A 356,072-nucleotide genomic window follows, 5' to 3' on the forward strand; every position below is an offset into this window, starting at 1 on the left:
ATAAGGGGCAATCATCGAATTTGTGATAAAAATCATGCAAATCATGCGATGATTACTCCCTTCTATTATACCTATTCGCCGGGCGTGGTTAGCTCCACCACTTCATTTACTATTTCCAGCTCTTCGTTGGTAGGTACTACTAATAACTTAACCCGGCTATCTTCATGTTGAATTTCACGAGTTTCTTCGGAAGGAGCCGAATTCAGCGCCTCATCCAGTTGAATGCCTAAGATGTCCAACTCAGTACAGACTTCCTTCCGGATAAATGGACTGTTTTCACCTACACCAGCTGTAAAAATGACAGCATCCACTCTACCCAGCGCAACGGCATATGCCCCGATATACTTACGAATACGGTAGATATACATATGAATGGCCAGTTGTGCCTGGGGATCATTTTCTTCATATTGTTTTATCACTTCCCTCAGGTCATTTTCACCCGTGATCCCTTTCAGGCCACTATTTTTATTGAGGAGCTTATCCACTTCATCGAAGTTCATTTTTAACGCGTGTCCTAAAAAAAGGATCAGCGACGGATCAAAATCTCCGGGCCGTGTACCCATCATGAGTCCACCCATTGGCGTGAGTCCCATTGACGTGTCGATACTTTTGCCTTCTTTGACAGCCGTCATGCTGCAACCATTACCCAGGTGAATGGAAATAGCATTAAAAGAATCGTTATCTATGCCAAGAAAAGAGGCAGCTTCTCTACTCACATATCGATGGGAAGTACCGTGAAACCCGTAGGCACGAAAGCCATGCTTGGTGTAAAGCTCATTTGGCACAGCATAACGGTAAACATGACTGGGTAGCGTTTGGTGGAAGGCAGTATCAAAAACAGCCACCTGCTGTGCCTTCTTAAAGACCTGCATGGATACTTCTATACCGGTAATATTAGCAGGATTATGTAACGGGGCGAGGTAAGATAATTTACGTAGTTCATCCAGCACACCTGCATCTACCAGAGTGGGTCTACTAAATTTCTCAGCACCATGCACTACACGATGCCCCACCACCTCGATCTCTTCCTGGTCTTTAATAACAGATGTATTCCCATGCAGCAGCAACCTGGCTATTTTTTCAAGTCCCACTTTATGATCTGGTATTTCTACTTCCAGGGTAATTTTTCCACTGGCACTACCACTTTGATACACTTTGTGCTTTATACCACTTTTACTCTCGCCGATCCTTTCTACTGATCCGGATGCAAGCACCTGCTTCTCAGGAAGTTGAAAAAGCTGATATTTCAGCGATGAGCTGCCTGCATTTAATACTAAAACTTTCATTTCTCTTTGCTCCTTAATTGTTTTGTGACTGGATAGCGGTTATAATAACGGTATTTACAATATCGGTGACCGTACAACCGCGGCTGAGATCATTGACAGGCTTGTTCAATCCCTGGAGCACCGGGCCTATAGCTATAGCTCCGGTCTCACGCTGGATGGCCTTATAGGTATTGTTTCCTGTATTCAAATCAGGAAAGATAAGTACGGTAGCCTGCCCCGCCACTTCTGATCCGGGGATCTTCTTAAGACCTACTTCCAGGTCTACAGCAGCATCGTACTGGATGGGTCCTTCCACTTTAAAGTCATATCCATTAGACTTTACCAACTGGGTAGCTTCACGTACTTTTTCAACATCAGCTCCTTTGCCGGACTCTCCCGAGGAGTAAGAGAGCATGGCTACTTTAGGATCGATGCCAAAGGCCCTGGCCGTTTGAGCTGAAGAACCAGCAATTTCCGCCAGTTGCTGAGCATTGGGATTCGGGTTAATGGCACAATCGCCATAAACCAGCACCCGATCATCCAGGCACATGAAGAATACTGAAGATACCGTGGCATATCCCGGCTTGGTCTTGATAAATTGCAGTGCCGGCCGGATGGTATGTTGGGTAGTATGTACGGCGCCTGATACCATACCGTCGACGTCTCCCTGGTACACCATCATGGTACCGAAATAAGATACGTCACTCATGGTATCCCTGGCCACATCCATATTAATGCCCTTATGTTTTCGTAATTCATAAAACACGTTCACGTACGTCTCGAACAGATTAGATGAACGGGGATCCAGCAGTGTTATTTTATCCAGGTCTATATTTAATCCAAGGCTGGCTATTTTGTGCTCCATCTTCTCCGGATTTCCGAGTAAGGTAAGGTCTACCACATCCTGTTCCAATAACAGTGCAGTAGCTCTTAGGATACGCTCATCTTCTCCTTCTGCTAATACGATATGCTTCTTATGTTCTCTGGCGGTCTGTGTCAGGTTATACTGGAACATCCGGGGTGTCATGCCACGTACTTTTACTTTATTGGACTTCTCTTCCATTTTTTCCATGTTCACATGCGTCTCAAATACACGTAAACTTTCGGCAATTTTGATGCTATTGTCAGGCGTGATGTGTGAATCGATACTACTCAGGCGTGTAGCCGTTTCATAGGTATTTGATGTCACCGAAAGTATGGGAACGTTATGCGGCAATCCATCCAGTAATTTCATAATGGAAGGGCTCGGTTTGAGGCCTGCGGTGAGTACAATGGCAGATGTATTAGGATAACTCTTGGAATTATGGGCCTGCAAGGTGCCAAGGACCACTTCCCCCCGGTCTCCAGGCGTTATCACCATACAATTATCAGTTAGTTTTTCCAGGTAGTTTTCAAGTTTCATAGCCGCTATCGAATAGCGAAAAACCTGGTTTTGCAGATGGTCGTGTCCGTAAAGCACTTCCGCATTTAAGTATTCTACCACCTCTCCTACCGTTGCGCTTTTTAATAGTTTATTATCCGGTACTACGGATAGAAACAGGTCTTTGACAACCAATTCTGTCTCCAGAGCATGAAAAAGGCCGGCAGTGTCATCTTCATTGGCCCGGTTGACTACTACTCCCAGAAGCTCACAATCATTTTTCACAAAGTTTTCCGTTGCTAATTGTATCGGATTGATGATCTCTTCAATAGATCGGTCTTGATCTCCACGACCAACCACCAATACCGGAACACCCAGGTTTTTAGCAATTTCTACATTCAGGCCAAATTCAAAGTTGCTGCTCTCCGAGATAAAATCCGTCCCCTCACAAATGATAAAGTCGCTTTTAGCCTCCAGGGCTTTATACATACGAATGATCTTATCCAGTAGCTTATGACTTTGCCCTCCGGATATCAGATCCTGTGCCTCCCTACTCCGGAAAGCATACGTTTCCTGGTAGTCCTGGTCCAGGTTGAACTGTGTTAACAGTAAATCAATGTTTTTGTCCCGCTTTGTTTTGGAGTTGGAGGTAATAATGGGTCTGAACACCGATACCCTTCTTGTTTTTCTCAGCACATAGTCTGCCATACCGAGACAGATGAGTGATTTACCGCAGTGTGCTTCTGCAGATGTGACATAAATTGAACTTGCCATTTCTTAGTGGTTTAAACGTTAGGAAGATGAAGCGCCAAACTTCCTTCGCCAAATCTAATGGTGTGAGATTAGACAAAATAATTTTTTCGACCTATTGCAGTATTAACTTTCCCGGCGACTACAATACCGGATGGTTTTTCTCATAATAAATGTTTGGTTGTTTGCGCTTTATTGCAGCTTAAATCACTTTAAAGACACATTCAGACCCTCGATATGATTTTTGTCATTGCATTTGACATTCCTAAGGAAACTCAGATTTTCCGGAATAATTCATCCACTTATTTGTAAACTTAAAGGTCTGTTTTGATGGGGTTAAGACATTGCGCGCTCTGCTCCCACTACTTACCAGGGTTATTAGAAATATTTGAGTTAATCTAATGGATATAGCTATACTACTTACTTATGGTTTTCTGCTGTTAGCGGCCATCACGGTCTGGTTCTATATTAAACTCTTTCGAAAAACCCATTTATGGCTGGTATTTGCAGGAGTATCTTTTGTTTTAGCTATTTTCTTTGAACGGGCCACATTATTTTCTTTCGGTTATGTCCTGTTCTTGGGATGTATTACCTATTATTATTTTAAAGTAAAGCACATCGTGCTCTTTCTTTTACTTGTACTCTTTTCCGTTCCTTTACTATTGCATTTTCCTGCACTGGGCTTCCATAACTACAAATACCTGGACAAGGTCATTGTATCTGATGGTGCCAGTCCATACAGCTTATATCTTAACCTGGACAAAGCTATGATAGGCATATTTATCATTGGCTTTGGTCTTCAAGAAAGAAAACCCATATCCATTGCTTTGATCAAAAGAGTAGTGATAAATCTCCTGTTAATGTGTACACTGTTTTTGTTTTTAACTATGCTATTAGGCTATACACGTTTTGAACCTAAACTTCCTTATTTCACCCCGGTCTGGGTCTTTACAAACTTGTTTTTCACCTGTATGGCTGAAGAGGCCCTGTTTAGAAAACTCATCCAGCAAAAAATATACGCTTCGTTAACCTTTAAATATCGTTCACAAATAAGCGTATTAATAGCCTCTGTAATCTTTGGCTTAGCACATTTCAATGGCGGACCGATTTATGTTATCCTGTCCACATTAGCCGGTTTATTTTATGGCCATATTTATTTTAAAACGAACAGAACAGAGAGTGCCATCCTCCTCCATTTTACCTTTAATTTGGTGCATTTATTGCTTTTCACTTATCCTTCATTGAGCTAGTACTTTAGATATCCTATACAGTGTAAAGTATTTGATCTTTATGGACGGTATATCCTTATTATGAATTTAGTATAAGAAAAAGTATGATAAACACGATCACTAACGGAAAAAAAAGACGGAAAAATCTCACAAATTCAGGTGGGGAGTAACCCCGGGCCTTTTTCCCAGGAAAAGCATAAATGAATAGTAAACTGATAAAACCCGCAAGGGCCATAGAGGGTAGATAATTGACCAAAAAAAGATCCATTATTTATGAATTGATGTTCCTATGAATAATTATGTGTGTAGGTTATATACAGGTTAACATCAATTGGTAAAACCCAGCTTACCTAAGAGGCTTTGAATGATCCAGTTAAAGTTTCGTGTGCCAGGCAATCGAATTACCTTTCTTTAAGTGTGGAACATCAACACTACAACGAGAAGTGGGATCAATACCAAAACTATGTTTAGTAACGCCAGCCCATAATGGAAGCGTTGGGCCCTGGCAATTCCAATGATAAAGATTCTGAGTCCAAACAGCCAAACTACAAACTGTATTGGATAGCTGATCTCATCCCGGGTGGCAATTTCACCGAAAGATAAGCGGACCAGTTGTGCCAATAAGATCAACAAAGCAGGGATCTGCATCAAACCCACTATTTTCTGTAAGGCGCGCATATCTGCTTGTCCATTCCATAAGCGTCCAACTTTCAGTATTAACCGGGGAATCACACGTACTAAAAAAAGTACCCATGCCTGTGACCACCAGCACTGCCATGATCTTACCTGGTAATCCAAAATCCAGTTTCAACGCCTCCAGCGCATTTGAAAAGCTGACAAGAATCACTGGTATTATAAAATTGAATTTGACCTTGCCGGTCAATACTTTATTAACGGTATTGCCCGTTTTCAGCCAGATACCTAAATAGGGATGCATTGGTAAAAGATAGAAATTGGTGAAATGAATCTTAAAAGCCTTAAACTACAAAAGGCAATCTAATTTCAGGTAACGACCATGTGCTTTTGGAAGCGCTATTTCTACCATTCATAGGCCTGGCTCTCTGCCCTCAAGGTATTTCTTCAACACCTGCATCATATCGGGCCATGCCTGCCGAACAGCTTCGTAATACCAGTCCCAATCTCCTCCCGATTGATAGCCATCCTGGCAAAGGTATACTTCCGAAATACTATCTTTTTGTTTAACCTTGACAATAAGTGACATCGGCCCAAGAATTGATTTTTCAGGGTTGAGATAGGCAAAATTCTCAATGATTAATTCTTCATTAGACCGATAGGCTTTAATGATACCTGTTGAAACGTAACCAAAGCCTTTGTCAGAGACATTCCATGTCAGCATATAAATGCCTCCAACCTTTTTATCAATCAAGGTTCGTTCTACACCCCACCAATCCCGGAGCATCCCGGGCTCTGTGAAAGCACTAATAACCCGTTCAGGAGAGGTATGAATGTCAATGGCAGCATCTACTTTTCTCATGATTTGTTCGTTGGTATAATCGTATGCTTCTTCTTTACAATATAAAAAAATTGGATCAATTCACACGGGTCAGATAATGAGCCATTGGAACAGCCCTCAAAGTAATGCAAAATAAAAAATCATCTTCATGTCATATAACAAGGTTGTTTTAGAGACTAATAGTCAACAATGAATAAAAACAGACTTGAACGTTTATTGAAGGAGCATCACCGGGATGCGTTTATGTGGGCGTGCCAATGTTGTAATTATAATCACGATGAAGCCAGGGAAGTACTTCAAATTACGTATTTAAAGATCTTTGAAGGAAAGGCTGTTTATCGCGAACAAGCGGGGTTTAAAACCTGGTTGTTTTCTGTAATCCGGTTTACTTCAATTGACCATTTGAAAAAAAACCTTCCTTTTGAAGCACTGGACCAACTCAATTCAGTAGCGGATGAGCAATATGAACCTGACTCTATTAATTACAAATTATTACTGGCCCGGCTATCTGACCGTCAGCAACAGGTGCTATTACTCGCCTTTTATCATGGAATGACATTAGCTGAAATCGCAGACGTGACCGAACTACATATAGGTACGGTAAGAACACATTATGAACGAGGTAAAGAGGCTTTGAAAGGTCTCATTCTAAATGAAAAAGTATGAATAGATCGGACGAAAGTATAAAAGAGTTCTTCGCAAAAATGCGAAAGGATGATGACACGGTTGAAATACCTGCTTTTGAAGAGTTCAACAGAAAAAAACAACGCTCGGGAAAAATCCACTACCTCCCTGTGGGGATAGCAGCCTCTCTTTTGCTTCTGGCAGGAGTCTATTTCGGTATGTATAAAAAGAAAAGGACACAGGAAAAAGCAGACCTCGTGATCATTCTATCCGATGATGGCGAGAACAGTACTACGCCGTTTATTTCAAATGGAACATCCATTACATCGTGGGAATCACCCACCGGCAGTTTAATCAATGATTTTAACGACTAATCCACATAAATGAAAACATTATGAAAAAGCTCTTAATTATTATTCTTATCGCAGGCAGTATAAACGGATGGGCACAGGACGCGCTACAAAGAGAACTCTTTTCGGCTGACGTGGTATTAAAATACCGTTCTGAATTGGGCCTCTCAAAGCAGCAGGTTGACAATGTAAAGAAGATACATGGCGACCAGATCGGCGAATTCAACTCATTAAAGTGGGACCTTGACGCAGAGCTCGTTGCACTGAACAAGCAACTAAAACCTGCCCAGGTAGATGAGCGATCTTCCTTATCACAAATGCTGGTAATCATGGAACTTGAAAGTAAGTTGAAACAGATGAAGCTCAGCACGCTCATCAAAATCAAAAACGAACTAACTGAACCACAGCAGGAAAAGCTGAAAGCGCTAAGAACAGACAAAGACATAAAAGGACTGAATGTAATAACACCTATCAATGAAAATCCACGGGTAATGCTAAAGGTGGATGGAACCATGGGAGAAAATAATCCTTTGTATATCTTACGCAACAGGAATGGCGATCGAAAAATACCTTCCATAGATGGTATTAATACGTCTGACATCCAGAGTGTTAATGTATTGAAAGGGGAAAAAGCGAAAGAAAGCTATGGTGAAGAAGGAAAAAATGGTGTGGTAATTATTGAAATGAAGCAATAGCAAGTGGCTACATTGGAGTTGGTCAATCATCATTGACACGGAACATAACGATTAATTGATCGCAAGGTAGACAGTAGGCAATAGGTATTATGAATTTGCCTACTGTTTACTGCCTACTACCAACTCATTTAATAACGCCGATTATTGCTTACACTATGCACCACAACCTATACAGGATATGTCATTTCCGTCTCAACGCGCTTGCTATTTCATGATAAAAGGCTGTCCTGTACTTTCTAATACGGAAAACCATAACTCCCCTCTGAGGTCTACTTTTTTCCTTTGATCAACGACCGCTGAAATAGGGAAATATACAAATTGGCCATTTAATCGACCCACTACAAAATTTGTTTTACCTGCCATGGCCCCATGTACCGCATGATGAGCCAAACGGCTACAGAATACACTGTCATTGGCATTGGCAGGAGCGCTTCGAATGATGTAGCTGGGATCAATGAACTTGATCGTAACGCGATAGTCTATCGATTTAAAATAGTCATCAATTTTTTCTTTGAGCAACAAACCTATATCCTTATGTAATACATTTCCTGATGCATCCGTAATTTGCTCACCACCTTCAAATAGGTCCTGCCCTGCTCCTTCAGCCACCACGATCACTGCATGGCTTCTGTCATCCAATCGCTTCTTTAAACTGGCCAGAAATCCGTTTTTACCCTCCAGGCTAAAATCCATTTCCGGGATCAATACAAAATTTACTACAGGCATAGACAGCGCAGCAGAAGCAGCAATGAACCCACTGTCGCGTCCCATCAGCTTTACAATCGAAATGCCGTTGTAAGCCCCTTTTGCCTCATTATGAGCATCCCTTATAATGGGATTCGCCACGTTGAACGCAGTCTCAAACCCAAAAGACTTTTCAATCTGATTAATATCATTATCAATGGTTTTTGGGACCCCGGCTACTACGGCATTAGATCCTCTTCTTCGCAATTCGTCCCCTATCTCACGGGCCCCTCGCAACGTACCATCGCCACCAATGGCAAATACAATGTTTATTCCTTCGTTTTCTATGGTATCTACCATGGCAGATACGTCCTGTCCACCTCTTGATGAACCTAATATGGTTCCTCCAAATTCATGTATATCCCTGACATTTTCCGGTGTTAATTTCACAAAGCCATGTCCGTAGGACGGGATAAACCCTTCATACCCATATGGAATACCCACGATATCTTTTACTCCATAAAAATAATAAAGCCCCATTACCATGCTACGAATAACATTATTAATACCCGGACAAAGTCCTCCACAGGTAACAATAGCAGCTTTAGTACTGGTTGGATCAAAAAAAATCTTTTCTCTGGCCCCGGCTTTTTCAACACAGTCAGGATATTCTCCGGATTCTTTTAACTGATTGAAATCTTCCAGCGAGGTATCAAACAATATGCGATGTGTATCCTTTACATAATTAAAGACTTCATCCCCTTCAATTGAACCTAGTTTTAAAGGGGATGGAATAGTTGGATTACCAAGTTTTTGTATGTCAAATCTATTCACAATATCAAGCGTAATTTTGCCGTCTCAATTTTACGGAAGTAATGAATAGAAAAAGAGAAATTGAGATCAAATCTTTGTCATAAAAAAACATAGTAAATGTCCTTTTAACTATTGTAGGATGAACATCACCGGGAGAATAGTGTTTTAACTTTAACTAAATGATATTGATTCCAGGTCTAAGTGCAAATAGGTTGAATAAAAAAATCAGTTTCGGGCAAAACCATAAGAAAACAAGTATTTCTTAAAGAGATGCAACAATGGATTCCATCTCATTAGAAGAGACATTCAGTTTCTTTCTGAGCCTGTACCTGGATTTATTTACACTTTCCGTAGAAATGCCTAGCATAGCAGCTATTTCTTTGGTTTGTAGATTAAGCTTGGTAAGTGCGATGAGGCGTTCCTCAGTGTCTGTGAGGTCTTTAAGAGACTGTCTCAACGTGGTGAAAAAACCAGGGTGTACCTGGTTAAACAGTTGTTTATAACGAAACCATTCATCGTTAGTCAGAATAGTGGATTGCATCAGGCGATCCAGCGTCTTGTCATAGGTTGGGCACTTTTCCGATACTTCTTCTTTCACTTTTTCCAGTTCACCATTCAGCTCTTCAATACGCATTGTTCTTTCTTTCAGTTGACAGGTGTATCCGTCAAGTTCATTTTGGAGTGACTGAAATCTTTCTAAGGCTATTTGCCGTTCTTTTTCACGGAGCTGCCGGTTCTTCCGGATTCGATCGTACAAACCAAAAATGATAAGCAATCCAATCAATACAGATAAACCAAGCCCAACGGCATAGGCATTGCGCAAGATCGCTTCATTTCGTTTTTCCAGTTCCAAAGAGATGATCTGCTGTTCCTTTTTTTCTGTCTCAAATCTGGTCTCAAGTTCTTTAATAGTTCTATACTTGGAATCTTCCAAAAGCTTGTTTCTAAGGTTTAGTAACAAATCAAAATACCTTACCAGTTCTTCTGAATTACCTTGTTCTTTATGAATTGAGATCAATGACTCATAGGCCTTTTCCATTCGTTGCTCAGCATTTAAATACCGGGCCCAATACAAGCTTTTATTCGCATGGAACAACGCACTATCAATTTCACCGATATTAAGATAAGCGTTGGCTACGCCAATATGAGAGTAGGTCAATCCTAATGTATCACTATGCATAATATCCATTTCCTTGGTTTGCAGGAACAAATCAAGTGCTTCCTGATGTCTCTCCAACTCCCCATAGACAATAGCTATGTTATTCAGGAGTGCCACAGTTTTTCTCGACACGCCTATGTCCTTAGCAACGACCAATGCTTTTTGATAATAGTAAAGTGCTGAATCATTTTTTTTATTTCCACGAAATGAACTGCCTAACGCGTTATAGACATCACTTTTTACATATGACGATTTTGGCGCGAGGCGAAGCGCCCGTCTGGCAGTCGATAGCCCCTGTTTATGATCATTCATCATATTATATACATGGGTTTTATTAACCAGTATACTAATTAAAAGATCATTTTCAGGTAATCTTTCACCGGCCTTTTCACCAAGTGTAAAATGGTGGATGGCAGAATCGTATTGTCCCAGGTTACCATACGTTTTACCCACCCAGCGATGCGCCATCGCCTTTACCGAAGGTGCATTTTCTACATTAGCGATTTCCAAACTTGAATGAAGATAATACAAGGCACTATCATACTGTGCATAGGCCCTGTGGTACCTGGCCAACCCCAGTAACCCTTTCGCCTTTCCAAGCTCATACCCTAAACTATTCGACTCATCAGTTATTTTATAGGCCAGTGCCAGGGCTTCTTCCATAAAGCCATAGTCGACCAAAGAATCACAGACTTCAAATAATCCATCAATGCCTTCAGGCGTTTGTGAATGGCTCACCCTGGGGCCTAAAACATATAAAACAAAAAAGAGTAAAAGCAGGGGTCTCATATATTTCCAAAAAGTGAAAAGTACTTTTGCGTGCCGGATGTAAATCTAGAAAATTGAGGTTATGGCTCAAAGTTTCATTCAGAAAGGCCTTTCCGTGACACATCAAATAGATGGATCATCCATAAGCATTGCTTCTTCGTTCACTTTTTTTCTGCTCATATTTCCCTCTATACTTTTCGCTAATTAGCTGAACTCTAGGAGGGGCCATACCTTCCCCATCAAATTCGTTTTGATTGCGCAACCCCTGAAATACAATAAATAGTTTTTAATAAAAGAAAATAAAATACCTGGTCATTTTATCTATAGACCATTGAATTATGCCACCTCAACTGGATCATTGCTCCACCTTATACTGGTAAGAGTACTTTTCGACAATATTCCCTTCCAGATCTTTGATCAACTTCAAGCGTCCGAAAATATCATACTCGTAAGTTGTCAGCACCTGATTAGGGTCTGTCATAGAGGTCATTCCCACCAAAGGCTTATAACTGTAGGCAGTTCTTTCTTCGCCTGCCCCGGGATTGATGATCTTCGCGGTGAGGTACTCACGATCATAATCTTCACTCCATTCAAACTGAATGGGTATTCCATCCGGGCCAATTATCTTTAATGGATTTCCAACAATATCATAGTCCACAAAGGTTATATCTTTTTGATAGTGCGTATCATCATAGTCAAAAGCCAGGCCCACATTATCCGGTGGCATAGCTCCAACAAGCTGATTTGAGAATTTAAAACTTCCCAGTGGTATGGGCACATCGTTTTCCAGAATGTATATATTATCTACCAGCCCCTGCGGTCCGGTTTTATATTGATACACCCTTCCCGAATGAATATAAATGTTACTTCCATTCGCATCCGTTTGATAGGTGACTTGTTCGATAAGGGCAGCATGGTTATTTGCATTTTTCAAATCACCGATGAAACCACTTGTATTGGTAAAGTCATTAGGGTACAAGTAATGATTGACCAGCAACTTATTCGATTCACTGGTGGTATTTGTCTCCTTCCTTAAAAGAAAATCTGAGTTGTAATCAAAAGTGGCTTGTGTAGTAATGCTATTAGACAAATTGTCTGTCGCTATTTCTATTTTCGGAAAGGCATAGGCATTCACTAAATACTCGTACTCTCCCCATGCTTTAGGCATAGAATACAGTCCGTATACCATACTTAGGAAGTTGCGCAGCGGATAATTACTACCTGCGCCTCCTGCTTCTACCAATTGTTTCATTAACAATTTGGAATAGACATGATGGTCACTTGCTACCAGTCCTCTGATGCGCTCAACTGTATTTTTCCAATGTCTTACTTCATAGTCATAGGTAATCACCCTTGTTGGAGTGATGCTACCTTCTATGAAATATTCTTCTTTTATCAGTTTGCCATATTCCAATTCAGTATCGTCGCTTAACGGAACAAACGGAAAAATGTCATTTCCTGACTGCTGCACTTTACCCCATGCTATATCGTCATATTGAGCAGTTGAAAATGACCCTGGGTTTCTTTGAAGCGCGTAGACAGTCGGACCGCTGGAAGCAATGGGAGTGGATATACCTCCTACCCGAGAAGTTGCACATCTTACTACTCCATTATAGCTTTCAGGTGCGTAAAAACTCATACTCGTGAAATAATTGAAGGAAGAAAATCCGGCCGGATGGTAATCTCCATAATCCTGTCCATACACGTTGAATTTTCCATGTACTGTAATAGTAGGTCCGGAACAGCTATCATTTTGGTCCAAATACAGATCATTTCTAGTGCCGGAATTGTCAATTTCATAAATGGGATCAGCGGTAACATTAATGAACGGTTTAAAACCAATCATAGGTGAAGTATTGACAGCCGTAGCATGATCTTTATGGTTCTTTGGTTTATTGTAATGCCGGACAGTTTTACCATTGCCTGTTTCTATTACCTCAATCCTCGTATAACCGATCTGGCTACCCTCAAGATTGGAAAGCGGAAAGTAGCTATTGGAAGAACGTAAGGTAAAGTGGTCCCACTTCTCAAACTCCGTTAAAGCAGTGGCAAAATGAGCGTAGCGTACTGAGACATCCGATATCCATGAGTAGCTGGTAGGAGTGGCAAATGAAAGGCTACTTACAGACACTCCGGATGAGGTATTATTCTCGTTATTATACACATAGGTCCTCTCCAACAAAACATCTCCCTCACTGCTTTTTTTACTCAGTTTCCCAATTCTTAAGCCTCCTCCTGTAATATCCTGTCCTGATCTCAAATCATAATACTCATTGGGTTCATAAGTCAACGTCATTTTCCCTCCTGTAGGATAGGTTATTTCCTCTAATGCTCTGGCTTTTAATGAGGTGATGTCAACCGTTCTGTCACTTCCCGTCAAAGTGTATTCCTGCCCTGAAAAGGTTCCTGCAGGCAAGCGGTGAAGCCGGTAATAATTCGTAACATCTGTAGGATAGACATAGATCTTAGGTATCAAATTATTCGATTTGGTACAAGCATAGCCCCAAAGATCCTGTTGAACCGAATTTTTTGCAGGCAGCGGGGTATTGTTATACTTGAACTGGTATCTTTTATCATTGTCCTGGAGCAGATCAAGGAATAGCCGCCCCTCCCGGTAAGATGTTTTGAATACAATATTATTTATTTTATCCCCACTATTATTGGTCCGCTTGATGTTATAGATACGGTAAGCGCCGTTAAGATCTGTTCTTGGAAGCAGCCCTAAGGTAACATGGCCTGACGGGAAAGTGACCTTCTTGAGGTAATGGGTCATAATGGCATGTTGTATGCTCTTCGTTTTGTCCCACTGGCTACCGTTAACACTGACATGAGGTAAATTTGCGGAGAGTTGTTTTGTTCGGAATTGTCCTACTTCGTAGTCCGTTTCCAAAGGCGCTTCCGGGGAAAAATACTCAAACGTTATTTCCCGTCCTTTCACAGTCTTTATCTTAGTCAAAAACCAGCCGGTGGTAAATGTCTTACTGATAGGCGCCTGTGTCCTTGTAACTTGCACCGGTGGAAAATGGACCGGTCCGATCACCCATGATGAAGTGGAATAAAAATCTGTGGATACCGTGGTGGTTTCCCTCTTGTCATCATACCCGAAGTAATACTTATTCCCACCCTGATCGGTCACGACAAATTGCAATATGTTCATACTATTCGCTCCGCCTTTAACCAGCGTTATGTCATAGTATTCGGGGCTATTCAGCAGTCTGGGTTCTCCGTCAGCCCCCAAAATGAACTTGATATTCATTTCACCTACGTTCAAATAAAAAATATCCGGTTCAGTATCGTAAATTCTCTTCGGATAGTTGTTGGCATAAGGAGTATAGGAATCAAACAAAAAATGCGGACGGTCGCCTTTGAGTGTTCTCAAAGCAATGGCTGCATTTTTCTCAGGGGACAAACCCCATGGCTGGTCTGTGGCCTCCTTAAAATCCGCATTAGTGATCTCAGGAAAGTTACTGATACGCCCAGGGTCCTTCAGCCATCCCCATTCTGTAATATGTGTGCTACCAAAAACCCCGGTTTCATTGAATGCCACGGTATACTCAAGCTTGACATCATCCGGAACACCCCGAACGGACCGGGTAATGCTGCCTCCCATAGCCAGGCTCCAGCCCAGCCCGGCCCATGTAGCGTCCTGGTTCACTTTTATCCCACCTGTATGGTAGTATAAGGACGTTGGCAAGGTATATCCTCCGGCAGTAACGTCAAACAAAGGTATCTTTACCGGAACCACACCATTTTGATCCACCAGCTCAAAGTCTGAATATTTACTCAACTCGGCCAGTTTGGGTGAAGGGGCCGCAGGGATATCATAGTCGTTTTGGCTTTTTAGATTGGAATGGGCCAGTAGAAATATTAAGATCAAAAAAAGAGGTGATTTGGAGGTTTTCATGATTTGGTAGTAGTTTATTTCACACAAAATTTAACAGCATTGATATGCACTTCTGTATGTAACCATCAGTATTGATATATTCAATCATATTATTCATAATGAATCAAACAAATCTCTTGTAAATACAATCGTTAAATCCGGTTTTATTTTCAATATAACCAGCTTTTTACCGAGTTAAGCTGGAATTCTCAAAGGACACTTATTTTATCATAGGCCTCTTAAATCTAATATTGGGACAGATATAAATAGTAATAATAAAAACAGAAGCCATCTAATAATCTTATGTTTAACTGACAAGAGCAAAAAAAACACAATGACTCCAAGTAAAATCAAAAAAAACATTTGAACTAAAAATGAATTCTGAAAACCTAGAATTTCCCTTAAATAAATGTAAAACAGCATATCAAAACTGACCCAAATGTGTCTTAAGCTATGGCTAACACCAAACATCACAGCATTTATAATTACAAATACTATTGTAAAATAGAGATTAGTTCTGTCAGCTATTAAATATTTCATGTTGGCTAAGTCTTATTGCTCCTTCAATGTATTTACCTTTTTTTGAACGTCCTTAATCAAGTTATCAAGTCTTTTCATTTTGTTTTCTACTTCTTCAAGCTTTTGCTTTCTCACGACACTTTTATATTCAGACTTATCATCTTGCCCTATAGCACTCCAAGGCAATTCAGCCTCTCCTCCTGATAGTTCTATCAACGATTTTGCAAATCCATTTGAATTAGGCCCTAAAGCATCATAGTCTGGCAAGTTTGGATAATCCGTATTATCATCTTCATCAATCACTCTCTGCTGAAAAAAGTCAAAGTATTCCAAAATCGAATTTTCAAAACTAAAATCCCCTTCTGGGCTGTTTTCAGGTCGTATAATAATACCTTCTTCTACTCCTGATCTTCCATCTAAATTATTTTTTGAATAATTAGCTATACTTGGAATCCCTGTCCTCGTATTCTCAGGCCCTCCTAGTTCCATAATTTTATCAACTTTATCTGTTTTAACCCTTAAAAAAGCATGCCTCGCAATAGGTATCCCAGCACGAACTATTTGATTCGTAAATATCCAGACACTATCACCATTTATATCAATGTACTTTACTGGATTGTTTACGACATATTGATAAGGGGTTAAGTCTAAATATTTTTCGCTAAACCTATCCTGAACCGGGAATCTCCCAATTTCCGGAAAGTACATCCTTGCCCCATAATCCATCCAACCTAAATCCAGTTCATCCTGAAGCTCTTTTCCATTAAAGGTAAAGTCATTTTTCAAACTTGTGACACGCCTATAACCATCATCAAAACTCAACCCAAACGGATAATAATCATCCCTCTGGATCACCACAGTCTCATTTACCCGTATCTCCAGGTCATCAAAAAACACATTACTCAAAGACCCTTCATTGCTGACGTAGATCAATACATACCCATTACCGGGAGCCTCAAAATCCGTGATCTGCAAGAGATCAAAAGGGTCTTTTACCGCGTCCCCTACTACAGTTTCATCAGCATCATGTGCGATCTGATCATACGCAAAGGTTACATCTTTCACCAGGTCGATCTCCTCTGCATCCGGTAAGAAGATCAGGTTCAGAAAAGCTTTGGGGGCAGCAGAATTATTGTAAGGAAACCCAGTGGAGCCGATGAGAGGCCCACTACTGAAGTTACCGTTAATAGTACCCACTCCATTATCTGTGAGACCTTTAGCGCTGCCGGTAAAAGCATTGACCAGGGCGGCCGCCAGGCCTATGACCGGAACACCAGGATCAGCAGTAGCATTTACATATTTGGCAAAAACCTCACAATTGATCTTATCTCCTTTTCCTACAGGCAGGGCAATAGCACTACCGATCTGATGATTGGGAGAACTTTTCAGTACCTGGGCATTGGAATAGGGGGTACTGTTAGCATAGGTGCCTTCCGTATGGTTAAACTCTTCCATGCTTAACACCGAAACATCCTCAAAAATAGCTATGTCATCTACGTTATCAGGATCATTTTCATAGTTTAGTTCAAAAATGATCTCTTTTGGGCGGGTAGTAAAGGTAAGCCGTACGTTACCCAGGTGATCTTTCAGGTGGTATTGATAATCAAAATTTCCGGTCGTAGCATCGGGTACAATGCGCCCTTCTTCATGCTGTATCAGCTGAAGCTCATTATTTTCGTAGATGAATTCACCCATATAATCCGTCCTTTTGATGCGTGTACCTACCGTATCATACACCTCCTGTACCAGCTTAACTCCCGAAGCATCGTAAAGGTAGCTCAGGTAGCTGCCGTCGGCCTTGGTAACCGTCTTGGGCAGGTTCAGGTGGTTATAGTCAATGCCGGTGATATCTTTGTTTTGGTCCCGGGTCATATTTCCGTTATCATCATAGCGATAATCTCCATTAGCGTCAGTGCCTGTATGACCATTAACAAACCCTTTGGCTCCTCCGATCGCATCTTCTACACGCTGCAATATATTACCACTATAGGTGTACGTCAACTCGTCCATGGTTCCATTTCCGTCGTTGCGGGTGAGATACTTTATGTTGCCATTTAAGTCATACCCCTTTATTGTGGGGGTACCAATATTAACGTCGTAGTCTGAATTATTCGCACTTCCTACCACCAGGTGGTCCGCTTTTTCCAGGCGATTGAGCGGGTCGTACGTATAGGAGTAAGCTCTTTGACCTGCTCCGGGTTCGTTACTCCACTTGATGGCGCTGATATTACCGTTGTAAGCAGGTGTTGACACAACGCCGCTCAGGCTGTTGTTATACCCTAACTCCATGCCCCAATGGTCATCGGTGTCATCATTAATAGCAGCGTCAATGGTCAATTGGCTGTTGTTTATGCTTGTCAGCCAACCACGAATGTTGTAGCGATAATCTACGGATTGCCGGAAGGCAATTTCATCTTCCGAGTGAAGGTTCATTTCTACCAACTCTCCTAACTCGTTGTATACATTGCGTGCCAATAGCACGCGTCCCTGGCTAATTCCATTCTTCTTCAATTCATGCCAGGTATCTACCAGGCGGCCTGTATGATCATAGTCAAAGGTCCTGATGATGGAGTGGTTATTATGCCTGGTTTCAGTCGCTACTATATTCCCGACGAAATCATAACGGTTGGTCACGATATCCGTTGTGTTCAACAGGTTTTCATTTTGTGATTGGATCACCCGGTAACGGTCATCATAGTAAGTTACCTGTTCCATCCACTCATTGCCTGTTCCCAGCACTTTGGTCTTGATACCGGTAACCTGACCTTTGACTGTTATAAAAGCCGAAGTATGGTCAAGAGATGGCAAAAAACTATAGGAATTGGCATGTGGAAATGTATAATCATCATAGTAAGTTATCACTAAATACGCATTAACATCCGTAAGCTGTGGGAAACTTTTGTTGTCATAGCCATGCACCACCGATCCGCGGCTTTCAAACCATGCCCGCCCTGTAGTCAGGTTGTTGTAATACTGGTTGACCCAATCTCTCATGGTTTGCCGGGTGGTGTGTACCGCATCCGCGTATATTCCTGTAGCTACCGGCCTGTTCAATACGTCGTATTTGGTAAACAGCCATTGATCATTATTGCGTTGATTACCATCCTGGGTGAGTACAAGCCGGTCCCTGTTGTCATATACCATGTATACCGGTTTGGCCCCCGGGACCTGCTTTTCTACCATCCGCCGTCGCCCATCATAAGTATACAAAAAGGCCCATCGGTCCATGAGACCTGTACCAGGTGTGTAAGGAAAAGTTACCGGGGCACCTATCTCAAGCACCGCCTCCGGAGGGAAAACATAGCGTAAATTACCCAGATCATCGAAAACGTAGTAAGTATCGGCCCATTGACCTAATACATACACACCTGAAGAAGGGCTGACCACTGCCTGCACCCTTTTCAAAATCACATTTTCCTTTTTATCTGTAAATTCAATTACTGCTCTACCTTCTTCGTCAGTGGTGACGGTTTTAGTTAACTGACCGGTGGGATAATAGCCTGTTGCTTTCAATTGATCAGCCGGGTCAATAGTCCAAAGCAAAACCCGGTCATTTCCACTGTTTACCTCATAACTGTAATGGATCACTTTATCTGTCGTAACAGCCGCATTAGGATGCGGCTGCCATGCCGTACCAGCAGCGCCTTGCTGCAAAACCCGGTTTAATGGCGATGGTTCGAAAATCTTTTCAGCCCAGGGCTTAGTGTCTTGGGCCACTTTATCTGCATTTTGATAGAAGCCTGCTTGTTTTGTTAAGGCCCCGGTATGTAGATAACCTGGGGTCGCAGTAGTTGCTGTAGCTGAATAGGACAGGTACTCTATTTTTTGTCTGCCCAGGGCATCATATGTGATAGGCTCTACTATATCCTTTTTACTTGGGGAAGATTGTTGTAAAACCTTTTGCAGGGGTCTTCCCAGGTCATCCAGGTAAGTCCATGTATCACTTTTCTTATCTACAGGAAGACCACCTACCAGGGATACCTCTGTTATGCCGGGTATACGGACCAACTCTTCATGAACAAAATTCTCACAGTTAGAAACGGCGGTGACCATTACTTCCGAAAAATCACTCACGCAGCCATTGGAATAGGTCCCCTTCACTTTGTAAAGGCCTAGTACATCTAATTCGTTTATTGTAATACTTAAATTGGAATTGGTGGCTCCGGAAATGGGGTCTCCTGCTGAATTGTACCATTGTACACTTGCGTATTCCCCTTGAGCATCTAGTGCAACCGTTCCCACTCCACAGCGATTGACCAAGCCGGTCACTTCCGGAGGGGTAGAGATCAACGAGCTTATACTGACTTTTCGTTTCGGGCTTTCGCAGAATATATTATTGCCCACCAGGACTTGTTGTTCAAAAGACACGTAATAGTCCATGTCTTTCTCAATCAGCCCTGTAGTAAATTGTGCGTTAGTGGCCCCTGGTATGGGTTCACTTCCCATATACCATTGGTAAGTACCATCTGCTCCTCCTCCACTTGCAGTCAAGGTTGTGCTACTGCCAGCGCAAACTTCCGTATTTCCTGTGATAGTGGAAATACCTCTTAAAACATGAAGCCTTACATTGGAATAGTCAGTGTAACAACCTGACCCCGCTTCACCTTGAACATAATAAATAGAAGGCTCAGGGTGATCATTCCCATCATTTTGATAAAAATCGGTTACCGTAAAGTCACCATGACTGTTAATGGCGATACTCCTGAAATCATCTCCGTTACCCTCATAAAGCGTATAAGTCGCAACATCACCGGAGCTTTGTGTAGTGATATGAGCTGTCCCGTTTTCACAGCTATAACCGGTGGCAGACACAGTAGGTTTACTACCTATTTGTGCCACTATACTGACCCTGTCAGTACGACAATTGTAACCGGCAGAAGGATCACGAATCGCTACCCAATACTCTTTATCTTGCTCCAGGGGAGGAGTTGTGTACGAACCCCAGAAATCATTTTGAGTGATTAATAAAACGTGCTCCGCAGTTTGACCAGTTGCTGTAGTATACCATTCCATGTAGTAATCACCGTCTGTGCTATAAGGATAAGACACATTAATATTTACGGTAGACCAAGGACCGCCACATGCATTTCCTTGAGATAATATGGGTAAATGTTGTAACTTTTTGGTAATATTAGCGCTAACGGAATAGCCGCTCCAACATCCATAACTATTCTGAACCTTGACTTTATAAGAAGTCAGGTTTGCACTACTGGTAGAAAAAGAATTAAGGCTGGTAGCGTCTAAAAGGTTATTATTTTGATCATACCATTGGTATTGGGAAAACTCGGTACTATTATTGGTAGAAAGGGTAACATTGGCAGATCCACACACGGTTTTATTGAGGGGAGTTGGCGGAGTGGACGACTGGATAGTCACCGGTACCCGTTTTTTGGGACTTTCACACCATATTTCGTCGTCTCCCGAAAAATAAGCTTGAACCCGGTATGTTACGTAGTAATCTGTACTCACAACAAGTGCATCAGTATTATATTGGTTACCTGTCGCTCCTGAAATCAATTGGGTTCCTTTATACCACCGATAATTCCCGTTGCTTCCTCCACTTGCCGTCAATGTTGTACTTGAGCCAGAACATATATTTGTAGTACCGGAAACGATAGGGGCATGCGGTCTCAAAATATGTATAGGAACATTTGAATAGTGACTATAGCATCCCGAACTGTTTTTTCCTCTTACATAATATTCCGATGGCTCAGGATAAGTCGTCGGTGTACTTTCGTAAAAATTAGTTAGTTCAAATTCACCCGTCGTATTACTGCCTATTTGATTGTAAGTATTCCCTTGTTTTATATACAAATAGTACCTGGAGATGCTTGACGGGCTAGTTGCTCTAATAGTAGCATTCCCATAGGTGCATGAATAACCTCTTGCCGAAGCGGTCAGTGTGCTGGATGGACTTATCGTTATTTCTTTTTTCCCCGATTCACACCCACCGCTACTGTTATAAAAGCTCACGCCAAAAGTAGTGGTTGATGTGAGGGTAGTAGAATAGTACCCCGCCCCTGATTCTGAGGGACTTTGGCCGAGATATCCCCAGTTTCCGGCCGGATACTTTTTGTACCATTTGAAGAACGAAGCATATCCGGAATGATCATATGCTGTCATATTCGCCGTATTCCCCAGACACCCTGCCCCACCTTGCACTTCCAAGGCATACGAGCTACACTGCCCATAGGTGTCGAAACTAAGGATAAATGCAACCATGAAAGGGAGCATAACGATTAGAAAATCTTTTTTCGAAAAAACAGGATTTCTTTTTTGACTTAAGGGATAAGATGGGGGATTCATTGATGTTTATCGTCAGGACGGTTTAAAGGTGAGTTAAGGTTCCAATACACTATTTATGCAAAATAATATTGAGAAAATGAATATTATCCGGCACTTCAACCGTCCACTATGACAACATCACTCATCCTGAAATCACGAATAACTAAGCAGTAAATTGCAGATAAAATAGAGGGAAGTCAAACTAGAGACACCATCTAATCATATCAGGAGGGTAATGAATATACAACTATGAAAACTGCACATTTAATTATTTAGAAAATAAAGTCATTTATTACAATTTTTCATCTTTGCAAGTAGTTAGAGCCCGCAATTTGTTTTGATTTTAAAGGACATGTTAAGTCCATGATCTTATTCAAATTACACTTAGAGCATGGTTACCTGATAAGCTGCACAAATAGCTAAGATTTAAAACAAAATCTAAACAATTATTTATTTGAGAGAGAAATTTTACAAAAAAGCACTTTTGTATGTTTTTATCTTAAGTAGAGTTTTTTGGGTGAGATTTCTTTTTTGAAAAACAGTTATCCAATATCAATTACAACTTCTGAGCACGTAAAATCAGTTAAAAAAGTACAAGCATAAGTAGGTAAGAAACTATTCATAATATTCTCTGAGGTATTTGTAACTATGATCGTTTGTGTTAATAAAGGCCAATTACCTATTTTTTTATCCATCTTATTTACTCCCGGCTTAATATTAACCTTGTAAGGTAACTCTTTAACTATCTCAATTATAGAGTATCAACGGTTGTTTTTCACTTCGTCAAATAGTCTCTTCACCTGTAAATCACCAAAACCGTAAATGGCTTCTCGCTTACTGAATTCCCTGAACACCGGTCCAAATTCTTCGGTTTCAAGGTCTTTCATTATTTGAATAAGAGACTGACCTGGCCTTCCTAAACTTCCTTCCGTTGGAATTCGCTCCATATGTGCCCGAACAGCGGCAAGTATAAAAGGATACTTACTTTCAAGCTCTTCTGCTATTTCCAATAGTTTTTTGGTATCGTTGTGTTGATAGAACTTCCAAAGATCAGCCAGTTGATCGAGCTCTGTCAGCAAAATCCGGTTCTCATAAATTGAAATTAACATTGACTCGGTCAGGCCAGCAAATCCATATGGGCCATGCTTTTCAGGTCTTACTAAGAATATTGAATTGTGCTTTTCAAACAGACGTATAAGATGTACCATAAACCAAAAGTTCACCTGACAAAATAAGTCATCTTCAAACCAAAGGTTGACCTCAGCTCCCTGCGGTATATTCAGGACTTTTTGAAATTCAGTTACAACCTTCCTATGGTAATCCTGTTCAGAACATTCTCCATAACTCTCGTTCAGAAATTTAGCTCTTGTGGTGTATAATTCATTCAAATTATCCCCTTTAACACTGCCCTCTACAAGACATTCGCGAGTAACAATGATCTCTCCCTGGATCGCCTTTGGAAACTGATCTTTTAGTGCGTCTCCGTTCAGTATATGATATTGTTCTTTCATTCAATAAGTATATATGTCATCCCATATTACAAATAGGAAACTACTGCACGGACCTCCTATCCGTCACGAAGCTCATCATGACGAACTTCGACGTAGAGCCAAGTGAATTCATTTGCCAATTGTTGGACATGAACCAAGTCGATTTAAGTTATGCGATAGGGATACTGCCACAGTGGTGATCTCCCGGGCAATGAAGATAAAAATTTAAAGCATATAATGGGCAGTCTTTCTGCCAACAATTACATGAAAAATGTGCTGCATTTCTCTTGTTCAAAGAGGTCTCTATAGTTTTTAGCGCTAAACCCATTCTAAAACCTCACAAAGGCAGTGATTTGATTAGTTTGTTCAATAAACATTTATTAACCCTGGTTAGCAGCACCTTATACAACCAGCTTCAGTGGTTTTATATATGTGAGTTACGGAATCAATATGCCCTTTTGCACTTTGCTGATGTACTGTTTCAAAACCAGTTCAGGTTCATTGGTAGTTATATAATCAAAACCTTTCTCCAAGCACCAATTAATATCACTGCTATCATTTACCGTCCAGACATTAAGAGAAATATTGTTTTCCCTGGCCATTTCAATCCAGTCAGGATGTTTTTTATAAATAGGAAAAGGGTAATCAGCCCCATTGATACCGTCAATCTTTAGTTCTGAAGGAGACCTGTCACCTTTTAAGTATTGGGTATGTGCATTAGAATTAATGGCCTCAATTTTCTTTAAAATGTTATAGTCAAAGCTGATATAGGCCATCATATGTGTTGCATTTAGTGCTTCTACCAGCTCAAGTACTTTAACGGCCATCGCCTGCCCGCGACCTTTTGTAGCGGAAGGCTTTATTTCGCATATCAATCGGGTAGTTACGTTTTGCTTCATCCCTGCCATAATATAACTCCGTAAAGTGGGTAGGGCCTCTCCATTGGAAAGTGGAAAGGCCACCAATTCATCATAGGCTACCTTTTCAATGGTCATGCCTTCATAGTTTGGATCATGGGTAACGATCAATGAATCATCTGCCGTCATTCTAACATCGAATTCTGACCCGGTACATTGGAGTGCAATGGCTTTACGAAGCGCTGCGATAGAGTTTTCCGGCAGACCTCCTGATTTCCAGGCACCCCGATGGGCAATTACTACATTGTCCGAAAAGGAAACGCTGTTCATTTTTGGTCCGCAAGAGATTAAGTGAATAAAAAACAATAGCCAAATAATACACCCTTTAGTAATGCCTGCTCCGGTTGCAAATTTCAGTTGGTTCATTAATTTCATTTTCTCTGGTATACCCTCACATAATCAACGGCCATGCGCTGAGGAAAAATGGTATCGTCCACTCCTTCCCGACCTCCGAGCATCCCTCCAACAGCTATGTTAAGTTTCAGGTGAAAGGGTTGATTAAATGGCCATTCAGCTTCTGTTTCATGCCTGTTTTCAAAATGATGATAGACCATATCATCCAGTAAAAAATCTATCCTATCCTCCGACCAATCAATGGCATAGGTATGGAAATCATCATAGGGCTTTTCTATGAAAATGGTTTTACCTACCTGGGTACCCTTCATGTGGTTAAAAGCTGTGGTATGAACCGTGCCAAAAATGGAGTCTTTTTTGAAGCCCACATGCTCCATAATATCGATTTCTCCACATTCAGGCCATCCCACCCGTCCCCAGTTTTCACCTAGCATCCAAACAGCCGGCCATAACCCCACACCCTTAGGCAATTTTGCTCTCACTTCAATTTTACCATATGTCCATTCTGCGAGATCTTTGGTAGTAAGGCTTGATGATGTATAATGCGCATATTCCCGGTTATTCTGCCAGTTTTTTGCCTCTTTAGAAACATAAGCATCGTTTTTAATACGTTCCTTATGGCTTTCAAGGATCAGTAGCCCAGCTTCCACCCTGGCGTTTTCAGAACGACCGGTGTAATACTGATCTTCCACGTTTCGTATGAATCCGATTTCATAGCCCCACTTTGTACTATCTGGTTTACCGGGTTGATCAAACTCATCGCTCCAAACCAGCTCCCAACCGGAGGTAACAGAAGATACTGATATCCTTTTAGAAAGCAATTCGGGTTCATCCGTTGATATGTAATCCAATTGGTTAGCAATCAGCCAGTCCATGTCATGGATGTGGTTTACTGTACCGGAATTCAGTAATACGTTATGCATTTTTGCAGCTATGATACGCTCAGGATGTTTCCTCAGGCTCTGATAACGATAGTTAACGCCGGTTATACCATCTACTCTTAACCGTTCAGGAGATCTATCACCCCCCAAATATTGCACTTGTGCATTGGGATATACAGCAATAACCTTTTTGAGAGCATCATAATCAAAGCTAATAAATACCATAATGGACTCAACCCGAAGTTTTTTTATAAGGTCCAGGATCTTTTCAGTCATGTTTAGCGTACGTTTCTTACTGATCTCTGAGGATTTTATTTCACAAAATAGCTTTGTAGTACTATTCTCTGTCGTACCTGCAAGAATATACTCTTTTAGCGTAGGTAGTTTTTCGCCATTTCCAAGTTCAATCCTGGCCAGTGATCCATAGTCCGTCTTTTCTATGGGCATTTTATGATAATTCGGCCCATGGGTAACGACCAGTGAGTCGTCAGCGGTCATGTTAACGTCAAACTCAGAACCTGCATACCCGGAAGCTATCGCTTCTCTGAGAGAAGCGATAGAGTTCTGCGGATGGCCCTGGGACTTCCATGCCCCACGATGCGCAACGACCTTTACCCCGGTTGATGTCTTCTTTTGCTCCTGGCCCTGATGTGTGCAGAAACAAAAGAAAAGCATCATACATATCCCTGCAAGTCCATATAGGCATTTATCTAAACAATACATAAATGAATCAATACCCGTCATTTTGAGGATAATTAGGACCTAAAAGATTGATCTCTCCCAATGGTATGACCCAGTTCTCCATATGTGGTTTCATCACACTTCTGGCGTCATTTCTGTAGGGCAATGGTTTTTCCGGGGTGTTTTCGGCCCCTCCGTCCGTCGAGTTTTGCGGGCTAAGATCTCCAGGCATTCCATAACCAGCATGATCAACAATGTAATCAGTGAGTCTTCCGGTTCTTTTGAGCATATACCAACGACGACCTTCAAAAGCAAGCTCCCGGGCCTGTTCATCCAGTATCAACTCCAGGTCAATTCTATCTACCGATGCCGTACCAGCCCTGTTTCTCACAGTGTTTAACTGAGCTATGGCGAGGTCGTTATTAGTCAATCGCATATTGGCCTCAGCAGCATAGAGGTAGGTTTCCGCCAGTCGGTAGATCATGATATTCTTCGTCTGGTTATTCACCGTAGGGATTCCGTCATCTGGAAAGTATTTCTTGCAGCCTGCATTCAACCGGATAAAAAAGAAATTTCTATCTGACGCCTTTTCAGCAAACTCCTGCCATACCGGGTGAACAATTTTGGTGCCTAAGGCAATACCTTCCGGGACAGTAGCAGCATCGTTGTAAATATAATCCTGGATATAATAAGACCCTTTGATTCGCGTATCGTTTGGGTCTTCGTTCAGCAGATCCCTCAGGTAATTGTTCAGGGTGAGCCACCCAAAACCACGACCACCCTGCTCTATGGAGTATTTTGAGCCTGGTATTTTCTCTGCATAATTGGGCATCAGATTAAAATTGATCCTGTTGGGGCCTCCGTTAACTTCCCGTTTAAATTGTATTGCCCAAAGTGTTTCCGAATGGTTCAGATCACCTTTGAATACCAACCCTGTCTGATCTATAAGGCTATAAAATTCAGAGTTGATGATCGCTTCTGATTGTGTCTTGGCCTCTACCCAATCCTGTTGCCATAGAGCTACTTCAGCTTTTACATGTCTTGCCGTAGCCTGGGTTATCCTTCCAAATTCCTCTGTTTCCCATGAAAGGTTATCTATTGCAAAAGTGAGATCCTCATTGATCAGTTCATAGACCTGTGCCTTAGGAGTTTTATCAAGGATAATATCCAGGGCATTTTGTGGTGTCGTAGACTCGGTCGTTACATAGATATTGTTGAATAGTTTATACAACACGAACACTGAATTAGCTCTGAAAAACCTAGCTTCTGCTATAACCTGTGCCCTTCTCTCCTCTTCTATATCAGCTATATTTTCTGCAGCCTGAATAATCGCATTGGCCCGATCGATGATCCGGTAATACGTTCTCCAATAATCACCGTATACTCCGCTATTTTCCACGGTAGTCCCGTTTCGCATTCTGCCATACCTGGATATTTCTCCTCCACGAGGTATCGTCAGGTCATCTTTGGCGTCTATGACAAGCGGGTTAGAGCCATTATTTACATTGGTTCTCTCCCAAAATTCTCGCTGAAAATTGTAGAGTGCCACCACACCCGCTTCAAGACCATCTGCCGTATTGTATACAAAATCAGCGGTAAACTCTGATGTAGGCTTTTCCTCCAGGTAGTCTTCACAGGATGCGAATAAAACGACTACCAGGAAAAGAGGGGAAATCAGTTTAAAATGATGTATTAATATTTTCATTGTTATTAAATTTTTAGTTTGAGGATCTTATAGACTGAGCCTGACACCAAGGGTCATGGACTTTGTATCAGGAAAATCCCCGGGATTATTCTCCGGACTATATGATTTGTAATCCGTGATCGTAAATAGATTAGAAGCAGTGATGTATACTCTGGCACCACTCATTTTCAGTTTAGTCAGTACCTGCTGCGACAGATCATAGGATAATGAGAGTGTACGTAATCTCACGTAAGAGGCATCGGATACTCCCAGCGAACTAATATTAGCAGGAGCACCTCCAAAATTGGGACGTGGATGGGTGTTAGAGGGGTTTTCAGGAGTCCAATAGTTCACCTTAATACCATTTCTTACTGATTGCAGTGTCCCTCCCTGGTTAAAGCTTGACAAATAAGGATTGAACCGTGTAGCACCTTCCACAATGTACAGGTCAGCCAATAATTCAAAATTCTTATACCTCAAAGTAGAAGATATAGATGCGAACCAGTCAGGGTCTCTACCGATCACCACATTGTCATCGTCATCAATTACGCCATCTCCGTTAACATCTTTCAATCGGATGGAACCGGCCGTCAACGTAGTTTCACTTTGGAATGGTGTCACCGTATCTCCCAATGTACCTTGAGCTGAGGCCAGCGCTTCTTCATCTGTTTGGAAAATACCATCGAATATATAGGTGCGAAGAACGTTGATCGGTTGCCCGACAAATCTTCTTTTACCCAGATCATCTTTAGGCTCACCCTCTACATCTACGATACCTGTTTGTATGATCTCGTTTTTGTTCTTAGTGAATACCGTGGTAATGTTCCAGCTGAAATCCTTACTTTTTAAGACATCTCCGGAGAATAATAACTCCACACCACTGTTCCTACTTTCTCCACCATTGGTAATGGTCGAACTAAAACCTGATGTTCCTCCCAGCGAAATATCGGTAAGCAGATCGGTTGTTTCTGTTCTGTAATATTCGACTGACCCGGAAACCCTGTTATCAAACACCCCAAAGTCCAACCCCAGGTTTAATGTGGTAGAAGTTTCCCAGGACAGGTTAGGATTAGGCAGTTGCCCGCCGGGTAAACTTCCGCCTACCAGGCCCCCGCCAAATATGTACGGATAATTACCCACTACCCCCAAGGTAGTATAAGGATCAAGCGATTGATTGCCCACTGAACCGTAGCTTGCCCTGATCTTCAATTGATCAATGGCCTTTAGCCCTCCTAAAAAAGATTCTCTATGCAGTTGCCACGCTAGTGAAACAGCTGGAAAAAAGCCCCATTTGTTGTTTTCAGCAAAAACAGAGGCCCCGTCTTTTCGTGCGGTTACTGTAAGCAAATACTTATCCAACAGGTTATACCTGACCCTTCCGAGAAATGAAACCAACCTGTATCGTTCGTTTACTCTTTCTGTATTAAAGTTGAGAGCGCCCGTTATCCCATCAAAACCCAGCACATCATTTCCAAAACCCGTTCCGTTAGAAATCGTTTCAGAGGTGTTTCTCTGGTTGATGGATTGTACGAGAGTCACGTCTATCTTATGTATATCCTGTAGCTGTCCATGATAATTCAAGATGTTCTCGACCAGGTATTCTTCTCTTAGGATGTTACTGACCCTGGCAGACCCATTGGTAGCCTCGCCCTGGGTGTGTGCGCTGGTAAAATAGCGACCACCATCTACCATTCGCCTGCTCAATAATGTATTCAGTTTATAAGAAAAGTTTTTTGATAATTCGTAATTGGTGACCAGGTTAATATTGTACAAATTGGTTTTCACCTTGTTATCCGATTCCCGGATATTCCACAAAGGATTTATGGAACTGCTACTGGCATTAGCGCCTGCCAGGTTCCTTATCATATTCCCATCTTGATCATTGGGCCCTGTAAAAGGGGAAATAGTGATAAAATCCAGGCTTGACGATTCTCTTCGCTGCTCATCCGTACTAAAATTCATATTAGCTTCCAGGTAAGCTCTATCGTTTATCACCTGCTCCATGTTCAACCTTATACTACCTCGACGATACCCGGAAGAAGGAATGAGCCCGGTTTGGTCAAATAAATTGACGCTGGCATACATTTTCGTGTTTTCTGTACCACCGTTCAGGCTCAGCGTGTGATTATTGATGACACCTCTTCTCAGCACTATATCTTCCCAATCGGCATAGTCTCCCGCAATAAAATTTAAATACTCCGGCGCCATATCGCTCCCGCCGAAATTGGTAATATCATCACTATATTCCTGCACGCCATTTTCTATGGGATTCGTAGTGCGTACAGCTTCTCTTCTCAGCTGAGCAAACTCCTCAGCACTGTACAGATCAAAATTTTTGGAAAGCGTCTGTACCGTGGCATATGAATTCAAGGCTACTGTCATCTTACCAGACCTGGCCCTTTGAGTAGTAATAAGCACTACTCCATTGGAAGCCCTTGCACCATAAACGGCCTGGGCAGAAGCATCTTTAAGTACTTCTATGGAAACAATATCATCAGGGTTTACATCATTGATATCTTCTATGGGGAAGCCATCCAGTACAATCAATGGCGCATTACCGCCTGTAATAGAATTCCGCCCTCGTATCAGTATATCCGAAGTTCCACCCGGTCGTGCAGAACCCAGGGTAACCTGCACGCCAGGAGCCTGTCCTCGTATCATTTCAGAAATGTTCGTGTTGGGAATGGCCAATGCCTTATCCATCTCAACCTTAGCAACAGAGCCGGATACATCACTCCTTTTCTGTATACCATATCCAACGACTACTATTTCACCCAATTGGCTCGCATCGCTCTGCATAACGACAACTAATTCCGTGGTTGAGGTCAATGGCACTTCCTGCGTCCTGAAACCTATATAGCTGACTGTCAAACTAGTTGCATTATCAGGCACCGAAAGGGTAAAATTCCCATCTGCATCTGTTGATGTACCGTTGGTGGTGCCACTAAGTAGTACCGACGCGCCGGGAAGTGGGTCTCCCAGTTCATCCAGCACCCGCCCTTTGATTTGCCTTTCTACTTTTTTAGTTAAGTTCTTTGGAAGATCAGCTTCTTTTTTTCGTGCTCTTCTTACGGATATGTTTTGATTAATGATCTTAAATTCCAAACCACTTTCCCTGGCTATTTGATCTAATAGACTGGAAAGGATTATCTCATTGTAATCAAGCGTATATTTTTTTTTATCCTCCAATAGCTCTTTCGGATATGAAAACACAAAATCAGTCTGTTTTTTGATTACATCAAAAACCTCTTCCAGAGGCACTCTACTTACATGAATACTAATTTTCTCATTCCCATCTCTTTGATCCGTCAACCTCACAGCGTGCGCCGCATGACTGGATAGGTAAAAGAAAACCATCAGGCATGTCATACTTTGTGACAGGCTAATGGAGCTTTTTATTATCTTTGAGTACATTTTAAAAATCTTTTTATTAAGGTTTTTTAAGGCCCTTGGTTGTTAGAGCAGCCAGGGGCTTCGTGTTTTAGTTCTTCTTAACTTGGTTATTGATTGTATAGGTTTTGTTTACATAGGCGTTATTTTAGTTACATTCTTTTCCGGTTATTTTTATTTTCTTGTCAGTGACCCTTTCAAACTTTAGTGCGGTTATAAAAGAGAGATTTTCTAATATATTGGTCAATTCGTCTCTTCTAAATTCTCCATTGATGACACAGTTGCCATGAAGGTCATTCTCAAACTCAAATTCAACATGATAGAGTCTGCTCAATTTCTTAACTGCTTCTGCTATGGTAACATTCTCCAAAACAATCAAACCGTCTTTCCATCCTAAATAGCTGCTAAGTGAAACTTGTCTCTTAGCAATAGATCCTGTCTCTTTGTGAAAAACCGCCTGATATTCGGGGAGCAGGAATACTTCCTCATGATTTCCCAAAGTGGTTTCAGATGAGTTATCACTCTCAGAAGATCGTCTGACTTTCACCTTACCTGTGGCTACGGTTACTTTTATGTTTCCATCTTCCGGATATGCCTGAATATTGAAGGACGTACCTAACACTTCCGTACTAAGACCCTGTGTTTTTATAATAAAGGGCTTGTCGGCATCTTTAGCTACATTAAAAAAAGCTTCTCCTTCAAGAAGCACTTTTCTTTCTGCACTACTAAATTCCTCCGGAAACTGTATAGAGCTTTCTGCATTTAACTGAACCACAGAGCCATCGCCAAGGGTTATTTTCAGCTGCTGCCCCCTCTCTGTTTCCTTTGTCACATAAGTGACTTGCGGCTCTGGGTTATAAAAATGAAAGGTGCCATAACCTATGCCAATAAATAGCGCTAAAGAAGCTGCCACTTTCCATAAAGCGAACCGTGAACCTTCTTTACCTTTAGTTTCACCTTCCGATTGCTGTGTATCGATTTGACTATTGATACGCTTCAGCAACTTGATTTTGGTTTCTTCTTCTTCGGACAGGTCCCATTGCAAAGTGATATCAGCTACCTGAACATCCTGGCAAAATTGGATGATAAGTTTCTCCTCCCCTGGTGTACATTCTCCGCGATTATACTTATCAGTCAGAATCAGGAATTCATTTTTTGTCATACAAATAGGTTATACAGCTAAGACGCGTTCAGCCCATTTGACTCACATACAAAAAGGATCTTTTTATTAAGCTTAACGTAGCGGTAACTTTTACTACTTCTTTATTTAACCCAGAAGGGAGAAAATAGTAGTGAAGAAAATGATGAGAGAGCTTTTGTTCAAATACTTTCGCAGATGCTTAAGCGCTAATGAGAGCTGATTTTCTACAGACCTGTTCGAAATACCTAAGTTTTCTGATATTTCTACAATAGATAGCTGCTCAAACCTGCTCATATGGAATATTTCTTTGCAGCGGGGAGGAAGATAATCTGTAGCAAGTTCAATTTCTTTTTTCAGATCATGCCATTGCAGCTGTTGTTCAGCTTTAGGAGGGAGAGATAGGCTTTCAATAAGCTTTTCCTGAAAATCCGTGAACTTTGTTTTTCTAATCAGACTGATTGCTTTGTTTCTTGTAGCAGAAAATAAATAGGTCTCCAACATTGTGATCTTTGTGATCTCACGGTTTTCCCAAATTTTTAGAAACACATCCTGAAGCACATCTTCCGTCAGGCCCGGGCATCTTAGAATATTAAAGGCATAACCATAAAGTCGTTTCCAATAGCGATCATATACCTGGTTGAAAGCAACACGATTTCCCTGGGCGAGCAGCGCCACAAGCTTGGCATCAGGTATGGTATTTCTATCGGATCCTTCCATCTCACTACAAGGAATTTCAAAACTAAAAAATAGAACTCACTGAAATTAAAGCAGTTTCATTAAGTAATCATTAAGTTTTATAAGACTCCTGGTTTTGCATGTTTCGGAAATTCTCAGGTTAAAATCTTGCTTTATGCTTTTATAATCTAATTGAGTATAATCTACTCTGATTATCTTTTAAATCGATTGAAAGATAAGTATAAAGCAATTTTTATCGTTCTAAAAACCTCATCCTTAATTTAATAAAAAAAGCCAGGTTATACATAAACTCAAACACTATGACAAACTCATCACATTGTCAATCATCCATTTAAGTTGAGTATTTTCTTAAAAAGCAGCTCAATACAATGATCATTTATCATGCCTGACGAATAATACTATTACTGCATTTTATTGATAATAATATATGCACATGAAGTCAGGTCTATCTCTCATGCTACCATTATTAAATTTATGGTCCATCATATCATTGGTACAGGAACAAATTCAGAATATGTACTAGGAAGTGTTGGTGCTCCTCTTCCTGTAGAGTTATCGGGCTTCTCGGCTAAAAACACACCCTTTGGCGTTAATTTGAGTTGGCAAACTACAACCTATTGGATAACCACCCCGGAAATGGTCATAAAAACTATTATAGATTAACCCAGGTAGATTATAATGGACAAAGTGAGCAATTTGATATTATAACGATAGATGTTAATATACAGGTTGATCATGTTCCTTTTGTCTATCCTATGCCAGCAACTAATGTCATCAATATCGTAATGACTAACGATGCAGCCTTAAGTATCCTGAATGTTAATGGCCTGAAGTTATCAAACCACTCACTCAAAAAGGGTAAAAATAACGTGAATATCTCGGGTTTAACGAAAGGTGTTTATTCACTAAATATCGCGGGTAAAAACTCGAAACTAATTGCAGAGTAGATATAGGCTTTCACCCACGTAACGTTAACTCCGGTAAGGCTATTGCAATCGCTATCATTCTTCTAACTCTCTGGTGACTCGAAATGCCTTAGAACAGAACTCGCCATTAATCCTTGGTTAGACAAAGGCCACTTAATTATGGAATATTGATACCATCAGGCCTTGAACTTATTAACCAGGGCAGATCCTGTTTTCAATCTGACCACAGTGTAGATGAATATCCAACCGCAGGAAAAACATCAATTTCATACATGGCGACAAAATGGGATGAAATCAACTAAAATGAGTTAAAAATAAAAAATAAGCCCTCAAACTTGCTTGGCTTATCAGCATAAATAATTGTTCGCTTATACGGCATTCACGCTCTTTCAATGTACAACTTTTTGATAATCAAATACAAGAATTTCACACATAAGGAAGAAGGCTCATCAACAAGCTCTTATCAAAATCAAGCAACATAAAAACATGTTCTGAATCCATAGAATAAGCATTTTTCAGCATTGTCCATAAAATTGTCCATTGTTCAAAAAAGGTTTATCGACAGGATATTTTGACTTTTGGTTGAATTTAGTTGAACTAGGAATTTTTTGAAGAATTTATATTTTTTGGCATTTCTTTTCTTAGGATTCTCACTACAAAGCCAGGACCTGGAAACAGTGGTTGAAGATACTAAAGCTAAGGTAACGGGCTTTTGGGACGGTATAAAGAATGCAAAGCGCTTTGATCTTAAAGGTTCTGCCAACCTCTCAGGTCAATATTATACGGTAGATGGCATTGAGCCACGGTTCGACCCTTTTGTTTATACTTACGGAGGCAATGCAGACTTTTACCTCTACGGTATTCATATCCCCACTACCTTTTCCATCAGTAGTCTTACAAGTCGGTTAGGTCAGCAATTCAATCGGTTTGGCGCCAGTCCCAACTATCGGTGGATCCGGCTACATGGAGGATATCGTATGATGGACTTCTCCAGCTACACATTTTCAGGTGTGACCTTTTTAGGGGGTGGCATAGAGTTAACCCCAGGCAAATTCCATTTTTCTGCCTTCTATGGCCGGTTAAGAAAAGAAGTATCCGGAGACATCACCTCTGGCGGTCAAACCTTTTTTCTACCTTCTTTCAGACGTAATGGATACGGGTTCAAAACAGGGTATGATGATGGTAGGAAAAATATAAACCTGATCTTTCTGAAAGTCCAGGACGAAGAGAACTCCATAACTATACCGGAAGACGGTTCATTGCTACCCCAGGATAATCTGGTGTTGAGTCTGCAAGGTGGGATCGCACTCTTCGACCGAATACAGCTTAAAGGAGAACTTGCTAACAGTATTTTGAATAGAAATAAGCTGGCGCCCGAAATTAAGTTAGACCATTATCGTATCTACAACCAATTCGGAAGCATTTTCCAACCCACGAGTTCTACCGAGATCAACAATGCATTCAATACTTCGGTCAACTATGCTTTCGGCAACTACACTATAGGGGCTACTTACGAATACATTGATCCCGGGTACACCTCATTGGGCACCTTTTTTATCAATAATGACCTGGAGCGGTATACTATTGATTTCAGTGGTTCTTTATGGAAAGGTAAAATGAGTTTTTCCGGAAATGGTGGTAAGCAAAGCAATAACCTGGAAGACAATAATGCGGATAAGATAGTAAGAAACGCCATCTCCGGCAGTTTTAATCTCAACCCTGTCCCTTCGCTGAATATCTCAGGTAATTATTCCAATTACACCACACTCCAGGAATTTTTAATTGACTCGGAGTTAGATACGCTGGACTTCGTGCAGGTCAATAATAGCTACCAGGCATCTATCGCATACGGCTATGCCGTGGGAACCTGGCGTCATAATATATCCCTTAATGGCAACTATCAAACCGATGTTACCACCCCGGAAGCTCCTGATACACCGGATGAGCGAAGTTTTATTCAAAATGCCACCATCGCTTATCAACTAAAATACCGGCCTGCGAATCTATCCATTGTATTCGCTTACAATTTTAATGATTCCGATTTTGGAGCTACTCAAACAAGACGGGGGGGACCCTCCTTACGGGTAAGCAAGTTACTACTAAAAAAGAAACTGAAGCTCAATTTGAGTCACGCTTACTTCAATAATGACCAGCAGGGAAGCACCATCAATGGTATCCAAAACGCCCGACTGGGAGCAAACTATACAATCAGTAAAATGCACCTCTTAAAATTAGACTCCACGATGATTATCAGAAATCATAAGTCCGACGTAGTCCGGGGAGACTCTTTCACGGAGGTGATCACAAGACTGAGCTACAACTTTAGATTTTAGCAATCAATGAAGAGTATCTATTTGAAATACAATTTCATTACTACCCTACTCATCTTATTATTGAGTAGCAATACCCTGGCTCAAACCTCCAGGTTCCCAATAAGTGTATCTTTTAATGTGCCGCTACCACATCAGCAATCTTTGATCGGATATGTGGCTTCTGAAGGACGTCTCAACGCTTCATTACAATTTAATGGCAATGCCAATCAATGGGATACCCGTCTGAGGTTAACCATAGAAGGGATAACCAACAATGTCAGAATTCAAACAGATCCAAATACATTCATCGAGCCGTTAAGACTGAATCAGTTTGAGCTTACCAGTCTTAGCACCGCAGACCTCACTCCTTATTTTGATTATGCGAATGCCGTATACAAAGGAATATCCGCCAGGAACCTGGAAAGTAACGGCGGAGCGCTACCGGAAGGAATGTACCGATTTTGCCTTGAAGCACTTGATAATCGCACGCTTACGCCGTTGAGTAACCAGGTTTGTGCAAATGTGAATATCATTGTCCGGCAGCCTCCCCTGCTCAACAGGCCCACTTGTGGTGAAGTGATCAAATTCTCACAGCAGCAAAATTTCTCTTTGAGCTGGGGGTCGGTACCCGGAATTAGTGACTATCGTTTGACAATAGCCGAGGTTTTGGAAGGTCGCACGCCGATGGATGCTTTGGAAGTCAACAATCCAAACATGGAGACCTTCGAGGTAATGGGCAACTTCTTCCAAATTCCCCAGGACGCCTTTCTCCGGCTGAAACAAGGGCACCAATATGTATATCGTGTACGCGCCGTAGATCCATTAGAACAAACCAACCTTTTCAACGATGGGTTGAGCACTATTTGTACGTTCCAGTATGGGTATAAAGTAGATGGTTCATTGACGCTGACTGAACCTGCAAATCAAGAAGTTATTCCTCCGGTGGCATCCACCGTTTTTAAATGGAGCAGTCCAAACAACCTCAGCAAGCAACAACAACTCAACTATCGTATAAGAATTGTAGCAATAGAAGAAGGAGATGACCCTGATGATGCGATTCAAAACAATACTACAGTATACGCAGACAGCACACGATATACCAATGGTTCTTCGGAATGGAGCATGCGCCTTAGAGAATCCCTGGTACCGGAGAAAAAATATGCCTGGCAGGTAAAAGCTTTTACAGAAGGTATTGAGATCGCTGCCAGTGAGGTCAGGACCTTTGAAACCTCCCCACTCATCTCAGAGGTACACGCCGGCAAACATGTTATTGCCATTACCACGCTTGAGGAAGGCACAACATTCTCCAATTTTTCAGGAAAAGGAACACTCATCCTGGATGCTGACAGTAACCGGTACGAGGTATCATTTGCTAACCTGGAAGTGCAGCTCTATTCAGGAAGGATAATTCTGAAAAATGGGACTATAACGTATGATCTGCCTGAAGAATTTGAAGATATTTCACTAACGCCCAAAGAAGCTAAAAATGCTGAGGCCATATTCTACCCCGAGAAAGTCCAATTGGATAAGTATGCACTACAAATATTCGGGCAAGTGCGATGGGACCTGCCATTCCTAATGAATGAGGGATCAAAGCAAGATATCTCTTCTAAAAAGATATGGGCAAATTACGACGAACTAAGAATCAATGACAAATTTCCCCTCGAATCAGGGAACTACTTCAATTTCCTGGACCCTTATGACCTACGATTACTGCTTTTAGAGGACAAGGCGGACTTTTTAGTAAGCAATAATACTTATCAACAGCGCTTTTTTGGCCAGTTCATACTCCCTGGTGCCATTGATGGCAATGAGATGGATAGCGTTAGTTTCCAGTTTCGGAATTTCAACCAGCTTTTCTACAATCGTATGGAAGAAAATGCCAGCAACGGACTTGCACTCTCTTCAAACGCTAAATTTCATCTGGTTCCTAAAATCACAGTGTTTGATCTTGATGATGGTCAGTCTCCGGGCATCCGATCATCAGATCAAATATGGAAGGGGGTTTATTTTGAGCAATATGATGTGGTATTGGAGAAAAAATTTGACAGCAATCATTTCGTATTACCTGAGACCATCACACACCCCATCGTCCAGGGGCAATCGACTGACCACGAAGCAGAAGTATCTACCAGTGGTTTGCAGTTTAGAATGAAGCTGTCCTATGATTCATCAGACCTGGTAACGTTCAATACATTCGGCGGTCATCTGCGACAGGTTGAGTTTTCCATTGTGGATAATTTGATTGAAAAAGGCCTTTTTGAAGCTTCTATCCACGTTCCTTTTATCCGTGATGAAGTGATCGACTGTGAAGTCACCTTGACGGACGAGGGGTTCGAAAATGACCAATTGCAGACAGATCTGTCATTTCATACCATCGCTTTTGGAGACAAGACTTCAGACGACCGATTCCATGCTTCTGCCACACTCATTGAGACGCCCTATTTCGACGCTTTCAATGCGCTTAAAACAGACCTGGATTTTCGATGGGACCATTTTGAGATTACCCTTGATGATGTTACAGACCTTAAGATCTGGGGAAATGGAAAGGTGGGTTTCAACACACCCGGAGGTAGGTATCAGCTAGATGAATACGTGGTAGCGCGACTGGACCAATATGAGATCACCGTTTTTGACCTTGGTTTCGAGCTCTACAAATCTATCTATGCCGCTTCCACAGGTTACCAGATCTCTTTCGGTGAAGATATCACCGGTAGAAATGGCAATCCTGTAGCATCGGAATTCATCACGGCCCGGGGTTTTGACCGGCCCAGGTACCAAAGCTCAACAGGATCTGATCCCGGGGCCCTGGAAAATCCTGCTGAAGTTCAGCAGCCATCATTAATTGGTGAGGACAGAACGGACCTTAACGACAGGCGAAAAATACTGGACAATCAAACATCACATTGGGGAAACTTCACAGAAGGGAACGATAGCTTTTACAACCATCATAAAGCCGGGGAAGGCGCTATGAAAAATTTTAGCGTTGAGCCCTATTCCTCTTTCTACTTCAAGATGAACCTATTGGTAATTATCGCTGAGTTCAGTGGCTTCAGGGTAAAAGATGATCCTGAATGGGGGGATTGTACAACAGGATTTGGTTCTGCCCTGATCCGGTTCCCATTTGAATACAATGGTAGCGCAAAAATCACCCTGGGAAAGACAACAGGTGATGACCCGTTCAACTACTGGATGTTTGATGTCTCTTACGGTATGGGAGAGTTTGCCAACATAACGAATCCCATAGATGATATGATCTACAAAAAGTTAAACTCATCAGATAAAGATAACTATGGGATAGGTCAGAGAGTAAATGCTGCCGAACATTTGGAATATGAAAAACAGGAGGAGCTTGAAAGACTGATAGAAGAGCAAGAAGATGACATCAATATGTCAAAATTAAGGGAGAAGGAGGATGCAATGGCAAAAGCACAACAAGAACTTGATTTGCTCAGGGACAAATCTACAGATAGAGAATATCAGCAAGCAAAAGATGCTTATGAAAATGCGGATCGAGTATTAGAAGAGAGAATAAAGGAATTAGAGGCTCCATATACGGAGCTTAAAAAGGAAATTGACCACCTGCAAAAAGAGAGTATTGACAAAAAAAAGGCTTTTGATGAAGCTAAGCAAAGACTCAAAGATCATGGCAATATGCTTGTTAAAAACCCTAAGCTGCGACAGTTGCAGGAGAAAGCAAACATGCATAAGGAGAAAGGAGAAAAAGCGGAACTTGCTGCAGTAAAGAGGGAATATAAGCAAATATTGGAAGGGCTTCAGGACCATTCTCATAAAAAAGATTATGAAGAAAAAAAGCGTGCTTATGAGCAAAATGAGGCAACAATAATCGAGAAAAAAAAGAAGTTAAAAAAGACTGCTACTGCTCGGTTTAAACGAGAAATCGACTACCTGAAAAAAGATAGAAACAAGAAAAGAGATTATTTCAAAGTTGCAGCTAACAGAAAAAATCAAAGAAGGGAAATAAAAAAGGTCACTACGATCGATGCGCTGGAAGAAAAAGTTGCCAGGCTTAAAAAACAAGTAAAAAAAGAGAATGACCGGTTATCTCCAGAAGACCTGGATGACCTAAAAAAACTTAAATCCAAAGAGTTGGAACTTGAAAAAGAGCAAAAAAAATATAATGACTTCATAAAAGCGAACAAGCATATTGTAGAAAAAGAAGAGAAGTTAGAAAAGGACGTGAAAGAGATACCAAAGCTGATTGATCGCAATAAGATAGATATTGTTGTAAACGACAGTATGTTGAAAACAGCTAGACAAAACAAAGCCAATAACGAGGAAATAGCTGAATTGCTTTCAAGGAGGTCTGCATTGCAGGAAAAGCACGAGAACCTAACCAAAAAGATGAATGATGCAAATGCTTTATTAAATGAACACAATAAATGGAAGGGAGTAGCTTTATACAACGCAAAAGAACGATTAAGAAAAAAAACAGAAAATATCCGGAATGAGATAGACAAAATAAAGGCAAAAAGAACCCAAGAATGGAGTAATCGAAAGCCGGAAAAAAGTGCATTCCTGGATAAAAAATCAAAAGAATTATCTAAAATAAAAACTTACGTAGAAGACCGAGAGACTATATCAGAGCGTGATACTGATCCGGATAAGGTAGGTGCTCTTTATAAAAATACAGCCAAAAGATTAGCAGGTAGCCAGAAAAATGCCTTGACCGACCAGCTTAAGGGTACGGCGAAAAACTTCCGAAAAAGGCCTAATTCAGCAATGTTCCCAAATGTTATTGTTCGCAAAGAAATGACTGGGGTCAGAAAAGCGCTTTTAGATGGAATCCCTATGGGGCCCATCACAATGACCGGGGGAATGGTCCGGGTATTCAAACACATGAACTACGACCTGGATGATGATACCAAAAAACTAATAGATACTTACAACGGAGCAACAGGTACAGACAATACTGAAGATGCAAAAGCCCTGGCTGACTTACTTCGTCAAAGTACAGTAAGTAACGCAATGGCCGGTTCAACTTTAGGCACATCAACGGATAACAGTGTCGTTTTCAAGCCTGACCGAAATGTAATTGGAGGAATGACTGTGGCTACGTCCATTATAGATACACCCACTTTTGGCGCCACCTTTAGTGGAACAGCCACACTTGATGTGGGTTTTGGCGAGTCCGGTTTCTTTCGCCTGGATACTTCCATGGATCTATTTAACATGAGAACCATAAGCCGGGTGGTAGACTATTCTATGTTTCAATCCAGGGCAACCGCATTTTTTTCCTGGGATAAGAAAGGGTTAAAAACAGGCGCTCTGACCGCCGACTTCGTCACAGGGTCTAACGTTTTATGTGGGGAAGGGGACCTGGCTTTTCTCTATTACCGTGAATCGGACTTTCATAATGTCATTTTGGAAGTAGGAAAACCGGATAAAAGAGTGTACCTGCTACCCGGATGCTTGGGAATGAGATGGTCCACCTACTTCAAGTATTCAAAACTACGTGCAGGCACGGATCTCGAATTACATTTAGCAGCAGGCCTGGGAGCAGAATTCAGAACGCCCCAGATCAATCTACAGGTTGTGGTGGTAAAAGGCCGCGCCAAGGCTTTTATCGACCTCGGCCTCATTGTTGGCGCAGAGATCAACCCTAAGTTCCGGTTCACCAAAGTAGGAGGCTTTTTGGAAGGTAATATCGGTGCATACATCGACTACGAAGTGCCGGTTGCCGGTAAATATGGTACGCTTACAATAGCTGAATTCTATGCGTTGGCCAGGATATTAGGGACCTGGCCTGAAGATAAGCCTATGAACGTTGAGGCTGACGTGTTAGTACGATTCAAAGTGATAGGGATGAGTAAGGAGATCACATTCAACTATAAGAAGGAAATAGGATAATGAAAAGAAGGCATTGGATAACAATGGGTCTATTGGGTATCACATGTTGCGGGCTGGCGCAAGATAACAAACAACTGTTGATCACATCAGCAGAACATCCGGTAAAAGGTCAACTGGTGACCCGGTTAAAATGGCTGGTTAACGACTTTGACCTTTCCAAAGAGTACCATGTATTTCGCAGACTTTCAGGCGCTAAGAAATGGGACATGCTCACCGAAACCCCGGTGAAGTACAAAGACTTTCAGCTCACTCCTTTTTTGGCCAATGATAGTAAGATCCGGCATTATTTAAACTTACTACAAAGTATCCACGGGCCTATGCCGGACCTTATTCAGTTCGGACTGATGGTAAAAGTGCTTGAAGAAAATGAATTCGCGAAGTACCTGGGCATTGCCTTTGATGATAGTACTGCGGTGCCAGGTTCAGTTTACGATTATAAAGTCACGGAGCTAATTGCTAAAAAATCAGGAAAGAAAAAGAACAATGATTTACTCCAGTTACTTAGTTATGACTCCAAACAGGCAGCCATCCCCGATCCACCCCAGTCCATCGTCTTTGAAGAGCTGGAAAAAGAAGTGGAGTTCTACTGGCAACCTGAGCCGGACAGGTACTTTGGGGTCAACCTGTATCGTGCCGTCAAGGGCGAAGACACCCTTAAAATAAACAAAGACATTATTATCCCTGTACAATCGAAAAATGCAGAAGGTTTTTTTGACTATCCTGATGTAATGTATGCTGATTCCTCTTTAATTCCCGGGATCACCTATCACTATCACCTTGCAGCCATTGACTTTTTTGGTATTGAATCTACCCCGAGTCAATCTTTCGAAGTCACCTTAACGGATAAAATCCCTCCAAAACCCCCAAAATTAGAGAAGTTGGTGCCTTATCCGGATGGCCGGGTGGAGATCGCCTGGACTGCCAATGAAGAACCTGATCTTAATGGATTCAGACTTTACCGGTTCAACAGCCTGAACGACTCCGTCAGTCATCTTTTAACCCCCAAACCTATCACAAACCCTTCCTTCCAGGACCTGCTGACCAGGTCCGGTGTTTATCGCTACCAGGTGGTAGCAGAAGACCTTTCAGGCAATATCAGTGAATCACCCATCGAAATGGTCCACCTCAAAGACAAGATCCCACCTGTACGGGTTTCCAGTTTCACAGCAACGCTGGACTCTGTGTTTGTAACGATGCACTGGGAGGCTTCACCGTCTGAAGATGTGTGGGGCTACCGGGTTTATCGTTCCGCTTTTGGCCGGAATGAAAATCATTTTTCACTCATCACTGACGGGATCATTAGGGGTCAAAGTCATACAGATACACTTCCCAGTCATGTGAAAAGTGAATTTACCTACAGAGTAGTGGCATTGGATACTTCCATGAACTCAAGTGAGGGCGCCTATGCAACACTTGCCTTACCAGATTACCGGGCGCCGGGCACTCCGGCCATCATAGGGATCCGGGAAAACATGAAAAAATATACCTTGACCTGGAGAGCGCGAAGAGAGCGGGATTTAGCACAGTATACGGTCTATTATCGAGCTCCGGAAGGAGACTGGGAAAACGTCGGTACGTACAAAAACACCGAGTATCCCATCCCGGATGAAATGGAGCAGGGTGACTTCAGGCTTACTGCTACGGATGAAAGCGGGAACGAGTCCCCTCCATCCGATGTCATTTCGTTTCATCGCCCGGAAACCAGGGACAACATCATTTATAAACAGTTTGACGTCATTCCCGAAGAGAACGGTATCCGGTTACGATGGTCTACTAATAACGAAACCTCGATGAAGGGACATGCCATCTACAGAAAGGCTGTCAATGGCAATTATGAAAGAGTATCTGAACTAATTACCGAAAACAATTTCCTGGATACCCCTAAAACCGGGAATACCTATTCTTACCAGCTCAGGGGATATACGAAGTCAGGGAAGATCATTCAATCCATTGAAAAAACATCACATTCTAACTATTGAAACATGAAAAAGATAAGTTGCTTCCTGCTCACGTTTTTCGCCTGTTCGGCTTACGCACAGGTATTCATTGGTACCACAAGAGGTATTCCTGAAGATTGGGCTTCATTACAGTTGGAAAGAAGCGCTGTTACCAAGGCTTTTGTACCGTCCGGGGGAAATGAGCAGTGGATCTTAAGTTTACGGGATACGCATCAGTTTCCAACCATCACATCGCCCAACCTGGGAGGTTTGCTGATGTATAATACGGATGCTTCTTATTTCAACTTTTGGGACCACAATGCTAAACGATATAGAATCCTCAACCCATGGGTGGTAAGCTGGCGTGATGCGACGGATGTGATCTCCGGAAATATCGCTCATTTCCATCATCTCTCAAACCCTAAGATCGGAATAGGTACAGATACACCTGAAAATACCCTGGAAATAGCAGGTGAAATGGTAATAGGCAGGGGGTATACCAATCGTAATGAGACTGCTCCTGAAAATGGGTTAAAGGTGGAGGGTGAGATACAGGGCATAGGAATGACCCCGCCCGGCGGAGTGATCATGTTCCATGGCACCACTTCCGGAAAATTTGATGGTTCCGGGCTTGGTATTGAAGGCACCCCTTACGAAGGCTGGGCACTATGTAACAGTAAGAATAATACACCTGATTTGCAGGGCCGTTTTATAGTAGGAACGGGATCCAATGGCAGCAATGCATATGCGCTGGATGACCAGGGAGGAGAAGATGAAGTGACCCTGGGTATAGATCAAATGCCAAGTCATAATCATGGCGACCAAGGCAGCAATTTAACATCTTCGACCAGGGATCATACTCACTATGTAGCACGGAATGCAGAAAGCCAACAATCTTTAAGCATAAATATTTATGGGCCTAAGACATTAAGCGCAGAGGGGTCGAGGACCGGCCCGAATCAAGACTGGAATTACCAATTAAACAGACGTGACGAAGTTGCAAATGTAGGAAGGTCTAGCCCTGCAGGTGGTCATAGCCACATCATTGAGGAAAGAGGAGGAGGACTAGCCCATGAAAACCGGCCCACGTACTATGCGCTGGCTTATATTATGCGACTGAAGTAAAAAGTAAGCTCATGGTTGAGAGATGAACAGCGTGGAGCTCAGCAAAGAAGACAAACACGCACATAGAAAAATAAGGAGCTAAAAAAATGAAGATGAAAACTATTATACTGTACCTGGTATCATTCATCACATTTCACATTGTGACGGCACAGGAAGGCGGTCAGGTGATGGTAGGGAATGCCTCCCAGGCGGGGGTTATTGCCGTCAAAGAAGGGTTCTTCAATATCGATGGAAATCTCGAAATAACCCAAGGTATACTTGACGGAAACGGGACGATCACTTTGGATCAGGACCTGGTGAACCAGTCTCCGGGAGACTTGACAAACAAAGGTTCTGTCACACTATTTCTCAATGGCGATAAGGCGCAGTTTATCCGACCTGTCACACACCCGATACGATTTAGAAAAGTTATTGTCAAGAACGGAACCGATTCAGTGCGAATCGTCAAAGGACAATTTCATGTATTCGATTCCCTGGTTTTTGAAACAGGAAATCTTTTTCTTGATACGGCTACACTGGTGCTCGATTCGGAAGCTCCTCCTGCTGCTCCTATCCTTATGGGAAGCATCATCAATGAGCGTGTGAAAAGCCGAATTATTCCTACCCGGAGGGATAGCATTGTTTTCGATCACTTTCTCACCGGCACAGAGTTAAATAACCTGAATCCCGGGAACCTGGGTATTACCATGACTGCCACTACCTCGCTCACCTCAATCGTAAGAAAGCATACGCCCTCCGACCTGGAAAATTCGAGTATTTCAAGATCCTATCAATTGTTTAATGCTTCGCCCGCATCAGGTACCTATGATTTGGCCTTACACTATTTTGAAAACATTGAATCTTCATTTTTTCCTAAAAAGTCGGTACAGTTTACCGGTAGTAGCGATAAGATCATCCGACTTCCTGAAGTTGCGTCTGGCATTTTGGCGAATAGTTACACCATAGAAGTAAGGCTGAGATCGGAAGACCTGTCCGGAAGATCATTTTTAGTACTTAAAGATAACGTCTTTTTAATGGGTATTGCAGCCGGCACGAATACTCCTGAATTGGTACATATTGACGAAAATAAGCGACACTTTATCACCGGCACCTCTTATGATCTGGGAGATGGGCTTTCTCATCTTTTGACCGCACGCTATGATGCTGTCTTACGCGAGCTATCACTCTTTATAGATGGTGTATTAGTCGCGAAAGAGACCGAAGTATCACCTGCTAAATATATCAATGACGATCGCATCCGTTTAGGGCAGCAATACCGGGGTAACTTATCAGAAGCAAGGTTTTGGAGCACGGCCCTGGAGGATCACACCATCAGGGCTAATGCCCTTAAGTTCCTCAGCGGGTCTGAACCTGGGTTATTTGCTTATTACGATTTTGAAGGAGATGAAACGGTCCTGGAAGATAAGGGGGGAGATCTTGATGGCGAGTTTTTCGATGGTTTGCAAAACAACTGGATAACAGACACCACGGCGGTTCCGTCTTCTTTATTAACTGCCTGGCAAAAAAACGACTCTCCGGCTTATGTTAACCGGGGGGGTGAATATTCAGGGGATCCGAGCAGGATCCGCACAACGGGAGAAGGCGATGTACTTGGTAAATGGACTGCAAGTTACTGCACTCCCCCTCCTCTAACGATCAGTGACTACACCATTTGCAATGGTAACACAGTAAGATTGACCGTAGAAGAAACCAACTACACTTCTTATACCTGGTATATTGGCGATTCACTCGTGAGGAAAGGCACTGACCCTTTTTATGAATTTATTCCAAAAAATGATCTAACACGGGTAAATGTACGGGTTATAGACGATAAAAATTGTGATAATAGCGCGGTCAGTACGATCAAATTTTTCGATGATCCTGAGCTATTGATCTCTGAGCTATCAGGTAGTGATACCTTAGCCATCGCAAACAAGACCACCAGTTTCTGTCCCGGATCAGCTAGTATGTTATTTGGCGGAGATTGGTCTTCTTATCGTTGGACTTACCATTCGTTTGATTTCATCCCTGCTGTCGAGGGCCTGGGAACACAAGCAAATGTTTTAGCGGACAAGGCAGGAAATTATGTTCTTACTGTAGCCAATATCCACGGGTGTGAGACGACGGATACGGTTGTGGTCTTTGAGCGCGCAAGACCTGCCTTTACTCTTCAAGATTCCAAAATTTGCCAGGGTGACAGTGCGTTATTTTCAACGAGCCTGAGCAGCGCTGATTTTAACTTTAAATGGGAATTACAGGGCCAGATAGTTTCTACCAAATCGGAATTCTATGCATTGAACGAAGGAAATTATACCTTAACAGTAACGAATGCATTAAGTTGCACTACGATAGATACTGCAGAACTAACTTTTTTTGAGCCTGCCAAGCTCGATTTAGTCCGTGATTCTGTTGCTTTTTGCAGAGGTACCGCTGCTCTTCTCGAAGTAGCTAACCCTATTGCTGGCTACACTTATGAGTGGTATGATGGGGCAAACAATTTCTTACAAAATAGTGCACAAGTAGTGATTAGCAATGCGGGTATATATCATGTTCAGGCAACGTCCTCCTTTAACCTTGGCGGCTGTACTACAAGCAAAGAAATCGCCACCTATGCATTGAATTTACCCTCTTTCGAATTACCAGATACGGTAGCCTTTTGCGGTCAAACCACAATTTCCATAAAAAACGACTTTGATCAGTATACCTGGCTTAATCAAAAAAACCGGTTTGTGGCGAGTACTACCAACATACTCACGACAGGCACACATGGTATCTATGAGGTAACTGCGATCAATTCCCTGGGATGTAGCAGCACACAAGAGATACTGTTAATCCCCGACCCTGTTCTGGGATGTGTCGCCAATGATTCAGTTTCAATATGTACAGCCAGCGCCGATTTTCCTATACAAGATCAATATATAAAATGCAGTGAGGAAGTGCTTTCCTTTACACTTGATCCGAGCTTTCAAAATGTGACCTGGTTTGACACTAATTATAGAGTCTTAAGTACAGGGAATAATTGGAATCTAACAAATGCCGGCAGGTATTCCGTATCCGTGACTACAGACAGTTGTGCCATTTTAAAAGACTTTGAAATCAGCTTTTTTGATCAACCTGTATCTAATCTCACTTCCTTTATTTCTTCCTGTGACCAGGAAGTGGTACTGGGTGAAGGACTTCGTGAATTAAACCCCGGAGCAACCATTCGCTGGCAGGAAGAGGCCAGCGGAGATCTGTTGACGGTCACAGAATCCGGCACCTATACCGTCCGGATCGAAACAGAGGATAAATGCATCCAAACGTTTGAGACAGAAGTGGCCTTAAGGACTACGGACCTCATCCAACTGCCTGAAGCCATCAACATCAATTGTGAAGGGATCACACTTGACCCGGGAAACCTTGGATTTTCATACACCTGGTCGGACGGTAGCAACAACCAAAATTTATTCGTAGATAATTCCGGTATTTATTCTGTTGAGGTAGTTTCAGAGTTTGGATGCGTGGATTTCAGGGAAGTAAACGTCATATTGAATCCCCCTACAGATTCTGCTTTCTTTTTAGGAGTGCTGGAAGCATTTGTGAGTGATACCATCTTTTTCATAGGCCTGCCCACCAGTGAGCCGAACTGGTATTCATGGGATTTTGGTGATGGCAACGGCAGTGATGAAATAATTCCCGCCCATATCTACACTGATTCCGGCCGCTATGAAATAAGACTTACTACCGAATTTGAAAATGGATGTATCGATGAGTATGCTTACCCAATAGATATATTGCCTCTCCCCTTTAATCCAAAAGGAGGAAGGCCCGGAACTTTAGTGGTTGAAAATATCCTGGAATTTTCTGTTTCACCTAATCCGACCGAAAGCAAACTTCTGGCTAAAGTTGTTTTTAATGAAAAGACCTCAGGAGTTTTAGAGCTAATTTCCGGTCACAACAGCGTCATTGACGTTCGTTCGTTAGAGAACAATACAGATTTTGTAGAAATGTTTGACCTTACACCGATGGCATCAGGTGTATACATTCTGAGGTTAATAATAGAAGATGAAAGCAGGAGCCTTCGGGTGGTTAAGCTTTAAAAGCTCGAATCATTGGGAGTGATAAAGAAAAGTTGATGCTGTTTTCTATAGTTAATGAATAGCTTCAGCGTGACCCGGAAAAACTCCTTTTAACCTCCCACCTGCTCCCGGTACCTTTTTCGAAAATCAAGGGGTGAATATCCCTTATATTTTTTGAACTGCTTGAAAAAGAAAGGTAAGCTCTCATAACCACAAGAATACCCTATCTCCGCCACCTGTTGGTCCGTTTCTATCAGTAACCTCCCTGCCCTGTTGACCCGATATTCATTGAGGAAAGAGAAAAATGGCTTTTGCATTCTCTTACTAAAAAAACGTGAGAAAGATTCATTGGTCATACTTAGCAAGGTAGCCATTTGCGCTAAAGTGATCCTTTCCTGAAAGTGGGCGCTCAGGTACTGATGTATAAGATCAAGCCTGTCATTTGTTCTTTTTGATGTATCAATTTGATAACTGGCGCTTGCCAGTAGTTGATAATTTTTAGATTGGGTGAGTTGATGTAAGAGGCTAATAAACCGGGTAAATCTCAAAAAAGGTTCCCTGGTCAATACAAGTTGCAGAAATACCTCTTTCAGGTCTTCTGAAAATCTGACGCCTCGCTGCGACAATGTTAATAGATGATGGATAGCGTTGAACTCCGGGATCTTGGGTAACGCACTGCCCTGCCATTGGATGACAACAGACTTTGCTCCATTACTTGATGCGCTGGTTCTCCAGCAGTGCGGAAGTCCGGTACCTAACAAAACCATATCCCCGGGCGCATAAGCGCTCACGTCATTACCCACATATCGCATCCCTATTCCTTTAAGAATTAGTGTTAGTTCATATTCCGGATGATAATGCCAGGGGGCATTAAAAGTTTTGTCCTCATAGATGAATGCTGTAATAGCCTCTTCATCTCCACTATATACCTTTTCAAAAACTGCCTTCAAAGTTCCTTTTTTAGCATCTTTAAAACTGAATCGTCAAATAAATGCTAAAATAGTTTACTTTTTTAACAAAATAGGAAAATCACTCCTCAAAAAGAGGCGCTAATTTTGATGATCCAATAAACAGTAATTTCAATATGAAGTTAAAAAGCGATCTCTCTTTGCATCATGAACTGGTAAGTGACCTCTTTCCTAAATTATCAGCAAAAGAAACCTGGGAAACCTATAAACTACCGGATGAACAGGTAGCGCATTTCAATGAATTTGGCTACCTCCATAATGTAAAGCTACTGGAAGAAAACCAGGTCGATCATCTTAAACAAGAGTTAGATGAGATCATGGATCCTGATCATCCGCGACATCACCTTTTTTATGAATTCCATACCAATGAATCTGAAGATCCAAATTCGGTCTTGTTCCATTCCCTGGGGCACTGGCGCATCACCAGGGCTTTTCACGATATTCTATGGAACCCACGATTTGTAGTCGCTGCTTCTCAACTTCTTGGTAACAAAGCAGTGAGGTTCTGGCATGATCAACTGTTTTGTAAGCCTGCGCATCATGGAGGGGTTGTGGCCTGGCACCAGGATTACAGCTACTGGACACGGACATCTCCCATGCAACATCTGACGTGCTGGGTGGGTCTTGATGATGCAAATACCGATAACGGCTGTTTGCATTACATACCGAAAAGCCATCACTGGGGCTTACTGGACAAACCTAACCTGGCCGGTGATATGGAAAAGCTTAATGACTACCTGACCGACGATCAAAAGGAGACTTTCAAAGACAAAGTAGCCATAGAAATGCCCAAAGGCTACGGTTCTTTCCATCATCCGCTTTTAGTCCATGGTTCATATGAAAACAGGTCAGAAAGGTCGAGAAAGGCTTTTGTGCTTAATGTCTTTGCAGACGGGACCTTGTCTGACTCCGATGAGATCCTATTGAAGGGGGTACCCACTATCAAAAAGGGCGGAAAAATGGAAGGCCAATATTTCCCGCTTCTCTTCGACCCAAAAGACATCCAAAATTAATAATGAGCATTGTTTGTAAGGCAGCCATTGCCTATGGAGATGGTCAATATGGCATTGAAAAAATAGAGGTAGGTCAACCCAAGGAAGATGAGGTACTGGTAAAAGTGAAAGCAGCTGGCTTATGCCATACAGATCATGACTCCCTGACCTGGGGTAAGCCTGTGGTACTAGGGCATGAAGGTTCCGGGATAGTAGAGAAGGCAGGAAGTGAAGTAATCGGATTGGAAGAAGGTGATGCGGTTATTTTGAACTGGGCCACTCCATGTTACCAATGTCATCCATGTCAGCACGGGTATCAAAACCTCTGCCAAAATAATTCCCCGGTAGTAGCCGGTGCCAATGGTTTCACTCCGGGACATGCACATATAGAGGGTACTACCTGGAAGGGTGAATCAATCGAGCGATCTTTCAATATTGGAACGCTTTCAGAGTATACACTGGTCAAAAGTTCTGCTCTGGTAAAAAATCACAGCAAAAAGCTTCCTTTTGATGCAGCAAGCATCCTCAGCTGCGGGGTGATGACAGGGTATGGTTCAGTAGTGAATTCCGCAAAGTTTATCACCGGATCATCAGCGGTAGTTTTAGGAACCGGAGGCGTGGGGTTGAGTGTGATCCAGGGGGCTAAAATATCGGGTGCCTCGATGATCATTGCCATTGATATTAATGAAAACAGGCTTAAGCTTGCTGCTCAATTTGGGGCCACTCATACCATCCTGGCTGAAAAAGAGGATACAGGGTTGCTAAAGGCAGCCGAAAAGGTAAAACAACTCACAGGCGGTTTTGGCGCTGACTATGCTTTTGAATGCACCGCCGTCTCCACACTTGGAGCAGCACCCCTCGCCATGATCAGAAATGCCGGTACGGCTGTGCAGGTAAGTGGTATTGAAGAAGAGATCACCATCGACATGCGCTTGTTCGAATGGGACAAAACCTATATCAATCCTCTATACGGAAAATGCAACCCACAGGTAGATTTCCCAAAACTTGTCGACCTGTATGACCGGGGCCTTTTGAAACTGGAAGAAATGATCACGAGAACTTATCACCTGGACCAACTTCCCGATGCTTTCGAAGACATGTTATCAGGTAAAAACGCTAAAGGAGTGATTTCCTTTCCATAAGATGAAACGATTTAGAACCACAGAAATATCCGATCCTAATTTCGAGAATGATAATCTGCGATTCATAACGGTTAAGACAGCCCATTTAAAAGGGCGCGGTGACATATGTGTATTTGTACCTGACGTCCCGGATACAACTGATCTTCCTATTGTTATTTTACTGCATGGTGTCTATGGAAGCGCCTGGGTATGGTCACAAAAGGGAGGCGCCCATGTAACGGCTGCCAGCCTGATAGAAGAAAAAGAAATTAAGCCCATGATCCTTGCTATGCCATCGGACGGGCTTTGGGGGGATGGTTCCGCTTACCTTCCACATCACCAGTATGACTTCGAACAATGGATTGTTTCCGAGTACCGGATGCCATTATCGAAAATATACCGCAAGCCTCGTCCAACTCTCAACTTTTTATCTCCGGGCTTTCTATGGGCGGTTTCGGAGCGCTAAGGCTCGGTACAAAGTATAGTTCTCGTTTCAGCGGGATATCCGCTCACTCGTCCATTACCTCCCCCGACCAGCTCCCTCTTTTTGTGGAAGAGCCATTGGAAGGGTATGAACAATCTTCAAAATCATCTGAAGATATCCTGGATAATATGTTGCGCAATAAAGGCTCCCTCCCTCCTATTCGATTTGACTGTGGCAAAGACGACCTCCTTATTGAACACAATCGTACTCTACATCAAAAAATGAAAGATGAACAAATTCCACATTCCTATTTTGAGTTTCCAGGGAAACATGAATGGAGTTACTGGATTAAGCATCTTAAAGACACGTTACTTTTTTTCGATCAAATACTACGTAAATCCACCTAATCCATCCAAGAAATGAAGAAATTGATAGTTATTACCTGTTGCCTTGCCTTTTTACTTTCAGGATGTCAAAAACCTACTTCCAGGGAAGTTCAGGATTTCAACTTCGACTGGCGGTTCCACCTTGGAGAAGCGGTTGAAAAAGAAATGTTAAATCAGCCGGATAACTACTCATGGAAAGAGGTAAGACTTCCCCACGATTGGAGTAGCGAATCTTCGTTTACCCAAGTTGAAACGGGTTCATCTACCGGGTTCCTGCCCGCCGGAATAGGTTGGTACAAGAAAGATTTTTCCATTTCTGAAGAGGATAAAGGCAAAGTAGTCTCCATAGAATTTGATGGCGTTTATAATAACGCCCAGGTATGGATCAATGGAACTTCCCTTGGTGAACGCCCTTATGGTTACAGCAGCTTTAGTCATGATTTAACACCTTACCTCAACGTGGGAGACGTACAAAACACGCTTTTGGTAAAAGTAGACCACTCCAATTACCTGGATTCAAGGTGGTATACCGGGTCAGGAATATACCGTGATGTCAGACTGGTAAAAAGATCAAACGTTCATATACCTCAGTGGGGTGTCTTTGTTACTACTCCAAACATCAATGCTGAGCAAGCCTCCGTCGCGGTAACGATAGATTTGGCTAAGTACGACAATGGGCCGGCTGAAATAGCGCTTAAAGGAAGTATCTTTTCCCAGGGTGGAGCTCCGGTAACTTCCTTAGAGCAAAATGCCACCGTCGACAGTTCCGGAAAAGTCAGCCTGGAATTCACCATTAATGATCCCATACGCTGGGACATTTCCGCTCCTCATCTCTATACGTTGAAATTAGAGCTGATGCAAGACGGTCATGTGATCGATGAAGAAATCCAAACCTTCGGGATTAGGACCGCCCGATTTGATGCTGACAAAGGGTTCTTCCTCAATGAGAAAAATATAAAATTAAAGGGGGTGAACCTGCACCATGCAGCCGGAGCGGTAGGTTCAGCCGTACCTGTTGATGTATGGCGGCGGCGGTTTGAAAAACTGAAAAGTATCGGCTGTAATGCCATCCGGACAGCGCATAATCCTGTCGACCCGAAATTCCTCGATCTTTGTGATGAAATGGGGTTTTTGGTCATTAATGAATTCTTTGATGAATGGAACATCCCTAAAGAAAAAAGCCTCCATAAACTGGGAGACAACCTGGCGCCGGATGAGGTGACCCATGGCTACAGTGAGCAATTTGACAAATGGGCAGAACGTGACCTGAAAGATTGTATGCGAAGAGATAGAAACCATCCTTCTATTATCCTTTGGAGCATTGGCAATGAAATAGAATGGACACATCCCTATTACTCACAAGCTTATGAAGTGGTTAACGGAAAGCAGGAATATTATCAATTCCAGCCCAGTTTTGACTCCATGAAAATAAAAAAGGCGTTGGATGAAATTACCGGAGGAAAAGACTCCCTTTTACAAATTGCTAAAAAACTCGTCAATTGGGTAAAAGAGATGGACACAACAAGACCTGTCACTGCCGGGAACGTATTGCCATCCGTTGGCCTGGCCAGCGGCTATGGTCAATCAGTCGATGTACTGGGCTTCAACTACAGGGCCACAGAATACGACGGCGCACATGCCACCTATCCCGACCTGCTGATCTATGGTTCTGAAAATTGGGGGGCCTGGAGTGAATGGAAAAATTGTATCGATCGTGATTTTGTAGCAGGTATATTCTGTTGGACAGGATTTGCCTATGCCGGCGAATCCGGCCCCTGGCCACTCAAAGGGCTTAATATTTCTTTCTTTGACTTTGCCGGATTTAAAACTCCCAGAGGACATTTCTTTGAAACATTGTGGAAAGAAGAGCCTCATGTCTACATGGGCACCACTCCGGAAGACGAATCTGAGTTTAGCTATGATCCAAAAACCGGTTTTTCAGTGGAATACAAAGACGAATGGATCAGAAGATGGGCCTGGTATGATATCTACGACAAGTGGCAATACGAAACCAAAGAAAACATCATCGTACAAGTTTATTCTAACTGTGAGGAAAATGAACTTTTCTTAAATGGAGAGAGTCTTGGCAGAAAACCGCTTGTAGATTTTAAAGAAGATAACATTATCAAATGGATCGTACCTTATGAAGCCGGCACACTGAAGGTAGTGGGATATCAAAATGGAAAAGAGGTAGCTGACTATTCGCTAAGCACCACATCTGAAATTACCGATATCGACTTATCGGTAGACAAAACCGTTCTTAAGGCCAATCATTATGATGTGGTCCATGTAGAAGCAAGGCTCAGGGATAAAAATGGTGTTTTGGTCACACATGCCCCTACACTGGTCCACTTTGAAGTGGATGGTGACATGAGACTCTTAGGTATTGACAATGGATCAGCCTCCAATGTACAGAATTACAAAGCTTACCAATGTGAATCGCATAATGGAAAAGTGCTTTTAATGTTGCAGGCGAACGGTACAGCTGGTGAGGTGAAAATTATAGCTAAAGCGAATAGTATCCGCTCAGAAGTGACGCTTCAAATTGAGTAGTAGGTAATTAGATCGATATTTATACAGCTGTAACTATTTTTTGATCACAGTAGATCTTGAAAAGTGAGTTCGGCAGATTTGCCAGTAACACTGGTTATTACTTCAGCGGCATCCGAAGAAAGCATTAGCTCATGGGTTTAACCTGAAACCATAGCTTTTCATTTTGGATTACTTAAATGTTTTTTGAAAAACTTAATGGTCAGGGTTCCGTTTTCTCCACTTCTCTTATTCTTTAGCCAGACCATAGTATTACCCGATATTGGAAGAAAACAAATCACTCGATTTTACGTATAATAGTATAACTATATTAAGAGAAAGCAATACTATTGAATTAACATGACCTATTCATTCTATGATCTTAATTCTCCCAGTCAATTTAAAAATGAGACAGGGAAAGTGCTTGAGCGGGGATGAAAGGCAGTTAAAACATTTTTTAGATTTAATATCTTTAAATTCTTAACACTATGAACAGGTTATTTTCAAAAATGGTAGATAAATTTCATCGGATAGACCAGCTCATTCGTATGAAAGCAACCGGTCAACCCAATGAACTGGCTCGAAAACTAAGCGTATCACCAAGTACCGTTTATGAATACATGGATGTTATGAAGAACGTCCTGGCTGCACCTGTAAGATATTGTAAAGTAAGACGTTCTTATGTCTATGATAAGAACGGCAAGTTGCATTTAGGCTTTAAGAATGAACAGTGGACTGCGAAACAATAAATCGTTTTGAGGTATCAACCATAAAGTAGTAATCTTACGTTAGCAACTTGGTTGATGTCTTATTTGATCTATTACCTCTTTGATAAAAGGCTCAATATTCAATTTAATCTTCCAAAAATGAGACCTTTCCGGTATCCATGTCGTAGACCGCTCCTAAAATCTCTATTTCACCATTATCGTGCATTTCCTTTAGGACAGCGCTTTTTTCCTTGGTCTGACGCATATTGCTTCTGACATTACTTTCACAAACGAGATGGACAAATTCCGCATTCTTAGAAGTTCTTTCACCTGCATAATCCACCATTTCAACCGCCGGTTTAATTTTGCTTAGCATCGGAGTAATATTGCCCAGTTTTACATCATCTATTGCAGCTTTGACTGCTCCACAGTGTTCATGCCCCATGATCAAAATGAGCTTCGATCCAGAAACTTTACAAGCAAATTCCATACTTCCCAATATGTCCTCATTCACAAAATTACCTGCCACTCTCGCAACAAAAATATCGCCTATCCCTCTGTCAAAAACATCCTCTACAGGCACTCGACTATCTACACATGACAGAACAATAGCTTTGGGATACTGAGCGTGTGTACTTCGTCTTACTTGTTCCGAATGGTCTCTTGCCGTTAGATCGTTATTCATAAAGCGTTGGTTGCCTTCTTTAAAAAGACTAATAACCTCGTCAGGTGTTAACCTGGCCTGCTCTTCTTCCGTAAGAACTTTTTCTACCAACGGTTCGATATCAGAAGGTACTGTAAATGTGGTCTCTGCCGACTTATCTGAGCTGTTGCCCTGGTTATTACAAGCAACGAGGTTTGCCGCTATGCACAAAAAAAGAATTGCTTTCATACCGTTAAGTCAAAGGTTGATAAATGCGATAAGATTGATTTGATCATGGTTACTATTAGGTAAAAATTGGTTCATGTAGCCGTTTCCAGCCTTACGTTCTTATTGGTTTTATACCCAAATGCACTATCTAACCGGTTCCGGTCAAAGACTTTATCCCTTGTATTTAGGAATATTTCATTGTACGAAGACAAGTCAAGCATCTTGGTTAAATGCACCTGTAACTAATTACTTAAAATAGAGTCCAGTACTGAAGATCTACTTTCAATGATAGAATCCAGCATATTTATTTTCTTCATCTCTTTATTAATGATGGAATCCAGTCGTTCTACCCTATTCATTTCAAAATTGATCAATGAGTCCGCCTTTTCGACCTTATCGTTGAGTAACTTCCATTTTTCATCTGCTTGTTCTCTCATCTCTGAACAACTTATGAGTCCAATGGCGCAAATGGTAAGAAGCATAAGTAAGCGGGTTTGTTGTTTCATTATTGCTTGGTTTAATGTTTGACAATTCATAGTTGAACAGACCTATAGAACATATTTTAGTGAAACCTGCCCCTAACGGTAGGTGCAAGATCTTCGTGAAACTGATAAAGTAAATAATTCGGGCTTTGACTCATGAAAGAGAAATTGAGAAAACCGGAAATGATTAATGTCAATGTCATTTTCATTGTCACAAGACTTTTTTAAACCTTACTTTGTCAGTTCTGCTACAAGGATAGTCTGCGTTACTCGTATTATACCGGAGTGACGGTCGTTTACCTATTATCGGTCAAAAAAGATGTTTATGGCAGGAACAGGCCCAAGGGCCCAACATAAGCCAGGACGCTGTACTTATGAGGTGGAAGCATTAAAAGAAAACTTACAGAACATCAACCGATTGTTAAATACGATCTGTCATGTTTATTGAAAACACCACTCACAATCATCCATTCACTGAATGAATGATTGTAACATTTGATTTTAGGGATCAACTGGCTAACCGAACCTCTCAACCGTTATGATGTATCCATTATTATCCTTCATGGAGAATTGTGTCGCACCGCATGGCGTTAGATGTGGATGATCCAGCAATTCACATGCCTCTGATACTTTATTATAAAAACCGGTCAAATCCTCCACCTGTAAGCATATGGCTATGCTGCCACCAATGGGGTGATCTTTCATGAAATCCACCTCTTTTTTTAACCGCTGTTCCTCTTTGAAGGAAACATAGAAACCCTTCATCTCCAATTTAGCCCAATACATCTTACCCTCCTCTTCCTCACTCACGAGCAGTTCAAAACCCAATGTGCTTTGATAAAATTCAACGGTCTCCGCCACATCCCGGACTATCAGTTCAATGGCTATTTGATTGACTTTCATTTTCCGTAAGTTTTGCATCACAACTTACGGAAAAACGAAGGAATGCGGAAGGCTGACACGCTTATTTCATCCCTATATCCGGTACTTTATTATTTTCAATATCCCACCCTGCCCGTTTTGCACCTGCCTGGTAAGCACTCTCTAAAAACTGAAGCAATACCTCTTTTGGGTCATCCGCTTTTCTAATATCATTATACATCAGCAAAGCCATAGGGCTACCATTGCTATCTATCCATTGCGCCGCTTCAGGCTGCAGGGGCTCCCGGTCGATTCCCTCCGGAGAAGGGAAAGTATAAGAGTAAAAGGCAGGTGAACGCACCTCTTTATCTCCAGCCCAAAACCCAAAACTGATCACCTCATGAGAATAGGCGTCCCGGTCTGCGATACTACCCGCCGTCATTTCCGGGCCTTTTTTGCCGGAAAACCGTGTAACTGCCAAATCCATATGATGCCAGTACAGATGTACCGGACATGTTTTGCTGTAGGACCTGCCACTGAACTCTTTGAACACCTGGTCTACCTGGATGAGTACTTGCCAGAAACGGTGTACATATTCCTTATCATAGCTGTGATATTCCGTACACTGATCAAAAGGGACCGTATCCGACAGATCATAGGGTACTGCTTTGATCTCAACCTCGATGGAAAGATCAACCAGGGCATCCTGCAATTGTTTGTAAAAACCTGCAACAGACAAACCGTCCTCCAGGTTGAACGTTCGCATCTCTCCTTTGCTGGTATGTATCTGCAACTCGTGATGAATGAAATCAAACTGAATTTCAAAGGTAAACGCATCATACGATATGGCATTGGTAGTCAACCCCCTACTATTGACATACAGTGTGATATACCACCAATGGTTCTTTCTCGGCATCAATGCCAGCCTGATCTTGCCTATGATCTGGATGTAGCGGTGTAACGTTTCCTTGGTAGTTTCCCAAGCTTCAAGTGGTAGCTCCGGAAATAAGTCTGTTCCTTTATTATTCATGGTTGTTTTGCTGGTTTTCTTTTATTACCTAATGAATACTATCGGTTTTTGTTCCCGGTTTAAGAATTAGCTTTGATTTAAAAGGCGTAAAATTTAGCGTATTTCATATCTTTCGATTTTTTCATCATCTATTAATACAAAACCATCCAAACCTACTTTCAATTGGATTCGAGCTAATGTTGGAGCCAGCTCCTTGCTGAAAACGGAATGTCCTTTATCATTAAAAGCAAAGATTTGACTATTATACTTAGTATGCCTTGGTAGCAAAGTCCCCTTTTTCGCTATTCCCATTACCACCACTATGGTTGGATTCCCTCCTTTTGTAGTTTTCAGTTGTATAGGTCTTGGATATAGATTTTCTGCATTGATTTTTTCTTGAGGATAAAAGCTCTTTATAGGTTTCACCCAGTTAATCTCTCCACTTAAAGGATTCAGACAAACCAACTCATCTCCCGTTATTACAGATAAAATACCATGCGAAACAGCAATGTCTTTTCTTGGTAGCAGAATTTTTTTACTCCATATTAAATCTCCGTCATTGTTAATGTAGGATAGATTGGATTGCCCGTAAACTATGAAACCTTCCTGAAATGACTTTATTAAGCTTGGTACATAATTAAAGCTCATCTTACATTCTCTGATCACATTCATATCCAGGTCTAAAACCGTTATCATGGTAACTTTTTCAGAATTAGAGCTTAAAAGAATAATTCTTTTAGAGTTACCTGAATATTCTGCATGTTCAAACCCATATTCACCGAAAGGTTTCAATATCTTTTGGTGAACAAGGTTGTTTGAATAGATTTTAACACTTCTTCCAAATAGCGCATACTCATCTGAGACTATGACCCAACCATTTTCAAGTATTTTAAAGCTTTCCTTGTGTAACAACTCTATTTCTGCCGCATTAGAAATTTCCCTATTAAGTGAATACATCCTAACAGCTGTACTTTGCTGACTTGGGGTAGTCGTCAATATTTTTCCACCTATTGTTTCAACAATTTTCTCTCCGCTACTAAGATCATAATGATGTCCACTACTGGAGATTATTCTTGATCCACCATGACCATCATCTGAATTTTGAAAATAATCACTGCTTACAGTAAAAACTTTCTGTGAATTAAATGATTTATCTATATCCTTGACTTCTATTCTTTCGACTTGTTGCCCATACAGAAAGCTATTAAGCAACAGGAATAACAGCATTATTCTAATCTTAACAACCGTATTCATTCAGTATGCATATTTAAATGGTTACTTATTAAACCAAAGCCTTATTTAAACATCCATAGCATCGTCTAAAATCATTCCAAAAGAAGTTTCAACGTATCAATTCTTCTTTCAAATTTCTGCAATAAACTACCTTACCTCACCTAAGTTCTTTTAGTTCTTTCTGTCTGCTAATTATAAAAAGCATCAACTAATCTACTTTTCCCCTCATCCTTTAGATTTTAGATAAGTTCAAAACTTCACAGTCTTAAAAGGTAAAGCTCTGCAAATTATTGCATATTCATGTCAATCATAAAGGCCCATTGCCAAATCAAAAATAGTATGTATCGTTTTGATCGGTAAATCCTTTTTTGGATCAATGAACAGCAATTTCACAAATGTACGATTACCTCGGATCAACTCAGGGTGATCAATGTCCCTGCCCTTGCCAATGGCAATATAGGGATGCTGTGTTTTTTTGTCGACCCAGAGATAACAGAAGATATGATTTCTATATAGAAAACACGGCAACCGGTATTTCCATACCGGCTCAAATGACTGATTATAATTAAGAATACTATCTCTTAATGCAAGCAGGCAACTTTTGACCGGCTCTTCTTTTTCCAAATAAAAGTTATCGATGTCCCTCAATATGACAGTTTATTTAAAAAGACTTGATGACACTCATCTGTTGATCAAATATATGGCCTTTGTCCATCGGGAATCCTACATACATCATTCCAGTTCCTCCCACCACGGATGTATTACGTCATTCACTGCACTGTCGAGTACTATCTCTGCCCCTATTTCCGGAACAAGAGTAGGTATGCCAAGCTCTTTTGCTTTCCTGGTAACACGCTCTACCGGGTCCGTCCAGGTATGAAAAGCGAGTTTAAAGGCCCCCCAATGTATGGGCATGATCAGGTTTGCCTTAAGATCTACCCCAGCCCGGGCAGTTTCCTCGGGCATCATATGGATCTCACTCCACTGTTCATTGTATTGACCACATTCTAACATAGCGAAGTCAAAAGGACCATATTTTTCACCAATAGCTTTAAAATGTTCGCCGTAACCGGAGTCTCCACTAAAGTAAATATTGTCTTTTTCCGATCGGATGATCCATGAACTCCATAGTGTGGCATTACGGTCTGCTACTCCACGGCCGGAAAAGTGTTGAGCAGGTGCGCATACAAGGCGCAGCCCTTCATAATCCACTTCTTCCCACCAGTCAAGTTCAGTAATATCATTTCTACTTATTCCCCATTCTGTCAAATGACTTCCAACTCCCAAGGGAGTATAAAAAGCTTTTACCTTATCTTTTAATTTCAGGATTGACCCATAATCGAGATGGTCGTAATGATCATGAGAAAGAATGACCAGATCAATTTGTGGCAATTGTTCGATCTCGATAGGTAATGTCTTGCTAAAACGTGGTGAGCCCAGTTTCGGGTGGGGGGCGGGTACATTACCTAACATCGGATCAATAAGGATGTTTTTCTTATTGATTTGGAGTAAAAATGTAGAATGCCCAAACCATATCAGCCGTGGTTTTTCGAAATCGTAATTGACAATAGTCAGTGAATCTATTCTTTGAGTAGGAATATCTTTTTCGGGAATAGTATTAGGTTGGCTACTGAAATATTTAACAATGCCAGTGATGTAATCTCCAAAACCCATTTTCATTTCCACGTCAAGAAGGTTTGTGAACTTACCCTCTTTATAATTCGAAGACCTGGCATACTCCTCTTTTTGCTCCGCTGAGACCTTACCTCCAAACTGAGGACTCAGGTTGACAAATAAAATACCCACTATGATGAGCAGGGCTATTATACCCCCTACAATAAAAAATACCATTTTAACTATTCTCTTTACTTTATGCATAAAAAAGATCCAATATTACCCCTATCATCGGTCTGTTCATCTAACGGATCGAACATTTCTTTTCCTACAAGTCCATGATTACTTTAAAGTGAGGCTATGCTTTGTTTTACCTGTTCCTTTCTTCCTTCCGGAGCATACTTCAAGGCTGTTTCAAAGGCTTTTAGCGCTGCTTTCTTGTTATTCATTGCTTGCAGAGCGTTACCGCGATTAAAATGTGCCCGCCAATAGGTCTTATTTTTCTCCAGGGCTTTTCCGAATACGTATTCTGCCTGCTCGAAGTTTTTCTCACGAAGTAACCTTCTGCCATAGCGCTCCAGGTATATATCACTCCCTACTTCTATGGCCCTGTTCATGGCCTGTTGGGCTCCTTTCTCATCACCTGATTGCCGTAGCAATTTTGCTTTTACATCCCAGTTAGAGAAATTCTCGCGGAGTTCAATAGATCGCTCCACCCACTGGATAGCCTCTTTTGTATTGATCTTGTACGTAGCACAATAATCTGCGGCCTGACACCAGCTAAACCATTCCCAATAGGCGTCGGAGCGTAGTTGCTTTCGGATATGGTCCAGCGCAATATCATCGATGGCCAGGCTCAGGTCGAACCCGGCACGTTTGTCACCCCAGCTTAACAGGACAGAAGCCTGACCACGTTCACGTTTATGAAAGTCAAAACTCAGCCAATCCCGAGGTTCAGGGGCATCTTCTACAGGTACGGTCACTCGAATAGCATCTTCCTGTTCATCATAAAAATAACTTCCCCAAGAGGTATGGTTTTTTGAAAAAATAAACGTCCATTGGTCTTTTTCAGGAAGCAGATGCAATCCATAGGTACCGGCAGAAAGTTCCTTTCCCTCAATCTTCACATCATGGGTAATGGTAAATAGTGTGTTCTCATTGGCACCCGCACGCCATACTTTTCCATAAGGCACCAGGCTCCCCCAGACCTCCCGCCCCCTCGTTCCGGGACTGTGATAGCTAATGGTGATATCTGTGTAACCAATACGTTGTACAACCGTTGATTGCTGGCTTTTATCAGGTAAGGTGATGGAATTATGGATATTAAAATGCTGCGCATTGGCTTCCATAACAAAAAGCGAAAGTAGCAGAACGGGTATCCTGAACAGAAAGTCCTTCATATGAGCTGTTATTTTAGTTTGACTTGCAAATTGGTTATTAAAAGACAAGAAAGGGAAAATCAATTTCAAAATATAGATTAAGGCGTATTAAACTCTTTTTCTATGAATAGATTCACCCAGTTATCCTCACTTACCCCCATCATAGTAAAAGTATAATTGGCATTAGGTTTCAATATGGGGACGGATGTGGTATCTGTGATGTTTAACACTACATTACTCAGGTCGTAAAAAGTAAATTCTTTGTCAAAAGTATACGTGCCGGAGATCAGGTTATTTTTTTCATCGGAAATGACCTGGAAATAGATCACATTTTCCTCGATCGATCCATCCTCCCAGCTGAAAGAAGGCGAAGTCCCATTCTCTGAAACCATGACCAAAGATTCGTTCAATTCGGTTGGCTTAACAGTCGTTTTCAACCTGATGGGCGTGCAAACGTGTAACTTGCCAGGTGTTTTAAAGCTAACGACACCCATTCTTTCACCTGTAAAGGGTGTGTTGTTAAACTTCCATAAGTAGCCATTAAAAACCGGATCATCGGTCAGGTCTTTGACCACATATTTAGAAAAATCCATAGAATCTGCAATATTCTCAGCTTCAAAGTACCTGAAGTCTGTTGCCCCGGTGACCGGATAAAAGAAAACAGAGGTTGGTGTATCATCCTGTCCAAATAAACCATCCTCTTTTCCACCCGCACAGGCGATGAGGTCTGTTAACTGCAGGGAACTGTTTAGCAGTATGTAATCTGCCAGGATATTTTCCTGTAAAAACGCTTCATCCTTTTGGCAAGACGAAAGCATCAAAACCATTCCCAGAAAAACAGCTCCTTTCATCCAGTGAAGAACGTGAAAATATTGGTATAGTTATGCAGAAGGGCTGATTTTAGTGAGCAAAGTGTCAGCCATAAACTCTTTTTAAACAGGTGGTTGATTAGTTCAGCTACCTGAAAATCATAGAATGAATGGGAGAACAGACCCGTGAGGTTTAAAGTGTTCTTTATTTTAATCCAGTCAGAAATAGTCCCTTCATTTCAATAACTACATTTAAGGGTTGCTCAACGAGTCATTCTGCATAGTAAAGGTTAATTCTTAATCTCCCTTCAACTTTATTGTATAGCACATGAGTTATTTCTAACTTCTGACATCGTATAAGTGTGCCCGGTAATTTTTTTACAATGAACCTAAATATTGTTGTTTTCCTTAAAAACTATAGTTTTCCTTTTTTTTGGCCTTGTCCAACTCCGTTACGCACCGGCTCAACAGAATGAAATCCAGTTTTCAAGGTATACCACGTTAGAAGGGCTTTCCGAAAATTACGTTAACTGTATATTTCAGGATTCACGGGGCTTTATTTGGATAGGCACAAACGATGGTTTAAACCGATTCGACGGGTATAATTTCAAAACATACCGGTATAAACCGAATGATCCTGATGGTATAAGCACCAATCTCATCAACACCTTAACAGAAGATCAGGAAGGTAATCTATGGATAGGGACCACTAACGAAGGGCTTTGCAGGCTGGATACGAAAAGGGAGGTATTTACTTACTACAGGAATACCCGGGAGAGCCCTGATCTGCTAACGAAGAATGCCGCCAGGATCCTCATCACAGATAAAAACAATAATATCTGGATGGGTAATTCTCTTGGGTTACATTTTTTGAAAAAAAGCCAATCTCAATCAGATACCAGTACTGTACTGTATATAAAAAAAATGCTCTATAGCAGAGGGGTCGTGGACATTCGAACGATTGCAGAAGATGGTCAAAATATTTGGGTAGGCGCCCGGTCCGGTCTTTTCACGCTCCCTGTTCTATCGAATAACATCCCTGAAAAAATAGTATCCATTAAACAGGAAGAAGGGGCAACAAGTAATTTTGTCCTGGACATAGTCCCTGTTAAAAACGGGTTGATCATAGCATACGGACACGGGATCTATAAATTCCGTTTTAACAGCCCCTCCAGGACATCCGGAACATTCAAAAGAATATCAGATATCTATTCAAATGACTTGTTATTAAGTTCAGACAATTCATTGTGGTGTGCTACGAATGACGGACTTTATTCATTGAGACTCGATACAGGCAATGACAAGGTGATCAACACGATTAAATACAGTAGTAATGAGCATTCTAATAGTCTGAGTAATAATGTCATTACTAGTCTTTTTCAAGATAGGTCAGGGCTGATATGGATAGGAACCAATGGCGGGGGTGTTAATGTACTTAACACAAATAAAAAGAAGTTCAGACACTATACCAGTTCAAAACATCCCGGATCACTTTCTACCAACATTATCCGGTCACTTTATGAAGATAGCCATCATAATTTGTATATAGGGACAAATGAAGGTATATATAATTTCCTCCCTCATTCCGCAAAAAATAATTATCAGACCGGGTTCCGGCACTATAGTATAAAAGCCCAGACCACTGACCAGCGGGAAGTTTATTGCTTTTCAGAAACTACCAACAACACGAACGAAAAAACAATATGGATAGGGTCAGGATTTCCTCAAACCATAGTTTCTATCCCATTTGACCAATTAATACAGGGAGAAGAAACCTTAACACATCACAATTTTGTAGATCATTCGGTATTCTCGCTTCTTATGGATAAAGACAATAATTTATGGGTGGGTACCTATCTTGATGGCCTCTATAAAATATCCAATCCCGGACGGAAACAAACGATCGAACATTTCCGATCGGATATGGAACATTCGATAGCATCGGATATTGTACGCAGTATTTATGAAGATAAAACGGGAAATATCTGGATAGGTACGGACAACGGGCTGAGTAAATTACCCACACAAGAGAAAAGAAAAAGCAAGCCTAAAATCATTACATACACCTATCAGCCAGAGGACCTAAAATCCCTTAGTCATAGCTATATTCTTTCGTTGTATGAAAGTAAAAGAGGAGAAATGTGGGTGGGCACGATGGGAGGAGGACTTAATAAGGTAATCAAGGGAGTTAATGCCGACAGTGATACTTTCATATCCTATGACACAGAAGATGGCTTACCAAACAATGTGATCAAAGGCATTCTGGAAGATGACATGGGCAATCTATGGATCTCAAGCAATAAAGGTATTTCCAAGTTCAACCCATCCACCCTTGATATCAAAAATTATGACATTTTCGATGGGCTACAGGACTTCGAATTTATGGAAGCCGCTGCCTGTAAACGCTACGATGGAGAAATGTTGTTCGGAGGGATTAACGGGATCAATGCATTTTATCCAGACCAAATTATAGACGATACCTCTAAGGTTAAAATAGTTTTAACCGATTTTCAGCTATCACACCGATCTGTTCCGGTTGGTAAAAAAATTAACGGTAGAGTTGTTCTTGATCAGTTGATCACAGCAACCAGACATATCGTGCTCAATCATGATCAAAACAGCTTCGCGATTACTTTTGCCGCTTTGCACTATGTGGCCCCTAAAAAAAATCAATACGCCTATAAACTGGAAGGTTTTGATAAGGCATGGGTGAAAGTAAACGCGTTGAACAGAGTGGCGGAATATACCAACTTAAGTTCAGGTGATTATGTTTTCAAAGTGAAAGCCACAAATAACGATGGTATCTGGACCGATCAGCCCAGGGTGCTGTATATTTCTATTACCAAACCCATTTTTTTAACCTCATGGGCCATTTTTCTATACAGTATTTTGTTATTGGCTTTCTTCTGGTTCTTAAGAAAGTACTCAGTCATTCGAAATAATAAAAAGAACGAACTGCTCATGGCCCGTTTCGAAAAGGAGAAACTCGATGAGCTGACAAAGCTGAAATTCAACTTTTTTACTAATATCTCGCATGAGTTTAAAACCCCGTTATCACTGATCATAGGGTATCATGAAAAGTTGCAACGAAGCTGGGATACAATCTCCAAAGAAAAAATAAAGGCGGACATTGATATCATCCAAAGAAATTCCAATGTTCTTCTGCGTCTGATCCATCAGCTGATGGATTTCAGGAAACTGGAAGAGGGGAAAATGAAAGTGAGTGTAGAAAAAAATGATATTGTAAGTTTCGTATCAAAAATCCATGAGTCATTCGATGTAATGGCAAAGCAAAAGAATATTAAAGCCACGCTCATTACTTCATCCCAGACACTATCCATCTATTTCGATAAGGAGAAAACGGAGAAGATCATATATAACCTGCTATCCAATGCATTTAAATACACTCCGAAAAACGAAAGCGTAGAAACAAGAATTATCGAAGAAGAAGATCAGGTAGTTATAAAGATTACGGACACAGGTATTGGCATCCCGAAAGAAATGCAAAGTCATCTCTTTGAGAGGTTTTATCAGGGCGCTCATTTAAGGCACAATTTAGCCGGAAGTATGGCGGGCACAGGTATTGGACTTGCGCTGGCTAAAGAGTTGGTTGAAATTCAGGGGGGAGAGATCTATTTTACCAGTAAAGAAGGAAGCGGGACTAGCCTGTCCGTAGTTTTTCCTAAAGGGATGTACCACCTCCATGAAGATCAGATAGCGGACACTCCAGGCGCATGGATCAATGGATACAAAAGCTATAATACTGAGAGGATGGAAGCTATTTCCACCCATAGAACTGCCCCTCTAAAGGCAAAAACCAGTATCAATGTTTTAATGGTGGATGATGAGGCAGACATCATACATTTAGTGAAGGAAAGCCTGCCTGCTAATTTCGTTGTCAAAGAAGCAGAAAATGGTTCAGAGGCTTTTTCTATTTGCCTTTCTCACCCTCCTGACTTGGTGGTCAGTGATATTATGATGCCCGTAATGGATGGTTATGAACTGTGCCATACCATTAAAAATGATCCTCGCACAAGCCACATACCTATTATATTACTTACGGCAAAAGACTCATCAGAAGGTAGGATACGAGGGTATACGGAAGGGGCTGACGGGTATATCAATAAGCCTTTTAGTTTAGAAGAACTGACCGTGCATATCTTATCTGTCATCGATTCAAGAAACAAAATAAGACGAAAGTTCAAGGAAAAGAAAACCATCAATCCTGATGAGCTGGATATTACAAACCTGGATAAAAAATTCATCAAACAGGTGTCCGACTATGTGGAAAGTAACCTTTCAAACCCTGACCTTTCGGTCGAACAGTTAGTAAACCATTTCAAAATATCGGATGTTACACTTAATAAAAAGCTCAGATCCCTTACCGGAAAAACCGCCAGTAACTTTATCCGGTCAATGCGTTTAAAGAGGGCATTGTACCTGCTACAAAACGAAACGCTGACCGTTTCCGAAATTACCTACAAAGTCGGATTTAATGATCTTAAGTATTTCAGAGAATGCTTCAAAAAAGAATTCTCCATTAACCCCAGCGACACCCGAAGGCAAAACACTCAATGATCATCTAAGGGGGTGATATCATATCCCCTCATACTTCGGAAATACACCACAAATCTTAGGATTTACCACTCAAATTAAGAGATTCTAAGAAATACCTTTGATATATAAGGAAGTCAGAAATGTGATCCGTGGTACCTGCATCTAATGTCAATTTAATCGGCCTGTACCTTTTCAGATCATTCCGTACTCCCTTAGATAAAATCAAATCCAAACCAACACATTATGAAAGCACAAAAACTATTATTATTGAGCGCATGTGCATTATTGACCACTTCACTGGTCTTTGCACAACCCACCTTCCAAAGCGGCCAGGACCCCAAACCGGCAGGCAAAAAGTGGGAAAAGATACAGAACATGTCTGACGAGTTTAATGGCTCCTCTCTGGACGGATCGAAATGGGCAAAATCAGATCCCCAATGGGCGGGACGGGTTCCTGGAAAATTTAAAGAGAATACTATCGTAGTAGGTGGCGGCGACCTTAAAGTCACGAATTACAAGTTATCATCTCCCGAAGGCAGTTACACACATGCCTGTGGTTTGATAAGGTCTCTTGCCAAAAATACGTATGGTTACTATGAGACCAGGATGAAAGCCAGCAGGACCTTTATGTCATCCACGTTCTGGCTTTTTAACAAGAGAAATGAAGGTTCCGGCTGTGATGTAAGGACGACAGAACTGGATATTACAGAAACCGTAGGATTTAATTCCAATGGGGCCAGCTGGGTGGACACTAACATACGAAGTATGAACTCAAATACGCACAGCAGAGGCACCACATGCAGTAGCACTCCTGTAGGGCAACAAGGGAACAAAGCGGCCCTGGGAGGCCAGTCCTGGCAGGATTACCACGTCTATGGCGTATGGTGGAAGAGTAAAACCGAATTATTGTTTTACCTGGACGGGCAATTCAAATATCAGATAACACCTCCCGCTGATTTTAACCTTCCGATGTATTTACGCATGGTGACTGAAACCTATGACTGGAACCCGGTACCACCTGATGGTGGAATGACAGGTTCAGCGGACTCGCGTACCACTTATTACGATTGGACAAGGTCCTGGAGACTGGTAGATGACAATAACCCCAACCCAGGCAACACTACCGTAAATTGTACAAGCCTACCCTCTTCCCTAACGTCAGGGACCTCTATCACCGCCTCAGTAGACTATACCACAGACCAGTCCAGGGACGTAGTGATCGAGTTATGGAACTCAGGCTGGTTAGGACAGGGTAAAACTACCGTAAATGCCGGATCAGGTACGGCTAATGTAACGATCAACCTGTCCAATGCTCCTGCTGCCGGATCAAACTACCTGTTAAAAGCCAGCATACGTCCTGTAGGCGCTCCATGGCAGCAAAACATTGACGCCTGCAACAAAAGCAATATAACTGTTACCACTGGAGGAAGCGCCAACCAGGCTCCCTATGGTGGAACTGCCAGGACATTACCCGGATCAGTAGAAGCAGAACATTTCGATACAGGTGGGCAGGGAGTAGCTTATAATGATACTGGCGCCAACAATATAGGTGGAAGTTTCAGGACATCCGAGGGAGTGGATATCACTTCGCTTGCTGCAGGAGGACATACAGTCGGATGGACTGCCAACGGTGAATGGCTTGAATATACCGTCAACTTTAACGTTAGCCAGGACTATGATTTCTTCCCAAGTGTATCCTCTCCATCCTCATCCGGAAGGCTCAGGATCTTGATTGACGGGGTAGCCCAAACCGGCGATCTGACTGTTCCTAACACAGGAAGCTACAATACCTACCAGGTGATGCATGTCAGAAACATCAATGTATCTGCAGGAACGCATGTGGTGAGAATGGAAATCGTAAACAGTGGGTTTAATTTAAACAGCTGGGCGGCCTGGAAAGCACAGTTTCCTGCTGCCAGGACCATCGGAGACCTGGAAGAGCAAATAAGTGGTCCTGCGGATATGAAAAACATAAACGTTTATCCTAACCCTTTCTCTTCCGGCAACTTAACCATTGTCCCGAGAAGCAATCAACCCGGTGTAATCCAAATTTTCAGCTTACAGGGAAAGCAAATCTTTGAAAGAAATATCCAGGGAAATTCTATTGAGATCACCCGGGATGTTTTTAACGCCAGTGGTATCTACATCATAAAAGTAAATGACCTCAGGCAAAAACTCATCGTGCATTGATCAGGTGTTACCATTAGTTTTCATGAACCCCATGAAATTAGTGTTCATGGGGTTTACACCCGCTAATTAATATGTTAGAATAGAAGGCATACGACTCATCCCCTTTTCATTATCGCAAGAATAATTCGGTTGCAAAGAACAGGAAGAGGCTTTTTGATTTATCGAAAAGAACGCTGGAAGTCTGACTTCAACTTTTTAAAACCAAACCATATTTAAAATGAAAGTACAAGATTCAACCCCTAAACGGATATTGGTGATGTTAGCCTTTATCCTGGCTTTATCACCCAACCTTATGTATGCACAGCTATGGCAGGGAAACGGTCGGATAGCGGTCAGCTCTGACGGCAATCAGCACGATAGCGATGATTGGGCAGCAACGGCTGTTACCCTGGCCATTATTGGTAACCGACAGCTGCAGGACAAATTAGTCCATTATGATTATGCCAATCATGTATGGAATAATAATACGCTTTTTGAGACTAACATCGAGGAAAGTGCATTGGGCGCTGCACAACGTTTTGGTTTCGATCAATCTAAGTTCTTCAATGCCTATCGAAACCAAACCGCGGCTATCAACAGTATAAAAAATGCTGTTAATGCCTCCTCAGCAAATAACAGGCTCTATTTCATCCTGGCCGGGCCTATGGAGGTCCCGTATCAGGGGATACTGGCCGCTGATGCCAACAAAAGGCAGTACGTTACCTGCATCTCTCACTCTACATGGAATGATCACCATGGCGATTGTGACGATGGCAGAGATTGGACCGAATGCCACCCCGGATCACATCATAAGCCTGATATTGAGGCATTGGGTGTGACATGGGTAGGTATATCAGACCAAAATACCAACAAGTTCAATACAGGCAGTATGGCTTCATGGAATTTCCTGAATACGTTAAATGGGACCTATGATGCAGCTTATGAATGGACCTACACCAGGGTAGACCTCGCTTATACCACCGGCGATGCTTCAGATTGCGGAATAGCATACTATCTTTTTACGGGTGACCAGAACGGAAACACGACCAAGCTGGAAAATTTCATGAAGACTCCTGTTTCAAATCCCAACCCAAGCAATGCTACTGTAAATTGTACGACCCTGCCCTCTTCCCTAACGTCAGGGACCTCTATCACTGCCTCCGTAGACTATACCGCAGACCAGTCCAGGGACGTAGTGATCGAGTTATGGAACTCCGGCTGGTTAGGACAGGGTAAAACTACCGTAAATGCCGGATCAGGTACGGCCAACATCATCATTAATCTGTCCAATGCACCGGCTGCCGGATCAAACTATCTGTTAAAAGCCAGTATACGTCCCGTAGGCGCCTCATGGCAGCAAAATATTGATGCCTGCAACAAAAACAACATAACCGTTACTACCGGAGGAAGCGCCAACCAGGCTCCCTATGGTGGAACTGCCAGGACATTACCCGGATCAGTAGAAGCAGAACATTTCGATACAGGTGGGCAGGGAGTAGCTTATAATGATACAGGCGCCAACAATATAGGTGGAAGTTTCAGGACATCCGAGGGAGTGGATATCACGTCGCTTGCTGCAGGAGGACATACCGTTGGGTGGACTGCCAACGGAGAGTGGCTTGAATATACCGTCAACTTTAACGTTAGCCAGGACTATGATTTCTTCCCCAGTGTGTCCTCTCCTTCGTCATCCGGGAGGCTCAGGATCTTGATTGACGGGGTAGCCCAAACCGGCGATCTGACTGTTCCTAACACAGGAAGCTACAATACCTACCAGGTGATGCATGTCAGAAACATCAATGTATCTGCAGGAACGCATGTGGTGAGAATGGAAATCGTAAACAGTGGGTTTAATTTAAACAGCTGGGCAGCCTGGAAAGCACAGTTCCCTGCTGCAAGGACCATCGGAGATCTGGAAGAGCAAATGAGCGATCCAACAGATATGAGAAACTTCAGCGTTTATCCTAACCCTTTCTCTTCCGGCAACTTAACCATTGTCCCGAGAAGCAATCAACCCGGTGTAATCCAAATTTTCAGCTTACAGGGAAAGCGGATCTTTGAAAGAAGTACCCAGGGAAATTCCATTGAGATCACCCGGGATGTTTTTAACGCCAGCGGCATCTACATCATAAAAGTAAATGACCTCAGGCAAAAACTCATCGTGCATTGATCAGGAATTATAATTTGTGAACCAGAAGCCCTGTGAAATCAACGTTCATGGGGCTTTTTTCTATGGCTTAGCTACTAAAAAGCTTTAACAACGATAAATTAGCCGAATTAAGGTCATTCTACCATGGGCTACCTCCCCTTTTAATCTCAATGGTGGTTTCTAAGATAGACGCCCCGTACTTATCGATTAAAAGCCTGTCAGGCAAAAGTTGATCGGTTGATCCGGTGTTAGGCTATATGTTTGGTTCTCAGCTAAGTTGTTGTTGAACCTCTTTAAACTTAAGTATCAATTGATCGATCCTGGCATTTTGCTTTTTGATGGTAACAGGCCTGAAATAAAACCAGTTAATTCCAATCCAAAGAGCTAGTAACAAGTAGGAAAATACAGCAGCCAGCAACGTCATTCGCTGGACATACTCCAACATGTACAGACTGATGCCGGCAGACAACAGAACAAAATATAATGAGATCAACTTTGTTTGTAAAAACTGTTGTTTCTCTTTTAGTCGTAACAATTGACTCAAATATTGACGGCTGTTCATTTCAAAGCCAACCTTTACCAGTAACGGCATCATCTGATTATAAACAAACAGGTATAAGCCTATTGCTATGAGGACCAAAACAATCCCGATTTTTGTTATAACCAATTCGGGTTGATAGTAAATCCAAATGAAGATGATGAAGGCACTGGTGAATAGTGCAACCACATTTGCCACTATTAACTTTCTAAGATGAACGTTCTTATATTTCTTCGCTGCATTAACGATTTGTGTCACATCAGGCATTGCGCTTTCCTGATGGTGCCAAAACTCTTTCAAGTCTATATGGTCTTCACTCATGGTTCTTAAATTTTTGTAATATTTTTCGCTTTATTCTATGGATCTTCACCCTGACATTTGCTTCTGATATACCTACGATGTTAGCTATCTCTGTCTGCCGGATATCCTCGAGCTCCAGCGAGATAATGATCCGATCTACTTCCAGTAATTCAGAGATGTATCGATATAATATTTTTATTTTATCTTCCATCTCAATATCCACGTGTGACGTATCTTTCAGATCACATGGAATCTCTGTCTTAAGCATTTTCCCTTCTTTCTCTATTTGTCGCAAACATTGATTAGAGGCTATTCTAAATACCCATGTCCCTATAGAGGATTCATTCCTGAATTTTGGTAGTTGCTGCCAGACTTTGATGAAGGTCTCCTGGGCAAGGTCTTTGGCCATATCGTTATTATTTACATACCCCATGCATAAACGAAAGACTCTTTGCCAGTAAGCTTCAAAAACGGCCTCAAAAGTCATCTAACCTTCTTTTCGAATAAAACTGTCCAATTGATTCTTATACCAGTCCCTGTCATCATACATGATAAAGTGCAGGCCTTTCGTTGCATATTGCAGATTCACTTCTTTTATGTGCTTAAATTGTTCTTGTATAGCTGGTTTAAAATTAACAAAGTAAGACTCCAGCAAAACCAGAACAGGACATTGAATAGCGCCTACAACTTCACGCAGATCTGTATTAGAGTAATGACAGTACATTTGAGCAAAAGTGGTACGATCGGACTTAACAGACCAGTTCAGCACAAGGTTATGTTTCGAAGTATCCGCAACCAGCTGGGTTATGGATTGTTTTTGTAGTTGGTAGAACTGTTCATCTGTGAAGGAAGTCATTTGAGAAATTATAGGGCTACAATCCTTATTTTCAATTGCTTTAAACGAAGGTTTGGTTAATGCAGGCAAGCATGGTAATGCATCTACAACGATTATTTTTGAAATCAATTGGGGATGATAAGCGGCTAAAGCCATTGCTATACCACCTCCCATGCTGTGGCCAATGATAATGGGCTTATCGATTTGATTTTGTTCGATAAAGTCTGCAATCCCTGTCCTCCATTTCCGAAACGTTGGACCGGGTTGGGGAGCAACACCCGCAAAGCCAGCCATTGTCAGTGTATAGCAGGTAAAATCTTGTTCATAGTCCAACCTCGTTTCATTCCAAACATCCCCGGAACAGGCAAAACCCGGGATGAAAATGATGGATTGGCTTCCCTTTCCTGTTTTTTGAAATTCAAAAGGATAAAGGTCATCTTGTGCGTGACCATTGATGACTATCGAGATAAAAGCAATTATTGTGATTGAAAATTTGACAAACTTTTCCATGCTGATTATTTTGTTTGTCATTGAGATACACATTTTTCAAAAATGTTACATGACAGGTATAACTATTTAATGCTTTTTGGATCCACTCCTTAATCATCTAACTGAACAACATCCCGAAACTCCAATACCGGACCTTCTCTATTCCCGAATTCTGTCAACGACTTAAAACTTGCTGTAACTATACTATCTGTCAGATTTTGGTTCGCAACCCTAATAATTGTATCAAAAGGAAATTTAAATAATATCTACTAAAAAATTAGTAGATCTACTATATTATTAGTAGAATTGATAGACTTAAGAAAACATATGGAATTAGAACTCACTAAAGCAGAAGAAAAAGCCATGAAGATCCTCTGGTCCATCAAGAAAGGATTGATCAGAGAAGTTGTAGAAAAATACGATGATCCTAAACCAGCCTATACTACTGTAGCCACTATATTCAAGATACTCGAAAAGAAGGGTTTCGTGGGTAGAAAGCCCATCGCCAATTCGCATGAGTATTATCCTCTTGTTGAGCGGGCAGAGTATACCAATGGCTTCATGAAATCATTCATCAGAAATTATTTTTCTAACTCTTTCAAAAGTATGGTATCTGAATTCAGCAACAAGGAAGAACTTTCCACGCAGGAAATGGAGGACCTTATTGCTCATTTTAAAAGTAAAATTGAAGATAAAAACAAAAAATGATGGAAAGCTATTTGTTGAAATCAAGTATCGCACTTATCATCCTTTACATTTTATATCAATGGATACTAAAATATGGGTCCAATCATCAGCTCAATAGATTTATTGGTCTTTCATGCCTGATGTTTTCCGCTGGATTTTTGTTTGTTCCCTATGACCTTTTCCTGCCGGCAGTGGAATATTCCACAGCAATTTATACTGTGGTTAAAAACTCGGCTGATCTCCAGGAAGGGTTCACAAAGGTGGTTTCGGGAGAAATTTTCAGTATTCATTTGATCATCTATTTCATGGGTGTAGGTCTGTTTTCTGTGCGTTCCCTTGTGGGACTGGTCACACTGGTCCGCCTTTACATCGGTGCTGAGAAGTCCTTTCGATGGGGATTTAAGGTAGTTAAGATAAACAGGCCAATAGCTCCATTTACTTTTTTTAATAGGTTGTTTATCGGCCAGCATAGCTTTGAAGATGAAGACATAAAAGCACTCATCATACACGAACAATATCATCGGGATCAATATCATTCTATTGACGCACTGATTACGGAAGTTTTCTCAATAATCTATTGGTTTAACCCAGCGGTATGGCTCTTTAGAAGAGATATAAGGGCGGAACATGAGTACATGGCAGATCAACAGGTGCTAAGAAAGGGTTATGACCAGCTGAACTATCAGCACCTTTTATTTCAGGCACAAACGGGCGTCTCTTTATCTCTGGGTAATTATTTAAGTAATACAACAAGTTTAAAAAAGCGATTCAACATGATGAACAAAAGAAAATTCAATACCAAAAGAAGCTACCTCCATGTAGCAGGTTTTTCACTTCTTATGATTGCTCTGATGGCTTTAAGCGCTTTTTCAGAACAGTACATCGGTCAAATACCTGATAGGTTACCTGTCTATGAGGAAGGAGAAAATGCCATGTATGACAAATTAGGTAAAAGCATGGTATACTCTGCCAGCGCCAGGCTACAAAAACGTTCTGGCTTAATATATGTGTCTTTCAAGATCAACGAGAATGGAGAAATGGAAGATATAAGAGCAGAGCAAAGAGGAGATAACTTGTTAAAAGAAATCGTTATAGTAGGTTATTCTAAGGTAGAATCAATGGCAAAACCTACCAGTCTCAATGAAGACGATAAGAAAGAAGTCATTCGCGCGGTTAAAACCCCCGGTAAATTCATCCCGGCAGAAAAAGAAGGCAAGCGTGTCAGCTGTGTATTGAACTTACCTATCCGGTTTAAATTAGGTTAAAACAACCTGTTACACACAGAACAGGAGTAGGTATATGAAAAGAATTGCAACCCCATAGAAAGTTATGTGTTTTAAATAGTGTTGATCCAACTCCATCAATACCTGGCTTAACGACATGTTGGAATGAAAGAATTAAAACATTTCTCCACCCTCGCCGCATATTGCAAAGGGATCAATATCTCTCCTCCCAGGTGGGAGTTATTTGATATAAGAAGCTTTGAGGAAAATATGAAAACGGTGCATCCTAAGATGCTACCCTTTAAACATGAATTTTATGCCATTGCCGTAAAAATAGAAGGAAGCGGTATTGTGTCTGTCGGGAATTATAAAACCAAAGAAGTAGAGGCAACCGTTTTCTTTAACTCTCCCTACCAAATATTGCATTGGGACATTGCACCGGACTGGAAAGGTTTTTATGTCATCTTTTCGGAAGAATTCTATGCCAAAAAACAAAAACGGCTTACCGAAGAATTTTCTTACCTGTTAGTGGACAACACTATACCCCTTGAACTAAGCCGGGAGCAGGCCAATGCCTTTTTATCTACATTTCAGGACATCTATAGTGAATTCCATGCTGACCTGCACGGAAACAAGGAGATCATTCAAAGCTACCTGGACATACTATTGCGGAAGGTATCCAGGCTTTTTAGTGATAAGGCAAAAACACACGCTCTTACTTACGGACAAAGAGATAACGATCTCAACCTCGTAAGCCGTTTCAAAGCGCTGATAGAAACCAGTTTTTACCCTGACCAGGACCTTCAGAACGCATCACCCCATCAGGTACAGTTTTATGCCAATGTATTGCACATTCATCCCAATCACTTGAATGCAGTCGTTAAACGGATTACAAGCCATTCCGCCTCAGAACTTATTCAAAAGCATGTGATGGCGCTGGCCAAATCAAAGCTCAGAAACTCCGATAAATCCGTAAAAGAAATTGCTTACGAATTGCATTATGCTTATCCGAATCACTTTACTCATTTTTTCAAAAAACAAGTGGGTATAACCCCTGTGGCTTTCCGGGAACAGCATCATCGAACAAAATAACCTGAAAAACAACCTAAAACCCCGGATCTTCTTGTACTCCCCCACTCCAAAAGTCCACTTTTCTTTTGTGCCTTTGAAATGTGTAGCTCATGCAATGAATTGCGTAGCGACAGGGCCAAAGATTGCCGGTAAACTTGTACTGTCACCAACAAACGCAATCAATATGAAAAATATCGGAACGATCGTAGCGCTGGCATTGATCATAACAGCCTGCAATACTAAAAAATCATACAAAATGGAAAACCAAAACATACAACCTGCGGCAATCACGGAAGCGAAAGAAGCTGTGAATAGTGCCATCAACAAGGTGGCTGCCTACCTGACAGGTTCAGGTATCAACAAATAATTTAAACCAAATTCAAACCACAAAATAAAATAATCATGTCCTTAGATAAATATTATACCCTGGGAAAAACAGGTTTAAGAGTCAGCAGACTTTCACTAGGCACTATGACGTTTGGTTCCGAATGGGGCTGGGGGGCCGAAAAAAGCGGCGCCAAAGAACTGTTTGATGCATATATAGATGCCGGAGGAAATCTCCTGGACACGGCTGACCTATACACCAATGGCACCAGTGAGCAATGGCTCGGTGAATTCATAAAAGACCGGTCTTTAAGAGATAAGACGGTCATTGCATCTAAATTCAGCTATAATGCTGAATCGGGAAACCCTAATGCCGGGGGTAACAGTAGAAAGAACATATTACGCGCCGTGGAAGGCTCCTTAAAAAGACTGGACACTGACTATATCGACCTATACTTCCTGCATACCTGGGATACCCTGACCAAGCCGCAGGAAGTGATGCGAACACTTGACGACCTGGTTTCCTCGGGCAAAGTACGTCACATTGGCCTATCTGATGTTCCGGCCTGGTATGCTGCGAAAGCACAGACCATCGCTGAATTCAGAGGATACGAGCCTGTATCAGTCTTACAAATGGAGTATTCTCTGGTGGAAAGAACCATAGAAAATGAATACATAGACCTGGGACAGGATTCAGATATGGGGATAATGGTCTGGAGTCCATTGGCCAGTGGCTTACTCTCCGGCAAATACAAACCTTCGGCCAACAAGGTATCCGGTGAGGGAAGGCTGGCCACCGTAGCAGGTTCAGGTAACCCGGCTTTTGAAAAGTTTACCGACAGAAACTGGGACATCGTAAGTACACTGGAAAAGGTAGCCAACGAGATCAATCAGCCTATGGCATCTGTCGCCATTAACTGGGTGGCCAACCGTCCGGGCGTGGCTAATGTAATTTTGGGAGCCACCAAACTGAAGCAGTTAGAACAAACGATGAAAGCACTAGACTTTGATATACCTGTAGCGTTAATGGAACAACTGACAGAAGCGAGTAATGTCCCGGCATCGTTTCCTTATAGCTTCTTTACACCTTCCATGCAATCCATGCTTACCGGGGGTGCTAAAGTGGGGGATAAACCTGCTGGTTATCGAAAAAACACTTTTATTGATGCTGCACCTGCAGGTTTGGAATAACAAGATGCACTCGGAACTAAAGTGAGGTCCTCGGATCTCATTTTGGTTCTAATCGTATTCTCTTCACTGTTCAAGGCCCACTCTCTTCATTCGAGTTCTTTGCAAGAAAAACCCAACTGATTCAATCCGGCGCAGATCTTTTCAGCAATGTCCTGTCTACTTTCAACACGTAGGATATTATCACAATCTTCAAAATCAAAATTCCACTTACTACTATCCTGAATTAAGGCATTTATAATCTGCTCCACCTGGTTCAGGTGTTTGTTGGTTATGGAAGTTTTAAAAACGTAAACATTCATTCTGCTTCTTTTTGATACAGTGATTTTAAGATCTTATAATCAATATAAAAAGTACCAAACGGGACTAAACCAGCCAACAAAACTTTCCAGGTGGTTCTTTTAAATTTCCAACCTTCTTCTATACCTGTGCTAACCGTATTGAGCACAAACAATAAAAACAATGCGCCATGGATCGGCTCTAAAAGTTTTGATACCATAGGAAAATCAAAAACCCTTTTCAATGGCACAGCGACAAATAGTAAAAGAATAAGAGATGTTCCTTCCAGAATGGCAATGAAACGCAGTCTCCCTATCGTTGATCTCAGTAACGACATGGTCAAAAAATTCGGATATAAGGCCTGTTTACTATCGGTGAAAAAGGCCAGGGTATGGAGATGAATATAATTAAAAGCGCCAGTGAAAACCAAATCAGCATGGTTCGATACTTTTCTTTGTCCGTAGCTTTCCGCTTGGCTTTGGCTGAACCAATGGTCAGAACAATAATGGCTGCAAGCATCAGAAGAAAATGATACAGACCGAAGAAAGACAAATCAATTGTTTCTAATGATACTGTAAAATTAGAAAAGAAGTATTTCACAATAGGGCTCTCAGCATACAAAAGCATTCCAATGATCAGTTGGACATGAGCAATGGTAGCCGTCCAATGCCGTATCTTGTTGTCAATAGCTGAAAAGGGAGAATTTGCATAATACCCTTTAAAGGCTTTGTACACTGAAAAAATTAAGGCAAAAAGAACCAGCCAACGGAAGATGGAATGGAGTACCAAGAGTGTTGAATACATAAAATGGCTATTGAGTATTACTATTTTTCATACTGCCAAGTTGAGTTTAAAATGTAAAATACGCTAGAACAGATAGGGCAATAATTAGCACTTTTCAATCATTCTCTTATATTCGGTAGGAGACATACTTTCCATTTTTTTGAAGAACCGGCTGAAATAAGATTGGTCTAAAAAGCCCAGTTCATTGGCTATGTCATAAATGGTCATGTCAGTTTGGTAAAGCAAGTATTTAGCTTCTGTAATTTTGGTTTCATAGAGTAGTACAGAGGCAGACCTGCCTGTTACATTTTTCACACACTTGTTCAAATGGTTTGGACTTGTATTTAGTAAGGCCGCAAAATCTGCCACTTTTAGGTTTTCTTTTACCTTTTCATAAATCATTCTTTTGAATCGTTGAACCATGTAAAATGATGCATTTTTTGATTCGTTAGCCTGTTGGCTAATAGATGCCTTTATTTCAAAAAGCAAAGAATATAAGTAGGAATGTACAATATCAAAGTTGGTTCCGGTTTTTTCTACGTACGTTGAATGCAACCGTTGAAAGACCTGTTTAATAAGGGGTAATATTCTTGTGTCAATGTCAACAACTGAATTTCCCCAAACATTCAGAAAATCGAACGTGGAAAGTAAGGATTGATTTCCATACTTTCCAACGAGCATATCAGGGTGAAAATGAAACGCAAACCCCTTTAACTCTTCATCCATGCGTTCTATTGAGAATATATTTCCCGCCTGCATAATTACCAACTGACCACGGCCCACCATGTATTCCTGAAATCCAATTTTTGTTTGGTAAACACCTTCTTCAACTAATATCAAGGTATGACAATCTTCCCTTGAAGGGGGAATTGGGATTTTTGTAAATGGAATAACATCCTGGATCTTTACACAAAAAAAATCATTAAAATTTTTCTTAAATATTTCATTTACAATAGGGTTACGTTCCAGAAAAGTATCCCGGAAGCGATCCGTGCTGTATGTTCTTATTGGAGAGTTCAACTTAGTTTTCCGGATTTTTCACTTCACCTTTTTATTTATACTAAAAATTCGCATGCTACAATGATCACTCATAAATAGTAATTATTCTTGAGTGTCTTACTTTCTTTCTATTCATCGGATAAATCCCCGTCAGGTTCTTCATGCGCATAATTTCTTAATTTCAACAAAAACTTAATATACAGTGTCACAGGTGCCCGGTATTTTTATTAAAATGGAGTATTTTGATTTGTTTCAATCTCAGTTTTTGAAGTATTCCTTCTTAATACCAGTCATCTTTTCAACAAGTCAGGGTTGATAATGTAACAGCTATAGCATTAATTTTGATAGATTCCTTGTTATTTGAAGAGCTTAAGCTGCTCACCTGTTATTTTGGGTTTTCTTTGTCTGTTGACGTACTACAATTGACCTACAGGCTTTGTGTTAACGATCACTTTGGTAGATCCTTCTAGATATTTGTATTCTGTCCGCTTGAGTCCACCAGTGGGTTAAATCAGCTATCTTGCGTTCTATAGTGCTATAACGATAGGTTACTATAGTGAAGCGTGTTCGCAAGGAATTCAAAGACACCTTTACCATAGAACGCTCTATCGGCCCTTAGTAACTTGCTCTTCTTACTTTTCATCCTTTAAACAGTGTCTTAAAAAAAGGCAGAAAGTTGTTGGTTGTGTATGCAACACCATTTCTTAACCAAAAGTTGGAAAAGTAGTACTTTCAAAATAGCCGTTGAAAGCTGAATAATAGATAATATAAAATATTTATACTATATTTGTTTTATATGATTAGTAGCTTCTCCTGTAAAGACACAGAAAAAGTATTTAAAGGTGAGTACACCAAAAAATGGGATGCTAACATTCGAAGGAAAGGACAAATAAAGCTGGATATTCTGGATGCAGCAATTTCTTTAGAGGATCTGAAAGTGCCTCCGGGGAACAGGTTACATGCACTGAAGGATAATCTGGCTGGTTATTACTCAATTAGCATAAATATGCAATGGAGGGTTATTTTTATATGGGAGGATAACAATGCCTCAAAAGTTAAAATAATAGATTACCACTAAGAATATGAAAGAGTTTTTAAATGTACATCCAGGTGAGGTTCTAAAAGAGGAATTCCTGGAGCCTATGGGGATCACAGCTTATCGTTTGGCCAAAAGCATAGAAGTGCAGCAAATCCAAATCAGCAGAATCATAAAGGGTGAATTAGGGATCTCGGCTGATATGGCCACACGATTAGGCAAATTTTTCGGTAACTCAGCCGAGTTTTGGATGAACCTTAACAGAAATCATGAACTAAGGAAAGTAAGACATGAGAATGAGGATATCATTAATTCAATCAAATGCTACAAAGAAGCTTCTTAGTTGCATTAAACCTTAAAGTAGCTATGAATTTGGACTGAATATAAAAATGTACGACTCAAGCAAAGGATTTTTCCGGAGTTACAAATGTGGAATGATCAACTGTTCTAATAGGGTAAGGCTCACAATAGCTTTTTTGACTGGCTCAACAAGACAAAACAATTCCTGATCAATGAATATCGATCAAGCGATCATATATTCAGTCAATAAGCTATAAGCTCTACAGAGTATAGGCTGTAAGTATCAAAAAAGTCACAAAAATGAAACACTTCTTTTTGCTGTTTTTTATAGTCTTCACCACAGGTTGTACACTTGACACACATTACAGTTACAAAAATGCATTGGATCAATTCAGCCGGGAAACGGAAGTCATTGAACTCGTCACGAACAATGGAATGTCCAGGTTAATGATCTCACCTGAATTACAAGGCAGAGTAATTACAAGTTCTTTGGGTGGATTAAAAGGGGATTGTAATGGATGGTTTGATAAACAACTACTGGAATCAAAAGCCAGGCCTATCAGCGGGATTGGAGGGGAAGACAGAATATGGATAGGACCGTTAGGGGGACAGTTCTCATTCTACTATCAACAAATTGAACCTCTTTCCGAAGAAAACTGGTCAGTGCCGAAAACTATGAATGCCGAAGCTTTTAAGTTGGTAAGAAAGACCCATGATCAAGTGGATCTACAGAAAGAAATGAAATTGGTCAATTTTATAGGAACGGAAATTAAGTTAAAAGTTAATAGAAGCATACAAATTCTTGATAGATCCGACATTCAAGATAATCTATCGCTGGACTTCGGTAACGACATAGCCTTTGTCGCTTTTGAAAGCTCTCACTCGATCGTCAACCTTAATGGTAAGGCGTTACAAAAAGAAACAGGGTTGATTTCTATCTGGAACGCAGGAATGTTTGAAGGGAGTGACCAAAGCGTGGTAATTGTTCCTTTAAAGGGAAAAGCAAAATTGGGTAAGATCTATCAATACATGGGGCCACTTGATTCGAACCGATTGAAAATAAAAGACCAGGTGCTACTATTCAAAGCCGATGGCAAGTACAGAAGTAAAATTGGAATTCCCCCGGGTTTAGCGCCCTCTATCTACGGTTGCTATGCTAAGGACAAGCAACGATTAACGATTGTCCAGTATCAAAAGACGAGCGACAGTTTATATTTTAACTCAAAAGTAACGGTTCAGGACGATCCCTATAAAGGTGAAGCCATTCCAATTTACAATAATGGTCCTATGGACTATACTCCAACAGAAAACGTAAGCTTTTTTGAACTGGAATCTACCTCAGCCATGCGCGAATTATTACCCCATGACTCCATTACCCATTTTCACAGGGTATATCATTTTTCCGGAGCTCCTTACGAATTAAATAAAATAGCACGTCGCCTCCTGGATATTGATTTAGGGGATTGTTCATTTTTTTGATCGAAAACGGTCATAGGTATGATGCTTTGTTGAAAACATGAATAACCAAATAATTGGCACAAAGAGAAGTTTTATTAACAATAGAAGTTATTTTCATCATCATACTTGTTTTTAAAATTCCGGGTCAATTATACTCCTAATGAGGCCTCTTTAAAACACAGTCAGGTTATAAGCTATACCGCTGAAAAGGAATATTTTAGAACGTCACATGGATACAGAATACAAAAAATCAATATCGGCAAGAGTAATTGCACTCGCTACTTCTATATTCCTTCCGGGATTATTTGGATGGTTATCTTATTCTACACTAAGTTCAGAACCACTTGAAATAATATCGCTGGTTTCTCTCTTAGTCTTTATAATCACAGTTGTTATATCATTTTATTCAATCATTGATGCATTCTGGTCCAAATTAATTATTGAAAATGACCGGATAATGATCATTAGTTTTTGGGATAAAAGAGAGCTGTTTTTTGAGAACGTGGATGGAATGAAATATGAGGAAGGTAAAATTCATTTTTTCCCTAAAAACCAATCCACTAAAAAAATAAAGATAAGCGATAGTTACAGAAATAAAGAAGAGTGGTTTGAACTACTGGCAAACAAAACAAGGGATTTAGATAAAGAAATATATCAAAAGGAAAAAGAAGAGTTATTTAACGATCAGAATTACGGGAAAAATCTTGATCAGAGAGCGGAGAAGATCAATAGAACCAAACAAATCACTAAATTTTTAAACTATTGCTCATGGGGAGCTATCATTTGGTTATTATTTCACCCTGACCCGTATACGTTGGCCACTGCGGTTAACATCATCCTGCCTACCATCGGGCTTTTTCTAGTAGTGGCTAATAAGAGCCTTATTAAAATCTATTATGATAAAAACAGTCCCTATCCTTCGCTATCAACAACGTTGTCAATGCCACCAATGGCATTAGTAATCAGGGCTATAATCGATTTTAACATTATCGACTACCAAAATGCCTGGAGGTATGCACTAATACTGTCTCCACTTTTATTTTTAATGATTATTATTGGAACCAGGAATCAATTCAGGGCAAAAAATAAAATGGAGGAATTGGGCGGGTATTTGATCACTGCACTCGCTCTGGGGTTCTTTACTTTTTACACTTCCATCATGATCAACTGTACATACGATGACTCCTGGCCAGAGCAATACGCGGCAATAGTAGACTATAAAGAAATTGAAGAAGACAATGATTCGCCTACAACATATCTTCTGACTATTAGCCCTTGGGGCACAATTGAAGAACAAATGGAAGTGAGTGTTTCAGAAAGGTTATATAATGAGGTGGCAGTAGGAGACGAGGTTTTTGTTAATCTACATCAAGGACTCCTGAATATACCCTGGTTTTTGTGACTTCAAAGTAGACCTGTTTGAACTTTATTTATCTTGTTTTTCTATTAGTATTATAGCCCTTTTACAAGGGCTAATCTTTATCAGGTATCACCTTTTGAAGCTACGTATGACTTGTTTTGAATACCTCAAAATAATTTATCTCACGTGACATAAGTCATACTACCTACTGAAAATTAGGTAGTTATAAGGATGGAAATAGTTGAATACTCAATCTAATTTTGGACTTTGACCAAACGAGATATGTGATGAGAGGTAATTTTTTAAAGTTTTTTTCGATAGTAGTTTTGATTTTTTATAAGCAATTAGCGTATGCTCAGGACACAGACTTATTAAGTCTGAGTTTAGAGGAGCTTATGAATATCGAGGTGACCACAGCATCCAAAAATGCAGAAAACATATTTGACGCACCTGGAGTAATGACGGTAATTACCTCAAAAGAGATTGAGCAATTTGGTGCCAATAATTTAATTGAGCTTTTTGAACGTGTTCCCGGACTTATTCCGATGAGTTCTTATTTTTTTCCCAACAATATGCTGAGTATCCGGGGTGATTTACCAAATCATAACGATAGTCATGTTTTAATCCTAATCGATGGAAGGCCTATAAGAATGACAAGGGTCGGGGGTATTAATCACGGTATATATACTTCTTACCCTGTTGCAAATATCCAGAGAATAGAGATCATTAAAGGACCAGGATCGGCACTTTACGGGTCAAACGCGTTTGCAGGAGTCGTCAATATTATTTCTAAGAAAGCAACAGATTCTACCCTGGAAGCACGAGTTGGTGGTGGATCCTTCAATACAAAAAAAGGTTCTGTCATCGCGGGTAAATCTTTTGGAGACCTTGGAGCCACTGTAGCGCTCAACTATCTGGAAACTGACGGGTGGGAAGCAACGATGACCGACGAGTTAGGTTCATCCAACGTTACCCAGGCCGGAGAAAAGAATGTGGGACTTACAGCCAATTTTGATTATAAAGGACTTTCACTCAAATCTTTTCTGTCTTTCACAGATGCAGATGTCTTAGGGCCGTTCCCTAAGTTCCCACAGCATTCTTCCCGTCTGGACTCCAGAATGTTAGACCTGGGATACGAATACAACTTTTCCGAAAATTGGAATATTAATGCTAACATCACCCATAATGGATTCAACTGGGATACCGTTAATGACTTCCCTGGTAGTGACCCGGATAATATTCCATTATCAGAAAGTACCACAAACGATTACCTGTTTGAGGTGTCTTCCAGAAGGTCTTTCATGAACAACCGTATTAATGTATTGTTGGGCGGAACCGGATACAGTATTACAGGAGATCAAGGTGACAGCTACTCCGTCTTTTGGTGGAACTCGTACTTTCAGGCTGACGCCAGGTTACATGATAAGTTTAAATTGATACTGGGCGGCCAATTAAACAAACCTGAAAACACGGATATCGATTTTGTTCCCCGGATCGGAGGTATTTTGAACGTCACTGAGAAATTAGGCGTTAAAGCACTTTGGGGCCAGGCGTTCAGGAGCGGGTACATTACTGAGCTTTTCGTGGACGTTCCAATTCTCCAGGGTAACCCTGACTTAGAGCCTGAAAAGGTCTCAAGCCTTGATCTTCAAGTATTTTACAAAACCAACAATTTCCAGGCCAGCGCTTCCTACTACGCGAACAGACAAAAGGACCTGATAGACCGCGTACCGGTAGCAGGACAAAGTTTTCAAACTTTTATTAACCAATCTGAAAGAAACATCAATGGATTCGAATTTGAATCGAGGTTTGCCGCCAATTCAGGCTTGCTTGTGCTGGCAGCATTTAATTACATGCACAATGAAGACGGCATGACAGGTCAGGAAGGTGTAACGTTTGCGCCTGACTACACGATTAAAACTGGTATTTCCTACCCTATCACTAATGGACTGCAGGTGGGTGTTAACTACAACTATGTAGATGATTTTGGAAAAGTTTCACTAGTGAATCCGGGCGTTAGTACTGTAAATACTGAAGCCGATGGATACAATTTAGTTTCATTCAACGTAAATCTTGATTTTCCAAAGCTATTTAAGAGTGAAACAATGCCTGATTTGAAATTGCAGCTATACGGTACTAACATCTTGGCAGAAGATATTTATATCCCTGAAACTACCAGAAAACAAATTAACACGATACCCTATAAAGCAGGAGCCGGATACCATGTTACTTTGATCTATCAATTATAAAAGGTTTCATCGGACCATTGCTTTGGTATATAAGAACAATAAAGAAGCTGAGCCTGAGTTCAGCTTCTTTTGTTACTTGAGGTGATCAGGTTGTTTCAGAACACCCGTAGTTATTATTGATGATCACTATTATTAATTACTGTCCCGTTTTAATGACACTTATCTTAAAGTACTTCATTCAATGAAAATGCCTTACCCCTTCTTTATTAAACAGTGTCTTTCTGAATTCGCCAGGTTTTTTATCATTCATCAATTCCAGGCCACCCTTTTCTTTTATAAGTTCAGTAAAATGATCTTCCCTCAGATCATATTGTTCCCGGTCCGGGTAAGTAGTAATAAGAATAAATTGAAAAGGGGCTTCTTTATCAGAAGGTGTTTCCAAAAACTGGAAGGAAGCTATGTAATCCTTTTTCAGAGCCATCTCCCTTAAGACTTTCCAGTTATTCTGATAGTAGAAAATGGCCTCTTCTTTGTTACCACCAAGGACTTCAATAAAATCCATGGTGGAAATCCTATTATCATGTTGGGCATAACTTATGGCGCTAACGCCTAAAAGAACCATTAACAGTTTGAGTTTCATATCCTTTTTTGCTGAACGTACAGCTAAATATAGTGGCTTCACAGCAACTTTGAAAGACTACGGGAACAGATGGGAAGTTTATATTTATTAGTTCATACAAAGCAGTTGTAAAATCATAGTAAAGCCGTTATGGTGAGATTTTGATCGGGTATTTGGGTAGAAAACCATACCGCATTGTCCAAATTGAATAAAGAAGAGTGAAGATGATGTGATAATAGTTTTTTTCGAAACACATTTTGCCTAATTTCACAAAGAGGGGTGCCAACATCCGGCTGAGATCATACCCATTGAACCTGATCTACATAATGGTAGCGAAGGGATTGATAGATATGCTGTTTGCTATGAACAGCCATTTTAGTTGTAAGTAAATCTATTATGTAGCGTCCGGGTGTTAGTACCTCAATCGTATTGAGTTAAAAACATTTTATTATGGACACTACTACACAAAACGGTAAAAGTATATCAACCGCACCATTCCCAAGTTCTAAAAAAATATATGTCCCCGGAAAGCTCCATGACATAAAAGTGGCGATGAGGGAAATCACCCTGCACGATACCAAATTAAAATTCAATCCGTCCGCTCCGTCAGAAAAGAACCCACCTGTCACAGTTTATGATACCAGTGGCCCTTATACGGATCCCAATATCAACATAGATGTAAAAAAAGGGATAGAAAAACTACGAACCACATGGATCGAGAAAAGAGAGGACACTGAGGTACTTGACCGGTTCAATTCGCAGTATGCTATCCAACAACTGGATAATAAAGCCTTGGATGCTTTGCGGTTCCAGCATATTGAAAAGCCAAGAAGGGCTAAATCAGGAATGAACGTAACCCAGATGCATTATGCCAAAAAAGGAGTGATCACTCCTGAAATGGAATACATTGCTATCCGGGAAAATCAACGTATGGATACCATTCAGCAAATAACGCAACAACATAAAGGGCATAGCTTCGGCGCCAATACGCCCAAGGGTATGATCACCCCTGAATTTGTACGTGATGAAGTGGCCAAAGGGCGGGCTGTTATTCCTAATAACATTAATCACCCGGAAACGGAGCCTATGATCATTGGCCGGAATTTCCTGGTGAAGATCAACGCCAACATTGGCAATTCAGCGGTCACCTCCAGTATAGAGGAAGAAGTTGAAAAGGCCGTATGGGCTTGTCGCTGGGGGGCAGATACCATCATGGACCTTTCTACAGGCAAAAACATACACGAAACGCGGGAGTGGATACTCAGAAATTCACCGGTACCCATTGGGACTGTCCCCATTTACCAGGCGCTTGAAAAGGTAAATGGCAAAGCAGAAGAGCTGAATTGGGAGATATTCAGGGATACGTTGATTGAACAGGCTGAACAAGGCGTGGACTATTTTACGATTCATGCCGGTATCCGGCTCAAATATGTTCCTCTAACAGCTAAAAGGCTGACGGGCATTGTTTCTCGAGGAGGTTCTATTATGGCCAAATGGTGCCTGGCACATCATAAGGAAAGTTTTCTGTACACGCATTTCGAAGAGATATGTGAGATCATGAAAGCCTATGATGTTTCCTTCTCACTTGGTGATGGTCTGCGGCCTGGTTCATTAGCCGATGCCAACGACGCGGCACAGTTTGCAGAATTGGAAACGCTGGGTGAGCTTACAAAAATTGCCTGGAAACACGATTGTCAGACCATCATTGAAGGGCCTGGTCATATTCCAATGCACATGATAAAAGAAAACATGGATAAGCAGCTTGAAGAATGTGGCGAAGCCCCTTTTTATACATTAGGCCCGCTGACTACCGACATAGCCCCCGGTTATGATCACATCACTTCGGGTATCGGAGCAGCTATGATCGGATGGTACGGCACTGCAATGCTTTGCTATGTTACCCCTAAGGAACACCTGGGCTTACCCAATAAAAAAGACGTCAAAGACGGAGTAATTACTTACAAAATAGCTGCTCACGCGGCAGATCTGGCCAAAGGACATCCTGGCGCACAACACAGGGATGATGCACTGAGTAAGGCAAGATTCGACTTCAGGTGGGAAGACCAGTTCAACTTATCCCTAGACCCGGAAACGGCCAAAGAGTTTCACGATGAAACACTGCCCGCTGAGGGTGCTAAAGTGGCTCATTTTTGTTCTATGTGCGGCCCTAACTTCTGTTCTATGAAGATTACACAAGATGTAAGAGAATATGCAGCCCAAAATGACCTGTCAGTCAATGAGGCATTAGATGAAGGTATGAAAGAGAAGTCCAAAGAGTTTTTAACAAAAGGAGGCGAAGTCTACATCGATCAGTAAATCACCATGAACATAACGAAAGAAAGCGTATACCACCTGATCGAAAAGGTACGATCAGGTAACCCATTGGTACATAACATCACCAATTATGTGGTAATGAACAATACGGCCAATGCCCTTCTGGCGTTAGGTGCTTCGCCTGTAATGGCACATGCATTAGAAGAAGTAGAAGACATGGCTACGATAGCGGGCGCCCTGGTGGTGAACGTTGGTACGCTGGACACAAAATGGGTAGCCTCAATGAAAAAGGCGATGAAAAAAGCAGACCAACTTGAAAAACCCATTGTACTTGACCCGGTAGGAGCAGGTGCAACCTCTTTCCGTAACCAGGTCATCAATGAGCTGATCCAGACCTCCCATCCTACCGTACTCAGGGGAAACAGTTCAGAGATCATAGCAGTTTATGATCATTCGAAAAAGACCAGAGGGGTAGATAGCAGCGATCCTTCTGATACTGCCCTGGAAACCGCCGGCTTATTGAACCAAAATCTTGACAGCGTAATATGCATAAGTGGAGCAGTGGATTATATAGTAGACAAAGGTCGTATAGCCGAGGTACACAATGGACATGAACTAATGGCCAAAGTGACCGGCATGGGATGTACAAGCACAGCTATTATCGGAGCTTTTACAGCTGTTCATAGCGATTATTTTGAAGCCACGACAGCTGCAATGGCCTTGATGGGAGTAGCAGGGCAATTAGCGGCCGTTAGTGCAAAAGGCCCGGGAACCCTTCAGCTTCATTTACTGGATAAACTGCATAATATCACCAAAGAAGAATTCCTGGATACGGTCAAACTCAAAATCAACCACTGATCAGACGTTGAAAATCTCAAAAGACGATATTCGTCTCTGCCTGGTAACGGATGAAACAATGTATAAAGATGAAGACCACCTGGCACATATCGTTTCATCGGCAGTAGCCGGAGGGGTAACTATGGTACAGCTAAGGGAGAAAACAGCTGATACAAAGTCAAAGATCAGGAAAGGGCTGTTGTTAAAAAAGGTACTGTACACCAGTAGTGTTCCTTTGATCATAAATGATGATGTGGAAGTAGCTCTGACTGTAGATGCGGAAGGGGTACATCTGGGGCAATCTGATATGCCGGTAAACGAGGCAAGAAAGCTGCTTGGAAAAGATAAGATCATCGGAATTTCAGTAGAAAGCAAAGCACATGCCATTGAAGCAAATTCACTTCCTGTCGATTATGTCGGTCTATCTCCCGTCTTTCAAACAGGCACTAAAAAAGATATTGCTACCCCTCTGCATCTTGAAGGCGTACGAGAAATTACGGAACTAAGCCACCACCATGCCATGGGGATCGGGGGCATCCACCTTCAAAATGCCGCTGAAGTTGTCCGTGCCGGCGCTGATGGAATAGCGGTAGTAAGTTACCTGATGCAGGCAACTGATGTAAAAGAAGCCGCAAGATGCATGAAAGAAGCTATTGAAAAAGAGTGTATCTGAAATCGTTTTAGAATACATTGACTTCAAGCACCTGACATTCTGTGAACGACAATAAATTAGTTTTTTAGTATATGAAAACACATAAAAGGATTCTGACTATAGCCGGAAGCGATTCCGGCGGGGGTGCAGGCATTCAGGCTGACCTAAAAACGATCTCAGCTTGCGGAGGCTATGGTATGACGGCCATCACGGCTATTACCGCTCAAAATACCATTGGAGTACAAGCGATCCAGGCATTACCTGTTTCCATTGTTAAAAGTCAGATCGAATCTGTAATGAATGACATTGGTGTAGACGCCATAAAAATCGGGATGTTACACTCACCGGAAATCATTATGGCTGTCGCTGAAATGATAGAGCAATCAGGACCGGTAAAACTTGTCCTGGATCCCGTAATGGTAGCTACTTCAGGAGACAGGCTTTTAAAACAGGAAGCTATTCAAGCGCTTAGAGAACACCTGATCCCCAAAGCTGATCTGATCACACCCAATCTACCGGAAGCAGAGGTACTATTGGATAAAACGATACACCCCGGTGAAATAACATCAATGGCCTCGGAACTAGGTCGTATATCAAGAACTTCAGTCCTGTTAAAAGGGGGGCATTTACCCGGTTCTAACCTGGTCGACGTATTTTACGATATCAAACAGGATATGACTTGCTCCTTCCGGAGAAAACGGATCAACACGAAAAACACGCATGGAACAGGATGCTCCCTTTCGTCCGCCATAACAACGTATTATGCAAAAGGCACCCCCCTCCTGGAGGCAGTAACGAACGGCCTTGATTTTATAGAAAAAGCCATCGAAGCAGGCAGCGCATATCAAATCGGTAAAGGAAGCGGACCTGTACATCATTTTCATGCCTGGTGGTGAGTTCTTATGGGTAAATTTCAAAGCTCTGGTGAATCCTATTTATCAGGCTTCAGACCAGCTTTTCCATCACCACATAGTCCATACCTCCTCTGATGAATTTTATATTGGTTTTGGTCATTCCGAACCTTTCATAAAATAGTATTTTATCCGTCCTGGCGTTACACCAAACTCGTTTGACAGCTGTACCGATCAATTCCGACAGCACATGCTTCAACAAAATTGTTCCATAGCCCTTTCCCTGTTCAGAAGATAGTGTTGCAAATTTTCTGAATTGTACATTTTCATCTTCTACGAATAGGGATATTATGGAAGTAAGTTCATCTGCAACAAAAAGTCCTAAATGCCTTCCAAACTCATCTTCTTTCAATTTCACATAGTCGAATGGCTCATTAGGCCACATCACTTTGTGTCTTACTTCCCAGGTCAATTGATAGGGTATTTCTTTAATGAACATAATAAAAGTGGTTCAGGTATAAATCCCGTACATTACCCATCAGTGTTGTCATTGTTCGTCAGGCCTAAAATCCAGGTTATAAAATAGTGCTAACTGCAGTGTATGATTGATTTCCTGCCTGACTCCATCACCTTTAATGATCAATTGATTCAGATAGCCTGTCTGGATATTCATTTTACCCGTGAACTTGTAGCCAAGTGCAGCGTAAAGCCTGTTCTGTTCCATCACATTAGACGCTATATTCTTACCAAATCCAATGAATACTTCTTCATACATACTTATAAAAAAGGTATTAGGTTCAAGCGTCTTTTTGGCCAGAGGCAGTGTAGCCATGAAGCGATACCGGATCCTGTTTTTATACACCCTTTCATCTGATGTAGCACTTTCAATGAAACGCTGCTCCAATCGGTATCGATGGTTTAAATAAAACCTTCCACTGGTATGGTTCAAGGTGAGTGTCTGCCATATCCGGTGTTCATTCAGGTTCTTTACAATGGGCTGCTCACCATAGGGATATGAAACAATATAGCCATACCCGGCTGTAAGGGTATTTCGTTCCGATAGCTTATAATCAATACCTAACCTTATAAGAGATTGTTGCGACTCTTTTATGACCTCCGACCTTCTCCATTGATATTCGGTATGCAGCCCCCATTTCTCGCTGAGGATATGGTTACCAAAGTACATGAACCAACCATTCTGCTGAACAGCATTTTGTTTTTGCGACCATGCCATATTGGTGATCAAGCTCGCCAATATTAAACTAATAGCGACATATTTCATTTCTGAATTTTTAATAATAAGCATGTGAGTTCCAAAGTGGTCAGGCGTTTTTATTGTCAATAATCTGTGCAAACTTCACGGCCTTGTACGGCCTGCCTTTTGTATCGAATATAGGATTGTAGCTGCCACGAATCCACACATCAGAGCCATCAAACTTTTTACGCTTAAACTCACCGGTGAAGTATTCGCCATTGGCTAGCTGATCCCAGAATTTTTTATACTCTTCAGATTGCTGGTCTGCCTTAGCGACAAAGATACTATGATGCTTTCCGATGAGCTGGCTTTTCTCCTGGTATCCCATTGCTTCAACAAAAATTCTATTGGCATCCAGTATTTTGCCATGGACATCAAACTCAATGACGGCATTAGACCTGCGGATGGCAGTCAGCTGCCCTTCAAAGTCATTGGTCTTCAATTTCTGTTCGGTAATGTCCCGGGCAAATTTCACTATTTTATAGGGTTTCCCCTCTTCATTGAGAACGGGAGTGTAGCTAGCACTGAGCCATACATCTTTATTGTTTTTACCCACCCTGTTGAACTCACCCGTTTGTGCTATGCCATTGGCCAGGTCTCGCCAAAATTTAATATACTCTTCACTCTTGATGTACTTATCATCGGCAAATATACTGTGGTGTTTTCCCTTAACTTCTTGTAATGAGTATCCCATAGCATCCAGGAATTTTTTATTAGCACTTAATACAATCCCGTCCAGGTCAAACTCAACGGCGGCCATGGTGTTGTTAATGGCAGTCATTTGACCTTCAAAATCCATAGATACTACTTTCTGCTCTGTGATATCCTGAGCAAACTTGATTACCTTATAAGGAACTCCTTCCTTGTTGAGAATGGGTGTATAAGTGGCATTGAACCAAACGTTTTTCCCTGCCTTTCCAATCCTTTGAAATTCACCACTATGCGCTATACCCTGGTTAAGGCCTTGCCACAGATTTTTATAGGTATTACTCTGGGCTTGTTCGGGATCAACAAACATTCGATGATGCTTGCCCTGCACTTCGTCACCGGCATACCCCATAATCTTTAAAAAAGTCTCATTGGCAGCACTAACGATACCATCCATGGTAAATTCAATGGTGGCCATAGTATGATTTAAAGCACTCAGTTGGCCGCTCATTTCAGTGTCTTTTCGAGTCATTTCCTCCTGCGTAGCGGTCAGTTCTTCCATATTCTGACGCATCTCTTCTTCCTGAGTCTTTAGTTCTTCTGCCTGCTGTTGAGACTCATGCAAAAGTCTTTGTGTATGGGCGGTAATCCTAAGTTTTGACAAAGCACCGGCTATCTGCTCACAAAGTCTTTCAACAAAAGCTACTTGATAATCTTCTAAATCCTTAAAAGTGGCGATTTCCAATACCCCGTAAGATTCATCATTAGCCATAAGTGGGCAAACCATTATACAATTCGGATCAGCCTCTCCTAATCCGGAAGTAATCTTTAAATGACCAGCCGGGATTTCCTTGAGTAATATAAACTTACCTTCTAAATATACCTGCCCTACCTGTCCATCGCCAGGCGCAAATTGCTTTTTAATATATTTCCTGCGACCATACGCATAGCAAGCTGCCAAATCAAGAGTTTTATCTTTTTCATCTTCATTTACCAAAAACATGGCTCCTTGATTAGCATCAAGATATTTTATGACAAAAGAGACAATATCATTGTAAAACTGGCTTTCATCTTCATAGTCCTTTCTTAAAATATTACCCAGTTTAGCCATCCCGGTATTGACCCAATTGGACTTACGGTCTTCTTCCGCCACCGCTTGCAAACGGTCACGCATTTGTATCAGCGAATTTCCAAGCAAGTCTTTTTCACTGGCGGGCTCAAAGTCATGCTCAAATTTTCCATCGCCAATTTTCAAGGCAAACCGGCTGGCCTTTTTCATATTTTCACTTAGCCTGTCGGCTGCCTGGATGATCTCATCTAATTCATCGTTCGAAGAATTTCCATTTTCAGGCAGCTCACCCTTAGCCATAGTACCTAATAGCATTGTGGGTTTTTGTATGGACCTTCTCAAGCTCTTCAGTAAAATAAAGGCCAAAAAAATCACTACTATTGCACCTATGACAGAAACCACGATCAATGTGACATTAGAAGACACTATATTGTCTTCTACATTCGCACTATCTTCGATCAGAAACTCCTCTTGTGCATTGTTCAAAGGCATGAGCTCATTGCGCAGTTCCTTTCGTAAGGTAGAGGCATCACCTGCCACCATACGATTCAGTTCCATACTTAACTTATCAATTGCCTGAGCGTTGGCTATATACATTGCTATGCTCGCACTATCTGTGTTAGTCAGCTCATTGGAAAAATTTTTAAGTTCCTTCTCAAAAAATGCGTCAATATTTTCCTGGACTTCTGCATAGAGGGCCAACTTTTCCAATGCCTTATCAACGGCCTGGCGATGCTCCGCTACCCGCATCCGCTCTCTCAGTTTAGCCAGTTGCTCTGCCGCTGGTTTTATTTGACGGTCCCATACTTCCTGTCGCTCCTGTTTATACTTTTCTTGGCTTGTCATCAGGTAGGCCCGTTGAGAAGCAGACACCCGGTTAGCACCGCTGATGATATCTGCCGTAGTAATAGGAACAGGTATACGTAGTTCCCGGATGTCTTTCAGTACCCTCCGGGTACTTTGATTTTGCGTGACAAGCGTTACTGCGAGTATGCCCAATACAAGTAGAAAAACGGTTACAATCAGCACCATTTTATCTGTGATACGGCTCAGGTCAACCCACTTCTTTTTTTTGAGAGGCTTTATTTCTTTAGAATCCATACTATTATTTTTCTGCTGCCATAGACATAAAATACAAGGGGGACATTGAAGATTATTCGTGTGAGGTATTAATATAGATTATTAGACCATTGACTATCAATGACATAACTTCTATGCATCTGAGAGTAAAGATTGATAAGGACAAATACTCTTTTGGAATTCAACTTTCTTCCACGATCATTGTCGCTCACTCAGGTCTTCACGCACACTATAATTTACAAGGTGCAAGTTAGGAAGGAAGTCTACCGCTTACTATTCGTAAAACTCTGTATTTCTATGTAAGCTGTTTTACCTATATATATCTGTTTATCAATATGATGCATTAAAAATCAATGTATTTATAATTGCAGTGCTTGTTGTAGTTATACTCTTAAGTGTCTACATCTTTTTAGCAAAAGGTATATTCGTACTATTCGAATGATGATGCTCTTTTAATACTCAATGGTCAAGTTCAAATTTTAAAAGTGCTTACTTTTCCCTTGTTCTCCATGATCAAATTCAAGCATTAATTTTATGGTTGAATCATTTCAAAACTCAGCACCCGGCTCTGATCAAAAAGATCAATGAAACCCGTGTCAAAATCATCATTAGGAACCCCAAACAAGCTTCGGTTCAATTTCATGATCCCGTTTTCATGATACGTGGGCTCATCCGTTTTCTTCTTTTTTCCTTTAAAGGGTAATTTAAAAGTCAGGGTAAAAAAGGCTTTTGTATCATCCACCTGACCTGTCAGATCTATTGACCCATATTCCTATGTTATCAAAAGTTCATTTTACCACCCCATTACCTCATAACAACCGAAAAAATTCAATCCGGTTATTGCACAGTGTCTGTCACTATCATTAAGTATCAACATTTTAAATTCGAAAGAAACCAATGCGATCACTTTGTCTGTCAAAAGGTCTGATACAGGATCATTTTTGAATTAAAAACATTAATAAAACCCAGCACCTTTTATGGGATTATTTGGTTGTTACTATTAGTAATATAATGACATGACATACACTTTGGCATTTGATGTCTACGGAACATTGATCAATACACACGGGATCTTTAGTACCCTGGAAAAACTAATTGGAGAAAAGGCAAAATCCTTTACTGACACATGGCGAAATAAACAGTTAGAATATTCCTTCAGAAGGGGGTTAATGAATAAATATGAAGGCTTTTCACTATGCACAAAAGAAGCACTGCAGTTCTGCTGCGAAATGTATAAAGTTAATTTCACTTCAGCCCAAAAAGTTGCCCTGTTGGAAGAATACATGGTTTTACCTGTTTTTCCTGATGTTGTTACCGGGTTAAAAACATTAAATGCATCCGGACATTCATTATATGCTTTTTCAAATGGTGAGGCCAAGGCAGTTTCAAAGCTCCTGACCAATGCGAAAGTCATAGATTACTTTGATGGGCTTGTAAGTGCCGAGAATATCAGGACGTTTAAACCCAACCCTTCAGTGTATGAGCATTTCAACAAAAAAACGAACTCGTCGAAGTCCGGCTCGTGGCTAATCTCCAGCAATCCCTTTGATGTAATAGGCGCTGCTTCCTATGGAATGAACACGGCCTGGGTACAACGTTCATCAGATACTGTTTTTGATCCATGGGGTATTGAGCCAACAGTCATCATCCAAGAAATCAGTGATCTGAACAAGTATCTGGCAACAAAAGCCTAATGCTATTATTTATGGATAACTCCCACTGATAACCGACACACAAATCAATAGGCTCTCATATAATCTTAACGAAAAGAAATTAGTGCAATCCACCCGGATAACACATAATCCAATCAGACTAAAACAAACGATATGAACAACATAAAAGGTATTATTTTCGATATGGACGGCACATTGCTGGACAATATGCATCATCACCGGGAAGCATGGCTGTTTTTCCTTAAAAAACACCACATCGAATTAAGCCCGGAACAGTTTGATAAACAAAACCATGGCAGCTTATATGAAATCATAAAGAGGTTTTTCCCTGGTATAACCGACTCACAAAAGATCAGCGAACTAGGTCAGGAAAAAGAAGCGATATACAGACAACGTTACAAAGACGTAAAAGAGATAGAGGGTTTATCCGACCTTCTATTGACACTGCAGGAAAAAAAGGTCAAAGCACTACTAGGGACCATGGGTGATATACCCAATATTGATTTTGTTTTAGACCATTTGAACATCAGAGAGTTCTTCGACTCCATCACCGGAGGACATGAAGTATCACAGGGCAAGCCCAATCCTGAGATATTCTTGCTCAGCATGAAAAAATCCGGACTTAAAGCCGATGAATGCGTGGTGATCGAAGATACAATCAGCGGTATTCAGGCAGCTAAACGTGCAGACATAAGAGTGATTGGCATTACTACGTCATTTCAGGCCGGTGAACTTATGCAACATGGATGTGACCATGTCATAGGCAATTTTCAGGAGTTAAAAGCGCTTTTGTTTAATCAAACTCATTCAAGCAAGTGATAATATGTATTGCCAATGATTTCACTAAGTAAGTATGCCAGATCTAAAATAGGGTGTGACGCCCTTATTACGTCATAAATAGGATACTTCACATTATAAGCAATACCTGAAATGAGTATAAGAAATCCGCATATGTTTAAGATCATTAGCACATCTCTGTTTTTATCATTGTCACCATTGTCAGCTCTATTCTGCCAGGATACATTGTCAAAAGAGGTAAATGCCTATTTAAAAAATGATACACTTTATATCGCCAACAGGCATGTCGCTTTTACCTATTATTGGAACCAGGGGAATATTGTACCTGTAGAGGCAGAGGATAAAACTTCTGGCAAAACATTGATATTTCCTCCGCAAGATATAGGAGGGTTGGTATTACCGGGTGAAAATCAACGTATTACCCATACAGAACTCACTATTAATGATCAACAAACATTTCCCGGCGAACATGTTCACAAGGCGATTACCATCTATTTTAACCTTGGAGAACTTCAAGTAAAACATCTCATAAAACTCTACCCGGAGGCGCCGGCTATCTCTCATACATACTTCCTTAAAGGTTCGGCTGCAGCTAACCAGTGGACTTCGGTTCAAACAAATCGATTAAATATGATCGAACGTAAAGATGTGGAGGGTGAGCGGGGCCCCGAGCGCATTGGTTTTATTCCTTTGGCTCAAAACCACTGGAAAGTTAAGGTAGCTGCTTTTAAAGAGGCTACTGACCATCATGACAACCTGGTGTCCGAGTCCATCCTTCTGCCCTATCGAAAGGAGCAACTCAGGGGAAATGTACTGATCGCCTCTCACCCGCAGCAATCCATCGGTTTTTTCATTATTAAAGAATCACCCATAGACCACAGTCAGCAATACTACAATGGGTACGATTTCCAGGTAGATAAAAAGGGCATTTCAATACACGGTATAGGCATTTCACCTAAAGACCTGTCTGATGAATGGGTCCGGGGATATGGCTATGCCCTGGGACTGGCCGGTACTGGTAAGTCATCGATGCACCGGGCACTCCTCACCTACCAAAAGCAGCTAAGGAGATACATTCCGGAACGGGATGGTATGATCCTGGCCAATACATGGGGAGATCGTAGTAAAGATAGTCGTATGAATGAGTCGTTCATTTTGGATGAAATAACACAGGCAGCAAAACTGGGTATAACCCACTTACAACTTGATGACGGATGGCAGCAAGGATTATCCCGGAACTCCGCGTCGAAAGCCGGCAAAAAATGGGATGACTGGAGTACTGAAGACTGGCAACCTCATACCGGACGTTTTCCAAACGGCTTTAAAAAGATCATAGACACAGCACGAAAAAAAGAAATAAGCATCGGACTGTGGTTTAATCCCAGTAAAGCCAACAGTTATGAGCTTTGGGAGCGAGATGCCGACATCCTTCTTGATTACTATCGGCGTTATGGTATTCGGGTATTTAAAATAGATGGTATGGATCTGGCTGACAAGCAGTCTGAGATCAACTTACGAAAGTTATTTACCAAAGTAATGCAAGCTACGGAAGGCAAGGTCACCTTTAATATGGATGTGACTGCAGGGCGCAGGGTCGGGTACCATTATTTCAATGAATTTGGCAATATATTCCTGGAAAACAGGTACACTGATTGGGGTAACTATTACCCACACCGCACCTTGCGAAACCTTTGGAAACTCTCAGCTTACGTTCCTGCAGAACGTTTACAAATTGAATTTCTGAATAATGCCCGCAATGCAAAAAAGTACGCTCAAGATGACGTACTGGTGCCACAGCGGATGCCCCTCATCTACACAAGTGCCGTTACCCTCTGCGCACAGCCACTGGCCTGGATGGAACTGAGTGGTTTGTCAGAAACAAATACAGACAAACTCAAATCCCAGTTAACAGCTTACAAGAGCGTGAAAGACCTGTTCCATCAATGTGTGGTGGTTCCTACGGGTACAGAGCCGTCTGGTTTTTCAATAACAGGTTTTGTAGGTTTCCAATCAAACCGTCCTGTACTCCTGCTAGTGTATAAAGAGCAAACCGAAGGCGTGGATTTTAAGTTGGATATTGAAAGTCCGCTCGTTAAATCAACCAGTATTACACGTGTTGCCGGAAGCATAAAAATGAGTGGTGTCAACCGGGAACAAAAGAGCATTCAGCTTCACTCGAACAATTCGTTTAGTTATGGACTGTTTTTGCTTTCTCATGAATGACATTCTTTCCAGGTTGATGTGCGGCCAGTTGTAGTCAGACAGCATAATAGATTTCAATGCATTCATAAGAGCGTCCGCGGAACGAATGTAAGCCTCTGACTTGATTAGAAAAACCGATCCTTTACCGGCAATACAACCGGAAAACGGTGACTTTGCCACATTACAAGAGGAATCCATTTTATCACCTTGCTCACCAGAACATTGTTTAACTACCATTCCAAAAGCTAATAGATGATCCTTGTCATGATCGGAAGCTGATTTAGGTCGTTTAATATCACTATGCGTATCATTAATTTTAGTATAATTAAATTATATAAGACGCCAATATACGGTGTACTATGGTCGTTTACACTCGAGAGTAGTATTACTATATTAACAGGATAATTGTTATTTGTTTAACAGGATAAGCTACTAAAATGAAAATCAACACAATACTATTCCCCACTGATTTTTCCCAGGGAGCAAACCTTGCACTGAAAGAAGCGATTTACTTTGCTAAGCAAGCTAAAGCGCACCTGGAGGTCTTGCATGTATATCATCGTCCGGTGAATGGAGAGCGGTTTAAATCACTGAAAGACAAAGAAAAGGACGTCGAGCTCGAGTTTGAGGCTTTAAAAAAGAATCACCCTGCATTAAGTGAAATAAGTTACTCATTCAAAAAAGAGTTAGGCATATCGGTCGATCGGATAATAGAAATTGTGAATGAGGGCAACATTGATATGCTCATTATGGTTACTAAAGGTGCCAGAGGTTTTGGTGAATTATGGGGCAGCAAGACAGCTTCCATAATACAAAAAGTAGATGTACCTGTTATCGTGATCCCAAATAAAGCTTCCTTACACAATATTAAGACGATCGGACTTGCTTATGACTATAGCCGCAAAGGTCCTACAAGAACGCTTAACAGCCTGGTAAACACTTCTGAGCTTCTCAAGGCCAACCTGGCGATCATTACAGTTAATTTGAAAGAGCGATTCATTGATGCTGAAAGACAACAGGTAAAAGAGCAGATGATCGATGAACTACATGACATACCCTATTCCTTCAGTTACTCCTATCACGACGACGTAGAGGAAGGTCTTATGACATATTGTAACCAACATAATATTGGACTATTATGCATAGTACCGCACACCTATAACTTTATTGCGGAACTCTTTCATGAAAGTCTGACTCAAAAAATGGTGTTTCACAGTACCATTCCCCTACTGGTAATAAGATAGATATAAAACAATATTCCACAATGTCCCAAGAACTTTCAAACCTTGACCAGCTTACCGATAAGATCTACCATGAGGGTGTTGAAAAAGCAAACCTGAAGGCGGATGAAATCTTACGAGAGGCTGAAAGCCAAAAGCAAAAAATTATTCATGAAGCCAGACTTGAGGCTGAGCGAATGATAGCCTCAGCTAAGAAAGCATCCTTAGTAGAAACAAAAAGTGCCGAAAGTGAGATCAGGCTTAAAGGCAAGCAACTCATAAGCGATCTAAAAAGTGAGATTGTCCGATTACTTAGACTTAAGGTGATCGATAGCAATGTTCAGGCTTCTTTTTCAGATCAGGCTTTCCTGCAATCTCTCATTTTAGAAATAGTCAGCTATTGGAAATCGGATGAAGAACTGGAGTTGATCTTACCGGAAAAGCTGCGTGGAAAAGTAGATAAAGCTTTTGAAAAGAATATTGTAGAACAAATCGATGGCATCACCATTAGTTTCAACAAGCAAATAGCGAATGGTTTTAGAATATCACGCCAATCAGACACCTATGATATAACCTTCAGCGAAGATGATTTTATTGAGTTGTTCAGCGGCTATCTCAAGGAAAAAACCCGCACGTTTTTATTCACTGAGCAACCATGAACTACTACTATCTGATCGCTACACTTCCTGACCTTTCACTGGAACAAACAACGACACCTATCGACTTTGAAGAAGCCATTGAGACCATAGCCAGGAACCTTGAAAAAGAAGATGAAAAACTTTTCAGACATCTTTTTTTTCCTTACGACCATAGAAATTTGTTAGCACTGGTATTTCATCAGTACCACGAGATGCCCTTACCTCCATTTATCCACCCCTCTTCCATAGATGAAGAAACAATGGCAGACTATGCGCAACATCCTTATAATCTCCCGGATCATATCGCTGATTTCCTGGCGGCATACCAGGAACGCTTTTCAGAAATGAGTATGGCTGAAATAGAAAATCAACTTTATGCCCGCTTTTATGAAATGATATCGGCAACAAATGACCACTTTATTCAAGAGTATTTCGCTTTCGAAAGGGAGTTAAAAAGCATCGTCAGTGGAGTGAATCGCAGCATATATGAGTCTTATCCGGACCAGGAGCGCATAGAAGACAGCAGCATATCGGAAAAGCTTTCCCGTGAAGGTGTGGGAGCATCTCTGCTCACCAGGACTTATCCTTTTATTGAACCTCTGAAAGAGGCCTTGATCTCAAGAGATCCTGTACGTATTGAAAAAATGATCGATACCATTAAATGGGATTACCTGGACCATGCCAGTTATGACTTTTTTAGCCGGCAACATGTATTTGGGTACACCCTAAAATTACTGATGGTAAAACGGTGGAATTGGCTTGAAAAACAAAAAACGCAAGACCATTTCCAACGTCTTACACGCAAAATCCGCTCATCATCCACCAAACTGAAAACTGAAAAAGTATGACCAAAGGTACCATAACCAGTATCGTATCCAACCTCGTCACTATAGACGTAGACGGGCCTGTCGGGCAAAACGAGATATGCATGATCATGAACAAAGATGTTCAGCTACGGGCGGAGGTGATCAGGGTAAATGGTAATGAGGCCTTTGCCCAGGTATTCGAATCTACCCGCAGCGTCAAAATAGGCTGCGAAGTAGTTTTTACCGGTCATATGTTAGAGGTAGAGCTCGGTCCCGGCATACTTTCCAAGAATTATGATGGACTTCAAAACGACCTGGAGAAAATGGAAGGCACCTTTATCAACACAGGAGATATCACGGAGCCGCTGGATAAAGATGTATTGTATCACTTTTCACCTCTAGCCACTCCCGGAGACAAAGTACGTGCCGGTGACTGGCTAGGTAGTGTAAAGGAGAATTGGGTGGACCATAAGATCATGGTACCTTTTGTCTTTGAGGGGCAGTATACGGTAAAATCAATTACCGAAACCGGAGAATACAAAATACATGATAAAATGGCCACTCTTGTATCCGAAGACGGACAGGAAGTCGCAGTGACCATGACCCAAAAATGGCCGGTAAAACAGGCCATCAAAAGCTACAACCAAAAAATCAGGCCTTATGATATCCTGCAGACAGGATTACGGGTAATAGATACGTTCAACCCCATCACTGAGGGGGGCACCGGCTACATTCCCGGGCCATTTGGCACAGGAAAGACGGTACTACAACAGGCCATCGCAAAAAATGCAGAAGCTGACATTATTATTATTGTAGCCTGTGGAGAAAGGGCAAATGAGGTGGTGGAGATCTTTACCGAATTCCCCGAGCTAACAGATCCACGTACCGGAAGAAAACTACAGGAAAGGACGACTATCATTTGTAATACATCCAATATGCCGGTAGCGGCCCGTGAAGCCTCTGTGTATGTGGGTATGACATTGGCAGAATATTACCGGAACATGGGGCTGAAAGTACTGATGTTGGCTGATTCCACCTCACGATGGGCCCAGGCGCTTCGTGAAATGTCCAACCGGCTGGAAGAATTACCGGGACAGGATGCGTTCCCGGTGGAGCTACCCGCCACCATTGCAAATTTTTACAGCCGCGCGGGATGCATAGAATTGAATAACCGTCAATTCGGTTCAGTCACTTTCATTGGTACCATCTCACCTGCTGGTGGTAACTTCAAAGAACCGGTCACAGAATCCACCAGTAAAGTAGCACAGTGTTTTTACGCACTTTCTCAAAAAAGGGCAGACGCCAAACGCTACCCGGCCATTGACTCTATGGCCTCTTATTCCAAATACCTGGATTACCAGGAATTCAGGGAACATACCGACGCCTCTATCCAGGAAGGGTGGGTGGACCTGATCAAAAAGACAAAAGACATTATGCGCAAAGGACTGGAAGCACGGGATCAGATCAATATACTGGGAGACGATGCTGTTCCGATCAGCTATCACATGGACTTCTGGCGTAGTGAGCTCATTGACTTCACCATCATACAACAAGATTCCTTTGACACAGTGGACATGAATACTCCCCTGGAACGTCAAAAGTATATGATCAATAAGGTAATGGATATCTGTGACGTCGATATGCTTTTTGATGACTTCCAGCAGGTAGGTAATTATTTCAAACAATTGATCAATCAGATCAAACAAATGAATTATTCACCATGGAATTCAGAAGAGTTTAATAAATATGAAACGGCTTTAACAGAGCTGATGAACGAAAAAACCGCTATAGCACCTAGTATGACCTAACTATGAAGACGAAAGCATTTCAAAGAATATACACTGAATTATCAGCCATTACAAGGGCTACCTGTGTGCTCAAAGCAGAAGGTGTTACCTACGAAGAACTGGCCTGGGTAGATGGCAGACCCGCCCAGGCCATAAAGGTGGTAGGAGACTTGGTGACCCTTCAGGTATTCCCCGGAACGGAAGGGATCAGCACGAATGCTGAAGTAGTATTTTCAGGTCACCCCCCTCAACTGAAAGTAGGTGAATTGCTTTCCGGCAGGTTCCTCAACGCTTATGGCGATCCTATGGATGAAGGTCCTGAGATAGAGGGCGAAGCACGCGCTATCGGCGGGCCGGCCGTTAACCCTATCCAAAGGTCCAAGCCTTCGGCGCTCCTGGCTACGGGTATTGCAGGCATTGACCTGAATAACACCCTGGTAACAGGACAAAAGATTCCATTCTTTGCTGACCCTGGACAGCCATACAACAATTTACTGGCTGAAGTGGCTATGCGTGCTGAAGCAGATAAAATCATCCTCGGCGGTATGGGGTTGTCTAACGATGACTACCTTTATTTCAAAAACACCTTCACCCAGGCCGGTGTGCTGGATAAGATCGTATGCTTTATAAATACTTCGGAAAATCCACCTCTTGAAAGATTACTCATACCGGAAATGGCATGTACCGCCGCAGAATACTTTGCTAACGATAAGCAAATGAAGGTTCTGGTGTTACTCACTGACATGACCCTTTATGCGGATGCATTAGCAATAGTAGCGAATAAAATGGATCAGATCCCTTCAAAGGATGCTATGCCAGGCTCTCTTTACAGTGACCTGGCAAAAACCTACGAAAAAGCAGTACAATTCGCCCATGGAGGTTCTATCACCATCATGGCTGTCACTACGCTGAATGAAGGTGATATTACCCACGCCATTCCTGATAATACAGGCTACATTACAGAGGGACAGCTTTTCCTTAAGCAGGACACAGACATCGGTAAAGTGATCATTGACCCCTTCAGAAGCCTTTCCCGCCTGAAGCAAAATGTGATCGGGAAAAAAACACGTGAAGATCACCCCCAGGTAATGAATACACTGGTGAGACTTTACGCGGATGCCAAAGAGGCCAAAACGAAGCAGGAAAATGGATTCGATCTCAATGAGTATGATGAACGCTGCCTGCATTTTGCCCTGGAATATTCAGAAAGGTTATTAGCCATTGACATCAACATTTCCATTGACGAAATGCTGGACATTGGTTGGGAATTAATGCAGAAGTTTTTTGAAAAATATGAATTGAATATCAAAGAAGCCTTAATAAATACCTACTGGAAAAAAAGTGAAGATAGCCAGTTAGCAGCTGAAGAAGTCTAAACCGACAAAATATGATGCATAACCCGATCATGCTTTAACCGATTGCCTTAAACCCGATAAAATGGCGCTCAAATTTCAATACAATAAAAATGCACTCCAGGACCTCAAACGACAGTTGAGTATCCGGGAAAAAGCGCTGCCCATTCTGAAAAGTAAGGAAACTGCGCTACGTCATGAGGTTCAACTATTGCAACGTACATTAAAGTCACTGGAAAAAGAGATAGAAGATGCAGAGGCGGAGCATCACCAATTTAAGACATTTTGGGCTGAGTTTCCCGATATCCTGGTCATGGAACCCCTGAACATGCTTCAAAAAAATGTAGTTGGTGTAAAAGTACCATACGTTAAGCAGGTGAATTTTACCCTGCGGAATATGAGCAGGTTCAACCTGCCCGGGTGGATACCGGCCGGAATAAAAGTATTGGAACGGATCATAAGACTGGAAATAGAAACGGACATTGCCCGCCAGCAGATAGACATACTACACTCAGCCCGTAAAAAGACCACCCAGAAAGTAAACCTTTACGAAAAAGTGCAAATACCCGCATTTGAAGACGCTACCATCAAAATCAAACGCTTTCTGGAGGACAAAGACAACATCTCCAAAGCGGCCCAGAAAATTGTAAAGAAAAGAAACGAACGAAAACAGGTACCGGCATGAAAGAAAAAATGAAGAAAATATCGGTACTCACGTTCTATAAGGAGAAGGAACAGGTCACTTCATTACTCCAGGAGCTAGGCGTGATCCATGTTGAACTCAATGAAAAAGCCCATAGTCAGAATATCAAGGAGCTTCAGGAGCAACATTCCAGGGTATCTAAAGCATTACAAACTGTAAAGGATTTTCAAAACGACGATACGGTCAACGCAAACTTAAAACCCGAAAAGCAGACCACCGCACACATTCTGGAAGCCATCGCTGATGCAAGAAAAAACTTCGATACAAACCTTCAGCACATTGAAAAGCTACAAAAGGAACAGACTAAGCTAAAGCCCTGGGGAGAATTTGACCGAAAGCGGCTGGCGCAGTTGGAAGAATACGGCGTGCAGTTCACTTTCTACCAGGCCAGAAGTAAAGATTTTGAACGTTATGCTATTGACGACAGTATCTGTGAGACTATCCGTATTGAAGGAGGAATAATATATTTTGTCCACCTGCAATATAACCATAGCAAAACACTTCCATTTGAAAAAGTACTATTACCTGAAAACACGCTTGCTGAAATCGACAGTGAACTGGCCCGTCTTATGGGAGAAAACATTGAGATCACTGAAAAGTTAAGGTCTTATAGTCTATATATCGAAACCTTAAAACAGGAGCTGGAGCATATCGACAATCAACTGGATTATGAACTGACCATAGGCAGTTATGATGGATATGCAGAAGGTAAGATCTTCCATTTGAAGGGCTGGTACCCTGAAATACTGGAAGATAAAATACTGGAAGGCCTGAATGATCAGGGAGCTACATTTTCGGTGTCGTTTCCCGGCCCGGGTGATAAAGTACCTGTGAAATTGAAAAATACAGGGTACGCTCGTCTTTTCGAGCCCATTACAAGGATATTTCAGCTGCCTAACTACTATGAGTTGGATCTCACGCCGTTGATTGCGGTCTTCTATCCCATCTTTTTCGCTTATTGCCTGGGTGATGCCGGATATGGTCTGGTCGTGTTAGGGCTATCCCTGACCGCATGGTTCACCTTTCTGCGCAAATCACGACACCTGGCCTTATTAGGATGTCTGCTAGGTGGATTAACCACGTTAATGGGTATTGTAAAGTCCGGGAGCATCTTCGGCTTACCTCTTACCGGTAGCGACACACTTCCGGCATTCAGTTTCTTATCTCAGTTTGTTTACATTCCTGATGATCAGAATTATGCATTTAATGCATTCAATGTTGCTCTGATGATCGGTGTGGTACAGATCTTTATTGGTGTAATTTCCTCTATTATTAATAAGATAATATACCAATCCTATATAGCTGCATTACCCCAGTTAGGGAAGTTATTGATCATCTCTGCGTCCCTGTTATTGTTCCTGGCGAATATGCAAAATGTTGCGATCTTCCTACCCTATGTATCCATAGCTAAAGTAGTCCTGTTTACCGGCATAGCTTTAGTATTGATCTCACACGATCTGAGTATATCTTTATTTAAACGTATGGGTAGCGGATTACTACCCTTGTTTTTTATATTCACAGGCCTTTTAGGAGATGTACTCTCCTATGTCAGGTTATTTGCCCTTGGAGTGGCTTCCTCTGTATTAGGCCTGGTGGTTAACCAGATTGGTATGCAGATCATGGACAGTGGTTGGTGGGGAGTGCTTCTTGGAATAGTATTCCTGCTTTTTGGACATTCACTTAACCTTGCTTTGGCCATATTGGGAGCATTTGTACACCCGTTACGTCTGACTTTTGTGGAATTTTATAATAATGCCCAGTTCGAAGGAGGAGGTATTGAATATAGACCCTTTCAAAAATTAAACAGTAAAACCGAATAAAACGAAAAACACTATGGAAATTGATGTATTGCCATTAACTCTTGCATTCATAGGCGTAGGCCTGCTTGTAGGACTACCAGGATGTGGAAGCGCTATGGGCACAGCAGTAGGTGCTATGACCACCGTTGGGGCCCTGAAAAAAAATCCTGACGCCTTTGGCTCCTACATTGTACTCAGTGCCTTGCCAGGCACACAGGGATTGTACGGATTTGCAGGCTTTTTCATTCTCCAGGACCTTATCAGCGCTGAAATGACATTACTACAGGGAGCAGGTATTTTGGGAGGAGGACTGGCACTGGGACTGGCAGGGCTTTTTTCAGGGCTCTACCAGGGTAAGGTCTGTGCTAACGGAATAGACAGCATTGGTGCTGGTAATGATGTTTTCGGACGTACATTAATTCTTGCTGTATTTCCGGAATTATATGCTATCATAGCTTTTGCAGCTTTGTTTTTAATCAGAGGAATACTCTAAACTTAAACTACACAACTATGGATCTGCAACACTTAAAAGACACTCGTTTTAAAAGAGCGCTGGCAGGTCTGGATTTGACCGTCATGGATGATCATGTAATACGCTATGCGGCCATGATCTGCCAGGTAATGTCCATCGAAAAAATGTTTTTTGTACATGTGGAACAATCGCTGGAACTACCTGAAAAAGTGCTCAAAGAATACCCTGATCTGCTGGCCCCTTTAGATGAAAGTATAAAGGGAGATCTACAAAAAAAGATCAATCGATATTTTGCCAATGTCCCGGATACGGAGGTGATCATAGAGGTAAAGGAAGGCAATCCTATAGATAAAATTCTGCGCCTTACGGTCATCAAAGAGATTGACCTTATTCTCATGGGCAGGAAAATAAGTCTGAAAGGTTCCGGTATTGCTTCAAGCCGTATTGCCAGAAAGTCTCCCTGCTCTCTGCTACTGATCCCTGAAGATCCGCCTGAAGTGATTGACAATATCCTGGTGCCTTCAGACTTTTCCGAGCACTCGGCACTGGCACTGGCCTATGCTGAACGCATTGCGGAAAACACCCAAGCAAAGGTATCTTGTATAAACGTATACAAAGTGCCCTCGGGATACCATACTACCGGGAGAAGTCACCAGGAATTTGCCGCCATTATGGAAAAACATGCCAGCAATGATTATAAGGACTTTTTGAAGAAATACCAGCTAAAAGAAGATACTCCATGTCATTTCATGCTAAATGATGATGGTGACCCCTCCAGGTTTTTATATCAGCATAGTACCTCGGCTGGGATTAACCTCATCCTTATAGGTTCTCGTGGACGTACATCCGCCGCAGTAATGCTGATTGGAAGCCTGGCAGAAAAATTAACCTACATGGACCGTAGTATTCCCCTGCTGATCATCAAAGAAAAGGGTGAGAATATGAGTTTTATTGAGGCTCTGATGCGGATATGAACCATCCAACTGCGGATATCCGGCACACAACCTGCACCAGATTGCCTTTCAGCGGCTGAAGGACGTAGGATCTATTGCTTTTATCGTATATTGAGGTTAATTAAAGCCGAAAAGACTACTGGTCATAAGGTCGCTCAATCTCTTCTAACATGAAAGTTGATGGAAAAATAATATGGATTACAGGCGCCTCCTCGGGTATTGGTGAAGCGCTGGTATATGAGCTGATCAGAAAAGGGGCTTATCTTATTATCTCCGCCCGCAGAAACTCCGAACTGGAGCGTGTCAAAGCGAACTGTCCTGTCTTGACCTGTGAACAAATCAAGATATTGCCATTAAACCTGGCGGAGCATGGCACATTTAAAACTGCTACCACGGCTGCCATTAACTATTTTGGCAAAGTAGATATACTCATCAATAATGGAGGCATCAGTCAGCGATCACTGGCTATGGAAACAGATATAGAAGTGGACCGAATACTGATGGAAGTGAATTACTTCGGTACCATCGGATTAACCAAATACCTGTTACCCCATTTCAAAGAAAACGGCGGTGGTCAGATTGCCGTAGTTTCCAGCCTGGTAGGAAAGTTCGGAACACCTTACCGGTCGGGTTATTCAGCTTCCAAACATGCACTACATGGGTTCTTTGATTCACTAAGGGCTGAAGTTTATAAAGATAATATCAAAATAACCATGATATGCCCTGGCTTTATACATACCAATATCTCCGTCAATGCCCTTACCGAAAAGGGTGAAAAGCTCAATGAGATAGATAAGGCACAGGCCAATGGTATGCCTGCCGAAGTATTTGCAAGGAAGATGATCAGGGCCATTATATCCAATAAAGAAGAAGTGAATATCGGAGGCCGTGAAAAATACGGAGTGCTTCTGAAACGGTTCTTACCCTCACTATTCAATAGGATTGTCCGAAGGGCAAAAGTGAGGTAATCAACTACTATTAAAGAAATAACGTCAACAATTCTATTCCATTATTTATCAGTATTAAACCTGCATGATGTAGCCGGACAAAGAAGGAACCTTGAAAGATGGTATCGCAATAATAACTAGCAGTATAGCAGATATAACCGGAGTTTCCAACCTTCATCCGGTCAATAAAAAAATCAGAATTTGATTTAGGATATATTAAAGTCAATTATGGACTATTAGAAAGGACAATTTAAAAGCAGACATCTTTTTATTTTAATTCATTGAATAACAGAGTCTTATATTGTATATTAAATGAGTGACTGTATTCGAACTTTTTGAAATAGACCATAACGGTTTACGCACTGACCTGGGTGTAACGGACAGATTAGAATTTGCCATTAACTGGGCCAGGTTATTTCTTAATTCCGATGCACTGTATTTAGGAAAAGAAATTGCAGATTATGACAACGTTTGTGAGGAGTTTGAAACAGCGGATTCTGTATTCCTAATGACCGACCCTATTGCTGTACATGGCGTAGTCGTCTTTAAAAAGACTATTAACGAGCCTCATTTTCATGTGAGATAATGTATGAATGACGTTTTCAGGCCGTTGGTTAAGTTTATTAGTAGCGATGAACTTTCAAGAGCCCCACCAAAGTAGAGAAAATCACGCGCGTGAAAATACCTACTATTAGAAGCATACTCTCTTTACTCGTGTTTCAATTCTTAGGCTGATAGATTCTACAGGGCAGAGGTTTAATTTCTACAAGAAAAACTTAAAGACGGACATCTCCTTGAGGGGACAGTGTAACGGCTACATGTTTTTTAAATAATTCTAACGCAGTCACGGCAGAATCAGCGGGTTCTAATCCCCACATGACCTGTTTATCTCTAAAGCTTGATTCCCAAAATTCTGTCATATTCTATATTATCACCTTCCATGTCTCTGCGGTTTTGCTTTTGGCCAACGCCAAGCTAAAATCAGCAGACTGCCGTGTATTAATTTCGTTAAAAATATATGGATCCATTGCCCTTTGCAAGTAGCTTGTCAGCCAATGGTTTTGAGTGAATGAACCTGTGAAGGTCAGGCTATTGGTTTTGGGATTCACTCACATAAGGTTAGCAGGCATTTATTTTAGTGAGGCTAGAATTTTACTCATAATGTTATACGATCTCCGGTGCGCATATCTTTGTCCGTATGCGCTGGATGTTAATGCAATGACCATTTCTTCTTTGGGAATGACGATCAGATGATTACCCCCGTTTCCGGACGCAAACAGGTAGTCCGTATTTTTCCCTCCAAAAGTCCTTCGGGATTTATACCACAACATGCCGTAAGCGTCTGCGTAAGGGTTGTCCTCGGAAAGGTCATGGGTTGCATCCGATAATTTCTTGATATAATCCGGATCAATAATTTGTGTGCCCTTCCATTTTCCCTCGTTTACGACCAGTACTCCAAGTTTAGCAAAGTCCAATGTTGACAGATACAAATTACCGGCAGCCCCGGTCTGATCTGCAGCATTCGTATACCAATAAAACTGCTTGATCTCTAAAGGGCCAAACAGTTTTTCCCGGGCATAATCTTTAAGGCTCATTCCTGAAGTCTCTTCGATTACAGCAGAGATCAGGAGCGGATTGATATCTGCGTAGACCCACTTTTTTCCTGGTTTAGAGGTTAAAGGAACGTTAAGAAGGTAGTCCTTCCAATGGTCTCTTGCAATCCAATTCACAGCGTGGCCCGTAGTCTGGGGCCTGTCCGAATCCGCATCCAGCCCTGAAGACATATCCAGTAAGTGTTGAAGTTTAATTAGCTTGTAATGCTCTTTAAGAGACGGATACCTTTTTCCAGGAAAAAATGAATAAACATCCTGATCCAGGTTCTGCACCAGCCCATCTTTCAGGGCTATCCCCAGGAGTAAAGCCGTTACACTTTTTCCTGCTGACCTGATATCATGAATGGAATTCCTCCAAAAAGTATTAAAGTATTCTTCGATGACTATCCGGTTGTTTTTTATAACAACCAGCCCCCTAAAATCATTTGGAGGGGTGTCATTTATGTACTTTAAAAGGTTTTCAATGGAGTCTTTGTCAAAGCCTGCATCTTCCAGGGACGCAAAAGGTAGTCCGGGAACCGGTTGCCTCAGCTTATCCTGTGGTTGTGTTTGTCCGTTAGAACAAGAAAACAAGCATATACTCAGTACCAGGGTCAATGGCCTCATATTGTCAGGTTAGTTTAAGGTTCGTTTCACCCAAAGACAGCATAGAGCAAGGTTAGTTGCACGATCCAATAGTAATGAATTACTTGATTTGCCAATGGCAGTTAACGATGAGTAATGAGTACGCTGATAATAGCCGATTGGAAGCTCGATTCGTGTCAGTCTACAATAGGATAACGATCCTTAAATTGGCCACTGCCAGGGCATTATTTTTATACGTTGCTCACAATGGCTTATTTTCTTTTAAGATCAAAAATCACATCCGCATTTACCCAATATACTTCACCTTTGGTTACCCCCTTCCATCCACTCTTTGGCGGATCACTATACCTTCTTGAAAAGAAAAAATACTCGCCATCGGGCGACATGTAAGGACAACAATATACCCATTCCTGGTTTAGCGGTTCTTCGAAATTAACAGAGGCCAATGCTTGCCATTTGTCTTGTACTTTAAATGATACGTCAAACCCCTTTTCTTCAGTAGAAGTATTTGCAATAATCAAAAAACTTTCATCGGGTGACACATAGGTGCTACGGGCGGTTTCTTCAGAATTTACTTCCGGACCAATATTTACAGGTGTGTCAAATTTTCCATCTCCCAAATATTGGGCCCGATAAATATCCCGTTTACCAAAACCTCCCGGACGGTCAGACTCAAAGTACAGACTTCCATCCGCAACCACTACCGGATAGGATTCCGCATACTCTTCTGTTGATATTGGGTATTCAACTTTTGAGGCAATCTGCCATTGTCCCTCTATTTTTTGACTTCTATAAATATCCGGATAAGAGTTATTAGAACGATCTTCCGGATTAATCCCAAGAAAATACATTGTATTTCCATCTTGAGTAATTGACGGGTCAATAGCTACGGAACCAGCCTCCTGGTCAGCATACATTTGAATGGGTTGTGGTGCAGTCCAATTCCCATCCATTAATTCAGAATGATGTATAACAAAGCTTCCATCAATGATCCTTGTAAAAAACAACTCGTCAAAAGAAGCGTTAAACACCGCATTAATTTCTATATCATCCGTATTCACTATGGATGAGGCAAATAATTTAGGTGTGATACCGGGTAGCTCCTGGTCCAAATAGGAATTATGGGAGCTGGTAGGTTGACAGCTTTGCCAAACAAAAGTAATGATTGATAAGAGGTAATATCTGCTGTTCATATGGCTGACTTAAATAGTTGCTAACGCCCCTTAATACGTAAGGTTTCATGAGAACCTGGTACGGTTCATAGATCCTATCATAGAAAAACCTGGAAGGCACGGTCCATACTCATTCCCGGTCAATTAGGCTCATCCATGAAACATTTTTAAACTGCATTAATAAGATCGCAGGATAATTGTATTTTGAATTGTCGCAGACCATCGGATCATATGTTTAGTAGCTCGTCAAAATACATTGATTTTCTTTTGGGGATATTGTATACTGACCATTATACAATACTACTTTTTCGGTGGTAAAGATCGTTTTCGTTCATTTTGCCATTTTTCCTCTTCCTTCACTACATTTTCAGGGTGTGGATCAACCCACCGAGGTGCTAAATTTTCAGTATCCCAGTTCATATAAGTTTGTTCCAGCTCTGCCAATACATCGGGAAACTGAGCTGAAATATCGTTCCTTTCATACCTGTCTTTTTCCAGATCAAACAATAACGTTTTGCGCTTATACGCACTTTTATACAATTTGAACTTCCCTTTCCGCACGGCGTATTCAAAACCTCCGACGGATCTCCAAAACAGTGTCTCATGAGGTGTTTCTTGACGCTCTCCGGATAAGTAAGGCAATAAACTGATTCCATCAAGCTGTGTTTCTTTAGTAAGGTCAACACCACTAGCATCCAGAAATGTAGGAAACAGATCCAGTGAAATAACAGGCTCATCATACGTCTGATTGTCTTTTAATCCGTCAGGCCAGGTGATAAAAAAAGGAACCTTAATACCTCCTTCAAACAGCATTCCCTTATGTCCCCGGTTAGGCCGGTTATCAGCAAATTCTTTCCTTCCTCCATTATCACTTAGAAAAACAACAAGGGTGTTATTCTTTATGTCATTGGCTTTTAATGTTGAATCTATTCTTCCAATGCCTGCATCTACAGCATTTACCATAGCGGCGTAAACACTCCTGCCACCATATTCGATATGCCTGGTTTTTTCCAGGTACTCTGCGGTAGCGTGGTCCGGAGCATGAGGAGCATTATAAGCCAAATACAAAAAGAATGGATTGTCATCTTCCTGCGTTATAAAATGTATCGCCTCATTGGTAAAATCATCGGTCAAATAGCTTAATTCCTCCTGAGGAACTTTAGTATGGTTCCTGAAAATGGTCTGCAACGGAGAGGTTGGAATCCCCCAAAAATTCATATTTCCTCCTACAAAGCCAAACCAGTGATCGAACCCTTGTGCTAATGGTTGTAAATCGGGATGGTCTCCTACATGCCACTTTCCAATAGCCCCGGTACGATATCCTTGCTCTTTTAAAGCCTCTGAAATCATTTTTTCAGATGGAGGAGTTCCGATGGATGAATCGTTGGGTTCGCCATAAGGGAGATTGCAATCATGGCCAAATCGAGCTTGATAGCGACCTGTCAATAATCCGGCCCTGGAAGGACTACAGTAGGGGTGAGAAACATACCCATTTTTAAAAACGACACCTTCACCGGCCATCCTGTCCAGGTTCGAAGTTGGAATATCCGTTGCTCCGTTGAAACCTACATCCGCCCATCCCTGATCATCGGTCAGGATGATAATAATGTTTGGTTTTCCTTTCTTTTCCTGAGTAATATTTGTTTTATCATTCCTGGCCCCATTTGAACACGAAAGAAAAATAAAAGATAAAAGAATAAGGAAGGGAAATTTAGGAGTCATAAGTTTAACATGTTAGTTCAAAGTAATGGACACTACAACTTGTAATGATCAAAATAATGTTTTTTAAGCATCTATTTTTCCAGTATGCCTGAAGCCTTTCTTTTTTTACCTAAATCAGGTTGTTTCATATTCATTTGAATTCGAGATAAGATTATCTTCAACTCAAAAACTATTCAAATTTAATCATAGTATTTGATACGTCATTCATGCGTCATTTTGTCCAATGAACAAATCATATGCATTTTAATAACTCATTTTATTATATTCCATAGTATCATATGGTTTATGGCAAGTGGAGTGTCATGTAGCCCGGACCTGCAAACAACGGTTGGCTATGATGTGCGGGGACAGGACCGTGATGAACTGTCCGACAGCACAGAGCCGCGTCATATTTTGAATATAATTCCGGCCCGTAGTAGATAGAAATCCAAGCACAAGGTGTATTTAGCTATTAACATTTTTCGTTACTTCTACCTTTTTTGAATGAATATTAACGTTGTTTGTTCTTGCCATTTTTGATAAAAGTCAAAGCTTTACCGTAATAAATGTTATCGATAGTAAGCAGACCGCAAAATGAAAGCCTCGTATTATAAAATAATATTTGATAAAGAAACGCCGTTTCGATGTACTTATATAGACCTTCCTGTATTTGATCACCCATGGCATTTTCACCCTGAACTTGAGCTAACCTTAATTCTTGAAAGCGACGGGATTCGGTATATCGGAGACCACACGTCCAGGTTTAAAGAAGGGGATTTAGTGCTAGTGGGCTCAAATTTACCGCATTTATGGTTGAACAATAAAACACTTCCGTACAACAAAGCAGGAAGGAGCCGGAGGATCACACTTCAGTTTCCCGAAGATTTTATGGACAGAATTTTTAAAGATGCCATAGAATTACAACCCCTGATACAGCTTTTTAAACTGGCTGAAAGAGGCATCTCTTTTACTGAAAAGACCAGCAGTCAAATTTCTCCACTTTTACTGGACATCAACAAAAAGAAAGGGTTGCCAAAATGGGCAGCTGTATTTGACCTTTTGGCCCAATTGACAGAAGCCAGTAACTACGACCTTTTGGCCAGCCCTGGTTACTTGCCGCAATTTACCAACAGGGATTGTGATCTTATGAATCAAATATTCCGGCACATCAGAGATAATATTGAAAATAAAATTACGCTTCGGGAAATGGCAGATATAGCTTGTCTGACAAAGCCTTCCTTCTGTCGCTTTTTTAAGCAGAAGACCTCCAAATCATTTTTCACCTTTTTGAATGAATATAAGATAAACAATGCCAAAAGGATGTTATTGGAAGACAAACGCATCCCAATAGGCTTAATTGCACAGAAATCAGGGTTTCCAAGCGTACAGCATTTCAATTCGAAGTTCAAAGAACTTAACAACGAATTAACGCCTTCCCAATACAAAAGAAGGGTAAAAGGAATTTGAAACTCTTCTGGTTTCCCAGGTCTGTTTTCCAATTCATATTCACATGAAAAATTAACTGCAAAACTTATGTTTTGTAATAGTACCAGGCTTCCCACCCAAAACAACTAGTGAATATTCATTCATAATTGGAAAACGCCACATAAAATCTAAGATCACCTACGGGTTATTTTTGCAGAGATGCGAAGCTAATGTTATAACACAGGGAGATGTTTTATGCTTCAAAACCCAACGGCTCTAAACAGATCATTGGACTTATTGGCAACTAATTTAAAATGAAATGAATACGTACAGATTAATTCTACTGGTTTTACTCATCATTATTTCTACAAATCAAGGATCTGTGGCACAGGAAGTATTCACTCCTGCCCATCCTGAATATTATGTCATGGACAGAGAAGACATTACTTTTGATGATGAGCATTTGATTCTATTCAATCACCGGGGGTTTATATCTCCACGCCAATATAGTGTAACCCAATTTACCAATGTTTGGTTTTTGCCTTTTGGTGCGCCACGTTATGAATTTAATCTGAATTTTTTTGACAAAGGTACAGGCCGTTTAATCGAAGACGATGTTCCAACAAAATGGAAATCCTGGATAGATGATGGTGGGAGTTACGATCCTTTAGGTTCAAATTTCCGTCCTAATTCGCCATCCATAATGGTTACTCAAGATGAAAAATGGCAACCTAATCTGTATGAAAGGGCCGCTACTTTTCATAAAGAATATAATAAGGAGTGGGCCAGTTTTTCCGCCCGGAGCTGGACCAATGTATCTTTTGATGATAATGAAGTTTTTATAAAACTTATGCTTACTAACCGTAATTCTAAAGTTCTGGAGATGACCCTTATTCCAAATCAGGTAGCGGAGATTATAGAGCGTTATTCTAAAAAAGGAGCAGTGGAAGGTTCTAATAAAGCAAAGACAATAGATGCATTTACTTTAGGCAGTGAAATGGCCCATGTTCGCATATCTTCTTCAATAGAAAAAACGAGCGATAAAGGCTTCGAAATTAATATAGGCCCTGGTGAAACAGAAACATACTATTTTGCAGTAAAGTTTTACAATCCACAAAATGCAGCTCCGGCGACCACCCAGTCTGACATAAAGGAGAGAATGCAAAAAGCCGATAAAAAGACACGGGATATGCTGTCCTGGGCTTATAAAAAACTTCCAAAGTTCTCAAGCTCCAATAAGCAACTGGAGAAGTATTATTATCGCTGCATGTTATCTGTTTTAATGAGTCGTTATGAAAACCCAAGTTATATTTCAGATGTGTTTTGGGCAGTAGGTACGTGGCCTTACACCATAAGCTGGGACACATCGTATGCCTCGGACCTAATTGCGATGTTAGACCCGGAAAGTCTAAAAAATGCCATTTTAACAGACTTTGAACAGGTACAATTAAAAAGGACTTATGTAGGCTGGAACGGCGCACACTGGGATATCTTATACATCCAGGAACCTTTTGCACTTCAAATAATGATTGAAGCTTACATTCGGCACACTGGAGATTATTCTATTTTTGATCAAAAAGCAGCAGGCGTATCAGTGTGGGAATGGATGCAGCGTTGGGTAAATGAGCTTCAAGATAATTACACTAACGACCTGGGGCTAATAGATGTAGGGTATAACACGGAAAAAATAATAGAAATTCGTACCGACGGATATAACCACGCAGTGCCAATTACCAATACTTTAACGATAGATTTATTATATACCATGTCTGATTGGGCAGCTAAACGAAATGAAAAAAAGTTGAAGCAAACCTATTTTAAAGATGCGGAAAAGCTTAGAGAATTAGTAGATAAGTACATGTGGAATGAAACACTGGGATGGTTTGATAATTACTACCCTGACGGCACAAAAGGCACCATTTGGACGTATCACTTATTTGATCTGTTAGGAACTGATTTTCTTCCGGATCATCAGGCATATAAATTAGTGAGTCACTTACAAGAAGGTGAGTTTCTCGGTAAATACGGTGTGTATTCTATTGCCCGCAGAGACACCGTCCATTGGGATTTAATAGACTCGGATTGGGGGGGCGGTGGCCAGTATGCCGGTATGCCAGGGCGTATTTCGCGTAACCTGTATCAAAAAGGTTTTGCAGGTAAAGGTTGGGATATTCTAAAACGTACTATCCGGTATGTTGATCATTTTCCGTACTTACCGCAAAATCCGCGTATTGATGCGCCAGAGCAGGATCGTTCGTCAATGCCATTAGAAATTTCAGCAGGCGCCGGATGGGAAGCCATTGTTTTTGGAACTTTTGGAGTAAAAATGGAAAAGGACACATTAACCATAAAGCCTTTTAACCATGAAGATATCGGAGAAGCAACGTTAAAAGACATTATTTGGAAGGGAAGAAACTTTGGTGTAAAACTAACCCGCAAAACCTTTTCTGTCTATGAAGGTGATATGCATCTTGCTACGAAATTCTATGGGGAATCCGTCACCATCCACTAACCTGCAGAAACCACCATAAAGCCCGGGTTAACAATCTTAAACTAAACATGAAAAAGTTATTAAAATCAGCAAAATGGGCAGACCTACCCATGCGTCCGGGATTTGGTTCATTCATGCATCCAACAGAAGAGAAGCTGACACTTATTAAGCAATTAGGGGTTGATGATATTATTCTAAACATGTATAGAAATGACCTAATTGATACCAATTTTGATTCCTTACCGCTTCCCGGAGACTGTCAATGGGAATATAAAGATCTATTAATGCTTCGTAATAAGGTTGAGAATGCAGGCATACGATTATTGGCCCTAGAAAATATACCCTTTTCTTTTTACGATAAAATAATGATGGGACAATCCGGCAGAGAAGAGCAATTAAAGCATGTACAGGAAACTGTTTATAATATGGGGAGCGCTGGTATTCCTGTACTAGGTTATGGATGGACTCCCACAGGTGTTTGGCGTTCATCTACTACCTATAGAATTAGAGGGGGTGCTGAATCTATGAATGTAAACCTGGATGATTTTAAAGACGCCCCACTTTCTCATGGTCGCGTCTTTTCGGAGAACGAAATGTGGGACTACTATCAATATTTCCTGGAAGGGGTGTTACCGGCTGCTGAAGAAGGAGGCGTTACTTTAGCACTTCATCCAAACGATCCTCCGGTACCGGGTTTAGGCGGAGTACCGCAACTGTTCAGAAGTTTTGAAGCTTATAAAAAGGCAATGCACATGGTTGAAAGTGAAAATCATGGTTTACAATATTGTTTGGGTAATTTTTCCGCAATGGGAGAGGACATCAATGCAGTAACCGAGCATTTCGCAAATCAGGATAAGTTGATATATGTGCATTTTCAAACCATTTCTAATTCTCTTGCCAATGGCAATACCAAATTCAATGAAGTTTTTATCGATATGCCAGGGTATTATGACCCTGTATCCGTACTCAAAAAATTCAAAGAAGTTGGCTTTAGTGGTATGATCATGCCAGGGCACGTTCCAAAGATGATAGGAGACCAATCCTGGGAAGAGCGTGGACGATCATTTACCATTGGGTATATAAAAGGTATCATAGCTGCTTTGAATCACGAAGTTTAAAACTGAATAAAATATTAGCTACAATTTAATCTGACATTCAGGGGTTCAATCATGGCTAATTCACTTTATGGCTCGTGGCGTCTACCAGCTTCTATCCAGCTTTGTTTTCCAGCCTGAAAAACAGCGTAGGCTTCCCTTCTACTTCCTTTTCTTCCTCGAAATCCATCCCCAATCTTTTGCAGACATTGACAGACCCTGTATTTGGCTTAGCCATGGTTGCGATCAGGTAATCAAAATTCAAATACTTGAAAGCATACTGTACCACTTCTTGCGAAGCTTCAGTAGCGTATCCGTTTCCAGTATGCTCAGGTAATAATGCGTAAAGCAGTTGCGGTTGATCCTCATCAAAAAAGCACCAAAGACCAACATATCCCATATAATTTCTATTGCTTGAATTGATTATTTTCCACAACTCCCAATTATCCTGGTTAAACCTTTCTTCCACTTCTTTGATAATGTCAGAAGAAAGAGATTCAGGAATTTCCTGATTGTCCCATAAAAACTCTCTTACGGAAGGATTTATATTCGTTTATGGAAAATTTCCAAATCGCTCCTATTCATTGGAATAAGCATTAGTCTGCCGGTTTGTAATTTCATATCTATACTTGACCAACGAGGCTCAGTGTATCGCTAAAATGAGATTTAAGTAGCTCACTATATTTAAACTTCATGATGTATTAGCCTTCTGCTACAAGAACAAATTGCTTCAATCTCAAGGGCTTAGTTCGCATATTATCTCAGCGTTGGTTACCCGCTTTTTAGTATTTTTCATTCAATTTTTGAGGCCTCAAATCGTTGAACCTTAAAACCTGTCACCTTTCCTTTCTCCATTACAAAGTTGAAATATTCTCCATTCGTTCTTTCAAAAAAGGTGCTATCTGTTTCAGGAAGCACGAAAACTGGATCATCTAAAAATTCACCGGAAAGTTCAAGACCATTATCTTTTATAGCTATCTCGGCCTCTCCTAATTCAGGAAAGTGATATTTACCTGCATAATTCTGAAGTTCCTGATATGATTTTTCTCTGATGACTCTTGTCTTTGGTTCAATACCAGGTAAACCATATTCTGTAGCTATGCTAAGCATTATTTCTTGTATAATACTTCCATTGTCTGAGTTAACCATTATTACAACTGCCCGGGGAGTATCATGCCATGCTACAAGACGAGCCCTAAATCCTTCATCAGCGCCTCCATGTCCAAAAGTATGCTCACTAACCCCCGGGCCGAGACCATGATCGTTCTTCCCTGGCGTAAGCATTTCATTAACTGTTTTCACCTTCAATAACCCATCTTTCTGCGTTTGCTGTATCTCTTGGATTTCTTTGGCCCACAGTATAAGTTGTGAGGGGGTAGTCCATAGACCGGCTGCGGCCATTTCAGGATATATTGGCCATTTCCCTTCTACCTCAGCCCCGTTGGCCCGATAGCCGGTGGCAGCAATGGAATGATACTGTTCAGGCAGTGGGTTTTCAAAAGTACTTGTGGTCATTCCCAGAGGGTCTAATACATTAATACATTAGACTGCATAATTTCCGGGAATGGCTCTTTTTCAAAGTCTGTAATCATTAACTGCATAATCGTATACCCTCCACCAGAGTACATCCAACTTCCACCAGGTTCTTTATAGACACGAACTGAATCTGTATTTCCTTTCCCATCTAACACTTCAGATACACCAGGTATTGTATCCCCCTTATCATATCCGGGAAATCCCCAAACGGTCAATCCCGCCGTATGATTCAATATTCTTCGGGTGGTGACCTTTTCCTTTTCTGTAAACTCATTTTCGGGCAGCTTCCAGCTTGACAGGTAATTATTGACATTCGAATCCAAATGGATTACACCTTCCTCCGCCAGTTGGTGAGCCCTGAGGGCAGCAACTGGCTTGCTTATTGACCCGGCAAGGAACATTGTTTCAGTTGTTACCGGACGGTTTTCCGAACTATCAGCCATTCCATAACCTTTAGCCCATTCAATTTGCCCCTCATTAATTACAGCAATGCTTACACCTGGAATACCAAGCTCCCTCATTCTTTCTTCAATCGTATAGTTTGCTATACTATCTCCTTGTATTTGGAGATTGGGCTGAAGGCCATTCTCTATTCTGGAGATTCTCTCACTTAATAGTTCTTGGTCCTTTTCCGGTTCAGGGGAACAATTTACCAGAATTAATAATATCAGCAGAGTATTCAGAGGTTTCATATTTTTTGTGGTTTTGGTGCATAACACTTAGTATAAAACAGTAGCAGATAAAATGCGATACCGATTTATATTGAAAGATAAGTATTTAACACAAAAGCGGTTTAAGTAAATTCTCAAACCTCTATTGGTTTTATGTATGGTTCCGTATTGGGATAATGGGCTTGGAGGATACCTGGGTCAACTACACCTGCCATACCACTACAGCATACAGCACACCCTGTATCTCCAATGAGGATAAAGTTGTCCGTCACCACTCCGCCTAAAATGTGTATAGCTCTCCACACAAACCATAAGATGATAGTATCCCACCGGGGCTATGGGACTGTTTTATCACATCTCACCAATCTTTCGATATATTTCCCGTTTAGAATTTTCAAATATTTCTCCGCCAAACTCTTCGTTGTCCAGTGAAATTGTGGTAATGTCGTTTATACCCATTATCCCAAATACAAACTTCAGGTAGGTTGTCTGGAAATTCATATGTTCGTTTTTTTCGTTTACCCCGTAGCCGGTATCACCTCTGCTGGATAATATAAACAGTTTCTTGTCTTTGAGAAGACCTACATAGTCTCCATCGGGTTCCCCGGAACGAAATTTCCAGGTTTCGTAGATCCGCATAAGTTGGTCGATATACGATTTTAATCCGCTTGGTATTGACCAGTTGTACATGGGCGTTCCGATTACGTAAATATTGTGTTCCTTGAATTCTTTGACCAATTTGTCGCTGAACTTAACCCCGGATTGATTTTCTTCGGTTCTGTCATGTGGTGTAATAAAAGCACTTGCAATCCATTTTTCATCAATCGGAGGAATTTGTTCCAGCCCAACTTCCCTGTAAGAAAAATGGTCGTCCGGTTTTTTCTTTTTCCAGTTCTCTACAAAAAGCTGCGTTAGCTTTCTACTATGCGATCTTTCATTTCTCACACTTGCATTAATAATAAGTACTTTGTTCATTTCTCTTGATTTTCGAGTTATGATACAAAGCTCGTTATCGGAAAAATTAAAAAAATTGACCTAGTTCAATAGGGTTTATTTTTTGTTCGAATCCTACTTAAAAACTCGGCAGAGATCCCCAGGTAAGAAGCAATTAAATATTGCGGCATTTTATCCGCTACTTCAGGATAGTTTTCCAAAAAATCGAAATAGCGTTGCTCTGCATCAAACACGTTGTTGAAAACAATTCTTTTTTGTAAGCTCCCAAGATAATTCTCAAGAATAATCCTGAAAAAGCGTTCAAGTTTTGGGATTTGCTTCAACATTTCTTGAAATGAATCATATCTGATTTGTAGTAATTCAGTCTTTTCAATCGCCTGAATATTATACATTGAAGGACTTTGCTTTTGAAAACTCTCTATATCCGTCGCCCACCATTGATCAATGGCAAAATACAGAATTTCCTCTTTACCATTTTCGGAGTTTATGTAAAAAGCTTTTAGTGCTCCTCGAATAACAAAATTGTCCGTTCGACAAGTCTCTCCGTTTCTCAGCAGGTAGTCTCCTTTTTCCAGTGTTTTTTCAGTCCAGAAATTCTTAAATATAATTTCTTCTTCAGTGTCTAGCTTAACATATTTTGAAACGGATTTGATCAAAGGTTCCTTCATCCAATTTTTTTGTCAACATTGAAGGTGAAAAGCTCAAAATCAGTTTTCTGATTCATCGCTGTTTTTGAACACATGTTTAGCGTAGTTGATGTCTAATGCATGGTATATACTTTTAAAACTCCCTAGTCTCAACTTAAAATCGGGCCAATTATTACTTTCTTTCGGCGACCACAAAACTTCTGATAAGGCGGTCATTCTTGGGAAAAACATATATTCTGCATGTTCTTCAGAATCAATATATTCTGTCCATAAGTTAGCTTGCCCTCCTAAAATATATTTTCGTTTGTCTTCTTCCAATTCTTCAGGGATCGGATCAAAGGCATACACTTTTTCAACCGGCAAAAAGCCCCCAATAGCCAGGGGCTCCTGTTCTCTGTCTTCTGATTGATAATGATCAAAATAGCAATGTGAATTAGGACTCATAATTACATTGTGATTAGCTCTTGAGGCGGTGATACCTCCTTCATTACCACGCCACGACATTACTGTAGCATTAGGGGCCAGACCACCTTCTAAAATTTCGTCCCACCCGATAATATTTTTGCCCTTACTATTTACAAATCTTTCAACGCGTTTAATGAAATAGCTCTGCAATTCATGTTCATCTGCCAGGCCTTCTTCCTTTTTTCTTTTTTGGCATTGCGGGCACCTTTTCCAATTTTCCTTCGGACATTCGTCTCCGCCAATATGTATATAGTTGGAAGGGAATAATTCCATCACTTCCCGGAGCACATTTTCGATAAAAACAAAGGTTTCTTCGTTTCCTGCACAATACACGTCATTATAAACGCTCCATGATTCCTGTACTATCTTAGGCTGACCGTTGACCTGTGCTCGTTTCGAAACCTCCGATATCCTATCATTGGGAACTATAGAAGGTTCTGAAGGAAAACAACTCAAAAAAGGATAGGCTGCAATAGCCGCACTACCATGACCAGGAAGTTCTATCTCAGGAATTACCGTAATATGCCGTGAAGCGGCATAAGCAACAATATCCTTAATTTCTTCCTGCGTATAAAATCCGCCATGTTTTGTATTATCATTTGCGGTTCCCGGAAAAGGGCCAACAATGGTGCCGTTTCTCCACGCTCCAACCTCTGTTAATTTCGGATATTTTTTTATTTCTATTCGCCAACCCTGATCTTCGGTTAAATGCCAATGAAAAGTGTTCATTTTATGTATGGCTAACCAGTCGATGTATCTTTTGACGAATTCGACGGAGAAAAAATGCCTTGCTACATCCAAATGCATTCCCCGATAGGCAAATCGCGGAGCATCTTTAATCATAGTAGCAGGAATGGTTAGCTCTCCTGTACTTTTTGCAGGTCCTGTTTCTGAGGGTAATAATTGACGCAAAGTTTGTATACCATAAAACACTGCCCTGGGAGTTTTACCTGAAATAATAACCTTGTCATATTCCACCAGTAAGTTGTATTCCTCTTCTAACGAAAGTGACGTATCTAATTCCAAATAAATATTTCCATTTCCCTTACTATCGAAAGTAATCGTTTGTCTGCTGACAGAGCTAAGCAATTCAGCCAGATAGTTACCTTCCGAGACAAGCCCTTCATCTCCCGATACCTTTGTCTTGCCATCTATACTATACCGGCCATCCATCATTTGTAAGGATTGTGGTTTCGGAATGATCAGGTAATCTTCCGGGGTATTGGGTATTTCTTTTAACCTGTTAGTGCAAGAGTACAGGGTAAAGAGGCAGGTCAGCAGGAATAGAATATTTTTGATCATTTTATAGATACCTTTTTAGGTTAGTTTTCATAATCACACCCGGGAATTCGGTAAACGTACAAATTTGTCCGTTTATTTCTCTTACCTACGGATCCGAATCCAGCAGATGGTGATTTCCTGCCATTACTTATACAAGATGTTGTGTTGCGTATTTATTAAACCCCTGGAGCGCATTTTAAGCAAAACGTAATGGGTTCCCATTTTCCTTGTTAAGGGTTGAGCATTTAGCATTTGCAATGTGTATATTTTTGCTACACTTATTTTGATTAACTTCAATGGTAAAGTTTTGAGACATCAAACCCTAAAAGCTAACTCTAAAAGTACACTCGGAGTAAGAATCCTATTCCTGAATCAGCACGCATGACACTGTCGCTCTAGGCACGCAAGATAAGGGACGCCAGAAAGTAATATTCATAGTGGCGCAGTTTCCAAGAAGCACAGAAGCTCAATTTGCACTGAATCCACATTCATTTCATGGCTCATGTTAAAGACTTTAATTTACCATTTCTAAAAGTTCAGAAGCCCATTCTAACTGCTCAGCTGATTTTTCAACAAATTCAATTGATTTTGTATCCATATATTTTCCATCCGGCGTTATCCAACGTATCATCTTGCCACCCCAGAAATAGTACCTGGATTCCTTTAAGGTGGTTTTGTTATCATCGTAATCCGGCTGAGTAGGAGGCATATTATAACTAAAGTCTTTCCTGAATATAAAGCAGATTTTATTGTTGAGATAGTAATATTCAGACTCAGATTGCCCCATGTGTCCGTAATACTTTGCCTTAATTAGCCGAACTTCTTTGGAGTCCTTAAATGCGGTTAGTTCTCCACCTTCGGATGAATTCTCAAAATCATCTTGGGTTAGTTTCTTGTAGGTTGATTTATTATCCTGTGTTTCCTTATACAGCTTTCTGATTTCCATGATTTCGTCCGCTTGACTGAAAACAACTATACTAAGAATTAAGAATAAGAAACTCAGGAAAGTCTGCTTCATGAAAGTCTATTGTCCGTAACAATTAAGTAAACGTACAAATTTGTATGTTTATTTCTCTTACCTACGGATCCGAATCCAGCAGATGGTGATTTTCTGCCATTACTTATACCAAATGTTGTGTTCCGTATTATTCAGCCATTGCCAAAACGGTTCTCCCCTTTAGCTTTCCGTCAAGCATTCGTTCAATCTGATGCTGTATCCCGTCAAGGTCAATTATGCTGCAAGTATCGTCTAATTGTTTTGGTTTCCATTCGGAGGCTAACTTTTCCCATACCTTTGTTCTATATTTCATTGGGTAGTTTTGAGAATCAATTCCAATGAGTGTAACACCCCTCAGTATAAAAGGAAAAACGGTTAAGTCTATTTTTGGTGATGCGACATTACCACAACAAGTCACTACACCGGTCGAACTTGTGGATTTAATAATGTTTTCAAGAATTACGCCTCCTACGGTGTCTATTGCACCGGCAAACAGAGGTTTCAACAATGGCTTTTTATCAAAACTTTCAATCTCACTTCGCAATACTATTTCTTTTGCACCAAGGTGAATCAAATAGTCCTGTTCTGCCTCTTTTCCCGTTATTGCCACCACTGAATAACCCAGTTTACTCAATATCGAAACGCTTAATGCACCAACTCCACCCGTAGCGCCGGAAACCACTATTTTCCCATCTTCCGGTTTTATCCATTCTGTCAGCCTTAATACGGACATCCCTGCTGTCAATCCGGCTGTCCCATATATCATGGCTTCCTTCATAGTCAATTGCTCAGGCAATTTCACTGCCCATTCGGATGGAACTTGAATATATTCAGCAAATCCGCCATCCGTATTCATTCCCAGATCATAACTGGTAACAATTACTTTTTCTCCAGCTTTTAGTGTTTCACTGTTCGATTTTTCTATTATTCCTACGGCATCAATACCTGGGGTATGGGGATAGTTTCTGGTTACTCCTTTATTTCCTGTAGCCGACAATGCATCTTTATAATTTAAGGAGCTGTAGTGCACTTTGACTAAAATCTCATTTTTGCTTAAAGGCCTGAATTCCATTTCTCTGACCGAACCGATGTAATTACCCTCTCTCTCTTCAACACGAAATGCCTTAAACGTAGAATTATTCTGTTCCATCTTTTATCTCTTAATTTGGCTTATTTTTGAGTAAATGTCAGAAGAAATATTTCGCTGATCAATAACGTACAAAATGTTAGCATACGAACATTTAATTCCGTTTTTAGCGTTTTCAAGATTTTAAGGGAAGAAAAAATGAAAAAAAGTTATTGCCCGATTGATACATTTATAAATGTGCTCAAAGGAAAACGAAAAGCAACCATCATTTTACACCTTTTTCAAGGAGATAAAAGATATGGTGAACTGGTTAAATTATTAACAGACATCAGCGAGCGTATGCTGACCAAACAGCTTAAAGAATTAGAAACGGACGGCTTGATCAACCGGACTGTTTTCCCTGAAGTTCCGCCAAGAGTTGAATACAGCTTAACAAAACTTGGTAAAGAAATCCACCCTGCTCTTAAGGGGATGTATAAAGGAGGCATTCTTTTTGAAAAAACTATGGATGAACCTCAGCATTAATTTTTGATATTGCTCTGTCGATGTGATGCGGCTTTCCAATGTGCCATACGATGGTAGCCGGTAAGACGTAGTAACCTACTTCTGGGAGGTTATGCATTTTATCCATTGTTGTTATTACAAATCCTATTCCTAAACCGATAGTATAACGCTACCGCTAGATGCTTGCCAGGGCGGGTATTTTACGAATGAGTCAGTAAGAAAATTCTATTCAACAGTTCAGTTATATTTACACCGGACCAACTTAAGCACATTATGAAGCCCAGAATGAAAAGTTATGGAAAAGCCAAAAACGAAATACTACATCACCTGGCTAAAGAAACAACAGCGGTAAAAGTGCTTGCAAAAAATATGGGGATGAAAGCCAGCCTGATCGAATATTTGATAGGTGAGCTGTCCAACTACGGTTTAGTGTATTCAACAGGCCACTCAGAAAATATTAGCGCATCAATCACTCCAAAGGGCAGAGTATTCATCGACAACAATGGATTCCCGGAAACTCTGACAGCAGTTTGTGTAGAATACGTTAGGAGTAATATTGCAACGATCTTATCAATAGTCGCCATAGCAATTAGTGCATTAGCTTTGTACAATGGGTGGAGCAGAGAGAAAACAAAATCCCGATGGTCAATCATGCCACCAACACCTCCCCCCTCGGAATCATCCTTCCCTGATAGCCTGGAAACCGACCAATATTCTCCTTAACGATCTTTTTATCCTTATATATGCTTTTTTATTGTCATTGCCCGATCAAAAGGGAAGCAGGTCCAGACTCAATCTCCGTTTCCCTGATTTGTAGTCATTCGCGCCATCCTTCAACTCATTACCAAACAGCCTATTATAAATCAAAAAGCTTAACAGTCATTATTGGGCACAAAAAAAGGCATTAGTTATATCAATGATAACTAATGCCTTAGAATGAGCCCCCAGTCGGCTCAGGATAACCCTATTTTAAAGCAATCAAGACCTACCTGTAAAGTTTTCCTGTTGAGTTCAGCCAACTATCTCCCCCTTTGCCTATCTCCTATTCCCTACTTACCTTTAATTAAAACATCACTTGAAATGTGTCGATGATGAAATATCCACAGGACTTATTGCGGAAAATAAAACCAAAGCATGTCTATAATCTAGCGATAGCTATGTTAGTGGCATTGTTGCTCCATGCAATTTTCTATAAGCCCCGGGTAAGACAATACTATTCTGAAGAAAAAGGCCAAGACGGCCAACCACCCATTAATGATAATCACCCTCCCTCTTGTTGTGAAGAAGGGGGTAAACCACTAGGTGACAAACTAAAAAAAACCGGAGGAACAGCACAAGGAGACAGCCACCCCATAATGCCGGAATGAAAAAATCTCAACAAAGTTAAAAGGAGTTTGTTGTCATTGATATTACAGGTATGGTGGTCTATTCAATGTTAGGTGACATGGGGTAGGCCGCTTTTTATTAGTATTGAAGAATGAAAAAATACCTCAACGACCATAACCCCATCTTTAGAGAAAGAGTAGAAGGAGAAAGGTTAAACCGGTGAAATTGAAAATTGACCTAGGTAATTAACCGGGTATTAATTATCTTTCATAAGCAACCATCGTTTCCCGCCCTGTCTGGTTGCAGTACTCTATTATTTACCAACTATTTAACCCCTATAGTCATGAAAAATTTGTTTGTTTTCGTTCTAATTATTTCTTCGTTTTTTGCATTTGGTTTTGCAGAAATAAGCCCTGATGTTGAAAAATCAAACTCATTCATTTCTCAAGAATCGACACAGTGCCCATGCCCGTTTTGTGACTTTGATGGAGATGGATTTATGAATGTAGAAGAATTTAGAATTTGTTATCCAGGAGTGGGCCCGGCAATATATGTCATAATTGATGTAAACGGTGACGGTCTTATCGATATGGACGAGCATGCCGCCGCATGTGCTGCTGGTATTTTATGTTAATCTTACACTAAGATAAGGTTGTTAAGGCTTTACCATAGCTTTAACAACTTTTTTCATCACATATTGAACCTTCGGAACAACAAAAAAACTCCCCGGAAGGGGTATAAGGTCCCCCGGGAAGAATTTTATTTCACCGGAAGGGGTCATAGACGCCCCGGACGGAATATTATTTGGCACGGAAAGGATAAAAAGTTCCGCGGACAGCTCATCATGCTCCACGAAAGGGGCATGATGTTCCGCAAAATGACCAAAAACCTCCGCGGAAGGGGTATAAGGCACCTCGGAAAGAATTTTATTTCATCATATTCCAAGTCGGGATCATTCTCAAACCTAGCATGTATACGCCTCGCTCCTGGTTAAAGGAACTACTTGACCACTCCAATTCCAGATCAAAAAGTTTTTTATTCTTCTTGGTTAGCAGCACCTGTAGGTAGATTTTAGAAGATCCGTTTTTCTTCTTATAGGAGCTGATATAGATTTTTCTCGATTTCATATTCGCATAATTTTTTGTGAGGCTATTGTGAAACGCCCCCTCTCAATTTGCTATTGTGAAACATTTGCGAAACACTGTAAACGCAAAAAACCCTGTATACTGCGAGTATACAGGGTTTTTCTTAAATCTGAGCCCCCAGTCGGATTCGAACCAACGACCCACGCATTACAAGTGCGTTGCTCTGGCCAACTGAGCTATGGAGGCTTCTCTTATGCCTTTCTTTCAAAAGCGTGTGCAAAAATAGTGTTACGGATAATAAATACAAATATCTTAAAGCAAATTTTTAAGATACTGTCCTTAGTAATCTCAATTGCTGTTTTAACTCTTGTAATTGGCTACTGGCTTTGTCGATTTTTGCCTGGAATTCATCTTTTAATTTATCCGCGTTCTTCGACTGCGTGAAAAACTCCATGTTATTCTTCCAGACAGATATATCATTTTCAATTTGTCCTATCTGTTTACGCAAAGACTGTTCTTTTCTATGGATCTTTTGATCAGCATTTGGCCCGCTGATAATCTTATTGATCTGATTTTCTATGCGTAGATTTTGTTTTTCTTCACCAGACAGCTCTTCCTGACTACTTATAAACCTATCTACCGCCTCTGAATACCTGTTTTTGATGTCACCAATATTTTTCCTTGGCACAAAACCTATGTCGTTAAAAGCTTCCTGTAAATCACGAAACTTCTCAATATCCATTGATTTGGCAATGGCCATGGCCGTGATCTCATTACAGATATCTATTTTCTTATTATAGTTTGCTTCGAACTCTTTTTCTACCTCACCCTGGTTGCTTCTTCGGTTATTGAAGAAATGATCACAGGCGGTTTTAAATTCCTGGTAGACGGATTCACGGTATTTCTCAGGTACCGGTCCGATCTCTTTCCAAAGTCGCTGCAGTTTTTTGAACTCATCGGCTGTTTTATTCCAGTCATGATCATCTTTAAGCGCGTCAGCCTGTTTTACCAGATCTCGTTTTTTAGCAAGGTTGCCTTCACGTTGGGCATCCAATTTTTTAAAAAACTCACCTTTGTTATTGAAGAAGGCCTTGAAAGCGCCCCAAAACTTTCTGTTGATCTCTTTGGCTTTTGCTCGTGGCAATCCACCGGTAGTTTCCCACTTTTTTTGTAAGGCCAACAGCTCTTTGGTCTTGCTATTCCATTCTTTAATGCGATCAGAATCATAAGACACAAATGCCTGGATCTCATCTGCCAGTTGCTCTTTTACCTTTAAGTTCTCTTCCAGCTCACCTTTTAACTTCTCTACGAACTCTTTTCGGTGGTCGTAAACGGCATCGGAAGCCGCTTTAAAACGCTGCCATAATGGTTCCTGCTCTTCCTTAGGGACAGGACCTATATGCTTGAATTCGTGATGTAATTCATTCAGCTCCGCGATGGCTTCTTTTAAGTTTTCCACATCAGCCAGCTTTTCAGCGCGTTCACACAGCTCCAGCTTCGACTCAAGGTTTTTCCTGCGGTCAAGTTCCTTCAGCTCAAAATAAATACTCCTGTTATCATAAAATCGATCTACCAGGGCGTTATAATTCGCCCAGAGCATCTTCACATGAGCACCCGGTATGGGGCCAACATTTTTCCATTCGTTTTGGATCTCTTTAAAATCCTCGAAATTAATGTTGGTCTCATCCGCATCCACAAACTCTCTCAGCCTTTCAAGAATAGCCTGTTTTTTAATCAGATTAGCATCTTTTTGCTGTTCCTGCTCATGGGAATATTTACTTCTCCGATCACGGATCAGCCTGAAATTAGCGTCAAATCGTGTGGAAAGTTCATCATATTTGTATTCAAAATCCTCTTCTACTCCACCTTCTGCTTTGAAACGTTCTAATGCCTCTACACGATCTTTACGTTTGAATTCGTCAAAAAATGGCTTGAGTTTCTTGGCAATTTTATCAGAACGTACAATATTATCATCCTTGGCCAGCGTCTTGATCAAATCTACCAATTGCTCTTTGGTATAAGTACTGTAATCAATTTCTTCCGGTTCCTCCTCGTGATGGTGCTCTTTTTCAGTCAGGTCCGTTTCCGAATTCAACTCTTTTTTACCTTCTGCCGTCGTGGCCCCGGCTGCATCCTCCTGTGCCTTTGGAGTATCGCCGGCGGCGACATCACTTTCTACAACGGGCGGATCAGTCTTTTGGTCATCAGCAAGAGGTGAATCTAAAGTAGTCTCTGAGACTGCAATGTCTTTGGTACTGTCTTCCGCCTCGTTGGTCACTGGTTCCGGAATGTCCTGCGGGTCGTTATCCGCTGACTGCTCCGTTTCAGGTAATTCTTCAGTAGTGGTGGCAGTAACAGGTTCAGCCACATGCTCGTTTATTTCTGTCGAAACAGGATCTTCGGATACCTCTTCTTTTTGGGCCTCATCAGAAGGGTGCCCCTCTGCGGAGGATGTTTCTGCAGCTGTGTCAGAATTTGATGGTTGTGTCTCTTCCTCTTGCTCCTGAAGTGTTGTCTCCCCTGAATGGACTTCTGGTTCTACATCTACAGCATTGTCCTCCTCGTCCAGGGTTTCCTCCGGTTCACTAACGGCCGTAGTAGTAGATTCCGTAGTTGGCTCAGCTTCCGATGAAAGTGGACTGTCTGTTACCTCTTCCGGACCGGAAGGTTCTTGCTCTATGGAAGATGTTTCCGTAATTACAGTGGGATCTGAAGGTTGCGTTTCCAATGGCTCTGCAAGTATTTCTTCTGACCGGGTGTCATCCTGATCCGATACTACCGTCTGATCTTGCTCTTTCAGGGCTTCCTTAGCTTCATCAGCCTTTGAAACCTCTTGATTTTCTTCCTGTGTGTTTTCCAGTTTATCACCTTTGGTATCGTCAGATGAAGCGCCAGCATCCTTGTGTTCGTCTTCTCGCATGTCCTTCGCATTAAGCGTACTACGTATTAGCAACCTGCAATACGTAAAAATATACAAATTCGTTCAATTAAGTCTCGGGTCAATAGGATAATTTGAATATACACTAAACCTGCCCCCCAGCCTGTTCAGCACTGATTTCCACATGACATCTTCTTCCTGATCAAATACAAGGTCAGGTGTTGCTTCACTGGTCACTATCCACGAATCTGCCTTTAGCTCCTTTTCCAGCTGACCTGTCTCCCATCCTGAGTAGCCTACAAAAAACTTAAAATCACCCGGTTTGACCTGACGCATTTCTATCATTGACATCAATTGTTCAAAATTACCTCCCCAATACAATCCGTCAACGATCTCCGTCCCCCCTTCAAGTTCTGTGGAACGATGCAGGAAGTGTAAACTATCCTGTTGTACCGGACCTCCGATATACACATCACGATCAAAATTCGTTATTCCTTCTACAATATCCTCTAATGATACTGCTGAGACTTTATTGAGTACAAATCCAAAAGATCCATCGTCATTATGTTCACATAACAGCACTACCGTGCGCTCAAAATTAGGATCAGGTAAAAACGGTTCTGACAAAAGCAGGCGTCCCTTTGACGGTTCAAGATGATTGGTAAACTTAAAGTAATCCATAGGCTAGTGCAATGCAGGTTTCAGGGGTAAGGACTGAAGTACTTCGGCCTCCAGGGTATTCAATTCTTCCAGTCTTTGATATACGTCATTTTCATTAAAATAATTCAACGCCATTTTAACAAAAATATTCCCGTGTTTGGCTTCCGAGGCCCACAGGTTATGATAAAATGTTTTCAAAGGCCCCGGCTCTAACGCCTGATATACCAGCATGAAACGTTCTGCACCTCTGCACTCGATAATAGAAGCTAACAGCAGACGATCTAAAAACCGTTCTTCTCTGCCGGAACGACAATGATCTATTAATTTTTTAACATACATATCCTGCCCCATTTCAGGAGGCAGCTTAACTCCTCGTTCCGTCATAATGGCATAAACGGACCTAAAATGCTCCAGCTCTTCTACAGCCGTATCTATCAATTCAGGAATGATCTCTAATCTGTCCGGATGTTTGGCCACAAAGCTCATGGCCATGGCAGAGGCTTTACGCTCACAGTTGGCATGGTCTTGAAGAAATTCATCAAAATTACTCATGACCTCATCTACCCATGCCTGGCTGCTATCACATGCTAGCTCTATACTTAATTTCATAGTTACTGGTTTAGGATGTACCAAGTAAACAGAAAGATTGATTTATTAAAAGCCTTACTCCAATAAAATGATGAAACGTCCTAACTTTGAATAAACGAAAAGTTATGCCTGATCCTATCGCCGACATTCGGAAAGACTATACACAACATTCCCTTGATGTGTCAGACGTGAACAATGACCCTGTAAAACAATTTGAACAATGGTTTAATGAGGCGTTAAAAGCAGAAGTATTAGAAGCCAATGCTATGAATCTGGCTACGGTAAGTGAAAAAGGGGTCCCTTCTTCCAGGATAGTGTTATTAAAAGGGGTAGAAGACGATGGGTTTGTCTTTTACACGAATTACCAAAGTGATAAGGGAAAAGACATTGAGGCTAACCCTGTAACGGCCCTCACCTTTTTCTGGCCGGAACTGGAGCGCCAGGTAAGGATACAGGGGCATACTGAAAAGGTATCCTCGGAAAAGTCTACCGCCTATTTTCAGAGCAGGCCAAGAGGCAGTCAGATCGGCGCCTGGACATCACCTCAAAGTACCATCATTGAAAACCGAAAATTACTTGAAGAGCGTGAGAAAAAAATAAGTGAAAAATTCAAAGGTACAGACGTATTACCCCGTCCGAAACAGTGGGGCGGATATTCGGTAAAGCCGCATCTGGTAGAATTCTGGCAGGGTCGTGCCAGCAGACTGCACGATCGTATCATCTACACCTGGAACAATGATCATTGGGTCATCAACAGGTTAGCGCCTTGAACAACGTTTATCTAAAACGCTACGCTTATCCACATCAACTCATTAACACGCCTCCCACACAGGACCTTGGGCTGATTATTACTATTCCTGCTTTTTGTGAGACGGAATTAGTCCGTTCGTTGGCATCATTAGCTGCATGTTCGTTACCCCGTTGTTCCGTTGAAGTTATTGTAGTTATTAATGAAGCTTCTCAAGCCGGTAAAGAAGTTAAGGAGACCAATAAACAGAGCTACGAGGACGCCCTGCATTGGTCTGAAAATAGAGGAAATGATCAAATCACATTCCATTTATTGTATATTAAAAACCTTCCTCCTAAACACGCCGGAGTCGGCCTGGCCAGAAAGATAGCCATGGATGAAGCTGTGAGGCGGTATGAAGCCATTGGCAAACCAGACGGTGTCATCGTCTGCTTCGATGCGGACAGCATTTGTGACACTAACTATTTGGTAGCGTTGGAAAGACACTTTATAACCTACCCCGGATCTCCGGGTTGTTCCATCCATTTTGAACATCCGCTGGAAGGCGGCTTACCCAAAGTATGTTATGATGCCATTGTGGACTATGAACTCCACCTCAGGTACTATGTAAATGGACTACGCTATTCAGGTTTCCCTTTTGCCTTCCAAACCATAGGATCAAGTATGGCGGTAAGAAGTAATGCCTATCAAAAACAAGGCGGCATGAACCGCAGAAAAGCGGGTGAAGACTTTTATTTTTTACAACGCATCATGCCGCTTGGAAAATTCACAGAGCTTAACAGCACCAGGGTCATCCCTTCGCCACGAACCTCTGATCGTGTGCCATTTGGCACGGGTAAAGCAGTGCATGACTGGATACAAAACGGGCAACTGACCACTTATCATCCAACCGTATTTGCTGAGCTAAAAACCTTTTTAAGTGATGTTTATACACTTTACAGACTACCTTCCTCCCATTACCCGGATTGGCTAAATAAGCAAACTGAAAGCATAAAGGCATTTTTAAACAAAATACATTTCCATGAGCACCTGGACCGTTTAAACAACCAAAGTTCAACGCCCGCGGGGTTTCACAAACATTTTTTTCAGTGGTTCGACGGGTTTCAGGTATTAAAGTATGTTCATTTTACCAGGGACTACTATTACCAAAACATGGACATTAAGGCGGCAGCTCAAGTATTACTGAGGGAATTACAAATGAACAGTCATGATCAGGACGAAAAACAACTCTTAATCACTTTCAGAGAGTTAGATCGTTCAGGTAAATTAGCGCCGAATGACAACCCCGGCCACCATTAGGTCATACATGGTTACCTTGTTTCAAAACGGTATCGATCGTCCTTCACCTTGGAGATAAGTCCGGCCCCAATCTTTTGACCAATATTCTGAACATAAGTATCTACTGACTTGGCAAAAAGATAAATATCAGATCCCCATATATTGTGCAACAGGTTATCTTGTGTAATGATCTTTTTGGGGTTTTGAGCGAAAAAATAAAGTAACTCAAATTCGTGTTTAGGAAGCTCTATCTTACGCCCTCTGTACGTGACGCTGGAAGAATTACGATCTATGATCAGATCCCCCAGTTTAATTTTACAAACACTTTTCCGGATAACGAGTTTCTTTTTCAGTACTGTACTTACCTTATAAGAAAGTGCACGAAGCCCGGTGATCTTTTCAATATAATCATCTCCACCTATATTTAATGCCTCTATTTGAAGATTTATATCCGATTTGGCAGTTAAAAAAAAGATATAAGTGCCCTTGAAAGGATCTAAAGACCTGAGCCTTCTGCATATCTCAATGCCATTGACGTATGGCATCATGATATCCAAGATAATAAGATCGGGTTCAAAGGCGATAGCAGTCTCTACAGAATTAACGCTTTTTGTCTCTCCTTTTACCTGGTACCCTTCACGCTCCAAATTGTATTGCAACAGGTCCAGTATGTCTTTATCATCATCTACTATAAGGATTTTGTACTTTTTAACCGCCATTGCCTACCTCCTTCTCCACTATATTACTGACCACTTTCCCAGTTTCATCAGGATACCTTTTGGGTAATGGTGCCGGAGAAGAAATTAGTGAACGGATTCCAGGGATGCACTTCATTTTGAGTTTTTTCAAAACAGGCACACCCATGGCCTGGAGTGCCGCTGCATTACATTGCTGCTCATATTGGTTCTTCATGGGAATTACAATCAGTTTCTTACCTAAAAAGAGTGCTTCGGAAGGCGTTTCAAAACCTGCTCCGCACAAAACGCCATCAGACGTGGTAATACTCTGAATAAAAAGGTTATTGTTTATTGGTTTTATACTGATGTTGCCGATGTCATAGGTATGGTTAGAATGCTTGGAAAAAACCTGCCATTCTATTTCGGGTATGTCAGAAAGTACTTTAATGATCTTCTCATCTGCATAGGCTGGCAAATAAACAGTAAAATGACCACGGTTTTCTACCTTAGCTTCCCGTATCGCCCGGCGTATAATGGGTGTATAAATGTTGTTCTTTCTCGATTCGAAATGAAACCCATAGTGTGTAGTGGCAGGTGCATAATTCTTCAATATGGCCGCACCAATCCTGTCATCGGTGTCCGGTTTAGGAAAATCATTTGAAATTACGGCAGACTGATGGCTCAATGCCACACACTTTTTACCCTTGGCCTTGGCCGCCCAGGCAGATATAGGTTCAAAATCATTGATAATGAGATCATAATCTTCTACAGGGAAATGTTTGATCTCTTTATATAACCGGCGAGCTGAATTTTTAAAGAAAGTCCTGGAATAGTTTATCCCACCACTTTTCCCAAAGAAAAAACTTAACCCCGGCGACCGGTATTTAATTTCATAAGGAAAATCTATTTCGCATTGTGCCCCACTGACAAAATAATCCACCTTTCCATGCTTCTCCAACGCCGGTGCCACGTCATGCGCCCTGCTCAAATGGCCATTACCTGTGCCTTGTATTGCATATAAGATCTTATTCACTTTTATACCGTTAAAAATTCATTCACCATATCTCTAAAAATCTCCTCATTATTTAACTGCTTATTGGCCTTTTTATTAACCTTAATAGCCTGTGCAGTGAGGTCATCGGTGAAACAGTACATTCTCCATTCTTCATTATGAAATTCCAGTGCCGTCAGGTTTTCCACCCAATCTCCACTGTTCAGGTACATTACTGAACCTTTCTCTGTCACAACCCGACGCATTTGCGGTTGATGTATATGTCCGCAAATCACGTAATCATATTTATTACTAATGGCAATTTCAGCGGCTGTATTCTCAAAATCATCTATGAATTTCACCGCAGACTTCACACTATCTTTGATCTTCTTGGACAACGATATCTTACCCCTGCCTAAAAGTTTTGAAATGAAGTTCGCAAGTGTATTGAGGAGGATCAACGTATCGTAGCCTACAGCGCCTAATTTTGCCAACCACTTGGAATGTTGCATGGTAACATCAAACACGTCACCATGAAAGATCCACACTTTCTTACGGGCTAACTTTAAGACCAGCTTATTCTCTATTTTGAAGTTACCCAGTTTGAATCCCACAAACTTTCGGAGCATTTCATCATGATTACCGGGAATGTATACCACCTCCGTGCCTTTACTTAAAAGACCTGTGATATGCTTCACTATCTGCATGTGAGAAGCCGGCCAGTAACGTTTACTGAATTGCCATATATCTATGATATCTCCATTGAGTATCAACTTTTTGGGAGCGATGGATTTAAGATAGCGCAGTAGGTCTTCCGCATTGCATCCGTAAGTACCCAGATGCACATCTGAAAGAACAACAACATCAACCGGTCTTTTATCTTTGTTCATTTGGGTTTAAAAAATAGATACCCGTAAAGGCTTTTTACATTCAACCTGTTTGCCTTGCGGGTATCTCTTTATCCATACATTACAAATGTATTGGTTGACTTTTATTCCAGCGTCAAACACAGTTTACCTATAGGTTACCATTTACATGGCCAATGTTACCGTCGTTTTAATGTTGTTAATTAATTTTGACGCCGATTATGAACCAGTTCTATTTCACACCCGGACCGTCTCAACTGTATTTTACAGCTGAAGAACACATTAAGTCGGCACTAAAGGAAAATGTGCCGGCCATTTCGCATCGCGGAAAGCAGTTTCAAAGTATCTTTCAGGACACTACTCAAGCGATCAGGGATCTTTTCTCTCTCTCGGAGAGGTACCATGTCTTTTTCACATCATCTGCCACAGAGATCTGGGAGAGAAGCATTCAAAACCTGGTAGAATTTGAATCCTGCCATTTTGTAAATGGGGCTTTTTCAAAACGATACGCCTCTATAGCAGAAAATCTTGGTCGCAAAACAACAGTAATTCAGGCCCGGGAGGGCGAAGTAGTGAATATAGAATCACTCTTAATTCCGGAATCCTGTGAGTTAATCGCTATGACCATGAATGAAACCAGTACGGGGGCCAGTCATGCCATTGACGACATACGTAAAGTACGTGAAGGTTTTCCTAACCAGCTACTTTCACTGGATGTGGTCTCTTGCGCTCCATGCCTGGATATTGATTACAGCCTGGTAGACCTGGCCTACCTGTCAGTACAAAAGTGCTTCGGATTACCTGCCGGACTTGGAGTGTGGATCGTTAATGACAGATGCCTCAACAAAAGCGAAGCGCTTCTCAATAAAGGGCTCTCCATTGGGTCCTACCATGCCCTGCCGGAGTTATTGATAAAAGCCCAAAAAAATCAAACTCCTGAAACGCCCAATGTGCTGGGAATCTACCTGCTCGGCAAAGTAGCGCAGGATATGTTGAAAAAAGGAGTAGATATGATCAGGAGAGAAACCAATTACAAAGCAGCGGCGCTCTATAACACCTTCGAAAACAGCGAGATACTTAATCCTTTTGTGAAATACAAGGTCAACCGGTCCAAAACAACAGTGGTGGCTGAAACCAGTATTCCAAACCAGGTTATTATAGACAAAATGAGTGAAAAAGGGCTTATTTTAGGTAGCGGATATGGAAAATTCAAGGACCAGCATATTCGCATTGCCAACTTCCCAACGCACTCTAAAGAACAAATCGAATATTTATCCGATGAGTTGATGAAAATCGCTGGTGAATAAAAGTAAAAATCGACGTTTATGTGCCTGCAATGGTTAACTTTGCGAAAAATTTTACGCTTTAGGTAATGGAACCTTTTAAAAATATATTAGTTGGCCTGGACACTTCAGCATTAGATAAAAATCTTTTGACCTATGCTTCCTTTATTGCTGATTACAGCTCTGCGGAAGAGGTACGTTTCGTTAACATAGTCAAAAACCTGAGTGTTCCCAGCGAAGTAAAAAAGGAATTCCCGCAATTGGTGGAAAATGCGATCAAGGAAAGACATGATCAAATAAAAGATTCTGTTGAGAAACATTTTACACCACAAAAGAACGTAAAAACATCCATTATCGTTGAAAAAGGCCAGCCTCCAATGCTGCTGGATACGGCCAATAAGTTTGATGCTGACCTGATCATAATAGGGCAAAAGAAAAGACTTCCCGGTACAGCTGTTACAACCATGAGGCTGGCAAGGCGTGCAAGTTGTAACTTACTCATTGTACCTGAAACTATCGAAGAAGTAACACCCAAATGTGAAAAAATACTTGTTCCTGTTGACTTTTCTCCTTACTGCAAATTAGCCCTGGAACAGTCCATTGACTTTGCTGTCAAAACACCTGGCACTACTAAAATGGTGTGTCAAAACGTATATTCAGTTCCTGTAGGTTATCACTACACGGGTAAATCTTTTGAGGAATTTGGTCAGGTAATGGAAAAAAATGCGCGTAAAAACTTTAAGTCTTTTATTGAAAAAATTGATACCAAAGGTTTTGGAATAAAAGAGGTATACTCATTGGATAGAAATGACAACCTGGCCAGTGATATTTATGACATGGCCAATGAGATTAACCCCGATGTTATCGTAATAGGCGCTAAAGGGCGCACAGCCGCCGCAGCACTTTTTTTAGGTAGTCTGGCGGAAAAAATGGTCAATGATAAAATGAATCATCCCCTTTTAATTACCCGGTACAAGGGTAAAAATGCCGGACTTTTAGAAACATTCAGAGAATTGTAAGCGAAATGTGCAAATCTCTGACAGCACATTGTCATTTACTCTTATGGAACATAATGCGAACATCTGTTGTCGTCAGATCATATGTGTTACATTCTTCAACTCTCCACTGTATCGCTCTACACTAACGCCAAATTTTACCAGAAAGTCCACTCCCTCATCACTTTCTATTCCTTTATATTCCGCATAGGAATTCAAATATATCACCTTTTGCACTCCCATGGTGTAAATAATACGCGAGCATGCCAGGCAGGGCGCCAACGTCACGTACAAGGTGGCCCCATGAACTTCGGTCTTGTTCTTTACCGCATACAACAGTGCATTCTGTTCGGCATGAATAGCCAATGAACAACCGCCCTTTGAGTCGCGGGGGCAGCCCGTGTCAGGCCATTCGAGGTCACAATTATGGGTACCTGCCGGAGGGCCGTTATAACCGATAGAGATGATACGTGTATCTTTAGTGAGCACGGCACCTACATGTCTCTTAATACAATGTGACTTTTTTGCAAGATTCACTGCCAACTCCATAAAAATATCGTCAAACTCTGGCTTGCTCATGGGCTATTGATTAAAATGGGTACAATTATTGATCCGAGGTTACGTAAATTAGACATAACCATTCGTAAGTAAGCAAAATTATGGAAAAGACGACACTACTCACTTTATTTGCTACAATCATATCCTTCCTTTTTTCCAATGACCTCCATGGCCAGGAGACTTTAAAGCCAAGGCCCAGCCCTACTGCTGTAGTCACCATGAAATATGAAAACACTTATGTTAAAATCACTTACTGCCAGCCCCACAAACGAGGCAGAGTCATATTTGGTGACCTCGTACCTTATGGAAAAGTTTGGCGTACCGGTGCAAATGAAGCATCTGAAATAACGCTAACCAACGATATCTTAATCAATACAGATACGCTTAAGGCAGGCACCTATTCTATTTTTACCGTTCCAAGAAAGGAAAAATGGACCGTAATCTTCAACCGTGAGTTAGGGCAATGGGGCGCTTATAACTACGTAGAAAAGTCCGATATTTTAAGAGTAGAAGTGCCCACACAAAAAGTAGAAGACGTAGTATGGGAGCCATTCACCATTTCATTCGCGCAGGTCAATGACAAAGCCGATCTGCAATTGATGTGGGACAAAACAAAGGTCTCTATCCCATTGAAGTTCATAGATTAATCGTATCAATGAAGCGATGATCACTATGAAAATAACACAAAAGTAATCTAGCAGATTTTGACATTCGGGTATGCTGTCGTTGATTAGCGCCCCATGAAGATCATATCCTATTTTAAATCGACACTGTCAGTTTTGTTGATTTTTAGCGTTGTCACATCATGTCTGAGAAAAAGGCCTGAAGAAAAACCGGTGGTGACCGATAACACTGATGCTCAACTTAGTGGCCTCGAGCTATCAAAACAATACTGTCAGGGGTGCCATATGTATCCTGAGCCTGATCTGCTGGACAAGAACATCTGGGAAAATTATATGCTCCCCCGTATGGGGTACATGCTGGGGATATACTCAAATGACAGCATAAGAGAAACGTTATTTGAGTCAGGTCCCGGAGGAAAGAAGGTAAGGGAGGCCAATACATTCCCTGCGGAACAACGTATTGATAATGCCAGCTGGGAGAAGATCAAAGCCTATTATATGGTAAATGCTCCTGACTCCCTTTCAAAAATCACCGCATCCTATCAACCATTGAAGCAGTTTGAACCTATCATTCCTGACTATCAGCTGTCCCCACCAAGTACCACTATGGTACAGTTTTCTGAAGAAGGAAGCTTCTACATAGGAGATGCCAATTCCAGAAGCCTCCTCCATTTCAACGCCAACCTGAATTTATTAAAAGTCGGTAAGGTACCGGAAGGGGCCGTGCATATTCATGAAACAAAACAGCATTTATGGGTCACAGCCATGGGATCATTTTCTCCCACCGACGCGCCTTCGGGTATGCTCATCCGGTATCCTAAAGAAAAGGGACGGCCAGCGGTAATGGTGGATAGTCTGCAACGTCCGGTACATGCTGCATTTTCTGACCTGGATGGAGATGGTTTGGAAGATGTGGTGATCAGCGAGTTTGGAAAATGGACGGGTGGACTTTCCTGGTGGAAGCAAAACGCGAATGGCACTTACACAAAAAACCAGCTTGACCACAGACCCGGCGCCATACGATCTTACATTACAGACTGGAATAATGACGGACTGCCAGACATAACGGCCCTTTTCGGCCAGGGTGATGAAGGAATTACCATTTACTATAACAAGGGCAACGGTCAGTTTTCAATAAAAAAAGCGATTCCGCTACCCTCTTCCTATGGCTCGAGTTACTTCAATTTGTTCGATTACAATTCAGACGGATTGTTAGATATCCTTTATGCCGCGGGAGATAACGGGGACTATCCACCTATACTCAAACCCTATCATGGTATCAGAATATTTGTCAACAAGGGTGAAGAGACTTTTGAAGAAGTATATTTCTACCCGCTACATGGCGCTTATAATGCCATTCCAAAAGATTTTGACCTGGATGGAGATATGGACATCGCCATTATCTCGTTTTTCCCAGACTTTCAACATCACCCGGAAGAGGCTTTTGTCTACCTTGAAAATACAGGTGATATGCAATTCACACCACACACACTTCCGGGAATATCCAACCTGGGCAGGTGGATTGTGATGGATGCCTCCGATTGGGATAAAGACGGAGATACAGATCTTATACTAGGCGCCCTTACCTTTGAAGTAGTTCCTAAAATGAATTACGTCAATACCTGGGTAAAAAATGGCATCCCCTTTATCGTGCTCGAGAATAAGACGTTCTGATAAATAAAAAAGGAGAATTAATATTTTCATAACACACAAACAGCGCATTAGACTTTTAAGTGTGTGCAATTTTGGCCGTTATGGGTAAAAGGCACTTTATAAAAAGGTTTGTTGCTTATGCATTGACTTTAATGCTATTAGCAACTGGTAAGACCTGTGTGTTTGCACAATACCCATTCAAAAAAACATCTGTACTTAGTTCCGGTGACTTTTATAAATTGGCCGTTACCGCCGATGGGATTTATAAAATTGACTATGATTTTTTAAAAGACAACGGCATCAAACCGTCGGACGTTGACCTGAATACCTTCGGAGTGTTTGGCACCAGGACAGGCATGCTCCCCCAGTCAAACAACCAGCTTTTAGTCGATGATCTGGAAGAAATAGCGCTCCGGTTTTACAACGGCAACGACGGTTCATTTGACAAGGAAGATTACTTCCTTTTTTATGGACAAGGCCCCAATCCTATTTACTACGACGCCAGGCAAAAAACCTTGAAGCAAGAGCTTCATCTTTATGATACTATAAATTATTACTTTCTTACACTCAGCAGGGGTTCCGGCAAATCAATGTCAACCCGTGAGTCTAAGCAAAAGAGCATAGGCACTGTATCTATTTATGATGACTTTATTTTTCACGAGTCTGACGAATACAACCTTTTGAAATCCGGCAGAGAGTGGTATGGTGACAAGATCAATGCATCGGAAGAGGTCAGCTTTTTATTTCCTATGACAGGGACAGTGCCTCACAGGTCCATTCAAATACATGCAGATTTCCTGTCAACAGCTACTTCCAAAAGTGTGATGAAAGTATCTGCCAATACATTAGAATTAGGGCAGACTGAAATAAAAGCTGTACCACAAACACTTTATGGGATCAAGGGTGTAAGGGCAGACGATGAATTTCGTGTAAGAGTAGATGATCTGAACGGCAACGAAACACTCAAACTGTCCTTCGGTTTCTCTAATGAAAATGATGGTACCGGCTACCTTGACCGCTTCACTTTGCAAACCCCAAAGTTTATACAACTCTATGGTAATCAGACAGCGTTTCAATCTTTGACCAGCCTGAATTACGGCACCACGGCCTTCATTGTTAATGCTGTAGACGATGAACAGGTCATATGGGACATTACTAACCCACTGGCACCCGTACATCAGCAGCACATTATCCAGTCTAATGGAAAGGGACTTTTCCGAACTACGACCGATTCCTTGCGCAGGTTTGTGATCTTCAAGGGAAACGAGTTCCCATCTCCGATAGTCATCTCCCGCACCTCACCACAAAATCTTCATGGCCTTTCATCCGCAGACGGAGTGATCATAACGGTGAACGAGTTCATGACTGAAGCAGAACGATTGGCACAATTTCGCCGGGAATTCAATGGTTTAAGTGTGCATGTGGTAGACCAGGAACAAATATTCAATGAATTTTCAGGGGGCCGCCGGGACGTGACCGCATTACGCAATTTTATCCGGATGCTCTATGAGAAAAATGAGCAATTGAAATATGTTTTACTTTTTGGCGACGCTTCTTTTTCCTACAAAGATGGTTCGATGGTACTTAGTTATCAATCGACCAACTCTCTTCATAATGTGCATAGTTATGCTTCAGACGACTACTACGGTTTCATGGACCCGGACGAAGGGGAATGGCTGGAAAGCAGTTCAATTAATAATGTATCACATGATCTCGAAATTGGTGTTGGAAGGGTCCCGGTCACTGATCTAAAAGAGGCTGGTAATATAGTGGATAAACTCATTCGATACGAAAATAGCCCGGAGTCATTGGGAGACTGGAGAAACAGGGTCGCCTTTATCGCAGATGACGGAGAATCCAACAAATTTCAGCTGCAATCTGATTTTCTGGCAAATGGCCTGGAAAGTGTTCAACCCTCCTTTAACCCGAACCGCATCTTTGTGGATGCTTTTCCACAAGACCTGGGATATAGCCCCGTAACCGAGGAAATAAATAATAGCATACAAAACGGGGTATTGATCATGGATTTCATTGGTCATGGGGGTGAAACTGCCTGGACAAACGAAGGAATACTAAGATCATCGCACATTACAGAATGGATCAATACGGAAAAGCTACCGATATTCCTTACCGCTACCTGTGAGTTTGGTCGTTTTGATGATCCGGACAGGCAGTCAGGAGCAGAACTGGCCGTATTACAACCCAATGGTGGTGCAATTGGTATGTTTACCACTACTCGTCCCGTGTTTTTAGGCACTAATTTCGAACTCAGCAAAGCATTTTATAAAAACCTTGACGCCTCGATAAAAAAAGGTGGAGCCACTCGGTTGGGTGACCTGATGAGGACCACCAAAAATGATAGCGAGGCAGGGGTAGTTAACCGCAATTTTTCCCTGCTGGGAGATCCATTTACCACATTATCTTTCCCAAAAGAAACTATTGTATTAACCGATATTAAGAGAGCACTGGCCAGCGGTAATGATACTTTGTTCCACCCGCTTGACAAAGTGGTGATATCCGGAGAAGTACGATCCGAGGGTGAATTAGATGCTTCATTTGACGGAACGATGGAATTGAGTATCCTCGATAAGCCGACTCTGCTGAAAACGCTTGGAGAAGGAGGCCCTGAAACGGCAATGGAATATCATAACAGGAAAAATATACTTTTCAGAGGTCAGGCCACGGTCCGTTCGGGGCGTTTTGAAGCCCGGTTTGTATTACCACTGGATTTGGACACATTGGCCGGAGAGGCAAAAATAAGTATGTATGGATCACATGATCGTGAACTGACCGACGCCACCGGTTACGATATGAATATGAGGATCGGTGAAATAGCTCGTGATCCCTCTAATGACAATACTGCCCCCAATATACGCGCTTATCTCAACGATGAGGTCTTCGAATCAGGCGATCTGGTAGCTTCAAACCCACGTTTACACGTACAGCTATCAGATGAAAATGGCATCAATTTGTCTACAAAAAACAACCGGGGCATAACCGCTGTATTGGATGATCAGCAAACGATCGACCTTACTCCTTTTTACAAAGCTGAAATAGACAGGTTTGATAAAGGTAGCGTGGTATATGATCTGATAGCATTACCTGTGGGTAAGCATCATCTATCCATAGAAGCATATGACAGTTATAACAATAAGGCTTATACTGAAATTGAATTCTTTGTGGTGGATAGTACTCAGATCATTTTATCAAAATTCAACTATTTCCCAAACCCAAGTAACGAGTGTGTCAATTTCAATTTCAAACACAAGAATCTACCGAAAGGTGCACTTATAACATTAAGTCTTTTCTCTAGGGATGGTAAGCGTATAAAACGCTTTACCGAACCTCTGATCTACGATGAGTCTCAAGACGAATACCAGGGTAATTTAGAGGTCTGCAAATCAACCAATGGCAGTTTGATCCAGGAAGGGCTGTATTATTTCATTTTCGAGATCACACCAGGAAATTCTCCAAAAAATCGCCGCTCAGGCCGCCTAGTATTCTCACAATGAGTTTCTTAGACCAATGTTAAAATTAGGGTAACAAGGTAACAAACGGTTAAAGTTAACATGACCACGCATTAACAGTGGGGTCACATTGGAATGATAACTTAGCCGTGCATTAATTATACCACTAACTCAAACTCTAAAAAAACATGAAACAATTTCGACTCTTCCTTTTGTTGGTTATGCTCATTCCTTCGGTGGGTTTTAGCCAATTCTTCTTTGACGTATCTGTGGATACGGCATGGAATCCTACCGAGGTGGTTTTCCCTCCATCTCCATTACAGCATCAGATCCTTTTCGTAGGTGGTGACGATGTTGTACAAACCACTGCTACTTACGGAAACGCTCCGGGCCAGGCGTTAGCTAAACAATGGCACGATTTCATCGGTTTTACTCCTGACAATGATTCCGATGACCTGGGTTGGGTAAGTATTAACCACGAAAGGATCATTGCCAATGACAGTATCGGTGACGGTGGTGGTATGACTGCCTTCAAAGTACGTAGAGATCCGGTTACCGATTTATTGGAAATAGTACCTCAAACACTCTCTGACGGAAGAAGTGGAGAGTTTTTTAACGTAGACTTCGTAAACACAGTAGGTGAAACCGGTATGAACTGCGGGGGAATTACTTCTTCTGTAGATGGCAGGATCTGGACAGCAGAAGAGTGGTTCAGGTCAAGTAACGGTTCACTGGGCGGCCAGGTGAGAGACCTTGATCCATGGACCATCAACACGGATATCCCTGGCAACTTCGCTGGTCAGACCATCGAGAAGTACCAAAACTTCAACTACATGGTGGAAATCGATCCTAAAGAGGCAGTTGCCATCAGAAAGCAATATAACTGGGGGCGTCAACCCTTCGAAGGAGGTGCTATTGCCTCGGATAACAGAACGGTATACCTCGGTGCCGATGCTACTCCTGGTATTTTTACAAAATTCGTAGCTGATGTACCTGGAGACTTCCGTTCAGGCAGATTGTTTGCCTACAAACACGATGCAATGGGCGAACCCTGGGTAGAGTTACCTAGCAATGATTTAAATGTATCACTGAACTTCGCCAGCGAAGCTTTAAGCTTAGGAGCAACCATGTTTAACCGTTTGGAGTGGGTAACTTACTATGATGGTAAAATCTACATGACGGAAACAGGACGGGACAACATTGGTGATCGCCTTAAAAATGGTGCGGCCATCGGTGGAGTACTGGATTACCACTGGGTAGAGCCTGTAAGAGAAAGACACCCTGAGCTTTCTGAAAAAACGGATGATCAGATTCTTGACTTTGTCATGGCAGGTTTCTACAATGACTATTACGGTAGAGTATTGGAATTTGATCCTGCTACAGGCCTTGTAACTACATATGTTAACGGTGGCCCATTCCTGTCAAGCTCTCCTGAAATAGCAGATTATCCTGACAAGCACCTTTCTAACCCTGACGGTCTGAACGTAATGGTAACTAATGGAAGACCTTATATGATCATCTGTGAAGACCTTAACGGAACTTCTAACGGAAGAACTCCTGCCGGCGTGAGCAACAGAACATGTGAAATGTACCTGTTGGATATGTCAATTACAGATCCTTCAATAGACGACCTTGTAAGGGTTTCTATCGTACCTTTAGGTGCTGAAGTAACAGGAGCACAGCCTACTTCTGACGGAAAAACGATATTGGTTAATTCTCAACATCCATCCAGCAGCAATCCTTATCCTTATAATAACTCATTGACCTATGCCATTACTGGTTGGGATGAAGCGATCACAGCGATCACTTCATTGGACGAGCTTGAGAAGCCAGCCTTAGAAAGTCTTGATTTCCAGGTATGGCCTAATCCTGTATCTCGCGTATTAAATTTCAATAAAGTGACGGATGCAGCGCTCTACAATAACAGTGGGCAACGTATCAAAGTATTCAGAGGTCTGAAAAGTGTGGATGTTTCCGACCTTATGCCTGGTGTTTATTTCCTGAAAACACTACAAGGTGAAGGTCGTAAACTGATCATTCAGTAGCAGCCCCTTATATCCTCTATATATATTAGAGTCTGGTACCTTCGGGTACCAGGCTTTTTTCGTTTTAAATTATTTTCCTGAGATGAAGAAAGATTTACTGGTAGTATCCGTATTTATACTTTTTATAGCTGCTTGTATCAGTACGGCATGGAAAAAGAACCCATTAACCTCCAATCACCTTGAGGTCATTAAAAAAATGTATTTGACCCAGTTAGATGATGTGATAACCGCAGCGGAGGAAGTAAATAAGAGCATACAAAAGAAGGAGCTTCCATCCTTACAAAAAGCACTCTTAAAACTGAAGTTGGATTATAAAAGAACAGAGCCTTTATCTGCTTATTTCAGTCCTGAGTTTACCAAAGACTATGTTAACGGTGCACCCTTACCCTCTCTGGAAAGAAAAGCAGATGACAAAATCACTGTGTTGGAGCCGGAAGGACTGCAAGTGTTAGAAGAATCCATTTTCAGCGATAACCCGGACTTTGCAGCGATTGCAACATTGAATACCATGTTCATTACGAACCTGAAAAAGTTAAAAGAGTACCAACAGAGTCTGCTATTTACAGATCGCCATATCTTCGAAGCCACCCGGTTTCAATTGATCCGTATCTTCTCTTTAGGGCTGGGCGGGTTTGATTCACCATCACTCAGCCAGGTGCTGGATGAACAGCGCGTAAGTCTGGAAACCGTTAAATCCTTACTGACCCACTACATACCCTATGTCCAAAGCAATGATCAGGCATTGGCCCTAAAACTTAACTCAATGTTAGACCAGGCAATATCTTATTTGCAAAAAAACACCGATTTCGACACGTTCGATCGTATGTATTTTCTTAAACAATACGTCAACCCACTATTCTCAGATATATTAAAAGCCCAAACAGCACTGGGAGTTGAAACATATTATGAGACTTCATCACTGCATCAGAAGTTTCCTGTCAATTATTTTGCCGATAACTTGTTTGCAGAAGATTTTCTCAATACCAACTACTACACCCGTTACCCAAAAGAAGCATACAATGAAGCGGTGATCAGCCTGGGAAGAACGTTATTCTTTGATCCTGTTCTATCTGAAAACAATAAGCGTTCTTGCGCTTCATGTCACAATCCGGAGAGAGCTTTTACTGACGGACTTAAGAAAAGCACAGCTTTTAATATGAATGGAACGGTTCAACGCAACTCTCCTACTTTGATCAATGCGGTATACGCTGATCGGTTCTTTTATGATCTTAGAGTGGAAGTACTTGATGATCAGATAGAACATGTAGTTATAGACCACGATGAGTTTCGTAGCTCGTTCCTGGCGCTGTATGAAAAACTTTCTGCAAGCGAGGAATATGTGGATCTATTCAAAAGAGCGTTTCCTGACCTTGGAGACGAACCTGTGAAAAAATACTCCATCTCGGCAGCACTGGCAGCTTATGTCACCTCTCTTTCCAGTCTTAATAGCCCCTTTGATCGTTATGTGCGAGGGGAAACAGAAGAACTGGATCAAGACGCCATTGACGGCTTCAATCTCTTTTACGGAAAAGCAGCTTGCGGCACCTGTCATTTCGCGCCTGTTTTCAACGGATTAGTGCCTCCGGTGTATGCAGAATCCGAATCTGAAGTATTGGGTGTGCCCGTAGATACACTGAACAGTGCCATAGATCCTGACCTGGGGCGTATAGCAGGTCAAATAAAAGAATCGTCAGAAATATATCGTCACGCTTTTAAAACTCCAACGGTAAGAAATATAGCATTTACTGCTCCATACATGCATAACGGCGTATACCCGACACTGGATAAAGTACTGGAGTTTTATGATATGGGTGGCGGTATTGGCCTGGGACTGGAAGTAGAAAATCAAACGCTGCCGGAAGATCCTTTGAATTTAACAGATAAAGAAAAACAATTGATCATCGCCTTTATGAATTCTTTGTCAGATATTAATGATAAGCTTCAGGTACCGGACCGGTTACCAACGTTCGCTAAAAATGAAGCATTGAATGACAGAAAAGTAGGTGGTGAGTATTAGTTGATCAAAAGCTTTAAAAAATCCGGAGTTAATCCATAAACTCCTTAAATAGTTTATCATGTATATCAGGGCTTACCTTAAAAATTGAGGTAAGCCCTCTTCACATTATTGTTTTTCCAGGGTTTGTCGGGTTAATACAATATTAGCAAGAGACCCTTCCCATACCAGGGTTTTACCATCAAAGCTTATCACTCGATAATCTCCGAAATCTGTCGCAAAAGTATTACCGCCCTGAAACTCATAATCCAGTGACACTTCACCGATCTGACAACCGGTGTCTACATCGGTAGCGGGTGTTATCAACTGGGTTGCTGTAATTTCAGTGACGACATCATCAGTCGTGCACATTACAAAGTCTGAGTCTTCTGAACTTACCAAAGTATAAGAACCGATAAGGTCAGCTACCTCAAAAGTTGCCGCGTCTTCATCATCATCGCTACAACCAGCTAAGACAATAAGACCGAATAAGGATAAAAAAATAGATAGTTTTTTCATGAGAGTGATATTAACAAATAATTGATTACTAGCATATATACCTTAGTCAATAAATTGGTAATCGCATAAACGCATATTAAATCTTAATTAATATCTATTTTGTTCATCTTAAGAATTCGATAAGAATACAATACACCCAAACTAAAATTACTTATCCTTTTGTATCCCAATATTAATGATGTGTTTGATAAAACTGTTCAGCCTATTTTCTATTAATAGAATATGGGATAGGCCCACCTATTTTATGGTTATCCGGGTTTACTCAGGTATGCATTAAAATCTTCAGTGAATTTTATCCGTATTTTTATACCTGTCAAAAAGTAACTGATCGGTCAATATAATCTCGTCTTGTCATGCTATCCGGAATCAATTTTGACATTTGGAGTATTATTTTTTTAATGGCAGCCTCACAAGGGCTTTTCCTCAGTTTTACGTTATTCTTTTCTAAGTCAGGTGCAAAGTCCCTGCTTGCCTTATTGACGCTGTTATTTAGTATCTGCCTAATATATTATGTGGCCTACTGGATCAATATATTAGATCAAATACCCAGGCTATTCGATGTAATACAGGGGTTTACATATCTTTTTGGCCCACTGGTTTACCTCTATATCAAATCAAATAGAACGGGGGTTTATATTCACTGGAAGCATTTCCTGGCTTTTGGTGTCTATCTCGTATATTTCGTTGCTCAATCCTATTATCCGGATAAACGTATTGCGGGTTGGCAAATATTAATTCAGAATAGTCAGCTTGTTGTTTATGTTTATTTGATATACCGGCTCATCCAATCGGATCGCACGGAACGGTTCAAAAAATGGCGTTTAGAACTCTTAATTGCTTATACGGGATATGTGCTTTCGTTTATCTGCTATTATATACTGGTGTTTACCGGATTCCTAAAGATTGAATATGACTATATGATATCCCTGGCTTCCAGTGGCTTTATTTATTTTGTAGGCTATAAAGGCCTGGTAAGATCAGACACTCTTAAAAATTATGATAACCAGCCTTACCGGCACTCCTCATTGTCCGGAAACGCCAGCTATGCAATAATGAAAGCAATAAAAGAATATTTTGAGGCTTACCACCCCTACCTGAAAAGTGATTTTAAATTGACGGACCTTGCGAAAGAAACCCGGTTTTCCGCTCATCATATTTCACAATCCATCAACGAAGTAGAAGGCGTTAGCTTTTCCGTTTTTGTGAACCAATATCGGTTCAGGGCTGCCAGGCAAAAGCTATGTGATGACAATAGTAAGCAACTCCGGATCATTGATATTGCCTACGATTGTGGATTTAACAACAAAACTACCTTTTCAACCGTATTCAAGCGGTATGAAGGCATTACTCCCAGTGAATACCGTAAACTTAAATTTCAATAAGGCAGCATTTATTGCTTAGGAATAGCATTCACAATCCCCCTGCTTTCTCACACAGGACCTTGTTATTTTTCACTTATCGTACCCAAGTGGATAGGGTTGTTACACAAAGCCCCACAAAGTAGCTCAAAGATTCACAAAGCAGGGAGACATTGTCTTTGTGTAACTCCGTGAGGCTTTGTGCAACTTCGTGTCATAACAAAAACCCGATTCTCTAGTCGGAAATGGTCTGTCGAAAAAAATAATAAGCTGTCATTGAGGTACAAAAACGTTAGAACCAGGACTGCTTGTACCTAATGTCAAGCGTGCTTGTTGTAAGAGCTTAACCACGGGATCAGGAGGATGGTCAACTACGTTTTTTACGCCCTACCCTTCTCCAGGATTATTAAAGTGGAATTAATATATGTGTCGTGGGTTTTGGAGGTTATTATAATTGATGCTCTGCCTGAACACTTTTTTCTTAAAACCTGGCTCAAATTAACCATGTGCACCTTCCATAATAAATAACTATTAACAATCCATCCAACGCTTAAAATCACTTACCCTGTCCCTGCTTACAATCACTTCTTTGCCCGTTACCGGGGTCAAACGTAGTAATAAACGACTGTTAAAATAGGTATGGATCTCATGTATGGCATCCGCACGGATAAGAAACTGTCTGTTAATACGAAAGAAATCCATCGGATTAAGAATATCTTCTAACTGGTCTAAGGAATAATCCAGAGGTAATTCTTTACCCTCCGCTGTAGTAAGCAAACAACTCCCGTTTTCATAATGCAGATAGGCAATATCCTCTGCACTTACATTAAGATACTGTTCTCCTATTTTAATCAAAAACCTCTTTTTATACTCCCCTTTCACCACTTTCCCGATCCGCTCGATGGTGTTGAATTGTGGTATTAAAGCGCTATTTTGCAGGTTAATAGCATTAAACTTGGCCAGCGCTTTTTCCAGCTCAGGTTTATCAATAGGTTTTAATAAATATTCAATACTGTTGTATTTAAAGGCTTTTAGCGCATACTCATCATAAGCAGTAGTGAATACAATATAGGGTGAGTTATTTACAGACCTCAGGAGATCAAAAGCGGTACCATCGCCCAGCTGGATGTCCAGGAATACCAGATCGGGTGGGGAATTATCTCTGAACCATTCTATCGCGCTATGAAGGGAAGGTAGCATATCCCTTACATCAATGGTGCGGTCAATTTGATGCAGCAAGTGCCTCAGCCTTTCTGCACTTAATCGTTCATCTTCTACTATTATTACATCCATCAAGACAGCGATAAGGACGGAATGACAGGTAGTTTTACTTTAAAATAGTCATCTGATTGATACACAATAACTTTCTTATCAGACTTCAAATCGTATCGGTTTCTAATATTTTCAAGACCTACCCTGGTAGAAACACCGGCAGCATTTTTAGGATTCAATACATTTTGAACTACAATGAACTGGTCTTTCTCATTGTAGATCTTGATGAGCAGTGGTTTCTCCCTGGTAAAGTTATTATGCTTGACCGCATTTTCTATCAGCATTTGTAAAGAAAGGGGGGGCACAGAAAAAGTTTCCAGGTTAAGATCGATATTACGTTCAACAATAATATTATCCTCATGCCTTATTTTCATAAGGAAGAGATAAGAATCTAAGAATTCAAGCTCTTCTGAAAGGCTTACCATCTCCTGCTGCTTATGATCAAGAATATAACGATAAAGCTTTGAAAGTTGCGTGACAAAATCCGAAGCCAGATCTGCATCTTTATGGATCAGTGCTGTCAGAACACTGAAATTATTAAAAAGAAAATGCGGGTTGACCTGGTTTTTCAAACTCTCATATTGCGTTGTGAGTAGCTCTTTTTGTATCCTGGTCTTATCCATTTCCATGTCCCTCATACTAATGTAATACAACTTGAGAATCTCAATGGAGATCACCAGCCATGTAACTACATAGCCCTGGGTAATATCGGCAAGTATTACTCTGCCTGGATCTTCAATGCAGCTAAGCCATACTTTGAGGTAATAATTCTCAAAATAAATGAACAGGGTGACCAGCGGGAAAGTAGCCAGAGTGGCGGTAAAAAAAATAATGGCGAGCCGTCGTTTTTTTGTAAGTTCATTGGGATAATGCTTCGAAAAATAACCTATTACCCGGTCACATACTTCCCATAGTGTTAATACTACAACAATAGCGTAAAGAATAATAATGGGCCAGACAGTATCATTTTGGGGTGTACTTGTATCCCATGTACCAGATGTTATCCTGAAAAAAAGATAAATAAAAATGGATACGAGTATCCTAAGACCATATTTTCTGTAAATACCAGCCATGTGCGCTAATAAAATTACAGAATTAACAAGAAAAAAATCAATTGGCCTGGTCAACCATCGTATCATTCGAAACATTCACAGAGATCACCACACCTTTAATCTTACTTGCATTGGTGCCATCACCTTTAATTATAATAGTATGTGATTTCCGATCAGCATTGTCAGCAGCGGTTATTGACATTTTGTAGAGATCCTTTGTTGATTCATCCTGGGTAAAGATAATGTCCAGGCCTTCGGGAGTCCTTGCTTTAAGTCCTCCAAACTTAGATCTCATATATCTTTTTGACCTTATAAGACGTATCTCCACTTCTTGTGTGGTGCCCGGCACCACGTGGATGGATGATGATGACAGAACCATCACTGCACCATCTTTTGGGCGTTCCTGAGCATTTACACCAACATTCACCAGTAATATGAAACTTAAGATGCCTACAATTCTTTTCATAGTCTTCGGGTTTTGATTTGTCCTAACACCAACGAACACTACAGACAATAGGTCAGCAAATATTTTTGACTTGTGGTATAATAGTAATAAATCAGCGAATTTAAGTGCTGAGTCGTACGTACTGAAAATTCAATGGAGCAATGGCAAGAAATGAGTCACTTATAAAGCTTTTGAGCTATAGCAATGGAAGAAAATAAAAAGGCTGCTCATACATACGATCAGCAGCCTTTATAATACTATCCCCCCTTCATCCATCTTCCGAAATAAGAACAGGCAAAGGAGGATGTTGTTCTCAAATATTTCAATATTTTCAGAATGACTGATACTCTTATCCCTTGTAAGGGTCAACTCCTGATTTGTAGGGGTCAAAAATATATCATAAGCACCTATAATTAATATAGCTCAGCTTTCTTAAGTAAACATTGTACCATTTAAGCAAAATATCAAATTAATTATATTAACTATTAGTATTGTCTTAAGTAATTTTACCTACTTAGTTTACAGGCTTTCCGGTATATGACCCTGTCCACCTTCCTATTATATTTGTGAAAGAGAGTAATGTGTATAGCAGTTAACAGCGTCGTTTAAATCTTCAAAAAATATTTCAAAATTTGAAGGCGCTGTAAACTCTCGAATGACATCACTTTTAGTTGGCCTTAATCGTGGTTAAAAATTAATTCATTTGTAAGGACTCAGGTCTGTTAAATGATAATTCAGAACAATCAATATAGTCAGAACACCGGGAATAACCATTCTCTTCGATCATTTACCTTGGTATACATGATCTTAGCGGTATTTTATCCGTTGTTGGGTCTGGCCTTGAAGGTGTATGATAAGCACTTTTGGGACCCTCTGCTATTCAGGGTATTGATTTCTGGTCTGGCGCTGTCTTTTCTGTTTTTCACCTATAGGAATACCGCCTTTCGTCGTAAACTGAACCTGGTAAATATCATTACTTATGCCACTATTTCCGGTCATACATTGCTGTTGGTCGGCTTTAATCGCTTATCACCCATTTATGTTGTCAGTACAATGATAGCTCTGGGATTAGGAAATATTATCTTGAAAAGTACGCGGCAATTTATTGTTTTCACAGCGCTCTTTTTTCTATTAGCGATTCTTCAGACTTTTTTCATAGAAAACCCGCAGTCCGATAAAGTGATATTTTACGGTGCGTTATTGATTATCAGTTTTACAGGTTTCATGTCTTTGAAATTCAAGACACCTGGGAATGGTGAACTGGCATCGTTAATAGCTAACAATTTCAATGAGGGTATTCTTGTGGTATCCATGGATGATATTACCAAATATGCCAACACCCGAATTGCTGAAATATTGGGTTGTAAAGTCAGTGATCTTGTAGGCAGCGATATAAAGGAGTTCCTTGCATCAAAAGAGGACAAGAACAAGGTACTAGGCAAAACAACCACAAGAACCAACGGCATATCGGACAAGTATGAACTGAACTTCCGACACACCTCCGGGGCCATTATACATACCGAAGTGAGTGGTAACCCCACCTATGATCATAATGGAAAGGCAACCGGGTCTGTATCCATTATCACAGACATTACTGAGAGAAGAGAAGCGGAAAAGAAACTGGAAAGATTATCACTGGTTGCCAGCAAAACAGAGAACTATGTGATCATTACTGATGAAAAAGATCAGATCATATGGACCAATGAAGGTTTTGAGAGAATCACAGGGTATTCCCTGGCCGAAATATCAGGTAAGCAACCCAAGAGTTTCTTACATGGAAAGTCCACCGATCCTTCTACAGTGGAACGGATCAATGAAAAGAAGATCATCACCAAACCATTCTATGATGAAATCCAGAATTATACGAAAAAAGGTGATCAGATATGGGTGTCTTTGAATGTTACACCTCTGGTGGATGAACAAGGTCAGATTACGGGCTATATTACTATTGGTAATGATATTACTGCCAGAAAAGATGCTGAAGAGAACCTAAAACAAAAGGCTTTCCGTCTTAGTATCATTCGGCAAATTGATCAAACTATTATTGCTTCCGAATCTTTATCCACTCTGGCTAATAATACCATTGACAATGTTATTAAGTTGTTACCCACATGCCATGAGGTATCACTGTCATTACTAAAAGGTAACGATGGTGAATATGATGTACTGGCTTCTGTTAACGACTTGGATGCTCCGAAGTATTTTCCTGACAGGATCCAACCTATTCTGGAAGCTGGGTACCCTTACCTGGTCAGCGACGTGGAAAAAGTGCAAAATTCGGTCATTTTGGAAAAAAAGCTGGAAAGTGAAGGGTTCAAAACATATGTTTTCATTCCATTGATCTACGGAAATACTTTATTAGGCACGCTCAATCTATATTGGAAAGAAGTTCATCCTAAAATTACGGAAGATGTAGAGATGCTGGAAAGTGTAGCCCGGGATGTAGCAGTTAGTATTAAACAGCTGTCATTACAGCATGCACTTACTTCCAAAAACAGAGAGCTCAAAAGTAAGCTTAGAGAACTCAAAAGCACTCATGAAGAGTTACAGAGCTTTTCCTACATTGTTTCTCATGACCTTAAGGCACCTTTAAGGGCCATTAGTTCACTGGCAGACTGGTTAATTAAAGATTACGCGGAACAGTTGGATGATCAAGGCAAGAAGTACCTAAATCTCTTGATGGGCAGAACACATCGGATGCATAACCTGATAGATGGCACACTGCAGTATAGTCGTATAGGCAGGAAAAATGTAGAAAAAGAAACCATTGGTGTTGAAGAAATTATTGACAATGTGTTGTTAATGCTTTCACCTCCATCAAATATAGCAGTAAAAATATATCAGCCATTACCCTACGTTGTTTACAATGCGGTCCAACTGCAACAAGTATTTCAAAACCTGATCAGCAATGCCATCAAATTCATGGATAAGCAGGAAGGACAGGTAGAAATAGGTGTAAGCGAAAAAAGTGGAATGTATGAATTCTTTGTTAAAGACAATGGGCCGGGAATGGATGAAAAGCATCATGACAAAATATTCAAGATATTTCAGACGCTGTCCCCTAAAGATAACAATGAAAATACGGGTATAGGCTTAACTATTGTTAAAAAAATAGTGGAGTTAAACGAAGGGGAGATCTGGGTAGAATCAGCCGTTAATAAAGGAGCCTCATTCTATTTCAGTATACCTAAAAATAAAGCGGTGGCACAAATCGATGAGGACAAAATTAAAGAAAGAACTAATGAATAAGGATCAGCCTATAATGTTGATAGAAGACGATGTGGTAGATGCGCTTACAGTAGAAAGGGCGTTAGGCGAGATAAAAATAGATAATATGCTTATCCACGTACAAAACGGTGACGAAGCATTGAGCTATCTTAAAGAAAATGGTGATGTCAGACCAGCTATCATCCTACTCGATCTGAATATGCCGGGTATGAATGGTCTGGAGTTTTTAGAGCAGCGGTTTGCATCTCCGGAATTACGGTCCATACCACTTGTGGTACTTACTACCTCAAAAGATGAATCGGACATCAATGCCAGTTTTGCTTATGGCATATCCGGCTACATGGTGAAGCCGGTAGATTATAAAGAATTTGTAGACCTGATGAAGGTGGTTAAACAATACTGGTGCTTAAGCGAGGCCCCTAATTAAAATTCATATTATGCGCCCCTATAATTTACTTTTCACAGAGGATGACGACTTCACCTTAATGGTGTATGAGAGGATGTTGAAAAACTGGGAAAAACCCTGTAAATATGAATTCTGCACTTCAATCGCTCAAACAAAAGAAAAACTCAAAGATCATACATTTGATGTCGCCATTTTAGACTATCAATTAAAAGATGGTGATGCATTCGAGATCCTTCCCCACCTAAATGATATCCCCGTCATATTTGTGAGTGGTATGGAAGATGTGTCTGTAGCTGTTGAAGCCATGAGAAATGGCGCATTTGACTACCTGGTGAAGGATTTTGACCATGAATTTGCCAATGTACTTCCTCTCACCATAGAACGCGCCATTGATCATAATAAAATTAAGGCGCAGCTGAAAGAGACAGAGGAAAGGTATTCTGACCTTTTCCAAAATGCCAATGACATGATACAAAGTGTCAGCGCAGATGGAAAGTTTATCCATGTAAACCCTGCCTGGGTAAAAAAAATGGAATACACGTTGGAAGAAGCGAAAGAACTAACATTTATTGACATCATTCATCCCAGGGACCATAAACATTGCCTTAAAATATTCACACAACTATTAGCGGGTAAAGTATTTAAGAACGAAGAAGTATGTTTCGTTACAAAGTCTGGCAAAGAAGTATTTGTAGAAGGAAATATCTTTTGCAACCTATCAGACCCGATTTCTACCAGGGGTATATTTCATGATATCACTGAACGAAAAAAGGCCGAAGAAATACTTAAGGTAGCAAAAACGAGGTATGACCTGGCGGTGGATGCAGGTAAGACCGGTGTGGTAGACTGGAATATGGCAGAAAACAGCGCTTTCATAGATGAAAAGCTGAAACTTCTTCTTGGGTTTTCCAATGAAGAAATGGAGAACTCTATTGAAGCCATAGGCAATCGCATGCACCCGGATGATATGCCCCGGGCCGAAATTGATCTGAAAGATTATATATCGGGAAAAAGCAAGCGCTATGAGTATGAGTACAGAATGCTTCACAAAAATGGTTCTGTCAGATGGCTTTTAGCTCGTGCTCAGGCAATCCGGGACGAAAATAAAATGGTAGTACGTCTGGTCGGCACCGGCACGGACATCACCGCTCAAAAACAGATCCAGGATGAATTGGAAGAAAGCAGGCAGGAACTTAAAAGTATCAACGAAAACCTGGAATCCTTAGTAACGCAAAGAACAGAGAACCTGACCAAATCCAACATACAGTTACAGGGGGAAATAAAGAAAAGAAGAATTATAGAAAAAGAACTGGAAAAGTCAAAGGAAGATTATCAGGGACTCTTTGAAAACGCCCATGATCCTATTCTGATCTTTGACCCTGACACACAAATGGTAATGGATGTTAACAACCGTGCCTGCGAAGTATACGGTTTTTCCAGAAACGAATTCATCCACATGGATTTAAAAACCATTTCCAAATTTCCCGAAGCCAGTGATCAACACACTAAAGCTGTGCTTAAAAAAGGCAAAAGACATTCTTACGAGGCAATACAGCTAAAAGCAGACGGCGAGGAAATGCATTTGGAGGTAAGCTCTTCACTGGTAAGCTACCAGGATAAAAAAGCCATTCTTAGTATAAATCGGGATATTACCCGAAGAAAAGCTATGGAAAAGCTCATAGCAAGTGAACGAAAAAAACGTCTTACTGCCATTATCGATGGCCAGGAAATAGAAAGAAGGCGGGTATCCCGCGAATTACATGATGGATTGGGACAGTTGCTTACAGCAGCTAAATTACGCCTCCGTCAATTATCCAAAGGTTCAACGGATGAGTTGTTCCTGGAAAACGCCAAAGATACCAGCGAAATCATAGATCTTACGATCAGCGAAGTGAGGAAGATCTCCTATAACCTGATGCCTACAGTATTAAATGACTTTGGTCTTGTGGCCGCTTTGGAAAAAATGTCGCATCAATTATCATCAGACAGCATAACAAGCATTGTATTTAATCATAAAACGACCACTGAAAGGCTTCCTAAAGACCTGGAAGTTGGATTATACAGGGTGGCGCAGGAAGCCATCAACAATGCCTTAAAATACGCCGAAGCCACCTGCATAGAAGTAAACCTTCAGGAATCAGGCGAGGAGCTATCATTGGACATTAAAGACAATGGAAAAGGATTTAGTGAAGAAGCCGTAGCTAAAAATGCCATTAACAACAGCTCCGGAAAAGGGCTTTACAATATGAAAGAACGCGCAGAGCTATTAGATGGCAAATTTATTATAGATTCAAAACCCGGATGTGGTACTACAATAAAAGTACTGGCCCATATAAATACAAATGATAATGGAGAATAAAATCAAGGTAGTACTCGCTGATGATCATAGCGTAGTGAGAAAAGGTATTAAATTGTTGATCAGTTCCGACGATAGCATAGAGATCCTGGGAGAGGCAGCTTCCGGTACTGAAGCCTACTCAATGATCAAGAGCTTAAAACCTGATATTGTAATCACAGATATTTCAATGCCTGGTATGACCGGGATTGAATTAGCTGAAAAACTCAAAAGCGAAGAAATGACTACAAAGGTTTTGGTTCTTTCAACGCATAATGATGAGGAGTATATATTACGTTCTTTCGAAGCCGGGGCACTTGGTTACCTACCTAAAGACACCGAAGAAGAAGAGTTTCTGGCTGCCATAAAAGTAGTGGCAGACGGTGACGTATATTATACCAACGAGGTATCCAACATACTCACTCGCTCGCTGATCAAACAAAAGCGAACATTTGATGACGCCAGAGATCTGACAGAAAGAGAAAAAGAAATACTCAAGCTCATAGTAGAGGGGATGAGTAACAAAGAAATCGGAGATAAGCTATTTATTAGTGTAAGAACGGTAGATACGCATCGTCGAAACATAATGGATAAGATAGAAGCTAAAAATACTGCCGAACTCGTTAGAAAAGCAATAGAAGATAAGCTGATATAAAGTAACCATCAAAGACAGCATAAACCTCAAAATAAATGCTGACTAAGCTATTTTTTTGAGGTTTTCATCAGCTTTCATCCTCCTGTACTCCAACATTCCGGTTCTATAGGCGATAATAGATCGGTTAATACCCTTATGTAGGCCGCTCATGAAAAATAATTTTAGCTCAAAAAGTGTGTTTTTGACGTTTAAATGCACCTTTTTATGGGAGGTTTGGGTGTTTTGAACCTCAAAATCATTGATATTATGCCATTTTCGAGGTTTTTATCTTCTATCACGGTCTGATTTGCAATAAGCGACTGAGCAATATCATTTTTCAAGTGTATTTGTAATATGNTAGGCCACTCATGAAAAATAGTTTTAGCTCAAAAAGTGTGTTTTTGACGTTTAAATGCACCTTTTTATGGGAGGTTTGGGTGTTTTGAACCTCAAAATCATTGATATTATGCCATTTTCGAGGTTTTTATCTTCTATCACGGTCTGATTTGCAATAAGCGACTGAGCAACATCATTTTTCAAGTGTATTTGTAATATGATGATAATCAATAAATTGTGCACTGTATTGCCAGTGGCCCAGTGACCAGCACCCAGAAACAAACCTTGAAAATGGAATTTTCGAGAGAGCCCTATGTATCCCTGAAATGGCGTGGATTGCCGTCAAAACAACTCGCATGTCTTACCAGCCCTTTGACCAGAAGCCAGCTACCAGCATCTATACTCATCTCGAGTTCTTCGCACTGTGCTCCCCAAAAGAGATGGAAGTGAATTTTCAGTAAAGTCCGATATTACGTGGCTAATATTATGGATGTTTTTCAAGGACCTGCCTACTCAACTGTTCTGCAAATTCTCGATTAACGTAAATCTGGTGTCTTGCATTATTTATTATTTTGAATTCAACCTGCATCTTGTCAAACCAAGTTTTTTGAGGCTTATGGTCATCGTGATCGGCAAAGAACAGCTCTATCTCTCCTTCAGGCTTGATCTGCTCGTAACGTAACCTGGTAGATGAAACACAATAAAGTGATCTGATTGCAGCGCTTTCAATTCCGAATTTCCAGGCAATTACACCTCCAACACTAAACGCCAGCATATTGACCTTTTCTTTCTCAAGCTCAACGAGTTGACGTACTGCTCTTTCAATACCACCATTTACAAACTGCTCATGAAGGCTTCCTTCCGTATAATCCGATTTACTCACATCGCCTAATTCACAACAATCATAGTACGTTACTTGAAATTTCTCGCTCAACGGTATCCTGTAAAAGTCAATCCATTGCGATCTCTCTTTGCCCCATAGATCCGAAAGTATGATTAGCTTTTTTTTCATTTTGATCTATGCCCGCAACTGCTTCCTATTTCTTCTTTGAAGGTTTTGGCTTTAACGTTTTTATATAGTCTAAACTGATTTTCAAGAATGCTTTAATTCCTCAGTATCATTCAATAACTCATTTGGTACGGTCACATACTCTTTTAAAAGTGGCCCGGGTTCAGGTTGATAAAGTGTAGAATTGTACTTCTCTAAAAACTGCTCTCTTTCTTCTTTGGGAAGTCGAATCCCGACATAACCGCTTTTTGATAATAATGAAAACATATGTCCGTTCAGAGAAGTATATGGAAATCCGAAATTAGTCTTTATTTCCAATTCCGGAATACTTTGGACCAATCGCTCATAGCGTTCAATTTTATCCTGTGGGATCTCTTTTTTTTCTTTCTTCCCCATAGTATCAATTTAATTACATTGTAATATGGATCACTTTGATCTTTCGGTCTTTTCAGCTCCTTCCCTAAACCTGACAGAGTCTTTTAAAATATCTCTCCAGTACCATCCTACACGGCACTCTTTCTAAAGGTAAAAAACTCTTTCAACAATTTACAAATACATATTGCATGGAATTGACCATCGTACCTGCGTGATGCTTTTATCAGGCTTAGCCATTGACATTTCGGGATTGTAATGGAAGATAAAGACTTGACATCTATAGCGATATATTACTCATAGTAATAATCAATACAGAATATCTCAGCTCCGGTGCTTTAATGAAGTATCAGAGGCTTAAAAACTCAGTCCAATTTTCAAGTTTGAAAATGCCTCAAAGCCTGTGTTAGTATTATAGCTCGGTCCTAAGTTGAAATCAATAAATGCATGTTTCCCGATCTGTTGCTGATAACCCCATCCCATCCTATAAATGGGTTGACCCGAAAAGCTATCACCATAATAAGGTGAGATCATTATAAATCGGGTCGGATCTCGGCTGCCTAAAGACTCAGAAACCCCCATCAATAGATAGGGACCGCAAAAATCCCTGTCTATTTTGCCACGGCTTAGCCTCTTTTTCCTGTTGTAATAATATCTCAAATTCACATCAGCCACGATCCAGTCATACCGCACTTTCTGATCCACACCCTCCAATGTATAATTATATTCTCCAAATGCACCGAAAAGAGAGCCTTCAATGGTCATATCCCCCCAGACCGATCGCTCATAGGCCAATTCAATTCCTGCTCCTTTGTGCTCTTCCCCTAAGGCAAAACCTATGTTAGAGGCCTTAAACAACCCTCGCTTAGTATGAATGAACGGGAGGGGCTCTGTCACAGCACTGGCGTTTTTAGACTTGCGTGCTATTCCATAACCAAACCCTGCATCAACCCGAAGAAGACCGTAGGCCGTTTTACGATCAACACCATAATTCACAACTGCAAGAACATTATAGTATCCGTATCGGCCTACTTTGCCCTGATAACCATACCCCAAATTGAATTGGAGGTCATTTGGATAAATACTCCGATAAACTATGTTATAATCATTCCGCCGTTCAAAAAATTTGTCAACACCAACTAAAAAATGACTGCCTATAAAGTTATTAACTCCACCGGAACCTTTACTCTTTTTGGTATAATAGCGCAACCTGCCAAATACTGTATGAAAATCATGAGAAGGCACTATATACCCCGTCTCTAAAGATATGGAGGGTGATAATTTAGATTCTATCGAAAGGTTTCCCCCGACAATGCCATTATACATGTTATACCTCGGCTGCATTATTTTAAACATAATCTTCATCTCATAATCCGCGATGTTGAGGTAGGAGTACGATGAGCGCCAGGACTTATCTACTATTGTAGAATCTTTAACCTGCTCTTCCTGAGCAGAGGATAGTGTGCCAGTAAAAAGGAATAAACCAAGAAGTAGAATACTCCTATTTTTTCGAAGCACTGAAAATTTGCTTAAGGTTAATAGAGCCATAGGTAGTATGAAGTTTTATTCTTGGATTGTTGATCTTAAAATTTTTAGCCAGTTGCTGGGACTCGTTATCCAACAGGAGGTCTGAACCGATACTTTCCGGCACTCTGAGCGTGGAAAAAGTGGTTTTCACGTCATAGTTGTATGCCTCTATCCTTGAGGTGGCAAAATCAATTTTTGTTCGAATACCATTCACAGCCAGGTTTTTAAAGAGCCCGCCTTCTATACTCACTTCTCCATAATGCGTGTCGAGGTCAGCAATACCGTCAAAGCTTATCAGTTCCAGGTTGCTCCTTTCCAGCCTGGCTTTCAGACTACCTGAAAAACCGCTGACATAAATATTCCCAAAGGAAGATTCTATATTGAGCAATCCCGTACCATTGGTCACTTCGCAATCCACGAACTTTAAAAAGGCGCTCATGTTCGTGTTTAAATTGGTCACTGAAAGCTTGCCATATTGGTTAGTAAGGACAATGTCACAGCCCTGGGGCACTTTTAAAGTAAATTCCGTCAGCAGATTACCCTTCACCCGAACGAATTTATCACTAGCCTCAAAGAAGTTTTTAATTATATGCTTCCTCCCAACCGTACTGACATCGTATTTCAGCAGGTCCAATTCAGAGCGAGCCGTTTCCTTCTTTTTGTGTTTGGATATTAGTTTCAATTCAAGGCTGATGTGCTTCTTATCCCAGGTGGAGATATTGATAACGGCTTTTTCTGCTCTTATTTCCAGTTCATCACCTTGTGCATATTCCAGTCGTTTTTCTATTGTCCTGGTCGCCACATGGACTTCATCCTGGCCTGTAACACCCGATACGACCATAATACTGAACCCAACAAGTAAGATTAAATTTTTCATGACATTAACATTTGCATCATCCGGAATGCAATCTCGGACCTGTGATTTTCTATTTTAATTTTTGATTGGATAATGAACTCATCTGCACCGTAGTGGGAGATCATTAGTTGCAGGTCTTTCAGTTCATCCTCGATGAGGTCAAACTCTTTCCGAAGCTCTTTAAATTCAGGGGTCTGACATATTTCATTGATCTCCGCACAACGGGATAATATCAGATCATCCACCCGGTGCGGATCATCCTCTTTATGTATATCCGAAGGTACTACAGCGCGCATATTCCTGGAAAAAGTAACACGTTCATGATCAGTATCAGAAGCAAAATGGATGATCAGCAGCAACGTGAGTGAGGCGGCCACTCCTCCTATCCAAAATGCCGTTCGCCCCGACACACGCCAGGCCGGTTTTCTTTTGGACCGGACCATCTCCCACAGTTCAGTCTCCTCCATCTCTTCACCCTTGCTACTCTCCTCAAGATGGGTGACCTTTTCTTTGATGATGACATCAAACGATACGTTCTTTTTCATAGCATCCCTTTTAATGATTCCTGTAATTTTTTTCTGGCACGCGCCAGCTGTGACCGTGAAGCAGCTTCGGCTATATTTAACTTCTCTGAGATCTCTTTATGCGAAAAACCTTCTATTAGAGACATATTCAACACCGTACGATAACCGGGAGGCAAGTCTCTTATCGCCTTATGAATGAGCTCAGCATCCATAGATTCTACCTGTTGAACCCCGGGAGCATCGTATACCTCATCCAGGGAAACATTCTTCTGAAACTTTCTATGCTTTCGTAAATACATCAAAGCTTCATTGATCATAATATTTTTTATCCAGCTTTTTAATCCTTTGCCCTCCCTGAACTCAAACGTATCCAGGTGGTGAAAAACCTTGACAAATCCATCACTTAACACCTCTTTAGCCGCATATTCATCGCTTACATAGCGTCTGCATAAACCGAGCATGGAGGTGTAATACTTTTTAAAAAGTAAGCGTTCGCCTACTCTGTCCTGTTTTCTGCACAACGCTACGATCTCTATTTCACTCAATGGACCAATCAAATTTTACTCATTGTTAGTTAAATGCTAAATGGATACCGAACGCTGCGTTTGTATTAAATAAAATTTCAGAATGAAAAACATTTGTTGTCGAATATCAAGGTTTCTTTTTGAAAAAGACAAAGGAAAGACGATGGGTTAAAGCCGGTTTTGTCGCGTTTTCTCAGACTATTTTGTCTTACTATAACAAACAAAATATCAAGAATAAAAACACGAAATAATTCAGTCAACTTAAAAATTATAAACTCCAAAGCACTTTACGCCCTCACGACGAACGGATATTCCCAAATGCCACACTTCAAACCAATGCCCGACTAGTTATGATTTCAGGCCAAAGTGGTGAAGATCATCACGGGGTGATGTTACCACACTTTCGAATACAGGTAAAATAGGTATTAAAAAAATGTAAAGAAAGCTCTGTGTGAAGTAGGACTGGACATACATGCTACAGTAAAACTTACCACGCTCATTGTAGATTATGATAGTTCAAAACATCAGGTACTCATAGAGGAGTCAAAGTTGATATGGACCAATGGGGTCTTTCCCACCCAAAGCTTGATACCAGTACCAATGCTTGCCCTGGAGGGAATGCTTTTTGAAGTGGAAGCCGTAGGTAACTGAAAAATCCCCTGATGACGAAAGGTTGATGTCAGACAGCCTCCTGGTCATTGGAAGCGCCATAAATTACCGTATGCTAGCTACCCTGATGAAACTAGCTTACAAGAGTAGGTTCAATGTAAAAGAAGTTACTTTTTCCCAGTATTTTATTGGAATGGTGATTATTGGCCTGATAACTTTCATCCAAAGTAAGAGCCCCATAACCTTCCTGATCTCAGTCTCTGTCGTTAGTTGCTTAGTGGTATACTCCACCGGGCTAAATAGTTCAAGGCAAGTCATAATCAAAATAAATACTCATATACATGAAAACAGGTAAAGGCTTGACATATTCCCTAACGGGTAGCAGGCTGTTTGGTAGCTTTGAAACGCCAATACAGATCGCTTATGGTCCCACATCTCAAATGCCTCCTTCGGTCCCATTCATATAAAGGTTAAGTGTGAATGGGTCAGAACATCACCCCTGTGACCTCATAGCTACAGCCATAATCCAAAACATGGATCGATTTACCCATCGGATCTTCATTCTCAAAAAATTTCTTTGCCTACGACTCTACTCTGTCAGAACAATACATCTGGGATTTTTGAAGAGCGGTTTCAGGATCTGCTACCAGCAACTTTCAGCTGAAAATCTTAAATTCAGATGGGTAGCGAACACCACCTCACCTCCAGGAAACTTCTTGTCATTTACCTCAAATAAGAAGAGTAAGTTATGAGCAAAGCGTAAAATTGCTGTACCTCCGACAGCCCGGAGATATAGATCAAAGAAAGGCCCTTGTACCTTAGAATAGCTCTTCCTTAAGATAATTTCTTACTATATTATTTGTTTCTTGTTTCAGACAGGTTTCCCCTGGTCCTTAACTTTGGCGCAACCTATCACTTTAACAAAGAGGAGTAAAGCTGATGAGGTAAAAAAGCAAGCCATCGATTATAATCTGATGAAGCCTCCCAAAGAATATACCAAGCGAAGTCCATGATTTCCCTATACCGATCACTATAACTAGTGATACAAAATCGCTACCACTAGCGATTGATAACCAGGCATACGCATGCGTAATTTGCAACTTAGAATCATTCTAAATAAAGATTCAAACGTATGTCACGGTATTGTCTTTTTTTTATTTCGTTCTGGTTGTTAGGATCTTTTTCCTATTCACAGAAGAAGCTGGCTTCTCTTTCCGGGAAAGTTGTTCAAAACGATGGCAACCCTGTGCCTGGTGTTACTCTGTTGTTGGAGGGGACGTCAATAGGTGCCGTTGCAGACATTGAGGGTACTTATGAGATCGTCGGAATTGCACCAGGCACTTATACCATAGCCATTTCGGGCATAGGTTATAAAAAAACCTTTAGGAGAGTGGACTTACCATCTAGTCTGCAGGTAAAGCTAAACATAGTGCTGGAGGTACAGGCTAAGGAGCTGGATGAATTAGTGGTGTATGGCAAATCAGAAGCTACTGAAATGCGCGAGAAAGCCTATGCCATCCAGGTAGTAGAAGCTAAGGAATTCAAGAACATATCCACGGATGTTAATCAAATCCTGAATAAGGTATCTGGAGTGAACATCCGGCAGGATGGTGGTCTGGGTTCGGCTTTCTCATTGTCTCTCAACGGGTTGACAGGCAACCAGGTCAAGACCTTTATTGATGGTATACCCATGGATTATTTCGGGAGCTCCCTGACGTTAAATAATTTTCCTGCCAACATCATCTCCGGTATTGAGATCTATAAAGGCGTTGTCCCTATTCACCTGTCTTCCGATGCCTTGGGAGGGGCCATTAACATCATCACAGATAAAAGGCCGATGTCCTATATAGACGCTTCATATTCCCATGGGTCTTTCAATACACATCGTGGGGCTATCAACGGCCAACTCTATAATAAAAAAAGTGGTGCAACTTTTCGGTTAAAATCATTCTACAATTATTCTGACAATGATTACAAAATAGATGTAAACCTGTTGGATGTGGAAACAGGTAAACTTTCCGATGAAACCACTGAAGTAAGGAGGTTTCATGATTCGTATGAATCAAGAATGGTCTGGATGGAAGGCGGTATAACCCATAAACGCTTCGCCGATGAGCTAATGGTAGGCATCATGTATTCTGATAATTTCAATGACCTTCAGCAACCACCGCAGGCCCTTGGAACTACCGCGATTCCCCTTGGTGAGGTAATACAGGAAGAAGCTAAATGGATCACAAACCTGTCTTATCAGAAAAAGGGACTTATAGGAGGTAAAATGAATGTATCCAGCTTCCTGGTGTATGTTAATTCACAATTCAACCTTAAGGATACAAGTAGTCACCGGTACGACTGGATGGGAAACCGAGAGGAAAACGTTCATACCACCACCGGGGAAGTAGAACGAAAAACCCTCTTTCAATTAGACAGGTCAAATTTACTAGGTAATATAAATACGGAATATGAGATCTTACCAAACCATAATGTTTCCGCCAATTTGTCTTTTAACAGCATGACATTAGAGGGAACTGACGAGCTACATGCTCAAAAAAACACGCAATTCAGCAAACCCAGTACAGTAAACAAGAGTGTAGCAGGCCTCGCATACACTACTAAACTCTTGAGTTCCAAGTTGCATACCACCGTATTTGGCAAATGGTATCAGTTCGGCCTAAATACAACAGAGACGGATTACAGTGGGACCGAGGAAATTGACTTTACCAGTAATGCATCGGAGCTGGGTTATGGCTTTGCCTCCACATACTTCGTTCGTCCGGGGTTTCAGCTCAAAGCCAGTTTTGAAAGCGCCTACCGGTTCCCGGAAACAGAGGAACTATTCGGGAATGGCATTTCAATATTACCTAACATCTTTTTAGAACCAGAGAAAAGTAAGAATTATAACCTGGGTCTTCGCTATAACTTCAAACCGACAAAAAATAATAACCTTCAAACAGACATCAATCTTTTTCTGCGCGATTCCGAAGATTTCATGAGAACGGAAACCGTTGGTGTCAGAAGTACCTTCGAAAATCAAGCCAGTGTACTGGCCACCGGAGTGGACATGAATATTCAATACATGCTAAAAAACAACCTGAGGTTCAGTCTCAACGGTACCTACCAGGACCTTCGAAATAACGGTAAGTGGGTAAAAGGCAGAGAAGGAAGTCAGCCAGACCCGTTTTACGAGGACCGTATCCCTAACCAGCCTTATCTCTTTGGTAATCTTGCCGCCTCATACAATTTCAGTGAAGTATTTAGCGCTGATGACAATTTCTCTATCAGTGCCATCCAAAATTATGTTCACGAGTTCTTCTTCAATTGGCCCAGCCTGGCCAACTCATCTACAAAAGCGGTTATCCCGACCCAGTTCACAAGTGACCTGGAGCTCGTTTATACTAAGAATAACGGAAAGTACAACCTGTCTTTCACTGCTGCCAATATTTTAAATGAACGGGTGTTTGATAACCTAAATCAACAAAAACCAGGTAGGTCATTCGCCATCAAAGCAAGAATTTTCTTAACACAAAACCTTAATTAACTACTTCAATTAAAACACCATGAACTCACGTATAACAAAAGTTTTAACCATCAGCTGCATCACGCTGTTTCTTACATGTATTATCGGGTGTGGGGATGACGATGAGCAGCAACCCTTCATAGGAACTACGGGAGACGTACAATTTGTGCTCGGAGTAGAGGCCACATCAGGTGCTGATGTGCTTCTACCGGTAAATAACCTTATGGAGGGTATCATATCCCCTTTAGGTTCCGGTTTTGAGCAACCTGCATGGATGTCCTATATCAATGCAGGCAATACACTAATTACCAGTGGTTATGCCACAGACAACACCTTAACCGGTTATCGCCTGGTCAATGGCACATTGACTAATATCGGGAGCCTGATCACAGAATTACAAACCTATAATTATGTGGATGTTGATGATAATACATTACTGGCTGTAGGTGTTACAAGGGCCGGATTCGAGGAACGTATCATTTATACCATTGATAAAAATGACATGTCCATTAGGAGTCGTGCGCGTACCCGGATTGACGAAAGAAAAGAAGATGGCCTGGTAGCCTGGCCTACGGATCTTATCGTAAAAGGAAACAAATTATTCATGTCGTATTACCTGTTAGGGGCCGGAGAAGATGATGGTGTACCGGCATTTGCCACGCCTAATTCCAATGAAGCAAGAATTGCCATCTATTCGTATCCGGAACTGGAGTTTGAAAAAATCATTACTGATAACAGAACCTCTGATATAGGCAATTACCTTTCTTTTACCAGCCTTCAGGAAGACGAAATGGGTGATATCTATTCCTTCTCTACTTCCTCTTTGGCTTCAGGCTTTACTCCCACACCTACTAATCCATCCGGGTTTTTAAGAATTAAAAACGGGGCTACTGATTTTGATGATTCCTACTTCTTCAATTTCGAAACAGCCAGTGGCGGATATAAGGTCAATAATGCAGTTTATGCAGGAAACGGTAAAGCTGTAGTGCGCATGGTAAAGGATGACAGCGGCTTATGGGCCACCTATGATCCCGATGCTGAGAATCCCATCTGCTCTATTGCCATAGCCGATCTGTACAATCAAACCGTAACAAAAGTGACTGAAGTACCGCTTCACGGTGGAGAATGGGGCATGGCCCATCTGATACATGACGGAAAAGTGTACATCAATGTAAGTGACGTTAACGGGGCATTCATTTATGAAGTGGACCCCGGTACGGCCTCAGCAAAGAAAGGAGCACAACTGGAAGGCAACTGGACAAAAGGGATCCTGGCGCTAAAAAAATGACTAAAAACTACCTTAACCATCACTCAGCAATGCATTGCTGAGTGATTTCATACCTTGGGGATGACAAAAAAGAGTCGACTAAAACGTATTGCCGGAACAGTGCACCTGTATCTCGGATTAGCCTCCGGAGTGGTTGTATTTGTTATTGCCATTACCGGATGCTGTTGGGTATTCCAGGAAGAGATCCTTCATCTGACAGAAGGTGAAAGAACCATATTAAAAGAAGACAGGGCTTTCATCTCTCCCGGCAAAGCGAAAGAACTGGCACAGGAAGTATTCCCTGACAGGCATATTCATGGGACCGTCTATGGTCATGAAACCGACGCTCTTGAAGTAATATTTTATCAGGCCGAACCTGAATTTTATCAATCTGTTTTTCTGAACCCCTACAATGGAGCATTTATGGGTGTCAAAGACCACCGGTCCGGTTTTTTCGGGTTTGTTTTGGACGGTCATTTGAATCTATGGCTACCTAAAGCGATAGGCTCACAGATCACCGCCTATGCCACAATGCTTTTTGTCGTTATGCTCGTCACAGGTATCATCTTATGGTGGCCAAAAAACAAAAAAACCCGTAAGCAGAGGTTCAAATTCGATTGGAGATCTACTACGAAATGGAGACGAAAAAACTTTGACCTCCACTCTGTCACCGGGTTTTATGTAGCTGTATTTGCGTTAGTCCTGGCGTTTTCAGGGCTGATCATGGCCTTTGACTGGATCTATTTCGTTACCTATAAAAGTTGGGGCGGAGATAAAGCCCCGCAGTTCATCATACCTGACAACACGGCTCTTACCGACCTTAACGAATCTAAAGATGCTATTCGGCCAATAGATAAACTGCTTCCACTTTTAGCTCTTAAACATCCTGACTACAAAAGCTTTGAGGTCCACTACCCGGCATCAGACTCCTCTTCCATCTATGTCGAGGTGTCTTATCAGAAAGGTGTATACTACAGTTCTGACTACTTATTTTACGATCAAAATACACTGGAAGAAATTGAAACGCCCGGCATCTATGGGGAATATAAAAATGCGACACTTGCTGATAAAGTGATCCGCATGAATTATGATATCCATGTGGGGGCGATTGGTGGTATTTTTGGTAAGATACTGGCCTTTATCATCAGCCTGGTCACTGCTTCATTACCCGTCACAGGCTTTTTACTTTGGTGGGGACGCAGGTATAAGAAGCGTAGTAAGCGTGATGTCTATCGACCTGAGATGTCTCCGGATAATCAAAAGGCAAAAACAGTGCTGGGGCTTTCTATAAAGCAATTTTTTACGATCATTTTTTTACTGGTCAGTGGAACCAGTGTCTCAGCCGCTGACCTGAAGGGTTCAATAATAGATGAGAAGGGAAATGGCGTCCCCGGGGCTACCATCCGTCTTTTAAACACAGATTACGGGGCCGCAGCTGATGTCCGGGGCAATTTTGTTCTGGTAGGTATACCGGAAGGTTCATATACGCTGGAATTGTCTGCAGTAGGGTTTGAAACACAGCAAAATCAGATAAAGGTCAATAATAATAAGCTAATAGCACTAAATTTTATACTGAAGGAAGAAGTGGCCACTTTGTCAGAGGTGGTTATCCGGGGAAAGTCAGAAAGTCAGGAGTTATCTGAGCTACCCTTACAGGTGGCGTCTATAGACCTCAAAAAGCTACAGGTTGAATCCGCAGGTATAGTATCCATCTTAGACCGGTCATCCGGAGTACGGGTAAGGCAGTCTGGTGGCCTTGGAAGTGATATCAATGTTCAATTGAACGGATTAACTGGCCGTGCCGTACGCCAGTATTACGACGGCATACCCCTGGAGCTTTTAGGAGGTAGTGTCCAACTGAACAACCTGCCGGTCAATTCCGTCGACCGAATTGACATTTATAAAGGAGTGATGCCTATTGATATAGGAACCGATGCACTGGCCGGAGGCATCAATGTAGTTCCCAAAAAAGCGTTTTCCAGCTACCTGGATGCGTCTTATGAAATAGCTTCTTTTAACACACACATTGCTACATTCAGCGGCGTCAAGGTCTTTGATAATGGTGTACACGTTGGGTTGAGTGGTTTTTTCAACTATTCGGACAATAACTATGAAATGAATGTGCGAAACCTGATCCCTGAACAGTCGAGAGAAGAAGAAATAACAGTAGAACGGTTCCATAACGCCCATCAATCTTCTCAACTGCAGGTCCAGTTAGGATTGAAGGATAAAAACTGGGCAGATGAACTGACCCTTTACACAGGATTCAATCAACGTACAGACGAGATCCAACATGGTATTCGGGTAGCTAGTATACCGGCTGGTGAAGCTGCAAGCTCGAACCGGTCATTATTTCAAAGTGTACGATACAAAAAAAGCTTTCTGAACGATGCCTTACGCATAGACTATTTCGGCAATCTCAATTTTACATTCACTAATATCGACGACAGCACCACCAATCTTTACAATTGGAGGGGAGAGATCAACCCAAATATTTCTTTAAATGGCGGTTCGGAGATACTTTCGAACCCTTCGCTAAGGGAGGGTGAAAATCTATCCACCACGCACCGGCTTACCGTTACTTATCCTTTTTCTTATCACCATACATTGAAACTCAGTAATTTCTACGCACATCAAAAAATAGAGGGTGAAGATCCTATTGGCATTCGCATCACCGAAGATAACATTGACCCCAATACGGTACCTTCTCTTCTTAACAAGAATATCCTGGGACTATCTTATGAGTCTACCTGGCTAAATGAGAAAATCTCAACCCTGGTGTATGGTAAATTTTATTATTATGATAACCAGTCCATCCAATTTAATCAGCGGCGAGGGTTGACCGTTTTTGAGTCCACAGTCAGTGGTAATGATTATGGATACGGAGCTGGGTTCAAATACAATCTAACACCTGATCTATTTTTAAGGGCCAGTTACGAACGCGCGATCCGGATCCCGGATGAATTCGAGATATTCGGGAATTTTGTCACCATAGCCCCAAATTTTAACCTGGAACCTGAGCAAAGTAACAACCTCAATATCGGAGGATATTACAAGCTGAATTTTGATGCTTACCGCATGGTTTCCATTGATTTGAGTTGGTTTCTCCGAGATCAGTCCAATCTTGTGCGCTTACAGGCCGGCCGTAATGAAAACGATCCCAGCTTCTTCATAAATGAAGATGAAGTGGATGCTAAGGGGGTGGAGTTGACCATTAAAGCAAAGCCTCATCGTAACCTGCTTTTGGATGCTAACCTGACCTACCAGGATATTGTAATAGCCGGTGATAAAAATGCCACGAATACCAACGGAGTTGGAAATCCGGTACCCAATATTCCAACGTTTTTCTTCAACTTTTCCACCAGGTATTCATTTAATACACCTTGGAAGTCAGGTCATCGTATCACCGTTTTCGGTTATTATGCTTTCGTTAAGGAGTTCAGCCTTATTTTGGAAGGCGGTACTACTAATTCAGATAACGCCATCCCTCAGCAACAGCAATTAGATGCCGGGCTTACCTATGCATTGACGAATACTCCATGGTCTTTTTCAGGACAAGTGAACAACCTCACCGACAATGAGGTCTTCGACAATTTCCGAATCCCCAAACCGGGAAGGAATCTACATTTTAAAATCAGATATCTTTTACACTAGTATAATCATCCTATAGAAATGACTCAATCCAGCATTCCTTTACTCTATTTTAAAAATCAGATGAGGCTGATCATTGTCTTAATGGCAGGTTTATCCATTATTTTAACAGGTTGTAGCGACGATGACGCTTCAGAAAACCCTTCTGAAACGCGATTAAAAACAGGTTTTGTAGTGCTGGCAGGTACTTCTGATGACGGGTACTTTGTGAAATACTACGAAGAGCTACCAACAGGCACAATAGACATTACGCAAGGTACAGCCTTTCAATCTTTCTTTCCTGTATCCGTAAGTGACGGAGCCATGTTTATGACCAGAACGGACGGGTCCAGAGGTTTCTCAAAAATTGCCGTCAACGGTAACGGGGAATTCGTAGAAGAAGGTTTTATTCCAACCATTAACGATGAATCTTTCTCCATGGCCATTAGAGATAGAAATTTTGGTATGTTCCATGATCGGAATGATCCCAATACTGCATCTATTTTTGACCCCGCCACCATGCAGGTAATCACCACGGTGGATCTGAGCGAAAACGGAGCAGGTTTCCCACTTCGATACCAAAAATTCATATTCCGAAATCAGGATGAGGTTTTCGTCGTCGCACGAGGCGAAGAAGGTGAGACCTTACCCAGCGTACCTCTTTTTCGTGTTGATCTGCAATCCAATGCACTGGCAAACAAATTAGAACTCTCTTTTGAGACCGATGAATTAGTGGTTTTTAACCGGTTCGGTCAGCGCTACATGGACGAATCAGGCAACCTGTATTTTTATCATGGTGGAAATCTCAGCGTTCCCAATATTTCCGGTGCCATCGTAAAAATACCGGCTGGATCAACAGAATATGACCCGGAATACAACTTCCAGGTGCCGCTAAAAGTTAACCCTACCAACCTGGGGGCTTTTCTTACCACATTTTATTATCACAGGAATGATATCGGTTACGCTTTGATCAATGCGGAACTCGACAGCAGAATTGCAGAGTTGGTTACGCAAAGAGGGGGATTTCAAGGGTTATCAAACGAAGACACTGAACAAATTATCGCATGGCTTTTTTCCGCCCCCACAGGCGCCTGGGTAAAAGTGGATCTGGCAGCGCAGACGGTTACTTCCATCAACGGACTTCCGGCCCTTTCTCCTTTCGACCCCTCCAACATGGCCTTTCTGAATAACGAGCCCTACTTCGCTATTTCAAACCCGGACATCAATGCATTTTACAGTTATGATGCGGCTTCCAACAATGCCGAATTGGTCTTCAACGTAACCGGAGCGCCTTTGGTTAGTGTATTTGACTTATCCATAGATGAATAGAACAGTATAAATTCTTTTAGACCATGGCATTCATTATCACATTTATGGCCTGTTTTCTTCTTTACGGAACCTCTAAATACTTCCCGGAAAGTCTTCAGTCAATGGGTGGCCCTTTAAGAAAAAACAAAAAGGGCACACTGGTAGTCGCTCTGCTTTTCCTGGGATCGTCCATGGGATTATTCGTCAAGCTTTATAATGATGCACCTACCGGCCTCCTGGTTTGGGCTGTAGTACTTATGATGACTATGAGCGCTTTGTTATTATCCATCAAGCTGCATCGTTACTGGCTCTTTTTCTGGGGCCTGCTTATGGTGGGAATGACCATTTATGAATTTGTATACTATGCCGGCTAAATCAAAATACCTCTCAGACACCTGGACACGTGTCTCCAAGGTGACCGCTGCGATATTGGGCAGTTACATCGCTACTATGCTCATGCACATTGCTACAGCTACACTGGTGACCAATAACGCACCGGTCATCTTAACCACTTCCTACAGTGCTTTCCTGATTTGGATCGCATTCATGGTGCTGGCCTTTTTTATAAAAAAGGCATGGCATGTCTGGTGCCTTTTCGGTTCGGTCATTATCGTTTGTTCACTGATCATTTTCAGCTAATTATCTGCCCATTATGAAACTTAAAGGATTAGGAAACCGAGCATATAACGTACTGTTCCATACCCATACCGTAGCAGGAATTGTCATCAGTTTTGCACTTTTTGTGATCTTCTACGCCGGAGCATTTGCACTGTTCAGACATGAGATCTACCAATGGGAGAACCCAAATGCCAGGGTACAGCAAAGAGGGGAACTCAATTATGAAAAGGCCCTGGAAGAAGTCGATAAGGCCTATGGATTGGATTGGCACGCAGTTACAAATATTATTTTCCCGGAAGATAAAAATCCCTTTTTGCTTGTTTACGGGGAGTTCCATGATACGGATAGTACTACAGAGCGTATGGCTGCTTATGTGGAGCCAGGAACGTACAGAGTACAAGATATTAAGAAACCCCCTACCACATTAGGAGAAACGATATATCACTTGCATTACTTCAGGCAAATTCCCGTCATAGGGCTCTATTTGTCAGGTTTAGTTGCCCTGTTTTTCCTTTTTGCCAGCGTTACCGGAATCCTGATCCACTGGAAAAACCTGCTGACAAAGTTTTACGCCTTTTTGGTAGAAGGTAAATGGAAGCAGATCTGGACGAACGCACATACTGTATTAGGAGTCATCGGACTTCCTTTTCAAATGATGTATGCTATCACAGGAGCTTTTTTCGGGCTCCTGACCTTAATACTTTTACCCAGTGTATTGTTTTTATTTGAAGGCGACTCCTCCAAAGTCTTTAATATAATAAGGCCTGAAAATGGCGTTGAGTTGAATCATGATGCCAAACCAGCGAAAAACATCACCTTAAGTGTCCTGAAAAAACAGATCGAACAAGCTTACCCTGGTTATCACGCTTCAAGAGCTGTGGTTAGAAATTACGGATTAGAGGATGCATTGATTACCTGGAAAATAGAAGATGGTAAGGGAGTTACTTCCAGAGGAAGTATCGCAATGTACATGTCGGACGGTGTCCCAATAGATGAAATAAGCTTCTCTCCCACGCAAAAGAACTACAACTTTGGCGTCATCGAAATGATCAGCAAACTGCATTTTGGTGAGTTTGGAGGATTTCCTGTCAAAGTGGTTTATTTCATTTTATCTATGATCACGTGCTTTATGATCTTAAGCGGCGTATTGATCTGGCGTACTGCCAGGGATAATGACAAATACACGCAAAAACAACGAGCGTTCCATCATCGCGTGACGAAAGTTTACCTCGCCATTTGCCTTAGCCTGTTTCCGGCTATGGCCGTCATTTTCATCGCCAACAAACTGGTCCCTATGGACCTGGAAGGTCGTACTTCTTTAGTAAACGCGGTATTCTTTTCGAGCTGGTTAATACTTCTGGTTATCGGTTGTTTTTGGAATAGCTATGCAAAACAAAATAGAAACTACCTGGTAATTGGCGGGATATTGTCTTTACTGGTGCCACTGGCTAACGGCGTAATGACCGGAGATTGGTTTTGGGCGACTTTACAACGTTTCCCAAATGTGGCGAGTGTAGATATAAGTTGGTTGCTTACAGGCTTAATAGCTCTGATGGTTTCATTCAGGTTCTTAAAATTACCGGGGGAACATATGGCGAATATGACAGAAAATGTAAAGCAAGCCACTATTAAGGAACCGGAAGCAATCGTTGAGCCGGTGATGGCCATGGATACCGGTTTTAAAAAAGATTAAAACTGCTGAATTTCACACTATTTTCGCTATTGGCAGTAGAAAAGTTTGTTCCGCGAATAGCAACTGCCATACCTTGTGTCCTAGGATTGAAACCAGCAATGGCAGGTACCACCGAACTCCGGAGTATCTCTCATCATAACAGTGCAAAGGCCTGATCCGCTAAAATGTAGCCCTAAAAAAAAGGTCAAATGTATTGACATCCGCATACTTAAAAAGTGACCAGGTGAGGCCATTTAGCAGGCCGAATGAGATGAGGAAAACTTCCTAATGCAAGCTTCAGCAAAAAACGAAGGCTGCCTAAAACCGCAGCAACCTTTTTGTTGAATTCATTTCCATACTACCTAACAGTGGAAAATGAGCTACATTTCTCCAGGCTTTCCTTCACCCTTTTCAAGATAGTTTTTAAGGCTATCTGCGATGTAAAAATCCCAGGCGTTAGCACAAACACCATAACAAACACCACTTGGTACTAATCCCTGATGCAAAAGCCTGACTTCTGTGCCATTTTCATTTTCATAAATTTCCCAATACAACTTACTTCCCAGCCATTCCTTGTCTATACCTGCTATATGATGATCCTGATGCGACTCTACGCATTCCCACGTGACTGTTTGTGGTACAACAAGATCGACTATGTTAAATTTCCAATAAGAGCCTTCTCCAAAAGAGATCTTAAAAATATCACCAGGCTCAACAGCCGGTTGGTCTACCTTCCCCCACCAGTGATCAATTCCTCTCGTCAATGCATCGAAAACCTCCTGCTTGCCAGTATTTATAGTTACCCATTTTTGGTAATCCGTTGCAGTTTCCATTGGTTTGTTCATAGAAATAATAATTAAGTGATTGCAAAATAAAACTGGTTGTAATTATATTTATTTTGATTTTATTTTGCAACTGGTTTTGAGAATACTTTATGGGTAAAGCAAAAAAATATCGATCTAACTGCCTTCAATACCTGGCGCTGGATGTATTTGGGGATAAATGGACGCTCCTCATTATCAGGGACATGATCATTGAGGGTAAAAAGTATTTTAGAGAATTTCTAAAGTCAAAAGAAAAAATTGCCTCAAACATTCTGGCCAGTCGCTTACAGGCGATGGAAGAAGAAGGTATCATTCATAAGAAAAACGATCCCCAACATAAACAAAAGATCATTTACCTGCTTACGGAAAAGGGCATTGACCTATTCCCGATATTGATGGAAAATGCGCGTTGGAGCATGAAATACCAACCCGTAGACCGGGAGGACGCCAAGAAGGCCCAGGCGATTCTTGACGGTGGGCCTGAAGCTATTCAGGCTATAATGGAAAAACTTAAAAAGGAGCATTTGACAGAATAGCATAATCCTGTCACTTAAATGAATCAATAAGGCCATCAGGTCGTTACAATAAGACGTGAGCGCTAACACCTTACACATAAAAAATATGGTCTGTCCCCGTTGTATCGAAACAGTGGAGAACATATTCAATGCATTAAATATTAAGACCGCAACCATCAAACTAGGCGAGGTCCATTCGCTGGTACCCCTCACGGAAGACCAAAAAAAGCAGCTTGAAAAACAGCTGTCTTCCAAAGGGTTCGAACTGTTGCAAGACCAAAAATCAAAACTTATAGCTCAAATAAAAGCATTGATCATTGACCAGGTACATCATAATAATAGCCCTTTAAACACTAATTTTTCAGCACTAATAGCAGATTCCCTGCACCAGGAGTACTCTTCATTAAGCCGATTGTTTTCTGCCATTGAAGGTATCACCATAGAACGTTACATCCTCAAACAAAAAGTAGAAAAGGTAAAAGAGCTTCTTTTTTACAATGAATTGACTTTAGCCGAGATTGCCTTCCGGACAGGATACAGTAGTGTAGCACACTTGTCTGCACAATTCAAACGTGAAACCGGCATGACAGTAACTGCTTTTAAAAAGCTCAGAAAGCCAGGACACCAGGCCCTGGACGGTATATAATCAAAATCTTATAACGCTTTTTCCGAATCATATAACAGCTTTACGTTTGCCTTTCAGAACTTAGTACTGTTCTAAAAAAGGTACCTTATGGAAACTACGGAAACGCCAAACCCTGTATTACAACATCCTGATAACGTCTTGGAAAAAAGATCTTTCCCGGTTATCGGGATGAGTTGTGCCGGATGTGCATTAGGTGTGGAGTCTGTTCTTAATAACACCGATGGAGTGTCAAAAGCCAATGTGAATTTAGCCGACCATTCGGTTTTAGTAGAATATGATCCGACCGTTCCACCTAATGTACTTCAGCAGGCATTACAATCTGCCGGGTATGACTTAATTGTAGATGTGGAAGCCCCATCAGAAGTACAACAAGAACTTCAGCAACAGCATTACCAACGGGCCAAACAACGCACTGTTTGGTCGGCCCTACTGACGCTTCCGGTATTCATACTAGGCATGTTTTTCATGGACTGGGTACCCGGGCGGTGGCTCTCTCTTGTCCTGACCTTTCCCATTTTGAGTTGGTTTGGCAGAAGTTTCTTTATCAATGCTTTTAAACAAGCCAGGCATGGAAAAGCCAATATGGATACACTGGTAGCACTAAGTACAGGTATCGCTTTTATCTTCAGTGTGTTCAATACAATTTTTCCTGATTTTTGGCATGTTAGGGGCTTGTCTCCTCATGTTTATTATGAGGCGGCTGCCGTGATCATTACCTTCATTTCGCTCGGTAAACTGCTGGAAGAAAAAGCCAAGTCCAATACCTCTACCGCCTTAAAAAAGCTGATGGGGCTGCAACCTAAAACCCTCCGGATCATCAGAAACGGAATGGAAGCTGAGATCCCGACTACATCGGTACAGGTTGGGAATACCATTGTAGTAAAGCCAGGAGAAAAGATACCTGTAGATGGTAAAGTAGCTGAAGGCCATTCTTTCGTGGATGAAAGTATGATCACCGGGGAGCCTGTACCGGTTGAAAAAACCAAAGGTGAACAAGTTTTTGCAGGTACTATCAACCAAAAAGGGAGTTTTCGCTTCATTGCCGAAAAAGTAGGTAGTGCTACCTTGTTATCACAGATCATCAAAATGGTACAGGAAGCGCAAGGCAGTAAAGCCCCGGTACAAAAGTTGGTGGATAAAATTGCAGCAGTTTTTGTACCTGCCGTCATGGCGCTATCGATCATTACCTTTATCACCTGGATCATGGTAGGAGGTGACAACGCATTCACACATGCATTACTCACCTCGGTAGCTGTCCTGGTCATTGCCTGTCCCTGTGCATTGGGTTTAGCTACACCTACCGCTATTATGGTCGGAATTGGCAAAGGAGCTGAAAGCAACCTGCTGATCAAAGATGCCGAAAGCCTGGAGTCAGGCTATAAAACCAATGCCGTAGTATTAGATAAAACAGGAACCATAACACGAGGAAAGCCTACAGTGACTGACATGTTCTGGACAGAGAAAAATGAAAAATACGAGCAACTTCTGCTTTCTATTGAATTACAATCTGAACATCCGCTGGCAGACGCGGTAGTACAAAAGCTAAAAGAATTGAAAGTAAAACCGATCAGTGTTACGGATTTCCAGAGTATAACAGGGAAAGGTGCTACAGCAAGATCGGCAGATGGTGAGGTATTTTATGTAGGAAGCCAAAAGTTACTGTCAGACCGTTCTATCTCTATTCCGGACGAAGTCAATGCCAAATCCAATGAACTCCGCCTTAAAGCTAAAACGGTGATCTATTTTACCAATTCAACAAGCGTCTTAGCCGTACTTGCCATCGCAGACGATGTAAAGGCCGGCTCCGGACAGGCAATAGCTACATTGCAGCATAATGGCATAGAGGTCTATATGCTCACAGGAGATAATCCACAAACAGCTGAAGCTGTTGCCCGGCAAGTAGGTATCAGGCATTTCAAAGCGGAAGTATTACCCGGCGACAAAGCCGAATTTGTGAAAGAACTGCAATCACAAGGAAAGGTAGTAGCGATGGTTGGTGATGGCATCAATGATTCCCAGGCACTTGCACAGGCAGACGTAAGTATAGCCATGGGCAAAGGGTCTGACATTGCAATGGATGTAGCTAAGATCACCCTGACCACATCCGATCTTCAAGCTATCCCAAAAGTCTTGAAATTATCAAGGAAAACCGTTTTGGGCATTCGTCAAAACCTGTTTTGGGCGTTTATCTATAATGTATTAGGTATTCCTTTAGCGGCAGGTGTGTTGTATCCGGTCAATGGTTTTCTTTTAGACCCGATGATTGCAGCTGCGGCCATGGCCTTAAGTTCTGTTTCGGTAGTTACGAATAGCTTAAGACTCAAATTGATCAAGCTCTGATCTCATGTGTAAGTGTAAGCCAGGTCGTTTTTATCAGGAAGCCAGGTGAGCCATGTGTACGGTATTATTAATAGCTTTCTCAAGTTTTTCTACACTGATCACAAGCTTTTGATAAACTTCATTGTTGTGCTCGCCCAACTCTGTACCGTCCAGTAGTTGCATAAGTCCCTGTATACTGGCAACCGGCCCCCTGATTTGATGAGAATAAATATCCGCTATGCCATACAATACTTGTTTTTGTTCACGTTCCTGTTGCTCAGCTCTTTTAATGGTATCGATATCAATCACCTGAAAGGATAAAGATTGGATACTTCCTTTATCATTAAGGATAGGGTGATACTCCATGCGCAGCCATTGCATTTTAGCGCCTAAATCCACTTCTTTTTCAATCATAACAGGCTGCTGAGACAGCCATGCTTTATCAAAGTATTTGCTGAATGTTTTTTCCATCAACTCAGTAGGCCATTGAATTCGCTGCCCCTTGATCAAAGGGCATTGACATATTTCATGCATCAATTGGTTGGCCATATTGTTAAACTGTAACACTTCATACTTGGCGGAGAACATCACATGACTGACAGTAGTATGGTCAAAAACCGCTCTAAGTTGATTTTTGATTTCTTCTGACTCAGCACGTAATTTCATTTGTTGGGTGAGGTCCGTTTGCAATGACAAAAAAGATTTCAACTCTCCATTCTCGTCATATAAAGGGGTAATCTCTACCAATGCCCAGTACTTTTTACCGTCTTTGGTGAAATTTTCTATCAATTCCTTAACAGGTTCCGGTACTTTCAATGCCTCACGAATTCTTTTCAAAGACGGTTGGTTCTTCAGATGGTTTTGAAGAAAGGATGGTTTGCGACCTTTACAATCCTGTAAAGTATAGCCCGTAACATCCGTAAAGGCTTTATTCACCCAGATGATCTTTTGCTGAGGGTCTGTCAGGATCGCCATATTGGTAGTACCATTGGCAATAACAACATTCAGTTCTTCGGCAGTGAGTAATTCATTATCTATCATTCCTTATCAACTTAAAAACTATCTATACAGTTTAAGCCATCTATAACTTTACCGGCAAAACCTTAATTCTCCACACTCCATTGACTATTTCGCTTAAATACATGATACACAACAGCTTAATGACACTCATATAGGTCACCTAATTACCTATACTTCGGAGTACTTAGGGTATACCAGATACATCAAAATTGATTTTCTAAACATAATAACATATCTCAAGATCATTTAGTCTATGATCTCACAGATTGAATTATGTATTGCTTGTATATACTTAAGTAAGGCCTGCCTGTAACCGGCTCAAAACCAATCAATTTAGAACGTAGCAAATCCTATTTCATGTAAACATGACTGATCCTGTAACACAGTTACTTTTCGCCTGAAAGTTTTATCCTATTTGAAGATTGGCACCGGGCAACCTGCCAGATAAAATATTGGTCCGGATAAGACAGTTAAGTTTATCCCACAGATTCTTTACGCCTCTTCAATGCAGCTACTGATTTCTCAATATGTTCCTTCATTAGCGTTTCTGCTAACGGACCATTTTTCTCAGCTAAAGCATCTATAATGGCAAGGTGCTCACCCATGGTATCTTTAGGAGGTCTTAATAACCCCGCCTGATAAGCTTTCAAATGGATATTGCTCAATACTTCCAATCGCAAGATCGCAGCATTTTGACTCCACTGCATGATGTAATTGTGAAAAGCACGATCTGCTTCGGCATATACTTCTGCCCCTACTCTTTTTTTACCTATGAAGGGTTCAAAGATAGCTTTCAGTTTTTGGATCTGCTCTGTTGTAATTCGGAAGGCCGCCAGCCGGGCCGAAAGCCCTTCGAGGACCGCACGGCACTGAAATACGTCGATAATTTCTTTCAGAGTCATCTCTTTAACAAACATTCCCCGACGCGGAATTTTTTCTATTAATAGCTCACTCTCAAGTTTTTCCAGGGCCTTTAACAAGGGGCTGCGACTGATGCCCAACTCAGCCGACAGTTTTTCCTGTACCAGTTTTTGCCCGGGTAGGAGTTGCTGATCGAATATCATCTGCTTAATTTTCAGATACACCCGATCTACTAATTCTAAGTGTTTCACGCCCCAATATAACTATACCATTAAAATCTACATAATTAAATATTTTTTGTATTTTGAATTCAAAATACAGTTAGTAATTTTAATGCATCACTTAACATCAAACACTAAGCCCGATAGGGCATTCAATTAATGAGAACATACAAGATCGCAGTAGTAAATGGTGATGGGATCGGGCACTAGATCGTGCCCGCCGGATTAAAGGTACTGCAGGCAGCTGCTCAAAAATATGGTTTTGGGCTGGAAACAGAAGTATTCCCCTGGGGTGCAGGTTACTATAAGGAACATGGTGATTTTATGCCGGAAAATGGATTGGAAATATTAAAGGCATTCGATGGTATTTATTTCGGAGCAGTAGGCCTTTCAGATGTAGACGATACCCTTCCTGCCATGCTTTACACGTTCAAGGTAAGAACTTCATTCAAACAATACATAAATTACCGGCCGGTAAAGTTACTACCTGGTATGGACAGCCCTTTGCGCTATAAAAGTCACAAAGACATTGATTTTGTAGTGCTCCGGGAAAATAATGAAGGTGAATTTGTTCAGAATGGAAAAATCCTTCACGCTGATGAACCTTTTGGACTGGCAACCGATACGAGTGTATTTACACGGGCAGGCATAGAACGAATAGCCCATTATGCCTTCAAACTAGCACAGAAACGTCGTAAAAAGGTCACCAATGTTACTAAATCCAATACGTTGATCAATACCCTGGCGTATTGGGACAAAGTAATTGCAGAAGTGGCAGATCAATACCCGGAGGTGTCTTACGACAAAATGTATGTAGACAATGCTTCAGCCAGTTTTGTATTGCGCCCCGAAGTCTTTGACGTGATCATTACTACCAACATGATAGGTGATATTCTGAGCGACCTGGGAGGAGCAATTATGGGAAGTCTCGGGCTTGGGCCAAGTGGAAACATTAATCCTGAAAAAGAATTTCCCTCTATGTTTGAACCTATTCACGGTTCTGCCCCGTATATTGCCGGACAAAATACAGCAAACCCGGTAGGACAAATATGGTCTGGTGCGTTGATGCTGGAGCATTTAGGAGAAGACGAGGCCGCCCAAGCCATTGTGTCCGGAATAGAGGCCATCACGGGCAAAGGAATATTTACCGTAGACCTCGGTGGAACCGCCAGAACTGATGAAATTGCTGATGCTATCATTGCACAAACGTTAAGCTGACAACTTCTTTTAATCCAGGTCATCATGCCAAAACTGATAGATTTAACGCTTACATACCGGGAGGGCATGAGAGGAGTCCGTTTTGAGACGGCCAGGACAATAGAAAAAGATGGTTGGAATGCTAAAACGCTACATATCTATTCTCATGCAGGCACACACATGGATGCGCCAATGCATTTTAATGTCAATGATAAAACTATTGACAAAATGCCGTTGGAAAACTGTATGGGTAACGCCAGGGTAGTAAACCTGGAAGGTATCCCACCTAAAACCCTGATCACCGTAAAGGATTTAAAAGAAAAGGCAGATCATGTCCAACCCGGCGACAGTCTGATCTTACATACTGGCTGGAGTCATTACCTAAATTCCGATCTCTATCGTGATGGTCTGCCTCGAATCAGTGATGAATTGGCACATTGGTGTTGTGAAAAAAAGATCAAAATGCTCGGCGTAGAACCTCCTTCGGTAGCTGATGTCAATAATATACAGGAGGTCACACGTATCCACAAGTTATTGCTTGAAGGTGGTGTTACCATTATAGAAGGGCTCTGTAACCTGGATGAACTTGTTGAAGAAAAGGTTTTGCTCGTGGCACTTCCATTGAAGATCTTTGACGGAGATGGTGCGCCGGCACGGGTCATCGCCATTGAAGGGGCTGACTCAATACCATCAGGCAGCTAGATAATGGAGAAGGTATTAAAAGAAAAGCTTTTCGCCACTTTACCTAACGAAACTTCGTTGGAATTACTGCCTGAGATCCAACAGGAGTTAACCAGTCTTAATGCTTCCATTATTGTATTGGATGATTACCCCACAGGGACGCAAACGGTCTATGATGTACCCGTACTTACCACATGGGATACCGTCGACATTCAGGCTGAATTAAGTCATAAAACACCCCTTTTCTATGTATTGACCAATTCCCGGAGTTTACCTGCCCAACAAGCCATTCAACTCGCCCAAGAAATAGGAGCTAACATTTCGCAAGCTGCCAAAGCCACTGCAAGAAACATCCTGATAATCAGCCGTGGAGACTCCACCCTAAGAGGGCATTATCCGGAGGAAGTCTTTGCGCTGGAAGGTCCCTTAGGACTGGAAGGGGCCGTCCATGTCCTGGTCCCGGCCTTTTGGGAAGGTGGACGCTATACTATTAATGATGTTCACTATGTGGAAGAGAAAGACCATTTGATCCCGGCATCCCATACCCCTTTCGCACGAGACGCAGCTTTTGGCTATAAAAACGCCGACCTGAAATGCTGGATAGAAGAGAAAACAGCCGGAAAAATCAAAAGTGACGAGGTAGTATCTATATCGTTAACGGACATAAGGGATGCAGGATGGCCCATCGTTCTGGACAAACTTTTGAATTGCCAGGCCAATGGGGTTTGTGTGGTAAACGCTACCAACCGTCAAGACCTTGACATAGTGGTCCTGACATTATTAAAGGCCCTCCAAAAGGGGAAAAAACTACTTTTGAGGACGGCTGCTTCCATTGTTCCTGCATTGGCAGGCCTGGTGCAAAAGCCGTTACTCGATCATGAGCAGCTGGGCACAAAAGGGAAAGGTGGGCTCACCGTTATTGGCTCATATGTCCCCAAAAGCTCTGCCCAGCTGAAATACCTGGAAGACCATCTACCCCTTGACTACCTTGAAGTACAGGTATCGCATCTGTTAGGGGACCTGAGAGAACAGGAAGTCAGCAATATTACGCAACGGGCCAACCAACTGTTAAAAGAAAACAGGCATGTGGTCATCTACACCAGCCGGCAATTAGTGGCGGGCAGTAATGATGTTACCAGCTTAAATATCGGGCAAAAGGTCTCGGAAAGCCTGGTGGAAATCGTGAAAAGGATCAACACTCCTCCGGCTTACATTTTAGCTAAAGGAGGCATCACTTCCAATGACATTGCCACGGAAGCTTTGGGTATAAAAAGAGCCTGGGTCAAAGGGCAGGTTTTAGCAGGTGTTCCGGTCTGGGAGTTGGGAGCTGAAAGCAACTATCAAGGTATTCCCTATATCGTTTTCCCAGGTAATGTTGGTGGAGAAGACGCACTTTATCAAGTCATTCAAAAACTCACCTCCTATGAATAAGACGATCATTCCTATACGTTACCTGGTGGTACTCGGCACATTCCTGCTTTCCTTATTACTCTATATCGATCGTGTGTGTATTTCAGTGGCTAAAGAACCCATTCAGGGGAGCTTATCACTCACGGAAACTCAAATGGGATGGGTACTTTCTATTTTTGCTTTAGGATATGCGCTTTTTCAAACGCCTTCAGGCATAATGGCTGATCGTTTCGGCCCAAGGGTCGTTTTGTCGTCTATCGTGACCATTTGGTCCGTATTCACCGCTTTGACCGGTGTTGCATGGAATTTCATCACTTTACTGATCACCAGGTTGTTTTTTGGGGCCGGGGAAGCAGGCGCATTTCCGAGTATGGCACGCGCTATTTTTAACTGGATCCCATTAGCAGAACGAGGTCTGGTGACCGGTATCAATTTCTCCGGCTCCCGGCTAGGTGCGGCTTTCGCATTACCATTGGTGGCCTGGATGATCAATGACCTGGGATGGAGAAATAGTTTTTACCTCCTGGGAGCTATAGGGCTGGTGTGGGCATTGATATGGTATTTCGTATTCCGGGATTCTCCTGACCAGCAACCTTTAATGCCCGCCGAAGAGAGAGATTACATTTTACAAAACCGCCAAAAGAATGAAGGCACCAGGGAAAAGGTTAAGCTAAAATTGGGAATTATGCTACGCTCAAAAAACATGCAACTCGCTATGTTGCAATATTTTTGTAGCAACTTCACTTTTTTCTTTGCACTTACGTGGCTATTTCCTCACGTGAAGGAAACCTATCATTTAAATGCCGTGGAAGCTGGTTTCTATACCTCAGCTCCCCTGATCTTTGGCGCTATTGGCAACTGGTTTTCAGGTTGGCTGGTGGACTTCTTATACAAAAAGGGAATTGGAACATGTCCCGCAGCGTCCCGGCCATGATTGGTTTCAGCCTTGCCGCTATTGGCTTGATAGGTAGTGTTTTTATGGACGATGTCACCGGAGCTATTATTTTTCTGAGTATAGCTATTTTCGGAGCAGATATGTCACTGGCACCTTCCTGGGCGGTTTGTGTGGATATTGGAAAACAAAATGCAGGCGCTGTGTCCGGCACCATGAATATGGCCGGGAATATAGGGTCATTTCTTACCGGGTTGGCTTTCCCCTATCTCAAGGCATGGAGTGGCTCCATTCTCCCCTTCTTTTTTGTAGGCGCCGGATTAAATGTACTGGCCATCATTTTATGGAAATATATTAAGGCTAATAAATCTTTAGAGGAATATTAATGAGAACGTTAAAGGGAGTTGTGATCGGAGCGGGATATTTTAGCCGGTTTCATTACCAGGCATGGCAGGATATACCAGGCGTTTCTATCACCGCTTTGTCTGACCTGGACCCAACAAGGTACCGGCATGTCGCTGACCAATTCAAAATACCACAAGCATACTCAGACTACAAGGAAATGTTAGTCAAGGAAAAGCCAGACTTTGTCGATGTAGTCACTCCACCTGACTCTCATTTAGAGATTTGCAAAGCCGCCTGTGATCTGGGTATACCGATCATTTGTCAAAAACCATTGGCATCCACTTTTCTTGAGGCTCAAATATTAATAGAATACACCCGAAAAAAAGGGGTTCCATTTATGGTGCATGAAAACTTTCGTTTTCAGCCCTGGTACCGTGAAATCAAAAAGCTGTTAGACAACGATGCCATTGGTGAATTGAATCACCTTCATTTTCGCATGCGGACAGGAGATGGATGGCCGGAAGACGCTTATCTCAGCCGTCAACCTTATTTCCGTGGTATGGAGCGATTTCTGGTCCATGAAACCGGCATACATTTCATTGACACTTTCCGTTATCTGGCCGGAGAAGTAGATTGGGTATTTGCACAGTTGCGCAAGCTCAACCCTTCCATTGCAGGAGAAGATTGGGGGATGCTACATTTCCAGTTTAAAGGAGGGAGTACCGGACTGTATGACGCTAATCGCTACAATGAACCTAATTATGATAATCCTCGCTACACCTTTGGGGAAATGGTGCTGGAAGGTACCAAGGGCAGCATTCGTTTGTATAATATGGGTAAACTGACCATTCAAAAACTGGGAGAAAAAGAAATTCCGCATCGCTACTTCCACGAAAACAAAGGATTCGCCGGTAACTGCGTTTACTTTACTCAAAAGCATTTTATAGATAGCCTGTATTCAGGCAATGTGTTTGAAACAAACGGTCAGGCTTATCTGAAAAATCTTGCCATCCAGGAAGCAGTGTATCAGTCTTCCGAGGAAAAAAAAGTGGTGAAAATCTAATACTAATTACATATGCCTTCTGAGTAGGTTATTTTAGCATGGGTTGATCACTGTTATTTATAACAGGCTCCACACCGGCATTATGGATAATACAAATGATCAGGTTATAACATACCTGTATCTTTCCCAAGAAACCGTAAGAATTCCCTGGCGGATTGGCTTTTGACCCATTTATCAGCTTTCAGCTACCCACGTCCGGTGTGTATCAGACAGGACGGATATCACTTACCAGAAGCACCGGAACAACCATTCACTCCATTCTATTCGAAACCATCATGGAAATGCACCTGTACATACTCCTCACTCCGGGAAAAATGTTGTTCAGCGACGAAACAATACCATTGTGATAAAAAAAATGTCAATCTCTCATTTTTAAAATAAATTCAGAACGTATTACAACTAATTTTAAAATCCTCTATTATGAACTATTCTTATAAGAAAACCAGAGATTGTCTATGGTTGCTTTTAACACTCTTTGTATTCCTTTCCTGCCAGGAACAAGTGTTGGACAGTATACAGGAGGATGCCAGTAGCACAGTTCCTTCATTTGTACCGGGTGAGGCTGCCGCCAGTAGCCTAGGTGCAGTGGTCAATAATACTGACCCTATTGTATTAGGATACTTCCCTTCCTGGTCAGAGTCGTGGACCACTACCGGGCAGGGTTCCAAGTTAAGGGACATTCCTGAACATGTAAATTATGTTTTCCTGGCTTTTGCAAGACCAAATCTCACCTATACCAAGGGATCGTTTAACATTGTAGGTACTGGCATACAGACTCCATACGATGGTAATACACTCAAAGAATCTGTGGCTGCATTGAAATCCAAAGGGGTCAATGTAATACTGTCCATTGGTGGTGAAACATACTGGGGATCCAATAGTGCTTATAACATCAACTATCAGCAAATCAAAGACCTGGTAGATGATATGGGATTTGCAGGCATAGACTGGGATTTCGAGCCAAACGGATCTTTTGCCAATATTGGTGATCCGATAAATGTTAACCGCTTTATTGATTTTTTCAATCAATCCAGGGCTATTATGCCTAAAGGTCAATACATCCTGGCATGTGCTCCGGCGGGAGTTGGGGCTTTGGGAGGTATCAACAATGACGATCCGGCTTCACCTTTTTCGCATGCCAGAAGAAATATTGTAACCGGTGAGTCAGATGCCAATTTATTCAACGGTACAACGCCTAATGCCGGAATAAGTTTATTTGGGTTTTCTTCCACCGGGCATATGATACCGGTGATGAAAGCCGTGGGTAATAAAATTGATTTAATTGCTTTTCAAGGTTATAACACCGGCGCAGCTACAAATCGAAAAATAATGTATGATGGTTATCGTTACTATGCGGACCAATATGGTTTTGCTATAGCGGCAGGAACTCACTATCCTAATGAGCCGTGGGGCCCTTATTACACCTACACGCATCAAAATGTAGGCGAACTATCCGCACACATTGCTTCAAAGAACTCCAATGACGGTATTATGATCTGGCAACTGCTGTTAGGCAACGGTTCTTCCTCTGCCTACGGATACCTGCATGTAGCAAGCCAGGTACTAAATGGCACCAGCGTGGCTGCGGCAGTAGCCAATGCTGAGAACTACCCGGAAAGTCCATACACCGGAGGAGGAGACGGAGGCGGAGATGGTGGCAATGGCGGTGGCTGTGACGGCGCTCCTGAATGGAATGCCACAACAGCTTATACCGGGGGTCAGCAGGTGGCTTACCAGGGGTCATTGTACAAGGCCAAATGGTGGACCCAAAACAATATTCCATCACAAAGTACTGGTTCGGGACAGCCCTGGGAGTTGATAGGTCCGTGTGATGGATCCGGTGGCGGTGATGGTGGTGACGGCGGCGATGGAGGTGGATCAGGGACCAACTGTGACGCACCTGCATGGCAGCCTTACCCTACGGTCTACAATACGAACGACCAGGTGGCTTATAATGGTTTTATTTATGAAGCACAGACCGGACCACTTTGGATTGAACCGGGATCAGGAGAACATTGGTGGAAAAACCTCGGTAGCTGCAATTAAGCAATAAATTTTCGGGTTTATACCTAAAAATCCGACCTGTCCTAAACCCTGTAGATTAAGTGGTATCAGCATTTCAATAAGGTAAATCCTCTTGAAAAGTATAATGATACCACTCATCTACTTTGCATTCTATTTTCTTTTTTTTCATATAAATTATTGACAATGAATATTTTATATCAAAGTATTATCAGATCAACTCACCATAAAAAGTTCTTATGGCTCGTATTGATCTTTTGCTTTCATAGTCTTTCTCTAATCGGTCAGACCAACACGAGTTTACCTGAAAGGGTGATCGTCGGGTATTGGCACAATTTTGATAATGGGTCTGGGTTTATCAGACCGGAAAATGTGTCTCCAAAGTTTGATGTGGTACATATCGCTTTTGCCGAACCGGTTTCCGGCAGTACTTCATTGATCGATTTTACGCCGGACCCCGCCAATATCACCGACGCGGATTTCAGAGCAGGCATCAAAACACTTCAAGACAGAGGTCAGGAAGTTATTATCTCTATTGGAGGGGCCAATGGACTTGTCCGGTTGAATACCATTGCAGAAAGGGATGAATTTATCACTTCCATGATCTCCATCATTGAAGACTATGGGTTTGATGGAATGGATATTGATTTTGAAGGGCAGTCCCTTTCACTGGATTTTGGTGACGACGACTTTCGAAATCCTACGACCCCTGTTATTGTCAATCTGATCAATGCCATCAATGCAGTTACAGGTCATTTTGGCAGTGATTTCATCCTTACCATGGCGCCTGAAACATTTTTTGTTCAGGTGGGGTACAGTTTTTATGGCGGAATCTCTGCCGGAGCAGATCGAAGAACCGGGGCTTATTTACCGGTGATCCATGCCTTAAGGGATAAACTGACGTTTTTACAAGTGCAGTATTACAATTCAGGATCCGTGACTGCATTGGATAATCAAGCTTATGCGATGGGTAATGCTAACTTCTACGTGGCATTGGTAGATATGATCCTGAAAGGTTTTCCGGTGGCCAGGGATAATTCCAAATTCTTTCCTCCACTCAGGCAAGACCAGGTACTGATCGGTTTACCTGCCAATGTGAATGCCGGTGGAGGGTTTGCTCCTCCTGCTGAAGTTCAAAAAGCGCTGGACTATCTGATCAAAGGAATACCTTTTGGAGGTAGTTACTCACTTTCTCAGTCTTATCCTGACCTAAGGGGGCTAATGACCTGGTCGATCAACTGGGATGCTTTTAACAATTTCGAATTCTCAAACACACACAGGGCCTACCTGGACGCTCTGGGAAGTGGAACGAATACCGTAGTGACCATTACAAGCCCTGTCAATAACAGTAGTTTTTCTGAAGGAGATAATATCAATATTACTGCCAGTGTATCAGGGAGCAGTACTATTACCCAGGTGCATTTTTTCGTGGACGGCACGAGCATTGGTGTTGATACCACCAGCCCATACAGTACCATTTGGAACTCAGCCACTCTTGGAGGCCATAGCATTACGGCCAGGGCCACTGATTCAGAAGGAGTAACTACCAATACATTGAATGCTATACAGATATTAGTAGAAACAGCAGGAAGCGGAGGGTGTAACGGCATCGCTACCTACGAACCGTTCCCTGCCATTTATAATCTGGGGGACATCGTCCAGTTTGAAGGGAACAAATATGAAAGTCAATCTAATAATCTGTTTAATGTAACACCCGGAACCGCCGACCATTGGTGGAAACCCCTGGGACCATGCGGCACCACTCCGACCAACGAGGCCCCAGAGGTGACCATTACCGGCCCTGTGAATAATAGTTCTTTCACTGCAGGCGCTACTATCACGATCAACGCTAATGCAACAGATGACGTGAGTGTTTCCCAGGTAGAGTTTTTCGCGAGTGGGAATAGCATAGGTGTAGATAGTTCCAGTCCGTTCAATGTAACCTGGAGTACTGCTACCACCGGGAATTATGCACTCACTGCTACTGCCACTGACAACGCGGGGGCTACGGGAACTTCATCTCCGGTACAAATCACCATCATTGCTGATAATAACAATATCTCTCCTACTGCCAGCATCACTTCCCCTGCGGCCGGATCAACTTTCGATCAGGGGACGACCATTTCCATTACAGCAAATGCCTCAGACGACGACGGCTCGGTCAGCCAGGTAGAATTTTTTGCGAGTGACGCCAGTATCGGTGTGGACACTTCTGACCCTTACAGTATTGCCTGGAGCGGAGCGCCTGTGGGTACTTCTTCACTTACCGCTGTGGCAACAGATAATGAGGGAGCTACGGGAACTTCAACAAGTATTTCGATCACAGTGGAAACTGTCAGCACTGGTGGATGCAATGGAATTCCTGCCTATGAACCCTTTCCTGCAATATACAATGCCGGTGATATCGTTCAATACCAGGCCGTACGTTATGAAAGTCTTGCAAACAATCTGTTCAATGTTACACCCGGCACAGCCGATCACTGGTGGAAGCCTTTAGGGCCTTGTATTGATATTCCGGTCAATGAAGATCCCGAAGTTGCCATTACTAGTCCGGCAAACAACAGTACTTTCACCGTTGGTAACAGCATCAATATTACAGCAAATGCCACAGATGATAAAGGAGTAGCTCAGGTAGAGTTTTTTGTAGACGGTATAAGTATTGGAGTAGATACGTCAAGTCCGTACAGCGCTACCTGGAACTCAACCGCCGGCAGTCATAACCTAACGGCTACAGCTACTGATAATGAAGGCGTAACAAGTACATCAAGTATAGTAAGGATCTCAGATGGTACGGTACAACCACCTTCTGACCTTGCCAAACATATCATGGTAGGCTATTGGCACAATTTCGATAACGGTGCTGCCGTATTAGAACTCGGTCAGGTTTCTACGGACTGGGATGTGGTAAATATCGCCTTTGCTGAACCAGCAACTTTTGGTGGCGCTGATATGGCCTTTTTCCCTAGCAGCGACGTAACAAGTGATGCTAAATTCAGACAGGACGTACGGCTCCTCCAGAGTAGAGGGCAAAAAGTCCTGATCTCAATGGGTGGGGCTAATGGAAGGATCGAATTGCTGACACCTCAGGATGCTCAGACCTTCTCAAATGCCATGATCAACATTATTGAGACGTATGGTTTTGATGGTATGGATATTGACCTTGAAGGAACCTCGTTAGGTTTGTCTTCGGGAGATAACGACTTCAGAAACCCCACTTCACCGAAAATCGTCAATTTCATAGCCGGCACTCAAGCTGTACTCAATCATTTTGGCCCTGATTTTATTTTAACTGCTGCACCGGAAACTGCCTTCGTGCAAGGTGGGAACAGTGTTTATGCAGGGGCCTTTGGCGCTTACCTACCTGTGATTTATCATTTCAGAAATGACCTGGACTATATACATGTACAGGACTATAATTCCGGGTGTATGCTTGGCCTGGATGGGATCTGCTACTCCCAGGGTACGGCAGATTTTCATGTGGCTATGACAGAAATGCTGCTACAAGGGTTTCCTGTAGCGGGTCATTCCGTAAATTTTCCGGCGCTAAAGCAAGAACAGGTAGCTTTCGGTGTACCGGCTTCGCCACAAGCGGCTGGCGGAGGGTATACAAATCCACAAGATATACAGAAAGCGCTCGATTATCTTATTAAAGGAACCTCTTTTGGCGGTAATTACAGCCTGGTCAACTCAAATGGCTATCCAAATTTAAGAGGTTTAATGACCTGGTCAATCAACTGGGATGTGTTCAGTGGGTTTGGTTTTTCCACACCACACAGAGCTTATTTAGATGCGTTGGACCAACCAGCCGTTGCCAGGATGATGTCAGCATCGATGGAAGAAGTGGTCGTTACGGATGAAGTTGTGAAGGCCCTCCCTAATCCATTTAGAGAGAACGTAACTTTTACATTCAGCTTGCCTGAAAAACATGTGGCCACATTGGTCGTCATGGACCCGTCAGGCCGGGAGATAAAGCAGATTTTTACTAACAAGCTGTTGGAACCAGGCGCTCATGAAGTAACGTGGGATGCTACTGATACACCCTCCGGGTTATATTTCTATAGATTATCCACACCAGATGACGTTTTGACCTATCGGTTGATCAAACATTAACACTTGCATAAATGAAAATTAAATGGGTAGCCTCCACAAGAGAGCTACCCTTATTTTATTCCCAAAATAAGAAATGTGTCGGCTAAGATTCATCCATGAACCTATAAGATTCAGATCCAGGACCGATAGTCAATAAAGGCCTCATTAATGCTATAAATACCGCTCTTTTGGTAATCTATGGTAGTACAAGATAAGCAAAACAGCTTAGCAAAAATTACGCTTTTTAGCTCTTATACAGCCATGCACAGTAGCCTAGCTTTGTAATGTTGATTTGAAAGTAACAAACAGATGTCACAGATAAAAAAGTTAATAGTAGTAGCCGCAGTATCAATGGCAAGTTTAACTTCAGCCCAAGCTGATGTGAATGGAGACAGTACCCTGGTATCAAATACTCAACATACCGTTGCCGCGTTAACACAGACTTCTCTAGATCACTTTCAAGCTGAGATTAATGAGAATACCGATACATTATCATGGGAAATCGCTGGTGTGGACAACAACGAAGAAGTAGAAATCAGCCTGATCAACTTAGAGGGAAAAACAGTGTATCAAATTAATGCCGGCGGCTACTCTTCTACTGTCAACCTTGATAGCAACATAGCGCCAGGGATATATATGGTACAGATGAGGGCAGGGAGCGTACAAAAACCAAACGATTAGTGATCCGATAAACCCGGATGGGAGGTCTTTCATCCAAGTTAATACGTCCGAAAACCTTGCACTTTACTCAGTCGCTTCTTGTGGTACATACAATTTTATAAAACTTTGGCCCCGGATAACATCAATAAAAATTCATTCATTTATCGTAAAAAATAGTGCTACCACAAGGACCAAAGATTTACCGTTTTGTAATCAAAAGCAATAAATGGCTACCTCTTCACCACCTTTAACTTTTTAATCACGCCATTTTCTTCAAAATGGAGTATATAAAGTCCACTTGATAACTCGCGCGTGTCTATTGTAACGACATCGTTATTCATTTTAATCCTGGGCTTATCGACTTTACCGCCCACGCTTATGAGTTTCATCGAATGTATTACTTTCTTAGACGTTATGCCTTTAATATTTAATTGATCTTCAAACGGCACAGGGAACACCTTCAAACCATCAAAATCACTCAGATCTACCATTGGACGAGCGCCACTGGCTCTGTCCGTTTCATTGGCCACCCTGGCATTTTCATCTGTAGTGTACCGTACGGCAAACTCCGCGACTGATGTCCATCGCTTACCATCCACTTCGGAAAGAGCACGGAAATAAACATAGCGACATCTGAATTTATTGAAGTCCACCGTTTGCTTCAACGTAGATTTTTGGAACGAACCGGTGGATAATTGCTGCCAGTTAGCCCCGTCCCAACCAAACAATTGGTAATCTTTGACCATGCCCGTAGTTCCTGTTTGTCTGCCTAAATAGGAAAACCCTACCAGGTCACGCTGCCGGCCAAGGTCTATGGAAATGTAGTGTGGGTGAGTAGTTTCATCATCATACCAGTTGGTATGCCAGTAAGTATCCGGATCACCGTCCACCGCTTTTTCCTTTCCCTGTTCTGCTCTCGTTGTTTCTTCACTGTCCGTTCCGTAAACTACACATCCGGTGCAATCTTCTAGTACATCCGGAGGAGTAACCACGTCGTCAATGACCACCTGGACCGTATTTGAATAATCTGAATAATTGGTTGCGTCCCAAGCCCTGATGCGGTAAGTGTAAGTACCTCCGGAGAGATCTTCGTCCGTGTATGCCTGCACGTTAGCCGTAAGGTTAGTAATGACCTGGTAGGCGCCTCCATTACTTCTTTCCAGTGAAAAACCATTCTCATTGCTGGCGTTGTCTTGCCAGGTTAATGAGACGCTCTTGCTGTTAACCATCGCCGTTAAATTACTCGGTGCGCTGACCGCATTGCCTTCTGCATCATAAAGATCGGACTCCCATATCCCTCTTCCGTATGTGGCCACGCGGATCTTACGTGTAGGATAGTGGATCTCAAGTTCTGAGGTGAGCACACCCGGTAAATTTGTGGAAAATGGCACCCATTCATTGAGATCATCATTCGTATAATATACTCCTGACTGCATACCAACGTATAGTCCTTTTACATCCGTATCATCAAATACCAGGCATTGAGCAGAAATATTGGGCAGGTTTCCTCTGATGTTCGTCCATACGTTTCCAGCATTGGTAGAGAGATATACCCTGGAGCCTGAAGCGGCAATCGCTACTCTTTCAGGGTTTTTCGGATCAACCGCAATATAATTGACCGTTCCGCTGAAATTACTGACTTCTGTCCATGACGGATTGGAGTTTTGTCCGTTTTTAGTTCTCCATACGCGTCCTCCGTTTGCGATATAGATATAATTATTATTCGAAGCGGCAATGGCCATTTCATCTAAGTTCCCTCCAATACTGATACTTGAGGTGATATTGCGCCAGCTGCCGCTTCTGCCTCCGTTATTACTTTTGTACAGATTGCCGTACCCTACATAAATTGTATTGTTATTAATGGGGTCCATTGAGAAGGGGGTTACCCATTCTCCTCTAAAGTCACCGGGTTTACTGATGCTTCCAATGCTATTACCTCCATCGGTGCTTTTATAAAGTGAACCGAATTGCACTGTTCCGTAAACCACATTTTTGTTTTTATGATCTATAAAACACTCCATTCCATCTGCACCAAGCCATTCTTTAAACTGACGGTTTGCTCCATTCATAATATTCGTGCCGTTGTCCTGTGCACCTCCTACAATCATATTTGCATCTGTTGCCGCTCCGCCAATACGATAATATTGTCTCACAGCAAGACCTCCCTGAGTAAGGTCAGCACAGTTATTACCCCGGTCAGTACTTCTAAAAATACCACCGTCCGTACCAAAGTAAATAACCCCGTTGATATACTGTAAAACCTCAATATCCGCATGCACATAAGAGCGGTCATTGGGTTGGTTCCAGGCCGCCATTGTGTTAAAACTCACCCCACCGTCTAACGAGCGTGAATAGTTCATCCCTCCCAGGTGCACTTCATTGGCATTGGTATTAGACACCGTAATGGCCATGTCACGTGCTGCCTGTGTGAAATACACGTCCCGGGTGGAAACACTGTTATAATCTGCTCGAACGCTAAAACTTGATCCGCCATCCAGGGACCTGTATAAGCGTCCAAAGCCACTCCCCCTTTTTTGAACCAGGTAGACAATGTTAGGGTTAGCAGGTGTGACCGCTAATTTCATTCGTTCGTTTGCAACAATACCGCTGGTAATGCGACTGAAAGAAGCACCACCATTGGTAGAACGATAAAAACGGTCTCCACAAGCATAGACCACATTAGTATTTCCGGGTTTAAATTCAACATCCTCTGCCTTCGCATTCATCACCCTGCTAAAACTGCCACCGCCGTTTTGTGACCTGTAAAGCGACCTGGTTGTACCAATAAATATAATGTTACTATTGGGATGGATTAAAATTCTTCTTGGTGTTCCGCTCACCCTGTATATTTCTGACCAGGAATTTCCACCATCTATTGATTTCATGATCTGCCCGGCAGAATTTCCCAGAAAAACAGTGTTACTATTATTCGGATCAATGGCAATAGACCAAATAAACATATTGACCATATCGTCTCCTAATGGCCTCCAGCTTCTTCCTGCATCTACAGTTTTCCAAATACCTCCGCCCGGAGAACCTGCATAAATGATCTGTTGTTCAGTAGGCTCCACAGCAATTGAAACAATTCTTCCCAAACCTGGCGACCAACTTCTGGTACGGGTCCAGTTGAATGGGCCCAGCTCCTTCCATTCACTACTGCTTTGCACCCTTTGTGATGTTCTATTGGCACGTTTATCCCAGGAAGACTGAAAACTATGACACTCGTCTAACACCTGGGTCTGGCTTATCACCTCACCATTAGCATCAGCATTTCGCTTTGCCCAATATAAATTTCGCATATAAAGCTTATATCCGCTTCCTTTTCCTTTGTCCCGGTTTTTAAAATACCGGTCTCCTTTACGTTCTAGTTTCTTCACCTTGATATCATCATCCTGCATCAGTTGAAAGATATCCTGTGCCTGTGCCAGTTGGTAAAGTGGACTGATCATCAGTAAAATGATCACAATCAGTCCTCCTTTTAATTTCAGAGCAACGTTTTTATTATACATAAGTCAGTTAATAATTATTTCAAATGATATTAATGGTCTTTAAATGGCATGCCTTTTTCGAAGGCCCACATAATCAGACGGTAACAAAAAGTATCGCTCAACTAAAGACAATCAATACAGTTAGGTTTTTTTCATACTTTGGGTTTAAAAAATTGACAATAACATACCATGAAGAGAGGTGCATATCACACACTCTATTAAAAAAATAAAGCCATCAGACTTGAGAAAAGAGTAACGTCGGCAGGATTTAAGTCATCCATACCGGTCTTGATAGTAAGATATTTTCAGATGCCAGTTTTAAAAAATATCTGGTCAACTGGCATACTCAATAAAGTGCTTCAAATTCCGTTGAACTCCGCACGTGTGCAAAGATACATCAGATCATCACTTTAATGAATGATAAATATTAATAAATTATTACATGAGTTAATAAAATATGAATATATAACTATTTAGTTGATTTTTAAATAGTTATTGAAAATAATTACAAGATGAAATAAATCATAGGAAATAACCTCTTGTATGGTATGAAAATAAAATTCAAATGGCATACAAGTTAATCATGGATCACCAAAATTCAAGAAGAAAAGTCGAATTTTATATGAATGATTTTCAAGATAATTATCTCCTTAACCTAAAAACTTGATTACCTGATCTTTGCAAGAATCCAGTAAGTTCCTAAAACAATAGCATTAAAGTTCCGTGTCACATCTTTGGTAGCATTTCCCCTCCGGAAGCCTTAAATCAAAAACCGCAAGGAGGAGCTACCCGATTTGAAAAGATCTGCCAAGAATTGAGTTTAGTCCTGTATACCTTGCATCCTCTTTCTTGCTTCTATAACCCGGGAACAGTTCCAATACCTTTGTTTGCCTGAACGAAGTTCTGACCAATTTCTTTGTTTTTCAAGGAACCACTCCGATCACATCCTTTGCAAAAGACCAGATAAAACTCTTTGTTAATAGTGAAGTTACTACCCTACTGGTAATCTATAGTAGCACTGTCTACGCAAAACAGCGTAGCTGAAATTACGCTTTTTAGCTCTTATATAGCCATGTCCTGCAGCCTAACTTTGTATTGTTGATTTGAAAGTAACTAAAACAGATGTCACAGATGAAAAAGTTAATAGTAGCAGCCACTGTAATAATAGCAAGTTTAACAGCAGCCAAAGCTGATATAAGAGAGAACTCTTCAGCGGTAAGTACTAAAGTTACTTTAACGCAGACTGTTGTAAATCATTTTCAAGCTGAAGCTAACAACAATATCGTTACACTAACATGGGAGCTTACTGATGCCAACAGCAATAAAGAAGTAGAGATCAGCATTATGAATTTAGAAGGAGCAACAGTATATCAGACTAAAGCTACAGGATCCTCTTCTACCATTGCTCTTGATAGCAACGTACCATCCGGAGTATATATGGTACAAATTAGTACTGGCAACGTACAAAGAACAAAACGGATAGTAATCCAATAACAATAAATAAGAATTTGTGGAAGAGGGGGATGCTTGCCCGGTCGATTTATCGGCCGGGCTTTTTTGTTTTTCTACCTGGATTATTTAATATGACCAGTCAGTAGGTAGCCTGTCCCATCGATGAGGCCTCAATTTTCCTATCCATTCTTTGGATAACCCTGCACCATCTCCAGCTTTCATATTTGCCTCCACATTACGAAGTTGACGCATTCCCGGAATTACAGTTGTCACAGTAGGATTTGAAGTGATAAAACGGAGTGACACTTCAGGAAGCGACATGTCATTTCCAATATCAGATCTCAATTTTTCTACCCTGTCAATGGTCGATGGAAGATTTTCTGGTCCAAAATAAATATTTCTAAAATCTCCCTCCGCCCACCTTGAATCCAGCGACAGGTTACCCGTTAGTGAACCTTCGTCAAAAGGTACTCTGGCTATAATGGCAATATTATTTTTCTCACAATATGGAAAGAGCACATCTTCCGGTGACTGGTCAAAAATATTATAGATTACCTGGATACCATCGATCAAACCGGTGTCAAGGGTTTTGATGCAATTGGCTGGCTCCCATCGGTTAACGCTTATACCGAAGCTTTGAACCTTCCCCTGGTCTTTCAACATACGAACGGTCTCTTTCCAATCGTCATGTTCTGACCACTGATCTTCCCAGACATGGAACTGTAAGAAATCAATGGTGTCCACTTGCAGGTTTGAAAGGCTCTTTTCGGTATATTCAATGATATATTCTTTGGGAAAAACCTCTTCTATAGTTGAGCCTTTATAGGGAGGCCATTTCCTGTTTTTAGGAGGTATTTTGGAGGCCGTATAAAGTTTTTTCGTCGAATGTCTTTTTAAAAGTCCGGCAAGTATCTGCTCACTTTTCCCATCTCCATATGCCCAGGCGGTATCAAAAAAGTTACATCCCATTTCCACCGCCAGGTCCAGCGCTTTGTGCGAGGTAGGGTCGTCTGAACCTGACCAGCCGGCCATGCCCCACATGCCATACCCTATTTCACTTACCTCCCAGCCCAGCCTTCCAAATCGTCGATAATGCATAGTTTTTAGTTTGCGTTCAAAGTTGATTGTTCAGTTCTTTATAGATCGTCTGAAGCAATTCTCCATCATCTCCGTTAAATTGCCAAAACATTACCCCTTTCATTCCTTCTTCTTTTACAAAAGCGGTCTTGATCTTAAGGGACCGGGCATTTTCATAGGCTACAAAAACAGAATCCTGATTGTTCCAAAGAAAAGGGACGCCGGCCGTACTGTCCCAGTGGGCCTGGTAACCCGGGGCCTTCAGCAGACTATCCCTGATCACGGTATAGCTCAAACTGCCAAACGGACCTTTGGCTGGCTGGTATAATCCGTGATCGGAAGGATTGACACCACCCCACCATCTGCCATAAAAAGGAACTCCCAATACAATTTTGTCTATGGGCACACCTGCATTCACATGTTGCTGTACCGCTATTTTAGCGCTAATGATCTCTTCATTATCATCATATTCAGAAGCATAAAGATTGGCATTATGACCAGACTTACCCTCCCAGCCACCGTGAAAATCATAGGTCATAATATTGACCAGATCCAGGTATTCGTGGACTTTATTCATGTCAGTATTATCCAGGTATCGTTGATTGGCCCCTGTTGCTATCGTGAGCAAATACTTCTCACCTGAACGCGTTGTCAACGAGTCAAGCTTTTCACGCAGTAATTTCAGAATAGCAGTAAAGTTCTGTCGATCTTCAGGTCTGTGAAGATTACCGGCTCCCGGCTGACCGGGATATTCCCAATCAAGGTCAATCCCATCTATTTTATGTCGCTGCATGTAAGCCACGGCGCTATTCGCAAACCGCTGACGGGATCGTGGCGTCAATACAGCGTTGGAAAACCCTCCTGACCATGTCCATCCTCCAATTGAGACCAGGACCTTCAAATTGGAATTGATTTGCTTAAGCTGGTTCAGCTTCATAAGATCAGGTGTGTCTTTCTGTCCTCCTTCTACCACAAGTCCGTCTTTTATATTAGCAAAAGCATAGTTGATATGCGTTACCTGTTTGGCTTTTTCAAGACCTTCACCCCAGTTATCTTCCCATTGTGTGACATAAGCCACCACTGTTTTTTCCTCTTCAAATTGACTGGGAGTATTGACGTTTTTACAACTCCCCAATAACATGCCGGAAATAATGACAAAAGCGAACTTTTTCATAATCAGTTTATTTCACAGGCCGTCCGGAAGACAGCGTTCCGAATACTTTAAAAAGTGCAAAGCCTGATAGGCAAGCCAATGTTATAAGTACCATACCTTGAATGAAATTGCCATATAAAAAGCCTCCAATAGAAAATAAACAACAGTAGATGCTAACACACCCCAAGAATACCAGCAGTATTTTTTTCGGCATCTGCCATGAATGAGTGTCGTAATTTTCGTCGAGTCCACCCTCCTGCTCAATGGCCAGTCGGATCTTTTTCCATCCTGGCCCACCGGGTAAGGTGCGCCTGTAAAATGATTTAAGGATCTCTATTTCTTCCGGCTTCCCTAAAAATGTCGCTGCCAGCCAGGAAGCTGTTACAACTAACAAACAAAGTATCAGTCTAATAGGAAGTATCACTGTATCAATCCTATTGGTTAATGCTGTAAACTCATCTTTGGAGTCAAAGGCGCTTAAGACAGAGATATCTGCAGATGACAGTTTGCTTCCTAACAAAGTAGCCTTATCAAACGAAGGTAAACCGTGTGCCTGATCAATTAGCACATCCGTTAACCCCTGTGTAGTCACTACCAGGGAGGCAACAGTGGTTTTATCAATGACCAGCACCAATAATATTGACATAACCGTAGCGGTGATCATACCTATAACTTCGGTCATGGCATTGATCCTCCACCAGAACCATCTTAATAAATAGATCAGGCCTGTACCCGCTCCTGATAGTAACAGAATATCAAAAGCCTGCGTAGCTTCTTCCAGAAAAGTAAGTGAGAATATGGCAGAAATGATCATTAACCCTCCGGTAGAAAGCCTGCCCACCAGAACAAGATGCTTTTCAGACGCTGTATTATCTACAAATCTTTTATAAAAATCATTAACGATGTAGGAGGAACCCCAGTTGAGGTGTGTTCCTATAGTGGACATATAAGCTGCAATAATGGAAGCCACTACCAGCCCCAGCCATCCTGGCCCTAACCTCGTGAGCATGGCAGGGTAAGCGATATCATGCCCAAGGTATTGATCTTTTATGCCCGGGAAGGTTTCCTGAATATCGGACAGTTGTGGAAAAACAACCAACGAAGCCAGTCCAACAATGATCCAGGGCCATGGTCTTAAAGCATAATGGGCGAAATTAAAGAATAAGGTGGCCCCTATTGCATTTTTCTCATCCTTGGCAGAGAGCATTTTTTGGGCGATATATCCACCTCCTCCCGGCTCTGACCCAGGATACCATACGGACCACCATTGTACGGCTATTGGGATAATAAGTAAGGGAATGTACACCCAGGGGTCTGAAAAATCCGGTAAAATGGAGAGTTTATGGATCACATTAGGGTGTTTCAGCAACGAGACCAATCCACCAACTTCCGGTTGTTTCACAGCTACTATTGCGGCATATACGGCGCCGAACATGGCTATAAAATACTGGAAAAAATCAGCCCAGATCACGCCTTTAATGCCCCCTAAGGTGGCATAAACGATCACTGCTATGGAAGAAATAAGGATCACTAAAGTAGGGTCCAGGCCAAACATAACGGCCCCAATTTTTATAATGGCCAAATGAACCGTTCCCATAATCAGGCAGTTGAACAATATACCCAGATAAAGCGCCCGGAATCCTCTTAAAAAAGAGGCTAGTTTGCCACCATAGCGTAACTCATAAAACTCCAGATCGGTCATTACCTCGGACCTTCTCCACAGCCCTGCATAGACAAATACAGTAACCATACCCGTAATAAGAAATGACCACCAGGCCCAGTTTTTCACTACTCCGCCTGATCTCACCATACCAGTAACAAGATTAGGGGTATCTGCGGAAAAAGTGCATGCCACCATGGAAACTCCCAGCAACCACCAGGGCATACCTCTTCCTCCAAGGAAGAACTCTGAAGTACTTTTACCTGCTGACTTCGAAGCTACCCATCCAATGGACAGCACAATCACAAAAAAGATACCGATAACAAGCCAGTCTATGGTTTCAAAGATCATAATATCGACAGTAGTTTAGGGAGGTATAATTTATTTTAAATTTTAATGAATATGGATTTCTTATACATAGCGAGCAGTATAAGATAGTTGATGGCTAAAAACCCCAGAGCAAAAGCCAATGAGGCCATATAAGGATCTAACCAGGGAAGAAAAAGATGATTGAAGATCCATCCATATGAACTAACTCCCTCCACGGGTATCAGGAAGAGCAGTTTCACCAGGATAATGGAAAGCGTATAGGCTGCAATCGCATTAGACCCCATGTGAACAAAGGGTTGAAAGTATATTTTGAAAATACTTTTCTTATCCAATACCCAATGCAGCATCATGTAAAATAAGATAGCCGTACCGGAAGTAAATAGTACAAAAGAACTTGTCCATAAACTTTTATTAATGGGAAAAATGAGGTCCCAGACCAATCCAATGACAATACCTGTCAGTCCGATACCTAACCATAGATAGTACTGCAAACCGGTCTTCTCTCCGGCAACAAAAGAATACCCAAAAACCAGTCCTGCGATACCGCTGGCAACAGCCGGTAGCGTACTTAGCACTCCCTCCGGGTCCCAAACCTTGGTTTGAGACCAAAGGTGCCCCCTCAGCAGCGTATGGTCAAGCCAGCCTTGCAAGTGATCATGCCCTTCCGGAACAGGCACATAATCAACGATCAACCAGTACCCCAACAAAAGGCCTGTCATTGTCCATAATATGGTACGATGACTGAATTTCAGATAAAGCACAGAGCAAACTAAAAAGACGATAGCAATGCGCTGTAAAACACCTGGTATCCGTAGCGATGTCAGGTTAAAATATGGAAAAGCATTAAGAAAAAGTCCTATGAAAAATAATATCAGAGCCCTTTGAACAATTTTTTTGTACAATTTGCCAGGTACGTCAACATCATCTGTTCTATACTTCTGAAGAGATAAACTAATGGATACCCCCATTATAAATATAAAGAAGGGAAAAACGCAGTCGGTTGGAGTAATACCATTCCATGACGCATGAAGTAATGGTGGGTAAACATAATTCCATGACCCTGGTGTATTAACAAGAATCATGGCTGCTATGGTTACTCCTCTGAAAACATCTACTGAAACTAATCTCTGGCGCTGCAATTCTTTATTCTGTCAGTATAAGCTCAGCAAATCCCACAGGGTGATGGAAAACACTGAGTCCCATGTAGTCATAATAACGGTATTCTTCGTGAATATCATCTGTATCATTAACACATACATTTACTCCCAGGGTGAGATTAGGCACTGGTTTTCTTCCAATCTCCTCCCAATCAATGGCAAACTCTACCAAATAGCCCTGGTCTGAATCCGTATTATCGTTCAACGTACCAAGGATCTTTACTTTGGTCCTGGCCTTCCCGTTCCAGGAGTTATCATACTCTCCGTTTTTGGTAAGCCCACGATCATCCATAACGGCGTTGAGCACATTGACATGATACGCCAGATCATCTTTTTTCCACTCAAGCGCACGGTCATACTTAGTATCAAACAATATCTCTATTCCATCGTCTTTATGAAGTCCCAATTCATCACGAAACTTCCTGGTAGCGCTAATATTGCTATTAGTTACCTTAAATGCAAAGTAAAGCTGATCCTCATCCCATTGTACGGCATAATGACAGGTATCTTTCCAACCTCTCCACATGGAAGGCACAAAAAAGTCCCAATCTGCATCCGTCCAGTCGTCCAGTTTTGCATCGATCTTTACCTTACCCTTCACCTTAGTTGCCCTGATCTGGGCCATTTGCATCATTACCAGCGAACGAATGGGGTCTATAACCTGTAGCTCTGTACGTGCTCCGGATTCCCTGGCTTTTTCAAGGGTTAGCATGGCATTAGTATACCAATTTGATTTGTCTTTGGGGTCCATTTCATGTGCATTGATTTCCAGTACCTCTAAACCCACCTCTGACACTTTCATAAGGTTAAGAGAAAGACTTTCTACTTCCTTCAACCCCGGAGCATTTTCTATCAGTTCAAGGATGGATGGATGATTATCCTTCCATGTAAGCAGCCAACGTTTGATCTGTTCACGAATGTCATCATTCCTATTCAACTGGTAAGATCTGACAAGACTGGAAAAGGTCAGTGCATCCGGAGCGTCAGCGATCGTAATATCTGCAAATCGATTAAAGGCATAGTGAAACTCATAGTATTTTCCACCCGGATTACGATTATAACCTTCTAATGGTTCTGACACACCAGCCAGTATTTTTACAGGTTGAATATCACGTCCACCTACCAGATTGCGCATTAGCGCTTCCCTGTTCTTAATGTGCCCCAGATCATGTTCTTCTAATTGAAGACTTATAATGTCCATTCTCCTGTACATCTCGGCGGCATCTCTTATGTTACCCGGAGACCAAAGTCTTTCTGCTATCACAGCGGTCCTCGGCCATATCCGGGAATCAATGGTAAAAGGTGTAACCAACTCTGACCACATGGTAGCCTCTCCTCCAAGAATATTCTTTGCTGCTTCCGGAGAGAGCTTCAGCCCCTTAGGTATAGGGTCCGTTTGATAATGATCACTGGCTCTCTTCATAAGGTCTATGTAAAATCCATTTGACAGTATACATTTATACCCCTCCTCCGATGCTTTCTTTAAGGAAGCTATACCTCTCCAGGAATGTATAATAGCGTCTTTGGGTAAATCATCATTCAGTATTTCGTCCCACCCCATCATATTTTTACCCAAAGAGGTCAGATGCTGTTGAATGCGTTTATTGAAATGATTCTGAAGTTGATGGATGTCCTTTAGCCCCTTTTCCTTCATAAAATTTTGTATCTCTTCATTATCATTCCAGTGTTTCCCTTCATTTTCATCTCCACCGATATGAAAATAGTCATCCGGAAACAGTGTCACCATTTCTGAAAAAAGGTTGTTTAATACCTCATAAGTCTTTTCCAAAGTGGGATTCAGTGTAGGGTCGAAAATGCCTGCCCTGTTTTGAAGCCGGTATGGCCCCGGAGCACTGGCCAGCTCAGGGAAAGCTACTAAAAATGCTGAAGCGTGTCCGGGTACATCGAACTCAGGGACCACACGGATGCCTTTTGCCGCTGCATATCGTACTATTTCTTTAATCTCTTCCTGGGTGAAATATTTACCGTCTGAAGCTTTCTCATGAAGCTGAGGATAAACTTTACTCTCCACCCTAAAGCCATGATCATCTACGAGGTGCAAATGGAGTACGTTCATCTTCACTGCAGCCATACCGTCAATATTTCTTTTTATAACTTCCATGGGTTGAAAATGCCTGGAAACATCAATCATTAGCCCTCTCCATGGAAACCTGGGTTCATCATCAACCACTAGTCCGGGAAAATAATATTGTCCTTCACTATTATTCAATGTTTGTATTAGCGTTTCCAGTCCCCTCATGGCACCAAAATCGGTTTTTGCTTCAAGCATAATCCCCTTATCATTGACTTCTAATTTGTAAGACTCATCTTCACCCAACATCAGTTTACCTCCTCTTGCCACCTTGATCAATAGATCAGTGGTCATTCGTTCATCAACTTCAGACACTTTTTCCTGAGAGAAAAACATACCCGTCCGCCAGTCGAGCCTCCTCAAAAAATTAGCGCTGTATTTTTCCAATCGGTGGGAACTGTATCCCTGGATAGCAACGGTAAAATCTTTTTCCAGGAAAAACCTGGCGTTTTGCCTCTCCCAGTGTTTAGGTATGGGCATCCAATCAAGCGGATCAGACTGACCGGTAGCGCCCACTGAAATGAAGATAAATAACGAAAGGACTAGAGTATTTTTAAGTGTTTTCATATAGAATAATGTGTATTTAATCCACCAGGAGGATTTATAACAAGTTTTATGGTCTCAGCATTCAAAAAAAATGTCTTTTAAATGCTTCAATAGCTTCATACTCAGAAAGCCCCAATTGATCAAAAACTTTCGCAGTGTGTCGGTTTCTTTGCTCAGACCTCTGCCAGAATTCCCGGCTGTCATTACCGGGAAAAACAGCGGTATCTTTTTGAGACTGATGTTTGAAAATAGCTTTTCTCTTAATGATGAGTTCATCCGGGCTCAATGGAATAGCCATATCAATATCATTGATGTCCCATTCCTGCCATGCTCCCCGGTACAGCCATACCCAGCAATCCCTTGCCCAATCTTCACCCCTGATCTGTTCCAGGGCCTCAAAGATCACATCCAAACAAACCCGATGTGTACCATGTGGGTCGGAAAGGTCACCTGCAGCATAGATCTGATGAGGTTGTATTTTCCGTAACAGGTCTGTTACAATATTCACATCTTCTTTCCCTATCGGCTTTTTCTTCACCAGCCCTGTTTCATAGAAAGGCAGGTCAAGAAAATGGGCCTGGCTATCGGGTACACCAAGATATCGGCACCCGGCCTTTGCTTCACTTCGCCGGATGAGGGCTTTTATTTTCATCACTTCCAACGAATCAACATCACCTGCTTTCTTTCCGTAGATCGATTTGGTAATTTCTGCATACAAGGAATTACCCTTTCCCGTACTGAAATCATATTCGTGGTTTAAATCCCGAAAAAAATCAGCATATCGGATAACGTCATCATCAAATACAGCAATATTTCCAGAGGTCTGATACGCCACATGCACTTCATGCCCCTGCTTCACTAATCTCCCAAAGGTCCCTCCCATGGATATAACATCGTCATCCGGATGAGGGCTAAATAAGACTACTCTCTTTTGAGCAGGCTCCGCCCGTTCAGGACGGTTAGTATCATTTGCATCCGGCTTACCACCGGGCCACCCGGTAATGGTCTTTTGAAGGTCATTGAAGATCTTTATGTTAATATCATAAGCCGGGCCATAGGTGGTGATCAAATCACTCATCCCATGGTCCGCATAATCCCGGTCCGTGAGCTTAAGAATGGGTTTGTCTATTTTTTGGCTTAACCAGATCACGGCTTTTTTTGCCAATGAATGGTCCCATTTGCACTCCGTTACCAGCCAGGGGGTTTTTATCCGCACTAATTCAGCGGCGGCAGCTTCATCCGTCACAATAGAAGCATTTACATGGTTTTGCAAGAAAGTGGCGGGCACCGAATCTGAAGGTTCACCTTCTACTGCCTCTTTGATAATACTGGCTTTACCCTCGCCCCAGGCCATCAGAATGATCCTACGCGCTGACATGATAGTGCCTACCCCCATAGTAATGGCCCTTCTCGGGACATTCTCTTCTCCATAAAAATCGCTGGCCGCATCTTTTCGGGTAACATGGTCAAGGGTCACAAGCCTTGTTCCTGACTCCATGCCGGACCCGGGTTCGTTAAAACCGATATGTCCGGTACGACCGATACCCAATATCTGCAGGTCCAATCCGCCCGCCGCCTCTATTTTTTGCTCGTATTCCTTACAATACGTTGCTACCAGGTCTCTTGGCAATGTACCATTGGGGATATGTATATTTTCCTTTTTTATATCTACCAGGTAAAATAAGTGTTCATTCATGAACCGGACATAACTCTGAAGTTCTTCGGGGTCCATAGGAAAGTATTCATCCAGGTTAAACGTGATGACATTTGAAAAACTGAGTCCCTCCTCATCATGTCTTCTCACTAATTCATTATAAAGCCCTACGGGGGTAGAACCTGTAGCCAGTCCAAGTACACAATTCTCCCCTGCCTGCTGTCTTTCTTTAATTAGTTCTGTAATCTCATCTGCTACCAGTTTTACCGCTTCAATGGAAGTCGTGACTACTTCCGTATGAATTCTCTCATATCGGGGGAGCGGTCTTTTCTGTTTCTGGGCATGTTTCACTTGGGTTTCAGTGGTCATCATTGCTATATACTAGTTTTTTATGTTCGAGTATTTATCAAATCGTTTTTAGTGGTATTGTCTAATAAGTTCATTTGTTAAGTGAGTGAGTCAGGAAAAACATGATGCATCCTGACTCAGTCTTTATGCATTTATTGCAGGTCCCACCAGATATTGGTTATCATTTTATCTTCGCCCTGCCTGGCTACGGCCGCTTTCAGATTCACTTCATTTGCTACAGCTTCAGTAGCCGAATAAGGAAGCCTTTTGGGTACTACTCCATTATTCGGCGCAGTAACAAAGAATTGAGTATTGTCTGTTACATCAGGAATAAGTTCTGTTCTTCTCACCAATGCCCACCCCTCATATCCGTTAGTCAGGAGGGCCAACCATCGTTGGTTCCAAACCATGTTCAACTGGTCTGTATTATCACCTGATAAAGTAGCAATGGCTTCATCCGTTTTAAAAGTATTGATGTCCTCATCACTCACTCCCCAGAAACGCATGCTCGCTTCTATTCCCCGCACGTAAGCGTCCTGGGCGTTTCCGGCATAGCCCAATAAAGCTGCTTCGGATTGCAGGAAATAAGATTCTGCCGCGGTGAGTACCTGCGTTGGCAGAACATTGGCTACGTCCGTGGTAGAAGTCCCTATGATCTTTGCCGAGGGAATGGCCAGATCATCTCTATCTGCAAAGCTCCTGCCCAGTACACTAGACCCGTTATAGGTTCCATTAGCAGAAGAATCTGCCATTTCGGTTAGTCTGGGATCGTTATTATCCTTTAACATGTCAATATAACGATCTGCAAACACCCATTTGGAACCTAAGCCTCCAAATCCCCAGTAAACATCTTCCAAACCCCCATCAAGAAATGACAATACCAACGGAGTAGGAGATTTACTTATTAATGCCTGGTTAGACTCATCAATCAACGGGTTATTAAGGCAATCGTTGATAATGCCATCAATGAAAGTACTTTCACCGGCATTATTAAATGCGTCCCTGGATCGTAATGCCATCCTTAATCTAAGCGTATTCGCGAATGCCTTCCACTTTTGAGGATCTCCATTGTAGATAAAATCTCCTTCGGCGCCGGATATTTGTGCACTTGCTGATCCGATGGCCTCCATCTGCGCTTTCAGATCCAGCATAATACTCTCATAGATATCTTTTTGAGCATCATATCTGGGTTGCGGATTTTCCAGGATCAGCGCTTCGCCAATCACATCTGAGTAAGGGATGTCACCAAAAATATCTGTCATTTTCTGATAGAACCATGACATCATGATACGGGTAACTGCCGCTCCTTCCGGATCTTCTTCCTGAATATAGGTATTGAGTAAATTCCTGATGTTCAAGGATACTTTTTGATACGATGCATCAAACATGGCATTTGTCCAGCCTTGATTATTTTGATAGACGTCTCCCCCAAACCAGGTACCGTCGCCATTATAGCTGAATTGGTGTGCAAACCTGCTGGAGTAGATCAGGTTACCTCTCCAGGTTAAAAACCTGGGTTCTGCAAACTCAAAATACTGTACTCCTGCCATTATTCCCTCTATGGAGGCATTTTCCGGATCAACCGGGTTTATATTTATCTCTTCGAAATTATCTGTACATGCCGTAGGTAGTAGGATCGCCAAAGACCATGCGCATGCCCAAATTATAGCTTTATTAAATTTCATATGTCTTAAATTTTAGATGGTAAGTAAGTACTGCTCATACTTCTTCGCTTAAAATGTGATATTCAATCTAAGTCCATGGCTTTTCGCAGTAGGTATCCCAAAGTACTCCACACCGGAAAAACTGTTATTAAAGCCCGTTTCAGGGTCAAAATTGTCCGTGTTACTATGTAGGATAGCCAGATTCCTGCCTACATAATTGATAGAAAGATTGGTGAGGCTTAATTTGCTCGTTATGCTTTCAGGAAATGAATATCCTACGGTCAGTTCTCTGAATTTCACAAAGCTTCCATCTATTACCCAGTTTTCACTAATGGTTCCTAACCTTCCCCAGTACGTTTGCGGATCTACACCTCTTTCAAGAATAGTGGGGCTCAATTCGCCGTTTTTAAAAATCACAGCATCTTCCGGAACAAGAATTCCCTGTCCTCCACTATAAAACTCTCTGCCGGCCAATGTTTCAATAGCGGTGCCTTGTGCATGTCTTTCTATGTCTGAAAAAGAAAACAAGTCTCCTCCAAACCTTGCATCCAAAAGAAAGCTAACTGAAAATTGCTTGTAGGTAAAGGTATTTGACCAGTTGGCAAATGCGTCAGGGGCTGCATCTCCGATCTTTCCTATTTCATCACTTACCATTGGCAGGCCGTCCGTATCGTATAAGATCTGTCCAAAAATATTTCGTTCAAATTTGCTTCCGTAAAGCGCCTGCGGGCTTGAACCCACCTCTGCGGCTACCTGAACTATATCGTTAAACTGTCGTACCAGGATATTTCTTTCTACTCCATTAGAAAGTTCCTTTACGACATTGTCATTGGTAGTATAGTTCAATGTAGAAGTCCAGTTAAAATCACCGGTCTTTACCACATCTGCGGTCAAGGTGATTTCAACTCCTTTGTTTGTGATCAAACCTGCATTGATCACCTGACTGGCAGCTCCACTTGCGGGTGGCAGAGTCAGGTTAAGTATCTGATTTGATGTTCTGATATTATAGTAGGTAGCGTTTACACTAATACGGTTGTCAAGGAAGCGGGCATCAATTCCAAACTCATAGGTATCGGATATTTCAGGCTCCAGGTTAGGGTTTTTCAAAATAGGGCCTAATCCTGCGCCTTCTTCGTTATCTCCAAAAAAGAAAAACCGCTGTCCGTTAAAAAGACCAGACGAGGTATTATAGGTATTGATCAATGAAAAAGGTGTTGTTGCATTACCTGTTTGGGCAATACTGCCCCTCAATTTAATAAGGGACACGGCATTGCCATTTTTCATGCCGGGTATAGCCTCTGATAAAACAAAGCTAAGGCCCGCTGAAGGGTAGAAAAAAGATGCGTTGTTAATGGGTAATGTGGAACTCCAATCGTTTCTGGCGGTAAATTCAGCAAACAGGTATTGGTTTAGTCCGAGTGTTACAGCTCCAAAGATAGAATTAGAAGAACTCTCTGCTGACTCAGGCAGAAGCTGGGTAGTTTCAAAGTTTAACAATGAAAAGAAATTAGGTACCAGGAAAGTCTCACCGGTGGCTCTAAGAGATTTAAATGAGGCCCTTGTATGACTAAACCCAAGATTAGCTGATATATCAAAAGCACTGCTTATCACTTTGTCATAAGACAGTATGAGATCATAATTATTCGTCCTGGATGTTGAGTTCACATTGATATATCTCCCATTTCTGGCGATGTCAAAAGCACCCAGGGGATTGAAAATATCCTGCTCTATCACAATATAATCTTGCGAAAGCCTGCCTAATGCATTAAGACCCTTTGTAAGGTCCGCCCTAAACTCAAACAGACTGATGTACCGGTCCGTTTGATCTTCATTCAAAAATGTGTTGACCGTATAATAAGGGTTAGTAATAAACGCTCCTGACCAGTTATTAGGAGCTCCCTCACTTGTGAATGCATTTGTACTTAACAGGTCATTTGACACATTTCGGGGGCGAAGGGAAAGGGCCCTGGTAATATTACTCTGCCCGTCCGTCAATTCAGGCCGGTTTTCGGCTTTCTGATCAATGTAATCCACTTTCCCGGTAATATTCAGCCAGTCCGTCACTTCAGCTCCTGCCTTAATGCTGAAATTTTGGCGTTCCAGTTGACTGCCAGGTATAATGGATTCGTCATCGGAACGTGAATAACTGACCCGGTAATTAAACTTGCCCCTGGCCTGTGAAATTGACACCGAGTTAAGAAAAGATACCCCTGTCTGGAAAAAATCCCTGAATTGATCGTCTCCAATTGATCCATAAGCAGCAGTTCCGTTTCCATCAAACCGTTCTCTGTCAGAGCCATCCATTAATGGCCCATAACTACTTCCCCTGGTAATGTCATACGTCAGTTCACCTGTGCCGGTATCAAAAAACCCCTGGCCATAACTATTTTGGAATTCAGGGCTGACTAAAATAGAACTTGCAGTAATAGCGCTGTTGACCTCTACGGAGACCCTTTCGGTACGTCCGCTTTTGGTATTGATCACCAAAACGCCATTGTTTCCTCTAAAACCGTAAAGCGCTGTAGCATTACCACCTTTTAAAAGAGAGATACTTTCAATATCATTTGGGTTTAAATTCGATAAGGTGTTACCGTAGTCCAACCCTTCGGCAAAATCTGCCTGGTTTCCCTGGTTATTATCGATGAGCACCCCATCCAATACGATCAGCGGTTGGTTATTGATGCCAAGAGAGCTGATACCACGCACATTAATACTTACGGATGAGCCAATTCCGCCCGAATTTGAGTTAATGTTCACACCGGAAAGCTTTCCGCGAAGCGCAGAGCCAAGATTTGGATCAGATGCCCGTGCAAGTTCCTCGGTATTCAGGTTCTGAACAGAATACCCCAGCTTATTGCTCTCTTTCTCGAGTCCGAAAGCAGTTACCACTATTTCAGATAGCCCTACCACATCAGTGGAAAGAGCAATGTCAATGTTTGACCTGTTTCTGACAGGTACTTCCTGTGTTACAAATCCGATAAAGGATATCACAAGTACTCCATCTGCCGGAGCATTAATGGTAAATCCACCATCCACGTTAGTAACTACGCCCGTTGAGCTGTTTTTTAATAAAACATTAGCGCCTGGTAAGGGTTCTTTTGTAGATTCATCTACTACCCTGCCCGTAACGGTCATGTCTTGTGCAAATGCAGATAGTGACAAAGAAAATGCGAAAATCGCAAAGTAAAAGTGCTTCATAGGTCACATTTTTATAGGTGAGTGAAATTCATTTAGTTGTGGAATATACTTTAAAGGATAATGAGGAAAAAAAAAATTATACTAAGAGCGTACTTCCGTAGCTTTTCTGAAGAAGGCCATTTTTCTGCGTATAGCGATGAATATTTACGTTTAAGCTACAGTCCTATGCGCTTTATATATTTTTTAGAAGCCATCGACTTAAGTTTACTATATTCAGTGTTTAACCCGGAAGACTTATGTCAGTCAACACGTTAGTATCCATGTACAGCAAAACCACCTCCTCAAAAGTGTTTTTTCACTGTCTTTTTTGGCTGATATACTTCACATTAAACTTTGTAAGGTGGGGGCATTATTTTGGAGATTATTCCTACTCTTTCAAATCAAACCTGGTAGAGTTCCCAATGCATATTGCTCTCGTTTATTTGAACCTTTATTTCCTGATCCCCAGGATGATCCCCAAAAGGATCATGTTATATGTTCTTGTTCTTATGGCCTCAACTTTAGCCGTATCGCTTGTTAGAATAGGCATCACCTATGAATTGGTGACCACTGAGATCTTTAAAGAATCCACCATTGAACAGGAAAGCTTGTACAATATAAAATATGTCATTGCAGTCTTCATTGGAGAGATCTATGTGATAGGCCTTACCATGGCCATCAAACTCACTATGGATTGGGTAAGGTCAGAAAAAAAATCCCGGGAATTAGAGCAACGTAACCTTAAAACGGAGCTATCTCTACTCAGATCACAGATGCAGCCTCATTTTTTCTTTAATACCCTAAACAATCTTTATTCCCTAACCCTGGATAAATCCGATCAGGCACCGGAAACTGTATTACGGCTTTCCGAACTAATGAGCTACGTCATTTATAAAGGCAAAAAGAATAAAGTGAAATTAATTGATGAAATCAAACACCTGCACTGTTTCCTGGACCTTGAACGCTTGAGGTATGACAATAGATTGGATGTGTCTTTCGATATTCGCGGTGAAATCGATCACAGAAAAATCCCGCCTTTGATACTAATCACTTTTTTAGAAAATGCATTCAAACACGGTAGTAGCAACAAACTGGGCAATATCACTATCAAGATCGATCTGACTCTTTCGAAACAAAGGATACGATACAGGATAATGAATGATTTTAAAGTGAACCCGAAAGTGTCAGAAACCGCCAACTCTGCCGGAGGTCTAGGAATTGAGAATACAAAAAGAAGGCTGGACCTTCTTTACAAAGACGATTATGATCTTCATCTCGGCCCTGAGAAGGGTAAATTCGTAGTAGATCTGGATATACCAACTAACTTATAATCAGATTCACCCCAAACAACCTACTATTGTTTCTCTCTTACCCATTCAAAATACTTCTTTTCACCTCTGATTGATAGTTTCTTCCGATCGGCAACTTACGTCCGTTCACTTCAATGAGATTACCTTCAAGTGACCTTATCTTGGATTTGGATACGGCGTATGATTTATGGATCCTCATAAAATTGTCCTGGGGAAGGTTAGCCATGAAGTTGCTTAGGTTAGCATGCGTTATTAATTCCTCAGACTGGGTTACCACACGCACGTAGTCTTTCAAGCTTTCAATAAACAGGATCTCTTCGAAATGAACTTTTACCATACGTTTGTCAGCTTTTATAAAAATATGATCACAAACTTGCAGGGTTCCTGACAGCTGCTCCTCACCGGCAGAACTCCCTCTGGCTATGTTCTGTATTTTTCTAAACCTGTTCAACGCGTTCATAAACCTGGGAAGCGCTATTGGTTTTATTAAATAATCAATAACATTCAATTCAAAGCCTTCTACCGCATAATCTCTATAAGCGGTTGTGATGATAATACTTGGTTTTGTTTCCAGCGTTTTTATAAAATCAATTCCATTTAATTCCGGCATTTCCACATCCAGAAAGATGAGATCCAGGTTCAAATTTTCCATCAACTCAAACGCTTCAATGACATTAGACGCCTCTCCACATACCTCAAAGTGGTCCAGTGGGTCCAGGTATTTTTTAATGACATTTCTTGCCAATGGCTCATCATCAATGATAAGGCATTTAATAACGGCAGATGTAATTGTGTTTGTTGATTCCATTTTTAATCCGTTATATGATGAAAATTAATCAAATAATTAAAGCTTCTACATAGCGTACTATTAGCAGAATAAAAGTGTTAAATCATGAAAACAAATCTCACTCAAAAGCAAGAGCTGGCAAACTGGTCATCTTTATCGCTGTCAATTGGCCAAGCGTACTAGGAATAGTCCATGAAAAAATACTATCCCCTCTGAACATAGATTCAACGGTCTGACTTTTCGGTAACCACGTCCATCAGATTGGATATTTTACCTGAAGTAATTATGGTCACAGTTGTCTCACATTTTTACTGATCCCCGTGATTGGATACCCAATATCACAAAAATGTTCCATGAAACAAATAAAATTAAGGCCTGGGTCAGTTGAAGTACATAGATTGTGTTACTTTCTCTTTTCTATCAGCTCTTTATGGAATAAGATAATTAATGACGAGTTTAAAGCATTGATAAAGGTTCTGAACTCATATGAAAAAGCTTTATACTTATCCTGAAATAACGGTTGGGGCTATCATTATTAATCCCAACCGGGAAATCCTTTTATGTAAATCTCAAAAATGGAACAATCAATATGTAATTCCCGGCGGACATATTGAAAAAGGAGAACGGATGGAAGATGCATTGAGAAGAGAAGTAAAAGAAGAAACAGGGTTAGAGATCTATGACATAGAACTCATTAGCCTGCAAGAGAGTATTTTTAGTCCTCAATTTCATTCCGAAAGGCATTTTATATTTATTGATTATTGCTGCAAGACGAATTCCTTTGACGTAATACTCAATGAAGAAGCTGACAGTTATGCCTGGGTGCTTCCCGATAAAATTCTAAGCTATGACCTGGGTGGATATACGCGACAGTTTTTTACGGAATATTTGGATACAGGATCATCCTATAAAAAAAGTATCTTTTATCAATATGCAGGAGAATAGAAACATAGATACCAATACAGTCAACTACCTGGAAGAGTTCAAGGAAACCATTCATAGCTTCTCACCGATAACCAAAGCATCCTGGGATCTTGTTAAAGGCATTGCAAAGGTCCGAAACGTCAGGAAAGGAGAAAAATTATTACTTCACGGGCACCATGCCAAGTTTATCTATTACATCGCCCAAGGCACTCTGCGTGCCTTTTACATAGATGATAGTGGCAATGTGTTCAATAAAAACCTGTTCCTTGATAAAGAGATCTGCGCCTCCAAAGTTTCACTCCTCCGGGGTATCCCCTCTTTCCTGGGAATTGATGCATTAGAAAATTCAATCGTTATCAGTATCCCATTTAACCAATTCAGTGCATTCATTCATGAAAATGATGACCTCAAGAATTTTTATATAGCGTACATCCAAAACATCTGGATCATTGAAAGGGAGCAACGGGAGTTATCGTTGGTGATGCAAAATGCTACTGAAAGGTATCAGGCATTATTGCGGAAACATCCGGATATCGAACACAGAATTCCGTTGTATCACGTTGCTTCTCATATAGGAATTACTCCAACACAATTAAGCCGGATCCGTAAGGAAATAAAAAATGCTGATCTTCAACATATGTAAAGGAAATTGACCTCTTTTTCTACCAGCTTTATCCTTTATTAATTCAACGTTTTTATCAATGATCAAATCAAATGATTTCCTGATCAGGGAGGCCTATACATCAGAGTTTGTTTCCATAGGACGGCTCATGGTAGATGTCTATTCGGGTCTAAAAGGGTTTCCATCCCCGGCAGAGCAACCGGGTTATTATGAAAAGCTGGCAAATGCAGGGGATCTTACTCAAAAACCAGGCACAACGCTGCTGGCTGCCTTTTCTATCACTAATAAGTTGCTCGGAGCAGTGGTTTATTTCAGTGATATGAAATATTATGGCTCAGGGGGTACGGCTACAAAAGAAAAGGATGCTGCCGGCTTCCGGTTATTAGCAGTAAGTACCAAAGCAAGGGGAAAAGGCCTTGGACGTGCTTTGACTACAGCTTGTATTCAAAAAGCAAGAATGCAAAAACGGTCACAGCTTATCATTCATACTACTGAAGTAATGAAAACAGCATGGAACATGTATGAAAGTCTGGGATTCAAAAGATCAAAAGACCTGGATTTTGTATGGGACACACTTCCGGTTTTAGGATTTCGGCTAAACATCGAACAGTCTTGAAAAGACAGACCAGTCTAAATCACTGCAAAAGCCTTTTGATGATCCATTCTCTTACTTGACCATTCGTAGTTTGCCTTCGGTATGCTCCAGAAATGCGTTGCTTTTCTCTAAAAGTAATTGCATATGATCTATGCTTTCACCTACAATCGATGCACTGAATTCATGGACACGCATTAGCATACGAATATACACTTTAGGGTCTCTTTGCCGGGTCAGCTTTCTTAAGGCCCCTAAATAATCATCTCGGTAAACCGTAGGTATAATGATTTTCGCTTGTTCTCCCTTCACTAACTCAGCGTTCATCATTACCCTGGCAATACGACCATTTCCATCTAAAAACGGATGGACTTCGCTGACCATAAACATCATATAGGCCGCTTTAGCAAATGGATGCCTTAGCGCCTGGTAAAAATCAAAGCTTTTAATAATAGTACCTCTAACTAAACTGGCATCGACAAATGCCGTTTGCCCTGCAAAATTATTTTTATCCTTGAATTCACCTGGTTTTTTATCAATCCTGGCCGATAGCAGTATTTTATGCCGGTATTTCAACAATTCAAGTAGTTCCTCAGGTGATGAAGGGGTGACATTTATTGCTTCCTTTTTAGAAACAATATGGTACGTTCCTAAGACGTCGTGAGAATCTTCATTTCTGGTAGCCAGTGGTTTTTGGGTTTCAATGATCTGTTTTGCTTCTTCCAGTTCAAATACCGTTCCTTCGATGTAATTGGAAAAATAGCTTTCAAAAAGGGCAAAGTTTCTAAAAGACCTGTTAGTGGTATTTTTTTCTTTTCTGTATTTAAATTCCTGCTGACTGAGTTCCCGGAACAAAGATTCAAACAGCTCTAATCTATTCGGATCATAGGGACTACCAAAAGCCCTGGCGGAGGCTACAGGCGATTTTAATATATTAGAGGGATGCGTGGAAAGAAGTGCACTAATGATCTTGTTGAGTTTTAAAAACTCTTTCTGCATTCCCAGCTTTTCTGAAATCACCCTGGCCCGATCCCTCACTTTATTCAATTCTTCTTCCCCATTCACCCGGATGATCTGTTCCAGGTATTCTTCAATGACCGGGAAATTCAATGTCTTGGAATCCGGGCCAGGCTTTCTGGAAGTTTGAAGGTTTTCGAGAAAGGCCCGTTCACGTTGCGAAGCATATAGTTTCCCGGACAGTGGGTTATCTCCTTCTATGGGTCCATTTCCCTCCAACAACCTGATCATGACACCGGGCAATTCAGCCTTTCGGGTATATTTATAGGTAAGGAATAATTGGCCTCTGCTGGTAGGTTTAAATTCAAGCGCAGATCGATGACTTAGTATAGCCCCGGGATACAAATGGCCTAAAATAGAGAAAAGGTTTCTCCTTACTATATTCTCAGGACTGTCACCAAAGTTAGCCGAATATAATCTGGAGGCAATTTTCCTGATCTTTCCCTCTTTCTCCAGTTTTGATATTTGCTTGGAAACAGCAGGGTCCGAAGAGCCATATATCACCTCTTGCAAGTGAATAGGTAAAATATTTTCCATTATAATCAGCTTTTTAGGGTAAAATGGAAAATTTTTTCCACTAAAATGCTCTTTTTGGAAAATTTTTTCCACTAAAATAGATCTGGGAGATTTTTTCCACCAAATTATATTGAAAAATGACCATGCTACCCTTTCTCCTACTAAGTGTTAAAGGAAAGCAATCTCATGATCACCTGTACGGAATTTGATTATTGAATGCCTCCACGTAGTCATAAGGTAATAAGAAAATAGTGAGTTAATGCTTTTAAAATGTACAGAAAAATTGTTGATTGGAAATGAGTAAAATACAAAAGCCGACTGAGCTCATCTGAAAACACAAAATGTCATTGACTCATCATTTCATTCAAACAGGTTAAAACCATGCACAAAGAGGCATTCCTAAGGGAGTTTATGACTGAAATCTGGAATAATAAACGCCTGGATAAAATTGCACAATACGTCCATAAAGAATACACCATTCACCTGGATACTTCCGACCCCTGGGAAGGAAAAACATTATCGCATGAAGAATTCAAAGAGCGATTACATTATTCGTTCAACTCATTTCCGGATATGTACTTTGATATAACCTCAGCTATAACTGAAGAAGAGCATGTAGCGATAACATGGGTTCTGACAGGCACAAACCATGGTAATATCGGAGAATTCCCGGCTACCAGGAAACCTATTCACACCAAAGGGTTCACCATCTACCACTTTAAAGATGATCTGATCAGCGGGCATACTCAGGTATTTGACAGATCATTGGTAATGAAACAGCTAGGATTTTCATGAAATTAAAAAAATGGTTTACCCTGCTCAATTATAGTAAACATTTCATAAAATTAGAGCAATCATTTTTTTTAAACTGTCCGTTCCCTCTTGGCCATGCTAGAAAAAAAGCTAACGCACAGAAATAAAGGGTATCCTTCCTATCCGCAGTGCTGACATGCAGACTGAGCGCTCCATTGGTAGGAATTTTGATGTGAATTACAAAACCTTCTTAAGCAACGAATGGACCCTATCTATCAACTCTTTTTTTACACCAGACTAAGTGATGCGTTGGTACTCAGAGAAAATGACTTTAATCCATTTTTTTATGAGAATGCCGACGGGCCTGTGGAAAGCAAAGGAATAGAAACAAACATCAAACCGGGTTACAAGAATTTTAAGCTATTTGCCAATTACGCCTTAATAGATACCCGGCTAATGTATGACAATTTGAATGAGCAAAAATCATTGACCTCAAAATATACTATCGGGTCAGTACTGATGTATGAAGTGGAAGACAAATGGCGTATTGGTTATGAAGCTTATTACACCGGAAGGCAGTTTAGAAGTAACCGAACGACTACTGAAGATTATTGGATCATGGGTTTCATGATCATGCGAAAACTAGATAAATTAAGTCTTTATATGAATTTTGAAAATTTTACGGATACCCGCCAGCACCGTATGGAAGCCTTTGAAGTAGATACTCATTTCAAACCGGACTTCCCGGAACTTTGGGCTCCTACAGATGGCAGGGTCATCAACGCGAGTTTGATTTTTGAATTATAATATATGGGACACCAACACGACCACCCCCATCAGGCAGAAGGCAACATAAGAGTTGCCTTCTTTCTCAATCTTGGTTTCACCATCATCGAGATCATCGGCGGACTGTATACCAATAGCCTTGCCATCCTCTCAGATGCACTGCATGACCTGGGGGACAGCCTGAGTCTGGGCTTATCATGGTACTTCCAAAAACTGTCAAAAGAAGGAAGAACAAAAACCTTTTCATACGGCTACAAGCGTTTCTCCTTACTTGGGGCCATCATCAATTCTATTGTGTTGATCGTTGGCTCCATTATTATCCTGACCCATGCTGTTCCCCAGCTTTTCCACCCGGAAGAAACCAATGTGAAAGGAATGTTATACCTGGCCATCCTGGGTATTATAGTTAATGGAGCGGCTATTTTAAAACTCCGTAAAGGGGACTCCATCAATGAAAAAGTGGTATCACTCCACTTACTGGAAGATGTTTTTGGCTGGGTGGCCGTTTTGATAGGAAGTATTATCATGATGTATGTAAATGCTCCCTTTATTGATCCGCTACTTTCTATCTTAATATCGCTTTTTGTGTTGTATAATGTTTACAAAAACTTAAAACAAAGCTTTCTTATTATCTTACAGGGCATACCCGATAACATAAACATTAATGGTATCCATACAAGACTGAAGGAAATCCGAGAGATAACGACCGTTCATGATTGTCATGTATGGTCGATGGATGGAAAGTACAATATCTTAACCATCCACCTTGTACTGGACAAGGACTATACATTATCCGAACAAGCGGAACTCAAAAAGAAGGTATGGAACGTATTAAAAAGTGAATCCATTGATCATATCACTTTGGAATTTGAAAGTCAGGATGAGCGTTGCGAATGGAAGGATTGTTAAATTAATATTGTAAGGCAGTGTTTTCTCAATGAACTTAAACCATCCTTTTTTAATCATGCAATTTTCTTTTTCTAAGGTAATCCAAAAGTAAACGAGGACGATCCGTTTGGATCATATTCACTTTTCTTTTCTCATACCATCCGTATATACCCTCAGGGTCTTCAACGGCCCGGTCATCTTCATAGCCCGCATTCAGGCTTTCCCAAAGCGAATTAACCCACACGCGTGACCCCTGCTGACGGATCTTGGGAAATTGATTTAGGACATCTGAACTTTCATCCTCAAATATCAACTCATACGCCACGGGTTTAAGCTCTTCCTGATAATCCCGGATAGTTTTCACGGCATCCGGATGATTCAGGTCCACGATCGGCATAAAAAACACTTGCCCCAGGTACTCTCCGAACTCCTGCTTAACTTTTTCCACAGGAACTTTGCCCTTCATAATAACATGGTCTATCGTACCGGTCCTTTCCAATACGTCATAAGCCTTATCAAAATAACTATAGCACTTATCTAAATTGATCATGATCTTACCTTTGGCTTCCAACATGGCTTCTTCCAATGTAGGTACTTTATGATGGGTAGGATGATTTACACCATTGCGCAAGTAAAGGGTTTTAATACTGTCTAATGTCCACTCTGATAAAAGCCCGGCACCTGTAGTAGTTCTGTCAATGGTATCGTCGTGCATCAATACTAAAACAGAATCTTTAGTCATTCGTATGTCTATTTCAACCATCTCTATTCCCATCTCAATACAATTTGTAATGGCCGGGATCGAGTTTTCTGGAGCATGTCGCCAATCGCCTCGATGTGCTATGACCATGACCTGATCACTATTGGCATCCATTAAAGCGGCCCGTATGTCAGACAGGCTTTTTGCATACACCCTGGTACTGGTGGGTTCTAAAGCATTGTCAGCCTTATTATTTGCCCCGGTACCACACCCGAAGTGAATACAAATAAGAAGTAAAAGGGGACTGAATTTAAATCGGTTCTTCATGATGTATTAGTAGAAAAGCAGCTTCAAAAGCACTTGGTTGAATAGTCACTGGGTTAGAGAGCAGAATATCATACAACCCATCACAATAAGACTTTTGAAGCCACTTGATACAGTTTTAATTATAGCCAGGATTTTGCGGAAACCTCGTTTCATCCTGAAAAGCGTCAATTTCGCTTTGAGGCAACGGGTATAACAGTTGAAACGGTTGGAATGTCACCCCTACTTCCGCTAAAGCTTCGGCTGCATTTCCGGCACGTTTCAGATCAAACCATCGATGTCCTTCCAATGCAAATTCCAGTCTTCTTTCTTCGAAAATGGCATCACGAAAAGTATCCTGGTCAGGAAGGTCAGCGGCATTTAAATCTGCAAGTCCGGCACGGGACCGAACACTATTTAATAGATCAAATGCTTCGCCATCGGCATCATATGCCTCTTCGTTTAAAGCTTCTGCAAGAAGTAGCACTGCATCCGATTTTCTGATCACCGGGTAATCCAGGCCATAACTACCTCCACCGAAAGGTGCCTCCTGGAACTTCAATGGGATCATATCTCCGCCCAGGTCATTATTTGACTCTATCAACGGGCCTCTTACCACATCGCCGGCATCGACGTACGCCTGTCTCAGATTATTCGACACCAAAGGTGTTTCATTCGTGTTGTACCAGGCACCATGACTTTCATCCGAAAGATCAGAACGGAAGCGTACCACAAAAATCATTTCCGCATTCAACTCATTGTTGGCATCCCAAACTTCACTCAAAGGCAAAAGTGAGGTCATATCAATGTTTTGAAGTAGTGGAATAGCAGCAGCATACTTCCCTTGAGTAATCAGCGTCTTGGCCAATACTATAGTAGCAGCTTCTTTTGTTCCACGGCCTGACGAGTTTCGTGACGGGAGGTTCGTTATGGCAAAATTCAGGTCCTCTTCAATTTTTGTATAAACCTCACCAACATTGTTGCGCTTTGCGGTTTCCCTTACCTGCTCCGGTTGGGATTCTTCTAGTATAAGCGGGACCTCTCCCCAAAGTCTTACCAGGTTAAAATAGGTCAGTGCACGGAGAAAATGAGCTTCAGCTCTAAATAAACTTTTTTGGCCCGCTTCCATTTCTATCTCTTCTATTCTATTTAAAACCGTATTGGCACGTGACACCGTGCGATACATGGCCTCCCACGCTCCTTCCAGCGCTCCATTACTCGCTGACTCTCTGAACTTGTTGATGTTAGCATCCTGCCCTGCATTCCGTGCTGTATTCCCATCATCGATATTATCCGATCGATACTCCAGCAAAACCCTCCAGGTATTCCCATAATATGCGCCACTTTGAAGTTCTCCATAAATACCGTTCACTGCCACCTCTATGTCTGCTGCAGTCTTAAAAAAATTAGAACTTGCAGCATCAGATACAGGATTGAGTTCTAAAAAATCGTCGCCACAGGAAGGCGTAAGAAAAGCCACGATTGATAAGAGAAATATAATCTTTTTCATCTGTCTTAAGTTTTGAATTTTATTTAAAAGAAAGATTGACCCCTAATGAGAATGTCCTTGCCAATGGATAGTTACCATAGTCCTGTCCACCTGTCAGAGCACTGTCCGGGGTACTGCTTACTTCAGGGTTGTAATACCTGTAATCTGTAAAAGTGAATGGGTTTTGTACTGAAAAATACACCCTTGCATTTTCAATAACGCTTCTTAGTACACTTTTCGGTAACGTATACCCAAAAACCAAATTTCTCACCCTTACATAAGAACCGTCTTCCACATGCCAGGAAGAAGGTCTACCCAAAGAACCTTTAGATTGTCGGTTCGCACGAGGTATAATGCCATTCCCCGGTTCAGATTCAGACCTATACCGGTCAACAACATCCACCACATTATTGAAATTGCCTTCCACATTATAATTGTATCGGTTGATAAGCGCATTCACCTCAAAACCCTGAACAGCTTGCAAAGCAAACCTGAAGTCGAAATTCTTGTACCTGAGGGTGGAATTTAACCCAATGGTATAATCAGGGAAAGGGCTCCCCAGTATGATCCTGTCACCATCATCTGTGATCTCTCCGTCGTTATTGATGTCTGTATTCTTTATATCCCCGGGCCGGGAGCCGGCAAATATCGGGGTGCCGTCATCAATATCTGCCTGTGTCAATACGCCTATGACCTGAAGCGCATAATAAGACCCTATTTCTTCTCCTACCCTGGTAATGAACGGATAACCTGCCCCTCCTGAGACAGAGGTAATAATATCATTATTGTCCGGACCCAGGGCAATTACTTCATTTTGATTGGTAGCAAAATTGAAGGAAGCGTCGATTTCTACCGGGCCAATTTTAGTACCGGTAGATACAGTAGCTTCAAAACCCCTGTTCCTTACTTTACCAATGTTGGTCAAAGCGGAATTAAATCCGGACGCACCCGGTACCGGCACATTCAATAACAGATCGGTAGTATTGCTGTTATAATAATCCAGTTCGAAATAAAGCTGATCTTCAAAGAGACCGAAATCCAGGCCAATATCCAGTGTTTTGGTCTTTTCCCATTTTAGATCCGAATTACCGGAGGTTGAAGCCGCAAGACCACTAACAACGTTACCATCATCGTCAACATAGTTATCCTCAGAAATGAGACTTATGCTGGCATAATTCGGAATTTGAAAGTTACCCGTTACGCCAAAGCTTGCACGTAATTTCAGGTCACTGACTGTTCCTGAGTTAAAAAATCCTTCATTCGAAATTCTCCATCCTCCTGACACTGAAGGAAAATATCCCCATCGATTATTTTTGCCAAACCTGGAGGAACCATCTGCTCTTATGGCCGCAGAAAGCAAGTATTTACCCTTGTAATTGTATTGTACCCTGGCAAGGTAGGAAAGTAACGACCACTCTTCCAACGTTCCACCCGCATCTACGATCTGACCTGAATTGGTAGTAGTGGACAGATCATTGGGGAAATTGGTAGCGTAAGCTTCCAGTGTTCTTTGTTCCTCCTTTTGAGAACTAAAACCCGCTATGGCAGCAAAACTGTGCTTACCAAAATCTTTGGCATAGCTTAAGGTATGTTCGATCACCCAATTCTGATACTGGTCATCCCTTGAATACGCATCCGGTACAGAGCGTTCTCCCGGGCGGCTACGATCTTCCAGGTAAGAAGGCCGGTAATAGTCCCGGGTAAACCGGTTAACATCAAACCCTGCCGAAATACGATAGTTGAGCTCATCGATGATACCAATCTCTGCATATACGTTGCCAAGTAACCTGGAATGATTCGTTTCATTTTTGATCCCTTCTGCAAGGGCAACCGGGTTTAGAAACTGGGTGTCGCCCACCGCTCCGATTGCCGAGCCGTTCCTGTCCCAGTTGTAAGACCCGTCAGGGTTAAAAACCGGAAAATTCGGAGAGTTCGCAAGGGCCAACGCCACAATTCCCTCGGTCCAGTGCGGGCCTTTGTTAATGCGGTTAGCTCGCTCCTGGGAGGGGTTCAGGTTAAATCCTAAGGTCACCCGGTCTGAAACTTCACTGCGTAAATTAAGCCTGCCTGAAAACTGGCGATAATCAGAATTGAGCACCACACCTTCCTGGTCAAGAAAGTTCAGTGAACCATAATAAGAAGTTTTGCCGCTTCCTCCACTCACTGATAAGTTATGACTCTGTATCCGTGCCGCCCGGAAGATCTCATCCTGCCAGTCTGTATCTGTCAATCCCTGCTGCCCGTCAAGATAAGGCATTATAAAATCAGGTAGCAGTCCGGAACTTGGCGAGCCATTCGCGGTACGTGTAGCATTATCGTCGTTGACACTCCCGGTAGGAACTGCATCCAGATAGGTATTATTATGACCGTCTCTGGCTAATTCCGCAAACTGGTAAGCGTCCAGCAAATCAATGGTCTTAGATACCTGCTGGATTCCAACGTAGGTGTTATAGCGGACCCTTGGCTCACCGGAAGAGCCCTTTCTTGTAGTGATCAGCACAACACCATTAGAGCCCCTGGACCCATATATTGCCGCCGCTGAAGCATCTTTGAGTATTTCGATGGATTCAATGTCATTGACATTAACAGAGCTCAGGGCATTGACCGTTTCTACTCCATAGCCTGATCTTCCATTAGGCCTTCTGATGGAACCTCCGGCACCTTGCATGTCTGTATTCATAGGGACACCATCCACCACATAAAGCGGATCATTACCAGCGGTAATAGAGCTGGTTCCGCGAATACGTATTCTCATACCTACGCCAGGTTCTCCTGAAGGCTCTACTACCTGTACTCCGGCTATTTTTCCAACAATAGCCTGATCAAAGCCCACCACAGGTTGGTCTTTTAATTCTTTTGGTGAAATGGATGCAATGGAAGTGGTCAGGTCTGCCTTGTCCTGCACTCCATATCCTATGACCACCACTTCTGAGAGCGCCGATAGGTCCGGGGCCAAGGTAATATCAAAGGTAGTTTGGTCCCCTATCCCAATTTCTCTGGACTGAAATCCAATGTAGGAAACGATCAGCGTTTTAGCATCCTCGGGAATGGAAATACTAAAGCGCCCATTGACATCTGCAATAGCTCCCAATTGAGTTCCTTTTATCTGGACTGTGGCCCCGGCGAGCGATTCCCCGGTCTGTGCATCCGTCACCTGACCTGTAATCAGGCGATCTTCTATGATATCTATTTTGTTTCTATCGCTGAAGCTTCTGTCATCTTTAAGTACAAGGATCTGATCATTGATCCGTTTGAATCTTAGCCGAGCTTTTTCAGCCACATGGAGCAGAATGTCCTTTACGCTAATGTCATTTTCATTAAAAGTGAGTCGAACATCTGACTTCAATACCTTTCGGTCATAACCGAATCTAAAAGGGGTGTTATTTTCGAGTTCAGAGAATACTTGCTTGAGTCTGGCATCTTTGACTTCAAAACTAAGTTTGACATCAGCCAGAGTTTGGCTGTTAGATTCATTGGCAAGCAAAAATTGTATTGCTATTACCTGAACCAGAAATACGTGAAATGCCTTCCTTGATGCAAACATCAATAGGTTTAGTAATGATGAATTCATATTTTTGTTTCGTTATAGTATGTAAGTCCGGAGTGCGATCCGGAATGATATTATGAGTTTACAAACCCGGATTTCTGTTAGCGCAGGACCGGGTTTTACTGTTCTTACCTGGTAAGTTCAGTATTCAGATAGGGCCGTATTACATAGGCATGTTCCATTAATGTATACATCCGGTACCCATGATCTTAACATGGCCACCTTTATTAAATTGATAGTTTATTCCGGCAAGGACCTTAAGTTGGTCCAAAACCTCTTCGAGACTCGGGTCATCAAAACTGAGTCTCAGGTCGCATTGATCATTTTGCTCACGATCAAAGTGAATTTCAACTCCATACCACCTTTCCAGCTCAGCGGCTATGTCATATAGTGAACTTCCATTAAATTGTAGTACGCCATCTTTCCAGGCAGTATAAACAGCAATATCCACATCACCGTAGGTGAGTATCTTCTCGTTTATTTTGTAGTTGACTTGTTGTCCGCGACTGATCTCAAATTTTTGATCCGATGAAGAAACTTCCACTCTTCCGCTTGCCACTGTGACCTCCACTTCCTTTTCATCAGGATAGGCATTGATATTAAAAGAAGTACCCAGTACAGTAGTATTAATATCCCCTGTAGCTATAATGAATTTTTTATCCGGATTTCGGGTCACCTCAAAAAACGCTTCCCCTATAAGTGTTACTCGCCGGTCATCTGAAAATACTTCAGGATAAGTCAACCGGGTACCGGAGTTGAGATAAACTCTGGACCCGTCCGGTAACTTCACCGTAAGTTTTTGACCCGGTTCGGTTGTTTTAGTGATCATTATTACTTCGGTAGTCACTGTAGTAAGATCAGAGAAGTAGACTCCTAGCCCAATGCCGGCTGCCAGTACAATGGAAGCCGCCACTCGCCAGACCCGTGACCTGTTTGATCTTTCTTCTTTGATCTTGCGGTCAACCCTCCGTTCAATCTGATGGAATGCCTGGTCATGGATAACCGGCTTTTTGTCAACTCCAATTTCCTCCCATGCATCATCTTCCTGAAAATCATTAAAGTAACGAAGTAAGATCGCTTCTTCTTCCTGCGAACAGTTTCCCTGCTCATATTTCTCTAGAAGTTCTTTAAGAGGTATGTTAACCATTCTATCCTATTTGTACCTAAGTACCACAGGAGGTATGGACTACTGGAAAAATTTTGTGAATTAACGATTTATTAACCTGGATAATGATTCATTAACAGCCATCCACAGCCCATAAGATTCAGTGAAATCATCCCTGAAGGAGTTAAAGAGGATTTCAAATGTTTAAGGGTGGTGTGTAAATACCATTCTACCGTACGCGGTGAAAGGTTAAGTCTATTCGCGATCTCTTTATTGGTAAGGTTATCAATGCGACTTAACTCAAAAACTACCTTATACTTCGCAGGAAGCTGGCCTAAGCTATTTTCAATGGTGCGTTGCAATTCATTCAGGTCAAGTTGCTCTTCCACATTATTGTTGCCGATCAACTCCTGATATCTTGATTCATGTATATCCAATAATCTGATGTTACGAAGCTGCTTGAGTGCCTGAAACCTGGCTGCTTTAAATAAGAAGCCTGCCAAATTCTCAATTTCCAACTGTTCTATCCGGTTCCAAAGATCAAAGAACACTTCCTGAATGACATCTTGTGCCGCATCTTCATCTTTGAGCAGCTTGTAGGCCGCCTGAAACAGGTTATCCCAGTAGCGATCATAGATGATCTTAAAGGCTAATCTATTGCCTTTTTTCATCCTTGCAATTAACGCCGGATCAGATAGTTCTTCGTTATTGTTAACAATCATCTAAGCAAACAATTATAAACAAAATACAGGAATTAAAAATAAATAGAAGGATGACGGGTGTTAAGAGAACATTAAAAAATAACGGCTACTGACCTAAGGCGCTAAAGAGCATGGCGCATAGAGGAAAGACTGGATGCCAGGTTCTTCGCACTCGATGCGGACTGAAGTATAAACTGTCCATTCAATTGTCCATAGTAAATCTTACCTCAAATGTCGGACATTACTTTACTTTCAAGTTGGACCAAATTGATCTCAGTCATGTAAAAACGGATTTTCTTAAGTTGTCTACAGTATTTTTTGCGAAGAGATGATACGTACATCTCTAAAAGGCCGGAGTTTATCCTTGATGAACAGCATGCATTTAAGTTCAAGGGAAACCTGTTCAAAAACCGGTCAACTTTTTTAAAGAATTATTCAACCCTTCAAAATTCATGAAACAGATAATGCTTTTTATTTTTTTGGTTCTTTCAGGGTATGGGCTTTGTGCTAAAGAAACGTTACAAAGCGCCTTTATCACCCGTTGGAAAACGAATAACCCCGGTAGTTCAGGTAACAACCAGGTCACTATACCCAGTTCAGGTACCGGCTATCATTATACAGTGCATTGGGTTAAGGTAAATGATCCTTCTATTTCAGGGAAAGGGGCAGGCCCGTATACCGGTGACGTTACACTCACTTTTCCAATAGCAGGTATCTACCGGGTAAGTATCTCCGGTGATTTTCCCCGCATCTTTTTTAACGACATCATGGATAAAGAAAAGATCCTTGCCGTTGAACAATGGGGAACCAACCCCTGGCAATCTATGCACCGGGCATTTCAGGGGTGCAGTAACCTTGCGGTAATGGCCGAGGATGTTCCCAACCTGCAAAATGTGACGGATATGAGTTATATGTTCAGCAAAGCCACTTCATTTGATCAGCCTATCGGGCTTTGGGATGTAAGTAATGTCACAAATATGAGTCATATGTTCTTTCAAGCCTATGCGTTTAATCAGTCCATTGAGGATTGGGATGTCGGTAAGGTTAAGGACATGAGTGTGATGTTCTTTGGCGCCTCTTCTTTTAACCAGTTTATCGGGAGTTGGGATGTAGGCAACGTAACCGATATGAGCGCTATGTTCTCTGTCGCTACTGCGTTTAACCAGGATATCGGGAATTGGGATATAAGTAGCACCATCAAGATGAGTAGACTGTTTAGAGGGGCAAGGAAATTCAACCAGTCACTTGGCAAATGGAATGTGAGTAAGGTGATCGATATGGGTTTTATGTTAAATGGTTCAGGCCTTTCCGTTGCTAACAATGATGCTACTTTAATGGGATGGGCAGCCCTTCCCTCGTTACAACATAACGTAAACCTGCAAGCATCCGGACTTCAGTATTGCAATGGCAAAACCGCCAGGAACACCCTGATGAATACCCATAACTGGAACATAAAAGATGAAGGGGCCAATTGCACTCTTATGCATTAACAGTTGAAAATAAAGCAACACTGTTTACAGGTCAAATAAACTGAGCATGGACCAAGCCCAGTATGCCCGTCGAAATTATAATGGCAGACTGAGTTAAGCGGGAATGAACTTTCCGGTCAGAGAACTTAGCATTTGGGTATTTCCGGCGGTCTTCCCTTCTATGCTATGTTGGATATGTTAAACCACTCTGGTTTTCTGCCATCAATTATGATATCACACATACAGGGTGAGTTTACACTAAAAAAATAGTCTTTCTTTAACATCCCTTAAAGAATAGCTCGTTTGACTTATATGACAGTAAAAGGGGCTTTCCTGAAAATCGAAAAAACCCTTTTTAATTTGATATTCCTCGCCATTACTGATATATCTGACAACTTCTTTTGCTCTATACAATCTCAAATGCTTAATAGAAAACTGAAAGAAGCTTATTTTGATACGGGTTCGCTAAATTGTTTTAGATATGTCGTAGTAAGAATGCTTTTCTATCTCCCTTTCAGGATTACCTCGGATGTGTTTTCAAAATTTAATCCTGGTAAGCAAGGCAGTGAATTGTATGAACATCATTTGGGCCAGGTAAATTTGAAGGAAGAGCCCTTCCCCAGGTCAGAGGTCAGGGTAATTTTACCTCCGTTTTGACTTACTAATTTTTTTACAATGGAAAGCCCAATACCCGAACTGTCAATACCTTTTTTATTATGTGATTTTTTGAATAATTCAAAAATGGAAGACTGGGCATTTTTAGGTATCCCGGGGCCATTATCCGAAACGGTAAATTCATGAAAATTGACCTGAGAAGAATAATTCACCTCAACCTGCCCATTATTTTTATCCTTGTGGTTGTATTTTACTGCATTGCTGATCAGGTTCGATAAGACTTGCTCTAACTGGGTTTTATTGCAAAGAAGATCGGGTATGTTTGGCATTACCTTTATTTCAACACCATTTTCATTATTGATATGGTCAATGATGGATTCAAGTAAAGTATTTACGTTTACCCTTTCTATTGCCACCCTCTGTTTTCCGGCTTTGGAATAGGCTAAAATACCATTAATTAATTCGTTCATTTTGACAGCCCTTTCCCTCATTAATCCAAAGTATTTTTTCAGGTCTCCCTCCAGGTTTGGGTAGTCATTTTCTATCATCGAGACTAAATTGGCAATTCCGCGTAACGGTGTTTTTAAATCATGGGAAGTAACGCTCGCAAAATGTCTCAACTCCTGATTCATCTCTTCCAATTCTCCCTTTTGCTCTTGAATAATCTTTTTCTGTCCATTGATAAATTTGAGTCGGTTGTAGACAAACCCAATAAACAATATAACCAGTATCAAACTGGATGTCAGGAATATGGTCTGCTGTTTTTGTTTTTCAGCTCTCAATAGAAGACGTTCTTTCTCAGCTTCACTGGCAGCTAACTGAGCTTCTTTCATCCTTTCCCGTTGCAGATCACGTATGCTATCGGCCAGTGCCTCTTTTTCATATTTATACTTATATTTCTGATGTATGGTAGCAGTGATGGTCTCCTCATTAAATACGCTATCTCGCATTTGAATATAAAGCTGATAGTATTTAAAGGCTTCCTGCCATTGGTTTTCTTTTCTGGCAACGTTGGTAAGTGTCTCTGCAGCATCTCGAATGTAAATAGGGTAATCCAGTTCTTTCGCCAGTACAAGGCTTTGCATAGCGTATATGCGTGCATCTTTCAGATCGCCCTGTAATAGCATTATATCCGCCATGCTATTGAGAGAATGAGAGATCCCTAGCTTATCATCAGACCCTTTTCTTATTTCCAAACCCTCAGCGTAATACTTCAGAGCTTTCTCTAATTCTCCAAGGCTTTTATAAATAGCGCCAATATTGCCTTTTGAAATAGCGATACCAGTCTTATCCCCCAGTTTGTCTTCAATAACCAGGCACTTTTGATAATATTCCAATGCCTTATCCCACTCACCGAGGTCTTTAAAAATAAGTCCTATGTTATTCAGACATGTCGCTATACCATATTCATCATTCAGCTCTGTCCGGATGGTAAGGCTCCTGTTATAACTCTCAAAAGCTTTACCTGTTTCTCCTTGTTTATAGTTGATATAACCAATGCCATTCAGAGCTGTGGCTATACCCCGTTGGTTTTGGATCTCCTCTTCTATCTTTAAACTGTTGTAATAATATTCCAGCGCTTTTTCTATCAATCCCTGATTAAGAAATATATAGCCGGTATTTATAAAAGTACCTGCCATGCCAGGTTTATCCTGTATCTCCTGCTGGATCTTAAGTGTCTTATCATAATATGCCAGAGCCTGATCACTTTCTCCTTTAGAATTGTACAAATAACCTATATTGTTTAAGGCACCTGCATATGCTTTTTTGAAATGATGTAAGGTAGCGCTATCGCTTTCCTGCCCTAGTTTTCCAGCTATAAAATCATGGACCCATTGATTGTATTTTGGCCAAACGTTATCGTCCCAACTTTCTTCTACAATAACACTTATGGCATTGATACGGGTGGTATCAGAACGAGACCCGTGATAAATGTTCAAAACGGAGTCAATCAAAAGCCGGTCTTTTTGGGAAACATTTTGCAGATCAAGGCTGTCAATCAGATAATACTTCACAGGCGCATAGTTCTGCCCATAACCGTCCATTTCAGTGAACAGCGAAATGACAATAAATATAATGCACAACCTCAACATCCCGGGGCAATTACATTCAAAGCGTACTGTAAAGCTCATTAAACTGAGAAAGCATTTCATTAAAAATATAACAAAACATTGATAATTAGACGATTACATTTCAATCAGGTAATATAGTGCAGCGCCTTTAAGTAACCTGAGTATAGCAGATAAAAGAACAAAATGGGAATTACCAGTTTATACTGAACTTTGATGGTATTATAATTTTTCTCAACACTCGAGGTTTCTGTAAAGTAATTTTTATACGGGCCTCTGCGATCATCTCAGCATTTTCAACCACAACCTACGTATTTTGTTTTGCAAAAGTATCTAAGTAATAATCAATATTTATGTATTTATTAAAAGCACATATCAAATTTTTACATGCAAGGTTTAAATTCGTTTTAATATAAAGTTTACTATTTTATCACTCCTGACCTTCAGTTTTTTAACCCTTTTACATAATTCATAGGAGAAAGACCTTTCCATTTTTTAAATGCTCTGACAAAAGCACTTGATTCCGAATACCCTAACAAGTAAGCTATTTCATCCATCAGAAGCCCATCTTCCACTAAGTGCCTCAAAGCTATTGTCATTTTTATTTCGGTCTGTACATCAGAAAATTTCAACTTTCTGTCCCTCAACCTACGTTGTAGCGTGCGTACTGTTATACTCATGGCCATGGCCACCTCTTTTTGCTTGGGAAATTGAGTTCCATCAATATTTACTAAGATCGCTTTTTTCATCTCCGTTAATAGCTCGTCTGCCTCTCCGGGTTTTCGGAGTTCATCTTCCGCTTTCCTTTTCAACTTCTTAAGCAAACCATAGTCAGAGGTGGATATTGGCTTTTTTAACAGGTCTCTGCTAAATTGTATCTCTCCGAATGGATGATCGTATTCCAGAGAACAATTAAATATCCGATAGTATTCATGGACCATTTTCGGACGTTTAAAAGGGACTTTTACTTTATGTGGATAATACCTGAAACCGGTTAAGAACTGAAGTGACTTCATCGTGCTCACTAAAGCGGCATCCAGGTTATGTCTCCTGACCTGGGCAGACCTGATCTCCCAATCCGGATTATTCCTGAATATTACAGAAAAATAGCCTTGTGCATCTTCATATAATTGACAATCCATAGAATCGCTGATCAATCTGCTATAAGCAACTGCATTTGAAAATGCCTCCTCTATAGTCAGGCTTTTCTGCATAATCTCATCAACGGGCTGAGTAGCCTTTAATAAAAAGTATTCACCAAGATGCAACCCAAAACTATCATCTTTAGTAGCTTCAACAGCCAGTTTTACAAATTCCACTACCACATCATATCCCACTGTTTCATCAGGATTTGATCTCAATTTATCCACCATCGATTTAAACAACTCCTGATCTGCCCCCAGCCGCACCGAAAAATCCACAATATCGTCCAGGAAGAACCGGTTAAAATACATACTCACTTTTTGTCGTAAAATGTCAATTCCATCAATCAATCTAGTGCTATTTTTGTAAAAAACAAGTTTCAGGTATGAAAACAAAATACTTCATTATCTCCACTGCTACGGCATTTTTGATCAGTAATGTACTTACCACTCTTTGGTATATGATGATGGATGGCCCCAACTATGTTCCTTTTCGGAGAGAGGAAATAAACTACGGAATGCTTATGCTCAATCACCTGCTGTATGCCGGGTTAATGGTATATTTCTATCCCTTCTTCTATGCTAAAAAGCCCTCACTATTTGAGGCTTTTACCTTTGGAGCATTGATTTCAGCCTTGATGTTCATTCCTCAGGCACTGGTCATCAGAAGTATCTGGACCGTTGACATTAACATGATATTTGTCCTGAATACCATTGCCCATTTGATCATTGGTGGGTTGATGGCCATAATGATCTATTTCATCTTACGAAAAAGGTTGATGAATGCTTAATATGAAAAGCGCTTCATGCAGGTATGTGATCGAATCATCGGACGTCACCATTTTCCGGATCAATACGTACAGGACCTCCACCGCAAGGCTAAAAATACTTCGTCAATGAAAACTGCAAAAAGCTATCCTGACGTAACACATAGGTAAACTCGGACGGATCAACATTTTCAAAAAACCGCGCCTCAACCGCACCGCTGAATGAACTACCAATCCTTCTTTCAGCCTCTATAAAGTATAGCTGCGTTGTTCTTTCAACGTCAAAAATACCGCCTAACAGCAACTGGGTATCTTGTGTATCATTGAAGGCAAGCCGGACTCCGGTAAAAACGTCGCTTTGTAATCCGCTTAATGCAATATTATCACGGTCATCATAAAGGTATTCGGCCAGTAAACCGATATCTATTCCAGTGTTTTTAACATTACCAAAAGTGTATTCTATTCCTGCGGCCAGCGCCAGGATATCCTGAAACTCATTTTGCCGGTAGATAGCTTCTACTTTCCATAATGCAGCACCGGTAGTCAGTTGAGCATCCAGTCCGGCTTGTTGGATCGTTCCATAAAGCGCATTAAAAGTACTTAAGTCATTGATCACGGGTTCTCGTCCTACCCCATTAAAATAAGATAAACCAAAATCCAGGACACCTACATAATGGGACCATCGAAATGCTAAAGAAGGCCGCCATTCCTCCGCATTACTTTCAAAGGAAAAGTCACGACTGTCAATCACTAGTCCATCTTCTGAGCCTGGCCTTAATCTCCCCTCCCTCCCCGGGAAAACCCTTTTTCGAAAGTAGGGCATGACAAATACGTCAAACGTACCAATTTTGGTGAACTGAGAGAAATGGACCATAAACTCCCCCAGCTTTTGCTCTCCATCAAAGCTTTCCACTGCATCGGTCTGATTGATGATATCAACGAGATGGACTGATTCTGTCTTTCCCCAAAACACCTTTTTTACCCCCACTGACACTTCCGTAGCCCCTTTCACGCGTTGCCAGTACAATTCCCGAACATCAAAATGTGTTCTGCGATTGTCGTGCTGGTCCCATCGAAAAAACCCGACTGCCTTAAAGCTCTGCTCGCCTCCTGACCATTCAAGATAATATTCAGGCTGGATGGATGCCGACAGGTAGTTGTTTTTTTGTCCCGAATAAATGCCATCATTAAAAAAAGTGCGATTGCTGATCTCAAGTTCAAGGCCGAAATCACGATAGACCTTATCCGCCTTTTGCTGTGCCAAAGAAGAGGACATAATGATCGATAAGCACCAGATCATAGGTATCCGTAACTGTTGCATAATTGGTAAAATGAGGTAGGTAGTAAAATAGTGCTGGCAGACGAATCCACCAGCACAAACAAAGTATGATGATTACCTGGACGCCCGAATTAACGAGTTTTGGTTAAAGTCATCTTCGGATAACCCGGTCTTAAAGGTGTAGTTGTTAAAAAAGAGTTCCGTTTCTTTTCCAGTCTGATGGTTGACCATAAAAAACTTATCAGCACGCCAGTGTTTATCCAGATATTGCTTATAACCGGAATAGGTCAATGTTTTTAACTTTTCCCCTTTCCTGTCAAAGAACTCCACTTTCTCAAGTCTATACCCCTTATCTTTATTATAATGAGCTATCCGCTTTTTATACCCTGACTTTGGATCTACCGGGTATTGCTCTACTATATCAACTTTATCGCCATTAAGGCTTATTTCCTGCAAATACTTGTATTTATACTTCTCTACTTCATCCGATGACAGGTCTTCGTAAGCAAATTCACTTCCCATGAACGGGCCGGACTTGTTGCTTGACGAAATTCTTTTCACCCTCTTAATGGAAGGCAGGTACAGCCACTGGTCATCTGAACCTATTTTATGCGTATACGTCAATGTAGCGGTTCCTTTTACATCTTTAGGACTATTAAAAACAACCATTGATTTATCTCCGTCTTCTGTCAGTTCATACGTCTTGTTTTGCAGGAAACGTTCGCTTTCCTGCCCCTGCCTGTTTCTCAGTATCATTTTCAAATCTACTACTGATGAAACGAAACCCTCATCGGCTTTAGTGGCTTTGACCGCTACGTTAAGGCCTTTTTCTTCCGGTGTTTGTGCAGCACCAAATGTTACTACTGCACTGAGTAATACAAATGTTATTGTAAGTACTTTCATTTTAAAATCTTTTCTGTTGAATTAATGTAAATTAAGTAGTGGCTACTTTTTTCTTTCCTATAAGCAGCAGCATGGCCGGCAGCAGCAAAAAATCAATGGCCAAAGCGCATACAATAATGATGGAGGTGACCATCGCCATTCCGGAGTTCATGCCGAAGCTGGATTGCGCCAATATCACGAAACCTGCCACCAATACAATGGTAGTGACCACCAGGGCCCTTCCCACTGTGTTAAAAGCATAGCGTACTGCTTCTTCAGGTGTATATCCATGATCCCTGATCGCACGCAGGTATTTGGAAAGGAAATGGATAGTATCATCTACAATGATCCCCAGGGTCATACCAAAAACAATGGATATCCCCAGGTTGATCTGCCCTCCGGACAGTGCCCAGATACCAAACCCGGCAAAAGCAGGTGTAACATTAGGCAATATGCTGATCATGCCGAACTTAATACTTTTTAAGGCTCCAATGAGTATCAGGGAGATCAGCGCGAGGGCTATAGCTGTCCCCGTGATCAAACTAAGTACCTGTGTCCTTGACAGGTAAGCAAACATCATGGTAGGGCTAATCCCATTCGTATGCATGTATTCCGGTGTATTCTCCACCAACCAGGTTTCAGCCCGTTTAGCAAAACGGATCATACTGGTAGTAGGCATATTCACCATGGTAGCGGTAAGCCGGGACTCAGATTTATCCACGTTGATCTGGTTATTCAAGTCCAGTCCGAAAGGCAGAGATAGCTCATACAATAACAAATACTGCGCTGCCTCTTCTCTGTTTTCCGGAATTTTATAAAACGCGGGATCATCACCATGCATGGACCGGTTTACCCTCCGGGCCACTTCAGAGTAAGCATTGACATGTACGATCTCCGGCTGTTCTTCCAACCAGCGCTCAAACTTTTCCAGGTTTTTGAGGTAATCAGGATTATTGATCCCCCCTGACTCACCGGAACCTATTGAAAATTCAGCATTATAGATACCGGTCAGGTTTTCATTGATAAAATCGGTGTCTTTCCTGAAACTGATCCGGTCGTCGAAATACTTGACAAATTCATCATTCAGTTCTATGTTGACTGCAAAATAGCTTAATAAGCTTATCATTAATACAGAGCCCACTAAAACAGGTTTCTTCTGTCCGATCACAAAATTAGCTAACACGTCATAGAATCGCCCTGATTTGCTTTTTTCCTGATCTTTGACTTTCACACGCACCGGCAATACCGCCATAACTGCTGGAAGCAGCGTGACCGACAGTATGAAAGCCATGGTCATACCCACAGCAGTAATATTCCCTAAATCCCTGAAGGGGGGCACTTCTGCGGTATTCATAGAAAGGAAGCCAATCACGGTAGTCAGACTAGTAATAAAAACAGGCATGAAATTGACTCTTAAACTTTCTACAATGGCTTCCCGCTTACTCATTCCTGTTCGCATTCCGTGCATCATTGTGATCAAAATATGAATACTGTCTGCAACCGCCAGCGTCATAATAATGATCGGGGCCGCACCGGATGGGGGCGTCAGCTTAATGCCCATATAACCTGCAAAACCCATTCCCGCTACGATTGAAAACACAATGACCAGCAGTGAGACAAAAGTGCCTGAAAGGGTCCGGGTGGAAATAAAGATGGTGATCAGGATCACCAGGAACATGAGCGGTATCAATGTGGAGGAATCCTTCTCAGATGCCTCAAAAAAAGCACCATTCAACATCACGATACCGGATAAATGTACCTTTAGTGCAGGATTAGCCTTTTGAAAATCTTCACTCATCTGGCGAACAAAGCTGATGACCTCCGGATTTTCCGTGATCGATTCGCCTGGTAACTTCACCGTAATATTTACAGCTGCCACCGTACCTTTTTCATTTAACAACCTGTGCACCAGCAATGGCTCACGTTTGGCAATGGCTTCGATCTTCTGTATTTCAGATGCTGTTTTACCGTTTGCACCTTCCACAAGGTCTTCAACGAAAAGGTCATCACCTTCAGCATACGTGTGTTGAAAGTTTGTGATCGCATCCACACGTGACGAATAAGGTACCTGCCATGAGTTCTCAGTCAATTGCTCTATCGCTTCAAGGGTCTTTGCATTGAATACCTCGTTATCCGCAGGTTCTATTACAAGCAACACATTGTCATCCTGCGTATATTTTTTTTGCAACGCTTCATAGGCCATCAGTTGTGGGTTGTCCTTTTTAAAAAAGACACGATAGTCAGAATCAAAACCCAGGTTTGCGGCCCCCGCCGCCAGACCCATTACCGACACAACGGCCAGGAGTATGACCATCCAACGATAACGGATCATTTTTTCACCCCACACAGTTCCAAACTGTTGGGATCTTTCTTTTGCTTTTTTTAGAATTGAGGACATGGGATACAAATGAAATTTTTCTAATTAGATTAGTTCTAAAACCATAAATTACATTAAACGTATATTTCGTAATTCGAAATAATATCACTGTCAACGTCTTCTATTTACTTTGGTTTCAAAAAATTTCGATTTTCGAAATATATTTCTGCCGAAACAAAAAAAACACTGCTTTTGTTGGATAAAGAAATAATGGGTCTAAATGGTGAAAACCATTAACTTTGAAAGGAGAGTTAGAATATGGTGAGTACAAATGAAATAAATGCTTTCTTCGAGAGCTTTGAGAGGTTAATGCTTAAACTTCAAGAAGTTGATAACTGGTGTGTGGATCTAACACAAGATATTAGTAAGCAGGGTCTGTCACTGGTAGGTTTTGTAGGAGAGAAAGAAACAGTGATTATGAGAGACATTGCCGAATTTCTGGCCGTACCTTTCAGCACTGCCACCGGCATTGTAGATAAGCTTGTAGAAATCAATTATTTAGAACGATTCAACTCAGCGGAGGACCGGCGTATTGTACTGGTAAAACTCGGCGATAAAGGCCATGAGTTAAATAAGCTTTTTATTACCAAAAAATGCGAATTAGGTGAACTGGTGCTCTGCCAGCTAAATAAAGAGGAACGCAAAAGTTTTATACAGCTTATGGATAAGGTAAAACTCGGCTTAATGAACGGCCATTCAACAGTTGACTAAATACCTTACAGCATATAGTGCAAAGAGCTTGGAGCATAGCTGTGTCATGGGAACGTGCTGAGTGATAGCTTTTCCCAGCACTTCATTCCTATCTCAGGACATTCTACCAATCTGTGTGAAATATACCCTCCTGGTCGATACGCTCATAGGTATGCGAACCAAAATGATCCCGTTGTGCCTGGATCAGGTTTAGCGGTAACCTTCCCGAAGTGAATGCATCGAAATATGTCAGGGAATTTGACAGGCCAGGTAACGGAATCCCACTTTTTACCCCGTGAGACACCAATGCTCTGACAGAAGGCAGTGCTGCCTGGACTTTGGTAACAAAGGAAGTAGCCATTAAGATATTCTTCAAACCAGGCGCTTCACTGAACGTAGTGGAAATATCGTCGAGCAAAGCAGCCCTGATAATACATCCTGCCCGCCATATTTTAGCAACTTCTGACAAATTCAACTCATATCCATAACTTTCTGAGGCTTCTGCCAATTGATGGAGCCCCTGGGCATAGGTCACAATAAAGCTAAAATAAAGGGCCTCTTCCGCTTGCTTAAGTAATTCCGATTTATCCCTAACTACAGGCTCTGGCCTGGAATAAATTTCATCGGCCTTTAAACGTATATCTTTTAAAGCTGAGATCTCTCTCATACTAACAGCAATATCAATGGAAGGCACAGGAATACCCAGGTCCATGGCATTTTGGGAAGTCCATTTGCCGGTGCCTTTCTGCCGGGCTTTATCCAGTATGTTATCCACCAGCCTGCCTTCAGCAATATTATCGTCTTTCATAAAGATCTCTGCTGTGATCTCAATCAGAAATGATTGCAACCGGCCTTTGTTCCATTGGTCAAAAGTTGCACTAAGTTCATCATTACTCAGGTCACATGTTTTTTTCAGCACATCATAGATCTCCGAAGTCAACTGCATCAGGCCATATTCAATACCGTTATGTACCATCTTCACATAATTACCAGCGGATTTAGGTCCCAGATAAGTGACGCACGGTTCGCCTTTGAATTTAGCTGAAGCTGCTTCGAAAATAGGTCTGATATACTCATAGGCTTCTTTATTACCACCGGGCATAATACTGGGGCCTTTCCTTGCTCCTTCGGCTCCGCCTGAAACACCTGCACCAAAAAAGTTGATCCCCTTTTCTTTTAAGTAGGCTTCTCTCCTATCCGTATTGGTAAAAAAGGAATTACCCCCATCAATGATGATGTCTCCCTGATCTAAATGTGGCAGCAAACTTTCAATGGCCTTATCCACAAGGTCACCTGCCGGCACCAGGAGCATGATCTTTCTGGGCGATGAAAGTGATGTGACGAAAGTTCCTACTTCGGTGGTGGCAGTCACTTTCTGGGAATCACCACCCGCCTCTATCAAAGATCTCACCTTCTCTTCGTCCAGGTCCAGCCCACAAACGGTAAAGTCATTATCAGCAACGTTTAATATAAAATTATGTCCCATTACACCGAGACCGACCAAACCGAAATCATACATAAGTTTTGACATTTAATGAATACCTTTATTCTGAAGATGACAATGTTATAAGGTTAAAATAGAAAAGTTAAACCTGTTGATCATTGTTGCGGATAAAAATACATTTACATTTCTAATAATAGCCAACTAATTGAACACAAATGAAAAAAACAGACCATCAAATGTTGATCATCTTCGGCGCCTCGGGCGATTTGACTGCCCGCAAGCTATTACCAGCACTTTATGATCTGTTTAAATTGGGTGATCTTCCGGACAATTATGTGATCTTAGGCACCAGCAGAAGCTCACTCTCAGATGAACAGTTCCGAAAAAAGGTATTGACAGAAAGTGGATACATTGATCTTGACAAGGAAGATCCGGAACAGGTAGCGGCTTTTGCGAAAAAAATATTTTATCAGTCTATTGAGGGATACGAATCCAATTACTCCATGCTTGCTGAACGGATCAGCCAGTTGAACGAAGAACACCAAACTGCACACAATTACATCTTTTACCTATCTACGCCACCTGGTGTATACAAGAGCATCGCTGAAAACCTGTGTGGTGCAGGGTTAAGCCAGGAAGAACAGGGATGGAGCCGGTTAATCGTAGAAAAACCTTTCGGATATAGCCTGGAAACGGCCAAACAACTGAACAGTCAACTGCTGCAATATTTCCAGGAGTCACAGATCTATCGCATAGACCATTACCTGGGAAAGGAAACCGTACAAAACCTGCTGGTGACCCGATTCTCAAACAGCATCTTCGAACCATTATGGAACCGCAATTACATCAGACATATTGAGGTCACCAATGCAGAAAGTATAGGCGTAGAAAAAAGAGGTGGCTATTATGACAAATCCGGGGCTTTAAGAGATATGTTCCAAAACCATTTGTTACAGGTAGTATCATTGGTAGCTATGGAACCACCCCTGGAAGCTACAGCAGAAGAGATCAGAAATGAAAAAGTAAAAGCCCTGAAATCCATTCGTATAATGACGGACGAAGCTACCTTGCATGAAAACACGATAAGAGGACAATATGTAAGCACTGAAATAGGTGGTGAAAAAATTAAAGGATACCGGGAAGAGGAAGGAGTAGACCCAGAATCACTGACGGAAACCTACGCTGCTATCAAATTTTATATGGACAACTGGCGTTGGAAAGGGGTCCCTTTTTATGTGCGAACGGCAAAGCGAATGCCCACCAAGGTAACGGAAGTCGTCGTTCACTTCAAATCCACACCTCACCGCCTTTTTGCAGGCTCAAACACGGACAACAAACTCATTATCCGCATCCACCCGGATGAAGGGGTACTCTTGAAATTTGGAGTAAAAGTACCCGGACAGGGCTTTTTAGTAGAAGAAGCTAACCTTGATTTTTACTACTCGCAGCTCAAAGGCAGCCGGGTAATGGAAGCCTATGAGCGACTGTTACTGGATGCCATGCAGGGTGATGCAACACTCTACGCACGTGGTGACGAAGTGGAAGCTGCATGGCAATTTGTAGATCCTATCCTTCAATACTGGAAAAACGGAAAAGATGTGCGTATGTATGGATATGCCGCCGGAGTATGGGGACCGGAAAATTCAAATGCACTGATAGAAGGTAATTATGTATGGCGTAATCCCGGGCCTAATTTGGCAGACCATCCGGGTTACTGCGTATTGTGCTAACCTATGGAAAAGAGGATTTACGATAACAAACAGCAGGTAGCCGAAAAGTTCTCAGAATACCTGGAAAATAGTATTCAGTCTAAAGAACACGTTTATATAGCACTTTCAGGAGGGAGTACACCTAAAATAGTCTTTGACCATTTGGCACAGCATTACCAAAACCTGGATTGGTCACGGGTGCATCTGTTTTGGGGTGATGAGCGATGCGTACCACCGGAACATGAGGAAAGTAATTATAAAATGACCTATGATCATTTGATCTCCAGGATAAGCATCCCTGCCGGAAATATCCATAGAATAAAAGGTGAAAACACTCCGTCAGACGAAGCCACATCCTATGGTCGGCTAATCAGCGAAATACTTCCTTCAAAAGAAGGCATACCACAATTCGACCTGATCATACTTGGTATGGGTGGAGATGGCCACACCGCCTCCATTTTCCCGCATCAAATAAGCCTGTGGCATTCTAACGAAGTATGTGAAGTAGCAGACCATCCGGACACAGGGCAGCAACGCATTACTTTAACCGGTAAAGTGATTAATAATGCCGAAGCTGTAGCTTTTTTAGTCACAGGAGCGGATAAGCAGGAAAAAGTGTCTGAAATATTCAGAGAGGACGAAAATAGCAAACAATATCCGGCTGCACTTGTAGCACCAACTTCGGAGAACCTGGTCTGGTTTCTGGACGCAGCGGCATCAAACGCAGAGTAACCTGAACAGACTTGTCGATGTAAAAAGACGGGTAATAGTATTATATTGATATCAACGTATTTCTTAGCGTTTCAGCCTTAAGGGTTAATAAAACCGAATCGTATATCGTCTGGTTGTCACGTTTTACTATAGCCATTTGTCTTACAGGATGAATCATAAAAATGAGACCATGGATGAATACCAAAAGTTATTATTCCCCTATGCTTATAATATCCTGGGGTCAGTGGAAGATGCCAAAGATGCTATCCAGGAAGTACTATTAAAGTACACCGCGAAAAACATAGTTGCTGAGAATACCATAAATTACCTGGTCAAAGGAGTGATCAATCAGTCGATCAATGCAAAAAAGAAACAAACGAGGGAGAGGTCAGACAGTACATGGCTACCAGAACCCGTCGCCACCGAAACCTCTGACCTGGCGCTGGAGCTCCGGGAAATGGTGTCGTATTCCCTACTGTTCCTGCTGGAACGCCTAAACCCAAAAGAACGGGCCGTGTTTATTCTCAAAGAAGCTTTTTCCTATACACACGAAGAAATAGCAGACGTACTCAATGTTACCACTGAAAATTCAAGGAAACTATTAAGCAGAGCACATCAAAAAGTACAACTTAATAAACCGCAAAACACGCCTATTACACAAAAGCATTTCCAGCAGATTGGCCACATCACTTCAGCTATCAGGGAAAAAGATCTACCCACCATTCATCAGCTACTCTCAAAAGACATCACATTCCATGCTGATGGTGGTGATAAAGTCAAGGTAGTGAAACAATACAGCCATGGCATACATGACATAGCCGATCTACTGGTATTTGTGTATCATAAATTTCAAAAGGGTTTCTTAATGAAGTCTGCTGTCATCAATCACCAACCTGCGCAACTTTTTTTTCATAAAGACAGACTAGTGGTATGCCAGGTATTTGAATTCAAAGCTGACAGCAACAAGATCAGTCGTATCAGTGTAATTGTAGACCCGGAAAAGCTAAAAAATGTAAAAATTGCCGGTTAGTGGTCACGTTTTTCCATGCGTAAATGTCTTACTAAAAAAAACATAATGACAAACACAATGAAAGAACGAATTTCCTTTCAGGAATTACCCCAGGAGCTTTTCGAAGGAATGAACAAGAGTGAAATGTACCTGAAATCATCAGGGTTTGATTTGAAACTACTGGAATTGGTAAAGTACCGCGTATCACAGATCAACGGCTGTGCTTTCTGCCTTGACGTGCACCACAAAGAAGCCATTCATATGGGAGAAACAGAATTGCGCTTGCATTCCCTTGCTGCATGGCGGGATTGTCCATTTTATGATGAATCTGAAAAGGCCGCTTTCGCTTTTGCTGAAACTCTGACCAATGCAAATAAGGAAGAAGTCAGCAACGAGGTATATGATAATCTGTTAAAGCACTATACGAAAGAGGAGATCGCCATACTCACATTGGGTATCACACAGATCAATGGTTGGAACAGGATCAATAAGACTTTCCATACCGTACCCGGTCTGTATGAGGTGGGACAGTACGGTTGATCTTTGCCTGACCCTTCCAATCAACAAAGTAAGTTGGAAGGGTCAGGCTTCAACCAAATTGTGTCTTTAAAGTCAATTGCTGAAATCAGCCTCTGACTTACTGATGGTCAAACTCTAAATTTTTACTTGTAGTTTTCAACCGGAACTCATATAAGTTGTATTTTTAAATAGGAACTCTCGGGCTTCTCATAATTCATTATCTATCAAACATACTCCATGCAAGAGAATTACCTGCAAAGTATCATTCAACAATTCGAATACTATAAAATGCTAGGTCATAAAACCTTTGACCAATTAAGCGAAGAAGAATTATTTTGGCAATTCAATGCTGAAAGTAACTCCATCGCCATCATGGTACAGCATTTATGGGGGAATATGCTGTCGCGATGGACTGATTTTTTAACTTCAGATGGAGAAAAAGAATGGCGTCGGCGTGATATGGAATTTGAAGCGGTCATTCAAAATAAGAAAGAAGTGCTCACTAAATGGGAGGAGGGTTGGACATGCCTTTTTGCAGCTTTGCAGTCCATTAATGCGGAAAATTTAAATTCAGAAGTATACATCCGTAATCAAGGCCATACAGTAGTAGAGGCCATTAATCGTCAATTGGCCCATTATTCATATCACATAGGTCAAATAGTGTATATAGGAAGAATGATAAAAGGAAATGAATGGAAAAGCCTTTCTATACCTAAAGGCGATTCTAAACAGTTCAATAAGGAAAAATTCTCCCAACCTAAAAGAAAAGAGCACTTCACAAAAGGTCTTTTAGATGGAAAAAATGAAAAGAATCCATAAACAACCCATTCGCTTGCTTTGGGATAAGATCAAAGGATATTCTAACTTGTACCCATGCAAATAACATTGGAAGACTATTATTTCTCTCCCGTCTTAAAATGGACGCTATTAGCATCGTCCATTGCCATAACAGCGTATGTGATGGTCAAAACGGAACAGCAGTTATTTGGAGCCTTCGTACTACTTCCCGGGATAATAGCTATCTCCACCAAATATGAACTTACCATTAATACCAATAAACGTGTAATAAAAGACGCTTTTAAATTTTTGTGGATCACTACTACCGCTGAAATTCATGTTTACCGAACGTTGAATAACATCATGACGGAAAGGGAAAGGAATGTCTATACCACCAACAGCAGAGGAAGATCAGGTCATGCCGATTTCTATGAATATGTAGCCTATTTGAATTATAATGACGACCAATCCGTGGAAATTCTTAGAAAGATTGACCACGACATTTTTTCAGCTAAACTGGAAAGTATCGTATCAGCACTTAACATTACAGTGCTAAGAAAAGAATAGTGTAAACCATTGTTTAAAATTCAACTTCAATGTCAGCCAGAAAAGAACTGGACGTTTTGATCAGTCACCAGTTTCGTCATGACTATGGAAAACTGGTGTCAGTCCTCACAGGTATTTTCGGAGCCGCTAACCTTTCATTAGCTGAAGATATTGTTCAGGATACCTTTCTTGAAGCCATGAAAAACTGGAGTGACAAAGGTGTACCGGACAACCCATCCGGCTGGCTCTACAGGGTAGCAAAAAACAAAACGATCAATGTATTAAAGCGTGAAACACGTTTGCAGGATATATCAGAGGAGCAATTAATTGAACCCACCGAAGAGCACGATCTGGATATTTTGTTTGACGAAAAAGCCATAAGGGATGAGCAACTCAAAATGATGTTTGTTTGCTGTCATCCCAGTCTTTCAGTTGAAGCCCAAACCTCACTGATTTTGAAAACACTTTGTGGATTCAGTATTGATGAGATCGCACGTGCTTTTTTGTCAAAATCCGAAACAATCACAAAACGTCTCATGAGATCAAGAAAAGTGATACGGGAGGTAGGGGTTAACTTTCAATTACCCGAAAGGAAAGAACTGGAAAACAGACTGGATGCGGTACTGAAGAGTATTTATTTACTATACAATGAAGGGTATAGCGCTTCCAGAGGAAAATCACTGATCAAAAAAGAGTTATGCGAAGAGGCAATCCGATTGGTGGATTTCTTGTGCTCTAATGACATAACAAATACATCCAAAACACATGCATTACTGTCATTGATGTATTTTCACTTTTCCCGTTTTGATGCTCGTATGAATAGTAATGAGCAAATCATACCTCTTGAGCAGCAAGACCGTCGATTATGGAATGCTGAACACATCGCACTAGGTTTCTATCACTTGAGCAAAGTTACGGAGGATAAAAACCTAAGTACTTTCCATATTGAAGCCACCATAGCGGCATGCCATGCTTCTGCAGAAGATCACAGTACAACAGACTGGGAACGCATAGTAGACCTTTATACTTATCTGTATGAAATATCTCCGTCTCCTATCGTTTTACTAAACAAAACAGTGGCAGTATCTTACGCCCATTCCGTACAACAGGCGCTGGACCTTATTGACAATCCGCAGCTAACCGAACAGCTAAATACTTATTATTTATATCATGCTACAAAAGCTGACTTTTTCATCCGGGAAAATAACCATGAAAAAGCCATATCTGCACTGGAAAAGGCCATGGATCTCACCAAAATACCCTCTGAAAAATCGTTGATCAAAGGCCGATTGAATTTTTGTTTGGAACAAATCCAATAATTTCCGCCAATCGTGTCCATGCTTTTTAATTCGATTTGTCTGTAAAGCAGGTAAACCATTAAAAAGTAAAACTATGATCAAAAACAAAGCACCCAGTTTCATTTTAGGTCTTTTTATGACCTGCTCTGCCCAATTATCGGTGGAGGCCGCTTCGACGCAAAAAGAAAATGAATTAAAACCAAGGAACAAAATCCAAAAAATGACCAAATTGAATTATGATTTTAAAATAAACGCTTCTGCTGATGCAGTATGGAAAATTGTGGGGGACTTGGCAGCCTGTGACCAATGGGTACCGGGAGTTACTTCTACCGTACTGGAAGGCAACAACAGAACCTGCACGACCGTAGATGGTACGGAGATCAAAGAAGTAATCACCCTTCTTTATGAAGAAAAACGTCTTTTCAGTTATAAACAGTTACAGGTTCCTTTGCCTATTACAGCTTCTGAAGGAACATTCCAGGTGATTGAAGATGGCCATCAAAGTCGTATAATTTGGAATGTGAAGTTTAGTCTGTTGGCCCCATCAACAAGTAAAAAGTTAGTGCCAATGATAGATGGGTATTACAAGCAGACCCTGGAACACCTCAAACGTAGTATTGAAAATAATAACTCAGTAGCAATGAAAGAATATGTAGCCTTAATAAAAGCAGAGGGTAACCCGATCACCAGGTTACCCCAGGAAGATCAAATGAAACACATCCAAAAAGTAGGTGGATTCATAGAAAAAATGATGAAAGAAGGCAAAATGAAGGCAGCAGAACCCTTGGAGATGGAGGGGGCCGTTATTCATGGGAAAAATGGAAGCTTTACAGATGGTCCATTCGTGGAAACGAAAGAAACCATAGCCGGATACTACATCATCACGGCCCATGACCTTAGGGAAGCCATCGACATAGTAAAAGCGGATCCACGGTTTGAGGATGCTACCTGGGAAATGGAAATTCGCCCTGTCATGAAGGTTGAAGGAATAAACTGATCTATCAGTGAAAGAATTTATCACACTGGCTTACCCGGATGGAACGCATCTGGGTAAGCTTTCTACAAAAGAAAAACAGCAACATATTGATGATGTAATGGCCTACCTGGAAGATCTTGACCGCCAGGGAAAGATCAAATCGGCTGAACCGCTGGCAGATATTGGTAGGCAGATCATTGGAAAAAAAGGTGAGATCACTGACGGCCCTTTTGTTGAAACCAAGGAAACGGTAGCAGGCTTTTTCCACATACTGGCAAAAGATATGGAAAAAGCTATTTCCATAGCTAAAGCAAACCCTATGTTTAACCTGGAAGAAGGTGGCAGATTAGAAGTACGTCCAATGGGCATTATCAATAAAATTTAGAAAACAACACCGATTGTATACTTTCGCTGAAGCTTTTGTATAGAAGCAGGCAATCTTCTTTTCGGGTAGTATAAATCAGCGTGGTTCTGGTCCCATCGATTTGAATTTATTTTATACAGACAAATACTGCTCACCGAACTTTATCCAAATCTTTTCAGCGTAAATACCCACCCCCCATATGCTGGCAGTCAGCTTTTTATTGACATGTCCATTAATATGTCCATTGTTTTGTCCATGTCCAAGAATAGACTTCAAGACAATAAAAAGGTTTCATTGTGATCAAACAAAAACATTAAATGTTACAATTTAATCCCTTGCCCAATGAAATACTTAGATAAAACAAGGCACAAAACACCAGCCATAATTTTATTATTATTCTCTTTTATTCTCACCAGTCATATGCTTCTCGGGCAAACTCAACACTTGTTGAATCAAGGTGCTATAAGCGTTAAGAAGGCAGAATATAAACCAGATGAAGGCGTCATTTATTTTGAAATGAACGTCTATGGGGAAATAATCAAAACTGTCAAAAGCAGAACTTCTCACTACATTGTTTCCGCAGGAAGTCACACCCTAGGAGCTAATCGTACACAGCTCATTATTATCGATAATGACACAGGTAATGAGATCCCTATTATGTACATAGAACTAGGCAGACAAAACGAATATCAAAGCGGTCAGTACACTGCTGAAGCCTGGCGTGGTTTCAATATTAATATGGTGCCTAAGGATACCTATGATTTTTCAGCATTCAGTAACTTTAAAACATCTAATGACCCTACTCCTGCTTATCCGGTCTCTGAACCCGCCAGACGCAACATGTTCATCTCTTTTATCTGGCATGTTCCTCAAGATTTCCTGGGAAAAACATTCGATTTTGGTGTAGGAGGGCTTGCTACCTGGATCAAAGCACGTAACACAACACAAAAAGGAACCTATACACTTAGAAACTTTAAAAGCCGGGATCTTAATTCCAATACACATTTGCCTGAAATAGCCCAAATACAAAATTTATCTGCAAGATATCATTGCAATCAGGTTGAGTTGGAATGGGAACGCACAAACCCTTCCAGCACCTACAACGACGGTAATATTTTTTACGAGATTTTCGAAGAAGGTCAGCTGGTTCAAACCATTCATGACGATAACTTAAGAAAAGTTAATCTCGATGCGCAAGAAGACAAAAAGACGTATGCAGTAAAAATGATACTTCCCCTGATACATAATCAATTCATTTCCCAGAAAACTTCCAAATCAAAAGAAATATCGGACGCTACCCCCGTAACAGATGCGGTAATGGAAGTAATTGAGGAAAAATGCGCCGAAACACATAAACTAACGTTACGTATCTCATGGGATGGTACTGAGGGTGCTGCCGGCTACGAGGTCGTACGGATGGGGCACAGCAGTACAGATGTAGGACTGGCCACATCTTTTACAGATAGAAGAGGGATAGTCTATGGTGAATACTATTCCTATCGCATCTATTCCTATGATTCCGCGTGCGCTTCCAGATCAAAGTATGATTATGTCTACACCGTCACCCCAAGAACTCCGGGTGAACCTCCTCCTGCAGTTACACCTGACCACTTAACTGGTCAACTGGTAGCTGGTACAGGGGTTGAATTGAAGTTCAACGCAACTGGTCATAACGATAATGACATCGTTGCATACACCATTTACCGGGTCTCAGATTCAGGGGAATCAACATCATACCTGGTCAATAAGCGAGATCTCGCATATGAAAGTACTGAACCAACGTCCACCAGGTATATATTTGTGGATACAAACTTTGAACAGTGTCATTATTATACATACACGGTTACCCAGGTAACGGGATGTGGAGATGAGTCTGCCCCACAGGAAACCGGAATTAGAGTAAGTACATACGAGCAAAGAGGAGGTCGTTATCAAACCAACGAGCCGTGTTATGAACCGGAAGCAGTAAGAAACACGGCTGTCTTATCTCAAGCCATTTTATCTCCAAATCCTACTGTATCGTCTACTACCATATATCTGGAAGCTACCAGGCCCGGTAAGGTTGAGTTAATGGTCACCAATTCTCTTTATCCTATCTCTTCCCAAAGGCAAACATATTCAGTGGAAGCAGGTATCAACGAACTGGTTATTTCAACAACCCACCTCAGAGCGGGAGTTTACCACGCCATTCTCAGTAATGAATCAGGTGAGACAAGATCTTTCCAGTTTATAGTAGAGGATTAGCAAGGCAGTAGGTCATTGACATGCTTTATTTACTGGATTAGCGAATTCTTATACCGGTTAATCTGGAAATGCATGACCAGATATGAATGAAAAGCTCATATTGAAGTTCGTATGGGCCTTTCTTCATGTCTATGCCCAGGCTGTTATAAAAAAGTCTTCTCCATAAACCAACCTTGCCAGACTTCAAGGCCTGCCTTAAACAACCCATAGCCTGCACCGCACTCAGCTCTTATAACTATTTACATAACAGGATGAAAGTCAGTGAAAAGCCAGATTGGATACTGAAGCGCTAAGGGGTTTCCCAATTAAATACACTCAGGAATTCCAGACCGTTACTCTATCTTCATCAACACTCAACCTATGAAACATGGTTTTACCAACAAGAACGATTCCCTAAACAGCACAAATAAAAGAATCGAGACAAATGAAAACTATTGAGATATATAACAGTAACAAAAAAGCCATACTACTTTTCTCTATTTACACTGCATTCTTAATGCTAAGCATCTTTTTTATTATCCATCCGGAAGTATTTATCAACCCGGTATTCAATAGTACGGTATTGGTGATCGGCATAGGAATAATCAGTGTACCAATTTTTAGTTATGTCGTTTTTGTAACGACCAGACATATGATAAAAAAAGAAGTAGCCCTGATCATAAGCTCAAAAGGACTGCATCTCAATCCAAAAAAATGGAATGATGTTATCATTGATTGGGAATCCATACTTGGTTTTAGAGATACCATGATCGCTGACCGAAAAGTTCTGATTGTTGCGGTTACAAACCCGGAATATTGGTTGTTACGGGAAGTCAGTACTCTTCGAAAAAGGATCTTACAGTTTAATCTCACTAATTTCGGTTCCCCTTTTAATATTTGTGCAGAGTCACTCGACATTAAAAAAGATGATCTAAAGAAGTTCCTTAATGATAGCCTCTTATTTTATTAGAGTTCAACAGGTACTAATCCATTCACAAAGTAAACCAGTTCATAATAGACCCCTATCCCTACCTTTTTTTGTCATTAAACTTCATGTGCATGTAGTTTGAAAACCAGATTGGATTAAGTTCAAATGGGTCATAAACGCACACATAAAATGAATGAAAAGGGGAAGATTGTATTTTTGAGAGTTATTAAGGTCTGCAAGAGCTTAAAATACATTATCAATTATTGGCGTATCAATTAAATTAATTGTCTCAGTTTGATAATTACAGATTATGGTGTTATAATTCATCACGGCATATCTTTTTCAGTGCCCTTTGCGCTTGTATTATGCCACCTTGTACTGCCATCCTCAAATCTGCACAGGCTTTTTCATTATCTGCCAGCTTATGAAACACCAAGCCTCTATGATACAAAGCCATACCATAAGCAGGGCTAAGTCTAAGCGCTGCCTCATAGTCTTCCAGGGCCTCTTCGTATAGTTCAAGTTGATAGAGTGTATTTCCACGATTTAAATAAACCTTTTCAAAATCCGGTGCCAGGTCAATCGCCTGAGAATAACTTTTTACGGCTTCTTGCCATAACTTTAGTTTGGCTAAAGCAATACCTTTATTAAGCCAGGTCTCAACGTCACTATTATTCAGGAACAAAGCACTGTCCAGATCTGCAAGTGCACCTTTAAAATTCCCCTCCTTAATACGACGATATCCCCTTTGACGATATGGATAAGGTGATTTTGGATTGGCTTCGATGGCCAGAGTGAAATAGTCTTCTGCTTCTTTACTTTCGCCCTTCTGTTGCATCAAAACAGCCAGGTTATATTTGGCCAACCCATGCTCGTTGTCTAATGACAAGACTTTAAGGTAGTCCTTTTCAGCTAATGCAAGTTCTCCTTTTTCCTGGTAAGTCAGCCCCCGGTTCAGGTAGTGGTCCACCTTTCCAGGTGCATAAGTCACCGCAGAATCAAAGTAAGTAAGTGCCTGATCATATTTACCCAGTTCCTTGTCAATAAGGCCCAGGTAGTTGTAAATATAGGCTGGGTTAGTTCCCTGGACCGTGTGTACACCAGTCACACCATTACCGTAACGAGGTTGGGCAAAAAATATCGTATTGGTCTCACCACCTGGCAGTGATCTCAAATAAACAAGGTCCTCGCGGGCAGCAGTGTATTTTTTCAATTGGTACTGTAACAAAGCACGGGCATATAACCCTTCATGATGGTTAGGTTCAAGCTCTAAAAGGATGGTGTAATCTGTTAATGCACGCTCATAGGCTTTCAAACCAACCTTCGCAGCGGCACGCCTGAAATATCCATCTGCCAGGTCAGGCTGATGAAAAAGTACTTCATCAAACTTTTCCAGCGCCATGGCATAGTCCATTTGATCCAATGCCTCCACACCAGCTTGATATGCATCAGTAGCAGACCGGCCAACCTGCGCTTGTAAAGCGGGGGTGATGCTCAAGTACAACAACCAAAAGATTATTCTTTTACGACCCATTCTGCGGTATATCCAGGCAACGGTTCCTCCTAATATCAATTATTTACTCCCCATTGAAGTTAACCATATTCAGTTTCATACGCAATCACGTCGATTTTCAAGAAATTTTGATCACTCACTCTTCACATTACGTCCCAGATTATATCGGAACGATACCATGAAATACCTGCTTAGTGTATTAAAACGTCGTTCTTCCAGGTAATTGATGGCACTGGACCTGCTTACACCCTGATTTTCATTGAGTAAGTCAAAAGCTGATAATTGTAATTCGCCTTTGCTGCTCAGTACCGACCTGGCAAATGTAGCAGTCCAAACAGGAATACGTGTTGTTCCATCAAAAGCTGCTCCGGAATATTCGTTGAGGGTAAAAGAGGAATTTACACGCCATTTACTGGTTATATTCCACCCAAGACGAGCAGCATAGTTAAAGCTGCTGAATTGCTGATCCAAATCAGTATTTTCCGAGTAGGTAGTATTACTATTGTTATACTTCAGGTTAACTGCCCAGTCGTATATCTTTTTATTCTTGTTTTCCAGTATTAGTCCAAGCGTATAGTTCAAACGATTCGTAGTATTCTCCACTTCATTCACAAACAATATACCACGACCATAGGAAATACTGGAATTGGCCCCAATTTTAGCATTTACCCTCTTTATGGGATACTCAAATGCGAAATTATTGCCAGCATTCACCTGGTCATCTACATTCACAGGTGTAGTGGTCTGCCGAAGTAATGAATCCACGTTGGTAAGTTGTGAAATACCATTTCTGGCATAAGAAATATTCGTATAATTAAAAAATAAAATACCTTTATCAGGGTCATGTGATCGATACGAAAAACGTAAGTTATGATTGTAGCCGGCTTCCAGGTCAGGATTACCGCTACGCAGTAAAAACGGGTCACTGTTATCTGTTATTGGATTTAACTGTTCCAGCGTAGGGATCTGGACCGAAGTGGTATAGGCCAGAGTAATGTTCTTGGAACCTGAAAGCTGGAGGTTCCACCGTGCCTCAGGAAGCAGGTTTAGAAAACTGTTGTTAATACCAGTTTGCTGGTCTTCAATAGTTCCTTTCTGGGTGGCATACTGTACATTCATGCCTGCCTGAATAAATCCATTTTTCAACTTCCGGTTGTAGGACAGGCCAGTAAGATTCGCCAGAAAATCACGGTCATAGGCGGTACTAAGTTCTTCATTACGCAAAAACCCGCCATCCGATTGCAGATCAAAGAAATCACGTGATACTTCATCCTGATCGCTTCTAATGGAATAGGTTAAGCTAATAAACTGGTTTTTTTTAAAGTTATAAAGATAGGAGAGAGAACCTGTTAAATTGAGTGTTTCATTCAATTGTACCTGCTCCTGGTTGATGAATTCAGTGGTATCCACTTCCCGGAAAAAACTATTTTCGGAGATAAGGCTCAGATCACTTTCATTGTCATTATAGTTGGCACGTAAAGAACCCGTCAGAATATTTTTCCCTTCCTTTCCAAGTTTTTTGAAATAAAAAAGTTGCCCGGAACCTGCCCAGGTATCGTTTTCTCCGGCGTTAGAATTTAAGTTCCTGCTAATTAGCTCATCAAATGTATCAATAGAAGAGCCACTGGTCTGATTATCCGTAGTATTGGCCGACCTGTTAATATTCAGCATTACTCCAAAATGGCGATTATCTTTAGGCTTCTGATTCAGGAAAACACTCAGGTTATGACCATCTTGTTTTTGCTCATTATCTTGTTCTTCTAAACGGTCGAACAAGTTGCCTTCCAGGAAATTTTGCCTCTCCGAATTACTCAGCACCTCATTTCTTCGACGATTGTAGTTATACGCGCTATTTAGCTCAAACCCTTTGATGGCATCGGTATTTATATTAACACCCATTGTACCTGCAGTAGTGATACCATTAGCAGAAATGGATCGATTGGAAGGGTTATCAATATCCAATCCATTTACATTATCGGCCGAACCTATCACTGATATTCGTGAACGTTCATTTAATACATTGAAGTTACCTTTTGACCGGAAGCGATCATCCGTACCATAACCCGTTGAGATATTACCAAAAAACCGACTGACGTCAGGTTTTAATACCAGATTAAGTGTCATCTCACGATCTCCATTCTCCACACCTGTAAACCGGGATTGTTCAGATTTTCGGTCAATCATTTGTATCCGATCTATAATATCAGAGTTTAGGTTTTCAATGGCCGTTTTAGGGTCATTCATGAAAAATGTTTTTCCATCTATCATCACATTTTTCACTTCTTTCCCATTCACAAAAAGTCGTCCTTCTTCGTCTAGCTGGATACCTGGCATTTTACGCAATAATCCTACCAGTGATTCATTCGGATTATTTTTATATGCATCGGCGTCATACTCAACGGTATCTTCTTTGACCGTTACAGGGATACGCTCACCTGTTACCTCAAGTTCTTTAAGTAGTATCTCTTTCTCCTTTATTTTGAGTGTTCCCAGGTCCAATTCTTTTTGCTCTCCACTCAATTCCACCGCCATATTTAGTTCGTCAAAACCGATGAACGAGATTTGTAATGTGTACATTCCATACTTCAGGTCTTGAAATTGAAAGAGGCCCTCCATATTAGTTATCGTAGTACGATCAGCCAGTGAATCCGGACTTAAGAGTTTAACATGGGCCCCGGGTAAAGTCTCATTGCTCTGATCCGTTACTACTCCTTTGACGGAACCATCCTGTGCTAAGCAATTCAAAGCTGCCGATACAAACATTAAAGTAATTATGAGCGATTTCATGTTCGGAAAATTCGTTAATGAAACCATTCATTTCTGATGGGCAAAAATGTAAGAACAACATTCAGATTACAGGGCGCTACATTCACCTGTCTTTTAGTGAGGGCCAAGACCAGCTTCTGGCCTTCGGGCCTAACAGACAATAACCAACATGTCCTTTTACAATAGGAGACTCTTATCATGGGGGTATAAGGGTTTACTTCTAAACTACAACAGGGCAGCAATGAAACATCAATCGAGATGGCAGGGCTCCAACTCTTCCCATTGCTTTCGTTATAGATAACAAAGTTACCATTTATTCGGAAACTACTAGCTCCGGGATCATCTGCATCTGAAATCAGGTGAAAAGTTTATCAAACGCATACCTATAACCAAAGTTATTATCGTGTAGACCAATTATGAACGCGGAGACTACGACCTGCCGTGTATGACAAAATATTCATCCTAACGTAGGTGGAATATTAAATGTCAATACACCTTACGGTAATACAAATAGAAAGGTAATATCTGCTGAATTAAGAACTTGTTTTTTAACAGCATAAAGCAAATCAAACCAAAAGGTGTATAGGCATTGACTAACGCTTACTTACCTTTAATGCCTCTTCCACAGATGTATTTCCCTGCATCCGTGCATGATCTAAAGGGCTTAACCCTCTGGAATCTTTGATTGTAGCATCTGCTCCACGTTCCATGAGTACATGGACCATTTGGGGTTTGCCAAAGGTAGCCGCGAAAGTAAGCGCTGTAGCACCGGTATAATTCTGTTCATTGATATTGGCGCCTGAAGCGAGTAACTTCATAACTAAAGCAGGGTATTCTTTAAACACCGCTCCCATGAGCGCTGTATTTCCAGAGCCGTCTTTACCATCAATTTCTACATTGTTTTCAATCAAATAATTTACTATTTCTATCTGGTCGTTATACACGGCTAAGATCAAAGGAGTATATCCCCTGGGGTCTGCCTGGTTGATAGCACCCGGATCTTTTTGATAAAACATTTTAACACTTTCTAAATCACCTTCCCTTGTAGCGTTAAATATATCAGCCATAATTTACTAGTTTGTTGGTTTCATTAAAAGGAACAACTTCAGGATCATTGTGTTTGTGTTTTGTCATAGTCCGGCTAAGCATATCGTGTACAGCTGACACCCAACTATCGTCACTGTTAAGGCATGCTGTCACGTTAAATGCGGTACCACCTTCGGATAAGAAAAGTTCCTTATACTCTTCCCCTATTTCCAGTGTAGTTTCAAGACAGTCTGCTACAAAAGAAGGTGACACTACCAGAAGTTTTTTTACTCCCTGCACTGTCAAATGCTTTATAGTGTCATCTGTATAAGGTTTTATCCAGGGGTCTTTTCCTAAGCGGCTTTGGAAAGAAGTGGAAAAATCCATCATAGAAAGGCCAAGCTTTGTAGCCAGCAGTTCTGAGGTTTTAAAGCAAGCTGACCGATAACAATATGGTTTATTAAGGGCCTTATTTTCACACCCGCAATTGGGCCAATCACATTTCCCGGCATCATCATTTATTATATTTTTCAAATGCCTCTCAGGGATACCATGATAACTGAATAACACATGGTCTGGCGCATACTTTTCATGATCGGGTTTGATCTTATCCACAAGAGCATCGATATACTTCGAATTATCATGGTATGAATTCACAAATTCAATGGATGGAATTACCTCCCACTCTGAAACGATCTCCATTATCTTTTCAGCAACAGACCCTGTTGTAGCAGAAGCATATTGAGGAAATAATGGAAATACTATGATCTTATCAACATTCTTTTCCTTCAGGTTTCCGAGCGCCCGTTCAATGGATGGGTTTTGGTATCGCATCGCCAGCTCAATTTCTACCGGAGCATTATTGAACTTTTTTATTAGTCTTGATACAAGCCTTTTGCCATGTACTAATAGTGGCGAACCATCTTTAAGCCATAGCTTTTGATATTCACGCGCCACCTTTGGAGCACGAAACGGCACAATAATACCTTTTACTAAAAGAACACGCTTCAAATAGGGCACGTCTATGACACGCTTATCCATCAGGAATTCTTTCAGGTATCTTGCTACATCTTTAGTAGCAAAAGAGTCAGGGGTACCCAGGTTAACGATTATAATTCCAGTCTTTTTCATAATTCAATAATTTTGTATCAGGAAAACCCTGTTGAAATTCAGATAAAAAATTATTCACCGATGGTCTGATAGTGGTACCAGGTATAAATAAATATCTGTGCACAGCTTTTCTAACCATTTGGTTTATCCAGTGATTTACCTCCTTTTGATCAGGGTCCAGTTCAGGAATGGAGTCAATGGTTTGGTCAACTAACCGAATGACCCGCTTTTTATAGTGTCGAAGAAAAGCTCGTACTCCCGCACTTTTCACCCACTGCTCAAAAAGTTGTAATTCACTATATATAGCTTTATTTATCAGGGCTATAACTCCGGAATGTATGTATTCACTTTGTTCTATTCCTTCAGTGATTTCATCAATGTTATAAAGGGACAGACCAGGCTTTTCTCTGAGACCGTCATCTACGTTAGCCGGTAAAGCAAGATCCGTAATAACCACAGATTCAGTTAACGTTTGGCAATCTTTGTTGATAAGGCCTTTTCTATTGCTGACCGCTGTAATAATAGCATCAAAACCACTATACTCAGCTGCCTCTACCTTTTCCCATTCATATATTTTCATACCGTAGTATTTAGCCAGTTTCACTGCTTTTGAGCTGGTTCTGTTAGCAATGTATACCTCATGAAATGGAAATTTCACAAGATATTTCAATACATCGGACGCAATTTCACCAGCGCCTATCACAAGCAGTTTTTTGTCCCGGACAGACAACCTTCCCATGTTTTTCTGAATTAATTTTAAAGCCCGGTATGCGGTAGATCTGGATCCGTGACGAAAAGAAGAAGTATTAGATATTTTTTTGTGGCTCCTGAACACAGCTTGAAATGCTCGCTCCAGCACTGAGCCCTGCAAACCATGATCTAACGCAAGACGATATGCTTGCTTTATCTGTGAAAGGATCTGACCATCTCCTACTACGGCTGATTTCAAGCCATTAGCTACATAAAGTAAGTGGTGTGTTGCATCTAAAGAATTATCAAAACATTTAAATTTTTCTTTTTCCTTCAACCAGACTGCTCCGGGATTCAATTCCTGAACAAAAAAGCAGGCAACATCAGAAGCCAGCGTGGTATCTGATTCAAAATAGATCTCAGTACGATTACAGGTAGATAGAAGTACTAACCCTTTAACATCACGAAAACTACCTTTTATAGCCGTTGTGAGGTAATCTTTGGCCGATGTATTCAGGTAATAGTATTCACGTGAGGTCAATGATGCTGATTCATGTGATATACTTATCGCTCTTAACATTTTTTTCATTTTTGACGGTAGTAGTTAGTTCATCAAAATGAGATGAAGTACATTGTTCGTTGGCAATTAAAACTTGTTACAGTATCACATGCGACTACGAACATCGAATGGTAATACTGATTTGATATTAGAAAAAAGTAAGTGCCGTAGCAGAAATGACCTCTTCGGAATACAGCACCTGCATAAATAACTATTCGCTAGGCCACAACCTCTTCACTATCCTCATTGAGTGCCTTACGTGCCGCTCTGACCCCTACAGCGTAGGCAGGGTCTGCCCCGTCAAAATGCACCAACTGCCTCTCAACGATTTCCTCAGAAACGCCCTGCATGGCTTCTGCAATATTGAAGAACAGCCTCTTTTTCTGATCTTCATTAAACAACCTGAACAGGTCACCCGCCTGCTGATAATTACCTACTTCGTCGTTGTCTTCATAGCGACGAATATCTCCGTCGACCTCCATTGGCGGTTCTGCTACGGATGGATCTTCTTCAGGTCCGTTGAACGAGTTTGGCTCATAATAAGCGTCAGGGTTGCTATTGCCATTTTCAAAAAATCGCATGGAACCGTCTTTATGATAATGATTTACTTCAGACTTGGGAGTATTAGCAGGTAAAGCTTCATAATGCGTTCCCAATCTGTATCGGTGGGCATCGGCATAGGAAAATATCCGCGCCTGTAGCATTTTATCCGGTGAAAAACCAATCCCTGGCACTACGTTGGAAGGTGAATAAGCGGCGTTTTCAATGTATTGAAAATAATTTTCCGGGTTCTCATTCAGTTCCATTACACCTACCTCTATGAGTGGGTAGTCATTATGTGGCCAAACCTTAGTTACATCAAAAGGGTTATAAGGTGTTTTTTCAGCATCTTTTTCCGGCATTACCTGTACGTATAGCTTCCATGTTGGAAAGTTTCCATCTTCAATGGCGCCATAAAGCTCTTCCTGATATTTTTCACGACTTTGACCTATAACATGGGCTGTCTCTTCATTAGTATAAAAAGCATGTCCCTGTTGTGTTTTAAAGTGAAATTTCACCCAAAAACGCTCGTTATCGTTATTCCAAAAAGAGAACGTATGTGATCCATACCCATTCATATGCATAGGAGTTTTAGGAATACCGCGATCAGACATTAAGATAGTCACCTGATGCAATGCTTCCGGCGTTTGTGACCAAAAGTCCCACATCGCTTCAGGAGAACGAAGATTGGTTTTTGGATGACGTTTTTGTGTTCTGATGAAATCAGGAAATTTGTAACCATCCCGGATAAAGAAAACAGGGGTATTATTTCCTACCATATCCCAGTTGCCTTCTTCTGTGTAAAACTTAACGGAAAACCCACGAACATCACGTTCTGTGTCAGCAGCCCCTAATTCGCCAGCAACTGTCGAAAATCTGGTGATTAAAGGAGTTTGTTTGCCCACTTCAGAGAATAATTTGGCTCTTGTATATTTAGTGATGTCATGAGTGACCGTGAAAGTCCCCTTCGCTCCCCATCCTTTGGCGTGCACAACACGCTCCGGGATACGTTCCCTGTTTTGATGGGCCAGTTTTTCTATTAATTGGTAATCTTGCAGTAATACCGGGCCTTTTTTTCCGGCGGTCAATGATTTTTGATTGTTGGAAATGGGCGCTCCGGCAGAAGTAGTTAGTCTTTTACGTGTCATGATAGATTTATTACGTTTGGTCTTGGACAAAGCTGGATTTTATACATATATTTATCAAATCAATAATTTCAATAAAATATTTAAATTATAAATGACCTTACAGCAATTACAGTATATCGTAGCACTGGACACACACAGACACTTCGTACGCGCTTCGGAAAGCTGTTTTGTAGCGCAGCCTACGTTAACATTACAGGTAAAAAAGCTGGAGGATGAAATAGGGCTTACCATTTTCGACCGTTCTGTCCAACCTCTCAAGCCTACTCCTATGGGTGAAAAATTCATATTAAATGCCCGACAGATCCTAATGGATGTCAGTATGTTAAAAGAAATGGTCAACAAAGACCGTAATCAGTTGGAGGGCACCTATCGTATAGGTGTTATTCCTACAATGGCACCCTATTTATTACCCCTTTTCCTTGAAGATTTCACCAAAGAACATCCCAACATTAACCTTCAGATCAAAGAGATACAGAGTGAACAAATTATTTTAGACATCTTAAATGATGATTTGGACATTGGTATAATGGCCACTCCTTTGAACGAACCGAAGATCCGCGAAATTTCAGTCTTTTATGAACCGTTCTTAATTTACGCCAATCCAAACCACCCTATACTATCGCTGGAAGAAGTAAAAGCTGAAACTATAAACGAACCTGGTCTTTGGTTACTTGACAAAGGACATTGTTTTAGAAACCAGATATTGAACTTGTGCAATAAAACAGCAGATCTCTCCGCCCTGGAAAGAGTTTCATTTGAAAGTGGTTCTATAGAAACACTAAAGAAGATGATCTTAAATGTATCAGGATATACGTTAGTACCGGAACTGGCCATAGATCCGAAGGTAGACCCTGAAAATATCCGCCGGTTCAGTGCTCCCGAACCGGTACGTGAAGTGAGTTTAGTAGTACATCATAGTTTCACAAAAGAATTATTATTATCCAATCTCAGGAAATCGATCCAAAGAGGTATCCCTCAGAAGTTTAAAAAAACCAATCGGTTCATTACCATAGAATGGAGGTAACCGAATTTTTGAAAGTATCACATGCGCCGTCACCCTAGTCTAATACCACTCTCACGCTTCCACAGGAGCATTCTGTTTGTTGCCTTAATGGTGAAAAAAAATGCTCCTGCAATACAGGGATATCCTACATTACTGGAAGACAAAACAGCTTACGCATTCGATTTTTACAACGAGAAATTAAAAAAACACTTCGAGGTGGAACAACAAATACTTTTTCCTCAAATAGCAGGTAAAGACCAGGCACTTGATGAACTCATTCGTGAAATGGTGCAGGAACGCGTTCACCTGGATAATCTCTTTATGAAGCTACAAAGCCGGAACGTTAGTGAAAAACAGCTGAATCATCTTGGAAACACGTTGGAAAAACATATTAGAAAAGAAGAAAGGATCTTCTTTCAAAAGATCCAGCAGGTATTCACCTCTGAAGAATTAGACCAGCTTAAGTTGTAGTTAAGGTTTGACGACATTATTGATAACAGGTCTACTTTACTGCAAAATGCACCTCTGTAACTAATTCATGTTCTGACACTTCCCTGGGGTCGTTTACATAGGTTTCAAACGGGTCTATTTTTTTGTTGGCCTTAAAAGCTTTAGCCCTTTCCATGTTATACAATGTTGACCATGCATTACCTAAATGAAGATAAGGTCCTGTATGGGTTAAAGTATATACCTCAGTTTGAGGTATCTCACCTGTGATCATACCTTCAGGCAGATCATCTCTTATTTCAGTAACCGGTATGCCCGAGGTATAGACCACTTTCTTGCCTACCATATCCCATTTATGGTAAATGGAAAAAGGACTACCCGCCACAAGTTCTTTTTTATCTTCTATATAAGCCCCTATTTTACCCAGGTCTTTCTCCATTTGAGGGCCTATTTCATCCATAGTACATGTAGTTTTTATAGCAATATACTTACAACCAGGATAGGCCTCTTTGCCTTTAAAAGTGAGTTTGGAATGCACTTCTCCGTCTTCTACATAATCTTTTAATAGTTGGAGCCCTCTGTCATAGTCCATACTTACAAAAGCCACCATCATTTTCTTCATCCAAAACATAAAGAATGGAAGACTGCTGTCCATGGACCATTTAACTCTTGTATCATCCCCCTCTGGCATAAGTTCAAATCTCACTTTAGCAGTTGACTTCCAAGGCTTGAGAAATTCCAGATCAAAATCGATGGACGTACCGGAGACTTCATTGGTTATTTTCATATTACCTGACCCTACCCTGTCTCCTTCCCACTCATAATACTTAGTATCATCGGACACAGTAACCCGGGTTTCAGGTTCCATGATCAACCAGGGCGACCACATCTTCCAATGATTAAAGTCATTCAATTTTGTATATACCTGATCAGGTTTGGCCTTGATCAGTATTGACCGGTCAATGTTCATTTTAGGCATAGCACAGATAATTTAAGCAGTGTTAGAAATAAGAAACAGACTTCATGTTCTCTAATAATCAATAGTAATTTATCTTTAATGAAAGTGAGTTCCAAAAATCGCAGGTAAAAATGTTTCAATCAGCACGTTATATACCCCATATCACGTTACGCCCCTTTATCCGGTATTATCAGGCTAATGCTATTGCAGCACAGTATGTCTCTACTGTTCTACCGGATTTTTCTGTAGTGATGGGGTTTCAATATGGCGGTAAACTTTGGCTGGCTGATAAAGGTGAAAAGCGTCTGGAACGATTATGCCTGACTGGAATGAGTGGGACCTACCGTACATTTCAAAATAGTGCTGACTTTGGCATTATACTGGTATATTTCACCCCCGTAGGCGCTTCAGCCTTTTTTAATATCCCCTTACATGAAGTATTTCAGACCAGCATTGCGTTAGATACCTTTTACCTGCCTTCTGAAATCCAGGCTACCGAAGAACGGTTAATAACAGCCAACTCGAATAAGGAACGGATCACTTTGATAGATTCATTTTTTCTGAACAGGCTCAAGTCAGACAAAGTCGATAACCTTATGTCAGAGGCCGCTCTATGGATCCAAAAGCGAAATGGAAATGTGAAGATCACTGATTTAGCATTTGAACTATGTATGAGTCAAAGCAGACTGGAAAAACGTTTCAGAAGTGCAGTTGGGTGTTCTCCCAAAAAATATGCTACTATTTCTCGCATGAGGTGTATTACTGAAAGGTTAACTCCCTGTACCGATCTGCAAACATTGACGTTTGATCATGGGTATTACGATCAGGCTCATTTCAACAGAGATTTCAAACATTTTACCGGACAATCTCCAAAACACTATATCTCTACAGTTAAAAAAGATTAACCTGAAATGTCTAACGGTTCCAACCTCAGGCAATCAGGCAAAACGCCGATTTTTTACAATGATGCCCGCTATTCATTGGCTATTTTAGTTTCAAAGAATAAATACGAATTAAATACAAATGAAAGTTAACCGTTTTATTACTAATGTTTGTTCCGATCATCTACAACGCAGTGCAGACTTCTACTGCGAATTGTTTGGTTTGGATAAGAGTTTTGAAAGTGACTGGTTTATGTTATTGCAGTCAGACCACCTGGAGCTTGGAATAGTAAAAAGAAGTCATGACATAGTGCCTGAAAAGTATAAACATAAGGCTTCCGGCTTCTACCTGACCTTTGTGGTAAATAATGTTGAAACAGTACATCAGAAACTTATAAAAACGAGATATCCAATAGTGGACCCGCCACAGGACACCTTTTACGGTCAACGGAGAATGTTGATAACTGACCCGGACGGAACATTGATAGATATCTCTTCGCCTGTTGAAGGGTTTCAGTTCGAATAATACTGTTTACCAATGCAAGTTGTTACTGGTCAATGACCGCTGATTCACAAACAAAAGTAGGTATTATCCCAAGGCTATTGATCCTCATTTCCGTGTTCTTGGTGAGCGTATTACCCGTAAGCACTAATGCTGTATCCAGTCCAAATTTGTTCCCCCCCAGGATGTCCATAACCAATGTATCTCCTACCATAAGTATTTTGTCTTTATCGGTAGTCCCACCCCTTTTCGCTGCATGTTCATAGGCAAAAATGAATATCTGGGCATCAGGCTTACCGAATTTGATAAACTTTTTGCCTACTATGTCCTCCACCATATGGGCCAGCGCACCTATGGCAATAGCAACTTCTTTCCTGGATTCAGGATAAGAGTAGTCTGTGTTACATACTATGGCCGGGATATTTTGCTGACGTAAGAGGTTGATACACCTGTTCAGGTCCTCTCTCCAGTCAAAACCTTCATCGTCAAGAAAAACCAGAGCCTGAATATCCGAAGCATTTTCCAGGTCCACATTAGCGATAGACACCGTTTTAAGCCCAAGTGTTTCTATGTAATGTGCAGATTGCCGGGTTCCCAGATAAGCTACGGTACCTGACTTTACTTTTAACTTCAGATACTCACGTGCCAACATTCCGGACGAAATGATCTTTTCTTCCGTTATGTCATATATCCCAAGATCTTCATAAGATGCCGCCAGTTCAGCAGGGCTTCTGGAAGCATCGTTCGTCAAAACATAAAAGTCAATTCCATGCTGGTTTAGGTATTGAAATGTATTTCCTATTCCCGGGATCAGGCCTTTGTGGTTTTTTAATACACCGAAGGCATCAAAAAAAATAGTTTCATACTTTCTCGCCACCATCTTAAAGTCAGTTAATTCCATAGTTTACAGGTCAAGGGTCTTCAGTAGTTTATCTTCATTGAAAGCGGCATCCAGTTGAGGGAAGTAAAGTTCGTGAGCCTCTTGTTGTAATCGACCGGCATATACCTCATGGAAAAAATAGCGTCCATCTTTGATCACATAATTCAAGATGAAAAAACGGTAAGCCTCCTTGATCAAAAGGACTTCCTGCCGGGTAAGAGGGTATATGCTATGATAACTTTTCAAAAATAACGCAAACCGCTCCTCCATTAACGGATCCAGTAAATAGCTGAAAACAGTGCGGTCTCCTATTGAAGAGCATACGCGGCTGAAAAAGTAAAAATCCATCACTCGTGTGCTCATCCTAAACCAGTCGTAATCCCACCTGCTAAAAAAAGTATAGTCTTTGGTCACTGAAAAATTACCAATATTCCAATCCACAAATACAGGAATAGACTCCAGATGAGCGATACCGATTTTATCACAGTTTTCATAAAACAGGTCGCACTGCCTTCTGATATCATCCACATGTCCCCGGTGCTCAAACTGACCATTTTCTGTTTCCAGTATTTCCAACAGGAGATTCACATCATTCCCAGTCTGTTTGTACTCAAGAGGCAAAGTATTTTTTACCGTACGGCATGCTTTATGGAATTTAGCCAGTTCCTTTCCCAGCACAGTAATGTGATCTTTTGTTTGTTTTCGTTCAGGCCTTAGATCAATCTGAATTGGATTATAAAAAACTACCCACGCATCCAAAATACTATCCGTGTAACGATACGTGAAAAGCTCTCCGTACTTGGTCAATGATTTGGCCAGAAAGTTTTCAAATGGTTTTGGAAGGTTATTGGCCAGGGCATTGATAATCGTGTGGTCACTCTTAAAATGATCAAATTTACCAAAATAAGACAGCTTAGCGATAATGACACCTTCGTCTTCAAAACGGATCATGTAAACATGGTTAGTAGACACCTTAGCACTGATGTCTTCTATGGATTTTATCTTCCTGGAGCTATCGTACTCCTCCCAGGCCAGCTGCACGATCTGCGAAAAATCAATGAGTTTATGCATTACAAAAAATTAAATGATCTCAAAATAGCGTTTTAATTCCCAGTCCGTCACCTGTTTTTGAAATTGTCGACACTCCCATTCTCTGGTCATTACGAAATGAGCTACAAATTCAGCACCGAAGAGCTCTTCAGCAATCGCAGATTTTTTCATCTTTGCCGTGGCTGTGGTCAGGTCAGCAGGTAAGCGAATGCTTTCTGTATCTTTATATGCATTCCCCTGAGTAGCAGGTTGATCAAGTTTTAACTTTTTGGTGACGCCGTACAAACCGGAAGCAAGCGCTGCCGCTACTGCCAGATAAGGATTAATATCAGCGCCCGGCACCCTGGTTTCCAAGCGCATAGCACCTTCACTGGCATTAATCACTCTAAGCGCTGTGGTACGATTTTCAATACCCCAGGTAGTATTAACAGGTGCCCAGGCTCCTTCTACAAGGCGTTTATAACTGTTTATAGTAGGTGCATACATAGGAAGTATCTCCGGCAGGCAAACCAGTTGACCGGCAATGTAACTCTCCATGACAGAAGAAATAGCACCAGGCTTATCTTTATCAAAAAACACATTACTTCCATTTTGCCAAAGGCTTTGATGAATATGACCACTACATCCAGGTAACTGATTATTCCATCGCGCCATAAAACTGGCTAACAGCCCGTTTTTCAATGCAATCTCTTTGACACCCGTTTTAAAAAGCACTGCCCTATCGGCGGCCTCCAGAACATCCGTGTGTTGAATACATGCTTCATATACACCGGGGCCCGTTTCTGTATGAATGCCTTCCAGCGGCACTCCAAAAGATGATAATCCGGAAAAGAGTGCATTGAAGTAATCACTGTTTTGTGATTGTCGTAATATGCTATAACCAAACATACCTGGCGTGACAGGATCAAGATGATGAAAAGCCTTATCTACCAGGTTTTGAGGTGATTCTGAAAAATTAAACCATTCAAACTCCGTAGCCATTTTTACCTGGTAATCTGCCTTATCTACCTGTTGCTGCACTTTTTTCAATAATGACCTCGGACATGCCGGGTGGTCTGACACGCTAAAATCAGCCAGAAAAAATGGGATAGATCCTTCCCATGGTATTTTTCTAAATGTATTCGCATCAACAGTAGCCCGTGCATCCGGAAAACCCGTATTCCAGCCGGTAACACTGAATTTATCGTACAGTTCATCCTGTACATCCCATCCAAAGATTACATCGCAGAAGCCCATATCCTTTTCCAGAATATCCAGGAGCTTTTGTTTATGAATAATTTTACCTCGAAGTACACCGTCAATGTCGGTCACTGCCAGCTTCACTCTACTCTCCAAAGAATTCTTAAGCTCGTCTAGAATATCAGGTTTTTGCATGATGTTAGCGTTAAAAGGCGCAATATACTAAGTACTGCTTTTATCTGTATAGCATACAATAATACAGAGTGAATGTACCCTTGCTTTTTCCTCTTAAAAGGTTGATAATTACGAAGCCAGTGCTGCTAAAATCCACTTTATTTCATGCTAAAAAAAGAAGTAAACCGCACATAAGCCGATTTATTTTCCCATACCGGTATATCTTTCTTGTGATTTTTCGGTTTAAGTAATTGTAGGAAAGAATATATGGAAAGACCCACATTTATAGCTATAAAAAGCGGAGAAGAGTTCAATCAATGGTATTGGTCAAAAGCTGAAATGGAAGATATCTGCAAACAATCAGGGTTGCCTTATTCAGGTAGTAAATTCGAGTTGAGAGATCGCATCATGCACGCACTTGATCATAATGGTGAGGTATTACCACGTGAGCGCTCAAAAAAGACAACCTCTAACTTTGATTGGTCAAAAACGGCCTTATCTATCTATACCATTATCACCGACAATGTATCTTTCGGGCCTAATTTTAGAAATTTCATGAAATCAAAGATCGGTAAAAAATTTACCTGTCATAGTGACTTTATGGAGTGGATAAAAAACAATAGTGGCAAGACACTGGGCGATGCGATAGCCAAATGGGCAGAACTGGAAGAACGTAAAAAAGACCCTGCCTTCAAAAGATCCATTGCAGCGCACAATATGTCCGGGATTTCCTGTCTCAAAATACCGGAAAGCAGTTAAACGACGCTTTGGCATGTTGGAAAGCTAAAAAAAGGTTACCAATGACTTCAGGAGCAGTGGTTTACGACAAAACTGATTTAGATTTAATTTTAATAAAATAGGTTGGAACAGCTTCTGACAATTCTACATCAAGGCGCCCAGAGACCCATTCCCATAACATATCTCCCATAGTCCTTTTAAAGTAAGAGTTATTTTTTACCCTGGGACATCTTTACAAATCCGATCTCTGTCCCAACTCAACCCGCAACCTATTTCGATCTTTCTTCGAAAGGTTTTTTTAAAGCACACTTGTTAAATATGAAGGGTAAAATCATTTGAATCAAGTGACTACGATAGCTTATTTTTGTTTAATATGGAAGACGCATTCAAATTTGAGAAGAGGGAAGGCTATCTTTATGTCGAAGCTGAAGGAGTTAGAAAAGACCTTACTTCAATTGTGGAAGGCACCAAAAAAATACAGGACAGCATAGTCAAATATGGAACCCCTTATGTTTTGGCTGATTACAGGAAAGTGAGATTTAATGTACCGCTAACGGAAGCCTATAACATCATTAAAATTTACGAGAGTAAAATACCCGAATTTTCAACCATTATTATGGCCGGTGTTATTAATCCCGGCAGTCGGGAAATCGCACAATTTTGGCAATCCATATGCGATAAAAGAGGTTATACATTCAAGGTGTTTCACGATATAAAACCGGCTGAAACATGGATTTCAGGAGTTATTCAAGGCAAACTCACGCCGTGAAGAAACATACGACTCAGAGTATGTAAAGAGGTTAAATGGCATGTCATCTAACCTCTTTTCTTTTGTTATCTACTTATTCGGTCAATCTGACCTCCACCTCTATGGGGATAATAACCTGATCATTATCTAATACCAGCTCAAAGATAAAACCGAGTATATCTTCTTCATCCATTGACACACTTGCTCTTTTTGTTTTGAACTCAGCCAGGGTAGTTTCAAACGTTATCCTGTTGCTATTACCGGATATGGCCGCATCCAGGAAGTTAGGCTCATCATTTAATGATGCAATATTAATTGAAGTAGTACCTGCAGCTACTTTCCTAAGTTCACGGATGGTACGTCCACTATTTTCCGGTATTTCCATAATGAACTGTATATCACCTGTTCCAGTCAGTGACACCTCTATAAATGGATTCCCACCGAAAGTAGTAGCATTTGTATAAGTGACGGGGATCTCAGGGAAATTTGGTCTTAAAAAGGTGCCAAAATCGTCATCTTCGCACGCTGCAAGCATAGTTACAAGCAGTAAGGTAATTGCTATTTTTGCTATTTTCTTCATGTTGAATTCTGTTAATGTTTAAAACTAATCCACGTCCCACCAAACCTTCACGTTTGATTGGATCACTCCGGGACCCTTTGGATTGGCTGCAATCTCTTCATTGGAATAAACCACTCTCACAGGCCTGGTGCCATCTACGCCCTGGGCATTTAAAGATTCTGGTAATTCAGGATATCCCGTTCGCCTCCAGTCATTGTAAGCTTCCAAACCATTACCCGTCCAGGCAATCCACTTTTGAGTAATGATCTGTTTTAAAGCTTCTTCAGGATCAGCGTTTAGCAATGCTACATCAGGATTAGCCGCCAGGTAGGTGTCTATAGCCGCGGTTTCAAAACCAGCAAGCTCCATAGAGGCTCGTATCCCCTGATCATAATAAAACTGAGCACGTCCTGCACCCGCATCACTAAAACCAGTTAACGTCAACGCAGCTTCAGCAAAGATGAAAGCCCGTTGAAAATTGGTCAATAATCTCACCGGACCTTCACCTTGTTCACCGACAACATAACTGTCATACCTCGAAAAATCTTCGGCATCTGGAAGTGTTCCATTAAACCCGTTTTGGATCGTTACATAACTGCCTGAAGGGTTCGTGAAAAAAACATCCAGTCTTGGATCATTTCTTGCATTGAGCTCATTTAATATAGTCTCACTCATGATCATGTTATCTTGAAAGATACTTACACGCGTATACGTATAGATCGGGCTCTGACTACCTACCGATGATCCGAACTTAACGTTCAGATCCTGATCATTAGAAATAATAAAGTTGTTCCCTGTAAATACTTCATTGATTACCTGGGTGGCAATGCCCGGTTCTACCGCACTTATTTGCATTGCCAACTTGAGCATTAGCGTATTACCAGCTCTTTTCCATTCATCCAATTCACCTCCGTATGCAATATCTTCCGTGCCTGGTTTAGACGTACTGGTTTTATCCAGGTCAGCTAAACCTTCCCTGATCAGATCAAACAAACTTTGAATACCCAATGATTCATTTCCAAGATATATATCACGTTGCGTATCATACCTGGGCTGTGGCACTTCAGGGTCCAATGATTCTGAGTAAGGTATATCGCCCCACAGATCCGTGGCTAATGCCGTGGTATAGGCCATCATTATTTTAGCTATACCAATATATGCGTTGGAGCCAACTGCCTCCGCAGATTTTATTAACTCTTTACCATTAATAAGCGCTCCTCCGTAGATCTCTCCTTCCCATTGATTGTTAAAATCTGAACCATCTACATTATAAATGTCATAAGCACCTGGGCCGCCGCCGGCACCAGCCATATAATTCATTATTGTCGAACCAAACCTATTCAGTTCATTAGCGTTGGCAAAAGCGGCACCTGTTAAAACGGAAGGCAAAATAACTTCAGGTGGAACAGAAAGCGGATTATTAGGTGTATCATTTACATCAAAGAAATCGTCGCAGGAAGAAGATACAAGCAACAGGTATAGCAGGATGTAAATCGTTGATTTATATATTTTCATTTCAGTAAAATTTTAGTTTGAGATATTAAAGAGTGAATCTCAGGTTAAAACTGTAATTGCGTGGGTTGGATGGTGGGCCGTTCAACCGTACTCCCTGGATATTACCGGCACCCTGCGAATTCCCTTCAGGATCGCCCGGATAGTTTGGGGCAAAGAACCAAAGGTTCCTGCCACTGAACCCCACGGACACTGAGCCAAAAGGGGTGTTGGTCAAGAGTGATTTTGGTAACCTGTAAGATAAAGCGACTTCTCTTAAGCGATAAACCGAACCATCAAATACTGCCCCTTCATTACCCAATCCTCCTAAAGCACGATAGTAGCTCTGTGCACTTAATTGAATATTATTAGGCCGGAACGTACCATCGGCATTTTCTATTACACCTGGTAAAATGTAGGCCTCTTCCCGATTTTCTCCTTGAAGTTCAAGCGACCCGCCGGACCTGAGATCTGACATTTCAAATGAATAAATGTCACCTCCTTTTCTAAGATCAAAAAGTACTGAAAGCTCTACCCCTTTATAGCTAAAAGTATTGGTGATACCTCCTAGCCAATCCGGTTGCACATCGGCTACTACCTGGCCTGATTCAGTAGGCTGAAAAGTACCCGTATTGGGGTTGATCAGTAGTTCTCCGTTGGCATTTCTTGGAAACTTACCTCCTATAACAACTCCATAAGGCTCGCCTACCGCTATTGACGGAGCGATGCCTATAAAACCGTTGCCTACGATCCTTGAATTATCCACTCCATCCACCACTTCGGTCACCTCATTTCTAATGCGGGTCCAGTTGAATGATAAATCCCAGTTAAAATCTCCCGCATCCACAACCGACGCATTCAAAAGAAGCTCTATGCCTTGATTGGTCATACGTCCTACGTTATCTGTTCTCGTGCTAAACCCAGAGGATGGAGCAACTGTAACATTAAGTATCTGGCCTTCACTCTCCGTAAAAAAGTACGCTGCATCCAGGCTGATCCTGTTATTGAAAAGACCAAAATTCAATCCTCCCTCCCAGGAATTTGTAAATTCTGGCCTAAGACCTGAATTACCCACTCTACTACTCACTTGAAAACCGGGTATATCCACACCACCTACATTAATGGGGAATGTAATATCAGCTACATTGTTGCCATAAAAAGACGATACAAATACAGAGTTTAGCAAATAAGGATCAGCATCCAGCCCTACACGAGCAAAACTACCCCTTACCTTGACATAAGAAATCACATCAGAACGTAGGTCTAATGCATCGGTAGGTACAAAGCTAACACTTACCCCAGGATAGAAGAAAGTAGATTCATCTTCGGGAAGCGTTGAAGAACGATCGAGTCTACCTTGAAGCTCCAGGAACAACCATTCTTTATAATCGAAGTTTACCTGAGTATAGTAGCCTATCAGTCTTCTTTTTTGAATCTCCGACTCACTGCTGGTAAAGATTGAAGCATTACTGATATTTTCAAAGAAAGGTATTGTGAGTGATTCTCCAACAAGACGAGTATCCTGGAAATCCCGTTGGTTCACATTCATTGCAACCATGGCTGAGGCACTCAACCCGTCCATCAAAAAGTCGGATTTAAAAGCCCTTAAAAAGAAATCAAGGTTTAATTCCGATCTAAATAAAGTAGTCTCTTCCACTCTCCCTGCTGGGTTTCTTGAAGAACCAATTTGATCCACTCTATTCCGTCGATCTGTATAGGTGTCGGCTGTGACCCTTACTTTGGCGCTCAACCAGTCTTTAATATCGTATTCCATATTAAAATTCCCGAAAAACCGATCTACATTGGACTCTGTGGTCTCATTAAACAGGCTCCATAAAGGATGGTTTTGAGTAGTAGAATAGTAAATGCTTTCGCCCAGCTCATTTTGAAAAGGCCTGCCAATAAGGTCGAAACTTCGAGGTATCCTTGTGATCTGACCAAAAGCACTTCCTCCATTACCTGTAACAGAACCTAATTGCGCACTCCTCACATAATTAACCTTACCTCCTACTTTCAAACCGTTATTCAATACCGTATTCCCTCCGATGCCGACAGTCGTTCTGGTAAATTCAGTATTTGGTATTGTACCTTCCTGATCTGTATGAGCCAGGCTTAATATGTAGTTACTTTCATTATTGCCAGAAGCAATATTCACTGAGTTTTGTACAATTCGACCGGTTTCATAAAAATCATTGATGTTATCCGGGAACGCCTGGAAAGGAACGGTTTCCCCTTGAGTATTGACGACCGTTTCAAAACCGGGTGTACCAAACCGCGGTCCCCAGGAATTGGTAGTTGTAGGCACATAAACATTGTTAAGCCCCTGACCATAGCTGTTCTGTAAATCCGGCAGCCCGGTTACTTCCTGATAGGTTAATGAAGAGTTTACAGTAACCTCAGTCTTATTATCCATACCCGTTCCGGATTTTGTGGTAATAATCAATGCTCCGGCTGCTGCTCGCGAACCATATAATACGGATGCCGCGGGGCCTTTCAAGACATTAATCGACTCGATGGTCTCCGGATCAATATCGCCCAAACGATTAGATGCTTGCGCTGAAAATAATGTATTCGCAGTATTGTCTGTAGCATTCGACATAATAATGCCATCTACAACTATCAAGGGTTGATTGCTGCCACTAAAAGAGGTAATTCCACGTATATTAATGTTGGTAGACGCTCCCGGCGCTCCACTTGAAGAAGTGATATTTACACCTGATACTTTCCCCTGCAGTGCATTCAAAACATTAGGTTCAGACCGCTGAGCAATCACATCACTTTTTATGTTTTGTGTGGCATACCCCAACGAACGTACATCACGCTCAAATCCCTGGGCGGTAACCACCACCTCATTCAGTTGCCTCACATCTGCAGTCATTCTCACATCAATGACTGATTTAGAGCCGATTTCCACTTCCTCAGTGGCAAGTCCAATAAATGAAAATACCAATGTACCTCCTGCTGCAGGTGTCGATAAAGTGTAATTTCCATCTAAATCCGTAACTGTTCCAATGGTACTCCCTTTTAGCACCACATTAACACCAGGCAAAGCTTGCCCATCTTCAACAGCGGCCACTTTACCACTAACTGTCCTTTCCTGAGCGTAGGTCACATGAAGTCCTCCCAATATGCTGAGGACCAGTAAAATTTTTCTCATAAGTTTTGTTTTAGGTTAGAATCTAAATTCTGATTCGATCAAAATCAGTGATTTCAAACCTAGCCGTAAATGGGGTGATAGAAATCAGCCATTAATGTGGATTGTGAACCTGCTGATTTTTTAAGAAAAAAACTGATAATCAGCCTATTAACAATAAAAAAATTTCTTTCAGATAGATCAATAGCTCATTTTGGGGGATAAAATTATCAAAAATACCCCTCGAAATTTCACACTGATTTGCTACCTTCGGCTTCATTAAATCAGCTTCTTAGCCCGGGCTTTGTCAATAGCATCAAACTTATTGTCCGCATTGAGTTTATCATAAACATGCTCCAAATGCGTTTTAACTGTGGCTGTACTGATAGTAAGTTTGTCTGCGATTTGCTTATAAGATCTACTCAAACTTAGCTCTTCCAGTACTTCACGCTCCCTGTTGGTAAGGTCTGATTGCAACTCTTTTCGGAAATAGCTAAACAGATGATGTATACAGGCCTGATCTAATGCCTTTTCACCATTCACTACAACCGAGATATGATCCAGAAGCCCCTTGAAGTTCTTTCTATCTGACAAGAAGCCATCCACTCCAACAGACATTGACTTCAAAACACCAAGAGTACCTGAATCGATCACCAGTATCTTCTTTGATGGAAAAGCTATTTTTAGCTTGATCAATTCAGTTACTTCAATGGTGTGTAAATCGAAAATCAGAACATCAATTCTCTCTAACGCTCTGCTTTTGAAAGAAAGGTCTGATACATTTTCGAAGTGCTCTACTAACAAAAACTTACTGGAAGCATCCAACACTCTGGCATAATCACGAAGAATAAAAATGTCCTTAGACATAAGGGCGGTTTGAATATAAAAAGGAGGTCTCATTGGTATTTTTAAATTAAAAAAACCTTAAAAACCTATTGACCAAGTATCCCTTTATAGCAAATTGGGGGATAGAGACAATTGATATCTAAGTTTTGTTTAAGGTTAAAATCAAAGTTTTGGCTTCAATCGAAACCAGTTATTTCAAACCTAACGGTAAATGAAATCTCAGAAATCAGCCATTAATGGGGATTATGCCACTTTCAAGGAGAGTATGAACATCTTATTTATCAATTACTTAATCGAAATGATGGGGCTTATCATAATTAATACCCTATTTTGGGGGATTAAAAAAACACATATGCCCCCTCATAATTTCACGTAGCCAGCGTAGCCATAGCCAGCTTTTACTAAATTAACTTCTTAATCCGTGCCTTGTCAATAGCATCAAATTTGTTATCAGCATCAAGCTTATCATAAACATGTTCCAAATGGGTTTTGACTGTAGCTGTGCTAATGGCAAGTTTATCAGCTATTTGTTTGTAAGACCTGTTTAAACTTAACTCTTCTAATACTTCACGTTCTCTGACGGTAAGGTCTGATTGCAATTCTTTTTTGAAGTAGTTAAACAAATATTGTATGCTTATCTGGTCCAGCGTTTTGTTTCCATTCATCAATGTAGAAATTTGATTCAGGAGTTCTCTAAAATCTCTTCTATCCGATAAGAAGCCGTCTATTCCTACCGCCATTGCCTTCAAAACATCAGTGGAACCTGAATTGATCACCAATACTCTTTTTAAGGGAAAAGCTGTTTTTAACTTGATCAATTCAGAGACTTCAATAGTACCTAGATCAAAAATCAAAACATCAATTCTTTCCAATATCCGCCTTTTAGCAGAAAGGTTTGATACACTTTCAAAATGCTCTACCAACAAAAACTTACTGGAGACATCCAGTACCCTGGTATAGTCATCGAGAAGAAGAATATCTTTAGATATAAGAGCTACTTGAGTGTAAAAAAAGGTCATAATCGGGGGGTTTTTGTTAGAAATTCTTAAAAAAAACAAGGTGTGCAATCACCTGTTTAGCTAATTCAAAGGCGAGAAAAAGTGATATCGTTTCCTGGTTAGGAAACCTTACTTTTATTAAAAAAGTATGAATTCTACCTCAGGCCGAGCTGAAACGGTATAGCTTCAATGAATAACAGCCTAACCCTTAACCACCATATAAGAGAATAAGCTCAACCTCTAAATGACTAAACAATAACAAACTATCTCCGTGTAAATGTGTCTGATTCAAAAAAATTTGCATGGAGAAATACATCGTCCATAGCCAGATATTAAATAAACGGTAAAAGCGGAGTCTGATTTTTTGACTAATTTTTGTCTGTTAAACATCAGAACTGAATATTATGAACCTAAAACGATTACTTCCGCTATCCTTATTCATTATCGCCAGTGTATCTGCCTATGCGCAAAAAAAACCGAAGATCTCGGCAAATAAGAAAGCCGTGCTTGCTTCTATCCGTAGTCAGGAAGATCAAATGGTAAAAATGAGTGATGAAATATGGGCGCTGGCAGAAACTGCTTTTGAAGAAAAAGGATCGGCTAAAGTGCTGATGGACTACTCCGAATTAAAAGGTATGAAAGTAGAAAAAGGGGTAGCAGAAATACCCACAGCATTTGTGGCAAGTTTTGGCAGTGGAAAACCTGTTATAGGAATATTGGGAGAGTTCGACGCACTTCCGGGTATTTCGCAAAAGGCACAACCTACAAAAGAAGCCCTTAAAGCTGGTGCTGCGGGTCATGGATGTGGCCATAACCTTTTTGGCGTAGGAAGTTTGGCTGCCGCAATAGCCATAAAAGAGCAGATCCAGGCTGGAAAATTAAAAGGAACGGTTAAATTCTATGGAACACCTGCAGAAGAAAAGTTTTTTGGAAAGCTTTTTATGGCACGGGAAGGCCTCTTTAGCGACCTGGATGTATGCCTGGACTGGCATCCAAGTGCTAAAACAGAAGCCAACGTTCAAAGCTCATTGGCACTTGTCGACTTTATTGTTGAGTTTTCCGGCCAGGCAGCACATGCTTCTGCTGACCCCTGGAATGGCAGAAGCGCTGTAGATGCACTTGAATTATACACTACAGGAATTAATTATTTAAGAGAACATATCAAACCAACCGTGAGAATACATTATCATATCCAACATGGTGGTGACGTAGTAAATGTAGTTCCGGACTATTCCAAAATTTGGGTAAGGGTCAGGGACACCAAACGTGAGGGTATGACCGAAGTGTGGAAACGTGTTGAAAAAATGGCTGAGGGCGCAGCAATCATGGCAAATGTTGACTACAAGATCTCTTTAGTATCTGGTTTACACGAGGTACTGGTAAACAGAACCGGTGGTGTAGCATTACAGAAGAACCTGGAATACCTTGGAGACCTGACTTATACGGAAGAAGAGATTGCCTTCGCTCACGCTATACAAGAGGCCACCAGCAAACCAAAGGATGGTATAGACGGGAAAATACGCCCATTGGAAACAACAAAAGAACACCCGGGTGGTGGTTCTACTGATGTGGGAGATGTAAGCTGGCTGGTACCGGAAATACGCTTAGGAGTAACCACAGCACCCATTAATACTCCATGGCACTCCTGGGCAGTAGTAGCCTGCGGAGGAATGTCAATCGGCCACAAGGGTATGATCTATGCAGCTAAAGCACTGGCAATGACAATGGTGGACCTATATGATGACCCAAGTTTAGTAAATGAAGTCAAAGCAGAGTTTCTGGAAAAGAAAGGAGACTACCTTTATAAAGCTATTTTACCGGCAGGTCCGGCACCTATTCCTACCGGAACCCATTAAATACCTGCTAAAACCCGACTAACATGATTGCTCACACTAATTGCGATCCCAGGGTCTGGTGTTCTTGGCTTTGGGGCCTTTTGGTTTATCCATGCTATCAGAAGCTGACCTTAAGAGAACCATATTTTCGGAATCAGTAGCATAAGATTGTCGATTTTTAGCTTTCGGCCCTTTAGGCTTAACTACTTTCGCACTGGTATGAAAATGATAACCGGAACTTTTATCACGCCATGGCTCATAGTTTTTAGCCTTTGGTCCCTTAAGTTTAATCCTTTCCTGGGCACTGGAAAACTGAGGAAAAGACATAATGAAAATTAGAATTGCGAAAGAAAAGGCATATTTTGACATAAGAATGTAGGTTTGGTTTGCATAATAATAACAGAATACCCGGCACAAACGTTTGTGCTAAAAAGCTGTTTTTTGTCAGTTTTTTTCCTGCTTAATATGTTTTACCATCCATCCATGACCTATAATTATGTACTTCTATGAGTAAACACAAATCACCTTTTTCACTTATTAAAGTATTTTGCTCTGACGAACTTGGCTTCCTCGGAAATAATGCTGCCGTAGTCTCATTGACAAATGAAATCAGTAAGGAAGAAATGCAGCAGATAGCCTACCAGTTGAACCAACCAGCCACCACATTTTTGTGGCCCGCTACGGATGGATATCATGTAAAATGGTATGCTCCGGACGCTGAAATCGAACTGTGTGGCCATGGTTCATTAGCAGCCATAGCTTATTTGACAAAGGCAAAGGAAGGGAACGATGTAATACTTCATTATTCGTCGGGAACGATTATTGGAAAGAGAAACCCTGACAATACATGTTCTATCGATTTTAAACCTATTACAATCCATGGACGGTCTTCCCCGGAACAAGCTTTGATCAAAGGACTGGGAGCAAATATCACCGATTACTATGCAACTGATAATAAAAACATTGTACTACTAAAAGATGAAATAGCTGTACAATCACTCCAACCGGATTTTAACCGCCTAAAAGAATGCGCTGCCTTCGGCTTTATTGTCACCGCAAAGGGAGATAGATCAGACTTTGTAAGTCGCACGTTAGTACCACATGTTCAGCAACTTGAAGACCCTGCTACAGGCTCCTCGCATGTGTTACTAACCTCTTTTTGGTCCAAAAGGCTCAATAAAACAAAAATGACGGGCTACCAGCTAAGTAAGCAGGGAGGCGCGTTTTTATGTGAGCTAATCGAAAATAATATACGCCTTACAGGAAAATATGCCTGCCTGGCAAACGGACACCTAAAATAGACAGATCTGATTTACAAATGCCTGTTTCCTATGCCCATACTTCCAACAATTCCACCGACGAATCAGGCTGCAGGCTAACACTATCAACAGATGCCGGTATAAGGTAGACTTGCCCCTGTTCTATTTCCTCCTCAAAACTCTGGCACTTCAGTGTAGCCTTGCCATTCAGGCAAATATAAATGACAAAAGAATCGAGCTTAGAATAGTCGCGGGTATGCAGCTCATCCAATATCATTTTATTAGTGGTGAAGTACTTTGATTTAACCAATGTGGCACTTTCATTTCTACTCCTTTTGTACTCAGTGCGATAAGAGTCATACGTTTTGAAATCAATGGCATCCACCGCCAGATCATTGTGTAATTCACGAAGATTTCCATCTTTATCGGGACGGTCAAAATCATATATCCGGTACGTTACATCAGAAGTTTGCTGTATTTCGGCCAGCAATATCCCTTTGCCAATGGTATGCACCCTACCGGCCGGGATAAAAAACACGTCACCAGTTGTCACCGGTTCTTTGTTCAGTATCTCCATGACTTTGTTATCCTTAACATATTGCTGGTAACGCTTACTATCCATGGGTTGATTAAAACCTGTTATCAATGTAGCGCCAGGATCTGCCTGCATGATGTACCACATTTCTGTTTTACCCAGGCTATTGTGCCTCTCTCCTGCAAGATCGTCGTTAGGGTGTACCTGCACAGAAAGGTCTTCATTGGCATCAAGAAACTTAATTAACAATGGAAACTCTCCGTGGAAAGCATTATACAATCTCTTTCCTAACAGGTCAGGCCCATGCTGAGTGACGATTTGGTCCAGAGGTTGACCTTTGAGCGCTCCATTAGCTATTATGGAAACATTTCCTTTAACCGCCGATAGCTCCCACGTTTCTCCACAATTATCCAATGGATGATAATCTTTGTTAAGAATAGATCTTACTTTTTGACCACCCCAAATTTTTTCTTTAAAAATCGTTTCAAACCTTAATGGATATACTTCACTCATCATTTACTTTCTTAATAGTCATTTCACAAATAAACCCCGATTACTCCAGGTATGTTCAAGTCATTTTTTTCGAGCTAAAAGTGACTATTTTTTTATCCTTATACAACAGATCGATCCAACATCTGCAGTCTATTTTGGCATTTAACCATACTTTACGTTACTTAACACAACCCTTACTACCGGATAATGTCATTGTATGTATCCTATTCTGTTCAAGCTACCCGTACCCGACTTCCTGGAAAGTATCTTTGGAACGTATTTCACGGTTTACTCCTATGGTTTTTTCATTGTATTGGGGGCCATTGCCGGGGTAACCTATACGAGCTATCAAGCCGAAAGAAAATTCGCACTTCCATTTGACAAAATTAACTCTCTATTCCTGCTACTATTACTAGCTGCATTCGTTGGCGGTAAAGTATTCTTATACCTTGAAAACCCCTCACGTTATGCCAATAATTTTAAGGGGTTGCTTACAGGCAAGGGATTTGTATTCTACGGATCTCTATTATTTTGCATTCCTGCAATGCTGGTTTTCTTTAAAAGGAACAAACTACCTGTATATGAAATGCTGGATATTATGGCTGTCACCACCTGCATTGTTCATATATTCGGGCGTTTGGGGTGCTTTATGGCCGGCTGCTGTTACGGTATTGAATGGCATGGGCCAATCGCCGTCACCTTTTCAGACCCGGTTTGTCTTGCCCGTCCATTGGATCAGCCCCTACATCCCACGCAATTGTACGGCGCCAGCATGATCATCTCTATACTATTGGTTTTGTTGTTGGTTAAAAACTATCAAAAGTTTCATGGCCAGTTATTTCTGACCTACCTTTTGATGTATGCAACGGGCAGATCTATCATTGAAGTATTCCGTGGAGACGTCAGCCGAGGTTTTATCATAGAAGATTACCTGTCTCATTCACAGTTCATTTCCTTGATAGTATTCTCAGTAACAGCATATTATTATTTCCGATTATATAAGAAATCACGTAGAATACGTACGGAATAAACCTCAATTTTCGTAAATTAAACAGTGCTCGATTACTACGACATATTAGGGGTAGAGCGTTCCGCCACAATATCAGAGATTAAAAAAGCGTATAAACTATTGGCGCTGAAGTATCATCCTGATAAAAACCCTGGTAATTCTGCCGCGGAAGAATACTTCAAACAAATAAATGCTGCTTATCAAATATTATCAGACCCTTACAAAAAGGCAAGCTATGATCTGCTAACAAAATATGCTGAACAAAAGGCACAAAGTGGGCACCATTCATCTGCCAACCCGTATAATTATCGGCCCAGACGTACAGACAAGTCAGTATATGATCGCTATGGATATTATAACTGGAAAAAGGCTCCGAGATATAAAACTGCTCCGGTATACAAAATAGATCGCTCATATGTAAAAAATCAGGTAATTACCCTGATCTCCGTATTCCTGCTAATATTAGTAATTATGGGTGTCTATAGATTCAACAGCTACCTTGAACATCAGGAAGAATTACAACTAAAAGCTAAAAATGAATTGGCTATTGCCAGGGCAAAGCAGTTATACGATCAGTGTAACTATAGAGAAGCCATTCAGTACATTACCCGGCTTATAAGACAACAACCCATTGAACATGTTTTTTACCAGGCAAAAGAAGAAATGATACTGGAGCTAAGTCAGGCTGCCTTCCTTAAGTTTGACAATCACCTGTTCCGTGAGGCACTGGAAGACCTGGAAATATTAAAGGATTTCGAAAAACCCATGAGACTCAAAACCTGGGAAATGCTTGCAGAATCTTACTATAAGGTTGAAGCATACAGACGAGCGGTTCACGCCTATGAATATGTACTTATGCGAGACGAGAGCAACATCGAATTAATAATGAAAATAGGTGATATTTATCTTGATAAACTGGGTATGGAAGAAAAAGCGTGGGATTATTACACGGATGCCCGCTTCAAATTTAAAGAGTTCCAAAATGCCAATTATGGAGAGGCTTTTGAATTAATTGTTCCCCTCGATAATTTCCCCGAAGAGTATTATCAAATGTTCTATAAAAGAGGTAAGCTAAATGTCTCCCTGGAAAAATATGAAGAGGCTATCAGGGACTTTAATTGGGCCACCTCTATCCGGCCTGATTATGGAGAGTCTTTTTATCTAAGGGGTTGGTGCAGGCACAAACTGGGAAACAATTATCGTGCATGTCAGGACCTTAGCCAAGCAGTCAAGTTAGGTTACAGCAAGGCTCGGAAGCTCAGTAAGGATATTTGTAAATGATAGAAAATACACCACCTTTGTATAATATAAAAGCGATGAATTATTAAAATATGACCATAAACTCTGAACTATCCGAAGAAGAAATAAAATCTATAAAGGCGAGCTTTTTTAACATCCTGGCGCTCTTTTTAAATAATGAGAACATCCAGAGCAGGTATGTGGGATGCTTAATGAAATGGAGCGCTCAATTGAACCTCTCCCAACAAGATCTGCATAATATAGAGGATAACTTTGATCAGCTCGAATTCACTTCTCCCGGCACCAAACTTGAAAAGCTTCAGTCCATATATCATCTGGTCCATATGATCTATTTAGATAACGTAGTCGAAGATATCGAGCTGGAAGTGGCCACACTTTATGCGGAAAGGCTTGGCTTCAAAACCAACGTTGTCAGTGAACTATTCAAGGCTATTGCCACAGCGCCATTTGACGGAAAAAAAACGTCTGACGTGGAAAATGAGATCGCCGAGTTTCTTGAATTGTATATTGATTAGGTCAAAAACCGATCATTTTTCTACTCCTACCAACTTAGTGCCGCTTAAATTTCTCCTCAATGGTAGGTGAAATCTAGTATTAAATTCATAAGTAAAATTTGGTATTTTCATGTAAAACCTTTCATTTCATAGGTAATTTCGTGTTTTACAGAAAATCTTAGCCCTGAAAACCTTATATTTATCCATTATCAGTTAAATTATTGATAAGCTGATAAATAGGATATAGCATTTTTTCATCTATGGGTAGATCTTGTAGAATTATAACGTTGTGTGTCGCCATTTTTTTTTCGTTGGACTTTACTTTTAATGAATGTAAGGGGCAAAGCTCAAAGTATAAGTTTCAAAAGTCCAATCGGAAATACTACAAGAAAAAATATGGCAGCTCTCTAAAACCAAATAGTCAATGTTGGCAACTGTTCAAGAAAAAATATAAAGTCAGAAATACCAGGGTGTCCGTTCATGGTAAAAAGCCCGCCAGTGTGCCTTTGGCTGAGTATGACCCCAGCGACAAGCCAGCTCCAAAACCAGCTCCCGTAATAGCCAAGGCAGAGGAAAAAGATTTTCATGATAAGCCATTTGAAGAGCAGACGTTGGATGAACGTCATGAAATTGAGGATGAAATCCTTGAAAAGAATCATTTACCCACTCCCACATCGACCAAACATGAAGAAATCAGAAAACAAGTAGAGCAGCGTATCAAAGGCCATAAGGAAGGTGATCCCATCCAATTAGACCCTTTATATTTTACTTTTGATGACTCCGAATTTGCCGTAGTAGACATGGAACCTTTTCTTGTGGCTGTGGAATATGCTCTTCAGGGAAGAGTTATACTCATAGAAGGTCATACCGACAGCAAAGGGCATGATGACTATAACGTAAAATTATCCATAGAACGTGTTGAAAAAATACGGTCATTAATGCACGATATGGGTGTCCCGGATGAAAGGATATCCGTAGTAGGCTACGGAGAAGAAGTTTCCGAGCATGACAATTCAACCGAAGAAGGCAGGGAGAAGAACCGAAGGGTGGATTTTACCGTATTTTAGAGTTTTCATTCCACTATCATTGCCTTGTTGCAATCACTATCTTTAGATCGTACTTTCGAGAATTGATAAGCATTAGTCAAATAGAGTTTTATCAAAGCTCAATGATACTTTCTTAATGAATTTCAATCATACCACCTTTCTAAAAAACATAGCTCAAACCACAGCGTCGCCGATGCTACTCGATATTGAGAAAGCTGAAGGCATCTATTTGTATGCCCCGAACGGAAAAAAATACATGGACCTGATCTCGGGTGTAGCTGTCAGTAACATTGGTCATAGGCACCCTAGAGTTATTAAAGCCATTAAAGATCAATTGGATAAACACCTTCATGTAATGGTTTATGGTGAATATGTGCAATCTTCTCCAAACCTGCTGGCTGAAAAACTGACCGGTTTATTACCAAAAGAACTTAGCTGCTGTTACTTCACTAATAGTGGTACAGAAGCCATTGAAGGTGCATTGAAGCTGGCTAAAAGATATACAGGTCGTACACAGATTATCTCCTGTGAAAGAGCATATCATGGAAGTACACATGGTGCTCTAAGTATATCGGGCAATGAGTCGAAGAAACAGGCGTTCCGCCCATTACTGCCAGATGTGAAGTTTATGCGTTTTAATGTAGTCGAAGACCTGAACATGATTACCGATGAAACAGCCTGCGTGATCATAGAGCCTGTGCAAGGTGATGCCGGTGTACGAATACCCTCTAAAAACTATCTCAAATTGCTGAGGCAAAAATGCAACATGCATGGCGTGCTATTGATATTCGACGAAATTCAAACGGGTATAGGCCGCACAGGCAAACTCTTTGCCTTCGAACATTTCAACGTAATTCCGGACATACTTACATCTGCCAAAGCATTAGGAGGAGGCCTGCCTATGGGCACCTTTATTTCATCTTATGAAATTATGCACCACCTGACACATAACCCGATGCTAGGCCATATTACCACCTTTGGTGGTAACCCTGTGTGTTGTAGCGCTGCACTAGCCACATTGCAGGTGATAGAAGACGAAAACTTACTGGATCAAGTGGAAAAAAAAGGAAAACTCTTCGAACAATTATTGGTTCATGATAAAATCAAAGAAGTAAGAAGATTAGGTTTAATGTTTGCCTTTGAATTTGAAACCGAAAATGAAGTCTACCGGATCGTACAAGAGTGTATGACCCATGGTGTAATTTGCTTTTGGTTTCTCTCTTGCCCTAACAGCTTTAGGATAGCTCCGCCCCTGACGATCACTGAAGCTGAAATAACAGCAGCCTGTAACATAATTTTGACTGCTGTTGATCAACTTTAAATCAATTCAGGAAAACATAGGGTCTATCCTGTAGCACCTTAAATTATCCACATTCAGAAAAAAGCGGCTTTTATTAAGGAGTTTCATTAGCTTAACGTCCTTTTTCTTTTCATAAACGCCTATTGACGTCTCATACAGAAGGTTTAGCTTATCATCGTAAATACGATAAGAGTTGATGTTGTTCATGATCCTGAGTTTTTGTTGTTGTTATTGAGTAGTTCTGATCAATCACATGAAATACAAATACATTATACTACGTAACAAAACGCATACCGAAGTGCACATTCTACTTTTAGGACGAATTAGAAGGTAGAATAGTTACTATTTCAATAAAAACTGTTCCTTATCGGACACATTTATTCCGAATAAGAACAGTCTTTCAGTAAATTGCGCTCAATAATCATGGCTAAACAACGAAAAGCACGCGACCCGGGAACCGGGACACAGTACAATTTCAATGCAAAACGTATCATTAATAAAGATGGCTCTTTCAATGTCAATAAAGTAGGACTGGGCCAAAACACAAGGAATATCTATCAGTCATTGATAAAAATGACATGGTCACGTTTCCTTTTGGTGGTATTTGCATTTTTATTTGCCGTTAATGGTGTTTTCGCCTTGTTATACACCATGGTAGGAGTGGAATATTTAGGTAAAGAGCCTTCGGTTTCACTCTTCGGGCAGTTTCTATATGCCTTCTATTTCAGTTTCCAGACGTTTACTACTGTAGGCTATGGCATCTATCATCCAATAGGGCACCTGGCAAATATTATTTCGGTAGTAGAATCTGTTTTAGGCTGGATGTGTTTTGCCTTAATCACTGGTATGTTGTACGGACGCTTTTCTCAGCCTTCAGCCAGATTGCTCTACTCTAAGAAAGCCATCATTTCGACCTACAAGAATAATATCTCCAGTTTTCAATTCCGAATCGCCAATATGCGTAACAGCTTGTTAATGGAAATGGAGGCTACAGTGCTGCTGATGATAGTGGATAAAACCAAAGGTTCCTCCTGGAAGCGGGAGTTTATTCCATTATCACTCGAACGGGAGTTTATTTTATTCTTTCCACTCACCTGGACTATTGTACATCCTATTGACGAGAAAAGTCCGCTTTATCAGAAGTCGCGAAGTGACTTAGAGCAAATGGATATCGAAGTTTTGATCAGGATAAAAGGTTATGACGATACATTTGCTCAAACTGTTCACTCGCGTTACAGCTATAAGTCAGATGAAATTATATGGGGTGCCAGATACAACCAGGTCTTTGATGTAGATAATAATGGTGACATCCAGCTCTATTTCGATAAAATGCATGATTACGAAAAACTAGATCTTCCTAAATAATGTAATATTACGTATACACCATACGTTGTGTACGTGAAAATCAAAAAGAAAAACGCGCAAGAAAATTTTCAATCTCTTCTTTAAATGACTCTGTGCTGGTAATACCCATTTGCTCTTTAAGCACTTTACTGGGGTTAACCTTTAATTGCCTAAGTTTTAAATGCTGATTAACAAAAATAAACTCCAAATCAGGTATAATTTCCTTCAGTACATCCACAATATCCAACACCTCGAGGTCACGATCCACTAAATTATACATCCCGGTATGGATTTGATTATCGAGTACCTTTTCAAGTGCTCTGGCAGCATGATCAATATGAATGAAAGAGCGATGCTGACGTCCATCACCGTGTATGGTAATTTTTTTGCTGAAGTTAGCTTCAAAAACAAACTTGTTGATCACTGCATCGAAACGCATACTACGACTATAACCATAGACATTGCCACATCGGAAAATATAAGTCTCAAGCTGATCTGCAAGCCGGTTAACATGGTCTTCTGCTCTCAATTTAGAAATGCCATAAAAGGTACGGGGATTAGGTTGATCACTTTCATTTACTGATTCCTTTGATGATCCGTACACTCCTGTGCTACTGGTAAAAATAAACTTTTTCACATTGCTTTCCTCTAAAGCATATACCAGCTCAGCGGTGCCCCAATGGTTTACCTGTTCAAAAAAATGAGGGTCTGTATTTGCAAACGGAGTGGTTACTTTTGCCGCCAGGTGATAGACTACATCGACTTTTTCAAGAAGCTTCTTCAAATGCCTGGAGTCAAGTAACTCTCCTTTTTCAAAGTGTAGCTTTTTATGTTGTGGAAAGTTATGGCCAATAAAAAAATTATAGTTGGATCGACTTAGGTTATCATACACGATTACCTGATCTACATCCTCACGTGCCACCAATAGTTTTGTTAGCTCAGTCCCTATGTATCCTGCCCCCCCTGTAATAAGTATATTCATTTTTTGTGTCTATTGCTATTCCTGATCCCTGCCCGTTATATCTAAAGGACAGGCCCATAAAACAAGAATTAAAATCACGATTGCTTTTCTACCAGATCAGTATGAAGGCCACATTCTACTTTATTCATCCCATACCACCTTGCCTCTCGTTCCATCATATCAGGGTCCACTTTACGTGTGCAAGGCTCACAACCTATACTTAAGTACCCATTAGATTCCAGCGGATGCTTAGGCAGGTTATATTCTTTTTGATAGCCGTAAATCATTTTAGCATTCCAGTCTAACATCGGATGAAAGCGAATACTTCCGTGTGGAGCAGGTTGCTCTACCTTCATTGCCTTACGAACAGCGCTCTGATCTCCACGTACCCCATTTATCCACACATCATGCCGCAGTAAAAGGCTATCCACCGGCTGAGTTTTATTCAGGTAACAGCAATGGTCAGGGTCAGAAGTAAACAGTAGCCTCCCATCCTGCCCTCTTTGCATAAATTTAGGTACATCAGATTTTAAGTCTACTACCTCTAACCCAAAGGACTGAGCTATCTCATCTTTAAAACGGACTGTTTCAGGGAAATGATACCCGGTATTGATGAATACCACAGGTATTTTCGGATCTATTCTACTTAAAATATGTAGTAAAACGAGGCTATGCGATTGAAATGAAGATGTGGTAAAAAGTGCCTTTCCTTCATCCCTATATCTTGTAATGTGCTTTTTTATTTCTTCAAATGACATGTGCCGTGCTCTCTGATGCCGGTAAAGTTATTTAATTCACATGCAGAAAGAAACAAATTTGACCACGATATCTGGACTTTACGCTATCAATCCTATAGCTTAGAAAGATTAATGACTAAGGAATGAACCAGCCGATAGCTCCTTTTACCTGTACTCACTCGCCTAACCTACCTGAATTACTCTTCGACCTGAACTGTACATTGGCTATTAGTACCTATCAGGCAGGCAAAGTGGTGTTTATTAGTTCGAAAGACAGAAAAAACCTTGTCCAGTTACCCCGGTCATTCAAAAACCCGATGGGCATAGCATTTAAAGACAATAACCTGGCCATTGCTACGCAAAACGAAGTGATCACTTTGGCAAATCATCCCGCCATGGCCCATACTTATCCTAAAAAACCCGGTACGTATGATGGTATTTTTATACCCCGTGCTGTTTATTACACGGGAGATGTTGATATACATGACCTGGAATGGGTAAATAACGAGTTGTGGGCAGTGAATACCAGGTTCAGTTGTATAGCCAGGATCAGTGATCAATACAGTTTCGAAAGCATTTGGAAACCATATTTTATAACTTCTCTGGCACCTGAAGATCGTTGTCACCTGAATGGGATGGCGACGGAAGGTGGTCGACTCAAATTTGTTTCAGCGTTAGGGAATACGGACCAGGCAGAAGGATGGCGCACTCATCGCACGACTGAAGGCATAATCATAGACACGGAAAACCAGGAAATAATAGCAAAAGACCTGGCCATGCCTCATTCCCCCAGGGTCTATGAAAACAAGCTATGGGTATTGCTTTCAGCTACTGGCGAACTGGTAGAAATTGACAAAAACAATGGTCGGGTAACTACCCTAAAGAAATTAGATGGTTTTGTGCGGGGTATGTGTAAATACGGCGATTATTTGTTTATTGGTCTTTCTAAAATTCGTAAAGAAAGCTCTGCCTTTGGCGACCTCCCCATAGCCAAAAAAGCTGTAGCATGTGGAATTGCGGTTATATATGTACCTCAAATGAGCGTAGTAGGTCATCTGAAATACGAAACAAGTGTTGAAGAGATCTACGATGTGAAAATATTACCCCATTTTAAACGTCCCGGCTTATTAAGCCATGAAGGCCCTGAACACCGTATGGCACTCGTCACTCCTGACGGTACCTATTGGGCCAAAAACAATTCTACTAGTCATGGATAACGCACAGGAAATAGTAACTTTTATGAAAGCTCTGGCATCTGAAGAATTAAGAACTTCAGCCAATGAAATAGATGAAAATGCCACATTTCACGAATTGGGTTTTGACTCTATCAGTAGTATCTACCTATTAGAAAAACTTGAAAAAAAATACGAAATAGAACTAAGCCCGCTTTATTTCTGGGACTTCCCTACCATTGCATTATTGAGTGAACAGGTGAAAAAAGAAATAAAATGAACACTTCACTCTGGAATCCACTTGATACAAAAAACATCTCGGACCCTTACCCAATGTATGCGAGACTAAGAAAGGAGCAGCCCGTATACAAGGCCCAGACCGGTGAGTGGATCATCACCAAATACGAGGATGTGAAAAGTCTTTTAAAAAACAAAGATTTCATCTCAGGCAACAAGATGGATTGGGTAAAAAAAGGAATTGAATATTTTAATAATAAAGACCTGGATCTATCTGCCATCGGCGAAGCCATAAACTCTTTCTTACTTTTTCTTAACGGCGATCAACATCTCCAGGCAAGACGTTTGATAACACGCGCCTGGGATGATCGGGAAGTAGATGATATTATAGACAGTAATATATCACATTTACTCCATTGCGTGAAGGGCAACAAAGAATTCGATCTTATCGAAAAATTTGCACAGCCACTGCCCGCCATGACCATTTCAAAGATCATGGGTTTACCTATGGAAGACTACGAAATGTTAAGGGCGCAAGGTAACCATTTGCTAAAGGTGCTTGACTTATACCTCACCTTAAAAGATATGGTAGAAATTGAGCGATCAGCACATTTTCTGGTGGATTATTTTGGACAACATATTACAAGAAAAAGACAGCATCCTGAAAATGATCTGACCAGTAAGATCATAAAACTAAATGAAGAAGGGCCGCAGGTTGTTTCAGATCGGGCTCTTACATCATTATGCCTTTTTCTTTTCCTTGCTGGCGAGGAGACCACCGTTAGTTTGATCGGTAATGGTATGCTCAATCTCTTCAGACATCAGGACCAGCTCCAATTACTAACGAATGACCAAAACCTGATGGCCGGTGCAATAGAAGAACTTTTACGTTATGATTCCCCGGTACATGTAGTAGGTAGGATCGCCTCAAAAAACACGCTCTTCAAGGGGTATGAGATTAAAAAAGGAGAGATCTGTACTTTATGCCTCGCCAGCGCAAACAGAGATGAAGACACCTATGACCAGGCGGCTCAATTCAACATTCAAAGGGACCCTAACCGGCACCTAGCCTTTGGCAATGGCATACACTTTTGCCTGGGTGACTGGCTGGCCAAAAGGCAGGGAGCCCTGGCATTTAGTTCACTTATAAAGTTAAACCTGGGCTTAACTGACTCTACCGTTAATTCTATTGAGTGGAACAAAAATTTATCCATCAGGAGCTTAAAACGTCTGAATGTAAAAATGAATTAAATTCGTGCTCCCTTAAAATACCTTACCCGTATGTGACTGCCGGCATTACTTACACCTATAAATGTGAATTTTGTAGATGCCCACACCATCTCCTTTCTGTATTTTTTAAGGTGCTCATTTTCAACTAATGTAATAAGACCTATACAATCGGTCTTTCCTTCACTCCATAGGTACTCTAACTGTTGAATGGTTGTTACTCCCATTTTATCCGCAAGCCCCGGATAACGTACCTCAGGACTTATCAGTATCCTATAGTTAAAAAAGTAATTATGGTTAAGTCTGCGGATCAAAGTTCTTTCAGCAGTAGTAATGGCGATAATCTCCCCGGTAGGTGACCGGGCTGTCAATGCCACGTACTGAGACCTTCTGTCAAAATCAAAAGCTTTGGGGTCGACATTCATTCGATGCCAGAAGTTGATAACCTCAGATTTCGCATCTGATTTATCCATGCACCATTCAAAATAAACATCCTGTTGCTTAATTTTGGCCATCAATGAAAGTTATGCAAAAAGTAACAAAGGAGTATCTTGTTGAATGGATAAAGAAAGAAATCTCTCATGAAACAGGAATAGAGGTTCCACTGGTAGATGTTCATACCGAACTTATCAATTTCAGAATAGATTCCATACAAACCGGAGCCATATTACAAAAATTGGAAAAGGTGCTCAATCTCGAGCTGGGCATCTTAATGTTTTGGGACTACCCTACCATTGATAAATTAACTGATTATTTAATAGAAGAAATAAACAAAAAGAGCTAAACCCTCAACAGGTTAAATTTTGGCTCCTTTAAAATAGTACACTCTCATAGGGTCTCCTTTAGGGGAATCACCAATGTACATCATACCTGTATCCGGCCAGATCGCATGGTTCCATTTTTTCAAATGATCATTTTGAGCCACCGCTAAAATCCCCTTTACTGCAGTTTTATTATATTCCTCCTCTAAGAAATCCCGGGTTTTTACTAAAAGCTTAACATCAAGTGCCGGAGCGCGATAATTATCATCAATATAGCACCGGTATACATAAAATGAATTATTCAAAATAGGAAGATCTTGTAAAAATACCGTAGACACTCCGATCACTCTTTCTCTTTCCAAAATAGCATAGACTACCTGATCAAGCCGGTCTCTTATGGTTACCTTATCCAAGATATTTTTATTTAACCATAAATCGGCAATTTTCTCACGTAAACTTACATCATGAGTCTGCCAACAATTAACAAATTTTATATTTTCAATGCTTCTCACTACATTTATACATTGGGTTGTGGTGTTGAGTGTAAGAAATTTATGAATTTTCAACCGTTATGTCATTAGTTATGTCCCCCAATACCAAAGTTTTGTATGCAAATGCATATCGTAAGTACAAAAAATTTCACTTACGATACAAAAAAAGCATTTCTACGGGTCTTTTTAGTCGCTATTCTCAAAAGAAGCAAAGGCTGATCCTGGAGAGAATAGCAAAGCTCAAGAGACGCCTGGAAGATCTAAAACTTCAGCTGAAGTTAGGAGTAGCTGCGGGAGCATTATCAATAATGACTTCTGTGGGTTCTGCTCAGGCTCAACAAATTGGTCCTTTTGTACGAGAAGATAGTAAAAACCCACTGTCATCCCCTCTGCGAAGCTTTAATGTTGGGAGCCCTGCCATTGTAGACATAGATGGTGATGGTGATCTGGATGTTTTTGTCGGAAACAGGTTTGGAAGGATTGATTTTCTGAGAAATGATGGCAATCCGGACAGTCCGGAATACACCTCGGTGTTCGGAACCGTAAACCCATTGGATGGTATCGACCAGGGACATTTTGCAACCCCTCATTTTGCCGATCTGGATGGTGACGATGATTTTGACCTGATACTGGGTGATTCAACCCAAACTACTAATAACGTTTTCTATTTTGAAAACACCGGGGACAAAACAAACCCTGTTTTCGAAACCTCCCCCACCACCGGGATTGTTGATAATATTTCTTCAGACAAATACAACGCCCATCCTGTCTTTGTAGACATTGACAATGACGGGGACCTGGACATTGTTGTGGGGACAAACGGCGCACTTAGTCTTTGGAAAAACAGTGACGCTGACGATGGTATAATAGGAAATAACCCTGCATTCTCAAAAGAACCTGACACAAGCAATCCGTTAAATTTTGGCACAGACATAATTGGAAGTATTGCAGCTCCGGATTTTCGTGATCTGGATGATGACGGTGACCTCGATCTCATCCTGGGAGGTGAAAATGGGGAGATAAAATATTTTCAGAATGATGGCCCCGTCAGCAACCCGGCTTTTACTCAACTTACGGGCAGCAGCAATCCATTTGACGGCTTATATTTTGGTGAAAAGAGCTCTCCTGAATTTGGCGATCTGGATGATGACGGAGACTTAGACATGTTCGTTGGAACAGACCTATCCAGACCTTTGTCTTATGCGGAAAATGTCGGAACTGCCTCCAACCCTGTATTTCAACCTCAACTAGGCCCTGTTGGAGGAATATTCGTAAACCACCGTTCTGCCCCTGAGTTCGCAGACCTTGATAATGACGGAGATATGGATCTGATCATTGGCGGTAAATACAGTTTTGCACGTGGATCAGGGTTCCTTAGATATTATGAAAATATCGGAAATCAAAAATTCCTGGAAAAAAGAGATAGTGATAACCCTTTTAATGATCTAACAGATAGTAATTATCAGGTGCCTGAGTTGGTGGACATTGATGATGACGATGACCTCGATCTTTTGCTCGGGCTTGAAAATGACTTAGTGCTTTATTTGAATGAGGGGACCCCGGAGTCACCACAGTTCAATGCAACGTTCAGCAATGAATTTACACTTCCCAGCAGTGTTACAAGGTTTGCGCCAACTGTTTCAAAAGTGGATGAAGATGATGACTATGATGTAGTAGTGGGGCACTCCCAAATCACTTTAGATAACTTAATATATTACAGGAACGAAGGTGACCCTACGACATCAAATTTTGTACAGGAGACTTCACCAGGCACCTTCGATTTTGGAAATGTGAGTAATTTCCCTGTCCCTGAATTCGTAGATATTGATCACGATGGTGAAGATGAAATATTCGTAGGCCTTAGTGGGGGAGATTTCCGCTTTTATGAAAAAAATGGTTTAGAATCATTTACAGCCCTATTCTCTGTAGATAACCCATTGAATGCCCAGGACGCCGGAAGTGACGCAAATCCAGCCTTTGCAGATTTAGACGAGGACGGGGACCTGGATGCTTTTGTGGGTGAATATAACGGCAATATCATATTCTACGAAAATCAAAATGATCCACCGGAAGTATTTAGTAATCTGAATATGCCCATTAGCTATGAAGAAGGTAGTGCCCCAGTAAAATTAGATACAGATTTAAGTATTTCCGACAGAGACAATGACGTTATCATTGAGGCCCAGTTTATCATTAGTAACAATTTTCAACCCGGAGCGGACGTACTGGGTTTTGATCCCGGTACTACCGGCATAAACGGTGACTATGATGCTGACAATGGCATTCTCTTTTTATTTGGATCAGCCAACATTGGCGATTATGAAGATGTACTACGCAGTGTTTCCTTCGAAAATACCAGTGATAATCCGGGAGCTTCCACCCGTACTATTGAGATTTTTGCTATCGATTTCGATAATACAAATCCGGAAGTTACTGCTGTTATTGATGTAGATGTAATTCCTGTTAATGACCCACCCAGTATTACGGTCAACAGAGATATTATCATCTTTACGGAAGGAGGACCAGCTGTAAATATAGCCCCGGAAGCCTTAGTAGAAGATCCCGACGACGCTACACTGACAAATGCCATCGTTAGAATAACTGAAAATTTCGCTTCAGGCCAGGACCAACTGGACTTTACAGATCAAAATGGCATCACTGGTAATTACAACCTTTTCACAGGTGAATTAAGATTAAATGGCACTGCTAGCGTAGAAGAATACCAGGCGGCCCTCCGGAGCGTGGCGTTCAGGAATACTTCATCCGTACCATCTCCGGGTATTCGGCAAATAACCTATGTGGTAAGCGACGGCACAGCTACCAGTTCTGTAGAAACAAAATCACTAGATATACAAGAGGCGAATACACGACCATTTTTAAGTTCGGATAATTTCGGAACATCTGTCAATTACAATACCGGTGAAGCCCCGGTAACAATAGATAGCGACTTATCTGTGATAGACAATGACTCTGAAAATATGGCGCAGCTCACCGTCAGCATTCAGGAATATGTAACCGGGGATTCACTCGATGTAGATGTTCCTGTGGGAATGACAAAAAACTTTGATACCGGTACAGGTATATTGACGATAGCAGGAAGTAGAGATCAGTCTGTTTACTCATCAATTGCCAGCTCTGTCACTTTTAAAACATCCAATGGCACATCTTCGCGTTTGATTGAATTTGTAGTCAATGACGGTGATTTAAATAGTGACCCTTATAGCCGTAGCATCAGTATTGAAGGAACGCCTGTAGGTGAAATAGAAGTATTCAATGCCATATCCCCAAACAATGGTGACGACAAAAATGATTTTTTAGAAATAGCAGGCATTACCGATCCGAACCAGGTGAAGATCTACAACCGTTGGGGCGACCTGGTGTATGAAACGGACAATTACGACAATGTGACCAACCGTTTTGAAGGAATTTCTGACGGCGGTGAAGAACTACCTTCAGGCACCTATTTCTATAAGATCAATACAGACACACAAGAATTGACCGGTTATTTAGTGATAAAAAAATAAGGCATGAAAAAACTTTATCTCCTCTTCCTATCAGGCTTGGTCTTTTGCACCCAGGGATATGCACAACAAGATCCACTCTATGCTCAGTATATCAACAATCCCCTGGTGATCAACCCTGCTTATACTGGGATCAATAATGTATTAAACGCTTCACTCAGCTATAGAAAACAGTGGTCAGGATTTGATGAAGCACCGTCCACCACTGCTTTTACAGCTCACACGTCCTTAGTTGACAATAAAATAGGTGGCGGAGTTATGTTGGTAAGAGATCAGGTGGGTTCTACCATTAACACACAATTTAACGCTACATACGCTTATAAAATAGATTTCGGTGACAAGGTAGTATCTTTTGGATTACAAACAGGAGTGTTAAACCTTAAAGAGGATAACAATGAGCTTAACCCAAGAGATACTGACGACCCCGTGTTTGCCGGAGAGCAGACGGTAACCAAATTTAATTTTGGGGCAGGAATAGCAATCAAGGGTGAGGATTTCTACCTTGGTCTATCTGTGCCCCGATTAGTAAACAGTCAGGCTGAATTCGAGCAGCTGGAAGCACAGGTGTATCAAAGGCATTTTTATTTCGCTGCCGGATATGTTTATCATTTTGGAACAGGTCTTTCGTTAAAAGCTGCTACATTGTTAAGGGGTGTTTCAGGCTCCCCATTATCAGTAGATTACAATGTAAATTTGATACTACAGGATCGGTTTTATGCAGGCATCCTTTCCCGAAATTTCCAGACATATGGCTTGCTTGCCCAGGTAAACATTAACGAAAACTTCAGGTTCGGTTATGTCTTTGAAATACCTACGGACAAGTCTGTAGGCTCAAATTTCAATAGCCATGAACTCACGTTGACCATTGACTTTGCCGTATTAGACTTTCACTTTTTAAATGAACGCTACTTCTGATAGCAAAAATAAAGCTGAACTCTCCTTAATTTTATTCCGGTATACCGAACCATTTCAGCATCTTTATGTTAATTGCAGTGTATGAGAGTTTCGGTATTCAGGAAGGAGCACTTTAATGCTGCTCACCGATTGCACAATAGTGAATGGACTGCAGAGAAAAATCACATCGTTTTTGGAAAGTGTAACAATCCTAATTATCATGGCCATAATTACGAGTTAATCGTTAAGGTCATAGGTGAGGTGGACCCTAATACCGGCTATGTTTATGATATGAAAAAGCTAAGTGACCTGATCAAAGTTCAGGTTTTAGACCGCTTTGATCATAAGAATCTCAACCTTGATACAGAAGAATTCAAAGAACTCAATCCCACAGCAGAGAATATTGCTATTGTTATTTATGATCTTTTAAGAGCTAAAATCGACAAAGCACTTGACCTTAAAATCACACTTTATGAAACCGAACGAAATTTTGTTGAATACCCCGTTTAAAAGAGATTATGGAGACGATATAGGAGATGATCATGTAGCATCTTCCTACAACACCCCTTTACGACCAGACGCATTTGACCTTTCAGAATCTGAAAAGATCGAAAAAATCGAACAACATTTCGAAGAGATCATGAACATACTGGGACTCGACCTTTCAGATGATTCACTCAAAGGCACCCCACGAAGAGTGGCTAAAATGTATGTACAGGAAGTTTTCAGCGGCCTGGATCCTGAAAACCAGCCTGAAATGACCCTTTTTGAAAATAAGTACAAGTACAACCAAATGCTGGTTGAAAAAGACATAACGTTTTATTCGCATTGCGAACACCATTTTGTACCTATATATGGTAAAGCACATGTGGCCTATATTTCCTCAGGCAAAGTTATCGGGTTATCCAAGATCAATCGTATTGTTCAATACTTCTCCAAAAGACCACAGGTACAAGAGAGGTTAACCGTACAAATAGGTAACGAACTGAAAAAGGCATTGCAAACGGAAGATGTAGCTGTTGTAGTAGATGCCACTCACTTGTGTGTTGCATCTCGTGGTGTAGGTGACACTAACAGTAAAACCGGCACTGCATTTTTCAGTGGTAAATTCGAAGAAACACAGATAAAGAACGAATTTCTGAATTACATCAATAGCCATTAGCATGAGCTAAAGATTTTGTATCTTCGTGAAACACAATACTATTTTTTTAAAAAATGGGACTATCCGAAGATATACAGCAAAGAGAGTTCGTAAATGAACAACAAAAAGTGTTGATCAATCTTTTGTATACGTACAATCATGTGATTAATGAGATGAACGTTTTTTTCAAGCAACATGATCTAACACGTCAACAGTACAATGTACTCCGAATACTTAGGGGGCAATTCCCAAAGCCGTCTACAATTAACCTGATCAAAGAACGTATGTTGGATAAAATGTCTGACGCATCCCGTATTGTTCAACGTTTGGAACAAAAGTCTTTAATAGAAAGAAAAATTTCCTTCGATGACAGAAGGTCTGTAGAGATAAGGATAGCTGATGCAGGGTTGTTGTTACTTGCTCAAACCGATGAGAGTGTAAAAGGATTCACTCACCTGGCTGAAAATTTATCCGATAGTGAAGCGAAACAACTCAATTTTTTGTTAGATAAAATGAGAAAGTAAAATTTGGTGCCGTGCAGCAGGCTTTTACTGGATTGATATAATGAATTTATTCGTACTTTAGTATTGAATTTTAACCTTAAAAATCCAATAAATGGCGTTTGACATAGACATGATTAAAGCCGTGTACTCCAGTCTCGGGGAACGCATAAACTCTGCCAGAAAAGTAGTAAACAAACCTCTTACTTTATCGGAAAAGATCCTTTACTCCCACCTACACAGTGATCAACCCCTTGAAAATTTCGAAAGGGGTAACTCATACGTAGATTTTGCTCCTGATAGAGTAGCTATGCAGGACGCCACTGCTCAAATGGCGCTCTTACAGTTTATGCAGGCCGGAAAAAGTAAGGCTGCAGTACCTTCTACGGTACATTGCGACCACCTGATCCTGGCTAAGACAGGCGCTATTGAGGATCTACGCAACTCCATTTCGGCTAGTGGTGAGGTATTCAACTTCCTGGAATCGGTTTCAAATAAGTACGGCATTGGTTTTTGGAAACCCGGCGCTGGTATCATTCACCAGGTTGTATTGGAGAACTATGCCTTTCCGGGAGGTATGATGATCGGTACGGATTCTCATACCGTAAATGCCGGTGGTCTTGGAATGGTAGCCGTTGGGGTCGGCGGTGCGGATGCAGTAGATGTAATGGCCGGGATGCCATGGGAATTAAAATTCCCAAAGTTGATCGGTGTTAAGCTTACCGGAAAAATGAGTGGATGGACATCTGCAAAAGATGTAATCCTGAAAGTGGCAGGAATTTTAACCGTAAAAGGTGGTACCGGTGCGATTGTAGAATATTTTGGTGAAGGCGCTAAAAGCCTGTCATGTACAGGAAAAGGTACAATATGTAATATGGGAGCTGAAATTGGTGCTACTACCTCCACATTCGGTTATGACGAAAGTATGGAACGCTATCTGCGGGCCACTGACAGAAGCGATGTAGCTGACCTTGCTAACGATGTTAAAGAACATTTAACCGCCGACGACGAGGTATATGCTAATCCTGAAAAGTACTTCGATCAGGTAATAGAGATCAATTTATCTGAATTAGAACCACACCTGAACGGACCTTTCTCTCCTGATATCGCCACACCTATTTCTCAAATGAAAGAAGCGGCTGAGAAAAATGGTTGGCCTACAAATGTCGAAGTAGGATTGATTGGTTCTTGTACCAACTCTTCTTATGAAGATATTAGCCGCGCAGCATCACTGGCAGAACAGGCGGTGGAAAAGGGACTAAAAACAAAGTCTAAGTTCACCATCACACCAGGGTCCGAACAAGTGCGATACACCATTGAGCGGGACGGTTTCATTGACACGTTCCATAAAATAGGAGCCAGCGTTTTTGCCAACGCCTGCGGCCCTTGTATAGGTCAATGGGACAGAGCGGGTGCTGATAAAAAAGAAAAAAATACCATCGTTCATTCATTTAACAGGAACTTTGCTAAAAGAGCGGACGGAAACCCAAACACACATGCTTTTGTTGGTTCTCCTGAGCTCGTTACAGCTATTGCTATTTCGGGCGACCTGGGGTTCAATCCAATGAAAGACTCACTCACCAATGAAAAAGGCGAAGAGGTTATGCTATCTGAACCTACAGGTGATGAGCTTCCTGAAAAAGGTTTTGCAGTAGAAGATGCAGGGTATCAGGCACCCGCAGAAGATGGCAGTGGAGTAGAAGTGAAAGTAGCCCCTGATTCAAAAAGATTACAGCTACTGACACCTTTCTTACCCTGGGATGGACAAAACATCACCGGAGCAAAGCTATTGATCAAAGCAAAGGGAAAGTGTACTACTGACCATATATCCATGGCTGGACCATGGCTAAGATTCAGAGGGCATTTGGATAATATTTCAGATAATACACTTACAGGTGCTATTAACTTTTTTAATGAAAAACCTGATACGGTTAAAAGTCAGTTGAGTGGAGAATATGGGACAGTACCTGCCACACAACGTACTTATAAAGCAGAAAACATTCCTACCATAGTAGTAGGAGATCATAACTATGGAGAAGGTTCTTCAAGAGAGCATGCAGCCATGCAACCGCGACATTTAGGGGTAAGAGCTGTATTGGTAAAATCATTTGCACGTATCCACGAAACCAATCTTAAAAAACAGGGGATGCTGGGACTCACTTTTGCGGATGAGAGTGATTATGATAAGATCAAGGAAGATGATACATTTGATTTTATTGATTTAAATACATTTGCTCCAGGCAAGCCCCTTAACATTAAAATTACACATGCCGATGGGTCAACTGACACTATTAAAGTGAATCATTCCTACAATGCTCAGCAAATAGAATGGTTTAAAGCAGGTTCAGCATTAAACCTGATAAAGCAAAAAGAAAAAGCTTGAGAAATTTCTTAATGTAATCTAATGGCCGTTTCATTTGGAACGGCCTTTTTTGTTTTAGGCCCCTAATGAAAAAAATCATTTTGACTCAAAAAGTACTCTTTTAGCGATTAGATATACTTTTTTGTCGGATGTTTTGTCAGTTTGCACCTCAGAATCATGAAGCTATATGCTTGCCAGTAACCCAGTAGCCAGCACCCAGCAACAAAAGCTGGAAATGAATTTTCAAGAGAAGCCTCTTTTAAATCAATACAGACGCATATCTGTTTATGCCAGGATCTAAATCATGTCCAAGGTTCAATGCTAAATATTAGTTCATTGAGAAACTGGTTTCGGAGAACACTGTTCGATTCCTTTCAATAAAATTTACAATATTTAGGAACCTTAAAGCCCTTCTTGGGTTGTATTCAATATAATGAAATGGACGGCAATACCTATACTCATTTCTTTCCTCATGCCTGGGTCAATCTATGGTCAGGAGGATATACAAAACCCAACCATCTTTGGTGCCCGGTCACATTATGGCTTCATCATACCACATTCCAGTGAGCTTAAGAATATTTCACAGACTAATCCATGGGGCTTCCAGATAGAGTGGAGTAAACTGATGGTGAAAGATAAATCCTGGAATAACTGCAATTGTTATGCGCAAACCGGGCTGTCATTTACCTACTTTAATCATGCCAACCCAAAGCAATTGGGAAACTCTTATAATCTGATCTATTTTGTAGAACCTTATCTGAGTTTTAACAGAAAACTGTTTTACAGCTTCCGTGCGGGAACCGGTGTTACATTTCTGGATAAAGTCCATGACGAAGTGAGTAATCCTGACAATACTTTCTATAGTAGTCCGATTAGCTTTCTATTACTTATGAATTTCAATATTAACTATCGCATTACTAATCAATATACGGCAAGTATCACTGCGCAGTACAACCATATTTCCAACGGAGGTATGAAACAACCAAACAAGGGGATGAACTTTCCAACCTTTGGATTAGGTATAAGCTACAGTCCTAATCCAACTAAACTGCAACGAAAACCAACGTTAAGGTCCAAAAAAGGAACCATAGACGGTTACGCCAGGCTGTTCGGAACCTTACCTAATGTAGAGGCTACAGAACAGCTTCCTGACAAAAGAAAATTATTAATAGGCCTTTCAGGAGGTGCCTTATGGTATATGACTAATTTCAATGCACTCAATCTTGGTGTAGAATTGGTGCGAGATGAATCACACAGAGAAGCCGCCGCCAGGGCCGGTAAAAGTGATGATCATCACCTGATAGGCATTACCTTGGGGCATAATTTCGTTTTTGGAAAATTTACATTCAATCAACAGTTGGGATATTATGCCTACAAACCTTTCCCATTTACGAGTAAGGACTTTTATCAGCGCTATGAACTTTTGTACCTTATCGGAAAAAAATACCAGGTAGGTACATCCCTGAAAGCGCATGGACACGTCGCGGAAAACCTGGATGTACGTTTTGGTATCCTGTTTTGACATTCCAACTTTTCATACTTTAGTTATCAAACCAAGGCCATCGATCCCATGCATTACCTTTCCTTTTTGCCTTTCTTGATCTCATTTACTATCCATGCACAAACTGACACGTCATTCGTAGCATTAAAATCCCTAAGTATGTCTTTTTCCTATGACATGCGTTATGCCACAAACAACAATTTTCTTAATGAAACAGTCTATGCATGTGATGAATGTTTGTTGAGAAATGAAGTAGCCAAAGCACTTATCATAGCCAATGACCATTTCCTAAAACAAGGATACCATATCAAACTATTCGATTGTTACCGTCCCCTGGATGTACAGAAAAAAATGTGGGTAATACTACCGGATGCACGTTATGTAGCTGATCCGGCAAAGGGTTCTATCCATAATAGAGGCGGCGCCGTTGATATCACTCTTGTAGATGCGGCCGGAAAAGAACTCGAGATGGGCACAGGTTTTGACCATTTTGGAAAAGAGGCTCACCATACCTATCAAGATCTGCCGGACCAAGTGCTCAAAAACCGTATACTCTTAAAAAAAGGTATGGAAAAGGCCGGGTTTGGAAGCATCAAAACCGAATGGTGGCACTACAACTATACTTCCTCATTCAAATATCCTGTATCCAATTTTATTGAAACCTGCAATGAATAAACCTAAACCAGAGGCTCTTGCATACTTAAGCAGTGAAAACTACCCAGCCCCCAAATAATATCCAGGGAATCTATACCCACTACTTCTCTGTCGTCAAAGCACTCTTGTAGTATGCTAAGTGCGGCGTCATCCGCTGTATCCCTGAAAGTAGGCATAATAACGTGCTCATTGGCAATATAAAAGTTAGCATAGCTGGCCGGCAGACGTTGCCCCTTATACAGAACAGGTGATGGACAGGGCAGCTCAACAATGGTTGGGCGTTTCCCGTTTTCCAACGTGGCTTGCTGAAGTAGTTTTAAGTTATTCTTCAGGGGAGTGTAATTAGCATCCTGTTTTCGTTTTTCCACTAGTGTTACGATGGTATTTTCATCTACAAAACGGGTAAGGTCATCCACATGACCATCAGTGTCATCACCTACTATTCCGTCTTCCAGCCAAATCAAATGAGTAACTCCGTAATAGTCTTTTAAATACTGTTCTATTTGCTCAAAAGACAAATGTGGATTTCGATTTACATTGAGTAAACATGCCCGGGTGGTGATCAATGTACCATTGCCATTGAATTCTACTGCTCCTCCTTCCATGACAATACCGGGAGAGAATACAGGCACATTAAGATGGTCAGCTATTTGAACAGAAATAGCATTATCAAGATCATACGGAGGGTACTTATTTCCCCAGGCATTATACTCCCAGTTTACAACGACCTTTCTCTCTTTTGCTCTCGGGTTGATCAAAAAAGCAGGACCATGATCACGACACCAGGCATCATTAGTAGCAAATAAGTAGAACTCCACATTATCCATATTCGCACCGGCACGGATGAAGTGCTCTAACGCAAAGTCCTTCATTTGCTCATCATTAACGTTGATCCTTACTTTCTCACCCAAGGACAGATATCTCACAAATGTTGCAAAGGAAGTGTAAATATTATCCATTTTACCTGGCCAGGATTCCTTATTATGAGGGAAGCTAAGCCAGGTTGCTTCATGGGTATGCCATTCAGCCGGAAAATAATATCCTTGCAGACCAGGGGCAACTATACGTTTTGAGGACATATTACTATTTACTAGTCATCTAAAAGTCGTTTGGTGATAGGTGTATAGCTGTCAATACGCCTATCGCGTAAAAAAGGCCAATGTGTTCTGTATGTATCTGTCTCATCGAGATCCATCTCTACCACTTGTAATGCATCACTATCCTGCGGGGCCTGGTATATAATTGAGCCAAAAGGATTACTAACAAATGAGCCTCCCCAGAAATTCATATTGCCCTCCTGCCCTACACGGTTCACGGAAACTACATGAACTCCGTTAGCCACGGCATGAGATTTCTGGATCGTCTGCCAGGCCTGGAACTGTTCTTGATTTGTCGCTTCATCCTGATCCATTGCCCAACCAATAGCTGTAGGATATACTAAAAAATCAGCTCCCTTCAATGCCGTAATTCGTGCAGCTTCAGGGTACCATTGATCCCAGCATATCAATACTCCTATCACGCCATATTGGGTTTTAAATACCTTATAACCTAAATCTCCAGGTGTGAAATAAAACTTCTCATAATAGCCGGGGTCATCCGGAATATGCATTTTTCTGTATTTACCAAGGTAAGTGCCATCAGCATCCAATATGGCTGTACTGTTATGATAAACACCCTTAGCCCGCTTTTCAAATAGAGAGGCTATAATTACCACGCCAAGTTGCTTTGCCTCCTCGGACAATATCTCCGTAGTAGGGCCAGGAATGGGTTCCGCTAGTTTAAAGTTATTGTAGTCTTCTACATCACAAAAATAAAGTGAGGCAAACAGTTCTTGCAGACATATGACCTGGGCTCCCATTTTTGCTAATGACCTGACCCGGTCTACCGCCTTGTCCACATTCACCGCCTTATGTTTTTCGCAAGAAAACTGGGCTAAGCCCACTTTTAGTTTTGTCATGGATGAATCATCAAAATTGATGGCCAATCACTTATTCTACCGCCTGACCATCAACAAATAACTGGCTACTCACAAACAGCTTATCAAAAATATTTAATCCTTCAGGTGTAAAATAGGCATTTTCATTCAATGAAGAAGATAAAATTAAATCATCTGCCTCTTGATAGGCGGTAATAATTATCACAGACATATTATTACCATCCAATGTTAACCGATACATCGGTATTTTACCATCCTCGGAAAACTCATCCATGAATTTTCCAGGTGTTATCGTCCGGATTCCGTTCAAATAGTTTTGTACAGCCGCCGAATCAGCTGCTAAACCATTCACCTGCCACTGATCAGCTGTTTTACCTAACACAAAACTACTGTCACCCGGATAATCGAAGGTAAGGGTAATCAAATTTTCCTTGTCCGTCTTTAAAAACGTCTTATCCCGAAAGCCGCTAAACTCACGGTTGAACGTAGAAGAGAGAAATCCTTCCACAGCATAAACTTCGTCTTCTTCCTTAAGCCTTACAAAAGTGGACATAGAGCGGTTAGTTTGCTGAAAATTGAATTTACCAATCACCAGATCAGCCAATAATTTATCTCCACCAAACGCTTTCACACGAGTGCCAAGAGAATCATTCACTTCATACTGAGCCCATTTATCTTTCGATTTAGCCACTAGCCTTTTGGGGGTTATCTTTGACAAAGAAGACAACGCCCCTCGTAAACTACCGTTATCTGCTTCATCTTTAACATTCCCATTCGTTACTTCCCACTGACTACCCGTCTTAACGAATTCCACCGGATCAAAATCATTAGCCCTGGCCATTATTTCTACTTTTGTCACAGATGCAGTGTCCAACTCTACCAGTATTTCCCTGAAATTTCGATTGCCATCTGATCCTAAAAATTGCTTCCCTAAAAGTATCACCAGAAGCATAACAAAGACGACCAATAATATCATATTCCTATTCATAGCTCACCTCCATTCTTTTTACTCGTTGCATTCTCCTGATCTGCGCCCTAACAATACCGTAGATCACTGCAAACAGAAGCGGTAATGCAAAGTTTAACCATTTTAATGTTGTTTTAGTACCATCCTCCAGTTGATCAATTGGCCTGGATGTTACACCTTTTGTTCGCAATTCAATTAATCCGGTATCATCCGACAGCCAATCAATGCTGTTGACAAACAGGCTGACATTATCCGGCTGCACGGCCTGCGGCTGTTGCTGTCCTTCTCTGGCATTGATCACAAAGTCACCATCACCAATCAGAACCATTTTAGTTACTGTATTTCCCGCAAGCGGGCCTTCAACCGCTGCTGCTACCACCTGACTTCCTAATGGAAAATCAGCATCTGTCCACTGTTGTTGAATATTAAAATAAATGGGTACGGAAGACGTACCGGATTGCTCTGAACTATAGGCAAGAGGCATATAATTCATTGTTGTATCCCCTGCAAAGACCAATGGGCTGGCAAAAGGCAGCACCACAGACTCTAACCCTTTGGTCACTGGGTGGTCGGCAAAATTATTGAGAACGGGTAAGAACGGAAACTGTACCTGTGATTGTACCCTGAACGGTCCTTGCTGCTGCTGTACTGTAACAGAAGCACAATTTGCATCAGTCAAAAACTTGTTTTCTACTGTTAACCCTTTTTTCTTTAACCATGGGCCTAATCCAGTAAAAATTGACCTGCCATAAGCCTGCTGGAGATCTCCGTCCACCTTGTTCATGGCCACCAATAGCCTTCCTCCTCTTTCCAGAAACTGGTCTAGTTTCGCCAAATGAGATGCCGGAATGGTATCTGTCGGAGCTACAATAGCCAGTGTTTTAAAACGACCATCAATGTCCTCGGTATCTGTAATGGTTACATCTTCGAAGTTATATAATACAGACAATGCCTGACCTGCCTGCTGCAAACCATATCCCGGCGGTTCTCCATGCCCCTGAACCAGGCCAATGGTAGGCTTATCCACTACTGACAGTTTTTTTATACTAGTGGTCAGGGCATATTCCATAGCTTCCCCTGGCTGCATAAAAGGAATAACGTCCTGCTGATCACCCATCTGAATAATGGCCCCCATGAAAGCTTTCTGTTGTTTCATCTGATCTTTTTCCCTTACGTTGATCATTACCGGACTGATACCGGATTGGGCGGCTTCCTCTTCAGACTGCGGGTCTTCATTTGGATTGATAAATTCGTACACCAGGTTACCACCGGATAAGTTAGCATACTCCACCAGCAAGTCTTTAAAATCCTGACGTGTTTGCGCAATATTTGGAGGTAGGTTTTCTGAAAAATAAGCTTTTACAGTAACCGGTTCCAATAGCTCTTCCAAAATATTTTCAGAAGCATCACTTAATGTAAATCGTTGATTTTCCGTTAGGTCAAATCGGATAAAATAATCTTTTGACATGAAATTGATCAAAAGAAGTATTCCAATGACCAATAAAACCGAAGTATAAAATGATTTTTTTGTTCTCATGATCATGAATTAGTTAAGTTCCTTTTCGCAAGACTCATTTCTGCCAGCAACGTACCAATGGTTATGATACTCAAAAAGTAAACAATATCCTTGGTATCTATAACGCCTCGTGCCATTGATTCAAAGTGCACGGATAAACTCAGTGTATGAAACAATTGACCTACAAAACCTGTAATGTTCGAAGCCAATACATTAAAAATGATATGGAAGAAAAGGCCTATAAACAGCGCCAATAAAAAGGCTACAATTTGATTGTTGGTAATACTACTGGTGAACAGACCAATACTTATGTATGCAGCGCTCATTAGTAGCAATCCCAAATATCCACACCAAACAGCCCCATGATCTACATTACCAATATTCGCTAAGGTAATATAGTAAGGCAAGGTAAAAAGTACAGCTGTAGCTACCAAAACAAAGCAAGCCAGGAATTTACCCAACACCACCTGCCGGTCGCTCACAGCCTTAGTGAGTAATAATTCTATGGTTCCCGTTTTCTTTTCTTCTGCGAGCATCTTCATAGTGATGGCAGGAATAAAAAAGAAAAGTGTCCAGAAGGCGATATCAAAAAAGCCTTTCATACTAGCCTGGCCTACTAAGAAAATATCGGCCCCGTAAAGCCATGTAAAAAAACCGCTGAAGCCCAAAAAGAGTACCAACATAATGTAAGCAATCAAGGAGTCAAAAAATGACTGTAATTCTCTTTTCGCAATTATCCAAATGGATTTCATGATCTGATATACTTTAATTTTGATTAAATATTGAACATTGGTAAAGAATGCCTAATGCTTCGGGAAACATCAGGTGGTTAAATCCCGGAATATATCTTCCAACTTAGTCTCAGTGGGTGTCATTTCGGTAATTACCCACTTATTTTCAACACAACAATTGAATACCTCTCTTTTTGCCGACTGGTCCGGCTTGCTCTGTATTTCAAACCTTAACGGTCCTTTCCGTTCCACACTTGCCACGGAAGGTAAACTTTGTAAAGCTTTCAGGACTTTATCTTCTTCACCATCTTCAACGGTTACTACCAATAATTCCTGCCCCTGGGCCTGCTTACGCAACGTTTCAGCAGTACCATCCGCTACTATCTTCCCTTTGCTAATGATCAGTATCCGATCACAGGTAGCTTCTACCTCTGGCAAAATGTGCGTACTAAGGATTACTGTTTTTTCTTTTCCTATCTCTCTTATCAATCGCCTGATCTCTACAATCTGGTTAGGGTCCAAACCTGTGGTAGGCTCATCAAGAACGAGAATTTCCGGGTTATGGATCATTGCTTGTGCTAATCCTACCCGCTGGCGATATCCTTTCGACAATTCCCCAATCTTTTTATGCTTTTCTGCATTCAACCCGCAAAGTTTTACCATCTCCCCAATTCGCGCTTTGGTGAGGTGCTTGGGTACACCTTGCAAGGCGGCGGAAAATTCAAGATAATCAAGTACAGGCATTTCAAGGTAAAGTGGGTTATGCTCAGGCAAGTAGCCAATGTGTCGACGAAGATCATCCCCTTCTTTGCGCACTGAGTTCCCTCCTATCTTTACATCTCCATGGTCTAAGGCGATGTAATTAGTGATCATCTTCATGGTAGTGGTTTTACCCGCACCATTAGGACCCAAAAAACCTAGTATTTCACCTGTTTTTACCTCAAAAGAAATGTCATCCACAGCTTTTTGGGGGCCGTAAGTCTTTGTTAAGTTTTCAATCTTAATGTCCATAAAAGTGAAATTTGTAACATTCTACATTGATAAAAGATGGATGCAATTATAAGAATTCATTGATTTTCTGTAAAGCCAACTCATAAAAATCAAACATTCTTTTTACTTGATTTTGTCAAGTAATTTATAGTATTTTAAAAAATGATCTCCTCAAACATCGTCCATGAAATCCGTGCATTCAACCGATTTTATACGAATGTAATAGCCGTGCTGGACCAGGACGTACTGAAAAGCAATTTCTCATTGGCAGAGGCCAGAGTATTATTTGAGATAGAACGTTTACAGCCATGTTCCGCCCGTAAAATCATGGAAGTCATCATCATTGATGAAGGTTATTTAAGTCGAATAGTGAAAAAACTTGTCGCTAAAAACTACATAACTAAGATCAGGTCCGACCATGATAAGCGTTTATATCTTTTGAAACTTTCTGCTTCCGGAGTTCGGCAAATGCGGCGATTAGATGAATTAGCTAACCAAGCTACTTTCGGTCTAATTGAACGGCTCACGGCCGACCAGACGAAAACACTGCTTGAAAACATGCAGCATATTCAAAACCTCTTAAATTTTAAAACCTGATGAAACTGGAAGACATTCAAGTAAGAACCGATATCCAAAAGGGTGACCTGGGTTACCTTATTTACCTGCATGGCACTCTTTATCACTTCGGTTTGGAATTCGAACTGTATGTAGCCCGTACCGTGTATGATTTTTACAAGAACATGGATGTTTCCAAAGAAAGGGTGTGGCTGGCAGAAGATAGAGGTAGAATAATAGGTAGTCTGGCATTAAAAAACACAAAAGGAGTTGGTCAATTGCGCTATTTCCTAATCGACCCGGATTACAGAGGACTTGGTCTGGGTAGAAAAATGATGGACCTATTCATGCAATACTGTAGAGCATCTGGTTATAAATCATCTTTCCTTCTCACTGAAGACAATTTAAAAACAGCTAAGCATCTCTACAACAGTTATGGTTATCAATATGTCTCCTCAAAAGTGACTGATTTCGGACTTGTGGAAAAGCGCTACGAATTAAGTCTGTAGATCATCTGGCTTTGTATCTTCGCAATGCGTGTTTATAATTTCATCTACTTCTTCTACCGAAAACCCGAGTCGCTGACCTACCATTTTAACCAGCTCTACTTCTGCCAAAGCAAACTCTCCGTCGACCAAGGCAAACTCAATCATATCCTGCAATTGCTTTTCCCTCTCTTCATGGTTCTGAGGGATCAAGAAAACATACTCGTTTGAATGATCTAACATTACATTTAGCCGATCTAACGGTATATTTTGCTCAAAGGCAATTTTTGACAGCGCTATTCTTTCTGTTTCTTCGATCTTACCGTCGGCACCTGCCAATGAAACTAAATTTCTGAAATGCTCTAGTTTTACTAAATCCAACATATAGTGTTATCGTAATAAATTGGAATCTAAAGTAATTATTCTTTTAGTGCAATTTTTATTTACTCAATGTAAGTTATTATCTGAAAATCAAGCAAATGTGAGTGAATTGCTGAATTTTTCCATTTAAAGAGCGTCTATCTTTTACGCTTGAAATCTCCTGTGCCATTTATCTATTTCCTACATCCCAAAGCATCGAAATGATGATGAAAAATGTCTTTTTCAGTCCAAACTTAAACCGGTAAGTAATAATTATGTTAATTCGTGTCATCATGACAGTTTTAGAAAACGTATCGCTCAAAGCATACAATACCTTCGGCCTTAACACCAAAGCTGCCTACTTCATTTCTATAGGTACGATTAAAGACCTTCATGCCATTTTAAAACGTGAATTCGTACAGAAAAAAGCCATGATATTAGGAGGGGGTAGTAACCTGCTCCTTACCCGGGATTTTGACGGTGCCGTTATCAAAATGGATATCTGTGGAAAGGAAGTCATCGCTGAAGACGATGACAAAGTGCTCATTAAGGTTGGGGCTGGTGAGAATTGGCATGAATTTGTTTTATACTGTTTGGATAATGACTGGGGTGGTGTAGAGAACCTATCACTGATACCTGGCACAGTAGGCGCTGCACCCATGCAGAATATTGGCGCCTATGGAGTTGAAATACAGCATGTATTTGACCACCTGACAGCCGTAAACAAAACCACATTAGAGACCCGCCGGTTTAATAAAGATGAATGTAAATTTGGATACCGGGAAAGTGTATTCAAAAATATTCATAAAGATGAGTATGTGATAACACATGTTGTTTTCAAGCTTACCAAAAGGCATCATACGATCAATACCTCCTACGGTGCGATTGAGGATGTGTTAAAGCAACGAAATATTAAGTCTCCCGGAATACGCGAGGTAAGTGAAGCCGTTGTATCCATCAGGCAAAGTAAACTCCCGGATCCAGAGGAAATTGGGAATGCAGGCAGTTTTTTTAAGAACCCTACGATCGATAAAATAGATTTTGAAGGACTCAAAGCAGAATTTCCGTCCATCCCTGGCTACGAAATATCAGATCAAATGGTAAAAATTCCAGCCGCCTGGTTGATTGAGAACTGTGGATGGAAAGGATATACAAGAAATCATATAGGTGTTCATAAGAACCAGGCACTTGTATTAGTAAATTATGGAAATGGTACGGGCAGTGACCTTAAGATGCTAGCCTCTGAAATTCAGGATTCCGTGGCAAGCAAATTTGGGATAGAACTAAGCCCTGAAGTAAATATTATCTAATGCGAATCGCCATCGATATGATTCATGGCCTCCATCAGTTTTTTGTCTAACGTCCAAAGCGCCATGTTTTGTTCAAGAGCGGCTGAAAGAATATAGCAATCAATAAGACCTACCCCTTTCGCATAAAACTTATATTGATTGGATAATTTGCCCGCTTTAATAAATAAATCTTCCTCCTCTACTTTAGGCAAATACTCCCAGAACTCATTTAAGACCGCACGTTCACGCTGATTTTTGGCTCCTTGAAAGAGTTCTCCAAAAATGGCGCTCATTGCATAAATGTGACCTTTTCTTAAGTAAGGGGCAAAGAGGGTCGAAATATCTTCGTCCCCTTTTAGAAATTCAATCCATACTGAAGTATCCGCTATGATCATCTCTTACGGTTAATCTTTCTGATACCGTATTCTACAAAGGCTTCGTTAAATTGTAGGGGCTCCTTAGATACTTCATCAATAAGGTATTCTACCTTTTTACCTGATACGTAAGACTTCAATGCTATGATAAGACTATCTGTAATATTTTTTCCTTCTGTGAGTTTCATTACCTCTTTTACTAAATCGTCAGGTATTAGGGCCGTTACTTTCATCTCAGTAGAATTTTATTAGATATTTCAAATATACGATATAATATCGTATATAGAAAATTCACATACCATGACAGAAATAAATATCTGAAAATGAATTAACTAGAAAGATTTGACATAAATTAAACCTTTGACTGTTTGAATAGTCTATCGACCAGGAACAATCAACCGATCTTTTGGAAGATAAAGAGCTCGTAGAAAAACTAAAGCAAGATGAAAGCAAAAACTTTGCTTTCAATCAATTGGTGCGTAAATACCAACAGCAACTTTATTGGCATATCAGAAAAATGGTAATCGATCATGACGATGCCGATGATCTGATACAAGAAGTATTTATCAAGGTGTACAAAAAGATCGATAGCTTTAGGGAAGATGCTCAACTGTACACATGGATTTATCGTATCGCCACTAATGAATGCCTGACGTTTCTGAATAAAAAAAGAAAAAGGGTTTTTTTACCAATTGTTGACCTGGAAGGAGTGCTTAGTAAAGTGTTAGATTCGTCACCTCACATCAGTGGAGACGAAGTCCAGCTTAAATTACAGAAAGCACTTCTAAAACTCCCCGATAAACAACGATTAGTATTTAATATGAAATATTTTGATGATATGAAATACGAAGATATCTCCGGCATCACAGGCACAAGCGTTGGCGCGTTAAAAGCAAGCTACCATCATGCTACAAAAAAAATTGAAGAATTTTTAAAAATGGATTTAAACCATTAGCACAACACAACGTCAAAGAAATATGTCACATAAGTTGGAAGATATTGAGAAGAAAAACATCCATAAGTTACCTGATGGATACTTTGACCAGCTACCACAGGTTATTCAATCCCGGATAGCCGACAGAAAAACTGTAATAGATCGGCCCTGGATTGTACCAACACTAAAATGGACGCTGGCAAGTATCACATTACTGGTAGCGGGTTATCTTGTTTTATTCAGTGACAAAGACACACCTACCACTCCGGAGCAGTTGCTGTCTGAGGTAGAGACAGAGTATTTGATCGACTATCTGGCCATGTCAGATATTACTACTGATGAAATAGTAGAAGGATTGGATTTTAATGAAATAGAAGTGGTTTTTGATAACTCATCAACCAATCTATTCGATAGTCCTGATCTAAGAGACCTGGAAAATTTTCTGGATGACGATTTTGAAGTAAATGAATTGTAAAGTTTTAACTAACTGTTTTATGAAACAGATCATAGCAATTTTGATAATGACATTGGCATATTTGACCCAAATACAAGCACAGGATAAACAGACAAGAGAAAAAATCCAAGCTGCCAGAATAGCATTGATTACAGAACGGCTTGGGTTAACGCCTGAACAGGCAGAGAAATTCTGGCCTTTATATAATGAGTTCACGCAGAAGAAAAAACAGCTTAACCAGCAATATAAAATTGAAAAGGCGAAATTGGATATGGAAACAGCCAGCGAAAAGGAGAAAAAAGCACTGCTGGATTTCGGCTTAAAACTTAAGGAACAGTCACTGGGATTAGAGAGAAGTTATTCGGACCGCATGTTGAACATCATTTCTACGGATCAGATCATCTCACTTAGAAAGGCCGAAGGTGACTTCCGGCAAATGGTACTCCAGCAGATTCAAAAAAGAAAAGAGCAACGTCAGAATCAAAGACTGCGTAATAACGAACGTCAGCGACAACACAGAAATAACTGATCCTGAGGAACTTTACCAGCAAATAGGCTATGAAAGGCAAAAAGAAGAAATATAATTGTCTTATCTACTGGCTCTCAATCTTCTCTTGCCACCTGCTTTTTATCCTCATTTCCTTAACACCATCTTATACTCAAAACACTTTAGAGGACGAACTGTCAGCGTTAGAAAAGTCATTGGATGAACTGGATACTGCCGGTCTACTCTTCCTACTTGACAGCCTGGTCAAGATCAACGACCGTATGGCTAAGACCTCACATCTGGCATTGAAAGTCGGCTATAATAGTCAGGTGCTAAACGCAGGCAGAGATTTTGACCTTGATCAGTTCGGCTTGTCTTACGGCGTAGCATTTCATCATTATTCAGGCATTTATGCAGACCTGACCGGATATTCTAACAGCCAAAATGAGCCTAACTACTATCTGAATCTGGCAACCATTGGATACATTGGAGAGTTAGGGAAAAATTGGTCTTACCTGGCCAGTTATGATCATTATTTCTATCGTAAACAAACATCAGATATAGCGCCACCTATTTACACCGACGGCCTTAATATCTCTCTTTACTCCAGCAATCGACGCTTTGAATCAGGCTTACATTATTCTATGGTATTCGGTGATACACTAACAGCCCACCGCATAACATGGTCAGTCCATTACAATCTTGATATTCAGAAAGCCTGGTTTTTTGATAAGATCACATTAACACCTGTTTTTGGCATGACATTTGGCAATGGCACGAGTTTCCTATTACCCTACAGTCGTGAAAACCTACGCAGGTTCAGGGCAGGACGTATTGCATATGAAGAGGTCAATACATTTGGTCTACTAAATTATACACTTTCCATTCCTGTAAGTTTTCATCTGAAAAATTTCAACCTTATGACAGCCTATCAGTACAACATACCTTCAGAGCTTCCGGGGCAAAATGAAACCCTGGATAATTCAGGTTTTATCAGTTTAAATGCTTCCTATTTCCTAAGTTTTTGACAAAACCTAGCAAACCACTTTCGGTGTTATTTCTTAGAGAAGATAGCATTCTTTTATTTATTAGATAATTTTGATGCTAAGCTATGGAACGCCTGTCCTTATTCGAACTAAATGAAACTATCAAAAAGAACCTGGAACAACACCTGGAACCAAGCTATTGGGTAATTGCAGAAATTGGAGAGATGCGGACACATTCCAGTGGTCATTGTTACCTGGAATTAGTTGAGAAAGAAGATGACAAGATCATCGCCAAAATGCGGGCCACTATCTGGGCATATACCTATCGTAACCTGGCCAGTTGGTTTGAAAACATTACAGGACAACCGCTTAAAAAAGGTTTAAAAGTATTATCTCTTATAACTGTTCAATTTCACGAACTATACGGTTTAAGCCTTAATATCAAAGATATTGACGCTAATTTCACCCTTGGAGAAAGGGCAAGACGGAGGCAGGAAGTTATCGCACAACTTAAAGAAGACGGCATTTATGATCTAAATCAGCAGCTATCACTTCCAACTGTCACCCAACGTGTAGCAGTCATTAGTTCTCCTTCTGCCGCCGGGTTTGGCGACTTCATGGATCAATTGAAGCAAAACTCTAAAGGGTATGACTTTCGGATAGACTTATTTAAAGCTATTATGCAGGGAGAAAATGCCTCTGAATCGATTATTAACGCCCTGCTCGCTATCGCACAGCAAGAAGATGCATACGATGTGGTGATAATAATAAGAGGTGGCGGTTCTCAAATAGACCTGGATTGCTTTGATAATTATGACCTGGCTGCTCATGTAGCCCAGTTCCCATTACCAGTGCTCACAGGTATCGGGCATGATCGTGATGAAACCATCACCGATCTGGTAGCACATACAAAACTCAAAACTCCTACTGCTGTGGCTGAATTCCTGATCAGTGGGATGGTGGCTTTTGAAGATCGTATAGATATGATATTTAGCAGATTATATCAATTAGCACGCTCAGGCATCAATACAAATGACCAGCAATTGGCCAGGTTCGAGCACCGCTTATCATCAGCTTCTAACAGATTATTGGAACGTCAACATTACCACTTACAGCTTTTATGGAAGCAACTACACGCCGGGGCTAACAATGGCATGAATATCAATAGAAAAAAAATAGAAACCATAGAAAAATCACTTGAGTTATTAAATCCTGAGAATATCCTGAAAAGAGGATATTCTATAACCACAGTAAATGGCTCAAAAATAGTCCCGGAAAAACTAAAGGTTGGTGATAATATCAAAACTTACACGTTAGACCAGATCATAAAAAGCGAAGTAGAACAAATCAGTCCAAAAAAATGAGTGAGAATAACCTATCTTATAGTGAATCTTTGAAAAAACTTGAGGCATTATTAGAGCAATTAGAAAATGGAGACCTGGACATAGATCTATTGTCAACAAAAGTGAAAGAGGCCACCGGGCTTATCCGGTTTTGCAAGGAAAAGCTCCGAAACACAGAAGCAGAATTGGAACAATTTTTAGATAAACCGGAAGATTAAATGCCGGTTATAACATCCTGTTTGGCTAACTATTAAGCTTTCTATAATTTCGACCTGAAAATGTAAAGTTTCATTACAGGTTCTCCGACAATGAACAAACTTATACCACTACCTAATATGAACAAGTACCTACTGTCCCTTTTGCTTTATTCAGCTTTATTATATGCTCATGCACAACCTACCTCTACCACCTACTGGCAACAACATGTAGATTACAAAATGGAGATAAAGGTAGATGTGAAAACACATCAATTCGAAGGTTCTCAAAAACTGACGTACACCAACAACTCTCCTGACACTTTGACAAAAGTGTACTATCACCTGTATTTTAATGCTTTCCAACCGGGAAGTATGATGGATGTACGTTCACTTAACATAGAAGACCCTGACCGTAGAGTAGGTAGCAGAATATCAAAATTAAGTGACTCTGAAATAGGCTATCAGCATGTCACCAGCCTGAAGCAAAATGGAAATACAGTAAGCCATCACACAGAAGGCACTATACTGGAAGTAATGCTTAATAAGCCAATTTTACCTGGTCAGAAGGCTACTTTTGATATGGAGTTTAACGGACAGGTACCTTTACAGGTCCGAAGGACCGGGCGTGATAATGCAGAAGGCATCTCTTATTCTATGTCCCAGTGGTATCCTAAGATGACCGAATACGACTACCTGGGCTGGCATGCAAACCCATATATTGCCCGTGAATTTCATGGAGTATGGGGTAATTTTGATGTAAAGATTACTATTGACCCAACCTACACGGTAGCCGGCACGGGCTATCTTCAAAATGCCAATGAAATAGGTCATGGATACGAGAAAAAAGGAAGTAAAATAAAAAGCACTGATAAACCCCTTACCTGGCATTTCAAAGCTCCTAATGTGATTGATTTTATGTGGGCGGCGGACCCTGATTACGAACACACCACAGCACAGGTACCTAATGGCCCTATGCTTCATTTCTTCTATCAAAAAAACCAACAGACAGAAGAAAATTGGAGCAAACTACCAGAAAAAATGGTACAAGCCATGCAGTTTATGAGCACCAATTTCGGCCAATACCCTTACGACCAGTATTCGTTCATTCAGGGAGGTGACGGGGGCATGGAATACCCTATGGCTACATTGATTACCGGAAATCGTAAATTCCAAAGCCTGGTAGGGGTTTCTGTTCATGAGCTCATACACAGCTGGTTTCAGGGCGTATTAGCTACCAATGAAAGTCTATTTCCCTGGATGGATGAAGGCTTTACATCATATGCCAGCTCAATCACCATGCAACATCTGTTCTATCCGAAAAATGATAAAAACCCTCATCTGGGATCACAAGGCAGTTATCTATTGATGGCCAGTAGCGGCTTAGAAGAGCCTTTAACGACACATTCCGATCATTATAAAACAAACCGTGCCTATGGCGTCAATGCCTATTCCAAAGGTGCCATATTTCTAGATCAGTTGAGTTACATTATTGGTCATGAAACTTTTATGAAAGGTATGCGACGTTATTATAACACCTGGAAATTTAAACATCCTACTTCCATCGATTTCATCAGAATAATGGAAAAGACGTCAGGAATTGAACTGGACTGGTACCTGGAACATTTTGCCTATACTACCAAGCAGTTAGACTACGGTATAAAATCAGTGATCGGCCAGGGGGATGCCACTTTCGTAACACTTGAGAGGCTTGGGGAGATGATCATGCCCATTGATCTATACATTGAATATATGGATGGGTCTAAGGAAATCATTTATGTCCCTCTACGAATAATGAGAGGATTTAAGAATGTGGAAGATACTAAAGTGGAACGCATAACAAAAGAGAGTTGGCCCTGGACCTACCCTAGTTACACATTGAAGATCAAACATCCTGCCAGTAAAATAAAAAGTTTGGAAATTGACAGTTCTTTAAGAATGGCAGATATTGATCGTTCGAATAACACGTTTAGGCTTAATGAGCATGTACAAGAGTTTAAAGACCCCACAAAGTAATCATAGAAATAAAAAGGCATACAAGTTTCACAACTGCATTTGCCCTGTATGAGTGAAGTTATGATGTGATAAATGACAAAAAGGCAAATCACATTATGTCAATTTTAAACGAACAATGACCAGAGAACAAGCGCAAAAGGATATAGATGAATTAACAGAAAAGATCAATCATTACAATGATCTATATTACCAAAAAGACACCTCCGAGATCTCTGATTATGAATTCGATCAATTGCTGGCAAAGCTTATACAACTTGAAACTGAATTTCCGGATCTAAAGCAATCGCACTCTCCCAGTCAAAGGGTAGGCGGAACCATTACCAAAGAATTTGAAGCAGTTCGGCACAAACATCCGATGCTATCCCTTAGTAACACCTACTCCGTGGAAGAGTTAGAGGATTTTGACAAGCGCATAGCGAAGGGATTAAATGAAGAGCCTTATGAATATTTCTGTGAGTTAAAATTTGACGGTGTCGCTTTAAGTCTGACATATGAAAATGGACTTTTAATAAGGGGGGTTACACGTGGTGATGGTACACAAGGGGATGACATCACCAATAATGTAAGAACTATTCGCTCTATTCCGTTAAAATTAAGGGGTAACTATCCAACTGAATTTGAGGCAAGAGGTGAAGCATTTTTACCTAAAGAGAACTTCATAAGATTAAATAAAGAGAGGGAAGATATAGGTGAAGAAACTTATGCAAATGCCAGAAATACGGCTTCCGGTTCGCTAAAAATGCAAGACAGCAGCATTGTTGCAAAGAGAGGGTTAGATTGCTATCTCTATTCTATGACTACGGATACCAGGGAGGTCAGTACACATGAAAAATCCATTGACCTTTTAATTGAAATGGGTTTCAACGTATCTCCGACTTACGCAAAATGCAGTAACATCAAAGAGGTAATAGATTACATTCTCCTGTGGGAACAAAAACGTCTGGACTTACCATTGGAAACTGATGGCATTGTTATAAAAGTGAATAGTGTAGCACAACAAAAATTACTTGGAGCTACTGCCAAAAGTCCGAGATGGGCCATCGCTTACAAATACAAGGCAGAAAATGCCACTACACTTCTCAAAGGCATTACGTATCAGGTAGGACGGACCGGAGCTGTTACACCAGTAGCTGAGCTAGAACCCGTTCTTCTGGCAGGCACCACAGTAAAGCGCGCTTCATTGCATAACGCTAACGAAATTACCCGTTTGGACGTTCGTATTGGAGATACTGTATTCGTTGAAAAAGGTGGAGAGATCATCCCAAAAATAACCGGGGTTATGCTCGAAATGCGACCTGTCGATTCCCATGAAGTTGAATATATTACACACTGTCCGGAATGCAATACCTCGTTAATACGCCACGAAGGAGAGGCAGCACATTATTGCCCTAACCTAAACGGTTGTCCACCACAGATCAAAGGACGTATTGAACATTTCATACAGCGTAAGGCCATGAATATTGATTCATTGGGTGAGCGTACCATCGGATTGCTGTTTGATAAAGACCTGGCTAAAAGCCCGGCTGACTTATATGACCTTACTTACGATGCCATTTTTCAGCTGGAAGGATTTAAAGACTTAAGCACCAAAAATTTACTTAGTGGAATACAAGCTTCGCGGGAAATTTCATTTGACCGTGTTCTTTTTGCATTAGGAATCCGATATGTTGGTAGAACCGTTGCTGAAAAACTTGCCAACTACTTCCAAAACATAGACCGGCTGGCAGTGGCCAGTTTTGAGGAACTCATAGAAGTCCCCGAAATAGGTGATCGCATCGCACAGAGTGTAATTGATTTCTTCGGTAATGAAGTTAATAGAGTGGAAGTGGAACGACTGAAATCAGCTGGAATCCAGTTAGAACTGGCACAACAGGCGAGCACAAATATTTCCGATGTACTCAATGGTAAATCTTTTGTAGTGTCTGGTGTATTTGAAAATTTCAGTAGGGATGATTTAAAGGAGACAATTAAAAACCATGGTGGCAAGGTAATTTCCGCTATTTCAGGTAAATTAGATTTTCTTTTAGCCGGAGATAAGATGGGTCCGGCTAAAAAAGATAAAGCGGAAAAACTGGATGTTCAAATTATCTCAGAATCCGACTTTCTTAAAATGATCGACCGTTAAATGTTTAACAAAAGATTCCTGGCGTTTAAAACTTCAAGGTACTTGAAAAAAAATGCAGTCTATCGGTCTACTATGGCCTATCGATCTGCTAAGAATGTTGGAATTGTTTTCAGTGTTGAGGACCTTAAAAAACATGAATTGATCAAACGCTTTAAGAAAGCCTTAGAGAATGATGGTAAGAACGTGAGTGTATTGGCTTATGTTCCTAAAGGGCATCAAAACTTTGAATTCCTGTTTGATTTCTTCACTATCAAAGAATTAGATTTTTGGGGACAATTCAACTCTGAGGCAGTACAAAAATTTACATCCCAATCTTTTGATTACCTGTTTTACCTTGATCAGGAGGGAAATCCGCTAATAAGAAACATTTTGGCTATGAGTAAAGCCAAATGCCGTGTTGGAAACTGTTTGGAAGACAATGCCAATTTTTGTGAGTTAATGATACAAACCCATAATGGTTCGATGCAAAACATGGTAGACGAAATTTACAAATATACAAAACTACTTACCTAATGCCTGCCCAAAAATTAGTTGGTACCGGGGTGGCCTTGATCACACCCTTTAACGAAGCGCTTGAAATTGACTTTACAGGACTAAAACGTCTGTTAGATTCTACTGCTGAAAAAGGTGTAGACTATTATGTGGTTATGGGAACTACAGGAGAATCAGCTACCCTGGATAAAAACGAGAAAAAGAAAATATTAGATTTCGCATGTGCTAATAACGCTAAACAGTTACCTATTATCTATGGCATTGGAGGAAACAACACCAAAGAAATAATAGAGCAAATAAGTGACACTGACCTAACAGCGGTAGATGCTGTACTTTCGGTAAGTCCCTACTATAATAAACCTTCACAAGAGGGTATTTATGAGCATTATTTAAAAATAGCAGACCATAGCCCTGTACCCATCATTCTTTACAACGTTCCAGGCAGAACGGGTTCGAACATTAGCGCTGAAACTACCATTAGATTAAGCGAGCATGATAACATCATAGGAACCAAAGAAGCCTCAGGAGATATTAGTCAGGCTTTGACCATTATAAAACATAAAGCTGATGATTTCCTGCTTATTTCAGGCGATGACTTACTCACTATATCTTTACACGCCATAGGAGCAATCGGTGTGATATCAGTTTTAGCCAACGCTTTTGCAGATATTTTCAATAATATAATGGAGCACTTGAAAACTTCGGATTACCAAAGCGCCACGCAGGAAGTGTTAAAGCTAACAGAAATAAACCCGCTGATGTATGAGCAAAGTAATCCGGTAGGTATAAAACAAGTACTTATGGAGCAGGGCATATGTGAAAATTATGTGCGGCTTCCGTTAGTACCTTGCACAGTTGCTCTCAAAGAAAAAATACAGCATTGCATGACGTTATTTGAAGGGGAAAAAGCTTTGTAAGCTGACCCGATTTAGCTTATCGCTACCTTGAATTACTATTTTAGGGGATTTATATGGTTTTTCCGCAGTTTTTTCTGTTTATGGCATAAAAAAAGGAGCACTTGATCAAGTGCTCCTTTTTCATCTCTTAGATTCAAGGATCATCCTTTATTTTTGACATCCTGAACTTGTACTCTAATATCTTGAGCCAGATTTTTCAGTTCCTGCATACCTTTTCTAACTCTTGTACCCGCAGCGTTATTGTTTTTATCATAGAATTTGTCGAAGTCCGACTCTAGCGCGTGTATTAAGCTTTTAAGTTCTTCAAATCTGTTGGTCATACTTAATAAAATTTTAAGGTTATTGAATTTTTTTTAGTTTGAAATGAGTCGGCAATATACTCAAAATGTTTCTAATTCAACTTAAAACCGACTTTTTTTTACTTTGTGATCGAAATTATCTCTTCTCTCTTATAGACCCCATTGTCCAATTTATTCTTCACAGCCGCAAAAGCTTCAATGGTTTCATTCACATCTTCCAGGGTATGTACAGCAGTTGGTATAAGGCGCAGCATCATGACATCTTTAGGTACCACGGGATAAATTACCATAGAACAGAAAATATTGTAATTTTCCCTCAAGTCCATTGCCATATTAGCTCCTTCTCCAAGCCCCCCTTTAAAAAGTACAGGAGTTACAGGCGACTGAGTAGTTCCGATGTCAAAGCCCTGGTTTCTCAACTCAGACTGCAGTGCGTTTACAACCTTCCAAAGATTACCTTTTAATTCAGGTCTTGTCCTAAGTAATTCCAGCCTTTTCATAGCTCCTATTACCAAAGGCATCGGCAGACTTTTAGCAAAAATCTGGGACCTCATCGTATATCGCAAATATTGAATAATGGAACTGACTCCTCCAACAAAAGCACCAATACTCGCCATGGATTTAGCAAATGTAGAAAAGTAAAGGTCGATACCGTCTTGTACACCAAGCTGTTCCCCAGTTCCTGCCCCGGTTTCTCCCATAGTGCCAAAACCATGTGCATCATCCACCAATAATCGGAACTGATATTGGTCTTTAAGTGCAACAATTTCTTTTAGCTTACCCATGTTTCCTGACATTCCAAAAACACCTTCCGTAATGACTAAAATACCTCCTCCGGTCTCTTCAGTAATTTTTTGTGCCCGTTGAAGTTGTTTCTCCAGATTCTCGACATTATTATGAGGGAATACAAAACGCTTACCCATATGCAGGCGTACTCCATCTATAATACACGCATGTGATTCCGCATCATAAACAATAACATCTTTTCTATCAACAATAGCATCAATGATTGAAAGAACTCCCTGATAGCCATAGTTTAACAGCATCACCTCCTCCTTATCAATAAAATCAGCAAGTTGTTCTTCCAACGCAATATGATTTACCGAATTACCTGACATCATACGAGCGCCCATTGGATAAGCGAGCCCCCAATCAGCAGCGGCCTCCGCATCTACCTGACGCACTTCAGGATGATTAGCCAAACCAAGATAATTATTTAAACTCCAGGTCAAGACTTCCTTCCCGTTAAATCGCATTCTTGGAGCAATCTCCCCTTCCAACTTTGGAAACATGAAATAGTCCTTACGTAGGTGTGAATGCTGTCCTAACGCACCTTGTTCAACACGTAGTTTCTCAAAAATATCCACTATTAAAACTTCTTTAAATTACTGTTATCAAAAAACATCCAAATCTAACACTAATTAGTTTGTTCTCAAAAGTGCATTTTCATTATGTTCAAACCCTATTTAGAAAAAAGCAATTTATTATTTAGCATTGTAAAGACGACTTTATAGCTCCTCTAATATGAATAAGATTAAAAAAATATTAATAGCAAACCGTGGTGAAATCGCATTGAGAGTAATGCGTACCGCAAGGGAGATGGGCATCCAAACCGTGGCTGTTTTCAGTGAAGCAGACCGCCAGGCATCTCACGTTAGATACGCCGATGAAGCTGTATGTATTGGCGCTGCACCGTCCTCTGAATCCTACCTTCGCGGTGATGTGATCATAGATGTATGTAAACGGCTGAAAGTGGATGCAATACACCCGGGCTATGGGTTTCTATCCGAAAATGCCGACTTTGCACGTAAAGTAAGTGATAATGGTATAAAGTTCATCGGCCCCAGTCCGGAGGCCATTGAAACTATGGGAGATAAACTGGCAGCTAAATCTGCTGTTTCCAAGTATGATGTACCATTAGTTCCTGGTGTTGATCACGCCATCATGGATATTGAGGACTCTAAAAGAGTGGCCGAAGAGATCGGGTATCCGATACTCATAAAAGCCAGCGCCGGTGGTGGTGGTAAAGGAATGAGAATAGTGGAAAACACTGAGGAATTTGAAGAGCAGATGCAGAGGGCTATGAGTGAGGCAAAATCAGCTTTTGGAAACGACTCGGTATTCGTTGAAAAATTTGTAACCTCTCCCCGGCACATTGAATTTCAAATACTGGGAGACGAGCATGGCAATATTGTGCATCTATTTGAACGTGATTGTTCTGTTCAAAGACGGCATCAAAAAGTGGTGGAAGAAGCACCCTCTTCCGTGTTAACCCCAGAATTACGTAAAGCCATGGGTGAAGCTGCTGTTGGGGTAGCTAAGTCATGTAATTATTATGGTGCAGGTACCGTTGAGTTTATTGTAGATGAAGATCTGAATTTCTTTTTTCTTGAAATGAATACCCGCCTGCAGGTAGAACACCCGGTAACGGAAGAAATTACAGGTATTGATCTTGTAAAAGAACAAATAAAAATAGCGGAAGGCCATGAGCTGCCGTTCAAACAGGAAGATATTAAATTCAAAGGGCACGCATTAGAGCTCAGGGTATATGCTGAAGATCCTTCAAATAACTTCCTTCCTGATATTGGCAGATTGAACCGTTATGTACTTCCGCAAGGGCCTGGTGTGAGGGTAGATGATGGTTTTGAAGAAGGTATGGAAATACCCATATTCTATGATCCTATGATCGCCAAATTGGTCACCTACGCGGATACCAGGGAAAAAGCAATTGAAAGAATGCTGCGAGCTATAGCTGAATACAAAATATCAGGTGTTGAAACTACTTTGAGTTTCGGCACATTCGTACTCAATCATGAGGCTTTCAAAAGTGGTAACTTCAACACTAAGTTTGTGGAAAAATACTTCAATCCGGACACCATAGTACATGAAGAAGACAAAGAAGAAATCGAATTGGCAGCTGCATTAGGTGCCATGTTGATCAATGAGCGAAATAATGATCAGGCTGATAGAACCAACGGTCAGATCTCCACAAGTAAATGGCAACAGAGAAAGTGGGTGAGTTGACACCCACTTTAATTCAGGCAAGACATATTTGGTATGGAACAACAAGCGGGATTCTTTATCCTTCTTTATAATTACATTTTATGGCAGAAATCAGGCCCATTCAGGCATGGAGATTTAATGAGGAATTATCAGAAAAAATTGATCAACTCACCTCTCCGTTATTCGACGTAGTTTCTAAAAAACAACGGGCAAAGCTTTATCAGGATCCAATAAACAGTATACATTTATCGGTACCCAACAGCAGTAATGAAGCCGCCGAACTGCTGAAAATATGGAAAAAAGAGGGCATCCTTAAACAGGACTCATTACCTGGCATCTATGTATATTATCAACATTTCTCGTTAGCCGGAAGCACAACAGCATATTGTAGAAAAGGCTTTATCTGTAATATGAAAGCGTATGATTGGGACGATCAGGTATTACTTCGGCACGAAAACACCATTCCTAAAGCTGTAAATGACAGGGTAGAACTGCTGGAACATACCCAACTCAATGTAAGCCCAACACATGGGCTCTATACTGACCCGTCCTTTGAGTTAGAAAAGTATATGGATGAGAGTATGCTGAATCCCATTTACGAAACTGAGGACTACCAGGGCGTAAGGGATGTGCTCAGCGTTATTCATGATCGTAAAATAATTGAGCAGTTTCTGCGGGTATTGGGAGACAAGCAAGTGATCCTTGCCGATGGCCACCACAGGTATGAAGGATCCCTTCTTTATAGAAAAAAAATGACGGCAATGAACCCACGGCACAAAGGGGATGAAGGGTATAACTATCATTTTACATTTTTGACCAATACTGAGGCAAAAGACCTGCGTATCTTACCCACTCACCGTCTTGTAAAAGGATTAGAAAGTATTGATGAAGCGAAACTCCTGGCCAAACTGGAAGAAGATTTTATTATCAAACCAGTGGAAGATGCACATATGATCAAGGAAATCATTTTAGGGAAAAAATGGGCGTTTGGACTTTTATTTAATGAAAATACCTATAAGATCAGGTTAAAGCCGGAACGTATCACCACCATGCCATGGAACTTTCCTGATGAAATAAAAGAGCTTGACTTAACGGTACTGCATTATTTTGTAATCGAAAAAGCGCTTGGCATAGCGGGAAAAGATCAACGAACATCCGAGATCATTGAATTTGACCGTAGCTTCAGTGATTGTTTAGCAAAAGTCATTCGTGAAGAGGCACAACTGGCACTAATTACTAAGGAAATCTCGATGGAAGATGTAAAAAAAGTGTGTTACAGTGGTCATACAATGCCTCAAAAATCGACTTATTTTTATCCTAAAGTGATTTGTGGGTTTCTTTTCAGCTCAATTAAAGAAGATGAATTTCAACCACCGGTTTATTCTGGCTTCTAAATCTCCCAGAAGACAGCAACTTCTGAAAGCCCTGGGCATATCCTTCGAAATACTAACGAAAGATATTAGTGAAGATTATCCATCTGAGATGCCAGCAAATGAAGTGGCTAAATACCTGGCGGAAAAAAAGGCACTCACATTTCTGGAAGATTTAAAAGACCAAATTTTGATTGCCGCAGATACAACAGTAATATTAGGAAAGGAAATCTTAGGCAAACCCTTAAATACCAATGATGCAAGGCATATGTTATCCTTGCTTTCAGGAAAAAAGCACGAGGTTAATACAGGAGTATGTCTCTTAAGCAAATACAAAAAAGTCACGTTTTCTGAAACTACAGTAGTGAACTTTGAAAGTTTAACCACATCTCAGATTCATGAGTATGTTGAAAACTTTCACCCTCTTGACAAAGCAGGTTCATACGGAATCCAGGATTGCATAAAGCCGGGGGTTAACCTACTCTCCAGCCTGGAGCAATCTTTCCTAAAGAAAATAAAGAAGCCGGCACTCTTTGAAGATTCATTGCAACAAGAGACGATAAAACCACCGACCTTTTTTATTGAAAGCATCCAAGGGGCTTATTTCAATATAGTAGGGCTACCTATAGAACGGTTGTATCATGAATTGGAAGCCTTTTAATGAAGGAAATTCTAAAATACTTAAAAAAACATCTCAAAGAAGATTTTCAGTGGGACTACTACATAGCCATTACATTGTTTCTGGTTTTATGCATAAGTGTTAACTATTACCTGGATTTTGAAGACTCGATACTGGATAGTTACTACGGTCAAAATATTAGAATATTCTATTTCTTCCTGTTTTATGGATTTGCTTATTATGGCGCAACTTTCATCGCGGTAATCTTTAAGAAACAAAAGAAGCTACTCGGGAACCCCTGGTTCTGGGTTAAAAGTGCTTTCATCCTTTTTATCATTGCCCTGGATGGCGCATTTCATCATCACAATGAATGGGTTCGTGCAAGTATTTCTCCACAAACCCAATATTTTGTTCGAAAAGTACTGGGAAACTTCATTAACATAATGACCATGCTGGTACCATTGATCCTATTCTATAAGTGGCATGACCGACGTTTAGAAAGTTTTTATGGCCTCAGTCTCAAAGGTTTTAACTACCGCCCGTATGTAAGCATGTTGCTTATTATGATGGTCCTGATAGGCTTTGCCTCTTTCATCGACAATTTCAGCGACTTTTATCCTATGTACAAAAGTAGTCTGGCCCATACATATTTCAATGTTCAGGAATGGGTATTGGTGTTGATCTATGAACTGGCCTATGGGTGGAATTTTTTAACCATAGAACTAGCTTTCAGAGGGTTTATGATCTTATCATTATTTACTATTATGGGTAGAAATGCAGTAATACCTATGGTAGTTACCTATTGTTTTTATCATTTTGGCAAACCTGCAGGTGAAGCTATAAGCTCAATTGCAGGTGGATATATACTAGGAGTTATTGCCTTAGAAAGCCGGAGTATACTGGGAGGAGTAATGATCCATATTGGTGTGGCCTGGCTTATGGAACTGTTTGCCTGGTTACAGCAAAAGCTTTTTTGATTAGCTATAGATACTTTGAATTTGCTGACGTACTAAATCAACAGGAATATCTAATAATCGTTTTTCTTCTGCTTCTAGTATATTTCCTTCTAAAACCTTAGTCTTCTTCCCTACCGGGCCCCATCTACCTGCATGCATTGGCTTTTTGGTAGGGTAAAGTCCTATAGCATTAATTCCAGAAGCTGCCGCTATATGTAAAGGACCTGTGCTGCAGGCGAGCAGACCATCACACTGGCTGATTAATTCAATAAAGTCTGGCAAATTAAATTTTGCTGTAACATCCTGAACATGATCAAGTTCAAAAATCTCTTTGTTTTCTGACTTTATCCTGTCCCCCTCTTCCTGCGTACCAGTAACCAGGATATTGAATTTTTCCGGTGACAATTGCTCTGCCAGCAACTTAAAGTTGCTGACGGTCCATTCCGCCGCACTACCCTTTGACTTCATATGAAAAACGAAGTTCACTTTTTCTGTATCTAAATAAATGGATTTGTAATCCGTTTTTTCCCATCCATAGTACTGATGAAGTTCTTCCACCTCATTCGGTAATTGAATATTCAAGTATTTGAGTAATTTAAAATTCAAAATACCTTCATGCTGATCGCTACTTTTTCTGCTAAAATTAACGAGTCGATTACAAGTCCACCAGTGAAATAATCTGTGACTCGTTCCCACTCTCGTATCAATACCAGCTTTTTTTGCCATGGCCGCAAACTTCTTATTTGGATAGACATGTATTACAGTATCCACTTCAAGCTTTTCCAGGTCATCCAATGTAAGTGTATTCACATTGATAAACTTATCTATAAAAGGGGATTTCTTAATAACTGCCTCTGTATAATCATTGCCAAGAAAAAGAACATTACAATCAGCCATATTCTTTTTGATGATACCTGCCATAGGAAGGGTTAATATCACATCCCCTATGCTATCGGTCCGACTGATCAGAATATTATTTGCCATCCTTCGTCAATTGTTTCATTTTGGCATACTTTAAAAAATTAGAAACAGCTGAAAGGTAACAGATAACAAATCCATAAAACCCATCCAAAAAACCTAGCCGGATAAAGTACTTGTGAATGAATGTATATACAGGGTTTAGTACCATATGAATAAGTACATTTACTTTTTTCCCTTTGGCCGCCCCTTCTCTGGCTGCTATATCAGAAAATGCATTAGCAGTACGTACATGATCGGCTATATTGGAATAGGAATAATGCAAAATATCGCCTACCAGTGTTTGTGAGCCGGCCCCAACGCTCAGTATTACTTTGTCATGTGGGTTTTCCCCCCCCCAGAGACCCTTGGTTTTGTTCCATAACCGAAATTTAGTATCAGGGTACCAGCCACAATGCTTTATCCACTTTCCACAATAAGAGGTCAATCGGTTCATCTCATAAGCATCGGCTAAAGGGAGACTTTGATTTTTTAAAGTAGCAATGGACCTCTGAAGTGTCTCTGATAAAGCCTCATCCGCATCTAAAGACAAAACAAAATCGTGAGATGCCAGTGAGACTGCATAATTCTTTTGTTGAATATGCCCTTCAAACTCATGTTCAACAAAGGTTACCCCCAACTCAATACATATCTTTTTGGTACCATCCGTCGAATATGAATCCACTACAATGATCTCGTCTACAACCGATCTCATTGAGGTGATACAACGACGTATATTATTCTCCTCGTTATATGTAATGATGGTCCCTGTTATTTTCAACGATCTGGTTTTTGGGCAAAATTTCTTACTTTCGCAGCTTCAAAGTAAGCCATTTTAACAAACAGTTTTTGATTTAAAGAAAGATTTTGACCCAACCCCAAGAAATGAACACTATCGATAAAATTAAAATGATTCATAGGTTTTGGAGATACAGATTGCGAGCAGAAAAAGAATCTGTCCGGTTTTTATTAGAACAAAATCTGGAAGGGTCAACTCTCATCGACATAGGGGCTAACAAGGGCATTTATACTTATTGGCTTTCAAAAAAAGCGGGTAAAAATGGTAAAGTATTTTCGTTTGAAGCTCAACCTGAGTTGGAAGACCATTTGATAGAAGTAAAGAAGGCTTTTCACCTTACGAATACGCGAATTGAAAGCGTTGGTTTGTCCAGTGAACAGGGTAAATCATATATATACAGATCTAAGATAGGTGCTGGTGGAGCTTCCATAGAAAAACAATTTTCTAATGATTCCAAAGAACTTGAAAATTTGGAAAAAATTGGAATCGAACTGACCACTTTGGATATTTTCGCCAAAAATAACAACCTTCAAAACCTTTCATTTATAAAATGTGATGTGGAAGGTCACGAGTTCTCGGTTTTTAAAGGAGCGAAAGAAACACTAAAACAGTATACGCCTACCTTACTTTTTGAATGTTATCATGATGAAGCCGCATCAGGGGAAATATTCAATTTCCTGACCGCATTGGGTTACTCTGGTTTTTTTATTGCTGGCGGCGAAAAGCATCATTTTTCAAAATTTAATGATTACAAATATCCCCGGTCAGATAATCATAGAAACTATATCTTTATGCGGAAAGATAAAATGCCAGAACTGTCAGCTTAGCAAGCAATCTCCAGCCCCATTTCATTTAAGGTTTCCACTATCATACTTTCATCATTTTTCATCGAAAAACTCTACGGAAGTTTTGCTTCATAGATCTATCATTATGCTAATCGCAAAAAAATAAGGTCAATTTTTTACAACCTGTTCGAAAATTTCAATCAACTTATCGAAATGTAATTTCGTATTGAAGAGCCTGTCCGCTTTTTGTTCACCTGATAATGCCAGGTTTTTCCGTATTTCAGGTTGTTTATAAAGCTTTTCTATGTTTTGGGCCAACTGGTCATGGTTACCCCATTCAAACAACAATCCTTCCTTTCCATTATCTACTATCTCAGGGACACCGCCTGAGTTTGTAGCAATAACGGCCACCCCTGCACGCATAGCTTCTGCCAATACCAACCCAAAGGTTTCGTTCTTTGAGGGCATAATAATCAAATCAAACAAGGGCATTACTGATAAGGGTTGCGTATGAAATCCCTTAAAATGAAAGTGCCCCCTACTTTCATCCTCTATTTGAGACTCCAAATGTTTCTGATATTCTCCGATCATAACATCACCTATGAAATAAATATCATAATGATTGTTAGTCTTTAAAAGCTTGTTTGCAGCTTCTATCACAAGGTGTTGTCCTTTTTGATGTTCAATCCGGCTAAACACACCTATATTGAACTGTCCCGGGTTTACAATAAATGAATTGTCCAGTTGAGTTCTATCGGCTTTTTCTACACCGTAATACAAACGTCCGATTTTAGCATGATCTATAGGCAGCTTCTTTTCAGCTTCCCTTCTTAGCTGATCAGTAATCGCAATAAGAAAGTCGATCCCTCTGTAAATAAAAGTATGATAAAGGTCCTTCTTGCTACCAGGAAGTTGCATTTGTCTGGTATGCACCACTTTGACCTTAGTTTTGGAAAGGTATTTAGCCCAAATAACCAATGGCAGATCATCTTTATGATGAACATGGATCAGGTCAATGCTTTCCTTATTAATGATCGAAATAAGTTTTCTAATACTTGCAAGAGGGAAATGTTTAACCCTGTGTTGAACCTGATAGTGGTGTTCATCTTTGGCATCAGATAAATCAGCCAGCCGGGTATTATTCTTTGTTACTACGACTACGTGATGATCCTGACAAAGAACTTCACAACATTTCCGGAAGTATAGTTCCAATCCTCCAAGCCCTTTACCCAAACAAAGTTCTATTATCCTCATTTGCTCAAATTGATTTATCTTTTGCTTTTTTTTATTTGTACAACAGGGTTCGAAGATAGTAGGAAATTAAAACATCAAAAAAATAAGATTGTACTACTGAAACAGCTTTTCTCCTGTGTCACAAAATGCCCCCTAAACGTTCTATACTATCGTTTTATATTAAATAGCCAGTAGATTATTATCTTATTTCCAAAAGTTCACTTTGAAAAATTTAATGCTTACCTTGCGCGACAAATTGAATTTTAATGAGTAAACAAAAGGCATATAAGGACATTTATTTGAAGTGCAAAAACAAAGGCATTCAACCGACACATACAGCTGAAGTGGGAGTATATTTACCCGAGACGTCCAACATCCTTGATTTTATCAATGATGGCATACGTACTACACTGGTAGAGCCTGACCCGGACACCGTTAAAGTTATCAACAGCTACTTTTATGACCTAAATAATGTTACACTCTATCCTGTAGCTGCTTATTATAAAAATGGAACCGTTTCGTTGTATCGTAGAGCTGCTTCCACTTTTTTGGGAGATTCGGGTCCAAGCCCGGCCATGGTCAACGACAGGTACGAAACTTCCGATGATGATAAATTTGAAGTAGAAGCTAAAATGTTTTCAGAAATAGACGATGGTACCATTGATCTGTTAAGTGTGGATATTGAAGGCGCTGAGTGGTATGTCATTCAACATTTGGTAAGCAGACCTATGGTTATATCCGTAGAGACTCATGGCAAGTATTATATTAATCCAAAGCTTAAAGAGATTGAGGATTGGATGGAACAAAATGGGTATATCATTTGGTATAAAGACCGTTCAGATACTGTGTATATTAAAAAAGAGCTTCACCATCCTTCTGTTTTTGAAAACATAAAGGTTGGCATGTTCAATATCTACCTGCGCTTAAGGCGAGCAAAAAAGATCTTTAAGAGATAGATTCCAGGAGGGGTTCAATAGATATTGATAATGCACATTTAAAATGTCCTTCAGGGCACTTTTGATGTCCATGTAAGCCACAAGGCCTGCAACTTAGCGGTTCCCTTACCTCTACAATTGAAGCATCTTCTGATAATGGCGTAAAACCAAATCCAGGTACTGTAGAACAAAACACTGCCGTAACTGCAGCATTCATAGCACTCGCAAAGTGTAACGGCGCCGAATCATTTACGTAATTCATGGCGGCATCCTGCATTAAAGCACAAGAGGCTAATGGTGATAGTTTACCTGCTAAAACAGTGACCCTTTTTTCATTTTGAGCATCAGATTGTATTTGTTCGCAAATTGTACTATCTCCCGGAGCGCCAAGAAGGTATATGTCAAAGTCATCAGGAATGGCATCAATTAATTCCACCCATTTTGACACAGGCCACTGTTTGGTGTGCCAGACTGAAGCCGGTGCAATACAGATGAACCGATTTTCCTTGTATTTTCTTACTTCATCATAATGGTTTGGCAAGGGGTATAACCTGGGCCTTGCTGACTTTTTCGATGGAGATAGATCACCGATAAGTTGGTAATTACGCTCCACTTCATGCACAGGTGAATCAGCGTCTATCTTGTGAATGAAGGTATAGTTAAAGAGCCTGGATAAAGGATTCTTTTGAAACCCCCTGGTTTGACGCGCTCCGGATAGCACGGTTATGACTCCGGATGTAAAAAAACGCTGTAGATTTATTACGAGGTCAAACTTTTCTTTTCGTAAAGAAAGGATAATACGGATAAGGTTTCTAATCTTATTTTTTTTATCAAACACCCAAACCTTCAAAAAAGGGTGATTTTTTAAAACTGTTTCATTACCCTTTCTGACCAGGTAATGCAGCTCTGCATTCGGGTAACTGACACGAAGTGATTCCAGTAAGCTGGTGCCAAGAATAACGTCTCCCAGAAAAGCAGTTTGAATGACAAGGATCTTATTTAGCGGTCTACTCATTATGGATGCCACCAAAGTAGTAGTATTTAAGGTCACAGACAACGCCTGACCTACTTATCACCGGGAAAATAGTTTAATGCACAGTCAGATATCCCGGTGAGCTATTACTTTTTAGTCTTGTCTTTTTCTTTCTTTTCTTCTTCCTTTATAAGGTCCCCTTCTTCAAGTCTTTTTGATACCACCAAAAATGGTCCGGATACTACATATTCATCCTGTTCAACACCATCAAGTACTTCAATATTTTCGTAATCACTGATGCCAGTCACTACCTCTTTCATTTTAACAACGCCATTCTCAGCAACAAACACAACTTCTTTCACCTCTTCTTTTTTTCCAGGGGATTTGTCATCGTCTTTATTCTCGTCATCTTTATCATCTTTTTTTCCTCGTTCTTTCTCCTCTCCAGGTATCCGCGTGGTCACAGCTGACAATGGCACTGAAAGTACGTTATCTTTTTGATTGGTAATGATCTCCACACTGGCAGTCATTCCCGGACGAAATGGATATTTATTACCCTCCGCTACCAGGTCTTGATAAGAAGAATTTAATATTCTGATCCTGACTTCAAATTCAGTCACTGCGTCGGAAGACGCTTTATCATTCGCAGTATTAGCTATTGCAGTTACCGTTCCTTTGAATTCTTTATCCATATAAGAATAGGAATCCACGTCAATAATGACCGTATCACCAACAGTGACTCTGATGATGTCGTTTTCATTGACATTAACCCTTACTTCCATTTTATTGAGATCTGCTATTCTCATGATCTCGGTGCCTTGAAATTGTTGGGTCCCCAATACGGTCTCTCCTTTTTCAACATTTAGTTTGCTTATTATACCGCTCATTGGAGCTATAATTGTTGTTCGGCGAAGATTCTCCTGGGCCTGAGAAAGTGAGGCTTCACTGCTTTTAACAACAAACTTAGCGGCCTCTAACAGCTCCTGAGCCGATTTCAAATCATTTTTAGCCACGTCATAGTTTTGTTGGGCCAGCTGCCAGTCTGCTTCGGAGATCACCTTCTCATCCCATAGTTTCTGTTGTCTTTCGTAATCCAGTTTCGCTCTTTGGAAAGTAGCTTTAGACCGTGATAAGGATGCCTCAGACGAAGCGCGGTTAGCTCGTTGTGTATTTAGAGATGCCCTGGATTGCTCTAATGCAGCAACAAAATTATCCGGCCTGATCTTAGCAAGCACCTCGTTTTGACGAACTGAATCCCCTTCTTCTACATTCAACGATATTAGCTCACCTGAAACTTCAGGGCTCATTTTTATCTCTACTACGGGCTGCACCATTCCTGAAGCACTGACCTTTTCAGTAATCGATACACGAGCGGCTTGTGCCAGGATTACTTCAGTTTGGTTTGGATTACCAATCCAGCCAGTTGACTTTCCTACAACCACAAAAAGAACGATTAAGATAAATCCACCTAATAAGTAGTATATCCATTTGTTAGATTTTTTCTTCGTTGCCATTGTTTAGAATTCTAAGGTTTTGCCCTGGTAAAAATCCAGTATTTTTAGTTTAAAAATATAGTCATATTTTGCCCTGAGCAGGTCGGACTGAGCTTGGAAAAGATCATTTTCTGCAATTTGATAATCTACGAAATTTACGGCACCAAAGTCATAGCGCTGTTTAGTAACTCTGAATGATTCTTCCCTGGCCTCTACCTGTGTGATGGACGCATAGTATGATTTGGAAGCCGCTTCGACATCATAATAAGCCTGTTCTATCACCTGCCATAATTGATATTTGACATCCTTTAGGTTAATATCCGCCTGCTCCTGACTTATAACGGCACGTTGAATACCGGCTCTTGCCTGAAAGCGATTGAAAATGGGGATGTTCAAATTAAATTGTATGAATTTGCTCAGGTTATCATCGATCTGGTCTCCGAAACTATATCCTTGAACCACCCTGCCAGATGGAACCTCAACTTCGTCTAGCACTACCTGATTAGTACCTTCCACGAAACCTACCGGCTCAAAAGCAGTAGTTGGCTCACCTCCATCACGGATAAATCGTGGTAAATCAGCCGTAGCATCAGAATACCTGGTAGCCATTCCACCTCTTAAACTCAACGTAGGATAAAGATTCCCTTTAGCCGCTTTTACCCCCCAGTCAGCACTTTCCTGTTGTAATTGAGCACTTTGTATTTCCGGTAAATTAAGTAACGCCAGTTCGTAAACCTCCAGTACTGTAACGTCCAATAGGTTTTCCTCTACATTTATCTCCGGGATTACAATTTCTACTTGTGAAGCCGGTGGCAGTTGCAGTGCTTGTTTTAACTGGATCTTTGAAAGTTTGTAGTTATTTTCTGCATTCACCACATTTACTTCATTGGTAGCTTTTTGGGCTTGAAGGTCCAGCAAAGTAGCCTGTGGTAAAGCTCCGGCTTCCACCTGTTTCGTGGTCCTGTCTACCTGTTGTTCTGTTGAATTCAACTGCTTAAGGGTATTATCATAAAGCTCTTTATTGAATAATATATTAGTATACAACGTAATTACGTTCAGAATAACATCGTTTTTGGTTTTATCCAGGTCTTTCCCGCTAGCCTGGAAAGCTGCCTGATTTTGTCTTATGGTATTCCTAAGGTTCATCCCTCCAAAAATGGGTACCGTACCACCAATGGAACCGTCAGAAGCAGCTATACGCTGATCAACAAAAAGGTTAGTGGTAGGGTCAATAGACCTACCCCAATTCCAACTGTAGCTGGCATTTGCACTGGCATTTGGAAGCAAAGCCATTTTAGATTGCTGGAAGTTTATGTTGCTGGATTGTAAATTCAACTCAGAACGCTGAATAGCCAGGTTATTTTCCAATGCGTAGTCTATGCATTCCTGTAACGTCCACACTTCCGTTTCTACCGCTTGCCCGAACAATGAAGCAAACCGGCCAATAAATACTATGAGTAAGATAATTCTCATTGCAAGAAAAATTTATAGGTCTATGTTCGGGATATAGACTACTTCCCTTATCCAGCTAAGGCTCTTCAGGTATTCTAAAGAGACTGGCTTCAACCCTGAGTCCATCTCTATGACCAGGCAGGCAATGTCGTTCTTTCCTTTGCGGGACACCGACATTGTGGCAATATTACAATCTTCATTGGATAGTATGTTAGCTACATTGGCTATGCTACCCTTAATGTCTTCTGCCTTAATGATCAGTGTATGCAACGCCGCGGAAAAATTGGCATTAAAGCCGTCAACCTCCGCTATATTAATAACTCCTCCTCCTTTACTTTCACCAACTACTTCTATTTGTCGCTGACCTCTCGACATATCCAGTTTTATAGTATTAGGATGTAAAGTTGATGCATTTCCTACTGACTTGAACTGATACGTTAACCCTTCCTTTTCAGCATGTTCAAATGCGTTTCGTATTCTTACGTCATCGGTTTTATAATCTAATAACCCTGCTATTATGGCCTTATCGCTACCATGTCCTTCATAAGTACGGGCAAAAGAATTATAAAAAGTAATGACAGCTGTTTCTGGTCCCCCCCCTAATACTCTGATCGCAGCTCTGGCTATACGCACTACTCCTGCGGTATGAGAACTCGAAGGGCCTATCATGACCGGTCCTATCATATCGAAAATACCACTTTTTTCAGCCATGTTTGTTTTTTATAGATGCACTATCAATATTAATTATATTTTTACTCTGCTAATGTTGATATCTGTATAAATGGTCATTTTAATGTATGAAATCGCAAAATGGGCGAATGAAATCATTTACGCTCCAAATCTCTCTGTATGAAGGCTTACTTTAACGGTACCTGGATTGAAAACGATATAAGGCTGCCTCTGAATGATAGGGGGCTTCAATTCGGTGACGGATTGTTTGAAACTATAATTGTCAAAGATGGTGCCGTTAGATTTTTAAAACATCATCTCACCAGAATACAAAAGGGCGCTGAGGTAATGGGGTTAAAAAATTTACCATTTTCTATTGAGGAATTAGAAAACGTTATACTCAAAGTTCTCGCACTTAACAAAATAGATAAACATGCCCGTGTTAAATTACAGATATGGCGCCAACCATCTTCAAGAAATGGCTATCATCCTACCTCATTAGATGTCAATATTCTAGTGACAGCCTCCGAACATGTGCCTTTCGTAAGCAGAGTTATTGAAAAAGTATCATTTTGCACATCAGTTGCACTTACCTATTCAGCTGTATCCCGATTTAAAACAATCAGTGCATTACCTTATGTAATGGCCTCTAAAGAAGCAGAAGAAAAAGGTATGGATGACCTTATTTTACTTAATGAGAGAGGCCTGGTAAGTGAGTGCATCATGTCGAATATCTTCTGGATTAAGGACAAAACGATTTTCACTCCCAGTTTGGCAACAGGATGCATTGAGGGCATTATGCGCAATCATCTGATAACACAATGCCATCAAAGTATTGACCCAATTATTGAGGTCGAAGCCAAACCAGCAGAATTAGCGAAGGCTGATGTAATTTTCAGCGCTAACGTTGCTGGTTTTTATATTTTTCAAAATGTCAACACACGGCCTTTCTCGACCCGGCATCCTACGATGCAAGCCTTGATCAATAACACAGCCTGAAGTACCTGGTGTTACACCATGAATCACTGGTATGTTAAAAGCTCTTGATATTTAAACGTACCATTTCACTCTTAAAAAACGATCTGACCCAGAGGAAGCAAAACTTGTTCAATTATTTTCACAAAAAAAATAAAATGTATAAATCGGCTCAAATCTTACGTAGAGGGCGAATGTTGAAAACATGTGGATAACTTCTTTAGCCAACTATTAAAAAAAATTTTATCCTAACTGAATTAATTTATATTATTGCTCTGTAAGGATACAGTCAATACCCTATGTTTAATGAACCCGATGTTTTAATGAGTAAGGTGAGGATGATCATGGAATCTCCTACTGAACGCACTAAATATCAAGAGTTTACAACCTTTCAGGAAAAGCTTAACTTTATTAAGAATCACTTTATCATGAACGATATGGCTGTTCGATTGTTAGAGCGAAAATATCTCCTTAGTAGTGATAAAAGAGATGAATTAATAAGGACTGTCGAAGATATTATCGACAAAATTGACTGATTAACAGCCCGTTAAACCTTACATCAGACCGCTATTGGTGCTTTAATGCTGGCATGTGCTTCATAGCCTGTGATTTCAAAGTCCTCAAATTTGTATTCAAAGATGGATGCAGGCTTTCTTTTAATCTTTAATTGCGGTAATGCCAGCTCTTTACGAGTTAATTGAAGCCTGGCTTGTTCCTGATGATTTGAATAAAGGTGCACATCTCCACCGGTCCAAACGAACTCTCCGGGTTCCAGATCACATTGCTGAGCAAACAAATGGACCAATAAAGCATACGAAGCGATATTAAAAGGTACACCTAAAAAGTAATCTGCACTTCTCTGGTATAATTGGCAGGACAGTTGACCATTAGCCACATAAAATTGAAAGAGTGCATGACATGGAGGTAAAGCCATTTTGTTTACTTCTGCAGGATTCCATGCACTAACTATATGTCTTCTGGAATCAGGGTTGTCCTTAATCTGCTGTATTACCTGTGCAATTTGATCCACTGTTTCACCTCCCGGGGCGGGCCAACTTCTCCATTGATGACCATATACTGGTCCCAAGTCACCATTTTCATCTGCCCACTCATCCCAAATAGACACACCATTGTCTTTCAAATATTTGATATTGGTATCGCCACTCAAAAACCAAAGTAACTCATGAATAATGGATCTGGTGTGTAATTTCTTAGTGGTTAAAAGAGGAAAACCCTTAGTCAGATCAAAGCGTAACTGTCTGCCAAAGACAGATAAAGTTCCGGTCCCGGTCCTATCACCTTTTAGTACACCATTGTCCAGAATATCTTGCATCAGATCTAAATACACTCTCATACGATTTATGCTTTAGTAGCTCCAAGTAAAGCGTCAAACGAACTTCCTTGAACGCGTTATTTTTTTCAAACTATTGAATACAACAAAGTTAGATAAGCGTGTCGACAGGAATTATCTAACTTAAAGCTAAGTTAGAAATTAGAATAATAGTATTTGGTATTTAAGAATACGGAATTTTGATTTTAGCTTTAAATCCAAAAGAAAAAATCAGCAGTTGATTAAAACATTGGCAATGTGTTATGTTATGTTAGGATAAAATGTATTAATTAATGTCAAGAAAGAGTGCTCGCTGGGGGTTAGTTATTGTTTTTCTAATTACCGTTTTCTTATCTTATTTCATAAAAGACCTACGATTCAATTACGTGTTTGAAGACTTTTTCCCTGTAGGTGATGCGGACCTGAAATACTACATGGAGTTTCGTGAAAAGTTTGAGAATGATAATAATTACCTGCTTATAGGTCTGGAAAACCGCCCTTCTATTTTTGAACAAACTTTTTTATCTAAAGTAGACTCACTTTCCGAAAAACTCAGACAGCTTGAGCATGTCAATTCTGTTGTTTCCCTTACTACCTCTGAAAGGCCTATAATCAGTCAGGCTGGGTTCTACCGGTTGCCCTATGTTCATATTGAAGAACCTGAGCGTTATCAACAAGATTCCATCACTATTTACCAAAGCCCTTTATTAAAGGGGTCATTGGTTTCTAATGACGCAAATGCTGTGGCTATTTTGCTGAAACATGACGAACTAACTTCCAAAAAGGCTTCAGATGAATTTGCCTCAACTACTTTAGCAACTATCCAATCATTTAATTTTGACAACTATCATGTAGCAGGGAAGATCCATGCGCAAAAAGTATTCGTAAGTAAATTACAGGAAGAGCTACTTATTTTCTTATCGGCTTCCCTTATTTTAATCGTTTTTTTCCTGGCTGTAACCTATCGTAGCTGGTGGGGAGTACTCATGCCATTATGCGTCGTTCTCATTTCAGCTTTATGGATCCTTGGGATCATAGGTGCATTTGATAAACCGTTAGACTTCATTATGGTCTTATTACCTACCATCATATTCGTGGTAGGCATGTCCGATGTGGTGCATATAATGACCAAATATATCGAGCAACTGAGGCGGGGAAATAGTAAGATCTCTTCCATCAAAACTACATTCAAAGAAGTGGGACTGGCGACTTTTTTGACGTCCCTCACAACTTCTGTTGGCTTCCTGACCCTTTTAACAGCCAGTATCAAACCCATTCAAGGTTTCGGGCTATTTACCGCTATTGGTGTCTTTGTAGCTTTTATCGTTGCCTTTACGTTGATTCCATTTTCGTTGTTATTACTGCCACGTCCACATATATCAAAAAAGCTCATACATCGCTCCCGTTGGTTCAAAGTACTCAGCAACTTATTCCTTAAAGTACTGAAAAATGCCAGGTGGATCATTTGGGTAAACCTGATATTGGTGGTTCTATCTATCTATGGGATATCAATGATACGTATCAATACACGTCTTATAGAAGACCTACCTGATGACGACCCCTTAAAACAGGATTTTGTTTTTTTTGATGAAAATTTCGGAGGTTCAAGACCTTTCGAGTTAACGGTAGAGGCCAATGGTGACCATTCGATTTTTGACCTCCCCGTTTTACATCAAATAGAGCATATCTCACAATACCTTACCGATTCTATGTACGCAGGTAGTGTAGTCGGCCCCCATGTCATCGTAAAGTCACTTAATCAGGCTGTAAATGGTGGTAATTCCAACGCTTTTACGCTACCTGAAAGTAATTATGAAAAGAGACAAGTGGGGAAAAACCTGAAGCGACTCTTAAAAAGAAATGATGATATAGCGTCTATCGTCACCGACGATCAAAAGCTAGGCAGGATAAGCATGCGGGTTGGCGACATTGGCAGTGAACTATCTCTCAGCAGAACACGTAGATTGAGACGGTATATTCAGGAAACTACTGATCCGGCCATAGCTACATATAAGATTACAGGCACCTCAAATCTCATCGATAAAAATAACGAATACCTGGCCAGAAATATGTTTGAAGGATTAGGTATCGCTTTTGCAGTAGTAGCAATGATTGCCGGGTTATTATTCAGATCATTCCGAATGGTCATTGTTACACTTATTCCAAATGTAATACCCTTACTTGCAGTAGCCGGTATAATGGGAATATTTGGGGTAACACTAAAGTTATCTACCTCTATCGTTTTTACGATTGCCTTTGGAATTGCAGTAGATGATACTATTCACTTTACCAGCAAATTAAAATTAGAACTGGACAAGGGTAAATCCATGCTTTATGCACTCAAAAGCACCTATTTAAGTACTGGAAAAGCATTAATGGTGACCAGCATTATTCTTTCAGGAGGCTTTCTGACTTTGATTCTGTCCTCTTTTGGAGGAACTTTTTACACAGGCCTGCTTATCAGCCTGACCTTGATTTTTGCATTGGTCATTGACATGACACTACTTCCTGTCCTGATTCTACATTTTTCCGGAAAAACCAGAGTTGAAAAAAAACGTAATGAAGGTTAGTCTCTTACCCTATACTACTTGTGAAAGGAAGCCTACTAATTTCAACTGTTTGTATACTCTCCTTGATTATCTTTTTCGTGTCATGGAATACGACAAAAGAAAAAACAGGTGAAAAGATAAATGGTGCAAACCTTGTAGCACCTCCAAAACCTATGGATAAAGAGGCCTTGATCCCATTGAAGTCAATCCATGCCGATTGGATTTCTGTCATCCCTTATGCTTTCATCAATCCAAATGAACCCACCGTGAGATTCGACTTTTCAGATCAATGGTGGGGTGAGAGTATAAAAGGCTCTTCCAAGATGATTGAAATGGCTAAGGAGCAAGGCTTTAATGTTATGTTAAAACCACATGTATGGGTACGTGGTCAAGGATGGGCCGGTGATTTTCAGCCGCAAAATGAACAAGATTGGAAAAACTGGCAGAAAAGTTATGAAAGATACATTCTGACCTTTGCTAAAATCGCGGAATCTCATGATGTTCCTCTACTTTGTGTCGGAACAGAATTCAGAAAAACAACAGTTCAACACCCGGAATATTGGCAACAACTTATAAGAAAGGTTAAAAACATTTACCAAGGTAAAATTACCTATGCTGCAAATTGGGATAACTACAAAAATATTACCTTTTGGGATGATCTGGACTACATCGGTATAGATGCATACTTTCCGCTTAGCGAGAAAAAGACGCCAACCGTATATGAGCTGACCTCCAGCTGGGAAAGAATAGCTCATGAACTACAGGAATACTCTGCCCGGCACAGCAAGCCTATCTTATTTACCGAATATGGATATGAAAGCATAGATTATACGGCTGACGGGCACTGGAAGCATGACAAGGACACTCTTTCTGTAAACTATACAGCACAAATGAACGCATATGAAGGGCTATACAACGCCATATGGGATGAAACATGGTTTAAAGGTGGTTTTTTTTGGAAATGGCACCTTACCACCCCATATAGACCTGAAAGGCTCACCAGAACATTTACACCGCAAAATAAACCGACAATGGATGTCATAAAAAAGTGGTACGCAAAGAATGATTAAATATTAGAAAACGAAAATAAAAGTTTATATTTGGAGAGAATCATTCCAAATATGGACGAAAAAAAATATAAAACCCCTCAATCAGTTTCAAAAGCTTCAGAGCCACCGGTACCCTATACAAGTGCTATAGCGCCCAGCACTTACCTTCATAAGGTTTCCAGCTATAACTTAAATAAAGCACAACTTCCAGGCAAAGCCCTACTTGCCTTACAAGAAGAGACATCATTACCTCCTGGTATATTTGCTGATATATTAGGAATTAGTAAGAGTAAATACTACGACCTGGTTAAAATGAATAATCTTGATACTAAAAATATTGACGCACTTGCTGATTTTATCGCCTTATGGAATAAAGGAGTTGAGGCATTTGATGGGGATAAAAGTCTCTTAAAGCAATGGATGTCTACTCCGAATGAAAACCTGGGTGGTATAGCACCTATATCACTATTGGCATCTCGGCTGGGTAGAAGAGAACTGGAAAGGGCCTTTTTAAGGATTGAGCACAGTATCTACGGATGACCTTATATCATATCGACAAATGGAAGTACCGGAATATTTGGCCTCCAGAAGGCACATTGCACGCATCAGGGAGATGGAATGAAGTAGGTCAATGGATGATCTATTGTTCACCTTCCATTGCACTGGCTAAACTTGAAATCCTCGCAAACGAAAGCTTCCTGCCTATCAAAAGAGTCTGTATGACTATTGAGGTAAAAGAACAGAAAAGTCTATACAAAGTATCAAAGGATCAATTAAGTGATGACTGGTTGCTAAAACCTTACCCAAAGGACCTCACTACTTACAGTAAGAAATTTCTAACATCAGGTTGCCTTATAATGCAGGTCCCATCGGCCCAAAGTCAAAGAGAATATAATTATCTCATCAACGTAAGGCATACAGACTTCAATAACCAAATAACTCTAAAAAGTGTGATCTCAGAACCATTCGACCCGCGTTTAAAATAAAAACCCCGCTTTCTTGTAAGCGGGGTCATTCAGAGGGAGGTTTGAGGAACTATTTAATCAACCGTTACTTCCTCTGTAATTCCTTCAATAGAGACATCAAAGCGTCTGTCACACTCACCATCACCAAAATCGATCGTGATGACTTTATTTTCAGTTTCAATTTGTTTGACACCCGCAACAGGTATCCTGGCTCTTCGGCTAGGGAGACAAGCTC

At 41.1% G+C, this 356,072-nt stretch carries 297 protein-coding genes, 1 tRNA gene and 1 riboswitch; of the genes, 162 read left to right on the forward strand and 136 right to left on the reverse strand.

Features of this window, described 5'->3' with window-relative positions; genetic code table 11:
- Positions 1–71 precede the first annotated feature (71 nt).
- Together FNH22_RS06015 and pta are read right to left on the reverse strand one after the other, a co-directional pair.
- Positions 72–1,286, reverse strand: coding sequence for an acetate/propionate family kinase (locus FNH22_RS06015; RefSeq protein ID WP_143397440.1), 1,215 nt, complete (start codon positions 1,284–1,286; stop codon positions 72–74).
- Positions 1,287–1,299: 13 nt separating this feature from the next.
- Positions 1,300–3,399 carry a phosphate acetyltransferase gene (gene pta / locus FNH22_RS06020; protein ID WP_143397441.1) on the reverse strand — a complete coding sequence of 700 codons (2,100 nt, stop codon included), beginning with the start codon at positions 3,397–3,399 and terminating at the stop codon, positions 1,300–1,302.
- Between the two features lie 377 nt (positions 3,400–3,776).
- On the opposite strand from pta, the gene FNH22_RS06025 reads away from it, so the two are divergent.
- Positions 3,777–4,625 (forward strand): CPBP family intramembrane glutamic endopeptidase, encoded by an 849-nt coding sequence (locus FNH22_RS06025; protein WP_143397442.1) that lies wholly within the window; start codon positions 3,777–3,779, stop codon positions 4,623–4,625.
- Positions 4,626–5,015: 390 nt separating this feature from the next.
- Here the strand turns inward: FNH22_RS06025 and FNH22_RS06030 are convergent, their stop codons facing one another.
- From FNH22_RS06030 to FNH22_RS06040, 3 genes are all read right to left on the reverse strand, one after another.
- A complete protein-coding gene (locus FNH22_RS06030) occupies positions 5,016–5,252 on the reverse strand; it encodes a hypothetical protein (RefSeq protein WP_143397443.1) in 237 nt (78 codons plus the stop codon).
- Positions 5,194–5,541, reverse strand: coding sequence for a hypothetical protein (locus FNH22_RS06035; RefSeq protein WP_143397444.1), 348 nt, complete (start codon positions 5,539–5,541; stop codon positions 5,194–5,196). The genes FNH22_RS06030 and FNH22_RS06035 overlap by 59 nt, the downstream gene beginning before the upstream one ends.
- Positions 5,542–5,649: 108 nt before the next feature.
- Positions 5,650–6,099 (reverse strand): SRPBCC domain-containing protein, encoded by a 450-nt coding sequence (locus FNH22_RS06040; protein ID WP_143397445.1) that lies wholly within the window; start codon positions 6,097–6,099, stop codon positions 5,650–5,652.
- Positions 6,100–6,267: 168 nt separating this feature from the next.
- Between FNH22_RS06040 and FNH22_RS06045 the strand changes: the two genes are divergently transcribed.
- The 3 genes from FNH22_RS06045 to FNH22_RS06055 are packed head-to-tail and all read left to right on the forward strand — an operon-like array spanning position 6,268 to position 7,747.
- Entirely contained in the window at positions 6,268–6,744 is a 477-nt protein-coding gene (locus FNH22_RS06045) for an RNA polymerase sigma factor (protein WP_143397446.1), read from the forward strand.
- Positions 6,741–7,076 carry a hypothetical protein gene (locus FNH22_RS06050; RefSeq protein WP_143397447.1) on the forward strand — a complete coding sequence of 112 codons (336 nt, stop codon included), beginning with the start codon at positions 6,741–6,743 and terminating at the stop codon, positions 7,074–7,076. The genes FNH22_RS06045 and FNH22_RS06050 overlap by 4 nt, the downstream gene beginning before the upstream one ends.
- Positions 7,077–7,096: 20 nt before the next feature.
- A complete protein-coding gene (locus tag FNH22_RS06055) occupies positions 7,097–7,747 on the forward strand; it encodes a hypothetical protein (protein ID WP_143397448.1) in 651 nt (216 codons plus the stop codon).
- 204 nt (positions 7,748–7,951) lie between these two features.
- Here the strand turns inward: FNH22_RS06055 and FNH22_RS06060 are convergent, their stop codons facing one another.
- The 11 genes from FNH22_RS06060 to FNH22_RS06110 form a co-directional block, all read right to left on the reverse strand.
- The gene (locus tag FNH22_RS06060) at positions 7,952–9,265 is read right to left on the reverse strand and encodes an ATP-dependent 6-phosphofructokinase (RefSeq protein WP_255517997.1); all 1,314 of its coding nucleotides are present in this window, start codon (positions 9,263–9,265) and stop codon (positions 7,952–7,954) included.
- 241 nt (positions 9,266–9,506) lie between these two features.
- Positions 9,507–11,192 (reverse strand): tetratricopeptide repeat protein, encoded by a 1,686-nt coding sequence (locus FNH22_RS06065; RefSeq protein WP_143397450.1) that lies wholly within the window; start codon positions 11,190–11,192, stop codon positions 9,507–9,509.
- Positions 11,193–11,526: 334 nt separating this feature from the next.
- Positions 11,527–15,075, reverse strand: a complete 3,549-nt coding sequence (locus FNH22_RS06070) for a hypothetical protein (protein ID WP_143397451.1) — start codon at positions 15,073–15,075, stop codon at positions 11,527–11,529.
- 531 nt (positions 15,076–15,606) lie between these two features.
- A complete protein-coding gene (locus FNH22_RS32355) occupies positions 15,607–21,879 on the reverse strand; it encodes a DUF6443 domain-containing protein (protein WP_221420221.1) in 6,273 nt (2,090 codons plus the stop codon).
- A 740-nt stretch (positions 21,880–22,619) separates the two neighbouring features.
- Complete coding sequence (locus FNH22_RS06080; protein ID WP_143397452.1) at positions 22,620–23,369, reverse strand: DUF1835 domain-containing protein; 750 nt, start codon at positions 23,367–23,369, stop codon at positions 22,620–22,622.
- Positions 23,370–23,785: 416 nt separating this feature from the next.
- Positions 23,786–24,640, reverse strand: coding sequence for a glycerophosphodiester phosphodiesterase family protein (locus FNH22_RS06085; RefSeq protein WP_221420222.1), 855 nt, complete (start codon positions 24,638–24,640; stop codon positions 23,786–23,788).
- Positions 24,637–26,178 carry a family 16 glycosylhydrolase gene (locus FNH22_RS32615; protein WP_255517998.1) on the reverse strand — a complete coding sequence of 514 codons (1,542 nt, stop codon included), beginning with the start codon at positions 26,176–26,178 and terminating at the stop codon, positions 24,637–24,639. Before FNH22_RS32615 ends, FNH22_RS06085 begins: the two co-directional genes overlap by 4 nt.
- 52 nt (positions 26,179–26,230) lie before the next feature.
- Positions 26,231–27,886 carry a RagB/SusD family nutrient uptake outer membrane protein gene (locus FNH22_RS06095; RefSeq protein WP_143397453.1) on the reverse strand — a complete coding sequence of 552 codons (1,656 nt, stop codon included), beginning with the start codon at positions 27,884–27,886 and terminating at the stop codon, positions 26,231–26,233.
- A 27-nt stretch (positions 27,887–27,913) separates the two neighbouring features.
- Complete coding sequence (locus FNH22_RS06100) at positions 27,914–31,279, reverse strand: TonB-dependent receptor (RefSeq protein ID WP_221420223.1); 3,366 nt, start codon at positions 31,277–31,279, stop codon at positions 27,914–27,916.
- A 124-nt stretch (positions 31,280–31,403) separates the two neighbouring features.
- Positions 31,404–32,417, reverse strand: a complete 1,014-nt coding sequence (locus tag FNH22_RS06105; protein WP_143397454.1) for a FecR family protein — start codon at positions 32,415–32,417, stop codon at positions 31,404–31,406.
- A 105-nt stretch (positions 32,418–32,522) separates the two neighbouring features.
- Positions 32,523–33,113 carry an RNA polymerase sigma factor gene (locus tag FNH22_RS06110; RefSeq protein ID WP_143397455.1) on the reverse strand — a complete coding sequence of 197 codons (591 nt, stop codon included), beginning with the start codon at positions 33,111–33,113 and terminating at the stop codon, positions 32,523–32,525.
- Between the two features lie 393 nt (positions 33,114–33,506).
- On the opposite strand from FNH22_RS06110, the gene FNH22_RS06115 reads away from it, so the two are divergent.
- From FNH22_RS06115 to FNH22_RS06145, 7 genes are all read left to right on the forward strand, one after another.
- The gene (locus FNH22_RS06115) at positions 33,507–33,755 is read left to right on the forward strand and encodes a hypothetical protein (protein ID WP_143397456.1); all 249 of its coding nucleotides are present in this window, start codon (positions 33,507–33,509) and stop codon (positions 33,753–33,755) included.
- Positions 33,710–34,039, forward strand: coding sequence for a T9SS type A sorting domain-containing protein (locus FNH22_RS06120; protein WP_143397457.1), 330 nt, complete (start codon positions 33,710–33,712; stop codon positions 34,037–34,039). Before FNH22_RS06115 ends, FNH22_RS06120 begins: the two co-directional genes overlap by 46 nt.
- 587 nt (positions 34,040–34,626) lie before the next feature.
- Positions 34,627–36,351, forward strand: a complete 1,725-nt coding sequence (locus FNH22_RS06125; protein WP_143397458.1) for a hypothetical protein — start codon at positions 34,627–34,629, stop codon at positions 36,349–36,351.
- A gap of 6 nt (positions 36,352–36,357) precedes the next feature.
- Positions 36,358–42,201: a hypothetical protein gene (locus FNH22_RS06130; protein ID WP_143397459.1), complete on the forward strand. Its 5,844-nt coding sequence runs from the start codon at positions 36,358–36,360 to the stop codon at positions 42,199–42,201.
- Entirely contained in the window at positions 42,201–44,180 is a 1,980-nt protein-coding gene (locus FNH22_RS06135) for a fibronectin type III domain-containing protein (protein ID WP_143397460.1), read from the forward strand. The genes FNH22_RS06130 and FNH22_RS06135 overlap by 1 nt, the downstream gene beginning before the upstream one ends.
- Before the next feature lie 3 nt (positions 44,181–44,183).
- Positions 44,184–45,263 carry a hypothetical protein gene (locus FNH22_RS06140; RefSeq protein WP_143397461.1) on the forward strand — a complete coding sequence of 360 codons (1,080 nt, stop codon included), beginning with the start codon at positions 44,184–44,186 and terminating at the stop codon, positions 45,261–45,263.
- 92 nt (positions 45,264–45,355) lie between these two features.
- The gene (locus FNH22_RS06145; protein WP_185154098.1) at positions 45,356–49,321 is read left to right on the forward strand and encodes a PKD domain-containing protein; all 3,966 of its coding nucleotides are present in this window, start codon (positions 45,356–45,358) and stop codon (positions 49,319–49,321) included.
- A gap of 89 nt (positions 49,322–49,410) precedes the next feature.
- On the opposite strand, the gene FNH22_RS06150 is transcribed toward FNH22_RS06145, so the two are convergent.
- Complete coding sequence (locus tag FNH22_RS06150; RefSeq protein ID WP_143397463.1) at positions 49,411–50,250, reverse strand: AraC family transcriptional regulator; 840 nt, start codon at positions 50,248–50,250, stop codon at positions 49,411–49,413.
- Positions 50,251–50,384: 134 nt separating this feature from the next.
- Between FNH22_RS06150 and FNH22_RS06155 the strand changes: the two genes are divergently transcribed.
- The 6 genes from FNH22_RS06155 to FNH22_RS06175 all read left to right on the forward strand — a co-directional run bounded on the left by FNH22_RS06155 (position 50,385) and on the right by FNH22_RS06175 (position 56,469).
- The gene (locus tag FNH22_RS06155) at positions 50,385–51,281 is read left to right on the forward strand and encodes a phytanoyl-CoA dioxygenase family protein (RefSeq protein WP_143397464.1); all 897 of its coding nucleotides are present in this window, start codon (positions 50,385–50,387) and stop codon (positions 51,279–51,281) included.
- A gap of 2 nt (positions 51,282–51,283) precedes the next feature.
- The gene (locus tag FNH22_RS06160; protein WP_143397465.1) at positions 51,284–52,402 is read left to right on the forward strand and encodes a Zn-dependent alcohol dehydrogenase; all 1,119 of its coding nucleotides are present in this window, start codon (positions 51,284–51,286) and stop codon (positions 52,400–52,402) included.
- Between the two features lies 1 nt (position 52,403).
- Positions 52,404–52,847 (forward strand): hypothetical protein, encoded by a 444-nt coding sequence (locus tag FNH22_RS32855; protein ID WP_370513170.1) that lies wholly within the window; start codon positions 52,404–52,406, stop codon positions 52,845–52,847.
- The gene (locus FNH22_RS32860; protein WP_370513171.1) at positions 52,739–53,212 is read left to right on the forward strand and encodes an alpha/beta hydrolase; all 474 of its coding nucleotides are present in this window, start codon (positions 52,739–52,741) and stop codon (positions 53,210–53,212) included. The genes FNH22_RS32855 and FNH22_RS32860 overlap by 109 nt, the downstream gene beginning before the upstream one ends.
- A gap of 12 nt (positions 53,213–53,224) precedes the next feature.
- On the forward strand, positions 53,225–55,744 hold the full coding sequence (locus FNH22_RS06170; protein ID WP_143397466.1) for a glycoside hydrolase family 2 TIM barrel-domain containing protein: 2,520 nt from the start codon (positions 53,225–53,227) through the stop codon (positions 55,742–55,744).
- A gap of 464 nt (positions 55,745–56,208) precedes the next feature.
- Entirely contained in the window at positions 56,209–56,469 is a 261-nt protein-coding gene (locus tag FNH22_RS06175) for a hypothetical protein (protein ID WP_143397467.1), read from the forward strand.
- A gap of 103 nt (positions 56,470–56,572) precedes the next feature.
- On the opposite strand, the gene FNH22_RS06180 is transcribed toward FNH22_RS06175, so the two are convergent.
- The 10 genes from FNH22_RS06180 to FNH22_RS06220 all read right to left on the reverse strand — a co-directional run bounded on the left by FNH22_RS06180 (position 56,573) and on the right by FNH22_RS06220 (position 64,727).
- The gene (locus FNH22_RS06180; protein WP_143397468.1) at positions 56,573–57,319 is read right to left on the reverse strand and encodes a carbonic anhydrase family protein; all 747 of its coding nucleotides are present in this window, start codon (positions 57,317–57,319) and stop codon (positions 56,573–56,575) included.
- A gap of 71 nt (positions 57,320–57,390) precedes the next feature.
- Positions 57,391–57,519 (reverse strand): hypothetical protein, encoded by a 129-nt coding sequence (locus FNH22_RS32865; RefSeq protein WP_370513172.1) that lies wholly within the window; start codon positions 57,517–57,519, stop codon positions 57,391–57,393.
- A 21-nt stretch (positions 57,520–57,540) separates the two neighbouring features.
- On the reverse strand, positions 57,541–57,804 hold the full coding sequence (locus tag FNH22_RS06185) for a hypothetical protein (RefSeq protein WP_143397469.1): 264 nt from the start codon (positions 57,802–57,804) through the stop codon (positions 57,541–57,543).
- A gap of 492 nt (positions 57,805–58,296) precedes the next feature.
- Positions 58,297–58,683: a glyoxalase/bleomycin resistance/extradiol dioxygenase family protein gene (locus tag FNH22_RS06190; protein ID WP_185154099.1), complete on the reverse strand. Its 387-nt coding sequence runs from the start codon at positions 58,681–58,683 to the stop codon at positions 58,297–58,299.
- A gap of 61 nt (positions 58,684–58,744) precedes the next feature.
- Positions 58,745–59,671, reverse strand: a complete 927-nt coding sequence (locus FNH22_RS06195; protein WP_143397471.1) for a DUF5996 family protein — start codon at positions 59,669–59,671, stop codon at positions 58,745–58,747.
- 93 nt (positions 59,672–59,764) lie between these two features.
- Entirely contained in the window at positions 59,765–60,904 is a 1,140-nt protein-coding gene (locus FNH22_RS06200) for a hypothetical protein (RefSeq protein WP_143397472.1), read from the reverse strand.
- 282 nt (positions 60,905–61,186) lie between these two features.
- A complete protein-coding gene (locus tag FNH22_RS06205) occupies positions 61,187–61,531 on the reverse strand; it encodes a DUF1801 domain-containing protein (RefSeq protein WP_255517999.1) in 345 nt (114 codons plus the stop codon).
- Positions 61,532–61,615: 84 nt separating this feature from the next.
- Entirely contained in the window at positions 61,616–62,761 is a 1,146-nt protein-coding gene (locus tag FNH22_RS06210; protein WP_255518000.1) for an MBL fold metallo-hydrolase, read from the reverse strand.
- Positions 62,762–62,844: 83 nt separating this feature from the next.
- Positions 62,845–63,897, reverse strand: coding sequence for a DUF2911 domain-containing protein (locus FNH22_RS06215; protein WP_143397475.1), 1,053 nt, complete (start codon positions 63,895–63,897; stop codon positions 62,845–62,847).
- A 77-nt stretch (positions 63,898–63,974) separates the two neighbouring features.
- Positions 63,975–64,727 (reverse strand): hypothetical protein, encoded by a 753-nt coding sequence (locus FNH22_RS06220; RefSeq protein WP_143397476.1) that lies wholly within the window; start codon positions 64,725–64,727, stop codon positions 63,975–63,977.
- Positions 64,728–65,084: 357 nt separating this feature from the next.
- On the opposite strand from FNH22_RS06220, the gene FNH22_RS06225 reads away from it, so the two are divergent.
- The 3 genes from FNH22_RS06225 (at position 65,085) to FNH22_RS06235 (ending at position 73,581) form a co-directional block, all read left to right on the forward strand.
- A complete protein-coding gene (locus FNH22_RS06225) occupies positions 65,085–69,263 on the forward strand; it encodes a hybrid sensor histidine kinase/response regulator transcription factor (protein WP_143397477.1) in 4,179 nt (1,392 codons plus the stop codon).
- Positions 69,264–69,485: 222 nt separating this feature from the next.
- On the forward strand, positions 69,486–71,432 hold the full coding sequence (locus FNH22_RS06230; RefSeq protein WP_143397478.1) for a carbohydrate-binding protein: 1,947 nt from the start codon (positions 69,486–69,488) through the stop codon (positions 71,430–71,432).
- Positions 71,433–71,649: 217 nt separating this feature from the next.
- Positions 71,650–73,581 carry a carbohydrate-binding protein gene (locus FNH22_RS06235; RefSeq protein ID WP_143397479.1) on the forward strand — a complete coding sequence of 644 codons (1,932 nt, stop codon included), beginning with the start codon at positions 71,650–71,652 and terminating at the stop codon, positions 73,579–73,581.
- A 247-nt stretch (positions 73,582–73,828) separates the two neighbouring features.
- Here FNH22_RS06235 and FNH22_RS06240 read toward each other — a convergent pair whose 3' ends face one another.
- From FNH22_RS06240 to FNH22_RS06250, 3 genes are read right to left on the reverse strand one after another with little or no spacing between them, the layout of a single operon-like run.
- Entirely contained in the window at positions 73,829–74,419 is a 591-nt protein-coding gene (locus FNH22_RS06240) for a hypothetical protein (RefSeq protein ID WP_143397480.1), read from the reverse strand.
- Positions 74,412–74,885: an RNA polymerase sigma factor gene (locus FNH22_RS06245; RefSeq protein WP_143397481.1), complete on the reverse strand. Its 474-nt coding sequence runs from the start codon at positions 74,883–74,885 to the stop codon at positions 74,412–74,414. Before FNH22_RS06245 ends, FNH22_RS06240 begins: the two co-directional genes overlap by 8 nt.
- The gene (locus FNH22_RS06250; RefSeq protein ID WP_221420224.1) at positions 74,886–75,764 is read right to left on the reverse strand and encodes an alpha/beta fold hydrolase; all 879 of its coding nucleotides are present in this window, start codon (positions 75,762–75,764) and stop codon (positions 74,886–74,888) included.
- Positions 75,765–76,049: 285 nt separating this feature from the next.
- Here FNH22_RS06250 and FNH22_RS06255 point away from each other — a divergent pair, with 285 nt between their 5' ends.
- The 5 genes from FNH22_RS06255 to FNH22_RS06275 all read left to right on the forward strand — a co-directional run bounded on the left by FNH22_RS06255 (position 76,050) and on the right by FNH22_RS06275 (position 80,218).
- A complete protein-coding gene (locus tag FNH22_RS06255; protein ID WP_143397482.1) occupies positions 76,050–76,430 on the forward strand; it encodes a BlaI/MecI/CopY family transcriptional regulator in 381 nt (126 codons plus the stop codon).
- Positions 76,427–77,674, forward strand: a complete 1,248-nt coding sequence (locus FNH22_RS06260) for a M56 family metallopeptidase (RefSeq protein ID WP_143397483.1) — start codon at positions 76,427–76,429, stop codon at positions 77,672–77,674. The genes FNH22_RS06255 and FNH22_RS06260 overlap by 4 nt, the downstream gene beginning before the upstream one ends.
- A 123-nt stretch (positions 77,675–77,797) precedes the next feature.
- Positions 77,798–78,724, forward strand: a complete 927-nt coding sequence (locus tag FNH22_RS06265) for an AraC family transcriptional regulator (protein WP_143397484.1) — start codon at positions 77,798–77,800, stop codon at positions 78,722–78,724.
- A gap of 163 nt (positions 78,725–78,887) precedes the next feature.
- On the forward strand, positions 78,888–79,070 hold the full coding sequence (locus FNH22_RS06270) for a hypothetical protein (protein WP_143397485.1): 183 nt from the start codon (positions 78,888–78,890) through the stop codon (positions 79,068–79,070).
- A gap of 35 nt (positions 79,071–79,105) precedes the next feature.
- Entirely contained in the window at positions 79,106–80,218 is a 1,113-nt protein-coding gene (locus FNH22_RS06275) for an aldo/keto reductase (protein WP_143397486.1), read from the forward strand.
- An 86-nt stretch (positions 80,219–80,304) separates the two neighbouring features.
- Here the strand turns inward: FNH22_RS06275 and FNH22_RS06280 are convergent, their stop codons facing one another.
- From FNH22_RS06280 to FNH22_RS06295, 4 genes are all read right to left on the reverse strand, one after another.
- The gene (locus FNH22_RS06280) at positions 80,305–80,517 is read right to left on the reverse strand and encodes a hypothetical protein (RefSeq protein ID WP_143397487.1); all 213 of its coding nucleotides are present in this window, start codon (positions 80,515–80,517) and stop codon (positions 80,305–80,307) included.
- Positions 80,514–80,831, reverse strand: a complete 318-nt coding sequence (locus tag FNH22_RS06285) for a DUF3817 domain-containing protein (RefSeq protein WP_143397488.1) — start codon at positions 80,829–80,831, stop codon at positions 80,514–80,516. Before FNH22_RS06285 ends, FNH22_RS06280 begins: the two co-directional genes overlap by 4 nt.
- Positions 80,832–80,833: 2 nt before the next feature.
- The gene (locus FNH22_RS06290) at positions 80,834–81,298 is read right to left on the reverse strand and encodes a hypothetical protein (protein WP_143397489.1); all 465 of its coding nucleotides are present in this window, start codon (positions 81,296–81,298) and stop codon (positions 80,834–80,836) included.
- A gap of 84 nt (positions 81,299–81,382) precedes the next feature.
- Complete coding sequence (locus tag FNH22_RS06295) at positions 81,383–82,297, reverse strand: AraC family transcriptional regulator (protein WP_143397490.1); 915 nt, start codon at positions 82,295–82,297, stop codon at positions 81,383–81,385.
- Between the two features lie 775 nt (positions 82,298–83,072).
- Here FNH22_RS06295 and FNH22_RS06300 point away from each other — a divergent pair.
- The 5 genes from FNH22_RS06300 (at position 83,073) to FNH22_RS06320 (ending at position 88,679) form a co-directional block, all read left to right on the forward strand.
- Positions 83,073–83,354 (forward strand): type II toxin-antitoxin system RelE/ParE family toxin, encoded by a 282-nt coding sequence (locus FNH22_RS06300; RefSeq protein ID WP_143397491.1) that lies wholly within the window; start codon positions 83,073–83,075, stop codon positions 83,352–83,354.
- Between the two features lie 4 nt (positions 83,355–83,358).
- Entirely contained in the window at positions 83,359–83,655 is a 297-nt protein-coding gene (locus FNH22_RS06305; RefSeq protein ID WP_143397492.1) for a HigA family addiction module antitoxin, read from the forward strand.
- Positions 83,656–83,912: 257 nt separating this feature from the next.
- A complete protein-coding gene (locus FNH22_RS06310) occupies positions 83,913–85,091 on the forward strand; it encodes a DUF6786 family protein (protein ID WP_143397493.1) in 1,179 nt (392 codons plus the stop codon).
- A 208-nt stretch (positions 85,092–85,299) separates the two neighbouring features.
- Positions 85,300–86,472, forward strand: coding sequence for a hypothetical protein (locus tag FNH22_RS06315; RefSeq protein WP_143397494.1), 1,173 nt, complete (start codon positions 85,300–85,302; stop codon positions 86,470–86,472).
- Positions 86,473–86,717: 245 nt separating this feature from the next.
- The gene (locus FNH22_RS06320) at positions 86,718–88,679 is read left to right on the forward strand and encodes a TonB-dependent siderophore receptor (protein ID WP_143397495.1); all 1,962 of its coding nucleotides are present in this window, start codon (positions 86,718–86,720) and stop codon (positions 88,677–88,679) included.
- Positions 88,680–88,857: 178 nt separating this feature from the next.
- Here FNH22_RS06320 and FNH22_RS06325 read toward each other — a convergent pair whose 3' ends face one another.
- The gene (locus FNH22_RS06325) at positions 88,858–89,259 is read right to left on the reverse strand and encodes a hypothetical protein (RefSeq protein WP_143397496.1); all 402 of its coding nucleotides are present in this window, start codon (positions 89,257–89,259) and stop codon (positions 88,858–88,860) included.
- A 244-nt stretch (positions 89,260–89,503) separates the two neighbouring features.
- Positions 89,504–89,594: riboswitch (TPP riboswitch) on the forward strand.
- Between the two features lie 94 nt (positions 89,595–89,688).
- Here FNH22_RS06325 and thiC point away from each other — a divergent pair.
- From thiC to thiD, 4 genes are all read left to right on the forward strand, one after another.
- A complete protein-coding gene (gene thiC, locus FNH22_RS06330; protein ID WP_143397497.1) occupies positions 89,689–91,554 on the forward strand; it encodes a phosphomethylpyrimidine synthase ThiC in 1,866 nt (621 codons plus the stop codon).
- Between the two features lie 6 nt (positions 91,555–91,560).
- Complete coding sequence (thiM, locus tag FNH22_RS06335) at positions 91,561–92,370, forward strand: hydroxyethylthiazole kinase (protein WP_221420225.1); 810 nt, start codon at positions 91,561–91,563, stop codon at positions 92,368–92,370.
- 7 nt (positions 92,371–92,377) lie between these two features.
- A complete protein-coding gene (thiE, locus tag FNH22_RS06340) occupies positions 92,378–93,022 on the forward strand; it encodes a thiamine phosphate synthase (protein ID WP_221420226.1) in 645 nt (214 codons plus the stop codon).
- A gap of 71 nt (positions 93,023–93,093) precedes the next feature.
- Complete coding sequence (gene thiD / locus FNH22_RS06345) at positions 93,094–93,897, forward strand: bifunctional hydroxymethylpyrimidine kinase/phosphomethylpyrimidine kinase (RefSeq protein WP_143397499.1); 804 nt, start codon at positions 93,094–93,096, stop codon at positions 93,895–93,897.
- Between the two features lie 49 nt (positions 93,898–93,946).
- Here the strand turns inward: thiD and FNH22_RS06350 are convergent, their stop codons facing one another.
- The 4 genes from FNH22_RS06350 to FNH22_RS06365 all read right to left on the reverse strand — a co-directional run bounded on the left by FNH22_RS06350 (position 93,947) and on the right by FNH22_RS06365 (position 98,646).
- Positions 93,947–94,351, reverse strand: coding sequence for a GNAT family N-acetyltransferase (locus FNH22_RS06350; protein ID WP_143397500.1), 405 nt, complete (start codon positions 94,349–94,351; stop codon positions 93,947–93,949).
- Between the two features lie 48 nt (positions 94,352–94,399).
- The gene (locus FNH22_RS06355; RefSeq protein WP_185154100.1) at positions 94,400–95,134 is read right to left on the reverse strand and encodes a DUF2490 domain-containing protein; all 735 of its coding nucleotides are present in this window, start codon (positions 95,132–95,134) and stop codon (positions 94,400–94,402) included.
- A gap of 40 nt (positions 95,135–95,174) precedes the next feature.
- Positions 95,175–97,925 carry a PAS domain S-box protein gene (locus tag FNH22_RS06360; protein ID WP_143397502.1) on the reverse strand — a complete coding sequence of 917 codons (2,751 nt, stop codon included), beginning with the start codon at positions 97,923–97,925 and terminating at the stop codon, positions 95,175–95,177.
- A gap of 511 nt (positions 97,926–98,436) precedes the next feature.
- The gene (locus FNH22_RS06365) at positions 98,437–98,646 is read right to left on the reverse strand and encodes a hypothetical protein (protein ID WP_143397503.1); all 210 of its coding nucleotides are present in this window, start codon (positions 98,644–98,646) and stop codon (positions 98,437–98,439) included.
- A gap of 274 nt (positions 98,647–98,920) precedes the next feature.
- Here FNH22_RS06365 and FNH22_RS06370 point away from each other — a divergent pair, with 274 nt between their 5' ends.
- From FNH22_RS06370 to FNH22_RS06435, 14 genes are all read left to right on the forward strand, one after another.
- Positions 98,921–99,598, forward strand: coding sequence for a haloacid dehalogenase type II (locus FNH22_RS06370; RefSeq protein ID WP_143397504.1), 678 nt, complete (start codon positions 98,921–98,923; stop codon positions 99,596–99,598).
- Positions 99,599–99,730: 132 nt separating this feature from the next.
- Positions 99,731–100,396: an HAD family phosphatase gene (locus tag FNH22_RS06375; protein WP_143397505.1), complete on the forward strand. Its 666-nt coding sequence runs from the start codon at positions 99,731–99,733 to the stop codon at positions 100,394–100,396.
- A gap of 111 nt (positions 100,397–100,507) precedes the next feature.
- Positions 100,508–102,598 (forward strand): alpha-galactosidase, encoded by a 2,091-nt coding sequence (locus tag FNH22_RS06380; RefSeq protein ID WP_143397506.1) that lies wholly within the window; start codon positions 100,508–100,510, stop codon positions 102,596–102,598.
- A gap of 416 nt (positions 102,599–103,014) precedes the next feature.
- Positions 103,015–103,821 carry a universal stress protein gene (locus FNH22_RS06385; protein WP_143397507.1) on the forward strand — a complete coding sequence of 269 codons (807 nt, stop codon included), beginning with the start codon at positions 103,015–103,017 and terminating at the stop codon, positions 103,819–103,821.
- A gap of 20 nt (positions 103,822–103,841) precedes the next feature.
- Positions 103,842–104,456 carry a V-type ATP synthase subunit E gene (locus tag FNH22_RS06390; RefSeq protein ID WP_143397508.1) on the forward strand — a complete coding sequence of 205 codons (615 nt, stop codon included), beginning with the start codon at positions 103,842–103,844 and terminating at the stop codon, positions 104,454–104,456.
- Positions 104,453–105,283: a DUF2764 family protein gene (locus tag FNH22_RS06395; RefSeq protein ID WP_143397509.1), complete on the forward strand. Its 831-nt coding sequence runs from the start codon at positions 104,453–104,455 to the stop codon at positions 105,281–105,283. The genes FNH22_RS06390 and FNH22_RS06395 overlap by 4 nt, the downstream gene beginning before the upstream one ends.
- Entirely contained in the window at positions 105,280–107,049 is a 1,770-nt protein-coding gene (locus tag FNH22_RS06400) for a V-type ATP synthase subunit A (RefSeq protein ID WP_143397510.1), read from the forward strand. Before FNH22_RS06395 ends, FNH22_RS06400 begins: the two co-directional genes overlap by 4 nt.
- A gap of 2 nt (positions 107,050–107,051) precedes the next feature.
- Positions 107,052–108,404, forward strand: coding sequence for a V-type ATP synthase subunit B (locus FNH22_RS06405; RefSeq protein ID WP_143397511.1), 1,353 nt, complete (start codon positions 107,052–107,054; stop codon positions 108,402–108,404).
- Between the two features lie 61 nt (positions 108,405–108,465).
- Positions 108,466–109,065: a V-type ATP synthase subunit D gene (locus tag FNH22_RS06410; protein WP_143397512.1), complete on the forward strand. Its 600-nt coding sequence runs from the start codon at positions 108,466–108,468 to the stop codon at positions 109,063–109,065.
- Positions 109,062–110,903: a V-type ATP synthase subunit I gene (locus FNH22_RS06415; RefSeq protein WP_143397513.1), complete on the forward strand. Its 1,842-nt coding sequence runs from the start codon at positions 109,062–109,064 to the stop codon at positions 110,901–110,903. The genes FNH22_RS06410 and FNH22_RS06415 overlap by 4 nt, the downstream gene beginning before the upstream one ends.
- Positions 110,904–110,916: 13 nt before the next feature.
- Positions 110,917–111,375, forward strand: coding sequence for an ATPase (locus FNH22_RS06420; RefSeq protein WP_143397514.1), 459 nt, complete (start codon positions 110,917–110,919; stop codon positions 111,373–111,375).
- Between the two features lie 17 nt (positions 111,376–111,392).
- Positions 111,393–112,328, forward strand: a complete 936-nt coding sequence (locus FNH22_RS06425; RefSeq protein ID WP_143397515.1) for a universal stress protein — start codon at positions 111,393–111,395, stop codon at positions 112,326–112,328.
- A 149-nt stretch (positions 112,329–112,477) separates the two neighbouring features.
- A complete protein-coding gene (locus FNH22_RS06430; protein ID WP_143397516.1) occupies positions 112,478–113,275 on the forward strand; it encodes an SDR family oxidoreductase in 798 nt (265 codons plus the stop codon).
- Between the two features lie 295 nt (positions 113,276–113,570).
- On the forward strand, positions 113,571–113,840 hold the full coding sequence (locus FNH22_RS06435; protein WP_143397517.1) for a hypothetical protein: 270 nt from the start codon (positions 113,571–113,573) through the stop codon (positions 113,838–113,840).
- 544 nt (positions 113,841–114,384) lie between these two features.
- Here the strand turns inward: FNH22_RS06435 and FNH22_RS06445 are convergent.
- The 3 genes from FNH22_RS06445 to FNH22_RS06455 form a co-directional block, all read right to left on the reverse strand.
- Complete coding sequence (locus tag FNH22_RS06445) at positions 114,385–115,473, reverse strand: serine hydrolase (RefSeq protein ID WP_143397518.1); 1,089 nt, start codon at positions 115,471–115,473, stop codon at positions 114,385–114,387.
- A gap of 230 nt (positions 115,474–115,703) precedes the next feature.
- Complete coding sequence (locus tag FNH22_RS06450; RefSeq protein ID WP_143397519.1) at positions 115,704–116,645, reverse strand: PD40 domain-containing protein; 942 nt, start codon at positions 116,643–116,645, stop codon at positions 115,704–115,706.
- A gap of 279 nt (positions 116,646–116,924) precedes the next feature.
- Entirely contained in the window at positions 116,925–118,346 is a 1,422-nt protein-coding gene (locus tag FNH22_RS06455; protein ID WP_143397520.1) for a sulfatase-like hydrolase/transferase, read from the reverse strand.
- Between the two features lie 573 nt (positions 118,347–118,919).
- Here FNH22_RS06455 and FNH22_RS06460 point away from each other — a divergent pair.
- The 3 genes from FNH22_RS06460 (at position 118,920) to FNH22_RS06470 (ending at position 123,359) form a co-directional block, all read left to right on the forward strand.
- Complete coding sequence (locus FNH22_RS06460) at positions 118,920–119,792, forward strand: AraC family transcriptional regulator (RefSeq protein WP_143397521.1); 873 nt, start codon at positions 118,920–118,922, stop codon at positions 119,790–119,792.
- A 277-nt stretch (positions 119,793–120,069) separates the two neighbouring features.
- Positions 120,070–122,262 carry a hypothetical protein gene (locus tag FNH22_RS06465; RefSeq protein ID WP_143397522.1) on the forward strand — a complete coding sequence of 731 codons (2,193 nt, stop codon included), beginning with the start codon at positions 120,070–120,072 and terminating at the stop codon, positions 122,260–122,262.
- Positions 122,263–122,309: 47 nt separating this feature from the next.
- Entirely contained in the window at positions 122,310–123,359 is a 1,050-nt protein-coding gene (locus FNH22_RS06470; protein WP_143397523.1) for a mannonate dehydratase, read from the forward strand.
- Between the two features lie 91 nt (positions 123,360–123,450).
- Here the strand turns inward: FNH22_RS06470 and FNH22_RS06475 are convergent, their stop codons facing one another.
- From FNH22_RS06475 to FNH22_RS06510, 8 genes are all read right to left on the reverse strand, one after another.
- Positions 123,451–123,882, reverse strand: a complete 432-nt coding sequence (locus tag FNH22_RS06475; RefSeq protein WP_143397524.1) for a GNAT family N-acetyltransferase — start codon at positions 123,880–123,882, stop codon at positions 123,451–123,453.
- Between the two features lie 245 nt (positions 123,883–124,127).
- Positions 124,128–124,850 carry a DUF3471 domain-containing protein gene (locus tag FNH22_RS06480; RefSeq protein ID WP_143397525.1) on the reverse strand — a complete coding sequence of 241 codons (723 nt, stop codon included), beginning with the start codon at positions 124,848–124,850 and terminating at the stop codon, positions 124,128–124,130.
- A gap of 11 nt (positions 124,851–124,861) precedes the next feature.
- Positions 124,862–125,563, reverse strand: a complete 702-nt coding sequence (locus tag FNH22_RS06485) for a serine hydrolase (protein ID WP_143397526.1) — start codon at positions 125,561–125,563, stop codon at positions 124,862–124,864.
- Between the two features lie 330 nt (positions 125,564–125,893).
- Positions 125,894–126,517, reverse strand: a complete 624-nt coding sequence (locus tag FNH22_RS06490; RefSeq protein WP_143397527.1) for an FMN-dependent NADH-azoreductase — start codon at positions 126,515–126,517, stop codon at positions 125,894–125,896.
- 65 nt (positions 126,518–126,582) lie between these two features.
- Positions 126,583–127,164: a Crp/Fnr family transcriptional regulator gene (locus FNH22_RS06495; protein ID WP_143397528.1), complete on the reverse strand. Its 582-nt coding sequence runs from the start codon at positions 127,162–127,164 to the stop codon at positions 126,583–126,585.
- A gap of 39 nt (positions 127,165–127,203) precedes the next feature.
- The gene (locus tag FNH22_RS06500; RefSeq protein ID WP_143397529.1) at positions 127,204–128,910 is read right to left on the reverse strand and encodes a beta-N-acetylhexosaminidase; all 1,707 of its coding nucleotides are present in this window, start codon (positions 128,908–128,910) and stop codon (positions 127,204–127,206) included.
- 493 nt (positions 128,911–129,403) lie between these two features.
- The gene (locus tag FNH22_RS06505) at positions 129,404–129,835 is read right to left on the reverse strand and encodes a hypothetical protein (protein WP_143397530.1); all 432 of its coding nucleotides are present in this window, start codon (positions 129,833–129,835) and stop codon (positions 129,404–129,406) included.
- A 199-nt stretch (positions 129,836–130,034) separates the two neighbouring features.
- Entirely contained in the window at positions 130,035–131,036 is a 1,002-nt protein-coding gene (locus FNH22_RS06510) for a YhdH/YhfP family quinone oxidoreductase (RefSeq protein WP_143397531.1), read from the reverse strand.
- A gap of 135 nt (positions 131,037–131,171) precedes the next feature.
- Here FNH22_RS06510 and FNH22_RS06515 point away from each other — a divergent pair, with 135 nt between their 5' ends.
- The 4 genes from FNH22_RS06515 to FNH22_RS06530 all read left to right on the forward strand — a co-directional run bounded on the left by FNH22_RS06515 (position 131,172) and on the right by FNH22_RS06530 (position 133,437).
- Entirely contained in the window at positions 131,172–131,498 is a 327-nt protein-coding gene (locus tag FNH22_RS06515) for a helix-turn-helix domain-containing protein (RefSeq protein ID WP_143397532.1), read from the forward strand.
- Between the two features lie 252 nt (positions 131,499–131,750).
- Positions 131,751–132,200, forward strand: coding sequence for a hypothetical protein (locus tag FNH22_RS06520; protein ID WP_143397533.1), 450 nt, complete (start codon positions 131,751–131,753; stop codon positions 132,198–132,200).
- A gap of 365 nt (positions 132,201–132,565) precedes the next feature.
- A complete protein-coding gene (locus FNH22_RS06525) occupies positions 132,566–132,844 on the forward strand; it encodes a hypothetical protein (protein ID WP_143397534.1) in 279 nt (92 codons plus the stop codon).
- A gap of 302 nt (positions 132,845–133,146) precedes the next feature.
- Positions 133,147–133,437 carry a hypothetical protein gene (locus tag FNH22_RS06530; protein ID WP_143397535.1) on the forward strand — a complete coding sequence of 97 codons (291 nt, stop codon included), beginning with the start codon at positions 133,147–133,149 and terminating at the stop codon, positions 133,435–133,437.
- A 21-nt stretch (positions 133,438–133,458) separates the two neighbouring features.
- On the opposite strand, the gene FNH22_RS06535 is transcribed toward FNH22_RS06530, so the two are convergent.
- The 6 genes from FNH22_RS06535 to FNH22_RS06560 all read right to left on the reverse strand — a co-directional run bounded on the left by FNH22_RS06535 (position 133,459) and on the right by FNH22_RS06560 (position 138,035).
- Entirely contained in the window at positions 133,459–133,716 is a 258-nt protein-coding gene (locus FNH22_RS06535; RefSeq protein WP_143397536.1) for a hypothetical protein, read from the reverse strand.
- 13 nt (positions 133,717–133,729) lie between these two features.
- Positions 133,730–133,930: a hypothetical protein gene (locus FNH22_RS06540; protein ID WP_143397537.1), complete on the reverse strand. Its 201-nt coding sequence runs from the start codon at positions 133,928–133,930 to the stop codon at positions 133,730–133,732.
- Between the two features lie 130 nt (positions 133,931–134,060).
- Positions 134,061–134,134 (reverse strand) — tRNA-Thr (locus FNH22_RS06545).
- Positions 134,135–134,213: 79 nt separating this feature from the next.
- A complete protein-coding gene (locus FNH22_RS06550) occupies positions 134,214–136,808 on the reverse strand; it encodes a DUF349 domain-containing protein (RefSeq protein ID WP_143397538.1) in 2,595 nt (864 codons plus the stop codon).
- Between the two features lie 63 nt (positions 136,809–136,871).
- A complete protein-coding gene (locus tag FNH22_RS06555) occupies positions 136,872–137,447 on the reverse strand; it encodes a YqgE/AlgH family protein (RefSeq protein WP_143397539.1) in 576 nt (191 codons plus the stop codon).
- A gap of 3 nt (positions 137,448–137,450) precedes the next feature.
- Positions 137,451–138,035 carry a tRNA-(ms[2]io[6]A)-hydroxylase gene (locus FNH22_RS06560; RefSeq protein ID WP_143397540.1) on the reverse strand — a complete coding sequence of 195 codons (585 nt, stop codon included), beginning with the start codon at positions 138,033–138,035 and terminating at the stop codon, positions 137,451–137,453.
- 104 nt (positions 138,036–138,139) lie between these two features.
- On the opposite strand from FNH22_RS06560, the gene pdxH reads away from it, so the two are divergent.
- Both pdxH and FNH22_RS06570 read left to right on the forward strand, forming a co-directional pair.
- A complete protein-coding gene (pdxH, locus tag FNH22_RS06565) occupies positions 138,140–138,784 on the forward strand; it encodes a pyridoxamine 5'-phosphate oxidase (protein WP_143397733.1) in 645 nt (214 codons plus the stop codon).
- The gene (locus tag FNH22_RS06570; RefSeq protein ID WP_143397541.1) at positions 138,781–140,061 is read left to right on the forward strand and encodes a glycosyltransferase family 2 protein; all 1,281 of its coding nucleotides are present in this window, start codon (positions 138,781–138,783) and stop codon (positions 140,059–140,061) included. The genes pdxH and FNH22_RS06570 overlap by 4 nt, the downstream gene beginning before the upstream one ends.
- An 11-nt stretch (positions 140,062–140,072) precedes the next feature.
- Here FNH22_RS06570 and FNH22_RS06575 read toward each other — a convergent pair whose 3' ends face one another.
- The 3 genes from FNH22_RS06575 to FNH22_RS06585 are packed head-to-tail and all read right to left on the reverse strand — an operon-like array spanning position 140,073 to position 142,598.
- Positions 140,073–140,759, reverse strand: coding sequence for a response regulator transcription factor (locus FNH22_RS06575; RefSeq protein ID WP_143397542.1), 687 nt, complete (start codon positions 140,757–140,759; stop codon positions 140,073–140,075).
- Positions 140,749–141,750 (reverse strand): glycosyltransferase family protein, encoded by a 1,002-nt coding sequence (locus FNH22_RS06580; RefSeq protein ID WP_143397543.1) that lies wholly within the window; start codon positions 141,748–141,750, stop codon positions 140,749–140,751. The genes FNH22_RS06575 and FNH22_RS06580 overlap by 11 nt, the downstream gene beginning before the upstream one ends.
- Positions 141,751–141,752: 2 nt before the next feature.
- Entirely contained in the window at positions 141,753–142,598 is an 846-nt protein-coding gene (locus FNH22_RS06585; RefSeq protein WP_143397544.1) for a UDP-2,3-diacylglucosamine diphosphatase, read from the reverse strand.
- 197 nt (positions 142,599–142,795) lie between these two features.
- Between FNH22_RS06585 and FNH22_RS06590 the strand changes: the two genes are divergently transcribed.
- Positions 142,796–143,881: an aminotransferase class V-fold PLP-dependent enzyme gene (locus FNH22_RS06590; RefSeq protein WP_143397545.1), complete on the forward strand. Its 1,086-nt coding sequence runs from the start codon at positions 142,796–142,798 to the stop codon at positions 143,879–143,881.
- Between the two features lie 65 nt (positions 143,882–143,946).
- Positions 143,947–144,876: a universal stress protein gene (locus FNH22_RS06595; RefSeq protein ID WP_143397546.1), complete on the forward strand. Its 930-nt coding sequence runs from the start codon at positions 143,947–143,949 to the stop codon at positions 144,874–144,876.
- A 72-nt stretch (positions 144,877–144,948) separates the two neighbouring features.
- Here FNH22_RS06595 and FNH22_RS06600 read toward each other — a convergent pair whose 3' ends face one another.
- The gene (locus FNH22_RS06600) at positions 144,949–145,431 is read right to left on the reverse strand and encodes a dCMP deaminase family protein (protein ID WP_143397547.1); all 483 of its coding nucleotides are present in this window, start codon (positions 145,429–145,431) and stop codon (positions 144,949–144,951) included.
- 80 nt (positions 145,432–145,511) lie between these two features.
- Here FNH22_RS06600 and FNH22_RS06605 point away from each other — a divergent pair, with 80 nt between their 5' ends.
- The 5 genes from FNH22_RS06605 (at position 145,512) to FNH22_RS06625 (ending at position 155,215) form a co-directional block, all read left to right on the forward strand.
- Positions 145,512–146,057, forward strand: a complete 546-nt coding sequence (locus FNH22_RS06605) for a DUF2911 domain-containing protein (protein WP_143397548.1) — start codon at positions 145,512–145,514, stop codon at positions 146,055–146,057.
- A 93-nt stretch (positions 146,058–146,150) separates the two neighbouring features.
- Complete coding sequence (locus FNH22_RS06610) at positions 146,151–147,707, forward strand: VCBS repeat-containing protein (protein WP_143397549.1); 1,557 nt, start codon at positions 146,151–146,153, stop codon at positions 147,705–147,707.
- 131 nt (positions 147,708–147,838) lie between these two features.
- Positions 147,839–151,198 (forward strand): type IX secretion system sortase PorU, encoded by a 3,360-nt coding sequence (gene porU, locus FNH22_RS06615; protein WP_185154101.1) that lies wholly within the window; start codon positions 147,839–147,841, stop codon positions 151,196–151,198.
- Positions 151,199–151,341: 143 nt separating this feature from the next.
- A complete protein-coding gene (locus FNH22_RS06620; RefSeq protein WP_143397551.1) occupies positions 151,342–153,198 on the forward strand; it encodes an alkaline phosphatase PhoX in 1,857 nt (618 codons plus the stop codon).
- Between the two features lie 82 nt (positions 153,199–153,280).
- On the forward strand, positions 153,281–155,215 hold the full coding sequence (locus FNH22_RS06625) for a cytochrome-c peroxidase (protein ID WP_143397552.1): 1,935 nt from the start codon (positions 153,281–153,283) through the stop codon (positions 155,213–155,215).
- A 105-nt stretch (positions 155,216–155,320) separates the two neighbouring features.
- Here the strand turns inward: FNH22_RS06625 and FNH22_RS06630 are convergent, their stop codons facing one another.
- Positions 155,321–155,710: a hypothetical protein gene (locus FNH22_RS06630; RefSeq protein ID WP_143397553.1), complete on the reverse strand. Its 390-nt coding sequence runs from the start codon at positions 155,708–155,710 to the stop codon at positions 155,321–155,323.
- A 353-nt stretch (positions 155,711–156,063) separates the two neighbouring features.
- Between FNH22_RS06630 and FNH22_RS06635 the strand changes: the two genes are divergently transcribed.
- Positions 156,064–157,092, forward strand: coding sequence for a helix-turn-helix domain-containing protein (locus tag FNH22_RS06635; RefSeq protein ID WP_143397554.1), 1,029 nt, complete (start codon positions 156,064–156,066; stop codon positions 157,090–157,092).
- 507 nt (positions 157,093–157,599) lie between these two features.
- Here the strand turns inward: FNH22_RS06635 and FNH22_RS06640 are convergent.
- The 3 genes from FNH22_RS06640 to FNH22_RS06650 are packed head-to-tail and all read right to left on the reverse strand — an operon-like array spanning position 157,600 to position 159,858.
- A complete protein-coding gene (locus FNH22_RS06640; RefSeq protein WP_143397555.1) occupies positions 157,600–158,361 on the reverse strand; it encodes a LytTR family DNA-binding domain-containing protein in 762 nt (253 codons plus the stop codon).
- Positions 158,361–159,413: a sensor histidine kinase gene (locus FNH22_RS06645; protein WP_185154102.1), complete on the reverse strand. Its 1,053-nt coding sequence runs from the start codon at positions 159,411–159,413 to the stop codon at positions 158,361–158,363. The genes FNH22_RS06640 and FNH22_RS06645 overlap by 1 nt, the downstream gene beginning before the upstream one ends.
- 37 nt (positions 159,414–159,450) lie before the next feature.
- Entirely contained in the window at positions 159,451–159,858 is a 408-nt protein-coding gene (locus FNH22_RS06650) for a hypothetical protein (protein ID WP_143397557.1), read from the reverse strand.
- Positions 159,859–160,638: 780 nt separating this feature from the next.
- On the opposite strand from FNH22_RS06650, the gene FNH22_RS06655 reads away from it, so the two are divergent.
- From FNH22_RS06655 to FNH22_RS06670, 4 genes are read left to right on the forward strand one after another with little or no spacing between them, the layout of a single operon-like run.
- Positions 160,639–163,086, forward strand: coding sequence for a PAS domain S-box protein (locus FNH22_RS06655; protein WP_185154103.1), 2,448 nt, complete (start codon positions 160,639–160,641; stop codon positions 163,084–163,086).
- Positions 163,079–163,492, forward strand: a complete 414-nt coding sequence (locus FNH22_RS06660; protein WP_143397559.1) for a response regulator — start codon at positions 163,079–163,081, stop codon at positions 163,490–163,492. The genes FNH22_RS06655 and FNH22_RS06660 overlap by 8 nt, the downstream gene beginning before the upstream one ends.
- 10 nt (positions 163,493–163,502) lie before the next feature.
- On the forward strand, positions 163,503–165,830 hold the full coding sequence (locus FNH22_RS06665; RefSeq protein WP_143397560.1) for a PAS domain S-box protein: 2,328 nt from the start codon (positions 163,503–163,505) through the stop codon (positions 165,828–165,830).
- Positions 165,820–166,461: a response regulator transcription factor gene (locus tag FNH22_RS06670; RefSeq protein ID WP_143397561.1), complete on the forward strand. Its 642-nt coding sequence runs from the start codon at positions 165,820–165,822 to the stop codon at positions 166,459–166,461. The genes FNH22_RS06665 and FNH22_RS06670 overlap by 11 nt, the downstream gene beginning before the upstream one ends.
- Before the next feature lie 799 nt (positions 166,462–167,260).
- On the opposite strand, the gene FNH22_RS06675 is transcribed toward FNH22_RS06670, so the two are convergent.
- The 6 genes from FNH22_RS06675 to FNH22_RS06700 form a co-directional block, all read right to left on the reverse strand.
- A complete protein-coding gene (locus FNH22_RS06675) occupies positions 167,261–167,788 on the reverse strand; it encodes an alpha/beta hydrolase (protein ID WP_143397562.1) in 528 nt (175 codons plus the stop codon).
- Positions 167,789–167,869: 81 nt separating this feature from the next.
- On the reverse strand, positions 167,870–168,181 hold the full coding sequence (locus FNH22_RS06680; protein ID WP_143397563.1) for a TfoX/Sxy family protein: 312 nt from the start codon (positions 168,179–168,181) through the stop codon (positions 167,870–167,872).
- 333 nt (positions 168,182–168,514) lie between these two features.
- Positions 168,515–169,705 carry a hypothetical protein gene (locus FNH22_RS06685; protein ID WP_185154104.1) on the reverse strand — a complete coding sequence of 397 codons (1,191 nt, stop codon included), beginning with the start codon at positions 169,703–169,705 and terminating at the stop codon, positions 168,515–168,517.
- Positions 169,659–170,561 (reverse strand): DUF4097 family beta strand repeat-containing protein, encoded by a 903-nt coding sequence (locus FNH22_RS06690; protein WP_143397565.1) that lies wholly within the window; start codon positions 170,559–170,561, stop codon positions 169,659–169,661. The genes FNH22_RS06685 and FNH22_RS06690 overlap by 47 nt, the downstream gene beginning before the upstream one ends.
- Positions 170,558–171,085, reverse strand: coding sequence for a hypothetical protein (locus FNH22_RS06695; RefSeq protein WP_143397566.1), 528 nt, complete (start codon positions 171,083–171,085; stop codon positions 170,558–170,560). Before FNH22_RS06695 ends, FNH22_RS06690 begins: the two co-directional genes overlap by 4 nt.
- Entirely contained in the window at positions 171,082–171,609 is a 528-nt protein-coding gene (locus tag FNH22_RS06700) for an RNA polymerase sigma factor (protein WP_143397567.1), read from the reverse strand. Before FNH22_RS06700 ends, FNH22_RS06695 begins: the two co-directional genes overlap by 4 nt.
- A gap of 1,720 nt (positions 171,610–173,329) precedes the next feature.
- Here FNH22_RS06700 and FNH22_RS06705 point away from each other — a divergent pair.
- The 7 genes from FNH22_RS06705 to FNH22_RS06735 are packed head-to-tail and all read left to right on the forward strand — an operon-like array spanning position 173,330 to position 184,227.
- Positions 173,330–175,732 carry a TonB-dependent receptor gene (locus tag FNH22_RS06705; protein ID WP_143397568.1) on the forward strand — a complete coding sequence of 801 codons (2,403 nt, stop codon included), beginning with the start codon at positions 173,330–173,332 and terminating at the stop codon, positions 175,730–175,732.
- Positions 175,733–175,751: 19 nt separating this feature from the next.
- On the forward strand, positions 175,752–176,999 hold the full coding sequence (locus tag FNH22_RS06710) for a DUF4374 domain-containing protein (RefSeq protein ID WP_143397569.1): 1,248 nt from the start codon (positions 175,752–175,754) through the stop codon (positions 176,997–176,999).
- 60 nt (positions 177,000–177,059) lie between these two features.
- A complete protein-coding gene (locus FNH22_RS06715) occupies positions 177,060–180,632 on the forward strand; it encodes a TonB-dependent receptor domain-containing protein (protein ID WP_143397570.1) in 3,573 nt (1,190 codons plus the stop codon).
- Between the two features lie 60 nt (positions 180,633–180,692).
- Positions 180,693–181,937, forward strand: a complete 1,245-nt coding sequence (locus tag FNH22_RS06720; protein ID WP_143397571.1) for a hypothetical protein — start codon at positions 180,693–180,695, stop codon at positions 181,935–181,937.
- Between the two features lie 23 nt (positions 181,938–181,960).
- Positions 181,961–182,290 (forward strand): hypothetical protein, encoded by a 330-nt coding sequence (locus FNH22_RS06725; protein WP_143397572.1) that lies wholly within the window; start codon positions 181,961–181,963, stop codon positions 182,288–182,290.
- On the forward strand, positions 182,280–182,555 hold the full coding sequence (locus FNH22_RS06730) for a hypothetical protein (protein WP_143397573.1): 276 nt from the start codon (positions 182,280–182,282) through the stop codon (positions 182,553–182,555). The genes FNH22_RS06725 and FNH22_RS06730 overlap by 11 nt, the downstream gene beginning before the upstream one ends.
- Positions 182,556–182,568: 13 nt before the next feature.
- A complete protein-coding gene (locus FNH22_RS06735) occupies positions 182,569–184,227 on the forward strand; it encodes a PepSY domain-containing protein (RefSeq protein WP_143397574.1) in 1,659 nt (552 codons plus the stop codon).
- A gap of 359 nt (positions 184,228–184,586) precedes the next feature.
- On the opposite strand, the gene FNH22_RS06740 is transcribed toward FNH22_RS06735, so the two are convergent.
- Complete coding sequence (locus FNH22_RS06740) at positions 184,587–185,051, reverse strand: SRPBCC domain-containing protein (protein WP_143397575.1); 465 nt, start codon at positions 185,049–185,051, stop codon at positions 184,587–184,589.
- Positions 185,052–185,140: 89 nt separating this feature from the next.
- Between FNH22_RS06740 and FNH22_RS06745 the strand changes: the two genes are divergently transcribed.
- The 3 genes from FNH22_RS06745 to FNH22_RS06755 all read left to right on the forward strand — a co-directional run bounded on the left by FNH22_RS06745 (position 185,141) and on the right by FNH22_RS06755 (position 188,531).
- Entirely contained in the window at positions 185,141–185,566 is a 426-nt protein-coding gene (locus FNH22_RS06745; RefSeq protein ID WP_143397576.1) for a helix-turn-helix domain-containing protein, read from the forward strand.
- A gap of 112 nt (positions 185,567–185,678) precedes the next feature.
- Positions 185,679–186,191, forward strand: coding sequence for an AraC family transcriptional regulator (locus tag FNH22_RS06750; RefSeq protein ID WP_255518001.1), 513 nt, complete (start codon positions 185,679–185,681; stop codon positions 186,189–186,191).
- Positions 186,192–186,278: 87 nt separating this feature from the next.
- Positions 186,279–188,531 carry a heavy metal translocating P-type ATPase gene (locus FNH22_RS06755; RefSeq protein ID WP_143397578.1) on the forward strand — a complete coding sequence of 751 codons (2,253 nt, stop codon included), beginning with the start codon at positions 186,279–186,281 and terminating at the stop codon, positions 188,529–188,531.
- 33 nt (positions 188,532–188,564) lie between these two features.
- Here the strand turns inward: FNH22_RS06755 and FNH22_RS06760 are convergent, their stop codons facing one another.
- Both FNH22_RS06760 and FNH22_RS06765 read right to left on the reverse strand, forming a co-directional pair.
- Complete coding sequence (locus FNH22_RS06760) at positions 188,565–189,551, reverse strand: PAS domain S-box protein (RefSeq protein ID WP_143397579.1); 987 nt, start codon at positions 189,549–189,551, stop codon at positions 188,565–188,567.
- Between the two features lie 455 nt (positions 189,552–190,006).
- Positions 190,007–190,642, reverse strand: a complete 636-nt coding sequence (locus FNH22_RS06765) for a GntR family transcriptional regulator (protein WP_143397580.1) — start codon at positions 190,640–190,642, stop codon at positions 190,007–190,009.
- A gap of 183 nt (positions 190,643–190,825) precedes the next feature.
- Between FNH22_RS06765 and FNH22_RS06770 the strand changes: the two genes are divergently transcribed.
- From FNH22_RS06770 to FNH22_RS06810, 9 genes are all read left to right on the forward strand, one after another.
- Entirely contained in the window at positions 190,826–191,830 is a 1,005-nt protein-coding gene (locus FNH22_RS06770) for an isocitrate/isopropylmalate dehydrogenase family protein (RefSeq protein ID WP_221420227.1), read from the forward strand.
- A gap of 24 nt (positions 191,831–191,854) precedes the next feature.
- Positions 191,855–192,511, forward strand: a complete 657-nt coding sequence (locus FNH22_RS06775; protein ID WP_143397581.1) for a cyclase family protein — start codon at positions 191,855–191,857, stop codon at positions 192,509–192,511.
- 3 nt (positions 192,512–192,514) lie between these two features.
- Entirely contained in the window at positions 192,515–193,921 is a 1,407-nt protein-coding gene (locus FNH22_RS06780; RefSeq protein WP_143397582.1) for a four-carbon acid sugar kinase family protein, read from the forward strand.
- The gene (locus FNH22_RS06785; protein ID WP_221420228.1) at positions 193,914–194,834 is read left to right on the forward strand and encodes an MFS transporter; all 921 of its coding nucleotides are present in this window, start codon (positions 193,914–193,916) and stop codon (positions 194,832–194,834) included. Before FNH22_RS06780 ends, FNH22_RS06785 begins: the two co-directional genes overlap by 8 nt.
- On the forward strand, positions 194,810–195,178 hold the full coding sequence (locus tag FNH22_RS32360) for a hypothetical protein (protein ID WP_221420229.1): 369 nt from the start codon (positions 194,810–194,812) through the stop codon (positions 195,176–195,178). The genes FNH22_RS06785 and FNH22_RS32360 overlap by 25 nt, the downstream gene beginning before the upstream one ends.
- A complete protein-coding gene (locus FNH22_RS06790) occupies positions 195,178–196,200 on the forward strand; it encodes a Gfo/Idh/MocA family protein (RefSeq protein WP_143397583.1) in 1,023 nt (340 codons plus the stop codon). The genes FNH22_RS32360 and FNH22_RS06790 overlap by 1 nt, the downstream gene beginning before the upstream one ends.
- Positions 196,201–196,620: 420 nt before the next feature.
- On the forward strand, positions 196,621–198,246 hold the full coding sequence (locus tag FNH22_RS06795; protein ID WP_143397584.1) for a carbohydrate-binding protein: 1,626 nt from the start codon (positions 196,621–196,623) through the stop codon (positions 198,244–198,246).
- A 162-nt stretch (positions 198,247–198,408) separates the two neighbouring features.
- Positions 198,409–202,332: an Ig-like domain-containing protein gene (locus FNH22_RS32365; RefSeq protein WP_221420230.1), complete on the forward strand. Its 3,924-nt coding sequence runs from the start codon at positions 198,409–198,411 to the stop codon at positions 202,330–202,332.
- Between the two features lie 288 nt (positions 202,333–202,620).
- The gene (locus tag FNH22_RS06810; RefSeq protein ID WP_143397585.1) at positions 202,621–202,992 is read left to right on the forward strand and encodes a T9SS type A sorting domain-containing protein; all 372 of its coding nucleotides are present in this window, start codon (positions 202,621–202,623) and stop codon (positions 202,990–202,992) included.
- Positions 202,993–203,201: 209 nt separating this feature from the next.
- On the opposite strand, the gene FNH22_RS06815 is transcribed toward FNH22_RS06810, so the two are convergent.
- Positions 203,202–206,480: a discoidin domain-containing protein gene (locus FNH22_RS06815; RefSeq protein ID WP_143397586.1), complete on the reverse strand. Its 3,279-nt coding sequence runs from the start codon at positions 206,478–206,480 to the stop codon at positions 203,202–203,204.
- Positions 206,481–207,590: 1,110 nt separating this feature from the next.
- On the opposite strand from FNH22_RS06815, the gene FNH22_RS06820 reads away from it, so the two are divergent.
- On the forward strand, positions 207,591–207,953 hold the full coding sequence (locus FNH22_RS06820; RefSeq protein WP_185154105.1) for a T9SS type A sorting domain-containing protein: 363 nt from the start codon (positions 207,591–207,593) through the stop codon (positions 207,951–207,953).
- 84 nt (positions 207,954–208,037) lie between these two features.
- Here FNH22_RS06820 and FNH22_RS06825 read toward each other — a convergent pair whose 3' ends face one another.
- From FNH22_RS06825 to FNH22_RS06860, 8 genes are all read right to left on the reverse strand, one after another.
- A complete protein-coding gene (locus FNH22_RS06825) occupies positions 208,038–209,009 on the reverse strand; it encodes an aldo/keto reductase (RefSeq protein WP_143397588.1) in 972 nt (323 codons plus the stop codon).
- Positions 209,010–209,025: 16 nt separating this feature from the next.
- Entirely contained in the window at positions 209,026–210,162 is a 1,137-nt protein-coding gene (locus FNH22_RS06830) for a glycoside hydrolase family 18 protein (protein ID WP_143397589.1), read from the reverse strand.
- Positions 210,163–210,169: 7 nt separating this feature from the next.
- Positions 210,170–212,152 carry a sodium:solute symporter family protein gene (locus FNH22_RS06835; protein ID WP_143397590.1) on the reverse strand — a complete coding sequence of 661 codons (1,983 nt, stop codon included), beginning with the start codon at positions 212,150–212,152 and terminating at the stop codon, positions 210,170–210,172.
- Between the two features lie 35 nt (positions 212,153–212,187).
- Positions 212,188–213,270, reverse strand: a complete 1,083-nt coding sequence (locus FNH22_RS06840; RefSeq protein ID WP_255518002.1) for an acyltransferase family protein — start codon at positions 213,268–213,270, stop codon at positions 212,188–212,190.
- A gap of 4 nt (positions 213,271–213,274) precedes the next feature.
- Positions 213,275–215,947 (reverse strand): family 20 glycosylhydrolase, encoded by a 2,673-nt coding sequence (locus FNH22_RS06845; RefSeq protein WP_143397592.1) that lies wholly within the window; start codon positions 215,945–215,947, stop codon positions 213,275–213,277.
- A gap of 61 nt (positions 215,948–216,008) precedes the next feature.
- Entirely contained in the window at positions 216,009–217,949 is a 1,941-nt protein-coding gene (gene nagB / locus FNH22_RS06850; RefSeq protein WP_143397734.1) for a glucosamine-6-phosphate deaminase, read from the reverse strand.
- Positions 217,950–218,080: 131 nt separating this feature from the next.
- On the reverse strand, positions 218,081–219,613 hold the full coding sequence (locus FNH22_RS06855) for a SusD/RagB family nutrient-binding outer membrane lipoprotein (RefSeq protein ID WP_143397593.1): 1,533 nt from the start codon (positions 219,611–219,613) through the stop codon (positions 218,081–218,083).
- Positions 219,614–219,661: 48 nt separating this feature from the next.
- Positions 219,662–222,790, reverse strand: coding sequence for a SusC/RagA family TonB-linked outer membrane protein (locus FNH22_RS06860; RefSeq protein ID WP_143397594.1), 3,129 nt, complete (start codon positions 222,788–222,790; stop codon positions 219,662–219,664).
- A 236-nt stretch (positions 222,791–223,026) separates the two neighbouring features.
- Between FNH22_RS06860 and FNH22_RS06865 the strand changes: the two genes are divergently transcribed.
- On the forward strand, positions 223,027–224,100 hold the full coding sequence (locus FNH22_RS06865) for a sensor histidine kinase (RefSeq protein WP_143397595.1): 1,074 nt from the start codon (positions 223,027–223,029) through the stop codon (positions 224,098–224,100).
- 37 nt (positions 224,101–224,137) lie between these two features.
- Here the strand turns inward: FNH22_RS06865 and FNH22_RS06870 are convergent, their stop codons facing one another.
- Positions 224,138–224,887 carry a LytTR family DNA-binding domain-containing protein gene (locus FNH22_RS06870; protein WP_143397596.1) on the reverse strand — a complete coding sequence of 250 codons (750 nt, stop codon included), beginning with the start codon at positions 224,885–224,887 and terminating at the stop codon, positions 224,138–224,140.
- Between the two features lie 465 nt (positions 224,888–225,352).
- On the opposite strand from FNH22_RS06870, the gene FNH22_RS06875 reads away from it, so the two are divergent.
- Genes FNH22_RS06875 through FNH22_RS06885 form a run of 3 tightly spaced genes read left to right on the forward strand, consistent with a single transcriptional unit; the run spans position 225,353 to position 227,028 of the window.
- Entirely contained in the window at positions 225,353–225,811 is a 459-nt protein-coding gene (locus FNH22_RS06875; RefSeq protein WP_143397597.1) for an NUDIX domain-containing protein, read from the forward strand.
- Entirely contained in the window at positions 225,798–226,433 is a 636-nt protein-coding gene (locus FNH22_RS06880; protein WP_143397598.1) for a Crp/Fnr family transcriptional regulator, read from the forward strand. The genes FNH22_RS06875 and FNH22_RS06880 overlap by 14 nt, the downstream gene beginning before the upstream one ends.
- 58 nt (positions 226,434–226,491) lie before the next feature.
- Positions 226,492–227,028 (forward strand): GNAT family N-acetyltransferase, encoded by a 537-nt coding sequence (locus FNH22_RS06885; protein ID WP_143397599.1) that lies wholly within the window; start codon positions 226,492–226,494, stop codon positions 227,026–227,028.
- 51 nt (positions 227,029–227,079) lie between these two features.
- Here the strand turns inward: FNH22_RS06885 and FNH22_RS06890 are convergent, their stop codons facing one another.
- Positions 227,080–228,558, reverse strand: coding sequence for a Fic family protein (locus FNH22_RS06890; RefSeq protein WP_143397600.1), 1,479 nt, complete (start codon positions 228,556–228,558; stop codon positions 227,080–227,082).
- Positions 228,559–228,918: 360 nt separating this feature from the next.
- Here FNH22_RS06890 and FNH22_RS06895 point away from each other — a divergent pair, with 360 nt between their 5' ends.
- The 3 genes from FNH22_RS06895 (at position 228,919) to FNH22_RS06905 (ending at position 230,985) form a co-directional block, all read left to right on the forward strand.
- Positions 228,919–229,332, forward strand: coding sequence for an ester cyclase (locus tag FNH22_RS06895; RefSeq protein WP_143397601.1), 414 nt, complete (start codon positions 228,919–228,921; stop codon positions 229,330–229,332).
- A gap of 219 nt (positions 229,333–229,551) precedes the next feature.
- On the forward strand, positions 229,552–230,097 hold the full coding sequence (locus tag FNH22_RS06900; RefSeq protein WP_143397602.1) for a hypothetical protein: 546 nt from the start codon (positions 229,552–229,554) through the stop codon (positions 230,095–230,097).
- 3 nt (positions 230,098–230,100) lie between these two features.
- Positions 230,101–230,985: a cation diffusion facilitator family transporter gene (locus FNH22_RS06905; protein WP_143397603.1), complete on the forward strand. Its 885-nt coding sequence runs from the start codon at positions 230,101–230,103 to the stop codon at positions 230,983–230,985.
- Positions 230,986–231,034: 49 nt separating this feature from the next.
- Here the strand turns inward: FNH22_RS06905 and FNH22_RS06910 are convergent, their stop codons facing one another.
- The 5 genes from FNH22_RS06910 to FNH22_RS06930 all read right to left on the reverse strand — a co-directional run bounded on the left by FNH22_RS06910 (position 231,035) and on the right by FNH22_RS06930 (position 238,830).
- The gene (locus tag FNH22_RS06910) at positions 231,035–231,991 is read right to left on the reverse strand and encodes a glycerophosphodiester phosphodiesterase family protein (protein WP_143397604.1); all 957 of its coding nucleotides are present in this window, start codon (positions 231,989–231,991) and stop codon (positions 231,035–231,037) included.
- Between the two features lie 115 nt (positions 231,992–232,106).
- Entirely contained in the window at positions 232,107–233,477 is a 1,371-nt protein-coding gene (locus FNH22_RS06915) for a RagB/SusD family nutrient uptake outer membrane protein (RefSeq protein ID WP_143397605.1), read from the reverse strand.
- Between the two features lie 19 nt (positions 233,478–233,496).
- Entirely contained in the window at positions 233,497–237,027 is a 3,531-nt protein-coding gene (locus FNH22_RS06920) for a TonB-dependent receptor (RefSeq protein ID WP_143397606.1), read from the reverse strand.
- A 157-nt stretch (positions 237,028–237,184) separates the two neighbouring features.
- On the reverse strand, positions 237,185–238,150 hold the full coding sequence (locus FNH22_RS06925) for a FecR family protein (RefSeq protein WP_143397607.1): 966 nt from the start codon (positions 238,148–238,150) through the stop codon (positions 237,185–237,187).
- A gap of 71 nt (positions 238,151–238,221) precedes the next feature.
- Positions 238,222–238,830: an RNA polymerase sigma factor gene (locus tag FNH22_RS06930; RefSeq protein WP_143397608.1), complete on the reverse strand. Its 609-nt coding sequence runs from the start codon at positions 238,828–238,830 to the stop codon at positions 238,222–238,224.
- A 431-nt stretch (positions 238,831–239,261) separates the two neighbouring features.
- Here FNH22_RS06930 and FNH22_RS06935 point away from each other — a divergent pair, with 431 nt between their 5' ends.
- A complete protein-coding gene (locus FNH22_RS06935) occupies positions 239,262–240,299 on the forward strand; it encodes a BspA family leucine-rich repeat surface protein (protein WP_143397609.1) in 1,038 nt (345 codons plus the stop codon).
- 560 nt (positions 240,300–240,859) lie between these two features.
- Here the strand turns inward: FNH22_RS06935 and FNH22_RS06940 are convergent.
- Both FNH22_RS06940 and FNH22_RS06945 read right to left on the reverse strand, forming a co-directional pair.
- A complete protein-coding gene (locus tag FNH22_RS06940) occupies positions 240,860–243,025 on the reverse strand; it encodes a tetratricopeptide repeat-containing sensor histidine kinase (RefSeq protein ID WP_185154106.1) in 2,166 nt (721 codons plus the stop codon).
- 380 nt (positions 243,026–243,405) lie between these two features.
- Positions 243,406–244,455 carry an AraC family transcriptional regulator gene (locus tag FNH22_RS06945; protein ID WP_143397611.1) on the reverse strand — a complete coding sequence of 350 codons (1,050 nt, stop codon included), beginning with the start codon at positions 244,453–244,455 and terminating at the stop codon, positions 243,406–243,408.
- Between the two features lie 35 nt (positions 244,456–244,490).
- Between FNH22_RS06945 and FNH22_RS06950 the strand changes: the two genes are divergently transcribed.
- Complete coding sequence (locus FNH22_RS06950; RefSeq protein ID WP_143397612.1) at positions 244,491–244,895, forward strand: hypothetical protein; 405 nt, start codon at positions 244,491–244,493, stop codon at positions 244,893–244,895.
- An 88-nt stretch (positions 244,896–244,983) separates the two neighbouring features.
- Here FNH22_RS06950 and FNH22_RS06955 read toward each other — a convergent pair whose 3' ends face one another.
- From FNH22_RS06955 to FNH22_RS06965, 3 genes are all read right to left on the reverse strand, one after another.
- Complete coding sequence (locus FNH22_RS06955) at positions 244,984–246,192, reverse strand: hypothetical protein (RefSeq protein ID WP_143397613.1); 1,209 nt, start codon at positions 246,190–246,192, stop codon at positions 244,984–244,986.
- A 72-nt stretch (positions 246,193–246,264) separates the two neighbouring features.
- Entirely contained in the window at positions 246,265–247,053 is a 789-nt protein-coding gene (locus tag FNH22_RS06960; RefSeq protein WP_143397614.1) for an outer membrane lipoprotein-sorting protein, read from the reverse strand.
- A gap of 31 nt (positions 247,054–247,084) precedes the next feature.
- Positions 247,085–249,430 carry an RND family transporter gene (locus FNH22_RS06965; protein ID WP_221420231.1) on the reverse strand — a complete coding sequence of 782 codons (2,346 nt, stop codon included), beginning with the start codon at positions 249,428–249,430 and terminating at the stop codon, positions 247,085–247,087.
- 237 nt (positions 249,431–249,667) lie between these two features.
- Here FNH22_RS06965 and FNH22_RS06970 point away from each other — a divergent pair, with 237 nt between their 5' ends.
- Positions 249,668–250,120, forward strand: a complete 453-nt coding sequence (locus tag FNH22_RS06970) for a MarR family winged helix-turn-helix transcriptional regulator (protein WP_143397615.1) — start codon at positions 249,668–249,670, stop codon at positions 250,118–250,120.
- Positions 250,121–250,223: 103 nt separating this feature from the next.
- Here FNH22_RS06970 and gndA read toward each other — a convergent pair whose 3' ends face one another.
- Positions 250,224–251,630, reverse strand: coding sequence for an NADP-dependent phosphogluconate dehydrogenase (gene gndA / locus FNH22_RS06975; protein ID WP_143397616.1), 1,407 nt, complete (start codon positions 251,628–251,630; stop codon positions 250,224–250,226).
- Positions 251,631–251,758: 128 nt separating this feature from the next.
- Here gndA and zwf point away from each other — a divergent pair, with 128 nt between their 5' ends.
- From zwf to FNH22_RS07030, 11 genes are all read left to right on the forward strand, one after another.
- A complete protein-coding gene (gene zwf, locus FNH22_RS06980) occupies positions 251,759–253,273 on the forward strand; it encodes a glucose-6-phosphate dehydrogenase (RefSeq protein ID WP_143397617.1) in 1,515 nt (504 codons plus the stop codon).
- A 3-nt stretch (positions 253,274–253,276) separates the two neighbouring features.
- A complete protein-coding gene (gene pgl, locus FNH22_RS06985) occupies positions 253,277–253,984 on the forward strand; it encodes a 6-phosphogluconolactonase (protein WP_143397618.1) in 708 nt (235 codons plus the stop codon).
- 169 nt (positions 253,985–254,153) lie between these two features.
- Positions 254,154–254,993 (forward strand): sigma-70 family RNA polymerase sigma factor, encoded by an 840-nt coding sequence (locus FNH22_RS06990; protein WP_143397619.1) that lies wholly within the window; start codon positions 254,154–254,156, stop codon positions 254,991–254,993.
- A gap of 57 nt (positions 254,994–255,050) precedes the next feature.
- A complete protein-coding gene (locus tag FNH22_RS06995; protein WP_143397736.1) occupies positions 255,051–255,512 on the forward strand; it encodes a carboxymuconolactone decarboxylase family protein in 462 nt (153 codons plus the stop codon).
- A gap of 216 nt (positions 255,513–255,728) precedes the next feature.
- On the forward strand, positions 255,729–256,310 hold the full coding sequence (locus FNH22_RS07000; RefSeq protein WP_143397620.1) for a DUF1572 family protein: 582 nt from the start codon (positions 255,729–255,731) through the stop codon (positions 256,308–256,310).
- A gap of 54 nt (positions 256,311–256,364) precedes the next feature.
- Complete coding sequence (locus FNH22_RS07005; RefSeq protein WP_143397621.1) at positions 256,365–256,835, forward strand: hypothetical protein; 471 nt, start codon at positions 256,365–256,367, stop codon at positions 256,833–256,835.
- A gap of 29 nt (positions 256,836–256,864) precedes the next feature.
- Positions 256,865–258,133, forward strand: a complete 1,269-nt coding sequence (locus FNH22_RS07010; protein ID WP_143397622.1) for an RNA polymerase sigma factor — start codon at positions 256,865–256,867, stop codon at positions 258,131–258,133.
- 73 nt (positions 258,134–258,206) lie between these two features.
- Positions 258,207–259,109 (forward strand): SRPBCC family protein, encoded by a 903-nt coding sequence (locus FNH22_RS07015; RefSeq protein WP_143397623.1) that lies wholly within the window; start codon positions 258,207–258,209, stop codon positions 259,107–259,109.
- Positions 259,110–259,116: 7 nt separating this feature from the next.
- Positions 259,117–259,473 carry a YciI family protein gene (locus FNH22_RS07020; protein WP_143397624.1) on the forward strand — a complete coding sequence of 119 codons (357 nt, stop codon included), beginning with the start codon at positions 259,117–259,119 and terminating at the stop codon, positions 259,471–259,473.
- Between the two features lie 321 nt (positions 259,474–259,794).
- Positions 259,795–261,696 carry a hypothetical protein gene (locus FNH22_RS07025; protein WP_143397625.1) on the forward strand — a complete coding sequence of 634 codons (1,902 nt, stop codon included), beginning with the start codon at positions 259,795–259,797 and terminating at the stop codon, positions 261,694–261,696.
- A 424-nt stretch (positions 261,697–262,120) separates the two neighbouring features.
- Positions 262,121–262,645, forward strand: a complete 525-nt coding sequence (locus FNH22_RS07030; RefSeq protein ID WP_143397626.1) for an STM3941 family protein — start codon at positions 262,121–262,123, stop codon at positions 262,643–262,645.
- A gap of 274 nt (positions 262,646–262,919) precedes the next feature.
- On the opposite strand, the gene FNH22_RS07035 is transcribed toward FNH22_RS07030, so the two are convergent.
- The 6 genes from FNH22_RS07035 to FNH22_RS07060 all read right to left on the reverse strand — a co-directional run bounded on the left by FNH22_RS07035 (position 262,920) and on the right by FNH22_RS07060 (position 271,955).
- Entirely contained in the window at positions 262,920–264,137 is a 1,218-nt protein-coding gene (locus FNH22_RS07035; protein ID WP_143397627.1) for a tetratricopeptide repeat protein, read from the reverse strand.
- A gap of 111 nt (positions 264,138–264,248) precedes the next feature.
- The gene (locus FNH22_RS07040; protein WP_185154107.1) at positions 264,249–266,903 is read right to left on the reverse strand and encodes a TonB-dependent receptor; all 2,655 of its coding nucleotides are present in this window, start codon (positions 266,901–266,903) and stop codon (positions 264,249–264,251) included.
- Between the two features lie 572 nt (positions 266,904–267,475).
- The gene (locus FNH22_RS07045) at positions 267,476–267,949 is read right to left on the reverse strand and encodes an ankyrin repeat domain-containing protein (protein WP_143397629.1); all 474 of its coding nucleotides are present in this window, start codon (positions 267,947–267,949) and stop codon (positions 267,476–267,478) included.
- On the reverse strand, positions 267,942–269,039 hold the full coding sequence (hemH, locus tag FNH22_RS07050) for a ferrochelatase (RefSeq protein ID WP_143397630.1): 1,098 nt from the start codon (positions 269,037–269,039) through the stop codon (positions 267,942–267,944). Before hemH ends, FNH22_RS07045 begins: the two co-directional genes overlap by 8 nt.
- Positions 269,011–270,297 (reverse strand): NAD(P)-binding domain-containing protein, encoded by a 1,287-nt coding sequence (locus tag FNH22_RS07055; protein WP_143397631.1) that lies wholly within the window; start codon positions 270,295–270,297, stop codon positions 269,011–269,013. Before FNH22_RS07055 ends, hemH begins: the two co-directional genes overlap by 29 nt.
- A gap of 188 nt (positions 270,298–270,485) precedes the next feature.
- Complete coding sequence (locus tag FNH22_RS07060) at positions 270,486–271,955, reverse strand: catalase (protein ID WP_143397632.1); 1,470 nt, start codon at positions 271,953–271,955, stop codon at positions 270,486–270,488.
- A 91-nt stretch (positions 271,956–272,046) separates the two neighbouring features.
- Here FNH22_RS07060 and FNH22_RS07065 point away from each other — a divergent pair, with 91 nt between their 5' ends.
- Together FNH22_RS07065 and FNH22_RS07070 are read left to right on the forward strand one after the other, a co-directional pair.
- On the forward strand, positions 272,047–272,979 hold the full coding sequence (locus tag FNH22_RS07065) for a hydrogen peroxide-inducible genes activator (RefSeq protein ID WP_143397633.1): 933 nt from the start codon (positions 272,047–272,049) through the stop codon (positions 272,977–272,979).
- A gap of 87 nt (positions 272,980–273,066) precedes the next feature.
- A complete protein-coding gene (locus FNH22_RS07070; RefSeq protein ID WP_185154108.1) occupies positions 273,067–273,429 on the forward strand; it encodes a hemerythrin domain-containing protein in 363 nt (120 codons plus the stop codon).
- Between the two features lie 31 nt (positions 273,430–273,460).
- Here FNH22_RS07070 and FNH22_RS07075 read toward each other — a convergent pair whose 3' ends face one another.
- On the reverse strand, positions 273,461–274,384 hold the full coding sequence (locus FNH22_RS07075; RefSeq protein WP_143397635.1) for an SRPBCC family protein: 924 nt from the start codon (positions 274,382–274,384) through the stop codon (positions 273,461–273,463).
- Between the two features lie 110 nt (positions 274,385–274,494).
- Between FNH22_RS07075 and FNH22_RS07080 the strand changes: the two genes are divergently transcribed.
- Both FNH22_RS07080 and FNH22_RS07085 read left to right on the forward strand, forming a co-directional pair.
- On the forward strand, positions 274,495–275,268 hold the full coding sequence (locus FNH22_RS07080; protein ID WP_143397636.1) for a helix-turn-helix domain-containing protein: 774 nt from the start codon (positions 274,495–274,497) through the stop codon (positions 275,266–275,268).
- 118 nt (positions 275,269–275,386) lie between these two features.
- On the forward strand, positions 275,387–275,770 hold the full coding sequence (locus FNH22_RS07085; RefSeq protein ID WP_143397637.1) for a VOC family protein: 384 nt from the start codon (positions 275,387–275,389) through the stop codon (positions 275,768–275,770).
- 22 nt (positions 275,771–275,792) lie between these two features.
- On the opposite strand, the gene FNH22_RS07090 is transcribed toward FNH22_RS07085, so the two are convergent.
- The 3 genes from FNH22_RS07090 to FNH22_RS07100 are packed head-to-tail and all read right to left on the reverse strand — an operon-like array spanning position 275,793 to position 279,050.
- Positions 275,793–276,647 (reverse strand): HAD-IIA family hydrolase, encoded by an 855-nt coding sequence (locus FNH22_RS07090; protein ID WP_143397638.1) that lies wholly within the window; start codon positions 276,645–276,647, stop codon positions 275,793–275,795.
- 3 nt (positions 276,648–276,650) lie between these two features.
- Positions 276,651–277,697, reverse strand: coding sequence for a hypothetical protein (locus FNH22_RS07095; protein WP_143397639.1), 1,047 nt, complete (start codon positions 277,695–277,697; stop codon positions 276,651–276,653).
- Positions 277,698–277,706: 9 nt separating this feature from the next.
- Entirely contained in the window at positions 277,707–279,050 is a 1,344-nt protein-coding gene (locus FNH22_RS07100) for a glutamine synthetase family protein (protein ID WP_143397640.1), read from the reverse strand.
- A gap of 246 nt (positions 279,051–279,296) precedes the next feature.
- Here FNH22_RS07100 and FNH22_RS07105 point away from each other — a divergent pair, with 246 nt between their 5' ends.
- Both FNH22_RS07105 and FNH22_RS07110 read left to right on the forward strand, forming a co-directional pair.
- On the forward strand, positions 279,297–279,788 hold the full coding sequence (locus tag FNH22_RS07105; RefSeq protein WP_143397641.1) for a DUF6434 domain-containing protein: 492 nt from the start codon (positions 279,297–279,299) through the stop codon (positions 279,786–279,788).
- 352 nt (positions 279,789–280,140) lie between these two features.
- Positions 280,141–280,536: a hypothetical protein gene (locus FNH22_RS07110; RefSeq protein WP_143397642.1), complete on the forward strand. Its 396-nt coding sequence runs from the start codon at positions 280,141–280,143 to the stop codon at positions 280,534–280,536.
- A 73-nt stretch (positions 280,537–280,609) separates the two neighbouring features.
- Here the strand turns inward: FNH22_RS07110 and FNH22_RS07115 are convergent, their stop codons facing one another.
- The 4 genes from FNH22_RS07115 to FNH22_RS07130 all read right to left on the reverse strand — a co-directional run bounded on the left by FNH22_RS07115 (position 280,610) and on the right by FNH22_RS07130 (position 286,565).
- Complete coding sequence (locus FNH22_RS07115; protein WP_143397643.1) at positions 280,610–281,095, reverse strand: hypothetical protein; 486 nt, start codon at positions 281,093–281,095, stop codon at positions 280,610–280,612.
- Positions 281,096–281,119: 24 nt separating this feature from the next.
- Positions 281,120–282,589 carry a SusD/RagB family nutrient-binding outer membrane lipoprotein gene (locus FNH22_RS07120; RefSeq protein ID WP_143397644.1) on the reverse strand — a complete coding sequence of 490 codons (1,470 nt, stop codon included), beginning with the start codon at positions 282,587–282,589 and terminating at the stop codon, positions 281,120–281,122.
- Between the two features lie 25 nt (positions 282,590–282,614).
- Complete coding sequence (locus FNH22_RS07125) at positions 282,615–285,722, reverse strand: SusC/RagA family TonB-linked outer membrane protein (RefSeq protein ID WP_143397645.1); 3,108 nt, start codon at positions 285,720–285,722, stop codon at positions 282,615–282,617.
- A 255-nt stretch (positions 285,723–285,977) separates the two neighbouring features.
- Positions 285,978–286,565 carry a response regulator transcription factor gene (locus FNH22_RS07130; protein WP_185154109.1) on the reverse strand — a complete coding sequence of 196 codons (588 nt, stop codon included), beginning with the start codon at positions 286,563–286,565 and terminating at the stop codon, positions 285,978–285,980.
- Between the two features lie 190 nt (positions 286,566–286,755).
- Here FNH22_RS07130 and FNH22_RS31960 point away from each other — a divergent pair, with 190 nt between their 5' ends.
- Entirely contained in the window at positions 286,756–286,920 is a 165-nt protein-coding gene (locus FNH22_RS31960) for a hypothetical protein (RefSeq protein ID WP_185154110.1), read from the forward strand.
- 25 nt (positions 286,921–286,945) lie between these two features.
- Here FNH22_RS31960 and FNH22_RS07135 read toward each other — a convergent pair whose 3' ends face one another.
- The gene (locus tag FNH22_RS07135; RefSeq protein ID WP_143397647.1) at positions 286,946–287,563 is read right to left on the reverse strand and encodes a response regulator transcription factor; all 618 of its coding nucleotides are present in this window, start codon (positions 287,561–287,563) and stop codon (positions 286,946–286,948) included.
- A gap of 383 nt (positions 287,564–287,946) precedes the next feature.
- On the opposite strand from FNH22_RS07135, the gene FNH22_RS07140 reads away from it, so the two are divergent.
- Positions 287,947–289,398 (forward strand): amidohydrolase, encoded by a 1,452-nt coding sequence (locus FNH22_RS07140; protein WP_143397648.1) that lies wholly within the window; start codon positions 287,947–287,949, stop codon positions 289,396–289,398.
- 36 nt (positions 289,399–289,434) lie between these two features.
- On the opposite strand, the gene FNH22_RS07145 is transcribed toward FNH22_RS07140, so the two are convergent.
- Positions 289,435–289,746 carry a hypothetical protein gene (locus FNH22_RS07145; RefSeq protein ID WP_143397649.1) on the reverse strand — a complete coding sequence of 104 codons (312 nt, stop codon included), beginning with the start codon at positions 289,744–289,746 and terminating at the stop codon, positions 289,435–289,437.
- A 137-nt stretch (positions 289,747–289,883) separates the two neighbouring features.
- Here FNH22_RS07145 and FNH22_RS07150 point away from each other — a divergent pair, with 137 nt between their 5' ends.
- Entirely contained in the window at positions 289,884–290,678 is a 795-nt protein-coding gene (locus FNH22_RS07150) for a PhzF family phenazine biosynthesis protein (RefSeq protein ID WP_143397650.1), read from the forward strand.
- A 28-nt stretch (positions 290,679–290,706) separates the two neighbouring features.
- Here FNH22_RS07150 and FNH22_RS07155 read toward each other — a convergent pair whose 3' ends face one another.
- Positions 290,707–291,684, reverse strand: a complete 978-nt coding sequence (locus FNH22_RS07155) for a type I phosphomannose isomerase catalytic subunit (RefSeq protein WP_143397651.1) — start codon at positions 291,682–291,684, stop codon at positions 290,707–290,709.
- 196 nt (positions 291,685–291,880) lie between these two features.
- Here FNH22_RS07155 and FNH22_RS07160 point away from each other — a divergent pair, with 196 nt between their 5' ends.
- From FNH22_RS07160 to FNH22_RS07180, 5 genes are all read left to right on the forward strand, one after another.
- Entirely contained in the window at positions 291,881–292,693 is an 813-nt protein-coding gene (locus tag FNH22_RS07160) for a prolipoprotein diacylglyceryl transferase (RefSeq protein ID WP_143397652.1), read from the forward strand.
- Positions 292,694–292,717: 24 nt separating this feature from the next.
- Positions 292,718–293,953, forward strand: coding sequence for a DnaJ domain-containing protein (locus FNH22_RS32870; RefSeq protein ID WP_143397653.1), 1,236 nt, complete (start codon positions 292,718–292,720; stop codon positions 293,951–293,953).
- A gap of 50 nt (positions 293,954–294,003) precedes the next feature.
- Positions 294,004–294,447, forward strand: coding sequence for a hypothetical protein (locus tag FNH22_RS07170; RefSeq protein WP_143397654.1), 444 nt, complete (start codon positions 294,004–294,006; stop codon positions 294,445–294,447).
- 239 nt (positions 294,448–294,686) lie between these two features.
- A complete protein-coding gene (locus tag FNH22_RS07175) occupies positions 294,687–295,493 on the forward strand; it encodes an OmpA family protein (RefSeq protein ID WP_143397655.1) in 807 nt (268 codons plus the stop codon).
- Positions 295,494–295,608: 115 nt separating this feature from the next.
- On the forward strand, positions 295,609–296,793 hold the full coding sequence (locus FNH22_RS07180) for an aspartate aminotransferase family protein (protein ID WP_143397656.1): 1,185 nt from the start codon (positions 295,609–295,611) through the stop codon (positions 296,791–296,793).
- A gap of 6 nt (positions 296,794–296,799) precedes the next feature.
- On the opposite strand, the gene FNH22_RS07185 is transcribed toward FNH22_RS07180, so the two are convergent.
- A complete protein-coding gene (locus FNH22_RS07185; RefSeq protein ID WP_143397657.1) occupies positions 296,800–296,979 on the reverse strand; it encodes a hypothetical protein in 180 nt (59 codons plus the stop codon).
- A gap of 216 nt (positions 296,980–297,195) precedes the next feature.
- Between FNH22_RS07185 and FNH22_RS07190 the strand changes: the two genes are divergently transcribed.
- The gene (locus FNH22_RS07190; protein ID WP_143397658.1) at positions 297,196–298,137 is read left to right on the forward strand and encodes an ion channel; all 942 of its coding nucleotides are present in this window, start codon (positions 297,196–297,198) and stop codon (positions 298,135–298,137) included.
- A gap of 40 nt (positions 298,138–298,177) precedes the next feature.
- On the opposite strand, the gene FNH22_RS07195 is transcribed toward FNH22_RS07190, so the two are convergent.
- Together FNH22_RS07195 and FNH22_RS07200 are read right to left on the reverse strand one after the other, a co-directional pair.
- Positions 298,178–299,098, reverse strand: a complete 921-nt coding sequence (locus FNH22_RS07195) for an NAD(P)-dependent oxidoreductase (protein WP_143397659.1) — start codon at positions 299,096–299,098, stop codon at positions 298,178–298,180.
- A 74-nt stretch (positions 299,099–299,172) separates the two neighbouring features.
- A complete protein-coding gene (locus FNH22_RS07200; RefSeq protein WP_143397660.1) occupies positions 299,173–299,835 on the reverse strand; it encodes a phosphoadenylyl-sulfate reductase in 663 nt (220 codons plus the stop codon).
- A gap of 122 nt (positions 299,836–299,957) precedes the next feature.
- On the opposite strand from FNH22_RS07200, the gene FNH22_RS07205 reads away from it, so the two are divergent.
- Genes FNH22_RS07205 through FNH22_RS07215 form a run of 3 tightly spaced genes read left to right on the forward strand, consistent with a single transcriptional unit; the run spans position 299,958 to position 302,474 of the window.
- Positions 299,958–301,031 carry a TIGR03032 family protein gene (locus FNH22_RS07205; protein WP_143397661.1) on the forward strand — a complete coding sequence of 358 codons (1,074 nt, stop codon included), beginning with the start codon at positions 299,958–299,960 and terminating at the stop codon, positions 301,029–301,031.
- Positions 301,024–301,266: an acyl carrier protein gene (locus FNH22_RS07210; RefSeq protein WP_185154111.1), complete on the forward strand. Its 243-nt coding sequence runs from the start codon at positions 301,024–301,026 to the stop codon at positions 301,264–301,266. The genes FNH22_RS07205 and FNH22_RS07210 overlap by 8 nt, the downstream gene beginning before the upstream one ends.
- Complete coding sequence (locus FNH22_RS07215; protein WP_143397663.1) at positions 301,263–302,474, forward strand: cytochrome P450; 1,212 nt, start codon at positions 301,263–301,265, stop codon at positions 302,472–302,474. The genes FNH22_RS07210 and FNH22_RS07215 overlap by 4 nt, the downstream gene beginning before the upstream one ends.
- Here the strand turns inward: FNH22_RS07215 and FNH22_RS07220 are convergent.
- The gene (locus tag FNH22_RS07220; protein ID WP_143397664.1) at positions 302,471–302,965 is read right to left on the reverse strand and encodes a hypothetical protein; all 495 of its coding nucleotides are present in this window, start codon (positions 302,963–302,965) and stop codon (positions 302,471–302,473) included. The two genes, FNH22_RS07215 and FNH22_RS07220, sit on opposite strands and share 4 nt — an antisense overlap.
- An 11-nt stretch (positions 302,966–302,976) precedes the next feature.
- Between FNH22_RS07220 and FNH22_RS07225 the strand changes: the two genes are divergently transcribed.
- The gene (locus FNH22_RS07225) at positions 302,977–303,234 is read left to right on the forward strand and encodes an acyl carrier protein (RefSeq protein ID WP_185154112.1); all 258 of its coding nucleotides are present in this window, start codon (positions 302,977–302,979) and stop codon (positions 303,232–303,234) included.
- Between the two features lie 12 nt (positions 303,235–303,246).
- Here the strand turns inward: FNH22_RS07225 and FNH22_RS07230 are convergent, their stop codons facing one another.
- Positions 303,247–303,624 carry a hypothetical protein gene (locus tag FNH22_RS07230; protein ID WP_143397666.1) on the reverse strand — a complete coding sequence of 126 codons (378 nt, stop codon included), beginning with the start codon at positions 303,622–303,624 and terminating at the stop codon, positions 303,247–303,249.
- Between the two features lie 158 nt (positions 303,625–303,782).
- On the opposite strand from FNH22_RS07230, the gene FNH22_RS07235 reads away from it, so the two are divergent.
- The 8 genes from FNH22_RS07235 to FNH22_RS07270 all read left to right on the forward strand — a co-directional run bounded on the left by FNH22_RS07235 (position 303,783) and on the right by FNH22_RS07270 (position 314,296).
- Entirely contained in the window at positions 303,783–307,226 is a 3,444-nt protein-coding gene (locus tag FNH22_RS07235) for an FG-GAP-like repeat-containing protein (RefSeq protein WP_143397667.1), read from the forward strand.
- 3 nt (positions 307,227–307,229) lie between these two features.
- On the forward strand, positions 307,230–308,138 hold the full coding sequence (locus tag FNH22_RS07240) for a type IX secretion system membrane protein PorP/SprF (protein WP_143397668.1): 909 nt from the start codon (positions 307,230–307,232) through the stop codon (positions 308,136–308,138).
- An 81-nt stretch (positions 308,139–308,219) separates the two neighbouring features.
- Positions 308,220–308,627, forward strand: a complete 408-nt coding sequence (locus tag FNH22_RS07245; protein ID WP_143397669.1) for a 6-carboxytetrahydropterin synthase — start codon at positions 308,220–308,222, stop codon at positions 308,625–308,627.
- A complete protein-coding gene (gene folE, locus FNH22_RS07250; protein WP_143397670.1) occupies positions 308,590–309,279 on the forward strand; it encodes a GTP cyclohydrolase I FolE in 690 nt (229 codons plus the stop codon). Before FNH22_RS07245 ends, folE begins: the two co-directional genes overlap by 38 nt.
- 53 nt (positions 309,280–309,332) lie before the next feature.
- The gene (locus tag FNH22_RS07255) at positions 309,333–309,782 is read left to right on the forward strand and encodes a MarR family winged helix-turn-helix transcriptional regulator (protein ID WP_143397671.1); all 450 of its coding nucleotides are present in this window, start codon (positions 309,333–309,335) and stop codon (positions 309,780–309,782) included.
- 91 nt (positions 309,783–309,873) lie between these two features.
- Complete coding sequence (locus tag FNH22_RS07260; RefSeq protein WP_143397672.1) at positions 309,874–312,141, forward strand: aconitate hydratase; 2,268 nt, start codon at positions 309,874–309,876, stop codon at positions 312,139–312,141.
- 412 nt (positions 312,142–312,553) lie between these two features.
- Positions 312,554–313,642 carry an acyloxyacyl hydrolase gene (locus FNH22_RS07265; RefSeq protein ID WP_143397673.1) on the forward strand — a complete coding sequence of 363 codons (1,089 nt, stop codon included), beginning with the start codon at positions 312,554–312,556 and terminating at the stop codon, positions 313,640–313,642.
- Positions 313,643–313,690: 48 nt separating this feature from the next.
- Positions 313,691–314,296: a M15 family metallopeptidase gene (locus FNH22_RS07270; protein WP_143397674.1), complete on the forward strand. Its 606-nt coding sequence runs from the start codon at positions 313,691–313,693 to the stop codon at positions 314,294–314,296.
- A gap of 2 nt (positions 314,297–314,298) precedes the next feature.
- Here FNH22_RS07270 and FNH22_RS07275 read toward each other — a convergent pair whose 3' ends face one another.
- From FNH22_RS07275 to FNH22_RS07300, 6 genes are all read right to left on the reverse strand, one after another.
- Entirely contained in the window at positions 314,299–315,354 is a 1,056-nt protein-coding gene (locus FNH22_RS07275) for an agmatine/peptidylarginine deiminase (protein ID WP_143397675.1), read from the reverse strand.
- A gap of 11 nt (positions 315,355–315,365) precedes the next feature.
- Positions 315,366–316,232, reverse strand: coding sequence for a carbon-nitrogen hydrolase (locus FNH22_RS07280; RefSeq protein WP_185154113.1), 867 nt, complete (start codon positions 316,230–316,232; stop codon positions 315,366–315,368).
- 31 nt (positions 316,233–316,263) lie between these two features.
- Entirely contained in the window at positions 316,264–317,199 is a 936-nt protein-coding gene (locus FNH22_RS07285; RefSeq protein WP_143397677.1) for a DUF4340 domain-containing protein, read from the reverse strand.
- The gene (locus FNH22_RS07290) at positions 317,192–318,715 is read right to left on the reverse strand and encodes a GldG family protein (RefSeq protein WP_143397678.1); all 1,524 of its coding nucleotides are present in this window, start codon (positions 318,713–318,715) and stop codon (positions 317,192–317,194) included. The genes FNH22_RS07285 and FNH22_RS07290 overlap by 8 nt, the downstream gene beginning before the upstream one ends.
- A 2-nt stretch (positions 318,716–318,717) precedes the next feature.
- Positions 318,718–319,446 (reverse strand): ABC transporter permease subunit, encoded by a 729-nt coding sequence (locus FNH22_RS07295; protein WP_143397679.1) that lies wholly within the window; start codon positions 319,444–319,446, stop codon positions 318,718–318,720.
- Between the two features lie 69 nt (positions 319,447–319,515).
- Positions 319,516–320,436 (reverse strand): ATP-binding cassette domain-containing protein, encoded by a 921-nt coding sequence (locus FNH22_RS07300; protein WP_143397680.1) that lies wholly within the window; start codon positions 320,434–320,436, stop codon positions 319,516–319,518.
- Positions 320,437–320,577: 141 nt separating this feature from the next.
- On the opposite strand from FNH22_RS07300, the gene FNH22_RS07305 reads away from it, so the two are divergent.
- Together FNH22_RS07305 and FNH22_RS07310 are read left to right on the forward strand one after the other, a co-directional pair.
- Positions 320,578–321,012, forward strand: a complete 435-nt coding sequence (locus tag FNH22_RS07305) for a MarR family winged helix-turn-helix transcriptional regulator (protein ID WP_143397681.1) — start codon at positions 320,578–320,580, stop codon at positions 321,010–321,012.
- Complete coding sequence (locus FNH22_RS07310) at positions 321,012–321,479, forward strand: GNAT family N-acetyltransferase (protein ID WP_143397682.1); 468 nt, start codon at positions 321,012–321,014, stop codon at positions 321,477–321,479. The genes FNH22_RS07305 and FNH22_RS07310 overlap by 1 nt, the downstream gene beginning before the upstream one ends.
- Here the strand turns inward: FNH22_RS07310 and FNH22_RS07315 are convergent.
- Positions 321,468–321,839, reverse strand: a complete 372-nt coding sequence (locus FNH22_RS07315; RefSeq protein WP_143397683.1) for a hypothetical protein — start codon at positions 321,837–321,839, stop codon at positions 321,468–321,470. The two genes, FNH22_RS07310 and FNH22_RS07315, sit on opposite strands and share 12 nt — an antisense overlap.
- 269 nt (positions 321,840–322,108) lie before the next feature.
- On the opposite strand from FNH22_RS07315, the gene murB reads away from it, so the two are divergent.
- Entirely contained in the window at positions 322,109–323,125 is a 1,017-nt protein-coding gene (gene murB, locus FNH22_RS07320; RefSeq protein ID WP_143397684.1) for a UDP-N-acetylmuramate dehydrogenase, read from the forward strand.
- Here murB and FNH22_RS07325 read toward each other — a convergent pair.
- Both FNH22_RS07325 and FNH22_RS07330 read right to left on the reverse strand, forming a co-directional pair.
- Positions 323,122–323,499 carry a PIN domain-containing protein gene (locus FNH22_RS07325; RefSeq protein ID WP_143397685.1) on the reverse strand — a complete coding sequence of 126 codons (378 nt, stop codon included), beginning with the start codon at positions 323,497–323,499 and terminating at the stop codon, positions 323,122–323,124. The two genes, murB and FNH22_RS07325, sit on opposite strands and share 4 nt — an antisense overlap.
- Positions 323,496–323,711: a DUF2191 domain-containing protein gene (locus tag FNH22_RS07330; RefSeq protein ID WP_143397686.1), complete on the reverse strand. Its 216-nt coding sequence runs from the start codon at positions 323,709–323,711 to the stop codon at positions 323,496–323,498. Before FNH22_RS07330 ends, FNH22_RS07325 begins: the two co-directional genes overlap by 4 nt.
- A 173-nt stretch (positions 323,712–323,884) precedes the next feature.
- Between FNH22_RS07330 and FNH22_RS07335 the strand changes: the two genes are divergently transcribed.
- From FNH22_RS07335 to dapA, 10 genes are all read left to right on the forward strand, one after another.
- A complete protein-coding gene (locus FNH22_RS07335; protein ID WP_143397687.1) occupies positions 323,885–324,433 on the forward strand; it encodes an RNA polymerase sigma factor in 549 nt (182 codons plus the stop codon).
- A gap of 22 nt (positions 324,434–324,455) precedes the next feature.
- Positions 324,456–324,887: a hypothetical protein gene (locus FNH22_RS07340; protein ID WP_143397688.1), complete on the forward strand. Its 432-nt coding sequence runs from the start codon at positions 324,456–324,458 to the stop codon at positions 324,885–324,887.
- A gap of 19 nt (positions 324,888–324,906) precedes the next feature.
- Entirely contained in the window at positions 324,907–325,395 is a 489-nt protein-coding gene (locus FNH22_RS07345; RefSeq protein WP_143397689.1) for a hypothetical protein, read from the forward strand.
- Positions 325,396–325,424: 29 nt separating this feature from the next.
- Positions 325,425–326,381 (forward strand): hypothetical protein, encoded by a 957-nt coding sequence (locus FNH22_RS07350; RefSeq protein ID WP_143397690.1) that lies wholly within the window; start codon positions 325,425–325,427, stop codon positions 326,379–326,381.
- Between the two features lie 83 nt (positions 326,382–326,464).
- Entirely contained in the window at positions 326,465–327,703 is a 1,239-nt protein-coding gene (gene xseA, locus FNH22_RS07355) for an exodeoxyribonuclease VII large subunit (protein ID WP_143397691.1), read from the forward strand.
- A complete protein-coding gene (xseB, locus tag FNH22_RS07360) occupies positions 327,700–327,900 on the forward strand; it encodes an exodeoxyribonuclease VII small subunit (protein ID WP_143397692.1) in 201 nt (66 codons plus the stop codon). The genes xseA and xseB overlap by 4 nt, the downstream gene beginning before the upstream one ends.
- A 117-nt stretch (positions 327,901–328,017) precedes the next feature.
- Entirely contained in the window at positions 328,018–329,892 is a 1,875-nt protein-coding gene (locus FNH22_RS07365) for a M1 family metallopeptidase (protein WP_143397693.1), read from the forward strand.
- 115 nt (positions 329,893–330,007) lie between these two features.
- Positions 330,008–332,017 carry an NAD-dependent DNA ligase LigA gene (ligA, locus tag FNH22_RS07370; protein WP_143397694.1) on the forward strand — a complete coding sequence of 670 codons (2,010 nt, stop codon included), beginning with the start codon at positions 330,008–330,010 and terminating at the stop codon, positions 332,015–332,017.
- Positions 332,018–332,059: 42 nt separating this feature from the next.
- Positions 332,060–332,530 carry a hypothetical protein gene (locus tag FNH22_RS07375; RefSeq protein ID WP_143397695.1) on the forward strand — a complete coding sequence of 157 codons (471 nt, stop codon included), beginning with the start codon at positions 332,060–332,062 and terminating at the stop codon, positions 332,528–332,530.
- Entirely contained in the window at positions 332,530–333,426 is an 897-nt protein-coding gene (dapA, locus tag FNH22_RS07380; RefSeq protein WP_143397696.1) for a 4-hydroxy-tetrahydrodipicolinate synthase, read from the forward strand. Before FNH22_RS07375 ends, dapA begins: the two co-directional genes overlap by 1 nt.
- 140 nt (positions 333,427–333,566) lie before the next feature.
- Here dapA and FNH22_RS07385 read toward each other — a convergent pair whose 3' ends face one another.
- Positions 333,567–333,746 carry a histone H1 gene (locus FNH22_RS07385; protein WP_143397697.1) on the reverse strand — a complete coding sequence of 60 codons (180 nt, stop codon included), beginning with the start codon at positions 333,744–333,746 and terminating at the stop codon, positions 333,567–333,569.
- A 98-nt stretch (positions 333,747–333,844) separates the two neighbouring features.
- Positions 333,845–335,092, reverse strand: a complete 1,248-nt coding sequence (locus FNH22_RS07390; RefSeq protein WP_143397698.1) for a pyridoxal phosphate-dependent aminotransferase family protein — start codon at positions 335,090–335,092, stop codon at positions 333,845–333,847.
- A gap of 157 nt (positions 335,093–335,249) precedes the next feature.
- Here FNH22_RS07390 and accC point away from each other — a divergent pair, with 157 nt between their 5' ends.
- The 4 genes from accC (at position 335,250) to FNH22_RS07410 (ending at position 339,694) form a co-directional block, all read left to right on the forward strand.
- Positions 335,250–336,749: an acetyl-CoA carboxylase biotin carboxylase subunit gene (gene accC / locus FNH22_RS07395; protein WP_143397699.1), complete on the forward strand. Its 1,500-nt coding sequence runs from the start codon at positions 335,250–335,252 to the stop codon at positions 336,747–336,749.
- 80 nt (positions 336,750–336,829) lie between these two features.
- Complete coding sequence (locus tag FNH22_RS07400) at positions 336,830–338,122, forward strand: DUF1015 domain-containing protein (protein ID WP_143397700.1); 1,293 nt, start codon at positions 336,830–336,832, stop codon at positions 338,120–338,122.
- Complete coding sequence (locus FNH22_RS07405) at positions 338,088–338,759, forward strand: nucleoside triphosphate pyrophosphatase (RefSeq protein WP_143397701.1); 672 nt, start codon at positions 338,088–338,090, stop codon at positions 338,757–338,759. The genes FNH22_RS07400 and FNH22_RS07405 overlap by 35 nt, the downstream gene beginning before the upstream one ends.
- Complete coding sequence (locus FNH22_RS07410; RefSeq protein ID WP_143397702.1) at positions 338,759–339,694, forward strand: type II CAAX prenyl endopeptidase Rce1 family protein; 936 nt, start codon at positions 338,759–338,761, stop codon at positions 339,692–339,694. The genes FNH22_RS07405 and FNH22_RS07410 overlap by 1 nt, the downstream gene beginning before the upstream one ends.
- Here the strand turns inward: FNH22_RS07410 and FNH22_RS07415 are convergent, their stop codons facing one another.
- Together FNH22_RS07415 and FNH22_RS07420 are read right to left on the reverse strand one after the other, a co-directional pair.
- Positions 339,695–340,657: a glycosyltransferase family 9 protein gene (locus FNH22_RS07415; protein WP_143397703.1), complete on the reverse strand. Its 963-nt coding sequence runs from the start codon at positions 340,655–340,657 to the stop codon at positions 339,695–339,697. It abuts the gene before it with no gap.
- Positions 340,647–341,411, reverse strand: coding sequence for a glycosyltransferase family 2 protein (locus FNH22_RS07420; protein ID WP_143397704.1), 765 nt, complete (start codon positions 341,409–341,411; stop codon positions 340,647–340,649). Before FNH22_RS07420 ends, FNH22_RS07415 begins: the two co-directional genes overlap by 11 nt.
- Before the next feature lie 128 nt (positions 341,412–341,539).
- Here FNH22_RS07420 and FNH22_RS07425 point away from each other — a divergent pair, with 128 nt between their 5' ends.
- Positions 341,540–342,256 (forward strand): FkbM family methyltransferase, encoded by a 717-nt coding sequence (locus tag FNH22_RS07425; RefSeq protein ID WP_185154114.1) that lies wholly within the window; start codon positions 341,540–341,542, stop codon positions 342,254–342,256.
- 126 nt (positions 342,257–342,382) lie between these two features.
- On the opposite strand, the gene FNH22_RS07430 is transcribed toward FNH22_RS07425, so the two are convergent.
- Entirely contained in the window at positions 342,383–343,468 is a 1,086-nt protein-coding gene (locus tag FNH22_RS07430; RefSeq protein WP_143397706.1) for a glycosyltransferase family 4 protein, read from the reverse strand.
- Between the two features lie 245 nt (positions 343,469–343,713).
- Here FNH22_RS07430 and FNH22_RS07435 point away from each other — a divergent pair, with 245 nt between their 5' ends.
- A complete protein-coding gene (locus FNH22_RS07435) occupies positions 343,714–344,403 on the forward strand; it encodes an FkbM family methyltransferase (RefSeq protein WP_143397707.1) in 690 nt (229 codons plus the stop codon).
- Here FNH22_RS07435 and FNH22_RS07440 read toward each other — a convergent pair.
- The 4 genes from FNH22_RS07440 to sdaAB all read right to left on the reverse strand — a co-directional run bounded on the left by FNH22_RS07440 (position 344,393) and on the right by sdaAB (position 349,011).
- Positions 344,393–345,397 (reverse strand): glycosyltransferase family 9 protein, encoded by a 1,005-nt coding sequence (locus tag FNH22_RS07440; protein ID WP_143397708.1) that lies wholly within the window; start codon positions 345,395–345,397, stop codon positions 344,393–344,395. The genes FNH22_RS07435 and FNH22_RS07440 overlap by 11 nt on opposite strands.
- 104 nt (positions 345,398–345,501) lie before the next feature.
- Positions 345,502–346,869, reverse strand: a complete 1,368-nt coding sequence (locus FNH22_RS07445) for an efflux RND transporter periplasmic adaptor subunit (RefSeq protein WP_143397709.1) — start codon at positions 346,867–346,869, stop codon at positions 345,502–345,504.
- 3 nt (positions 346,870–346,872) lie between these two features.
- Positions 346,873–348,321 carry a TolC family protein gene (locus FNH22_RS07450; RefSeq protein WP_143397710.1) on the reverse strand — a complete coding sequence of 483 codons (1,449 nt, stop codon included), beginning with the start codon at positions 348,319–348,321 and terminating at the stop codon, positions 346,873–346,875.
- A 12-nt stretch (positions 348,322–348,333) separates the two neighbouring features.
- Complete coding sequence (gene sdaAB, locus FNH22_RS07455; RefSeq protein ID WP_143397711.1) at positions 348,334–349,011, reverse strand: L-serine ammonia-lyase, iron-sulfur-dependent subunit beta; 678 nt, start codon at positions 349,009–349,011, stop codon at positions 348,334–348,336.
- A gap of 138 nt (positions 349,012–349,149) precedes the next feature.
- Here sdaAB and FNH22_RS07460 point away from each other — a divergent pair, with 138 nt between their 5' ends.
- Together FNH22_RS07460 and FNH22_RS07465 are read left to right on the forward strand one after the other, a co-directional pair.
- The gene (locus tag FNH22_RS07460) at positions 349,150–349,968 is read left to right on the forward strand and encodes an aminotransferase class IV (protein WP_143397712.1); all 819 of its coding nucleotides are present in this window, start codon (positions 349,150–349,152) and stop codon (positions 349,966–349,968) included.
- A gap of 299 nt (positions 349,969–350,267) precedes the next feature.
- Positions 350,268–350,480, forward strand: a complete 213-nt coding sequence (locus FNH22_RS07465) for a hypothetical protein (protein WP_143397713.1) — start codon at positions 350,268–350,270, stop codon at positions 350,478–350,480.
- Between the two features lie 23 nt (positions 350,481–350,503).
- Here the strand turns inward: FNH22_RS07465 and FNH22_RS07470 are convergent, their stop codons facing one another.
- Positions 350,504–351,298 carry a thymidylate synthase gene (locus tag FNH22_RS07470; protein ID WP_143397714.1) on the reverse strand — a complete coding sequence of 265 codons (795 nt, stop codon included), beginning with the start codon at positions 351,296–351,298 and terminating at the stop codon, positions 350,504–350,506.
- Positions 351,299–351,567: 269 nt separating this feature from the next.
- Between FNH22_RS07470 and FNH22_RS07475 the strand changes: the two genes are divergently transcribed.
- The 4 genes from FNH22_RS07475 to FNH22_RS07490 all read left to right on the forward strand — a co-directional run bounded on the left by FNH22_RS07475 (position 351,568) and on the right by FNH22_RS07490 (position 355,858).
- Positions 351,568–353,844, forward strand: coding sequence for an RND family transporter (locus FNH22_RS07475; protein WP_143397715.1), 2,277 nt, complete (start codon positions 351,568–351,570; stop codon positions 353,842–353,844).
- A gap of 77 nt (positions 353,845–353,921) precedes the next feature.
- Entirely contained in the window at positions 353,922–354,893 is a 972-nt protein-coding gene (locus tag FNH22_RS07480) for a hypothetical protein (RefSeq protein WP_143397716.1), read from the forward strand.
- A gap of 51 nt (positions 354,894–354,944) precedes the next feature.
- Entirely contained in the window at positions 354,945–355,412 is a 468-nt protein-coding gene (locus FNH22_RS07485) for an antitoxin Xre/MbcA/ParS toxin-binding domain-containing protein (protein ID WP_143397717.1), read from the forward strand.
- A complete protein-coding gene (locus FNH22_RS07490; protein ID WP_143397718.1) occupies positions 355,409–355,858 on the forward strand; it encodes an RES family NAD+ phosphorylase in 450 nt (149 codons plus the stop codon). Before FNH22_RS07485 ends, FNH22_RS07490 begins: the two co-directional genes overlap by 4 nt.
- The last annotated feature ends 214 nt before the right edge of the window (positions 355,859–356,072 follow it).

The sequence above is a fragment of the Fulvivirga sp. M361 genome, assembly GCF_007097395.1.
GTDB lineage: Bacteria > Bacteroidota > Bacteroidia > Cytophagales > Cyclobacteriaceae > Fulvivirga.

Bases quoted from the DNA above. Each gene is read 5' to 3' on its own strand.
- FNH22_RS06590 (WP_143397545.1), top strand. From the start codon at position 142,796: ATGAACCAGTTCTATTTCACACCCGGACCGTCTCAACTGTATTTTACA.
- FNH22_RS07410 (WP_143397702.1), top strand. From the start codon at position 338,759: ATGAAGGAAATTCTAAAATACTTAAAAAAACATCTCAAAGAAGATTTT.
- FNH22_RS07485 (WP_143397717.1), top strand. From the start codon at position 354,945: ATGGACGAAAAAAAATATAAAACCCCTCAATCAGTTTCAAAAGCTTCA.
- ligA (WP_143397694.1), top strand. From the start codon at position 330,008: ATGACCAGAGAACAAGCGCAAAAGGATATAGATGAATTAACAGAAAAG.
- FNH22_RS06575 (WP_143397542.1), bottom strand. From the start codon at position 140,759: ATGGCGGTTAAAAAGTACAAAATCCTTATAGTAGATGATGATAAAGAC.
- FNH22_RS07210 (WP_185154111.1), top strand. From the start codon at position 301,024: ATGGATAACGCACAGGAAATAGTAACTTTTATGAAAGCTCTGGCATCT.
- FNH22_RS06760 (WP_143397579.1), bottom strand. From the start codon at position 189,551: ATGATAGATAATGAATTACTCACTGCCGAAGAACTGAATGTTGTTATT.
- FNH22_RS06525 (WP_143397534.1), top strand. From the start codon at position 132,566: ATGATGAAATATCCACAGGACTTATTGCGGAAAATAAAACCAAAGCAT.
- FNH22_RS06255 (WP_143397482.1), top strand. From the start codon at position 76,050: ATGGAATTAGAACTCACTAAAGCAGAAGAAAAAGCCATGAAGATCCTC.
- FNH22_RS06450 (WP_143397519.1), bottom strand. From the start codon at position 116,645: ATGAACAGCAGATATTACCTCTTATCAATCATTACTTTTGTTTGGCAA.
- FNH22_RS06825 (WP_143397588.1), bottom strand. From the start codon at position 209,009: ATGCATTATCGACGATTTGGAAGGCTGGGCTGGGAGGTAAGTGAAATA.
- gndA (WP_143397616.1), bottom strand. From the start codon at position 251,630: ATGTCAAAACTTATGTATGATTTCGGTTTGGTCGGTCTCGGTGTAATG.
- FNH22_RS06870 (WP_143397596.1), bottom strand. From the start codon at position 224,887: ATGGAATCAACAAACACAATTACATCTGCCGTTATTAAATGCCTTATC.
- FNH22_RS06600 (WP_143397547.1), bottom strand. From the start codon at position 145,431: ATGAGCAAGCCAGAGTTTGACGATATTTTTATGGAGTTGGCAGTGAAT.
- FNH22_RS06320 (WP_143397495.1), top strand. From the start codon at position 86,718: ATGAGAGGTAATTTTTTAAAGTTTTTTTCGATAGTAGTTTTGATTTTT.
- FNH22_RS06540 (WP_143397537.1), bottom strand. From the start codon at position 133,930: ATGAAATCGAGAAAAATCTATATCAGCTCCTATAAGAAGAAAAACGGA.
- FNH22_RS07100 (WP_143397640.1), bottom strand. From the start codon at position 279,050: ATGCAAAAACCTGATATTCTAGACGAGCTTAAGAATTCTTTGGAGAGT.
- FNH22_RS06065 (WP_143397450.1), bottom strand. From the start codon at position 11,192: ATGAGACCCCTGCTTTTACTCTTTTTTGTTTTATATGTTTTAGGCCCC.
- FNH22_RS06480 (WP_143397525.1), bottom strand. From the start codon at position 124,850: ATGACCACAAGTACTTTTGAAAACCCACTGCCTGAACAGTATCATTCC.
- FNH22_RS06830 (WP_143397589.1), bottom strand. From the start codon at position 210,162: ATGAAAAAGTTCGCTTTTGTCATTATTTCCGGCATGTTATTGGGGAGT.
- FNH22_RS06860 (WP_143397594.1), bottom strand. From the start codon at position 222,790: ATGAAGCACTTTTACTTTGCGATTTTCGCATTTTCTTTGTCACTATCT.
- FNH22_RS07340 (WP_143397688.1), top strand. From the start codon at position 324,456: ATGTCACATAAGTTGGAAGATATTGAGAAGAAAAACATCCATAAGTTA.
- FNH22_RS32865 (WP_370513172.1), bottom strand. From the start codon at position 57,519: ATGCTTGACTTGTCTTCGTACAATGAAATATTCCTAAATACAAGGGAT.
- FNH22_RS07490 (WP_143397718.1), top strand. From the start codon at position 355,409: ATGACCTTATATCATATCGACAAATGGAAGTACCGGAATATTTGGCCT.
- FNH22_RS06185 (WP_143397469.1), bottom strand. From the start codon at position 57,804: ATGAAACAACAAACCCGCTTACTTATGCTTCTTACCATTTGCGCCATT.
- FNH22_RS06245 (WP_143397481.1), bottom strand. From the start codon at position 74,885: ATGACTTTTGAGGCCGTTTTTGAAGCTTACTGGCAAAGAGTCTTTCGT.
- FNH22_RS07205 (WP_143397661.1), top strand. From the start codon at position 299,958: ATGAACCAGCCGATAGCTCCTTTTACCTGTACTCACTCGCCTAACCTA.
- FNH22_RS31960 (WP_185154110.1), top strand. From the start codon at position 286,756: ATGAAATCTCAGAAATCAGCCATTAATGGGGATTATGCCACTTTCAAG.
- sdaAB (WP_143397711.1), bottom strand. From the start codon at position 349,011: ATGGCTGAAAAAAGTGGTATTTTCGATATGATAGGACCGGTCATGATA.
- FNH22_RS07125 (WP_143397645.1), bottom strand. From the start codon at position 285,722: ATGAGAAAAATTTTACTGGTCCTCAGCATATTGGGAGGACTTCATGTG.
- FNH22_RS06235 (WP_143397479.1), top strand. From the start codon at position 71,650: ATGAAAGTACAAGATTCAACCCCTAAACGGATATTGGTGATGTTAGCC.
- hemH (WP_143397630.1), bottom strand. From the start codon at position 269,039: ATGAAAAAGACTGGAATTATAATCGTTAACCTGGGTACCCCTGACTCT.
- FNH22_RS07045 (WP_143397629.1), bottom strand. From the start codon at position 267,949: ATGGCTGATATATTTAACGCTACAAGGGAAGGTGATTTAGAAAGTGTT.
- FNH22_RS06740 (WP_143397575.1), bottom strand. From the start codon at position 185,051: ATGAACAAACCAATGGAAACTGCAACGGATTACCAAAAATGGGTAACT.
- FNH22_RS06645 (WP_185154102.1), bottom strand. From the start codon at position 159,413: ATGGCTGGTATTTACAGAAAATATGGTCTTAGGATACTCGTATCCATT.
- FNH22_RS06170 (WP_143397466.1), top strand. From the start codon at position 53,225: ATGAAGAAATTGATAGTTATTACCTGTTGCCTTGCCTTTTTACTTTCA.
- FNH22_RS06820 (WP_185154105.1), top strand. From the start codon at position 207,591: ATGAAAAAGTTAATAGTAGCAGCCACTGTAATAATAGCAAGTTTAACA.
- FNH22_RS07155 (WP_143397651.1), bottom strand. From the start codon at position 291,684: ATGAGTGAAGTATATCCATTAAGGTTTGAAACGATTTTTAAAGAAAAA.
- FNH22_RS07005 (WP_143397621.1), top strand. From the start codon at position 256,365: ATGCAAATAACATTGGAAGACTATTATTTCTCTCCCGTCTTAAAATGG.
- FNH22_RS06270 (WP_143397485.1), top strand. From the start codon at position 78,888: ATGAAAAATATCGGAACGATCGTAGCGCTGGCATTGATCATAACAGCC.
- FNH22_RS06775 (WP_143397581.1), top strand. From the start codon at position 191,855: ATGCCAAAACTGATAGATTTAACGCTTACATACCGGGAGGGCATGAGA.
- FNH22_RS06055 (WP_143397448.1), top strand. From the start codon at position 7,097: ATGAAAAAGCTCTTAATTATTATTCTTATCGCAGGCAGTATAAACGGA.
- FNH22_RS07035 (WP_143397627.1), bottom strand. From the start codon at position 264,137: ATGGGTCGTAAAAGAATAATCTTTTGGTTGTTGTACTTGAGCATCACC.
- FNH22_RS06025 (WP_143397442.1), top strand. From the start codon at position 3,777: ATGGATATAGCTATACTACTTACTTATGGTTTTCTGCTGTTAGCGGCC.
- FNH22_RS07030 (WP_143397626.1), top strand. From the start codon at position 262,121: ATGAAAACTATTGAGATATATAACAGTAACAAAAAAGCCATACTACTT.
- FNH22_RS07120 (WP_143397644.1), bottom strand. From the start codon at position 282,589: ATGAAAATATATAAATCAACGATTTACATCCTGCTATACCTGTTGCTT.
- FNH22_RS06650 (WP_143397557.1), bottom strand. From the start codon at position 159,858: ATGAAAAGAATTGTAGGCATCTTAAGTTTCATATTACTGGTGAATGTT.
- FNH22_RS06705 (WP_143397568.1), top strand. From the start codon at position 173,330: ATGTCACGGTATTGTCTTTTTTTTATTTCGTTCTGGTTGTTAGGATCT.
- FNH22_RS06785 (WP_221420228.1), top strand. From the start codon at position 193,914: ATGAATAAGACGATCATTCCTATACGTTACCTGGTGGTACTCGGCACA.
- FNH22_RS07175 (WP_143397655.1), top strand. From the start codon at position 294,687: ATGGGTAGATCTTGTAGAATTATAACGTTGTGTGTCGCCATTTTTTTT.
- FNH22_RS07415 (WP_143397703.1), bottom strand. From the start codon at position 340,657: ATGGCAAATAATATTCTGATCAGTCGGACCGATAGCATAGGGGATGTG.
- FNH22_RS07280 (WP_185154113.1), bottom strand. From the start codon at position 316,232: ATGACAAAACTAAAAGTGGGCTTAGCCCAGTTTTCTTGCGAAAAACAT.
- FNH22_RS32860 (WP_370513171.1), top strand. From the start codon at position 52,739: ATGGATTGTTTCCGAGTACCGGATGCCATTATCGAAAATATACCGCAA.
- FNH22_RS06940 (WP_185154106.1), bottom strand. From the start codon at position 243,025: ATGAGCTTTACAGTACGCTTTGAATGTAATTGCCCCGGGATGTTGAGG.
- accC (WP_143397699.1), top strand. From the start codon at position 335,250: ATGAATAAGATTAAAAAAATATTAATAGCAAACCGTGGTGAAATCGCA.
- FNH22_RS06445 (WP_143397518.1), bottom strand. From the start codon at position 115,473: ATGAGGCCATTGACCCTGGTACTGAGTATATGCTTGTTTTCTTGTTCT.
- FNH22_RS06925 (WP_143397607.1), bottom strand. From the start codon at position 238,150: ATGGTTAACATACCTCTTAAAGAACTTCTAGAGAAATATGAGCAGGGA.
- FNH22_RS06640 (WP_143397555.1), bottom strand. From the start codon at position 158,361: ATGGATGTAATAATAGTAGAAGATGAACGATTAAGTGCAGAAAGGCTG.
- FNH22_RS06290 (WP_143397489.1), bottom strand. From the start codon at position 81,298: ATGTATTCAACACTCTTGGTACTCCATTCCATCTTCCGTTGGCTGGTT.
- FNH22_RS06485 (WP_143397526.1), bottom strand. From the start codon at position 125,563: ATGAAACCTCTGAATACTCTGCTGATATTATTAATTCTGGTAAATTGT.
- FNH22_RS07130 (WP_185154109.1), bottom strand. From the start codon at position 286,565: ATGTCTAAGGACATTTTTATTCTTCGTGATTATGCCAGAGTGTTGGAT.
- FNH22_RS06965 (WP_221420231.1), bottom strand. From the start codon at position 249,430: ATGTCCTCAATTCTAAAAAAAGCAAAAGAAAGATCCCAACAGTTTGGA.
- FNH22_RS06105 (WP_143397454.1), bottom strand. From the start codon at position 32,417: ATGACAAAAAATGAATTCCTGATTCTGACTGATAAGTATAATCGCGGA.
- FNH22_RS06465 (WP_143397522.1), top strand. From the start codon at position 120,070: ATGAATACGTACAGATTAATTCTACTGGTTTTACTCATCATTATTTCT.
- FNH22_RS06280 (WP_143397487.1), bottom strand. From the start codon at position 80,517: ATGAATGTTTACGTTTTTAAAACTTCCATAACCAACAAACACCTGAAC.
- FNH22_RS06680 (WP_143397563.1), bottom strand. From the start codon at position 168,181: ATGGGGAAGAAAGAAAAAAAAGAGATCCCACAGGATAAAATTGAACGC.
- FNH22_RS06920 (WP_143397606.1), bottom strand. From the start codon at position 237,027: ATGAATTCATCATTACTAAACCTATTGATGTTTGCATCAAGGAAGGCA.
- FNH22_RS06970 (WP_143397615.1), top strand. From the start codon at position 249,668: ATGGTGAGTACAAATGAAATAAATGCTTTCTTCGAGAGCTTTGAGAGG.
- FNH22_RS06385 (WP_143397507.1), top strand. From the start codon at position 103,015: ATGAAAATCAACACAATACTATTCCCCACTGATTTTTCCCAGGGAGCA.
- FNH22_RS06510 (WP_143397531.1), bottom strand. From the start codon at position 131,036: ATGGAACAGAATAATTCTACGTTTAAGGCATTTCGTGTTGAAGAGAGA.
- FNH22_RS06210 (WP_255518000.1), bottom strand. From the start codon at position 62,761: ATGCATAAAGTAAAGAGAATAGTTAAAATGGTATTTTTTATTGTAGGG.
- FNH22_RS06630 (WP_143397553.1), bottom strand. From the start codon at position 155,710: ATGAAAAAACTATCTATTTTTTTATCCTTATTCGGTCTTATTGTCTTA.
- FNH22_RS07055 (WP_143397631.1), bottom strand. From the start codon at position 270,297: ATGAAAAAAATGTTAAGAGCGATAAGTATATCACATGAATCAGCATCA.
- FNH22_RS06530 (WP_143397535.1), top strand. From the start codon at position 133,147: ATGAAAAATTTGTTTGTTTTCGTTCTAATTATTTCTTCGTTTTTTGCA.
- FNH22_RS06560 (WP_143397540.1), bottom strand. From the start codon at position 138,035: ATGAAATTAAGTATAGAGCTAGCATGTGATAGCAGCCAGGCATGGGTA.
- FNH22_RS07430 (WP_143397706.1), bottom strand. From the start codon at position 343,468: ATGAGGATAATAGAACTTTGTTTGGGTAAAGGGCTTGGAGGATTGGAA.
- FNH22_RS07040 (WP_185154107.1), bottom strand. From the start codon at position 266,903: ATGAAATCGCTCATAATTACTTTAATGTTTGTATCGGCAGCTTTGAAT.
- FNH22_RS06220 (WP_143397476.1), bottom strand. From the start codon at position 64,727: ATGAAAGGAGCTGTTTTTCTGGGAATGGTTTTGATGCTTTCGTCTTGC.
- FNH22_RS07090 (WP_143397638.1), bottom strand. From the start codon at position 276,647: ATGGAATTAACTGACTTTAAGATGGTGGCGAGAAAGTATGAAACTATT.
- FNH22_RS06935 (WP_143397609.1), top strand. From the start codon at position 239,262: ATGAAACAGATAATGCTTTTTATTTTTTTGGTTCTTTCAGGGTATGGG.
- FNH22_RS06035 (WP_143397444.1), bottom strand. From the start codon at position 5,541: ATGCATCCCTATTTAGGTATCTGGCTGAAAACGGGCAATACCGTTAAT.
- FNH22_RS07275 (WP_143397675.1), bottom strand. From the start codon at position 315,354: ATGTCCTCAAAACGTATAGTTGCCCCTGGTCTGCAAGGATATTATTTT.
- FNH22_RS06995 (WP_143397736.1), top strand. From the start codon at position 255,051: ATGAAAGAACGAATTTCCTTTCAGGAATTACCCCAGGAGCTTTTCGAA.
- FNH22_RS06670 (WP_143397561.1), top strand. From the start codon at position 165,820: ATGGAGAATAAAATCAAGGTAGTACTCGCTGATGATCATAGCGTAGTG.
- FNH22_RS07285 (WP_143397677.1), bottom strand. From the start codon at position 317,199: ATGAATAGGAATATGATATTATTGGTCGTCTTTGTTATGCTTCTGGTG.
- FNH22_RS06955 (WP_143397613.1), bottom strand. From the start codon at position 246,192: ATGCAACAGTTACGGATACCTATGATCTGGTGCTTATCGATCATTATG.
- FNH22_RS06660 (WP_143397559.1), top strand. From the start codon at position 163,079: ATGAATAAGGATCAGCCTATAATGTTGATAGAAGACGATGTGGTAGAT.
- FNH22_RS06265 (WP_143397484.1), top strand. From the start codon at position 77,798: ATGAAAGAATTAAAACATTTCTCCACCCTCGCCGCATATTGCAAAGGG.
- FNH22_RS06050 (WP_143397447.1), top strand. From the start codon at position 6,741: ATGAATAGATCGGACGAAAGTATAAAAGAGTTCTTCGCAAAAATGCGA.
- FNH22_RS06880 (WP_143397598.1), top strand. From the start codon at position 225,798: ATGCAGGAGAATAGAAACATAGATACCAATACAGTCAACTACCTGGAA.
- FNH22_RS06505 (WP_143397530.1), bottom strand. From the start codon at position 129,835: ATGGAAATCAGAAAGCTGTATAAGGAAACACAGGATAATAAATCAACC.
- FNH22_RS06400 (WP_143397510.1), top strand. From the start codon at position 105,280: ATGACCAAAGGTACCATAACCAGTATCGTATCCAACCTCGTCACTATA.
- FNH22_RS07070 (WP_185154108.1), top strand. From the start codon at position 273,067: ATGGTGAAAAAAAATGCTCCTGCAATACAGGGATATCCTACATTACTG.
- FNH22_RS06240 (WP_143397480.1), bottom strand. From the start codon at position 74,419: ATGAGTGAAGACCATATAGACTTGAAAGAGTTTTGGCACCATCAGGAA.
- FNH22_RS07440 (WP_143397708.1), bottom strand. From the start codon at position 345,397: ATGAGTAGACCGCTAAATAAGATCCTTGTCATTCAAACTGCTTTTCTG.
- FNH22_RS07065 (WP_143397633.1), top strand. From the start codon at position 272,047: ATGACCTTACAGCAATTACAGTATATCGTAGCACTGGACACACACAGA.
- FNH22_RS06755 (WP_143397578.1), top strand. From the start codon at position 186,279: ATGGAAACTACGGAAACGCCAAACCCTGTATTACAACATCCTGATAAC.
- FNH22_RS06675 (WP_143397562.1), bottom strand. From the start codon at position 167,788: ATGAAAAAAAAGCTAATCATACTTTCGGATCTATGGGGCAAAGAGAGA.
- FNH22_RS06915 (WP_143397605.1), bottom strand. From the start codon at position 233,477: ATGAAAAAGATTATATTTCTCTTATCAATCGTGGCTTTTCTTACGCCT.
- FNH22_RS07265 (WP_143397673.1), top strand. From the start codon at position 312,554: ATGAAATGGACGGCAATACCTATACTCATTTCTTTCCTCATGCCTGGG.
- FNH22_RS06500 (WP_143397529.1), bottom strand. From the start codon at position 128,910: ATGATCAAAAATATTCTATTCCTGCTGACCTGCCTCTTTACCCTGTAC.
- FNH22_RS07310 (WP_143397682.1), top strand. From the start codon at position 321,012: ATGAAACTGGAAGACATTCAAGTAAGAACCGATATCCAAAAGGGTGAC.
- FNH22_RS06375 (WP_143397505.1), top strand. From the start codon at position 99,731: ATGAACAACATAAAAGGTATTATTTTCGATATGGACGGCACATTGCTG.
- FNH22_RS07160 (WP_143397652.1), top strand. From the start codon at position 291,881: ATGTATCCTATTCTGTTCAAGCTACCCGTACCCGACTTCCTGGAAAGT.
- FNH22_RS07385 (WP_143397697.1), bottom strand. From the start codon at position 333,746: ATGACCAACAGATTTGAAGAACTTAAAAGCTTAATACACGCGCTAGAG.
- FNH22_RS06070 (WP_143397451.1), bottom strand. From the start codon at position 15,075: ATGAAAACCTCCAAATCACCTCTTTTTTTGATCTTAATATTTCTACTG.
- pgl (WP_143397618.1), top strand. From the start codon at position 253,277: ATGGAAAAGAGGATTTACGATAACAAACAGCAGGTAGCCGAAAAGTTC.
- FNH22_RS06620 (WP_143397551.1), top strand. From the start codon at position 151,342: ATGAAACAATTTCGACTCTTCCTTTTGTTGGTTATGCTCATTCCTTCG.
- FNH22_RS06425 (WP_143397515.1), top strand. From the start codon at position 111,393: ATGGATCTGCAACACTTAAAAGACACTCGTTTTAAAAGAGCGCTGGCA.
- FNH22_RS06180 (WP_143397468.1), bottom strand. From the start codon at position 57,319: ATGAAAGCAATTCTTTTTTTGTGCATAGCGGCAAACCTCGTTGCTTGT.
- FNH22_RS06285 (WP_143397488.1), bottom strand. From the start codon at position 80,831: ATGTCGTTACTGAGATCAACGATAGGGAGACTGCGTTTCATTGCCATT.
- FNH22_RS07095 (WP_143397639.1), bottom strand. From the start codon at position 277,697: ATGCATAAACTCATTGATTTTTCGCAGATCGTGCAGCTGGCCTGGGAG.
- FNH22_RS06360 (WP_143397502.1), bottom strand. From the start codon at position 97,925: ATGGATTCTAAAGAAATAAAGCCTCTCAAAAAAAAGAAGTGGGTTGAC.
- FNH22_RS06905 (WP_143397603.1), top strand. From the start codon at position 230,101: ATGGGACACCAACACGACCACCCCCATCAGGCAGAAGGCAACATAAGA.
- FNH22_RS06665 (WP_143397560.1), top strand. From the start codon at position 163,503: ATGCGCCCCTATAATTTACTTTTCACAGAGGATGACGACTTCACCTTA.
- FNH22_RS06030 (WP_143397443.1), bottom strand. From the start codon at position 5,252: ATGCAGATCCCTGCTTTGTTGATCTTATTGGCACAACTGGTCCGCTTA.
- FNH22_RS06490 (WP_143397527.1), bottom strand. From the start codon at position 126,517: ATGAACAAAGTACTTATTATTAATGCAAGTGTGAGAAATGAAAGATCG.
- FNH22_RS06460 (WP_143397521.1), top strand. From the start codon at position 118,920: ATGAAAGCCTCGTATTATAAAATAATATTTGATAAAGAAACGCCGTTT.
- FNH22_RS06815 (WP_143397586.1), bottom strand. From the start codon at position 206,480: ATGTATAATAAAAACGTTGCTCTGAAATTAAAAGGAGGACTGATTGTG.
- FNH22_RS07260 (WP_143397672.1), top strand. From the start codon at position 309,874: ATGGCGTTTGACATAGACATGATTAAAGCCGTGTACTCCAGTCTCGGG.
- pdxH (WP_143397733.1), top strand. From the start codon at position 138,140: ATGCCTGATCCTATCGCCGACATTCGGAAAGACTATACACAACATTCC.
- FNH22_RS06555 (WP_143397539.1), bottom strand. From the start codon at position 137,447: ATGGATTACTTTAAGTTTACCAATCATCTTGAACCGTCAAAGGGACGC.
- zwf (WP_143397617.1), top strand. From the start codon at position 251,759: ATGAAAAAAACAGACCATCAAATGTTGATCATCTTCGGCGCCTCGGGC.
- FNH22_RS06175 (WP_143397467.1), top strand. From the start codon at position 56,209: ATGAACAGGTTATTTTCAAAAATGGTAGATAAATTTCATCGGATAGAC.
- FNH22_RS32855 (WP_370513170.1), top strand. From the start codon at position 52,404: ATGAAACGATTTAGAACCACAGAAATATCCGATCCTAATTTCGAGAAT.
- FNH22_RS06455 (WP_143397520.1), bottom strand. From the start codon at position 118,346: ATGACTCCTAAATTTCCCTTCCTTATTCTTTTATCTTTTATTTTTCTT.
- FNH22_RS07470 (WP_143397714.1), bottom strand. From the start codon at position 351,298: ATGAGAGTGTATTTAGATCTGATGCAAGATATTCTGGACAATGGTGTA.
- FNH22_RS06390 (WP_143397508.1), top strand. From the start codon at position 103,842: ATGTCCCAAGAACTTTCAAACCTTGACCAGCTTACCGATAAGATCTAC.
- folE (WP_143397670.1), top strand. From the start codon at position 308,590: ATGAAACCGAACGAAATTTTGTTGAATACCCCGTTTAAAAGAGATTAT.
- FNH22_RS32355 (WP_221420221.1), bottom strand. From the start codon at position 21,879: ATGAATCCCCCATCTTATCCCTTAAGTCAAAAAAGAAATCCTGTTTTT.
- FNH22_RS06260 (WP_143397483.1), top strand. From the start codon at position 76,427: ATGATGGAAAGCTATTTGTTGAAATCAAGTATCGCACTTATCATCCTT.
- FNH22_RS07365 (WP_143397693.1), top strand. From the start codon at position 328,018: ATGAACAAGTACCTACTGTCCCTTTTGCTTTATTCAGCTTTATTATAT.
- FNH22_RS06595 (WP_143397546.1), top strand. From the start codon at position 143,947: ATGGAACCTTTTAAAAATATATTAGTTGGCCTGGACACTTCAGCATTA.
- FNH22_RS06950 (WP_143397612.1), top strand. From the start codon at position 244,491: ATGAAAACAAAATACTTCATTATCTCCACTGCTACGGCATTTTTGATC.
- FNH22_RS06095 (WP_143397453.1), bottom strand. From the start codon at position 27,886: ATGAAAATATTAATACATCATTTTAAACTGATTTCCCCTCTTTTCCTG.
- FNH22_RS07190 (WP_143397658.1), top strand. From the start codon at position 297,196: ATGGCTAAACAACGAAAAGCACGCGACCCGGGAACCGGGACACAGTAC.
- FNH22_RS06790 (WP_143397583.1), top strand. From the start codon at position 195,178: ATGAGAACGTTAAAGGGAGTTGTGATCGGAGCGGGATATTTTAGCCGG.
- FNH22_RS06215 (WP_143397475.1), bottom strand. From the start codon at position 63,897: ATGAAGGACTTTCTGTTCAGGATACCCGTTCTGCTACTTTCGCTTTTT.
- FNH22_RS07145 (WP_143397649.1), bottom strand. From the start codon at position 289,746: ATGTCAAAATATGCCTTTTCTTTCGCAATTCTAATTTTCATTATGTCT.
- FNH22_RS06305 (WP_143397492.1), top strand. From the start codon at position 83,359: ATGAAAGAGTTTTTAAATGTACATCCAGGTGAGGTTCTAAAAGAGGAA.
- FNH22_RS07290 (WP_143397678.1), bottom strand. From the start codon at position 318,715: ATGAGAACAAAAAAATCATTTTATACTTCGGTTTTATTGGTCATTGGA.
- FNH22_RS07300 (WP_143397680.1), bottom strand. From the start codon at position 320,436: ATGGACATTAAGATTGAAAACTTAACAAAGACTTACGGCCCCCAAAAA.
- dapA (WP_143397696.1), top strand. From the start codon at position 332,530: ATGCCTGCCCAAAAATTAGTTGGTACCGGGGTGGCCTTGATCACACCC.
- FNH22_RS07075 (WP_143397635.1), bottom strand. From the start codon at position 274,384: ATGCCTAAAATGAACATTGACCGGTCAATACTGATCAAGGCCAAACCT.
- FNH22_RS06930 (WP_143397608.1), bottom strand. From the start codon at position 238,830: ATGATTGTTAACAATAACGAAGAACTATCTGATCCGGCGTTAATTGCA.
- FNH22_RS07150 (WP_143397650.1), top strand. From the start codon at position 289,884: ATGAGTAAACACAAATCACCTTTTTCACTTATTAAAGTATTTTGCTCT.
- FNH22_RS06895 (WP_143397601.1), top strand. From the start codon at position 228,919: ATGCACAAAGAGGCATTCCTAAGGGAGTTTATGACTGAAATCTGGAAT.
- FNH22_RS06110 (WP_143397455.1), bottom strand. From the start codon at position 33,113: ATGGAAGGATCCGATAGAAATACCATACCTGATGCCAAGCTTGTGGCG.
- nagB (WP_143397734.1), bottom strand. From the start codon at position 217,949: ATGACCACTGAAACCCAAGTGAAACATGCCCAGAAACAGAAAAGACCG.
- FNH22_RS32360 (WP_221420229.1), top strand. From the start codon at position 194,810: ATGTCCCGCAGCGTCCCGGCCATGATTGGTTTCAGCCTTGCCGCTATT.
- FNH22_RS07135 (WP_143397647.1), bottom strand. From the start codon at position 287,563: ATGACCTTTTTTTACACTCAAGTAGCTCTTATATCTAAAGATATTCTT.
- FNH22_RS06085 (WP_221420222.1), bottom strand. From the start codon at position 24,640: ATGAAATTAATGAACCAACTGAAATTTGCAACCGGAGCAGGCATTACT.
- FNH22_RS06155 (WP_143397464.1), top strand. From the start codon at position 50,385: ATGAAGTTAAAAAGCGATCTCTCTTTGCATCATGAACTGGTAAGTGAC.
- FNH22_RS06835 (WP_143397590.1), bottom strand. From the start codon at position 212,152: ATGATCTTTGAAACCATAGACTGGCTTGTTATCGGTATCTTTTTTGTG.
- FNH22_RS06045 (WP_143397446.1), top strand. From the start codon at position 6,268: ATGAATAAAAACAGACTTGAACGTTTATTGAAGGAGCATCACCGGGAT.
- FNH22_RS06810 (WP_143397585.1), top strand. From the start codon at position 202,621: ATGTCACAGATAAAAAAGTTAATAGTAGTAGCCGCAGTATCAATGGCA.
- FNH22_RS07460 (WP_143397712.1), top strand. From the start codon at position 349,150: ATGAAGGCTTACTTTAACGGTACCTGGATTGAAAACGATATAAGGCTG.
- FNH22_RS07255 (WP_143397671.1), top strand. From the start codon at position 309,333: ATGGGACTATCCGAAGATATACAGCAAAGAGAGTTCGTAAATGAACAA.
- FNH22_RS07425 (WP_185154114.1), top strand. From the start codon at position 341,540: ATGATTCATAGGTTTTGGAGATACAGATTGCGAGCAGAAAAAGAATCT.
- FNH22_RS07170 (WP_143397654.1), top strand. From the start codon at position 294,004: ATGACCATAAACTCTGAACTATCCGAAGAAGAAATAAAATCTATAAAG.
- FNH22_RS06745 (WP_143397576.1), top strand. From the start codon at position 185,141: ATGGGTAAAGCAAAAAAATATCGATCTAACTGCCTTCAATACCTGGCG.
- FNH22_RS07350 (WP_143397690.1), top strand. From the start codon at position 325,425: ATGAAAGGCAAAAAGAAGAAATATAATTGTCTTATCTACTGGCTCTCA.
- FNH22_RS06190 (WP_185154099.1), bottom strand. From the start codon at position 58,683: ATGAAAGTCAATCAAATAGCCATTGAACTGATAGTCCGGGATGTGGCG.
- FNH22_RS07475 (WP_143397715.1), top strand. From the start codon at position 351,568: ATGTCAAGAAAGAGTGCTCGCTGGGGGTTAGTTATTGTTTTTCTAATT.
- FNH22_RS06685 (WP_185154104.1), bottom strand. From the start codon at position 169,705: ATGGCTCTATTAACCTTAAGCAAATTTTCAGTGCTTCGAAAAAATAGG.
- xseB (WP_143397692.1), top strand. From the start codon at position 327,700: ATGAGTGAGAATAACCTATCTTATAGTGAATCTTTGAAAAAACTTGAG.
- FNH22_RS07110 (WP_143397642.1), top strand. From the start codon at position 280,141: ATGGAAGACGCATTCAAATTTGAGAAGAGGGAAGGCTATCTTTATGTC.
- FNH22_RS06470 (WP_143397523.1), top strand. From the start codon at position 122,310: ATGAAAAAGTTATTAAAATCAGCAAAATGGGCAGACCTACCCATGCGT.
- FNH22_RS07305 (WP_143397681.1), top strand. From the start codon at position 320,578: ATGATCTCCTCAAACATCGTCCATGAAATCCGTGCATTCAACCGATTT.
- FNH22_RS06605 (WP_143397548.1), top strand. From the start codon at position 145,512: ATGGAAAAGACGACACTACTCACTTTATTTGCTACAATCATATCCTTC.
- FNH22_RS07015 (WP_143397623.1), top strand. From the start codon at position 258,207: ATGATCAAAAACAAAGCACCCAGTTTCATTTTAGGTCTTTTTATGACC.
- FNH22_RS06195 (WP_143397471.1), bottom strand. From the start codon at position 59,671: ATGAATAATAAAGGAACAGACTTATTTCCGGAGCTACCACTTGAAGCT.
- FNH22_RS07200 (WP_143397660.1), bottom strand. From the start codon at position 299,835: ATGTCATTTGAAGAAATAAAAAAGCACATTACAAGATATAGGGATGAA.
- FNH22_RS06795 (WP_143397584.1), top strand. From the start codon at position 196,621: ATGAACTATTCTTATAAGAAAACCAGAGATTGTCTATGGTTGCTTTTA.
- FNH22_RS06395 (WP_143397509.1), top strand. From the start codon at position 104,453: ATGAACTACTACTATCTGATCGCTACACTTCCTGACCTTTCACTGGAA.
- FNH22_RS06725 (WP_143397572.1), top strand. From the start codon at position 181,961: ATGGCATTCATTATCACATTTATGGCCTGTTTTCTTCTTTACGGAACC.
- FNH22_RS06300 (WP_143397491.1), top strand. From the start codon at position 83,073: ATGATTAGTAGCTTCTCCTGTAAAGACACAGAAAAAGTATTTAAAGGT.
- FNH22_RS07180 (WP_143397656.1), top strand. From the start codon at position 295,609: ATGAATTTCAATCATACCACCTTTCTAAAAAACATAGCTCAAACCACA.
- porU (WP_185154101.1), top strand. From the start codon at position 147,839: ATGCTATTAGCAACTGGTAAGACCTGTGTGTTTGCACAATACCCATTC.
- FNH22_RS06780 (WP_143397582.1), top strand. From the start codon at position 192,515: ATGGAGAAGGTATTAAAAGAAAAGCTTTTCGCCACTTTACCTAACGAA.
- FNH22_RS07405 (WP_143397701.1), top strand. From the start codon at position 338,088: ATGAATTTCAACCACCGGTTTATTCTGGCTTCTAAATCTCCCAGAAGA.
- FNH22_RS07215 (WP_143397663.1), top strand. From the start codon at position 301,263: ATGAACACTTCACTCTGGAATCCACTTGATACAAAAAACATCTCGGAC.
- FNH22_RS06080 (WP_143397452.1), bottom strand. From the start codon at position 23,369: ATGAAAGAACAATATCATATACTGAACGGAGACGCACTAAAAGATCAG.
- FNH22_RS07195 (WP_143397659.1), bottom strand. From the start codon at position 299,098: ATGAATATACTTATTACAGGGGGGGCAGGATACATAGGGACTGAGCTA.
- FNH22_RS06885 (WP_143397599.1), top strand. From the start codon at position 226,492: ATGATCAAATCAAATGATTTCCTGATCAGGGAGGCCTATACATCAGAG.
- thiD (WP_143397499.1), top strand. From the start codon at position 93,094: ATGAAAACACATAAAAGGATTCTGACTATAGCCGGAAGCGATTCCGGC.
- FNH22_RS07400 (WP_143397700.1), top strand. From the start codon at position 336,830: ATGGCAGAAATCAGGCCCATTCAGGCATGGAGATTTAATGAGGAATTA.
- FNH22_RS07025 (WP_143397625.1), top strand. From the start codon at position 259,795: ATGAAATACTTAGATAAAACAAGGCACAAAACACCAGCCATAATTTTA.
- FNH22_RS06495 (WP_143397528.1), bottom strand. From the start codon at position 127,164: ATGAAGGAACCTTTGATCAAATCCGTTTCAAAATATGTTAAGCTAGAC.
- FNH22_RS07085 (WP_143397637.1), top strand. From the start codon at position 275,387: ATGAAAGTTAACCGTTTTATTACTAATGTTTGTTCCGATCATCTACAA.
- FNH22_RS06380 (WP_143397506.1), top strand. From the start codon at position 100,508: ATGAGTATAAGAAATCCGCATATGTTTAAGATCATTAGCACATCTCTG.
- FNH22_RS07115 (WP_143397643.1), bottom strand. From the start codon at position 281,095: ATGAAGAAAATAGCAAAAATAGCAATTACCTTACTGCTTGTAACTATG.
- FNH22_RS32615 (WP_255517998.1), bottom strand. From the start codon at position 26,178: ATGATGCTTTTCTTTTGTTTCTGCACACATCAGGGCCAGGAGCAAAAG.
- FNH22_RS06200 (WP_143397472.1), bottom strand. From the start codon at position 60,904: ATGAATACGGTTGTTAAGATTAGAATAATGCTGTTATTCCTGTTGCTT.
- FNH22_RS07000 (WP_143397620.1), top strand. From the start codon at position 255,729: ATGCAAGAGAATTACCTGCAAAGTATCATTCAACAATTCGAATACTAT.
- FNH22_RS07325 (WP_143397685.1), bottom strand. From the start codon at position 323,499: ATGATCATAGCGGATACTTCAGTATGGATTGAATTTCTAAAAGGGGAC.
- FNH22_RS06710 (WP_143397569.1), top strand. From the start codon at position 175,752: ATGAACTCACGTATAACAAAAGTTTTAACCATCAGCTGCATCACGCTG.
- FNH22_RS06250 (WP_221420224.1), bottom strand. From the start codon at position 75,764: ATGACAAACAAAATAATCAGCATGGAAAAGTTTGTCAAATTTTCAATC.
- FNH22_RS07465 (WP_143397713.1), top strand. From the start codon at position 350,268: ATGAGTAAGGTGAGGATGATCATGGAATCTCCTACTGAACGCACTAAA.
- FNH22_RS07435 (WP_143397707.1), top strand. From the start codon at position 343,714: ATGAGTAAACAAAAGGCATATAAGGACATTTATTTGAAGTGCAAAAAC.
- FNH22_RS06355 (WP_185154100.1), bottom strand. From the start codon at position 95,134: ATGAAATATGTCGCTATTAGTTTAATATTGGCGAGCTTGATCACCAAT.
- FNH22_RS32365 (WP_221420230.1), top strand. From the start codon at position 198,409: ATGAATATTTTATATCAAAGTATTATCAGATCAACTCACCATAAAAAG.
- FNH22_RS06325 (WP_143397496.1), bottom strand. From the start codon at position 89,259: ATGAAACTCAAACTGTTAATGGTTCTTTTAGGCGTTAGCGCCATAAGT.
- FNH22_RS06715 (WP_143397570.1), top strand. From the start codon at position 177,060: ATGACAAAAAAGAGTCGACTAAAACGTATTGCCGGAACAGTGCACCTG.
- FNH22_RS06520 (WP_143397533.1), top strand. From the start codon at position 131,751: ATGAAGCCCAGAATGAAAAGTTATGGAAAAGCCAAAAACGAAATACTA.
- FNH22_RS06405 (WP_143397511.1), top strand. From the start codon at position 107,052: ATGAAGACGAAAGCATTTCAAAGAATATACACTGAATTATCAGCCATT.
- FNH22_RS06690 (WP_143397565.1), bottom strand. From the start codon at position 170,561: ATGAAAAATTTAATCTTACTTGTTGGGTTCAGTATTATGGTCGTATCG.
- FNH22_RS07450 (WP_143397710.1), bottom strand. From the start codon at position 348,321: ATGAGAATTATCTTACTCATAGTATTTATTGGCCGGTTTGCTTCATTG.
- pta (WP_143397441.1), bottom strand. From the start codon at position 3,399: ATGGCAAGTTCAATTTATGTCACATCTGCAGAAGCACACTGCGGTAAA.
- FNH22_RS06585 (WP_143397544.1), bottom strand. From the start codon at position 142,598: ATGAACAAAGATAAAAGACCGGTTGATGTTGTTGTTCTTTCAGATGTG.
- FNH22_RS07245 (WP_143397669.1), top strand. From the start codon at position 308,220: ATGAGAGTTTCGGTATTCAGGAAGGAGCACTTTAATGCTGCTCACCGA.
- FNH22_RS07330 (WP_143397686.1), bottom strand. From the start codon at position 323,711: ATGAAAGTAACGGCCCTAATACCTGACGATTTAGTAAAAGAGGTAATG.
- FNH22_RS06875 (WP_143397597.1), top strand. From the start codon at position 225,353: ATGAAAAAGCTTTATACTTATCCTGAAATAACGGTTGGGGCTATCATT.
- FNH22_RS07345 (WP_143397689.1), top strand. From the start codon at position 324,907: ATGAAACAGATCATAGCAATTTTGATAATGACATTGGCATATTTGACC.
- FNH22_RS06990 (WP_143397619.1), top strand. From the start codon at position 254,154: ATGGATGAATACCAAAAGTTATTATTCCCCTATGCTTATAATATCCTG.
- FNH22_RS07080 (WP_143397636.1), top strand. From the start codon at position 274,495: ATGTTTCAATCAGCACGTTATATACCCCATATCACGTTACGCCCCTTT.
- FNH22_RS06275 (WP_143397486.1), top strand. From the start codon at position 79,106: ATGTCCTTAGATAAATATTATACCCTGGGAAAAACAGGTTTAAGAGTC.
- FNH22_RS06430 (WP_143397516.1), top strand. From the start codon at position 112,478: ATGAAAGTTGATGGAAAAATAATATGGATTACAGGCGCCTCCTCGGGT.
- FNH22_RS06735 (WP_143397574.1), top strand. From the start codon at position 182,569: ATGAAACTTAAAGGATTAGGAAACCGAGCATATAACGTACTGTTCCAT.
- FNH22_RS07445 (WP_143397709.1), bottom strand. From the start codon at position 346,869: ATGGCAACGAAGAAAAAATCTAACAAATGGATATACTACTTATTAGGT.
- FNH22_RS07225 (WP_185154112.1), top strand. From the start codon at position 302,977: ATGCAAAAAGTAACAAAGGAGTATCTTGTTGAATGGATAAAGAAAGAA.
- FNH22_RS06845 (WP_143397592.1), bottom strand. From the start codon at position 215,947: ATGAAAACACTTAAAAATACTCTAGTCCTTTCGTTATTTATCTTCATT.
- FNH22_RS06140 (WP_143397461.1), top strand. From the start codon at position 44,184: ATGAAAAAGATAAGTTGCTTCCTGCTCACGTTTTTCGCCTGTTCGGCT.
- FNH22_RS07295 (WP_143397679.1), bottom strand. From the start codon at position 319,446: ATGAAATCCATTTGGATAATTGCGAAAAGAGAATTACAGTCATTTTTT.
- FNH22_RS06515 (WP_143397532.1), top strand. From the start codon at position 131,172: ATGAAAAAAAGTTATTGCCCGATTGATACATTTATAAATGTGCTCAAA.
- FNH22_RS06720 (WP_143397571.1), top strand. From the start codon at position 180,693: ATGAGGCTGATCATTGTCTTAATGGCAGGTTTATCCATTATTTTAACA.
- FNH22_RS07240 (WP_143397668.1), top strand. From the start codon at position 307,230: ATGAAAAAACTTTATCTCCTCTTCCTATCAGGCTTGGTCTTTTGCACC.
- FNH22_RS06040 (WP_143397445.1), bottom strand. From the start codon at position 6,099: ATGAGAAAAGTAGATGCTGCCATTGACATTCATACCTCTCCTGAACGG.
- FNH22_RS06370 (WP_143397504.1), top strand. From the start codon at position 98,921: ATGACATACACTTTGGCATTTGATGTCTACGGAACATTGATCAATACA.
- FNH22_RS06610 (WP_143397549.1), top strand. From the start codon at position 146,151: ATGAAGATCATATCCTATTTTAAATCGACACTGTCAGTTTTGTTGATT.
- FNH22_RS06655 (WP_185154103.1), top strand. From the start codon at position 160,639: ATGATCTTAGCGGTATTTTATCCGTTGTTGGGTCTGGCCTTGAAGGTG.
- FNH22_RS06315 (WP_143397494.1), top strand. From the start codon at position 85,300: ATGGATACAGAATACAAAAAATCAATATCGGCAAGAGTAATTGCACTC.
- FNH22_RS06100 (WP_221420223.1), bottom strand. From the start codon at position 31,279: ATGTACTCAAAGATAATAAAAAGCTCCATTAGCCTGTCACAAAGTATG.
- FNH22_RS06350 (WP_143397500.1), bottom strand. From the start codon at position 94,351: ATGTTCATTAAAGAAATACCCTATCAATTGACCTGGGAAGTAAGACAC.
- FNH22_RS06855 (WP_143397593.1), bottom strand. From the start codon at position 219,613: ATGAAATTTAATAAAGCTATAATTTGGGCATGCGCATGGTCTTTGGCG.
- FNH22_RS06960 (WP_143397614.1), bottom strand. From the start codon at position 247,053: ATGAAAGTACTTACAATAACATTTGTATTACTCAGTGCAGTAGTAACA.
- FNH22_RS06230 (WP_143397478.1), top strand. From the start codon at position 69,486: ATGAAAGCACAAAAACTATTATTATTGAGCGCATGTGCATTATTGACC.
- FNH22_RS06890 (WP_143397600.1), bottom strand. From the start codon at position 228,558: ATGGAAAATATTTTACCTATTCACTTGCAAGAGGTGATATATGGCTCT.
- FNH22_RS06635 (WP_143397554.1), top strand. From the start codon at position 156,064: ATGCTATCCGGAATCAATTTTGACATTTGGAGTATTATTTTTTTAATG.
- FNH22_RS06160 (WP_143397465.1), top strand. From the start codon at position 51,284: ATGAGCATTGTTTGTAAGGCAGCCATTGCCTATGGAGATGGTCAATAT.
- FNH22_RS07235 (WP_143397667.1), top strand. From the start codon at position 303,783: ATGTCATTAGTTATGTCCCCCAATACCAAAGTTTTGTATGCAAATGCA.
- murB (WP_143397684.1), top strand. From the start codon at position 322,109: ATGACAGTTTTAGAAAACGTATCGCTCAAAGCATACAATACCTTCGGC.
- FNH22_RS07220 (WP_143397664.1), bottom strand. From the start codon at position 302,965: ATGGCCAAAATTAAGCAACAGGATGTTTATTTTGAATGGTGCATGGAT.
- FNH22_RS07010 (WP_143397622.1), top strand. From the start codon at position 256,865: ATGTCAGCCAGAAAAGAACTGGACGTTTTGATCAGTCACCAGTTTCGT.
- FNH22_RS06015 (WP_143397440.1), bottom strand. From the start codon at position 1,286: ATGAAAGTTTTAGTATTAAATGCAGGCAGCTCATCGCTGAAATATCAG.
- FNH22_RS06550 (WP_143397538.1), bottom strand. From the start codon at position 136,808: ATGCGAGAAGACGAACACAAGGATGCTGGCGCTTCATCTGACGATACC.
- FNH22_RS06625 (WP_143397552.1), top strand. From the start codon at position 153,281: ATGAAGAAAGATTTACTGGTAGTATCCGTATTTATACTTTTTATAGCT.
- FNH22_RS07185 (WP_143397657.1), bottom strand. From the start codon at position 296,979: ATGAACAACATCAACTCTTATCGTATTTACGATGATAAGCTAAACCTT.
- thiM (WP_221420225.1), top strand. From the start codon at position 91,561: ATGAACATAACGAAAGAAAGCGTATACCACCTGATCGAAAAGGTACGA.
- thiC (WP_143397497.1), top strand. From the start codon at position 89,689: ATGGACACTACTACACAAAACGGTAAAAGTATATCAACCGCACCATTC.
- FNH22_RS07270 (WP_143397674.1), top strand. From the start codon at position 313,691: ATGCATTACCTTTCCTTTTTGCCTTTCTTGATCTCATTTACTATCCAT.
- FNH22_RS06865 (WP_143397595.1), top strand. From the start codon at position 223,027: ATGTCAGTCAACACGTTAGTATCCATGTACAGCAAAACCACCTCCTCA.
- FNH22_RS06730 (WP_143397573.1), top strand. From the start codon at position 182,280: ATGCCGGCTAAATCAAAATACCTCTCAGACACCTGGACACGTGTCTCC.
- FNH22_RS07105 (WP_143397641.1), top strand. From the start codon at position 279,297: ATGGAAAGACCCACATTTATAGCTATAAAAAGCGGAGAAGAGTTCAAT.
- FNH22_RS06900 (WP_143397602.1), top strand. From the start codon at position 229,552: ATGGACCCTATCTATCAACTCTTTTTTTACACCAGACTAAGTGATGCG.
- FNH22_RS06420 (WP_143397514.1), top strand. From the start codon at position 110,917: ATGGAAATTGATGTATTGCCATTAACTCTTGCATTCATAGGCGTAGGC.
- FNH22_RS07315 (WP_143397683.1), bottom strand. From the start codon at position 321,839: ATGTTGGATTTAGTAAAACTAGAGCATTTCAGAAATTTAGTTTCATTG.
- FNH22_RS06135 (WP_143397460.1), top strand. From the start codon at position 42,201: ATGAAAAGAAGGCATTGGATAACAATGGGTCTATTGGGTATCACATGT.
- FNH22_RS06695 (WP_143397566.1), bottom strand. From the start codon at position 171,085: ATGAAAAAGAACGTATCGTTTGATGTCATCATCAAAGAAAAGGTCACC.
- FNH22_RS06910 (WP_143397604.1), bottom strand. From the start codon at position 231,991: ATGAAGAACCGATTTAAATTCAGTCCCCTTTTACTTCTTATTTGTATT.
- FNH22_RS06310 (WP_143397493.1), top strand. From the start codon at position 83,913: ATGAAACACTTCTTTTTGCTGTTTTTTATAGTCTTCACCACAGGTTGT.
- FNH22_RS07140 (WP_143397648.1), top strand. From the start codon at position 287,947: ATGAACCTAAAACGATTACTTCCGCTATCCTTATTCATTATCGCCAGT.
- FNH22_RS06410 (WP_143397512.1), top strand. From the start codon at position 108,466: ATGGCGCTCAAATTTCAATACAATAAAAATGCACTCCAGGACCTCAAA.
- xseA (WP_143397691.1), top strand. From the start codon at position 326,465: ATGGAACGCCTGTCCTTATTCGAACTAAATGAAACTATCAAAAAGAAC.
- FNH22_RS06415 (WP_143397513.1), top strand. From the start codon at position 109,062: ATGAAAGAAAAAATGAAGAAAATATCGGTACTCACGTTCTATAAGGAG.
- FNH22_RS06130 (WP_143397459.1), top strand. From the start codon at position 36,358: ATGAAGAGTATCTATTTGAAATACAATTTCATTACTACCCTACTCATC.
- FNH22_RS06145 (WP_185154098.1), top strand. From the start codon at position 45,356: ATGAAAACTATTATACTGTACCTGGTATCATTCATCACATTTCACATT.
- FNH22_RS07060 (WP_143397632.1), bottom strand. From the start codon at position 271,955: ATGACACGTAAAAGACTAACTACTTCTGCCGGAGCGCCCATTTCCAAC.